Source organism: Kitasatospora sp. NBC_01300 (assembly GCF_041435235.1).
Classification (GTDB): Bacteria; Actinomycetota; Actinomycetes; order Streptomycetales; family Streptomycetaceae; genus Kitasatospora.
The window spans coordinates 6,229,379-6,690,751 of sequence record NZ_CP108408.1 but is presented as its reverse complement, the minus strand read 5'-3'; the positions used below and the strand labels follow the sequence as shown (position 1 = coordinate 6,690,751).

The following is a 461,373-nucleotide window of genomic DNA, read 5'->3' as shown; positions in this document are numbered from 1 at the left end:
CACCGCCCGCACCACCGGGCAGCTCACCGACCACCGGGTCGCCCCCGAGGCCGCCGTCGACACCCGGCTCACCGACCACGGCGGCGGCAGCGGCGACTGGACCGTCACCGCCGGCCGGCACGACCTCGCCCGCGGCTGGGTCCAGACCTCGCACGGCCGGATCACCACCGAGGTCCGCGACGACCTCGCCTTCCGCTCCGCCCAGCAGCTGCGCGACAGCGGCAACGACGTGGCCCTGCACAACCGCACCGACCTCACCCGCACCACCGCCACCTGGGGCGGCGGCCCGCACCGCACCACCACCGTGCGCGAGGGCGAACCGCTGGACGTCACCTACCGCGTCACCCACGACGCCGCCGGCAACACCGACCAGCGGACCGCCATGGACCTCGGCTACCACCGCGAGACCACCGCGGCCACCGGCGGCCACGTCACCGAGCGTTCGACCGTCGACCACACCCTGCGCCCCACCGCCCGCCGCCACGACGGCGACTCCACCGTCCGCACCGGCACCAGCACCGAGGACTACCGCAGCACCGGGCCCGACGGGCCGTACCACCGCACGCTCTCCTTCGTCGACGGCTGGCCGAAGCCGTAGCACCGCACCGAATCTCACCGAATCTCCCGACTTGCGAAATCCGTCCGATTTCAGGCGGTTGACCCCTGGTGCACACGGCGTGGGAAGCGCATGATGGGAGGTGGACCTGCGAGGCAGCTGAAGGAGTTCGACCGCAGGAGGCAGTGGTGACAGATCGAGACGGATCAGGGTCTGCCACTGGTACTACCTCGGTCGACGATCGAACTGCCGGCCGGAGGACACGATGTCCGGAGGCCACCCCCGCCTCGTAGGTTCCCCGCGTCCACGGAGCGCCCCCTCGGCTCCGTGGACGCGTCCGTCGCGGCAGGGCCCTCTCCGCAAGATCCGTCACTGCGGCGCCCGTCACTGCGGCACCGGGTAGCCCATCTCCCAGGCGTGGACGGCGATGCCGACCCGGTTCGCCACCCCGAGCTTGCGCTGGACGTTCGCGACGTGCGTCTTCACCGTGCCCGGCGAGATGAACAGTTCGGCGGCGATGTCCGCGTTCGTCCGGCCCGCCGCCACGTGACCGGCGATCTCCACCTCCCGCTCGGTCAACGGCACCACCGGCGCCGAGCGGGGCTCCGGACGGCGCGGCCCCGTCACCTGCCGCAGCAGCCGGACCGTGACCGACGGACTGATCAGGCTCTCCCCGTCCGCCGCCGCCCGCACCGCCTCGCCGAGCAGCGACGGCCCCGAGCGCTTCAGCAGGAATCCGGACGCACCGTGCCGCAGCGCCGGGTACACGTACTCGTCCAGGTCGAAGGTGGTCAGCACCACCACCCGCACCGGCTCCGCCACCCCCGGCCCGGCCAGCCGCCTGGTCAGCTCCAGTCCGTCCATCCGCGGCATCCGGATGTCCACCAGCGCGACGTCCGGGCGCAGTTCGGCCGCCAGTTCCAGCGCGGCCAGCCCGTCGGCGGCCTCCCCCACCACCTCGATGTCCGGCTGCGCCGCCAGGATCCGCCGGACGCCGCGTCGGACGCTCTCCTGGTCGTCGGCGATCAGCGTACGGATGATCCGCGGGCACTCACCGTTCGCACTCGTCACGGCAGGCAGTCTGCCACGCGCGCCCGGGCCGCCGGCCCCGTCCGCCGCCGATGCGGCCCGGCGGGCGGGAAGTTCGCGTCACGAGCCCGGGGGCGGGAAGTTCACGTCGTGGCTCCGGCGCGGTTCACCGACGCCCGGTGAGGCTGGCGGCCATGAACGCTTCCAGTGGACATCCGCCCGTCAGCCGGCGCGGGATCCTGGCCGGTGCCACCGGTCTCGGTCTCGGCGGCGCCGTCTCCCTCTCCGGCATCGCGGCCACGCCCGCCGCCGCCTCCCCGCTGCTGCTGAAGCGGCCGGACCGCTCCGGCGCCCCGCGCGTCGCCGGGCTGCACCTCCAGTTCGGCTCGGACGCCTCGCGCGAGGTCGTGGTCTCCTGGCACACCACCGCCTCGGTCGGCAACCCCCGTGTCCGGTACGGAACTTCGCACGGCGGCCTGGGCCGCAGCGCGCAGGCCGACACCAGCACCTACCGGGACGCCAAGTCCGGCACCGAGGTCCAGATCCACCACGCCCGGCTGAGCGGCCTGCACCCCGACACGGACTACGTGTACGCCGCCGTCCACGACGGTGCCACCCCGGAGTTCGGCACCGTCCGCACCGCCCCGCGCGGGCGGGCCGCCTTCACCTTCACCAGCTTCGGCGACCAGGGCACCCCCACCCTCGGCAAGAAGACCGCGAACGGCTACGCCAACGACAACCTGGGCAGCCCCGCCGCCGGCGACACCACCGCCGGAGTCGAGCGGATCGCCCCGCTGTTCCACCTCGTCAACGGGGACCTCTGCTACGCCAACCTCGCCACCGACCGAGTCCGCACCTGGTCCGACTGGTTCGAGAACAACACCCGCTCCGCCCGCCACCGCCCCTGGATGCCCGCCGCCGGCAACCACGAGAACGAGCGCGGCAACGGCCCGACCGGCTACCGCGCCTACCAGGCCTACTTCGACCTCCCCCCGTCCGGCTCCGACGACGAACTGCACGGCCTCTGGTACGCGTTCACCGCCGGCGCGGTCCGCGTCATCAGCCTCAACAACGACGACGTCGCCTACCAGGACGCCGGCGACTCCTACGTCCACGGCTACTCCGGCGGCGCCCAGCAGCGCTGGCTGGAGCGGGAGTTGGCCGCCGCCAACGCGAACCCCGAGATCGACTGGATCGTGGTCTGCATGCACCAGGTCGTCATCTCCACCGCCGACAAGTTCAACGGCGCCGACCTCGGCATCCGCGAGACCTGGGTGCCGCTGTTCGACAAGTACGGCGTCGACCTGGTGGTCTGCGGCCATGAGCACCACTACGAGCGCTCGCACCCGATCCGCGGCCAGCAGCAGACCGACACCCGCACCCCCATCCCGGTCGCCACCGACACCCGGACGATCGACACCACCCGGGGCACCGTTCACATGGTGATCGGCGGCGGCGGCACCTCCGCCCCCTCCAACGGCCTCTTCTTCGAGCCCGCCAAGGCCCGCGTCATCACCGGCGTCGGCGCCGTCGACCCGGCCACCGGCAAGCGGCCCCCGCAGTACGTGATCGAGGACGCCCCCTGGTCCGCCTTCCGCGACGCCGACAACCCGTACGGCTTCGCCGCCTTCGAGGTCGACCCGGGCGAGCGCGGCGGCCGGACCACCATCGACGTCACGTACTACTCGGTCAGCGGCCCCTACGGAGACCTCGTCCCCGTCGACCGCTTCACCCTCACCCGCCCGCGCGGCGCCCGCGGCGGCGGCCGGGGACGCTGACCCCGGCCGAGCCCGTCGGGGTGGCGCGCTCACCCCCGCCACCCCGACCGGGCGCGGTACCGTTCCTCCGCGCGCCCGGACACACCGAACGCGCCGAACGCGCCGAACGCCTGAACGCGCCGAACGCCTGAACGCCCTGGAGGCCCGCCCGATGCCCGTCGACCGCCCCGCCGACGGCACCGGGAACGCCCGCCGCCCCGACTACGGCCGACTCGCCACCGTCGGCCCGTACTTCGCGCTCGACACCCCCGCCACGCCCGGCGCGGGCCCGCCCCCGGGCTTCCGGCCGCTGCCCGAGCTCTACGGCACCGGGCCGGACGCGCCGCTGGCCCGGCGGATCCGGGTGGTGGCGCAGCGGCTCGGCACCGCCGAGCCCCGGGTCGCCGCGTCGATCCTGCACCTCGGACTGGCCGCCCGGTTCTGGTCGGTGGGCCTCGGGGCGGCCGTCCTGCTGGGTACGGTCCCGACGCTGGAGCACGCCTGGGTGCGGATCCCGGATCAGGGGCCGCTCGACCTCTGGACGCCGCCGGATCCCCCGCTCCCCGCTCCGTCCGCCACTTCGCTCCCGCTCGCCGACCAGCTGTACGAGGCCGTCCTGGTGGGCCAGTTGGAGCCGCTGGCGGCGGCGGTGCGGTCCGCCGTCCCGCTCTCCGCCCGGCTGCTGGCGGGCAACGCCGCCTCCGCCCTGGCCGGTACCCTGCGGGTCCTGGACGCCCACGCACCGGGCCCGGCAAGGGCGTTGGTCGCGGAGCTGCTCGCGCGCCCGCCGCTGGCCGGTACCGGGACGCTGCGGACCGGCCCGCGCGGCGCCGCCTTCCGGCGGACCAGCTGCTGCCTGTACTACCGGGTGGGTCCGGGCGCCGGGGTCTGCGGCGACTGCTGCTTCACCCGGCCGCCCGCACCGAAGCGGGGCTGATACATCCAGGAGTGCAGGTCATATCCGGACCACCTCCCGGTCCGCCGACGGCATCCACCACCGGTCCTCCGGTCACCCGTCACCCGTCAGCCGTCGCCCGTCAGCCGTTCGTCCGCCAGCTGGAGGTGCCCCCGCACCAGGTGGTGCACACAGGCGACGGTGTGCACCTCGGCGGCGGCCCGGGCCCCGGCCGCGTCGCCGGCCAGGACGGCGACCAGGATCTCCCGGTGCTGCTCGGCGAACCGCTCCTGGTCGGGGCCGTACGGTGCGGGCAGCCAGAGCAGCGGGCCGAGTTCGGCCTGGAGCCGGACGGCGAGCCGGGTGAGGCGCACGGACTGGGCGGCGACGGCGAGTTCGATGTGGAAGCGGGCGTCGGCGCGGCGCCGTTCGGCGGGCCCGGCGGCGTCACGCAGGTCGTGCACCAGCCGGGTGAACCGGGGCGCAAGGTCGGCGGGGGCCCGTTCGGCGGCGAGCCGGGCGGCGGTGCCGGAGACGGCCAGTTCCTCGTCGCCGAGGTCGCGCAGGTCGACGGTCGCGAGGTCGCGCAGCCGGGCGAGTTGGAGGCGTTCGGAGCCCTCGGCAGGGGTGCGGACGAAGCTGCCGCCGTTGCGGCCGCGCCGGGTCTCGATCAGGTCGGCCTCGCGGAGCAGGGCGAGCGCCTCGCGGACGGTGCCGTTGGCGACGCCGAGCTGGTCGGCGAGGTCGTTCTCGCTGGGCAGTTGATCCCCGTCGGCGACCAGGCCGAGGGCGATCGCCTCGGTGATCCGGCGAGCCACGGCATCGGCGCGGCCGAGGTCGGCCAGCGGCGCGAGGACGGCGCTGAGCAGCGGGGTCGCGCTCCCGATCGTCGCCACGCCGACCCTCTCCTCGATCACCGTCGGACTGGGTGCTCCCGGCAGGGTACCTCCCGGTCGGGCACGCACCCTTGCCGCTAGAAACCCGATCTCGTATGTTTTCCCGCGATCCCGGTCCGAAGCACCACCCCCGGTAACCCCTCACGCGTCACGCCACGTTCCCAGGAGCAGGAGCAGGTCATGACCGATGCCAGCGCACGTGCCACCTCCCCGACCGGCCCCCTCCCCCCTCAGGGCCCCGACACCGACACCGACACCGGCGCCGATGCCGACGCCGCACGACTGGCCGCCCTCGGCTACGCCTCCGAGTTCAAACGCGACATGAGCCTCTGGGCGAACTTCTCCCTCGGCTTCACCTACCTCTCCCCGGTCGTCGGCGTGTACACACTCTTCGCCTCCTCCCTCGCGACCGCCGGCCCGCCGATGGTGTGGAGCTTCCTGATCGCCGGGGTCGGCCAGTTGCTGGTGGCACTGGTGTTCAGCGAGGTGGTCGCCCAGTTCCCGGTGGCGGGCGGGGTGTACCCGTGGTCGCGCCGGCTCTGGGGACGCACCTGGGGCTGGCTGACCGGCTGGGTGTACCTGCTGGCGCTGATGTCCACCATCGCCGCGGTCTCCTACGGCGCCGGCCCGTACGTGGCCGCGCTGCTGGGCGTCGAACCGAGCACCGCGACGACCGTCTGGTGCGCGCTCGGCCTGCTGCTGCTCGCCACCGTCATCAACCTGGGCGGCACCAAGGTGCTGTCGGCGGCGGCCGTATTCGGCTTCGCCGCCGAGCTGCTGGGTGCCCTGGCGGTCGGCGCCTGGCTGCTGCTGACCCACCGCTACCACGGGCTCGGCGTGGTCTTCGACCGCTTCGGCGCGGGCGACGGCGGCTCGTACACCGACGCCTTCCTGGCCGCCGGGCTGATCGCGGTCTTCCTCTTCTTCGGCTTCGAGGCGTGCGGCGACGTCGCCGAGGAGGTGCCGAACCCCGGTCGACAGATCCCCAAGTCGATGCGGCGCACCCTGTACGTCGGCGGCGCGGCGGCGATCGGCGTCAGCCTGGCGCTGGTGATGTCGATCCAGGACATCGGCGCGGTGGTCTCCGGCGACGACAAGGACCCGGTGGCCTCGGTGCTGCACGACGCGTTCGGCGCCACCGGCGCCCGGGTGGTGATCGGCGTGGTGCTGATCTCCTTCCTGTCCTGCGTGCTGAGCCTCCAGGCGGCGGCGAGCCGGCTGGCGTACTCCTTCGCCCGGGACCGGATGATCGTGGGCAGCCGGCTGCTCGCCACCGTCTCGGACCGCCTGCGGGTGCCGCCGTACGCGCTGCTGCTCGCCGCGGCAGTGCCGGGCGTGATCATCGTCGGCGCCTCGGCGCTCTCCGAGGGCGCCCTGACGAAGATCATCTCCTTCTCCAGCATCGGCATCTACCTGGCCTTCCAGATGGTGGTGCTGGCCGCCCTGCGCGCCCGGCTGCGCGGCTGGCGCCCGAGCGGGGACTTCCGGCTCGGCCGCTGGGGCCTGGCGGTGAACATCGGCGCGCTGGTGTACGGGCTCGCCGCGATCGTCAACATCTGCTGGGGCCGCACCCCGGACGCCGCCTGGTACGACGACTACCTCGTGCTGCTCTCGGCCGTGGCGGTGCTGGCGGCCGGTGGGCTCTACCTGCTGCTGGCCCGCCCGCACCTGCGCAGCGACGCCCCGTCCGGCGACGCGACGGCCCCCGCCGGGGACGCCCGATGACCCTCACCTTTGGAGGAATCCCCGCCGCCGCCCTCGACCGCGTCCCGGACGACGGGCACCCCTGATGCGCGCCATGACCCCGGAGTCATGAACGCGGAGTCGTGAGCCCGGAGCCACGGAACCCGGAATCACAGAGCCTGAGTCACAGAGCCTGAGCCGCGAAACCGGCCCGCGTCCGGCTTGTCCAGAGCCGGGCGCGGGCCGCCGGTCCCCACCCGGTGCCGATGCCCTCAGCGGCGGGTGAAGCACTCGCGTGCGGTGCGGGTCAGACCGCGACCGCCTCCGCCATCTCCTCCTCGGCCTCCACCGGGCTCTCCGCCGCCCGGCGCCCGCGCCCCTCGTGGAGCGCGGCGGCCACCAGCGCGGCCCCGCCCAGCAGCAGCCAGACCACCAGGGTCACGACGTGCCCGCCGAGGCCCGCGCCGCCGTCGAAGTACAGGATGCTGCGCGCGCCCTCCAGGAAGCCGGCGCCGGTCCAGAAGCCGTGCAGCGCGCCGAAGAAGCCGTTCTGCAGCTCGGGCCGGAAGACGCCGCCGGAGCTGGTGAAGTTCAGCATCACGAACAGCACCATCAGGGCCAGGGTGGTCCACTTCTTCAGGAAGCTGTGCAGGCCGATGCCGATCAGGACGACGCCCGCCGAGTAGAGCCAGCCGAGCGCCCACACCGCGGCCAGGTCGTGGTCGACCACGTGGAAGACCGGTCCGGCGGTGACGATCCCGATCACGCTCACCACCAGCGACACCGCCACGCCGACCAGCGCCCGGATCCGCATGCTCAGCCCGGCGCCGGCCGCGCCGATCACGGCGACGCTGGCGTAGGAGCCGATGCTCAGCGCGACCAGCAGGAAGAACAGTCCCTGGCCGGTCGGGTCGCCCTCAGCCGGGGTGGTGAGGTCGGTGACGTGCAGCGGCACGCCCTGCCGGTCGGTGACGTTGCTGAACACCGCCGTGGCGGCCACCGCCGAGGTGTCCGAGTTCCCCTTGGCGACGAGCAGTTCGGGGCTCCTGGCGTCCGGGAGGAAGGCCCCCACCAGGTCGCGGTCGCGCAGTTGCTGCTCGGCGGCCGCTCGGTCGGGCAGGGTGCGGACGTCGACCGCCGCCCCGGCCTTGGCCTGGATCGCCTGCGCCAGGCCCTGCGCCTGCGGGGTGGTGCCGACCACGGCGACCTTCAGGTGGTGCGGCTCGGGTTGGTGGAAGGCGCCCTGGTAGGCGAGCGCCATGCCGAGGCACATCAGCAGCGGGGTGATCAGGTGGACGGCGAGGTGCTTGAGCGAGTGCCCCAGGGCGGGCGCTGCGGCAGGGGTCTGGGGTGTGCTCATGGCGTTCGTACCGTCCTCCGGTGGCTTCGAGTCAAGATAGGTGGCAAATGCAACCACGAGGGGCACCGAGATGCGCCGCCCACATCAGGTGGTAAATGCAACCATCTTGGATGTAGCTTACAACTATCCGACGCCGATCGAAAGCCGGCCGCCCCGGCCGGGGACACGGCCGAGCGCTCAGGACAGCTCGAACACCCCGTACGAGAAGCCGTCCGCCCGCAGTTCCCCGTCCGCCACCCGCACGCCCCGCACCTCCAGCGGGCGCACCCCGCCGTGCTCCAGCCGCACCGCCCCCGGCTCCCGGCGCGGGTTCACCGCCACCAGGTACCGTCCGGCCCGGGTGTACACCAGCGGGTACCCGGCGTGCCGGACCTCCACCCCGCCGGAGGCGCCCAGCCCCGGATGCGCCCGGCGCAGCGCGATCAGCCGCCGGACGGTGTGCAGCAGCGAGGTCGGATCGGCCCGCTGGGAGAGCACGTCCGGGCGCCGCGGGTCCGGGTCGACGGGCAGGTAGAGGCGTTCGGGCTGCGCGCCGGAGAAGCCCGCCGCCGGCCCGGGCTCCCACTGCATCGGGGTCCGCGAGCCGGCCCGGTTGTACCGCGGGCCGAGCACGCTGCCCTCGACGTCGGGCAGTCCGGGCAGGTAGCGCATGCCGATCTCGTCGCCGTAGTAGACGGCCGGCAGGGTGGGCCAGGTGAGCAGGAAGGCGAAGGCGGCGGCCAGTTGCCCGTCGGTGCGCGGGCCGGTGGCCAGCCGGGAGAAGTCGTGGTTGGCGGTGGGCAGGGCGATGTGGCCGATGCCCTCGGTCGCCTCGGCGGCGGCGCGCCAGGCGTCCAGGAACACCTGCGGGGTGCCGCGCCCCTCGGCCTCGAAGTAGCACGGGCCCTGCTGCCAGAACTCCTCGACCGTGCCGGCGCCGTTGTTCCACAGCGATCGCAACGCCAGGCCGTGGTCGGCGCCGCCGAACTGCAGGAAGAAGTCCGCGTGGAAGCCCGCCGCGACGGCGGCCGCCGGATCGCCCCACTCGGCGAACAGCGCGGCCTGCGGGTGGGCGCGGTCCAGCCAGTCCCGCAGCCCGGTCCACAGCTTGGCGGTCTCCGCCAGGCCCGGGTCGTCCTTGACCAGCGAGGAGGCCATGTCGACCCGGAAGCCGGCCAGGCCGAGGCCGAGCCAGTGCGCCATGATGTCGCGCAGGGCCGCCCGGTTGGCGCGCGGGCCCTCGGCGTCCACCGGCTGGCGCCAGGGCTCCTCGGAACTCGGGCGCGCGTAGCCGAAGTTGAGCGCGGGCTGACAGTCGAAGAAGTTCGGCCGGTACCAGCCGGGGCGGCTGCCGGGCGAGGCGACGAAGCCGTCCACTCGCTGGTCGGACCAGATGTACCGGTGGTCGGACGGGTCCTCGGCGGCGGCCAGGAACCAGGGGTGGCGGTCGGAGGTGTGGCCGGCGACCAGGTCGAGCAGGATCCGGATGCCCTTGCGGCGGGCGGCCTCGACCAGCGCGACCAGGTCCTCGGTGGCGCCGTAGCGCGGGGCCGGGGCGAGGTAGTCGGAGACGTCGTAGCCGGCGTCGCGGAACGGGGAGGCGAAGCAGGGGTTGAGCCAGACGGTGTCGACGCCGAGCCAGGCGAGGTGGTCGAGGTGCGCGGCGATGCCGGCGAAGTCGCCGATGCCGTCGCCGTCGGAGTCCGCGAAGCTCTGCGGGTAGATCTGGTACAGGACGGCGTCGGCCAGCCAGTCGGGGCCGGGGCGGGGCGAGGTCATGGGGCGGGTCCTCCTGCCGGATCCGGGGGCCGGGGCCAGGGCTGGGGCCGGGGCCGGGGCTGAGGTTGGGGCTGGGGAGCACGATTCTCGCCCATCCCCGGCCGCGCCGACAGCCCGCCGACAGCCGTCCCGACAACTCGCCGACCGACCGACCGCCCCGGCACCCCGCCCCCCGCCGGCCCCTCAGGCCCGCGCCACCGCGCACGCCGCGGTGAACGCCCGGGCCCGCCGGGTGATCTCCGCCCAGTCCCCCGCCGCGACCACGTCCGGCGGCACCACGTCCGTGCCCGCGCAGACCGCAAGCGCGCCGTGCGCCAGGAAGTCGGCGGCGTTGCCCGCGTTCACCCCGCCGGAGGCCACCAGCGGGACGTCCGGGTACGGCCCGCGCAGGTCCTTGAAGTAGCCGGGGCCGAACGCCCGGGCCGGGAAGATCTTCACGGCGGCGGCCCCGAGGTCCACCGCCCGGGCCACCTCGGTCGGGGTGAGCGCCCCGAGCACCACCGGCACCCCGGCGGCCCGGGCGGCCTGCGCGACCTCGGGCCGGCAGCCGGGGGTGACCAGGAAGGACGCCCCGCTCGCGACCCCGCGCTCGGCCTGCTCGGCGGTCAGCACGGTGCCCACGCCGACCCGCCATCCCGCGTCCGCGGCACGCCGTAGGTGCGTCGTGACCTCCGGTGTGGTGTAGGTGAATTCGGTCCAGTTGATGCCGCCTTCGGCGAGCGCGGCGCACAGCGCGGCCGCGTCCGGGATGCGGGGCGCGCGGACCACGGCGATCACCGGGTCGTCCCGCAGGTCGGCGAGGGGGTTCACGGAGGGGGGATTCACAGGGATCTGGTTCCTCGGTCGGTGCGGCGCAGGGCGCGCCCGGGCCGGGCGCCCGTGGTGCGGCCCTGCCGGACGACGGCGGTGCCGTTGACGTACACGTGCTGGACGCCCTCGGCGGGCAGCCGGGGGTGCTCGAAGGTGGCGGCGTCCCGGACCTTCTCGGGGTCGAGGAGCACCAGGTCGGCGTGGTGGCCGGGGGCGATCAGGCCGCGCCGGTGCAGCCCGAGCCGGGCGGCGGGCCGGCCGGTCATCCGGGCGATGGCCTCCTCCAGTGTCAGCACGCCCAACTCCCGGCTGTAGTGGCCAAGGTAGCGGGGGAAGGTGCCCCAGGCGCGCGGGTGCGGCCGGGCGCCGACCAGCAGTCCGTCGCTGCCGACGGTGTGCGCCGGGTGGCGCATGATCGCCCGGACGTTCTCCTCGTGCCCGACGTGCTGGAGGATCGTGGTGGCCAGTTCGTCGCGGCGCAGCAGGTCGAGGAAGACCTCCGTCCCGCTGTGGCCCCGCTCGACGGCGAGTTCGGCGACGGTCCGGCCGACCGCCCGTGCCAGCTCGGGCGTCCGGACGCCGGAGATCTGGATCGTCGCCCAGTCGGTGACGACGCCGTGGCAGCCGTCGCTGCCCTTCTCCTCCACCTCGTACCGGATCCGCTCGCGGGCGGCCGGGTCGGCGAGCCGGGTGAGTGTCGCCGCCGGACCGCCCTCGGTGGCCCAACTGGGCAGCAGGGCGGCCAGGGTGGTGGAGCCCGGCAGGTAGGGGTAGCTGTCCAGGGTGAGGTCGACGCCGTCGGCGAGCGCCTGGTCGACCAGTTCCAGCAGTTCGCCGGCCCGGCCCCGGTTGACGCCGAAGTTCATCGTGGCGTGGGTCAGGTGCAGCGCGCAGCCGGTCCGCCGGGCGATCTCCACCATTTCCGCGTAGCCCTCCAACGCGCCCTCGCCGTAGGAGCGTTGGTGCGGGGCGTGGAAGCCGCCGTAGGCCGCGACGACGGTGCACAGCTCGACCAGCTCGGCGGTGTCCGCGTACATCCCGGGGGTGTAGCTGAGACCGCTGGACATGCCGACCGCGCCGTCCAGCAGGCCCTGCGCCAACTCCTGGCGCATCCGGTCGAGTTCGGCCGGGGTGGGCGGCCGGTTGGCCCAGCCCATGGCGAGCATCCGCAGCGAGCCGTGCGGGACGAGGTAGCAGGCGTTGACGGCGACGCCGGTGCGGTCGATCCGGTCCAGGTAGCCGGCGACGCCGCGCCAGTCCCAGTCGAAGCCCTCCGGATCGCCGTTCCAGCCGGCCAGTTGGCGGCGCAGCGCGGGCAGGGTGGCGTCGTCCACCGGGGCGTAGGACAGGCCGTCCTGGCCGAGGACCTCGCAGGTGACGCCCTGGGTGACCTTGGCCGGGTGCTCGGGTTCGAGCAGCAGGGCGAGGTCGGAGTGGGCGTGCATGTCGATGAAGCCGGGGGCGAGGACGAGCCCGTCGGCGTCCACCACCGTCGGCGCGTCGAGGCCGGGGCCGATCCCGGTGATCAGCCCGTCGGCGATCCGCACGTCCGCCCGGTAGCGGTCCGCGCCGGTGCCGTCGACGACGGTGGCGCCCCGGAAGACGGTGTCGGGCGCTCTGCCGCCCGCCATCAGAAGAACGTCCTGACCAGCCCGGTGACCTTCGGCTCGGCCGCGTCGGCGGAGTCGAGCACCGGGATCGCGGTCCACTTGTCGAAGGCCGTGCACGGGTGGGAGACGCCGAGCCGCAGCACCGCGCCGATCGGGGCGAGGTCGCCCGCGTCGCGCAGGAAGGCGTGCTGGTCGTTGAGTGCGGTGATCCGGGCCGCGGTGCCGGTCAACTCGGCGCCGCCGCGCACGCGTTGCGGCTCGGGCAGGCCCTCGTCGAAGGGCAGGTCGCGCTTGCCGGCGTCCAGCAGGGCCAGTTGCGGCTCGGGCCGGGACACCACCCGGGCCCAGCCGTGCAGCGCGCTGTGGAACGGCGTGCTGCCGGCGCCCCTGACCAGCGGCGAGATGCCCCGGTAGAAGCCGTCGTCGTGGGCGATGTACGCGCCCGAGCGCAGGACCACGAGGGCTTCCGGCAGGCCTGCGAGTTCCTCGACGACCAGGTCGAAGTAGGCGCTGCCGCCGGCCGTCACGATCGGCATGGCGTCGTCCGGGTAGGCGCGGGCGAGCCGGCCGTGCAGGTCGGCGAGTGCCTTGAGGTAGCCGCGGACGGTGGCCAGTCCGTCGGCGGTGGCGTCGTGGGCGAGCGCGCCCTCGTAGCCGCCGACGCCCGCGAGGCGCAGGGTGGGGGCGCGCAGCACGGCGGCGGCGATCTCGACGGCCGCGTCCACGCCGCGGGCGCCGGTGCGCCCGCCGGGGCCGCCGAGTTCGACCAGGACCTCGACGGGCCGCTGGGCCCCGGCGGCGCGCAGCGCCTCGTCCATCAGCCGGACGCTCTCGGTGGAGTCCACCCAGGAGACGAAGGCGAACGCCGGGTCGGCGGCCAGTTCGGCGGCGAGCCAGGCCAGTCCGGCCGGGTCGAGCAGGGTGTTGGCGAGCAGGATCCGCTCGACTCCGAAGGCCCGGGCGACGCGCACCTGCGGCAGGTTGGCGAGGGTGATGCCGTGGCTGCCGGCGGCGAGCTGCGCCTGCCACAGGGCGGGCGCCATGGTGGTCTTGCCGTGCGGCACGAGCGCGACCCCGGCCTTGGCGCACCAGTCGGCCATGGTGCGGAGGTTGTGGTCGAGCGCGGCGCCGTCCAGGGTGAGCAGCGGGGTGCCGAGCCCGGTGAGGGTGGGTCCGGTGGCCAGCCAGTCGCGGACGGAGTGCCCCCAAGCCTCCGGCGGGGCGGCTTTGAACCGCCAGTCGAGCGTCTCGTCGGCGAGGGCCGCCACCGCGCCGTCGTCGATGCCCGGCCCGGTGCCGATGCTTGCGAAGGTCTGCTCCACCGTCTTCCTCCATCTGCCGTGTTGCAACATGTGCAATGAGGGTTGCACATGTTGGCATGACGGTTCTAGCATCGGCGCCGGATCACGGTCAACGGAACGGCCGCCGCAGACGGAGGAGCCCAGCAGATGCCGCGACAGGACACCCCGGGCCCGGCCCGCCCCGGTCCTTCCCCGACGGCCGTGTGCGTGGGCGAGTCCATGGCGGTGCTGCTGCCGGACCGGCCGGGCCCGCTGGAGGCGGTGGAGAACTTCCGGTTGTCGGTCGGCGGCGCGGAGTCCAACGTGGCCGGCGCGCTGGCCGCGCTCGGCGTGCCGACCGCCTGGATCAGCCGGGTCGGCGACGACGGCTTCGGCCGCCGGCTGCTCGCCGAGGTCGCCGCCCGCGGCGTGGACGTCTCGGCGGTCGCCGTCGACCCGCACCGCCCCACCGGCCTGTACCTCAAGGAGGTCGGCGGCGCCACCGGCCACCACCACGACCTCGGCCCCGGCCGCAGCCGGCTGCACTACCACCGGCGCGGCTCCGCGGCCGCCGCGCTCTCCCCCTCCCTGCTGGCCGACCCGGCGGCCGTCCGGCTGCTGTCCGGCGCCCGTCTGCTGCACCTGTCCGGCATCACCGCCGCGCTCTCCGACGACTGCCTGGCGCTGCTGCGCGCGCTGCTCGCCGACCGCCGCCCGGGGCGGACCGTCAGCTTCGACCTCAACTGGCGCCCCGCGCTCTGGCGCGACCGCGACCCGGCCGTCCTGCCGCCGCTGCTGGACGCCGCCGACCTGCTGCTGATCGGCGCCGACGAGGCCGAGGCCGCGTTCGGCACCGGGGAGCCGGCCGCGCTGCGCCGTCGCTTCGCCTCCCCGGCCACCCTGGTGGTCAAGGACGCCGCCCGGCTGGTCACCGCCCTGGAGCGGGACGGCACGGCGGTGAGCGAACCGGCCCTGGCCGTCGAGGTGGTCGAGGCCACCGGCGCGGGCGACGCCTTCGCCGCCGGCTACCTGGCCGGCACCGTCCGCGGCCTGGACCAGCGCCGCCGGCTGCGGCTCGGCCACCTGAGCGCCGCCTGCGCGCTGACCGCCCACGGCGACCAGGCCGAACTGCCGCCCGCCGCCGTGGTGGCCGCGCTGCTCGACGCCTCGCCCGCCGACTGGGCCGCCACCCGGGTCTCGGTGGAGGGCATCACCGGCCCGGCCGTCCCCCCGGACCGGTCCCGCGACACCCGGCGGGCCCGGGCACAATGAGCAGCAACCCGAGCCCGAACGACCCCGGCGGAGCACGATGAGCCAGACCGTCACCCGCGCCCTGCGCCTGCTCGCCGAACTCGGCGAGGGCGAGCGCTCCCTCGACCAGCTGGCCGAGGTGCTCGGCGTCCACAAGACGACCGTGCTCCGACTGCTCCAGAGCCTGGAGGAGGAACGGTTCGTCTACCGTGACGCCGCCTACCGCTACCACCTGGGCGCCGGCCTGTTCGCCCTCTCCGGCCTCGCCCTGGAACAGCGCGGCGTCCGCCGGATCGCCGGCCCGCACCTGGCCGAGCTGAACGCCACCACCGGCCAGACCGTGCACCTGGCCGCGTACGAGGGCGGCGAGGTCGTCTACATCGACAAGTTCGACTCCCGGCACCCGGTCAGGATGTACTCCCGGATCGGCCTGCGCGCCGCCCTGCACAGCGCCGCCGTCTCCAAGGTGCTGCTGGCCGACCTGCCGCTGCCCGAACGCCGCCGGGTGGCCGCCGGGATCGACTTCACCCCGCACACCCCCCGCACCCTCGGCACGCCCGAAGCGCTGCTCGCCGAGTTGGAGAAGGTCGCCGTCCAGGGCTGGGCGCAGGACCACGCCGAGCACGAGTCGTTCATCAACTGCGTGGCCGCCCCGATCCGGGACGCCAGCGGCCGGGTCGTCGCCGCCGCGTCCATCTCGGTGCCGGATGTCGTCCTCCCCTACGAGCAGGTGCTGGACCTCCTCCCGCAGCTGCTCGCCACCACCCGCGCCATCTCGGCCGACTGCGGCCGCCCGGACCACAACTGATCAACCGTCAGACCGTGAGGAACCCCATGAACGAGCAGCACCCGACCAGCGGCAAGACCGAGATCCGCACCGACGGCGCCCCCGCCCCCGCCTGGATGTTCTCCCAGGGCGTCCGCAAGGGCCCGATCCTCCAGGTCTCCGGCCAGGGCCCGCAGGACCCGGCGACCGGCGAGTACCTGTACCACGGCGACGTGAAGGCGCAGACCCGGCGCACGCTGGAGAACGTCAAGGCGATCGTCGAGGCCGGCGGGGCCACCATCGAGGACGTGGTGATGTTCCGGGTCTACCTCACCAAGCGGGCGGACTTCCCGCTGATGAACGAGGTGTACGCCGAGTTCATCGACGAGAACATCAAGCCCGGCGGCGTGAAGCCCTGCCGCACCACGATCTTCGTCGAGCTGCCGCAGGAGCCGATGCTGGTCGAGATCGACGCCCAGGCCGTCGTCGCCTGAGAGAACGCCGAGCAGCCCGACCACCGCAGGGGCCCGGACGCGCACAGGCGCGCCCGGGCCCTTCGCCGTTCCCCCTCGCTCACCTCCCCGCAGGCACGCCCTGCTCGGCCGGGGCATTCGAGCACGCCACGGCCCGCCCCTCGCCCGCCGGTCCGGCGCCGCCCATCCCTGACGGCGGCAGCCCCGACCGCGCCACTTGCCACACCCCCGAGCGGAGATTAGGTTAGGCTCACCTAACTAACTGGAGGTCCGTCATGAGCCTGTCCGCCGGCGACGCCGAGGTGCCCGAACCCACCACCGCCGAGCGCGTCCAGAGCCTGCTCAGCGCGACCTCCTCGCTCACCGTCCGCGCCTGCGGCGAACACCACGACCTCGACACCCCGGTCTCCGTCCACGGCTCCCGGCTACGCCTGCGCGCCCCGCTGGGCGACCCGCTCGCCACCGCCGCCGCCCGCGAAACCGACGGACTCGCCGTCGTCCTGGACGTCACCGACGTCTCCCCCGTCGCCGTCCGCGACCGGATCCGCGCCCGCCTCACCCTGGCCGGCCGACTACACCTGGCCCACCTCGCCGACGACGGCCTCAGCGTCCACCTGCGCGTGGACGTCGCCCACGCCGTCCTCGCCACCCCGTACGGCACCGGCGCGCTCACCGCCGGCGACCTCGCCCTCGCCTCACCCGACCCGCTGGCCCGCTACGAGGCCGCCATGCTCACCCACCTCGCCGACGACCACGCCGACGCCCTCGCCGTCCTCACCCGGCTGCTCGACCCGGACCTGCTCGCCCAGCACCCGGAGGTCCGCCCGCTCGCCCTGGACCGCCACGGCCTGGTCCTGCGCCTGGACCACCCGCACGGCCACCGCGACGTCCGCCTGGTCTTCCCCGAACCGGCCGCCGACACCGAGGACTTCGGGCAGCGGATGCACGAGCTGCTGACCGCCGCCCAGCACGGGCTGCCCGCCCACCGGCTCTGAACCGGCCCACCAGCCCATCGACTTGACGCATCGTCAACTCGCCCGGAGAGCACCCGCCGAGGCCCGGAAACGACAGCGGCCGGCCCGGCTCACGAGAGAAGTCTCGCGAGCCGGGCCGGCCTGGGCGTGTCCCGCGCCCATGTCCACTGCTGCGGCGATCACCCGGTCGAGCGGTCACCCGACATGACCATCCCGGGCGGTCGATTCGCCCCGTAGCAGCGGTGGTTCCTCATCCGACACATCCGGCACATCCGGCAGATCTGTCAGATCCGGTGCATCCGGTACGGGTCAGAGCGCGACGCCGTGGGCCCGCAGGTAGGCGACCGGGTTGATGTCCGAGCCGTACTCCGAGCCGTTGCGGATCTCGAAGTGCAGGTGCGGGCCGGTCACGTTGCCGGTCGCGCCGGAGAGGCCGATCTGCTGTCCGGCCTTGACGGTCTGACCGATCTTCACACCGATCGAGGACAGGTGCGCGTACTCGGCGTAGTGGCCGTCGGCGAGCTTGATCTCGACCTCGTTGCCGTAGGCGCCGCCGTTGCCGGCCTTCACCACGACGCCGTTGCCGACGGCGCGCAGCGGGGTGCCGGTGGAGGCGACGAAGTCCTGGCCGGTGTGGTGGCCGGAGGCCCACATCGAGCCGGCCACGCCGTAGGCGGTGCCCAGCTTCGGGTTGGCCAGCGGGGCGACGAAGGTCGAGGCGGCGGCGACCGGCACGGCGGCGACCGCGGTGGTCGGAGCGGCGGTCTGCAACTGGGTCTGGAGCTGCGCGGACGGCTTGGCCGCCTCGGTCTGGACCTCCAGCTGGGCCTGCGGCTTGGCGGCGGTGGTGGCCGGCGCGGCGTCCTGGGCGGACGGCTGGGCGGGCTTCGCCGGGGCGGCGGGCTTGGCCGGGGCGGCCTGGCCGGCGACCACGAGCTTCTGGCCGGGGAAGATCAGGTCCGGGTTGCCGCCGACGACCTCACGGTTGTGGTCGTACAGCGCCTGCCAGCCGCCGTCGACGTGCTGGGCGTCGGCGATCTTGGACAGGGTGTCGCCGCTGACGACGCGGTAGCTCTCCTGCGAGGAGGCCTGGGCCCGGTCGGCGGGAGCGGCGGCCGGGGCGGCGGTGACCGCGGCGGCCGGCGCGGGGTGCGCCTGGGCGCTCATCGCAGTGACGAGCGGCAGGGCGAAGGAGACACCGGTGACGGCGGTGGCGATCCCGATGCGGGCGGCGCGGGGCAGGGCGATACGACGAGCCTGTGCAGGCATGGAATTTTCCTCTCCGACGCCTGCGAGGTGAGCTGTCGGGTTCGGGCTGGAGTTGCCCGGCCGCACATGCGGCTTCACCCCTAGCCGGCCCTGGATCCGGGTACGCGAAAGCGTGCCGTTTCCGGTCCGGCGACTTACCTGTGGGTCCCCCGCTCCTGCCGTACAGAGTTCGGTGCGAGCCACCGGGCAGCGGCAGGATTCGGCGTTCCACCCGGTGGATCCGTCCGGACTGGCCGGGCGGTCGCTGAACTAAAACCCATCCGTTCGGGTGAAGCAATGTCGATCACTTGAACCGGAAACAACCCCCCGAGCTGCGGTGACCCTCCGAATGATCGGCTGCACCGTACGTGCACAATCCATTCACCGGGCGCCACTGATCCACGACACAGCGCCGATTCCGACGCCGCTGCGCACCCGCCCGCTCACACACCGCGCACCCACCGACACACCCCCCGGTGACCCTTGTCACGTACGCCCCACGGGCGCAGGATCGGCCCGTGGCCACCTCCGAAGCAGGAACACTGCGCCTGGGCACCTCGCGGGGACGCTGGGTCCTCCTCGCGACGGTGCTCGGCTCCAGCATGGCGATGCTCGACGGCACCGTGGTGAACGTCGCGCTGCCCCGCATCGGCACCGATCTCGGCGCCTCCCTCGCGTCCCTGCAGTGGACGCTCAACGCCTACCTGCTCACCCTGGCCGGGCTGATCCTGCTGGGCGGCGCGCTCGGCGACCGGTACGGCCGGCGCCGGGTCTTCCTGATCGGCGTGCTCTGGTTCGCCGCCGCCTCCGCGGCCTGCGCGGCCGCCCCCACCATCCACGTGCTGATCGCCGCCCGCGCCGTCCAGGGCATCGGCGGGGCGCTGCTCACCCCCGGTTCGCTCGCCATGCTGCACGCCGTCTTCCACCCGGACGACCGCTCGGCTGCGGTCGGCCTGTGGTCGGGCCTCGGCGGGGTGTCGGCCGCGGTCGGCCCCTTCCTCGGCGGCTGGCTGGTGGACGGCCCCGGCTGGCGGTGGATCTTCCTGCTGAACCTGCCGCTCGCGGCGGCCGTGGTCGCGGTCACCTCCCGGTTCGTCCCCGAGAGCCGGAACGAGAGCGCCGTCGGCCGCTTCGACGTCCCCGGCGCGCTGCTCGCCGCGCTCGCCCTCGGCGCGATCACCTACGCGCTGACCGCCGCCGGGGAGGGCCTGTCCCCCGAGGTCTGGCTCACCGGCTCGGTCGGCCTGCTGCTCGGCGCGGCCTTCATCGCGGTCGAGCGCCGCACCCCCGAGCCGATGCTGCCGCTCGGCCTCTTCTCCTCCCGGCTGTTCACCGCCGTCAACCTGGTCACCCTCTGCGTCTACGCGGCGTTCAGCGGGGTGTTCTTCCTGCTGGTGGTGCAGTTGCAGATCGTCTCCGGCTTCTCCCCGCTGGTCTCCGGCCTCGCCCTGGTCCCGATCACCGTGCTGATGCTGACCCTGTCGGCGCGCGCCGGGCGGCTGGGCAAGCGGATCGGCCCCCGGATCCCGCTCACCGTCGGTCCGCTGGTGTGCGCCGCCGGGGTGCTGCTGATGCTGCGCACCGGCCCCGACTCCTCCTACTGGGCGGACGTACTGCCCGCCGTCACGGTGCTGGGCTGCGGGATGACCCTGCTGGTCGCGCCGCTGACGGCGACGGTACTGGCCGCCGTCGAGGTCCGGCACGCGGGCATCGCCAGCGGCGTCAACAACGCCGCCGCCCGCGCGGCCAGTCTGCTCGCGGTCGCCGCGCTGCCCTCGCTCGCCGGGCTGAGCGGCGACGCCTACCGGGTGCCGTCCGCGGTGGACTCCGCCTTCCGCACCGCGATGCTGATCTGCGCCGGGCTGCTGGTCACCGGCGGGCTGACGGCCTTCGCCACCGTCCGCGGCAACGTGCTCGCGCCGACGGACCGCCCGGTGGCCGAGCCGGACTGCGAGTGGGCCTGCGGCACCACCCCGCCGCTCGACCCGGGCCACGTCCACACGGACGAGGGCCCCGCCACCGGATCGGCGACAGGGCCCTCAACCAGCTGACGAATCGTCAGAGGATGTCGCCGGGCGCGTACTTGGCGGCCTCCGGGTAGGCGGCGGCGACGGCCTCCACCTGGCGGACCACCTCGGCGACCTGGGCACCGGCCGCACCGGTGAAGGAGAGCCGGTCGGCCAGCAGCGCGTCCAGCCCGGCCCGGTCCAGCGGGATCCGCTCGTCGGCGGCCAGCCGGTCCAGCAGCTCGTTCTCGCGGGCGCCCGCACGCATCGCCAGCGCGGAGGCGACGGCGTGCTCCTTGATGACCTCGTGGCCGGTCTCCCGGCCGACGCCCGCGCGCACCGCGCCCATCAGCACCTTGGTGGTGGCGAGGAACGGCAGGTAGCGGTCCAGCTCGGCCTCGATCACGGCGGGGAAGGCGCCGAACTCGTCGAGGACGGTCAGGAAGGTCTCCAGCAGGCCGTCGAAGGCGAAGAAGGCGTCCGGCAGCGCGACCCGGCGCACCACCGAGCAGGAGACGTCACCCTCGTTCCACTGGTCGCCGGCCAGCTCGCCGGTCATCGAGGCGTAGCCGCGCAGGATGACGGCCAGGCCGTTGACGCGCTCGCAGGAGCGGGTGTTCATCTTGTGCGGCATCGCCGAGGAACCGACCTGGCCCTCCTTGAAGCCCTCCGTGACCAGCTCGTGGCCGGCCATCAGACGGATGGTCTTGGCCAGGCTGGACGGCGCGGCGGCCAGCTGGACGAGGGCGGTGAGCACCTCGAAGTCCAGCGAGCGCGGGTAGACCTGGCCGACGCTGATGAACACGTTGTCGAAGCCGAGGTGCCCGGCGACCCGGCGCTCCAGCTCGGCGAGCTTGTCGGTGTCGCCGCCGAGCAGGTCCAGCATGTCCTGGGCGGTGCCGACCGGGCCCTTGATCCCGCGCAGCGGGTAGCGGGCGATCAGCTCCTCCAGGCGGCGGAAGGCGACCAGCAGTTCGTCGGTGATCGACGCGAAGCGCTTACCCAGGGTGGTGGCCTGCGCGGCCACGTTGTGCGAACGGCCGGCCATGACCAGCTCGGAGTGCTGGGCGGCCAGGCGGGCCAGCCGGACCAGCACGGCCACCGTGCGGTCGCGCACGTGCTCCAGCGACTGGCGGATCTGCAGCTGCTCGACGTTCTCGGTCAGATCCCGGGAGGTCATGCCCTTGTGGATCTGCTCGTGGCCGGCGAGCTCGCTGAACTCCTCGATCCGGGCCTTCACGTCGTGGCGGGTGACCCGCTCACGGGCGGCGATCGAGCCGAGGTCGACCTGGTCGATCACCCGCTCGTAGTCGGCGACGGCGTTCGCCGGTACCTCGACACCGAGGTCCTGCTGGGCCTTCAGGACGGCGAGCCACAGGTGGCGCTCGAGGACCACCTTGTGCTCGGGGGACCACAGCTGGGCCAGGGTCGCCGAGGCGTACCGGGAGGCCAGGACATTGGGGATCTGGGGCTTCGCGCTCACGCTTCGCAAGCCTAACAGCCGAGGTCAGCCGGAACGTCGGCGCACCGGGCGCTCCGACCCGGGCCGGAGCGGGCGGCTCCGACCGGACCCGCCCGACGGCTCAGACCGGGCCCGCCCGACGGCTCCCGCCGGGCGCGGCGCGGCCCGCTGCCGGGCGGCTCACTGGGCGGCGGCCCGGCCGGCCAGCACCGGCAGGACCTGCGCGCAGATCGAGTGCAGCGCGATCCGCTGCTCGTCGGTCATCGCCTCGAAGGCCTGGTGGGTGCGGGCCATCTCGCCGCGGATGCGGTTCAGGATCTCCCGGCCCTCGTCCGTGATCACGACGATCTTCACCCGGCGGTCGCCGGCGGCGGCCTCCCGGTGGGCCAGGCGCAGCGACTCCAGCCGGTCCACGATCCCGGTGACGTTGGACGCGTCGCAGCCCAGCCGTCCGGCCAGCGCCCGCATCGGCACCGGTTCCTGCACCGCGCCGAGCGCCTTGGCCTGCGAGGAGGAGAGCCCGTGCCGGGCGGCGGCCGCCGCGAAGTCCTGGAAATACGCGGCGCCGACGGCGGCCAACGCTTCCATCAACTCGGCGTTGGTCGGTACGGTCGTCGTCGCTGTCGAACCCATGGGGTCAGCGTACGGCCAAGTGCTTCAGCAACTCAAGCTTTGACCACGGCAACCGTCGACGACTTGACCGGAACTGCAGCACCGGCCGGTCGACAGAGCCTAGAGCACCAGCTGATCGAACAGGTGCCGCAGCTCCGGTTCCGGGTCCGCGGTCAGCCCGGTGTGCACCGGCCCCGGCTGGACGATCGCACTGCGCGGAGCGGTCAGCCAGCGGAACCGCTGCCCCGGGCTGTCCCCCGCCGCCGGACCGGCCTCCGGGCCCCCGGCACACACCGCCTCGATCCCGTGCAGCGCCCGCCGCACCCCGTTCACGTCCGCCACCGGGTCGAGCGCCAGCAGCCGGGCCTGGTCCAGGTGCGTGCGCGCGGCCAGGTACCCGTTCTGCCGGCAGTACAGCAGCACCCCGACGTTGACGCACTCACCGCGCTCCACCCGCGGCACCGCGCGGATCACGGCGTACTCGTAGTCGTGCAGCTCGACGGCGGCCGGCAGCGCGGGCGTCCTCGGCTCGGTCATGCGGGCACCTCCGGCAGCCAGTCGCGCGGACCGGCCAGTCGGCCGGTCAGCTGGGCGCGGTACGCGGCGCGCACCGCCTCGGGCGAGTCGAAGCCGGGCTCGTCCAGCAGCCAGACCTCCGGGATCCGCGCCACCGCGCCCTCGATCGCGGCCTCCGCGAGCGGCGCGAGCGCCTTGTCGGCGGCCGTCAGGTCCGGCCGGGCCCGCAGCAGCGCGTGGTCCGAGGCGTCGTACGGGCGGCGCACCCAGGCGGCGGCGCCCGCCCAGTGGTGGTGGAAGATCAGACTCGCGCCGTGGTCGATCAGCCGCAGCCCGCCGGTCGCCACCAGCAGGTTGGGGTTGCGCCAGGAGCGGTCGACGTTGCCGATCAGCGCGTCGAACCAGAGCACCTGGCCGGCCAGCTCCGGATCCACCTCGAAGCAGAGCGGGTCGAAGTTGAGCGCGCCGCTGACGAAGGCCATCCCGAGGTTGGTCCCGCCACTGGCCCGCATCTGGTCCTGGACCTGCTGGTCCGGCTCGCTGCGGGCCAGCACCGGATCCAGGTCGACCGTCACCAGCTCCGGCACCGGCAGCCCGAGCCGCCGGCCCAACTCCCCGGCCAGCACCTCCGCCACCAACGCCTTCCGGCCCTGCGCCGCGCCGACCCATTTCAGCGCGTACAGCCGCCGGTCGTCGGCCTCGACCAGGCCCGGCATCGAGCCGCCTTCTCGCAGTGGCGTCACATAACGGACCGCCGTCACCTCGGGGAGCACGCCCGACAGCCTATCGGTGCCGACCCGTCACCTCCTCCCCTCGGTGCGCCCTCTCCCACCCCTCCACCATCCGCCCCACCCCGGTGGCAGCCCCCGCTGCTCCGTGCGAGTGTGGCGGACAGCAATGGGGACCTTCGCGGTTACGACCTGCACGGCAAAGGGATGAGCGATGGAACGACCTCGGATCCTGATCGTGGGCGGCGGCTTCGCCGGCCTGGAGTGCGCCCGCCGACTCGAACGCAAGCTCGCGCCGTCGGAGGCCGAGATCTCGCTGGTCACACCGTTCAGCTACCAGCTCTACCTGCCCCTGCTGCCGCACGTCGCGGCCGGCGTGCTGACCCCGCAGTCGGTCGCGGTCTCCCTGCGCCGCACGCTGCGCCGCACCCACATCGTTCCGGGCGGCGCGATCGGCGTGGACCCGGCCTCCAAGGTGTGCGTGGTCCGCAAGATCACCGACGAGGTGGTGGCGCAGAAGTACGACTACCTGGTCCTCTCCCCCGGCAGCGTCACCCGCACCTTCGACATCCCCGGCCTGACCGACTACGCCCGCGGGATGAAGACGCTCGCCGAGGCGGCCTACGTCCGCGACCACGTGATCGCCCAACTCGACCTCGCCTCGGCCACCCTGGACCAGCGGGAGCGCGAGTCCCGGCTCCAGTTCGTGGTCGTCGGCGGCGGCTACGCGGGCACCGAGACGGCCGCCTGCCTGCAACGCCTGACCACCGCCGCGTCCCACCGCTACCCGCGCCTGGACGCCCGGCAGATCAAGTGGCACCTGATCGACATCGCCCCGAAGCTGATGCCGGAGCTGGGCGACGCACTGGGCCTGTCCGCTCTGGAGGTGCTGCGCAGCCGCGGGATCGAGGTGTCGCTGGGCGTCTCGGTGGCCGAAGTCGGCGCCGAGTCGGTCAAGTTCACCGACGGCCGGGTGCTGCCCTGCCGCACCCTGATCTGGACCGCCGGGGTCGCCGCGAGCCCGCTGATCGGCACGCTGGACGCGGAGACGGTCCGCGGCCGGCTCGCGGTGACGGCGGAGATGCGGGTGCCGCAGTTCGAGAACGTGTTCGCGCTGGGCGACGCGGCCGCCGTGCCGGACCTCGCCAAGGGCGACGGCGCGGTCTGCCCGCCGACCGCCCAGCACTCCGCCCGGCAGGGCCGCGTGGTGGCCGGCAACGTGATCGCCGCGCTCCGCAACCAGCCTCTGGAGCCCTACTACCACAAGGACTTGGGCCTGGTGGTCGACCTGGGCGGCAAGGACGCGGTGTCCAAGCCGCTCGGCGTGGAGCTGCACGGGGTGCCGGCCCAGCTGGTGGCCCGCGGCTACCACCTGATGGCGATGCGCACCAACGCGGCCAAGTTCCGGGTGGGCGCCAACTGGCTGCTCAACGCGACCGCCGGGGACGACTTCGTCCGGACCGGCTTCCTCGCCCGGCAGCCCGCCAGGATGCGCGATTTCGAGTACACCGACGCCTACTTGACGAAGGACCAGGTCCGGGCGCACGCCCAGGCCCTGCTCGCCAAGGGTTGAGCCACCCGGCGCCCGCCTCCGGAACCGGTCCGGAAACGGGCACCGGGCATCGCGTCACAACGGCCCGGCGTCGTGACAACCGGGCGTCACGACACCCCCGCGTCAAGACGTCACCGCGCCGCCAGGTACATCCCGCTCGCGTCCTGCCCCGCCGTGTTGCGGCACGCGTAGTCGCCGCTGCTCTGCCCCCACAGCAGGGTCAGGCAGCGCCCGAGCGCCTGCTGCCCGTAGTAGTTGGGGTGCATCGACTCCTGCAGCACGCCCTGGGTGGAGTTGAGGCCGCCGTCCAGGAAGCGCGCCCATTCGCTGGTGGTCGCGGACGGTCCGGCGGTGGCGGTCGGCTGCCGGGTGGCCGTCGAGCAGACCTCGCGGCCCTGCAGCATGTCGGAGAGGTCGAGGAACTGGGCGCCCTTGGACGACGCGACCCCGGCCAGCGACTTGGAGATCTGCGGCACCATCGAGTCGCGCGCCCAGTCGGCGTCACCGTCCCAGAACGGGCAGCCGCCGGTGTTCGAGCGGGTCCAGCCGCTCTCCGGGTAGCGCATCTCGGCGCTGCGCGGGATCGGCGAGGGGTAGGACTGCAGGACGAGGCGGTAGTCCCCCTGCGCGTAGCCGGCCCCGGCCATCACCGCGCGGATCTCGTCGATCGCCTTGCCGACCCCGGCCATCGCCGTGGGCATCTTCGAGTCGATCGAGGACTGCGCGGAGTCGTGGCAGTAGGAGTACCAGATGAGGTAGTCCTGGACGCAGTTGGAGATGATGCCGCCGAAGCCGAGGTCGTTGCCGCCGATCGACAGCGTGATCAGCTTGACGTTGTTCTGCCGTGCCACGGTGGCGAGTTGGTCGGCCTGCGGGGCCTCGCCCTTGAGCGTCTGGCCGCCGTTGGCGGCGCGGAAGATGTTCGCGGTGACGGCGCCGGAGCAGGCCAGGTTGATCTCGTTCTGCGCGCCGGTGGAGGCGCTGAGCACCTCGGCGACGTCGGAGCGGTCGCAGCCGCTCGCGGCCGTGGGGCCGTAGATCCGGGAGGCGTCGGCGGAACTGCCGTTCCAGGCGCGGTCGGTACCGGCCCGGCTGCCGCTGGTGCCGGCGGCGTTGCCCATCCAGCGGCCGGCCTCGCCGGAGATGTAGCTGTCGCCGAGCGTGACGCTGGCGGTGGGGCCGCCCGGTGCGGCGAGGGGTACCGAGGGGGCCGCGGCGGCCGACGCGGCGGTGGCGAGGCCGCCGGCCATCAGACCGCCGGCGGCCAGCGGGAGGGCGAGGGCCGCGGTGAGCAGCCGTCGGCGGAGTCGAGGGGCACTGCGGGTGATGCTCGAACTGTTTTCGGGCACGGCGGAACTCCTGCGGCTCGGTCTCCCCGTGCGGTGGGGACGGGGAGACGCCTAGGTGAGGGTGGGCCGCCGGCCGGTGGCGCGATGAACATGACATGCCCGCACTGGTTACCGCTAGGTATCTGCACCAGGTTTCCCGCTTTGTTACCGCCGGGTTCAGACCAGCGGAGCACCGGGTTCAGACCGGCGGGACGAACGGGTCGAACCGGACCGGAGCAGCCCGGTTCACACCAGCCGCGAACCGGCCCCGCCCGCCCCCAGCACGGCCGCCAGGTCCTCGGCCAGCCGCCGCGCGTCCGCCGGTTCCAGCTGGGCCACGGTGAGCCGCAGCCCGGGCGGGGACTGGACGCGGTAGCGCGCGCCGGGCGCCGCGACCCAGCCGCGCTGCACCAGCGCCACCAGCGCGGAGGTCTCGTCCGGCACCGGCACCCAGACGTTCAGCCCGCTCTCGCCGTGCGCCTCGATGCCGCGCGCGGCGAGCTCGCCGAGCAGCGCGTCCCGGCGGGCCCGGTAGACGCCGGCCACCCGGGCGACCGGCACCGCGTCGGTGCGCCACAGTTCGGCGACGGCCCGCTGGAGCAGGTGGCTGACCCAGCCGGCGCCCAGGCGCAGCCGCCCGGTGACCCGCCCGATGGTGTCCTGGTCGCCGACGGCCACCGAGAGCCGCAGGTCCGGGCCGTACGCCTTGGCCGCCGAGCGCACCACGGCCCAGTGCCGTGCGCCGGCGCCCACCAGCGAGTGGTACGGCTGGTCGACCATGCCGTGCCCGTGGTCGTCCTCGATCAGCAGCACGCCGGGGTGCTCGGCCAGGACGGCCCGCAGTTCCTCGGCCCGGCGGGCGGTGAGCGCGGCGCCGGTCGGGTTCTGCGCCCGGCTGGTGACCACCACCGCGCGGGCGCCCTCGGCCAGCGCGGCGGCGAGCGAGTCGGGCAGCGGGCCCTCGTCGTCCAGCCGGACGGGCGCGGGCCGCAGGCCGAGCGCGGGCAGCAGGTCGAGCAGGCTGCCCCAGCCCGGGTCCTCGACGGCGACGGCGTCGCCGGGGCGCAGCCGGATGGCGAGGATGCGCTCGATGGTGTCGAGCGAGCCGGAGGCGACGGCGATCGGGCCGCCGGGCAGGCCGTCGGCCTCGAAGGAGGCGCGGGCGAGCGCGAGCAGCCCGGGGTCGATGGCCGGGTGCCCGTACAGGACGGGCTCGGCACGGGCGGCCCCGGCGGCGGCCGCGAGGACCGGGGCGAGGTCGGGCAGCAGCGCCGGGTCGGGGTTGCCGCCGGACAGGTCGCGGGCGTGCGGGGGGACGGGGACGCGGATCTGGTCGCGCGGGGTGAGCGCGGGCCTGGGGAGGATCCGGCTGCCCTTGCGGCCGGCGGTCTCGATCACCCCGCGGTCGCGGAGCAGCCGGTAGGCGGCGGCGACGGTGTTGGGGTTGACGCCGAGTTCGGCGGCGAGGTGGCGCAGCGGGGGCAGCGCGGTTCCGGGGGCGAGGCGCCCGGTGCTCACGCCCTGTTCGATGTGGGACGCGATTTCGCTGGCGCGTCGCCCTTTCAGCGGATAGTCTCCTAGCACAAAGCAAATTATGCACTAGTACATAGAGGTTGTCATGTCGGCCCCTTCAGAAGGCTCCGCCAGCTACTCCCGCACCCCCCGCACCACCCCCACCCGCTACAAGGACCGCGCCACCTGGGAGCAGGAGGCGATCCACGACATCCTCGACCACGCGTACATCTGCCACCTCGGCTTCGTCGCCGACGGCGCCCCCGTCGTCCTGCCGACCATCTACGCCCGCGTCGGCAGCCGGCTGTACGTCCACGGCTCGACCGGCAGCCGTCCGCTGCGCAACGCCTCCGCCGACCAGGGCCTGCCGGTCTGCCTCACCGTCACCCTGGTCGACGCGCTGGTGCTGACCAAGTCCGCGTTCAACCACTCGGTCAACTTCCGCTCGGTCATCGCGCACGGCACCGCCCACCAGGTCACCGACCCCGAGGAGCTGGACGTCGCGCTGGCCGCGCTGGTCGACCACGCGATCCCCGGCCGCTCCACCGAGGTCCGCCCGGCCAACGCCAAGGAACTCGCCGCCACCGCCGTCCTGCGGCTCGACCTGGACGAGGTCTCGGCCAAGACCCGCGCGGACGGCGCCGACGACGACCCGGAGGATCTCGACCTGCCCCACTGGTCCGGCCTGATCCCGGTCACCACCGTGCACGGCACCCCCGAGCCGGCCGACTCCACCACCGTCCCGCTGCCCGCGCACCTGCGCGGCTACCCCCGCTGACGGAGGGCCCGCCGATGCTGATCAGATCCTGGGACCGCGGCGACGAACAGGAGTGGCGCGCCTGGCTGGCCGAGGGCCGCGACTTCGGCCTGCTCGCCGCCAACGGCGGACCGGGCGAGGGCCCGGTGCTCGTCCCGACGCACTTCCTGCTGGACGCCGAGCGCGGCGAGATCCTGCTCCACCTCGCCACGCCCAACCCGCTGCTGGCCGCCGTCCGGGCCGACCCGCAGGTCACCCTCGCGGTCACCGACGACTACGCCTTCGCGCCCGGCCACTGGCGCGGCGAGCCGGGCACGCCCACCAGCTACTACGCCTCCGTCCACTTCCACTGCACCGCCGAGCTCGTCGAGTCCGCGGCGGGCAAGGCGGAGATCCTCAACCGCCAGCTGGCGCACTTCCAGCCGGAGACGCCGGACACCCGGGTGGTGCCCGGCGAGGGCGAGTTCTCCCGGCTGCTCCCCGGCGTGCGCGGGCTCCGCCTGACGGTCCGCGAGGTGCGGGCCAAGTTCAAGTACGACGACAAGAAGCCGGCCGACGCCCAGCACGCGATCGCCGACCGGCTGGCCGAGCGCGAGGCCGACCGGGCGGACGCCCCGCACCCCCGGCGCGACCAGGACGCCGCCGCCCGCACCCAACTGCTGCGCCGGCACCGGCGGCGCGTCAGCTGACCCGGGCGCACCGGGCGACCAGGGGGCGCGTCAACTGCCCCGGCAGGCGCACCGGCTGGCCCGGGGGCGCGTCCGCCCGTTCACGCTCCCGGCGCGAACGGCCCATCGCGCTCCTGATGACTGCCCCTGACTGACCCCGAATCACCCGATCGGCCCCCAATTCGAGCAGGGCGGCCCCGCCGCTGCTCGAATGTGAGACGAGTCCTGCCCACTCGGCCGTCAGAGCGGGCCCGTCCACCTCGGGGAGCGCGCTTGTCCACACTCAACAGCCATCGGGCGGGCGAGGCCCACCTCGGGCACGTCATCTTCATCTCCGCCGCCGCCGCGATGGGCGGGTTCCTGTTCGGCTACGACAGCGCGGTGATCAACGGTGCGGTGACGGGCATCCAGAAGCACTTCGCCGTGGGCAACGGCGAAACGGCCTTCGTGGTGGCCATCGCGCTGCTCGGCTCGGCGGCCGGCGCGGTGGCCGCCGGCCGGCTCGCCGACCACCTCGGCCGGGTCCGCACCATGCTGCTGGCCGCCGGCCTGTTCGCGATCAGCGGCCTCGGCTCGATGTTCCCGCCGAGCATCCAGGTGCTGGCCACCTGGCGCGTGGTCGGCGGCATCGCGATCGGCATCGCCTCGGTGATCGCGCCCACCTACATCGCCGAGGTCGCGCCGACCGCCTACCGGGGCCGGCTCGCCTCCTTCCAGCAGATGGCGATCGTGCTCGGCATCACCGTCTCCCAGCTCGCCAACTGGGCGATCAACCAGGCTGCCGGAGGTGAGTCCACCGGCCACCTGGGCGGCATCCAGGCCTGGCAGTGGATGCTCGGCGTGGAGACCATCCCGGCCCTGGTGTACGGGCTGATGGCGCTCGCCATCCCGGAGTCGCCGCGCTACCTGATCGCCGACCACCGGGAGGACCAGGCCCGCAAGGTGCTGCGCGAGGTGGAGGGCGAGGACGTCGACCTGGACGCCCGGGTCGCGGAGATCCGCGCGGTGCTGGAGTCCTCGCACAAGCCCCGGCTCAAGGACCTGCTCGGCGGGCGGTTCGGCCTGCTCCCGATCGTCTGGGTCGGCATCGGGGCCTCGGTGTTCCAGCAGTTCGTCGGCATCAACGTGATCTTCTACTACTCCTCGTTCCTCTGGCAGTCGGTCGGCATCAACGAGTCCAACTCGCTGCTGATCAGCCTCTCCACCTCCATCATCAACGTGATCGGCACGGTGATCGCGATGGCGCTGGTGGACCGGATCGGCCGCAAGCCGCTCGCCCTGGCCGGCTCGATCGGCATGGCGCTCGCGCTGGGCACCGCCGCCTGGGCGTTCTCGTACCGGCAGGGCACGGGGGACACCGCCACCCTCGACAACACCCACGCCACCGTCGCCCTGGTCGCGGCGCACGTCTTCGTGCTCTGCTTCGCCTTCTCCTGGGGCGTGGTGGTCTGGGTCCTGCTCGGCGAGATGTTCCCCAACCGGATCCGCGCGCTCGCGCTGTCCGTCGCCGCATCGGCCCAGTGGATCGCCAACTGGGCGATCACCGTCACCTTCCCCAACCTCGCCGACTGGAACCTGTCGGCGACGTACGTCATCTACGCGGCCTTCGCACTGCTCTCCATCCCGTTCGTGGCCTTCTGCATCAAGGAGACCAAGGGCCGCGCCCTGGAGGAGATGGGCTGAGCCCGCCCCCGCCGAGTCCCCCGTCGAGTCCCCGCCGCATCCGGCCCGACCCACCGCGAGGAACCCATGCCTGACCAGGGCGGCTCCCGGCAGAACGTCGCCTTCCCGAGCAACGGCCGTACCGCGCACGGGTACCTGGCCCGCCCGCCCCAGGGCGTCGGGCCGGGCCTGGTCGTGGTGCAGGAGTGGTGGGGCCTCACCACGCACGTCGCGACGATGGCCGACCGGTTCGCCGCCGAGGGCTTCACCGTGCTGGCCCCCGACCTGTTCGGCGGCGCCACCACCCACGACCGCACCGAGGCGGCCCGGCTCACCCGCGAACTCCCGGTCGAGCGGGCCGTCGAGGACCTCTCCGGGGCCGTCGACCACCTGCTCGCCCTGGAGGGCGTGGTCGGCGACGCGGTCGGCGTGGTCGGCTTCTGCATGGGCGGCGGCTTCGCCCTGCTGCTGGCCGCCCGGGAGGGCGACCGGGTCGCCGCGGTGGTGCCCTTCTACGGCCTCCCGCCCGACCCGGACTTCGACTACCGGGGCCTGACCGCCCACGTCCTGGGGCACTACGGCGAACGGGACGGCTCGATCCCGATGGCCGCCGTCGACGAGGCCGCGATCCGGATCGGCGAGGCCACCGACGTCCGCCCCGAGATCCACTTCTACCCGGCCGGCCACGCCTTCATGAACGACGAGAACCCGCTCGGCACCTACGACCCGCTCCAGGCCGCGACCGCCTGGCGCCGCACCCTCACCTTCCTCTGGGGCCACCTGGGCTGATCCCGTCCCAGCCGTGAAAACCCGTTGGACAGCCGTACGAACCGCGGCCATAGTCGCCAGGTGCCGACCCGACCTCCACGCCCCCGCCGCCTCGCCTGGGCGAGCCGCAACTTCCGCATCCAGACCGCCGCCACCGTGGTCAGCGGCCTCGGCAACGCCGGTGCCCCCATCGCCACGGCCTTCGCCGTGCTCGGCCACGGCGGCACCACGTCCGAGGTCGGCTACGTCACCGCCGCCCGGCTGCTGCCCACCGTCCTGCTCCTGGTGGTCGGCGGCGCCCTCGCCGACCGGATGCCCCGGCACCACATCATGGTCGCCGCCAACCTGTTCAGCGGCCTGTCCCAGGTCGTCCTGGCGGCGCTGGTGCTGGCCGGGAACATCCAGCTCTGGCAGCTGATGCTGCTCTCCGCCGCCGGCGGCGCCGGGTACGCGCTCTACTCCCCCGCCTCCGGCGGCATGATGCTGCAGGCCGTCGCCCCGGAGCACGCCGCCCGGGCCTTCTCGGTGTTCCGGATGGGCCAGAACGCCTCCCAGATCGGCGGCGCCGCGCTCGGCGGCGCGCTCACCGCCGCCGTCGGCCCCGGCTGGGTGCTCGCCCTGGACGGCGCCTGCTTCCTGGTCGCCGCCTCGCTCCGGTTCTTCCTGGAGGCCGAGCAGGCGCCCGCCCCGCAGGGCCACAGCATGCTGCGCGATCTGCGGGAGGGCTGGCGGGAGTTCGCCTCCCGCCGCTGGCTCTGGGTGATCGTGGCGCAGTTCTCCGTCCTGGTCGCCTGCATCGGCGCGGTCGAGTCGGTGTACGGGCCGACGGTCGCCAAGGAGCGCCTCGGCGGGGCGTCCGACTGGGGCCTGGCGATGGCCGCCTACGGCGTCGGACTGGTGGTGACCGGCGTGCTGATGGCCCGCTGGCGGCCGCGCCGGATCCTGCTGGTCGGCAACTGGGGGGTGTTCCTGTTCGGCGTGCCCGCCCTGGCGCTGGCGGCGGAGGCACCGCTGCCGCTGCTCGCCCTCGCGATGTTCCTGTCCGGGGTCGGCGTCACCGTCTTCGGCGTCAACTGGATGATCGCGCTCCAGCAGGAGATCCCCGAGGAGATGTTCTCCCGGGTCGCCGCGTACGACGAACTCGGCTCCTTCTCGCTGTCCCCGATCGGCATCGCGCTGGCCGGACCGGCGGCCACGGTGCTCGGCCTCTCGGGCGCGCTGTGGGCCTGCGCCGTCGTCTGCCTGGTGCTCAGCGCGGTCGTGCTGCTGGAGCCTCAGGTCCGCCGGCTGGCCCGCAGGAGCACCGTCGACGCACCGGTGGCCGCCGCCGAGCCGGTGGCCGCGCCGTGAGCGCCCCGTGCGCCCCGCGTGCGCCCGGCCGTACGCAACCACCGGTACGCCAGGTTCGTCCGACCAGGTAAGTCACACCACCGTCTCTGGGGGGCCACTGGTGCCGAAGCCGCTGTTGTTCCTGGACGTCGACGGGGTGCTCAACCCGGTCTGCCCGCACCCCGACGCCGGGTTCGACACCCACACCCTGTTCGGCTACTCGGTGCTCCTCTCCGCCCGACACGGCGCCTGGCTGCGCGAGCTGGCCGGCACCTACGAACTCGTGTGGGCCACCACCTGGGAGGAGCACGCCAACACGCACATCGCCCCGGCGATCGGCCTGCCCGCCCTCCCGCTGGTCCGCTTCACCGGTGACGTCCCGCAGCCCGGTGACCCGCGCGTCCCGCTGATGGAGCTGCTCTCGGCCCGCAAGTGGGCCCCACTGCTGCGCTACGCCGCAGGCCGCCCGTTCGCCTGGGTGGACGACGTCATCCCGCCGCGGCTGGTCCGCAACTCCCTCTGGCGCCGCGACCGCCTGCTGCTGCCGATCGACCCGGGCCCGGGCCTGGAGCGCCGGCACGTCGACCGCCTGCTCGCCCGTCCGCCGCGCACCCCGGCCGGCCGCCTCCCGCTCAGGGGGTCGGCAGCCAGCTGACGTGCCCGGCGAGCAGCGCGTACCCGACGAAGGCCACCGTGTCGATCAACGCGTGCGCCGCGACCAGCGGCATCACCCGCCCCCAGCGCCGGTAGAGCAGGCAGAACACCGCCCCCATCACCATGTTGCCGACCAGCCCGCCGACCCCCTGGTACAGGTGGTACGAGCCGCGCAGCACCGAACTCGCCACCACCGCCGCCGGCCACGACCAGCCCAGCTGCCCGAGCCGGCGCAGCAGGTAGCCGAGGACGACGACCTCCTCCAGGGCGGCGTTCTGCCACGCGGAGAGCACCAGCACCGGGATCCGCCACCACACGTCCGGCAGCCCGGACGGCGCCACCGTCAGGTTGAAGCCGGCCGCCTGCGAGGCCAGGTACAGCACCAGCCCGGAGCCGCCGATCGCGGCCGCCACGGCGGCGCCCCGGCCGAGGTCGCGCAGCTTCTGCCCGAGGTCGAAGCCGAGCACCCGCAGCGCGGCGCCCTCGCGCACCAGCAGGTACCCGACCAGCACCACCGGCATCAGCCCGCGCCCGATGTAGTACAGCTGCCACACCAGGTCCAGCCAGGGCCGGCCGGGCGCCCGCGAACCGTTCAACGTGGCGACCTGCTGGCCGAGTTGGATCGGTTCGGTGAGCGAGGCCGCGAAGCTGATCAGCGCGCTGACGCCGCTGGCCCCGAGGGAGAGGCCAAGGACGATCAGCAGTTCCACGCCGAGCAGCCGGCGCGTGGGCTTCGCGGTCTCCGGTGCGGTCGGGAGGGTGGTCACGGGGGCTCCAGCGGGGCGGGCGTCGCTCCGGCCGTCGGCCGACCGCCGGAACGGTCATCCTGACACAGCGGTCCGGCTACCCGACCGGCCAGGTGTGCACCGGCTCACCGGTGCGCATGTGCTCGATGTAGCGCCTGGTCATCGCGGCGAGCGCGGCCGGGCGGTCCATCCCGTACTGCTCGCGCAGCCGGTGGAAGGTCGCGCTCTGCCAGGCCGCGCCGTTGGTGCGGCGCAGGCAGCGCTGCTCGATGATCCCCAGGTAGCGGTCCCGGTCGGCGGGCTCCACACCCCACTCGTCCAGGCCCTGGTGGGCCATCGGCAGCAGTTCGTTGAGCACCAGGTCGACGGCGGACACCGTGGTCAGCCCGCCGCCGCGGCCCGCCCGGCCCGCCCGCGGCCACTGGAACACCGCGTCGATGCCGTAGCGGGCGCCCTGCCGGAAGTTCTCGTCGGCCCGCTCGAACGGCAGCCGGGTCCAGACCGGCCGGGGCTGCTCGGCGAGCACCCGGACCAGCCCGTAGTAGAAGGCGGCGTTCGCGAGCGTGTCGGCCACCGTCGGCCCGGCCGGCAGCGCCCGGTTCTCCACCCGCAGGTGCGCGATCCCGCCCGCGATGTCGTACACCGGCCGGTTCCAGCGGTAGATCGTGCCGTTGTGGAGCCGCATCTCGGCGAGCCGGGGCGCGCCGCCGGAGGCGAGCACCTTCAGTGGGTCCTCGTCGTCGCAGATCGGCAGCAGGGCGGGGAAGTAGCGCAGGTTCTCCTCGAACAGGTCGTACGCCGAGTCCACCCAGCGCTCGCCGAACCAGGTGATCGGCCGGACGCCCTGCGCCTTGAGTTCCGCCGTACGGGTGTCACAGGCCTGCTGGAACAGCACCGGACGGGTCTCCCGCCACAGCTCCCGCCCGAACAGGAACGGCGAGTTGGCGCCGAGCGCGAGCTGCGCCCCGCAGATCGCCTGGGCCGCGTTCCACACCGAGGAGAAGCGTTCCGGGGTCACCTGCAGGTGCAGTTGCAGGGAGGTCGCGGCGGCCTCGGCCACCATGGTGATGGTCTCCAGCTGGAGGTGTTCGACACCCTCGATGTCCAGCGCGATGTCCTCGCCGCGGGCGGCCAGGATCTGGTCGCTGAGCAGGCTGTAGCGCGGGTTGTGGGAGATCGCGTCCAGGCCGGTGTGACCGTGCTCCAGGGTCGGCAGGATCCCCACCATGACGATCCGGGCACCGGCCTCGGCGGCCCGCCGGTCGGCGTAGCGCAGCCCGGTTTCGAGCTCCTCGCGCAGGTCCTCGAAGACGTGCCCGCACAGCCGGTGCGGCACGATGTTCACCTCGACGTTGAACTGGCCCAGTTCGGTCTGGAAGTCGCTGGAGCCGATCGCGCTCAGCACCTGCGCGTTGCGCAGTGCCGGCAGGCCGTCCTCGTCGGCCAGGTTGAGCTCGATCTCCAGGCCCATGACCGCCCGCGGCCGGTCGAACCGGTCCTCGCGCAGCATCCGCCCCAGCGCGTCGAGGCAGGCTTGGAGCTTGCGCCGGTACAGCTGCCGGTCCGCCAGATCAGCACGAGTCGCCACGACCTTCTCGCCCACGGTCCCCTCCTCCTGAGACACCGGCCGACCCGACCGTGCAAGCATCATGCCCACCTCGAAGATCGATACCCGAATGCTTGTACTGGCTTGCAATGCAAGGAAACTGACGGATATTCAGCAGATCTGCCGACTTGCCCGGCGCCACCGCCTGTGATAAACAGGTCACCCTGCGCACCTGTTCGATAGAATTCGCACTGCGCTCCGGCCGGCCCGCTCCGCCTCGAACCCCTCGTCGACGGCGGCGACCGCGCCGGCACCGCGATCATGCACAACCGGACACGGCCAGGTCCCGTCACCGATGACACGCCGCGCCACGCCGGTATGCCGCACTCGCACGCCGATCTCGCACGGAGAGGCGGACCCCGCCATGACTCTGCAGACCCCCCAGCCCCCGCCGAGCGCCCTGCGCGCCGTCCTGGCCGCACTCGACTCGGAGACCGCGCTGCGCCAACCCGCCGCCGCAGCACTGCGCCATCCGGTCGGCACGCTGCTCCCCACGCACCCGCTCGCCGTCCACGTCCTGGACGGGCCGCGCCCGGAGCTGCGCGCCGCCCGCCGGACGGGCTGGCGCTTCCTGATCAAGGACGGCGCCGAGGTCGCCGCCGCCGCCGAGGTCGTCCAGGCCGTCGAGGGCCACACCTTCTCGCACTTCACCGCCGGCCCCTACCTCGACTCGACGGTCCGGGCGCTGCGCCAGGCCTGGCAGCTCGCCCAGGGCTCCCGGTCCCGCCAGCAGCCCCGGCTGCTGACCTTCCCAGGGCAGTACGCGACGGCACTGTGGCTGCACGGCCCCGACACCGACCCGGCCGCCGACCAGCTGATCCCGCTGGCCCCGGCCCCGCTCGGCGTCACCGCGCACCGCGCCTACCCGGCCGGCGAGCTGCTGCCGCTGCTCGCCCGGGCGCCGCTCGCCAAGCCACTGCTGCTCGGCTCCTCCTGAGCCGGCCCCACGCCGCCGGGCCGCCGGGCCACCACCCGGTGGCCCGGCGGCGTGCGCGTCGCCCTCGCCCGCCCGAACCACCCGGACGGGCCATCCGCCCTGACCTCCTCGGGCCATGCCGCAGCTGACCCATCGGTGCACCTTTTCCCGTCGGACCCACCTGAACGGGTGATCTCTACCCGGGAGTTGTGGCGCATGTCACGAAATCCCTGCGCGCACGACCGCAGATGCCGACACTGGGAACCAGCGTGGAAGGACCACCTGTCCTACCCACTTGAGCGCCGGTCCACACCTGGTCGGTGCGCGGACAGGATCCGGCTACCGCGGCGGCTCCCGACGGCTCCGCCGGCGGCCGCACCACGGGGGAGGATCGCAGAGCGAAGCGAGGGTACGTATGTGCCAGCACCGTCCTGAGTGCCCGTCGGCCGAGTCCGAGGACCGCGAGGCGGCCGTCACGGTGGCCTGCCACCCGGAGCAGGGCTGGAGCCTGCTCTGCAACGGCGTCGTGCTGTTCGAGGACACCGGAGAGCTGCTGCCCGACGGCCGGGTGATCGCACCGCGCCGCACCGTCGCCCACGCGGCCTGACCGCACCGGCGGGGGCAGCCGCCGGACGACGACAACGGGCAGGGCCCCGACGGTACGTGCCGTCGGGGCCCTGCCGTACGTCCGGTCGGATCAGACGCCGTACTCCTCCAGCGGCGGGCAGGAGCAGACCAGGTTGCGGTCGCCGTACGCGCCGTCGATCCGGCTGACCGGCGGCCAGTACTTGTCCGCCGGGTTCACGCCCGCCGGGAAGACCGCCTCCTGCCGCGAGTAGCCGTGCGCCCAGTCGCCGGCCAGCTCGGCGGCGGTGTGCGGGGCGTTGCGCAGCGGGTTGTCCGCGGCCGCCCACTCACCCGAGCCGACCTTGTCGATCTCGGCCCGGATCTCGATCATCGCGTCGCAGAACCGGTCGATCTCGTGCAGGTCCTCGGACTCGGTCGGCTCGATCATCAGCGTGCCGGCCACCGGGAAGGACATCGTCGGCGCGTGGAAGCCGTAGTCGATCAGGCGCTTGGCGATGTCGTCCACCGTCACGCCCGTCTCCTTGGTCAGCGGGCGCAGGTCGATGATGCACTCGTGCGCGACCAGCCCGCCGGGGCCGGTGTAGAGCACCGGGAAGTGCGGTGCCAGCCGCTTGGCGATGTAGTTGGCGTTCAGCACCGCGACCTGGGTCGCGCGCTTGAGGCCCTCGCCGCCCATCAGCCGGACGTACGCCCAGGAGATCGGCAGGATGGCCGCCGAGCCCCACGGCGCCGCCGAGATCGGGCCGACCCCGGTGGCCGGGCCGGCCTCCGGCTGCAGCGGGTGGTTCGGCAGGTACGGCGCCAGGTGGGCGCGCACCGCGACCGGGCCGACGCCCGGGCCGCCGCCGCCGTGCGGGATGCAGAAGGTCTTGTGCAGGTTCAGGTGCGAGACGTCCGCGCCGAACTTGCCCGGCTTGGCGAGGCCGACCAGGGCGTTCAGGTTGGCGCCGTCCACGTACACCTGGCCGCCGGCCTCGTGCACCAGGGCGCAGATGTCGGTGATCTGGGTCTCGTACACGCCGTGGGTGGACGGGTAGGTGACCATCAGCACGGAGAGGCTGTCCCGGTGCTGCTCGATCTTGGCCTTCAGGTCCTCGACGTCCACGTCGCCGTCGACCAGGGTCTTCACCACGACCACGCGCATGCCGGCCATCACCGCGGAGGCCGCGTTGGTGCCGTGCGCGGAGGACGGGATCAGGCAGACGTCGCGCTGGGTGTCACCGTTGGCGTGGTGGTAGGCGCGGACGGCCAGCAGGCCGGCCAGCTCGCCCTGCGAGCCCGCGTTCGGCTGGATCGAGACGGCGTCGTAGCCGGTCACCTCGACCAGCTGGCGCTCCAGCTCGCGGATCAGGCTGAGGAAGCCCTGGGCCTGCTCGATCGGCGCGAAGGGGTGCAGCTGGCCGAACTCCGGCCAGGTGACGGCCTCCATCTCGGTGGTCGCGTTGAGCTTCATGGTGCAGGAGCCCAGCGGGATCATGCCGCGGTCCAGCGCGTAGTCCCGGTCCGACAGGCGGCGCAGGTAGCGCAGCATGGCGGTCTCCGAGCGGTGGCTGTGGAAGACCGGGTGGGTCAGGTACTCGTCCTGGCGCAGCAGCGCGGCCGGCAGCGCGTCGGCGCCCTCGGCGACCTCGACCGCGGGGACGCCGAACGCGGCCCAGACGGCGGCCAGGTGCTCGCGGGTGGTGGTCTCGTCGGTGGAGACCGAGATCCGGTCCGGGCCGTCCTGGTGGACGTTGACGCCGTTGGCGCGGGCGGCGGCCGCGATCTCGGCGGCACGGCCCGGGACGACGGCGGTGACGGTGTCGAAGAACTCGCCGTGCAGCAGCTCGACGCCGCCGGCCCGCAGGCCCTCGGCGAGGGCGGCCGCGTAGCGGTGGGTGCGGCGGGCGATGTCGGCCAGGCCGTCCGGACCGTGGTAGACGGCGTACATCGAGGCCATGACGGCGAGCAGCACCTGGGCGGTGCAGATGTTGCTGGTGGCCTTCTCGCGGCGGATGTGCTGCTCGCGGGTCTGCAGCGCCAGGCGGTAGGCGCGGTTGCCGTCGGCGTCGACCGAGACGCCGACCAGGCGGCCGGGCAGCGAGCGGGCGTACTCGGCGCGCACCGACAGGTAGCCGGCGTGCGGGCCGCCGAAGCCCATCGGCACGCCGAAGCGCTGCGAGGTGCCGCAGGCGATGTCGGCGCCGAGCGAGCCCGGCGAGGCGAGCAGGGTCAGCGCCAGCAGGTCGGCGGCGACCGCGACGATCGCGCCGAGGCCGTGCGCCTGCTCGATGACCGGGGCGAGGTCGCGGACCACACCGGTGGCGCCCGGGTACTGGAGCAGCACGCCGAAGACGCCGCGCTCGGCGATCTCGGCCGGGATGCCCTCGGACAGGTCGGCGACGACGACCTCGACACCGGTCGGCACCGCGCGGGTGTTGATCACCGCGGTGGTCTGCGGCAGGGTCTCGGCGTCGACCAGGAAGACGCCGCCCTTGACCTTGGTGACGCGGCGGGCCAGCGCCATCGCCTCGGCGGCCGCGGTGCCCTCGTCGAGCAGCGAGGAGCCGGAGGTCGGCAGGCCGGTCAGGTCGGAGACCAGGGTCTGGAAGTTGAGCAGCGCCTCCAGGCGGCCCTGGGAGATCTCCGGCTGGTACGGCGTGTAGGCGGTGTACCAGGCCGGGTTCTCCATGACGTTGCGCAGGATCACCGGCGGGGTGAAGGTGCCGTAGTAGCCCAGGCCGATCATCGGCTGGAGCACCTGGTTGCGGCTCGCCAGCTCGCGCAGTTCGGCGAGCACCTGGGCCTCGCTGCGGCCGCCGGGCAGGTCCAGGCCGGTGATGGAGCGGATCGCCTCGGGAACGGCGGTGGCGGCGAGTTCGTCCAGCGAGCCGTAGCCGATGGACGCCAGCATCTTCTGCTGCGCGGCGTCGTCGGGGCCGATGTGGCGGTTCTCGAAGGGGCTGGCCAGCTCAAGCTCGGTGAGGGTCGAGGCGCCGGTGGGGCGTCCCGCGTTCGGCTGGGCGTTCATGGTGGTCGAGGCCTCCTGGTCACGGACCGGCGGGGGTGCGCACGCCGGCCGGCCGGAGCCGCTGCGGACAGCGGCTCGACCCGGGCGGGCGAACCCGACAGGCCTCCCCCTCTGTCATCGGGACCTGAGAGCTTCACCCGCACGGCGCGCTGTGGGCACGCCGCCGGCTTGCACCGTCGGTGAGGGTGGTGCCCGTCGGCTCCCTGCCGACGGTCCTGCCCTGCTTTCCAGAGTGACCTAGCCCACACGGTACGGATGCCTGAGAGATTCCGGGGAGGAGTTGCTCCTTCGGCGCCCCGACCAGCACTTTCCGTGGCCGGGGACTCTCCCGAGCGGGCTCGGCGGTCGCCGCCCAGGGTACCAGCGGCAGGCCCCCCGATCACGGTCGCGTCGGGCCACTCCGGGTCTACGCGCGTCCCCCGGACGGTCCAGCCCGGAGCCCGTCCGGCGCACCCCGGTCGCGCCCGTCCGATTCATGGCCTTTGGTGTGAAGTGGCAGGCGGAACGGGTGCTCCGGCCACGGTCCTGCGGGAGTTCCGCAGGCGCAGCGCACTGGAGGAAAGAGTGCAAACCGATATCGATCCCCGGGACCTCATCGGCCACAAGGCGGTCGACCGCAACGGAGACAAGATCGGCACGGTCGACGAGGTCTACCTGGACGACGCCACCGGCCAGCCGGAGTGGGCGGCCGTCCGGACCGGCATCTTCGGCCGGGACGCCTTCGTCCCGCTCACCACCAGCGAGTTCTCCGGCGACGAGCTCCGGGTGCCGTACGACAAGTCGCTGGTGAAGGAGTCGCCGGACTTCGGCGTCGGCCAGCACCTGTCGCCCGCCCAGGAGCTCCAGCTCTACCGCTACTACGGCCTGGACACCCCGGCGAACGGCCGCCCGGTCGGCCGGGACGGCGACCGGACCGTCGGCCGCGAGAGTGACCGGCCCGTCGACCGCGAGAGTGACCGGTCGGTCGGCCGGGACGGCGACCGCCCCGCGCGCCCCGACCTCGACTTCGGCACCACCCCGGCGGCCGAGCCCGTGAAGCCCATCGCCTTCCACACCCTCGACCCCGCCCCGACCACCACCCCCGCCGACCCCACCGGCACCGCGACGGAGGTCAACGTGCGGACCCTCAACACCCCCGCACCCGCGGCCGCCCACACGACGACCGAGCCCAAGCCGCAGCCCGCCCCGATCGTGACGACCACCGCGACCACGAACTCGGCCGTGGCCCCGCCGGCCTCGGAGCGTTCGACCGGCCCGGCTTCGTCGTCCCCCAACGGCCCGGTGGAGATCACCTGCCGCGAGGAGCGTCTGGACATCACCACGGACTGGCACGTCGTGGGCACCGCGAAGCTGCGCAAGTACGTGACCAGCGAGCAGGTCGAGCGCCGCGTCCCGGTGGTCCGCGAGCGCGTCCGGGTGGAGCGGATGCCGGTGAGCGAGGCCGAGCGCGCCTCACTCACCGAGAAGGAGATCGCCGAGGCGGTGGAGGAGGTCACCCTGCGCGAGGAGCGCCCGGTGGTCCGCAAGTACCTCACCCCGATCGAGCGGGTCCGCCTGGTGGTGGAGCGCTACACCGCCGAGGAGGTGATCCGGGACGAGCTGCGCCGCGAGCACGTCGAGATCCACGACAACACCGCCGCCGCCCCGACGACCCCGGTGGCCACCCCGGCGGCCGAGGCCCCCCGCCCGGCCGTGCTGCGCCCGTTCGCCTGACCCCTCGCTCCCAGGGCCCCGGACCCCTCGGTCCGGGGCCCTCGGCATGCCTCCGTCCCGGTCGCCGCCCGGCCGGAATCCTTCGATTTTGCCAAAGCGTCACCAATGGATATTTGACACTCTGAAGTATCTCCCGGCATGGTTACTTCAGTTCATTCACTATGTACGGGAGGAAGCAACCGTGAGTGAGGCACCACAGCCCACCACCGCGGCCGAGAAGCAGAGCAGCGCCCGGGTCCTGCCGGCCCTCATCCTGGCGATGCTGTCGTTCAGCGTGGTGCAGACCGCGGTCGTCCCGATCCTGCCCTCGCTGGCCAAGGAACTGAGCGTCTCCGCGTCCAGCATCACCTGGCTGATGACCGCCAACCTGCTCTCCGCCGCCGTGCTGACTCCCCTGCTGGGCCGCTTCGGCGACCTCCGGGGCCGTAAGCCGATGCTGCTGATCTCGCTGGCCGGTCTGGTCGCCGGCTCGGCGCTGGCGGTCAGCACCCACTCCTTCACCTGGCTGGTCGTCGCCCGTGTCCTTCAGGGCGCCGGCGGTGGCGTGCTCCCGCTGGCGATCAGCATCGTCCGCGACGAGCTGCCCAAGCAGAAGGTGACCGGCGGCGTCGCCGCCATCAGCGCCTCGATGGGTGTCGGCTCCGGCCTCGGCCTGGTCGCGACCGGTCTCCTGCTGGAGCACTGGAGCTACAAGTCGATCTTCTGGATGGGCCTGGTCTTCGGCCTGATCGCGGTCGCCCTGGTCGCGTTCCGCGTCCCGTCCGACCCGGTCACCGACAAGGAGGGCGGCGCCGACCCGCTCGGCGCCCTCACCCTGGCCGGCTGGCTCTCCGCCCTGCTCGTCGCGGTCAGCCAGGGCAACCACTGGGGCTGGACCTCGACCAAGACCCTCGGCCTGTTCGCCGTGGCCGCCGTCGTCGCCCTGATCTGGGGGGTCATCGAGACCAAGGTCGCGCACCCCCTGGTGGACATGAAGATGATGTCCCGTCCGGCCGTCGCCTTCACCAACCTGGCCGGCCTGCTGATCGGCTTCGGCATGTACGGCTCGTTCATGGTGATCAGCAACTTCGCCCAGACCCCGGAGAAGCTCACCCACTACGGCTTCACCGCGACCGTCCTGCACGCCGGTCTGCTGCTGCTGCCGTCCGCGATCGGCTCGATGGTGGCGGCCCCGGTCGGCGCCATGCTGATCGCCCGCCGCGGCCCGCGCCTGCCGCTGGTCCTCGGTGGCGTCCTGGGTGCCGTCGCGATGGCCTACCTGGCCGTGCGGCACAGCCACGAGGGCGACATCTACACCTCCTCGGCGATCTTCGGCCTGGGCATCGGCCTGGCGTTCTCCGCCATGCCGGCCTACATCAACGGCGCCGTCCCGGTGGAGCAGAGCGGCATCGCCAACGGCATGAACGCCGTGCTGCGCACCGTCGGTGGCGCGATCGGCACCGCTGTGATGGCCGCCATCCTGACCGGCGACACCATGAAGCTGCCGCCGCAGATCCCGCTGCTGCTGCCCACGCTGGACGCCTACAAGCACGCGTTCTGGGCCGCGGCCGTCGTCTGCGCCGTCGCCGGCGTCGTCCCGTTCCTGATCCGCGGCGTCAAGCCGGCCGCCACCGTCGTCGCCTCGGGCGGCACGGCCGAGCGGAACTCCAGCCCCGAGCTGGCCAAGACCGACGCCTGACCAGGCGTCCGGCCCCGCGCTCAGGGACAGGGCGCGGCGGCCCGGCCTTCGGACGGTCGTGAGGGCATCACGACCGCACGAAGTCCGGCACGGTATGCGGCCCCAACCGGTACTCCCCCCCACCGGTTGGGGCCGCTTCGCGTTTCACACCCCCGGCGCCCCCGTCTCCTCCGCCCCCTCGGCCTCCTCGGCCCCCCAGAGCGGCAGCGGACGGGCCGGTTCCAACGCCGGATCGTCCACCGCGAAGGTCCGGATGCGCCCCGGCCCGCTCCACGGCGTCTCGAACCGCACGGTGACCCGCCCGACACCGCTGCCCTGCACCCACCCGGGCCCCAGCTCGGCATGGCGGACGTCCTGCCCGGGCATCCAGCGGCGCGGCGCGGCCGCCTCCGGCTCCTCCTCGGCCGTCTCGACCTCCGCCTCCGCGTGCTCGGCCGCCTCCTCCCGCAGGGCCTGCGCGAACAAGTCCTCCTGGGTGTAGTCGGCCAGCTGGGCGACCCCCACCCCGAGCAGCCGCACCCCGCCGGTGATGTCCACCTGGGAGGCCAGCCGGCGCGCCGTCTCGATGACCACCGTCTCGTCGTCGGTGGGCCCGCGCAGCGTCTCCGAACGGGTCAGCGTCGAGAAGTCGAACCGCCGGACCTTGAGCACCACCGTCCGCCCCGAGCGCCCGGCCGCGCGCAGCCGCCGCACGCACCGGGCGGCCAGCACCTCCACCTCGCGCAGCACCCGCTCCCGGTCCGCGAGGTCCACCTCGAAGGTGTCCTCCACCGAGACCGACTTGGCGTCCTGGTCGGCCACCACCGGCCGGTCGTCCAGCCCTATCGACATCTGGTGCACACCCGCGCCGTGCGCCCGGCCGAGCAGCTGCACCAGTTCGCCCTCCCCCGCCTCGGCGAGGTCCGCCACGGTGTTCAGTCCGGCCCGCCGCAGCACCTGTTCGGTGGCCGGCCCGATCCCGGGCAGCGCCCGGACCGGCATCGGGCCGAGCACGGCCCGCTCCTGCCCGGGTTCGATCAGCACCAGCCCGTCCGGCTTGGCCTGCTCGGAGGCGATCTTCGCCATCAGCTTGGACCCGGCGGCCCCGACCGACCCGGTCAGCCCGGTGCGCCGCTGGATGTCCGCCCGCAGGTCCTCCGCCAGGGCGAGCACCAACCGCTCCCCGGTCTCGTGGTCGGACTCCGCCAGCACCGGACCGTAGGGGCCGGCCTCCAGGTCGACGAAGGCCTCGTCCAGGCTGAGCGGCTGCACCAGCGGCGACAGCTCGCGCAGCAGACCCATCACGAGCTCGCTGACCTGCCGGTAGGCCTCGAACCGGCCGCTCAGGAAGGCCGCGTTGGGGCAGAGCCGGCGCGCCTGCGCCATCGGCATCGCCGAGTGCACTCCGAACTTCCGCGCCTCGTACGAGGCGGTGGAGACCACTCCGCGCCCGCCGAGCCCGCCGACCACCACCGGTTTGCCGCGCAGGCTCGGCTTGGCCGCCTGCTCCACCGCCGCGAAGAAGGCGTCCATGTCGAGGTGGATGATGCTCGGCAGTGATCGCACCCGCCGATCATCCCGCAGGGGTCCGACAATGCGCACGAACCCGGGCAGGCCCTAGATGAATGAGTCCGATTGTTGGGCTGGCCGCGACCATGACGAAGGGTGCCCGTTGGTTGGTTTGTGAAGACGAACCTGGACACCCTTCTGACGGCACTGTACGTGTTCATCGACGATCACATGGCCCCTCGTCACCGGATCGGGCGACCTCCGAGGCTCTCGGATGCGGAACTGCTGTGCCTGGCCGTGGCGCAGGTACTGCTCGGCTTCCCGTCGGCGAGGCACTGGCACCGCTTCGCGAGTGGCCGGCTGCGGCACCTGTTCCCGTACCTGCCGGGGCAGTCCGGCTACAACAAGCGTCTGAACGCGGCCGGCCCGCTCATCCCGCAGGTCGTCGGCGCACTGGCCCGGCAGGTGCCGACCTGGCACGACGACCTGCGGCTGATCGACTCCACGCCGCTGCCCTGCGCGGCCTCCCGTGAGACGGTCAAGCGCTCGGCCCTGGCCGGCACCGCAGGGTACGGCTACTGCGCCAGTCACTCCCGCTTCTTCTGGGGTCTGAGGCTCTACCTGTTGACCACGGCCGAGGGCATGCCGGTCAGCTGGTGCCTGGCCAACCCGAAACTCGGCGAGCGCGAGGTCATGGAGGCCATGCTCGGCCGTGACCGACACCTCGTGCGCCGGGGCCAGGTGATCCTCGGCGACAAAGGCTTCGCCGGAGCCGCGTTCGAGGCCTTCGTCACCGACGAGCTCGGCGCGCACCTGGTCCGGCCCGACCGCAAGGGCGAGCCTGCCCGATTCGGCAGGCTCGCCCGCGTCCGCCAGTGGATCGAGGCGGTCATCGACACCCTCAAGGGCCAGCTCAGTCTCGAACAGCACGGCGCACGAACCGAGGCCGGCGTCTTCGCCCGCACCGGTCAACGCCTGCTCGCCCTCGCCGCCGCGATCTGGCACAACTGGAACACCGGCGCCGCGCTCAAGCGCTCACTCATCGCCTATGACCACTGAGGACATCGGACTCATTCATCTAGGGGCTCTCTTTCGGATCACGTCGGATCAGCGCGCGGCGTCGGGGTGCGTGCATCGCAAGGCGGAGGAGGGAGTCCATGCGGAGTATCGGCGACCGACGACAACGCGGCGAGGTGCGTGCTCCGGCGTCGCGCGCCCGGCGTGATCCGAAAGAGAGCCCCTAGCCCTGCGCGGCGTCCACCAGAGCCTTCGGGATGCCGTCCTCCTGGGGCCCGAGGAACAGCGGGTCCGGCTTCAGCCAGGCGTTGACCGCCGCCTTGCCCGCCCCGGGTATCTCCCGCAGCCCGCCGTACAGCCAGGTGCCGTCGTGCGGTTCCGGCACCCCGACCGCGTACGCGTCGATGCCCGCCGCCTCGCACAGGGCCAGCGCCCGGCGGACGTGGAAATCCTGGCTGACCAGCACCGCCCGCTCCACCCCGAAGACCCGCCGGGCCCGGGTGCAGGAGTTCCAGGTGTCGAAGCCCGCGTAGTCGCCCACCACCCGGACCGCCGGCACCCCGTGCTCGATCAGGTACGTCCGCATCGCGTCCGGCTCGTCGTAGCTGTCCCGGCCGTTGTCGCCGGTCACCAGGATCGCCTGCACCTTCCCCGCCCGGTACAGGTCCAGCGCCGCGCTCAGCCGGTGCTCCAGGTACGGCGACGGCTTGCCCTGGTCCAGCCCGGCGCCGAAGACCACCGCGACCGGTGCGGACGGCACGCCGGCCACCGTGCCGACCCGGTCCCCGGCCGAGCACCACAGCCACGCACTCGGCGCCAGCGCCAGCGAACAGAGCACCGTCGCCGCCTGGAAGGCCCTGCGCTGCACGGGCCGCCGCCGAAACCGGACCTTCAGCAGCCCGCCCCGACGCCGCAGCAGACCCGCTATCCCGGTGCCGAACCCCACGTGTCCTCCCTCGATCGCCCCACCAGGCGCAACGACGAGGCCGCGGGCCCGGACGGTTCCCCGTCCGGGCCCGCGGCCTCGTCAGTTCTGCGGTCAGACCGCCCGGTTGCGCCGCTGGGCCAGCTCGTCGGACGGGTCGTGGCCGACCAGCGTCTCGCCGGTGTCGGTGCGCTCCGCGTGCAGCCGCCCGAGCGTCAGCTCCAGCTCCCGCCAGACCGCTCCGACCGCGATGCCGAACACCCCCTGACCGCCCTTCAGCAGGTCCACCACCTGCTGCGGCGTGGTGCACTCGTACACCGTCGCGCCGTCGCACATCAGCGTCATCCCGGCCAGGTCGCCCTGCTCGGCCGCCTGCAGATGGGCGACCGCCACCCGGATGTTCTGCAGCGAGACGCCCGCGTCGAGCAGCCGCTTCACGATCTTCAGCAGCAGGATGTCGCGGAAGCTGTAGAGCCGCTGGCTGGTGGCCGGGTACGCCGAACGGACGCTGGGCTCCAGCAGTCCGGTCCGGGCCCAGTAGTCCAGCTGGCGGTACGTGATGCCGGCCGCCGCGCAGGCCGTCGGACCGCGGTAACCGATCAGTTCGGACGTCGGGGCCAGCCGCTCGATGGCGGGCTGACCGGGCTGCACGGCCGGGAACCTGCCCACCCGGGGCAGGTCCGTCACGGTGCGAGCGGTGCGCGGCAGGTGCACGGCACACAGGCCTCCCACGGCCGTGTCATCGCCGGTGCTGCTCATGCCTGCCTCCGTCCACTGGTGCTGCGGGCAACCCGAACTGCGGGCATCGGTCACCCGGACAGCCACTCCTGACGGTAGGCAGTCCCCTATGACCCGTCAACGATCGCCACGCCGGGCCAGCCAAACCACATCACTCAGGAGAGTGGTTTTTCGTGCCCCTAGTGTGGGTAGGTCGACGGTTTTTGGCAAAACGGCAGGCCGAACAACGGCCTGACCTGTAGGGAAATCCGGTCCGCGCTACTGCGGGCCGCTGCCCCCGAAGTCCTCGGGCGACACCTGGTCGAGGAACTCGCGGAACTTCTCGACCTCGTCCTCCTGCTCGTCCGGGATCGCGATGCCCGCCTCGGCGAGCACCTCCTCGCTCCCGTAGATCGGCGTGCCGGTGCGCAGGGCCAGCGCTATCGCGTCGGACGGCCGGGCGCTCACCTCGACTCCGCCGGTGAAGACCAGCTCGGCGTAGAAGACGCCCTCCCGCAGGTCGGTGATCCGGACCTCGGTGAGCTGCTGCCCCAGCGCCTCCAGGACGTCCTTGAACAGGTCGTGCGTCAGCGGGCGGACCGGCGTCATGCCCTGCTGGGCGAAGGCGATCGCGGTCGCCTCGCCGGGACCGATCCAGATCGGCAGGTACCGATCGCCCCCGACCTCCCGCAGCAGCACGATCGGCTGGTTGGAAGGCATCTCCACTCGGACACCCACGACGTCGAGCTCATTCACACAGGCAACCCTATGGCTCAGGCCCCGGATATGAAAGCGCAGGGCCGACGCCGCTGGTCAGCGCGCTGCACCCCCGGCCGCCCGGGGTCTGGACGGCCGGCCGCAGGAGCCCCGTGGGAATCCCACAGGAACCCCGCGGGGACGCTATCCGCGGTTGCGCAGACCGGCCTGGACCATCGCCGCGTGCAGCCGCACGGACAGGGTCGCCAGCTCCCGCGCGGTGGCCTCGGCATGGGCCCTGGTCTGCGGGTTCCGGTGCCGGCGCAGTGGCGCCACCACCTGTTCCACCAGCGCGATCTCCCGGTCCGCCGCGGCCTTCATGGCCCGCAGGTGCCGCGGTTCCAGCCCGTACCGGCCGAGTTCCGCGACCAGCCGGGCCACCTGCAGCGCCTCGCCGTCGTACCCGCCGTCCGGACCGGGCGCGACCAGACCGTAGGACTCCCACTCGGACAGCTCGCGCTCCCCGGACTCGGCGGCCGCCAGCAGCTCGGCACGCCCCAGCCGGACTCCGGACGGGACGTCGGCCGAAGCCCCCAGCTCCCGGTCCGCCTCCTCCACCGGCCCGGGCCGGGTGTCGGCGGAGGGCGGCAGCGCGGGCGGTGCCTCACCGCGCTCGATGGCGTCCAGGTGCTCGCGGATCACCCGCAGCGGCAGGTAGTGGTCACGCTGCATCCGCAGGACGTAGGCCAGCCGCTCGACGTCGGCCGGGCTGAACTTGCGGTACCCCGAGGGCGTGCGCTGCGGCTCGACCAGCCCCTCCGCCTCCAGGAACCTGATCTTGGAGATGGTGACCTCGGGGAAGTCGTCGCGCAGGAAGGTCAACACCGCGCCGATACTCAGCAGCTCGTCACCGCTGCGCCGCCGCCCACCCGGCCGCTCCGGACGGACCGGCTGCCTGGGACCCGCGACCACCCCGCGCCCGCCGCGGTCCACGTACGGACCGGACGATGCGGGGGTGGCCGCCCCGAGAGAAGATGAAGGGGTATTCGTACTCACTCGGGCTCCTACCGACGTTGGGTTCAGTACCCCCGGTTGTGGCCGGCGAAGAACACCAGCCGGTACTTCCCGATCTGCACCTCGTCACCGTTGTTCAGCGACACCTCGTCGATCCGCTCCCGGTTGACGTAGGTGCCGTTGAGGCTGCCGACGTCCGCGACGCTGAACCCGGCCTGCGTCCGACGGAACTCCACGTGGCGCCGCGAGACCGTGACGTCGTCCAGGAAGATGTCGCCCTGCGGGTGACGGCCGGCCGTGGTGATGTCCGAGTCCAGCAGGAAGCGGCTGCCCGAGTTCGGACCGCGCTGGACGATCAGCAGGGCCGAGCCCGGCGGCAGCGCGTCGATCGCCGACAGCACCTCGGCCGACAGGGCCGGCGTCGCGCCGGTGCCGGTCGTGGTGTTGGGGTCGTACGACTCCAGGCCCGAAATGGAGATGGTCGACGTGGTCTCCGCCGCCCCCTCCGGGAGCAGGCCACCGCGAAGGGCCGTACCGCAGTTGGAGCAGAACCGGGCCGAGGCCGGGTTCTGGTTGCCGCACCTGGGGCACGGAGTGGGGCCAGCCATGTTCACAGCCTCCTGGCGCGGCACACCCGACGGGTTGTGCCCGGCGTACGGATCGGGGGCAAACCCTCCACCAGAGGTTGAGGGTCCTGACTGGAAACCTATGCGCGGGTCGCCGGAAGGGTCAACCGACGCGCCGTAGCCGACCGGATTACCGGCGTACTGGGCGGCGGCGCCGTCCCGGAACAGCTGCTGCTCGGCGTACGGCGCTCCCTCGGGAGCGGAGCGCATGCCCGGCACGGCGGCCTCGTCCTCGGGCCGGCGGTGCCGCGCGGTCGGCGCCTCGACGGAGGCCGCGCCACGGCCCTTGTTACGACCGAACAACTTCGAGAAGAAACTCACGGGCGAATCCCCTTGCGTGTGACAGACCCGCCCGCGGGGCAGGGTGAGAACCTCGGACAGACGGCGGGCCCGATTGCGGATCGGGCCTGCTGGAGTGGTACTCCGACGGTTGGTACTGCGGTTGGTGCTCCGGTGCGTACTGGTACGACCCAGTCTCGCCCACGCGACGGCGGCGCCCCGCACCGGGTGCCGCCCGCAGGTGACGGGCCGTTCGTCGGGCGCCCCGTCACTTCGATGCCGGCTTGGCGTACTGCGGCGTCTTCAGATCCACGAGGGCGTCCACGACCACCTTCTGCTGCTGGGTGATCGTCGCCCGCGCCTGGTGACTCTCCAGAGTACGGACGACACCCCCCGGGATGTTCAGCGCGGGTGTCAGATCCTGCGGGTTCCCCACGACAGTGAACCGGTAGGGCTGCGAGACCTTCTTCCCGTCGATCTGCACCCCGCCGCCCGACACGTCGGTGAAGTAGGTGTTGACCACCACGCGCACATCGTTGATCTGAATCGCCTCCGCCCCTGCCGCTCGAAGTTCTTGCAGGGTGTCCAGCAGCATATCTGCCTTCACCTGCCCTTGGGGATCATCGACCGTGAGTACGATGCCCGGACCAGTGGCTTTGACGGTACCGGCGAGCACGCCGAGCTCCGTCGTCTTCTTCCTGGTCTGCTCCTGGGCCTCCTTGGCCTGGTTGGAACTGTTCTCCAACTTGGCCAGGGACTGCTCCAACTCCGCCTTCTCCTGCTGAAGACGCTGCTGACGGCTGTCCAGTTCGTCGAGGATGCGCACCAGGTCCTCCTGGCGGGCCCCGCGGAGCTGACTGTGGTGGTCGTTGGTCGACCGCACCTGGATCGCCAGCCCCAGGCCGAGCGAGAACAGCAGCAGCGCCACCACCAACTGCCCGCGCGACATCCGCGGCGGCCACAGGGCCGCCTTGAGGCGCCGCCGTCCCGCACTGCGGTCCACGACGGCCGGCTCCACCACGGGCTCAGGTTCGGGCTCGGGCCCAGACTCAGGCTCAGACGCAGGCTCGGGCACAGGCGCCGCGGCCTTCGCGAGCCGCACCACGGGCGCGGGCGCCGCCTCCGCATCAAGCTCAGGCTTAGCGTCAGCCTTCGCCGCAGCCTGCTCCTCGGGCTCCTCCGCCGCCTCGGGCCCCTCGACCGTCCCCGGCTCCTCGGCCGGTTCGGCGTGCTGGACCTCCCCGGCCCCGTCCGCCGACTCCGGCCCCGGCACCTCGGCAGCCCGCTCCGACGCCTTCCCGCCGCCGTCCGCGTGCTCCTCCGCCGCCCCGCGGCCCGGCTCAGGCGCGGAAGACATGGCGCCGAATCGCGGCCGCGTTGGAGAAGATGCGGATGCCGAGGACGACGACCACACCCGTGGACAACTGCGAGCCGACGCCCAGCTGGTCACCGAGGAAGACGATCAGTGCCGCGACCACCACGTTCGACAGGAACGAGACGATGAACACCTTGTCGTTGAAGATCCCGTCCAGCATCGCCCGGACGCCGCCGAACACGGCGTCCAGCGCCGCCACCACCGCGATCGGCAGGTACGGCACGACGGCGTCCGGCACCTCGGGCTGGACGAAGAGTCCGACGACCACCCCGATCACGAGACCCAGTACGGCAATCACGGTCTAGCTGCTCCTGTCCCTGAGGACGACGACCCGGTCGGGGCCGTCGTGGACGAGTGGGCTGTCGTGGTCTTCGCGGACCCGGTCGGCGTACGCCGACCGGTGCTGCCCGCAGACGGTGAAACGGACGCGCTCGGGCTCCCGGAGGTTCCGGCGGTGGGTGACGGCGTCGGGGTGACCGAAGCCGCCGACGGGGACGCCGGGGGCGAGGGCTCGGGCGTGACCGGCTGGGCGGTCCGCAGCGTCACGCCCACCGCGGCCGGCAGCGTCAGGCTCTTCTGCGCGGACATGGTCGACTTGATGCCGTACTTCTCCTGGAGCAGCCGCAGGTACTGCCCGGCCATGTCGTTCTCGAAGGCGGTGAGCAGCTTCGGCCCGTCCCCGATCGCCTGGATGTTGTACGGCGGGACGAGCGGCCGGTTGTCCACCAGCACCGCCTCGCCCGCGGCCCGGATCGCCGAGAGCGCGGTGAGCCGCTGACCGTTGATCGCCACGGCTTCCGCACCGGATCCCCACAGGCCGTTCACCACCAGCTGGAGGTCGCGGTCCCGCAGCCGGCCGCTGTTGGAGAAGCCCTGCCCGGCCCGCGGGTCGACGTTTCCCCCGCCGCCGGTCCCCGCCGCGTCCTCCAGGACCAGCTTGACGCCCGGCCCCGCGACCTCACCCAGGCCCACCGCGCCGGTCAGACCGCCCTGGTCGCCGTCGCCCGTGGCGAGCGCCTGCTGCTGCGTGTTCTCGACCTTGCGCCGCAGGTCCTGGACCTGCTGCTGGAGGTGGTCGGCCGAGCCGTTGGTGTCGTTGATCCGGTGGATCAGCGCGTCCCGTTCCTTGGCCAGCGTGGGCTCCGCCTTGTGCGCGTTCACCGCGCCGACCGTCACCACGACCCCGACCAATGCCAGCCCGGCGCCCAGCGTGAGCAGGCCTCGGACCGTCCTGGGTATCCGACTGTCGTGGCCTCCGCCCCGCGCCGCGGCCGCCTCGGCGTAGCCCTCGTCGAGGCTGTGGTCCATGACGTTGGTCAGCAGGGACATCGAGGCGTCCGGGCGGTTGTACCGTCCGTTCGGGGCACTCGGCGTCGGCGTCGCTGGCATGCGGACCATCGTCCCACGTCGGCGAAGGGGCCCACGCACACCCCCTGAGCTGCACACACGACACAAAGTGACGGATCATTGCGAACAGTGTGAAAACGGACAGCGGGGCGCGCGGACCATGCCGCGCGCCCCGACCGTCAGGACCGTCGGACGATCAGACCGGTGCCGTCACCTCCCGGCCCCGTCGACCACCGCCGCCCACTCGTCGAGCAGCGCCTCCGTGGCCTCGTCGTCCGGACCCTCCGCCCACAGGTGGGTGGTCGCCTCGGCCGGGTCCGGCAGCACCAGCGTCCAGCGCCCGTCCGCCTCGACGACCCGGACGCCGTCGGTGGTGTCCAGCCGCCGACTGCCGGCCGCCTCGACCACCGAGCGCATCACCATCCCCTTGGCCGCCCACGGCGTCGCCAGGTCCCGGCGACGGATGTGCGCCTGCGGGATGCGCGCGTCGATCTGGCTCAGCGTGAGCTGGGTCCGCGCCACCAGGCCGACCAACCGCACGAAGGCCGCGGCCCCGTCCAGCACTCCGCTGAACTCCGGCACCACGAAACCGCCGCGCCCGTCCCCGCCGAACACCGTGCCCTCGGTGGCGGCCGCCTTCGCCAGGTCGTCCGGCGTCGTCGTGGTCCAGATGACCTGGGTGCCGTGGTACGCGGCGACCTGCTCGGCGATCCGGGTCGTGGTCACCGGCAGCGCCACCTGCCCGCTGCGCCGCTCGGCCGCGACCAGGTCCAGCAGCACCAGCAACGCCCGGTCGTCGTCGATCACCCGGCCCAGTTCGTCGACGAACGCGACCCGCTCGCCGACCGGGTCGAAGCGGACCCCGAAGGCCGCCCGGGAGGACGCCACCAGCTCACCGAGCCTGGCCAGCCCGGCCCGCCGCTCCTCGGCGTCCTCCGTCGGCCGCGCCTCGTCCAGCCCGCTGGAGACGGTGAGCGCCTCCACTCCGAGCCGTCCGAGGATGCTCGGCAGAACCAGGCCGGCGCTGCCGTGCGCGGTGTCCACGACCACCTTCAGTCCGGCCTCCCGGACCCCGGTGGTGTCGACGGCCCGCAGCAGGTTGCCCGCGTAGGAGTCGAAGACGCTGGACGGGAAGGTCAGGTCCCCGATCTCACCGGGGAAGGCCCGCCGGTACTCCTGGCGCGCGTACACGCGGTCCAGCTTGCGCTGACCGGCCTGCGAGAGATCGGCCCCGCGCTCGTCGAAGAAGAGGATGTCCAGCGAGTCGGGCACCCCCGGCGTGGTCCGCAGGAAGATCCCGCCCGCACTCCCCCGCGCGGTGTGCTGCCGGGCCACCGGCATCGGCACGTTCTCCAGGTCGCGGACGTCTATGGCCGACGTCTGGAGCGCCGAGATCATCGCCCGTTTGAGCGCACGCGCACCACGCGAGTGGTCACGCGCAATGGTGACGGTCGCCCCCTTCTTCAGGGTCGTGGCGTACGCGCCGGCCAACCGCACGGCCAGTTCCGGGGTGATCTCGACGTTCAGGATGCCCGACACGCCACGCACCCCGAACAGGTGCTCCTGGCCGCGGGACTCCCAGATCACCGACGTGTTGACGACGGCGCCGGCCTCGATGGTCTTGAACGGATAGACCCGGACGTTCGCACCGATGATCGACTCCTCGCCGATCAGGCACTCGTCCCCGATCACCGCGCCGTCCTCGATCCGGGCGGCCCGCATCACGTCGGTGTTCTTGCCGACCACACAGCCGCGCAGATTGCTCTGCGGCCCGATGTAGACGTTGTCGTGCACGACCGCCTTGTGGAGGAAGGCCCCGCGCTTGACCACCACGTTGCTGCCGAGCACGGTGTGCTCGCGGATCTCGACGCCGGCCTCGACCTTGGCGTAGTCCCCGATGTACAGCGGCCCGCGCAGCACCGCCTCCGGGTCCACCTCCGCGCCCTCGGCCACCCAGACGCCCGGCGAGATCTCGAACCCGTCGAGCTCGACGTCGACCTTGCCCTCCAGGACGTCCGCCTGGGCCTTGCCGTAGCTCTCGTGGGTGCCCACGTCCTCCCAGTAGCCCTCGGCGACGTAGCCGTAGACCCGCTTGCCCTCCTTCAACAATTGCGGGAAGACGTCACTCGACCAGTCGACGGACTCACCTGCTGCTACGTAGTCGAAGACCTCTGGTTCCATCACGTAGATACCGGTGTTCACAGTGTCCGAGAAGACCTGCCCCCAGGTCGGCTTCTCCAGGAAGCGCTCGACCCGTCCGTCGTCGTCCGTGATCGTGATACCGAACTCGAGGGGATTCGGCACCCTGGTGAGACAGACGGTGACCAGCGCGTTCTTACTGCGGTGAAACTCGATCAATTCCGAGAGGTCGAAGTCGGTCAGTGCGTCACCGGAGATCACCAGAAAGGAGTCGTCCTTCAACGCGTCCTCGGCGTTCTTGACACTCCCCGCGGTGCCTAGCGGCGTCTCCTCGTGGGCATAGGTCAGATGCATGCCCAGGTCCTCGCCGTCACCGAAGTAGTTCTTGACCAGTGAGGCCAGGAACTGGACGGTGACGACGGTGTCGGAGAGGCCGTGCCGCTTCAGCAGCCGAAGCACGTGCTCCATGATCGGCCTATTCGCGACCGGAAGCAGCGGCTTCGGCATGCTGGAGGTCATCGGGCGGAGTCGGGTTCCTTCGCCCCCTGCCATGACAACGGCTTTCATTACGGGTGCGTCCTCCTTTGCGGTGGTGGACCTACAGGTCCATCAAACCGTTCCAGAGGGATCCCTACCCGGAAGGTATCGTCCGACGCACCGATACGGCGTGGGACTTCTCTCAGATCACGTCTCAGACTGCGGACGCGGAGCCCGTCGAGCCCGCTCGGGTGATCCGCCGGGCCTGAACCGCGTAAAGAATACCGGCCCACCAGTACAATGTGGTCCCCCACCAGATGAAGGCCCAGCTCACCACCTCGGCCGGCCGCGCGATCCAGCTGTCCACGCTGCCGAGCAGGAGAAGCGGAAACGCGTACATCAGATTGAAGGTCGCGGCCTTCCCCAGAAAACTCACCTGAAGCGGCCCGTAACCATGCCGGTTCAAAATGGGCAGCAGCGCGCCGATAAACACTTCCCGGGCCAGCAGAATCGCCGTCACCCACCACGGAAGAATCTCACGCCAGGTCAAACCGACCAGCGTGGACAGCACGTAGAGCCGGTCGGCCAGCGGATCGAGCAGCTGCCCCACCCGGCTGACCTGCCCCCATCGCCGCGCGAGTTTCCCGTCGAGGTAGTCGCTGACACCGCTCAGCATCAGGATCAGCAGCGCCCAACCATCGTTGTTGGGGCCGTCGAAAACCGGCCAGAGAATCAGCCAGAGAAAAAGCGGAACACCGACCAGCCGGCCCATGCTGAGCAGGTTGGGGATGGTGAGGACGCGATCGGTCTGGACCCGCGTCTCCTGGACCTCCACCCGGGGGCCTCCTGTCCCGTGTGACGACAATGCACGTTGACCCTACAACAGAAAAGCCCCCGCCAGGTTCACCCGGCGGGGGCTTCTCGAATGATTGTTCGGCGGCGTCCTACTCTCCCACAGGGTCCCCCCTGCAGTACCATCGGCGCTGTAAGGCTTAGCTTCCGGGTTCGGAATGTAACCGGGCGTTTCCCTCACGCTATGACCACCGAAACACTATGAAACTGTCAACCGCACCAACCCGTGGCAGGGCTGGGGTCGTTGTTTCAGAACAACACAGTGGACGCGAGCAACTGAGGACAAGCCCTCGGCCTATTAGTACCGGTCAACTCCACCCCTCACAGGGCTTCCATATCCGGCCTATCAACCCAGTCGTCTACTGGGAGCCTTACCCTCTCAAGGAGGTGGGAGTGCTCATCTCGAAGCAGGCTTCCCGCTTAGATGCTTTCAGCGGTTATCCCTCCCGAACGTAGCCAACCAGCCATGCCCTTGGCAGGACAACTGGCACACCAGAGGTTCGTCCGTCCCGGTCCTCTCGTACTAGGGACAGCCCTTCTCAACACTCCTACGCGCACAGCGGATAGGGACCGAACTGTCTCACGACGTTCTAAACCCAGCTCGCGTACCGCTTTAATGGGCGAACAGCCCAACCCTTGGGACCTACTCCAGCCCCAGGATGCGACGAGCCGACATCGAGGTGCCAAACCATCCCGTCGATATGGACTCTTGGGGAAGATCAGCCTGTTATCCCCGGGGTACCTTTTATCCGTTGAGCGACGGCGCTTCCACAAGCCACCGCCGGATCACTAGTCCCTACTTTCGTACCTGCTCGACCCGTCAGTCTCACAGTCAAGCTCCCTTGTGCACTTACACTCAACACCTGATTGCCAACCAGGCTGAGGGAACCTTTGGGCGCCTCCGTTACTCTTTAGGAGGCAACCGCCCCAGTTAAACTACCCACCAGACACTGTCCCTGATCCGGATCACGGACCCAGGTTAGACATCCAGCACGACCAGAGTGGTATTTCAACGACGACTCCACAACAACTGGCGTTGCTGCTTCAAAGTCTCCCACCTATCCTACACAAGCCGAACCGAACACCAATATCAAGCTATAGTAAAGGTCCCGGGGTCTTTCCGTCCTGCTGCGCGAAACGAGCATCTTTACTCGTAATGCAATTTCACCGGGCCTATGGTTGAGACAGTCGAGAAGTCGTTACGCCATTCGTGCAGGTCGGAACTTACCCGACAAGGAATTTCGCTACCTTAGGATGGTTATAGTTACCACCGCCGTTTACTGGCGCTTAAGTTCTCAGCTTCGCCCCACCGAAATGGAGCTAACCGGTCCCCTTAACGTTCCAGCACCGGGCAGGCGTCAGTCCGTATACATCGCCTTACGGCTTCGCACGGACCTGTGTTTTTAGTAAACAGTCGCTTCTCGCTGGTCTCTGCGGCCACCCCCAGCTCAGAGTGCAAGACTCGTCACCAGGAATGGCCCCCCTTCTCCCGAAGTTACGGGGGCATTTTGCCGAGTTCCTTAACCATAGTTCACCCGAACGCCTCGGTATTCTCTACCTGACCACCTGAGTCGGTTTGGGGTACGGGCCGCCATGAAACTCGCTAGAGGCTTTTCTCGACAGCATAGGATCATCCACTTCACCACAATCGGCTCGGCATCAGGTCTCAGACTATGTGAACGGCGGATTTGCCTACCGTTCGTCCTACACCCTTACCCCGGGACAACCACCGCCCGGGCTGGACTACCTTCCTGCGTCACCCCATCGCTCACCTACTACCCTCTTGGGTCACCGGCTCCACCACGTCCCATTGTCCGAAGACTCCGGGCCGGCTTCACGGGCTTAGCATCAAGAGGTTCAGCGTTGGCGCTTCAAAGCGGGTACGGGAATATCAACCCGTTGTCCATCGACTACGCCTGTCGGCCTCGCCTTAGGTCCCGACTTACCCTGGGCAGATCAGCTTGACCCAGGAACCCTTGGTCAATCGGCGCAAGAGTTTCCCACTCTTGTATCGCTACTCATGCCTGCATTCTCACTCGTATACCGTCCACGACTGGTTTCCACCGCCGCTTCACCCGGCACACGACGCTCCCCTACCCATCACAGCAGGCGTTGGCCCTATTGCTGCAATGACACGACTTCGGTGATGTGCTTGAGCCCCGCTACATTGTCGGCGCGGAATCACTTGACCAGTGAGCTATTACGCACTCTTTCAAGGGTGGCTGCTTCTAAGCCAACCTCCTGGTTGTCTCTGCGACTCCACATCCTTTCCCACTTAGCACACGCTTAGGGACCTTAGTCGGTGTTCTGGGCTGTTTCCCTCTCGACCATGGAGCTTATCCCCCACAGTCTCACTGCCACGCTCTCACTTACCGGCATTCGGAGTTTGGCTAAGGTCAGTAACCCGGTAAGGCCCATCGCCTATCCAGTGCTCTACCTCCGGCAAGAAACACGTGACGCTGCACCTAAATGCATTTCGGGGAGAACCAGCTATAACGGAGTTTGATTGGCCTTTCACCCCTAACCACAGGTCATCCCCCAGGTTTTCAACCCTGGTGGGTTCGGTCCTCCACACGGTCTTACCCGCGCTTCAACCTGCCCATGGCTAGATCACTCCGCTTCGGGTCTTGGGCATGCAACTCAGACGCCCTATTCGGACTCGCTTTCGCTACGGCTACCCCACACGGGTTAACCTCGCTACACACCGCAAACTCGCAGGCTCATTCTTCAAAAGGCACGCAGTCACGGCCCACCAGCAAGCTGATGAACGACGCTCCCACGGCTTGTAGGCACACGGTTTCAGGTACTATTTCACTCCGCTCCCGCGGTACTTTTCACCATTCCCTCACGGTACTATCCGCTATCGGTCACCAGGGAATATTTAGGCTTAGCGGGTGGTCCCGCCAGATTCACACGGGATTTCTCGGGCCCCGTGCTACTTGGGAGTTTCTCAAACGAGCCGTACAGATTTCGTCTACGGGGGTCTTACCCTCTACGCCGGACCTTTCGCATGTCCTTCGACTACCCATACGGTTTCTGACTCGCCGACCGGCCGGCAGACCGATCAAGAAAAATCCCACGACCCCGTGATGGCAACCCCTGCCGGGTCTCACACCATCACGGTTTAGCCTCATCCGGTTTCGCTCGCCACTACTCCCGGAATCACGGTTGTTTTCTCTTCCTGCGGGTACTGAGATGTTTCACTTCCCCGCGTTCCCTCCACACTGCCTATGTGTTCAGCAGCGGGTGACAGCCCATGACGACTGCCGGGTTTCCCCATTCGGAAACCCCCGGATCAAAGCCTGGTTGACGGCTCCCCGGGGACTATCGTGGCCTCCCACGTCCTTCATCGGTTCCTGGTGCCAAGGCATCCACCGTGCGCCCTTAAAAACTTGGCCACAGATGCTCGCGTCCACTGTGCAGTTCTCAAACAACGACCAGTCACACACCCTCAACACCCCCAAGGAGCGCATCAGATGAGGCCGGCTTCCTAGAAGAAACAGCCTTACGGCCGTTCCCTCAGGACCCAACAACGTGCCCGACACACCCGATCAACAATCCGTCTTCCACGCCGAAGCAGTACTAACGGATGCCAACCCAGTGTGCCGAATAGTCAACGTTCCACCCATGAGCGACCGTGCAGAACATTCGCCTGCAAGCGGCCATGTGCTCCTTAGAAAGGAGGTGATCCAGCCGCACCTTCCGGTACGGCTACCTTGTTACGACTTCGTCCCAATCGCTGGTCCCACCTTCGACGGCTCCTCCCCTTACGGGTTAGGCCACCGGCTTCGGGTGTTACCGACTTTCGTGACGTGACGGGCGGTGTGTACAAGGCCCGGGAACGTATTCACCGCAGCATGCTGATCTGCGATTACTAGCAACTCCAACTTCATGGGGTCGAGTTGCAGACCCCAATCCGAACTGAGGCCGGCTTTTTGGGATTCGCTCCGCCTCGCGGCATCGCAGCCCTTTGTACCGACCATTGTAGCACGTGTGCAGCCCAAGACATAAGGGGCATGATGATTTGACGTCGTCCCCACCTTCCTCCGAGTTGACCCCGGCAGTCTCCTGTGAGTCCCCATCACCCCGAAAGGCATGCTGGCAACACAGAATAAGGGTTGCGCTCGTTGCGGGACTTAACCCAACATCTCACGACACGAGCTGACGACAACCATGCACCACCTGTATACCGACCACAAGGGGGCGACCATCTCTGGCCGTTTCCGGCATATGTCAAGCCTTGGTAAGGTTCTTCGCGTTGCGTCGAATTAAGCCACATGCTCCGCTGCTTGTGCGGGCCCCCGTCAATTCCTTTGAGTTTTAGCCTTGCGGCCGTACTCCCCAGGCGGGGAACTTAATGCGTTAGCTGCGGCACCGACGACGTGGAATGTCGCCAACACCTAGTTCCCAACGTTTACGGCGTGGACTACCAGGGTATCTAATCCTGTTCGCTCCCCACGCTTTCGCTCCTCAGCGTCAGTAATGGCCCAGAGATCCGCCTTCGCCACCGGTGTTCCTCCTGATATCTGCGCATTTCACCGCTACACCAGGAATTCCGATCTCCCCTACCACACTCTAGCCTGCCCGTATCGAATGCAGACCCGGGGTTAAGCCCCGGGCTTTCACATCCGACGCGACAGGCCGCCTACGAGCTCTTTACGCCCAATAATTCCGGACAACGCTCGCACCCTACGTATTACCGCGGCTGCTGGCACGTAGTTAGCCGGTGCTTCTTCTGCAGGTACCGTCACTTGCGCTTCTTCCCTGCTGAAAGAGGTTTACAACCCGAAGGCCGTCATCCCTCACGCGGCGTCGCTGCATCAGGCTTTCGCCCATTGTGCAATATTCCCCACTGCTGCCTCCCGTAGGAGTCTGGGCCGTGTCTCAGTCCCAGTGTGGCCGGTCGCCCTCTCAGGCCGGCTACCCGTCGTCGCCTTGGTAGGCCATTACCCCACCAACAAGCTGATAGGCCGCGGGCTCATCCTGCACCGCCGGAGCTTTACACCAACCCCCATGCGGAGGAAGGTCATATCCGGTATTAGACCCCGTTTCCAGGGCTTGTCCCAGAGTGCAGGGCAGATTGCCCACGTGTTACTCACCCGTTCGCCACTGATCCACCCCGAAGGGCTTCACCGTTCGACTTGCATGTGTTAAGCACGCCGCCAGCGTTCGTCCTGAGCCAGGATCAAACTCTCCGTGAATGTCTACCCGCAGTGCCTAATTAAAAGCACTGGGCGGCACTCGCGTTGAGCGGCACGGCAACCACCGGAATAGGGCGGTCCCGCGCACTGCGTCCTCGCTAGTGTTTTACTTCAAAAGGAATCTCCAACCCCAGAAAATTCTGAGGCCGGGGATGTCAACATATCTGGCGTTGACTTTTGGCACGCTGTTGAGTTCTCAAGGAACGGACACTTCCTTCGGACCGCCTTCCAGCGGGCCCTCCGGGCGCTTCGTTCTTTCGTGTTTCCAGCTTACCAGACGTTTTCCGCCCCGTTTACCGGGGGTTTTCGCATCTGAAATCTGGTGTTAACCGCCAAGTCGCGGCGACTCGCCCAACCATAGCGGGTCGCCCGCCGGAGTGCGAATCGAGGCGCTCCCGGTGTCACCCGGTCGGCGGCATGATTTGTTGCTCTCGCGAGCATATACAGCAATGGTCCCGATTCGCCAAGATGCCTGTAGAGTGCGGCGCATCGACTAAGAGGACTAGACCACTAACGGTCGGTGAGCCGCCGGACGACGAGCCGGGCTGGGTGTGGGTCTTCGCCCGGGAATGTCAGCAGATGTCCGAAGTTGACATGATTTAGGCTTCAGTCGATCGTCCTGCCGCTGCTCGCGGCCGCTCGCTGTACCGCTCACTTGGGAGGCAGAACCATGACCACTGTGACGTCGCCGCTGACCGGCAAGGTCGTCGGGCTCGCCGGCGTGCCCGACCCGGTGTTCTCCGGCGCGATGGTCGGCCCCGGCACCGCGATCGACCCGGAGCGCCGGCCGACCGAGGCGGTCGCTCCGGTGGACGGCGTCGTCGTCTCCATGCACCCGCACGCGTTCGTCGTGGTGGACGCCGAGGGCCACGGTGTACTGACCCACCTGGGGATCGACACCGTGCAGCTGAACGGCGAGGGCTTCGAGCTGCTGGTCAACAAGGGCGACACGGTGACCCGCGGTCAGGCCGTCATCAAGTGGGACCCGGCCGCCGTCGAGGCCGCGGGCAAGTCGCCCATCTCGCCGATCGTGGCGCTGGAGGCGAACGCCGACTCGCTGGGCGACCTGCGGGAGGACGGCGAGGCCGTCTCCGGCGAGGCCCTGTTCAACTGGAGCTGACCTCTTACTTTGCACACACCCGCCCCGCAGGAGTTGTCGGGGCGGCCCGGCACACAGCGGTTCCCGGCGGGGCCGCTCCTCTCAGCGGAGACAGGTGACATGAAGAAGACGCTGCGCGGCGTGGGTGTCAGCCACGGGGTCGCGATCGGCCAGGTGCGGCACATGGGGACGGCGGTCTTGGAGCCCCCGGCCACCCAGATCCCGACCGAGGACGCCCCCCGCGAGCAGGCCCGTGCCCAGGCCGCCGTCGAGGCGGTCGCCGCGGACCTGATCGCCCGCGGCAACCTGGCCGGTGGCGAGGCGCAGGCCGTCCTGGAGGCCCAGGCGCTGATGGCGCAGGATCCGGAGCTGATGGCCGACGTCTCCCGCCGGATCGCCGTCGGCAGCAGCGCCGAGCGCGGCGTGTACGACGCCTTCGCCGCCTACCGGGCGCTGCTCGCCTCCGCCGGCGACTACCTGGCCGGGCGGGTCGCCGACCTGGACGACGTCCGCAACCGCATCGTGGCCCGGCTGCTGGGCGTGCCGATGCCGGGCGTGCCGGACAGCGACGAGCCGTACGTGCTGTTCGCACGGGACCTGGCGCCGGCCGACACCGCGCTGCTCGACCCGACGCTGGTGCTCGGCTTCGTGACCGAGGAGGGCGGGCCGACCAGCCACAGCGCCATCCTGGCGCGGGCGTTGGGCGTGCCGGCCGTGGTCGCGCTGCCCGCTGCGACGGACGTCGCCGAGGGCACCGTCGTCGCCGTGGACGGCAGCTCCGGCGACGTGCTGCTGGACCCCTCGCAGGAGAAGCAGGACGAACTACGGGCGGTCGCCGCCCAGCGCAAGGCCGCGCTGGCCGCGTCCTCCGGCCCGGGGCAGACCTCGGACGGGCACCGCGTGCCGCTGCTGGCCAACGTGGGCGGCCCGGCGGACGTGCCGGCCGCGCTGGAGAACGGCGCCGAGGGCGTCGGCCTGTTCCGGACCGAGTTCCTCTTCCTGGACGACTCCGCGAAGGCGCCCACCGAGGAGAAGCAGGTCGAGGCGTACCGCAAGGTGCTGGAGGCGTTCCCGGAGGGCCGGGTCGTGGTCCGGGCGCTGGACGCGGGCGCGGACAAGCCGCTGGACTTCCTCACCCCGGCCGACGAGCCGAACCCGGCGCTGGGCGTGCGCGGTCTGCGCACCCTGCTGGAGCACCCGGAGGTGCTGCGGACGCAGCTGCGGGCGCTGGCCCGGGCCGCCGAGGGCCTGCCGGTGCACCTTGAGGTGATGGCCCCGATGGTGGCCGACCGCAAGGACGCCAAGGACTTCGCCCAGGCGTGTCGCGAGGCGGGGCTGGAGGCCAAGTTCGGCGCGATGGTGGAGATCCCGTCGGCCGCGCTGCGGGCCCGGTCGATCCTCCAGGAGGTCGAGTTCCTGTCGCTGGGGACCAACGACCTCGCGCAGTACACCTTCGCCGCCGACCGTCAGGTGGGCGCACTGGCCCGGCTGCAGGACCCGTGGCAGCCGGCGCTGCTGGACCTGATCGCCGCGGCCGCCGAGGCGGCGCAGGCCACCGGCAAGAGCTGCGGCGTCTGCGGTGAGGCGGCCGCCGACCCGCTGCTGGCCGTGGTGCTGACCGGTCTGGGCGTCACCAGCCTGTCGATGGGCTCGGCCTCGATCCCCTACGTGCGGTCGACGCTGGCCAAGTACACGCTGGCGCAGTGCCGCCGGGCGGCCGAGGCGGCCCGGGCGACGGACAGCGCCGAGGAGGCGCGGGCCGCCGCGCAGCAGGTGCTCTCCGGCGAGTAGGACGGGCGAACAGCAGGAAGGGGTGCTCCCACCGGGTCCGGTGGGAGCACCCCTTCGGCGTGTCCGGTCAGGCGGGGCTCTGCCGGTCGCGGCGGAGCCGCTCGAAGAATCGCAGGTGGTCGATGTCGTCGACGGAGCCGGGGTTGACGGCCTGCTCCAGCGGGGTGCCGGAGAGGATCCGCTTGACCGGGACCTCGATGCGCTTGCCGGTGAGGGTGTGCGGGAGGCCGCGCACCGCGATGACCTCGTCGGGGACGTGACGCGGGGAGAGTTCGGTGCGCAGCGAGGTGCGGATGCGGCCGATCAGCCCCTCGTCGAGCTCGGCGCCGGGGGCGAGGACGACGAACAGCGGCATCCAGTAGCCGCCGTCGGGCTCCTCCAGGCCGATGACCAGGGATTCGGCGATCTCGGGGAGGCGCTCGACGACCTCGTAGATGTCCGAGGAGCCCATCCGGACACCCTGGCGGTTGAGCGTGGAGTCGGAGCGGCCGTGGATGACCACGGTGCCGCGGGAGGTCACGGTGATCCAGTCGCCGTGGCGCCAGACGCCGGGGTACGTGTCGAAGTAGCTGTCGTGGTACCGGGTGCCCTCGGGGTCGTTCCAGAAGCCGGTGGGCATGGACGGGATGGGCTTGGTGACGACGAGTTCGCCGACGGCGTCGGTGTGCGGGTGGCCCTGGACGTCCCAGGACTCGACGGCGGCGCCGAGGCAGGGGGCCTGGATCTCGCCGAGGTGGACGGGCAGGGTGGGGACGCCGCCGACGAAGCAGGAGCAGACGTCGGTGCCGCCGCTGACGGAGGCGAGCCAGACGTCCTCCTTGACCTCCTCGTAGATCCAGCGGAAGCCGTCCGGCGGGAGCGGGGAGCCGGTGGTACCGATGCAGCGGACAGCGGAGAGGTCGAGGTCGCGGCCGGGGTGCAGCTCGGCCTTGCGGCTGGCGATCACGTAGGCGGCGGAGGTGCCGAGGACGGTGGCGCGGGTGCGGGCGGCGACCGACCAGAGGGCGCCGGTGTCGGGGTGGCCGGGGCTGCCGTCGTAGGTGACGATCGTGGCCCCGACCAGGAGGCCGGCCAGCAGGAAGTTCCACATCATCCAGCCGGTGGAGGTGTACCAGAGGAAGCGGTCCCGGGGGCCGAGGTCGAGGTGGAGGCCTGCCTGCTTGAGGTGTTCGAGCAGGATGCCGCCCTGGCTCTGGACGATGGCCTTGGGCAGGCCGGTGGTGCCGGAGGAGTAGAGCACCCAGAGCGGGTGGTCGAAGGGGACGGCCTCGTAGACCGGCTCGACGTCGTCGGCGACCAGGTCGTCCCAGTGCAGGGCGCCCTCGGGGGCGGGGGCGCCGAGCAGCGGGACGTGGACGACGGTGCGCAGGGTGGGGAGTTCGCGGCGCAGTTCGGCGACGACCTCGGTGCGGTCGTGGTCCTTGCCGCCGTAGTGGTAGCCGTCGACGGCGAAGAGGACGGCGGGTTCGATCTGCTGGAGGCGGTCCAGGACGCTGCGGGCGCCGAAGTCGGGGGCGCAGCTGGTCCAGATCGCGCCGACGGCGGCGGTGGCGAGGAGGGCGACGGCGGCCTGCGGGATGTTGGGCAGGTAGGCGCTGACGCGGTCGCCGGGGCCGATGCCCCGGGCGCGCAGGGCGGCGGCCAACGAGCCGACCTGACGGCGCAGTTCGGACCAGGTGAGGACGGCCGGCTGCTCGGTGGTCTCGTCGAGGTGCAGGACGGCCGGGCGGTCGGCGTTGGCCGGGTCCTCGGCGGCGCGCAGGGCGTGCTCGGCGTAGTTGAGGCGGGCGCCGGGGAACCAGCGGGCGCCGGGCATGGCGGGGTCGGCGAGGACGGCCTCGGGGGCCTGGGTGAAGCGGACGTCGAACCACTGGGTGATCGCGGTCCAGAAGCGGTCGAGGTCGGCGGTGGACCAGGCGTGCAGGTCGGCGTAGCGCTGGGCGGCCTGCTGGTCGTCGGCGGCCGGGGCGAGCGGGGCGGCCGGGGCGCCGTGGTGTTCGGCGGCCCAGGCCTGGAAGGCCACCAGGCTGGTGGCTGCGGCGCGAGCGGGGTTGGGGCGCCAGAGCGGTTGGTCCTGGGGTGGGGTGCTCACGGTGGTGGTCTCCCGGCCGGTGGTGGGGACGGGAGTGCTTGTGGCAGGCCCGTCCGGTTGGGCTGTCGGTGCAGACCATGCCATGCGATCGGCCGCTGCGCCAGGGTCCGCCCGGTGGGTGCCGGGCCGGTCAGCGGCCGGAGATCCCGCCGCTGGACTCACCGTTGAACTCGCCGCCGAACCAGGAGCGGGAGACCCGGGTGTGGAAGGGGAAGGCGAGCGGGGTGTCGGGGGCGGCGAGCTGCCAGCCGTCGGTCTCGTCGGTGGGGCGCGAGGGCGGGAGGTCGGCGAGCGGTCGGGCCGGGAGCAGGCCGAAGAGGCAGAGAAAGCCTCCCCTGGCGTCGGAGTCGGTGGCGACCAGGGTGATGTCGGCGGCGTCGGCCAGGATGCCGGTCTCCTCGCACAGTTCGCGCACGCACGCCTGCTGCCAGCTCTCGCCGTAGTCCACGTAGCCGCCGGGGAAGGCGAGTTGGCCGTAGCCGGGCTCGATGGTGCGGCGGATGACGACGAGGGTGGGGTCGGCGTCGGGGCGGGTGACCGGGAGGAGGGTGACCACGACGGGCAGCGGGTTGCGGTAGCTGATCTCGGCGCAGCCGGGGCAGGTGCGGGGCCAGCGGTCGGTGCCGGCCGGGTAGGGCGTGCCGCAGAAGTGGCAGTGGGAGAAGGGCTGGTTGACCGCGCGTGTCGGGTCGTCAGTGGTCATGGCCGGATGGTAGCCGGGTGTGCGCGGCGACCGTCAGCGGAGCTCGCCGTCGCGGGCGGGGCGGAGCAGGGCGGGGTGCAGGAGGCTGGCGTCGCCGGCGTGGTAGGTGCGGGCCCGGGGGCCGCCGCGGGCGCCGCCGCGGGCGGTGGTGGCGCCGGTGCTCTCGACGAAGCCGGGGACGGAGAGGACCTTGCGGTGGAAGTTGCCGGGGTGGAGCTTCTCGTCCCAGACGGCCTCGTAGACGGCGCGCAGGTCGGGGATGGTGAAGTCGTAGGGCAGGAAGGCGGTGGCGAGCGGGCTGTACTCGAGTTTGGCGCGGACGCGGTCGAGGCCGTCGGCGAGGATGCGCGCGTGGTCGAAGGCGAGCGTGCGGGAGGACTGGCCGGTGGGCCCGCCGACACCACCCCCGTGGGTGTCGGCGGGCGCACCGGCGGCTCGAGGTCGGCCGCAGGGCCGTATGCCCAGGTCGAGGTCGGCGACGGGGTGCCAGGTGGCGGCCGCGGCGTCCGTGCCGGCCTGCGGGTCGGGCAGGTCGGGAGCGAAGGCGAGGTAGGCGACGGAGACGACGTGCATGCGCGGATCGCGCTCGGGGGCGCCGTAGGTGCCGAGCTGTTCGAGGTGGACGCGGCAGAGCGCGGCCTCGACCTCGGAGCCGCCGAGCAGACCGGTCTCCTCGGCGAGTTCGCGGGCGGCGGCCTCGTCCAGGCTCTCCTCTCCGGCGCGCAGGAAGCCGCCGGGCAGGGCCCAGCAGCCCTGGTAGGGCGGGGCGCCGCGCTGGACGAGCAGGACGTGCAGGCCGCCGTGGCGCAAGGTCAGGGCGACCACGTCGACGGTGACGGCGATCGGGGCGTAGGCGCGCGGGTCGTAGGCGGCGAGCCACTCCTGCTCGCTCGCGGGCGTGGTCGGGGGCGGGGTGGACGGGTCGTCCGCTTCCATCACCGGCTCCTCTCCGCGCTCGCCGCCGTACGGGGTGCTGTCGTTCTCCGGCTGAGCACAACGTAGCGATTCCGTTCCCCGGCGGCAAATGGTTTTCCGGGTCGGCGGGGATGCCCGGCTTCTAGGCTGTGACCAGGAACGACCGCGCCCGAGGAGGCCCCATGCCCACTGCTCCCCCGCCGGACTTCGCCGCGGCGCTGGCGGCCGGTCCGCTGGTGCTGGACGGCGGGATGTCGAACCAGCTGGCGGCGGCCGGGCACGAGCTCCTCGACGAGCTGTGGTCGGCGCGGCTGCTGGCGGACGCGCCGGAGGCGGTGGTGGCGGCGCACCGGGCGTACTTCGCGGCCGGGGCGGACGTCGCCATCACGGCGAGTTACCAGGCGAGCTTCGAGGGCTTCGCCCGGCGCGGGACGGGCCGGGCCGAGGCCGCGCGGCTGCTGGCGCGCAGCGTGGAGCTGGCCCGGGAGGCGGCGCGGGCCGAGCCGGGCGGGCGGCGGCGCTGGGTGGCGGCGTCAGTGGGGCCGTACGGGGCGGTGCTGGCGGACGGTTCGGAGTACCGGGGCCGGTACGGGCTGAGCACCGCGGAGCTGGTGGCCTTCCACCGGCCGCGGCTGGAGGCACTGGCGGCGGCCGGGCCGGACGTGCTGGCGCTGGAGACGGTGCCGGACGCGGACGAGGCGCGGGCGCTGCTGGAGCTGGTGCGCGACCTGGGCGTGCCGGCCTGGCTGTCGTTCAGCGTGGCGGGCGACCGGACCAGGGCGGGCCAGCCGCTGGCGGAGGCGTTCGCCCTGGCGGCCGGGGTGGACGAGGTGCTGGCGGTGGGCGTGAACTGCTGCACCCCGCAGGACGCGGACCGGGCGGTGGCGCTGGCGGCCGAGGTGACCGGCAAGCCGGTGGTGGTGTACCCGAACAGCGGGGAGGAGTGGGACGCCGCGCGCCGGGACTGGCGCGGCGAGCCGACGTTCCGCTCGGCGCGGGTGGGAGGCTGGCTGGCGGACGGCGCACGGCTGGTGGGCGGCTGCTGCCGGGTGGGGCCGGACGGGATCGCCGCGCTGGCGGCGGAGGTCGCGGTGCGGCGGGGGCTCTCGGGCGGCGTCGAGGAGTGAGGGACCTCGGCGGCTGAGGGCCGTCCGGGGGTGAGCGGCGCGGCGGGTAGGCGGGTCGGCGGGCGGCGGAGGTTAACAAACGGCCGAGCGCGGGTTACCGAGGGGGAAGGTGCACGGACCGGCGACGGCCTGGCAGACTCGTCCCGTTACCACTGCGGTCGACAATGTCGACCGCCTGTCAGCGCGGAGGTCCCCATGCCCGGCCCGATCCAGTCGCTCTCCCGGGCCGCCGCGATCTTGCGCCTGCTGGCCGGCGGTGAGCGCCGCCTGGGCCTGTCCGAGGTCGCGACGTCGCTGGACCTCGCCAAGGGCACCGCGCACGGCATCCTGCGCACGCTCCAGCAGGAGGGGTTCGTCGAGCAGGACGCGGAGAGCGGCAAGTACCAGCTGGGCGCCGAACTGCTGCGGCTGGGGCAGAGCTACCTGGACGTGCACGAGCTGCGGGCGCGGGCGCTGGTCTGGGCGGACGACCTGGCCCGGGCGGCCGGCGAGACCGTCTACCTGGGCGTGCTGCACCAGCAGGGCGTGCTGGTCGTGCACCACGTCTTCCGGCCGGACGACACCCGGCAGGTGCTGGAGGTCGGCTCGATGCAGCCGCTGCACAGCACCGCGCTGGGCAAGGTGCTGGTGGCCTACGACCCCGTCGCGCGCGGCGAGTTGGGCGACGGGCCGTACGAGTCGTACACCCTGCGGACGCTGACCGAGGCGGCCGACGTGGACGCCGAGTGCGCGCTGATCCGCGAGCGCGGCTGGACGGACTCGATCGAGGAGACCTGGGAGGGCGTGGCCTCGATCGGCGCGCTGATCCAGGACCGGCGGCGCAACCCGGTGGGCGCGGTGTGCATCAGCGGCCCGGTGGAGCGGGTCTGCGAGGACGGCTTCGTGAAGCCGTCGCTGGTGGCCTCGGTGCGCAGCGCGGCGCGGGCGATCTCCCGCGATCTGGGCGCCGGGCGCTTCTGAAATCCGAGGCCGCACCGGCGGCCACATCGTCACGCTGAGGCGCGGACGGGCATCGGCCTGTCCGCGCCTTGGCGTTTTGCCCTGGTTTGGCCCGCTCCGCTGGGTAACTTCGGGGGAAGGGTCACAGCTCCGTAACCCTGCCTTGACGTGAGGGCAACCAGGGGAGGAAGCTTCCGCATAACGGTCGACATTGTCGAACGATGGCCGGGAAGATCAATCCCCCGATGCGCTCACCCGCACAACGATCGGCCGGCCGCCCCCACCCACACCTCCGGGCCATATGGACAAGGGAGTCTTTGTGTCCGCGTTCTCCAACGGCGACGTCTTCGTCGGCGAAACCCTCGGCACCGCCGCCCTGATACTTCTCGGTGGCGGCGTCTGCGCCGCCGTGACCCTCAAGAAGTCGAAGGCCCTCAACGCCGGCTGGCTGGCGATCACCTTCGGCTGGGGCTTCGCGGTCCTGATCGCCGCGTACATCTCGGCTCCGAAGTCCGGCGCCCACCTCAACCCGGCCGTCACCGTCGCGCTCGCCATCAAGAGCGGGGACTGGAGCCAGGTGCCGCTCTACCTCGGCTCCCAGCTCATCGGCGCGATGATCGGCGCCGTACTGGTGTGGCTCACCTACCTCGGCCAGTTCCAGGCCAACGAGGAGCCCACCCTCGGCATCTTCTCGACCGGGCCCGAGATCCGGAACCCGGTCCAGAACGTCGTCACCGAGGTCATCGGCACCTTCATCCTCTGCATGGCGATCCTCACCCTCGGCAAGAACGACGGTCTGGCCGCCGGCGGCCTCAGCACCCTGATCGTGGCCCTCACGGTCGTCGGCATCGGCCTCTCGCTGGGCGGCCCCACCGGCTACGCGATCAACCCGGTCCGCGACCTCGGCCCGCGCATCGTGCACTCGCTGCTGCCCATCCCGAACAAGGGCGGCTCCGACTGGTCGTACGCCTGGGTGCCGGTCGTCGGCCCGCTGATCGGCGGCGCACTGGCCGGCGGTCTGTACAACGCGATGTTCTGACGGACCGGGTTCGAACCCGCCGAGCACGGGGACCGACCACTGTGTCGGGCCCACCCACCCCGTAACCCCCGAATCCTGAGCCGAGGACCCTCTGATGACCTCCACTGGCAACTACATCGCCGCGATCGACCAGGGCACCACCTCCAGCCGTTGCATCATCTTCGGCGCCGACGGCCGGATCGTCGCCGTCGACCAGCAGGAGCACCGGCAGATCTTCCCGCAGCCCGGCTACGTCGAGCACGACGCCGCCGAGATCTGGACCCGGGTGCAGTCGGTCGTCCGCGGCGCGCTGGAGAAGGCCGGCCTGACCAAGGACGACATCCGCGCGATCGGCATCACCAACCAGCGCGAGACCACCGTCCTGTGGGACAAGAACACCGGCGAGCCGGTCCACAACGCGCTGGTGTGGCAGGACACCCGCACCGAGGGCCTCTGCCGCGAGCTCGGCCGCAACGTCGGCCAGGACCGCTTCCGCCGCGAGACCGGCCTCCCGCTCGCCAGCTACTTCGCCGGCCCGAAGATCCGCTGGCTGCTGGACAACGTCGAGGGCCTGCGCGAGCGCGCCGAGGCCGGCGAGATCCTGTTCGGCACCATGGACACCTGGGTGATCTGGAACCTCACCGGCGGTGTCAACGGCGGCAAGCACGTCACCGACGTCACCAACGCCAGCCGCACCATGCTGATGAACCTCAAGTCGCTCGCCTGGGACGAGAGCATCGCCGAGTCGATGGGCGTGCCGATGGCCGTCCTCCCGGAGATCCGCTCCTCCGCCGAGGTCTACGGCGAGGCCGTCGGCGACCTGGCCGGCGTCCCGGTCGCCTCCGCGCTCGGCGACCAGCAGGCCGCGCTGTTCGGCCAGACCTGCTTCGACGAGGGCGAGGCCAAGTCCACCTACGGCACCGGCACCTTCCTGCTGCTCAACACCGGCGAGAAGATCGTCAACTCGTACCACGGCCTGCTGACCACCGTCGGCTACCGGATCGGCGACCAGGCCCCGGTCTACGCCCTGGAAGGCTCGATCGCCGTCACCGGCTCGCTCGTCCAGTGGCTGCGCGACCAGCTCGGCATCATCTCCACCGCCGCCGAGATCGAGACCCTCGCCAACACCGTCGAGGACAACGGCGGCGCCTACTTCGTCCCGGCCTTCTCCGGCCTGTTCGCCCCGTACTGGCGCTCCGACGCCCGCGGCGTGATCGCCGGCCTGACCCGGTACGTCACCAAGGGCCACCTGGCCCGGGCCGTCCTGGAGGCCACCGCCTGGCAGACCCGCGAGGTCGTCGACGCCATGCAGAAGGACTCCGGCGTCGAGCTCACCGCCCTCAAGGTCGACGGCGGCATGACCAGCAACAACCTGCTCATGCAGAACATCGCCGACGTCCTGGACGCCCCGGTCGAGCGCCCGTACGTGGCCGAGACCACCGCCCTCGGCGCCGCCTACGCCGCCGGACTCGCCGTCGGCTTCTGGACCGACCTCGACACCCTGCGCGCCAACTGGCACCGCGCCGCCGAATGGACCCCGCGCATGGACGAAGCCACTCGGGAGCGCGAGTACAAGAAGTGGCTCAAGGCCGTGGAGCGCACCATGGGCTGGGTGGAGGAAGAAGAGACCGACTGACCGACAAGCCGGTCGGGGCCCCGAGCCCCGACCGGCCGCCCGCCGTTCCGGCAGCGGGTGTCACCGCGTTTCACCGGCCCGCCGCACCGGGCCGACCGGCCTCTCAGCAGAGGCCGCACCGCACACGAGAGGAGTAACGGCGCCGCCTGACCCGCGCGCCGTACACAACCACCATGGCAACCATCCCGACCCTGGGCGCCGAGCGCACCGCCGGCCGCACCGCCTCCCGCGCCGAGACCCGTGAGCTGCTCGGCAAGGCCACCTACGACCTGCTGGTGATCGGGGGCGGCATCCTCGGCACGGCCGTCGCCTGGACCGCCTCCCAGGCCGGACTCAAGGTCGCCATGGTCGACGGCGGCGACTTCGCCGGCGCCACCTCCAGCGCCTCCTCCAAGCTCGTCCACGGCGGTCTGCGCTACCTGCAGACCGGCGCGGTCAAGCTCGTCGCCGAGAACCACAAGGAACGCCGCGCGCTCGCCACCGACGTCGCGCCGCACCTGGTCAACCCGCTGACCTTCTTCGTGCCGGTCTACAAGGGCGGCCCGCACAGCGCGCCCAAGCTCGGCGCCGGCGTCTTCCTGTACTCCGCGCTGTCCGCCTTCCGCGACGGCATGGGCCGGGTCTCCACCGCCGCGCACGCCGCCCAGCAGGTGCCCGCGCTGCGCACCGAGGGCCTGCGCTCGGTGGCCGTCTACGGCGACCACCAGATGAACGACTCGCGCGTCGCCGTGATGACCGTGCGCGCCGCCGTCGACGCCGGCGCCGTGGTGCTCAACCACGCCGAGGTCACCGGCCTGCGCTTCACCGCCGGCCGGGTCACCGGCGCCGAGCTGCGCGACCGCCTCGACGGCACCGAGTTCGGCATCGACGCCCGCCTGGTGCTCAACGCCACCGGCCCGTGGGTGGACCACCTGCGCAAGATGGAGGACGCCGGCGCCGCGCCGTCGATCCGCCTCTCCAAGGGCGCGCACGTCGTCGTCAAGCGCCGCTCGCCGTGGCGCGCCGCGCTGACCATTCCGATCGACAAGTACCGCGTCTCCTTCGCCATCCCGTGGGAGGACCACGTCCTGCTCGGCACCACCGACGAGGAGTACACCGGCGACCCGAAGGACGTCCGGGCCACCGAGGCGGACATCGACCAGATCATGGGCGAGGCCGCGCACGCCATCCGCGACGAGCACCTCGACCGCGACCTGATCACCTACTCCTTCGCCGGCCTGCGGGTGCTGCCCGGCGGCCCGGGCGACACCGCCGCCGCCAAGCGCGAGACGGTCGTCACCGAGGGCAAGGGCGGCATGCTGTCGGTCGCCGGCGGCAAGTGGACCACCTACCGCCACATCGGCCGCACCGTGCTGGAGAAGCTGGCGCACGTGCCCGGCACCAGCCTCGGCGAGGACATGTCCCCGATCGCGGCGACCGTGCCGCTGCCGGGCGTCGGCGCGCCGAACGCCGTCGCGCACCGGCTGCTGATCGACCGCGACCCGGGCTCCCGGATGGAGCCGCTGGTGGCCAAGCACCTGGCCAGCCACTACGGCACGCTGTCCTTCGAGATCGCCCGCATGATCGACGAGAACCCGGAGCTGGGCCGGCCGATCCACGAGGACGGCCCGGACGTCTGGGCGCAGGTCGCCTACGCGGCCGACAGCGAGTGGGCGTACACGGCGGACGACGTGCTGCGGCGCCGCACCACGATGACCGTGCGCGGGCTGGACACGCCGGAGATCCGGGACGAGGTCGAGGCCTTCCTCGCGAAGCGCGGAACCAAGTAGGCACAGCCTCGCGAAGCGCGGAACCAAGTAGGCACAGCCTCGCGAAGCGCGGAACCAAGTAGGCACAGCCAGCTGAGGGCAGCCGAGTAGGCAGAGTCTCGCGAAGGGCGGGCACCCGGGTTCTCCGGGTGCCCGCCCTTCGCGCATGATTCTCCCTGATGATGATCTTGTCTGGATTTCGGACCGCCCGCCGCGCCACAGGCCTGGCCGCGGCGGGCCTCGCGGTCGTGCTGCTCACCGGGTGCTCCGGCGGGGCCGCGGAGGCCGAGCTGGCGTACAAGGCCGACTACGCCGCCCACCCGCACCTGCGGGTGACGGGGTACCCGTCCACCGGCACGCTCGGCGTGGTCCAGCAGGTGGTGTGGCGGCTCGCCGAAGGGGCCGAGGGGCGGCTGGCGGAGCTCGGCGTCTCGGACGGCATGAGCGCCTCGGACGGCATGGACGGCGCGGCCGCTTCGGCGGCCTGGGTCCGCGAGTTCGGGCGGGGCGCCCAAGGGGCGGTCACGGCCGACTTCCAGGACGACCCGGCCGAGCGCCAGACCGTGGTGCTGACCTTCCACGACACCGGGCAGGTGAAGGAGCTCGTGCTCCGGCCCGGCGGCCGGGACGGCGGCGACGGTTGTCGGGTCGTGCTGCGCTGAGCCTCGGATGTCGGGCACGCCCGAGGGGCGGCACCCGTACGGGTGCCGCCCCTCGGCGGATGTCGGCGGCGGGCGCCGTCCGGTCTAGATGATCAGGCTGAGCGGCATGATCAGGGCGATGGCGACGACCGAGATCACCGTCTCCATCACCGACCAGGACTTCAGCGTCTGCCCGACGCTCATCCCGAAGTACTCCTTCACCAGCCAGAAGCCGGCGTCGTTGACGTGCGACAGGAAGAGCGAGCCGGCGCCGATCGCCAGGACCAGCAGGGCCGCGTGGGTGGAGGACATGTCGGCGGCGAGCGGGGCGACGATCCCGGCGGCGGTGATGGTGGCGACCGTCGCCGAGCCGGTGGCCAGGCGGATCAGCACCGCGATCAGCCAGCCGAGCAGCAGCGCCGAGATGTGCCACTTGCCGGACCACTCGCTCACCGCGTTGCCGACGCCCACGTCGATCAGGGTCTGCTTGAAGCCGCCGCCGGCGCCGACGATGAACACGATGCCGGCGATCGGGCCGAGCGACTTGCCGACGGTGTCGGAGATCCGGGCCTTGTCGAAGCCGGCCGCCTTGCCGAGGGTCAGCATGCCGAGCAGGGTCGCGGCGAGCAGCGCGATCAGCGGCGAGCCGATGAAGTCGAAGACCCGCTGGGCCATCGCCTTCGGGTTGTCGACCACCACGTCGGTCAGGGCCTTGCCGAGCATCAGCACGACCGGCAGCAGGATCGTCGCCAGCACCGCGCCGAAGGACGGCGTGTGCTCGGGCTTGGTGGTCTCCTCGGGCGCGGTGGCCTTCGGGATCTCCAGCGGGCCGACCCAGCGCTCGGCCAGGCGGGAGAACAGCGGGCCGGCCACGATCAGGGTGGGCACGGCGATCAGCAGGCCGAGCGCCAGGGTGATGCCGAGGTCCGCCTTCAGGGCGTCGACGGCGACCAGCGGGCCCGGGTGCGGGGGCACCAGGCCGTGCAGCACGGACAGGCCGGCCAGCGCGGGGATGCCGATCCGCATCAGCGGCACGTTGCCGCGGCGGGCGACCAGCAGCACGATCGGGATCAGCAGGACGACGCCGACCTCGAAGAACAGCGGCAGGCCGAGGACGGCGGCGATCAGCGCCATCGCCCAGGGCAGCGCCTTGTTGCCCGACCGGGCCAGCACGGTGTCCGCGATGATGTTGGCGCCGCCGGAGTCGGCGAGCAGCTTGCCGAGCATCGCGCCCAGCCCGATCAGCAGGCCGACGCCGGCCACGGTGGAGCCGAAGCCCGTGGAGAAGCTGTTGAGCAGCTTGTCGAACGGGGCGCCCGCGACGGCGGCCAGCAGGCCGGAGCCGAGTGTGAGGGCGAGGAAGGGGTGCAGCTTCAGCTTGGTGATCAGGAGGACGATCACACCGATGCTGAGCAGGACCGCGATCAGCAGCTGGGAGTCGCTGCTGGTGTGCGGCAGGGCCGGTGGGGCGGCCGCGAGCAGAGTGGGGGCAATACTCACGCGAGGTCTCCATTGACCGGCCGCAGCAGCGCCACGGCCATCTCGACGAGTTCTTCGGGGGACGGACCGACGTCCAGGACGGCGCCGCGCTCGTGCGCGCCCAGGGGTTCCAGGGCGGCGTACTGCGAGTCGAGCAGCGACGACGGCATGAAGTGGCCGGTGCGGTGGGCGAGCCGGTCCTCGACCAGCTCGTGACCGCCGCTGAGGTGCAGGAAGTAGGCACCCGGGCACGCCGCGCGCAGGGTGTCGCGGTAGCGGTGCTTCAGCGCCGAGCAGGTGACCACGCCGCCGGTGCCGTCCTCGGCCCGCTCCTTGAGCCAGGCGCCGAGGGCGCGCAGCCAGGGGGCGCGGTCCTCGTCGTCCAGCGGGATGCCGGCCGACATCTTGGCGATGTTGGCCGCCGGGTGGAAGTCGTCCGCCTCCGCGTAGGGGAGGTCGAGGCGTTCGGCCAGCAGGCGGGCCAGGGTGGTCTTGCCGACACCGGAGACGCCCATCACCACGATGGTGAGAGGGCCCGCCGGTGTCACTGCCGGGAGGTCGTGGTTCTCGACGCTGAGAGCCATGGGTGGTGCTCCTTCGTTGCCTGGCCGCCACTATCGCCTCAAAGATATGACGTATTCAAGTGGCGGAAACCAAATCGTCATACTTTTGGGCTGTGGGGTAGATCGCAGGGCGGGACGTGCGGCGCGGGACCCGGTACGCGCCGGTGGTGGCGGCGGGGTGGGCGTCTACGCTGGGCGGATGGAGATCCAGGGGCTGCCCGGTCGGCTGCTTGACGAGCTCGGGCCGGCGATCGCGTCGGGGGAGATTCCCGAGGGCGCGGTGCTGCGCGGCGAGGAGCTGGAGGAGCGGTTCGGGGTGTCCCGGACGGTCGTCCGGGAGGCGGTGCGGATCCTGGAGGGGATGCGCCTGGTGGCGTCCCGGCGGCGGGTCGGGATCACCGTGCAGCCCAGGTCGCTCTGGGACGTCTTCGACCCGCTGGTGATCCGCTGGCGGCTGGCCGGCGCGGACCGCTCGGCCCAGCTGCGCTCGCTCGGCTCGCTGCGGGTGGCCGTCGAGCCGGCCGCGGCCGCGCTCGCCGCGGTGCACGCGAGCGACGACGACCGGCGCCAACTCGGCTCGCTGGCCGTGGAGTTGACCGTCTCGGCGCGGGCCGCCGACCTCACCACCTTCCTCCAGCACGACATCGACTTCCACGCCACCGTGCTGCGCGCCTCCGGCAACGAGATGTTCGCCCACCTCGGCGACACCGTGGGGGCGGTGCTCACCGGGCGGACCGAGTACCATCTGATGCCCCATCAGCCGGAGCCGTACGCGATCCGGCTGCACCGCGAAGTCGCCGACGCGATCTGCGCGGGGGACGCCGTCCAGGCCGAGCAGGCCATGCGGACGATCGTGGCGGGCGCCCTGGAGGAGCTCAACCAGCAGTTGGGCTGACCTCCCCCGGCGGCGGGCCGCCCGCTGCGGGCTGCCCGGATCACGCGCTTTGACGGCAGTTCGGTGGATTCGGACGCATAGTCCTGGTTCGACGGGGCAGAGTGAGGCGAGGGGGCGCGTTTCGCGTGCGCCCGTCCCGTGTCCGCCGCCGAGTCCGCGCCTGGGGGTCGATCGATGTCCGTGCCACGCCGCCGTCGCCGCCTGCCCGACGAGGTGCGCGCCGCCGCCGTCCGGGCGGTGCTCTGCCTGTCCTTCACGCTGGTCGGCGTGGTCGTCGCCACGCTCGCCTCGTACGCGGACAGTTGGCTGATGACACCGGCGCTGATGGCGATGGGGCTCGGGGTGTTCGGCACGATGTGGTGCCTGCTGGAGATCCTGATCTCGCGCCAGGTCGCCGCCCAGCGGCAGCGCGCGCCCGGCTCCGCGCACCCGATGGCGGGCAGCCGGGCGCCCGACCCGCTGGCCGCCCGGCCGCTCCCCCGCCCCGGCGGGCCGCAGCGGCAGCCGCGGCTGCCGGCCGCGTAGGACACCCGCGGCCGGCGCCGCCATCAGTCCTCCGGGACGGCCCGGTAGTGGGTGGTGAGCCGGCCCGTGTCGTCCAGGACGTGGAAGGCGAGCATCGGCGGCTGGGTGAAGGAGATGCCGGGCCCGCCCTCGCAGGGCAGCGTGACGGTGGAGACCACACCCGGGGCGACCAGCAGGGGCAGCCCGGCGAAGGTGGTGGCGGCGCCGGTGTGGGAGTGGCCGCAGAGCAGGCCGGCCACCCGGGGGTGCCGGGCCAGCACCGCGCCGAGCGCCTCCTCGCCGAACTGGCGGATCGGGTCGACCTTCGGCAGGTGCAGGACGGCCGGCGGGTGGTGGAAGGCCACCAGCGCGGGCAGGTCGGCGCGGCCGGCCGCCAGTTCGGCGTCCAGCCAGGCCAGCGTCTCCTCGTCCAGCAGGCCGTCGTCGCGGCCCGGGATCGAGGAGTCCAGCATCAGCACGTCGGCGCCGGGCAGTCGGTGCAGCCGGTTGACCGGGCCGTCCGCGGGGGCCTCGCCGAGCAGCACCTCCCGGTAGGGCGCCCGGCGGTCGTGGTTGCCGGGGCAGATGAGCACCGGGTACCGGGAGTCCAGCACCTTGGCCACCTGCTCGTACTCGGCGGCCAGGCCGTGGTCGGCGAGGTCCCCGGTGACGAGCACGGCGTCCAGCGGGCCGGGCAGGGCGTCGAGGTACGCCATCACCTGCCCGGCCCGCCGCAGGGCGCGACCGCCGCCGTCCCGGCTGTGCTCCTGCCCGAGGTGGATGTCACTGAAGTGCGCGATCGTCAGCATGCGCGCCACGCTAGTCAGTTGCGGACTGCGCCGGAACCTCGGCCGGACGCTTGAACATCCGGGTGGCGGTGATCTCGCCGTGGATGGCCGGGCCGTCCGGGTCCTGCGGGGCGGGCAGGCCGGGGCGCAGGTGCTCCTCGACCGAGATGTACTTGAGGCCCGCCCGCAGGTCGGCGTCGTTGCGCAGCCGGATGACCAGCGGGAACTCGGCGAGCGCGGTGGTGTCGAACAGGCCGGTGGTGTAGATCAGTTGGACGCCGAGCGCGTCGGCCACGGCCCGCTGGAGCTCCAGCAGGTAGGTGGCGTTCGCGCGGCCGATCGGGTTGTCCAGGAACAGGGTGCCGGCGTGCCGCAGTTGGGACTGGCCGCGGTCGTTGGCGCGCAGCGCGGCCATCGTGCAGTACAGCGCGATGGCCGCGGTGAGCAGCTGGCCGCCGGAGAAGACGTCGGACATCTGGCCGACGCCGACCCGCTCGGCGCGCAGCACCGCGTCCGGCTTGAGGATCTCGACGCTGACGCCCTTCGGGCCGATCGCGGCGGCGACCCCGCGCAGCAGCAGGGACATGCCGTCGCGGCGCAGGTCGCTGTTCTTGCGGACGGCGGCGCGGGTGGCCTCGTCGATGACCTCGCCGAGGCGCTCGACCAGGGTGGCGTGGTCCGGGTCCTCGAAGCGGATCCGCAGGAACTCCTGGCCGGACCACTCCCCCAGGCCCTCGGGCAGCCGGGAGAGCCGCTGGGCGGCGCGCAGGGTGGTGAGCGAGGACTCGACCAGGCCGCGCACGCGGTCGACGATCGAGCCGCGGTTGCGCTCCAGCTGGGCGAGTTCGTCGGTCAGCACGCGCAGCCGGGGCGCGAAGGCAGCGGCCCAGGCGGCGGCGTGCTCGGGCAGCGCGGCAGCGGGCAGTTCGCGGATCTGCTGGCGGGCGGGGGTGCGGACGGCCTCGTAGCGGGCGGCGTTGGCGTGCCGGACGAGGGCGTCGGAGGCGTCGCGGACGGCGAGTTCGGCGGAGGACAGCTCGCCGACGGCGGTGCGCAGGGCGCGGCGGGCCTCGGCGGCGGTGCCGCGCGCCTCCGGCAGCGAGCCGAGGTAGGGCTCGACGGACTGGCCGTCGTCCTCCTGCTGCTCGCGCAGGCCGTCGCGCAGCTGGCCGGCGAGTTCGTCGAAGTCGGCGGCGGCCGCCTGGGCGGCGTCGAAGGTGCGTTGCAGGTCGGCGTGCGCGGTGCGGGCGGCGTCCAGCGCCTCCCGGCGTTCGGCGAGCCGGCTGGTGGCGGTGCGCAGCAGGACCTGGGCGTGCTCGGGGTCGGCGGGGACGAGGTCCTCGGGCAGTTCGGTGTGCGCCTCGCCGTCGGCGGGGGCGGAGCGCTCGGCCTCGCCGCGCAGGCGTCCGAGCTGCTCGCTGGCGGCGGCGGAGCGGGCCTCGATGGTGGCGACCAGGTCCTCGGCGCGGGCGGCCGCGGCCTGGCGGGCCGGGCCGTCGGCGCCGTCGGGGCTGCCGAGGAGTTCCTCGGCGCGGGTGCGGACCTTGTTGGTGAGGCGGTCGAGTTCGGTCGCGGCGGCGGCCTCGTCGCCCTCGGCGCGGGCCTGCTCGGCGCGCAGGTCGGCGCCGACGCCGACCTTCTCGTACAGCTGGGAGGCGGCGCGGTAGGCCTCGCGCAGGGCGGGCAGTGCGGCGGGGGCGGTCTCGGAGGGCTCGTCGGCCTGCTCGGCGGCGGGGATCTCGGCGCGTTCGGCGCGCACGGTGCGGGCGGTGCGGCGGGCGTCGTCGGCGGCGCGCTGGGCGGCGCGGCGGTCCTCGTCGCAGGTGCGGGCGCGTTCGGCGCAGACGGCCTGGCGGCGGTCGCACTCGGCGGCGTCCTCGGCGAGTTCGCGCTGGCGGCGGGCCCAGTTGGCGCGCTCGCGCAGCCGGAAGGCGAGGCCAGAGAGGGCGTCGGCGCGGCGGCGGGCACGCTGGGCGGCCTCGCGGTGCTCCTCGTGGGCGGCGGCCGCGGCGGCGTGGTCGGTCTCGGCCTCGTCGTGGTCGGCGCGCAGGGTGGCCAGGGCGGCGGCGGCCTGCTCGGCGTGCTCGCGGGCGGCCTCGGCGGCGGCGGCGAGTTCGGCGAGGGTGCCGGGCGGGCAACTGGCGTGCCAGGAGGCGAGGCGGGCGGCGAGGGCGCGGTCGGCACCGAGGCGGGCGGCGAGTTCGCGGATGTGCTCCTCGCGGGCGCCCGCCCGGGCGCGCAGTTCGCGGCGCTCGTCGTCGGCGGCGGACTCGTCGTGCATGGCCGGGTTCGGCGGCACCAGGAAGAACGCGGGCTGGTCGGTGATCGGGGCGATCAGGGAGGCGGCGGCGCCGACGGCGACGGTGGAGCGGGGCAGCAGGGCGGCGGCCTGCAAGGCCTCGCGGGCCCGCTCCAGCGAGGCGGGGTCGGTGACGACGACGCCGTCGACGAGTTCGGGGCGGGCGGCGAGGATCGCCTCGTGGTCGGCCGGGTCGACGGACTGGGCGAGGTAGCGCCAGCCCGGCAGGGCGGGGATGCCGTGCTCGGCGAGGTACTCGACGGTGGCCAGGACGTCCGGGCCGGGCGGCAGCAGTCCGCCGTCGCCGAGGGCGGCGAGGATGCGGGAGTCGTCGGCGGCGGCGGTGCGCAGGTCGAACAGGGTGCGTTCGGCGGTGGCGATGGACTCGTCGAGGAGTTCGCGCAGGTACTCGGCGTTGCGGTCGAGGACGGCGGGGGTGAGGAAGCCGGCGTCCTCCTCGGCCCCTGACCCGTCGTCGCTCCAGTCGGTGGGTGCGGGGGTCAGGGAGAGCAGGTCGGCGAGGCGCTGCTCGGTGGCGAGCAGGGCGGCGGTGCGCTGCTCGGCGGCGAGCGCCCGGGCGGCGGCCGTGCGGGCGTCGCCGGCGCGTTCGGCGGCGAGTTCGGCGCGGCCGGTGGCGGCGGCGGCCTCGCGCAGCCGGGCGGCGCAGGCCTCGGCGGTCGTACGGGCCTGGGCGAGGGCGGCGCCGGCGGCCTTCTCGACGTCGGCGGCGTGCAGGGCGGCGCGGGCCGGGTCGACGTCGCCGTCGGCGTCGATGAAGCCGGCCTCGACGGCGGCGGCGGTCTCCTGCTCGACCTCGGCGAGGCGCTGGCGCAGGTGGTCGACCTCGCTGCGGGCCTTCTGGGCGGCGGTGGCGGCCTCGGTGGCGTCGGACTGGGCCTTGGCGCCGTCGTCCTGGAGTTCGCCGGCGCGCTGCTCCTCGGTGTCGGCGCGGGCTTCGGCGGCCGCGGCGGCGGCCTCCAGGGCGCGGGCCAGGGCGGTGGCGGCGCGGGCCCGGGCGGCGAGCGCGGGGGCGGCGTCGAGTTCGGCCTCGCGGATGGCGGCGGCGACCCGGGTGACCCGGTCGGCGGCGGCGCGCTGGCGCAGGACGGTCTCGGCGGCCTGCCAGGCGGAGTGCAGGGTGCGGGCGTCGATGAGTTCGCGGCGCAGCGCGGCGGCCTCGGCGGTGGCCGCGGCGAGGCCCAGGGTGGCGTGCCGGTGGGTGAGTTCGGCGGTGATGAGGGTGTGCCGGGTGCGGTCGGCCTCGGCGGCGGTGACGGCGCCCGCGGCGGCGGCGACCTCGATGGCGAGGTCCTGGGCGCGGTCGCGTTCGGCGGCGGCGCGGGAGGTGAGGGCGTGGGCGAGGCGGCGGGTGCGGCGTTCGGCGGTGCGGTGGGCCTCGCGGACGCTCTCGCGGGCGGCGGTGGCCTCGACGATGCGTTCCAGCAGGTCGAGGGAGCCGGCGGTGAAGTCGCGTTCGGCGGTGAGTTCGGAGCGGCGGCCGAGCTTGGCGGCGAAGCCGTGGACGAGGTCGGCGAGGCCGTCGGTGTCCCGGGTGTCGGTGACGGCGCGCAGCAGCAGGTCGGTGAAGTCGCTGTCGTGCTTGACCGCGAAGAGGCCGGCGGCCTCGCCCTCGTCGGCGTTCATCTCGCGCTGGTAGCGGAAGAGTTCGGGGTCGAGGCCGAGTTCGCCGAGGTGCTCGGTCCAGCGGTCGTGGCCGTCCTCGAAGACCAGGTCGAGGTGCGGGTGGGCCTTGCCGGCCTCGGTAAGGGCGTCGCGGAAGCCCTTCATGGTGCGGCGGCGGCCGCGGGCCTTCTGGTCGCCGGCCAGGCTGATCCGTTCGGCGACCGGCAGCGAGTCCAGGGTGAGGCCGGGGCCGGGGCGGAAGGAGTACCAGGTCTCGGCGAACTTGCGCGGGTCGGAGGAGACCTGGCGGCCGCGCCACTCGCTGACCTTGCCGACCACGATCAGCTCGCCGGTGACGGTGTGCTGCCACTCCAGCGCGACGTGGCCGCAGTCGTCGGCGAGCAGGAACTTGCGCAGCACGCCGGAGCTGGCGCCGCCGAGGGTGTTGCGGTGGCCGGGGAGCATCACCGAGAAGATCAGCTTGAGCAGGACGGACTTGCCGCCGCCGTTCTCCAGGAAGAGCACGCCGGCCGGGGCGGGGCGGCGGACCGGGCCCTCGACGTCCTCGCCGAACAGGCCGATCTGCTGCGGGGCCGGGTCGGCGACGGGCTCGCCGACGCCGCGCAGGTCGAGCACCGTGTCGGCGTAGCGGGCGCCGGCCGGTCCGATCGAGTAGAGGCGGACCCGGTTGAGCTCGTACATGTGCGGCGGTTCTCCGTGGGCGAGTCGGGTAGGGGTGCGAGTCGGGTAGCGGGGTCAGAGCGAGTGGAACGGCAGGCCTACGTCGGCCACCAGTTCGTCGCCGGTGTCCGGCGGCAGCAGGCTGGCGGTGCCGTCGGAGACCGGGACGATGCCGAGGTCGAGCAGTTCGGCCATGGCCGCGCTGCCAGCCAGGTCGCGGACCTGGAGCTGGTAGCGGGCGGTGGTGCGGTAGGTGCCGCCGGAGTCGTCGGAGACCTTCTGCAGGAAGCCGGAGTCGACCAGGAACAGCACGGCCTTGGCGACGATGCCGATGGTGGAGCCGGAGAGCCGGCGGGCGTCCTTGGTGGCGCCGGTGGCGGTGCGCCGGGCCCAGACCCGCCAGGCGGCCTCCAGGCCGGGGGCGTCGGACTGCGGGTCGGTGTTGTCGCCCTCGGTCGCGGCCTGTTCCTCCAGGCGGCGGCAGGCCTGGCGGACGAAGGCGTCGACGCCGTTGACGGTGATCCGGCCGAGGTAGCCGTCGTCGGCGAGGTCCTCGGGCCGGGGGAAGGCCATCGCGGCGACGGCGAGGTGGGCCAGGCCGTGCAGGAAGCGGTCGGTGGACTCGGTGGCGGCGCGGCGCGAGTAGTCGCCCATCCGGACGGCGAACAGCGAGTCCTCGGCGGCGGCGACGGCCATGCCGGCGCGCGGCGAGACCTCCAGGACGACCAGGCCCATGCCGGTGGCGACGGCGTCGGCGAGCCGGGCGAACGGCGGGTCCTCGCGGTGGCGGCGGACGAGTTCGGCGTACTCGGCGTCGCGGGCGGGGAGCAGCTTGGCCTGGAGGCCGAAGGAGACCAGCCGGGCTGCGTCGGCGACGTCGCCGGGGGTGATCGGGGCGGGGGCCGCGGGTTCGGTCTCGGCCGCCCAGGACGCGTCGTGGTGGGTCGTCACGGGCGGTGCTCCTCGGGGCTGTTGCTGGTACGGGCGATCTGGTGGTGCGTCGAGGCGGCGGCTTCGTCAGCCGGCGTCCTTGCGGTCGGCGGCCATGCCGGCCGCGTCGAGCAGGGCGCTGCCGACGATCAGGTCGGCGCCGCCGAACTGCGGGTCGCGCAGCGGGGTGCCGTCGTCCACGGCGAACAGCAGCCGCTCCTCGCCCTGCCGGTAGGCGGTGCCGACCGGCGGGCTGGCCGCGTGGACGGCCAGCAGGGCGACGAGGTACGGCAGCTCCGGGTCCTGCTCGCGGGCCTCGGCGAGCAGGCCGGAGAGCCGGCGGGGGGCGTCGGCGGGCAGGTCGAGCAGGAGCAGCGCGGCCTCCAGCTGGGCTTCGGAGAAGCGGCTGTCGTCCGGGGTGGCGACCAGGTCAGGGTCGGGCAGTTCGGCGCCGAGGTGCTCGCGCTCGACCGGCGGGGTGAGCAGCAGGTCGACCAGGTCGGCGACCCGGACGGAGACCGGGGTGCGCAGGCCGGCGCCGCGGGCGAAGAAGGCACCGGTGGGGCCGACGGCCTGCTCGACCGGCAGCCGCAGCACGGGGGCGAGCAGCTGTCCGTAGAGGTCGATGCCGCTGCGGGCGCCGGGGGTGGCGAAGGCCTGCCGGTCCTGCTCGGCGCGGAACAGCGGGCCGGCCTCCAGCAGGCGGGTCTGCAGCTTCGTGTGCCGGCGGATGCAGTCCTTGACGATGTCGAGCAGCTCGGCGGCGCGGCGCTTGTGCTCGGCCCCTTCGGGGGTGTGGGGCTCGGCCTCGTCGCGGGCCTTGCGGATGTTGGTGAGAATCGCGTTCTCGTGCCGGTAGCGGTCGGCGATGTGGTCCAGCGCCTCGTCGATGAGGTCGGGGATGGCGCGCATCCAGTCGACGGCGCGGACGTTGCGCCGGGTCGCGTCGAGGGCGCGGCGCAGCGTCTCGGCGTACTGCACGGTGCGGTAGCGGGCCTGCTCGGCGGCGAGCTGGGCGTCGGCCAGGCGGCCGCGGCGGATCAGCACCTCCAGCTTGACCTCGGCGGCGATCTGGGCCGAGGTGACGTCGGTGTCGAGCGCGCCGACCAGGACGTTGACCGCCTCGTCGGTGGTGCGCAGGTAGACGCCGCCGTCGGGGCCGGGGACCTCCTCGATCAGCTTGAAGTCGTAGTCGCGCCGGACGTACGCGCCGTCCGCGCCGAAGGTGCCGTAGACGGCGCGGAAGCCCCGGTCGACGCTGCCGACGTTGATCAGCGACTCCAGCACCCAGCGGGCGACCCGCTCGTGCTCGGCGGCGGGGCGGCCGGCGGCCTGGGCGGCGACCCGGGGCAGCAGGCGGGCGAGCACTATGTCGCGGTCGGCGCCGGTGTCGAAGTCCATGTGCAGGGTGACCAGGTCGATCGCGGCGAGGCCGACCTCGGCCATCGCGTAGCCGCCGTACTCGCCCGCCAGGTTGACCTTGCGGTTGTCCAGGTCGTGCAGGGGGGCGGTGCAGGCCAACGCCTTGAGCCGACGGGCCAGGCCCTCGTCGGCGGCGGGGCCGGGCGCGGGCCTCGCCGCGACGGACCCGGCGGGCGGCCGGGGGCCGGGCAGGGTGGGCGGGTCAGCGATGGCGGTCACGGTGGACAAGATTAGAGGTTCGCACCGACATCGACCGAAACGGGCCTTGTGGGCGGGCTGCGCGGCAGGCCGGAGGGCGTGTCGGGGGTGAATTCAGAACGGGATTTCGACGGGATTCCGCCAATTCCGAACCGATATTCGGCAAACCCGTGAAGGCGGCGCGTCGCTACCGTGATGATCGGCCTATGATCACTCGACTGGTCAAAGCAGGCTTCGCCGCCGCGCTGGCCGTGACCACCCTCGCCACCGGTGCCGCCGCCTCGTCAGCCGCCCCCGCCGACGTCCCCGCCGTTCAGGGGCAGCACGTGACCGCGGCCCTCAACGGCTTCCTGCCCGGCACCACCCCTCCCGGACCGGGCAAGCTCTCGGCCGGCTGGACCTCCGCCGGCACCCAGGACCTCACCGGGCCGACCCACATCACCGTCGACCTGCCGCCCGGGCTCACGACCGAGCTCGGCATGTTCTTCTCCACCCCGTACGACTACACCTTCACCGAGTCCCTCTCGCCCGACGGGCGCCACCTGGACGCCGTCCTCATCGGCACCCGCAGGCCCGGGCGCTACGAGTTCATGAAGCTGAACGTGGGCCGCGACTACACCCAGCAGCTGACCGGCCAGATCGTCGTGACCGTGTCCAATCCGAACGACACCGACCCGACCGGCCACGTGACGGCCCTGTCGGTCGACGGGACCACCCCGGCGCCGGTCGTCCAGGCGCCGCCCACGGTCAACGGCCTCGACACCACCACCGGCCCGGGCGCGGGCGGCACCGCGGTGACCGTCAGCGGCAGCAACCTGGCGCACGGCATGGTGCTGGTCGGCGGCGTCCCGGCGGCCGGGACCTGCACCGACACCGCCTGCACGGTGACCACGCCCGGCGGCTCGGGCAGCGCCCCCGTCTCCGTGGTGACCCCCGGCGGCACGGTCGCGGCGCCGGCCGCCTTCGACTACACGGGCGCCCCGCCCCCGCCGCCGCCCGCGCCGACGGTCGGCAACCTGACCTACTCCTCCAGCGGCCCGGCCGCCGGCGGGACCCAGGTGTACCTCCAGGGCACCAACCTGACGTACGGGACGGTCGCGTTCGGCGGGGTGCCGGCCGCGCACGTCTCCTGCGGCCCGTCCTTCTGCTCGGCCACCTCCCCGGCGGCGGCGGGCCCCGGCCCGGTGGACGTCACGGTGACCACGGTGGGCGGCACCAGTGCCCCGGTGACCTTCACGTACACCGCGTAGTCCCGACGCAGTAGTCCCGACGTACATCGCACACTCCCGGCGGTTCCGATGCCCGGGTGCTCCGGCACCCGGGCATCGGCGTGTCCGGGGGTGCGCGCCCGCACGGCGCCCGGGGGTGGCGTGGAGGCCCGGCATCCGGGGGTGGCGCGGCGGCCCGGCGTCCGGGGCGTGCCCGCACGTCAGGGGCTAGTTGAACGCGTTCAAAAGCAGGGTCTAGAGTCGGTTCCGTACAGACGGGACAAGGCCCCGCCTGCTCTTCGGCATGGAGGTTCGCACCATGGACACCAATCCGGGCACCGGTCCCGCGGCGGTACTGCGCAGGGTCCGGCGCTGGCTCTGGATCTTCGTGGTCTGCCTGGTGCTCAGCGGCCTGACGGCCTTCCCGCTGGAGACCGAGACCCGCTGGCTGGCCGACCTCGCGACCGGGCCGGCCGCACCGCTGGCCGACCGCTTCCCGGCCGCGCTGGACTGGATCGAACGCGTCCGCACCGGCGTCGCGGAGACCAACGACCGCTACCCCTTCCTGGCCTACGGCACCGACTGGCTCGCCTTCGCCCACCTGGTGATCGCCGCCGCCTTCTGGGGCCCGATCAAGGACCCGGTCCGCAACATCTGGGTGATCCGCTGGGCCGTGCTCGCCTGCGGCGCCGTCATCCCCCTGGCCCTGGTCTGCGGACCGCTGCGGGGGATCCCCCTGGGCTGGCGATTCATCGACATGTCGTTCGGAATCGTCGGCGTCGTCCCGCTGCTGATCGTGCTGCGGGCGCTGCGCCCGCTGGAACGTTCCTTCCAGGGGCCGGTGGCCGCGAGCTGAGCCGGAGCCGCCCAGCGCCGCCCCAGGGCGTGTGACCAGGGGGCGCGCGCCGGTGGGCCCCCTGGGCCCGGGTCACGGGCAACGGCCTTCATCCGCAGGCCCTACCATCTGGCTCAACAGCTGCTGGAAGGCGGACGGGCGTGGCCGATGCGGTGATCGATCTCAATGCGGACCTCGGTGAGGGGTTCGGACGCTGGACGCTGACCGACGACGAGGCCCTGCTGTCCGTGGTGACCAGCGCCAACGTCGCCTGCGGCTTCCACGCGGGAGATCCGTCGACGATGCGCCGGGTCTGCGCGCTGGCCGCCGAACGCGGCGTCCGGATCGGCGCCCAGGTCTCCTACCGCGACCTGGCCGGCTTCGGCCGCCGGGCCATGGACGTCCCCCCGGAGGAGCTCGCCGACGAGATCGCGTACCAGATCGGCGCCCTCCAGGTCTTCGCCCGCGCGGCCGGCTCCCGGGTCTCCTACGTCAAACCGCACGGCGCCCTCTACAACCGGGTGGTCACCGACTCCGAACAGGCCGAGGCCGTGGTGGCCGGCGTGCTGCGGGCCGGGGCGGTCTGCGACGGACCGCTGCCGGTGCTCGGACTGCCCGGCTCCCGGCTGCTCGCCGTCGCCGAGGGCGTCGGCCTCGCGGTCGTCGCCGAGGCCTTCGCCGACCGCGCGTACACCTGGGCCGGCACCCTCGTCCCGCGCCGCGACCCGGACGCCGTGGTGCACGACCCCGAATCGGTGATCACCCGCGCCGTCGGCATCGCCCGGGACGCCTCGGTGGAGGCCGTCGGCGGCGAACGGATCGCCGTCGAGGCCCGCTCCCTGTGCGTCCACGGCGACACCCCCGGCGCCGCCCAGCTCGCCTGGCGGATCCGCGGCGCCCTCGCCTCCGCCGGGGTCCGGGTGGAGGCGTTCACGTGACGCCCTCCGCCGTCCGGCGGGTCGGCGAGCGGGCACTGCTGGTCGAACTCGACGACACGGCGCAGGTCGCCGCGCTGTACGGATGGCTGCGGGAGCGGCAGGAGAGCGGGGCGCTCGGCGCGGTCGAGGAGATCGTGCCGGCCGCGCGCACGGTGCTGCTGGACGGCGTCGCGGACGTCGACGCCCTGGCGGCCCTGCTGCGCACGGCCCGTCCGTCGGCGGCCGCGGCGGCGACCGGGCCGCTGGTGGAGGTGCCGACGGTGTACGACGGCGGCGACCTCGCCGAGGTCGCCGCCCTGTGGGGGGTCTCCGAGGAGGCCGCCGTACGGATCCACACCGGGCCCGAGTACGTGGTCGCCTTCTGCGGGTTCGCGCCCGGCTTCGGCTACCTGACCGGGCTGCCGCCCCGGTACGCGGTCCCGCGCCGGGCCACCCCGCGCAGCAGCGTCCCGGTCGGCTCGGTCGCCCTGGCCGGCCCGTACACCGGCGTCTACCCGGGCTCCTCCCCCGGCGGCTGGCAGCTGATCGGGCGCACCGGGCTCGTGCTCTGGGACACCGGGCGCGAGCCGGCGGCGCTGCTGGCGCCCGGGGTGCGGGTGCGGTTCACGGCGGAACGGGCGTAGCGGGGGTGCGGGCCCACGACGGGCGGCGCGCGGTCCCCGGACGGCGGAGCCCCGGACGGCAGAGCCCCGGACGGCGGGGGACGGGGTGGCGAGGGACGGGACGGGGGCGGACGGGGTGGGGGCGTTGAGCGGATTGCTGGTGGTGCGGCCCGGGCCGTTGACCACCGTCCAGGACCTCGGACGACGCGGCGTCGCCCACCTCGGGGTGCCCAGGGCCGGGGCGCTGGACGAGCCCGCGCTGCGGGCCGCGAACCGGCTGGTCGGCAACGAGCCGGGCGCCGCCGGGCTGGAGACCACGCTCGGCGGGGTCGCCCTGCGCGCCCTCGGGCCGGTGGTCGTGGCCGTCACCGGAGCACCCTCGCCCGTCCGGGTGGACGGGCGGCCGGCCGCGTGGGGTGCGCCGGTCGCGGTGCCGGCCGGGGCGGTGCTGGAGGTGGGGGCGGCGACCGCCGGGGTGCGCGGCTACCTGGCGGTCGCGGGCGCGATCGCCGTCCCGCCGGTCCTGGGCAGCCGCTCGACGGACCTGCTCTCCGGCCTCGGACCGGCCCCGCTCGCCGCCGGCGACCGGCTGCCGGTCGGCCCGCCTCCGCCCGACCGCCCCCGGCCCGACCTGGTGCCGCTGCCCGCTCCCCCGGCCGAACTGGTGCTGCGGCTGCGGCTCGGCCCGCACGCGGACTGGTTCGAGCCTTCGGCGCTGACCCGGCTGGCCCGCGACGGGTACCTGGTCTCCCCGGCCGGCAACCGGATCGGGCTGCGCACCGAGGGCCCGCCGGTCACCCGCGCCCGGGTGGGTGAACTGCCCAGTGAGGGCATGGTGTTGGGCGCGGTGCAGATCCCGCCGGACGGGCTGCCGGTGGTCTTCCTCGCCGACCACCCGACCACCGGCGGCTACCCGGTGATCGGCGTCGTCCCCGCCGCCGACCTCGCGGCGGCCGCCCAGGCACGCCCGGGCACGCCGGTGCGCTTCGTACTGCTGCGGGAGCGCTGAGCGTCCGCCCGCACGCCCCCTGCGATCCCGACACGATGGCTGTCCGCACGCCACCGAGGCCGCCGCGGTCCGCTCAGGCGGCGGGGGCGCCGAACCACCTGGACAGGTGGCCGCGCAGGCCCTGCTGGTCCTCGCCGACCCACGCCACGTGGCCGTCCGGACGCAGCAGCACCGCGGGCACGTCCAACTCGTCGCTGACGTCGACGACGTGGTCGACCCGGTCCGCCCAGCCCGCCACCGAGAGCCCGCCCGTCCGGTCGAGCAGCAGCCCGCGGCCGCCGTGCATCAGCCCGTAGAGAGGGCCGCGCTTCAGCTGCACGTCGCGCAGCCGGCGGCCGAGCAGTTCATGCCCTTCGCCGAAGTCGTAGCGGACCCCGATCGCGGTGATCTTCTCGATCAGGTACCGGTTCACCTCCTCGAAGTCCGTCAGTTCCGCCAGCAGCCGGCGCACCGCCTGGGCGCCGGGCTCCAGGGACATCAGGTGGATCTGCGCGCGGGTGTTGTCCAGCACCTCGGCGGCCACCGGGTGCCGTTCGGCGTGGTAGCTGTCCAGCAGCCCCTCCGGCGCCCAGCCGTCGACCTCGGCGGCCAGCTTCCAGCCCAGGTTGAACGCGTCCTGGACACCGAGGTTGAGCCCCTGCCCGCCGGTCGGCGGGTGGATGTGCGCCGCGTCGCCCGCCAGCAGCACCCGGCCGACCCGGTAGCGCTCGGCCAACCGGGTGGCGTCGCCGAAGCGCGACAGCCAGCGCGGTGAGTGCGCCCCGAAGTCGGTGCCCGCGACGGCCCGCAGCTGCTGCTTGAACTCCTCGAAGGTCGGAGCGGCCGTACGGTCCTCGGCCACCCCCTCGGCGGGCACGATGACGCGGTACCCCCCCTCCGCCTCGCGAACGGCGCCGAACCGCAGCTGGGTCCTGCGGACCTCCGCGACGACGGCGGCGATCGTCTCCGGCTCCTCGGCCAGCTCCATGTCGCCCAGCAGCGTCTCCACCCTGGAGGGCTCGCCGGGGAACCCGACGCCGAGCAGCTTGCGCACCGTGCTGCGGCCCCCGTCACAGCCGACGAGGTAGCGCGAGCGCAGCCGCGTGCCGTCGGCCAGTTCGGCGCTCACCCCGTCCTCGTCCTGGCTCAGCCCGACCAGTTCGCAGCCGCGCCGGAGCTCGGCGCCGAGTTCGGTGGCGTGCTCGGTCAGCAGCCGCTCGGTGACCGCCTGCGGGATGGCCAGGACGTACGCCTGGGTGGTGTCCAGCCGCTCCGGCCACTCCTTGCCGATGCCGGCGAAGAAGCCGCCGACCGTGAACTTCCGGCCGAGCGACAGGAAGCGCTCCAGCAGCCCGCGCTGGTCCATCACCTCAAGGCTGCGCGCGTGCAGGCCGCGCGCCCGGGCCGGCAGGGGCTGCTCCGTCTCCTTCTCCAGCACGAGCACCCGCACGCCGTGCAACCGCAACTCGCCGGCCAGCATCAATCCGGTCGGCCCGGCTCCGACCACGATCACGTCAATCATCACAAACCCCCAGGTATACCCGCAGATCCCGGCTTCGGCCGGTCATTCTGCGGCACGGCAGGGGCCTTGCGGCAAGCCCCCCGGCGCGCTATACCTTGAGAGTGGCAAGGAGAGTCGACGACCTCCTTGCCTTCGTGGTTTCCGGCCGCTGTTCGCCGCTCGCGGTTCTCCGCTCGCCGCGCGCGCTCCGCTCAGCGCCCCGACAGCAGTTCCGCCACCGCCCGCTGCCCCGGGTCGAGCGCCGATTCCCCGTCCTCCGCCGCCCATACGGCGTTCTGCAGCACCCGGGCGAGCGTCCAGGCGAGCGCCGCCCCGCGGTCCAGTTCCAGTGCCTCCACCAGGACGTCGAACCGCCACCGCAGCGCCCGGGCGACGTCGCCGGTGGCCGCGACGTCGGCCCAGCGGTTGCGCAGCGCCGGGAGGAGTTCGAAGCCAGGGTGCCCGATGAGCGGCTTGGGGTCGATGGCGAGCCAGGGGACGCGGCCGCCGCCCTCGGGTGGGGCCAGGACGTTGCCGTAGTGCAGGTCCCAGTGCAGCAGCCGGTCGCCGGGCTCGGTGCGGACCTCGCGCAGGGCCGCGGCGCAGTCGGCGAGCAGGCGCCGCTCGGCCGGGTCGGCGAGGGCCGCGGCCGCTGCCGGGGCCCGCGCGAGCAGATCGTCGGCGAGGTCCGCCAACCGGCGCAGGTCCGGGACTTCAATCTGATGTCCTGTCAATTCCCTGAGCAGGCCCGCAAGGACGCGCAGCGCCTCCCGATCGTCCGCGACATCCAGCAGTGAACGCCCCGGGTCGAGGCGTTCCAGCAGCATCGAGCCCGAGGCCGGTTCGTGGCCGAGGAGTCGAACGGCCCCTCGCCCGCCCCAGGCCCGGAGGGCGGCCGGCTCGCCCTCGGTCTCCTCGTCCACCGGCTGGAGCTTGAGCGCTGCGGGCGTGCCGTCGGTGCGCCGTACGGGCAGCACCAGTGCGACGACGCCGTGCGCGGGCGGGCCGTCCGGGCGCAGCTCCCAGTGGTCGATCAACTCGGCCGCCAGGGCGGGGAGTCGGGCCGCCCAGGCGCGACCGTCCGGGCCGAGGAACTGCTCCAGCGACGCTGCCAGCGCGGGCGGGACCTCAACGGGCGGGACTTCGACGGGCATTGTGCGGGCTCCTCTCCGACTCCCCCAGCCTACGGTCGAGGTTCGAGGCCGGCCGCCGAGACGAAGCCGTCGAGGTTGTCGAGCATGATGTTGTGCCCGCAGTCCGGGACGGCCGCCAACCGGACGCCTGCCTCCCGGAGTTGGTCGGCGCCGCGCGGCTCGCCGTCCGCCTCCGGGTACAGGAAGGTGCGCGGGAGGTCGAGGCCGAGCAGCAGTTCGCGCATCGTCGGCACCGTCGCCCGGGCCAGGTGCACGGCGCTGCGGTACAGCGCCTCGGGCCCGGCGAGGCGCATCGTGGACCACCAGGACGGGCCGACCCACCCGGCGACCTCGTCCCGGCCGCCGGCCAGGAACTCCTCCTCGGTGAAGCTCGCGATGCCGCCGCTGCCGGGGCCGCGGCCGGGGGTGACCGGGTCCAGGTTGGCGTCGACCAGGACGAGTCGGGAGACCGACGCCGGATGCCGGTGGGCGAGGACGACGGCGATCGCGCCGCCCATGCTGTGGCCGATCACCTCGACTCCGGCGAGCCCGGCCTGCGCCAGGGCCGCGGCGACGGCGTCGGCGTGCTCCTCCAGGGTGTATCCGAAGTCGGCGGGCCGGTCGCTGAGGCCGAAGCCGAGCAGGTCGAGCAGCAGCGAGCGGCGCCCGGCGAGCCCCGGGTGGGCGGCAGCGGCCGCGAAGTAGGCGGGCGAGCTCGCGCCGAGGCCGTGCAGGTAGAGCCGGGCGGGCTCGACTCCGGGCAGCTCGACCCATCGGATCCGGTCGCCGTTCGGGGTGGCGGGGGCGTGGCGCAGCACGGGGACTCCTCCTCCAGCGGGGGCTGGGGCAGCAAGGGCTGGGACATCAGGGGCTGAGAACGCCCAGACCATACCTCGACATCGAGGTATCACGGAACCGATATACCGAGGCTTCGAGGGACGAATCTGCGAGAGTGGCCCCATGCTGAAGCTCGCGATCCTCGGATTCCTCTACGACCGCCCGCTGCACGGCTACCAGCTGCGCCGCCACCTCGCCGCACTCACCGGGCACGTCCGCCCGATCAGCGACGGCACGCTCTACCCGGCGATCAAGCGTCTGGAGGCCGACGGCCTGCTGGTCCGCGAGACCGAGCCCGGCAGCGCCGCCGCACCCCGGCACACCCTCCACCTCACCGAGGCCGGCCGCACCGCACTGCTCGACCAGCTGCGCGCGCCCGAGCCGCTGGACATCAGCGACGAGAACCGCTGGTTCACCCTGCTCGCCTTCCTGCGCCACCTCGACGACCCCGCCGCCCAGGCCGCCGTGCTCCGCCGCCGCCTGGTCTTCCTCTCCGAGCCGGCGAGCTTCTTCTACGACGGCGACCGCCCGGTCGGCGCCGAGGAGTTCGCCGACCCGTTCCGTCGTGGCCTGCTGCTGATCGCCCGCGCCACCAGCGAGGCCGAACTCGCCTGGCTGCACGCCACCCTGGCCGAACTGGAGGACGTGCCGACGGTCTGACGGACCCACGGGCCCACGCGACTGACGGGCTGACCGAAAACCCGCTGCGGCGCCTTCCCTCCCCGCCCTGCCCGTGTTCCGATGGCGCCCATGGGTAACGACACGCACAGCGGCAACGTACGACGCGAGGGGCACGACGGAACGGGCCCGGGCGCGATCACCCCGGACGGCTGCGCCGTCGAGCTCTGGGCCCGGCTCCCCGTCGGCGACGCCCCGGACGTGATCGAGGCCGCGGTGCCCGCCGGCGCCGCCATCCTCGAACTGGGCTGCGGCGTCGGCCGGATGACGCACCCGCTGACCGACCGCAGCTTCACCGTGACAGCGGTGGACGAGTCCGCCGAGATGCTGGCCAGGGTGCGCGCGGGCATCCGCGCCGTGCGCAGCCCGATCGAGCGGCTGGACCTCGGCGAGCGCTTCGACGTCGTCCTGCTCGCCTCCTTCCTGATCCACGCGGGCGACGAGGCGGTCCGCCAGGGCCTGCTGGAGACCTGCCGCCGCCACGTCGCCGCGGACGGCTGCGTGCTGATGCAGCGGGAGGGCGAGGACTGGCACCTCAACGTGCCGCGCGAGGGCAGGCTCGGCACCGACGGCGTGTCGCGCATCGTCTCCTCGACGCCGGTCGGGGACGGCGTGAACTCCGTCCACGCCGAGTACGAGTTCCCGGACGGCCGTTGGACGCACACCTTCCGCTCCCGGCCGCTCACCACCGCCGCGTTCGACCGGGCGCTGGCGGACGCCGGTCTGACGGTCGAGAGCTACCTGACGGAGGACCGCACCTGGGTCCGCGTCCGACTCGCCGGCTGAGCGGCGGAAGGGCAGGCGGCGGGGTCGACGGAAGGGCGGGCGGAAGGGCCGACGAAAGCGCAGGCGGACGAGTCGGCGGGGCACGGAAAGCTCGTCGGGCAAAGCCGGGTCAAAAGGTGAACAAAGAATAGTCATCTTCACCCCGTACCATCGGCCGCGCGCCCGCCCGTGCGCGGCCCGAGGGCCGTGCGGGTCGCGGCCTGCCCGCCTGCCCGCACGCCCGCTCCGACCTGCGAGGACCGCACATGTACGACGACCAACGGATACCCCCGGTGGGTGTCTGGTGATCGACTGGTTCCACGGGGCCGTTCTCGGCCTGATCCAGGGGCTCACCGAGTTCCTGCCCGTCTCCTCCAGTGCCCACCTGCGGGTCTTCTCCGCCCTGCTGGGGTGGGACGACCCGGGCGCGGCCTTCACCGCCGTGACCCAGCTCGGCACCGAGACCGCGGTGCTGATCTATTTCCGCCGGGACATCGTCTCGATCGTGCGGACCTGGACGCTGTCGCTGTTCCGCCCGGCGCTGCGCTCGGACCCGGATGCCCGGATGGGCTGGTTCGTGATCATCGGCACGCTGCCGATCGGCATCCTCGGCAAGCTGTTCCAGGACACCATCGAGACCCACCTGCGCGATCTGCGGATCATCGGCACCACGCTGATCGTCTTCGGCCTGCTGCTGGCCTTCGCCGACCGCACCCGCGCGGTCCGGCACGCCCGGCCGATCACCGACCTCACCCTGCCGCACGCGGGCATCTACGGCCTCGCCCAGGCGCTCGCACTGATCCCGGGGGTGTCCCGCTCCGGCGGCACGATCAGCGCGGGCCTGCTGCTCGGCTACAGCCGGGAGGCGGCGGCCCGCTACTCCTTCCTGCTGGCGATCCCGGCGGTGCTCGCCTCGGGGGCGCTGGAGCTGTTCAAGATCGGCGAGGGCCCCGCACCCGCGTGGGGGCCGACGATCCTGGCCACCGCGATCGCCTTCGCGGTCGGCTACGCGGCGATCGCCTGGTTCCTGAAGTACATCTCGCACCACAGCTTTCTGCCGTTCGTGGTCTACCGGGTGCTGCTCGGCGTCCTGATCATCGGACTGGTGGCCGGCGGCGTGCTGGCCCCGGACGCGGGCGTCGTGAAGTAGAACCACGTTCTACCAGGACCCCGGAACAGCACGAGCCCGGAACAGCAGTGGGCCGGGACACCCGAGGGGTGTCCCGGCCCGTCGTTCACCAGAAGCGGGGAGGCAGCCACCGGCCGCGGGGACCTAACGCCCGAACTCCCGGGCGGCGGTCAGCCGGCCGCGGACGGCGGCGTGGACCTCGGCCTCCTCGGCCGGATCGGCGGCGAGCCTGCGCAGTCGCTCCAGCACGCGCGCGTCACCCGTGGTGGCGACATGGCGCGCGGCGAGCTCCCGGGTGGACTCCTCGCAGTCCCAGAGGCACTCGACGGCGGGGCCCTCGGGGAAGTGCACATCGGTCACGGCGAGCGCCCGGGCGGCACGGCCGCGCAGTTCGGAGGAGGCGGCCTCCCCGTAGATGTGGCGCAGCACGGGGACGGCGTCGGCGGCGACCAGCCGCCCCGCACCGTCGACCAGCGAGCCGAGCCCGGTACCACTGACCCCGCGGACGGATACCCAGCGGCGCAGGCCGTCGACGACGAACGGCGCGTCGGCCGGCTCCCCGGCGTCGGCGAGCAGTTTGACGGCGGCCTCGCCGAGCGCGCTGTCCGCGCCCCCGGTGGCCGGGTCGGCCCAGCGGCGGGCCTGCGCCAGGATCTCGGGGCCGCGCATCCGGCCGACCAGTTCCAGGGCCGCGCGCACGATCCGGTCGTCGACGTCGACGGCGGCGGCCTCGATCAGCTCGACGGCGGCCGGGTCCCGCTGGTCGACCAGGTAGCGCAGTGCCGCTCGGCGCGCGCCGGGCAGGCCGCCGCGGGCGGCCTCCAGCACGGTGGGGCGGTCCTCGGGCCGGACGACGGCGGTCAGGCAGCGGGCGGCCGCGGCGGCCCGGCGGTCCACGGCGTCGGGCGCGGCCGGATCGGCGGCGTCGGGCGCGGGCTCGGGCCGGCTGTCGGCTCCGCCGAGGAAGGCGCCGGCCCCGAGGGCGCCCAGGCTCCCCTGGTCGGCCCAGGCCAGGACGTCGGCGGTGGACCAGCCCGGGGTGATGCCGCCGCGGTTGAGCTGGCGCTGCCAGAGGTCGAAGGGTGACTGCTCGCTGGCCGCCGCCACTCTCGGGTGGTAGGCCGCCCACAGCCGCCAGGGCCGGGGCTCGTAGGCGTTGCGGATGAACTCGCGCAGCTCGGCGTCGCCCTCGGGGCCCGGGGCGAAGCGGTCCAGGACGGCGGTGCCGAGCAGCAGCAGGCCGCGGTCGTCGTCGCGCAGGGCGAGCTCGTCGAGGGCCCAGGCCCAGTTGGCGCCGGTGGCGGTGTACTCGCGCAGCATCAGCAGCGCGTCGCGCCGGCCGTAAGCGGCGAGGTGGCCCAGGACGGAGAGGGCGAGGCCGGTGCGGTTCTCGTCGTCGCTGACGAGGTCCTCGGCGGAGTGGAGGTGGTCCTCGATGCCGTCGAGGGGCGCTTCCAGCTCCATGTAGAGGCGGGCGTAGTAGAGGGAGCGGCTCTCGACCTGCCAGTCGGCTCGCGGATCCCTGGTGACGCACTCCTCCAGCGCGGCGATGGCCTCGGTACGGTCGGCGGCCAGCGCGTGGAGCTGCCCGTCACCGCGGCCTCGCTGCAGGAGGCCGAGGAGGCTGGCACTGGGTGCTATCACTGGCTCGAACATGAGGTCAGCATCCGTTGCGGCGGTCGTAGTGGCAACGGGATTTCCGTCGCCGGGGTCTCTGGTCGGTACTGCGGTGGGCGCCCGGGCGCCGGAATCACCGAAGGTTACCGCCTCGCGCCACCTTCCGCACACAGGGCGACGACGGCTGTTGCCACAGTGGCATATGCCAGGGGAATTTTGCCTGCGTTATGTCCAAATCGCCCGCAGGGGCGAGGGCGCTGTGCCACAGTCTTCTCACCACCGACGGCCCGCACGCGGCGGGCCACCCCCGAGCGATGGACCCGCCATGAAGATGCCCATAGGCGCCGCCCGCCCGCCGGACACCGCCACGGTGGACGGCGCCCCGGCGGGCGCGACGGACGACGGCGCGCGCGGTGAGCCGAGCGGCGACGCCGACAGCGGAACGGACGGCAGAGTGGACGGCACGGCGCAGGAGCCGTCCAAGAACCCCGACCTCGGCGACGGACCAGACGGCAGCCTCGACCACCTCATCGGCTCAGCCGAATGGGACCTCCTCACCGACCGCGTCCACTGGAACGCGGACACCTACCAGCTCCTCGGCTGCGACCCGGGCAACGGCCCGCTCAGCCTCGACCGACTGCCCGACCGCCTCCCCGAGGCCGACCGGCCCGTGCTGCGCCGGATGATGACCGACGCCCTAGTCCACGGCCGCACCTCCGCCGGCACCCTGCGGATCCGCCGCGACGGCGCCCCGCACGCCAGCGTCGAGTGCGCGGGCGAGCCCGTCCTCGGCACGGACGGCACCGTCACCGCCCTGCGCATGCTGCTGCGGCCGGCACCCCCGAACTGACCGGGGCCCGCCGGGGCCTCACCACCTCCAAGTCTCCGGAACCCCAAGACTCAGGACACCCAAGGCTCAGGCCTCCGGGCCTCCGGGCCTCCGGGCCTCCGGGCCTCCGGGCCTCAGGACCGCTTCGGCCGCTTCTTCGCGTCCGCCGCCCGCAACTCCCGCCCCAGCTCGGCCCGCAGCTCGTCCACCACCGGCAGGCCCCGGTAGCGCGCGGTCAGCCGGTACATCTCGCGCAGCCGGTCCCAGGTCCGGTGCGAGGAGTTCTGGCCGATCAGGTTCATCACCATCTTGGCCTGGAACTCCGCCGCGTCCGGCTCGCCGCTCAGCCAGTGCACCGAGGCCAGGGTGATCCGGTCGAACAGCGCCGAGCGCAGCTGCCCGGTGCCCTCCCGCAGGGTGATCACCCGCTCCGCGTGCCGCTGCGCCTGGGCCGCCGCCGAGGGGTCGTGCTCCGCCAGCGTGCGCAGCACCAGCGCCTGCATGCCGCGCAGTTCGGCCTCGTCGAACACCTGCATCCAGGACGGCGGCGGCTCCGGCGCGCCCTCGGCGAACAGGTCCTCGGCCTCGCCGAGCAGCCGCCAGGTGTCCTGGGAGTGCCCGATCGAGGCGTGCGCCCAGGCCTCGACGGTGTTCAGCATCGCGCGCGTTCTCGGCAGCACCTGGCCGCCGGCCGCCTTGGCCGCCGACATCAGGTCGATCGCGTCGTCGGCACGGCCCAGGTGGACCATCTGCCGCGCGGCCCGGGAGATCGCCTCACCGGCCCGCGGCCGGTCGCCGGCCTCCTTGGCCGACTCCGCCGCGATCATGAAGTACCGCTGGGCGGTGGGCTCCAGGCCCACGTCGTGCGACATCCAGCCCGCCAGCACCGCCAGGTTGGCCGCGACCAGCCACAGCCGCTGCTCCACCGCCGGAGCGTGCCGGTGCGTCAGCAGACCCCCCACCTCGTTCAGTTGACCGACCACCGCCTTGCGCTGGAGCCCGCCGCCGCGCGCCGCGTCCCAGGCGCGGAACACCTGGACCGAGCGCTCCAGCGACTCCACCTCGTCGAGCCCGACCGGGCCCGCGTCGTACACGTCCACCGCGGGGCGCGCCCCGCCCTGGGTGATCACCTGGCGCGGCCCGGGGACGGAGGCCGCGTACGCGACCGCATCCCCCCCGAGCCAGCCCTTCAACGAATCGGCGATGACCGTTCCGGCCGTGAGCGCGGCACCCGCGCCCACCAATCCACGTCGGTTCAGCATGAGGTCCATTCCCGTGAACTCGGTGAGGACCGCGGCCGTTCGATCCGGCGACCATGGCACTGCTGCGGACTGCGCCGCTCCGGACCTGGTGGGCCGGTGTCGTTCCAGACCGAGGTCCTCAGTGGTGACGACACGGCCGAGCCGCTCCGTGAACACGGCCGCCAGCACCCTCGGCACCGGATCCCGGGGGATCTCCCCCTGCTCGATCCAGCGCCGTACCCTCGACGTGTCGGTGGACAGCTGCTGCTGCCCCATCGCGGCACCCCGACGGTTGACCAGCCGCGCGAGTTCGCCCTTCGACCAACCGGTCAGGACGAACAAGTCAGCGAGTCGGGTGTTGGGTTCCCTGCTCAACGAAGCCCCCAGGTTCCTCGGCTGATTCGAGGCTAGAGGCTCCGGCAAGTGCCAGGCGAGCATTCGCCACCGTTCGCCAGGGCCCGCCAGACTACTAAGCCAGTGCGCCGCGGGTGTGTTGTAGGGGTGCGCCACCTCGCCCCCGGGTCGGGCGGCGTCCCACCGGCGTCGGGGCAGTCCCCCGACCGTGGCACGGGACGCTCCCGGTCCTCACCCGAGGGGGTGGCGCGGCCGGGTGGCGCGGGGGCGCCGGGCACGGCCACGGCAGTCCGGCCGACCGTACTCCCCAGGGTGCGGACGGCCGGAGCACCGCCGTCGTCCGGGTCTCACGACCCCGCGTCCGTGCCCGGCGCCCGCGCACCACCCACCGCACCGAGTCAGGGCCGCCGTCACGCCAGGAAGCACGCGGCACCGGCCCTCCCCGCACCGCGGGGCGCACCTGCCGACGGACAGAAAGGGACCTCCCTCACCCCATGTACTCCTCAGCGACGACCCCCTCGCCGACCGCGACCCGCACCGCGCTGCGCCCCCCCACCGCAGCCGCCGGGCGCCCCGGGCCGAAGCAGGTGCCCCCGTCGAGCCGCCCGGTGGCTCCGCACGGCACCGACGGCCGGTCCACGGACGCCCGGGTCCCGTCCGGCCGTACGGCGCTGGGGCTCCGCGGCCCCGAAGCGGCCCCGGCCGTCGGCGGCCGGCTCCCGCTGGCCCGCCAGGCCGACGGCCGGGTGCTGCGCCCGCCGCACCGGCCCGGCCAGATCGGCGGCGGCCCCGAGCGGATCGACCCGTCGGCGCTGCAGACCCCGGCGGTGCGGGCCGCGCTGGCGAGCGTCGCGCGGATATGTCCCGCGTTCACCCCGCGCCAGGTGCTGCGCGAGGGCAGCCGCCACATCCTGGTGGCCGGCACCATCGGGCGGGCTCCGGTGGTCGCCAAGTGCCTGGCGCCGCAGGCGGTGCGGAGTGGGTACTTCGAGCAGTTGGTGGCCGACTTCCACCACGAGGTCGCGGTCTACCGGGCGTTCGTCCGGCACCGCCCGCCGGTGCGGCTGCCCCGGTTGGTCGCCGCCGACCACGACCGCTGCGTGCTCGTCATGGAGCGCGTTCCCGGGCGCCCGGCGGCGCGGGAGCGCCACCCGGTCAACGCGCCCACCCCGGGCGAGGTGCGGGCGCTGCTGACCGCCGTCCGGACGCTCAACCTGTGGCGGCCGCCGACCGACGTGTTCCAGCCACGCATGGACTACCCGATGGAGATCGCCCGCTACCACTCGGTGGGCCAGCTCACCGACCGGGACGCCGGCGACCTGCGCGGCCTGCTGCACGGCCTCGGCCACACCCCGCTCCAGCTCTGCCACGGCGACGCCCTGCTCAGCAACATGCTGCTGGCGCCGTCCGGCCCGGTGCTGGTCGACTGGGAGCAGGCCGGCTGGTACCTGCCCGGCTACGACCTGGCGGTGCTGTGGAGCGTGCTGTCCGGCGACACCGCGGCGCGCCGCCAGATCAGCCAACTCGCCCAGAGCGGCGGCACGCTGGCCCGGGACGCGTTCCTGGTCAACCTGGTGCTGGTGCTGATGCGGGAGATCCGGCTGTACGACGTGCCGGGCGCCGGCGAGGAGCAGCGGATCATGATCCGCCGGCTCTACGACGACGCCGCGCTCGCCCGCCGGGCCGTCCGGGCCGCGGTCGGCACCCGCTGAGGCTCCGGGCCCCGAGCCCCGGGGCCCGGAATCCGCTACGGCCGGCCGCCGCGCTCCAGGGCGGCCCGGCCGGCGGCCTCCAGGACGGCCTCGTCCGGGGCGAGGTGCACCCGGCTGCTCAGCACGTCCCGCAGGTAGCGCTCCAGCGGGTGACGCCGGCTCAGGCCGGGGTTGCCGGTGAGCGAGACCGCCTGCTGGACCGCCGTCGTCGCGGCCCGGGTGGCCAGCAGGTGGGCCGGGCCGGTCCGGGCGACCGCGTCCGGCTCCCCCCGGTCCACCCGGGGGGCCAGCCCCTCGACCAGTTCCTCGGCGCCGATCAGCTGGGCCTCGATCTCGCCGAGGGCGCAGCGGTAGCGGGGCAGGGTGCCGAGCGGCTCGGTCAGATTGGCCGGAGTGCGCTGGTTGAGGAAGCGGATCAGCCAGGACTGGGCGGCGCGGGCCACCCCGATCGCCACCGCGGAGAGTGCCAGATCGTGCCAGGCGAGGGAGAGTTCGGCGGCCTCGGCCGCGTCCGCCGCGCCGCCCTTGGGAGCGGTGAGGCCGAGTGCGAGCTCGGTCGGCACCCGGACCTGCTCCAGCACCACGTCGTGGCCAGCGCTGGCCCGCAGGCCGACCTGGTCCCAGGTCGGGTCGATCTCCAGGCCCTCGCTCTCGCCGCGGACCAGGAACGTCCCGACCCTCGGCTCCGGCTCGTCGGTCCGCGCGGTCACCGCCATCCAGGCCAGCGCCTCGGCGCCGGTGCAGTACGTCTTCCGGCCCGTCAGCAACCAGCCCTCGCCGTCCCGCCGGGCCACCGTGTCCGGCAGCGCTCCGGGCCGGCCGCCGGGCTCCGCGCGCAGCGTGTTGACCAGGGCGGGCCCGCGCCGGGACTCGGTGAGCAGCCGCCGGTAGCCCGCCGTCGGCCAGGCCGCCCGGCGGGCCTGCTCGGCGTGCTGGAGCAACGTGCAGGCGGTGACCACGGCCACCGAGGCGTCCCCGCGGCCGAGTTGGGCCAGCACCCGGACGGTGTCGGCGAGCGTGCCGCCCGGTCCGCCGTACCGCTGGGAGACGGTCAGGGTGAGCAGTCCGGCCTCGTGCACCGCCTCGATGCCCTGGTACGGGAAGGTCGCGTCGCGGTCGTGCTCCTCGGCGCGGGCGGAGAGCAGGTCGACCACCCGGGGCAGTCCGGCGAGGGCGGCGGCGACGGCCGAGCGGTCGGGCGCGGGATCGGGCGCGGGATCGGGCGCGGGGTGGCCGGAATCCGACGCTCCCGAGGCGGCGCCGGGCACGGCGGCGGCCGCGGTGTCGGACGGGCGGTCCGCGGGCGAACGGTCAGCGGCGGTGGTCGTCATGGTGCTGGGGCCTCCGGGCGGCAGCGTGGGCGCGGCAGATGCGGGCGGCACGCCGGACGGGCGCGCGGTACCGGACGGGCGGCCCCGGAGGTCGGTTCACGGCCCGCCCCCTGATTCGGCGCCGACCACGAACGGCCGACCGCCCGCCGCCTCGGGGACGAGTTCCCCCTCAGTGGCCCGGACACACCGCACTGGCGGTGCGCCGCAGGTCCAGGTAGCTGCGACGGGTCAGCAGCGGGAGACGGCACGACATGTTCGCGACTGTACGAACCCGTGATCGAAACCGTCAAGCGACGTCCGAGCCCTGGTCGAGGCCGGTCAGCCCTGCTGGAACATGTCGGCCGGGAGCGGCTTCAGCAGCTGATACAGGTCGTCCGAAATCGGTCGGTCCCAGGACGCGATGGTGACCTGCACGCCGTCGCTGCGCCCGAACTGGGCGCAGAACACCCGCTCCTCGCTGACCTTGACCTTCTTCACGATCAGCAGGTCGTCCCCGAGCATCACCGGGAAGTCCTCGGCCGAGACGAAGTCGACCGGCTCGTCGTTCTCCAGCGCCGCGAGCAGCTGCCGCACCTCGAAGGGCACGCTGTCACCGGTCTCCCGGGCGGGCGAGCCCTCGGGGAGGTTGCCGATGAACATCGCCGGGCCTCTGCCGCCGAACAGGTCGTAGCGCAGGAAAATCCCCTGGCAGGAGCCGTCCGGGCCGGTCATCATGGCCGCACCGAAGTCGCCGGGCCAGTCACCCGGGTCCATCGCGAGCACGTCGAAGTCCGGGCCGGCGGGCTGTCCGGAGCGACGGCGGAGAAAAGACATGGGAACATCGTACGTGCCCGGCACACCACGCTCGCGAGGTGGGTGGGGCACCGTCGGGAGATCGACGCTCAGAGACCAATGTTGACTCTGAGCAACCGTCCGGGCTACGTTCGGTTCAGCACGACAGCCGTTCTGGGTTTCACCCTCCGGGGGGACGGCATGTCGCAACGCGGCCCTACACGCGTTTCCCTCACTGTGCACATTGTCGTGCCGAACTGCCGAGCACCCAGCTTCGTCGTCGCACACAGCACAGCACACAAGCCAACAGTTCCATCACCACAAGCCAGATCCGCGGGGCCCCGGCCCGTCGCTCCCGCGGATCTTGCTCGGGACGCCGCCGCGTGGGGGCGTGCGGGTCCCGAGCAAACGGTGTCGCCGCCGAGTCGCTCTCGGCGTCGACGCCAGCCTCCCGGCGACTGCCGGCCCCTCACGGGGCCGGGACCGGCCGACGCACCCCCGGTGCGCAGGGGATGACTGGGAGGATGGCCTGGCAACACTGCCGGGTCGCACAGCAGGCGCCGTGTCTGGCCGCGTGGGGGCGGTGGGCACGGCGTCTGCCTGTGCTCATACTCTGAGCTGCGTTTGTCTAACAGTCAACAGAAATTCTGACGGGGCACGTTCAATAGATCATCAGTTGTGATGTTCGGGGCCGGAATCGACCGCGGAGCGGGCCCCGATCCGACGGGGCCCGCTCCGCGGTCGTGCGACGATCGCCCGGGCTCAGGTGAGGTCGAACTCGCCGTCCCGGGCACCGAGCACGAAGGCCCGCCACTCCCCCGGCGTGAACACCAGGACCGGACCGTCCTCCTGGCGGCCGTCCCGCATCCCGATGTACCCGTCCACGAACGCGATCTGGACATCCCCGACGCCCTGGCTGCTGCACAGCCACTTCGCCCCGGTGAAGTCCACCTTCGGCTTCCCGCTCGGCGCCAGCTGCGGCTCCGCGCCGCCCGCCTCCACGTCGATCCCGCTGTTGACTGCCACTACCCGGTCTCCTCCCGACGGCTTTCCCGGCCAGCCTAACCACACCCGCCCGCCCCGGTCAGCGGGTTGACGAGGACTCCACCAGCCGGGCCCGGACGCCGCCGGAGGACCGCTCAACGCGTGTCCCGCCCGACGGGGGCCACCGGAGCTGCCAGAGTGCTTGGCAGCGCGGGGGACCACCCCCCGCCGGCCGTACGCGGGCCCTCGACGGCCCGTCCCGGCCCCGCCCCGGCCCCGCGGAACCCGATGCGCACCGGACGCGGCCCGCACCACCTCGCCCAGCACCACCCACCATCGCCCACCATCGCCCAGAGGGAGCAGCCGATGAGCCGCCGGGACGGCACCCGCGCCGATGTCATCCCCATCTCCGACGCCCCCTCGGCCCACCCCCCGGCGCCCCGCACGCCACCCGCGCCCGCCACGCTGCCCCGGCCCGCCTCCGGCCGGCCCCCCGTGCACGGCCGGGTCGGGATCGTCCTGGTGTCGCACAGCCAGGAACTGGCCATCGCGGTGCGCACCCTCGCGCTCGCACTGACCGGATCCGACTCCCCCGCCCCGATCGCCGCGACCGGCGGGGACCAGGGCGGCCCCGGCATCAGCGCGGTCCTGGTGGCCGCCGCCACCCGCCGGGTCGACCAGGGCCACGGGGTCGTGGTGCTCGCCGACCTGGGCAGCGCCGTCACCACCGTGCGCGCCCTGCTGTCCGACGCCGACGAGCACGGCCTCCCGTTCCCGGTCCGCTTCGCGAACGCGCCGTTCGTCGAGGGCGCGGTGGCGGCCACCGCCACCGCCACCGCGGGCGGCGACCTCGCCGCCGTCCTGGACGCCGCGGAGGAGGCCTACCGGCAGCGCAAGGGCTGAGCGGTCTCGCGAACTCCCCCCACCCGGGGTGACCGGGCGGCTACCATCGGCGAAGGGTCCGGGCTCCCGGCCCGCCCGGGGAGGGGAGGCGAGGTTGCGGGCCGTCCGCCGTGCGCCGGTCAGGGGCGTTCCTTGCCCTCCCACACGAAGACCGTCGACCCCTCGCACTCCAGCGCGTGGCGCAGCCGCTCGTGCTCGACCTCGATCATCGGCGGCAGCCCGTCGAGCGGGTACCAGCCGACCTCCAGCGACTCGTCGTCGTTCACCCTCGCCTCGCCGCCGACCGCCCGGCACCGGAAGGTCAGCACCAGGTACTGCGTCACGTCGCCGTTCGGGTAGGTGACCTGCGGCGAGACGGTGACCGAGGCGAGCAGTTCGGGCACCGCCACCACTCCGCTCTCCTCCAGGCACTCGCGCACCACGCCGTCGGCGGGCTGCTCACCGGGGTCGAGGATGCCGCCGACCGGCGCCCACCTCCCGTCATCGGCCCGTCGGGCCAGCAGCACCCGGCCGCGGTCGTCCAGGACGACGGCGACGACGGCGGTCAGCCAGAGCGGACGGGTGCCCACCAGGGCGCGGAGATCGGCGAGGAAGGGAGGAATGGCCATGCGCCGCAGCCTAGGGCCTGTGCGGCGGGGCCCCGGGCCGACGCCACCGACGTACGGCGCGCGGGCTCATCGCGCGAGGCCGCCCTCCGGGCGCAGCAGGGCCAGCACGGTCAGCCCGAGGATCCGCAGGTCGAGCCGGAGCGAGCGGTGCTCCACGTACCAGAGGTCGAGTTCGGCCCAGTCCGGCCGGGCGAGCGGGTGGCGGGCCTGGAGTTGGGCCCAGCCGGTCAGTCCGGGCCGGACGTCGAGCCGGCCGCGCTCGCGGCGGGAGTAGCGGACCACCTGGTCGGGGCGGACGGGCCGGGGGCCGATCACCCCCATCTCGCCGCGGGCGACGTTCCACAGCCGGGGCAGCTCGTCCAGGCCGGTCCGGCGGAGCAGGGCGCCGAGCCGCCCTCCCCGGCTGGTCCGGAAGCGGAGGACCTGGAACTCCCGGCCGTGCCGTCCGGCCCGGGTCAGCCGCAGGAGTACCGGGCCGCGCGCCGTGCAGCGCAGCAGGGCGGCGATCACCAGGGCCAGCGGGAGCGCGACGATCCCCGCCAGGGCGGCTAGGGCGAGGTCCCCGCCGCGCCTCATCCGGCGGACGCGGTGGTGCGCGGTGTGCCGTCCGGCTTCCTGCCCAGCTCACCGACCGGATCGGACGTGGCGCTGCCGCCCATCTCTTCCCCTCCACGGCACCGTCGAGCCCACGGCACCGTCGAGCCGCAAGAACGCACTCACAGTAGGGGCGCCTCGGAGCCGTGGCCCGGGAATGGTCAAAGAAGTGGGCAGAGGATTGTCCGACAGGCCGAAATTCGGTCGATCTGACCAATATTGCTCGATCTGCTGCTCGATCTGCCGCCTGGAATGCCGAGGGCAATCGAAGGACAGCCGTCCGCCGAAGGCCGGCCGGTCGCCGGGTCGGTCAGAGCGCGGCGCGGCGGCGGTACCGCAGCAGCCCGAACGCGATCCGGCCGAGCAGCAGCACTCCAGCCGCCAGACAGCCCGCCACCGCCATCGCCCAGGCAGGACCGTCACTGTCCGGAACGATCACCGCCACCACAATGCCCAGCGCGAGGCAGGCCAAACCCACCATCGCCAGCGGAAGCTGGTGGGTGACCAGGGCGCCACCACTCCACGCACGGGCCATCCTGGTCGCGCCGTGCAGGTGGAAGGGATCACGGTCCGCATCTGCCATGAGCCCAAGGTACCCCCGACGAACGCCGGCGGCAGCCCGCGGGGAGTGAACGTTCGACCACCCGGTGCGACCGGCCCGCCGACCTCGCCCGAGCCCCCCGCGGCCCGGCCCCGGTCGTGCATTCCGGCTCCACAATCAGTCCACATCAGTTCACATCAGTCCACGAAAAATCCTCGTCCCCCCGGTACAACCATCCGCTCGGTGCAGCGGTCTCAATGGCATTGAGCGATCCAGGAGCCGTTCGCGGGAAGGGTGCGAGCCCCCCACCGCGGACCGGAATACCCAGGAGGCGGAGCCGCCGCTTCCTGGAGTCGGAGGCCGGGCTCCGTCCTCCGGCGGTACCGCCACGCCGCTCGGCGACCGAGGGGGAACCGTGCCGCAGTCCCAGTCCACCACGTCGATCTCCATGGCCCCCACCAGGCCCGTCCCGTTCGTGCGCCCGCTGCCGACGGCCACCCGCCGCCACCCGACCGCCGACCGGGGCCGGGCAGACGCGCGGGGCGAATGGCTGCGGTTCGCCCCCGTCCAGCCCCTGTTCCGCGCCCGCGCCGCACAACGCCTCGCCGTCCTCGCCTACCACGGCGTCACCGACCACCGGTCCTTCGGCGCCCAGCTCGACCGGCTCCGAAGACTGGCCACCCCGGTCTCGCTCACCGCCGTCCTCCAAGCCGTCACCGAACAGCGCCCGCTGCCGCCCCGCAGCGTCCTGGTCACCTTCGACGACGCCGACCGCAGCGTCCTCACCCACGCCCTGCCCGCCCTCGACGCCCGCGGCATCCCCGCCACCGCCTTCGTCATCTCCGAGCTCATCGGCACCGAACGCCCCTTCTGGTGGCACGAGGCCGACTTCCTCGCCCGGCACGGCGGCCGTGCCCGCTCGCTCGACTGCGGGCACCCCTCCCAGCTGCTCCCCCGGCTCAAGGCCATGCCCGACCCCGACCGCCGGCGCAGCCTGCACGAGCTACGGGTCAGCGCCGACCGCCGCCCGCCCCGCCAGGAGCAGCTCACCCCCGCCGACCTGCTCGCCCTGCGCGACGGCGGCGTCGCCATCGGCAACCACACCCAGGGGCACCCCTGCCTCGGCCGCTGCGACGACGCCACCGTCCGCGCCGAGATCACCGGCGCCCACGAAGCCCTCACCCACTGGCTCGGCGAACCCCCGACCGCCTTCGCCTATCCGGACGGCGGGCACGACCCGCGGGCCGAAGCCGTCCTCCAGGAGCTCGGCTACCGCCTCGGCTTCCTCTCCGACCACCGGCTCGGCCCCCGCATCCCCTCCCATCCGCTCCAGATCAGCCGGCTCCAGGTCGACTCCACCACCAGCACCCGCCGCTTCGACACCATCCTCTCCGGCCTCGAACCCGCCTACCGCCGCTGGCGCCGCCAAGCCGTCGCCTGACCGGCCGGGACGCGCAGGGGGGCGACGGGGCAAAAATGAGCCCTGCCCCGGGGATCGGCGCGGGGCCCCTTGGGGGCGAAATTTGGCCCTGCCTCAGCGGCCAACCATCCGCCCGTGGGGCAAAGTTTTGCCCCACGGGCACAGAACGTCGGGCAGGCCGACTTCCTGCGTCAGCCGCCCCGGCCGGGCCGCCCCCGTGGAAGACCGGGACGGCCGACCAGCACGCGGCTCCTCGACCGGCCCCCGGGTACTGGAGGGCAAAGATTGGCCCCTAAAGTCATGGCAGAGAACCTGCCCTCGGCTGCCCCGGACGGGGATCAGCTGCGCTGACCTTCCGCGCGGGCCCAAGGGCGGACCGCCGGCGGGCGAAACTTGGCCCGTCGGCGGTGAGGGTGGCGGTCACGCCGGCAGCGCGCTGCCCATCAGAGCGGCGAGGGTGCGCCCCTGGGGGTAGAGGAGTGCGGCCGGGGGAAGGGCCGCGGGGGCGCCGGCGTGGAGCACCGTGATGGTGCCGGCGCCGGTACGGGTGGGGTCGGCGACGCGGCGCAGGGCCTGGGCGGCGACGGCGTCGGCGGAGCCGTGCAGGGTGAGCGCCGGGGAGGCGGTGGGGGCGACGGCGGCACGGATGCGGTCGTCGACCAGTTCGTAGTGCGTGCAGCCGAGGACGATCGCGGCGGTGCCGGCGGGGGTGCGGGCGGCGGCGTCGGCGATGGCGGCGGTGATGCCGGCGTCGTCGCCGTGCTCGATGGCGTCGGCGAGGCCGGGGCAGGCGACCTCGGTCACGTCCGCGGTGCCGCCGAAGTCCCGGATCAGGCCGCGCTGGTAGGCGCTGCCGGTGGTGGCCGGGGTGGCCCAGATGGCGACGGAGCCGCCGAAGGCGGCGGCGGGCTTGATCGCCGGGACGGTGCCGACGACGGGCAGCCCGGGTTCGAGTTCGGCCCGGAGGGTGGCGAGCGCGTGCACGGAGGCGGTGTTGCAGGCGATGACCAGCGCGTCCGGTCCGAGCGCCGCGGCAGCGAGCGAGCAGCCTCGGGCGAGGTCGGTGACCTCCTCGGGGGTGCGCGGCCCCCAGGGCATCGAGGCCGGGTCGGAGGAGAGCACCAGATCGACGTCCGGGCGCAGCTTCCGAAGGGCGGCGGCGGCGGCCAGCAGGCCGATTCCGGAGTCCATCAGTGCGATCTTCACGGGGCAAGACTTTAGTCGATCCGCCCGATCCGGCCGGTTCTGCGGCAAACTGCGGGAGTGACCGTCCTGTTCTGGATCGCCGCGTCCTCCCTGCTGGTCTGGCTCTGGTTGGCGTGCTGCCACGGGCTGTTCTGGCGCACCGATGTGCGGCTTCCGCCGCGCCGCCCGCCGGTTCGCTGGCCGCAGGCGGTGGTGGTGGTGCCGGCCCGGGACGAGGCGCAGGTGCTGCCGGTGAGCCTGCCGACGCTGCTGGCGCAGAAGTACCCGGGGCGGGCGCGGGTGATCCTGGTGGACGACCACAGTTCGGACGGCACGGGCGCGGTGGCGGCGGAGCTGCGGACGATGGACGGGCTGGAGCTGACCGTCACGACCCCTCCCCCGCTGCCCCCGGGGTGGACGGGCAAGTTGTGGGCGCTGCGGCACGGGGTGGAGCTGGCCGGTCCGGACGTCGAGTACCTGCTGCTGACGGACGCGGACATCGCGCACGGGCCGGACTCGCTGGCGGAGCTGGTGGCTGCGGCGGAGAGCAACGGGCTGGACCTGGTGTCGCAGATGGCCCGGCTGCGGGTGGAGACCGGCTGGGAGCGGCTGATCGTGCCGGCCTTCGTCTACTTCTTCGCGCAGTTGTACCCGTTCCGCCGGAGCAACCGGCCCGGTGGGCGGACGGCGGCCGCGGCGGGCGGCTGCTCGCTGGTGCGGCGGGAGGCGCTGGAGCGGGCCGGCGGGGTGGCCGCGATCCGGGGCGCGGTGATCGACGACGTGTCGCTGGCGCGGGCGGTGAAGTCCTCGGGCGGGCGGACCTGGCTGGGGCTGGCCGGGGCGGTGGACAGCGTCCGGCCGTACCCGCGGCTGGAGCAGCTGTGGCGGATGGTGTCGCGCAGCGCGTACGCCCAGTTGCGGCATTCGCCGCTGCTGCTGCTCGGGACGGTGCTGGGGCTGGGGCTGGTGTACCTGGTGCCGCCGGTGGCCGCGGTGACCGGGCTGGTCGCGGGGGCGCCGGCGGTTGCGGTGGCCGGCGGGGCGGCCTGGGCGCTGATGGCGGGCACCTACCTGCCGATGGTGCGGTACTACCGGCAGCCGGCGCCGGCCGTGCTGCTGCTGCCCTTCACGGCGGGCCTGTACCTGCTGATGACGGTGGACTCGGCGGTGCAGCACTGGCGGGGCCGGGGCGCGGCGTGGAAGGGCCGGACGTACTCACGGGCCTGAGCGTTCCGGGGTCCGAATTCGCGGGCACGGCGGTCCGGTTGGCTCCATACTGCTCGGATGGACCGCCAGAGGATCTCCCGTCTCGCCCACGCCCACCACCCGATCGCGGCGCCGCTGACGGACGAGTCGGTGGCCCTGCTGCTGGAGCGCGCGACCGCCGGGGCGGCGGACGGCCGGGCGCTGGACCTCGGCTGCGGCGAGGGGGCGTGGCTGGTCCGGGCGCTGGCGGCGCGTCCGCGCTGGCGGGCGGTGGGGGTCGATCTGGACGCGGCGGCGCTGACCCGGGCCAGGGAGGCGGCGACCGCGCTCGGTGTGGTGCGCCGGATCGGCCTGCACCACGTGGACGCACGGCAGTTCAGCTCGGTCGAGCCCTTCGACCTGGTGCTGTGCGTCGGTGCCACCCACGCCTTCGGCGGGCTGCTGCCGACGCTGGCGGCGGCCCGCGAGCACCTGGCCCCGGGCGGGCGGGTGCTGGTCGGCGAGGGCTTCTGGGAGCGGGAGCCGTCCCGGGCGGCCCTGGACGGGCTGGGCGCGGCCCGGGGCGACTACGCGGACCTGGCGACCACCACGGACCGGGTGCTGGCGGACGGCTGGACACCGGTGTCCGGGTACGTGAGCAGCCCGCAGGAGTGGGACGACTACGAGTTCGCGTGGACGGGCGCGCTGGCCGAGTGGGCGCTGGAGCACCCGGACGACCCCGACGCGGCGGCCGCCCGGGAGGCTGCGGACCGGCACCGGCGGGAGTGGCTGCACGGCTACCGGGGGACGCTCGGCTTCGTGACGTACCTGCTGCGCCGGGACTGAACCCGCCCGGCCGGGCCGCCGGAGGGCTGTTCGGTCCCGGCCCGCGGCGGGCTCAGTGCCCGCGCAACTGCTCCTGCTGGACCAGGTAGTCCAGCACCTCGGGCATCGCCTCGACGCCGCCGGCCTTGCTCGGCGAAGTCCGGTACTCGCCCTGGACGACCACCGTCGGCAGCTCGTCGACGCCGTAGCGGACGAACTCGGCGGCGGCCTCGTCGACCGACCGCGCCACCTCGTCGGAGCGGTACGTCCGGCGGAAGAGCTGGGCGTCCACGCCGTGGTGTTCCGCCCAGTCGGTGGCGGTGGCCTCGGTGGTGAGGTCGGTCCGGTCGGTCTGCACCGAGCGGAAGACGCTGCTCTGCAGGCGCTCGACCAGGCCCAGCCGCTCCAGCGTGTAGTACAGGCGCGCGTGGCCGCGCTGGGCGCCCTCGTCCGGGCTGCCGGGCCAGATCGCCGGGACGCGCCGCAGGGCGACGTCCGCGCGGTGCTTCTCGGCCCAGGCCTGCAGGGGCTGTTCGAGCTGCTGGGAGTGGAAGCAGTCGTACCAGAAGAACTCGGCCGCCTCCGTGCGGACGCTCTCGCGCACCGGCTGCGGATGGTCGAGCTTGACGAACTGGGAGCCCTCGGAGGGGGGTTGGTGACTCACCGCGCCGGCCTGGAGGGGGGACACGGCGATCCCGGCGGCGATGGCGAACAGGACGGTGGACCGCAGCAGCGACTTCGAGTTCACACCGGGCAGTGTGCTGGCGGCGGTTCGTTACCGTCGAGTTCGGCCGGGCGCGCTGGCCCGGATTCGCCCGATCGGCCCAGCCCGGCGCGCAACTCGACGCCGGGCCCGGTCCGCCGCCACAGGTCCGTCACGGACCGGTGCGCACCCCCGGGCCACCACCCCCCGCCCACACCTCGGCGACCAGCCCCTGCCAGGCGTCCACCACGGCCCCGAGCTCGAAGTGCTCCAACGCGTGCGCCCGGGCGGCCGCGCCGAGGCCCGCACGGTTGCACGCCAGCACCTTGGCCAGCGCCTCGGCGAGGGCGAGCGGGTCCCCGGGGGCGACGAGCGCGCCGGTGGCGCCGTCCCGGACCACCTCGCGCACCCACCCGACGTCGGTGGCGACGGCGGGCACGCCGGCCAGCGCCGCCTCGATCAGCGCGCCGGGCACGCCCTCGCTGTCGCTGGTGAGCAGCAGCGCGTCGGCGGCCCGGTAGAGCGGCGCCGGGTCGGGCAGGGCGCCGAGGAAGTGGGCGCGGGCGGCGGCCGGGTGGCGGGCCAGCGTCTCGCGCAGCGGGCCGTCCCCGGCGATGGCCAGCCGGACGTCCGGCAGCCGGTCCAGGACGTCGAGGGCGAGGTCGAGCCGTTTCTCCGGGGCGATCGCGCCGATCCAGGCGACCAACAGGACGTCGGCGGGCAGGCCGAGCGCGTGCCGGGCGGCGCGCCGGTCGGCCCGGCCGTCGGCGGGCGGATAGCTCTCGGCGGCCCGGGAGTTGGAGATCACGTGCACCTTGCCGTCGGGCAGCCGGAACTGCCCCTCCAGGACGGCGCGGGCCTCGTCGGTGAGCGTGGTGACGGCGGCCGCGCGGTGCATCAGCGCGCCGCCGCGCACCCGGCGCAGCCGGTTCGCCGTCCAGTAGCGGGGGTGGCCGACGGAGACGTAGACGAAGGGGGTGCGGGTGCCGGCCAGCGCGAGGGCGCAGGCCGCCAGGGTGTCGGAGCCGTGGGCGAGGACCACGTCGGCGCCGCGGGCGGCCGCGCGCAGCGCCCGCAGGGTGCCGGGGCGCAGGCGGCCGGAGCCGAGGACGGCGGCGCGTAAGTCCTCCTCGTCGGCGCAGGCGCCGGGGTACGGGCCGGGCTGCCGGTCGAGCCCGTCGGGGCGGGCGCCCGGACCGGCCCCGGCGTGAACTCCGGTGCGGTCCGCGGCACGGGGCCCGGGGAGGGCGGGCCCGGCGGCCTGGTGCGGGGTGAGGGCGCACAGCGCGGAGGCCTGGCCCCGGCGGCGCAGTTCCCGGTGGAGGTCACGGGCGAAGTTCTGGGCGCCGCCGCGGCGTGGATCACTGATCAGGTGCAGGACGCGGGGACGGGTTCCGGCCGGGTCGGCCGACGTATGGTCGGGCATGGACCGACCTTGGCACAGCGCCCCGCGCCGTACAGCCCCTTCGCGCAACCTGGTGGTGGCCCGTGCGCCCGCGTGAATACACCTGATGTGCGCTGCTCGACTGCGGCCGTGCGCCGATTGCTCCCGTCGTGCGCCCTGTTCCGCCCCCTCTCACCCTGCCTCACCCTGCCTCACCCCGCCTCGCCTCGCCGCACCCCGGCGTCCGACCCCGGCCGCCGTACGGCTGGCGGGCCTGACGGCCACCTGCGATGCTGATCACCAGTCAGGGGGCGTCCGGCACGGGAGAACGGACGCGCCCGCAGCGGGCGGGGGTGGCCGGTGCAGGTGCTTCTGGTGGTCGACAGCGTGAACCGGGCCGGCGGGGCGGAGCGCGCCCTGGTCTCGATGGCTCCCCAACTGGTGCGCGCCGGCGTCACGTTGGACGTCGCCTACCTCTACGACTCCCCCGGCGGCTGGCAGCCGGAGCTGACCGCGGCGGGCGCCGCCGTGTTCGGCGTCGGCCGACCGACCGGGGCCGCCACCGCCGCCGCGCTGCGCCGGCTGATCCGCGAACGCCGGCCCGATCTCGTCCACACCGCCCGCCACGCCTCGGACGTGCTCGGCCGGGCCGCCGCCCTGGCCGCCCGCACCCCGGTGGTCTCCAGCCTGCTCGACCCGGCGTACGGACCGGAGCAGTCTGCGGCGCACGGGGCGAGCCCCTGGCGGATGCGCACCGCGCAGGCCCTGGACGCGGCCACCGCCCAGGGCGCCCGCCGCTTCCACGCGCTCACCCGGCACGTGGCCGGCACGATGGCGCGGCGGCTGCGCATCCCCCGGCGGCGGATCGACGTGGTGCCGCGCGGGCTCGACCCGGAGCTGCTGGGCACGGCCACCCCGGAGCGGCGGGCCGCCGTGCGCGGCGCCCTGGAGCTGGCGCAGGACGTGCCGGTGGTGCTGGCCGCCGCCGGCCAGCACCACCGCAAGGGCCTGGACGTGCTGTTGGCGGCCTGGCCGGCGGTCCGGCGCGCGCAGCCGGGGGCCGTCCTGCTGCTCGCCGGCGCGGCGGGCCCGGAGAGCGCACGGCTGCGGGCGCTCGCCGAGTCCGCCGGGAGCGTCCGGCTGCTCGGGCCGCGCGAGGACGTGGCCGATCTGATGGCCGCTGCCGACGTGCTCGCCGTGCCGTCCCGCTGGGCGGGCCAGGGCGGCACGGCGATCGAGGCGATGGGCGTCGGGGTGCCGCTGGTCTGCGCGGACGTGCCGGCGCTGCGCGAGACGGTCGGCTCGGAGGACTACGCCCGGCTGGTGGCGCCGGAGCGGCCGGCCGAACTGGCGGCGGCGGTCGTCGACACGCTGGACGACCGGGCGGCGGCGCGGGTGCGGGCGAAGGCCGCGCGGGCGCGGTTCCTGGCCTCGTTCACGCTGTCCCAGGTGTCCGCGCACATGGTCGAGTTCTACGAGCGCGCGCTGCGGGTGCGGCCGCTCTGAACCCCTCCGGCCCGGCGGCGGCCGGATCGACCCGTACGCGGAGCGCCCGGGCTGCGCCCGGAACCGGCCGGCGCGCCCTGCGGCCGGTTACGCGGATCGGGTGAACGCGGTTGGACCTCGGCCCGGCCCGGTCGGCAGGATGTCCGGCCGGGGCGCCCGTCACGCTGCCTCATCTCCCCCTTCCCCGTACGGATTTGGAGTCACCCGGTGTTCAAGGGATTCCGCAGCTTCCTGCTGCGCGGCAACGTGGTGGACCTCGCAGTCGGCATCGTGATCGGCGCGGCCTTCACCGCCGTGGTCACCGGGTTCGTCACCGCCTTCCTGACCCCGCTCATCGGGGTCGCCACCGGCGCCGTCGGCGACTTCACCCAGAAGACCTTCGAGGTGGCCGGCGCCCGGTTCCCGTACGGGGTCTTCGTCAACGCGCTGATCGGGTTCGTGCTGGTCGCGGCGGTGATCTACTTCGCCGTGGTGCTGCCGGTCGGCAGGCTCCAGGCGCGCTTCGAGTCGGCCAAGCCGGCGCCGGTCGTGAAGGTCGACTGCCCGGAGTGCCTGAGCCCGATTCCGGCCGCGGCGACCCGCTGCTCCTTCTGCACCTCGGAGGTCGCCGGCCGGCCGGGCCTCCCGGCGCAGGCGCAGGCGTTGCAGGCGAGCTGACCACGGGCCCGAGGCCGCTGACGGGGACTTTATTCCCGAAACATTCACGAGCCCTCGTCGGACCGTCGGCGGGGGCTCGAATGCGCCGGCGCACGCCCTGTCCGCAAAAGTTTCTCCGGCGGGCCCCGAACCGTCCACCGCCCGGTCACCGCAAGGGTTCGCCGCGCCGCCGTCCGGGTACTGTTCGATCACTGACGGCACGCCGAGGTTGTCCGGAACTGAGCGCCGGTATGTCCGTTCTTCCTACTTTCGAAACCTTTGTGCGAGCGAAGACTGTGTAAACAGTCGAACTGCTCCCCCTCCCGCTCTCCTCAGCAGGCGCGTTGTGGGCTTACCGTATGCCCCATGACCTCGCCCCGCTCCTACGACGGAGTCGGCTACCCCTCTCCGTCCTTCTCCTCCGGCACGCCGATCTACGACAGCCTCGTGGCTGAGCGCGGCGTCCCCCAGATCGCACCCATCAACGTGCCGGCGGCCCTGCCGCCGGCCATGTCGTCCGGTTACGGGGCCAGCGCCGGCCCGTCCTACGAGAACCGGTACGGCAACGGGTACGAGAGCGCCGGCAGCAACCTCCCCGCGCTGCCGCCCGCCCGCCTCGCCCTGGGCCCCGGCCCGAGCAGCGGCCCCTCCGCCGGTCCCGCGACGGCGTACATCCCCGCGCAGCCCGCGCCGGCGTACGCCTCCGCGCCCCAGCCGCCCGTCCCCGGCTACGGCACCCCCCAGCAGTACCAGCGGCCGCAGCCCGCCGCACCGGCCTTCGCGCAGACCGCCGGCGGCGGCTACCAGCCGACCGGCGGCCAGAGCTTCGGCGGCCAGAACACCTTCATCGGCGGCCAGGGCGGCCAGCAGTCCTTCGGCGCGCAGCCGATCGGCGGTCCGGGCGCGTTCGGCCCCGGGCAGCCGGGCGGCCAGCCGCAGGCCGGTCCGCAGAGCTTCGGCGGCCAGCAGTCCTTCGGCGGCCCCGGCCCGGCCGGCCCCGGCTTCCAGGGCCAGGGCGGCGACCAGGGCTTCGGCGGCGCCCAGCTGCGCCCGGCCATGGCGCCGGTCCGCCCGATGCAGCCGCAGCGCCCGGGCCCGTACGGCGAGCCCGGCAACAACGCCTACAACGCGGGGGGCCAGCAGGGCGGCTACCAGCAGCAGGGCCAGGGCTACTGAGCCACTGACCTCCAGGGCCGGACCCCACCCGGCCCGAACCCGCACCACCTGAGCACCACCCGGCGCGCTCCCCGCGCCGGGCGTACGGAGAAACGGGTCATCCACGGACCGCCCGGAACGCCCCCCACGGCGTCCCGGGCGGTCCGTGCGCGTACGGGGCTCCTGCGGACCGCCGGGAACCGGCTGGCAGGATGGGGGAATGCAGCTCACCGGACTCCACGTCTACCCCGTCAAGTCCATGTACCGCCTGAGCCCGGACACCGCCGCCGTCGAACCCTGGGGCCTGGCCGGAGACCGCCGCTGGATGCTCGCCGACGCCACCGGGCGCTTCGTCAGCCAGCGCGAGAACGCCGCCCTCGGCCAGATCCGGCCCGACCTGCTGCCCGACGGCGCGCTCGGCCTCACCGCCCCCGACGGCTCCCGGATCGAGGTCCCCGCGCCCGCCGTCGCAGCCGGCGACCCGCTCGCCGAGGTCGAGGTCTGGGGCACCCGCTTCCGCGCCGCCGAGGCTGCCGAGGAGGCGCACCGGTGGATCGCCGAACACCTCGGCGACTACCGCCTGGTCCACCTGGACGACCCGCACGCCCGGCCGACCGACCCCGACTACGCCGAGCCCGGCACCACCGTCTCGATGGCCGACGGCTTCCCCCTGCTGCTCACCACCACCGCCTCGCTGGAGCGGCTCAACGAGCTGATCGCCGCCGAGCACCCCGACGGCCACGAGCCGCTGCCGATGGAGCGCTTCCGCCCCAACGCCGTGGTGGGCGGCGCCGAGCCGTGGGCCGAGGACGGCTGGCGCCGGATCCGGATCGGCGACCTCACCTTCAAGGTCGTCAAGCCCTGCGGCCGCTGCGTCATCACCACCACCGACCAGGAGAGCGGCGAGCGGCGCGGCCCCGAACCGCTGCGCACCCTGGCCCGGCACCACCGGCTGCTGAAGAAGGCCGCGTTCGGGCAGAACCTGATCCCGGAGCGGCCGGCCGGCACCACCGGCGACGTGCTCGGCACGCTGCGCGTCGGCGACCCGGTCGAGGTGCTGGAGGACGGGGCGCAGTGGCCCGCCGACGCGCGGGGGTGAACCGGCGGCGCGCCGGTTCACCGGCCCCCCCGGCCGCCCCCGCGGCGCGACCCCGGCTCGGAACCACGGGTGAGCGCGCTCGTTGAACATGTGGTCGGAACCTGTGGCGAAGGCGCGAGCCCCCGGTGCCCGCGCGACCGCGGCCGACCGGACCACCCATGGAGGCGCGCTACGGTGGGCGGGCGGCCCGCGCGTACGGCCCGTTGAACGCCGGCTCGACGAAGGTGGGGACGACAGACCGTCATGGCAGAGCACAGGGTCCGGGTCACCCAGGACAGCGCATCCCGCTGGCGCCGCCGCGCAGGCGAGTACGACACCCTCGCGGAGGCCCTCGCGGCCGCCGAACCGGGCGACACCGTGACCGTCCGGCCGGGGACGTTCCGGGAGAACGTGCTGCTGGACAAGCCCGTGACGATCGTCCCGGCCCAGGGCCCGGGCACCGTCCGGATCGACCCGCCGTCCGGAGCGGCGCTGACCGTCACCGCCGACGCCACCGTCCGCGACCTCGTCGTCGAGGGCGGCGACAGCTCCACCCCGGCCGTCCTGATCACCGGGCCGCAGACCGCGCCCACGCTCAGCGGCTGCCGGATCGAGACCCGCTCCGCCACCGGCATCGAGATCACCGACGGCGCCCGGCCCACCCTGCGCGGCTGCGTCGTGGCCAACCCGGCCGGACTCGGGCTGCGCCTGCGCGGCCCCGGCACCGCCGCCGCCCTGGAGGACTGCGAGGTCGCCGCCGCCGGGCAGGCCGGACTCGCCGTCCTCGGCGGCGCCACCGCCGCCCTCGACCGCTGCCGGATCCACCACGCCGCCGGCGCCGGCGTCCTGCTCTCCGACCCCGGCAGCGCCGCCGAACTGACCGGCTGCGAGATCTACGAGATCCGCGGCAGCGGCGTCCAGGCCGAGTCGCAGGCCCGCGGGCGGCTCGTCGACTGCGAGATCCACCGGGTCACCGGCAACGGGCTGACCCTGGACGGCGAGGCCGAACTCGTCCTCACCGGCTGCCGGGTGCACGACCTGCCGGAGAACGGCGCCGACCTGCGCGGCCGCTCCCGGATCAGCCTCGACCACAGCACCGTCCGGGACTTCGGGCGCGGGGCGCTCTCGGTCTGGGACCAGGGCACCGAGGCCGTCGCCGAGTCCTGCCAGATCCACGGCTCCACCGGCGAGTACCCGGCGCTGTGGGTCAGCGACGGCGCCCGGCTCACCCTCACCGACTGCTCGCTGTACGACCTGCCGGACGCGCTGTTCGTCCTCGACCGGGACTCCGCCGCGATCGCCGCGGACTGCTCCTTCAGCCGGATCCGCAGCTCGGCGGTCTCGGTCAGCGGCGGCGCGGCGGTGACCCTCACCGGCTGCCGGGTCCAGGAGGCCGGCACCGGCCTGTGGTTCCGCGACCACGGCAGCGGCGGCCTGCTCACCGGCTGCGAGATCTCCGACGTGGCCACCGGGGTGATCGTCACCAAGGGCGCCGACCCGGTGCTGCGCGACTGCACCGTCCGGGCCAGCACCGACGCCGGCGTGTACGTCTCGGCGCAGGGGCGGGGCACCTTCGAGGACTGCCGGGTCTCGCACGGCAAGGGCTTCGGCTTCCACATCATCGACGGCTGCCGCACCCAGCTGACCCGCTGCCGGGCCGAGCAGAACGAGCGGGCCGGCTTCGAGTTCTCCGAGCCCGGGCCGGTCGCCGAGGGCTGCACCTCGGACGACGTCGGACCGGCGGCCGGCTCGGCCGAGGTACCGGGCCCGCGGACCGCCCAACTGGCCTCCGCCACCGCCCCGTTGGCGGGCAGGGCCGGCGCGGGCGGGGTGGCCGGCACCGCCGCCGCCACGTCCGCCGCGACGGCCGCCGGCTCGGCGATCGCCCCGATCCCGGACTGCCGGCCCGCCGACGAGGCGCTCGCCGAACTGGACGCCCTGGTCGGGCTGGCCACCGTCAAGCAGGAGGTGCGCACGCTCATCGACCTGATCTCGGTCGGCAAGCGCCGCCGCCAGGCCGGGCTCAAGGCGCCCTCGCTGCGCCGGCACCTGGTCTTCACCGGCGCCCCCGGCACCGGCAAGACCACCGTCGCCCGGCTCTACGGCGAGATCCTCGCCTCGCTCGGGGTGCTCCAGCGCGGACACCTGGTCGAGGTCGCCCGGGTCGACCTGGTCGGCGAGCACATCGGCTCCACCGCGATCCGCACCGCCGCCGCCTTCGACCGCGCGCGCGGCGGGGTGCTCTTCATCGACGAGGCGTACGCGCTCGCCCCCGAGGACGGCGCGCGCGACTTCGGGCGGGAGGCCATCGACACCCTGGTCAAGCTGATGGAGGACCACCGGGACGAAGTGGTCGTCATCGTGGCCGGCTACACCCTGGAGATGGAGCGCTTCCTCTCCGCCAACCCCGGCGTCTCGTCCCGCTTCTCCCGCACCATCACCTTTTCCGACTACACGGCGGACGAGCTGCTGGAGATCGCCCGGGCCCAGTGCGCCGAGCACGAGTACGCGCTCGCCGAGGCGACCGAGGGCGTGCTGCTGGACCACTTCGCCCGGCTGGAGCGAGGCCCCAACTTCGGCAACGGGCGCACCGCGCGGCAGGTCTTCGAGACCATGGTCGAGCGGCACGCGATGCGGGTCGCCCACCTCGCGGACCCGTCGACGGAGGAGCTCCAACTCCTCGTCCCGGCCGACCTGCCGGGCGCACCGCTGCCCTGACGCCGGGGGCTCGGCGCCGGGGCGTCGGGGGGGGACAGGACGGCCCGGGCGGGCGACGGCTCGGCGACGGGCGGGCGGGCGACGGCCTCGGCGTCAGCCCGTCCAGGCGCCGCCGGCGAGGAAGGACTCCAGCACGGCCCGGTACGGCGCGATGTCGATCCGCTCGCCGGCCAGCCAGTCGTCCGAGTAGTACTTGTCCAGGTAGCGGTCGCCCGGGTCGCAGATCAGACCGACCACGCTGCCCCGCCGCCCCGCCGCCCGCATCTCGGCGACGATCTTCAGCGCGCTCCACAGCCCCGTCCCGGTGGACGCCCCCGCCTTCTTCCCGAGCACCTGCTCCAGCACCCGCACGGCGGCGATGGAGGCGGCGTCCGGCACCTTCATCATCCGGTCGATCGCCCCCGGGACGAAGCTCGGCTCCATCCGGGGCCGTCCGATGCCCTCGATCCGCGAGCCCCGCTCGCAGACGGCGTCCGGGTCGTGGTGCACCCAGCCGTCGAAGAAACAGGAGTTCTCCGGGTCGGCGACGCAGATCCGGGTGTCGTACTGCATGTAGTGCACGTACCGGGCGATGGTCGCCGAGGTGCCGCCCGTCCCGGCGGTGGCGACGATCCAGGCCGGCTCGGGGTGCGGCTCCAGGCGCAGCTGGGCGAAGACCGACTCGGCGATGTTGTTGTTGCCGCGCCAGTCGGTGGCCCGCTCGGCGTAGGTGAACTGGTCCATGTAGTGCCCGCCGGTGCTCTCGGCGAGCCGGGCGGAGGCCTCGTACACCTCGTCCGAGCGGTCGACGAGGTGGCACTCGCCGCCGTGGAACTCGATCAGGTCGATCTTGGCCTGGCTGGTGCTCTTGGCCATGACCGCGATGAACGGCACCCCGACGAGCTGCGCGAAGTACGCCTCCGAGACGGCGGTGGAGCCGCTGGAGGCCTCGATCACCGGCTTGCCGGGGCGGATCCAGCCGTTGCAGAGCCCGTGGAGGAAGAGCGAGCGGGCCAGGCGGTGCTTGAGCGAGCCGGTCGGGTGGGTGGACTCGTCCTTGAGGTAGAGGTCGATCCCCCACTCGCCCGGCAGCGGGAAGCGCAGCAGGTGGGTGTCGGCGGAGCGGTTGGCGTCGGCCTGGACCTTGCGCACCGCCTCCTTGAGCCAGGCGCGGTACTGCGGGTCGGTCCGGTCGACGTCGACGGTCGGCTCGATGCCCGCAGTCGGCTCGATGCCGCTCGCTCCGCCGGACTGGGCCCTGCCGGGTTGGGTGCTCATGGCCACTCTCCCTCGTTATGACCCCCCACTGCTCACTACGAGTGTAGGAGAGTCACGATAAGTGACCGTTTTCGTAGTCCCAGCTTCCGCTTATCGCCCCTGGTCCGACCCGCCGCCCCCAGCCCGACGCCCGACCCCGGATTCAGCCCGCCGTGACCGACTGCGGGTCCGCCAGGTACGGCCCCCAGCCCAGTTCCGCCGCACCCGCGAGCGCACCGTGCGCCAGCTCCGCGCCGACGATCGGCACCCGCCCGCTGCGCCCCCACAGGCTGCGCTCGGCGACCACCGCGCGCAGCCGCTCGGGCGCGGCCTCCAGCAGGTCCAGGTGGAGCCCGCTGAGGACCACCCGGTCCGGGTTGAGGATGTTGGCGACGCCCGCGAGTCCGAGCCCGAGCCGATCGATGACGTGTTCGACGGCGGCCCGCGCGCGTTCGTCGGTGGCGGCCGCCCGGCACAGCTCGCGCGCCTGGTCGAGCAGCGGGCGCCCCGGTTCGGGGGTGAGCCCGGCGGCGGCGAACAGGGCGTCGGGGTCGGTCTCGGAGTTCAGGCAGCCCCGGTTGCCGCACGGGCAGAGCCGGCCCTGCGGGTCGACGGTGAGGTGGCCGACCTCCAGGGCCAGCCCGGCGCTGCCGGTATGCAGGTGGCCGTCGATCACCAGCGCGCCGCCGACGCCGCGATGGCCGGAGGTGACGAGGAGCAGGTGCCGGGCGCCGCGCCCGGCGCCGTGCCGGTACTCGGCGAGCGCCGCGAGGTTGGCGTCGTTGGCGAGGGCGGTGGGCAGCGGCCGACGGGCGCCGGGGCCGTGGTCGGCACGGCCCACCTCGACGTCGTACAGGTCGGCGACCGGGGTGCCGCTGGGCCAGGCGAAGTGCAGTGCGGCGAGCGCGGCGCCGTCGGGTTCGGTGACCGGGTTCGGCAGCGCGAGCGCAGCGGCGAGGCAGCGCCGGCTGGTCGCGCGGGCGAGTTCGGCACCCGCCTCGGCGACGGCGCGCAGCATCCGGACCGGGTCCGTGGCGGCGGGCAGCGGCAGGTGGACGGGCGGGTCGAGCAGGCCGCCGAGGCCGGCCAGGGTGACGCTCAGCCCGTCGGCGTGGATCTGCCCGGCGACCACGACCGGGCCCTGCGGGTCGATCGCGAGCCGGTGCGAGGGGCGTCCGCGTCCGCCACCGGCCGGGCGCGAGTCGACGGTGATCAGCCCGAGCGCCTCCAGTTCGGCCGTGACGGCCCCGGCGGTGGCCCGGGTGACGTCCAGCGCGCGGGTGAGCGCCGAGCGGGTGGGCGTCTGTCCGGTGTGGATGAGCGAGAGCGCGGGGCCGAGCAGCGTCCGACCGCGATCGGGGGCCGCGCGGCGGTGGGCGTCGCGCTGCGCTTCGAGGTCGGTTCCGGAACCTGGTCGCGGACTTGAAGGTGAGAGCTGCACGCCCCTATTGTGACTTTGTGCCGCTTCGAAACAAAATCCGCCCGCGTCCTCGACCCGACCAGACCTCCCCCCAGTCTCGCAGCACACCCCCCGGGACGGACAGCCCCTGGGGCTCGGCACGGCTCGCGCTCACCGCGTTCTTCGCCGTCGACGGCTTCCTCTTCGCCGCCTGGGTGGTCCGCATCCCGGACATCCGCAGCCAGGTCAACGCCTCGCACAGCGCCCTCGGGCTGGCCCTGCTCTGCCTGTCGATCGGCGCCGTCCTCACCATGCCGCTCGTCGGGCGGCTGTGCCTGCGGTACGGCTCGCGCCCGGTGACCGTCGGCTCGCTCGCCCTGCTCAGCCTCGCCGTCCCGCTGCCCGCACACGCCCACTCGGTCGCCGCGCTCGGCGGCGTGCTGCTGCTCTTCGGCGCCGGGTACGGCGGCGCCAACGTCGCGATGAACAGCGCCGCCGTCGACCTGGTGGCGCAGCTGCGACGGCCCGTCATGCCGAGCTTCCACGCCGGGTACAGCCTCGGCGGTCTGCTCGGCGCGGGCCTCGGCGGGCTCCTCGCCGGTGCGCTGAGCACCGCGTGGGCGCTCGCGCTCGGCGGTCTGCTCGGCCTCGCCGTCACCGCCGCCGCGGGCGTCGTCCTGCTGCGCAGCCCGGCCGCGCCGCTGGTCGCGCCAGGCCGCACGGGCGACGGCGGCACCACCGGCGACACCACGAGCGACCACGGCACCCGCACCACGGCCGGCCGCACCGCCCCGCACCTGCGGCTGCTCGTCCTGCTGCTCGGCCTCACCGCGCTGTGCACCGCGTACGGCGAGGGCGCGATCGCCGACTGGACCACCCTCCACCTCACCGACGACGTCCACGCCAGCCCCGGGACGGCCGCCGCCGGGTACGCCGCGTACGCCTTCGCCATGACCAGCGGACGGGTCGGCGGCACCTGGCTGTCCATCCGGCTCGGCCAGACCCGGCTGATGCTGCTCGGCGGCCTGACCGCGGCGGCCGGCATGCTGGTCGCCGCCCTCGCCCCGGTGGTGCCGCTGGCCGTCTGCGGGTTGGTCCTGGCCGGCCTCGGCCTCGCCAACCTCTTCCCCCTCGCGATCGCCCGGGCCGGTGCGGCGGGCGGCCCGCAGGGCGTCGCGTTCGCCTCGACGCTCGGGTACGGCGGCATGCTGATCGGCCCGGTGGTGATCGGCTTCCTCGCCGACGCGGCGGGGCTGCCGATGGCCCTGACCACCGTCGCGGTGGCGGCCACGGCGGGGGCGCTCCTGCCGCTGGCCGTCCGTCGGCGCTGACGGGAGCGCCCGGGTCGTCGGCACGGCCGGTCCGACCGCCCCCACCGCCGACGGCCCCGGGCGGCTCCCGACGCGGCCGCGCGCGGACGTGGTGGCAGGATGCGGGCCATGACGAGCAGCGGACGGATCCAGGTACTGCGGGCGGACGAGCGCCCGGCCACGGCATGGCTCAACGGGGGCGGGGTGACCAGGGAGGTCGCCGGTTTCCCGGCCGGGGCCGGGCTGGACGCCTTCGACTGGCGGGTCAGCCTCGCGGACGTCGCGTCGGCCGGGCCGTTCTCGCCGTTCCCCGGCGTCGACCGGGTGATCACCCTGGTCGAGGGCCCCGGCATGACGCTCACCGTCGACGGCGCCGAGCACCTGGTCGACGAACCCTTCCGCCCCTTCGCCTTCTCCGGTGACGCCGTGACGGACTGTCGGCTGTCGGCCGGCCCGGTGGTCGACTTCAACGTGATGACCCGTCGCGGCCGGGTCGACGCCGCCGTGGACGTGCTGACCGCACCGGCCGCCGTGGACGTCCCGCCGGGGGCGACCGTCCTGCTGGTCTGCCTCACCGGTTCGGCCGCCGTCGACGGCGACGCGGTGCTGGAGCGCTACGACGCCGCCCTGCTGGAGGGGGCCGGCCCGCGCGAGGTGCGGGTCCGGACCGGCGGGGTCACCGCCGTGGTCACGCTCCGCCCGTCGCGCTGACGCCGGGGAAGCGGGACGCGCGGGCGCCCGGACACCGGAACGCCGCGGCCCGGGAGGTCTCCCTCCCGGGCCGCGGCGTTCCGACGGGTGCGGATCAGCCGCAGAACACGGGTGTGGCGTGCGCCGGATCCAGGGCGTTGGTCACCAGGTGCAGCGCCGTCGGCGAGAACGCGATCGCCACGTGCTCGGCGAGCGTGATCGGGCAGTGGTTCTGCAGCACCTCGTTGTCGACGGCCGGGCCGGTCAGGAACTGGGTCCGCCACGGGGTGACGACCTCGTCGTACACGGTCGAGATCACCGTGTAGCTCACGCCCGGCACGGTGTCCGGGCGGGAGGCCATCGTGCGGTTGAAGTCGGAGCCCACCGCCTGGTCGCGGCAGGCCTGGCAGACGGTGTAGATCAGGTCCGCGACGCCGGGGAAGTACGGCACGAGCTCGGTGATCCCGTCGAGCGTCGTGCCGTGGTTGGACGGCGCCAGGCCGACCAGCCGGCCGACCTTCGCGGCGCCGCCGAGGAACTTCAGGTAGTAGTTCGGCAGCATGCCGCCCTGCGAGTGCCCGACGATGTCGACCTTGGCCGCGCCGGTCGCCTTCAGCACCAGGTCGACGAACCGCCCGAGTTGGGCGGCCGACTCGGGCACCGGGCCCAGGCCGCCGATCGGCAGCAGCAGGCCGCTGCCGCTGGAGGTGACGCCCGGGATGGTGCCGTAGTCGAGCGCGAAGACGCAGTACCCGAGGCCCTTCAGCAGCGGGGAGAGGGCGAGCCAGTTCTCGTAGCGGTTGGCGAAGGTGCCGTGCACGAGGACCACCGGATCGGGGTGCGCGGCGCTCGGGCGGCAGTTCCAGTCGTTGGCGCCGGGCGGCGAGGCCACCGAGTCACCGTCGGGCGGCAGTTCGGCGGAGGCGGAGGTGGCGGCGGCGGCGATGGAGCGGGCGGCGGCGGGCGCGACGGAGGGGGACGTCGCGGCGCTCGCCGGGGCGGCCGACGCGCCGACCAGCAGCGCGCCCGCCAGGACGGTCGCGCCGATGGCCCCGCCGAGCCTGCGGCGCACGGGAGTTGCGGAGAAGCGGAGAAGTGGGGTTCTCAACTGTTGCCTCCACGGCGGAAGTTTGTTACCAACAGGTAACCCGAGTGGCTCCATCATGCGGTCGCCCCTCCGGCCCGGCCCTTGGGCGTTCCCCAGACCTGGACGGTGTTCTCTGTGACCGGTCACAACGCACCCGCCGCCTCGCCCGGCCGCTCACCCGACGCCACACCCCGCTCCGAGCCGCACTCCGCGCCCACCACCACCCCCGACCTCACGCCCGACCGCACCCCCGCCCGTACTCCCGTCCGCGTGCCCGACCACTCCGCCGACCACACCGCCGACCGGACGCCCGGCTGGCGCGTCCCGGTGATCGGCGGCCGACCGGCCGACCAGCGACTCCTGGGCGGTGTACGCGAGTTGGCCGAGAACGTGGTCGCCGCCCTGCTGGACCGCGTGCCCGTGTACCACCGCCTGCCCCGCGAACAGCTCACCGGCGAACTCACCCGCGACACCGAGCGCCGGATCCGCGCCCTGGCCCACGCCGTCCGCACCGGACTCCCCGCCCCCGACGAGGAGTTCGCCGCCGTCCGGGAGGCCGCCGCCCGCCGCGCCGAGGAGGGCCTGCCGCTGGACGCCGTCCTGCTCGCCCACCACCTCGGGCTGGAGATCTGCTGGGAGTTCGTCACCCGGCACGCCCGCGACGGCGACGCCGCCGACCTGCTCGTCCTCCACCGGCTGCTGCTCGACCAGCTCCGCCAGGCCACCACCGCGGCCGGCGCCGGCTACCTCGACGAACGCCGCCCGGCCGGCGACCGGCACGCGGCCGCCCGGCAGTCACTGCTCACCGCACTGCTCGCCGGCACCCCGGCGGACGAGGCCGCCGCCCGGGCCGGACTCCGACTACCGCCCCGGTACGCCGTCCTGTGCCTGTCCGTCGCCGACCACACCGACGAGCACACCCCCGGTGTCGACCCGGGCATCGCCGGCCGCCGCAAGCTCCGCCGGCTCGTCGCCGAACTCGACCACCGGACACGGCAGTCGGCGATCACCACACTCACCCCCTCGGGCGGCCTGGTGCTCGTCCCGCTCGGCCCGCCCCCGGAGGCCCGGCCGGAGCGCGCGCCCGGGCGGCCCGGCACGCCCGCCGAGCTCCCGTGGCAGCACCTGGCCGCCACCGTCGCCGCGGCCGCCCGGGCCGGGGGCGTCCCCGTCCTGGCCGCAGCGGCGGCCGCCGCACCGGGCGAGGTCCCCGGCGCGGCCGCGCTCGCGTACGAAGTCCTGGACGTGGCCCGCGCGTTCGACCGCCCACCCGGCCTGTACCGGCTCGACGACGTCCTGCTCGAATACCAGCTCACCCGCCCCAGCCAGGCCCGCTCCCGGCTCGCCGCACTGCTCGAACCGTTGGCCGACGGCGGCGAGTTGCTCACCACCCTGCGCACCCACCTGGCCGGCGGGCTCAACCGGCGACACACCGCGGGCGCCCTGCACCTGCACCCGAACACCGTCGACTACCGGCTGCGCCGGATCGCCGCCCTGACCGGCCTCGACCCCGCCCGCCCCGCCGACGTCCTGCGGATCACCGCCGCCATCGCCGCCCGCGCCGCCGAACAGGCCCCCGCCGTCCGCTAGGACGTGGCCGGCCGACGACACCCGCGCCACCGGGACGGCGGCGCGGGTGCATCAGTCCTGCTCCCCCGGCAAGCGCAGGTCCCACCCCACCAGGGCCCGCAGTTGCTCCGCCGTCACGCCGTCCGGCACCGGCTGGGGCGCGTCGTGGCGCAGCGGCGGCTGCCAGCCCTCCTCGGCCGTCCACCGGCGGACCACCTTGGCCGGCGCTCCGGCCACCACGCTGTGGTCGGGCACCTCGCCGCGCACCACCGCGCCCGCCGCGACCACCACGTTGCGGCCGATCCGGGCCCCCGGCAGGATCACCGCGCCGGTGCCGATCCAGCTCCCGGCGCCGATCTCCACCGGTTCGTTGCGCGGCCACTGCTTGCCGATCGGCAGGTCGGTGGACCGGTACTCGTGCGCCTGGTCGGAGATGTAGACGCCGGGCCCGGTCCACACGTCGTCGCCGAGGACGATCGACTGGTGGCCCACGATGTGGCTGTCCCGGCCGATCACGCAGCCGCCGCCGATCCGCACGATCGGCTCGGGCCCGAGGTCGAGGCCGGGCAGGAAACCGGCGCTGATGGTGACCCGCTCACCGATGATCGAGAACGGCCCGATGGTGATCCACTGCTCGTTGAAGACCGCGCCGAGCGGGAACGCCAGTGTCGTACCGTCGCCCAACTCGCCGAACCGGTACGGGCCCGGGCTCTGCCGGGTGACCGCGCCGGTCCGCTGTACCCAGCGCCAGCCCCGGTGGACGAGGCGGCCGGCGGCACGGCGGCCACCGGCTCGGACCGCGGAGAGCAGCGAACGGGTTATCGGCATGAGCTCACGTTACCGGCCCGTAGGGTCCGGCCGGCGGCCGGGCGGTCAACATCACACCGGCCCCGCACCCGCCCTGGCCTGCGGCCTCCCACGGCCAGGCCCGAACCTCCGCCCGGGCGGGTCCGAAAACCGCGACCGACGTCGGGCTCCGGTGCCACACTCCCTCCCATGGAGATCACCGAACACATTGACGCCCTGCGCCGCGAGGGCACCCTGCTCGCCGAGGCGGCCGCCCGGACCGACCTCGCCGCCCCCGTACCGACCTGCCCGGACTGGAGCCTGAACGACCTGCTGAGGCACGTCGGGAAGGTCCACCGCTGGGCCGCCGCCTACCCCTCCCAGGGCCTGCGCGCGCCCCTCGACGAGGACGGCAGCCGGGCCGCGTTCGGGCCGGAGCCGTCCGACGCCGCACTGCTCGACTGGTTCCGCGAAGGCCACGCCGCCCTGCTGGACACGCTCACCCGGACCCCGGCCGACGTCGAGTGCTGGACCTTCCTGCCGTCGCCCAGCCCGCTCGCGTTCTGGGCCCGCCGCCAGGCGCACGAGACCGCCGTCCACCGCGCCGACGCCGACGCGGCGGCCGGCACCGAGGGCCCCCGGGTGGACACCGCCCTCGCCCTCGACGGCATCGACGAACTGCTGAGCGGCTTCGTGGTCGGCGGCCGCTCCCGGCTGCGCAGCGAACGGACCCGCACCATCGGGGTCCGGACCACCGACGGCCCCGGCTCCTGGCAGCTGACCATCACCCAGGAGCCGCCGACCGTGGGCACGGGCGGCGCCGCCGAACCGACCGACCTCACCCTCACCGGCCCCGCCCACGACCTGTACCTGCTGCTGTGGAACCGGCTCCCGGTCGGGCCCGCGCAGGTCGAACTCGACGGCGACGAGGCGCTGCTCGAACTCTGGCGGACCGGCGCGGCCATCGGCTGAGGCCGCACCGCTCCCAGCGCGCGGCGCGCCGCGCGCTGGGAGCAGCCGGGCGTGGAGCAGCCGGGCGTGGAGCGGCCCGGGGGTGGAGCGGCCCGGGGTCAGCGCACCCAGCGCGCGGGCCGCTTCTCCAGGAACGCCCGCATCCCCTCCTGCGCCTCCGCCGACCCGAACAGCCGCGCCGACAGCTCCACCAGCCCCTCCGCGTCCCGCTCGAAGGACCGCACCACCTCGGCGTTGGCCAACCGCTTGGACTCCGCCAGCCCCTGCGGGGAACCCTGGCGCAGCGCGTCCAGCAGGCCCTTCAACGCGACCGCGGTGTCCTCGGCGGACTCGGTGGCGCGGGTGATCAGGCCGATCCGGGCGGCTTCGGCGGCGTCGAAGACCTCGCCGGTGAGGTAGTAGCGGGAGGCGGCGCGCGGGTCCAGCTTGGGGCGCAGCGGCAGCGAGATCACGGCGGGCGCGAGGCCGAGCCGGACCTCGGTGAACGCGAAGGTCGCGGCCGGCCCGGCGAGGGCGAGGTCCGCCGCGCCGATCAGGCCGAGGCCGCCGGCCCGGGCGTGCCCGTCGATCACGGCGATCACCGGCTTGGTGCAGTCGACGATCGCCCGCTGCAGCTCGACCAGGCCGCGCGGGCCGACCGTCGGGTCCGCGCCGGTCGCCTCGGACAGGTCCGCACCCGCGCAGAACACCTTGCCGGTGTGCCCGAGCACCACGGCCCGGACCTCCGGGTCGGCCGCGGCGACCGCCAGACCGGCGTGCAGTTCGGCCATCAGCCGGGTGGAGAGTGCGTTGCGGTTGTGCGGCGAGTCGAGGGTGATCGTGGTGACGGCGTCGGCGGTGGTGACGCGGACGAGGGGCTCTGCGCTGGTCATCGGCGGGGCCTGCCTTCCGGCTGAGGGTGGGTCGGACTGCGGCGCCGCCCCGGGTGCCCGGGCGACGCCCGCACGACTCTGGCACGCCCACCCGCCCCTCGGCCAGGGCCAATCCGGCCCGAGGTGCTGATCGGGATCGAGGTCCTCGCGCCCGTCCGGGAGCGGCCGCGTCACCGGCCCCCGGCGTGCCCTCCCCGTCGCCCGGCCCACCGGACGGCGGGGCCCATCGCCAGGCCCGCCGCCGCCAGTACCGCGCCCAGGACGACCCAACCGGCCAGGCCGAACCCGATCACGGCGGTGCTGACCAACGCCGGACCGGCCATCATCGCCGCCGCCGAACCCGCGTTGTACACGCCCTGATAGGCGCCGTGGTCACGCTCCCCCGCGAGGTCGTAGCTGAGTGCCCAGCCGCCGGCCTGGCCGAACACCTCGCCCAGCGACTGCAGTGCGATGCCGCCGAGCACCACCAGGGCGGCGACGATCGCGGGCAGGCCGTGCGCGAGGCCGATGACCAGGCACGAGGCGGCGAGCAGCAGCCCCCCGCGGCCGCAGAGCCGGGCGGCCGTCGACCGGTCCTCCGTCCCCCGGGTGGCCCGCACCTGAAGGGCGATCACCAGCAGGGTGTTGACGATCAGGGTGCCCGCGACGGTGATCCGGGGCGCCTCGGTGTCATGGATGATCCACAGCGGCACGCCGACCTCCAGGACGGCGAACTGCAGGGCGAGGACCGCGTTCAGCACCGTCACGACCAGGAACGGGCCGTCCCGCAACGCCGGATTGCGCCGCTTGCCCCGCCCGGCACCGTCGGCCTCCGGTCCCACGCGCGGCGCGACCGGGGCCGCGTGCGCGAGGACGGGGAGACGGTGGAACAGCACGGCGACGACCGCGAAGGAGGCGGCGTCGGCCAGGATCGCCGTCAGATAGGCCGGCCTGGTGTCCACCTGGAGCGCGATCGCGCCGAGGGCCGTCCCCAGGCAGATGCCGACGTTGGTCACCACCCGCAGGTAGGCCCGGCCCGCCACCCGGCGGTCGGGCGGCAGCACCTCGGCGTAGAGCGCGTTCCGTACGGCTGCGGCGCCGCGGTCGACGGCCGAGACCCCGCAGGCCAGCACCACGAAGGCCGGATAGCTGTGCACGAGCGTGTACCCGGCGGTGCCGACCGCCTGCGCCGCGACCAGCACGACCAGCACCGGCCGGGCGCCCCAACGGTCGGCGGCCCGGCCGGCCGGCACGCTCGCGACGACCCCGCACAGGCCGGCGGCGGTCAGCCCGAGCCCCAGCTGGGCGGCGCTGAGACCGAGCACCCGGGTGAAGAACAGCACCGCGACGGACATGGACAGGCCACTGCCCATCGTGTTGACCAGGGTGAGCCCGGCCAGTCGACGAACCATCGGGTCGGGGTGCAGCCGCCGTCGCACGGCGCTGACGAGCCCGCCGCCGGCCTGCGGGCCGGCGGGGTCTCCTGGGTCCGCGACGTCTCCGGGGTCTGCGGTCGCTGCGGCGTTTCCGGTCGTCGCGGGGTCTGCGACCGTCGCGGTGCTTGCGGTGGTTGCCGTGATGGCGGCGCCTCCGGGCATGGCGGGGTCGGGTCCGGACGTCTCCGCCGGCGAGGTGGTGGTCATGTGCTGATCACACCGCCTGACGGTCCGGGTCCGGTACTCCTTTAGGCTCTGGCTAAAACCACGCGCCCCACGCACCCCGGCCCCGGCGCCCATGCGCCGCGTCGCAGGAGACCACCCCCGTGCACCGCTTCACGCTCAGCCTGGCCGACCTCGCCACCACCTGGTTCGCCGTCTCCCCGATCCAGGAGGCCTCGCTCAGCCTGCGCATGTGGACCCACCCCGGCGTCTACCAGCTCCAGACCCCGGCCTTCGAACGGCTCCGGCCCGCCTTCGAACGGCTGGACTCCACGCTGCTGCTGTCACTCATCTCCGGGAACCGCTGGATCCCCGACTTCCTGACGCCCCGCCCGGCCTCGCCCGCCGCCGACTTCCGCACCGAGCTGGCCACCGTCCGCGCGCTGCCGCCGGAGCAGCTGCGCCCCGAACTGGAGCAGGTCTTCCTGCCGCACGGACTGCCCCTGCCCGCCGGGCTCGCCGCCGGACTGGCCGACCCGGAGCGGCTGTTGCAGCGGATCGCCGACGCGCTGGAGGAGTACTGGGAGGTCTGCCTCGCGCCGTCCTGGTGGCCGCAGGCCCGTGCGGTCCTGGACGCCGACCTGGTCTACCGGGCCCGGCTGCTCTCCCAGCACGGTGCGGCGGCGCTCTTCGCCGACCTGGACCACCGGCTGCACTGGGAGGACGGCGTCCTGTCGATCAACCGCCGGTGGACGGACTGGGACGGGGAGACCGCCGTCGACGGCCGCGGCCTCGTCCTCATCCCGACCTTCTTCGCCCGCGGCGCGATCACGATGATCAGCAACGAGCGTGCGCCGCAGATCAGTTACCCGGCGCGCGGCCAGGCGGGCATGGCCGGCCCGAGGACGCCGGTGCCGCCACGCGCGCTGGAGGCGCTGGTCGGCGCGCCGAAGGCCCGACTGCTGGCCCTGCTCGCCGAACCCGCCTCCACCACCGACCTCGCCTACCGGCTGGGCGTCACCCCCGGTGCGGTCAGCCAGCACCTGTCCGTCCTCGCCGCCACCGGCCTGGTCACCCGGGCCCGGCACGGCCGCTCGGTGCTGTACCTGCGCAGCCCGCTCGGTGACGAGCTGACGGGGGCGAACAGGTGACGGAGTTCGCCCCCGCCATCCCCCCGACCGGCCCGCACCGCCTCGACTGATCCTCCAACTCCCCAGTGGTACAGACCTGTTGACGCATTGGTCCAGTCCTCCTACAGTGCCCATGCCCCGTCTCCCCACGGCGCGGGCACCCCTCGCACACGCACCAAGCACCGCGGTTCTACGTCACCCTGTCCAACCCCCACAGCCACAGGGAGAACCATGTCCGCTCGATCCCGGGCCAGGCGCCCGCGCGTGCGCAGCAGACTGCTGGCACTGCTCTCCGTCCTGCTCCTGCCCCTCGCCGCGCTCACCGCGCTGGCCACCCCGGCGAACGCCGCCGGAAAACTCACCGCCACCTTCACCACCGCCGACAACGGCTCCTGGTGGCAGGGCACCTACATCGTCCACAACGACAACGCCGCCGCCGTGACCGGCTGGACCCTGGAGTTCGACCTGCCGGCCGGTGTCACCATCGGCAACAGCTACAACGGCACCGCCACCGTCAACGGCCGGCACGTCACCGCGACCAACGCGTTCTACAACGCCACCGTCAACGCCCACGGCACCACCGAGCCGTACAGCTTCTGGTTCGTCGGCAACGGCCCGGTCGCCACCCCCACCAACTGCCGCGTCAACGGCGACAAGTGCGACGGCACCGCCGACGTCCCGCCGTCCGCGCCGGGCACCCCGGCGGTCACCGAGTCCACCGCGCACACGCTCGCGCTGACCTGGCCGGTCGCCACCGGCGGGGACTTCCCGGTCGCCTCCTACGACGTGCTCAACGGCGCCGTCGTGGTCGGCTCCAGCACCACCACCAGCGCCCTGCTCACCGGGCTCACCCCGGCCACCACCTACACGCTGACCGTCCGGGCCAAGGACAGCCGCGGCAACACCGGACCGCTCAGCGCGCCCGTCACCGCCGCCACCTTCGACCCGTCGACCGACCAGGTCCCGCCCACCGCGCCGACCAACCTCCGCACCACGGCGATCAGTTCGTCGGACATCACGCTCGCCTGGAACGCCGCGACCGACAACGTCCGGGTCGCCGCGTACGACGTCTACCAGGGCGGCACACTGGTGGCCACGGTCAGCGGCAGCACCCTGACCGCGACGGTCGGCAGCCTGTCCCCGTCCACCACCTACACGTTCACCGTGAAGGCCCGCGACCCCGCCGACAACGCCTCCCCCGCCTCCGCCCCGCTCACCGCCACCACCTCGGACCTGGTCGGCGCCGGAAAGTACGCCCGGGTCGGCTACTTCGTCCAGTGGGGCATCTACGGCCGCCAGTACTTCGTCAAGAACCTCGACACCTCCGGCAGCGCGGCCAAGCTCGACGTCGTCAACTACGCCTTCGAGAACATCGATCCGGTCAACCTGACCTGCCTGGCGGGCGTCACCAAGGGCACCACCGCCAACCCGCAGGACCCGGACCAGGGCACCGGCGCCGGTGACGCCGACGCCGACTACGCCCGCCCGATGAGCGCCGACCAGTCGGTGGACGGCGTGGCCGACGACGGCTGGGGCAAACTCCGCGGCAACCTCAACCAGTTGAAGAAGCTGAAGGCCAAGTACCCGAACCTGAAGGTGGTCGTCTCACTCGGCGGCTGGACGTACTCCAAGTACTTCTCGGACGTCGCCGCCACCGACGCGTCCCGCCAGAAGTTCGTCAAATCCTGCCTCGACGTGTGGATCAAGGGCAACCTGCCGGTCTACAACGGCGCCGGCGGCGACGGTGTGGCGGCCGGGATCTTCGACGGCATCGACCTCGACTGGGAGTGGCCCGGCTCCGCCGACGGCCACGCGGGCAACCACTGGAACGCCAACGACAAGGGCAACCTGACCCTGCTGCTGGCCGAATTCCGCAAGCAGCTCGACGCGTTGGGCGGCTCCCACAAGCTGCTCACCGCCTTCACCCCGGCCGACCCGGCGAAGGTCGCCGCGGGCTGGGACCTCACGAAGATCTTCAGCTCGCTGGACATCGCCAACGTCCAGGGCTACGACTTCCACGGCTCCGGCAGCGACAACTCCTGGGAGCCCAACCGCACCGGCTCCCAGGCCAACCTCTACGCCGACCCGAACGACCCGTACAACTTCCACTTCAGCGTGGACGCGGCGGTCCAGACCTACCTCGGCGCCGGGGTCAACCCGCGCAAGCTCACCATCGGCTTCCCGTTCTACGGGCGCGGCTGGCAGGGCGTGGCGGACGGCGGCGCCTCCGGCGTGTGGCAGTCCGCGAACGGCGCGGCCCCGGGCCAGTTCAGCGAGGAGGCCGGCACCCGCGGCTACAACAACCTCATCACCGGCGTCCCCAACCTGACCGTGTACCACGACCCCAAGTCCATTGCGACGTACGGCTACACCGGCGCCGGCGGCCAGTGGTGGACCTTCGACGACGCCTGGTCGATCACCCAGAAGACGGCCTACCTCAAGTCGAAGAACCTGCTCGGCGGCATGATCTGGGAGATGTCCGGCGACACCCCCTCCGGCACGCTCATCAACGCACTCGACTCCGGGCTCAAATAGCCGGAGGGCACGGCCCGTTGGGCCGGTAGGGCAGCAAGGGCCGGCCTTCCGCGAACGACGGAGCGCCGGCCCGCGCATCAGGTCCGCGCATCAGGTGCCTGACGGACCTTCCTGGCTGCCAGGGCCGCATGCGCCGCCCGTCAGCGGGAAGCCATCGCCGCCAGCTTCCTGGCCGCCCGGTACTGCCGGAGCACCTGCGCGAAGGTGGTGTGCCCCTGGGTGGTCCGGGCGAAGGCCCGCCAGGCCGGCGCCACCAGGCAGACCGCCGCGTGGAACAGGTACGGGCGCCGCTCGAAGGCGCCCAGCAGCTGCTTGCCGGCGCGCATCTCCACGCCCAGCCCGGCCTTGATGGCGAACGCGTAGTTCAGCGCCTCGCGCCGCACGTCCGCCGCCTTGCCCGCCTCCGCGACCTTCACCGCCCACTCGCCGGCCAGCCGGCCCGAGCGCAGCGCGTAGGAGATGCCCTCGCGGGTCCACGGCTCCAGCAGTCCGGCCGCGTCCCCGGCGACCAGCACCCGGCCGCGGGCGAGCGGCGAGTCCTCGGCCCGGCAGCGGGTCAGGTGCCCGGACTCCACGCTCGGGGTGAAGCCGGACAGCCCCAACCGCCGGATGTAGTCGGCGAGATACTGCTTGGTCCGCTCGCCGTCGCCGCGCGCCGAGATGACACCGACGGTCAGGCTGCTCGACTCGGTCTTCGGGAACACCCAGCCGTAACTGCCGGGCAGCGGGCCCCAGTCGAGGTGGATCCGGCCCGACCAGTCCGCGGCGACCTGCGGCGGGACGGGGATCTCCGCCTCCAGGCCGAGGTCGATCTGGTCGAAGGTGACGCCGACGTGCCGGGCGATCCGGCTCGCACTGCCGTCCGCGCCGACCACCGCGCGCGCCTCGAAGGTGCGTCCGTCGGCGGCCGTCACCAGCGCCGTCCGGTGCTCGCCGCCGCGCTGCTCGACGCCGGTGACGGTCACTCCGGTGACCAGCACCGCCCCGGCCTGCTTGGCCGCCTGCACCAGGCGCAGGTCGAACTCGTCCCGGTTGACCAGGCCGAACAGCATCCGCCGGGACCGACGCGTCCGGGTGAACCGCCCGTCGTAGGCGAAGGTGACGGCGTGCACGCGGTCCTGCAGCGGAAGCCGGAAGTCGGGCGGCAGGCTGTCCCGGGACGGGCCGATGATGCCGCCGCCGCAGGTCTTGTAGCGGGGGTGCTCGGCCTTGTCGAGGAGCAGCACCCGCCGGCCCTGGACGGCGGCGGCGTGCGCGGCCGAGGCTCCGGCCGGTCCGGCGCCGACCACCACGACGTCCCAGACGCCGTCGAGCGGCTCGGGCGCCGACCGGCCGACCCTCGGCGCGGCCTCGGCTTCGGCCTCGCTCTCGGCTTCGGACTCGGTCCCAGCCTCGGTCTCGGCTTCGAACACCGTCTCGGCCTCGGTCTCGGGCACCGTCCCGGTCTCGGACACCGTCTCGGGCGCCCCCTCGGACGCCTCGCCTGACGGCTGACCTGACGACCGGCCTGACGGCCGTCCGGGTACCTCGGCGTCGAGCGGCGAGGCCTCGGTGTCGAGTGGGCTGCGGGAATCGGAGCTTCCGGAGTCAGTCACGTCGAGCAATCCTATGCGTCCGCCGAGCCCGCCGCTGGCCGCGCCGCCCCGAACGCCAGACCGAACCCTGACCGAATTCGGATCGCGCCCGGATCGACACCGGACCGATCCATCGGGCCGATCCACCAGACGGTGCGCCGGCCGGGATCGCCGGGCGAAACCACCCGATCGGACTGTTCGAGTCCGCCTATGATCGACGGTACCCAAACCGCCCCTCCGCCCGCACCACCCCTCGGGCGAAGCCTTCCCCTCGGAGCCCCGATGTCACAGCCGCTGGCCGACGCCGTCCGGTCCCTGATGGACCGTGCCCGCACCGACCTCGCCGAACTGGTCGCCTTCCCCTCGGTCGCCGACCCGCGCCAGTTCCCGGTCGAGGAGTGCGAGAAGGCCGCCCGCTGGGTCGCCGACGCCTTCGCCGCCGAGGGCCTGACCAACGTCCAGCTGCTGGACACCCCGGACGGCACCCAGTCCGTCTACGCCGAACTGCCCGGCCCCCAGGGCGCGCCGACCGTGCTGCTCTACTCGCACTACGACGTCCAGCCCCCGCTCGACGAGAGCGCCTGGCTCAGCCCCGCCTTCGAGCTGACCGAGCGTGACGGCCGCTGGTACGGGCGCGGCGCCGCCGACTGCAAGGGCAACATCCTGATGCACCTGACCGCCCTGCGGGCCCTGCGGCAGGTGTACGGCGACGGCTACCCGGTCAGCCTGAAGATCATCGTCGAGGGCTCGGAGGAGCAGGGCACCGGCGGCCTGGAGCGCTACGCCGAGGCCCACCCCGAACTGCTCGCCGCCGACGCCATCATCATCGGCGACACCGGCAACTTCGCCCCCGGCCTGCCCACCGTGACCGCCTCGCTGCGCGGCATGACGGTCGTCGAGGTCGCGGTCACCACCCTGGCCGGCAACCTGCACTCCGGCGCCTTCGGCGGTGCCGCCCCGGACGCGCTGCAGTCGCTGGTCCGGATGCTCGCCTCGCTGCACGACGAGCACGGCGACGTCGCGGTGGCCGGACTGGCCGGCGGCCAGACCTGGAGCGGTGTCCAGTACCCGGAGGAGCAGTTCCGCTCCGACGCCAAGGTGCTCGACGGCGTCGCCCTGACCGGCACCGGCACCATCGCCGACCGCCTGTGGGCCCGCCCCGCGATCACCGTCCTCGGCATCGACGCCCCGCCGGTGATCGGCGCCACCTCCTCCGTCCAGGCCGCTGCCAAGGCCCTGGTCAGCCTGCGCGTCCCGCCGGGCAGCGACCCGAACGCCGCCCAGGACGCGCTGGTCGCCCACCTGGAGGCGCAGATCCCGCTCGGCGCCCGTCTGACCGTCGAGCGCCAGGGCACCGGCGCCCCGTTCAACGCCGACACCACCGGCCCGGCGTACGAGGCGATGGGCGAGGCCATGGCCGAGGCCTTCGGCACCGAGATGGTCGCCTCCGGCGAGGGCGGCTCGATCCCGCTCTGCAACACGCTGCGCTCGCTCTACCCGAAGGCCGAGATCGTGCTGATCGGCGTCGAGGAGCCGACCACCCAGATCCACGCGGTCAACGAGAGCGTCGACCCGCAGGAGCTGGAGCGGATGGCCCTCTCCGAGGCCCTGTTCCTCCGCCGCTACGCCGAACTGCGCTCGGTCTGACGCACGTTGGTCCGGGGACCGCCGACGGCGGTCCCCGGCACCGGCCGCCCGCCCCGGAACCTGCGGGCGGCACCCGCCACCACCGCGTAACCGACCGCGCCCACCGCGAGCCCGGCCCCGGCGCCGAAGCAGAACTCCGGGATCAGGTTCCGCCGCAGCGGGACCAGCCGGTGCAGCACCCCGACCGCCGTCGCCGCGCCCAGGGCCGCGACAGCGGCGCGGCGCGCCCGGGGAGCGAGTGCCACGGCCGGGCGGACCGGCTCCACGCCCCGCGCCGCCCGCACCGCCCAGCCCGCCATCGCGGCCAGGGCCAGCGCCGAACTGCCGTACTGCAGCGCCGAGTAGAGCGGAACCCCGGCCACTTCCCGGTCCAGCACCGGCAGCAGCCGGACACCCAGCCGGCCTTCGTGGGTGAACGCGTCCCAGCCGACGTGGGTGGCCGCACCGATCGCCGCCGACGCAACGAACCACGCCGCCCCGGTACCCGCCCCGCCTCCGGCGGGCCGCCGGACCGTCAGTGCCTCGGCCGCGCCCGCCCACCGGTCCGGCAGCAGCGCCACCAGCGGCGCACGCAGCAGACCGTGCCAGCCGGCCACCAGCGCGCCCGCGATCGCGACGTCCAGCGTCGGCACGGCCCACCAGCGGTGCGTCAGACCGCCGTGACCGTACACCCCGGGCAGCAGCGACTCGGCGAAGAACGGGACGTCGGGCGCCATCGATCCGGCGACCAGCGCCGAGGCGACCAGCGGCCCGCGCTCACCGGCGGCGCGCAGCAGGGGCAGGACGGCGGCGGGGTGGCTCAGTGTGAACGGCATGCCCCCATCCTCCCGCCCCCGCCGGACCATCGGCCAACGACCTGGGCCGTCGGCCGACACCCGGAGCGCCGGCCACCGCCTCTGGACGGCCCGGCACCCGGAGCGGCCCGACACCCGGGGCGGCCCGGCACCCGGGGTGGCCCGACACCCGGGCTCGTCAGGCGCCCGGGCTCGTCAGGCGCCCCGGGCGGCTACGCCGCGTCGGCCGTACTGGCCAGGCCGAGCGCGACCCGGCGGCCCGCCTCCAGGTAGCGCAACTCGCCGCTGCGGCGGGCGTCCAGGGCGGCGGCGAGGCGGCGGTAGCGGCTCGGGGGCAGCAGGTCGGCGGCCTCGTCCAGGGTGACGAAGCGCCAGTCGCGCAGCTCCTCCGCCTGGAGCAGCAGGTTCTGGCGGGCGGGGGCGTCCAGTTGACCGCCGTCGTACATCAGGCGCAGGCCGCCGCGGCGCGGGCCGGTGCGCGGCTCCCAGTCGACGGCGAGCAGGCGCAGCCCGGTCGGGTCGAGCCGCAGGCCCAGTTCCTCGGCGGTCTCGCGCAGGGCCGCGTCGGTGGGGGCCTCGCCACGCTCGACCACGCCTCCGGGGAAGTCCCAGTCGGGTTTGTAGACGGGGTCGACCAGCAGGACGCGGTCCTGTTCGTCGAAGAACAGGACGGCGGAGGCCACGGTATCCCCGGTCGGGTCGGGGGTCTGGACGATCGGGCAGCGGGCGGCGCCGACGCGGACCAGTTCGGCGATCCGGTGGGCGGTCTCGCGGGGGGTGAGCTCGCTGGTGTCGAGCATCCGGGCGTCCTCGACCAGCCAGCGTCGGGCGGCCCGGTAGCGGGCCACGTGCTCGAAGCACCACGTGCGGACCCGCTCGCTGGCCTCCGGATCTCCCGGGCACTCGTCGCGGTGGGCGATGCGGTGACGCAGGATCGTTTCTTCTGGGTCCAGGACGAAGTGGTGCACCGCTATGCCGTGGGAGGCGAGGTCGCCGAAGATCTCGTCCCGGTAGTCCTCCCTGAGCAGGGTCATCGGGACCACCAGCGGGCCCGCGACCTCACTGAGCAGCGCGGCCGCCGTCTCGGGGACGAGCCGGCGCCAGGCCGCCAGGTCCTGGAAGTCGGACACCGTCGCCAGCCGGTCGGCCGGGAGCATCCGGCGCAGGCCGAAGCCCACCAGCTCGGGATCGAAGAGCACGCTCCCGGGCAGCAGTTCCACCAGCTCGCGGCAGGCACTCGTCTTGCCCGCCCCGAATGTGCCATTGACCCAGACGATCACAACGTCCCCTGCCCTCGACTTGCCCCGATGCCGTTCGCACCGGGCAGCGCCCCCGTCGGCCGAACCAGCGCCACCCGTGGTGGTACCCGCGCCACGCCGCTCCCCATACCTCCCCACCGCGCCCGCCGTTGCGCCCCGCTCCGCCCCTTGACAGGGGCATGTGCCCAGGCCAGCCGCCTTCCGGGAGAAATATGTAGACCGGTCTACATCAAAGTTGCACCCCGCTCACACCCTGCGCGCACAGGAAGTCGGCCCGTCCGACTTCCTGTGCGCCATCATCACCCCAGATCACCTCGCATCACCCCCTCCACCCGACTATGTAGACCGACCGACAGATTCCTCTCGGCAATATCTAGACCGGTCTGCATAATTCAGTAGACCGGTCGACATATTCTTCCCCGCGCCCCTCGCGCGCCCCCCGGCGCCCGCTTGCGCCGCGCGCACCCCAGCACGTACAGAGGAACGATGAAGCTGCTCCCAGTCGGCCGCGTCATCGTCATCGGCTCGGTCAACGCCGACCGCATCCTCCGCTGCCCCGTCCTCCCCGCCCCCGGCGAGACCGTCCTCGCCACCGCCGCCACCCAGGGGTTCGGCGGCAAGGGCGCGAACCAGGCGGTGGCGGCCGCGCGCATGGGCGCCGCCGTCCACCTGGTCGCGAAGGTCGGGCGCGACGCCGACGGCGAAGCCGCGCTCACCGACCTGCGCGGCGCGGAGGTCGAGACGGGCTCCGTGCTCACCCACCCCGACGCGCCGACCGGGCAGGCGATCGTCATGGTCGACCCCGCCGGCGAGAACAGCATCGTCGTCGTCCCCGGCGCCAACGCCCACCTGACCGCCGCCGAGGTCACCGCCGCACTCGCCCGCCTGCACCTGCTCCCCGTCGACGTGCTCCTCACCAGCGGCGAGGTCCCCGAGGAGTGCATCCACGCGACCGCCGCCGCCCTGCCGGCCGACGGCACCCACTGGGTGCACAACGCCGCCCCGGCCGGCTCGCTCCCCGACACCGGTCCGACCGGACGCCGCCCCCTGGTCGTCGCCAACGCCGTCGAGGCCCGCCAGCTGACCGGTGCCCCCACCGTCGAGGAGGCCGCCCGGGCCCTCGCCCGCCACGCCGACGGCGTCGTACTCACCCTCGGCGGCGAGGGCGCGCTGGTCGCCACCGAGGGACGGTCGGCCCGACTTCCCGCCCCCGCCGTCCAGGTCGTCGACACCACCGGTGCCGGCGACGTCTTCTGCGGCGCCCTCGCCGCCGGACTCGCCCGCGGCGCCGACCTCCCCGCCGCGGCCGCCACCGCCGTGGCCGCCGGCGCCTTCGCCGTCACCGCCCTGGGCGCCCGTGGCGCCCTCCCCCGCCCGACCGACCTCTGACCAGCCGCTTCCCGACGGGCCCGGGCGGATCGGGCCCACCCCCCGGTGGGAGCGCCCGGGCCACAACTCCCGAACGCCCCGACTCACACGCCTAGGAGCACTCGGCCTACGGCCGCCCCATGTACGACGGGTAGTAGCCGCTGCTGATCCCCGAGATCCGGATCAACGTGCCCGGCCGCGCCGCCTCGACGTACTGGTTGTTGCCCAGGTAGATCGCCACGTGCTGGATGCCCCGCTTGGTGCCGTTGGGGGACCAGAACAGCAGGTCGCCCCGGCGCAGCTGGCCGGCGCTGATGGGCGTGGTCGCCGCGTACTGGTCGTTGGCCACCCGCGGCAGGTTCACCCCGCCGCGCCGGAAGGCCTGCTGGACGAGGCCCGAGCAGTCGTACCCGTCCGGCCCGTTGCCCGCGGTCCGGAACGGCTTGCCCAGCTGGCTCAGCGCGAACTGCACGGCGGACTCGACGTTCTGGTCCCCCGCCACCGCGCCGCCGGCCGAGCCCGACGAGGACGATCCGGACGATCCGGACGACGACGGGGATCCGTCCCCCGTCCGTGCCACGTACACGTCGTAGTGCGTGGTCCAGCGCCACTGTCCCTTGCTGTTCTTGAACCAGTACCGCGACCCGTCCCACCCCTGCTTGATCCCCCCGCTCGACTTCGTGCCCGTCGACGGGGCCTTCGCCGCGGAGGAGGATCCGCCCCCCGTCCGCGCCACGTACACGTCGTAGTGCGTCGTCCAACGCCACTGCCCCTGACTGTTCTTGAACCAGTACCGCGAGCCGTCCCACCCGGCGTGCGCCGGTGCGGACTCGGCGGCGGCGGGGCTCACGCCGGGGCCGACGCCGATCACACCCGCACCGGCCACGATCACGGCCGCCATGCCTATCCCCCGGCGCACCCGGGCGGCCCGCGAGGGACGGACGGGGCGGACCGGGCGGACGGCGGCCGCCCGCTGGTCGACGGTGGCGGCAGCGTGCTGCCCGGTCGGTTCGTCGGCGGCACCCGGCGCGCCGGTGTTGACGGTGGTCATCCTGCTGTCTTCCCTCACTGCTGCGAACTGCCACCACGGGGGCGGCTGCGGAATCGGCTACGGACACGCACGTCCCGGTAAGACGGCACGTACGGCTCGGCAGACCCCGCCCGGCATGCCACGGCCTCCGGTCGTGCGACCGGGAGCCGTGGCATGCCGCCCAGGGATTCAGTTCTGCCTGCGTGTCACGGTAGGCACGCGTCCGCTCACGGCGCGCAGTGGAGTGAGCCAATGGAAGGGTTCACGGCCGGTGAGCACCGACGGGGCATCAGGGTGAAGGCCAGTCATCGGGCCGCTCGCCCGACGCCCCCTCATCCCTGCCGGTCCGCCTCCGCCAACAGCTGCTTCTTCAGCACCTTCCCCAGCGCGTTCCTGGGCAGTTCGGGCACCAGCACGACCCGGCGCGGCCGCTTGTGCGCGGACAGCCGCTCCGCCACGAAGGCCGTCAGCTGTTCCCCCGTCACGGCGCCGTCCGGGATGACGTACGCGACGACGGCCTGCCCGAGGTCCTCGTCCGGCGCACCGACCACCGCCGCGTCGGCGACCGCGGGGTGGTCGCGCAGCGCGGCCTCCACCTCGCCGGCGCCGATCCGGTAGCCACCGCTCTTGATCAGGTCGACGGAGGCGCGACCGACGATCCGGTGGAAGCCGTCCTCACCGATCACGGCGACGTCCCCGGTGCGGAACCAGCCGTCCGCCGTCCAGGCCTCGGCGTCCGCGTCGGGCCGGTTGAGGTACCCGCTGAACAGGGTCGGCCCGGCGACCTGCAACTCTCCGACGCTCTCCCCGTCGGAGGGCACCGGCTCGCCGTCCTCGCCGACCAGCCGGGTGCGCACTCCGTCCAGCGGCAGGCCGACGCTGCCGGGCCGGCGCTCGCCGTCCGCCCGGGTGCTGACGGTGATCAGCGACTCGGTCATCCCGTAGCGCTCGATCGGGGCGTGCCCGGTGAGCGCGGCAAGCTTCTCGAACACCGGTACCGGCAGCGGCGCGCTGCCGGAGACCAGCAGCCGGGCCGAGGCCAGCCGACCCGCCGCCCCGGGGTCGGCCGCCACCCGGGACCAGACGGTCGGCACCCCGAAGTACAGGCTGCCGCCCGCGGCCGCGTACCCCTCCGGGGTGGGCCGCCCGGTGTGCACGAGCCGGCTGCCGGTCCGCAGGGCGCCGAGGACGCCGAGGATCAGTCCGTGGACGTGGAACAGCGGCAGGCCGTGGACGAGGGTGTCCTCGGCGGTCCACTGCCAGGCCGCGGCGAGCGCGTCCAGGTCGGCGGCGATCGCCTGGCGCCGGATCACGGCTCCCTTGGGCGCCCCGGTGGTACCGGAGGTGTAGAGGACGAAGCCGGTGGCGTCCGGCGCGGGCTCGGCGAACGTGGTGGCGGCGCGTTCCGCCGGGTCGACCGGCAGCCCCTGCACCTCACCCGGCACGGTGTCGCCCACGGCGTGCGCGAGCAGCACCGCACCCGAGTCGCGCAGGATGTGCTCACGTTCCTTGGGCCCGGAGTCGGGCGGCAGCGGCACCACGGGCACGCCCGCCAGCAGGCCGCCGACCACGGCGACGACCGTCTCGACGGCGGGCCGGGCGAGCACGGCGAGCGCGGGCGCACCGGCCACCCGGTCGGCGACGGCGGTCGCCGCGCCCAGCAGCTTTTCGCGGGACAGCGCCCGCCCGTCGATCCGCAGCGCGTCCGCCGCGTCCCCGTAGTCGCCCTGAAGTGCGGTCAGCAGTGCCATGCTTCCGTCCTCGCCCTCGTCTCACGCTGTCGCGCCGACTCTACGGGCCGCACCCGGACCGTCCGTGGGCAGCGGTCACCAGCCGCCGCCCACCTGGCCTGTGCCGGCCCGTGCCGGAAACGCCGGAGGGCGTGGCACCGAATACTCAGTGCCACGCCCTCCGACTGCCCTGTGCGGGGATCAGCCCTTGCGGGCCTTCACCTCGGCGGTCAGCTGCGGCAGCACGGCGAACAGGTCGCCGACCACGCCGTAGTCGACCAGCTCGAAGATCGGGGCCTCCGGGTCCTTGTTGACCGCGACGATGGTCTTCGAGGTCTGCATGCCCGCCCGGTGCTGGATGGCGCCGGAGATGCCGGCCGCGATGTACAGCTGCGGCGAGACCTGCTTGCCGGTCTGGCCGACCTGGTTGCTGTGCGGGTACCAGCCCGCGTCGACGGCGGCACGCGAGGCACCGACGGCCGCGCCCAGCACGTCCGCGAGCTCCTCGACGACGCCGAAGCCGGCCGCCTCGCCGACGCCACGGCCGCCCGAGACCACGATCGCGGCCTCGGTCAGCTCCGGACGGCCGGTCGAGACCCGCGGGGTGCGCGAGGTGACCTTGGCCGCGTTCCCGGTGAACTCCACCGCCACGTTCTCCACCGCGCCCGCACCCGCAACGGCCTCGGGGGCCACCGCGTTCGGCTTGACGGTGATGACCGGCACGCCCTTCGTCACCTTCGACTTCACCTGGAAGGACGCGGCGAACACCGACTGGGTGGCGACCGGGCCGCCGTCACCGGCCTCCAGGTCGATGGCGTCGGTGATGATGCCGGAGCCCAGCCGCAGTGCGACGCGGGCCGCGATCTCCTTGCCCTCGCCGGAGGAGGTGATCAGGACGGCGGCGGCGTCGTTGGCCTTGGCGATCTGGGTGAGGGCGTCCACCTTCGGGACGACCAGCTGGTCGGTGAACTCGGCGCCCTCGGCGACGTACACCTTGGCCGCACCGTACTCGGCGGCCTTGGCCGCGAGGTCGGCGGCGGCGGCACCGGCGCCCAGCACGACCGCGGACGGCTCGCCGATCCGGCGGGCCAGGGTCAGCAGTTCGAGGGCCGGCTTGCGGACCACACCGTCGGCGTGGTCCACCAGAACCAGGATCTCAGCCATGATTCGTTGCTCCTGATCGATCGTTGGATGCGCGAACGGGGGGACTAGATGAACTTCTGGTCGGCGAGGAAGCCGGCGAGCTGCTTCCCGCCCTCGCCCTCGTCCTTGACGACCGTGCCCGCGGTCCGCGCCGGACGCGCCGCCACCGACTCCACCGCCGTCCACGCACCCGCCAGACCGACCTCGTCGGCCTCGATGCCCAGATCGTCCAGGTCCAGCGACTGGACCGGCTTCTTCTTCGCCGCCATGATCCCCTTGAACGACGGGTACCGGGCCTCACCCGACTGGTCCGTCACCGACACCACCGCCGGCAGCGCAGCCTCGACCAGCTCGGTCGCCGCGTCACCGTCACGACGACCCCGCACCACACCGCCCTCGACCGACACCTCCGACAGCAGCGTCACCTGCGCCACGCCCAGACGCTCCGCCAGCAGCGCCGGCAGCACGCCCATCGAACCGTCCGTCGACGCCATCCCACCGATCACCAGGTCGAACCCGGTCTTCTCCAGCGCCTTCGCCAGCACCGCCGACGTCCCGATCACATCCGAACCGTGGATGTCCTCGTCGTTCACGTGCACAGCCTTGTCCGCACCCATCGACAGCGCCTTGCGCAGCGCGTCCTTCGCGTCGTCCGGCCCGACCGTCAGCACCGTCACCTCGGCGCCCTCGTTCGCCGCCGCGATCCGCAGCGCCTGCTCCACGCCGTACTCGTCGAGCTCCGACAGGAGGCCGTCCACACCCTCCCGGTCGGTGGTGTGGTCGTCCGCGAACCGACGGTCACCCGTCGCGTCCGGCACGTACTTCACACAGACAACGATCCTCAAGCTCACGGCCTGTCTCCTGTACTGGTCTCGTCCGGCGGCTGCGGCTGTGCAAGCGGGGCGCGAACACGGTGCGCGCCCGCTCCGGGCAGCGGGTTCCCGTGCCGGTCCGGAACTTCCTGGCAGCATACTCGGCAGTAGTCCAGTGGTCACTACTGGCCAGTAGCTTAGGTCGGGCGGCTGCACTTCCGTCTGCGCCCATCCTGCCCCAGGGCAGCCCCGACACCACCTGATCGGACTACATATCCGCCGCAGGATCGCCTGGGCCCCCGGCGCTCACACCGCCTCGCCGAGCGCCGCGATCACATCCACCTTGCGCGGCAGTCCGGCCGCCCGGCGCACCACCCGACCGCCCCCGTCCAGCACCAGGACGGTCGGCGTCCGCAGGATCTCCAGCCGACGGGCCAGCTCCAGCCGCTCCTCGGCGTCCACCTCGACGTGCGCCACCCCGTCGACCATGCCGGCCACCTCCGCGAGCACCCGGCGGGTGGCCCGGCACGGCTGACAGAACGCCGTCGAGAACTGGACCAGGGTCGCCCGCTCGCCGAGCGCCCCGCCCAGCTCCGCCTCCGACAGCCGTACCGCCCCGCCGTTGGTGCGCACCCTCAGCCTCCCGTCGTGCCGTGCCCGTAGCAGCCCGGAGGTGGTCGCCGGCGCCGACACCACGACGCACACCACCAACCGGCCGTCCCCAGTCTGCGGCAGCGGCCCCGGGCCTCAAAAGGGAGGTCGACCACCGGGCCGGGCCCGCGTACGATCGCCGGGTGGAATCCGACCGCACCGCACCGCCGTTGCTGACCTCCCGCCGCGTCGTCGACCTGGGCCGGGCCACCACCACCCGCTGTCGCTGACGCGCCCCGCCGCCGCCCGTCGCGACCCTCCCGGAGCCCTCGTGCAGATCGACCCCCGCGGTCCCCGCTTCGCCGCCGCGCTCACCTCGATCGTGCTGGCCGCCGCCCTCATCACCGGCAGCGACGTACTGCTGGCCGTCCAGGCCCTCGTCTTCGCACTCGGCGCGTTCGGCGGCCTGCGGCTCTCCCCCTACGGCTGGCTCTACCAGACCTTCCTCCTCCCCCGGCTGGCCCCGCCCTCCGAGACCGAGGACGAGCGGCCGCCCCGCTTCGCGCAGGGAGTCGGCCTGGTGTTCGCCGTCGTCGGCGCCCTCGGCTTCCTCACCGGGGTGGCCTGGCTCGGCCTGCTGGCCACGGCCTTCGCCCTGGCCGCCGCCTTCCTCAACGCCGCGTTCGGCTACTGCCTCGGCCGTGAGGTCTACCCCTTCGTCCGCCGCGCCCAGGGTCGCGTCGGCGCCGGAGCCTAGCCACCCCTTGGGCCTCCGGGCCTCCGGCACAGAGCGGGACCTCCAGGTCGCCGGGGAGGGAAAAGTTCCCACCCGAACTCATCACGGAGATCACACCGCGAATATCCGCTTGACCGCACGCCTCAGGTGACAGCAGGCACTCGTTCGGGGGATCATCTCCGTGAATCACCCGTGACCGCCGCGGCGTGCCGCGCTCCGGTCGGCCCCCGCTCAGCGACGCGGGTACCCGCCGTACCGGGCTCCGGCCCGTGGAAGTCAGGACTGACCGTGGCAGAGTTCGTGTACCCGCCGGTGATCGGCGCCGCACTCACCGCCTTCCGTGCGCTCGACGTGCGGATCAAGATCGTAGGCGCCGAGAACATCCCCGCCAGGGGCGGAGCCGTACTGGTCAGCAATCACATCAGCTACCTTGACTTCCTCTTCGCCGGCCTCGGCGCCTACCGCGGCGGCAAGCGCAAGACCCGCTTCATGGCCAAGGACGACGTCTTCAAGCACCGGGTCTCCGGCCCGCTGATGCGCGGCATGAAGCACATCCCGGTCGACCGCACCGACGGACAGCCCGCGTACGAGGCCGCCGTGCGCGCCCTCAAGGCCGGCGAGGTCGTCGGGGTGTTCCCCGAGGCGACCATCAGCCGCTCGTTCATGCTGAAGAAGTTCAAGACCGGCGCCGCCCGGATGGCCGCCGACTCCGGCACCCCGCTGCTGCCCGTCATCCTCTGGGGCACCCAGCAGCTCTGGACCAAGGGCCGCCCGAAGACCCTGACCAAGCGCCACGTCCCCGTCACCATCATGATCGGCGAGCCGATTCACCTGGGCCCGAACGACAAGCCCGTCATGGTCACCAGACGGCTGCGTGCGGCCATGAGCGAGATGCTCGACCAGGCCCAGCGCGAGTACCCCGGCAAGCCCTCCGGCCCGGACGACACCTGGTGGCTGCCCTCCCACCTCGACGGCACCGCGCCCACCCTGGAGGTCGCCGAGGCCGAGGACGAGGCGGAGGCCCTCGCCAAGGCCGAGCGCCGCGCCGCCCGGGGCTGACCGGCCCCGCCCCGGTTCCACCCCGCACCACCGCTCCACGCCGCCACTCCGCGCCGCCCTCCGTGAGACCTTCTACTCCGTGTGACCGACCGAACGCCAGACGTCGCGTGTCGCCCGGTCGCCGACGCTCCCCGTCTGACACAGTGACAGCCCCTTTGAGGGGCCTTCGTCCTGCATCGGAGACGGAGCGAACGCCGGAGAGGTCGGAAAGGTCGGAGCGGATATGACACGGATGACCCGCACACGGCAGTCCCCCAGGTCCACACCCGAGGCCCGCACCCGCGCCAGCGCCGGTGCGGGCCTTCTGCTGCTGAGCACCCTGCTCACCGGGTGCGGCGCCGAACCCGGTGAGATCCCCCTGTCCGAGATCCAGGCGGACGCCCCCTCCACCGCCGCCGAGTCGACGACCGCCACCGCGAGCCCCGGCGTGGTCGGCGCCGCCGCCGGAACGCCTGCGGCCACCGCGCACAACGGTCTGATCGTCGGCGGGGTCTTCCTCAACACCGCCCGCACCACCAGCGCCATCGTCACCCTCGCACCCGACGGCACCGATTGGCACCAGGTCACCCAGCCGCCCGACCGCACCCGCGACGACCGCCCCGACTGGTCCCCGGACGGCAGCACGATCGCCTTCGACCGGACCGACCCACGGAGCGGCGCCGCCAGCCTCTGGACGGTCTCCACCAACGGCGACGGCGCCCACCAGATCGACCAGCTCTGCGAGACCGGCACCGCCGACTGCACCAACGAGGACGAACGCGCCCCCGCCTACTCGCCCGACGGCAAGCAACTCGCCTTCAGCCGCTCCTGGGGCGCCCTCGACCAAGCCGACAGAAACCAGATCCAGTACTCGGACCTCTACCTGATGAGCCCCGACGGCACCGACGTCCAGCGGCTCACCTTCCTCACCAACGACAAGCCGTACTCCGGGCAGGTCAGCAACCCCAGTTGGTCCCCCGACGGCAAACAGCTCACCTTCGAGTACCGCACCGGTGCCACCGGTCAGCCCGCCAACAGCCGCGCCATCTACGTCGTCGCCGCGGACGGCACCGGGCTGCGGCAGCTCACCCCCTGGGAACTGCGCGCCGGAGACCGCGCCAACTGGTCCCCCGACGGCACCCAGATCCTCTTCACCACCTACCCGGCCGGCCGCGCCGACGCCCCCGGCGGCGGCATCTACACCGTCCACCCCGACGGCACCGCCATCGGCGCGCTGACCCCCGCCCCGTCCAACGTCTTCTACGGCACCGCGTCCTACGCGCCCGACGGCAAGTCCATCGTGTTCGCCCAGGCCCCCGCCGGCTCCGAGGCCGACCTCTACACCATGCGGCCGGACGGGACGGGCATCGCCCGGCTCACCAACGACAGGGACTCCTGGCTGACCCGGCCGGCGTGGGGAACGGCGCCGGTACCGCCTCAACCCGACGGCCGGTCATCGGCCCAGGCGCAATCGCGACGGTGGGAAGAGGACGAGGAACTCCAGGACGAGTGAACCACAACGCAAAGAACCCCCATCCGGTTTCCCGGATGAGGGTTCTCTGTGAATGATTGTTCGGCGGCGTCCTACTCTCCCACAGGGTCCCCCCTGCAGTACCATCGGCGCTGTAAGGCTTAGCTTCCGGGTTCGGAATGTAACCGGGCGTTTCCCTCACGCTATGACCACCGAAACACTATGAAACTGTCAACCGCACCAACCCGTGGCAGGGCTGGGGTCGTTGTTTCAGAACAACACAGTGGACGCGAGCAACTGAGGACAAGCCCTCGGCCTATTAGTACCGGTCAACTCCACCCCTCACAGGGCTTCCATATCCGGCCTATCAACCCAGTCGTCTACTGGGAGCCTTACCCTCTCAAGGAGGTGGGAGTGCTCATCTCGAAGCAGGCTTCCCGCTTAGATGCTTTCAGCGGTTATCCCTCCCGAACGTAGCCAACCAGCCATGCCCTTGGCAGGACAACTGGCACACCAGAGGTTCGTCCGTCCCGGTCCTCTCGTACTAGGGACAGCCCTTCTCAACACTCCTACGCGCACAGCGGATAGGGACCGAACTGTCTCACGACGTTCTAAACCCAGCTCGCGTACCGCTTTAATGGGCGAACAGCCCAACCCTTGGGACCTACTCCAGCCCCAGGATGCGACGAGCCGACATCGAGGTGCCAAACCATCCCGTCGATATGGACTCTTGGGGAAGATCAGCCTGTTATCCCCGGGGTACCTTTTATCCGTTGAGCGACGGCGCTTCCACAAGCCACCGCCGGATCACTAGTCCCTACTTTCGTACCTGCTCGACCCGTCAGTCTCACAGTCAAGCTCCCTTGTGCACTTACACTCAACACCTGATTGCCAACCAGGCTGAGGGAACCTTTGGGCGCCTCCGTTACTCTTTAGGAGGCAACCGCCCCAGTTAAACTACCCACCAGACACTGTCCCTGATCCGGATCACGGACCCAGGTTAGACATCCAGCACGACCAGAGTGGTATTTCAACGACGACTCCACAACAACTGGCGTTGCTGCTTCAAAGTCTCCCACCTATCCTACACAAGCCGAACCGAACACCAATATCAAGCTATAGTAAAGGTCCCGGGGTCTTTCCGTCCTGCTGCGCGAAACGAGCATCTTTACTCGTAATGCAATTTCACCGGGCCTATGGTTGAGACAGTCGAGAAGTCGTTACGCCATTCGTGCAGGTCGGAACTTACCCGACAAGGAATTTCGCTACCTTAGGATGGTTATAGTTACCACCGCCGTTTACTGGCGCTTAAGTTCTCAGCTTCGCCTGGACGAATCCAAGCTAACCGGTCCCCTTAACGTTCCAGCACCGGGCAGGCGTCAGTCCGTATACATCGCCTTACGGCTTCGCACGGACCTGTGTTTTTAGTAAACAGTCGCTTCTCGCTGGTCTCTGCGGCCACCCCCAGCTCTGGCAGCAAATGCCGTCACCAGGAATGGCCCCCCTTTTCCCGAAGTTACGGGGGCATTTTGCCGAGTTCCTTAACCATAGTTCACCCGAACGCCTCGGTATTCTCTACCTGACCACCTGAGTCGGTTTGGGGTACGGGCCGCCATGAAACTCGCTAGAGGCTTTTCTCGACAGCATAGGATCATCCACTTCACCACAATCGGCTCGGCATCAGGTCTCAGACTATGTGAACGGCGGATTTGCCTACCGTTCGTCCTACACCCTTACCCCGGGACAACCACCGCCCGGGCTGGACTACCTTCCTGCGTCACCCCATCGCTCACCTACTACAGACTTGGTTCAGCGGCTCCACCACGTCCCTTTGTCCGAAGACTCCGGGCCGGCTTCACGGCCTTAGCATCACCTGGTTCAGCGTTGGCGCTTCAAAGCGGGTACGGGAATATCAACCCGTTGTCCATCGACTACGCCTGTCGGCCTCGCCTTAGGTCCCGACTTACCCTGGGCAGATCAGCTTGACCCAGGAACCCTTGGTCAATCGGCGCAAGAGTTTCCCACTCTTGTATCGCTACTCATGCCTGCATTCTCACTCGTATACCGTCCACGACTGGTTTCCACCGCCGCTTCACCCGGCACACGACGCTCCCCTACCCATCACAGCAGGCGTTGGCCCTATTGCTGCAATGACACGACTTCGGTGATGTGCTTGAGCCCCGCTACATTGTCGGCGCGGAATCACTTGACCAGTGAGCTATTACGCACTCTTTCAAGGGTGGCTGCTTCTAAGCCAACCTCCTGGTTGTCTCTGCGACTCCACATCCTTTCCCACTTAGCACACGCTTAGGGACCTTAGTCGGTGTTCTGGGCTGTTTCCCTCTCGACCATGGAGCTTATCCCCCACAGTCTCACTGCCACGCTCTCACTTACCGGCATTCGGAGTTTGGCTAAGGTCAGTAACCCGGTAAGGCCCATCGCCTATCCAGTGCTCTACCTCCGGCAAGAAACACGTGACGCTGCACCTAAATGCATTTCGGGGAGAACCAGCTATAACGGAGTTTGATTGGCCTTTCACCCCTAACCACAGGTCATCCCCCAGGTTTTCAACCCTGGTGGGTTCGGTCCTCCACACGGTCTTACCCGCGCTTCAACCTGCCCATGGCTAGATCACTCCGCTTCGGGTCTTGGGCATGCAACTCAGACGCCCTATTCGGACTCGCTTTCGCTACGGCTACCCCACACGGGTTAACCTCGCTACACACCGCAAACTCGCAGGCTCATTCTTCAAAAGGCACGCAGTCACGGCCCACCAGCAAGCTGATGAACGACGCTCCCACGGCTTGTAGGCACACGGTTTCAGGTACTATTTCACTCCGCTCCCGCGGTACTTTTCACCATTCCCTCACGGTACTATCCGCTATCGGTCACCAGGGAATATTTAGGCTTAGCGGGTGGTCCCGCCAGATTCACACGGGATTTCTCGGGCCCCGTGCTACTTGGGAGTTTCTCAAACGAGCCGTACAGATTTCGTCTACGGGGGTCTTACCCTCTACGCCGGACCTTTCGCATGTCCTTCGACTACCCATACGGTTTCTGACTCGCCGACCGGCCGGCAGACCGATCAAGAAAAATCCCACGACCCCGTGATGGCAACCCCTGCCGGGTCTCACACCATCACGGTTTAGCCTCATCCGGTTTCGCTCGCCACTACTCCCGGAATCACGGTTGTTTTCTCTTCCTGCGGGTACTGAGATGTTTCACTTCCCCGCGTTCCCTCCACACTGCCTATGTGTTCAGCAGCGGGTGACAGCCCATGACGACTGCCGGGTTTCCCCATTCGGAAACCCCCGGATCAAAGCCTGGTTGACGGCTCCCCGGGGACTATCGTGGCCTCCCACGTCCTTCATCGGTTCCTGGTGCCAAGGCATCCACCGTGCGCCCTTAAAAACTTGGCCACAGATGCTCGCGTCCACTGTGCAGTTCTCAAACAACGACCAGTCACACACCCTCAACACCCCCAAGGAGCGCATCAGATGAGGCCGGCTTCCTAGAAGAAACAGCCTTACGGCCATTCCCTCAGGACCCAACAACGTGCCCGACACACCCGATCAACAATCCGTCTTCCACGCCGAAGCAGTACTAACGGATGCCAACCCAGTGTGCCGAATAGTCAACGTTCCACCCATGAGCGACCGTGCAGAACATTCGCCTGCAACCGGCCATGTGCTCCTTAGAAAGGAGGTGATCCAGCCGCACCTTCCGGTACGGCTACCTTGTTACGACTTCGTCCCAATCGCTGGTCCCACCTTCGACGGCTCCTCCCCTTACGGGTTAGGCCACCGGCTTCGGGTGTTACCGACTTTCGTGACGTGACGGGCGGTGTGTACAAGGCCCGGGAACGTATTCACCGCAGCATGCTGATCTGCGATTACTAGCAACTCCAACTTCATGGGGTCGAGTTGCAGACCCCAATCCGAACTGAGGCCGGCTTTTTGGGATTCGCTCCGCCTCGCGGCATCGCAGCCCTTTGTACCGACCATTGTAGCACGTGTGCAGCCCAAGACATAAGGGGCATGATGATTTGACGTCGTCCCCACCTTCCTCCGAGTTGACCCCGGCAGTCTCCTGTGAGTCCCCATCACCCCGAAAGGCATGCTGGCAACACAGAATAAGGGTTGCGCTCGTTGCGGGACTTAACCCAACATCTCACGACACGAGCTGACGACAACCATGCACCACCTGTATACCGACCACAAGGGGGCGACCATCTCTGGCCGTTTCCGGCATATGTCAAGCCTTGGTAAGGTTCTTCGCGTTGCGTCGAATTAAGCCACATGCTCCGCTGCTTGTGCGGGCCCCCGTCAATTCCTTTGAGTTTTAGCCTTGCGGCCGTACTCCCCAGGCGGGGAACTTAATGCGTTAGCTGCGGCACCGACGACGTGGAATGTCGCCAACACCTAGTTCCCAACGTTTACGGCGTGGACTACCAGGGTATCTAATCCTGTTCGCTCCCCACGCTTTCGCTCCTCAGCGTCAGTAATGGCCCAGAGATCCGCCTTCGCCACCGGTGTTCCTCCTGATATCTGCGCATTTCACCGCTACACCAGGAATTCCGATCTCCCCTACCACACTCTAGCCTGCCCGTATCGAATGCAGACCCGGGGTTAAGCCCCGGGCTTTCACATCCGACGCGACAGGCCGCCTACGAGCTCTTTACGCCCAATAATTCCGGACAACGCTCGCACCCTACGTATTACCGCGGCTGCTGGCACGTAGTTAGCCGGTGCTTCTTCTGCAGGTACCGTCACTTGCGCTTCTTCCCTGCTGAAAGAGGTTTACAACCCGAAGGCCGTCATCCCTCACGCGGCGTCGCTGCATCAGGCTTTCGCCCATTGTGCAATATTCCCCACTGCTGCCTCCCGTAGGAGTCTGGGCCGTGTCTCAGTCCCAGTGTGGCCGGTCGCCCTCTCAGGCCGGCTACCCGTCGTCGCCTTGGTAGGCCATTACCCCACCAACAAGCTGATAGGCCGCGGGCTCATCCTGCACCGCCGGAGCTTTACACCAACCCCCATGCGGAGGAAGGTCATATCCGGTATTAGACCCCGTTTCCAGGGCTTGTCCCAGAGTGCAGGGCAGATTGCCCACGTGTTACTCACCCGTTCGCCACTGATCCACCCCGAAGGGCTTCACCGTTCGACTTGCATGTGTTAAGCACGCCGCCAGCGTTCGTCCTGAGCCAGGATCAAACTCTCCGTGAATGTCTACCCGCAGTGCCTAATGAAAAGCACTGGGTGGCACTCGCGTTGAGCGGCACGGCAACCACCGGAATAGGGCGGTCCCGCGCACTGCGTCCTCGCTAGTGTTTTACTTCAAAAGGAATCTCCAACCCCGATCAGACGATCGAGGCCGGGGATGTCAACATATCTGGCGTTGACTTTTGGCACGCTGTTGAGTTCTCAAGGAACGGACACTTCCTTCGGACCGCCTTCCAGCGGGCCCTCCGGGCGCTTCGTTCTTTCGTGTTTCAAGCTTATCAGATGTTTTCCGCTCCGTTTTCCGGAGTTTCATTCATCGGAATTCGCTTTCCACTTGCCCCCGCTCTCTCGCGGCGACTCCGGAACTGTACGGGGACAGGACCGCCACATGCAAATCGCCCCTGCCCGGGGTCCCGGGCAGGGGCGATCCGATGTTCAGGCGCCGTCAGACGCGGCCCATCTCCTCGGCGATGGCCGCCACGAAGCCGTCGATGTCGGCCTCCGTGGTGTCGTACGAGCACATCCAGCGCACCTCGCCGGTGTGCTCGTTCCAGAAGTAGAAGCGGTAGTGCTTCTGCAGCCGCTCGCTCACCTCGCGCGGGAGGATCGCGAACACCGCGTTCGCCTGGACCGGGCGCACGATCTCGACGCCGTCGATCCCGCGGACGGCCGCCTCCAGCCGGCTGGCCATCGCATTGGCGTGCCCGGCATTGCGCAGATAGAGGTCGCCGGAGAGCAGCGCCTCGAACTGGACGGAGAGGAAGCGCATCTTCGAGGCGAGCTGCATCGAGGTCTTGCGCAGGAACTTGATGTTCCGCACCCGCTCGGGGTTGAGCACCACCACGACCTCGCCGAACAGCAGGCCGTTCTTCGTACCGCCGAAGGACAGCACGTCGACGCCCACGTCCGTGGTGAAGGCGCGCAGCGGCAGGCCGAGTGCCGCGGCGGCGTTGGCCAGGCGGGAGCCGTCGACGTGGACGAGCATGCCGAGCTGGTGGGCGTGCTCGGTGATCGCGCGGATCTCGTCGGCGGTGTAGAGGGTGCCGAGCTCGGTGCTCTGGGTGATGGAGACCGCGAGCGGCTGCGCGCGGTGCTCGTCGCCGAAGCCCCAGGCCTGCTGGTCGAGCAGCTCGGGGGTGAGCTTGCCGTCCGGGGTGGGGACGGTGAGCAGCTTGATGCCGCCCATCTTCTCCGGGGCGCCGCCCTCGTCCACGTTGATGTGGGCGGATTCGGCGGCGACCACGGCGCCCCAGCGCGGGAGCAGCGCCTGGAGGGCGACCACGTTGGCGCCGGTGCCGTTGAAGACGGGGTAGGCCTCGGCCTTGTCGCCGAAGTGGCGGCGGAAGACGTCCTGGAGGTGGGCCGTGTAGTCGTCCTCGCCGTAGGCGATCTGGTGGCCGCCGTTGGCGAGGGCTATCGCGGCGAGGATCTCCGGGTGCACGCCGGCGTAGTTGTCGCTGGCGAAGCCGCGGACGGCGGGGTCGTGCCGCCGTACCGCGTCCGTACGGGTGAGGTCGGTCATCGGGCTGTCAGCCACAGGTGCTGTCCGTTCAGTTCTGCTGCGGGGCGGTCCCAGAGGCCCGCCAGGTGTCCGGCGAGGTCGGCGGTGTCCGTGAAGCCGGCGAACTTCGCCTCCGGCTTCTCGGCCCGCATTTCGGGGCTGACCAGCGCCTTGATGACCAGGATGGCAGCCGCCGCGGTGGGCTCGCCGTCGGGGGCGGTGGTCTCCTTCTTGAAGGAGTCCGCCATGGAGAGGGTCCAGGCCTCGGTGGCGGCCTTGGCGGCCGCGTAGGCGGCGCCGCCGGCGGTGGGCTTGTGGGCGGCGGCGGCGGAGATCATCGCGTAGCGGCCGGCGGTGCTGCGGACCAGGGCGGGCTGGAAGGCCAGCGAGGTGTGCTGGAGGGTCCGCACGACGGTGTCGTGCAGGAAGTCCCAGTCGTCCAGGCGGGTGTCGAAGAAGGTCTTGCTGCCGCGCCAGCCGCCGACCAGGTGGAACAGGCCGTCGACGTGGCCGTGCTCGGCCTCCAGGTGGTCGGCCCAGTCGTGGACCTCCTGCGGGTCGAGCAGGTCGATCACCTGTCCGCTGACCTTGGCCCCGCGCACGGCGATGCGGGTGGCGTCCAGCGCGGATTCGAGGCGCTGGGCGTCGATGTCGGCACCGATCACGGTGGCGCCGTCGGCGGTGAGGCGGCGCAGCACCGCCTGGCCGGCCGGGCCGCTGGCTCCGGCGACGGCGATGACCTTGCCGGTCAGCGGGGACTTGGTGGTCGTGGTCACGCGGCGGCTCCCTGGATACCGGTGCCGGTGATGCCGGCGGTGGCGGCGATGACGCCGCCGAGCTTCTTGGACAGGGCCTCGTAGAACATGCTCAGCGGGAACTCGTCCGGGAGCACCGCGTCGCACAGCGCCTTGTTGAGGGCCTTGCCGTCGGTGATGTCGAGCGGCAGCGCCTCGGGGCCCTTCGCCCAGGTGGAGGCGGGGTGCGGGGTGAGGTAGCGGGAGACCAGCTGGTAGGCGGCGATCCAGTGGGCCGGCTTGGGCCGGTCGATGCCGTCGCGGTAGAGGGTCTCGATCTCGGCGCAGAGCTCGTTGGTGACCTGCGGGGCCCGGTCCCAGTCGATGCTGAGGCGGTTGTCGCGCCAGCGCAGCGCGTCGTGCTTGTGCAGGTAGGCGAAGAGCAGCTGGCCGCCCATGCCGTCGTAGTTGCGGACGCGGTCGCCGCTGACCGGGAAGCGGAACAGGCGGTCGAAGAGGATCGCGTACTGGACGTCGCGGGCGTGCTCGTTGCCCTCGGCCTCCAGCTTCACCGCCTCCTTGAAGGTGGTGAGGTCGCAGCGGAGCTCCTCCAGGCCGTACATCCAGAACGGGCTGCGCTGCTTGATCATGAAGGGGTCGAACGGCAGGTCGCCGTGGCTGTGGGTGCGGTCGTGGACGAGGTCCCACAGGACGAAGGTCTCCTGCGCGCGGTCCTGGTCCTTGAGCAGGCCCTCGGCGTCGGCCGGGATCTCCAGGCCGAGCTGCTGGACGGCGCTGGTGGTGACGGCGCGGAAGCGGGCGGCCTCGCGGTCGCAGAAGATGCCGCCCCAGGTGAAACGTTCCGGCGCCTTGCGCACGGCGACCGTCTCGGGGAAGAGGACGGCGGAGTTGGTGTCGTAGCCGGCCGTGAAGTCGGTGAAGGTGATCGGCACGAACATCGGGTTGTCGAAGCGGGTCCGCTCCAGCTCGGCCAGCCAATCGGGCCACACGACGCTCAGCAGGACGGCTTCCAGGTTGCGGTTCGGGTTGCCGTTCTGCGTGTACATCGGGAAGACGACGAGGTGCTCCAGGCCGTCCTCGCGCTGGTCGGCGGGGTGGAAGGCGAGCAGCGAGTCCAGGAAGTCGGGCTCCCGGTAGCCGGTGTCGGCCCACTTGGCCAGGTCCGCGTCGACGGCGGCCAGGTAGGCGGCGTCGTGCGGGAACAGCGGGGCGAGCTCCTCGACGGCGCCGCGGACGGTGGCCACCAGCGGGTCGACGGTGTGCCGCTGGACGGCGGACAGATCGATCGAGCCGTCCTTGGACTGCAGCGGGCGCAGCGTCTCGACGGCCTCCTTCAGGCGCAGCCAGGCCGGGTGGCCGGCGAGGGTCGAGACCGGGGCGTCGGCCGCCGCAGCGAGCCTTGGCGAAAGATTCTGCATCGGGGACTCACTTCGACAGGAGTTATTTCAACGGAGACACCATAAGTACGAAAGGTTCTCCTGTTCAAGGGGGTCGCAACCGACAAAGCTCCGGCGTGGCTCCGCCGAGGCCCGCGCGGGGCCCCGGGGCGCGGGCCCGCCGACCGGGCGTCCGCCATGTGGACAGGGTTCTGGATGTTCTGGACAGACGCGCTGTCGGAGTGCGAACCTCCCGCCATGCTCCCGGCGGTGATCACGGTGACCGAGTGCCACATCGGCCTGTTCCGGGCGCCCTCTTGTTGTCACGCCTGCTGTCGCGTGCGCGGCCTCTGCCGCCGCTGTCGCTGATCCGGCTCGGAGGGCGCCGCGGACGCGGGCCCGTACGCCGACCATGCCGTGTGTGTTCCGGCGCCGCCACCGGGGGGAAGTGACCCGCCGGGCCCGCGGCCGGCCCCGGCCCGCCCCGTCGCTCTCCGGCCAACCCTGTCGCTCTCCGGCCCGCCCCGTCGCCTTCCCTGCCCAGCCCGGCCCTTCGCATCTCCTGCCCCGCCCGGCCCTTCCTCACTGGAGCCCTGCCATGACCATCCGCAAGCCGTCCGCCGCTCTGCCCCTCGCCGCGCTGCTCGCCGCGGCCGCCGCACTGACCGCGTGCGCGCCGCAGGACGCCAAGTCCGACGGGGCCGCCGCCTCGGGCTCCTCGGGTGCGGCCGGTGCCGCCGCGAGCTGCGCGCCGGGAGCGCTGGCGACCCGGACGGCGGGGACGCTGACCGTCGGCACCGACAAGCCCGCGTACGACCCGTGGTTCACCGAGGACAAGCCGGAGAACGGCAAGGGGTTCGAGTCCGCCGTGGCCTTCGCGGTGGCGGAGAAGCTGGGCTACCCCAAGGAGAAGGTCAGCTGGGTGGTCGCGCCGTTCGGCAAGGCCACCTCGCCAGGGGCCAAGGACTTCGACTTCGACGTCAACCAGGTGTCCATCAGCGACGAGCGCAAGCAGGCCGTCGACTTCTCCTCGGGCTACTACGACGTGCGCCAGGCCGTCATCGCGCTGAAGAACTCCAAGGCGGCGGGCGCGAAGAGCATCGCCGACCTGAAGGGCGCCAAGCTGGGCGCGCAGGTCGGCACCACCAGCCTCGACACCATCACCAACACGATCAAGCCGAGCGTCCAGCCGGCCGTGTTCGACTCCAACGACCTCGCGAAGGCCGCGCTGAAGAACGGCCAGATCGAGGCGCTCGTGGTGGACCTCCCGACGGCCTTCTACATCACCGGCGCCGAGGTGCCGGAGGCGCAGGTGGTCGGCCAGTTCGCGGGGGCCACGCAGGGCGAACAGTTCGGCCTGGTGCTGGACAAGGGCTCGAAGCTGACCGGCTGCGTGTCGCACGCGGTGGACGCGCTGCGCGCCGACGGCACGCTCGCGAAGCTGGAGAAGCAGTGGCTCTCCGACGCCGTCTCGGCACCGGTGCTCAAGTGAGCGGCGACGCGGTGGCGGCCGGTCCGGCGTCGGTCGCCAAGGGCCGAGACGGGAAGGGCCGAGACGGGAAGGGCCTCGAAGGAGATGGTCGCGACGGGGAGGATCGCGACGGCGGCGGGGGCAAGGGGGGCGACGACGGCTACCGCCCGTCCGAACGGCGGCTGGCGCACGAGGCCTACCGGCGCGGCCGGGCCCGCCGGTCGGCGCTGATCGCCGCCGGGTCGACCCTGGCGACGGCGGTCGCGCTCTACCTGCTGGTCGTCAACTCCCCCGGCTGGGAGGTGACTCGGAAGACCTTCTTCAACGCCGACTACGCCCGCCAGGCGCTGCCCGAGGTGCTGAAGGGGCTGCGGCTCAACCTGGAGCTGATGCTCGGCTGCGGCGCGCTGATCCTGGTGTTCGGCCTGCTGCTCGCGGTGCTGCGGACGCTGCGCGGGCCGGTGTTCCTGCCGGTGCGGCTGCTGGCCACCGCGTACGTGGACTTCTTCCTCGGGCTGCCGATGATCATCTGCCTGCTGGTGATGATCACCGGGGTGCCGGCGCTGCGGCTCGGCGGGGTGACCACCGATCCGCTGGTGCTCGGCGGGGCGGCGCTGGTGCTGACGTACTCCGCCTACGTGTCGGAGGTGTTCCGCTCCGGCATCGAGTCGGTGCACCCCAGCCAGCGGGCCGCGGCCCGGTCGCTCGGGCTCACCAACGCGCAGGCGATGCGGTACGTGGTGCTCCCGCAGGCCGTGCGGCGGGTGGTGCCGCCGCTGCTGAACAACCTGGTCAGCCTGCAGAAGGACACCGGGCTGGTCTCGATCGGCGGGGCGATCGACGCGGTGTACGCGGCCAAGATCATCGCGTCCCGGTCGTTCAACTTCACGCCGTACCTGGTGGCGGGGCTGGTGTTCATCGTGCTGACCATTCCGCTGACGCGGTTCGCCGACTGGCTGACCGCGCGGACGAACCGTCGGCAGTTCCAGGGAGGTGCGGTGTGAGCGGGGACGTGCTCCGGCTGGAGTCCGTGCGCAAGACCTTCGGCGGCCAGGTGGTGCTGCGCGACGTGGGGTTCGCCGTGCCCGAGCACTCGGTGACGGCACTGATCGGGGCGTCCGGCTCCGGCAAGTCCACGCTGATGCGGTGCGTCAACCTGCTGGAGGGGATCGACGACGGGGCGGTCTTCCTGGACGGGGAGGAGATCACCGACCCGCGCGCGGACCAGGACGCCGTCCGCCGCCGGATCGGCGTGGTGTTCCAGTCCTACAACCTGTTCCCGCACCTGACCGTGCTGGAGAACATCACGCTCGCCCCGCGCCGGGTGCACGGACGGGGGCGGGCCGAGGCGGAGGCGGAGGCGCTGGGTCTGCTCGACCGGCTCGGGCTGGCGGCCAAGGCGAAGGAGTACCCGGACCGGCTCTCCGGAGGGCAGCAGCAGCGCGTCGCCATCGTGCGGGCGCTGGCCACCGGGCCCCGACTACTGCTGCTCGACGAGATCACCGCGGCGCTCGACCCGGTCCTGGTCGGGGAGGTGCTCTCGGTGGTGCGCGACCTCAAGGAGCAGGGCATGACGATGGTCCTGTCCACCCACGAGATGGGGTTCGCGCGCGAGGTGGCCGACCAGGTCTGCTTCCTGGACGACGGGGTGGTGCTCGAACAGGGGCCGCCGGAGCAGGTGTTCGGCGATCCGCGGGAGGAGCGGACGCGACGGTTCCTCAGCCGGGTCGTCGCCTCGGGGCGGCTCGCGGGCTGAGCACCGGCCGGGGCGGCGGAGCGTGTGTCCGGTGGCCGCACACCGGGCGGCACCACTGTGCGCCCCGGTGCGCGCCCTGCCCGCGCCCCGGCCACAGCGGTGATCGTGGACTGGACGACCGTCCAGACCGCGGTCGGCGGGCGACGGATGTGGCGGGCCGCCGCCCCCGCCGCACCACCGCCGGCCGCCCGCCCCCGCCGCCCCGGGAGGCCGCCGTTGCACGGACCCTCGCTGATCAGCTGGCTGCTCGCGCTCCTCACCGCCACCGCCGGCGCCTACTGCCTCACCCGGCTGCGCCGCTCCCCCTGCGCCGCCGACACCACTCACCACTTCGGCGCCCGCCGCCTGCTCGCCCGGGAGTCCGACGCCGCCGAGGCCCTGATGGGGCTCGGCATGGCCGCCATGGCCGTGACCGGCGGCGCCGTCCCGGCCACCGTCTGGGCCTGGGTGTTCGGCCTCCCCGCCGCCGCCTTCCTGCTCGCCGCCGTACGCGCCCCGGCCCGCCGGGCACACCGGCTGCACCACGCGATCGGCGCGCTCGCCATGACGTACATGGCGCTCGCGATGACCGCCGCCCCCGGCCATCACCACCACGCCGCCGACGCGGGCACGCCGCTGCTGACCGGCTCCCTCCTGCTCTACTTCGGCGCCTACTCCCTGTGGGCCGGCACCCGGCTCCTGCACACCCCCTCCGGGACCGTGGCACTCGGCACCGCCGGGCTGCCCCGGGCCTGCCGGCTCACCATGGGCATCGGCATGTTCGCCATGCTCCTGACCATGTGAGCCCGGACCGGTCCAAGACCCCATCCCTGACGTGTCGTTGGTCACTGGCCGGTCGAAAGCCGTTCCTCCGGGCGTCATCAGCGCATAGGTTGGCAGGGAGCGCGTTGTCGCGTTCCGTGCGTACTCGGGGAGCCCATGCGATGACTGCCCTGATCGGCCTGCTGCTGCTCGGACTGCTGCTCTCGACCGTCGCGCCCCGGCTGCTGGCCCGGGCCCGCTGGGCGGAGCGCGAACCGGTGCTGGCGCTGCTGGCATGGCAGTGCCTCGTGGTGGCCGTGCTGCTGTGCTGCGTCCTGGGCCTGCTGCTGGCCGCCTCCGCCGCGCTGCCCGAACTGCGCGCCCTGGTGTTCTCGGGCGCCCCGCACGGCGTCGAGGCCGCGTACGGCCTCCAGGACGCCGAGGGCTGGGGCCGGCTGTGCGCCGCGGTGCTGGCGGCGGGCGGCCTGCAGACGGTGCTGGCGCTCACCCGCGAAGTCCGTTCCGCGAAGGCGATCCGCGACCACCGGCATGCTCAACTGACCGTCCGTGCTCCGGAGTTGCCCGAGGCCATCGCGGCCTCCCGCAGTCGCCGGGAGCGGCTGGTGGTGCTGGAGAACGTCCGCCCGGAGGCGTGGTCGCTGCCCGGCCCGGACTCCCGCCTGGTGGTCACCACCGGCGCCCTCCAGCAGCTGACCGCACGGGAGTTGGCCGCCGTCCTGAGCCACGAGCGCGGGCACGTCCGGGCCCGGCACCACTGGCTCCAGCAGTGCGCCCAGGCGCTCGCCTCCGGTTTCCCCGGGGTCGGCGTGTTCAGCGCCTTCCGGGCCCAGGTGGAGGAGCTGGTGGAGCTGGCGGCCGACGACCGGGCGGCGCGCCGGCACGGCCGGCACACCACCGCCCTCGCGCTGGCCGAACTCAACCTGGACCGCGGGGTGTTCGGCTCCTGCCCGCCCGGTCTGGCGCAGTCCCCGCGGCGGGTGGACCGACTGCTCGCGGGCCGTCCGCGACTGTCCGTGCCGCACCGGCTGCGGCTCACCGTCGTCGCCCTCGCCGCACCTGCCGCGGCCGTCCTGCTGGCCGTCGCCCCAGGGCTGACCTCGCTCCTCTGAGAAGGCCCCCCAAGAAGGCCCCGCCCCTCCGAGAAGCCCCCCGGAAAGGTCCACCCCAGCCACCGACCCGCCGAGTTGACGCCAGGGTCAGCTTGCCGGCGGCTCGCCCAGCGGCCCGAGCGGAGCGCCGAGGGTCAGTTCGAGCACCTCGCGATGGAGCGGCCTGGCCTGCTCGTACCGCTCCCGACCGGCCCCGGTCAGGGTGATCACGATGGCCCGCCGGTCGCTCTCGCACATCGCCCGGGTGACCAGTCCGCCCTTCTCCAGGCGGGCGATCACCCGGGACAGCGCGCTCTGGCTGAGGTGGACGGTGTGGGCGAGCTCCTGCGCCCGCAGCGCATGACCGCCGCCCTGGCACCCCTCCACCAGGCGCTCCAGCACCTCGAACTCGCTCACGCCCAAGCCGCACTTGTCACCCAGCTCGCGATCGAGCATGCAGGCCGTGGCGGCATGCCGGGCCAGCAGGTCGCGCCATTGCGCGACGAGACCGGCCTCCGCCGGGGAGTCGAGATCAGCCACGGTGCCACCCTAGCATGTGCGCCGTAAAATTATGTGTTCACATCTTATTCATTTGCATTGAATGCACACGCATGTACTGTCCTCCCCATGACCACCGCGACCGCCACGTCACCCGACGCCCCGTCAACCAGCGGGCTGAGCTGGACACCCCGCCTCTGGGGCACCCTGATCGTGCTCTGCGCCGCCATGTTCCTGGACGCCCTGGACGTCTCCATGGTCGGCGTCGCCCTCCCGTCCATCGGCTCCGAGCTGCACCTCTCCACCTCCGCCCTGCAATGGGTGGTCTCCGGCTACGTGCTCGGCTACGGCGGCCTGCTGCTGCTCGGCGGCCGCGCCGCCGACCTGCTCGGCCGCCGCCGGGTCTTCCTGGTCGCCCTGGGCGTCTTCGCCGCCGCCTCGCTGCTCGGTGGCCTGGTCGACGACGGCGGGCTGCTGATCGCCGCCCGCTTCCTCAAGGGCGTCAGCGCCGCCTTCACCGCCCCCGCCGGCCTGTCGATCATCACCACGACCTTCGCCCAGGGCCCCGCCCGCAACCGGGCGCTGTCGATCTACACCACCTGCGGCGCCAGCGGCTTCTCGCTCGGCCTGGTGCTCAGCGGGCTGCTCACCTCGGTCGGCTGGCGCTGGACGTTCCTGATGCCGGTTCCGGTCGCACTGCTCGCCCTGCTCTTCGCGGTCCGGCTGCTCCCCCGCCCCGCCGAGGAGCGCGCCAAGGGCGGCTACGACGTGCTGGGCGCGATCACCGGCACCGCGGCCGTGCTGCTGCTGGTGTTCACCGTCACCGAGGCGCAGGGCGTCGGCTGGCTGAGCCTGCGCACCGTCGGCTCGCTGGTCGTGGTCGCCGCACTGGCCGGCGCCTTCCTGCTGGTGGAGAGCCGCACCGCCCACCCGCTGGTCCGGCTCGGCATCTTCCGCAACGGCTCGGTCGCCCGGGCCAACGTGATCGCCTTCGCCATGGCCGGCGCGTACGGCGGGTTCCAGTTCGTCGTCACCCTCTACCTGCAGCACCTGCTGGGCTGGTCGGCGCTGCAGATGGCCCTCGGGCTGCTGCCGGCCGGCGCGTTCATCGCGCTCTCGGCACCGTTCATGGGCCCGATCGTGGACCGCTTCGGCACCGGCCGGCTGCTGCCGATCGGCCTGCTGGCCCTGGTCGGCGCGTTCGCGCTGTTCCTGCGGCTGGACGAGCACAGCTCGTACCTGGGTCTGGTCCTGCCCTCGATGCTGCTGCTCGGCGTGGGCTTCGCGCTGGCCTTCCCCTCGGTGAACATCGCCGCCACCGACGGCGTGGGCGACGAGGAGCAGGGCCTGGCCTCCGGCCTGGTCAACACCGCGATCCAGGTCGGCACCGCGGTGGTCCTGGCCGGCGCGACCGCGATGATCGCCGCCGGCGGTGCCGGCGGCGACAGCCCGCAGGCGCAGTTGGACGGCTACCGGCCGGCCCTGGTGTTCGTCACGGCGGTCGCACTGCTCGGCCTGCTGATCGCCGCGGCGGGCGCCCTGGTCGACCGGCGGCGGAAGTCGGCTCCCGCGCCGGTGCCGGACTACGATTACCCCCCGGTCGGGTCGAGCACGGCGCGGACCGAAGTCCTGACCAACCGCTGACCGTAGACCGCCGCCCGGGGCAGGCCCCCGGCCCCCGCCGTCGGACCAATGGCGCCGGCTCCACCAAACCCCCGTTTTGGTGGAGCCGGCCGTCTTCGTACCGGGCGCCCGGGCGGCGCCCACCGGCGCGCGGTCCCACGGTGCGACTACCGGCTCCGCCAGTATATTGGCCCGGAGCCAACGAACGTTCGGAGCAGACACGATGGCACCTCGCGGGGATTCGGTCAATGAGGAGATGCGGCAACGCTCCCGTCGGCGCATCATGCGAGCCACCGTCGAACTGGTCGACCGGCACGGATACGCGGGCACCACGCTGACCGACATCGCCGAGCGGGCCGGGCTCGCCCGCGGGCTGCTCTCCTACTACTTCGACGGGAAACGGCTGCTGATGCAGTCGGCGACGCACCGGATGATGCACCAGTCGCTCTCCGGCGCGCTCGCCGAGCTGACCCCGGACGCCACGCCGGCGGCCCGGCTGGCCCGCGCGATCGACGCGGTCCTCACCCTCGCCCTGGAGCATCCGCGGGTGATGCGCTCGCACCTCGCGCTGATCCTGGACCCGGACTCCGGCACCTTCGTCCAGGACCCGGAACAGCAGCAGCTCGGCGCGATCCTCCAGGGCCTGCTGCTCGACTGGGGCGCGCCGGACCCGGCCGCGGAGCACGCGGTGCTGCGCAGCGCGCTGATGGGCGGCTGCATCGGGGTGCTGCTGCCGGGCGCCGAACTCCCGCTGGCACTGATCCGGGCCGACCTGTTCCGCCGCTACGACCTGCCCTGGGAGCTGGGCACCCCGCCGCAGGCACTGCCGCCGGAACGCGAACGGCCGCCGGCCCGCGGCTGACGGCGGGTGGACGGCGGCTCGGTGTCCGGGCGAGCGATCACCGGACCCGTACGCTCTGCGGGGAGTCCCCCTCAGCGCTCCTTGAGGATCGAGGCCAGCAGGTCCACGGTCCGCTCGGGCGTGAGGCTGTCCACGCAGAGCCGCTCCATGACCTGGATGTACGCGTCGACGTCGTCCCGCTTGTCGAGGTACAGCGCGCTGGTGAGCTGCTCCAGGTAGACGACGTCCGCGAGGTCCTGTTCAGGGAAGCGCAGGATCGTGAACGCCCCGGACTCCCCCGCGTGCGCGCCGAATCGGAACGGCATCACCTGGATCACGACGTTGGCCTGCTCGGCGACATCGATCAGGTACTGCACCTGGCCGCGCATCACCTTGGGCCCGCCGACGGGGCGGCGCAGCGCGGCCTCGTCGATCACGGCCCACAGCCGCGGGCTGGCGCCCTCGGTCAGCAGCTTCTGGCGACGCAGGCGGAGGCTGACCCGCCGCTCGATCTCCTCCTCGCTGACGACCGGCCGACTCTGGCCGAAAACCGCCCGTGCGTACTCCTCGGACTGCAGCAGTCCGGGGATGAACTGCACCTCGTAGGTGCGGATCAGCTGGGCGGCCTCCTCCAGGCCGACGTAGGTCTGGAACCAGCCCGGCAGCACGTCGTTGAAGCTGTGCCACCAGCCGGACTTGTTGGCCTCGCGGACCAGCCCGAGCAGTGCCTCCCGCTCCAGGCCGTCGTCCACGCCGTAGAGGCTGAGCAGGTCGGCGACGTCGCGCTCCTTGAAGCTGACGCGGCCGAGTTCCATGCGGCTGATCTTGGACTCCGAGGCCCTGATCGCGTAGCCGGCGTCCTCGCGCGTGATGCCGCGCGTCTCACGCAGGCGACGCAGCTGAGAACCGAGGAGGATCCGGCGGACCATCGAGCCGCCGCCCGGCTGAACTGTGGTCATGCGGTCGAAACCTCCACCTAGGGCAAACAGCGCACAGTCTGCCATCAGTTGAGCGCTCACGGTGCCGATACTGACGGATGTTCCTATCAGTTCCACACTCCACACACCAGGATGCACGTGCATCCGGCGCTTGCATATGCCAATAGTGCGACTGCACGTGAATCGACTCTTGCATCTGCAGTGAGCGCACACCACCATGGTGCACGTGCACCTGCACATCCCTGGCATTCCCGCGGGCTCCGCGTCGACCCCACGCGCGACTCCGTGCACCGACCCGGCAGCGTTCCCCCGCGCCACCGGGGGATCGTGTGCGCGCGCGCTGGTCGAGGGGGCGGCCGAGCGGCCGAGCGAGTCGGAGGTGACCGGCATGACCCCGGCGGGTCCAGCCGTGTCCGCCCCCTTATGGGAGGAGCTCTTCATGAGCACCGGTACGGCTTTGGCGGTTGACCCCCATGTGGTCACCTGTACGCTCGCTCCTCGCTTCGAAGCCGTCAGAACCGCGCGCGACTTCGCCAGAACCTCCCTTCAGCGCTGGGGCCTGATGGAGCTGTTCGACGACGTCGCGCTGGTGGCCTCGGAGCTGGTGACCAACGCACTGCGGCATGCGATCGGCGCACGGCCCGACCCCGCGGGCGGCGTCCAGGGCGAGTACGACTTTCCCATACAGCCGACCCCCGAGGGCCGGCTGCCGATCCGAATAAGCCTGGTCCACCGCTCTCCCCAGGTGGTCTGCGCGGTGAGCGACCCGAGCTGCACCGGCCCGGTCGCCCGGGAGGCCGACTTCGTCGCCGAGTCCGGCCGCGGACTGCACCTGGTGGAGTCCTTCAGCCGCTCCTGGGGTTGGCACCCGCTGGGCAGCGGCAAGGTGGTCTGGGCCCTGTTCGAGGCGGAGCCGGCCACCGGTTCCGAACTCGGTGGACGGCACCGGCGCTCGGCCTAGCGCCAGGCGGCGCGCGGCCGGCCGAGGGAGGCCCCGGGAGGACCGCACCCCGGGCTCCGCGGGGCGGGTCGACGGGCCTGGCACAGGTGTGCCACGGGCTCCGGCTCAGCCCTCAGGACGATTCCCACGACGATTCCCGGGCCCGCCCCCCGGACGAGCCGGCCGAACTGACGGCCGGACACCCCGGCGGCCCGGCGCACGTCCACGTCCGAGCCCCCAGCCGTGCGCGGGACCACCCGCCGCACCTGCGCGCGGTCGACCGCGAGAACGCCCATCGCGAGAGCGCCCGTCGTGCGGCCCCGGACCTGTACCGGAAAAGACAAAGGCCGTCGCGGTGTCAGCACCCACGACGGCCCCCCGATGGCAGGACGGCGGCCGGTCAGACCGTCAGGTGGTCGAACTCCCCGTCCTTGGCCCCCAGCAGCAGGGCGGCGATCTCGGCCCGGGTGTAGATGAGCGCCGGACCTTCCGGGAAGCGCGAGTTGCGCATCGCCACATCGCCCCCCGGCAGGGCCGCGAACTCGACGCAGTTCCCCTGGGAGTTGCTGTGCAGGCTCTTCTGCCAGACAACCCCCTTGAGGTTGGCGGCCGCCATCCCGTTGTAGGTGTCGTACGAGCCGTACGTGTCCTGCGAGTCGTGCATAGAAATCTCCCGAAGAGCTCCGGAGTGGTCGTCCAGCGCGGCGCTCCCGGCACCCGCCGAACGAACGGACCGGCCCCGTACCGGCCCGGCACAACGCCTCACTTGACGCGATGATAGCTGCTGTGCACGTGCATCAGCACGGGACATTGCAGGTGCACGAGGCCTTTCACCGGCAGTTCTGAACTCTTCACGGTCCCTTCTCCTGACGGTACGTAAACGGACATAGCCGAGTGAATCGTCAGATTCTCGATAACCGGCCGTGAGCGGTTCCCCGCTGAATGTTGATCTTCAGGCGCCCGGAGTCGCGCCTTCGTGACCCTCCGTCAGGCGACCTCCTGGCTGTGAGACATCTCACGCGCCACAGAAGCAACTCGACGCCCCGTCGGACACGTCAGGGCAACCAGCGGTGATCGCTCGAGGGCTGGGTGAGATATGTCCGGATTGCGGGCAAACCGCCCGGCCGGACACGACGGGAGCGCGGCGCACCCGCCATGACCACGTGAAACCCGAACGGCAGCCGAATGCAGGCCTGACGGGCCGATGTCCTACGATCTCCGGCATGAGCACCGCAGCCATCCCGGGCGCGCCACTGCCCGTCCGCACTCCAGGCTCCCGTGCGCGGGGGCGCCACCGTCGCCCCGAGCGCCCCGAGATCCCGGCCGGATCCCCGGCCCTGGTGCTCGCCGTGCCCGCGACCGCCGGGCCCGAGTCCCGCTCGGTCGTCGAGGAGCTGCTGTCGATCGTCCGCAGCGAGCAGAACGGCATCCAGACCGCCGTCGGCTACCTCCCGGGCGAAGCCGCCCAGGGCGCCGACAGCGACGACCGCACCGTCGCCGAACTGCTGGCCATGGCCGCCGAGGCCGGCCTGCCCGCGCCGGTCCTGGTGCCGCTGGTACCCGGCCCGCACGGATTCCTGACCGAACTCCACGCCCTCGCCGCCGAGTACGGAGCCCCCGTCACCGACGTGCTCGGCCCGCACCCGCTCCTCGCCGAGGCCGTGCACGTGCGCCTGTCCGAGGCCGGCCTGGCGCGTGCCGACCGGGCCCGGCTGTTCGCCATCGCGACCGCCGCGGACGGCGTCGTGCTGACCACCGTCGGCGGCGAGGAGGCCGCTGCCGCGGCCGGCATCACCGGTGTCCTGCTGGCGGCCCGACTGGCCGTCCCGGTCGTGCCCGCCGCGCTCGACGTACCGGGCTCGGTCGCCGCGGCCGTCAACCACCTCAAGGAGACCGGCTCCCAGCGCCCGGCGCTGGCCCCGCTGGTGATCGGGCCGGAGGCCGACTCCGAGCTGCTCGCCACGGCCGCCGAGGAGACCGGCTGCCCGTCCGCGGCCCCGCTGGGCGCCTACCCGACGGTCGGCCAGCTGATCGCCTCCACCTACCTGGCCGCGCTGCCCGCGCCCTCCCCCGAGGCCCTGGCGCAGGCCGAGGCCGAGGCGGCGGAGGCCGCCGAGGGCGCCCACGCCGACCACTCCGGCCGGGGCGGTCACGCCGCTCACGCCGCTCACACCGCCGCCGAGGAGTCGGCCGGCCAGTAGCAGCGGTCACCGCACGTGGGAAGGGCCCGGAACGGCTACGTTCCGGGCCCTTCCCGCTTGTCCCGTAAGGCAGTTAAGGGGCGAATAGGCGTGATGCCCGTTCTGTCCATATTTGTTCTCCATCGCACGACGCGTCCCCCGACGCCCGCAGTGTGGACACGCCACCTTCCCGGCGGGCGGGCCCCCGGGCGACCCGACCCACCGTCACCCACTCCCTGAAGCACAGACAGTTGCGCGCGCCCTTCGCCGTGTTGCCGGAAATCGATCATTTCCGATCATGAAAAGCGAGGGGAACGACCGTTCTCCCCAAACCGTGATGCGCGTCACAGGTGTTTGCAGTTTGAACTTAAGTCTGCTTAACGTGCTCCCCGTTCGTGGCCACACGAACCCAGTTCATCCGCGACGCCGAGTCCTGCCGTCGGATGTCCTGGCAGCGCGAAAACGCACCACGGCAGGAGCGGGGGACCCACAGGTAAGTCGCCCCGGACCGTTCCCCGGAACGATCCAGGGCTAGGGGTGAAGCCGCGCCCACAGCGCGGCCGGGCAACTCCAGCCCGAATCCGACAGCTCACCTCGCAGGCGTGGGAGAGGACTGCGTCTTCATGCTGCCCACCAACGGCACCCGTCCGTCCAGTCGTACCCGACGCGTGATCGCCGCCGTCGGCGTCGCGGGCGTCGGCCTCACCATCCCCTGCCTCACCTCCGGCACCGCCTCCGCCGCCTCCGTCGCCACCTGGGACAAGGTCGCCCAGTGCGAGAGCACCGGCAACTGGAGCATCAACACCGGCAACGGCTTCTACGGCGGCCTGCAGTTCACCTCCAGCACCTGGGCCGCCTTCGGTGGCACCGCGTACGCCCCCCAGGCCAACCAGGCCACCAAGGACCAGCAGATCGCCGTCGCCGAGAAGGTGCTCGCCTCGCAGGGCCCCGGCGCCTGGCCGGTGTGCTCGGTCCAGGCCGGCCTGACCAAGGGCGGCGCCGCAGCCGCCGTCGACACCTCGGCCGGCTCGACCACCGGCTCGGCTGCCGGTTCGACCGCCACCAAGCCCGCCGCGAAGCCGGCCACCCCGGCCGCCAAGCCCGCGCAGACCCAGGCCCCGGCCGCGAAGCCCGCCAAGCCGGCCGCACCGGCCCAGGACCAGGCGCAGGCCCCCGCCGACTCCACCGACGGCACCTCGGCGCAGAAGGGCCAGAACCAGGCCCAGAACAGCGCCCAGCCCCAGGCCGACGACTACACCGTCGCCTCCGGCGACTGGCTGTCCTCGATCGCCGACAAGCACAACCTCCAGGGCGGCTGGCAGCGGCTGTACGAGCTCAACCGCGGCACCCTGACCGAGGGTCCGGACAGCATCTACCCGGGCCAGCGCCTCTCGTTCAAGGACGGCGGCCAGGCCCAGCAGTCCGGCTCGGACTTCACCTGGTTCGACCGCTCGCAGAAGTCCGGCCAGACCTCCAACGGCGGCGCCGCGAACACCAAGCCGGCCGCCCAGCCCCAGGCCCCGGCTCAGACCCCGGCCACCAAGCCGGCTTCCAAGCCGGCCGCCCAGGCCCAGACCCCGGCCCAGACCCCGGCGCCGGCCCCGGCCGCCACCGGCAGCATGGCCGCCGCGGTCTCCTTCGCCAAGTCGAAGGTCGGCCAGGCGTACGTCTACGGCGGCACCGGCAACGGCGGTTGGGACTGCTCCGGCCTGACCCAGGCCGCGCTGCGCGCCGCGGGCGTCTCCGTCCCGCGCGTCGCCGCCGACCAGGCCGCCGCCAGCACCCGCGTCTCGCTGGACAGCCTCCAGGCGGGCGACCTGCTGTTCTGGTCCAACAACGGCCAGAACTCCGGCGTCTACCACGTCGCGATCTACATCGGCGGCGGCCAGTACGTCGAGGCCGCCAACCCGAGCTCGGGCGTGCGCCTGCAGACCGTCTCCAACTGGGCGCCGGACTTCGCCGGCCGGGTCTGAGCACGACCGGCGGGTGACAGGATCCGCCCCCGGACCACGAGGGCTGACCCGACACCCGGACAGCACGCAACGGGCCCCGGAGAGCAATTGCTCTCCGGGGCCCGTCCGTTGGCCGTTCTCAGCGCGCGCAGGCCCCCGTGGACCCGCGCATGACCAGCTCCGGCTGGAACATGAACTCCCCGCGCTGGGCCGCGTTTCCGCCGACCTCCTCCAGCAGCGCGTCCACCGCCGCGGTCGCCATCGCCTCGACCGGCTGGCGGATCGTGGTCAACGGCGGCTCGGTGAAGGCGATCAGCGGCGAGTCGTCGAAGCCGACCACCGAGACGTCGTGCGGCACCGACAGCCCACGCTGCCGCACCGCCCGGATCGCCCCGAGCGCCATCATGTCGCTGCCGCAGACGATCGCCGTGCAGCCCTTGTCCAGCAGCGCGCCGGCCGCCGCGTGCCCGCCCTCCACGCTGAACAGCGTGTGGTGGACGAGCTCCTCGGCCTCCTCCTGGCTCCGCCCCAGCACCTCGCGCATCGCCGCCGTGAAGCCCTCGATCTTGCGCAGCACCGGCACGTACCGCCGCTGTCCGACCGCCAGCCCGATCCGCTCGTGCCCGAGTTCGGCCAGGTGCTGGACGGCCATCCACATCGCGGCCCGGTCGTCCGGCGAGATGAACGGCGCGTCGATCCGCTCGCTGTAGCCGTTGATCAGCACGAACGGCACCCCTCGCCCGGTCAGCCGGGCGTAGCGGTCGTGGTCGGCGGTGGAGTCGGCGTGCAGCCCGGAGACGAAGACGATGCCCGCCACGCCCCGGTCGACCAGCATCTCGACCAGTTCGTCCTCGGTGGACCCGCCCGGCGTCTGGGTGCACAGCACCGGGGTGTACCCGTGCCGGCTGAGCACCTGCTCGATCACCTGGGCCAGTGCGGGGAAGATCGGGTTGCTCAGCTCCGGCGTGATCAGCCCGATCAGGCCGGCGCTGCGCTGGCGCAGACGGGTCGGCCGCTCGTAGCCGAGCACGTCGAGCGCCGCCAGCACGGTCTGCCGGGTGGCGGCGGAGACGTTCGCCTTGCCGTTGAGTACGCGGGAGACGGTGGCTTCGCTGACCCCCGCCTGCGCCGCGATGTCTGAGAGTCGCGCCGTAGTCACGGTCCCAGAGCCTATTGCAACCACGTCAGACCGCCCACCAGCCGGTGCTGTCCGGCGCGAGCACGGTCTCGCCGCCGTCGACCACCAGCTCCACCGAGGAGAGCAGCAGCTTTCCGGGCGCCGCTATCCGGACCGGCTCGTCCGTGGCGTTGACGGTGCAGACGAAGGAGCCGCGGCGGAACGTCAGGGTCCCCTCGGGGCCCTCCAGCCACTCCACGGCCGTCCCGGCGCCGAGGTCGTCCTGGGACCGGCGGACGGCGAGCGCGCTGCGGTACAGCTCCAGGGTGGACGCCGGGTCGCCGGTCTGCGCCTCGACGCTCAGCGCGGCCCACTCGGCCGGCTGCGGCAGCCAGGACGGCCCGCCGGCGACCGGGCCGAAGCCGTACGGGGCCTCGGTGCCGGACCACGGGATCGGGACGCGGCAGCCGTCGCGGTAGCCGTCCTGCCCGGCCTTGCGGAAGAACGACGGGTCCTGGCGGACCTCGTCCGGCAGGTCGGTGACGTCCGGCAGGCCGAGTTCCTCGCCCTGGTAGATGTACGCGGAGCCGGGCAGCGCGAGCATCAGCAGGGTGGCGGCGCGGGCGCGGCGCAGGCCGAGCTCACGGTCGCCGGGGGTGCGGATCTGGGTGCCGAGGCCGGGCGGGTTGGCGAAGCGGGTGGCGTGCCGGGTGACGTCGTGGTTGGACAGCACCCAGGTGGTGGGGGCGTCGACCGGGCGCATCGAGTCGAGCGAGACGTCGATCACCTCGCGCAGCGCGGCGGCGTCCCAACCGGTGCCCAGGTACTGGAAGTTGAAGGCCTGGTGCAGCTCGTCGGGGCGCACGTAGTTGGCGGTGCGCTGGACGGTCGGGGTCCAGGCCTCGGCGACGCCGATCCGCTGGCCCGGGTACTCGTCGAGGATCTTGCGCCAGCTGCGGTAGATCTCGTGCACGCCGTCCTGGTCGAAGAACGGCATGACGTCGTTGCCGAGCAGCTTGAGCTGGTCCGAGCCGCCGAGGTCGGGCAGGCCGGGGGCCTTCACCAGGCCGTGGGCGACGTCGATGCGGAAGCCGTCGACACCCATGTCGAGCCAGAACCGCAGGATCGAGCGGAACTCGTCGGCGACGGCCCGGTTCTCCCAGTTGAAGTCGGGCTGCTCGGGGGCGAACAGGTGCAGGTACCAGTCGCCGGGGGTGCCGTCCGGGTTCTCGCTGCGGGTCCAGGCCGGGCCGCCGAAGATGGACTCCCAGTCGTTGGGCGGCAGTTCGCCGTTCTCGCCCTTGCCGGGGCGGAAGTGGTACCGCTCGCGCAGCGGGGACCCGGGGCCCTCGCGCAGGGCGCGCTGGAACCACTCGTGCTGGTCCGAGGAGTGGTTGGGGACGAGGTCGACGATGATCCGCAGCCCCAGCTCGTGGGCGTCCCGGATGAGCGCGTCGGCGTCCAGCAGGCTGCCGAACATCGGGTCCACGGCGCGGTAGTCGGCGACGTCGTAGCCCGCGTCCGCCTGCGGCGAGGCGTAGAACGGCGAGAGCCAGACCGCGTCCACGCCGAGGTCGCGCAGGTACGGCAGGCGGCTGCGGATGCCGGGCAGGTCACCCATGCCGTCGCCGTTGGAGTCGGCGAAGCTGCGCGGGTACACCTGGTAGATGACCGCGTCCCGCCACCAGCCTCTGGACGCGCCGCCAGTCGCAGGAGCCGGGGTGACCGCCTCGTGGGCGGCGGCGTCGGCGGCAGGCCGGGAGGTGTCGGCCAGGTTCTGGGTCATGGACGGTATCCCTTGGGGACTAGAGGAGCGAGGAGCGTTACGACTTGGAGGCGCCGGCGGTCAGACCGGTGACCAGGTGGCGCTGCACCAGGTAGAAGAAGGCTGCCGACGGGATCGCGATCAGCACGGCGGTCGCGGCCATCAGGTTCCACTGGGCGTCGTGCTCGCTGACGAAGGTCTGCAGGCCCACGGCCAGCGTGTACTTGTCGGAGCTGAGCATGAAGGTGGAGGCGAACGGCACCTCGGCCCAGTACGTGAGGAAGGAGTAGAAGGCGGCCACCGCCAGGCCCGGGCGGGCGAGCGGCAGCACCAGCCGCCAGAAGGTGCCGAACGGGCTGAGCCCGTCGACCCGGCCGGCCTCGTCGATCTCCACCGGGATGGTGTCGAAGTAGCCCTTCAACAGCCAGGCGCAGTACGGCACGGTGGTGGTCGAGTAGACCAGGATCAGGCCCAGGTAGCTGTCCAGCAGGCCGAGGTCGGAGAGCATCGTGTACATCGGCACGATCAGCACCGCGATCGGGAACATCTGGGTGACCAGCAGCGACCACATCAGCGGCCGGTGGCCGGGGAAGCGCATCCGGGAGACGGCGTAGCCGGTGGTGGCGGCGACCAGGACGCCGAACACGGTGGTGACGCCGGAGACCAGCAGGGCGTTGCCGAACCAGGTGAAGAAGTCCGTGTCGAACAGCACGTGGTGGTAGTTCGACAGCGTGAGCTTGTCGAGGATCGCGCCGGGGTGGAGGTAGTCGGTCTTGTCCGGGCCGAGCGAGACGAAGAGGATCCACGCCACCGGGAACAGCGCGACCAGGCCAGCCACGATCAGGGTGCCGTGGGACAGCGCCCGGGCCAGCAGGCTGCTCTCACCGCGCCGGCGGACCTTGGCCGGCCGGGCGGCCGGGGCCACGGTCGTCGCGGGGGTGGGGAGTTCGGTGGTGGTGCTCATCGGGGGTACCTGCCTTCGTGGGTCAACTGGGTCCGGGGCCTCAGCCGTTGGCCTGCTCGTTGCGGGCGAGCCAGCGCCGGTAGAAGGCGGTGAAGACGATCAGGATGGACAGCAGGATCACGCCGTAGGCGGCGGACTGCGCGTAGTCCCGGGGGATCTGGCCGAAGCCGAGGCGGTAGGCCCAGGTGACCAGCAGCTGGGCGTCGGGCGCACCGGTGCCGAAGAGCAGGAAGATGACGTTGAACTGGTTGAACGTCCAGATCACGCCGAGCAGGACGACGGTGGAGGAGACGGCCCGCAGCCCGGGCAGGGTGACGTACCGGAAGCGCTGCCACGGCGTGGCGCCGTCCATCTCGGCGGCCTCGTACAGCTCGGCCGGGATCGACTGCAGTCCGCCGAGCAGCGAGATCATCATGAACGGCACGCCGGCCCAAGTGTTGACCAGGATCGCGGCGGACTTCTGCGCCCACGGGTCGGTGAGCCAACCGGGTTCGGGCAGGTGGAGGAAGGCGAGCATGCTGTTGACGACACCGCCGTCGGACAGCATCAGTCGCCAGGAGAAGACGGTGACGAAGGTCGGCACGGCCCAGGGCAGGATGAGCAGCATCCGGTAGACGGCGCGGCCGCGCAGCTTCTTGTTGAGCAGCAGCGCGAGGCCCAGGCCGAGGGTGTAGTGCAGGCAGACGCAGATGGCCGTCCACGCGATGGTCCAGACGAAGTGGGACCAGAAGCGGTCGTACGAGCCGGGGCCCCACAGGATGTCGGCGTAGTTGTGGAAGCCGACGAAGTCGTAGCTGGCCGGGATCTCGTTGACGCCGATCTTGCGGGCGACGTTGAGGCTGTTGGCGTCGGTCAGGGTGAGCCAGAGGCCCTGGACCAGCGGGTAGAGCACCAGCGCACCGAGGACCAGCACCACGGGGGCGATCATCGCGTAGGCGTACCAGTGCTTGGCGTAGGAGCGCTTGACGCGTTCCAGCAGGCCCGGACGCTGCTCGCGCTCCGGGCTGCCCTTGCCGGTGGCGCCCTGCACGGCGACTGACATCGATTGACACCTTCTCGGGGGGAAGTCTCGGGGAGAGCGGGTCCGGCCGCCGGGCCCGCCGGGTGGCCGCCGCCGCGAGAGCGGCGGCGGCCCGGACGGCCGACGGCGACTACTTGGCGAAGCCCGGCAGCAGCTTGGCGTAGTCGGTGGCGACGGTGTTCAGCGCGTCCTGGGTGCCGGTGCCCTGGACGGCCTTGCCCAGGTTGGTGCCGAGCGAGGAGAACAGCGAGCTGTACTCGGGCAGTTCGGGGCGCGGCTTGGCGCTGCCGAGGACGGCCTGGAAGCCGGCGATGCCGGGGTCGGCCTTGACGTCGGCGGTGAAGGCGTCGGAGCGGGTCGGCAGGGTGGAGTTCTTCTGCGCGATGAACGCCTGGCTCTCCGCCGAGGTCATGAAGGCGGCGAACTTCTCGGCGGCGGCCTTGTGGGCCTGGTCGGCACCGGCGTAGACGGAGATGTTGTGCCCGCCGGTGGGCGCACCGGACTTGCCGCTGGAGCCCGCCGGGACGGGCGCGATGCCGAGGTTGTTCTTGTCGGCGAACGCGGCGCCCTTGTAGATGTTGGTGATCTCCCACGGGCCCTGGACGATGGCCGCGACCTTGCCGTTGTTGAAGGCGTCCATCATGTGCGCGTAGGCGTCGGTGGTCACGTCGGCCTTGGCCATGCCGGGCGCGGTGAACATCGTCTTGTAGGTCTCGATGGCCTTGACGGCCTCCGGCGAGGTGACGGTGATCTTCTTGCCGGCGGCGTCGACGGTGTCGGTGCCCTCGCCGAACAGGAACGGCATCGCGTAGTAGCCGTCCGCGGCCTTCAGCCAGAAGCCGTCGACACCGGCCTTGTCCTTGAGCGCGGCGGCGTCGGTCTTCAGCTCGTCCCAGGTCTTGGGGGCGTCGGTGATGCCGGCCTTGGCGAACAGCTCCTTGTTGTAGAGCAGGCCCAGGGTGTCGGTGACCAGCGGCACGCCGTACAGCTTGCCGTCGAACTTGGCCTGCTGGATCAGGCTGGGCTGGAAGGCGGAGGTGTCGGCGACGGCCGGGGTGCCGTCGAGCGGCTCCAGGTAGCCGGCCTTGGCGAAGGCGGCGGTCCAGCCGACCTCGGAGCGGAACACGTCCGGAGCGCCCTTGGCCCCCATGGCGGTCTGGAGCTTGTTCTGCGCCTGGTCGAACGGGACGTTGACGAAGTCGACCTTGACGTTCGGGTTGGCGGCCTCGAACTTCTTGACCAGCTCCTGGTAGTTCGGCGCCTCGTTGGTGGCGTTCGAGGTGTCCCAGTAGGTGAGGGTGACCGGCCCGTCGGCCTTGCCGTTTGAGCTGGAGCCGCTGCTGCCACAGGCAGCCATCGAGACCGCGAGGGCCACAACGAGGGCAGAGGCCGCGATGCCACGCCGCATGAGAACTCCTTGGGAGGGTGGGGGTGCCCGAGATCTTCGGAGACAGGCGCATAATGGCTGCCTCGTGCCGACTGCACCGTTGCTGCCGTCGGGCTCGGAAGGAAGTTAACAGCGGTGCAATAGCGACGGAAAGTCCTTGCAGCAAGTTTCTGCAAGAAACGGCGATCGTTACGCCCACGTGTCCTGGACGTAGCCGCACGGTAGTTGACAGTGCGACCAAATGTCCGGCTTCGCCCGCTTCGATCCGGTACCGGATGGCCGAGAGCACCACCATCCCTGGCCGAAAACCGCTTGCAGCAGACTGAACGCATGCGTATCAGAGCCGCCATGAGGGACGAACTACCGCTGCTGTGCGAACTGGAGCGGGCCGCCGGGGCCCCCTTCGCCGCGATCGGCATGCCGGAGATCGCCGACGACGAACCACCGGCCCCGCACGAGCTGGCCCACTACCTGGACGCGGGCGTCGCCCTGGTCGCCGTCCCCGACGCGACCGACCTGCCCCACGTGACCGACCTGCCCCAGCAGCCCGGTCCCGGTCCGATCGCCGGCTACCTGCTCGCCGAGCCGGTGGACGGCGCCCTGCACATCGAACAGGTGTCGGTCCACCCCGACCACGCCCGCCGGGGCATCGGCCGGGCGCTGATCGAACACCTCGCGGCCGGCACCGACGCCCCCGCGCTCACCCTCACCACTTTCGCCGACGTCCCCTGGAACGCCCCCTACTACGCCCGCTGCGGCTTCCGCCCGCTCGCCGACCACGAGCTCACCCCGGGCCTGCGGGAGATCCGCCGCAAGGAGGCCGAGCACGGTCTCGACCGCTGGCCCCGGCTCTGCATGCGCCGGGACCTCGCACGGGACCCCCAGCGGGACCTCACCCCGGACGCGCCCGGAGCGCTCAGCTGACGCCCAGCCGCAGCACGGTGGTCGAGCGGAACTCCTCCCCCGGCCGCAGCACGGTGCTCGGGAACGCCGGGTGGTTCGGGGAGTCCGGGAAGTGCTGGGTCTCCAGCGCGATCCCGGCGAACGGCCCGTACGGGACGCCGCTCGCGCCGGTGACCGCCCCCTGGAACTTGTTGGCCGTGTAGACCTGGACGCCCGGCTCGGTGGTCAGCACCTCCAGGGTGCGCCCGCTGACCGGGTCCTCCAGCAGCGCCGCCCGGGCCGGGCCGCCGTCGGCCGGCCGGGCCCTGAGCACCCAGTTGTGGTCGTAGCCGCCGGGCCCGGCCAGCTGCGGGTGGTCGTCGTGCACCGACTTGCCGATCGGCGTGGCCACCGTGAAGTCGAACGGCGTGCCGACCACCGGTTCGGTCCGCCCGTACGGGATCTGCCGCTCGTCGGCCGGGGTGTAGGCGTCGGCGTCGAGGGTGAGCAGGTGGCCGAGGACGTCGCCGTTCCCTTCACCCGCAAGGTTGAAGTACGCGTGGTTGGTCAGGTTGACCACGGTCGGCTTGCTGGTGGCGGCGCGGTAGGCGATCACCAGCTCGCCGGCCGGGTCCAGGGTGTAGGAGACGGTGACGTCCAGCGCACCGGGGAAGCCCTGGTCGCCGTCCGGGCTGTGCAGCCGCAGCCGCACCCCGCCCTCGATCCCGTCGGCCTCCCAGATCCGCTGCGCGAAGCCGTCCGGCCCGCCGTGGATGGTGATGCCGCCGCCGGTCGGGGCGAGCGGGTGCTCCTCGCCGTCGATGGTGATCCTGGAGCCGTCGATCCGGTTGGCGTACCGGCCGACCACGGTGCCGTAGTGCCGGGCCGGGCCGAGGATCTGCGTCAGCTGGTCGGTGGAGAGCAGCAGTTGGGCGGGGCGCCCGGCGCGGTCCGGCCCGGTGAGGGTGTGCAGGGTGGCGCCGAGGGTGAGCACGCTCGCCTCGTACGGGCCGGCGGAGAGCGTCCAACGCTCGATCGCGGCGCCCGCGCCCGAGGGGTCGAGGGGTTCGTGCCGCACGCTGGTGGCCTCGCTCGCCATGGCCTGCTCCTCACTGGCGGTCGCGGGGTGCCGTGACCGCCCCGGTTCCGGGTCCGTCCAGGGGGTCGCCACGGCGACCCCACGTCTGCGTCAGCCTAGCGACGGCGACCGCCCCGGGAGCGCTCCCGTGCCTCCGCGCGCCGCCCGGGCGCCCGCCGCCCGCGCGCCCGGGCCGCCACGGCTACTCCTCCTCGGGCTCCGCCCCCGGCCGGGTGGCCCCGCGCGGCTGCGTCGGCAGCCCGAGGGCGGAGGCCAGGCCGTCCGGCCCGCTGCCCGCCTTGCGGTAGACCGCGGCCAGTCGACGGTTGACCAGGCTGAGGTGCACGCCGAGCTCGTCGGCGATGCGCTGCGGCGGCACGCCCTGCACCGCGAGGTTGGCGACCTCCCACTCGGGCTGGCTGAGCGTCTCCCGGAAGTCGCGCAGCCCCAGCCGGTTGGGCCGCAGGCCGTAGTTGGCCAGCTCCCGCCGCGCCTGGTCGACCAGCCCCTCGGCCGAGCAGTGCTGGGCCAGTTCGATGCCCTGGTACAGGTACTCCTGCGCGTCCTCCAGCCGCCCGACCCGGCGCAGCGCGGCGCCGAGGTCGACCAGCGCGACGGCGTGCTCGTACCCGGCCGGCGACTGGCCGAGGTACATCACGGCCTGCTCCAGCAGCTCGACCGCCTGCTGGCCGTCCTCGATCTGGGCGTTCAGCCGCAGCGCGGTGCCGATCGCCGAGGCGGTGCCGAAGGTGCGGGCGTCGTGGACGGCCTTGTGGGCGTACTCGCGGGCCCGGTCGGGCTCGTCGGCCGCGATCGCGATGGCGAGGTGGCCGGCCCAGGGCGCCCAGACGGTGTTGTGCCAGCCGCGGGCCTCCAGTTGGGCGCCGGCCTCGGTGAGTGCGGCGGCCGCCCCGGCGTAGCGCTTCTTGGCGATCAGCAGCTTGCCGTACAGCGAGGGCGCGTCGGGCAGCACCATCGCGGTCGCGTGGTACGGCGGGTGGAAGCCGAACTTGACGGCGAGTTCCCAGGCCTCCTCGGTCCGGCCGCGGGCGAGCAGGGTGTCCACCAGGACGCCGACGGCGTCCCAGGCGAGCGGCAGCTTGGGACCGATCCGCTCGGACAGTCGCAGCGCGCGGCGCAGGAAGTCCTCGGCCTCGGCGAGCAGGCCGCGGCGGAAGCGGGCGAGGCCCATCAGGAAGTACGCGAAGCCCCGGTGGGCACCGCTCCACCCGGCGACCTCGAACTGGATGATGGCGTCCGCGAACAGCCGCTCGGCCTGGGCGATGCGGTCGTTGTAGGTGTAGGTGAGGCCGAGCATGGAGGGCAGTTCGAAGCCCCAGGTGCTGTTGGTCCAGCCGAGCCCCTTGGGCAGTCGGCCGGCGTCGAGGACCGAGTCGGCGTAGGTCAGCGCCTCGGCGGAGGGGGCGCCGCGCAGGGTGAGGTCCCAGGCGCGCATCGCGAGGACGGCCCGGTCGGCGGCGTCGCGGGTGCTGAGGCCGTCGCACATGAGGCCGAGCCGGGTGGAGCGGCCGGGCCCGTCGTCCTCGGACTTGCGGAAGGCGTGCCACATGAACGAGGCGGCCTGGAGGCGGAGTCGGCCGGCCGGGTCGGCGGTCTGCTCGGCCTCGTCCTGGCAGACCACCGCGGCCTGGCGCAGTTCGCCGCTGTGTGCGAGCACCTCGGAGAGCCGGAAGGTGGCGTCGACCCGCAGTTCGGGGCGCAGCGGCCCCTCGTCGGGGTCGAGGGCGAGCTTGAGCTGGTTGACGGTGGCGACGGGGTCGGTGAGCAGCGCGGAGCAGCCCAGTTCGTACAGCACCTCGGCGCGGATGTCGTCGGCCGGGGGTTCGTTGAGGGCTCGGTGCAGGCAGCGCTGGGCGGCTTCGGGGGCGCCGATCAGCAGGTGTTCGACGGCGGCCCGGCGCAGTTTGCGGACGGTCTTGTCGTCGCCCTCGCCGGAGAAGGTCTCGACGAGGTGGCGGGAGGCGGCGAGCAGGCCGAGTCCGGCGTTCTCGATCTCGGCGGCGGCGACGCCGTGCATGCCGGTGCGGGTGGCCTCCGGCATGGTGTTGTAGATCGAGCTGCCGATCAGCGGGTGGACGAACTCCAGGTTGCCGTTGGGGGTCTGGGTGAGCACGCGCTGCTTGCGCAGCTGCTTGATGGCGTCGCGGGCGCCCTCGGTGGTCTGGGCGCAGATCCGGGTGGCGAGGTCGACCCGGATGTCGGTGCCGAGCATCGCGCAGGCCCAGGCGAAGCGCAGGATGCCGGAGCCGAGCCGGTCGATCCAGCTCTTGAGGGTCATTCCGGTGGCGTCGACGGCGAGTTCGCGCAGTTGCTGGGAGTTCTCCTCGACCGGTTCGAGGTCCTGGTCGCGGACCTGGTCGAGCAGGGCGACGGCTTCGAAGGGGTTGCCGTTGACGACGTTCCAGAACTCGTAGCAGAAGGCGTCCTCGGCCTTGTCGCCGAGTTCGGCGCGGATCATGTCGGTGACGGAGACCAGCGAGAGCCGGTTGAGTTCGTGCTTGCTGGTGGCGAGGCCGAGGACGGCCTTGCGGTGCTGCTGGATCTCGGTCGGCCAGTCGTTCTCGTCCTCGCGGAAGGCGAAGACGAGCAGGACGGGCAGTTCGCGGGAGCGGACGGCGAACTGGGTGAGCCAGGAGAGCGACTCGTGGTCGCCCCAGTGCAGGTCGTCGACGATCATGACCAGCGGGGCCCGGCGCGGCGCGAGTTGGGTGAGGACGTAGTCGAGGCCGTCGCGCACGCCCTGGGGGTCGAGGCGGCGGGCGCCGGCCTTGGGCCGCTTGAGGCCCATGGCCGGTCCGACGACCTCCTCCCAGGTGCCCATGACCTGGCGGAACTCGTCGGGCTCCAGGCTGGTGAGGAGGGGTTGGAGGAGCTGGCGCAGCACGTGGTAGGGCTCGTTGAACTGGCGTTCGCCGCCGCGGGCGAACAACACGGTGGCGCGGTCGCGGAGTTTGGCGACCCGTCGGACCTCGTGCAGCAGGCTGGTCTTTCCGATGCCGGGGCGGCCGGAGAAGGCGAGCAGTTCGCCGATCTCGGTGCCGCCGGCCGCGAATTCGCAGCAGAGTTTGTCGACGGCCGTTTCGACGGAGCGCAGTTCGGCGTCGCGGTCGCGCAGCCTGACCCTCGGCGAGGTGCTGTCGCCGTCCCGGCCGGAACCTGATCCCGTCCGAAGTTCGTTGTCCTGCTCGGTCACCGTCGTGCCTCCGCCTCGCCACTCGCGTCACAGCCCGTGTCGCTGCTCGCATCACTGCCCGTGGAGCCGAGGTTAGCGCTGCGTGGCACTCACTGTGGGGCATTCGCGCAGGCTGGGGCGGACGGTGAGGGTTCGGACGCCTTGCCAAGGGCAATTGCCCTATACCCCTAACGTCCGATCATTACATCAGATACCCTACGGCCCGCGAGGCGAAGATGATCTTTCGCTACCACCCTCTCCCCGGAAGCCTCGCCGCGTCAACTCCCCCCACACCGAGCGTTCGAACCACTAGTGCCCCCACCCTTCGCCGCACCGGGAGTCCGATGTCTGACGACACCTCACTTCAGATTCCGTTCCCGCACCGCCGCAGTCCGCACGGCCCGCAGGCCACCGCGCTGCACCGTGACTGGCTGGTCCGCCACCCGCTGCTCCCCGACGTCGACCACCCCGGGTACGCCCACTGGGAGGTGGTCGACCTCGCCGCCCTCGGCTACCCCGACACCGGTCCGGACGAACTCTCCCTCGCCGCCGACCTGATGGGCTTCTACTTCCTCTTCGACGACCAGTTCGACGGCCCGCTCGGCCGCCGCCCGACGGAGGTCGCCCCCATCTGCGAGCGGCTGATCGCCGTCCTGCACGGCGCCCGCCCGGACCAGGGCTCGCCGGTCGAGGCCGCCTTCGCCGACCTCTGGGACCGCAGCGTGCGCGGCATGCCCGCCCGCTGGCAGGCCCGCGCCGCGTACAACTGGGAGTGGTACCTGGCCAGTCACCCCGCCGAGGCCGCCGGCCGCATCTCCACCCGGCCACCCGACCGCGACGGCTACCTGGTGCTCAGACGAGGCACCGCGGCGATGGAGACCATCTTCGACATGGTCGAACGCCTCGGCCAGTTCGAGGTGCCCGCCGCCGTACTGCACCACCCGGTGCTGCGTCAACTGCGCCAGCTGGCCGCCGACATCCCCTCGCTCAGCAACGACGTCCGGTCGTTCCCGCTGGAGGCCCCGCGCGGCGACGTCAACAACCTGGTGATGATCGTCCAGCGCGAGCGCCGCTGCTCGGCCGAGGAGGCCTGTGCGGTGGTGCTGGAGGAGGCGCAGCTGATGGTCGAGCGGTGCCGGGACCTGCACGGCCGACTGCCGGACGTCTACCGGGAGTTGGGGCTCTCCCGGGTCGAACGGACGATCGCCCAGCGGTACGCGGACGGGCTGGTCACCTGGCTCGCCGGCTACCTGTACTGGGAGTCCCGCACCGGCCGCTACCACGCGGTCTGACACCGTCCCGACCGGAGCGCGGAGCCACGGTGCGCGCCCCCGCGCCACGACCGGAACGCGCACCCTCCGTACGGACCGGGCGCACGGACCGTAGCCGCGCCGGGCGCCGGGCGGCTATCGTGCTCGACGGCGGACGCCCCGGCGGGCGTCCGCCCCGAATTGCGTGTCCGCACCCTCCCGCCGGGCCGCCCCGCGCCGGGCGCGGCCCGGCGCGCCGCCCGCGCCGCCCGGTCCGGGCGACGCCCGACGTCGCGAGGAGACACCAGAGCATGACGGTCTACCAGCCCCCCGGCACGCCCGGCAGCATCGTCGCCTACCGCTCCCGGTACGAGCACTGGATCGGCGGCGGCTGGACCCCGCCGGTGCGCGGCGAGTACTTCGGCGACCCGACCCCGGTCACCGGCGAGGTGTTCACCGAAGTCGCCCGCGGCACCGCCGAGGACATCGAGGCCGCGCTGGACGCGGCCCACGCCGCCGCCCCCGGCTGGGGCCGCACCCCGCCCGCCGAGCGGGCCCAGGTGCTGCTGCGGATCGCCGACCGGATGGAGGAGAACCTGGAGCGGCTGGCCGTCGCGGAGAGCTGGGAGAACGGCAAGCCGGTGCGCGAGACGCTGGCCGCCGACCTCCCGCTCGCGGTCGACCACCTGCGCTACTTCGCGGGCGCGCTGCGCGCCCAGGAGGGCGGCCTGTCCCAGCTGGACGAGGACACCGTGGCGTACCACTTCCACGAGCCGCTGGGCGTGGTCGGCCAGATCATCCCGTGGAACTTCCCGATCCTGATGGCGGTCTGGAAGCTCGCCCCGGCGCTCGCGGCCGGCAACGCGGTGGTGCTCAAGCCCGCCGAGCAGACCCCGGCCTCGGTGCTGCTGTGGGCCGAGCTGACCGCCGACCTGCTGCCGCCCGGCGTGGTCAACATCGTCACCGGCTTCGGCGAGGAGGCCGGCGCCCCGTTGGCCTCCAGCAACCGCATCCGCAAGATCGCCTTCACCGGCGAGACCACCACCGGCCGGCTGATCGCCCGCTACGCCAGCGACAACCTGATCCCGGTCTCGCTGGAACTCGGCGGCAAGAGCCCCAACCTGTTCTTCGCGGACGTCGCCGCCGCCTCGGACGCCTTCTACGACAAGGCGGTCGAGGGCTTCGCGATGTTCGCCCTCAACCAGGGCGAGGTGTGCACCTGTCCCAGCCGGGCGCTGATCCAGTCCTCGGTCTACGAGCGGCTGCTCGCCGACGGCCTGGAGCGGGTGCGCGCGATGCGCCAGGGCGACCCGCTGGACACCGAGACCCAGGTCGGCGCGCAGGCCAGCGTCGAACAGCTGAAGAAGATCCTCTCCTACTTCGAGATCGGCCAGGCCGAGGGCGCCAAGCTGCTGGCCGGCGGCGAGCGGGCCGACCTCGGCGGCGCCCTGGCCGGCGGGTACTACGTGACGCCGACGGTGTTCGAGGGCGTCAACAGCATGCGGGTCTTCCAGGAGGAGATCTTCGGCCCGGTCGTCTCGGTCACCCGCTTCGAGGACTTCGCCGAGGCGATCACCCTCGCCAACGACACCCAGTACGGGCTCGGCGCGGGCGTCTGGACCCGCGACCTCAACACCGCCCACCGCGCCGGGCGCGCCATCCAGGCCGGCCGGGTGTGGACCAACTGCTTCCACGCCTACCCCGCCCACGCGGCCTTCGGCGGCTACAAGAACTCCGGCATCGGCCGGGAGAACCACAAGGCGCTGCTGGAGCACTACCAGCAGACCAAGAACCTGCTGGTCAGCTACTCCCCGGACGCGGTCGGCCTGTTCTAGGCCGCGGCCTCCACGAAACACGGAGCGGGAGGCCGGTCCCGGCCTCCCGCTCCGCCGCCACTCCCCGTGGCCGCAGCGCGAACGCCCGACGGGACGTCCACGCTGCACAACCCTCCGTAGGGCAAAACGCCCATTTCGGGATCTAAGCACATGAATACGCGATTTTCTCGACGCGCCGCCGACATGCCCGAACACACCCGGCGAACGTCGTAAACAGGACTCCCCGTCCCTCACCCCCGGGAGTCCCGATGACCATCTCCCCCGCCAAGCTCTCCGACCCCACCGTGCGCGCCTTCGTCGCCGCGGTCAACTCGGGCGACCGCGACGCCTTCCTGGCCACCCTCACCCCGGACGCGACCATGTCCGACGACGGCTCCGACCGCGACCTGGACCAGTGGATCGACAAGGAGATCTTCACCGTCCGCGGCCGGATGGACGTCCAGACCGAATCGGACGGCGGCCGCGCGCTGATCGCCAACTTCACCAACGACACCTGGGGCGAGATGCGCACCGCCTGGCGCTTCACCCTCACCGGCCCGAAGATCACCCGCTTCGAGACCGGCCAGGCCTGACGGCCCGGGGCCGCGCCCGGCACTAGCCGGACAGCCCCAGGCACCCCCGCACCGCGCGGATCAGGTTGCGCGAGCGGATGTCGCCGGTGACACCCGGCTGCATGCCGTTGGTGACGTAGCCGAAGCCCAGCCCGAGCTCCGGGTCCGCGAAGCCCAGCGAGCCGCCCCGGCCGGGGTGGCCGAAGCTCGCCGGGGAGGCCATCGGCGCGGTCGGGCCGTGCCGCCAGAAGCCCAGGCCGAAGGTGGAGTTGACGATCAGCACCCGGTCCGGCCCGCTCACCTCGGGCCCGGCCGCGCGGGTCAGCAGCCCGGGCCCGAGCAGCGGCGGCAGCAGCGCGCCGGAGCCGTCCGGGCGGTCGGCGGCGCCGATCAGCGCCGCGTAGAACCGGGCCAGCGAGCGGGCGGTGCCGATGCCCCCCGCGCCGGGGATCTCGGCGGCCTGCACCGCCGGGTCGTTGAGGTCCACCCCGGGGCGCACCGAGGCGAAGGACCGCGCGGTCAGCGAGCCCGGGTCCTGGTAGGCGTCCCGGACGGACTGCTTGGGCCGCAGTCGCAGCCCGCTCGGCCCGGTCCGGGCCGCCTCCGGGGCCGGCAGGTCGACCAGCCGGCCGACCCTCGGCGCGGCCCCGGCCGGCAGCCCGATCCACAGGTCCAGCCCGAGCGGCCGGGCGATCTCCTCGGCGAAGTACTGGCCGATCGTGCGCCCGCTCACCCGCCGCACCACCTCGCCGACCAGCCAGCCGAAGGTGTACGGGTGGTAGCCGTGCGCGGCGCCCGGCTCCCAGGCGGGCGCCTGCGCGGCCACCGCGGCCGCCGCTCGCTCCCAGGTCAGCACGTCCTCCAGCCGCAGCGGCACGTCCAGCGCGGGCACCCCGGCCTGGTGCGACAGCAGCCAGCGCACCGGCACCCCGCCCTTGCCGGCCTGCGCGAACTCGGGCCAGTAGGAGGCCACCGGGGCATCCAGGTCGAGCAGGCCGCGCTCGGCCAGCAGCAGCGCGGTGCTCGCGGTCAGGCCCTTGGTGACCGAGCGCAGCACCTGGGCGGTGTCCGCCGTCCAGGGCACCGCCGGCGCGGGCCGCCCGCCGACCTCGGGCCGGGCGTCACCGCCCCACAGGTCGACCACCTTGCGGCCGCGCACGTACAGCGCGAAGGCCGCGCCCAGTTCGCCGTACTCGTGGAAGTTCCGCGCGAAGGCCTCCCGTACGGGCTCGAACCCCTCGGCCGTCTCGCCCCAGATCTCCACCATCGCGCGCCGCCCTCAGCCTGTCCGGTTCCTGCGTTCCCGCCCGCATCCGATCGTGCACGAATCACTGTGCTAATCACCTGCGAATCACCTGCGCATCGAGCTCGAATCGCACTCGAAAAGCGTTCGAAGCGGGCCCCGAAACCCTAACCTGTCCTCCATGACCAACCCTGCCGAAGAACTGCTGGACGTCGTCGACGAGCACGACCGGGTGATCGGGACGGCGCTGCGCGGGGAGGTGTACCGGCAGGGGCTCACCCACCGGTGCGTCTTCATCCTGGTCCGCGACCCGGCCGGGCGGATCTTCGTCCACCGCCGCACCGACACCAAGCTGTTCGCCCCCGGCGCGTACGACATGTTCGTCGGCGGCGTGGTCGGCTCCGGCGAGACGTACGCCGAGGCCGCCGTCCGCGAGGCCGAGGAGGAGCTCGGCGTGCACGGGATCACCCCGCGTCCGCTCTTCAAGTTCCTCTTCCGGCAGGACGGGCTCTCCTGGTGGAGCGACACGTACGAGGCCGAGTGGGACGGCGCGGTCCAGCCGCAGGAGTCCGAGGTCGCCTGGCACGCCTGGCTCACCCCCGCCGAGCTCGCCGACCGCCTCGCCCACGACGACTTCGTCCCCGACGGCCGCGAGGCCTACCGCCGTTACCTGGACCTCCACGCCGCATAGGCCCCGCCCCGGACGGCGGATAGGGTGGCGCGCATGGCCTCCCGTACGCCGTCGCCGACGGCCGCCCGCGCTGCACGGACCCCCGCCCCGGAGCAGGCACCGGCCCGGGCGGCAGGCCAGACGCCGGGCCGGGCGCCGGCCCGGGCGGCTGCCGGTGAGCGGCCGCGCCGCAGGCTCAGCGTGGACGAGCGGCGCGAACAGCTGATCGCCGTCGCGCTGGAGCTGTTCAGCCGCCGCCCGCCGGAGGAGGTGTCGATCGACGACATCGCCGCCGCCGCGGGAGCCTCCCGGCCGCTGGTGTACCACTACTTCCCCGGCAAGCAGGCGCTGTACGAGGAGTCGCTGCGGCGGGCCGGGCGGGAGCTCTCGGCGCGCTTCGAGGAGGCCGCCGACGGGCCGCTGTCCGAGCGGCTGTACCGGGTGATGGGCCGCTACCTGGACTTCGTGCAGAGCCACGGGCCCGGCTTCGCGGCGCTGCTGCGCGGCGGCTCGGTGGCGGCCAGCGCGGGCACCTCGGCGGTGATCGACGAGGTGCGGCGGGCCGCCCACGACCAGATCCTCTCCCACCTGGCGATCCCCGCGCCGAGCCCCGGCCTGCGGCTGGCCGTCCGGGCCTGGATCGCCAACGCCGAGATCACCTCGCTGGAGTGGCTGGCCGAACGCTCGGTGCCGCTGGAGGACCTGCAGCTGCACCTGGTGCAGGAGTTCGTCGCCTCCCTCACCCTCACCGCCGCCCGGGAGCCGGCGCTCGCCGCCGAACTCGCCTCGTTCTTCGCGGACGAGCGTCCTGACGGCCCGACCGGGCGCCTGGTGCGGGAGCTCGCCGGACTGTTCGCCGTCCCCGGGATCACCGAGGCGGTCACCGCGCTCGCCACCGCACCGTCCGGCGAAACGTCCCCGCAGGCCACGGGCGAAACGGCCGCGGCTCCCATCGGGTGATCCGCCGGTTCGGTCCCGACAGCGGGCTCTGATAGGAATGAGCACGGATCCGACGGCACGCCACCACGGCGCCTGCGGACCCACCCGGACCAGCGGACCGCAGACGCAGCAGAGCGGGGGGCTCAACAGTTGACCCAGGACGTCCAGTTCAGCGCGGAGGCCAATCCCTTCGCAGCGGCGGAGCAGGTCTGCGCGACCCTCGGCACGCTCACCGACGCCCTCTTCGACGAGCGCACCTCCCGCCATCCGGCGGCCTCGCTCAGCGCCCTGCGCCCGGCCGAACACCCCGCCGCCGAGGCGCTGTTCGGCCTCCCGCTGGCCCCGAACGGCCCGGTGCACGCGGCCGTGGACCGGCTCGGCACGGTACTCACCGCCGGCACGGCCCGCCCCGGTACCGGCGCCCGGGTCGCCGACCGGGTGACCGCCGCCCTCCACACCCGCTACGGCGGCGGGGCGGTGCGCGGCGCGATCGCCGACCGGGGCACCACCTCGGCCGCACTGTTCCAACTGCCGGTCACCGGCGAGTTCGCCGACCCCAAGCTGCGCCCGCCGTTCGCCCCGGCACTGGCCGCGCTGGCCGCCGGGCAGCAGACCCGCCAGCCGGTCGAACTGGCCACCGGCGCGGGCGCCGAGGTCCGACTGGTGGTCCCGCCCGGCTTCCACCCGCTGACCTCCCCCGGTGGTCCGGCCGGGGTCTGCTCCCGTACGGTGCCCGCGCCGGCGGGCGGGGCGGACGGCGTCGACCGGGCCACCGCCGCGGCCGCCGAGGAACTGACCGGGCATCTGGCCGAGGTCGCCGAGGAGCTGTTCAGCGGTGACGGTCCGGAGCAGCGCCGCGACTTCGCGGTCGTCTCCGCCACCCTCGCCGACCTGGTCCACGACGCCGGAACGGTCTACGCGGGCGTCTGCGCGCTGGACGTGGACGGCCGGGCCTCCGACGCCGCCCTGGTCGTCTCGCTCGCCCGGCACCCGCTGCCGATCACCGCGCTCGCCACCGAGCTCGCCACCGTCCGGCGGCACGCCGAGGTGTGGACGGTCCTGCTGCCGGCCGGGCCGGCCGCCGTCCTGGTCGAGGGACGGACCGTCCCGGTGCCGGGGCCGCTGTCCGCCGACGGGCAGCGGCGCTGGGTGGTCACCTCGGCGGTCGAGGCCTTCGTCCCGCTGCCGGACGGCGGCACCGTGCTCTGCGTCCAGCTGTCCACGGCGCAGCCGGAGGACTGGGACCTGTACACGCAGGCGTTCGCGGAGCTGCTGAAGAGCGTTCAGTTCGGCTGGGACGGTGAGGTGGCCGGCGCCGTGCGCGCGCCCGTGCCCGTGGCCGTACCCGCCACGCCTGCCGCCGCTCCCGCTCCCGTCGAGGAGGAGCCGGAAGAGGTGCCGGCGCAGCTCCCGCCCGAGGACTTCAACCCGTTCGCGCCCGTCGCGGAGGCCTCCCCGGCCGATGCCGAGCCGCAGGCGGCGCCGGCCGGGCGGAAGGGCACGCCGGTCATGGTGCCGCCGCCGGACTTCAACCCCTTCGCCCCGGAAAGCCTCCCGTCCACCCCGGACACGTCCCCGGCAGCGGCCGCCCCGGCCACCGACCCGTTCGGCACGGTGACGGCCGACCAGTCGGACCCGTTCGGCACCACGCTCGCGACGCAGGGCCCGGCCGTCCCGCCGCCGCCCTCCGCACCGCCGACCGTTCCCGCGCAGGACGCCCCGCGGAAGGGCACGCCGGTCATGGTGCCCCCGCCGGACTTCAACCCCTTCGCCCCGGAAAGCCTCCCGTCCACCCCGGACCAGACGACGGAGACCGACGCGGCGGAGGCTTCGGGCCCGGAGACCAGGCCGTTCGGCTGAGCCCCGACAACTGCCCCCTCCACCAAGGTCCAGCCGTCGGAGGCCGCGACAACGCGACGCCGGAGTCCGGCAGTTGACCACAGCTGCGGACAACGCCCCGACGCGACAGGAAGGTTGGGGGCCCTACGCCGTCAGCCCGCGCGCCGGGCCAGGTGGACCACATCCGGCACGCCGCGGCTGACCGGGATCTCGTGCGTGACGACGTCGGAGAAGCCCGCCGCCCGCAGCGCCTCCTCGAAGTCCGCAGAGGGCTGCGCGCTCCACACCGCCAGCACCCCGCCCGGCTGCAGCCGGTGCCAGAGCACCGCGAGCCCGTCGGCGCCGTACAGCCCGGCGTTGGAGTCGGTGACGGTCCAGTCCGGGCCGTTGTCGATGTCGAGGCACAGCGCGTCGTAGCGCTCGCCGTCGGCCGCCGCCAGGTACTCCAGCAGGTCGGTGTGGAGGACCTGGACCCGCCGGTCCTCCAGCGCGCCGCCGGAGAAGGCGCCGAGCGGCCCGCTCCGGTGCCAGTCGATGATGGCGGTCTCGCGCTCGACGACGGCGATCCGCCCCCAGCGCGGCTCGGCCGCCGCGTACGCCAGCGAGAAGCCGACGCCGAGGCCTCCGATCAGCACCGAGGGCTCCGCGGGGGCGCCGGTGCGGTCCAGTTCGTCCAGCGCCGCCTGGATCAGCAGGCGTTCGGAGCGGCCGTCGGCGGTGTCCATCAGGAAGCAGCCGTTGGCGATGATCTCGAAGTGCCGGCCGCGCCGGCGCAGTACCACCTCGCCGAACGGGCCGTCCCGCCGGTCGAGCGTGACGACGGCCTCGTGAGCGTCCCGTTCGGGCAGTGCGGTGGACATGCGGCTTCCTCAGCGGACTCGGGTGCAGGAGCGTCCCGGCGGACGAGTACCCGCCCGACAATAGCCGAGTCCGCCCCCGCGCCCGTCACGTCGTGACCAGCACCCCGGCGTAGGAGACGCCCGCGACGACCACCCAGGAGCCGAGCCCGAGCAGGGCGAGCCGCCCGCCGGTGCGGACCATGGTCGGCAGGTGCACGGCGCTGCCGAGGCCGAACAGCGCGGCGGCCAGCAGCAGTTCCTGGGCGTCCCCGGCGAGGGTGAGCGCCCGCTCCGGGAGCACCCCGGTGGTCCGCAGCACGATCATCGCGAGGAACCCCGCCACGAACAGCGGGACGATCGGCGGGCGGCTGCCGGTCTTGGCCGGGTTCTTCGCGGGGTCTTCCCCCGCCTCCTGGCCCGCCCCGGCGACGGCCTCCCCGGCCCGGCGCGCCCGGCGCCGCACCGCGACGGCCATCCCGGCGACCAGCGGCGCCAGCAGCACCACGCGCATCAGCTTGACCAGGACGGCCTCCCGCAACGCGCCCGCCCCGCCGGTCTGCGCGGTGGCGACCACCTGCCCGACGTCGTGCACGCTCGCGCCGACCCACCGCCCGAACTCCACGTCGCCCAGCCCGAACGGCTGCTGGAGCAGCGGCAGCACGGCGATGGCCAGCGTCCCGCACAGGGTGACCAGGGCCACCGAGGCGGCGACGTCCTCCTCCTCGCTGCCGGCCGCCTGGCTGACCGCGCCGATCGCCGAGGCTCCGCAGATCGAGTACCCGGTGGCGACCAGCAGCGGCTGGTCGCCCGGCAGGCCGAGCCGCCGGCCGAGCCAGAGCGTGCCGGTGAAGGTGGCCGCGACCACCGCGAGCACCATGGCGACGGTGGCCCAGCCGAGGCCGAGCACGTCGTCCAGGCTGAGCTTGAGCCCGAGCAGGACGATCCCGAGCCGCATCAGCCGCTTGCCGGCCATGGACAGCCCCGGCCGGGCCACCCCGCGCACCACCGGGCGCAGCCCGGGCAGGTGGGCCGCCGCCATGCCGAGCACCACGGCCGCGGTGAGCTTGGGCACGGCGGGCACGGCCGCGTGGACGGCGATCGCGGCGGCCACCCCGGCCGCCGCGAGCAGCAGGCCGGGGGCGTCCCCGCCGAGCGGGGGCAGTGAGCGGGTGCGCGCGGCGCGCTCCCGGAGGGTCAGTGCCACGCCGCCCTCACTGCTGCTGGTCGGCGGGCAGCCGGTAGACGCGCCGGATGCTGGTGCCGAGCCGGGAGACGTCCGCGCCGTAGACGTGGATGGAGATGGCGGTGCTGTTGCAGGCGTTGCGCACCAGGTGGATGTCACCGGGCGGGGCGAAGGCGGCGACGGTGCCGGCCGGGCCGGCGACGTGCTCGGTCTCGACGAGGTGGGCGGTGCGGCCGTCGGAGACCAGCCGGTAGCGGGTCTCGCTCTCCTGGCCCTGGTGGACGCCGGCCACGCACCAGGAGACGTGGTCGTGGATCGGGGTCTGCTGGCCGGGCAGCCAGACCAGGGCGACGACGGAGAAGCCGCCGTCCTCCTCGGCGTGCAGGACGTGCTGGCGGTAGCGCTCCGGGTCGCCCTCGCGCTGGGCGGGGGTGAGCAGCGCGTCGGGCCCGTCGGGGTCGGCGTGCAGGTGCGGGGCGAGGCGTTCGCCGACCAGGTAGGCGGTGAGTTCCGGGGGCAGTCCGCGGTCCACGACGGCACGGATCTCGCCGATCAGGGCGGTCATCCGCTCGGTGAGCCGGTCGCTGCCGACCGTGGCTGGGGGTGTCATGCCAGCAGGTTCGGCTGCACCGACCTATCACGTCCAACGAGGGTTCTTAAGCTTCCCCCCAACCTCAGCTTATGAATCGCCCCGGCGAGCACCCACCGCAGGCACCACTCAGCACCCGATCCGGCTCGCCGCCGCCCGCCGCAGGTGGTCCAGCACCAGCCCGGTGGCCGGGATCCGCCGGTGCTCGCGCAGCACGTACGCGCTCACCTGCCGGCGCAGGTGCGGTTCGACGGCCCGCCCGGTGACCTTGCGGTGGCACATGAAGGAGAGCACCAGCGCGGGCATCAGCGCGATCCCGACCCCGGCGGCGACGAGGCTCTGCACCGCGAGGTTGTCGTCCGTGGAGAACACGATGTCGGGCGCGAAGCCCTCCTCCGCGCAGACGTTCAGCAGGTTGGCCCGGCAGCGCGGGCAGCCGGCGATCCAGCGCTCGCCGTCGAGGTCGGCGAGCCGGACGGCGTGCCGGCGGCCGAGCGGGTGCCCGACCGGCAGCAGCACGGTGAGCAGGTCCTCCATCAGCGGGATCTCGTCCAGCCCGTCGGGCACCTCGGTCGCGCTGCCGGGGTAGCGGAAGGCCAGCGCGATGTCGCACTCCCCGCGCAGCAGTCGCTGGACGGAGTCCGGCGGTTCGGCCTCCAGCAGCTCGACCCGCACACCGGGGTGTTCGGCGAGCAGCCGGGCCATCGCCTCGGGTATCAAGGTGGCATTGGCACTGGGGAAGGCGCAGACCCGTACCCGCCCGGCCCGCAGCCGGGCGAGCGCGGCGAGCTGCTGCTGGGCGGCGGAGAGGCTGCCGAGGATCAGTTCGGCGTGCCGGGAGAGCGCCTCGCCCGCCTCGGTGAGCCGCAGCCCGCGCCCGGCCCGGGTGAACAGCGCGACGCCGACGGTGCGTTCGAGCGCCTTCATCTGCTGGGTGATGGCGGGCTGGGTGTAGCCGAGCTCACGGGCGGCGGCCGAGTAGGAGCCCGCTCTGACGACCTCGTGGAACGTCCTGATGTGCCGCGAGTCGAATACCGGCTCCATGGCCCTCCCCCGGTCGTCGTCGTCGAACCTCCGCAATCATAAGAGGAAATTGGAGATGCCCGCCCTATCCCCACCCGCACCTATGGTTCAGGATCGAACCAGGCCCCTCACTGCTGCGCGGACGGCGGCAGCCCCATCGCCACCCCGGCCTTGACCACCGGTGCCCCGCCCCGCATGCTCGGGCTGCGCCGGCTGCGGCGCTCGACCCAGCGGGCGAGCCAGGAGAGCAGCAGGCACATGCCGATGTAGATCGGCGCGATCACGATCACCACCGGGATGAACGGCAGGTCGTAGTCGAGGTTGGTGGCGATCAGCTTGCCCGCGTGCAGGAACTCCTCGTAGGTGATCAGGAAGCCCAGCGAGGTGTCCTTGAGCGCGACCACCAGCTGGCTGATGATGGCCGGCAGCATGGCCCGGTTGGCCTGCGGCACCAGCACGTACGTCATCACCTGGGTCTTGCGCAGGCCGAGCGCGTAGGCCGCCTCGCGCTGTCCCTTGGGCACCGCGAGCACGCCGGCCCGGAAGACCTCAGCCAGCACCGAGCCGTTGTACAGCACCAGCCCGGTCACCAGCGCCCACAGCGGCTGCACCTTGAGCGCGACGAAGACGAAGAAGATCATCACCAGCAGCGGCATGGCCCGGAAGAACTCCACCACCACCGTGGAGAGCACCCGCACCACCCTGTGGTCGGACAGCCGCCCGGCCGCGAACAGCGCGCCGAAGGGCAGCGCGAACAGCACCGTCCAGCCGAAGGCCTTGAGGGTGTTGCCGAGCCCGCTCAGCAGCAGGTCCTGGACGCCCCGGTACTCGAAGGGCATCCACTTCTGGTACGTGAACTGGTGGGTGTGGAACAGCATGTAGACGATCCAGCCGATCAGCGCCGCGATCAGCAGCAGCGCGATCCCGCCGTACAGCCGGTGGCGGGCGAGCGCCTTCGGACCGGGGATGTCGTACAGCGCCGAGGATCCAACGGTCATCGGGACACCGCCACTCGTCGTTCCAGCAGGTTGAAGACGGCGCTGACGGCCAGGGTGATGATCAGGTAGCCGACGGCGATCCAGACGAAGGTCCAGACGATGCTGTAGCCCAGCTCGTTGATCGTCCGGTAGGTGCCGAGCAGTTCGGTGACGCTGAACGAGCCGGCGATCGCCGTGTTCTTCGCCAGCGCGATCATCACGCTGCCGATCGGCGCGACCACCGACCGGTACGCCTGCGGCAGCACCACCACGCTCATCGTCTGCCCGAAGCTCATGCCCAGGCTGCGCGCCGCCTCCCCCTGCCCCGCCGGCACGGTGTTGATGCCCGAGCGCATCGCCTCGCAGACGAAGGCCGAGGTGTAGCAGCCGAGCGCGGCCACCGCGAAGACGAAGAACGGCAGCGTGATGTTGAAGCGCGGCAGGCCCAGCACCACGATGAAGAACAGCAGGGTCAGCGGCGTGTTGCGCAGCAGCGTCACCCAGGCCGTCCCGAACACCCGCAGCGGCCGGACCGGCGAGACCCGGAAACCCGCGATCATCACTCCCAGCACCAGCGACAGCACGGCGCTCACCGCGAACAGCGAGAGCGTGCCGAGGAAGCCGTCCCAGTAGGTCGACCAGTTGTCGGTCAGCGTTTTCACGGCGCGGCCCTCTCAGTACCGGTCGATCGGCGGCGGTGTCGGCGCCGGCTCCCCGGACAGGCCCAGGGTCGCGTCGTAGGCCTTCTTCCAGTCGCCGTTCTGCTCGTTCTGCGCCAGCGCGTCGTCCAGGGCCAGGCGCAGCACGGTGTCGTTCTTCGGGGTGCCGATCCCGTACGGCTCCTGGGAGAACAGCGGGCCGACCACCTTGAGCTCGTCCGGCACCTTGGCCGCGTAGCCCAGCAGGATCGCGTTGTCCGTGGTGACGGCGTCCACCTGGCCGGTGATCAGGTTGTCCACGCAGGCCGAGTAGGTGTCGTAGCCGATCAGCTTCGCCTTCGGGTACTGCGACTGGATGCGCTGGTACGGGGTCGAGCCGGCCGCCGAGCAGACCTTCTTGCCGTCCAGGTCCTGCGGGCCGTGGATGGTGTTGTCGTTCCTGCGCACCAGCAGCGACTGCCCGGCGACGAAGTACGGCCCGGCGAAGCCGACCAGCTTCTTCCGGTTGTCGTTGATGGTGTAGGTGCCGACGTAGAAGTCCACCTGGCCGTTCTGCAGCGCGGTCTCGCGGTTGGCCGAGGCGATGGTCTTGAACTCGATCCGGTCCGGCGGGAAGCCGAGGTAGGCGCCGACCATCTTGGCGATCTCGATGTCGAAGCCGGAGTACACGCCGGTGGCCGGGTTCTTCTCGCCCAGGTACGGCTGGTCCTCCTTGGCGCCGACCACCAGGTGGCCCCGGCTCCGGGCGGCGTCCAGGGTCGGCGAGCCGGTGATGGAGGCGGCGTCGCGTACCTGGTAGCTGGGCAGCGCACTCGCCTGCGGGCCCTTGGGCGGCGGGGTGCCGGGCTTGCCGCAGCCGGCGGCCAGCACGGCGAGCAGCAGGACGGCGGCGAGCACCGTCCGGCTCCGGGCGGCGGGCGTGGTCTTCCTCGTCACGGGCGCCGCCTCAGTGCTTCAGGATCTTGGACAGGAAGTCCCGGGCGCGCTCGCTCTCCGGAGCGCTGAAGAAGTCCTCCGGGGCGCGGTCCTCGACGATCCGGCCGTCGGCCATGAAGACCACCCGGTTGGCGGAGGCCCGGGCGAAGCCCATCTCGTGGGTGACCACGACCATCGTCATGCCCTCGTGGGCCAGCTGGCGCATGACGTCCAGCACCTCGTTGATCATCTCGGGGTCGAGCGCCGAGGTCGGCTCGTCGAACAGCAGTGCCTTCGGGTCCATCGCCAGCGCCCGGGCGATCGCCACCCGCTGCTGCTGGCCGCCGGAGAGCTGGGCCGGGTACTTCTCGGCGTGCGCCTCCAGCCCGACCCGCTCCAGCAGGGCGCGGGACTTGGCGTCCGCCTCCGCCCGGGGCCGGCCGCGGACCTTGATCTGCGCGAGCGAGACGTTCTGCAGCACGGTCTTGTGCGCGAACAGGTTGAAGGACTGGAACACCATGCCGACCTCGGCGCGCAGCCGGGCCAGCCCCTTGCCCTCCTCGGGCAGCGGCTCGCCGTCGATCAGGATGGTGCCGTCCTCGATCGGCTCCAGGCGGTTGATCGCCCGGCAGAGTGTCGACTTGCCGGAGCCGGACGGTCCGATGACCACGACGACCTCGCCGCGGCCCACGGTCAGCTCGATGTCCTGGAGGACGTGCAGGTCCCCGAAGTGCTTGTTGACGCCGCGCACCTCGATCAGCGGCGTGAAGGCCGAGGGCCCCGGCTGGGCCGGCCCGGGAGCGCTGGTCACCGGCCGCGACGCCCCTTCAGCAGCCAGCCCAGCGCGCCGCCGGCGAGCAGCGTGGCGAGCAGTGCGATCCAGAGCGGCGCGGTGACGGTGAACACCCAGAACTGGATCTTCACCCTGTCGAGGTTCGCGAACAGGAACCACACGGCGAGGACGACGATGACGACGATCCCGATGTACCGGGTGGGGATCCCAGCGATCTCGCTGCGTTTGGAGCCGGACGAGCCGTCCGAAATCTTGGTCACCGGAGCAGTCTGCGGGCCGGGGCTCCGATTTGCCCGGTTACGCGCCCTGATGGACGAGGGAGTAACCCGCACGGGGTAATCAGGCCCCGTGCGGGTTTGAAGTGCCGTAAGAGTCAACGGCTCCGTGCGGGTTCGACAGCTCCGTGCGGGCCAGACGGCGCCGGCCCGCTACCGCTCGTCCCGCCAGGAGCGCCAGAGCGCCGCGTACGGGCCGCCGGCCGCGACCAGTTCCGGGTGGCTGCCGTACTCGCTGATCCGGCCGCCCTCGACCACCGCGATCACGTCCGCGTCGTGCGCGGTGTGCAGCCGGTGGGCGATGGCGATGACCGTGCGGCCCTCCAGCACCCGGGCGAGCGAGCGCTCCAGGTGCCGGGCGGCACGCGGGTCCAGCAGCGAGGTGGCCTCGTCCAGCACCAGGGTGTGCGGATCGGCCAGCACCAGCCGGGCCAGCGCCAACTGCTGGGCCTGTGGTGGGGTCAGCACCGTGCCGCCGGAGCCGACCTCGGTGTCGAGGCCGTGCGGCAGCGCGTCCACCCAGCCGCCGGCGTCCACCGCGTCCAGCGCGGAGCGCAGTTCGGTGTCCTCGGCCCCCGGCGCGGCCAGCCGCAGGTTGTCCCGCAGGGTGCCGACGAAGACGTGGTGCTCCTGGTTCACCAGGGCGACCTCCGCCCGCACCCGCTCGGCCGGCATCCGCGCCAGCGCCGCCCCGCCGAGCGTCACGCTGCCGCGCCCGGGGGCGTAGATCCCGGCCAGCAGCCGCCCCAGCGTGGACTTGCCCGCCCCGGACGGCCCGACCAGCGCGACCCGGCTGCCCGGCGCGACGTCCAGGCTGATGCCGTGCAGGACGTCGGCGCCCTCCCGGTAGCCGAACCGGACGTCCCGGGCCTCGACCCGGCGGCCGTCCGGGTGACTGGACTCGTCGCCCTCGTGCTCCGGCACCTCGCGGACGCCGACCAGCCGGGCCAGCGAGGCCTGGCCGATCTGCAGTTCGTCGTACCACCGCAGGATCAGGTCGACCGGACCGGTCAGCATCTGCGCGTACAGCACCCCCGTGGTCAACTCACCGACGGTGATCCAACCCTTGAGGGTGAACAGCCCGCCGAGCAGCAGGGTGGCCAGCACCGCCGAGGAGTAGAACGCGTCGATGGTCGGGAACCAGACCGAGCGCAGCCACAGGGTGTAGCGCTCCCAGGCCAGCCACTCGCCCAGCTTGCGGTCCGTCAGGGCGATCCGCTGGTCGCCCAGGCGCAGCGTCTCCACCGTCCGCCCGGCGTCCACCGTCTCGGCCAGCACGGTGTTCACCGCGGCGTACCCGGCCGACTCGTTGCGGTAGGACTGCGGCGCGCGCTTGAAGTACCAGCGGGAGCTGACCAGCAGCAGCGGCAGGCCGACCAGCGAGGTGAGCGCGAGCAGCGGCGAGGTGACCAGCAGGGCGCCGATCACCAGCAGCAACGACACGATGGCGACGGCGAGTTCGGGAACGGCCTCGCGCACCGACTTGTCCAGCCGGTCGATGTCCGTGGTGCCCCGGGAGACCAGGTCCCCGGTGCCGGCCCGCTCCAGCACGCCGGTGGGCAGCGCGACCGAGCGGACCAGGAAGTCCTCGCGCAGGTCGGCCAGCACCCGCTCGCCGAGGACGGCACCGCGCATCCGGGACCAGCCGGTGAAGGCGGACTGCACCACCAGCGCCAGCAGGTACCAGCCGACCGCGACCGCGATGGTGGCCTCGGCGGTGCCGGTGGCCAGCGACTCGACCAGGCTGCCGAGCACCCAGGGGCCGACCAGCCCGGCCACGGTGGCCACCGAGTGCAGCCCCACCACCGCGGAGAACCCGCCGCGGTGGCGCCGGGCGAGCAGGCGCAGGTAGGCGCGCACGGCGGCCGGTGAGCCGACCGGCAGGGTGGTGGCCGGCCCCTGCTCCTCATGGACGGGGGGCTTCATGACGTGCTCCTCGGGTAGGCGGCGGGTCGGGCGGGACGGACGGCGCGGGTGCCCACGCGGCCGCTCATACCGGCTCCCCCACCGGTTCCGGCTGCTCCTCGCGGGTGACCACGGCCCGGTAGGCCGGCTCGGTCCGCATCAGGTCGCGGTGCCGCCCGGCCACGGCCGCCCGGCCGTCGCGCAGCAGCACCACCCGGTCCGCCTGGTCGAGCAGCAGCGGGCTGGTCGCGAAGATCACGGTGGTGCGCCCCGCCCGGGTGTCCCGCAGTCCGGTGGCGATCCTGGACTCGGTGTGGGCGTCCACCGCGCTGGTCGGCTCGTCCAGGACGAGGACCGGCGGGTCGGCCAGCAGCGCGCGGGCCAGGGCGAGCCGCTGGCGCTGCCCGCCGGACAGCGAGCGCCCGCGCTCGGTGATCCGGGCGAGCATCGCGTCGCCCTCGCACTCCGGTGAGCCGTCCACCAGGGCCTCCAGCACGTCGTCGGACCGGGCGGCGGCCAGCGCCTCGGCCACCGAGACCCGCCCCGAGGACGGGATGTCGAACAGCCCGGTCAGGGTGCCGGAGAGCAGCACCGGCTCCTTGTCGTGGACCAGCACCGCCGCCCTGGCCTCGGCCAGCGGCACCGCGTCCAGCTCCGTCCCGCCGAGCCGGACGGAGGGCTGCTCCGGCTCGTCGTCGGCGGCCGGGACGTGCCCGCCGAGCCGCCCGGCGAGCGCCCCGGCGAAGTCCGGGTCCCCGCAGACGACCGCGGTCAGCTCCCCGGCCCGCGCGGTCAGCCCGGTCGCCGGGTCGAACAGGTCGGCGCTCCCCGGCTTCTTCAGCGAGGCCTCGGCCACACCGCTGGTGCGGCTGAGCGAGAGCACCCGGACGGCGCGCCCCGAGGAGACCCGGGCGACGCTCCAGGCGTGCGCGGCCTCGCCCAGGATCCGCAGCGGCGCCGCGAGGAAGGCGGTGGCGCCGTACACGGCGATCAGGGCGCCGACGGCGAGTTCGCCCGCGGCCGCCTGCCGGGCGCCGTACCACGTCACCCCGATCACGAACAGGCCCGGCAACAGGACCTGTTGGGCCTGCATCAGCGACCAGAGCCGGGCCGATCGGACGGCCGCGGCCCGGACCTTCTGGGAGGCGGCCCGGTACCGGTCGAGGAACAGCTCCTCGCCGCCGATGCCGCGCAGCACCCGCAGCCCCGCCACCGTGTCGGCGGCCAGCTCGGTGGCCTTGCCGCCGAGCGTGCGCTGCTGCTCGTACCGCCGCTCGAACGGCCCGATCAGCGGCCAGACGGCGGCCGCCAGCACCGGGACACCGAGCAGCACCCCGACCCCGAGCACCGGTTCGACGACCAGCACGGCCGAGCTGACGGCCAGCCAGACGATCACCGCGGCCCGGACCCGGGCGACGAGTTCGACGTACCAGCCGATCCGCTCGACGTCCCCGCTGCCGACCGCGACGACCTCGCCGGTGGCGATCCGGCAGGACAGCCCGGCGCCCAGGTCCGAGGCCTGCCGGGCCACCAGCTGCCGCACGTGGCACGCCGCGTGGATCCAGTTCCAGACCGCCTGGCGGTGCAGCAGCACGGAACCGAGCGCGGACAGCACGGCGAGCGCCACCGCGAGGGCGCCGGCCCGCCAGATCCCGGCGGCCTCGCCGTCGACGGCGGCCTGCACGCCCCACCCGAGCGGTATCGGCAGCGCCGCCTGGCCGCCCATCTCCAGCAGCGCCCAGCAGGTGGCGAGCACCTGCCCGCGCCGCTGGCCGCGCTGGAGCCAGCGCAGGAAGGCCAGGGGTGAGGAGAGATCGGGACTGCCGGGGTCGGCCAACGGAAGGGGGGTGAGCAGCATGACGCTCCGATACAGGAGGGTGCGGGACGGTGCTGAGGGGTGCTGAGGAATGCGAACAGGCGTGAGCGGACAGGCATGAGCGGACACGCCGGGAGAAGGTCACGAGCCGGAGGCGCGGGTCTCGCGGCACGGCGGGCCCGGCTCGCGCGAACGGCGGAAGCCGGACGGCGGCGGGCGACAGCACGGCGCCTCGCACCGGCGGCATCGGCGCGTCCGGAGCGGCGCCGGACGGGACGGCCGGGCAGAGGCGGGAAGGGCACGAAGGGCCCGGATCTCAGGAGGTCATGGCCGCGAGCCTGCCAACCCCGATGTGATCCGCGCAACAGGTTTTTCCGCTACCCAGCCCCTGATTCCCCGCCACAGCGGGCCGCCTGCCCCGCAAGATTCCCCCGAACGGCGGGAACAATCACGCCCGGGTGCCAGTTGCCCCCTTCTGGAATCACACGGACGACCAGGAGGGCACCCCTTCCCGTGAGCAACATCCCCAACGTCACGCTGAACGACGGCGCGCAGATCCCGCAGCTCGGATTCGGCGTGTGGCAGGTCCCGGACGACGAGGCCACGGCCGCCGTCCGCACCGCGATCGAGGCGGGCTACCGCTCCATCGACACCGCGGCCATCTACGAGAACGAGGCCGGCACCGGCCAGGCGATCACCGAGGCCCTGGCCGGCGGCGTGGCCCGCGAGGATCTCTACATCACCACCAAGCTGTGGAACTCGGGCACCCGCGACTGGTCGGGCGAGCAGGGCCGCGACGCCGTCCTGCGCGAGTTCGACGCGTCGCTGGCCAAGCTCGGCCTCGACTACGTCGACCTCTACCTGATCCACTGGCCGCGCCCGAAGCACGGCAGCTACCTGAACGTCTGGAAGGCCTTCGAGCAGCTGAAGGCGGACGGCCGGGTCAAGTCGGTCGGCGTCTCCAACTTCGGGCCCGAGCAGCTCACCCGGCTGCTCGACGAGACCTCGGTCGTCCCGGTGCTGAACCAGGTCGAGCTGCACCCGTACTTCCCGCAGACCGAGCTGCGCGCCTTCCACGCCCAGCACGGCATCGCCACCGAGGCCTGGAGCCCGCTGGGCCAGGGCAAGGAGCTGCTCGCCGAGCCGGCGCTGGCGAAGATCGCCGAGAAGCACGGCCGCACGGTCGCCCAGGTGGTGCTCCGCTGGCACCTGCAGAGCGGCGTGATCGCGATCCCGAAGTCGGTCACCCCCGCCCGCATCCGGGAGAACCTGGACGTCGCCGGCTTCGAGCTGGACGCCGAGGACCTCGCCGCGATCGCCGGTGTCGCCACCGGCACGCGGATCGGTCCGGACCCGCAGGAGTTCGACTGGAACTGACGGCACCCGCCGTCCGACTTCTCTGACGAGCGGTCATGTCGAACGACCGCCCACCCCGATCAGGGGTGGGCGGTCTTCGGTGTGCCACGATCCGCCGTTGCCAACGAGCAGCGGCCTCCGGCAGCTCAGGCCACCAACGCCCTGAGCCGCCAACTCCTTGAACCGTCAACGCCTCAAGCCCTCGACACACCGGGCCTTCCGTACGTTGGCGAATCGTTTTGGCTGGCGCTCAAAGGATCCCTCTAGAGCCGCGCCGCCTTGCCGAGGAGCGCCAGCGCGGGCCCGTGCTCACTCTCGTCCAGCGGGGCGAGCAGCAGCCGCTGGACCTCGGCCACGCCGGCCGTCGAGCGGTGCAGCAGGTCCTGGCCCGCCGGCGAGAGCGACAGCAGGTTGCGGCGCCCGTCCGAGGGGTCGCGCCGGCGCTGCACCAGACCGCGGCGCACCAGCCGGCTGACCATCTCGGCCATCGTCGCCTTGTCCAGCGAGGCCAGCTCACCGACCGTGCGCTGGTCGGCGCCCGGTTCCAGCTCCAGCGCGTCCAGCACCGCGTACTGCGGAGCCGTCAGCTCCGCACCGACGTGCTCCGACCAGAGTTTGGTGTGCACCTGCTGGCCCACCCTGATCAGGTAGCCGATCGCCCGCTGCGCGTCCAGTATCGGCCGCGTGTCGGAGAACACGGCGACCGCGGCGGGCTCCAGCCTGGCTATCTTGGCCATCACCCGCACGATCTCCACCTGCTCCTCCGCCGTCAGCGGCTCGAACAGGGTGCGCTGCACGCGGACCACACCGCCGGTGGCCTCACGCACCGCCTGGGCACCGCTCTGCGAGAGCGCGAGCAGTTTTCGCCGGCCGTCGGCCGGGTCACGCCTTCGCAGCACCAAGCCGCGGCGGACCAGCCGCGCGACCATCTCCGCCATCGTCGCCTTGTCCAGCGAGGCTCGCTCGCCGACCGTCCGCTGGTCGGCACCCGGTTCGAGGGCCAGGACCAGCAGAACGGCGAACTGCGGAGCCGTGAGATCGGCTCCGACATGCTCGGACCACAGCCTGGTGTGAACCTGCTGTGCAACGCGAATCAGGTGTCCGGGCGACTGTTGCAGTCGCGCGGACACGCGGGTCGTCGGGATCTCCCCCAGCACCATGTATCCGTCCCGATGTCACACCCGGTGTGTGTGGGACACCCGGGTGGGGCAGTAACGGCGAGTGGGCGTCCAGCTATGAGGGAGGGCGCTCCAGCCGTGCAGCCGGTGGCTGCTGGCGGACACTATACAAACGGCGGGCCCTTGCTGGCAGGCAGGGGCGGATAGTAGACGCAGGTTCGGCAACATTGGCATATTTACGCGCCCGCCACGCCCTCTCGGTAACTCGTTCTCAGTAGAAAGCCGACCGGTCGGTCCTTACCGACCGTCACGTGCGGCTCTCCGACCCTGTTCGCCCTCCCTACTCGCGGGTAGGGTGTGGCCACCCTCCCCGGGGCGCTCCCCGCGGAGACCACCCCGAGAGAGACGAGAGCGCGCATGACCGAGCAGAGCACCGCCCCCCGGGTCGCCGTCGTCACCGGCGCCGCCCGCGGCCTGGGCGCCGCCACCGCCGTGCAACTGGCCGCCGACGGCTACGCCGTGGCCGTCCTCGACCTGGACGAGACCGCCGGGAAGGACACCGTCGACCGGATCACCGCGGCCGGCGGCCGGGCCCTGGCCGTGGGCGCCGACGTCTCGGACGCCGACCAGGTGCAGGCCGCCGTCGACCGGGTGGCCGCCGAACTCGGCGCCCCCGTCGTGCTGGTCAACAACGCGGGCGTGCTCCGCGACAACCTGCTCTTCAAGATGTCCGAGTCCGACTGGGACACGGTCATGAACGTCCACCTGCGCGGGGCCTTCCTGATGACCCGCGCGGTGCAGAAGCACATGGTGGACGCCGGTTTCGGCCGCATCGTCAACCTGTCCTCCTCCTCCGCCCAGGGCAACCGCGGCCAGGCCAACTACTCGGCCGCCAAGGCCGGTCTGCAGGGCTTCACCAAGACTTTGGCCATCGAGCTGGGCAAGTTCGGCATCACCGCCAACGCCGTGGCCCCCGGCTTCATCGCCACCGACATGACCGCGGCCACCGCAGCCCGGGTCGGCATGGACTTCGAAGACTTCAAGCGGGCTGCGGCCTCCCAGATCCCGGTCCAGCGGGTCGGTCTGCCTGAGGACGTCGCCCACACCATCTCCTTCCTCGCGAGCGAGGGCGCCGGCTTCGTCTCCGGGCAGGTGATCTACGTCGCGGGCGGCCCCCTCGACTGAGCACGGAACCTACACAGGGTTACCACGGAGTGGGAAGCCGGACTCGCCGGCCTCCCACTCCGTTTTCTTTACCGGGCCTTTTGCAGAATCATTCGAACACCACACTGGCATTCGATCCGAGAATCGCGGAAATCACTCCCCGGGCGGACCTCTCACCGCCAATTGTCGATTTCACGGGAAAATGACAAATCCCTCCGGAATAGCCCCGGCCGGATGGGTAAGGTCACCCCCGTGCAAGCCCCGAGTACCCCCGCGCCCTATCCCGACCAGGGGCCGGAGCAGCTCACCACCACCCACCGCGAGCGCCCGAGCCCCGAACGAGCCCACCACCGCGAGCCCGGCTGGCCGCCGATGAGCCGCCGCCAGGCCGCCCTGCTCGCCGTGACCTGCGTCGCCTACCTGCTGGTCCTGGCCGGTGTCCTGCTCAACACCGCCCTGGTCGACCTCGACTGGTCGGTCCGGCTGTTCCGCCCCTACGAACACTGGCCCAGCCTGGAACCGCTGCTCGACACCTGGGTGGTCGCCGGGCAACGCGGCCCCTCCGCCATCGCCGCCTTCGTCTGGCTCGGCTGGCGCGCGCACCGGCTGGGGCGGCTGCGCCCGCTGCTGGTGATGGCCGTCGCGCTGCTGCTGCTCAACGTCACGGTCGGCGCGGTCAAGATCGTCACCGGCCGGCTCGGCCCGCACTACGCCCAGTACGTCGGCTCGCCCGAACTGTTCTCCGGCGGCACCATCTTCCCGTCCGGGCACACCGCCAACGCGGTCGTCACCTGGGGCGTGCTCGCCTACCTCGCGGTCCGCTGGCGGCGCACCGGCGCGGTGATCGCCGCCGCCACCGCCTGCTCGATCGGCCTGACCACGCTCTACCTGGGCACCCACTGGGTCACCGACGTGCTGGCCGGCTGGGCCGCCGGACTGCTGGTACTGCTCTCGCTTCCGCTGCTGGAGCCACTGGTCGTCGCCGCCGAACAGCGGCTGTCCCGGCGGCCGGGCCACTGAGCCCGCACGCCACGACCACCGGGAGGGCGGCCCTACCCCTCCCAGCTGCGCTCGACCACGCCGTCGCGCACCGCGAGGTTGAGCCGGCCCTCACGGTGGTCCATGGTCATCATCGCCCCCGGCTCCAGCACCCGGACCGAGGCCCAGCCGTGCCGCCTGGCCAGCTCCCGGGCCCGTTCGATCCGCAGCCCCGCGTAGCCCTCGGCGTCCGCCGCCGCGTCCGACCCCGTCATCGCGTCTCCCCCGCTCTCCCCCACGGACGTACGCTGGAATCGTAGCCCCCACCCGCGCGGCCCGGAGGTGAACGGCCATGCGAACCACCACCCCGCGACGGCCGTGGCGCAGCGGCACCGAGCCGGCCACCGCCCGCAGCGACCTCAAGCTCCGCTACCTGCTGTCGCTCACCTTCACGCCGCTGTTCGCGCTCGCGACGGCGGGCTTCGCGATCTGGGCGGCGGCCTCCCCCGCCAACGGCGCCCCCAGCCAGGGGACCCTCACCGGCTTCGCGGTCGCCTGCGGTCTGCTCACCCTGTTCGCCACCGTCGATCTCGTCGTGGTCATCCGGCGCCGCCGGACCGAGCTCTGACACGGTGTCTCCCACGGAGTGGGAAGTCGGCCCGGCCGACTTCCCACTCCCGCACCGCCGCCGACCACGCGCCCGGAACCGGCTCAGCGGCTGCCGACCGCCTGCTTCACGAGCGTCCGCCCGAAGTCCCACATCAGCCCGCTCCCCCGGTGGGCGTCATCCATGATGTCGGTGAAGGCGTCCACGAACCGGTCGACGTCGCGCTCCGTGATGATCAGCGGCGGGATCAGCTTGATCACCTCCAGGTGGTCACCGGACACCTGGGTCAGGATCCGGTGCCGCTGGAGCAGCGGGACGACCACCATCTGGGCGAACAGCCCCTTGCGTGCGGCTTGCAGGGCCGTCCAACCGGTGCGCAGCTTGAGCGACTTGGGCCGGCCGAACTCGATGCCGATCATCAGCCCCCGGCCGCGCACCTCGGCGAGCAGCTCGTACCGGTCGACCAGCGCGGCCAGCCGCTCGCGCAACTGGTCGCCGACCTGACGCGCGTTCTCCACCACCTTCTCCTCGCGCATCACCTCCAGGGTCGCCAGTCCGGCCGCCATCGCCTGGGCGTTGGCGCCGAAGCTGGCCGAGTGCACCAGCACCCGGTCCATCGAGGAGTACACCTTCTCGAAGATCCAGCTCTTGCCGAGCGTCGCCCCGACCGGCACGTAGCCGCCGGAGAGCGCCTTGGCCGCGCAGACCAGGTCGGGCAGCACGCCCTCCTCGTGCTGGTAGGCGAAGAACTCGCCGGTACGGCCGATCCCGGTCTGCACCTCGTCGCAGATCAGCAGCGCCCTGTGCTCGTGCAGCAGGGCCTGCGCGGCGCGCAGCCAGCCGGGCGGCGGCGCCAGGACGCCCTTGCCCTGGATCGGCTCGACGATCAGGGCCGCGACGTCGCCGCGCCTCAGCTCCTTGGCCAGCGCGCCGAGGTCGCCGAGCGGGATCGCGGTGTCCGGCAGCAGCGGGTCGAAGCCCTTGCGGAAACCGCTCTCCCCGTTGACGGAGAGCGAGCCGGTGGTCAGCCCGTGGAAGGCGTGGTCGGCGTACAGGACGCGCCTGCGGCCGGTGGCGTACCGGGCGAACTTGAGCGCGGTCTCCACCGCCTCGGTGCCGCTGTTGCCGAAGAACACCCGGTCCAGCCCGGGCGCGTACGAGAGCAGCCGCTCGGCGAGCAGCCCGGGCAGCGGCGAGCAGTCGAAGCGGACCAGGTCCGGCAGGTCGAGGTCCATCACCTGCTGGACCGCCGACCGCACGACCGGGTGGTGGCGGCCCAGCGCGAAGATGCCGAAGCCGGCCAGCATGTCGAGGTACTCGTTGCCCTCGGCGTCGTAGAAGTACGGGCCCTTGGCGCGCTCGTAGTACTTGTCGAACCCGATGGTGTGCAGCATGCGCGGCAGCTGCGGGTTGAGGTGGCGGCTGTGCAGCTCGTACCGCTCGGCGCCGCGGTCGGCGATCAGCGCGGCGAGGTCGAAGCTGGCGGCGGCGGTGCGGTCGGGGTCAGCCGGCATGGCGCTGGTTCGCTCCTCGGTTCGGTAGCAGGTTCTTGGCGAAGACGGCGGTCTGCGCGGCGACCCCGGTGCCGGTCAGGCCGGTCTCCTCCAGGATCTCCCCGCGTGCGGCGTGGCCGAGGAACTCCTGCGGCAGGCCGAGCACCCGCACCGGCACGTCCACGTCGGCGTCGCGCAGCGCCTGGGCGACGGCGGCGCCGACGCCACCGGTGCGGCCGTTGTCCTCGACGGTGACGACCAGCCGGTGGGCGGCGGCCAGTTCCGGCAGGACCGGGTCGACCGGTTTGACCCAGCGGGGGTCGACCACGGTCGCGGTGAAGCCCTCCGCGAGCAGCAGCCGGGCGGCGTCCAGGCAGGCGGCGGCGGTGGTGCCGACCGCGACCAGGAGGATCTCCGACGGCCGGCCGGTGCGCAGCAGGACGTCCACCCCGCCGATCCGCTCGACGGCCGGCACGGCGGGCCCGATGGTGGCCTTGGGGAAGCGGACCACGGTGGGGGCGTCCGCGACCTCGACGGCCTCGCGCAGCTGGGCCCGCAGCTGGTCGGCGTCGCGCGGGGCGGCGAGCCTGAGGCCCGGGACGACCTGCAGGATCGACATGTCCCACATGCCGTTGTGCGAGGCGCCGTCGCTGCCGGTGACCCCGGAGCGGTCGAGGACGAAGGTGACACCGAGCCGGTGCAGGGCGACGTCCATCAGGACCTGGTCGAAGGCCCGGTTGAGGAAGGTCGCGTAGACGGCGACGACCGGGTGCAGGCCGCCGGTGGCGAGGCCGGCGGCGGAGGTGACGGCGTGCTGCTCGGCGATGCCGACGTCGAAGGTGCGTTCCGGGAAGGCCTTGGCGAAGCGGGCCAGGCCGACCGGTTGGAGCATGGCCGCGGTGATCGCCACCAGGTCGGGCCGCTCGGCGCCGAGCGCGACCAGCTCGTCGCCGAACACCGAGGTCCAGGAGACTCCGCCGCTGGGCGAGATCGGCAGGCAGGTGTACGGGTCGATCGGGTTGACGGCGTGGAAGCGGTCGGCCTCGTCCTGTTCGGCGGGCCGGTAGCCGCGCCCCTTGACGGTGAGGCAGTGCACGATGACGGGGCCGCCGAAGTTGCGCGCCTGGCGCAGCGCCTGTTCGACGGCGCCGAGGTCGTGGCCGTCGATCGGCCCGAGGTACTTCAGCCCGAGGTCCTCGAACATGCCCTGTGGCGCGAAGGCGTCCTTGAAGCCCTTCTTGGCCCCGTGCAGCGCGTCGAAGATCGGCTGGCCGACGAGCGGGGTGCGCTGCAGCGCGCCCTTGCCGAGGGCGAGGAAGCGTTCGTACCCCTGGGTGGTGCGCAGGGTGGCCAGGTGGTTGGCGAGGCCGCCGATGGTCCTGGCGTAGGAGCGCTCGTTGTCGTTGACGACGATGACCAGCGGCCGGTCGCGGGCCTCGGCGATGTTGTTGAGCGCCTCCCAGGCGAGCCCGCCGGTGAGCGCGCCGTCGCCGATCACCGCGACGGTGTGCCGGTCGTGCTGGCCGAGCAGTCGGGCGGCCTTGGCGAGGCCGTCGGCGTAGGACAGGGCGGTGGAGGCGTGCGAGTTCTCGACCAGGTCGTGTTCGGACTCGCCGCGCGAGGGGTAGCCGGAGAGCCCGCCCTTCATCCGCAGCCGGGAGAAGTCCTGGCGGCCGGTGAGCAGTTTGTGGACGTAGCTCTGGTGGCCGGTGTCGAAGACGATCCGGTCGTACGGGGAGTCGAAGACCCGGTGCAGGGCGATGGTCAGCTCGACCACGCCGAGGTTGGGCCCGAGGTGTCCGCCGGTGCGGGTGACGGCGTCGATCAGGAACGCGCGGATCTCGTCGGCGAGCAGCGGGAGTTCGGCCGCCGGAAGCTTTCGCAGTTCGGCCGGGGACGTGACGCTGGAGAGCAGTGACATGGGTACACCTCACGACTCGGAGTGGTGCGGCGGTGCCGCCGCCCGGCGGGAGCGGGGCCGGCCCGGGCGCGGGGCCCGGGCCGGACGGGGTGTCCTCGGGAGCGGCGGCGCGGTCGAACGACCGGCTCAGTGACCGCGGTTGGCGCCGATGGTCTCGGTGATGGCGCGCAGCGACTCCTTGAGCGAGCCCATGGTGGCGAGTACGGCGGTCGGCTCGTAGCCGCAGTGCGCCATGCAGTTGGCGCAGCGCGGGTCCTTGCCGCGGCCGTACTTGCTCCAGTCGGTCTTCTCGACGAGTTCGCGGTAGGTGGGCACGTAGCCGTCGGCCATCAGGTAGCAGGGCCGCTGCCAGCCGAACAGCGAGTAGTTGGGGATGCCCCAGGGGGTGCACTCGAAGTCGGCCTTGCCCTCCAGGAAGTCCAGGAAGAGCGGGCTGTGGTTGAGCCGCCAGCGGCTCCGGTTGCCGCCGGCGAAGGCCTTGCGGAAGAGCTCCCGGGTCTGGTCGACGCCGAGGAAGTGCTCCTGGTCGGGGGCCTTCTCGTAGGCGTAGGCCGGGGAGATCATCATCTCGTCGACCTTGAGCTCGTCGTTGAGGAAGTCCAGCACCTCGACGATGGTCTGCGGGGTGTCGGTGTTGAAGAAGGTGCTGTTGGTGGTGACCCGGAAGCCGCGCCGCTTGGCCTCCTTGATCGCCGCCACCGCCTCGTCGAAGGTGCCCTCCTTCGCCACCGACTCGTCGTGCCGCTCGCGCATGCCGTCGATGTGCACGGCGAAGGTGAAGTACGGCGAGGGCTTGAACTTGTCCATCTTCTTGCGCATCAGCAGCGCGTTGGTGCAGAGGAAGACGTACTTGCGGCGCTCGACGAGCTGGCGGACGATCTCGTCGATCTGCGGGTGCATCAGTGGCTCGCCGCCGGCGATCGAGACCATCGGGGCACCCGACTCCAGGACCGCGCCGACCGCCTGGGCCACCGGCATCCGCTGCTTCAGCACACCTGCCGGGTGCTGGATCTTGCCACATCCCTCACAGGCGAGGTTGCAGGCGAACAGCGGCTCCAGTTCGACGATCAGCGGGAACTTGTCCCGGCGCTTGAGCAGCTTCTGCTGCATGAGGTAGGTGCCGACCCGCACGGTCTGGCGCAACGGCATGGCCATGGCTAGCTCGCCTCCTGGGGGAGCGTCGAGGATGTGGGGTGGTTCAGGTCCGCGGGGCCGGGCCGGGACTCCTGCCGGTACCAGTCGACCAGGGCGGGTACCGCCGCCCGCAGGGTCCGCCAGGCACGCACCCCGGCCGGGAGGGTTCCGAGCCGCAGCAGTTCGCGCTCGGGGGTGTCCACGACCACCCGCAGGACGGCGGCGGGCAGCGTCGGCCGCCGTTCCCGCAGCGCGGCCAGCACCGCGGCGGCCTCCATGTCGACGGCGAGTGCGCCCTGGAGGTGCAGGGCCCGCCGTTCGAGGCCGCGGACGACGTGGTCGGCTGTGTGGTGCACCCCGGTGTGCGCGGTCAGGCCGAGTTCCTTGAGGGCCCTGGCGAGCTCCGGTCCGGAGTCGACGGGGTACAGGTGCCCCTCCGCGTCGCGCACGCCGTCGGCGACCACGATGTCGCCCGGCAGCACGCCCGGGCCGACCGCGGCACCGAAGCCGGCCACCACGATCGCGCCGTAGCCGCCGGGGGCGGAGCCGAGCAGCCGGCGGACGGTGAGCGCGGCCCGCCGCCGGCCCATGCCGGTGCGCACCAGCACCGGCGGCCCGCCGGCCGCGCCGCGCCAGTCGCCGCCGCGCAGCGCCCAGACCTCGGGGCCCAGCGCGCAGAGCACCAGCAGCGGTGCGGTGGTCACCGCGCCGCCCCGATCGCCGGGGTGTCGCCGTTGCCGCGGCCGAAGGCGGGGCTGCCGTGCAGGTAGCGGCCGAGCGCGGTGACCGGGAAGACCAGCCGGTACAGGTGGTAGTTGATGGAGAAGTCCCACGGGAAGCCGGTGCCGGTGAACTGCGGCTCGTCCCAGGTGCCCTCGGGCAGCTGGGTGCGCACCAGCCAGTCCACGCCGCGTTCCACGGCCGGGTTGGCCCGGCCGTCCGGGCCCTCGCCGGCCGCGAGCAGCGCCATCAGCGCCCACGCGGTCTGCGAGGCGGTGGAGTCGCCGCGCCCGGCCCAGCGGGCCGGGTCCTCGTAGGAGCGCATGTCCTCGCCCCAGCCGCCGTCGGTGTTCTGCCGGTCCTCCAGCCAGCGGACGGCCCGCCGGATCGCCGGGTGCTCGTCCGGGACACCGGCCGCGACCAGGGCGGGCAGCACCGAGCCGGTGCCGTAGATGTAGTTGGTGCCCCAGCGGCCGAACCAGGAGCCGTCCGCCTCCTGGTTGTGCAGCAGCCACTCGACGCCGCGCCGGGTGCGCCGGTCGCGGGCCCGGCCGGTCTCGGCGAGCATCTCCACCACGTGGGCGGTGACGTCGGCGGACGGCGGGTCGACCACCTCGCCGAAGTCGCAGAACGGCAGCTTGTTGGGCAGCGTGCTGGTGTTGTCGACGTCGAAGGCGCCCCAGGCCCCGTTCTTGGACTGCATGCCGAGGTTCCAGAGCACGCCGCGGTCCATCGCCGCATCGACCTTGGCCGGGTCGGGGTGGTCGACCCGGCCCAGCGCGAGCACCACCTCGGCGGTGTCGTCGATGTCGGGGTAGGTGTCGTTCTCGAACTCGAAGGCCCAGCCGCCGGGGGCCAGCGAGGGCCGCTGGACGGACCAGTCGCCGTCCTTGCGGATCTCCTCGCCGAGCATCCAGTCGACGGCCGAGACCAGCGCCGGGTGGTCGGCCGGCAGCCCGGCGTCGACCAGCGCGATGGTGGCCAGGCAGGTGTCCCAGACCGGGGACTGGCAGGCCTCCAGCCAGCGGCGGCCGTCCTCGGTGTGCACGGTGAAGCGGTCGAAGGAGGAGAGTCCGGCCTTCATCACCGGGTGCTCCAGCTCGTAGCCCTCCAGGTGCAGGGCGATCAGCGAGTACACGGCGGGCGGCTGGATGCCGCCCCAGCAGCCGTCGGCCTCCTGCCGTTCGACGATCCAGCGGCAGGCCTGCGAGACGGCGAGCCGGCGCAGCGGGCGCAGCGCGCGGTGGTGGTAGGCGTGCAGGACCTTGTCGAGGCGCTCGAAGAGGCCGTCCCAGCTGGTGGCGGGGGCGAGCGGCCGGTCGGGGTAGGGGTGGTCCGGGTCGGTGTGCAGCTCGGTGAGCGGGAAGGGCGCCGGACGGACGGGGCGGTGGGCCGAGACGATGGTCAGCGGGACGATGGTCTGGCGGGCCCAGCAGCCGAAGGCGTAGATGTTCAGCGGCAGCCACTTGGGCAGGAAGATGATCTCGGGCGGCATCTCGGGGAGCCGTTCCCACGGCCACCAGCCGAAGAGCGCGAGCCAGATCCGGGTGAAGACCCGGGCGGCCGCGATGCCCCCGGCGGAGCGGACGTACCGCGCGGCGGCCACCATGTGCGGGGCCTCGGGGTCGTCGCCGGCGAGTTTGAGGGCGACGTACGCCTCGACGGTGGTGGACAGTTCGGCCGGCCCGCCGTGGAAGGTGGCCCAGGTGCCGTCCTCCCGTTGCTGGGACCGGATCCACTCGGCGGTGGCCTTGGTCTGGTCCTCGGTCCGGATCCCGAGGAACTGCCGTAGCAGTAAGTCCTCGGCGTCCATGGTGACGTTGGTCTCCAGGTCGCCCTTCCACCAGCCCTCGGAGCTCTGCAGCGAGAGCAGGTGGGTGGTGGCACGGGCCAGGGCCTCCTGCGCGTCGGCCGGTCCGAGGTCCGCCTCACCGGCCGGCCGGAGCTGGTCGGTGTCCTCGGGCTGCCACCGCCCGGCGCCCAGCAGGGTCGGGGGGCGGTCGCCCACCGCGACCGGCTCGGAATCGTACTCAGGGTCGAGCCGGCCGTCCGCGGTTGCTGTCAACGTAACGTCACCTCTCTCGTACCACCACGAATTCGGCGAGTGCGACGAAGTGCTCGCGCACCTCGTCGGACATGGGCACCTCGTCCAGGGCGGCGAGGGCAGTCGTGTGCTGGCGGCGGGCTTCCTCCTGGGTCCAGGCGCGGCCGCCGGCCTCCTCGATCAGCGCGGCCCGGGCGGCGAGCTCGGGCTCGCCCTCCTCGCCGCGGCCCTTCGGGTCGGCCAGCTGCTCGGCGAGCCGGCGCGAGGCCGCGCCGCCCTCGGCCAGCGCGGCGGCGACCGGCAGGGACTTCTTGCGCTGGCGCAGATCGCCCCAGTGCGGCTTGCCGGTGACCTCGGTGGCGCCCCAGATGCCGAGCAGGTCGTCCACCGCCTGGAAGGCCAGGCCCAGGTGGTGGCCGTAGCGCTCGAGCGGTTCGGAGACCTTGTCGTCGGCCCCGGCCAGGACGGCGCCGATCGCCGAGGCGGCCGCCAGCAGCGCCGCGGTCTTGCCGCCCTCCATCTCCAGGCACTCGGCGACGGTGACGCTGTCGCGCTGTTCGAAGGCGACGTCCATGGCCTGGCCGTCGATCAGTCGGCGGGTCGCCGTGGTGAGCAGCCGGACGGCACGCACGGCGTCGGTGGGGCTCGTACCGCCGGGCACCGCGGCGTCGAGCAGCACCTCCGTGCCGAGCGTCGCCAGGGCGTCGCCGACCAGGATCGCCTGGGCCGGACCGAAGACCGTCCAGGCGGTGGCCCGGTGCCGTCGGGTCTCGTCACCGTCCATCAGATCATCATGGAGCAGGGAGAAGTTGTGCACCAGTTCAACCGCGACACCGCCCGGCACGCCGACCTCGGCGGCGGCGCCGGTGGCCCGGGCGGAGAGCAGGGCCAGGGCGGGGCGCACGGCCTTGCCGCCGTCGCCCTTGGACGGGGTGCCGTCCCGGTCGATCCAGCCGAAGTGGTAGGCGGCGACGGTGTCCATCGGTGCGGCCAAACGGGCGACGGCGGACCGTAGCGGCGGGGTGCAGAGCGTGCGGCTGCGGGCCAGCAGCTCCGGCACCGAGACCGGTTCGGCGTGCGCCGTGCCTCCGACGGCGATGCCGGTGCGTGACTCCACGTGCGTTCCCTCTCCCTCGTGGTGCCGGACCGCCCGGGGCTGCCGGGTGCTTGCGCTGTCGGTGCGGCTGGTGTCGATGTGGCCGGTGTCGGTGTGACCGGTGTCGATGCGGCTCGGGTCGGTGCGGCTGGTACCGGTGTCACCGCTGTCGGTGCCGCCGGTGCGGCCGGTGTCGTTCTCGCCGGTGCGGTCGACGGGAGGCCCGTCGGCTCTGGCGGGGTCCCCGGTGGCGCCCGCCGTCACCGGGGCCACCTCCCGTCGCCCCGGTCCACCGGGAGCCGGCTGCCGGCCGCGGCGAGCGCCGCGTCGGCCGCGGCGTGGCCGCTGCGCACGGCCCCCTCCATGGTCGCGGGCCAGCCGGTGGCCGTCCACGCGCCGGCCAGCAAGAGGCCGGGGACGTCCGTGCGGGCCGACGGGCGCAGCAGCGCGCTGCCGGGCGCCGGGTCGAAGGTGGCGGTGCGCTCACGGGTGACGAAGAAGTCCAGCACCTCGGCCCCGGCGGCGGCCGGGAGCAGCCGGGCCAGCTCCGGCAGGTACCGGCGGCGCAGCTCGGCGACCGGCAGGTCGATCTCGTCCTGGACGGCGGACTGCGAGAGCGCCAGGTACTGGGCGCCGGGGTGGGCCCGGCCGAGCCCGGTGCCGGCCAGGCCGGAGTGCGCGGTGCGGTCGAAGACCCACTGCACCGGGGAGCCGAGGGCGGCGAAGAACGGCCGCCGCAGCACCTTGCGGTCGTAGACCACGTGCACGTTGAGGATCGGCGCGGTGCCGAAGTCGGCCAGCCGGTCCTGGCCGGGGAAGGCGTTCGGGGGCAGCAGGGCGGCCGCGCTGTCCTGGGCGCCGGCCAGCACGACGGTCTCGGCGGCGAGCGGTTTCGCGCCGCCTTCCAGATGGACGGCGTGCTGGGGCACCGCAGGCTTGAGCTCCGCGACGCGGGCGCGCAGCAGCACCTTCACGCCGGCGCGTTCCAGCTCGGCGAGCGCCCGGTCGTGGTGGATCACGCCGAGCGGGACGGCGGCCGTGCCGATGTCGGAGGCGCCCGGGTCGGAGAGCAGGCCGGTCTTGAAGACCATCGCCGCCAGTGCCAGCGACACCTGGTCGGCCCGGGCGTTCAGGGTGGCGACGCCGACCAGGTCCCAGAGCGCGGCGAGGGTGTTCGCGTTCTGCCCGTTGCGGCGCAGCCACTCGCCGAAGGAGATCTCGTCCAGTGCCGGGTCGGCGAGGGACAGTCCCTGGAGCGCCAGCGCGCCGCGGACCACCCGGGCGCGGTCGGCCGGCCCGAGGTGCGGGTAGCGGGCGAGGCTGCCGGCCAGGTGCAGCGGGACGGGCAGGCCGGCCCGGCGCAGCCGCCCGAGGGTGCGCACCGGGGCCGCGTCCGGCCCTGAGACGGAGAGCACCGGGACGTCCAGCCGGTCCTGGAGGTGGACCAGCCGGGCGGCGCCGAGCCGCTCCAGCAGGCCGCGGTAGGCGGTGCAGCAGCGCAGGTACACGTGCTGGCCGTTGTCGACGGTCAGCTCGCCGCGCTGGAAGGAGAACGCCAGCCCGCCGAGCCTGGGCCGCCCCTCGACCAGCGTGACCCGGTGGTCGGCCTCGGCCAGCCGCAGCGCGGCGGTGATCCCGGCCAGGCCGCCGCCGACCACCATGGCGGCCGGGCGCGCGGCATCGGCTCGCCCGGTCATCGGCCCTCCCCCTCGCGATTGCTGGACCGCCGTGCGGCGGTCGCTCCGGCCGGCACGCTCGTGACCGGCCCGGTCGTGGTCAACACTGCCCTGCCCGCTTGTGATTCCCCGCTGACACAGCGTGACAGAACTGCGGTGAGAATCAAGAACGCCCCCCGGCGAGCCCGGAAAGCGCGACGTACGCCTTCTCCCAGCCCGGCAGCGAGACCCGGCCGCGCAGGACGGACTCGGGGTCGGCGGCGATCCGGCCGAGCAGCCGGTGGTAGATACCCGCCATCGCGGCGGTGCAGGCCCGGCTGCGGCGGTCGAGCATCGGCAGCAGCCGCAGGCCCTCCTCGAAGGCGGCCTGGGCGCGGGCGGCCTCGAAGGCCACCAGGCCGGTGAAGTCGGCGCCGACCGGCGGCCTGGGCAGCGCGAAGCCCTGCTCGCAGCCGAACCGGGCCAGGTCCTCGGCGGGCAGGTAGGTGCGGCCGTTCAGGGCGTCCTCGCGCAGGTCGCGCAGGATGTTGGTGAGCTGCAGGGCCAGGCCCAGGGTGTCCGCGTAGCCCGCGCCCCGCTCGGGGTCGTCACAGCCGTACACGCCGAGCGAGAGCCGGCCGACCGAGCCGGCCACGCAACGGCAGTAGACCTTCAGCTCCTCGTAGGTCTGGTACTCGGCGCCCTTGAGGTCCATCTCGACGCCGTCGATCAGTTCGTCGAAGCCGCCGAGCGGGATCGGGAAGCGCCGGGCCGCGTCGGCCAGGGCGACCTTGATCGGGTCGGTGTCGTCCTCGGCGACCGCCCCGGCGCGGACCTCGTCCACCAGTTCCCGGGTGCGCACCAGCGCCTCGGCCTTGCGGTCGGACGGGAGGTCGCCGTCGCCGATGTCGTCGACCCGGCGGGCCAGGGCGTACAGGGCCGACATGGCCAGCCGCTTGGGTTCGGGCAGCAACCGGATGCCGTAGCTGAAGTTGCGTGCCTGAAGTCCGGTGACTGCCTCGCAGTACCGGTACGCCGCCATGACCTGGGCCGACGCCAGTGGTGATGCCGCCACTCGGGCGTTCACCTTCCCTTCGCGAAGATGGCCGCCGCCTTCGCTGCGAGGCGGCGCTTGTCAGGCTTCGCCTGCTGCGCGAGCACGTCGTACCCGGCGTCCTCGATGGCCGCCAGGGCCGCGTACCCGCCGGCGGTGAATCCCGCCAGGAGCAGTCGAAGCCTCCCCCGAACCGTACCTACCAATGGCGCGCCGCGGTCGAGCAGGGTGCGGGCCCGCTGCACCTCGAAGGCGATCAGCTCGCGCACCGGGCCGCCGGCGGTGGGGGCGGCGAGGTCCGCCTCGGTGACGCCGAACCGGGCGAGGTCCTCGGCGGGGAGGTAGATCCGCCCGTGGGCGAGGTCCTCGGCGACGTCCTGAAGGTGTTCGACCACCTGGAGGGCGCTGCAGATCGCGTCGGACAGCTCGATCCGCTCGGGGGTGGAGACGCCGGCGATGGCCAGCACCAGGCGGCCGACCGGGTCGGCGGAGAGGGTGCAGTAGCCGATCAGGTCGTCGTAGCCGGCGTAGCGGGTGGTGGTCTGGTCCACCCGGTTGGCCTCGATCAGGCGGCGGAACGGCTCCGGGGTGAGCCCGTGCCGGTCGACCAGCGGCACGAGGCCGCGCAGCAGCGGGTGGCGGGGGCCCTCGGAGGCCCCCGGGTGGAGCGCCGCCTCGAAGACCCGGTCGAGGTCGCGCTCCAGTCCGTCCAGCAGTGCGAGGCGGAAGGCGACCTCCTGCGGAGTCGGCGGGCCGGACTGGGCCGAAGGGGTGGCGGGAGGCGCGGCCTCGACCCCGAGCAGGGCGGCGGTGGCGGCCGGATCGGCCAGGTCGCCGTCGCCGGCGTCGTCGACCAGCCGGGCGTAGCCGTAGACGGCCATCAGGTCGTCGCGCCAGGCCGCGGGCAGGAAGAACGGGGCGACCGGGAAGTTCTCCGCGCCCGCCTTGTCCAGGGTCTCCCCCGCGGAGCGGTTCACCGACGTATCTCTGGGCTGGGCCGAAGCCGACACTGCTGTCACTCCCCCGTTCTACACCGCTGGGCATCACCGGCCCGACTCGGACACGCGTCCGAGCGGGGGCGCCACCTCCGGCACACCGCCCCCGCGCATACAGCCTGACACCACGGGGCGCGCCGGAGAAGAGCGCCCCGCCCGGCGCACGGGGGCGCTCACCCCCGCGGCGGCGGGCCACCCGGGGTACCGGCGGGGGCGCACGAACAGGGGGCCGGCCCCGGAAATCCCCGGAACCGGCCCCCTGGACGGCTTGGTACTAGGGGCGCTCGCCGCGCTCGTAGCGGCCGACGACCTCTTCGGTCGGGCCGTCCATGATCAGCTCGCCGGCCTCGATCCAGATCGTCCGCTCGCAGACCTCGCGGATCGAACTGTTGTCGTGGCTGACCAGGAAGACCGTACCGGCGGACTTGCGCAGTTCGTCGATCCGCTTCTTGCTGCGCTGCTGGAACGCCTGGTCGCCGGTGGCCAGCGCCTCGTCGATCAGCAGCACGTCGTGGGTCTTCGCGGCGGCGATGGCGAAGCGCAGGCGGGCGCCCATGCCGGAGGAGTACGTGCGCATCGGCAGCGAGATGAAGTCGCCCTTCTCGTTGATGCCGGAGAAGTCGACGATGTCCTGGTAGCGGCTGCGCACGTCGGCCGGCGCCATGCCCATCGCCAGGCAGCCGAGGATGACGTTGCGCTCACCGGTGAGCTCGTTCATCAGCGCCGCGTTCACGCCCAGCAGCGAGGGCTGGCCGTTGGTGTAGATGCCGCCCTTCTCGGTCGGCAGCAGGCCCGCGATCGCGGCCAGCATGGTCGACTTGCCGGAGCCGTTGGAGCCGATCAGGCCGATCGCCTCGCCCTTGTAGGCGGTGAAGCTGACGCCGCGCACGGCGTGCACCTCGCGCACGCCCGCGGAGCGCTTGCGGCTGATGATGCGGCTCAGCGCCGAGGTGGCGCTGCCCTTGCCGGAGCCGGCGCCGTGCACCCGGTAGACGATGTGCACGTCGTCGACGACGACGGTGGGCTCGCGGGCGACGTCCGCGTCCCGGATGGTGTCCAGCTTGCTCAGTTCGACGTCAGCCACGGCCGTACTCCTCCTCGGCCTTCCAGAAGAAGACGTATCCGATCACGAACATCACGACCGCCCACCCGATGGCGAAGGTCCACTGGTGGTGCGGGAGTGCCTGGTGCGAGGGCTGGTGCGGGTTGTAGATGATCGGCGCGAAGGCGTGCCGCAGCAGGTCCATGTAGACCGAGGCCGGGTTGAGGGCCATCAGCGTCTGGATGTAGTCCGGCCATTCCTTGATCTTGTCCTCGATGCTGAACATCACGCCGGACAGGAACATCCAGGCCCGCATCACGAAGGGGATCAGCTGGGAGATGTCGCTGGTCTTGGAGCCGAGCCGCGCCATGACCAGGGCGATGCCCGTGTTGAACATCATCTGCAGCACCAGGGCCGGGATGATCAGCAGCCAGGTCCGGCCCGGCTTGATGCCGCTGACCAGCACGGTGCCGACCAGCACCACCATCGAGATCAGCAGCTGCTGGAGCTGGATCACGGTGAACGCGATCGGCAGCGAGGCCCGGGGGAAGTGCAGCGCGCGGATCAGCCCGAGGTTGTCGGCGATCGCCCGGGTGCCGGACTGCACCGCGTTCTGGGTGAACTGGAAGACGAAGACACCGATGCAGAGCCAGGCGATGTAGGTGTCCGGCGGGAAGTTGTCCTTGCTCTTCAGGATCACACCGAAGACCAGGTAGAACACCGCGCAGTTCAGCAGCGGCGTCACGACCTGCCACAGCTGGCCGAGCTTGGCGTCGGTGTACTGGGCCACCAGGCGGGCGGTGGCGAAGGCCCAGATGAAGTGGCGCCGGGCCCAGAGCTGCTTGGTGTAGGAGACCAGGCCGGGCCGCTTGCCGCTCACGGCCAGGCCGTACTTGTCCGCAAGCTGCTTGGGGGTCAGGCCCGCGTCCACCCCCCTGGGGGATGAGAGGCTGACGGGTTCACTCACTGTCGACACATTCGTCCTTCACGCGGGATCGGTCGGGGCGGCCGGTCGACGGGGGTCCGCCGGCCTTGCGCCGATGGGGATCCACTGGATCACGGGGAGAGTCCGGCCGGTGTGTGGTCACCGGCCGCAGCGATCGATCATTCGATCAGATGACCGGTGGCCGGCCCAGCCTGGTCAATCGCCAAACGGTACGCCATCGCATGGGCCGCCGCGGACCGCAGGGTTCGCGCCAGCCCGCCCGGAACCCGCCCCACCAGGCCTTCAGCGCCTCCGAGGAGGGGCGGCGGGCCAGGGTCAGCAGGAACCAGGTTCCCAGATAGAGAGGCACCAACAGGGCCGGAAGGTTCCGTCTGGCGAGCCAAACCCTGTTACGGGCGATGTTGTGGAAGTAGGTGGCGTGCCGCGCGGGCGAGGTCGTCGGGTGGTGCAGCACCACGTCCGCGCGGTAGTCGATGGCCCAGCCGGCGTCCGCCGCGCGCCACGCGAGGTCGGTCTCCTCGTGGGCGTAGAAGAACTCCGCGGGCAGCTGCCCGGCCTGCTCGAACACCGCGCAGCGCACGGCGGTCGCGCCGCCCAGGAAGGTGGTCACCCGGGACGAGCGCAGCGGGTCGCTGGCGCGCAGCCGGGGGACGTGCCGGCGCTGGGTCACGCCGGTGTCGGGGTCCGCGATCCGGAAGGCCACGATGCCCAGCTCCGGATCGGCGGTGAAGGCCTCGCGCAGCAGGCGGGCCGAGTCGGTGCGCGGCAGGTGCCCGTCGTCGTCCAGGAAGAGGACCGCGTCCACGTCCCGGCCGTCGCGGCCGAACAGCTCGATGCCGACGTTGCGCCCGCCCGGGATGCCGAGGTTCTCCGGCAGCTCGACGCTGCGCACGCCCTCCGGCAGCGGCGGCAGCTGGGCGCCCTGGCCCACCACGGCCAACTCGACCGCCGCGCCCTCCTGGGCGCGCACCGATTCGATCAGGGCGGCCAGTTCCTCGGGGCGGTTGCCCATGGTGATGATGACGGCTCCGAGGCGGAAGCTCTCCGCGCTGGTCGGGGCGCTCATCGCAGCCTGCTGGAGAGGACGATGCTCAGCAGGTGCAGCACGGTCTGCAGCATGGCGATCGCCGCCAGCGCCACCACCGCGATCCGGGTGAAGAACAGCCCGCCGTGGACGGCGTCGGCGATCCCGGCCGCGAGGATCAGCAGCGAGGCCTCGACCGCGCCGACCAGGCGGTGGAACTTCAGGAAGGAGGCCGCCCGGCGGGCCTTGGCCACCGAGGACGAGCGCGGCACCGAGGCGCTGTCCTCGACCGCCGTCAGGCCGCTGCGGGCCCGGGCCACGTCCACCAGGTCCGTCTCGGACTTGATCAGGATCGCGCCGAGCGCGGCCAGCGTGCCCAGGAACGCCCACTCCCAGTGCGAGCCGCCGCCCTCGCGGTGCAGCAGGTCGGTGGCGCGCAGGCCCAGCCCGGTGAGCAGGGCCGCCTCGGACATGTAGTGGCCGACCCGGTCCAGGTAGACGCCGGTGAGCGAGGTCTGCCGGCGCCAGCGGGCCACCTCGCCGTCCACGCAGTCCAGCAGCAGGTAGACCTGGATCAGCAGGGCCCCCAGGACCGCGCCCGCGATGCCCGGCACGACCAGCGCGGCGCCGGCCAGGACGCCGGTGAACATCATCAGGTACGTCAGGCCGTTCGGCGTGATCGCCGTCACGGTGGAGAGCACGCGGGTGATCCGCAGCGAGATCCGCCGCATGTACAGGCGGCCGGCCCAGTGCTCGGCGCTGCGGCGCTGGAGCATGCCCTCCGGGTGGATCACCGCGCGCAGCTCCTCGATCGAGGGCCGGCGGGTCAGGTCCACCGGGGGCCGCTCGGCACCCGCGGTGGAGGGGTCAGCTGTTGACGGCTTGGACATAGTCGGCGTACGCGTCCCTGATTGCTGAGGGGGAGAGGTCGAGGTGCTCAAGGATGGTGAAGCGCCCCGGGCGGGTGTTCGGAGCGTAGTGCACCGCGTCGGTGAACTCCGCCTCGGTGAAGCCGATCTGAGCTGCGGTCACCGGCAGCCCGTGGGTCGCCAGGCGCTCCACGATCAGACCGGTCAGCTCGCGCTCGCCCCGCAGGAAGCTGGCGAACGCGGCGCCGAGGCCGACCTGTTCGCCGTGCTGGGCGGAACGCTTGGGGTACAGCACGTCCAGGGCATGCGAGATCTCGTGGCAGGCACCCGAGGAAGGCCGGGTGCTGCCAGCGATGTTCATCGCGATGCCGGACAGTACCAGGGCTTCCGCGAGGGCCGTGAGGAGGTCCTGATCCTGAGTGTTACCTGGGTGCCGCAGCAGGTTCTCGCCCGCCGAGCGGGCCATCGCCACGGCCAGTCCGTCCACCGGCTCGCCGGTGACCGCGTGCGACAACTCCCAGTCCGCGCAGGCGGAGATGTTGGAGACCACGTCGCCGATGCCGGCCGCCACGAAGCGCGGCGGGGCCTGCCGGATCACGTCCAGGTCGACGATGATGCCGATCGGGCTGGGCACCCCGTAGGAGCCGCGGCCGGCGTCGTTGTCGAGCGTGGAGACCGGCGAACAGATGCCGTCGTGGGCCAGGTTGGTGGCGACCGCGACCAGCGGCAGGCCGACCCGGGCGGCGGCGTACTTGGCGGCGTCGATGATCTTGCCACCGCCGAGGCCGACCATCGCGTCGTAGTGCCCGCCGCGCACCGACTCGGCCAGGCGCACCGCGCTGTCCAGGCTGCCGTCGTCCACGTTGTACCAGTCGGCGCCGGGCAGGGCCGGCTCCAGGCGCCGGCGCATCGCCGCTCCCGAGCCGTTGCTGATCGCCACCGCGATCCGGCCCGAGGCGGACAGCCGCTGGTCGGCGAGGATGCCGCCGAGCGCGTCCAGCGCGCCCGGGCGGACCTCGACGAACAGTGGCGACGGAACCAGCCGGGTCAGTACTGGCACGCGATCTCCCGCGCCTTCGCCAGGTCGTCGTGGTTGTCGACCTCGACCCAGGAGACCTCGCCGATCGGCTGCACGTCGATCCGCAGGCCGCGGTTGACCATCTCCTGGTAGCCGTCCTCGTAGTACAGCTGCGGGTCGCGCTCGTAGGTGGCGCGCAGCGCGTCGGTCAGGTCGACGGCGGCGGCGGGGTTGATCACGGTGACGCCGATGTACTCGCCGGTGGCCTCGACCGGGTCCATCAGCTTGGTGATGCGGCGCATGCCGGCGGCCGGGTCGACGACGACCTTCATCTCCTCGTCGGCGAGCTTCTTCACCGTGTCGAGGGCCAGCAGGATGCCGGGGGCGGTGCCGGCCTCGACGAGGCGCTGGTTGCCCTCCAGCATGGTGCGCTGCACGGACGCCGGGTGCACGGTGTCGCCGTTGGCCAGCAGCAGGCCCTCGGCGAAGAGCTCGCGGGCGCACCAGAGCGAGTACGCGTTGTTCCACTCCTCGGCCTTGTCGTTCTCGACCAGGTGGAGCTTGACGCCGTACTTGCTCTCCAGGGCGTCCTTGCGGTCGTACACCGCTTCCTTGCGGTAGCCGACGACGATCGCCGCCTCGCGGATGCCGACCTCGGCGAAGTTGCCGAGGGTGAGGTCCAGCACGGTCCGCTCCCCGTCGACCGGCACCAGCGCCTTGGGCAGGGTGTCGGTGTACGGGCGCAGCCGGCGGCCGGCGCCGGCTGCCAGAACGAGGCCGATCATGCGGGGTCTCCTGATCCGTCGTGCGGTGCGCGGGGCGGTGCGCGCGGGGTGCCGGGGCACCGGCTTTCCGTCCGGCCGGGCCGCGAATCGGCGCGCCGGTGCCGCCGCGAGTGCGGGCACCGTGCCGTAAGCGATGGTAGGCGACCCGGGCGGCCGGCCCGAACGCGGCCGGGGGCTGCGAGGTGACGGGAGGGTGGCGATGCGGTGATCGAACGCATAGGCGAGGCGGCCATCGAACGCGATGGGAACGGATACCGAACAGCCCTGCTATTCCGATGACCCCTCCGGGAACGTATCGGGCCCATCTCTGCCCGGAATCGACCTGCCGATGGTCATGATCCGCCCGGTTGTGCGTGGGACCCGTACCCACCGCCACCCATACGGCAGACTGGAGCCCGACGCCGGCGCCGGTGCCCCCGCTGCGTCCGCTGCACCCGGTGTACCGGACGTACCCCGATGCTTCCGTTGCTCCCCCCTCCCGAAAGAGGCCCCATGCCCCAGAGCCTGCCGACCAACCCGACACACTTCGACTCCGAGATCGACACCGGTCTCGACGTCGAGACGGACGTGACGGTCGCCCCGGGGGCCTCGACCGGGACCGCCGGCGCCGGTCCCGAGATCCTGCTGGAACTGGTCGACGACGAGGGCGTCACCACCGGCACCGCCGAGAAGCTCTGGGCACACCAGCAGCCCGGCCGGCTGCACCGCGCGTTCTCGGTCTTCCTCTTCGACCGCCAGGGGCGGCTGCTGCTCCAGCGGCGGGCGCTCGGCAAGTACCACTCCCCCGGCGTCTGGTCGAACACCTGCTGCGGCCACCCGTACCCGGACGAGCCGCCGTTCGTCGCCGCCGCCCGCCGCACCGCCGAGGAGCTCGGCATCGCGCCGGCGCTGCTCTGCGAGGCGGGCACGGTCCGTTACGACCTGCCGGACGAGGCCTCCGGGCTGATCGAGCGGGAGTGGAACCACCTGTTCGTCGGGCTGGTGACCGCGCCCGTCGAGCCCAACCCCGACGAGGTCGACGACCACGCCTTCGTGACCGCGCAGGAACTGCGGGAACTGCGCGCCGCGCGGCCGTTCTCGGTGTGGTTCGAGACGGTCTTCGAGGCGGCGCTGCCGGGGATCCGGGAGATCGCCGGGCGGGACTGGTAGGCGGGCGGGACCGGCCGGCGGGCCCGCGGCGCTCAGTCGTCGGTCTCCGGGGGGACGGGCAGCGAGGCCCAGATGACCTTGCCGCCCTCCCCCGTCCGCTCCACGTCGCACACCCCGCCGGCCTGCAACGTCACGCTCTTCACCAGCAGCAGGCCGCGGCCGCCGGTCCGCCCGGTGTCGCTCTCCAGCGCCTTCGGCCGGTACGGGTCACCGTCCTCGACCGACACCCGGACCCAGCCCCGGCGGACCGCCAGCTCGGTCGTCACCTCCGGCGACAGCTTCGCCGCGTGCGTCACCGCGTTGCTCACCAGCTCCGAGACGATCAGCAGCACGTCGTCCACCAGCTCCTGGTAGCGCACCCCGGCCATCCCCTGGGCCAGCAGGCGGTCACGGACCGCGTGCCGGGTGAGCGGCACCGAGGCCTCCTCGGCCGGCACCGGGAAGCGCCACACGCCCTCGACCGGCCCGGCGGGTGCGCGTTCCGGCCCGGTGCGTCTCGGCTCGGCGCGTGCGCGCTCCGGCCCGGCGCGTCTCGGCTCGGCCTTCGCCGCCCCGCTGATCTGCTCCACGTCCAGCCGCCCTTCGTCCGCGACCCGGGGGTGTCCGCGACCCGGGAATCAGGCGTTCCGCTCATGGCGCCCTCGATCCACAGAGGCTAGGAGAGCCACCGGCGGGACCGTGGCACCGTCGACAACTTGCCCGTGTCGGACCGCTTCCGGCCGGAACGGACCGCCGCCGCCGCCGGGGTCGACCGTTTCCTTCGCGCTCGCCACCGCTTCGGCCGGGGTTCGCGCACCATGGCGACCCATCCCAGCCAGTCCGACCACCCCTGCCGACCCGGACGTCCCCCCACCCGGGGAAACGCAGGTGAGAAGCACTCCAGAACCCTGGTAATGTTCTCTCTGTCGCCGAGGGGGCGAGAAAAACCCCGAAGCACACACCCCGTCCGGGTGGCGGAATGGCAGACGCGCTAGCTTGAGGTGCTAGTGCCCTTTATCGGGCGTGGGGGTTCAAGTCCCCCCTCGGACACAACCGAATTCCCCGTGGGATCCGAAAGGAACCCGCGGGGAATTTCTTTTTCCCGGCGCGCCGCCGCCGTCCACGGGTTCTCGCGGGTTCTCTCGGTTCCTCTCGGGTTCTCCGTGCGGACCGGGTGGCCGCCGCTGCGCTCGCGACCCCCCGCAACCGCTGTGACCCAGACGACTGTTGCGGCTGTCGTGACCCGAAAAGCGGACACGAGATGGCAACGATCGGACGGTTTGAGCTTCCCTTGAGGTATTCGCCCCTTTTGACCCCATAGGCTGTCTCCGTTTGTCCGGAAACCAGCATAAAAACCACGACACCACCCGATGAAACCCCGAGCGAGAGGACCGATACGTTGAGTGAGCCAGAGTCTCCGACGGCATCACATCAGAACTACCGGCGATCGCTCGGCACCATCAGCCTGACCGCCGTGGGGCTCGGATCCATCATCGGATCCGGGTGGCTTTTCGGCGCCGAGCGCGCCGCCCGGCTGGCCGGCCCCGCGTCGATCCTGGCCTGGGTGATCGGGGCCGCGGTGGCACTGACCATCGCGCTCACCTACAGCGAGCTCGGGTCGATGTTCCCCAAGGCCGGCGGCATGGTCCGGTACGGCCAGTACTCGCACGGCTCGCTGGCCGGCTACCTCGCCGCCTGGGCCAACTGGATCGCCATCGTCTCGGTCATCCCCGGTGAGGCGACCGCCTCCGTCCAGTACATGAGCTCCTGGCACTTCGGCTGGGCACAGGGGTTGTACAACGGCAAGGAACTCACCCTGAGCGGGGTGGCACTGGCCAGCGTGCTGCTGGTCGGCTACTTCATCCTCAACTGGTTCGCCATCACGATGTTCGCCAAGACCAACACGGCGATCACCGTCTTCAAGGTCATCGTCCCGACCCTGACCGCCGGCGCGCTGCTGTTCGCCCACTTCGACACCGCCCACTTCACCGACCACGGCGGCTTCGCGCCGAACGGCTGGAGCGCCGTGTTCACCGCCGTCGCGGTGTCCGGCATCGTCTGGGCCTTCAACGGCTTCCAGTCCCCGCTCAACCTGGCCGGCGAGGCCCGCAACCCCGGCAAGTCGCTGCCCAAGGCCGTCATCGGCTCGATCCTGATCGCCCTGGTGATCTACGTCGCGCTGCAGATCGCCTTCCTCGGCGCCATCCCGGCCGCCGACCTGTCGCACGGCTGGAGCAACCTGGCCTACACCTCGCCGCTCGCCGACCTCGCGATGGTCTGGGGCCTCAACTGGCTCGCCCTGCTGCTGTACGCGGACGCCTTCGTCTCCCCCAGCGGCACCGGCATGATCTACGCCGCCACCACCTCGCGCATGATCCACGGCGTGCAGGAGAACGGCCACCTGCCGAAGATCTTCGGCAAGGTCGACGCCAAGACCGGCATCCCGCGCCCGGCCCTGGTGCTCAACCTGGTGGTCGCCTTCCTGTTCCTCGCGGTCTTCCGCGGCTGGGGCTCGCTGGCCGAGATCGTCTCGGTCGCCACCGTGATCTCGTACGTCACCGGCCCGGTCGCCGTGATGGCGCTGCGCCGCCTCGCGCCGGACCTGCCCCGGCCGGTCCGGCTGCGGGCCATGCCGGTCATCGCCCCCGTGGCGATGGTGTTCGGCTCGCTGGTCCTGTACTGGGCCCGCTGGCCGCTCACCGGCAAGGTCATCCTGCTGATGGCCGCCGGTCTGCCGATCTGGGCCTGGTACGAGCTGCGCAAGCCGTGGGCCGAGCTGAAGCCGCACCTGAAGGCGGGCGCCTGGATGGTCGCCTACCTGTTCGTGATGGCCGGCGTCTCCTGGGCCGGCAGCACCGACTTCGGCGGCCAGGGCTACCTGCCCGAGGGCTGGGACCTGCTGGTCGTCGCGGCCATCGCGCTGGCCTTCTACCGCTGGGGCGTCGCCAGCGCCTGGGCCAACCCGTCCCTGGCCGCCGTCCGGCGCGAGCTGGCCGAGGAGGCCGCGGCCGGCGAGGGCGCCGACGGCGGCCCTGCGGGCTCCGGGCAGGAGCCGCGGGAGGCCTCGCGGGCCTGAGCGAGCGCGCAACGGTGAAGGGCCGGTCGAGTTCGACCGGCCCTTCGGCGTTGACGGGGGCGGGATGGGACCGGGCGGGGCGGGGTGCCGGGTGCCGGTCGGCCCCGTCGGCCGTCGGCGGGCGGCCGTCAGCCGCGGCGGGCGCGGCGGATGACGGCGGTGACGACCGGGGGGAGCAGGTCGCGGGCGGCGCGCTTGGCGACGTTGGCCGGGCGGCGCAGTTCGGCGGCGCGGGCCCGGCGGGCGGCGAGGTCGCGGGCGGCCTCCTCCTGGGCCTCCTGGGCCGCCCGGCGGGACTGCGAGGCCTCGTTCCGGGCCGCCTCGGAGGTCAGCCGCCGGTGGTGGCGGGAGGGGCGGAACGCGTCGATCCCGTCCGAGCTGCCGGTCATCCGGAGCACCTGCTGACCGTTCAAGGTCTCGGAGCTGAGGTAACAGCCCTCGGCGAGGTCCACCCGGTCGAGCAGGTCGCGCTGGAACGGCTCCGGATCCCCCCAGGTGCCGTAGAACTTGCACTCGGTCAACATGATCGGCTTGAGCCCGTGGTTGAAGACCGCGCCCCAGGTCGCGGCGGCCACGCCCGGGGTGTGCTGCGAGCGGTAGTCGTCCAGGACGACGACGCCCTGGTCCTGGAGCGCGATCCGGGCCACCTGGAGGTCGCCCACGACGTGCTCGTACAGGTGCGAGGCGTCGATGTGGATGAAGCGGTACGTGCCCGCCGCGATCCGCCCGCCGGCCAGGGCGGAGGTCGGGGCCTGGATTATCTCCGGCAGTTCCTCGTGGAAGGCGAGGTAGTTGACCTCGAAGGCCGAGCGGGTCAGCGACTTCCGGTAGGAGGTGTCCATCTCGGCCGCGTTCTCGTCGTCCGGCGCTTCCGAGTCGAAGAGGTCACAGACGGTGAAGGACTCGCCGGGCTGGAGGTGCTCGCCGATCACGATCGCGCTGCGGCCCAGGTACGCACCCATCTCCAGCAGGTCGCCGGTGACCCCGGTCTTCTCCTGCCGCCCCATGAACCAGTCGAACGAGTGCCGGTCATGGTCCCAGAACCAGCCCGGAACGTCGTCCAGCACGGCCGGTTCGGCAGGCCGTTGCGACTCGTCCTTCAGCGCGGCATCGGTCACGGGATGCTCCTTATGCGGTACGGATGACCTGCGGATTTGAGCCAGACCTCAGCCCGGTGGCAACCCCCGCCCCGACCGTGGGCCACGCAGGTCCTGGACCGTACGCGCCACTACGAACCACTACAAACCACTACGAACCATTGGCAACAGTAGTGCCTCACAGCTGAGTTCGCTGCAATCTACAGCGGCACCCGCACGTGTGAGGAGCTTTTCGCGCAATGAGTTTCGCGGACCGTCGTTTCGCTGCCGGAGGGTGAACGCGGAGCCTTCGGGACGGTTCGTCCGGCGCCCCTCGACGGCGGACCACGGCGCGGCCGGTCGCGCCGCACGCGGATCGTCAACTGGACGTCCAACGGCGGGCGGTGGAGCTGACGGCGGAGGCGGTGGGCGGCGGCCTCCCGGCGCCCTGGCCATGCGAGGGCCCGGAGCGGTCGGACGAGCGGCGCGCGGGCGCGGGGATCGAGCCGTTCGACGAGTACACCGCGCGGTTCGCCCCGGGGTAACCCGCCGGCCCACCGGACCGGATTGGCTCTTGCGCGCGGCCGCCCGGGCCGCCTTGACTGGGCCTTTGACTAGCACTGTCAGCGACTAGCACTGTCAGCCAAACGGCCGATCGAATGAGAGGACACTCGGTGCAGCAGTACGCGGAGTACGGCGACCAGTACATCGACGGCGCCTGGCGGCCCTCCCTGGACGACGCCGGGTCGATCGAGGTGCTGAACCCGGCGACCGAGCAGGTGCTCGCCGCCGTACCGGCCGGCGGGCCCGCCGACGTCGACGCGGCGGTCGCCGCGGCCCGCCGGGCGGCCCGCGGCTGGGCGACGACCGCCCGCGCGGAGCGGCTCGCCCTGCTGACCCGGTTGCGGGACGGAATCGCCGCCGCCCAGGAGGAGATCACCGCCACCGTGGTCGCCGAACTCGGCGCCCCGGTCGGCTTCGCCGCCGCCGTACACGCCGGAGCGCCGCTGACCGTGGCGACCACCTACCTGACACTGCTCGCCGAGCACCCCTTCGAGGAACGGATCGGCAACTCGGTGGTGCTCGCCGAGCCCGCCGGGGTGGTCGCGGCGATCACGCCGTGGAACTACCCGCTGCACCAGATCGTCGCCAAGGCCGTCCCGGCCCTGGCGGCCGGCTGCCCGGTGGTCCTCAAGCCCGCCGAGGACACCCCGCTGGTGGCCCGGCTGTTCGCCCGGCTGGTGCACGACGCGGGCTTCCCCGCGGGCACGTTCAACCTGGTGACCGGCACGGGCGCGGTGGCGGGTGCGGCGCTCGCCGCCCATCCGGACGTGGACATGGTCTCGTTCACCGGATCCACCGCCGTCGGCCGGCAGGTCGCCGAGACGGCGGGCCGGGGCCTGAAGCGGGTCGCCCTGGAACTCGGCGGCAAGTCCGCCAACGTGGTGCTGCCGGGCGCGGACCTGGCCCGGGCGGTCAACGTCAACATCGCCAACGTGTTCGCCAACTCGGGCCAGACGTGCAGCGCGTGGACCCGCCTGCTGGTGCACCAGGACCAGTACGAGGAGGCCGTCGCGACGGCCGCGATGGCCGCCGCCAAGTACGCCCCGGGCGATCCGACCGACCCGCAGACCCGGATCGGCCCGCTGGTCAACGCCAAGCAGCTGGCCAGGGTGCGCGGTTACGTCGAGGGCGCGCTCGCCGCGGGCGCCCGGCTGGTCGTCGGCGGCGCGGAGCCCGTCCCGGGCCTGCCCGCCGGCTTCTACGTCCAGCCGACCGTGCTCGCCGACGTCACGGGGGACATGGCCATCGCCCGGGAGGAGGTGTTCGGCCCCGTCCTGGTGGTCCTCCCCTACCGAGACGAGGACCACGCCGCCGAACTCGCCAACGACACCGAGTACGGCCTGGCCGGCGGCGTCTGGGCCACGGACACCGACACCGCCGCCGCCTTCGCCCGCCGCCTCGACACCGGTCAGGTCGACCTCAACGGCGGCCGTTTCAACCCGCTCGCGCCGTTCGGCGGCTACAAGAGCTCCGGCCTCGGCCGTGAACTGGGCCGCCACGGCCTGGAGGAGTTCCTCCAGTACAAGTCGCTGCAGTACTGACCTCGGGACCGGGAGGGGCGCCGGCCGCGGCACCGGCTCCGGGCCCGCCGCACATGGGGCGGCGGGCCCGGGGGTTCGGGCATCGAGGACGGTCGGGCCGGGCCGGTCGGGTGAGGCCGGTCAGGTGAGGTCGACGCCCGGGTAGAGGGGGAAGGGGGCGAGGAGGTCGGCGGCGCGCTTGGCGACGCCGTCGCGCACGGCGTCGTCGAGGCGGTACTGGGCCTTGGAGGGGGCGCCGCCCGCGGTGGCGGTCGGGGTGGTGGCGCGCAGCACGGTGTCGATCAGGGCGGCGATCTCGTCCATCTCGGCGGTGCCGAGGCCGCGGGTCGTGAGCGCCGGGGTGCCGAGGCGCACGCCCGAGGTGTACCAGGCGCCGTTCGGGTCCTGCGGGACGGAGTTGCGGTTGGTGACGACGCCCGAGTCGAGCAGCGCCGCCTCCGCCTGACGACCCGTCAGACCGTAGCCGGAGACGTCGGCGAGGACGAGGTGGTTGTCGGTGCCGCCGGTGACCAGCCGGCCGCCGCGGCGCAGCAGCCCCTCGGCGAGCGCCCGGGCGTTGTCCACGACGGCGCGGGCGTAGGTCCGGAACTCGGGCCGACGGGCCTCGGCGAAGGCGACCGCCTTGGCGGCCATGACGTGCGAGAGCGGTCCGCCGAGCACCAACGGGCAGCCGCGGTCGACGTGTTCGGCCAGCTCGGTGTCGCACAGCACCATGCCGCCGCGCGGGCCGCGCAGCGACTTGTGGGTGGTCGTGGTGACGATCTGGGCGTGCTGGACGGGGTCGTGGTCGCCGGTCAGCACCTTGCCCGCGACCAGGCCGGCGAAGTGCGCCATGTCGACCATGAGGGTCGCGCCGACCTCGTCCGCGATCTCGCGCATCCGCCGGAAGTCGACCAGTCGCGGGTAGGCGGAGTAGCCGGCGACCAGGATCAGCGGGCGGAACTCCCGGGCGGTCTCGCGCAGCGCGTCGTAGTCGATCAGGCCGGTGGCCGGGTCGGTGCCGTAGCTGCGCTGGTCGAACATCTTGCCCGAGATGTTGGGCCGGAAGCCGTGGGTGAGGTGGCCCCCGGCGTCCAGGGACATGCCGAGCATCCGCTGGTTGCCGAGCGACTGGCGCAGCTGCGCCCAGTCCTGCTCGGTGAGGTCGTTGACGCCCCGGACCTTGGCCCGCTCCAGTGCCGGGCTCTCCACCCGCTGGGAGAGGACGGCCCAGAAGGCGGTGAGGTTGGCGTCGATGCCGGAGTGCGGCTGGACGTAGGCGTGGTCGGCGCCGAACAGGGCCCGGGCGTGCTCGGCGGCGATGGTCTCGACGGTGTCGACGTTGCGGCAGCCCGCGTAGAAGCGCCGGCCCGCGGTGCCCTCGGCGTACTTGTCGCTGAGCCAGTTGCCCATGGCGAGCAGGACGGCCGGGGAGGCGTAGTTCTCGCTGGCGATCAGCTTGAGCGAGGCGCGCTGGTCCTCCAGCTCCTGGCCGATGGCGGCGGCGATCCGCGGCTCCACGCCGGCGACCACGTCGAGGGCGCTGCGGAAGGCGGTGTCGGCGGCCGCGCCGGCGCCGGTGTGCGGGGCCTGGGCGGCCTCGACGACATGAGGGGTGTGAGGGGTGTGCGGGGTGGCCAAGGCGGTCTCCTCGTGGTGCACGGACGAGTACGGACGGCCCAGGCGCTCGGCAACTGTCGTGCGGGTGCACGGAGCCGCTTCCCGATGGTCGGTTCCATCCGTGCGCGCCAGTCGCGGCTCCCCGGGATCGTACCAATGCCCGGGGGGATGTGGCGGAGATCTCAGGATTCGGGACGGCACGCCCGTTTCGCCCCTCGATGTCCGTTCTTTTGCAACGCCGGTATTGCGGCACAATGACGCCGAATGAAGCCGCAATACGCGGCGAAACAATGCCGGGGAAAACCGCCGGAGGTGATTTGCGGAGCTCCCCGAAGATCCGGTCTGATGGCGCTCGAACGGCCGACGGGAAACCCCCGGGGGCCGGTTCGGAAATGCACACCAGCGCACCCTCACCCACAGGGCGGCGGAGAATTCGGGGAGTACGCCTCTCATGGCCGTGGTCGAAACAGCAGCGGGCTCCGTCCCCGCACCCGCCGCGCCGAGACTGCTCGGCCGGCTCCTGCGCGACCGGGTCGGCGCCGCCGCCCTCGCCGTCGTCCTGCTCTTCCTGCTGCTCGCCCTCGCCGCCCCGCTGATCGCCGCCCTGTACGGGAAGAACCCGGTCGAGCACTACGGCCAGAACTCCCCCGGCCTGCTCAGCGACAGCGGCCTGCCCGTCCTGCCGAACGGCGGCATCTCGGGCGACTTCTGGTTCGGCCTGGAGCCGGGGCTCGGCCGGGACGTCCTGACCCAGCTGCTCTACGGCATCCGCACCTCGCTGCTGATCGCCTTCGCCTCCGCCGCCGTGACCACCACGCTCGGCGTGCTGGCCGGGGTCGCGGTCGGCTACCTCGGCGGGATCGCCGACCGGCTGTTCGGCTTCCTGGCCAACGTGCTGCTGGCCTTTCCGACCCTGCTCCTGCTCCTCGCGCTGAGCCCCGTCATCCAGTCCCGGCTGGTCGATCCGGGCGCCGCGGAACCGGAGTGGATGCAGTTCCTGGTGCTGATCCTGGTCTTCTCCGCGTTCGGCTGGATTCCGCTCGCGCTTTCCCTGCGGGCCACCGTCCGGTCGCTCCGGGAAAGGGATTTCGTGCAGTCCGCCCGGGCCCAGGGCGCCGGCCGATTCCATGTCGTCGTCCACGAACTGCTGCCGAACGTCCGCTCGCAGCTGCTGGTGCACGCCACCATGGCGGTGCCGACCTTCGTCGCCTCCGAAGCGGTGCTGTCCTTCCTCGGCGTCGGCATCACGGAGCCGATCCCGGACTGGGGCCGGATGATCTCCCGCGGCTCCGAGGTCTTCCAGGCCGACCCGACCTACATGGTCTTCCCCGGCGTCGCGCTGCTGCTCTTCGTGCTCGCCTTCAACCTGCTCGGCGACGCCGTCCGGGACGCGCTGGACCCGCGCGCCGCCCGCTGAGCCCCGTACTCCTCCGTCCATCACCCCGAGCCCGCCCCGACCGCCCCGACTCCCGGGGCAAGGAGAGATTCGCCATGCGCTGGACCAGACCGTCCCTCGCCGTCGTCGCCACCGCCCTGCTGGCGACCGCCTGCTCGGCCGGCGCGGGCACCGGCCCGGCGCCCGCCGGGGCGGCCGCCAAGGAGACGTCCCCGCTGACCGCCGCGCTCGGCGGCGAGAAGGAGAGCGCGGGCCCGGCCCCCGCCGTCGCCGGCGCCCGCGTGGGCGGCACCGTGAACGTGTACAACAGCGTCGAGTTCCGCCACCTCGACCCGCAGAAGGTCTACGCGGGCGCGACGTACAACGCCTCGCTGCTCTGGGGCCGCCAGCTGACGCAGTACCAGGTCGTCGACGGCAAGGCCAAGCTGGTCGGCGACCTGGCGACCGACACCGGCACCTCCGGCGACGGCGGGCGCACCTGGACGTACAGGCTCAAGGACGGCGTGGCCTGGGAGGACGGCAAGCCGATCACCGCCCAGGACGTCAAGTACGGCATCGAGCGCAGCTTCGGCAAGGGCTACGAGGTCGGCCCGCCGTACTGGCCGCAGTGGCTCACCGGCGAGGCCAGCTACGAGGCGGCGCGCGCCAAGTACTCCGGCCCGCAGGACGGCGACCTGGCCGCGATCGAGACGCCCGACGAGCACACCATCGTCTTCCACTTCCCGCAGCCGCAGGCCGACGTCCCGTACATGGCCGCGCAGTCCTCGTCCTCGCCGGTGCGCCGGGACAAGGACACCGGGACGGACTACGACCGGCAGCCGTTCGCCACCGGCCCCTACCGGATCGTCGAGCACGTCCAGAACACCCGCATGGTGCTGGAGCGCAACCCCGCCTGGAAGGCCGAGACCGACCCGATCCGCAGCCAGTACCCGGACAAGTTCGTCTTCACGTTCGGCAAGGAGGCGCTCAACATCAACCAGGAGATCCTGTCCGGGCGCGACGGCGGCGCCAGCGCCACCACCGCCTCCGACGTGCTCTCCCCCGAGCTGTACCAGACCGCCGACACCGACCCGAAGGCCAAGGACCTGGTCGTCTCCGGACGCCAGGGCGCCTTCGTCACCCAGCTGGTGATCAACAACGAGCGGGTGCCGGACGTCGAGGTCCGCAAGGCCCTGCACCTCGGCTACCCCCGCCAGCAGGCCCGCCAGGTCCAGGGCGGCTCCCGGATCGGCGAACTCGCCACCACGCTCAGCTCGCCGGCGCTGATCGACTGGGAGAAGTACGACCTCTACCCGGTCAAGCCCGAAGGCGACCCGGAGGCCGCCAAGGCCGCGCTCGCCAAGGCCAAGCAGGCGCCGACGAGCCTGACCTACGGGTACAAGAACACCCCGGACGGGCAGCGCACCGCGCAGGTGCTGGTGGACGGCTTCGCCAAGTCGGGCATCACCATCGTGCCCAAGCCGATCGACCCCAAGGCGTTCCTGGACGAGGTGCACCGCGCCGACTCCCCGTACGACCTGTTCGAGGAGACCTCCTCCGTCGACTGGCCGACCCCGTCCACGCTGATCCCGTTCTCCTTCGACGGCCGCGCCGGCAGCGACCTCAACTCCGCGCGCTACCGCAACCCGGCGGTGGACAAGGAGATCGACCGGATCAACCAGATCGGCGAGCCGCGCGCCAAGGCCAAGGAGCTGTACGCGCTGGAGAAGACCGTGATGCAGGACGTCCCGGTGCTGCCGTTCGTCTACGCGAACGTCAACCAGGTGCGCGGCTCCAACGTCGGCGGGGCGTTCATCCACCCCATCTACGGCACCGTCAGCCTGGCGTGGCTGTACCTGAAGTCCTGACCGCCGTACCCGCCCCCGCGCCGGTCGGTGCGGGGGCGGGCCCCTGAACTCCCCGCGTGCTCCGCGTAGTCCTGCTCCACCTAGTCCTGCCCCGCGTAGTCCTGCCCCGCGTACGCCTCCTTGTCCCGTCGACCCCGGACCGGCCATGCTCTCCTTCGCCCTGCGGCGGACCCTCCAGGCCCTCGCCGTCCTGGTCGCGGTCTCCGCCGCCGCCTTCGCCCTCTTCTACGCCGCGCCCGCCGACCCGGCCCGCGCCGCCTGCGGCCCGCGCTGCGACAGCGGCCAAGTCGCGGCGGTGCGCCAGAGCATGGGCCTGGACCAGCCGCTGCTCACCCAGTACACCGACTACCTCACCGGGGTCGTCGCCGGGCGCGACATCAGCGACGTGGACGGCTCGGTCATCCACTGCGACGCCCCCTGCCTCGGCTACTCCTACCGGCTGCACCAGCCCGTCACCGAGGCCCTGGCCGACCACCTGCCGGTCACCTTCTCGCTCACCGCCGGCGCCCTCGCCGTCCTGCTGGTGCTCGGCCTCGGCACCGGGTTCGTCTCCGCGCTACGGCACGGCGGCCGCACCGACCGGCTGCTCTCCGGCTTCACCCTCGTCGGCGCCAGCGTGCAGATCTACTTCCTCGGATACGTCGCCCAGTGGGCGCTGGTCTACTCCACCGGCCTGCTGCCGCTGCCCTCCTACACCCCGCCGACCGAGGACCTCGCGGCCTGGGCGGGCGGGCTGCTGCTCCCCTGGCTCGTCCTCGGCTTCGTCAACTCCGCCGTGTTCGCCCGGCTTTCACGCTCCCAGCTGCTGGAGACGATGAACGAGGAGTACGTCCGCACCGCGCGCGGCAAGGGCCTCGGCCGGCTGCGCGCCCACCTCAAGTACACCTCGCGCGGCGCCGCCGGGCCGCTGGTGCAACTGCTCGGCCTGGAGGCCGGGGTGCTGCTCGGCGGGGCGGTCATCACCGAGACGGTGTTCGGACTGAACGGGGTCGGGCGGTTCGCCGCCCAGGCGGTGTCCGGGCAGGACCTGCCCGCAGTGGTCGGCGCGGTGCTGCTGGCCGCCTGCTTCGTGGTGCTGTTCGTCGCGCTGGCCGACCTGGTGGTGGCCTGGCTCGACCCGCGAATCCGCCTGAGCTGACTGGAGCCGTTCGATGACGTCCACTGTTGAATCCGTGTCCGGGGCCGTTGCCGGGGGCGTGCCCGGAGCCGCGTCGGAGGCCGCTCCTGGGACTGCTGCCGCGCCTGGCGCAGAGCCCGTGCTGAGCGTTCGCGATCTGACCGTCGCCTTCGCCGACCCGCGCGGCGGCGCTCCCGTGACCGCCGTCCGGGGGCTCTCCTTCGACCTCGCCGCCGGTGAAGTCCTCGGCCTGGTCGGCGAGTCGGGCTCCGGCAAGTCGGCCACCGGCCTCGCCGTCCTCGGCCTGCACGACCCGCGCACCACCACCGTCACCGGCTCGATCCGGCTGGGCGGGCAGGAGTTGGTAGGCGCGACGGAGTCCGCGCTGCGCCCGGTCCGGGGCGGCCGGGCCGCGCTGGTCTTCCAGGACGCGCTCACCTCGCTCAGCCCCTTCCACGGCGTCGGCGCCCAACTCGCCGAGATGTACCGGCTGCACCACCCCGGCGCCGGCCGCACCGAGGCCCGCCGACGGGCCGCCGCGATGCTCGACCGGGTCGGCATCCCGGCCGCCCGGGTGCGCGACTTCCCGCACCAGTTCTCCGGCGGGATGCGCCAGCGGGTGATGATCGCCATGGCGCTGATGAACGACCCGCAGGTGCTGATCGCCGACGAGCCCACCACCGCCCTGGACTCCCGAGTGCAGCGTCAAGTCCTCGATCTTCTAGGCGAGTTGCAGCGCGAGCACGGCACGGCGGTGCTGCTGGTCAGCCATGACCTCGGCGTGGTCGCCGGGACGACGGACCGCACGCTCGTGCTGCGCGGCGGCGTCGAGGTGGAGTCCGCGCCGACCGCCGAGCTGCTGGCCGCGCCGCGCGAGCCGTACACCCGCGCGCTGGTCGGGGCGGCGCTCACCCTGGACTCCGTACCCGGCACACCACTGCCGACAGTTGACGAACCGTCACCAACCGTCGAATTCGCGCCCCGGACGGTCGGGCACCCCGAGCGCTGGCTCGTCGAGGTGGCGGACCTCGCCGTCCACTTCCCTGGTCGGCGCCGCCTCCCCAGCCTGCGCGCCGAGCCCGTCCGGGCGGTGGAGGGCGTGGGACTGCGGATCGCCCCCGGCGAGACGCTCGGACTGGTCGGCGAGTCCGGCTCCGGCAAGTCCACCACCGCCCGCGTCCTGGCGGGCCTCCAACAGCCCACCTCGGGAACGGTGTTGTACGACGGCCAGGACGTCACCCGCCCGGGCCGGGAGCTGCGGCGCCGGCTCAGCCGGGAGATCCAGCTGGTCTTCCAGGACCCTTACGCCTCCCTCAACCCGCGCCGCACCGTCGCCCAGACCCTCGACACCCCGCTGCGCCTGCACACCTCGCTCGACGCGGCGCAGCGGCGGGAGCGCTCGGCCGAACTGCTGGACCAGGTCGGGCTGCCCGCCGCCCACCTGGACCGCTATCCGCACGAGTTCTCCGGCGGACAGCGCCAGCGGATCGGCATCGCGCGGGCCCTCGCCCCGCAGCCGCGCCTGATCATCGCGGACGAACCGGTGTCGGCCCTCGACGTCTCGGTCCAGGCGCAGGTGCTCAACCTGCTGATGGAGCTGCGCGAACGCCTCGGCGTCGCCTTCCTGTTCGTCTCGCACGACCTCGCCGTGGTGCGGCACTTCTGCGACCGGGTGGCCGTGATGCACCGGGGCCGGCTGGTCGAGTCCACCGACCGCGACCGCCTGTTCAGCGCGCCGCACACCGAGTACACCCGGGAGCTGCTGGCGGCGGTGCACTAGACGAGTAAGTCCGATGTCTTGCCCGGGGAAAGAGGCGAGGGCCTCGTTGATCCGTTTGTGACGACAGACCTTGAGACCCTCTTGACGGCACTCTACGTGAAGATCGACGACGAGATCGGCGGGACGCGTTGGATGGGCCGGCCGCCTCGGCTCAGCGACTCCGAACTCGTCTGCCTGGCGGTGGCCCAGGCCTTGCTGGGCCACCGATCGGAAGCCCGCTGGCTGCGCTTCTCCCGCGTCCATCTCGCCGGCCTGTTCCCGTACCTGCCGCAGCAATCCGGCTATAACAAACGCCTGCGGGCGGCGTTGCCTCTGGTCAAGCGCGCGATCCGCGAACTCGCCCGGGACAGCGACTTCTGGACCGACACCGTGTGGATCACGGACTCCACGCCCGTGCCCTGCGGCGCGTCCCGTCCCACCGTGCGCCGTTCCGACCTGGCCGGATGGGCCGGCTACGGCTACTGCGCCTCGCACTCCCGGTTCTTCTGGGGCCTGCGCCTGTACCTGGTCTGCACGCCAACCGGTATGCCGATCCTGTGGGCACTGGCCACCCCGAAGATCGACGAGCGCGAAGTCCTGGCCGCGATGCTTGAAGTCGACGCCGAACTCGTCGCCGAGCGGACGGGCATCCTGCTGATCTCCGACAAGGGGTTCGCCTCGAAGGCGTTCGAGCGCGAGCTCGCCGATATGGGCATCGACCTCCTGCGGCCCTCGTTCAAACGCGAGGGCCGCAGAAGCGGCGAGCCGCTGCTCAAGAAGGTCCGCCAGCTGATCGAGTCGGTCAACGACACCCTCAAAGGCCAGCTCGACCTGGAACAACACGGCGGACGGACCTTCGAGGGCGTCGCGATCCGGGTCGCCCAGCGAATCCTCGCCCTGGCAACCGGCATCTGGCACAACAACCGCATCGGTGCACCAGTCACCCGGTCTCTGATCGCCTACGACCACTGATCACATCGGACTTACTCGTCTAGCGCTGGGGCCGGTCCTCGCGGGGGGCGGCGGCCGCGACGGGACCGGCCGTGGCCGTGCGGTCGGGCGTGGCCTCGCGGGGGTCCGTGGCCTCGCGGGGGTCGGTGGGGAGCAGCGCGTAGAGGTGCATGTCGCGGCGCTCGTCGCCGACGGTGCGGTGGCTGCGCAGCAGGCCCTCGTGCCGGAAGCCGGTCCGCTCGGCGGTCCGGAGGGAAGCGGCGTTCCAGGGTTCGATGTACAGCTCCAGCCGGGCGAGGCCGAGGTCGTCCAGCGCCCAGGCCGCGACCGTCCGCAGCGCGTGCCCGGCCACCGCGCGGCCGCGCGCCGAGGGGGCCGTCCAGTAACCGATGGAGGCCCGGCCGTCGGCCTGCGGGAACAGCCCGACGAAGCCGACCGCCCGGTCGTCCGGCCGCGACGCCACCGTGAAGGAGTAACCGGTGCCGTCCGCCGCCCTCGCCCACTGCCGTTCGACGAACGCCCGGTCGGCCTCGTCGTCGTACCCGGCGGAGGCGGGCGGGACGGTGGTGACCAGCGGAATGTACGGGTCGGTGCCCGCCTCCCGGACCACGGCGAGGTCGGTGAGGCGCCAGGGGCGGAGAAGGAAGGGGCCAGCGTAAAGCGTTGGCACGATCAGGGGCAGTCGGTCCATGCTCGAAGCCTGTCATGTGCGATCAAGGAGCCCCAGCGAATATGTCCGCCAGCGATCAATCCGACTCCGCAGGAGACCGCGCAGCCGTCGACCGCGAGCTCGTCGAGGCCGCCCGGGCGGTGGCCCGGCGCTACTGCCGGGGAGACAACCACACCGTCGCGGCCGCCGGACGCAACGCCGACGGGCGGATCGTCACGGCCGTGAACGCCTACCACTTCACCGGCGGCCCGTGCGCGGAGCTCGTCCTCATCGGCGCGGCCGCCGGCCAGGGCGCGTACGACCTCACCACGGTCGTCGCGGTCGGCGACCAGGACCGGGGCGTCGTGCCGCCGTGCGGCCGCTGCCGGCAGGTGCTGCTCGACTACTTCCCGACGGTCGAGGTCATCGTCAAGCGGGGAACGGACCTGCTCGCCCTGCCCATCCTCAGCCTGCTCCCCGAGGCGTACGTCTGGGCCGATCACCAGGACGGCTAGCGGCCCTGCCTTCGAGTCGCCCGCGTGGACGTTCGCCCATCGTTCTGCTGCGCGAGCGCGACTGAAGGCACTAGCGTGCTGGCGACGTGTCGTAGTGATCGCCAACCGAGGGGGCACATTGTCGGACGACCTGCTCACAGCAAAGATCAACCACGGGTTCGACCACCTCGACGCCGACGGCGACGGGCTCCTCACCGAACGGGACCACGTCCTCATGGGCATCGCCGTCGCCCGCTCGCTCGGCCACCAGGAGGGCTCGGAGGCCGAGGCCGTCATCGTCCGCGCGTACCTGACGGTCTGGCACGACCTGCACCTCGCCCACCTGCCCGCCGGCACCGAGGCGATCACCCGCGAACAGTTCGTCCGCTCGACCGGCGCCCTCGCCGACGACCCCGAGGGCGCGCGGACCAGCTTCGGCGCACTCGCCGACGCCTTCCTCGCCGTCGCCGACACCGACCGCAGCGGAACGGTCGACGCCGGCGAGTTCTTCGTCTTCCAGCGCGGACACTTCGCCGACCTCTCCCGCGACGACGCCGACGAGGCCTTCCGCCACCTCGACCGCGACGGCGACGGCACCCTCTCCGCAGCCGAGTTCACCGGCGCGATCATCGAGTTCTGGACCAGCCGCGACCCCGACGCCCCCGGCAACTGGTGGACGGGCAAGCCCCCGCACACCTTCTGACACCCCCTCCGGCACAGCCGCCCTCCCACCTGCCGGAACGCGAGGCCGGCGGCCCGCCCAACTCGCCGTGCCCGCCGGGGGTTCAGGCCGCCGGAGCCGGGCGATCGGCCCCGGCCGGATCACCGCTCCCCCGGGGCTCCGGTCCGGCCGGGATCACCCGCAGCGCCCGGACCTCGCGGGCGAGCAGCAGGGGCAAGCAGGAGAGCAGGCTCGTCCCGGCGACCAGCCAGAGCGCGGGACGCAGGCCGATCCACGAACCGAGGAGGCCGCCGGCCAGTGCGCCCAGCGGCAGGGTGCCCCAGATGAGGAAGCGGATCGACGCGTTCATCCGGGCTTGCAGACCGGTGGGTGTGACGGCCTGCCGCAGGCTCACCTGGCCGATGTTGTAGACGGTGATGCCGCACGCCATGATCCCGGTCGCCGCCGCGACCGTGGCCACCGCCCGCCCGGGAGCCGCGGTCGCGAGCAGGACGACCGCGGCGCCCGGCAGCGACTTCGCGACGATCAGCACCCGCCCGAGGCCGAGCCACCGGATCAGTCGTCCGGTGGCCACCGCCCCCAGGAGCGCCCCCGCGTTGCCGAGGGTGAGCGCCAGGCCCAGGCCGCCGGGCGACAGCCGCAGACCGGGGTCCGGCCGACCGGTCCGCCGCCTTCTGCATGGCCTCCAGCACGGCCGGCCCCTCCCCCGGTTCGGCTCAGGTCCCTCGTGGGCGATGATCCGGATGATCGTAACTCCCGCCCAGGGGCTAGTCGTTCGATTCACCGGACTTTTCACACGCGGCCGGTTCGGCGTGATTGTGGCGGCCACCGTCGGACCAACTCGCCGTGTCCGCCGAGCTGTCAGGCGGCGGGGACGATGCGCTCGACGATGGTGTCGATCAGGGCGGGCAGGGTGTCGGTGCCCAACACCTCGGGCAGGGTGAGGTGTTCGACGATCAGGCCGGTCATCGCGAGGTAGAGGACGAGGACGGTCTCGCGGTCGCCGGGCAGTCCTCCGTCGAGGTGGTAGGCGACGTTGGCCTCCAGCTGTTCGCGGATGGTGCCGGTGAGCTGGGCCCGCAGGCCGGGGCGGCGGGTGGCCTCCAGGCGCAGTTCGAGCATCGCGAGGTAGCCGGCCCGGTCGGTGGAGATGCGGCGGATCAGGTCGTGCATCAGGGCGGTGACCAGGGCGCGGTCACGCGGGGCCCGCAGCAGGTCGGCGATGACGGCCGGGTCCGGGGTGAGCCGGTGGTGGATGTGCCGGGCGGTCTGGTGGAGCAGGTGGTCGCGGTTGGCGAAGTAGTTGGAGGCCGTGCCGTTGGGGACGCCGGCCTGCACGTCGACCGCGCGGAAGGTGAGGCCGCGGGCGCCGTCGCGGGCGAGGACCTCGATGGCGGCGTCGGCGAGGGCGGTGCGGCGGGCGGGGTTCTGGACCATGGGCCGATTCTCTCCCGCGGGGTTTCCGGAGGTCGGGGCGCCCGGGCCTGAAACGCCTCGGCAACCACTACGACTGGAGTACTATAGTCGCAGTGGTTAGGCGACGGGCCGCACGGCCCGCGCCGCTTCCCGACCCCCAAAGGACCTGCATGCGCAAGCTCAGCTACTTCATCGGCGCCACCATCGACGGCTTCATCGCCGGCCCGGACGACAGCTTCGACTTCTTCGCGCCGTTCCTCACCGAGGACTACACCTCGACGCTCTTCGCCGAGTACCCGGAGACCATCCCCACCCCCGGCCGCGCGGCGTTCGGCATCGCGGAGGCGCCCAACAAGCGCTTCGACACCGTCGTCATGGGCCGCGGCACCTACGCACCGGGGCTGGCCGTGGGCCTCACCAGCCCCTACGCCCACCTGCGGCAGATCGTGGTCTCCCGCACCCTCGGCGCCGGCCCGGACCCGGCGGTGGAGGTCACCGCCGAGGACCCGGTGGCCCTGGTCCGCCGACTGAAGCAGCAGGACGGGCTCGACATCTGGCTCTGCGGCGGCGCCGACCTGGCCGGCCAGCTGCTGCCCGAGATCGACGAGTTGATCATCAAGCAGTACCCGGTGGTGGTCGGATCGGGCATCCCGCTGTTCCGTGCGGAGTTCGAGCCCCGCGCCTTCACGCTCACCGACAGCCGCGTCTTCGAGCGCGGCAACGTCGTCCTCACCTACGCGCGGACCGCCCCGGACGCCGCCTGACACCCACCACCCGCCGGACGCGCGGGGCGCGGCGGGGCACGGGCCGCGGGGCGCGCGGGGCACGGGGCGCTATCGCGGCGCGGGCGCGAGGACGTACCGTGGGCGCTCCCCCGAGCCGAGAGGTCGAACCCGTGTCCGAGGAGGCCCTGCCGTTCTTCGTCTACGGCACCCTGCGCAGCGGCGGCCGCAACCACGCCGCCCACCTGGCCGGACGCTGCGCCGACATCCGCCCGGCCGTGCTGGACGGCGCCACGCTGCACGACGGCCCCGGGTACCCGTACGCGGTGCCGGACGCGACGCCCGGGCGCCGGATCGTGGGCGAGCTGATCACCGTACGGCCCGGCGCGTACGCCGGAGCGCTCGCGGCGCTGGACCGGCTGGAGGACTGCCGGGCGGACGGGACCGGCCTGTACGTACGGCGGCGGCTGCCGGTGCGGACGGCGGCGGGCGAGCTGCGGGAGGCCTGGGTGTACTTCGCCGGGCCCGCCATCGAGAGCCGGCTGCGGGAGCGGCCCGCGGTGATCGACTCCGGGGACTGGACGGACCGGTAGCGGGGGACGGGCGGGAGACGGGCGGCCGGATACCGCCAGGTAGGCTGCCCCGACAGTCATTTTCCCTACTCACGGCGCCCGCCGAACGACAAGGAGCCACCCGGTGCCCGAGCTGCCATCCCCGATCACCGTCGTCGGGATCGGGGCCGACGGCTGGCCCGGCCTCTCCACCGCCGGCCGGGCCGCCCTGCGGGCAGCCGAGGTGGTCGTCGGCGGCCCCCGGCAGCTGGACCTCCTCCCCCGCGACGAGGTCGCCGCCGAGCGCGTCCCGTGGCCGTCCCCCCTGCGCCCGGCCGTCCCCGGGCTGTTCGCCGCGCACGCGGACCGCCGGGTCGCCGTCCTGGCCAGCGGCGACCCGATGTTCTACGGCATCGGCCGCACCCTCGCCGAGACGGTCGGCGCCGGGCGGCTGCGCGTCCTGCCGCACCCCTCCTCCGTCTCCCACGCCTGCGCCCGACTCGGCTGGCCGCTGGAGTCCACCGAGGTGGTCAGCCTGGTCGGCCGCCCGCTGGACACCCTCGCCCTGGCCCTGAACCCCGGCCGCCGCCTGCTCGTGCTGAGCGCCGACGCCGCCACCCCGGCCGCCGTCGCCGCGCTGCTCACCGCGCGCGGCTACGGCGCCGCCCGCCTGCGGGTGCTCGAACAGCTCGGCGGCCCGGCCGAACGACAGCTCGACGGCACCGCCGACGGCTGGCCGCACCCGCCCGGCGACCCGCTGAACATCATCGCGGTCGACCTCGGCGACGGCCCCCGCAGCTCGCTCGTCCCCGGCCTGCCCGACGCCGCCTACCAGAGCGACGGCCAGCTCACCAAGCGGCACGTGCGCGCCGCCACCCTCGCCACCCTCGCCCCCTCCCCCGGCGAACTGCTCTGGGACGTCGGCGGCGGCTCCGGCTCGATCGCCGTCGAGTGGCTGCGCGCGCACCGCGACTGCCAGGCCGTCAGCATCGAACGCGACCCGGTGCGGGCTGAGCGGATCGCCCGCAACGCCGCCGCCCTGGGCGTGCCACGACTGCGCGTGGTGACCGGCCCGGCCCCCGCCTCACTCGCCGAACTCCCCACTCCCGACGCCGTGTTCATCGGCGGCGGCCTCACCGCGACCGGCCTGCTGGACAGTTGCTGGGACGCCCTGCGACCGGGCGGCCGACTGGTCGCCAACACCGTGACGCTGGAATCCGAGGCGCTGCTCACCGAGTGGTACCGGCGCCACGGCGGGGAGCTCGTCAAACTCGCCGTCGCGCACGCCGTCCCGGTGGGCGGCTTCACCGGGTGGCGGCAGGCCATGCCGGTCACCCAGTGGTCCGCCGTCAAGCCCAACACCCCTCAGGAGAACGCGTCGTGACCGTCCACTTCATCGGAGCCGGCCCCGGCGCCGCCGACCTGATCACCCTGCGCGGCCAGCGCCTCCTGGCCCGCGCCGAGGTCTGCCTCTACGCCGGCAGCCTGGTGCCGCGCGAACTGCTCGACGAATGCCCGCCCGGCGCCCGCCTCGTCGACACCGCGCAGCTCAACCTGGACCAGATCATCGCCGAGCTGGTCCGCGCGCACCAGGCCGGACAGGACGTGGCCCGGCTGCACTCCGGCGACCCGTCCGTCTTCTCCGCCGTCGCCGAGCAGATGCGCCGCCTCGACGCGGCCGGTGTGCCGTACGAGATCGTCCCCGGCGTGCCCGCCTTCGCCGCCGCAGCGGCCGCGCTCAAGCGGGAGTTGACCGTCCCGACCGTCGGCCAGACCGTCATCCTCACCCGGATCGCCAAGCGCGCCACCCCGATGCCCGAGGGCGAGGACCTGGCCACCCTCGGCCGCAGCGGCGCCCTGCTGGTACTGCACCTGGCCGCCGGATACGTGGACGACGTCGTCGAGCAGCTGCTCCCGCACTACGGCGCCGACTGCCCGGCCGCCGTCGTCACGATGGCAAGCCGGCCGGACGAGCTGGTGCTGCGCGGCACCCTCGCCGACATCGCCGGGCAGGTCAAGGCCTCGGGCGTGGTGCGCACCGCCGTCATCCTGGTCGGACGGACGCTGGCCGCCGAGCAGTTCCGCGACAGCCACCTCTACTCGGCGGAGCGCGAACGCCCGCACGAGCCCTGCGGGGCGTGAACCCCATGACCCGGCACGTCCTGGTCCTCGGCGGGACGACGGAGGGGCGGGCGCTGGCCTCCGCGCTCGTCGAGCTGCCGTCCCTGCGGGTCACCAGTTCGCTGGCCGGCCGGGTCGCCCAACCCCGGCTGCCCGCCGGAGAGGTGAGGATCGGCGGCTTCGGCGGCCCGGAGGGGCTGGCCGACTGGCTGCGCGGCGAGCGGGTCGACGCGGTCGTCGACGCCACCCACCCGTTCGCCGCCGGGATGTCCCGCAACGCCGCCCTCGCGGCGGCGGCCACCGGCGTACCGCTGCTGGTGCTGCGCCGCCCCGGCTTCGCGCCGGTCGCCGGGGACCGCTGGCTCCCCGTCCCCTCGCTCGCCGCCGCGGCCGAGCTGCTGCCGCGGCGCGGGGAGCGGGTCTTCCTCACCACCGGACGGCAGGGCATCGCCGCGTTCGCCCACCTCGACGGGGTCCACTTCCTCGCCCGGTCGGTCGACCCGCCCGAGCCCCCGCTGCCGCCGTCCTTCGAAGTCCTGCTGGACCGGGGGCCGTTCACGCTCGACGGCGAACGGGCGCTCCTGCGCGAGCGGGGCATCGACCTCGTGGTCACCAAGGACAGCGGCGGCGCCGCGACCGCGCCCAAACTCACCGCCGCACGCGAACTCCGCCTGCCCGTGGTCATCGTGCAACGTCCACCGGTCCCGGACGGCGTGCCGGTGGCCCCGGACGTACCGGGCGCGGTGCGGTGGTTGCAGCACCTGCGCTAGGACGGCGGGTCGGGTCGGCCGAGCCGACCGGGCCGACCGGGCCGACCGGGCCCCGAGAAATTACCGGGCGGGATGGCCGACCGGCCCCAACACGTGGGGCCGGTCGGCCATCTGAGCGCCATTCGGATCCGGATCGGATCAGATGTCGCGGAAGGTCTCGATCTGCGCGCCGATGGAGTTGAGGCGCTCGGCGAGGTCCTCGTAGCCGCGGTTGATGACGTAGACGTTGCGCAGGACGGAGGTGCCCTGGGCGGCGAGCATCGCGAGGAGGATGACGACCGCGGGGCGCAGGGCCGGCGGGCACATCATCTCGGCGGCGCGCCAGCGGGTGGGGCCCTGGACCAGGACGCGGTGCGGGTCGAGGAGCTTGACGTCGGCGCCGAGGCGGGTCAGCTCGGTGAGGTAGATCGCACGGTTGTCGTAGACCCAGTCGTGGATCATCGTGGTGCCGTGGGCGGCCGCGGCGATGGCCGCGAAGAACGGCACGTTGTCGATGTTGATGCCGGGGAACGGCATCGGGTGGATGGTGTCGATCGGCGCGGTCAGCTTGGACGGGCGCACGGTGAGGTCGACCAGGCGGGTGTGGCCGTTGTGGGCCCGGTACTCGGGGGTCCGGTCGTAGTCGAGGCCCATCCCCTCCAGCACCGCGAGTTCGATCTCCAGGAACTCGATCGGCACCCGGCGGATCGTCAGCTCGGAGGAGGTGACGACGGCGGCGGCGAGCAGGCTCATCGCCTCCACCGGGTCCTCGGCCGGGGTGTAGTCGACGTCGCAGGTGATCTCCGGGACGCCGTGGACGGTGAGGGTGGTGGTGCCGACGCCCTCGATCCGCACGCCCAGCTTCTCCAGGAAGAAGCACAGGTCCTGGACCATGTAGTTGGGCGAGGCGTTGCGGATGACGCTGACGCCGTCGTGCCGGGCGGCGGCCAGCAGGGCGTTTTCGGTGACGGTGTCCCCGCGCTCGGTCAGCACGATCGGACGGTCCAGCGGGGTGCCCGGCTCGACCGAGGCGTGGTAGGCGCCGCCGGTGGTGGCGACCTCCAGCCCGAAGCGGCGCAGCGCGGTCAGGTGCGGCTCGACGGTGCGGGTGCCGAGGTCGCAGCCGCCCGCGTACGGGATGGCGAAGCGGCTGGCGCGGTGCATCAGCGGACCGAGGAACATCAGCACGCTGCGGGTGCGGCGGGCCGCCTCGACGTCCATCGCCGCGAGGTCGAGCTCGGCGGGCGGGGTGAGTTCGAGGTCGCGGCCGTCGTTGGTCCAGCGGCTCTTGACGCCGATGCTGGTGAGCACCTCGAGGATGCGGTAGACCTCTTCGATCCGGGCGACGCTGCGCAGCGTGGTGCGTCCGGTGGTCAGCAGCGAGGCGCAGAGGATCGCGACGCAGGCGTTCTTGCTGCTGCGGACGTCGATGGCGCCGGAGAGTCGGGTGCCGCCGGCGACCCGCAGGTGCATCGGGCCGGAGTAGCCGAGGGAGACGATCTCGCTGTCGAGGGCTTCGCCGATGCGCGCGATCATCTCAAGGCTGACGTTCTGCTTGCCCTGCTCGATGCGGTTGACCGCACTCTGGCTGGTGCCGAGGGCCTCGCCGAGCTGCGCCTGGGACCAGCCGCGGTGCTGGCGGGCGGTACGGATGAGGGTGCCGATACGGGTGAGGTAGTCGCCTGTCACTCGCCAGACCATATCTCATGGTTGAGATGACGACAGAGCCGGGGGTGGGTGTGACACTCCTTTTGTCCGCTTCTCGCCCCGTATGAACGTCAGATCTTCACATCACCAGGCGGTATTGCCGCGATTCTGTGAGAGCGTTACGGCCCGAACGTCACGACCAAACGTCACGGCCCGAGCGGCTCCGCCCGGCCGACGACGGTGCCCGCGCGGTCGATGCAGATGACGTCCACCGCCACCGGCGAGCCGACCAGCACGCCGAGCGCCGTCGCCCGCGCCGCCTCGGCGACCAGGTCGCCCAGCGGCACCCCGGCCGCCCGGCACAACTGCACCGCCTCCAGCCCGGTGTTGGCGGCGGCCACCGCCTCGGCCAACACCCCGTCGGCCCCGCCGCGCCGCGCCAGTTCGGCCAGGTACCCCTTGTCCACCTGGGAGCGCGCCGAGTGCAGGTCGAGGTGGCCGGCGGCGAGCTTGGACAGCTTGGCGAAGCCGCCCGCGATCGTCAGCCGGGGCACCGGGTGGCGCTTGAGGTACTTGAGGACGGCGCCCGCGAAGTCGCCCATGTCGAGCAGCGCGTCCTCGGGCAGTCCGTGCACGGCGACGGCGACCTTCTCGGAGGTCGAGCCGGTACAGCCGGCCACGTGGGTGCGGCCCGCCGCCCGGGCCACGTCCACGCCGCGGCGGATGGAGTCGATCCAGGCGGAGCAGGAGTAGGGGACGACGATGCCGGTGGTGCCGAGGATGGACAGGCCCCCGAGGATGCCCAGCCGTGGATTCCAGGTGGAACGGGCGATCTCCTCGCCGTGGTCCACGGATATCTCGACCACCACGTCCCCGCTGCCGCCGTGCGCGGCGGCCACCTCCGCCACGGCGTCACGGATCATCTGCCGGGGCACCGGGTTGATAGCGGGCTCGCCGACGGGCAGCGGCAGGCCTGCCTTGGTGACCGTCCCCACCCCCGGGCCGGCCCGGAACACCACTCCGGCGCCGGGCTCGCCGACCCGCACCGTCGAGCGGATCAGCGCGCCGTGGGTGACGTCGGGATCGTCGCCGGCGTCCTTGACCACGGCGGCCATCGCGCTCGCCGGCCCGGGCGGGGCGCCGGCTCGGCCCCCAGCCGCGGCGGCGAAGGTCTCGGCGGCGAGGGTCTCGGCGGTCAGTTCGTCGGCGGCGAGGGCGAAGGCCGGCCGCTGGCCCTTGGGGAGGGTGATGGTCACCGGGTCCGGGAACTCGCCGGTGAGCAGCGCGGTGTACGCGGCCTTGGTGGCGGCGGTGGCGCAGGCGCCCGTGGTCCAGCCGTGCCGCAGGCCGCTGCTCTTCAGCTGGCCGGCCCGGCCCCCGGCCTCGGCTCCCGCTTCGGCTCCCGCTATGGCCACCTGCGTCTCGCTTCCGGCTCCGTCGAGGTGCGGCCACACCGACCGTCGGTACCGATTTTCCCCCATTCGCCTGGCCGCGCCCCGACCGGGGCGGTGAGCGGGGCCCCGTGACCCGGTGTCCGAGTCCGGGAGCGGCCGCTGCCCCGCGTTCCCGAAGAGTTCTCCGCACGGGCCTCGCACCTCGTGCCTACCAGTGAGTAATCTGGCGGTCCGCCAGAGGCGGGTTCATGACACGGGGTCCGGTGTCCGGGTTGTCCGGCCGGGCCATCAGCATGTGGGGGTTTTTGTGGCAGGGATGAGTCGGCGTACGTTCCTCACCGGTACGTCGGTGGCCGCCGCCTGGTCGGCCTTGTCGCTGGGCGGCGGGCAGTTCGCCTCGGCGGCGGAGCGCGATCGCGCACTGGCGGCCACCGCCGCGCGGGCGGTCAGGACGACCGGCACCACGCTCGACCAGGTGGCCACGCCCGTCGGCACCGGCGGGTACAAGCGGCTGACGGCCGGACCGGGCTGGCCGCTGGTGGTGCGCGGCGACCTGGCGGCGCCGGGCACCGGGCGGGACGACCGGCGGACCGGGCTGGCCAGCTTCGTCCAGTTCAGCGACCTGCACCTGGTGGACACCGAGTCCCCGGTGCGGTTCGAGTACCTGGCCCGGTTCAACGGCAGCGCGTACCGGCCGCAGGAGGCCCTGAACGCCCGCGGCGTATCGGCCCTCGTCGAGCGGGTCAACGCGCTCGACGGCGGCCCCTACACCGGGATGCCGTTCAGCATGGTGATGGCCACCGGCGACAACACCGACAACCACGAGCAGGCCGAACTCGACTGGTACCTCACCGTCATGGGCGGCGGCCGACTCGCCCAGAACACCGGTGACCCGAACCGCTACGAAGGCGTGCAGAACTCGGGCAACGCCGCCTACTGGAACCCCGAACTCGCCTACAACGACGGCTACAAGGCGAAGGGCTTCCCGCGGATACCGGGCTTCCTCGACGCCGCCGGCCGGCCGTTCGACGCGCCGGGCCTGCGTACGCCCTGGTACACGACGGTCGGCAACCACGACGACAGTCTTGAGGGTTCGCTGCCGGACCTCGGGCTGCTGAACGACCTCTACACCGGCCAGTACAAGCTGGAGGGCTGCAACGACGCGGACGCGGCCCAGCTGATGGACTCGCTGCGCCGCGACCCGGCCGGCGCCGCGCTCCTGCTCGCGAAGCTGCTCGCGAGCGGCGACGCGGTGCGCCGGATCACCCCGGACGAGCGCCGACGGCCGTTCACGCTCAAGGAGTTCGCCAAGGCCCACCTGAACCCGGCGCACACCGGCGCCGGCCCGTACGGGCACGGTTTCACCTCGGACATGGTGAGCAGCGGCAAGCTCTACTACACCTTCCGCATCTCGGAGAAGGTGGTCGGCATCAGCCTGGACACCACCAATCAGGCCGGATTCGCGGACGGTTCGCTGGGCACCGCGCAACTGCGCTGGCTGGAGCAGCAGCTGAAGGCGCACAGCGGCCACTGGTACGACACCGACGGACGCAAGGTGACGGGCGGCAGCACGGACGAGGTGATCCTCCTGTTCAGCCACCACACGAGCACCACCATGGGCAACCTGCTGCCCGACCCGCGCAACATCTTCGAGAAGCGGCACGACGGCAACGAGCTGGTGGCGCTGTTGCAGCGCTACCCGAACGTGATCGCGTGGGTGAACGGGCACACCCACATGAACAAGGTCACGGCGCACGGCCACGCGGTGCCGGAGCGGGCGTTCTGGGAGATCAACACCGCCTCGCACATCGACTACCCGCAGCACGGGCGCATCATCGAGATCGCGGACAACGGGGACGGCACGCTCTCCCTGTTCACGACGCTGATCGAGTCCTCCGCGCCGTACGGCACGGACTTCGGCAGCACCTCGGACGCCAACCTCGCCGCGCTGTACCGCGAGCTGTCGTACAACGACCCGAACGGCCGACCGGCGGCGCTGCTGGGCGCGGGCGAGGACCACAACACGGAGCTGGTGATCACCAAGCCGACCCGGTGACGGAGGCGGCGGCGGACAAGTGACAGAAAACAGATGACAGCCAACAGATGATGAAATCTGTCAGCTGTCATCTGTCACTTGTCGTCGGTCACGACTCCGGGTACCGCCGCGGCGTCCAGACGACCTCCACGCCGCCGCCCCGCTCGACCGCCTGGGTCTGCGAGGAGCCGATCAGCAGGATCGTCCGCATGTCGACCAGCGCCGGATCCAGCTCGCCCAACCGGACGATCCGCACCCGCTCGGTCGGCCCGCCGACGTCGCGCGCCATCACCACCGGCGTCTCGGGCGCGCGGTACTCCAGCAGCAGGTCCCGGGCGAGGGCGACCTGCGTGGTGCGCGACTTCGAGCCCGGGTTGTAGAGCGCGAGCACCAGGTCCGCCCCGGCCGCCGCGCGCAGCCTGCGGGCCACCACGTCCCAGGGCTTGAGCCGGTCCGACAGCGACACCACCGCGTAGTCGTGCCCGAGCGGGGCGCCGGCCCGGGAGGCGGCCGCGTGCGCCGCGGTCATCCCCGGGACGATCCGCACCGGGACGTCCCGGTAGGCCTCCTCGCAGGCGACCTCCAGGACGGCGGTGGCCATCGCGAAGACGCCCGGGTCGCCCGAGGACACCACCGCGACCTTGTGTCCGCGGCGGGCCAGTTCGAGGGCGTACTCGGCGCGCTCCGACTCCACCTTGTTGTCCGAAGCGTGCCGCCGCTGCCCCGGCCGCTCGGGCACCCGGTCCAGGTAGGTGGTGTAGCCGACCAGGTCGGTCGCCTCGGCCAGGACGCCGCGCGCCTCGGGGGTGAGCCAGAGCGGCCCGGCCGGACCGGTGCCGATGACGGCCACCGCGCCCGCACCGTCCGTCCGCCGCTCCACCGGCTCCAGCGGCGCGACCTTGCTCGGCAGCACCGCCACCGAGAAGTACGGGACGGTCTCGCCCTCGACCTCCGCGAGCGGCAGGATGCGCTCCCCGTCCATGAACGCGCGCTCGACGTACTGCGCGTCGTCGAGCCGGCCGGCCCGCTCCAGCGCCCGCCGGACGGCCGGGAAGGTGCGCCCCAGCTTCATGATCACGGCGGAGTCGGCGGCGGCGATCCGCGCCGTCAGCTCCTCCTCGGGCAGCGTGCCCGGGATGACGGTGAGCGTCTCCTCGGCCTCGGTCAGCGGCTGGCCGAGCCGGGCGGCCGCGGCGCTGACGGAGGTCACACCCGGCACCACCTCGGTCGGGTAGCGGTGCGCGAGCCGCTTGTGCATGTGCTGGTACGAGCCGTAGAACAGCGGGTCGCCCTCGGCGAGGACCACGACGTCGCGGCCGGCGTCCAGGTGGGCGGCCAGCCGGGCGGCGGCCTCCTCGTAGAAGTCGTCCAGCGCGCCCCGGTAGCCGCCCGGGTGGTCGGTGGTCTCGACCGTGATCGGGTAGACCAGCTTCTCCTCGACCTGACCACCCGTCAGGTAGCGCTCGGCGATCGAGCGCGCGATGGACCGGCCGTGCCGGGCGCTGTGGTAGGCCACCACGTCGGCCTTGCCGATGAGTTCGGCCGCCCGGACGGTCACCAGCGACGGGTCGCCGGGACCGAGCCCGACCCCGTAGAGCCGGCCGACACCAGGAGTCTGACGATCCGTCACTCTTCTTCGCTCGCAATCGCGTTGACGGCGGCGGCGGCGATCGCACTGCCGCCGCGCCGGCCGCGCACCACCAGGTGCTCCAGGCCGGACGGGTGCTCGGCCAGGGCCTGCTTGGACTCGGCGGCGCCGATGAAGCCGACCGGGACGCCGATCACCGCGGCCGGGCGCGGCGCGCCGGCCTCGATCATCTCCAGCAGCCGGAACAGCGAGGTCGGCGCGTTGCCGACGGCCACCACCGCGCCCTCCAGCCGGGGCAGCCACAGTTCCATGGCGGCGGCGCTGCGGGTGTTGCCCATCTTCCGGGCGAGCTCCGGCACGGACGGGTCGGTGAGGGTGCACACGACCTCGTTGTCGGCGGGCAGCCGCTTGCGGGTGACGCCGCTCGCCACCATGTTCACGTCGCACAGGATCGGCGCCCCGGCCCGCAGCGCCGCGCGCGCGGAGGCGACCACACCCGGCGAGTACACCAGGTCCTCGACCAGGTCGACCATCCCGCAGGCGTGGATCATCCGCACCGCGACCTGGGAGACGTCCGCCGGGAGGGCGGCCAGGTCGGCCTCCGCACGGATGGTGGCAAAGGACTGGCGGTAGATGGACGCGCCGTCCTTCTCGTACTCGATCACTTCGTGGTCCTCCTGGCCTCGGCGACCGCCTCGGCCATCTCCTCGTTCGTCACGTCCACGGCCGCCCCGGCGGCCGCCGGACCGTTCACCGTCACCCGGTAGCCCTGCCCGGTGGCGAGCACGTCCACCCACCGCCCGGCCGGATGACCGCAGCGTCGTTCACACCCCGACCAGTGCACCGGGAGACCGGTGGTCGGAAGGCCCATGCCCGGCGGGCTCCCGGCGGCGGCCGCCACATCGAGCGCCCGCGCCGCGTCGGCCCGGACGTCGGCCCGCGACTTGGCGCACCCCGGCAGCCCGGTGCAGGCGGTGGCCCGCTCCCAGGGCGAGCCGGGCGCGGTCCGGAACCCGGCCGCCGCCAGCGCGGGCAGCCGGTCGGCCGGCGACCCCGGCAGCACCGCGCCGCGCCAGGGCGTCAGCCGGATCTCCCCGGCGCAGGCGCCCGCGAGTTCCCGCCACTGCGCGGCACCGGCCCGGCCGAAGCGCATGCCCACCGACAGCCCGCCCGCCACGGCCCCGCCCGCCGCCGTGGCCAGCCGGCCGACCGCGGGGAACGAGGCGACCGTGCGGACCACGCCGACCGCGGGCGCGGCCCCGGCGAAGGCGGGCACCGGCACCGGCCCGGCCGGCAGCAGCCCGGGGACCTCGCGCAGGTGCCAGGCCTTGCGCCCGCTCTCCCGCAGCGCGTCCAGGAAGGCCCGGGCCGCGTCGAGCACGGCCGTCACCTCCTGCCCCGCCGGCACCGGACGCCCGTGGGCGGCCCGTCCGAGGCGCAGCAGCGCCGACCCGTCCGGGCCTGCGATCAATGTCACATCGGCGTCGAACGCGGCGACGTCGCCCCGCCCGTCGTCCAGCGCGAACAGGAACTTGCCGGAGAGCCCGGCCGCCCAGTCGCTCGCGCACAGCCGCGCGTCCAGCTCCCGCACCCAGGCCTGCACGTCGGCGAAGCCGTGTCCGTCGAGCCCGGCGAGCGGGGAGGCCACGATGTTGCGGACCCGTTCGTGCGTGTCCGAGGGCAGCAGGCCGACGGCGCGCAGCCGTTCGGCGAGTTCGGCCCCGCAGTGCGAAGCCAGGCCGCGGAGTTGGACGTTGCCGCGGGAGGTGGTCTCCAGTTCGCCGTCGCCGAGCGCCTCGGCGGCGTCGGCCAGCGCCATTGCCTGACGGACCGTCAGCAGACCGCCGGGCAGGCGGACCCGGGCCAGGGCGCCGTCGTCGGCCGGGTGCAGACGAAGGGCCCCTGGGCAGGCGTCCGCGCGCCCCCGGTCGGGCACCGCGGCGCCCGGCGCGGTGGCGTCGAGTGTCGGTGGCATGGCCGCGAGCATACAGATGATCCGATCGGTTGCCTTTGTCCGTCGCCTCACACCCCGGGCGCTCCGGGCGGCCTCCCCGGGATCGCCCTCCCCCAGGTCAGCCGCACCCCGTACGATGCTGGCGGACGGTCCCCGCGGACCGTCCGCACGCCAGCGACGGCGCAGGGGAGGAAACCGGTGCAAGCCCGGTGCGGTCCCGCCACTGTGACCGCGGTTCACCGGGAGACCGGACGGCCGCGGGAGCCAGGAACTCCTGCCGTCCTCCACCGGCCCGGGGCGCGGACCCCGAGGAAGGCTCGAAGAGCAATGCGCTGCCGCATGCCCGCGCCCGGGTCCCCGGGCGCCTCACGCCCGCCCGACTCCGGGCGCTTCGCCGACGCCTCGGCGCTCCTTCGGTCGCCGGCCGCGCGCCGTCGCTCGCATTCGTCCGCCAGATGCCACGCGCCTTCGTCCGCCGCGCACCACGCGTTTTCGTCCGTCGCTCGTCACTCGTCACTTTCCACGCCGGCGCGCCCTTCGGCTCGGGGCGGCTCCGAGGCCGGGAGGGCCTTCGCATGATCCTGCTGCTGTCGACGTCCGACACCGACCTGCTCAGTGCCCGCGCCGCCGAGGGACCGGTCCGCTACCGGCTCGGCAACCCGGCCCGGCTCACCCCCGAGGACCTGCCCGCGCTGCTGGAGGGCACCGACCTCGTCGTGGTCCGCCTGCTCGGCGGTCGCCGCGCCTGGCAGGAGGGCCTGGACGCGCTGCTGGCCGGCCCCCGCCCGGTGATCGTGCTGACCGGCGAACAGGCCCCCGACGCCCAGCTGATGGAGCTGTCCACCGTCCCGGCCGGCATCGCCGCCGAGGCGCACGCCTACCTCGCGCACGGCGGCGCCGCCAACCTCGCCGAGCTGGCCGCCTTCCTCTCCGACACCGTGCTGCTGACCGGCCACGGCTTCGCCCCGCCCGCCTCCGCCCCGGCCTGGGGGCCGCTGGAGCGCGAAGCCCGTACGCAGGACGGCCCGACGGTCGCGGTGCTCTACTACCGCGCCCACCACATGAGCGGCAACACCGCCTTCGTCGAGACGCTCTGCCGGGCGATCGAGGACCAGGGCGCGCAGGCCAGGGCCTACTACTGCGCCTCGCTGCGCGGCGCCGAGCCCGAACTGCTGGCCGCGCTCGGCGAGGCCGACGCGCTCGTCACCACCGTGCTCGCCGCCGGCGGCACCCGCCCGGCGGACGCGCAGGCCGGCGGCGACGAGGAGGCCTGGGACGCGGGCGCGCTCGCCGCCCTGGACCGGCCGATCCTCCAGGCGCTCTGCCTCACCTGGTCGCGCGCCCAGTGGGAGGCCAGCGACGACGGCCTGTCCCCGCTGGACACCGCCACCCAGATCGCGGTGCCGGAGTTCGACGGCCGGCTGATCAGCGTCCCGTTCTCCTTCAAGGAGCTGGACGAGGACGGCCTCACCGTCTACGCCGCCGACCCGGAGCGCGCCGCCCGGGTGGCCGGCACCGCCGTCAAGCACGCCCGGCTTCGGCACATCCCGGCCGCCGAGCGCCGCCTCGCGCTCGTGCTGTCCGCCTACCCGACCAAGCACGCCCGGGTCGGCAACGCCGTCGGCCTGGACACCCCGGCCAGCGCGATCCGCCTGCTGAACCGGCTGCGCGCGGAGGGCATGGACCTGGGTTCGGACCTCCCCGGGCTGGACGGAACGAACGGGGACGGCCACGACGCCTCCCCCGACGCGTCGTCCCAGGACTCCTCGCTCGACGCCTCCCACGAGGGCGACGCCCTGATCCACGCCCTGATCGCGGCCGGCGGCTACGACCAGGACTGGCTCACCGAGGACCAGCTGGCCCGCAACCCGGTGCGCATCCCCGCCGCCGACTACCGCCGCTGGTACGCCACGCTCCCCCAGGCGCTGCGCGAGCAGGTCGAGGAACACTGGGGCCCGGCCCCCGGCGAGCTCTACGTCGACCGCTCGCAGAACCCGGACGGCGACATCGTGCTGGCCGCGATCCGCTCCGGGAACCTGCTCGTCCTGATCCAGCCGCCGCGCGGCTTCGGCGAGAACCCCGTCGCCATCTACCACGACCCCGACCTGCCGCCGAGCCACCACTACCTGGCCGCCTACCGCTGGATCGAGGCCGCGCAGGCCGACGGCGGCTTCGGCGCGCACGCCGTCATCCACCTCGGCAAGCACGGCAACCTGGAGTGGCTGCCCGGCAAGACCGCCGCGCTGTCCGCCGAGTGCGGCCCGGACGCCGTCCTGGGCGATCTGCCGCTGATCTACCCGTTCCTGGTCAACGACCCGGGCGAGGGCACCCAGGCCAAGCGCCGCGCCCACGCCACCCTGGTCGACCACCTCGTCCCGCCGATGGCCCGCGCCGACTCCTACGGCGACATCGCCCGCCTGGAGCAGCTGCTGGACGAGCACTCCAACATCGCCGCGATGGACCCGGCCAAGCTGCCCGCGATCCGCGCGCAGATCTGGACCCTCATCCAGGCCGCCAAGCTGGACCACGACCTCGGCCTGGACGAGCGCCCCGAGGACGACGGCTTCGACGACTTCCTGCTGCACGTCGACGGCTGGCTGTGCGAGATCAAGGACGCCCAGATCCGCGACGGCCTGCACGTCCTCGGCCAGGCGCCGGCCGGCACCGACCGGGTCAACATCGTGCTCGCCATCCTGCGCGCCCGCCAGATCTGGGGCGGCGTCAGCGCGCTGCCGGGCCTGCGCGAGGCGCTCGGGCTGGACGAGGCCGCGCTCACCCTCGGGGCCACCGACGCCGCCGAGGCCCAGGCCCGCGCCCTGGTCGAGGCCATGGAGGCGCAGGACTGGGCGGTCGAGGCGGTGGAGAAGGTCGCCGCCGGGCTGCCGGAGGCCGTCCACGAGGTGCTGACCTTCGCCGCCACCCAGGTGGTGCCGCGACTGGCCGCCACCACCGACGAGCTGGACGCCGTGCTGCACGCGCTGCGCGGCGGCTTCGTCCCGGCCGGGCCGTCCGGCTCGCCGCTGCGCGGCCTGGTCAACGTGCTGCCGACCGGCCGCAACTTCTACTCCGTCGACCCGAAGGCCGTCCCGAGCAAGCTCGCCTGGGAGACCGGCCAGGCGCTCGCCGCCTCGCTGGTCGAGCGGTACACCGCCGACAACGACGGCGCCTACCCGCCCTCGGTCGGGCTGTCGCTGTGGGGCACCAGCGCGATGCGCACCGCCGGCGACGACATCGCCGAGGCCTTCGCCCTGCTCGGCGTCCGCCCGGTCTGGGACGACGCCTCGCGCCGGGTCACCGGCCTGGAGCCGATCACCCTCGCCGAGCTGGGCCGCCCGCGCATCGACGTGACGCTGCGCATCTCCGGCTTCTTCCGCGACGCCTTCCCGCACGTGGTCGCCCTGCTGGACGACGCGGTGCGCCTGGCCGCCGCCCAGGAGGAGCCCGCGGAGCAGAACTTCGTGCGCGCCCACGTCCAGGCCGACCTCGCGGTGCACGGCGACGAGCGCAAGGCCACCGTCCGCGTCTTCGGCTCCCGCCCGGGCACCTACGGCGCGGGCCTGCTCCAGCTGATCGACAGCCGGGACTGGCGCACCGACGCCGACCTGGCCGAGGTGTACACGGTCTGGGGCGGCTACGCCTACGGCCGCGGGCTGGACGGGCGGCCGGCCCGCGAGGAGATGGAGACCGCGTACAAGCGGATCACCGTCGCCGCGAAGAACACCGACACCCGCGAGCACGACATCGCCGACTCGGACGACTACTTCCAGTACCACGGCGGCATGGTGGCCACCGTCCGGGCGCTCACCGGCAAGGCGCCGACCGCCTACATCGGCGACTCGACCCGCCCGGAGACGGTCCGCACCCGGACGCTGACCGAGGAGGCCGCCCGCGTCTTCCGCGCCCGGGTGGTCAACCCGCGCTGGATCGAGGCGATGCGCCGGCACGGGTACAAGGGCGCGTTCGAGATGGCCGCGACGGTGGACTACCTGTTCGGCTACGACGCCACGACGGGCGTGGTCGCGGACTGGATGTACGAGAAGCTCACCCAGGAGTACGTGCTCGACCCGGTCAACCGGGAGTTCCTGACCGGCGCCAACCCGTGGGCGCTGCACGGGATCAGCGAGCGGCTGCTGGAGGCGGCCAGCCGCGGGCTGTGGGAGCAGCCCGACCCGGAGCTGATCGCGCAGTTGCAGGCCGCGTTCCTGGAGACCGAGGGGGACCTGGAGGGCGACGAGGGCTGAGTCACGGGGGTGGCCACCAGTGTTCCCGTAGCCCATTCGGGTGACAGGAACACTGGTGGCCCAGTCCGTCCGAGCGGACAATACGGGGCATGCCCCGCCGCCCCGCCCTCACCAGCCCCGCCCGGCGCACGCCGCACTCCTCGCACGCCGATCACCCCCGGCGCCCCGAACCTCCCGGGCACCCCGAACACGACGGGCGCTCCGAACACGACGGCCACCCCGAGCACGGCGGGCACTCCGGAAACGGCGGCCACCCGCAGGCGCGCCCGCACCGCTACCGCGCGCGGTTCGGCGCCCTGGCGGCCGGGGCCGTACCGGTGCTCGCCTTCCCGGCACCGGGGCAGGCCTGGCTGGCGTGGGTCGCGCTCGTCCCCGGGATGCTGCTGATGCAGCGCGCGCCCGGCGGGCGGGAGGCGGCGGTGCGCGGGTGGTGGTTCGGGGCGGGCTTCATCCTGACCGCGATGTACTGGCTGGTCCCGTCCATCGGGCCGGGGCTACCGGTGCTCGCCGTGCTGTTCGGGGCGCTCCAGGGCGGCTTCGGGTACGCCGTCCACCGGCTGCTGCACCCACCGCTGACCGACCGTCGGGCACTGCTCGCGCTGCTCGTCGTCCCGGCGGTCTGGGTGACCACCGAGTACGCGCGCTCCTGGGACGCGCTCGGCGGGCCGTGGGCGCTGCTCGGCGCCACCCAGTGGCAGCACCCGGCGATCCTCGGACTGGCCTCGACCGGCGGGATCTGGCTGGTCAGCGCGGCCGTCGCGGCCGCCAACACCGGGGTGCTGATCGTCCTGACCGCGGTGCACCGGCGACCGCGCGCCCTCGCGGCGCTGACCACCGTCCTGGTCCTGGCCGCCGGCCCGCTGCTGTTCGCGCTGCGCGACGCCCCCGCCCCGGCCGGGGCGGTCACCGTCGCGCTGGTCCAGCCCGGCATCGTGGACGACCCGAAGGCCCGGTTCGAGGCCAGCGCCCGGGCCACCGCCGCGCTCGGCGGGCAGCCGGTGGACCTGGTCGTCTGGGGCGAGAGCAGCACCACCGCCGACCTCGACCGCGACCCGGCCGCGCTCGACCGGCTGCGCCGACTCTCCACCGTCACCGGGGCGCAGATCATCGCCGGGGAGGACGCCCGCAAGGCGGACGGGCGGATCTCCAAGGACGCGGTGCTGGTCTCCCCCGCGGGCGTGCTGGACCGCTACCGCAAGATCCGGCTGGTGCCCTTCGGCGAGTACATCCCGCTGCGGCCGGTGCTCGGCTGGATCGCCGGCGTCAGCCGGGCGGCCGGCGAGAACCGGGCGCCCGGCACCGCCTTCCACGTCCTGCCGGCCACCGACCGGGCCGGCGGGCCGCTGCCGGTCGGCGCGCTGATCTGCTTCGAGTCGGCCTTCCCCGACCTGGCCCGCACCGCCGCGCGGGACGGCGCCCGGGTGCTGGTCTACCAGTCCTCCACCTCGACCTTCCAGCACACCTGGGCACCCGAACAGCACGTCTCGCTGGCGGCGATCCGGGCCGCCGAGACGGGCCGGCCGGCCGTGCAGGCCTCGCTGACCGGGGTGTCGGCGGCCTTCGACGCGCAGGGCCGCGAGCTCGCCCGGCTCGGTACCGACGGCACCGGCGCGCTGACCGTCCGACTGCCGCTCACCGAGCCCGGGACGCTGACCTGGTACGACCGGATCGGCGACGTGGTGCCGATCGGCGCCCTGCTCGTCACGGCGGGCGCGACGGCGGCGGCGTGGCGCTCCAGCCGCAGTCGGCGCCCGGCGTGAGGGCGGAGGCTGCGCCCGACGGGAGGACGGCCGGATCCCCGGCAGGGGCATGGGCAGGGGCGTGGGCAGGGGCGTGGCCTCCGGCGGGTCAGCCCTCGGTGCCGGCCAGGTAGACGCCGAACGACGCGCCCTGCGGGTCGCGCAGCACGGCGATCCGGGGGCCGCCCGGCACGTCGGTGGCCGCCATCAGCACGTCCGCGCCGAGGCCGCTCGCCCGGGCGACGGTGTTGTCGACGTCGGCGACCGAGAAGTACGGCAGCCAGTGCGGCGGCACCTGCGGCGGGAAGCGGTCGTCCATCACCAGCATGCCGCCGAAGTCCTCGCCGCGCAGGCCCCACTGGGTGTACTGCTCGGACGGGCTGACGGACCAGCCGAAGACCGCCGGGTAGAAGGCGTTCGCACCGGCCGGGTCGCGGGTGAGCAGTTCCACCCAGCCGAGCGCGCCCGGCTCGTTGAACACCCCGGCGCCCGCGAACGCGCGGGCCTGCCAGAGCAGGAAGACCGCGCCGGAGCTGTCCCCGACCACCGCGAAGCGGCCGAGGTCGGACGCGTCGGTGGGCTCCTTCAGGACCTTGCCGCCGGCGTCCTCGACCTTCGCGACGGTGGCGTCGGTGTCGGTGACCGCGAAGCAGGTCGACCAGGCGATGGGCTGCTGCGGCGCGAACCGCGGACTGACGGCGGCCGCCGGGGCGTCACCGAGGAACATCTGGGTGTAGCCGTTGGCCTCGGGGCGCACATCGGACTCGGCCCGCCAGCCGAACAACTCGCTGTAGAAGGTGCTGGCGGCGGCCGGGTCGGAGGTGCCCAGCTCGACCCAGCAGGGGCCGCCGATGGTCACGGAGTTCTGCTTCATGGCTTCTTCTCTCGACTTCTTCTCTCGGTTCTCGATCTCTCGGTCTTCACTGACTGATCGTCACTCTTGGCTCGGATCAAGCGACTTCGATGACCACCTTGCCGCTGGCGTGGCCGGACTCGACGAAGGCCAGCGCCTCGGCGACCCGGGTCAGCGGGTAGCGGCCGGTGATGTGCGGGTCCAGCTCACCGGCGGCGACCAGGGCCGCCAGCGCGGACAGGGACTCGGACGTCGTGGAGCGGGTGATGTAGCGGCCGCCGAGTTCCGCCACGGTGGCCGGGTCGGCGGTGCTGACCAGCTCCGTACGATCCGTGCGCACGGGGGCGGCGGCCCGCAGGGCGTCGCCGCCGACCAGGTCGAGGATGCCGTCGACGCCGTCGGGCGCCGCGGCCGCGATCCGTTCGACGACGCCGTCGCCGTAGCGGACCGGCACCGCGCCGAGGGACTCCACGTACGCGTGGTTGGCGTCGCTCGCGGTGCCGAGGACGGTCAGGCCGCGACTGCGGGCGATCTGGGCGGCCGCGCTGCCGACACCGCCGGCGATGCCGAGGATCAGCAGCGTCCGGCCCGCGCCGAGGCCGAGGTCACGGACGGCGTCGTCCGCGGTGGCCGCCGAGACGGGCAGGACCGCGACCTGGTCGAAGCCGACACCCTCGGGCTTGAGAGCGCTCAACTCGGCGCGCAGCAGCGTCTGTTCGGCGTAGGCGCCGGCGGCCGCGAGGCCGAACACCTCATCGCCCGGGGTGAACCCGGTGACCCCGGGGCCGACCTGTAGGACCACGCCCGAGGCCTCCTGGCCCATGACGGCGGGGAGTTCGCGCTCCCGGCCGAGCAGGCCCGTGCGGATCTTCCAGTCCACCGGGTTCACCCCGGCCGCACCGACCGCGATCGCCAGCTGCCCGGGGCCGGGCTCCAGCACCGGGCGGTCCAGGAACTCCTGTGTCTCCGGACCGCCGTAGTCGACGAAGCCGAATGCCTTGGCCATCGGTGATCCCACTCCTCGGGTAGCGGCTGCGATCCCCCGTCCTCCCCCGCCCCAGCATGCGGGCGGGGGAGGACGGGTGCGGGCGCTGCTGGGCCGAACGGGGGCGGGCGAACAACTGACAGATGACAGATAACAGATTTCGAAATCTGTTATCTGTTTTCTGTCATCTGTTTTCTGTCAGCTGTCAGCTGTCAGCTGTCAGTCGTCAGCGGCCGCCCGTCAGCGCAGCGCCCGTGCCACCGGGATCCACAGCTGGGCTTCCGCCTGGCCGTCCGGCAGGAACCGGGTCCGCAGGATCTCCGGCCCCGGCCGGAACTCGTACGGGTTGGACGGGAACCACTGCGTGAAGACGTCCCGCCACATCTCCTGGAGGGCCTTCGGGAAGGTCCCGGTGTTGGAGAAGGCCGCCCAGGTCCCCGCCGGCACCTCCCGAACGTCCAGGCCGTCCGGGACGACGGTGTCCGCGTCCGCCACCACCGCGTGGTAGTAGTCGAGTTCGACACCCTCCTCGCGGCTCTCCGAGAAGAACTCGGTGACCGAGAGGATGCCTTCCGGCTCACGGCCCGAGAGCGCCGAGATCCGGTCGACGGTCTCCTGGCCGAGCCCCTTGATGAACGAGGCGATGGCCGGGTTCACCCCCTCGTGCACCAGCGGGACCCGCGCCCGCCGACCGATGATCCGGAAGTCCGGCTGCTCGATGATCCGGTATTCCATGCTGCTGCTTCCCTCCACGACGAGTCGGAAGGACATCCGGGGCTGGGACTTGAGCACCGCGCCCTCGCGCCGGGCCTCACCGGGCCCGACCCCGTGCATCGCCCGGAACGCCCGGGCGAACGCCTCCCCCGAGGTGTAGCCGTACCGGATCGCGACCTCCAGCAACGTCCGCTCCCCGCCGAGGACTTCGGCCCCGGCGACGGTCAGCCGCCGGCGCCGGACGTAGTCCGACAGCGGCATCCCGGAGAGCATCGAGAACAGCCGTCGGAAGTGGTACTCCGACGTCATCGCGATCCGGGCCAGCTCGGCGACCTCGACTTCTTGGTCCAGGTTCCGTTCGATGTGCTCCATCGCCCGGTTCAGGTGTTCCAGCACTCCGACCCCGTCCTTCCCTTACTGATCACCACCGTAGGAAGGACCCACCCTGCCGCACCCGACAATCGGTGCCCGATCCGGTCGGGTACCGATCGCCGGGTGGCGGGCGGCAGGGCTCAGATCAGGCCCTGGGCCAGCATCGCGTCCCCGACCAGCTCGAAGCCGGCGATGTTCGCGCCCACCACGTAGTCGCCCGGGTGGCCGTAGCGCTCGGCGGTGGTGAAGCAGGAGTCGTGGATGTGCTTCATGATCCCGGCCAGCCGCTCCTCGGTGCGGGCGAAGGTCCAGGAGTCGCGCGAGGCGTTCTGCTGCATCTCCAGGGCGCTGGTGGCGACGCCGCCCGCGTTCGCCGCCTTGCCCGGGCCGAAGGCCACCCCGGCTTCCTGGAACACCCGGACCGCCTCCGGGGTGGTGGGCATGTTGGCCCCCTCGGCGACCGCCAGCACCCCGCCCCGCACCAGGGCCAGCGCGTCCGTCTCGGTCAGCTCGTTCTGGGTGGCGCAGGGCAGCGCGACGTCGCAGGGCACGCTCCACACGCCCGGGCCCTCGACGAACCGGGCGTGGCTGCCGCGCAGTTCGGCGTAGTCGGCGACCCGGCCGCGGCGGACCTCCTTGACCTCCTTGAGGAGCGCGAGGTCGATGCCCTTCTCGTCCACCACGTAGCCGGTGGAGTCGGAGCAGGTGAGCACGGTCGCGCCGAGCTGCTGCGCCTTCTCGATCGCGTAGATGGCGACGTTGCCGGAGCCGGAGACGACGACCCGGCGCCCGTCCAGGCTCTCGCCGCGGCTGTGCAGCATCTCGGCGGTGAACAGCACGCAGCCGTAGCCGGTCGCCTCGGTCCTGGCCTGCGCGCCGCCCCAGCCGAGGCCCTTGCCGGTGAGCACACCGCTCTCGTAGCGGTTGGTGATCCGCTTGTACTGGCCGAACAGGTAGCCGATCTCCCGGCCGCCGACGCCGATGTCCCCGGCGGGGACATCGGTGTGCTCGCCGAGGTGGCGGTACAGCTCGGTCATGAAGGACTGGCAGAACCGCATGACCTCGGCGTCCGAGCGGCCCTTGGGGTCGAAGTCGGAGCCGCCCTTGCCGCCGCCGATCGACAGCCCGGTGAGCGCGTTCTTGAAGATCTGCTCGAAGCCGAGGAACTTGACGATGCCGAGGTTCACCGAGGGGTGGAAGCGCAACCCGCCCTTGTACGGGCCGAGGACGCTGCTGAACTCCACCCGGAAGCCCCGGTTCACGTGGATGTCGCCGGAGTCGTCCGTCCACGGCACCCGGAACATGAGCTGCCGCTCGGGTTCGCAGATCCGCTCGATGATCCGGGCGTCGACGAACTCGGGGCGGCGGGCGAGCACCGGCCCGAGGGTCTCCAGGACCTCGTGGACCGCCTGGTGGAACTCCGTCTCACCCCTGTTCCGGCGGACCACGTCCGCGTAGAGCGCCTCGATCACGCGCTGCTCGGCGTCGAAGGAGGTCGGGGAGGTGGCGGCGGGAGGGGTTGTGGGCATCTGATCAGGACCTTCCGTGGTCGTCGGTGCTCGTTCGCGAGGCATTCCCGTGCCCAGGAAACGGGGGAATCCTCGCAGTGTCCACGGTCCGGCTCCCGACGCATCCACATGCTGAAACCCCCACGCCTCGCGGACCGTACGATCCACCGGCGCCCTCGCGTCCGCACGGAGCCCGGCTGAACCACGGTCCGTAGCCGCAATGATCACGGACAGTATTTAGTTGTTCAAATTGGAACTAACGAGTACGGTCATCGACATCCGCTCCACCCCGGGCCGCCCGGCCCGCCCCGCTCGACCCCATCGGTTCGTCGGTTCGCCGACCCATCTCCTCATCGACGGAGGCCCACCCATGCCGCAGCCCGGTCCCGCCACGGTGCGCTCGCGTGTGCGCATCCCGCTGACCTTCTCCGACGGCTACCGCGCCGAGGCGGAGGCCTTCACCTTCCACGACCTCGCCGACGGCGCCGAGCACCTGGCGCTCGCGTTCGGCGAGGTGCCGGAGGGCGGGACGCCGCTGGTGCGCCTGCACTCGGAGTGCCTGACCGGCGACGTCTTCGGCTCGGACCGCTGCGACTGCGGCCCGCAGCTGCGCGAGTCGGTCGAGCGGATCACCGAGGCCGGCGGCTACCTGCTGTACCTGCGGCAGGAGGGCCGGGGCATCGGGCTCTACAACAAGCTGGAGGCCTACTCCTTGCAGGACTCCGGATTGGACACGTACGACGCCAACACGGCGCTCGGCCTGCCCGAGGACGGCCGGGACTACACCGCCGCCGCCCAGATGCTCACCACCCTCGGCGCCACCGGCATCGATCTGCTGATCAACAACCCGGACAAGGCGCAGCAGCTGGCCGACCTCGGGATCACCGTGCGGCGGCGGGTGCCGACCGGCGTGCACCTGTCCGCGAGCAACGTGCGCTACCTGCGGGCGAAGGTGGAGCGGACCGGGCACTCGATCGAACTGTCCCGGCTGGTCGGCTGAGCCGGCTGACGGCCGGACCGGATGACGGCCGGACCGTCAGCCGCCCACCCCCGCACCCGCCCTCGCCCCCGCACCCGCCCGCTGCACCCGGACGGTGCGCAGCACCCCGTACGCCGCGAGCGGGAGCGCGACCAGCAGCGCGGCCCAGAACGCGCCGTGCCCCCAGAACTCCGCGACGGCCGCGAACTGCCCCTGGAGCACCGGGATCCGCAGCGCCTCGACCGGGCCGAGCGGTCCGGGCCAGGCGCCGAGCACCAGGGTGGCGGGGATCCAGCAGCCGAGGAGCGCCCGGGCGGTGCCCGGCGTCCCCAGGGTGCTCGCGAGGGAGACGACGGCCAGCAGGACGACGAACCCGGACTGGTAGGCCGCGCCGGTCTGGCCGGTCCCCCAGGAGGCCGGCGTCGGGTGGTGCCCGGTGGCCGCCAGCCGCACCTCGACCGCCGCCCACAGCAGCAGGGCCAGCACGCCGGTGCTACCGAGCGCGAACAGCGCGCGGTCACGGGCGCCCACGGGGCCCGTCCGCCACTGCTTGCCGTCCCACCGCGCCACCGCGCCCCGCCCGGCGAGCCGCCGCCAGGCCTCCCGAGCCTGCCGCCGGGCCTCGTGCGCGGGCTTCAACAGCCGGTCCGCCGCGCGCTCGATCAGCGCGAACGACGCCAGGGTCGCCGCCACCGCCGCGAGGCCGGCCCAACTGCCCATCCCGCCCTCGAACATGACCACCCGCTCGGCCACCGGTCGCGGCATCTCCAGGCCCGTCATCGGCGGTCCGAGCCGCAGGTAGCCGATGGCGAAGGCCCCGACGCCGGTCAGGGCGGCCGTGCCGAGGCCCACCCGGGCGGGGAAGAAGGCCAGGACGGCGGCGGCGACCAGCGCCGCCCCCAGTTGGCCGACCACCTGCTGGGCCGCGTGCTCGCCGGCCTTCTTCAACGGCCCGCCGAAGGCGCCGTCCGGCGAGATCCTGAGCCGGACCCCGGCCTCGACGGGGTAGCGGAACACCGCCCCCGCCCACAGCAGCAGCCCGAGCGCGAGGAACAGCAGCAGTACGGCGCCCGCCCGGCGCGGCAGGCCGGTCCGGGCGTGCGGCCACCACGCCCGCAGCCCGGCCGCCCAGTCCACCGGTGTCCGTTCACGCCCGCCCTGCCACAGCCGTCCCAGCCACCTGTCCCGGCCGGCCCGGCTCTCCCGGCCCTCCGCACCATCGGGCCGCTCGCCCCGGCTCCGGCCTCGCGGGCGCAGCGTCTCGGCGGCGACCAGGGCCGCGCGCCCGGCGTCGTCCCCCGGGTCGGCGCCCACCGCCCGCCGCCGCAGCGCCGACCAGCGGCGCCGGACCGCCTCCGGTGCGGCGGTCGGGTCCGGCGCGGGCCGGCGCACCGCGGCGCGTACGGCCGTGCGGATCCCGGAGCCGGCGGCCAGGGCCGCGTCCACCACCACCGCCGCGACCAGGGCGGCGAGCTCCGCCACCCGTTCGGGCAGCGGCAGCCGGTGCAGGGCGGTGGGCAGCGGCGAGAGCCGGCCGAGCAGCCGGTCGCGTTCCTCGGGGCGCACGCTCAGCCACACCACCAGCCGGTGTGCCTCCTCGCGCTCCTGCGGGCTGAGCCCGTCACCGCCCCGCCGGCCGCCGCCGACGGTGCGGGCGGCACGGTCCACTTCCGCCAGGACGTCCGGGAGTCGGGCCAGGGCGAGCAGTCGGGAGCAGTGTTCGCCGGAGCACTCGGGGTGGAAGCAGTCGTAGCGGGCGGCGACGGCCGGGGCGCCGACCCGGACCAGCGCGTCGATGAACGCGGCGCCGTCCGGCTCGGTGGCGATGCGCTCCAGCCCGGGGGTGTCGATCGGGCGGTCGAGGTAGTGGGGGGTGGCGGAGGGGGCGAAGGCGGCGCCGAAGGCGAGCACCGAGAGGGCGGCCACGGCGTCGCGGCGGGAGCCGGGTGCCCGGGCGACGTCGGTCAGGTGGTGCAGGTCGAAGACGTTGTCCTGGACGTCGTCGCGCAGCCAGTCGCGCAGCCGCTCCGCTCCCCCGGCGGAGAGCCAGCGGGCCGCGTCGCCGGAGCGCCGGAGCAGGACCTCGGCGAGCTTGGCCGGGTCGGTGAAGGGGGAGCCGAAGAAGGTGATCGGCCGGTGGGTGCGGCCGGTGTCGGCCCGGGTCTGCCGCCGGACCACCGCGGGGCTGCCGCCGGCCAGCCAGCTGCGGACCTGCGGGGCGGTCCAGCGGTCCTCCGGGTTCTTGGTGAACAGCCCTTGGAGGAGCAGCAGTTGGCGGGGGTCGGCGAGGGCGGAGAGGTCGACCTCGTCCCCCAGGACCAGTTCCAGCTGAAGCACCTCGTCGCTGATCAGCAGGCCGTCCGCGCCGAGGAAGCGGGGGCGGCCGGTGAACAGCTCGTACAGGACGTTGCCGAGCGCCCACCAGGGCCCGGCCTCGTGGTTGCGGCCGGCCAGGAGTTCGGGGGCCATGTACGGGATGGTGACGATCGTCTCGGGCGTGAAGCGGCGGCTGGCGGTGAGCCGGGCGACGCCGCCGAAGTCGGCTATCACGAACTCCCCGGGCGCGCGGCCGGGGCGGACCAGGACGTTGGCCGGCTTGAAGTCCAGCGGGTTGCGCTCGATCCGGCGTTGCCAGAAGTCGAGCAGGGCGACGAGCTCGTAGACGATCCGCTCGGCCTCCCGCGGGTCGGTGGGCCGGCCGCGCTCGCGCAGTTCGGCGAAGTGGTCGGCGAGGGTGACCGGCAGGTACTCCATGGCCACCCAGTCGAGTTCGGCACCGTGGTGGCCGACCCGACCGAAGTCGACGATGTGCGGGACGTGGCGGCGGTAGTCGTCGTTGCGCAGGTAGCCGAGCAGGTCGGCGTCCATGGACTGGCCGGCGGCCGTCACCTTCACCGCGGCCTCGCCGCCGTCGTCGGTGCGCCGGACGTGCCAGACGGTGCCCTCGGTGCCGGAGCCGGCCACGCCGAGCGGGTCGAAGCGGCCGCGCAGGACGTCGGGGAAAGCGCCCGCGAACCGTCCGCCGGTGGGCTCCGCACCCTCCGGCACCCCGCCCTTCGATGTCCCGCTCCCTGGCACCCCGACCACGGGGCCCCCGCCGCTCCGGCTGGGCCCGGGGCCGACGTTGTCGGCCCAGCCGGGGGCGGCGGCACGCCCGGCGCCCGCGCGCCGCTGCACCTTGGTGGGGGCCTCCGGGTCGACCCGCTCCGGCGCGGCCCGCTGGACCCTGGTCGGGGCCTCCGGGTCGAAGCGGGCCCCGCCGTCCGGCTCCCGCCCGGTCGCGGCGTCGGGGTCCGTCCGGGTGCGCGGGACGGCGCCGAGCCGGGACGGCCGATCCGGCACGACACCGAGGCGCCGCCCCCACGGCCGCCGGTCCGCCCTGGTCGAGGGCTCGGGCCGGGCCCCGGGGCCGCTCTCCGACCAGGGGCCCGGTCGGTCGTCGTCGGCCGGGCCGGCGTCCTCCGGTGTGGCCATGGCGGCGCTCTCCTCCCCGCTTCCCGGGGCCGGCGCGGGGCCGTAGCCGCGCGCCGCACGGCCCCGGGTGGTGATTTTGACGCGCCATCATCCCGCATGGCGGGGCCGTGGTGTTGGCCGATTCTCCGGAACGCGACCGAGCGGTTGCACGACCGCCGCCGAACGCCGCCGCGGGCCTCCCCCACCTGCCCGGCCCTGCCCCCTTCGGCCGCGGAGCCGACGCCCCCGACGCGTCAGCCCCCACGCGTCAGCCCCCGACGCGTCAGCCCCCGACCGGACGCCCCCGGGGCTCCTCGGCGATCCGACGGGCGATCTCGCCCGGCCGCACCGGGCGGCCGAAGTGCCAGCCCTGCGCCCAGTCGCAGCCGATGGTCCGCAGCCGTTCGGCGTCCTTGCGGGTCTCCACGCCCTCGGCGGTGACGGTCAGCCCGAGCGCGTGCGCCATCGACACCAGGCCGCTGACGATCCGCCACCCGGTGGACTCGTCCTTCTCCGGATCGTGCAGGTCGCCGACGAAGGAACCGGCGATCTTCAGCCCGGACACCGGCAGGTCGCGCAGGTACGCGAGGTTGGACCAGCCGGTGCCGAAGTCGTCCACGGCCAGCGACACGCCGAGGTCCACCAGCCCGTGCAGGGTGCGCAGCGCCTCGTCCTCGGGCCCGACCACGGTCGACTCGGTGATCTCCAGTTGCAGCCTGGCCGGTTCGAGGCCGGTCGTGTCGAGGATCCGGCCGAGGTCGGTGACGAGCGCCGCGCTGCGCGCCTGGCGGACCGCCAGGTTGACGTTCAGCTGCGGCGCGGCGTCGCCGAAGCGCTTGACCCAGTCCGCGGCCTGGCCGCAGGCCTGCTCCAGCACCCAGCGGCCGAGCGGCATGATCAGCCCGGTCTCCTCGGCGGTGGTCACGAACTCGTCCGGGCCGAGCACGCCGAGCTGCGGGTGGCGCCAGCGCACCAGCGCCTCCACCGCGGCCAGCCGGCCGTCCGCCAGCGCGTACAGCGGCTGGTAGTCGATGAAGAACTCGCCCCGGTCGAGGGCGGCCGGCATCCGCACCGACACCGCGTAGCGGCTGACCGCGCGGGCGTTCTCCTTGGGGTCGAACAGCGTCCAACGGCCGCGGCCGGCCTCCTTGGCCCGGTACAGCGTCAGGTCGGCGGCCCGGACGGCCGCGCCCGGGGTGGTGGTGGACACCCGCCGCTCCAGCACGCCGACGCTCGCGCCCACGGCCAGCTTGTGGTCGCCGATCAGCACCGGCCCGGCCAGCGCCTTGAGCACCGTCTTCGCCGCCGCGACGGCCTCCTGCTCGCCCCGGCAGTTCTCCAGCAGCACCACGAACTCGTCGCCGCCGAGCCGGGCCACCAGGTGGCCGAGCGGGTTGAGCGCGGCCTTCAGCCGGGCCGCCACGGCGGACAGCAACTGGTCCCCGGTGTCGTGGCCGAGGCTGTCGTTGACCACCTTGAAGCCGTCGAGGTCGACGTAGCAGAGGCCGAACCTGGCGCCCGGGTCCGGATCCTCGAACAGCTTCTCCAGCCGCTCGAAGAAGGCCGCCCGGTTCGGCAGGCCGGTCAGCGGGTCGTGGGTGGCCTGGTGGCGCAGCCGCTCCTGGAGCCGGTAGCGGTCGGTGACGTCCTCCAGCATCGCGACCTGGTACTGCGGGACGCCGTCGTCGTCGCGGATCAGCGAGACGGTCAGATGGGTCCAGACCACCTCGCCGTCCTGGCGGTAGTACGGCTTGTCGAACTGGAAGTAGTCCCGCTTGCCGCCGATCAGCTCCTCGTACGCCTCCCACACGCCCGGGGTGTCCTCGGGGTGGACGAGATCGCCGACCCGGCGGCCGGTCATGTCCTCCGGGCTCGCGCCGAACAGCTCCTGGAGCGCCTTGTTGACCGCCAGGATGTTGCCGTCGGTGTCGCCGATGCCGATCCCGATGGCGGCGCTCTCGAACAGCGCCCGGAACCGGGCCTCGGAGGCGCGCAGTGCCCGCTCGGCCTCCTTGCGGGCGGTGTCGGCGGCGGTGCGGATCGCCTCCTGCTCCCGCAGCGTGCGCTCGCGCAGGGCGGCGGCCCAGCCGGCCGCGAAGGCGCCGGTCAGGGCCGGGCCGCGGTCGTCGCCGAGCGGTTGTGCCTGGAGCAGTTCCACCGCCCGGGCCAGCACCACCGGGTCGGTGAAGTGCGCGTCGACCAGTTCCGCGCCGGCCTGCTCGGCCAGCCGGGGCTCGAACGGCTCGCCCAGCTGCGCGCGGTGGAGCAGGGCGGCGGTCCGGGCGATGAGGCGGCCGAGCAGCCCGGGGTGGACGGCCGTGCCGTGGTCGGCGGAGAGCAGTCGCGCCCAGGCCTCGTGGAACCGCTCGGCGCTGCCGGACACCGGGGCGGCGCTCATGCGTCCACCCGGGTGCGCGCGGTCGGCGCTGCGGGGTGGCCGCCGCGGGCGGCGGTCCGGGCGGGGGGCGCGGTGGTCCGCGTGGCGGGCACGGCGGGGTGACCGGCGGCCGCTTCGCGGAGCCCGCGGCCGTCGGTCACCCGCCCGATCCGTCTGCTCAAGGGCGGAACCCCACGCCCGCCACCCCGGACATCCGCTCGGGGTGCTCGCCGACCGTCTCCGGCTGGTCCGGGCGCCACTGCGGCAGGTAGACCACGCCCGGTTCGACCAGCTCGAAGCCGGCGAACATCCCGCTGATCTGCTCGTGGGTGCGCATGGTCAGCGGGGTCGGCGTCCTGCGGTAGAGCTCCTGGTGGTCCTCCGCCTGGTCCGGGCGGCCGTCCAGGGAGGCGTGCGAGAGGACGAGCGCGCTGCCGGGCGGGAGCGCGTCACGCAGCGTGCCGATCAGCTTCCACGGGTCCTCGTCGTCGGTGACGAAGTGCGCGACGGCGACCAGCAGGACGGCCACCGGCTCGCCCTGCGCCAGCAGCGCGGCCACCTCGGGGCGGGCCAGCAGGTCGTGGACGTCGCGCAGGTCGGCCTGGACGACCTCGCTGCCGGGGTCGTCCTCCAGCAGCAGGCGGCTGTGCGCGACGGCGACCGGGTCCCGGTCCACGTAGAGGACCGTCGCCTCGGGGCGGATCGCGCGGGCGATCTCGTGCACCGCGCCGAAGGTCGGGATGCCGGAGCCGATGTCCAGGAAGCGGGTGACGCCGCGCTCGGCCAGGTAGGACACGGCCCGTCGCAGGAAGGCCCGGTTGGAGCGCATGATCTGCGGCAGCTCCGGCCACAGGGCCATCGCCTTGCGCGCCATCTCCCGGTCGACCTCGAAGTTGTGCGAGCCCCCCAGGTAGTAGTCGTAGACCCGCGCGGCGTTCGGTTTGTCCAGGTCCGTGCCCTCCGGTACCCAGCTCGGTCGCCGCATGCCTGTGACTCCTTCACTCCGTTTTCCGGGGATGCAGTGCCTCGCGACAACTGCTGTGACAGACGAGACTACAAGCACACAAGATCCTCCCCTGCACCCCGAACGGCTGCAAGCGGAACACCTCCCTCCTGGCATGCGACGTTTACGGAGCGTTCCCCTCCCGTCTCACCGGAACCGGTCCCGTACACGGCCGGGCCACCGTGGGGCCCGGCCGTCGGCGAGGGAACCCGACCGAAACGGGCCGGCCCCGGACCGGGGCGCCCTAGGGTGGGGCGCGTGGACCCCAACCACTACCGCTTCCGGGGCACGTGGCGACTCGCGGCGCCGGCGCCCGACGTGTACGCGGCACTGGAGGACGTACGGAGCTACCCGCTGTGGTGGCCCGAGGTCCTCGAAGTCCGACAGACCGGCGAGGAGTCCGGGGACCTCGTGGTGCGCGCGCTGCTGCCGTACCGGCTGGTGATCCGCCTGGAGGCGCGACGGCGCGACCCGGCCGCCGGAGTGCTGGAGGCGACCATGCGGGGCGATCTCACCGGCTGGTCGCGGTTCACCGTCACCCCGGACGGGCCGGGCAGCCGCGTGCTGTTCGAGGAGGACACCCGCCCCGGCAAACCCCTGCTGCGCCGCCTCGCCCTGCCCCTGCACCCGCTGTTCCGGGCCAACCACGCGGTGATGATGCGCCGGGGGCGGCGGGGGCTGGCGGCGCACCTGGGCGGCGGGGTCGGGCCGGCGAGCGGGTGACCACACGGCCGGTGGCGGCCGGGACCCGTCCGGCTCTAGCGTGGCGGCGCACCCCCGACCACCGGAGGCCGTCATGCCCACCACCGCACCGGACGCGTTCGGCTTCGCGGCCCCCTTCGACCGGACCGGAACGGGCAGCAGCAAGTGGGCCCGCGCGGGGGCACCCGGGGTGATCGCGATGGGCCTGGCGGACATGGACCTGCCCGGGCCGCGGGCCGTGGCCGCCGCGCTGGAGCACCGGGCCCGCCACCGCGCGTACGGGTACACGGTGTGCGACCCGGCCGGGCGGGCGCTGGTGGCCCGCTGGTACCGCTCGCGGCACGGCGTCGAGGTGGATCCGGACTGGGTGCTGCTGCTGCCCTGCGGCCCGCGCACCGCCCTGCGCCTGCTGCTGGAGACCGTGCGCCCGCAGGCGCCGGTGCTGTTCCCGACGCCGGAGTGGGGCGGCTTCGCCCAGCTGTGCCGGGCGGCCGGCCTCCCGTACCGGGAACTGCCCCTGACCGCCGGCCCGGACGGCTACCGGCTCCCGGACGGTCCGCTCCCCCACCCGGCCGGAGCCGTCCTGCTGAGCAGCCCGCACAACCCCTCCGCCCGGGTCTGGCCGGCCGCCGACCTGCGCGCCCTCGCCGAGCGGGCGGCGGAGGTCGGCGCGCTGCTGGTCTCGGACGAGGTGCACGGCGACCTGACCCACCCCGGGTACGTCCACCCGGTGGCGGTGGCCACCGTCGACGCGGCGCTCCGGCCCCGGGTGGTCACCCTGAACTCGGTCGGCAAGACCTTCAACTGCTCCGGCCTGCCGAGCAGTTTCGCGCTCGTCCCCGATCCGGGCCTGCGCGCCCGGTTCACCGAGGTGCTGGCCGGCTTCGGCCTCTGGGAGGGCGGCCTGCTGGAGCAGACCGTCCAGCGGGCGGCGCTGGCCGAGGGCGGGCCGTGGCTGGACGCGCTGCTCGCCCACCTCGCCGCCGCCCGCGCCCGGCTCACCGGCCGGCTGGGGCCCGCCGTCCGCTCCGCGCCGCAGTCCTCCTACCTGCTCTGGCTGGACGCCGCCGCCCTGGGACTGCCGCCGGACGGGGCCCGCCGGGCGCTGCTGGAGCGCTGCGGCCTGGAGGCCTCGGACGGCACCGAGTTCGGCCCCGGCGGCCGGGGCGCGCTGCGGCTGAACTACGCCCTGCCGGGCCCGGTGCTGGACGCCGTCCTGGAGCGCCTGGAGCGCCTGGACCGGCGGTGACCGAACCGCCGGGCCACCCCGCCCGGCAGCCTGCGCAGACCCCGCCCGACACCCCCGCGCACGCCCGGAATGCCGCCCCGGATCCCCGGATTCACCCAATCGCGCCACCCCTGACCTGCAGAAACGAACGTTCACGCGATATTTGCGAAGCGCCCCCGCATGCTCCGTAGCAGACTGGGCAGGGTAGTTCGGGCCGCAATCCTGACCCCGAGGATGGTAAGTCCGGTGATACCGACATCCCGCACCACTCCGCCCGACCGGCAGAGCCCCCCAGCGCCCCCGCCGGGGGTGACCCCGCTGACCGAGTCGGGGGCGCTCAGCCACGTATCGGGCGTCTGCTTCAAGATCGGACCGCCCCGGTTGGTGGGCGTCGAGGTCGAGTGGTTCGTCCACGACGACCGATGTCCCGGAAAGCCCGTCCGACCGGAACTGGTCCACGCCGCACTGGAGTCGCTGCCACTGGGCGGCCCGGACGGAGCCTCGCTCCCCTCCGGCTCGCGGCTCACGCTCGAACCCGGCGGGCAGGTCGAGCTCAGCTCCCCGCCCGCCACCGGCCTCCTGGCCTGCGTCGAGGACACCCGACGCGATCTGACCGCCCTGCGGGCCGCCTTCGCGGCACAGGGCCTGCGCCTCACCGGCACCGGGACGGACCCGCTGGCCCGCCCCCGCCGGATGGTCCTGGACCACCCCCGCTACCTCGCGATGGAGCGGTTCTTCGACTCCGCCGGCCCCTGGGGCCGGATCATGATGACCGGCACGGCCTCGGTGCAGGTGTGCCTGGACGCCGGCGACACGGACGGCCCGCACGCGGTGGAGCGCCGCTGGCGACTGACCCACCTGCTCGGCCCGGTCCTGGTCGCCGCCTTCGCCAACTCCCCATTACTGGACGGCAGGCCGACCGGCCACCGCTCCACCCGGCAGACCGTCTGGTCCCGGATGGACCCGACCCGCACGCTCGCCCCGGAGCCGGACCACGGCGACCCCGGCGAGGCCTGGGCCCAGTACGTGCTGGACGCCGAGGTGCTGTGCGTGCGCCGCCCCGAGGGGCTGCCGTGGACGGCCCCGCCCGGCCTGACCTTCCGCGACTGGGTCCGCGGCGGCGGCGAACGCCCGCCCACGCTGGCCGACTTGGACTACCACCGGACCACCCTGTTCCCGCCGGTGCGCCCACGCGGCCACCTGGAGCTGCGCATGATCGACGCCCAGCCCGGGGACGGCTGGGTGGTGCCCACCGCCCTGGTGACCACGCTGCTGGACGACCCGCTGGCCGCCGAGGCCGCGCTCGCCGCGCTGGAGCCCCTGGGCCGCCCGGACGGTCCGCGCCCGCCGCGCAGCGACGTCTGGCGCCGGGCCGCGACGCTGGCCGTCACCGATCCCGAGCTGCGCCGCGCCACCCTGACCTGCTTCGCCGCCGCCGACGCCGCGCTGGGCCGCCTGCCCGGCGCCGGCCGGCTGCGCGCCACCGTCGCCGAGTTCGCCGAGCGCTACCCCGCTCGCGGCCGCTGCCCGGCCGACGACCAGCTGGACGCCCTGCGCTCCGGCACCCGACGCACTCCTCCGGAGGAGGCCGCACCATGACCGACGTCCGCCCCCCTGCCGCCCCGGCGGCGGGCACCGAGGAGCTGCGCGAGACCATCGCGGCCGAGCTGCTGGCCGCCCGCGCCCGCACCGCCGCGCTCACCGACTGCGTCGAGGACGGCGACCTCACCGCCCAGCACTCGCCGTTGATGTCCCCGCTGGTCTGGGACCTGGCGCACATCGGCAACCAGGAGGAACTCTGGCTGCTGCGCAACGTCGGCGGCCGCGACCCGATGCACCCGGAGATCGACCCGCTGTACGACGCCTTCCAGCACCCCCGGGCCGAGCGGCCGAGCCTGCCGCTGCTGGCGCCCGCCGAGGCCCGGGCGTACGCGCACGAGGTGCGCGGCCGGGTGCTGGACCTGCTGGCGGCCAGTCCGCTGGAGGGGGCGCCGCTGCTGGACGCCGGGTTCGCGTTCGGGATGATCGCCCAGCACGAGCAGCAGCACGACGAGACGATGCTGATCACCCACCAGCTCCGCCCGGGGGAGCCGGCGCTGGCCGCTCCCCCGCCACCGCCCGCCCCGGCGGACGCGGCCACGCTGCCCGCCGAAGTGCTCGTCCCCGCGGGGCCGTTCACGATGGGCACCGACACCGAGCCGTGGGCGCTGGACAACGAGCGCCCCGCGCACGTGGTCGAGCTGCCCGCCTTCCTGCTGGACACCACGCCGGTCACCAACGCCGCGTACCAGCGGTTCATCGCGGACGGCGGCTACGACGAGCCGCGCTGGTGGACGCCCGAGGGCTGGGAGCACCGGCGGCGGGCCGACCTGACCGCCCCGCTGTTCTGGCGCCTGGACGGCGGCCAGTGGCTGCGGCGCCGGTTCGGCACGGTGGAGCCCGTCCCGGCGGACGAGCCCGTCCTGCACGTCAGCTGGTACGAGGCGGACGCCTACGCCCGGTGGGCCGGACGGCGGCTGCCGACCGAGGCGGAGTGGGAGAAGGCGGCCCGGCACGACCCGGCGAGCGGCCGCTCCCGCCGCTACCCGTGGGGCGACCAGGCCCCCGGAGCCGAGCACGCCAACCTCGGGCAGCGGCACCTGCGCCCGGCCCCGGCCGGCGGCTACCCGGCGGGCGAGTCCCCGTACGGCGTACGGCAGTTGATCGGCGACGTGTGGGAGTGGACGGCCAGCGACTTCCGCCCCTACCCCGGGTTCCGGGCCTGGCCCTACCAGGAGTACTCGGAGGTCTTCTTCGGACCCGAGTACAAGGTGCTGCGCGGCGGCTGCTTCGCGGTGGCGCCGGTGGCCTGCCGGGGCACCTTCCGCAACTGGGACTACCCCGTCCGGCGGCAGATCTTCGCCGGGTTCCGCACCGCCCGCGACCTGGAGGTGGCCTGATGTGCCGCCACCTCGCCTACCTGGGTGAGCCGGTGGCGCCGCGGGAGCTCCTGGTGCACCCGCCGCACGGCCTGTACCGGCAGTCCTGGGCGCCCAGGGTGCAGCAGTACGGCACCGTCAACGCGGACGGCTTCGGCCTCGGCTGGTACGCGGACGGCGACGAGGTGCCGGCCCGCTACCGCCGGGAAGGGCCGATCTGGGCGGACGCCGCGTTCGCCGACCTCGCCCGGGTGATCCGCACCCGGGCACTGCTGGCGGCGGTCCGCTCCGCCACCGAGGGCTGCGCGGCGGGCGAGAGCGCGGCGGCGCCGTTCGCGGCCGGGCGCTGGCTGTTCAGCCACAACGGCGTGGTGGCGGGCTGGCCGGGCAAGCTGGACGCGCTGGCCGCCCTGCTCCCGCCGGCCGAGCTGCTGGAGCTGGAGGCACGCTCCGACTCGGCGCTGCTGTGGGCCCTGGTCCTGCACCGGCTGCGGGCGGGGGCCGGGCTCGGCGAGGCGCTGGCGGGCACCGTCGCGGACGTCACCGCGCACACCACCGGCCGGCTCAACCTGCTGCTCACCGACGGCCGCACGCTCGCCGCGACCGCCTGGGGCGACACCCTGCACCACCGCGACCTGCCCGGGCTCGGCACGGTGGTGGCCTCCGAGCCGTACGACGACGCCCCCGGCTGGACGGCCGTCCCGGACCGCTCGCTGGTGGTGGTCGACGAGCGCGGCGTCACCGTCCGTCAGCTCCTCGGTCACTACTGATCCTCCACCGCCCCTTCATCTTCTGAACAGAGGACCCACCCTGTCATGGACACATTTGATCTCACCCGGCTGCTGCCCGCCGACCACTTCAGCAGCGCGCTGCGCCACGACGTGCAGCACGGCCTGACCTCCGAACCCAAGTGGCTGCCGCCGAAGTGGTTCTACGACGCGCGGGGCAGCGAGCTGTTCGAGGAGATCACCCGGCTGCCGGAGTACTACCCGACCCGCGCCGAGCGGGCCATCCTGACCGCCCGGGCCGGCGAGATCGCCGCCGCCACCGGGGCCCGCACGCTGGTCGAGCTGGGCTCCGGCTCCTCCGAGAAGACCCGGCTGCTGCTGGACGCGCTGCGCGCGCTCGGCACCCTGGAGACGTACGTCCCGGTGGACGTCAGCGAGAGCGCGCTGACCGCCGCCGGCGTCGCGCTCGCCGCCGAGTACCCCGGGCTCGCCGTGCACGGCGTGCTGGCCGACTTCACCGCCCGGCTCGGCCTGCCCCCGGAGGGCGGCCCCCGGCTGGTCGCCTTCCTCGGCGGCACCCTGGGCAACCTGCTGCCCGAGGAGCGGGCGGCCTTCCTGCGCGGGCTGCGCGCCGCCCTCGACCCGGGCGACTTCCTGCTGCTCGGCACCGACCTGGTCAAGGACCCGTCGGTGCTGGTCGCCGCCTACGACGACGCGGCCGGGGTGACCGCCGAGTTCAACCTCAACGTGCTCAACGTGCTCAACCGCGAGCTGGGCGCCGACTTCGACCCGACCGCGTTCGCGCACGTCGCGCGGTGGGACCCGGACCGGGAGTGGATCGAGATGCGGCTGCGCTCGCTGCGCGCGCAGACCGTGAAGATCCCGGCGCTGAACCTGCCGGTGCACTTCGACCGGGGCGAGGAGCTGCGCACCGAGGTGTCCGCCAAGTTCCGCCGGGAGCGGGTGTCCGCCGAGCTGGCGGCGGCCGGGCTGCGGCTGAGCCACTGGTGGACGGACGAGGAGGGCCGGTTCGGGCTGTCGCTGTCCGCCCCGGCGTAGGGGCGGCCTGCGGCACAGGGGCGGTCGGCGGCATAGGGACGGCCTGCAGCACACGGGCGGTCGGCGGCATAGGGACGGTCGGCGTGGCCGAATTTGCTTGTTCACCTTACGAATCCTCAGAGCAAAAATTGAGGTTTCCGGTGTACAAGACTTAAACGAATAAGGGTTACGATCTCGGCTACCGAGCTCAGCGTTGAGTACCAGGAGTCAAGATCGTGAGCGTCACCAAGCAGCCCTCCGGGGCGGTCGAGGCCTCCGCGCCCGGCCGCCTCGGCTTCGTCGTCTTCATCACCGCCGCCGCAGCCCTCGGCGGGTTCCTGTTCGGCTACGACAGTTCCGTGATCAACGGCGCCGTCTCCGGGATCCAGGAGAAGTTCGGCGTCGGCGACGGCGTGACCGGTCTGATCGTCTCCTCCGCCCTGCTGGGCTCGGCGATCGGCGCCGCGCTGGCCGGCCGGTTCGCCGACCGCTACGGCCGCATCAAGGTCATGAAGGCGGGCGCGCTGCTGTTCGCGGTCAGCGCGGTCGGCTCGATGCTCCCCTTCGCCGCCTGGGACCTCGCCTTCTGGCGCGTGCTCGGCGGCGCGGCCATCGGCATCGCCTCGGTGATCGCCCCGACCTACATCGCCGAGGTCGCGCCCACCAAGTACCGGGGCCGGCTGGCCTCCTTCCAGCAGGCCGCGATCGTGCTCGGCATCGCGATCTCCCAGCTGGTCAACTGGCTGCTGGCGAACGCGGCCGGCGGCGACACCCGCGGCCAGCTGCTCGGCCTGGAGGCCTGGCAGTGGATGCTCGGCATCTGCGTCGTCCCGGCCGCGGTCTACTTCACCCTCGCCTCGGTGATCCCCGAGTCCCCGCGCTACCTGATCCAGGCCGGCCGGCTGGACGACGCCCGCGCCGTGCTCGCCCAGGTCGAGGGCCAGGACGTCGACACCGACGCCCGGATCGCCGAGGTCCAGGCGCTGATCGCCTCCGACCACCGCCCCCGCTTCGGCGACCTGCTCGGCGGGCGCTTCGGCCTGCTGCCGATCGTCTGGGTCGGCATCGGCCTGTCGGTCTTCCAGCAGCTGGTCGGCATCAACGTGATCTTCTACTACTCGTCGATCCTGTGGCAGTCGGTCGGCATCGACCAGAGCAACTCGCTGCTGATCAGCTTCGTCGGCTCGGTCATCAACATCCTCGGCACCGTGGTCGCGATCCTGCTGGTGGACCGGATCGGCCGCAAGCCGCTCGCCCTGATCGGCTCGGCCGGCATGGCCGTCGCGCTCGGCGCGGCCGGCTGGGCGTTCTCCTCCGCCACCGGCAGCGGCGACAACGTCTCGCTGCCCGACCTCCAGGGCACCGTCGCGCTGGTCGCCGCCAACGCCTTCGTGCTGTTCTTCGCGATGTCCTGGGGCGTGGTCGTCTGGGTGATGCTCGGCGAGATGTTCCCGAACCGCATCCGGGCCGCCGCGCTGTCCGTCGCCGCCTCCGCGCAGTGGATCGCCAACTGGGCGATCACCGTGTCGTTCCCGTCGATGTCGCGCTGGAACCTGTCGGCGACCTACCTGGTGTACGCGGCGTTCGCGGCGCTGTCGATCGTCTTCGTGGCGAAGTTCATGAAGGAGACCAAGGGCGTCCGGCTGGAGGACATGGGCTGATCCGACAGTCCGACCATCGGCCCCCGCACCCTAGCGCGATCAGCGCGGGTGCGGGGGCCGAATCGTTCACTCCCTGCGGCGGCCCGGACACCTCCGGTACTCCTGTTCGCCAGGAGGGATGTGTCCTTGATCTTCAACCGGCTCCGCGCCCGCAGACCAGCCGCCGCCCCCGCCGGCGGCTGCCCGTACGCCCACGCCCACGCCCCGGCCGGGCACCCGGCCGCCGCGGCCCAGCCGTCGCCCCCACCATCGCCCACGCCGCCGCCCCCGCCGCTGTTCACCGACCCGGAGCAGGCCGCCGAGTTCATCCGCCGCTTCCATCACGAGCAGCCCGCCACCGGGGCCCCGGATGCCCGGGTACGGGCCGTCCTCGACGAGATCGAGCGCACCGGCAGCTACGAGCACACCCCCGCCGAACTCGCCTACGGCGCCAAGCTCGCCTGGCGCAACGCCGCCCGCTGCATCGGCCGGCTGTACTGGCGCAGCCTGGTGGTGCGCGACCTGCGACACCTCGGCTCGGCCGACGACATCGCCGCCGAGTGCTTCGAGCACCTGCGGCTGGCCGGCAACGGCGGACGGATCCGCCCGGTGGTCTCGGTGTTCGCCCCCGACCGCCCGGGCCGCCCGGCCGCCCGCATCGTCAACCAGCAGCTGGTCCGCTACGCCGGCCACCGGGTCGGCGACGCCGTCGTCGGCGACCCGGCCGGCACCGCACTCGCCGCCCGCGCCCGCGACCTCGGCTGGAAGTGCGCCGAGGACCGCTTCGAGGTGCTGCCGCTGCTCGTCCAGGAACGCCCCGACGAGCACCCGCACTGGTACGAGCTGCCGGACGACACCACGCTGGAGGTGCCGCTCACCCACCCCGCGTACGACTGGTTCGGCGGCCTGGGCCTGCGCTGGTACGCGGTGCCCGCGATCAGCGACATGACGCTGGAGATCGGCGGCGTCCGCTACCCGGCCGCGCCCTTCAACGGCTGGTACATGGGCACCGAGATCGGCGCCCGCAACCTCGCCGACGCCGACCGCTACGACCTGCTCGGCACCGTCGCCGAGCACCTGGGCCTGGACACCTCCAGCGCGCGCACGCTCTGGCGCGACCGCGCGCTGATCGAACTCAACATCGCGGTGCTGCACTCCTTCCAGGAGGCCGGAGTGACGATCGCCGACCACCACACCGAGTCCGAGCGCTTCCTCCGGCACGTCGCCCAGGAGAAGCGGCTCGGCCGGGCGACCCCGGCGGACTGGAGCTGGATCGTGCCCCCGGTCTCCGGCGGGCTCACGCCCGTCTACCACCGGTACTACGACCCGGTGGACCCGTCGCTGCGGCCGGCCTTCCTGCCGCGCGAGCCCTGGTGAGGCGGCGGGAGAGGAAACTCCGGAAACAGCGGAAGCAGCGGGACGGGGGAAGGCCCGCAACGGGGTCTAGGAGCGTTCGGTGAGGCGCTCGAAGCGCAGGACGAGCCCGTCGAGCAGTGCTTCCAGGCCGGTCTCGAAGGCGCCCTCGTCCACCGTCCCGCGGTGCCCGGCCAGCCGGTGCGCCTCGCCGAGGTGCGGGTAGTCGGCCGCGTCGTACACCTCGGCGTCCGCGGGGAAGCCGGCCGCGAAGGAGGCCAGCGCCGAGCCGGTGACGAAGTAGCGCATCAGCGCGCCGATCCGGGTGGCCTGGCCGCGCGGCCAGCCGGCCTCGACCAGGTGGCCGAAGACCGCGTCGGCCAGGCGCAGCGCGTTCGGCCGGCGGCCCGGGCCCTGGGCGAGCACCGGCACGATGTTGGGGTGGGCGGCGAGGGCGGCGCGGTAGGAGCGGGCCCAGTCGCGCAGCGCGTCCGGCCAGGGCGTGGGCCCGTGGTGGGGCGTAGCGGTGGGCGAGCGGTCGGGCGCGCCGTCGGGCAAGCCGTCGGAAGTTCCGACGCGAGTGCCGTCGGGAGTGCCGAACATCGACAAGTCGACCTCGCCGATCACGCTGTCCACCACCGCGTCCAGCAGTTCGTCCTTGGTCGCGACGTGGTTGTAGAGCGAGGGACCGCTGACCGACAGTTCGGTGGCGAGGCGGCGGGTGGAGAGGGCCGCCAGGCCCTCGGCGTCGATCAGCCGCAGAGCAGCGGCGACGATGCGCTCGCGGCTGAGCAGCGGGGTGCGCGGGCGGGCCATCGGGGTGCTGCCTCCGGTTCCTCCGGTCGGGTGGGGCGGGGACCGATTCTGGCAGGCGCCCCTTCCCAGCGCGGGCCGGCCGGGGCTACAGTCCCTCCATAAAACTTGCAGCGCTAGTTTAATGGATCTGGAGCCGCCGCCGTGAACCTGGAGCTGTCCGAGGAGCAGAGCGCCGTCCGGGACCTCGCCGCCTCCTTCACCGACCGCGAGATCGTGCCGCACGCCGCCGCGTGGGACCGCGCCGAGTCCGTCGACCGCGCGATCATCGGCAAACTGGCCGGGCTCGGCTTCCTCGGCCTCACCATCCCCGAGGAGTACGGCGGCAGCGGCGGCGACCACCTCGCGTACTGCCTCGTCCTGGAGGAGCTCGGCCGCGGCGACTCGGCCGTCCGAGGCATCGTCTCGGTCACGCTCGGCCTGGTCGCCAAGTCCGTCAACGGCTACGGGACCGAGGAGCAGAAGCGGCACTGGCTCCCCCGGCTCACCTCGGGCGAGTCGCTCGGCTGCTTCGCGCTCACCGAACCCGGCACCGGCTCCGACGCGGCCAACCTCAGCACCCGTGCCGTCCGGGACGGCGACGACTGGCTGATCAGCGGCGCCAAGATGTTCATCACCAACGGCACCTGGGCCGACGTCGCCCTGGTCTTCGCCCGCACCGGCGGCGACGACCCCGACCGGCAGGGCCACAAGGGCATCACCGCGTTCCTGGTGCCCACCGACCTGCCCGGCTTCACCCGCACCGAGATCCACGGCAAGCTCGGCCTGCGCGGCCAGGCCACCGCCGAACTCGCCCTCGACCGGGTCCGGGTGCCCGACAGCGCGCGGCTCGGCGAGCTCGACAAGGGGTTCCGGGTGGCGATGTCCGCGCTCGCCAAGGGCCGGATGTCGGTCGCGGCGGGCTGCGTCGGCATCGCCCGCGCCTGCCTGGAGGCCGCCGTCCGCTACGCCGGCGAGCGCGAGCAGTTCGGCCGCCCGATCGCCTCGCACCAGCTCGTCCAGGAACTGCTGGCCGGCATCGCCGTCGACGTCGAGGCCGCCCGGCTGCTCACCTGGAAGGTCGCCGACCACATCGAACGCGGCCTGCCCTTCGCCACCGAGTCCTCCGTCGCCAAGCTCCACGCGAGCGAGGCCGCCGTCCGGGCCGCCAACAACGCGCTCCAGGTGTTCGGCGGCTACGGCTTCATCGACGAGTACCCGGTCGGCAAGTACCTGCGCGACGCGCGGGTCATGACCCTCTACGAGGGCACCAGCCAGATCCACCAGTTGCTCATCGGCCGCGCCCTCACCGGGGTCAACGCCTTCTGACCAGCCCGTTCCCTCTCGTCCGAGCAACCACGAAGGGCCGATCGGACCGCCCGGACCCCGGGGATCACCCGGACCGTCCTGACCGCTCGGACCACCCTGACTGCTCGGATCACCCTGACTGCTCGGATCACTCGGATTCAACCGGATAGGAGCCCGACGACGTGCGTCCCGTCTACTTCGCCGCAGCCCGCCGCACACCCATCGGCCGACTGCGCGGAGCGCTCGCCACGGTCCGCCCGGACGACCTCTCGGCCACCGTGCTGCGCGCCCTGCTCGCCGACGTCCCCGCCCTCGACCCCGCCCGCATCGACGACGTCTACTGGGGCGCCGCCAACCAGGCCGGCGAGGACAACCGCAACGCCGCCCGGATGGCCGTCCTGCTGGCCGGCCTGCCGGAGACCGTCCCCGGCGCCACCGTCAACCGGCTCTGCGCCTCCGGGCTGGAGGCCGTCACCCTCGCCGCCCGGGCCATCGGCTCCGGCGAGGCCGACGTCGTCCTGGCCGGCGGCTGCGAGTCGATGACCCGCGCCCCCTTCGTCCTCCCCCGCCCCGACGAGGCCCTCCCGCACCGGATCGAGACCTACGACACCCGGCTCGGCTGGCGGCTCACCAACCCCCGGATGGCCGAACTGCACGGCGTGCTCAGCATGGGCGAGACCGCCGAGGAGGTGGCCGGCCGGTACGGCATCGGCCGGGAACGCCAGGACGCCTTCGCGCTGCGCAGCCACCAACGGGCCGCCGCCGCCCGCAAGGACGGTCACTTCGACGCGGAGCTGATCCCGGTCGAACGCCCCGACGGCGTGACGGTCGGCCAGGACGAGGGCATCCGCGAGGACACCAGCCTGGAGAAACTCGCCCGTCTCAAGCCCGCCTTCCGCCCCGGCGGCACCGTCACGGCCGGCAACGCCTCGCCGATGAACGACGGCGCGGCCGGGCTGCTCCTGGTCGGCGAGGAGGCGCTGCGCGACCTCGGACTGCGGCCGCTCGGCCGGTACGTGGCCGGCGCCTCCGTCGGGGTGCACCCCGACGTGATGGGCATCGGCCCGGTGCCGGCCACCCGCAAGGTGCTCGGCCGGGCCGGCTGGTCGCTGGCCGACCTCGACACCGCCGAACTCAACGAGGCCTTCGCCGCCCAGGCCCTGGCCTCCGCCGACGGCATCGGATTCACCCCCGAACAGGCCGACGAACTGGTCAACCCGAGCGGCGGGGCGATCGCACTCGGCCACCCGCTGGGCGGCTCCGGCGCGCGCATCCTCACCACCCTGCTGCACCGGATGCGCCGCACCGACGCCCGGCGCGGCCTCGCCACCATGTGTGTGGGGGTCGGTCAGGGCACCGCCGTCCTGGTCGAGAACGTTGACTGAGTGCGCGCTCGCGTTTCGCACTCGCGATCACGTCCGAGTTTGATTTCACGTCTGAGTTCGCGTCCGAGTCCAAGGGAGCACCGGGAATGACTGAAGTAGCCGCAGTGGCTGAAGTGACGGGCCTGGCAGGCAGGTTCGCGGGCAGGGTCGCCGTCGTGACCGGCGCCGCCCAGGGCATCGGTGCGGCCACCGCCCACCGGCTCGCCCAGGAGGGCGCGGCCGTCGCCGTCGTCGACCTCACCGCCGAACGGGCCGCCGGAACGGTCGCGGAGATCACCGCCAAGGGCGGCACCGCTCGGGCGTACGGCTGCGACGTGGCCGACTACGACGCCGTCGAGGCGGTGTTCGCGCAGGTCGCGGCGGACCTCGGCGGGGTGCACATCCTGGTGAACAACGCCGGGATCACCCGGGACAACCTGTTCTTCAAGATGCCGAAGGCCGACTGGGACGCGGTCCTGACCGTCAATCTGACCAGCGCGTACAACTGCAGCCACGTCGCGCAGAAGTACATGGTGGCGCAGAAGTACGGGAAGATCGTCTCGCTCAGCTCGCGCTCCGCCCTCGGCAACCGGGGACAGGCCAACTACGCGGCCGCCAAGGCCGGCATCCAGGGGCTCACCGCGACCCTCGCGATCGAGCTGGGGCCGTTCAACATCAACGTCAACGCCGTCGCCCCCGGGTACGTCGCCACCGCGATGACCGCGGCCACCGCCGAGCGGGTCGGCAGCACGGCCGAGGACCAGCAGGCGGAGGTGTCCGCCCGGACCCCGCTGCGCCGGGTGGGACAGCCGGAGGAGATCGCGTCCGTGGTCGCCTTCCTGGCCAGCGAGGACGCCTCGTACGTCAGCGGGCAGACGCTGTACGTCAACGGCGGGGCGCGGTAGGCCTGGCCCGGGCGGGGACCTTCGAGGGCCCTTCAGCATTAGTACGATAATACTGACGTGTCGTCACATGGCCGTCCCGGGCGTGGGGTTACCTTCGCCTGGGACGGCCTTTACCTTTTCGCGTAGCCGATCATGACCATGCCTCTGATCAGGCGACCCCACCAAATGACTATGGCATGATCATGCGGCAGTCGATGGGATGGCCGGACCGACCCGACCGGACCAGGTCGGGCCCTGCGCCCCAAGGAGTCCCATGGGCAGCCCCGCCCCCCTTCGCCGTGCCCTGGCTCTGCTCGCCGTCGGGGCCACCGCCCTCACGGCCGGCACCATCGCCGTCCCGGCGGTCGGCGCCGCGACCGCGGCCCCCGCGCACGACCTCACGGGCGTCCACGTCCGCCCCGCCTCCTTCGGGCACCACAACGCCCAGGGCCGCACCGCCCCGCTGACCACCACCCAGTGCGTCAGCCAGATCGGCATCCACTGCTACTCGCCGCTGCAGTACCGGAACGCCTACAACCTGAACCCGCTGTACCAGGAGGGCATCACCGGCAAGGGCCGCACGATCGTCATCGTCGACTCCTTCGGCTCGCCGACCATCCAGCACGACCTGGAGGTCTTCGACAAGCAGTGGGGCATCCAGGACACCAACGTCGAGGTGGTCAAGTGGGGCAACGTCCCCGCCTTCGACCCCAAGAACCCCGACCACACCGGCTGGGCCGGCGAGACCACGCTGGACGTCGAGTACGCCCACGCCATCGCCCCCGACGCGCACATCGTCCTGGTCGAGACCGGTGTCGCCGAGACCGAGGGCACCACCGGCCTGCCCGAGATGATGGACGCCGAGAAGGCCCTCATCAAGGCCGGCCGCGGCGACGTCATCTCGCAGAGCTTCGGCGCCACCGAGAACACCTTCCCGGGGTACGACAAGGGCGACTTCAAGTCGCTCACCGACCTGCGCTACGCCTTCCAGGCCGCCGCCGACCACAACGTCACCGTGCTCGCCGCCTCCGGCGACAACGGCGCCACCGACTCGCAGACCAACGGCACCGACCTGTACCCGTACAAGGTCAACTCCTGGCCGTCCTCCGACCCGCTGGTCACCTCCATCGGCGGCACCCAACTCACCCTGGACGACAACGGCGCGCGCACCGCGCCCGACAAGGTGTGGCACGACAAGTCCGGCGCCGGCGGCGGTGGCGTCTCCGGCATCTTCGAGCGCCCGTGGTACCAGGCCGGCGTCGCCAACGTCACCGGCAACCACCGCGGCACGCCCGACATCAGCATGAGCGCGGCCGTCGACGGCGGCGCCTGGACCTACGAGTCCTACGACCCGACCTCCGTCGGCTGGCACCTCACCGGCGGCACCAGCGAGGCCACCCCGCTGTTCTCCGGCGTCGTCGCCCTCGCCGACCAGCTCGCCGGCCACCGCCTCGGCCAGCTCAACTGGCGCCTGTACGGGCTCAACCTGCTCCCGAGCGCGTGGAGCGGCATCACGGACGTGAAGGAGGGCGACAACTCCTGGGGCGGCGTCACCGGCTACACCGCCACCGAGGGCTACGACCTCTCCAGCGGCCTCGGCACCATCGACGGCGCGAAGTTCGTCCACGCCATCGCCGGTCGCTGACGGGCCACGATAGGCGGCAGGTAGCAGGTAACGGCTGACAACTGACAGCGAACAGATAACAGATTTCGAAATCTGTTATCTGTTCCCTGTTCGCTGTCATCTGTCAGCTGTCATCTGTTCGCGGCCAGGTGCCGGTCGTCCGGCCCAGCCGCGCGCAGCGCGAAGGGTCAGACGCGGTCCGCCGGGGCGGAAGCAGGCGTCGCGGCGGGCTCCGGGGCGGCGGCCAGTTGGGCGAGGTAGCGCTCGGCGGCGCGGAGCTTGCGGCCGTCGGGGCCCGGGAGGTAGGCGCGGAGCTCGATGATCTCCGGGGCGATCCGAAGGGCCACCGCGCGGTCGGGGACCGAGCGCCAGCAGGCCTCGGCGTTGGTGGCCGCCTGCTGGGTCTCCGGGTGGTCCGACCCCTGCGAACGGAGCAGCGCCAGGGCCACCTCACGGTAGATGTCCGCGGCCTCGGCCGGCCGACCCGCGAGACGGCACACGTGTGCCCGGACCTGGCGCACCTGGAGGACCGGTTCGGAGACGGCGCCGTGCTCGGCGATCGCCTCCAGTTCGAGGGCGAAGGCGAGTTCGGTGGCGGCATCGTGCTCCCCGGCGTCCGCGCTGCGGACGATCCGGCCGATGGCCTCCCGGTAGTCGGCACGCGGCTGACCGGACACCGGAGCGTCGACGGGCACCGCGTCGGCAGGTACCTCGTCCGCCGGGACAGCGTCCGCTGGGGCCTCCGCCACCGGGACCGCGTCCACGGGGGCCGCGTCGTCGGTCGGGGCCGTGCCGTCCGGCGTCTCCGCCGTCGGCGCCGCGTCGGTGGGGGCCTCGTCAACGGGAGGAGCCTGCGCCGAGACGGCGTCCGCCGGTGCCTGCTCCGGCTCCGGCTCCCGCTCCCGCTCGGACTCCAACTCCGGCTCCGACGCCGGCTGCTGGGGCTTGGCCAGCGTCACGCCTGCGGACGGCTCGACGGCCTCGGGCGTCGCGTCCGCCGGAGCGGGCTTGTGCAGGGTCACGCCGGCCGGACCGGCCGGCTGCCCCTTCAGCAGGCTGACCGGGCGGGCCGGCCTCGGCGGGGTGGGCGGCACGCCGGGCTTGACTAGGCTCACCGGACCGGCCTCGGCCGCGGGAGCAGGGGAGGCCGACGGCCGCGGAGCCGTGGGCGCCACGGGCGGTTCGACGACGGCGTCCTGCGACTCCGCCCGGCCCGGCACCGGCGCCACCGACACCGCGGGCTGCCCGGACGGCACCACATCGGCGCGCACGGCATCGACCGGCACCCCATCGGCCGACACCGCATCGACCGGCGGCACCGCATCGACCGGCGCCGACACGTCGGCCGGCGGACCGTCGCCCCGGCGGGCGGTGTTGCGGAAGACCGGGCGGTCCGGTGCGTGCGTGGCCAGGATGACGACGTCCGGCCGCAGCACCGAGTACACCTGCTGCCGCAGTTGCTCGGGCGCGAGCACGTCGCCCGCGCCGGGGCGGCCGCCGTGCAGCGCCTCGATCAGGGCGCGGGTGAAGGTGCCGACCTGCTCCGGGTCCGGGCTGACGACCGCCCAGAGCGGGATGCCCTCGCTGAGCGGCGAGGCGGCGCCCTGGAGGTACGGCCAGGCGTTCTGGTCGGCGCTGAGGTCGGCGACGACGAGGGTCTGCCACTCGGCCGGGCGGTGGCTCAGCTCGGCGGCGACGGCCTGCCAGGGCAGGCCGTCCTGCTTGGAGTCGCGCAGGGTGAGCTGGAGCTGTCCGCCGCGCTTGTCGGCGACCACGTGGCCGCCCAGGTGGACGAGCAGCGGCCCCGGATGGCGGGACGCGGCGCGCAGGTGGGCGAGGACGGTGTGCGGGTCGCTGGCGCCGGGGAGGTGGACGGCGTCCACGGCGTCCGCGGCGAGCAGCACCTGTGGTGAGACGGCCGCGAGCATCGCGGACAGCACCGATGCCTGGGCGGGACCGCCCCGACCCCAGGTGCGGCGCCCGGAGTTGCCGTAGCCGCCCTCGACGACCAGGATCCGTCCGCGCGGCGCCGCCCCCAGTCCGCCCGTACCGGGGGCGTTCACGCCCGGGGCCGGGAAGGGCAGCGGCGTGGCCGCGGACGGCGGCGCGCCCACGGCGGGCATGCCGGTGACGGTCCATCCGGTGGGCGCGGTCGGCGGCGGGCCCGGCACCGTGGCCGGAGCCGTCGGAGCCGACGGCGGGGCGGCCGGAGCGGACGGCGGGAGCGGGGGCACGGGCGGCGGCTCGTAGAGCGCGGCGGGCCCGGGCGGGTGCTCCTCGGCCGGGGTGCGCGGCGGCGGTACGGCGTCCCAGGGGCCCGAGTCCGCTGCCGGTTCGGGGCCTCCGGGGACAGCTGTCGTCTCCGCCATCTTCTGGTCACCACCCACCCCGCCGCTCCGCGGCGTCTGATGCCCTTGCTGGGTGGTGCCTACCACCACTCCCGTCGCGCCACCCTACGAGATCCCGGCACACCCGATCCAGGCCGGGTCTCCGATCGGCGCGCCACCCGGCCCGCTATCGTGCCGTCATGGCAGGCCCCGGTGCACCTCTCCTGTTCCTCGACATCGACGGACCGCTCATCCCCTTCGGCGCGCCGCCCCCCGGCGGCTACCCCGTCTTCCGCGGCGCCTCCGCCGCCGCACCCGGTCCGGGCGTCAACCCCCTGCTGGCCCGCGTCGATCCGGCACTCGGCGGGCGCCTGCTGAGCCTGCCGTGCGAACTGGTGTGGGCGACGACGTGGATGTCCGATGCGAACGAGTGCCTCTCCCCCTGGCTCGGACTGCCACAACTGCCTGTCGTGGACTGGCCGGTGGCGGAAGGCGACGAACCGGCCGGCCTGCACGGGAAGACCCGCGCGCTGGTCGCCCGGGCTGCCGGCCGCCCGTTCGTCTGGGTGGACGACGAGATCACCGCCACCGACCGCCGCTGGATCGCGGCCCACTCGCCCGCCCCCGCGCTCCTCCACCGCGTCGACCCCCAACGCGGCCTCACCGCAGCCGACTTCGCCACCCTGGACGCCTGGTTGCGCGCACTACCGACCCGACACGCCCTGGACTCCCCGACCATCTGAGCTCCCGGACCGTGCACTGCGCCGCCGTCCGGGACGTCCACACCGCCACCGAGCGCACCGTCGACGGCCGGTGCGTCCGCTCGACCTGACCGACCTGGCCGACCTGACCCCACCGGCCCTGCCCCGCATGCCGCTGCCCGGTCACCCCGAGGGGCGGCCGGGCAGCGGCATGCGGGGGACGTCAGGAACCGGCCAGCAGGTCGCGGAGCAGGGCGACGGTGTCGGCGTCCAGGTCACGGCCGGTACGGCGGCTGAGCGCGTCGAGACGGTTGACGGCGCGCAGGAGTTGGTCGCGGGCGCCGGCCGAGGCGTAGGCGTAGAAGAGGTCCCGGTGCAGGAGTTCGACGTCCGGGGCGACGGCGAGGCCGCGGAAGACGGCGGCCTCGGCGCTGCGGTGGTCGCCGTACTGCAGGCGGCGGGCGGCCAGTTCGTGGGCGGTGTCGACGATCGCCGCGATCATGTCCTGGCGTTCGGCCTCGGCCCAGCCGTAGGAGGCGGGCGGGGCCTCGGCGAACGGGGCGCCGCGCACCAGGGCCAGGGCGTGGGCGAGGGCGGCGTCGGCGGTGGCACTGGTGCTGCGCATGCCGCGCCGGTAGAGGCTGCGGAACTCGTCCCAGTCGCAGGTGACGACCGGGGTGAAGGAGTAGCCGTCGGTGGTGTCGGTCGGCAGGAAGGCGCGGCCCTCGGGCGAGGTGCCGAACCAGGCGGCCAGGTCGGCGAGTTTGCCGGGGAGCGGGCTCTTGGCGTCGGCCGCGGTGGGGTGCGGGTCGAGGTGGGCGGCGCCGGGGTGGAGGTCGTGGTCGAGGGCGTGGTGGTCGGCGCCGGGCCGCAGCGCGAGGTAGACGGCGAGTTCGGTGAGCCGGGACAGCGCGCCGGGTTCGGCGGTACCGAGGGCTCCGGCGACGTCGACCGGGCCGAGCAGGCGGATCCGGGGGGCGTTGCGGGCGGCGTGGGCCTCCGGGGAGCGCAGGATGGCGAGCAGGTCGTCGCTGTCGCTGCGCCCGGGGGTGGTCTGGGCGACCGGGGCGACGGCGGCGGGGCCGGGCTCGGATCCGGGTTCGACCCCGGGCTCGGCTCCGGGCTCGGCGTAGGAACCGGCTTCGGCGGCGGGCACGAGATCGGGCACGAGGTCCGGCGAGGGCTCCGGCCGGGACGGGACGCGCGGGTCGACGCCGGAGGGCGCGGGCGCGGGCTGGTGGACCGGGGCCGGCTCGACGGGCGGCTGCGGCGCGACCGGCTGGACGGATTGGACGGCGGGTACGGACGGCACGGGCTGGACGGACGGCACGGCGAGGACGGCCGCGGGGGCTTGCTGCGGCACCTCCGCCGCATCCTCCGCCACCGCGTCCGGGCGGCGCAGGTCCCGGGTGGCCTCGTCCGCCGCCTCGTCGGCGGCCTCGTCGACGACCTGACCGACCACCAGCTCTTCTTCGGTCCCGATCCCGCTCCCGGTACCGACTCCGGCCCCGCTCCCGTTCCCGCTCCCGGCCTCGGACCCGGACTCGGCGGAGGCGGCCTGCCACCCCTGCCCGTTGACCGCGTACCGCCCCGGCCCGGCCGGAGGGGCCGGCACCGGCGTCGCCGGGTCGGTGCCCGCGAACGGGCTGGCGCCGGTGCCGATGACCCGGGCGAGCAGCCGGGGCCCGGCGGCCGTGTCCGTACCGCCCTGCGCGCCGGCCGCGGGGGCCCCGACGGCGGCCAGGACGGGTACGGCGGCGGGCAGTTCGGCCGTGTCGGTGTCGTCGTCGTCCGCGTCGGGGTCGAGGCCGGGACCGTCCAGGGTCCAGGCGGGGGCCGGGTGCTGGGTGAGGTCGTCGGCGGCGCGGAGCAGTTCGGCGACCTGGTCGTACTGCTGGTCGCTGAGCCGCTGGAGTTCGACGGTGAGGTGCAGGCCGGGGATGGCCGCCTGGCCGGTGGTCGGGAGGGTCCAGCGGGCGACGGGGCCGGTGCCGCGTTCGGGGGCACGGGTGATGACGGCGACGCAGGTGCGCGGCCGGGCGTCGAGCAGGCGGCCGAGTTCGGCGGGGACCTCGCCACCGGGCTGCTGGGCGCAGAGCACGATCTCAGGGGTCCAGGACTCGTCGGCCTGGCCCCGGCTGCGGGCGTCGCGCGGGCTGGCGGCCTCGGCGGCGACCAGCGTGGCGCGGGCCTTGGCGGTGCGCGGGCCGAGGGCGGCGAGCGCGGCCTCCAGGGTGGGGTGGCGGTGGATGCGTTCGGCGGCCGGGCCGCTGATCGGCACCTCCTCGGCGAGGTCGACCAGGTGCAGGTGGAGCCGGTCGGCGAGCGGGCTGTGCGCGAGTTCGATGGCGAGGGTGCGCAGGATGTCGCGGGCGTCGTCGGGGTGGCCGGAGAGGTGGAGCAGCCGGACGGCCTCCAGGTCGGCGAGGACGACCGAGCCGTCGGGCGAGGTGCCGAGGGTGACCAGGGCGGGGTAGGGCGCGGCGGTCTTGCGGGCCTGGGCGGCGCTGAGCAGGTCGCCGGAATCGAGGCTGCACCACCAGACGTTGGCGGCGTGCGCGGCGCGGAACGGCGCGATCGGGGTGGCCGGGCCGGAGAGGTGCAGTTCGATGGTGTGGCCGGGGGTGATCCGGGCGGCGACGATGGCGGGCAGGCGCTTGCCGCCGCGCACGGTGTTGCGGGCCATGGTGCGCAGGGCTCGGTCGAGCAGGTCGAGGCCGGCGTCGTCCTGACGGGCCCTGAGCTCGTTCTCGAAGGCGGCGGCCTCGGCGTCGGGCATGGTGATGCGGTGCCGGGGGCGGCGGGCGCGCAGCTGGGTGCCGCGCTTGTGGGCGACGGTGCCGACCATGACGGCGGCGAGCAGGACACCGACGGTGGAGGCGGTGAGGGCGATGGAGTAGTCGTCGGCGGCCGGTTCGGCGTGCGCGGCGGGGGCGGGCGCATGGGTGGGGGCGTGGGTGGGCGCCGGGGTGACGGGCTGGGACGCGGCCGGGGTCGGCGCGGCCTGGGTCGGCGCGGGGGCGGGGGTGGCGGGCGCCTGATCGGCCGACGGCTGGCCGGTCGACGGCGCCGGCTGCGGCGCGGGAGCGGGCTCGGACGAAGGCGCAGGAGCAGGCGCCGGAGCAGGCGCGGGGGCGGCCGCCCCCGGCACCGTGAGCACCATCCCGGGCACCAGCACGTCCGGATCGGTCAGCCGTTCCCCGTCCGGTGCCTGGGCGCCCTTGTTCGCCTCGAACAGCTTCGGCCACGCCTCGGCGTCCCCCAACTCCTTTTGGGCGATGGCGGACAGGCTGTCCCCGCCCTGGACGGTCACCGTCGCGTGCCCGCCCGCACCCGGCTCCGTCCCGGCCTGCGGCACCTGGGCCGACCCGGCACCGGGAGCAGGGGCGGGCGCGGGCTCGGACGAAGGGGCAGGCGCGGGAGCGGGCGCCGACCCGTCCGCCTTCGCGTCCCCCGGCATCAGCAGCGCCCACCCCGGCTGGATCGGCCGGTCGGCGTCGAAGCGGATGCCGGAATCGTCCATCACCCGGCCTTCGTTGAGCTTGGCGATGTCCACCCACCGTTCACCGGAGCCCAGTTGGCGTTCGGCGATGGACCACAGGCTGTCGGCGGGCCGGCTGTCCCGCACGGTGTACGTGGGGTTCTGCTCGGCGGCGGGCGCCAGGGCGGGCGCGGCCTGGGCGGCGGGCAGGGCGGCGCGCTGCACGCCGGCCACCAACTGCGCCGGGGCGGTGGCGGTGTGGGCCGGGGTGGCGGCGAAGGCCGAGCCGGCGACCGGCATCAGCGCGAACACCGAGCCGACCAGGCCGGCCGCCATCCGCTGGCTCCAGCCGAAGGCGGGAATGCGGCGGGCGATCCGGCCGCGCAGCTGCGCGGGGATCTCCAGCAGGACGGAGAGCGCGAAGCAGGCCCAGGCGAGCCAGCCGACCACGACCAGCAGCCAGAGGAACAGCCGTCCGTCGTCCGGGCCGGTGAGCGCCTGGCCGACGCCCTCCGGCGCGACGTCGCCCATCGCGGCGACCGCACGGGTGCCGTAGAGCAGCAGCGCGGGGACACCGAGCAGCAGGGCGAGCAGGGTGACCAGCGCGGCGAGCGCGGTGATCAGGGCTGCGCCGCGGCCGCGCCCGCGCGGTGGGCGGGGCACGGGGGCGGCGGGGCGGCCCGCGGCCCGGTGTCCGGTGTGGGCCCGGCCGGTGGCGCCCCGGGCCTGGTCCGTGGCGCCGGGGCTCCGGCCCTTGGCGGTTCGAGCCCGGCCCGGGGCGGTTCGGGCCTGGTCCTTGGCACGTGGCGCGGCCATCAGTCGGTCTCCGCTTTCTCGACTCCGTGGACGAGGGTCGCACTGCCCTTGCCCGTTACCTTCCGCTCCCCGAGCGCGCCCAGCAGGACGGGCCGGTAGTCGGCCCGCACGGTGACGGTGACGACCTTGCCGTCGCCGGAGAACTCGACCTCGCCCGCCTGAAGGCCGTACAGGGCCAGGTAGGCGTCGGCGGCCTGCCGGACGTATTCCTGCTGGACCTTGAAGCCCTTCCCCTGGAGGACGGCGGCCTGGTCGAGCTGCTGCCCGCCGACCCGCGCGGCCTCCTGGGCGTAGGCGTCGGTGCGTTCGGCGACCCGCAACCGGCCGCCGGCGTCGATCACCAGGGCGATGACGAGCACGACGTAGGCCGCGCAGATCGCCACGAAGAGGGCGACCGCGCCCCGGTCGGAGCGGCGCCGGCGCCGCGCCCTGACAGGCACTCCCATCCCCCCTGCCCCTCCCGCCCCTCGTCCTCCCCGCCGGCCCCCACCGGGCGCCGGCCGGTCCCGTCGCGTCATCCCCCGTGCGCTCTCCGCTTGCGTCTCCCCCGCGCGGGCCGTCCCCAATCCCCCGTCGTGGCCCGTGTCCCGCCGGGTGCCGCCCCGGGTGGTCATGTGCCCCGGTAGCGGTCCACCACGGAGGTGAACTCGCCGACGAGGTGCTTCGTCACGGGTACGCCGGACGGTCCGCCGAGCAGGTCCGCCAGTTCGACGTCGCACACCACGGTGACCTTGACGGTCGTGACGGCGCCGCCGGGCAGGTCCAGTTGGCCGGGCACGACCTGGACGGTCCCGTTGCGGCAGGAGACGCCCTGCTGGCGCAGCGTCGCGAGGGCCGAGTCCCGGCCCGGCTGCGTCATCCCGTCGACGCTGCGCTGCAGCGAGGCGGTGCGGGCGCCGGCCCGGGCGGCGGCCTCGACCGTACCGGCCGTGGTCTGCACCCGCCCGGCGGCGATGGCCACCAGGACCAGCCCGACCACCGGCGGCACGACGATCGCCGCCTCGATGGCGACCGAGCCGCCGTCGCTCCGCCGGACCGGCCACCACCGGGGTCGCCGCGCGCAACGGCGCTCGGCGCGGGGTTCGGCGCGGGGCTCGGAACGGCCCTCGGCGCGGCCCTCCGCACGGAGCGCCGGCCACCGGTCGGCCCGGGTCCGCGGTCTCACGGCGCCACCGCCACCGGCGGGACGAAGTGCTCGCGCGGCGCCTCGGCGAACTGCGTGAGGGCGGGCGCCGACAGCCCGGGTATCAGCAGCGGCGGGCGCACCGCCACGGTGACCCGGACCACTTCGGGCGTGCTGCCGTCGGTCGTCACCGTGTACGAGTGCACGCCCTGCCGGTCGAGGAAGTCCCTGGCCTGTCGGCGCGCCGCCTCGTTCTTCACCTCGTCCGTCGCGTTGCCCTGGATCCGGCCCGCGTCCACGCCCTCGCGGGCGGCGGTGAGCGCGAGCTGGCGGTCATACCACAGCAGCGCGGCCTGGACGACGAGCATCAGGAGCACCAGGACGACCGGGAAGACGATGGCGAGGCTCACGCTCATCGACCCCCGGTCGCCACGGCGGCGAGGTCGGTACGTCACTTGGTGGCGCCTCCCGCGGCCCCGCCCGCACCCGGCATGTTCGGGTCCTGCTCGACCTTCTGCACGACCTTGTCCTTCAGCAGGTACAGCGCGGTCGCGACGGCGCCCGCGACGAAGACCAACGCGATGATGGCGAGGGCGAGTTCGATGCTGATCGCACCGCGGTCGCCGCGCGCGCGGGCGGCCCGCAGCCGGCCGAGCCGCAGGGTGAACAGCAGCAGGGCGAACTGCACGGGCAGCAGGACGGGCCGGATCAGCCGGCCTGCCAGGTGGACGAGTCGGACGGTCATTCGGGTCTCCCGGGGTGGAGTGCGGTGTGGTGCCAGATGCCCTGTGAGGAGGGTCAGTTGAGCATCTGGTGGAGTGCGGGGAAGACGATCAGGACGGTCATCAGCAGGGTGAGGGCGGCTCCTGGTGCGACCATCCGCTCGCTGTCGGCGTTGGCGCGGGCGAGGTCCTCGGCGAGCAGTTCGCCGCGCAGGCCCTTGGCGCGCGCCCGCAGGGTGTCGTACACGGCGGCGCCGTCGGTGCCGGACAGCCGCATGATGTCCGCCACGTCCTGCAGCGGGCTGAGCCCCAACTCCTCGGCCAGCGCGTCGAGTCCGGCCCAGGGCGGGAGCCGGTCGGTGGCGGCGCGGTCGAGGGCGTCGCGGATGCGCCGGAACACGGTGCCGCGCCCGACCGCGGCGGCGCGGCGCAGCGCCTCGGCGGGCCCGCAGTCGGCGGCCCGTTCCAGGGCGACGAGTTCGAGGTAGGCGGCGATGCCGTGCAGGTACTCGGTGCGCGCCTCCTTGGCCTCGCCGCGCACGATGGCGTCGGGGACGAACCAGAGCAGGCCCGCCAGCAGCGGCCCGGCCAGCAGCGGCAGGGCGAAGGGCAGGCCGATGTCCATCAGCACGGCCATCGCGCCCAGGTAGGCGGGCAGCAGCAGGCCGATCGCGGCGAACAGCAGCTTGTGCACCATGAACCGGGCCGGGGCGCGGCCGATCAGGGCGAGTTCGCGGTGCGGCAGGGACACTCCGCGCAGGCCGATCGAGCGCTCGCCGATCCGGTCGTACCAGCTCGGCCGCTCGTCCGGGTCCGCGGCCCGTTCGGCGGGGGTGCGGTGCAGCCGGTCCAGGGCCTGGCGCAGGTCGGGCGGCGCGGGCCGCAGTTCGGCGACCAGCAGGGCGACGCCGCCGGCGGCGACGGCCCCGGCCAGCACGGACCAGGGGGAGATCACCGGACCTCCCCGAGCGGCTGGAGCGCCTCGTCCTCGCGCACCGGGGCGCGGCGCCCGGCCTTGCCGCGCCGGTCGGGCGCCAACAGCCGGGGCACCGGCGGGTGCGAGGCGAGGGCGCGCATCCAGGCGATGATCGCGACGAACAGGGCGGCGACGACGGCGAGCACGATCTGACCGAGCAGCGTGCCGTACGGCCGGGTGTACTCGGTGTTGAAGGAGCCGACGGTGACGACCAGCACGATGATGCCGACCAGCCAGCGGATGGTGGTGCGGTGCTTGGCCCGGTCGGCCTCGATGGCGCGACGTTGGCGGACCTCCTCGCGCACCGAGTCGGCCATGTCGGCCAGTGCCCGGGCCAGGCCGGGGCCGCTGTCGCCGGACCGCAGCACGAGCGCGGCCAGCACCTTGTCGGCGGTGGCGTCGGCGACGCTGTCGGCGAAGGCCTGGAGCGCCTCCTCGGGCCGCCAGCGGGCCTGGAGCCGGGCGGCCAGTTCGCCGATCTCCTCCTCCAGGGCGGCGGGGGCGGTGCGGCGGCTGGTGACGATGGCCTGGTTGAGGCCGACGCCGAGCAGCAGCACGTCGGCGATGCGCTGGGTCCACTCGGACAGCGCCTCCAGGCGTTCGATCCGGCGGGTGTCCGGGCGGGTGGTGTCGAACAGCCAGGGCAGGCCGAACACGGCCAGCGGCACCAGCAGGGCGGCCAGCGGGATGCCGGTGAACAGCCAGGCGAGCGGGGCGCCGGCGAGCGCGAGCGGCAGTTGGATCCGGCGCAGCCGGGCGACCCGGGCCGAGGCGGCGCCGGGGGCGCCGTACCAGAAGACGTGGGCGCGGCCGGCCAGCGGGCTGCTCCGCTCCGGGGTCTCGTCCTCGGCCGCCGGGTCGCTGCCGCGGGCCCAGGCCACCAGGGCGACCAGGCCGCCCGCGACGGCCAGCCCGCACAGGGCGAACAGCAGCATCATCGCGCGCCACCGCCGATCCGCAGTTGCAGCGGGGTGGCCCAGCCGCCGTAGCGGGAGCCGAGCAGGGCGGCGTCGAAGCCGGCCCGGCGCAGGTCGTCCAGGCACTGCGGCGGGGTGTGCGGGACGGCCCGCGGCTCGCCGAGGTCCACCCGGGGGCCGAACACGGTGTTCAGCGCGGGCCGGCCGCTCTCGCCGAGGCCGGCGACCTCCAGGACGTGGGAGACGAAGCGGTGCCGGCGGCCGCCGACGGCGGTCTCGTCGACCATGGTGACGTGCACGATGAGGTCCAGGGCGTTGGCGGTGAGCCGGTAGGCGAGCGAGTCGGTCATGTGCGAGCCGTACTCCAGGCAGAGTTCGGCGATGCGGTCGACGACCATGTGCGGGCCGCGGGCGTGCAGGGTGCACATCGAGCCGCCCTCGCCGTTGGTCATGACCCGCAGCATCGGGACGACCTCGCCGGATCGGACCTCGCCGACGATGATCCGGGAGAGCGTCATCCGCAGCGCCGCCGGGATGAGGTCGCCGATCGTCAACTCGCCCGCCAGGCGGCCTTCGACGCGTTCGCCGTTGCCCTCGCGGGCCTCCATCGGGACGACCTGGCGCAGGTGGCCGAGCGTGTGCAGCCACAGCTCGAACTCCGACTCCAGGGTGCCGATCCGCTCGTCCGGCGGGATCTCGGCGGCCATCGCGCGCAGCAGGCTGGTCTTGCCGACGCCCTGGGTGCCGGTGATCATCACGTTCTTCCGGGCCCGGATCGCGGCGGCCAGGAACGCGGCCAAGGTGCTGTCCAGGGTGCCGAGTTCGACCATCTCCGGCAGGGTCGCCGAGGCCACCCGGTGGCGCCGGATCGCCACGTACGGGCGGGGCGTCACCTCGGTGAGCGCCTGGAGGCGCATGCCGCCCTCCAGGCGCAGCGCGAGGGTCGGGCTGGCGGTGGACAGGCTGCGCTCGCCGCCGCCGTGCTGGCGGGCCAGGTCCTGGAGCAGTTCGACGAGTTCGGCGTCGCTCTCGGCCACCGGCGGCACCTGGCGCAGGGGTTGGTGCACCCGGGAGATCCAGACGTCGTCGCAGCCGTTGATCAGGATGTTCTCGATCTCCGGGTCGTCCAGGTAGGGCTGGAGCCGCCCGGCCCGAAACAGCAGGTCGAAGACGGCCTCGGCGAGCGCGCGGTCCTGCTCCCGGGTGGGCGGGATGCCGTGGGTCTGCGCGTAGGCGTCGGACCAGCGGGCGACCGCCTCCTCGATCAGCGCGCGGCCGCGCTGGCGGCGGGTGGCGCGGTCCGGTTCGGCGCCCGAGGTGGCGGTCAACCGGGTGATCTGCTGGTGCAGTTCGGCCGCGACCTGGCGCTTCAGCTCGCGGGCCACCTGCGGGTCGACGGCCGGCCGGGTGGCGGCGCCGCGCAGGTCGAGCGAGGGCAGCTGGGAGGGCACGGCGGTGGGCGTGGCCGCGCCGCCCGGCTGGGCGTACGGCGGCGGCACGGGCTGCGGGGCGACGGGGCCCGGCCGGTAGGCCTGGGGCGGGGCGGCCGCCGGCGCCTGCGCCTGTGTCGGGGCCTGGGCCTGGGTGGCCCAGGGCAGTGCGGCCGGGTCGGCCGCGGGGTGCTGGTGCAGGGGGCTACCGCGCACGGAGCACCTCCCCGGGGTTGTACGGCTGCGGACCGTTCGGGTGTGTCTGATCGGGTGTCACGGCGGGCTGCTGGAGCGGGTAGCGGCCGTCGTCCTCGGGCTCCGGGCGCACGTACCCGGGCTGCTGGTCGTACGCGGCCCCGCTCTGCTGGTCGTACGGGGTGAACCCGCCCTGCTGGTCGTACGCGACGTAGCCGGCCTGCGGCCCGTACGGCGCCTGCGGCGACTGCGGCTGCTGGACGTGTCCCGGGAACGGGGCCGGAGCGGCCGGCTGGGGGGCCAGCCCGGCCAGCGGCGCCACCGGGCCGGTGGTGATCACCGGCCCGACCGGCTGCGGCGGGGTGTACGAGGGCTGCTCCCCCTCCACCGGCCGGTACGCCGTCGGCGCGGCCGCCTGCGGGGTCGGCACCGGGGGCTGGGCGTGCACCGCGGTCGGGGGCTGGGCCGCGGTCCCGGTCCGGGCCGCGGCGGTGAGCTGGGCCGGGACCGGCGCGGCGGTCGGCGCGAGCCGCTGGCGACGGCGGCGGACCAGCAGCTGCACCTCGTCCGCCGCCGAACGCGCCGTCCGCATCAGCTCCGAGCGGATGAACCGCCGGTCGGTGATGTCACCGCCGTCGGAGAGCACCCGGGCGGTGCGGGTGGCGTGCGGCAGCAGCCCCAGCACCGGGAGGCCGAACTCGCGCGCCACCTCCGGCCCCGAGTACGGCCCCTCGGCGACCAGCAGCAGTCCGAGCGCGTCCACCCCGGTGCCGGCCGTGGCGAGGTCCTCGGCGAGCGCGGCCAGCCGGGGCCGGGCCGAGCTCAGGCCGCGCAGCGTGGTGCGGACGGTCACCGCGACGACGTCCGCCCGGCGGGCCAGCACGGCGCTCACGCCGGTGGCGCCGGAGCGGCCGAGGTCCACGATGACGTCGTAGCCCTGCGGTTCGAGGCCGTGCAGCAGGTCGACGAGCGGCTCCCAGGTGTAGGCGAGGCCCGGGGCCTGGGTGGGGTCGGTCAGCCCGGGCAGCAGCAGCCGCTCGGCGGTGCCCTCGGGCGAGAGGTCGATCAGCTGCTCCCAGATGGTCTCGGCGAGCAGTCCGCGCCGGTCCGCGACGGCCAGGTTGCGCAGCCCGTACACCGCGTCGACCCGGCCCTCCAGGGCGCCCGCGAGCACCGCGCCGCCGTCCGGGTCGGCCTCCACCAGCAGGACCCGCCGTCCGGACTCCAGCGGCCAGGCCAGCAGCAGGGCCAGGGCCGCCGTGGTCGCGCCGGGCGCGCCCGGGCCGCCGGCCACCGCGATCACCGCCATCAGGCGCCACCCGCCCCGGTCGGGGGCACGGGGGCCGTGGCAGCGCCGGGGGTCCCGGTCGCCGGGGCCGTCGGCGCGGTACCGCCGCCGGTGCCCGCACCGGCGGTGCCGGTCGCGCCGCCGGCCGCGGCGGCGCGCGGGGCCAGCAGGACCTGGATCCGGCCGCCGGCCACCCACTGCGCCAGCCGGGGGCCGTCCGCCGCGCCGACGGCCACGTCGATCACCTGGCTGCCGTCGGTGTCCACCCGGCCGACCGTGATGACCGTCGCGGGCATCGAGTCGGCCTTGGTGTTGTCCGGGGTGTAGACCACGACGATCTGCAGCCCCGGCTGGAGCCGGCTGGCGGGCAGCTGGCTGCGCTTGGCCGAGACGCCGACCACGATCTGGCCCGGCTGCACCGCCAGGGTCTGCGCGACGTCGCCCCTGGTGAGCATCGCGCCGCGCTTGAGGTCGGTGGCGGCCCGCATGCCGACCGCCTTGTCCCGTTCGGTGGCGGACAGCGGCCGCAGCGCAGGATCCCCGGCGATCCGGGCCACCACCAGGTCGTCGTCGGTGATCACCTGCCCCCACGGGATGTCCCGGGCCAGCGCCAGCACGGCGACCCGCTGGCCGGTGCTGTTGTAGAGCACCGCGCCGCCCAGGCCGCCGGCCGCGATCAGCGCGACGGCCATCGCCAGCACCGCCGGGCGCCGCCGCCGGGCCCGCAGCGTCCGGCCGGGGACGTGCGGCGCGGCGCGCCCCTTGCCCCTGCCCGCACCGCCGCCCTGGGCCTCGCCCGGCCCCTGCCCCTGGTCCGGGACCGCCACGGACACCGCGGCCCCTGCGGGTGTGCCGGATCCCGGCGTCGCGAACGTACGGTTCTCCACCGGGTTCCGCCCTTCCCTCGTGCTCGTTCCGGATCGTCAGTACTGGGTTCTCGGTGCTCGGGTCGTCGCTGCTCGGGCCGCCGGTGCCGGGCTCCGACGCCCGGGCTCCGGTGCCGTGGTCGCGTGCGGCCGGGCCGCCGGCGCCCCGCAGCCGGGCCGCGGGGCATCGGACGTCCGCCGCCGGGTCAGTTGAGGACCTGCACCTCGGCGACCTTCAGCGTGAAGTTCGAGGACTGCGGCATCTTGACGTCGAAGGTCTTCGCGTTCGGCCCCGTGACCACGACCTCGCCCACCCAGTTCGCCGTCACCGTGCCGTTGAAGACGCCGCTCTTCCTGGTGCCCGAGCCCACGGCGAACTCGTAGCCGCAGTCCGGTGACTTGGCGGCGCCGTACTTGGGGTCGTACGGCGTCCCGGCCTTGTCGCAGGTCACGGAGACACCGGTGTCGAAGATCCAGGTCACACCCCTCAGCACCGGGGTGACGGTGACGGAGGCCCCCGGGACGGACAGCGTCTTGGCCGCGGGCGCCGCGACGCCGTCCAGCCAGAGCCAGACCGGCGCCTTCACCACCGCCGTGCCCTTCGGCGCGACACCCGCCGTCGGCTTCGGGAAGCGCATCTCATGGGCCAGGCCGAAGCCGACGTCCACCAGGTTCAGCGCCGGCGGCCCGGCCGGCGAGGTGGCCTCGAAGACGATCTCGGCGCCGTCCTGCCCGCCGCCCGTCTGCGGGCAGACCTTCGAGTAGAGCGCGCCCTCGGACGGCTTGTGGCCCTGCCACGCCGGGTCGCTCTCGGGGGGCGGGTTGTCCAGCGGACGGAAGTAGCACCCGACGCCGCTGTTGAACCAGCCGCGCTCCGGGTCGTGGCAGGGCCACTGCTGGTCGTGGTAGCTGCACAGCAACGGCCCGTCGCTCGTACCGCCCCCGCCGCCACCGCCCGGCTGCGACGGTCCTGGCTTCGGTTTCGTGCCACCGGTGTTGACCCCGGAGCAGATCACGTCCGGGTAACACTGTTCGGCACCTCCGCCCGGCGGTTCGTCCGCCGCCGCCGACACCGCCGAGGCCAACAGCAACCCGGCGGACAACGGCGCGAGGATCGCGAATCGCCGGGCCGGTTTACGCGTGTTCAGCATGCCCGGTCCACCTCCCGCTTGAAGTCGTAGATCAGCCAACGTGCTTGGAACCAGCGCAGGGACGCGGTCGCGACGTAGCGGTTCAGTCGGTCGCCCGGATCCTTTGCCACCTGGGTGACGGCGTCGACGCGGTGCCATCCCGACACGTCGACGCAGTCCTCGATCACGGCGGTCTGCGGATCGGCTTTCAGGTCAATGGCCTTGACCACCGCCGAATTGCGCGGCGTTCCGGTCATCACCAGTTTGGCGTCGCGAAGTTGGCGGAGCCCGACCAGGGTGTCGGTAAGGGCCCGCCCGGAGGAGTACGTCTCCAGAGCGAATCCGTCCGAATCCGACCGCCCGAACGCCTCGGTCTGGGCCTGCCACCAGTCCTGATACGTCTTCAGGGCCAGTCGCCCCATGGCACCTTCCGGCCCGTCCGTCGGCGCGATCGAGGTGTTTACCGAACCACCCGAAGGAGGTACCGGATCCACTCCCGCGACACTGGGCGCAGCCGTTCCGAGCCGATCGACGGAACCATCGGAACCGCCGCTCGCACAAGCGCCGAGGAGCAACACCAGAACCACCCCACCGACCCCAACCGCCCCAGGGCGCAACACATTTCCGCGCTGCCGCATCGCCCCACCTCGTCGCGACCGACCGATTCGTGATCCGTGGCCGCCGGAAGAATTTCCGTCGTCCCGCAGGTGTTTCCGCTGGGGATCGATTCTTCGCCAACCCACCCCATCACGGCAACACCTCAGGCCACCTGACCTTACGCGGAAGGCGGTTCCGTCGGGGCACTTTCCCGCCACAGAACGGCCAACAGTTCTTCGGAAAGCGACAATCCGGCCAATGCGCCCCGAACTGCGGCCCGATTGCGCATCAACAGGCGCCCGCCCTGCGGCGGAACGAGCAGGCGCGCGCCCGGCGCACCCGAACCACCCGGCGCTTCGCCCCCGTCGAGCAGCGCGGCGACGGACAGCTGGAGGTCCAGCGGGGCGACGGCGGCCGGGGCACCCGGGACGCCCTGCCGCAGCACGGTGGTCAGGGCGTGGCTGAACGAACCCTCACCACCCGGCAGCACAGCGTCCCGGCCGCGTCTGCCCGGGGTGTACCGGCCGACCCGGCCCCACAGCGGGACGCGCGGGTAGGCCAGCAGTTCGCCCGCGCCGTCCTCGCCGCCGCCGCGCTCCAGCGCCGCCCAGGTGTCCCGGTCGGCCACCGCGTCGACCAGCAGCAGGGCTTCCTCGTGGTCGCCGTGCACCATCGCGCTGACCACCCAGTCCCAGGCCAGGCCGCGCCGGTAGGCGTTGTCGGCGGTGCTGCCGCCGGTCACCAGGGCGAGCCGGCGCCCGCGCGGATCGACCGCCAACTGGCCGACCAGGCAGACCACCAGCCACCGGCCCGGGTGCTGGGCGGCCTCCCGGACGGCGGTGAGCATCGCGTTGGCGTCCGCGTCCGGCGCCACCTCGGTGACCCGGCAGCCGGCCGCGCCGACGTCGAACCACATCCCGGGCAGCACCCGCGTGAGCAGCCGGGCTCCGTCCGGCGCCAGCGCCGAGCCCCCGAAGCCCCGATCGGGCCCCCCGTTCGCCCCGATCACCACCAGGTCGACCCCGCCCGCCATCCGCACGCCCCCTCCCATGCCGGCCCCGGCGCACCCGGGGCCGCCCGCCGCGCCCGCCGCTGCCGTGGTGAGCAGGGGCGCGTACCGTACCGCCGCCGGGCAGGCTACCGCTCCGGGCGGCCGCCGACGGGGCTCCCGGCCCGTCCGCTCAGGGACCATGGGCCCTATCGGCACACGCGCCGACCGGAGGACGATCGGACGCATGGAGCGTGAGGACCGTGTGGAGACCCTGAGCGAGGCCGAGTGCCTGCGGCTGCTCAGCACCGTGCCCGTCGGGCGCGTGGTGTACACCGAGCACGCGCTGCCGGCCGTGCTACCGGTCTCCTTCGAGGTCCTGGACGGGCGGTTGGTGCTCGCCGTGCGCCGGGGAAGTGCCACCGCGCGCGGGCTTGACGGCACGGTGGTGGCCTTCCAGGCGGACCTGCTGGACCCGGTCACCCGGACGGGCTGGAGCGTGCTGGTCCACGGCCGGGCGGACGTGGTGCGCGAGCCCGAGCAGGTGCGGCGGGTGCTGCGGTCCGGCCTGCGGCCGTGGGTGGGGGACCCGGAGCCGATGTTCGTCGCGCTGGTGCCGGAACTGGTCAGCGGTCGGCGACTGTTCCCGACCGGGCAGGACGCTCCGGGGCGCGGGGCGCTGCGCTCCTGAGACACCCGCAGGCCGCCGCGCCCCCGGGTTCCGGGGTTCCCGCGTTCCCGCGTTCCCGGCTCCCGGCTCCCGCGTTCCGGGGTTCCCGGTTCCGCACCGCTGACAGATACCGGCGGGTACGCATACGCTTCCGGCGTCCTGACCCCTCCCCCAGGAGCGCACCGTGACGAGCTTCGCCTCCCTCGCCGATCTGACCGCCGCCGTCGGCACCGAGCTGGGCACCAGCGAGTGGCACACCATCGGACAGCGGCAGATCGACCTGTTCGCCGAGGCGACCGGCGACCACCAGTGGATCCACGTGGACCCGGAGCGGGCCAAGGAGAGCCAGTTCGGCTCGACCATCGCGCACGGCTACCTGACCCAGTCGATGATCCCGGTGCTGGCGAAGGAGTGCTACGGCGTCGAGGGCGTGCGCATGGCGCTGAACTACGGCTCGGAGAAGGTACGCTTCCCGGCGCCGGTGCCGGTGGGCACCGCGATCCGGGCCACCGCCGAACTGCTCTCGGCCACCGAGGTGCCGGGCGGGGTCCAGGCGCTGGTGCGGTTCACGATCACCAGCGCGGAGAGCGCCAAGCCGCACTGCGTCGCGGAGACGATCACCCGCTTCTACGCGTAGCGGCACCGGACGCTTCTACGCGTGGCGGCACCGGGCGGTGGCCCTGGGCGGGCGGTGGGCGCGCGGCCGGGGCGGGGTACGCCGAATGGCCCGCGCGGGGCCGCTCACCAGGTCCGGACGGCCCATGACGAGTAATCTCCGACGAGATGGTTGTCGTATCGCAGTGGCCTCACCAGTCGCCCGGATACGCGCCCCGGCATGCCCGGTAGCCGTGACCGTCCTTGGAGGAGCCTTGCCCCGCCCCGCCCCCTGGTTCTCCCGCCTCGCCGGTCTGTCCTCGCAGTTCACCACCCCGCCGACCAGCAGCCCGACCACCAGCCCGGCCCTCGGCCCGACGGCGAACCGCACCGGGTCGGACCTGGCCCGACTGCCCCGCGCGGCCTGGCACCGGGTCCGGGCCGAGGCGTTCGGAGCCGAGCCCCGGGGCGAACGGCTGGCCCGGATCCACCGCTCCCCGCAGTTCGCCGACGGCGCCTTCCGCAACCCGCTGCCCACCCGCCGCCTGGTCTACGAGCGCAGCCCGCTGGAGATCACCCGCGCCCAGCTGACCGGGGACAAGACCCGCCGGGCGCCGACCGCCGCCGTACCCGTGCACCGGCTGCTCCCGGTCGACCTCGCCCTGCCGCCGGACTCCGGGCTACGGCTCACCTGGCTCGGCCACGCCACCGTGCTCGCCGAGATCGGCGGGCGGCGGGTCCTGATCGACCCGGTGTGGGGCGAGCGCTGCTCGCCGTTCGCCTGGACGGGGCCCAAACGGCTGCACCCGATGCCGCTGCCGCTGTCCGAACTCGGGCCGGTGGACGTGGTGGTGATCTCCCACGACCACTACGACCACCTCGACATGGCCACCATCCGCGAGCTGATCGGGACGGCCGCGGTGTTCGCCGTCCCGCTCGGCGTCGGCGCGCACCTGGAGCGCTGGGGAGTACCGGCCCGGCGGATCGCCGAACTCGACTGGTGGGAGTCGGTCGAGGTCGCCGGGCTCACCCTCACCGCCACCCCGGCCCGGCACTACTGCAGCCGCGGCCCGCGCACCAGCGCGCTGTTCCTCTGGGCGTCCTGGGTGGTGGCCGGCGGCGGGCACCGGATCTTCCACAGCGGGGACACCGGCTACTTCCCGGGCTTCGCCGAGATCGGCCGCCGGCTCGGGCCGTTCGACGCGACGCTGATGCAGGTCGGCGCGTACAGCGACTTCTGGCCCGAGGTGCACATGACGCCCGAGGAGGGCGTCCGGGCGCACCTGGACCTCGGCGGCGATCTGCTGCTGCCGATCCACTGGTGCACCTTCAACCTGGCGACGCACCCCTGGGAGGAGCCCGCCGAACGGGTGGTCACGGCGGCCCAGGCGCTCGGCGCCCGGCTGGCGGTGCCCCGGCCCGGCAAGCCCTTCGAACCGGTCGACCCGCCCGCGCTGCGGCTGTGGTGGCGCGCGGTCGCGGCCACGCCCCGCGGCATCGAGCCGCTGGTCGGGGACCGCAGGGCGGTGCCGGTCCGGGAGCGGGCGACGGATCTCAGCGAGCAGATTTCGAGATCCGTTCGCTGAAGCCCGTCACCCGTTCGCTGAAGCCCGTCATCCGTTCCCTGTCAGCTGCCCGCCGTCACTCCTCCGCCCCCGTCCGCCGGAGGCGGATCAGCGCCCAGGCCCGCTGCTGCACCAGCAGGGTCAGCACCCCGGCCAGCACGATCCCCAGCAGGTTCAGCAGCAACTGCACGCTGGAGCCCCAGAACTGGCGGAACTCCCCGTACCCGAGCGCGACGGTGGCGTTGGCGGCGGCGGGCACCGTCGTCACCGAGATCGCCACTCCGACCAGCATCCCGGCCTTCGAGGAGGTCAGCGAGAGCACGCCCGCGATGCCCGCCAGGAAGGCGACCACGAAGGACGTCGCGTCGGGCTGCCAGATGAACGAGGTGTTCGGCCGCGCGGCGGCGAACTTGGCCTCGCTGAACAGCCCGAGCCCGTCCATCAGCAGAGAGAACCCGACGGTCAGCGCCATCGCCACCGCGAAGCCGGTGACCAGCGCGTTCAGCGACCGCAGCGCCGGGCGCAGCCGCCGCTGGACCAGCGCCACGCACAGCCCGGCCAGCGGCCCGAACTCCGGCCCGACCGCCATCGCCCCGACGACCAGGACCGCGCTGTCCAGCACCGCGCCGCACGCGGCCAGCATGGTCGCCACGGTGAGGAAGGCCAGGAACACCCAGGTGAGGGTGGACTCCTCGTGCGTGATCTCGGAGACCGACTCCCAGACCAGCGCGTCGGCCCCCTCCCCCGGGGCCAGCCGCTCGGCCTCGTCGGCGGCCGCCGAGAGGGTCAGCTCGATGCCGGAGACGTCGATCGCCCCGCGCTCGGGCAGGCCGGTCCCGCGCAGCGCCCCCAGGACCTCGTCCGCCGACTCGCGGGCGACGTCGCAGAGCACCACGTCCCCGGCAGGCCGTACGGCCGCGCCCGGCAACACCACGACGTGCGTCACCCCGACCACGGCGTCCAGGCTGCTGAGTACGGGCTCCCGCAGGTCGGGCGGGACGATCAGGCGCAGGTGCAACACGAGCACTCCGGTGGGACGGGGCGGGCGAAAGTCCCGCCCACCCTAGGTGTACTGACCATGGAGGTTGGTGACGGGGTTCACGGCCAGGTGATCTTGAAATGAGTGAGGGCCTTCTGGCTCGGTGTGGATTGCGACATCTGCACCGGCGCCAGAAAGGCCCTCATGCCACACCGTAACGCACCGCTGACCGAGACCGGACGCCTGCGCCTGGCCCGCTGCGTGGTCGAGGACCGCTGGCCGCTACGCAGGGCCGCGGAACGCTTCCAGGTCTCACCCACCACCGCCAAACGCTGGGCGGACCGCTACCGCACGCTCGGCGAGGCCGGCATGAGCGACCGTTCCAGCCGCCCCCACCACAGCCCGCGCCGCACCCCGACCCGCACCGAGCGGCGGATCATCAAGGTCCGCGTGCTCCGCCGCTGGGGACCGGCCCGCATCGCCTACCTGCTCCGCCTCAACCCAGCCACCGTCCACCGGGTCCTGACCCGCTACCGACTCGCCCGCCTCTCCCACCTCGACCGCGCCACCAGCCTCCCGGTGCGCCGCTACGAACGCGCCGCACCGGGCGAGCTGGTCCACGTCGACATCAAGAAGCTCGGCAACATCCCCGACGGCGGCGGCCACAAGACCCTGGGCCGTCAGGCCGGCCGCAAGAACCGGTCCGCAGTGGGCTACAGCTACCTGCACAACGCCGTCGACGACCACTCCCGCCTGGCCTACAGCGAGATCCTGCCCGACGAACGCAAGGAGACCGCCACCGCGTTCTGGACCCGGGCGAACGCCTTCTTCGCCCGGGCCGGAATCACCGTCCAGCGGGTGATGACCGACAACGGCTCCTGCTACAAGTCACACGCCTGGCGTGATGCCCTCGCCGCCGAGGGCATCGCGCACAAACGCACCCGGCCCTACCGGCCGCAGACCAACGGCAAGGTCGAACGCTTCAACCGAACCCTGCTCGACGAGTGGGCCTACGCCAGGCCCTACCGCACCGAACAGGAACGCCGCGACGCCTACCCCGACTGGCTCCACACCTACAATCACCACCGCGGACACACCGCACTCGCAGGCAAGCCACCCGCCAGCCGCATCCCCAACCTCACGGGACAGAACACCTAGGGCGTGTCGTCAAACCCCCGCCTGCGCGCCGTCACCCGGTGGTGCTCCTCGCCCTGTCGGCGGCCGCGGTGTCACCCCGCCAGGACGTCCCGCAGGGCGCGGGCCTCCTTGACCAGGCGGCTCGATCCGCCCTGCTCCGCCGTCGCCGTCACCTCGGCCACCGGCCCCCGGGCGCGGGTGCGCCGGGCGCAGTCCGCCGCGAGGGCGAGCAGGTCGCCGAGGCCCCGGGCGGGCGTGCCCTCGCCGCCCAGCAGGACCGGCAGCGCAGGCCCGAGCACCGACCAGACCGTGCCGTAGGCGCCCGTCCCGGCGGCCAGGGTGAGCGCCGCCGCGAGCCGGTTGAGCTTCACCGCGCCGCAGTCGACCAGCGCGCCGAGTTCGCGGCCGAGCTGCGCGCCGTCCAGGTCGCCGCGGGCGGCGAGCACCAGCAGGGCGTCGACGGCCGCCGTCCGGTCCTCGGTGTGCCGGGCGCCCAGGCCGTAGGCCAGCGCCAGGTGCAGAGCGAGCCCGGCCGGGCCGCCGGCCTCGGCGAGAGCGGGCAGCAGCCGGCCCGCGTCGCGCTCGTCCCGGTCGGCGCCGGCGGCGAAGTGGTCGAGCCACCGGGCCGCCAGTTCCTCCCGGTGCCAGGGGAGCATCGCGGCCCAGTGCGCCGTGGGCCGCCACATCCAGTCGCCCACCTTGCGGGCCCGGGCCACGCTCGGCTCGGTGCCCTCCAGCAGCGCCCGGAACTCGGGGGCGAGCCGCTCGCCGTCCGGGCCCTTCGGGCCGGCCCCGATGCCGGGCTGGGCGACGGCCACCCGCCGGACGTCCTCCCACCAGCGGTCCGCGTACTGGTGGCCGTGCTTCGAGCCCCGGCCGGGGGCGAACAGCACCCGCTCGGACGGCTGGTCGGGCAGGCCGCCGGTGCGCAGCCACTGGGCGGCCCACCGCCCGGAGGGCGAGGTGAGCGCGTCGGCGGCGCGCAGCACCCCGGCGTCGGCGCGGGGGCCGACCCGCAGCAGGGCCGCGCACAGGTCGGCCCGGCCGGGGGTGATGCCCGCCGCCTGGTACCCGGCGAGGCGTTCGACCAGCGTGCCGGGGTCGAGCGCCCCGGTGGTGTCGGTCGGGATGGCCAGCAGGTAGGGCGGCCGGTCGGCGGCCACCTGCCAGGCGGCCTCCTCCAGCCGGGCGGCGAGGACGGTGCCCTGCGCGGTGTTGTTCTGGCCGCGCAGCGGGGAGCGCTTCTTCTTGCTGCTGAGGAAGTCCCAGGCCCGGTGCGACGGCGTCTCGCCCGCCACCGCGGCCACGACGTGGAGGACGTCCCGGGGCGAGCAGTCACGCCAGCGGTCGACGCCGTTCCACCGGTGGACCCGCCGGACCGGCTCCAGCGCCTCGGCGAGCGCCGCCCGGTCCTGGTGGGCCTGGCGGACCAGGCCGTCCAGCACGCGCTCGAAGACCGCCGGCTCCGGCTCGTCGGCGGCGAGCAGGGCGGACAGCTCCTGCGCGAGTTCGGCCGCCGAGGCGATCGGCGGGCCGAGCGGGAGGGGCTGGGGGGCGGGCGGGAGGAGTTCGTTCCACCCGGTGTCCGGGTCGTCGTCGCCGTCGCCACCGACCGGAGCGCCGAACAGTTCCCCGGCGCGCTGATGGTGGGCGGGGTTCAACGCCCCGGCAGCGAGCCGCAGTTCGGGCAGGACGGCCTCCCCGGCCACGCGCAGGTGCCGGGCCACCACGTTCAGCGCCCGCTCCTGGACAGCCTGGTCCGGGTGCCCGAACGCCTCGGCGGCGGCGAGCACCACCGGCCCGGACCGCCCGGGCTCGCGCCTGGCCGCCCGCTCCAGCCAGCCGAGTTGGGCGCGGACGAGCTTCTTCTCGGTCCGGAACAGCACCACCGCGGAGGACTCGACCAGCACCTCGGGCTCGATCAGCCCGGCCTCGTCCAACCCGGCGAGCACCTCCTGGGCGTGCCCGGCGACCACCGACAGCCCGTCCAGCAGCGGCAGCACGTCCCGTACCCGGGCCGCGTACTCCTGCTGCGTCGGGGCGAGGGCGCACAGCACGTCCAGGAAGAAGCGCTGGTCCGCCGGCTTGCCGCCGCGCAGCAGCCGGGCCAGGCAGCGGTCGATCAGGTCGGCCCGGTCCAGCTCGCCGGCGGCGGCGAGGTCGGCGATCGCCTCCGTCCAGGCGTCCCCGCGGCGTCCGCTGAACCGCCAGGACAACGGCACGCCGACGTCGGCGAGTTCGAACACCCGGGGCAGCAGCACCGGGGTGAACACGTCCGCCCGCAGCAGTGCGAGCAGGGTGGGCTGCGGGCCACTGCCCAGGCGCTTGCGGTCCATCCACTCGCGGACGAAGGGCTCGCTCAGCGGCACCGCGCAGCCGGTGCGGTGCACCACGTCCTCGATCACCGAGTACAGCGACCAACCCCAGCGCGGCGCCGGACGGGCGGCGAGCCGGGTGGCCACCTCGATCTGCCACTCCACCGGCTGTGCCGCGACGAGTTGGGCCAACGCGGGGTGCTTGACCCACTCCCGCGAGGTGAAGTCGCGGGCGCCGAGCCAGGTGGCGGCGCCGGCCGGGCCGGTGTGGCAGCCGGCACCGGCCAGCATCAGGGCGCCCTTGCTGGCGATCGACTCCTTCGACCAGTCGTCGCGCAGCTCCTTGCGCAGCGCCTTCAGCGCGGGCAGGCAGTCCCGGCGCTGCGCCTGGTCCAGCGCGGCGACCAGCGCCGGTATCTGCGGCATCCGCCCGCCCCGGACGGCGGCGAGCAGGTCCTCGACCGCCGCCCCGCCCCGCGCCGCCTCCGCCCCGCCTTGCACCGCTTCCGACCTCCGTGCCACCGCGCTCACGCCTGGACCCCCTTCTCCGTCGTCGGAACCCCCGGAACCGTCGGAACCGTCGGAAGCGCCGAAACCGTCGGAACCTGCTCCCCGGCCACTCGCCGGCCCGCCTCCCGCACCATCGCGACCGCCAGCGCGTGCTTGCACGGACCGCGCCCGCCGCGGTACTTGGCCCACCAGAGGCAGGTGCAGCCGAGGCGCCCCGCCTCGTCCGTACGCACCCGCTGGATGTGGTCGTCCACCGTGACGACGGCCGTCGTGCCGCCCGGCTCCAGCCGTACCGCGCCCGCCGCGACCAGGGCCCGGGCGGCGCGCAGCCGCGGGTTGGCGGCCTCGGCCCGCCCGGCGTCGTACGGGAGCTGGCGGTGGAAGTAGGCGGCCTCGGCGGTGTCGTAGCCGATCTGCCCGGCGGTGCCGAGCCGGGTGAGCGCGGCGCGGACCCGCTCGTGGCTGAGCCCGGACTGCTCGGCGAGGTCGGCGACCTCGATCCGCGGCTCCCAGGCGAGCAGCACCGCGACGAGGTCGGCGTCCTGCTCGGCGGTGCCGGTGGCGAGCGCGCCGAGCACCCCGCCCTCGCCGGAGAAGCCCCGGGAGGCGTCGGGCGAGAGGGTCAGGGTGAGCCGCATGCCGGGCAGGACCACCTCCCACGCCGAGGCGGCCGGGCCGGTGGCGGCGACCGGGCCGTACACCCGCAGGGCGAGCGCGTGCCGCAGCACGCGCTGGAGCGCCACCAGCCGGTCGGGCCCGGGCAGGCAGACCGCGCCGGGCACCGGCCGGGTGGTGGGCCGCAGCGTCCGCCCGGCCGGGACGACCCAGGCGGTGCTGGTGCGGCCGCCGCGCGGCAGCGAGCGCAGGAAGCGGACCGCCTCGGCGGCGGGCAGTTCGGCGCGCAGGTCGAAGCCGGCGGCGACGACCTGGGTCTCGGCGAAGCCGCGCAGCCAGCGCTGCGGCAGCGGCACCTTCTTCTCGACCAGCGGCCCGTCGAAGCTGGTGACCTCCAGCGCGTCCGGCCCGACCGCGAGGTGCAGCGGGTCGGTCGGGCCGATCCTGCTCAGGGCCTCCCGCAGCGGGTTGTTGACGTCCACGTTGGTGGTGCCGTGGCCGATCTCGTCGCCGTCGAGGCCGGCCTGGAGCACGTCGAGCCGGGCGTAGACGCCGCAGCAGCCGGAGAACGACTCGAAGCGCAGCCGGTCCCCGTTGGCGGTGACCACCGGGTCGAGCGAGGCGCGCAGCTGCGGCTGGTAGTACCGCGCGGCGGCGACGTCGGCGACCGCGAGCAGCGCGGCGGCGGCCGGCGCCGGGTCGGCCAGGAAGCCCGCGAAGAAGCGCGGGTTGGCCGCCTCCCCGAGCGGGGTGGCGCCGCCGGAGGTGGCCAGGTCGAGGCGCCGGCCGTCGGCGCCGTCGAGGACGGCGGACGGGCGCAGATAGGCGTACGCGTGTGCGGATTGCGTCATGTCGAACACGCTAGGTGAGGGCACTGACAATCCGTCGGGCCGCGACCGCACTGGAACAGGTTCTACCGGCCGCCGGAGCCCCCGGGCGTTACCCAGGTCACACCGCGACGCGGCGGGATTCTGCCACTATGGGCCCGTGACCGACCTGACCGAACAGGAAATCCGGGCCGACCGCCCGGCCGGCGCGTTCGCCGGACTGCTGGAGCTGGAACGACTGGACGAGAACACGTTCCGGGGCCGCTGCCACGCCGGGGCGCCGATGCGCGCCTTCGGCGGACAGGTCGCCGCGCAGGCGCTCACCGCCGCCGGCCGCACCTGCGAGGGCCCGCGCGCGGTGCACTCGCTGCACGGCTACTTCCTGCTGCCCGGAGACCCGTCCCAGCCGATCCACTACGAGGTCGAACGGGTCCGCGAGGGCGTCTCCTACACCACCCGCCGGGTGACGGCGGTGCAGAACCAGAACGCGATCTTCACCCTCTCCGCCTCCTTCAAGCGCCCCGAGACCGCCACCGACCGCCACCGCACGATGCCGCCGCTGCCCGGGCCGGAGACCCTGCCGGACGCCTTCTCGCTCTGGGACCCGGCCCTGCGCGCGGCGATCACCGGCACCGGCGGCTTCCGCGACCTCGAACTGCGCTTCGTCCCGCCGGACGCGCCGGGCGTGCCGGCGTCCGTGCCGGGGATGCCGCAGCAGTTCGTCTGGCTGCGCATCGCCTCCCCGCTGCCCGAGGGCGACCCGCTCCTGCACGTCTGCGCGCTCACCTACCTCTCCGACCTCACGCTGGCCTCCACCGCCGGGCTGCACGAGCAGCCGAACTTCTTCCAGCGCACCGAGCCGCCCCGGCTGCTGATCGCCTCGCTCGACCACGCGATGTGGTTCCACCGCCCGTTCCGGGCCGACGAGTGGCTGCTGTTCGCCCAGCGCAGCCCGTCCTCCTCGGACGGCCGGGGGCTGTCGCTCGGCGAGTTCTACGACCGGGACGGTCGGCTGGTCGCCTCCGCCGTGCAGGAGTCGCTGATCCGCCGGCTGCGCTGACCCGGCGCGGGACGGGACGGGACGAAGCGGTCACCGCGCCCGGCCCCGGCGACGGTGACCGCACGGCGAACGCAAGGGGGCCGGTCGGCGTCATACTCCTGAGCGGCCCCGGCCCGTATCATGGTGCGGGTGACCAAGGTTGACCTGTCACCACGGCCGGTGGAGGCGATGTCTCCGCGCCAGCTCGAACGCCGCGGAAGCCTGATCGCGGCCGCGCTCGCCCTGGTGAACGAGATCGGCGTCGAACGGCTGCAGATGAAACAGGTCTGCGAGCGGTCCGGAGTCGCCCTGGGGACGGCGTACCGCTACTTCTCCTCCAAGGACCACCTCCTGGCCGCGGCGATCGCCGAGTGGCACCGCCTGCTGCTGGCCGACCTGGTGGCGGAGCTGCGCGGCCCGCGCGCCGGGCTGGGGGCCACCGACCGGGCGGTCCGCTTCGTCCGCGGCGGGATGCGGGCCTACCAGCGCCAGCCCGAGCTGGCCCGGCTGCGGGTGGCCGTCGCCGCCTCCACCGATCCGTTCGCCAGCGAGACCCTGCAGGGCATGGCCCGGGCCGACAGCACCGCCCTCCAGGCGGTGACGACCGAGGTGCCGGCCGCCGCCAGCGACCTGGTGCGGCACATCGTCGCCCACGCCTGGCAGGGCGAGCTGACCGCCTGGGTGACCGGGCGCACCACCCTCGGCGACGCCCGGCGGCGGCTGGAGGACGTGGTGCGGCTGGTGCTGAACCCGTACGAGACGCCCTACCCGGCGCCTTACGAGGTCCCGTCCGGCGCCCACCGGCCCTGACCCGTCCGACGCGACCGCCGGCTCAACTCCCCGGTGCCGGACGGCTTCCACCCGTGGTTCCGGCTCGCCGCGCACGCCCCGGCCCATGAGCAACCGGCCTGACGGGACGTAAGTCCCCTCCCTCCGCCTCCCCGGCGCGCCCTCCCGCCCCTCGCGGCACGAACTGGACATAGTGCGACATGCAGCTTTAATCCGCCGATGTCGCCGAAGCCCCCGTCCGCCCCGAGGCAGGAGAGTCCACCCGATGAGCAGCCAGCCGCCGCAGCCCGACCAACACGCGGAGGAGCCCGACGAACCCGCCGCGACCCTGCCCGTCGACCGGGCGGTGTTCGGGATCAGCGCCGCCCTGGTGCTGGCCGTGGTCGCCTGGGGCGTCTTCGCCGAGGACTCGCTCGGCCGGACCTCCAGTGCCGCGCTCGGCTGGGTCCTGCACAACTTCGGCTGGCTGTTCGTGGTGGCCGCCGACGTCTTCCTCGTCCTCACCGTGCTGCTCGCCTTCAGCCGCTTCGGCCGCATCCGGCTCGGCCGCGACGACGACGAACCCGAGTTCTCCACCCTCGCCTGGGTCGCCATGATGTTCAGCGCCGGCATGGGCATCGGCCTGATGTTCTACGGCGTCGGCGAGCCGCTCCAGCTGTTCGCCACCCCGCAGCCCGGCTCCGGCCTGGAACCGCAGAGCGCGGCCGCCGCCCAGCAGGCCCTGGAGTTCTCGCTGTTCCACTGGACGCTGCACCCGTGGGCGATCTACGCCGTCGGCGGCCTCGCCCTCGCCTACACCACCTTCCGCAAGGGCCGCGGCAACCGCATCTCCGCCGCCTTCGTCCCGCTCATCGGCCAGCGCGGCGCCGACGGCTGGCCCGGGCGCGCGATCGACCTGCTGGCCGTCTTCGCCACCGTCTTCGGCTCCGCCACCAGCCTCGGCCTCGGCGCGCTCCAGGTCGCCGACGGCCTCGGCTACATCACCTCCGTGCGCAACACCCAGAACGCCCAGCTGATCATCATCGGCTCGCTGACCGCCGCCTTCGTGCTCTCCGCCTTCTCCGGCGTCCACAAGGGCGTCAAGTGGCTCTCCACCGCGAACGTCGTCCTGGCCTCGCTGATCATGCTCTTCGTCTTCGTGTTCGGCCCGACGGTCTTCGCGCTGGACGCGATCCCCTCCACCGTCGGCGGCTACCTCTCCGACCTGCTCGGCATGTCCACCCAGACCGGGGCCTTCACCGACGAGAGCTGGCTCGGCTCCTGGACGATCTTCTACTGGGCCTGGTGGCTCTCCTGGGCGCCCTTCGTCGGCACCTTCATCGCCCGCATCTCCCGCGGCCGCACCATCCGGCAGTTCCTGATCGGCGTCCTGCTGGTGCCCAGCGGGGCCACCGTGATCTGGTTCTGCGTGATGGGCGGCACCGCGATCCGGCTGGTCTCCACCGGAGCGGCCGACCTGGTCGCGACCATCCCGAAGGGCGCGGAGGCCTCGCTGTTCGAGATGCTGCGCTCGCTGCCGCTCGGCTCCGCCACCAGCGTCGTCGCCGTGCTGCTGGTGATGACCTTCTTCATCACCAGCGCCGACTCCGCCTCCCTCGTCCTCGGCTCGCTCTCCAGCCGCGGCTCGCTGCACCCGCGCACCTGGCTCGTGGTCGTCTGGGGCGTGCTGATGGGAGGGGTCGCCGCCGCCCTGCTGCTGGCCGGCGGGCTCACCGCGCTGCAGAACGCGACGATCCTGGTCGCGCTGCCGTTCGTGGCCGTGATGCTGCTGCTCTGCGTGTCCCTGGTGAAGGAGCTCCGCGAGGACCCGGCCGCCGGCCCGTCCCGCCTGCACCCCGTGCACGGCCTGCGCGACGCCGTCCGGGTCGCCGTCGGCGAGGCCCTCGCCGAACGCACACCACGCCGCTGACCAGCACGTACGCCCCACCCGTGCAGGTGGGGCGTACGCGGCCAACCGACGCCCAACCCCCGCCCGGACTTCACCCGCGCGTACCGACCGTTCACACCACCCTGGGACCCTCCCTGTCATGAACGCCAGCCCTCAGGCGCCCTACCAGGAACCGCGCTTCCCGCTCCCCCGGCGCCACCGCCGGCTCCTCGCCGCCACCGCCGTCCTCGCCTCCATCGCCCTCGGCACCTTCGGCGTCGGCGCCACCGTCGAGACCGTCCAGCACGACACCGTCGCCGCCACCACGGCCACGGCGAGAAAGTGACCCGCGAGAAAGCGACCGGCGAGAAAGCGACCGACTGACCGTCCGATCCGCCCCTTCAGCACCGCCGTCCGCCCCCGGACGCGGTGCTTCCGCCTTTCCGGCGACGGCGGAGCGACGAGGCGAGACGGCGAGGCGCGACGGCGGAGCTGGGCGGCGGGACCGGCCTCAGGCCTGCCGCTGCTCCCGGGCCCCGGCCGGTGCGGGGCGGGAGTGGCGGCCGGTGCCGGGGACGGGGTGGAAGTCCGGGGCGGGGGCGTAGCGGGCGGCGGGCGGGCGCAGGAGCCAGCCCGGGGGGCGGCTGCCGCGGGGGGTGGGGGTGATCAGGCCGAGGTTGTGGAGCAGGTCGAGGGCGTCGCGGCGCAGCGCGGTGCGGTCGGCGAGGTAGTCGCGGCGCCAGCGGGCCGGGAGGCCGTACTCGTCGGCGATGTCGCCGAGGAGGCCGTCTATCAGCGCGTCGGGGATCGGGACGTCGCCGCCGGTGGTGGTCTCGCCGGGCAGCGGGCGGACTTCCTCCACCAGGCGTTCGAGCAGCAGCAGGGCGGCCTGCGGCAGGGGGCCGGCGCCGGGGAAGACGAGGTCGGTGAGCTCGTCGGCCGGGTCGAGCAGGGCGACACCCTCGGTCCGCAGCTCGGTCTCCAGGCCGAGGAAGTCGGCGAGCGCGGCCGGGCCGCTCAGCCGGTGCTCGTGCAGCCAGGCGCGCCGGTCCTCGGGGAGGTCGGCGTCGAGGACGGCGGGGGTCTCGGCGAGCAGGCGGCGCACGGCGGTGGCGGGTTCGGCGTCGGCGGCGCGGCGGATCAGGTCGGCGGCGTCGTCGGCGAGGGCGGGCGGGCCGGCCGGGACGGCGCGGGCGAGTTCGCGGTCGACGGTCAGTACGGCGGCCCGGGCGGCGGGGTCGGCCGGGCCGGCCCCGCCGGCCGGCAGGTCGCCGAGGACCTGCCAGTCGGCGAGCGCGGCGAGGGCCATCGCACGGTCGGCCGGGCCGGCGGCGAGGCCCGGCGCCACGGCGCGCATGGCGTCGAGCAGCCGCCCGTACGGCAGTTGCTCGGGGGCGTCGACCAACAGGGCGAGAGCGAGGGCGAGTTGGGCGTAACCGGCGGGGGTGAACGGGGCGCCGGTCGTGGGGTGTTCGAGGCGGCGGGCGGCGCCGGGGCCGAGGCCGGCCTTGCAGAGCCGGGCATGCCAGGGGCCGACGACGAGCCGGTAGCCGAGCAGGGCGTCGAAGCGTTCGACGAGCCAGTCGCGGTGACGGCGGATCAGCGGGAAGCCGTCGGCGTGCGGGCCGGAGGCGGTGACCAGCGGGTGGGCGAGCAGCAGCCGGGCGGCGATCCGGCGTTCGGCGGCGGGCAGGTCGACGGCGGGAAGGGGCGGGGCGGAGACGTCCGCGACGGGCGGGGCCGGGGCCGGTATCGGAAGGTCCTGGCCGGAACGGTCCTGCGCGCCCGGCACCGGGCGGGTGCGCTCGGGCTTGCGGTGCCTGCCGGGCCTGCCCGGCTTGGCACCTGACCGGACGACGGGCAGCGCGGAGGCGTCCCGCCGGGCGCGGCGCAGACCGCCGACGGGGCGGGGCTCCCGGGAGCGCAGGGCGGCGGTGGCGTGCGCGGTGGGGCCGTGCCACCAGCTGACGTCGGCGTCGGGCGCCGCTTCGGCGGGGGCGCCGAGATGGCGGGCCGGGTAGAGGCCGAAGGAAGCGGCGCACAGGTCGTCGGCGGTGCCGGGGGTGGCGGCGGCGAACCAGTGGGCGAGCCGGAGCAGACCCGGGTCGGGCGAGAGCGCGGAGGCGGTGCCCGGCTCGGGCGCGGGCCTGGTCGGCGCGGCGTCAGCACGGGGGCCGGACACGGCTTCGGGCGCCGGCCCGCCCGCGGGTTCGCGTACGGCGAGGAGGGCGTCGGTGGGCCTCCGCCCCGTCCCGCCCGTGCGCCCGTCCGGCCTGCCGGTGGCCACCCGGGTGGCGCCGACCGCGTACTCCTGCTGCTCCATGTCGGGGACCAGACTAGACGGTGGCCGGGTCACCCGGTGGCAGCAACCGGCCGTGCGCCGAAGTGACCGGCCGCCCTCCGCTACGCCACCCGCCGGCCCGCACCCGCCGCCGCGCCGTCACCCGCCCCGCACCACCCGGGTTACGCACCGGTAACCCGCTCTTCCGCCGCACCGGCGGGTCGCCTAGGGTTCGTCCCACTCCCCCACCGCCCGACCCCGGAGGTCAGCAGCCGCATGAGCATCCGTACGACCACCCGTGCCGTCCTCGGCGGCCGCCTGCGCTCGGCCGCCGGCCTGCTCGGCGGCTTCGCGGCCGCCTCGGCGACGCACCTGGGCGCGATCGCCTCCGGCGCGTCCGTGCTGCAGAACGCCACCAAGCCGGCCCTGATGCCGCTGCTGGCCGCGCACAGCGTCGCCGCGGCCGCCACCGCCGGGCGGCGGGCGCCGAAGCCGCTGGCCCCGGCACTGCTGCTGAGCGCGGGCGGGGACGTGCTGCTCCAGCTGAAGAACGACACCGCGTTCCTGGCCGGGATGGGCTCGTTCGCGGCGGCGCACGTCTGCTACGTGACGATGTTCGTCCGGCGCGGGGCGCTGACCGACCGTCGGCGGGCCCTGGTGGTGGCGGCCGCGTACGCAACCGCCTGGGCGGCCATGGTCGGGCAGCTCTGGCCGGACCTCGGGGACCTGCGGATCCCGGTGGCCGGCTACAGCCTGCTGCTCGCCTCCACGGCCGTCACCTCGGCCGGGCTGGGCTGGCGAACCGGGCTGGGCGGGGCGCTGTTCCTGCTGTCCGACACGCTGATCGCCACCCAGCTGGCGAAGTGGCGGGAACTGCCGGGGCACCAGTTCTGGATCATGGCGACGTACGTCCTGGCCCAGTACCTGCTGGCCAGCGGCACCCTCCGGCACGAGCACGAGCACGAGCACGGGCACGAGCACCGTGAGCTCGAACCCGGGCACGAGAACAAGCACGGGAAGGGAACCGGGCACGGGCCTCAGCAGCAGCGGAACCCCGCACCGCAGGCCGGCTGACACGCCTGTGCGCCGCCGGCCCGGTCAGGGTCCGACGGCGCGCGGGAAAGGCAAAAAGGCGCGGTGCCCATCAGGCACCGCGCCGCCGCAGCAGCCAGAATCCTCCGACTCCGCCCGCCACCAGGGCCAGGCCCCCGGCCAGCTCCGCCGGATCGGCCGCGACCGAGCCGCCGAGGCCGGTGTTCACGGCACCGTGCGGGGCGACCTGCTGGCCGCCGGCGCCGGACTGGCCGAGCGAGCCCGCCCACTCGCCGGCCGCCTTGCCCCAGTCACCGAGGCCTTTCTCGGGACCCTTCTCGGCGCCTTTCTCCGGCCCTTTTTCAGGCCCTTTCTCAGGGCCTTTCTCGGGGCCCTTGTCGGAGCCCCTGTCGGAGCCGGCGACCGGGACGCCGGCGACCGCGACCTTGGTGGAGAACGCCCCGCCGTCCGGGCAGGTGCCGTCGATCTTGTTGTCCCCGGAGTGCTGGCCGGCCAGCCGGGCCGTGCCGCTGTGCTTGCCGTCGGAGCCCAGGGTGAGAGTGGCCGGACCGCCCTCGAACGCGGCGGAGTGGGCGGTGATGGTCTTGGCGTCGGGCTTGTCCGACTTCTCACAGGAGACCGTGAGCTTCACGGTCTGGCCCGGTGCGGCCTGGGACGGGCTGACCGAGGCCGAGCCGTCCCTGGCGGATGCGAGGGGGGCCGTCAGGCCGGTCAGCACCGTCGCGCCGATCAGGGCGGCGGCGGCCGTACGCAAGGGGCGCATGCCGGAACCTCCGGGATTCTCGGGCGCAGCCGGGGGGACTCCGATGTCCACGTGGTCGAACAACTGCACCCGGTTATGCCCGACGGTAGGCAGCCCGCCCGGCCCCGGCCACCGGTCGGGACCGTTCGGGTTACCGCCCCTCACCCAGGGTGATTCACAGGTCGAGGTCCACCACGACCGGCGCGTGGTCCGAGGTGCCCTTGCCCTTGCGGGCCTCGCGGTCCACATAGCTGTCGGTGACGGCGTCCACGAAGGGCTTGTTGGCGTAGGTGAGGTCGATCCGCATGCCCCGGTTCTTGGGGAAGGCCAGCTGGCGGTAGTCCCAGTAGGTGTAGGGGCGGTCGTACTTGAGCGGGCGCGGCACCACGTCGTGCAGGCCCACCTCGCCGAGGGCCTCCAGCGCGGCCCGCTCGGCGGGGGTGACGTGGGTGAGGCCCTCGAAGGCGGCGACGTCGTAGACGTCCTCGTCGGCGGGGGCGATGTTGAAGTCCCCGAGGACGGCGAACGGGCGGGGCCCGGCGGCGTCCTCGGTGGCGGCCGTGCGCAGCGCCTGCAGCCACTCCAGCTTGTAGCGGTAGTGGGCGTGGTCGACCTCGCGGCCGTTGGGCACGTAGACCGACCAGACCCGGACCGGGCCGCAGGTGGCGGCGACGGCGCGCGGCTCGACGTCGGGCAGCAGGGCGCCGTCGGCGAGGTAGCCGGGCTGGCCGGGCAGGTCGCGCACGACGTCGTCCAGGCCGAGCCGGGAGACGATCGCGACGCCGTTCCACCGGCCGGTGCCGTGGGCCGCGGTCTCGTACCCGAGGGCGCGCACCTCCTCGTACGGGAAGGCGTCGGCCGCGCACTTGAGCTCCTGGAGGCAGAGCACGTCGGGCTTGGCGCTCTCCAGCCACTCCAGGAGCTTGGGCAGCCGCGCGGTGACGGAGTTGATGTTCCAGGTGGCGATGCGGACGGTCACGGCGGGCGGCCTTCCCGGTGGTTCGGTACGGACGGGTGCTTCGGTACGGACGGGTGCTTCGGTCAAGACGAGGGGTGGGCACCCCCCGAGGGGACGCCCACCCCGAACATACCGCCCGGCACCGACAGCGCGGCCCGGCCGGCTCACGGCCCGGTCAGCCCGTGGGCCGGACCACCGCCGCGGAGCCGCCCCCGCGCCGGACCGGTTCGGCCGCGGCCACCCACCGCCCGTCCGGCAGCCGTTCGACGCCGGTCGCGGCGCCGATCTCGGCGACGGACGTGAAGCTGTGCCCGAGCGCCTCCAGGGCGGCCCGTTCGGGCAGCGCCAGGAAGCCGGGCTCGGCCTGGGTGGCGACGGTGTTGCGCTGGCTGGCGCGCGGTGCGGCGATGGCCTGTTCCAGGCTCAGGCCCCGGTCGAGCCGGCCGAGCAGCACCTGGAGGGTGGTGGTGATGATGGTCGCGCCGCCGGGGCTTCCGGTGGCCAGCAGCGGCTCGCCGTCGCGCAGCACGATGGTCGGGGAGATCGAGGAGCGCGGCCGCTTGCCCGGGCCGGGCAGGTTGGGGTCGGGGACGCCCGGGGTGAGCGGGGTGAAGTCGAAGTCGGTGAGCTCGTTGTTGAGCAGGAAGCCGCGGCCGGGGACGGTGATGCCGCTGCCGCCGGTCTGCTCGATGGTGAGGGTGTAGGAGACGACGTTGCCCCAGCGGTCGGCCACGCTGAGGTGGGTGGTGTTGGGGCCCTCGTAGGGCTCGGCGACGGCGGGGCCGGCCTCGGCGCAGTCGGCGGGGTGGCGCGGGTCGCCGGGGGCGAGCGGGCTGGTGAGGGCGCGGTCGGGGCTGATCAGGCAGGCCCGGGAGGCGGCGTAGCGCGCGGAGAGCAGTTCCTTGGTGGGGACGTCGTCGAAGGCCGGGTCGCCGACCCAGCGGTTGCGGTCGGCGAAGGCGATCCGGGAGGCGTCCAGGAAGTGGTGGTAGTACTGCGTGTCGCTGTACGCGCCGAGGTCGCCGTCCTCCAGGATGCCGAGCGCCTCGCCGACGGTGGTGCCGCCGGAGCTGGAGGGGGCGATGGAGTAGACGTCGTAGTCCCGGTACGGGACGTGGGTGGGCGCCTGGCGGCGGACCTGGTAGGCGGCGAGGTCGGCGGTGTCGATCCTGCCCGGGCGGGCCTTGCGGCCGGAGGCCGGGTCGACCGGCGGGTGCTGGACGGTGTTGGCCACGTCCTTGCCGAGGTCGCCCTGGTAGAAGGCCTTGACGCCGTCCTTGGCGAGCAGCCGGTAGGTGGCGGCGAGGTCGGGGTTGCGCAGGACGGTGCCGACCTCGGGGGGCTTGCCGCCGGGCAGGTAGAGCTTGGCGGTGTCCGGGAAGTCCTTGAAGCGGTCGTAGTTGTCGGCGGTCTGGCCGCGGAAGGTCTGGTCGACGACGAAGCCGTGGTCGGCGATCCGCTCGGCCGGCTGGAGGGCGTCGGCGAGCGTGCGGGTGCCCCACTGGCGCAGGGCGGTGTCCCAGGTGGCCGCGGTGCCGGGGACGCCGACGGACAGGCCGCTGGTGACGGCGTCGGCGAAGGCCAGCGGCTTGCCGTCCTCCAGGAACAGCCCGCTGTCGGCGGTGCGGCCGGCCACCTCGCGGCCGTCGATGGTGTGCACCCGGCCGCTGGCGTGGTCGTAGTAGACGAAGTACCCGCCGCCGCCGATGCCGGAGGAGTAGGGCTCGGTGACGCCGAGGGCGGCCGCGGTCGCGACCGCCGCGTCGACCGCGTTGCCGCCCTTGCGCAGCACCTCGATGCCGGCCGCGGTGGCGTCGGCGTCGACGCTGGCCACCGCTCCGCCCCGGCCCACCGCCTCGGGGGCCTTCGGCGGCGGGGCCGCCTGCGCCGCCCCGGCCGGCCCGGCGCAGGACCAGACCAGGGCGGTGGCGAGCAGCAGCGGTGGTGCGATACGGGCCAGAGCCCTCATCCGAGTCCTCCTGAGTCGACGTCAACTCCGTTGTCTCACAGGAGGCATGATCCCGACAATCACACCGCACCGCTACCAACCGGTAGTTGACGGAACCGAATCAGGCGGAAGGACTTCAGACGCCGCTGCGCTCGACCCGGCGCCGCTTGATGGTGCGGAACCGGCGGGCGACCTGCCGGGCGAGGTCGGCGGCGCCGACCAGGCCGGCCTCGTTGCCGAGTGCGGCGTGCACGATGCTGGCCTCGGGCCGGAAGCCGCGCCCGGTGAGGGTGCGGCGGAAGGTGTCCCGGGCCGGGCCGAGCAGCAGGTCGCCGGCCTCGGAAACGCCGCCGCCGATGACGAAGCGGCCCGGGTCGAGCGCGGCGGCCAGGTTGGCGATGCCGACGCCGAGCCAGGTGCCGACCTCGTAGAGCAGTTCGGTGGCGGTCGGGTCGCCGGCCCGGGCGGCCTCGGTGACCAGCGGTCCGGTGATGCCCTCGACGGTGCCGCCGGCCCGGGCGAGCAGCGGCTCCACCACCGGGGACTCCTCGGCGACGAGTTCGCGGGCGTCGCGCACCAGCGCGTTGCCGGAGGAGTACTGCTCCCAGCAGCCGCGGTTGCCGCACGGGCAGCGGTGGCCGCCGGGCAGCACCTGCATGTGGCCGAACTCGCCCGCCAGGCCGTACTTGCCGCGGTCGACGTAGCCGTCGCGGACGACGGCGCCGCCGATGCCGGTGCCCAGGGTGAGCATCACCATGTGGTCCTCGCCGCGCCCGGCGCCGAAGCGCCATTCGGCCCAGGCGGCGGCGTTGGCGTCGTTCTCGACGATCACCGGGAAGCGCAGCCGCTCGCTGAGCGCCTGCTGGAGCGGCTCGCCCCGCCAGTTCAGGTGCGGGGCGAACAGCACCGTGGAGCGGTCGGCGTCGACCCAGCCGGCCGCGCCGATGCCGACGGCGTGGACGTCGTGCCGGTCGGCGAGCTCCAGCACCAGGTCGACGATGACGTTCTCGACGACCTTGGCGCTCTTGCTCTTGTCGGGGGTGTCGGTGCGCAGCTTCTCCAGCACCTTGCCCTCGCCGTCCACCACTCCGGCGACCACCTTGGTGCCGCCGATGTCGACGCCGATGGTGGGCAGCCGCAGTATCCCGGCGGGCAGGGCGCGGCGGCGGCGCTCGGCGCGGGGGCCGAGGCCGAGCAGGGTGGGCAGGACGGCCGGCCGGGTGCTGCCTTGGGGGCTGGTCACGGCTACGGACGCTCCTCACGGGGCTCGGGGTCAGTACGGGGCTGAGGTTCGGTGCGGGGCTGCGGTTCGGTGCGGGGCTGCGGTTCGGTGCGGGGCAGGGGTTCGGTGGGCCGGGCCAGCTCGTGCGAGAGTTCGGCGAGGTCGGAGCCGCCGGCCATCTCGGTGGTGAGCTGTTCGAGGCCGATCTCGGCGCGCGGGTGGCTGCCGGCCATCCGGCCCCGCTTGAGCAGGGTGAAGTGGTCGCCGACCAGGTACGCGTGGTGCGGGTTGTGGGTGATCAGGACGACCCCGAGCCCGGCGTCGCGGGCGGCGGTGACGTACTTGAGCACCACTCCGGACTGCTTGACGCCGAGCGCCGCGGTCGGCTCGTCCAGGATGAGCACCTTGGCGCCGAAGTGCACGGCACGGGCGATCGCCACGCACTGGCGCTGGCCGCCGGAGAGAGTGCCGATCGGGCGGTCCACGTCGTGCAGGTCGATGCCCATCCGGGCGAGCGCCTCGCGGGTGGTGGCGCGCATCGCCTCGGCGTCCAGACGCAGGCCGCCCCAGCGGCGGTGGCCCTGCTCGGAGCCGAGGAAGAAGTTGCGCCAGACCGGCATCAGCGGGACGACGGCGAGGTCCTGGTAGACGGTGGCGATGCCGCGGTCCAGGGCCTGGCGCGGGGAGTCGAGCCGGACCTCCTCGCCGCCGACGGTGTAGGTGCCCTCGTCGTGCTGGTGCAGCCCGGAGATGATCTTGATCAGGGTGGACTTGCCGGCGCCGTTGTCGCCGAGCACGCAGCTGATCTCGCCGGCGTGCAGGGTGAGCGAGACGTCCTGGAGGGCGCGGACGGTGCCGTAGCTCTTGCCGACGCCCTCCAGGGCGAGCAGTTCGGTCTTCATCGGGGCCCCCGTTCGGCCTGGCGCTTGACGTACGCGTTCAGCAGGGCGGCGAGCAGCAGCATCGCGCCGAGGAAGAACTTGAACCAGTCCGGGTTCCACTGGGCGTAGATGATCCCCTTGCTGGCCATGCCGAAGATCAGCGCGCCGAGCGCGGAGCCGACCACGGAGCCGTAGCCGCCGGTGATCAGGCAGCCGCCGATGACGGCCGCGACGATGTAGATCAGCTCGTTGCCGACACCCTCGCCGGACTGCACGGTGTCGAAGGAGAACAGCAGGTGCTGGCCGAGCACCCAGGCGCCGAAGCCGACACCGAGGTAGAGCAGGGTCTTGGTGCGGGCGACCGGCACGCCGACCGCGCGGGCGGCGTCCGCGTCGCCGCCGACGGCGAAGATCCAGTTGCCGAAGCGGGTGCGCAGCAGCACCCAGCTGCCGACCGCGAGCAGGCCGAGCCACCACCAGACGGTGGCCTTGATCGTCAGCCCGCCGACGGTGACCTCGGAGGCGAACAGCCAGCGGCAGGAGGCGAAGCCCTCCATGTCGGAGATCGGCTTGGTCGAGACGGTGCCGGAGACCAGCTTGGTGACCCCCAGGTTGGCACCGGTCAGCATCAGGAAGGTGCCGAGGGTGACGATGAAGCTGGGCAGCCGGGTGCGGCCGAGCATCCAGCCGTTGAAGGCGCCGACGGCCAGGGTGACGGCGAGCGAGACCAGCGTGCCGACCCAGGTCACCGCGGTGAACTGGTAGGAGACCATCGAGGAGGTCAGCGCGGCGGTGGTGACCAGCACGCCCGCCGACAGGTCGAACTCGCCGCCGATCATCAGCAGCGAGACCGGGACGGCCATGATCCCGATGGTGGACGCCGCGTAGAGCACGGTGCCCAGCGAGGAGACCCGCAGGAAGGGTTCGGCAGCCACCGCGAAGACGGTGAACACCGCGACGGCGGCGATCAGCGAGCCGAGCTCGGGGCGGGCGAGGAGGCGGCGCAGCGCGGCCGGGCGGTCCTGGGCGAGGACGTCGGTGGTGCTCACCTGGTCCCCCTCGCGACGTACTCGGCGAGCGCGTCGGCGTCGTCCTTGGTCAGGATCTGCGGGCCGGTCGCGACGGGCTTGCCGCCGCCGAGCATGTCCAGGTTGGACTTGTACAGCCAGAGCAGGTCGACGCCCTCGTAGCCCTGGAGGTAGGGCTGCTGGTCGACGGCGAAGCCGACGGAGCCGGACTTGAGGCCGGCCACCACCTGCGGCCCCAGGTCGAAGGTGTCGAGCTCGACGGCGCGGTGGACGTCCTGGACGGCCTGGAGGCCGGTGGCGGCCATCGGGCCGGAGAGGGTGAGCACGGTGTCGATGGACGGGTCGGCCTGGAGCTTGGCGGAGATCGCGGCGCGGGCGTCGGGCATGTTCACGCCGTCCACGTACAGCACCTGGAAGGCGCCGCCGGCCTTGGACTGGGCGCCGGAGCAGCGCTGCTCCTGGCCGATGTTGCCCTGCTCGTGGATGACGCAGAGCACGTTCTTGCGGCCGCGGCCGGCCAACTCGGTGCCGGCCGCCTGGCCGGCGGTGGACTCGTCCTGGCCGATGTGGGTGAGCGCGCCGAACCTGGCGGAGTACTCCTGTCCGGAGTTCACGGTGATCACGGGGATGCCGGCGGCCTTGGCCTTGCCGAGGACGTCGGCCATGGCGTCGCCCTTGGCGAGGGTGACCAGCAGGCCGTCGACCTTCTGGTCGATGGCGGCCTGGACGAGCTGGACCTGGTTCTGGGTCTGCGCGTCGTTGGAGTACAGGAAGGTGATGTTGTCCTTGGCGGCGGCCTGCTCGGCACCCTTGCGCACGCTGTCCCAGAAGGCGTCGCCGGCACCGGCGTGGGTCACCATGGCGACCTTCCAGCGCGGGGTGGTGACGGCGCTGCCGCCGGCGGCCGACGCCTTGGCGCGGGCCTCCTCGGCGCGGAGGCCTCCGGTACTGCTGCAACCGGCCGTGGTGACCGCGAGTGCCAGGAGGGCGCAGACGGGCCAGAAACGGCGGGACGGGCGAAAGCGGGTTGTGCTCATCCCCATAGTCTCTCTGGCCGGGCGGCACGTGGATGACACCGCCTCGCCCGGCGGCGCCCGCGACGCGGGAGGTAAGGTGCCCCGGGGGACCTTCCTGGAAGTTCGCTGGACATCTCGTCCGGACGACCGCCGTCCGGGTGGCAGACTTAGCGCCGACCCGAAGCAGGAACATCACAGGAAACGTGATGTTCCTCTCAGGTTCCGCACAGATTCGGATGGCAACCGATCATCGGTTCCGCGCCGTCCAATGCCATTGGAGTGCGTTCGGGCGAGTGGGGCTCGGGCGGCCAGCAACCCGGATACGAGAACTTGATGCAACTGACAGGTACGCCATTCTTCATCCTCACCGTCATCCTGGTGCCGGTGTCCATCGCGGTGGCGCTCCTGTACTGGGGCAAGGTCCGCGGACCGAACCCGGTGCGGATCCTGTCCAGGCTCGTCATGATCATGTTCTGCCAGATCACGGCCGTGCTGATGGTCTTCGTGATGGTCAACAACGCCAACCTGATCTACGGCAACTGGGACGACCTGCTCGGCACCGGTGACCACGTCCGGGCCGTGCCGCAGGTGGCGCCCGCCGACCAGGGCGCCGCGGGCAAGGACGGCGCCGGCCAGGGCGGCGGCGACGCGGCCAAGCAGCCGCCGAAGGCGCTCCAGAAGTTCGCCGGCGTGGGCGACCCGGCGGTGCCCGGCGACGTCCAGAAGACCGAGCTCAAGGGCCAGGTGTCCGGGGTCGACGGCGAGGTGCTGGTCTGGCTGCCGCCGCAGTACAACGACCCGGCGTTCAAGGACAAGAAGTTCCCGGTGGTCGAGCTGATCCCGGGCTACCCGGGCTCCTCCTCCACCTGGTACGGCACCCTCAAGGTCTCCGAGCAGCTCAAGCCGCTGATGCAGCAGGGCAAGGTCTCCCCGTTCATCCTGGTCTCGCCGCGCACCCTGCTCCTCGGCAACCACCAGGACGCCGGCTGCACCGACATCCCCGGCAAGATCAACGCCGACGCCTGGCTCACCCGGGACGTCCCGCAGATGATCATGGACAACTTCCGCGCCGACCCGTCCCCGGACCGCTGGGGCATCGCCGGCTACTCGGCCGGCGCCCACTGCGCGGCCAAGCTGTCCCTGGCGCACCCCAACCGGTACCGGGCCGCGATCTCGATGTCCGGCTACAACGACCCGGCGTCCGAGAGCGACTCCCTGGTCGGCAAGGACCCGAAGCTGCGCGAGGCCAACAACCCGGTCAACATCCTCAAGAGCGCCCAGCAGCCGCCGAAGGTCAGCCTCTACATCAGCGGCAAGAAGGGCGACGGCCTGGAGGACGGCCAGGCGATCGCGGCGGCGGCCAAGGAGCCGACCAAGGTCCAGGTCCAGGAGAGCAACGGCCCGCACACCACCGAGCTGTGGAAGACCATGGTGCCGAGCATCTTCGAGTGGATGACCTCGGTCATCCCGCCGCAGTAGTCCCGCCCAGTAGTCCCAAGCAGTAACGATCATGCAGGAGGGCCCGCCGCGAGTGCTCGCGGCGGGCCCTCCTGCATGGGGCACGGCTCTCGGGACCGGCCGTCAGGCCAGTTCGAGCGCCAGGTAGAAGTCCACCCGGTCCTCCAACCGGGAGAGGTCACGGCCGGTCAGCTCCTCGATCCGGCCGATCCGGTAGCGCAGGGTGTTGACGTGGACGTGCAGCTGCGCGGCGCAGCGCGTCCAGGAGCCGTCCGAGCGCAGGAACGCCTCCAGGGTGCGGACCAGGTCCGCCTGGTGCTCGATGTCGTACGCGATCACCTTGTCCAGCAGCCGGCTGCGGAAGGCGCGGCGGACCTCGTCCGGGACGGCCGCCAGCAGCAGCACGTGCGAGGCCAGCTCCTCGGGGCCCGCCACGCAGACCCGGCCGACCCGGGCGGCGGCGATCCGGCGGGCGTGCCGGGCCTCCTCCAGGGCGCCGCGCAGGCCGCCGGCCTCGGAGGCGGGGGCGGAGACGCCGAGGGTGATCCGGCCCTCGGAGCCGAGGCCCGCCTCCAGCGGGGCGAGCAGGTCGCGCAGGGTCTCGGCGGGCACCGGGCCGTCCAGGGCGGGCAGCACCACGACGGCGCCGGAGCCGGCCCCGGCGACCAGCGCGCGGTCGGTGGTGCCGCCCAGCGCCTCCTCCAGGACGGCGCGCACCACGCCCTCGGGCAGGCCGGTGCCCTCGGCGCTGAGCACCAGCCAGGCCCCGTCCTGGGCCTGGGGTTTGGGATCGACGCTCTCGTAGCGGGCGGCCATCGCCGAGGAGGCGTACAGGGTGCGGCTGATCTCGGCCGGGTCGGCGTCGCGCTGGAGCAGGGCCAGCACCTCGTCGGCGAGGCGGCGGCGCAGCCGGCGGCCCTCGTCGCGGCGGTGGCGCTCGGCGGCGACCAGCCGGGCCAGGTTCTCGGCGAGCTGCTGGCGCTTGGTGGTCCACTCGGTGACGTCGCCGGCCACCGCGAGCACCCAGTCGGCCAGCGGCGCCTGGTGGTCGGCCGAGGCCGGGGCGGGCAGCAGCGAGTAGGAGCCGCCGGCCAGGCGGGCCCGGTGCGGGGGGCGGCGGCGCTGGCGCTGGGCGCCGAGGTGGGCGCGGACCAGCTGGTCGCGGTCCTCGGCCGGGAGGCGGTCGGCGGGGCCGGCGATCACCGCACCGGTGGGGGTGAGCACCCAGCAGTCGAGGTCGAGGTCGCCGCCGAGCAGGTCCAGCACCGCGTCCAGGCCGCCGCCGCCGGCCGCCGAGACCAGCAGGCGGTGCCGGTCGACGAGGGCGGCGAGGTCGGCGGCGCGGTCGGCGGAGACCTGGCGGCCGATGAACTCGGTGACGGTGCCGAAGGCGATGTCGTCGGGGACGGCCAGCAGCGGCATCCGGTGCCGCCGGCAGGCCTCCACCAGGTCCTCGGGCACCGGGCCGACCTCGGCCTCGCCGGCCGCCAGGGCGACCGCGCCGCCGGCCACGATGGTCCGCACGAACCGCTCGGAGTCGGCCGGGGCGGTGCGCCACAGCATGCCGGTGAGCACCAGCTCGCCGCCGTGCAGGTAGCGGCCGGGGTCGTGCAGGTCCGTGGTCATGACGCCGCTGACCTGCCGGTCCAGCTCGTCCTCGGCCGCGAGCAGGCGCAGTCGCGGGGCGCCGGGGGCGAGCAGGTCACGGACACGCATCCGCGGACTCCTAACGGGGGCTGAGGGTGGGATGGGGCTGAGGGGTGGGCCGAACGGGGGAGGCCCGAGCGTTCGGTCGGGGGTCACAGTGTGCCCGAACATCCGTACTTGTCGTCACGTCCGGGCGGGCGACCGGATCACGGGCCCGTCGCTTGCGAATCACGGCCGGATTACGGTCGTAGGTGGCACCTGGTGAACACCTGGGCTGCGCATTCCTCTCCTTAGAGGAACGTACAGGATGCCGGGCGGGAGCACAGCCGGGGCTTCATGCCATCGGTGACTGCCTGTGGGCCCCGTCCCGGCGGTTCACTGGGCGACACGCCGCCGGACGCAGCCCGGTGACCGGGGCCCGACGCGGAGGCGACGAAGCGGTTGGTTGAGAGGTCCGAACACCGAGTTCCGGGCAGTGTGCCCACCCGCCCGGCAGGCGACGACTTGAGGAGACACCCGCATGGAGTTCCTTCGGCCCGCTACCTGGGACGAGGCACTCGCGGCGAAGGCCGAGTACCCGACCGCGCTGCCCATCGCGGGCGGTACGGACGTCATGGTCGAGCTGAACTTCGACGTGCACCGGCCATCCGCGATTCTCGATCTGAACCGCATCACCGAGCTCACCCAGTGGTCGAACGACGACGGCGTCGTCAGGCTCGGCGCCTCCGTCCCCTACTCCCGGATCATCGACGAGCTGTCCGGGCCGCTGCCCGGGCTGGCGCTGGCGGCCCACACCGTCGGCTCCCCGCAGATCCGCAACCGCGGCGGCGTCGGCGGCAACCTCGGCGCGGCCTCCCCGGCCGGCGACTCCCACCCGGCGCTGCTGGCGGCCGGCCGGGACGTCCTGGTCGAGGCCGCCTCCGTGCGCGGCACCCGGCTGATCCCGATCGACGACTTCTACGTCGGCGTGAAGCGCAACAGCCTGGAGGCCGACGAGCTGATCCGGGCCGTGCACATCCCGGTGGCGGACGGCCCGCAGCAGTTCTCGAAGATCGGCACCCGCAACGCCATGGTGATCGCGGTCTGCGCCTTCGGCTTCGCCCTCCACCCGAAGAACGGCACCGTCGGCACCGGCATCGGCTCGGCCGCCCCCACGCCGCGCCGCGCCGTCGAGGCCGAGGAGTACCTGGCGGGCGTGCTCGCCGAGCGCGGCCTCTGGGAGTCCGGCGACCTGCTGGGCGCCGAGGTGGTCCAGCGCTTCGGCGAGCTGGTCAAGGCCGCCGCCTCGCCGATCGACGACGTCCGGGGCACCGCCGACTACCGCCGGCACGCGCTGGCCGTGATGGCCCGCCGCACCCTCACCTGGACCTGGAACGACTACAGCAAGCAGATCAGGAGCGCGGCATGAGGGTGACTTTCACCGCCAACGGCAAGCCGGTCGAGGCGGACGACGTCTGGGAGGGCGAGAGCCTCCTGTACGTGCTGCGCGAGCGGGTCGGCCTGCCGGGCTCGAAGAACGCCTGCGAGCAGGGCGAGTGCGGCTCCTGCACGGTCTACCTGGACGGCGTGCCGGTCTGCAGCTGTCTGGTCGCGGCCGGCCAGGTGCAGGACCGCGAGGTGCGCACGGTCGAGGGCCTGACCGGGGAGAACGGCGAACTGGGCCTCGTCCAGCAGGCGTTCGTCGATGCCGGCGCCGTCCAGTGCGGCTTCTGCACCCCCGGCCTGCTGGTGCAGACCGACGCGCTGCTGGAGCGGGACGCCCAGCCGAGCGACAACGACATCCGCGAGGCGCTGTCGGGCAACCTCTGCCGCTGCACCGGCTACGAGAAGATCATGGACGCGGTGCGGCTGGCGTCCGCCCGCACGTGCGCCGGAAAGGCCGTTTCGCAATGACCACCCGCACCATCCAGGGCCAGAAGAACCTCCAGGACATCCGGCAGGCCAGCAAGGACGGCATCGGCGGCTCGCCGCTGCGCCCGGACGGCCACCTCAAGGTCAAGGGCGAGTTCGCGTACTCCTCCGACATGTGGCACGAGGACATGCTCTGGGGCATGGCGCTGCGCTCGCCGCACCCGCGCGCCACCATCCTGTCGGTGGACATCTCCGAGGCGCTCAAGGTGCCCGGCGTCTACGCCGTCCTCACCCACCAGGACATCCCCGGCGCGAAGTACTACGGGCTGGAGATCCAGGACCAGCCGGCCCTGGCCATCGACAAGGTCCGCTACCACGGCGAGGCGATCGCCCTGGTCGCGGCCGACCACCCGGAGACCGCCCGCCGCGCGGTGAAGAGGATCAAGGTCGAGTACGAGGTGCTCACCCCGATCGTCACCGAGGAGCAGTGCCTCGACCCCGCCACCCACGGCTACGTGCACGAGCCGCACGAGTACAAGTCGCACGGGTACGGCAACATCTGCCACGAGCAGCGGCTGGTCTCCGGCCTCGGTGTCACCGACGAGGTCCGCGCGCTCGCGGACGTCATCGTCAGCGGCGACTACGAGGTCGGCATGCAGGACCAGGCCTTCCTCGGCCCCGAGTCCGGCCTCGCGGTGCCCGCCGAGGACGGCGGCATCGACCTCTACATCGCCACCCAGTGGCTGCACGTCGACCGCCAGCAGATGGCCCCGGTGCTCGACCTGCCCGAGGAGAAGGTCCGGCTCACCCTGGCCGGCGTCGGCGGCGCCTTCGGCGGCCGCGAGGACCTGTCGATGCAGATCCACGCCTGCCTGCTGGCCCAGCACACCGGCAAGCCGGTCAAGATCGTCTACGCCCGCGACGAGTCCTTCTTCGGCCACGTGCACCGCCACCCCGCCAGGATGCACTACGAGCACGGCGCCACCCGCGACGGCAAACTGGTCTTCGCCGACTGCCGGATCGTGCTCGACGGCGGCGCGTACGCCTCCGCCTCGCCCGCCGTGGTCGGCAACGCGGCCTCGCTCGGGCACGGCCCCTACGTGATCCCCAACGTGCGGATGCACGCCATCGCGCTCTACAGCAACAACCCCTCCTGCGGCGCCATGCGCGGCTTCGGCGCCGTCCAGGCCGCGTTCGGCTACGAGTCGCAGATGGACAAGCTGGCCGCCGAACTCGGCATGGACCCGGTCGAGTTGAGGCAGCTCAACGCCATGTCGGAGGGCGACTTCATGCCCACCGGCCAGCAGATCGACTCGCCCGCCCCGGTCGCCGAACTGCTGCGGCGCGCCAAGGAGATGCCGCTGCCGCCGCCGCTGGACACCGAGCACCCGGACGTGCGCCAGCTCCCCGGGGCGCTGTCCAACACCTCGCACGGCGAGGGCATCGTGCGCGGCGTCGGCTACTCGGTCGGCATCAAGAACGTCGGCTTCTCCGAGGGCTTCGACGACTACTCCACCGCCCGGGTGCGCCTGGAGGTGATCGGCGGCGAGCCCGTCGCCATGGTCCACACCGCGATGGCGGAGGTCGGCCAGGGCGGCGTCACCGTGCACGCCCAGATCGCCCGCACCGAGCTGGGCGTCGAACTGGTCACCATCCACCCGGCCAACACCGAGGTCGGCTCGGCCGGTTCGACCTCCGCCTCGCGCCAGACGTACATGACCGGCGGCGCCGTGAAGCTGGCCGCCGAGGCGGTCAGGCGGGCGCTGATCGAGAAGGGCCGCCGCCGCTACGGCTGGACCCACGGCGACATCACGCTGATCGCCGGGAAGGTCGTCTCGGAGAGCGCCGGCGTGCTGGTCCCCATGGTCGACCTGCTCGGCGACGAGGCCATCGACCTCACCCGCGAACACCACCACCGCCCGACCGTCCCCTTCGACAAGGAGACCGGGCAGGGCTTCGGCCACGTCCAGTACACCTTCTGCGCCAACCGCGCGGTGGTCGACGTGGACGTCGAACTGGGCCTGGTCAAGGTCGTCGAGCTCACCGCCGTCCAGGACGTCGGCAAGGCGCTCAACCCGCTCTCCGTCGTCGGCCAGATCCAGGGCGGCTGCACCCAGGCGCTCGGCCTCGCCGTGATGGAGGAGATCATCGTGCGGGACGGGAAGGTGCGCAACGCCTCCTTCACCGACTACCTGATCCCCACCATCCTCGACACCCCGCCGATCCCGGTGGAGATCCTCGAACTGCCCGACCCGCACGCCCCGTACGGGCTGCGCGGCGTCGGCGAGGCCCCGACCGTCTCGGCGACGCCGTCGATCGTGGCCGCCATCCGCAACGCCACCGGCCTGGCGCTCAACCGGATCCCGGTCCGGCCCGAGCACCTGACCACGGAGGCCCCCGGGGCCTGACGCCCCCGGAGCCCACGAGCTCCCCCGGGCTTCAGGCCCCGGGGAGCAGGAGAACCTCCCCGGGGCGGCGACCGTCTTCCCCGCCGCCCCGGGGCCGCTCCACCGCGCCACCCCCACTCGCGTGCACCACCCACCGGCACGCGAGCGCACCATCCCGCTGCCTCTCCCACGCCGGGGTTCTGCAGCGGTGCGCACCACCCACGCACCGCGGGCACCGCCACAGTGCGCCCAGTGAGTCGAGCAGTCCCCCTGCGCCAACCTCGTTGACTGGCAGTCAGGTCGGCTCGCCCACCCCAACCCCCTTTGACACTTGGGAGTGGACATGACCCAGATCCCCACGGAACACAGCCCCACGGAACCCGGCCCCACGGAAGAAAGACCCGCCGAGGACGACACCGCCTCGCCGGCCCCCGCCCCCACCTCGGCCCCCGCCCCCGCTCCGAAGAACGCACTGGACGCGTACTTCAAGATCACGGCCCGGGGATCGACCTTCGGCAACGAGATCCGCGGCGGCCTCACCACCTTCATGGCGATGGCCTACATCGTGCTGCTCAACCCGATCATCCTGAGCGGCGCCGACGTCAACGGCCTCAAGCTGGACCACGCACAGCTCACCACCGCGACCGCGCTCGCCGCCGCCGTCACCACGATCCTGATGGGCGTGGTCGGCAACGTCCCCCTGGCGGTCGCCGCCGGGCTCTCCGTCTCCGGCGTGATATCCGCGCTGGTGGTGCCGCACACCACCTGGCCCCAGGCCATGGGCCTGTGCGTGATCTACGGCCTGCTGATCGTCCTGCTGGTCGTGTCCGGGCTCCGCGAGAAGATCATGAACGGCATCCCGCTGCCGCTCAAGCACGCCATCACCATCGGCATCGGCCTCTTCGTCTCGCTGATCGGCCTGGTCAAGGCAGGCTTCGTGCACACCGGCGGCCCCACACCGCTCGCGCTCGGCCCCTTCGGCGAGCTGGCCGGCTGGCCCGTCCTGGTCTTCTGCCTCACCGTCCTGACGATCTTCGTCCTGCTGGCCCGCAACGTCCGCGGCGCGATCCTGATCGGCATCGCCGGCGGCACCGTGGTGGCCTTCGTGATCAACGCGGTCGCCGACCTCCCCGCGAAGACCTGGGTCAGCTCCGCCCCGGTGTGGCCGGGCAGCCCGGTCTCCGCGCCCGACTTCGGCCTCTTCGGCCACGTCGACCTCTTCGGCGCCTTCGGCAGCCACGGCCTCGGCGCCATCAGCGCCTCGGTCGCCGTCTTCACCCTGGTGCTGGCCGGCTTCTTCGACGCGATGGCCACCATCATCGGCGTCGGCACCGAGGCCGGGCTGGCCGACAAGCAGGGCCGGATGCCCGGCCTCTCCAAGGCCCTGTTCATCGACGGGGCCGGCGGCGCCGTCGGCGGCCTGTCCGGCGCCTCCGGCCAGACCGTGTTCGTCGAGTCCGCCACCGGCGTCGGCGACGGCGCCCGCACCGGCCTCGCCTCGACCGTCACCGGCGGCGTGTTCGCGCTGATGCTGTTCTTCTCGCCGCTCGCCGCGATCGTCCCGACCGAGGTGGCCTCCGCCGCCCTCGTCGTGATCGGCTCGATGATGATGAGCCAGGCCCGGCACATCGACTGGTCCGACCGCGAGGTCGCCATCCCGGCCTTCCTCACCTGCACCCTGATGCCGTTCACCTACAGCATCACCGCCGGTGTCGCCGCGGGCGTCATCTCGTACACGGTCATCAAGGCGGGCACCGGCAAGTGGCGCGAGCCCGGCCCGCTGATGTGGATCCTCACCGGGGTCTTCGTGGTCTACTTCGCGCTCACCCCGATCAAGTCCTGGCTGGGCGTGCACTAGACCCTCCGGCCGGAGAGGACCTGGCCGCACCGCCGCCGTGCGGGAATCGTTTCCCGTACGGCGGCCCCTCCCGTCTACCCTCGCTTGTGTAAGGAGCTCTCCGACATGCAGGACATCGCCGAGCAGTTGCAGGCCTGGCACGCGGCCGGGCGTGCCTTCGCCGTGGCCACCGTCGTCGGCGTCTCCGGCAGCGCGCCCCGCGACCCGGGGGCGGCCCTGGCCGTCGACGCGGCCGGCGAGGCGATCGGCAGCGTCTCCGGGGGCTGCGTCGAGGGCGCGGTCTACGAGCTGTGCCAGGCCGCCATCGAGTCCGGCGAACCCGTGCTGGAACGGTTCGGCTACAGCGACGAGGACGCCTTCGCCGTCGGCCTGACCTGCGGCGGCGTCCTCGACGTGTTCGTCCAGCCGATCCGGCCCGGGGCCGACGACGGGCTCGACGCCGGCATCGCCTACATCGCCTCCGGCACCCCGGTCGCGCTCGCCCGGGTGATCGCCGGGCCCGGCGGGCTCGTCGGCGCCACCGTCGCCGTCACCGCCGACACCCACCACGGCGCCCTCTCCCCCGTCCTCCCCCCTGCCCTCCCTCCCGCCCTCCCTCCCGCCCCCTCGACGGCCCAGCCGTCGCCCGCCGCCGCCCCTCCGGCGACGCGCCCCGCGCGACACCTCCTGACCGCGCTCGAACGGGCGGTCGTCACCGAGGCCCGGGCCATGCTCGACGCCGGACGCACCGGCCGGATCGTGCTCGGCCTCGACGGACGCCCCTGCGACGACCGCGACCAGGGCACCGTCACCTGCTTCGTCGAGTCCTACGTGCCCGCGCCGCGGATGCTCGTCTTCGGCGCCATCGACTTCGCCGCCGCCGTCGTCCGGATCGGCCGCTTCCTCGGCTACCACGTCACCGTCTGCGACGCCCGGCCCGTCTTCGCCACGAAGCGGCGCTTCCCCGAGGCCGACGAGGTCGTCGTCGACTGGCCGCACCGCTACCTCGACTCCCAGCTCGACCGGATCGACGGGCGCACCGTGCTCTGCGTGCTCACCCACGACGCCAAGTTCGACATCCCGCTGCTGGAACGCGCCCTGCGGCTGCCGGTCGGCTACGTCGGCGCGATGGGCTCGCGCCGCACCCACCGCGACCGCGAGGCACGGCTGCGCGAGGTCGGCCTCACCGAGGCCGAGATCGGCCGGCTGCGCTCCCCCATCGGCCTCGACCTCGGCGCCCGCACCCCCGAGGAGACGGCGGTGTCCGTCGCCGCCGAGATCATCGCCCACCGGCGCGGCGGCAGCTGCCTGCCGCTCAACGCCGGGGACGGCCCGATCCACCACGAGGCACCGGCCACCCCCGAGGAGCCCCGGGCGGCGCGACAGGCACGACGCACGCGACGGACGCACGCCGCCTGAGGCCGGCGGTCAGTCGCTCAGCGCCAGCTTCACGCCGAAGCCCACCACCACCGCGCCGGTCACCCGGTCCATCAGCCTCCGGGCGGCCGGGCGGCGCAGCCAGCCGCGCAGCGCCCGGGCGAAGCCGACCAGGACGGTCGACCACAGCACGCCCTCCACCACGTGGACACAGGTGAGCGCCACCCCGGCGGCGAAGTGCGGGGCCCCGGCGGGGATGAACTGCGGCAGCACGGCCACGTAGAACACCCCGACCTTGGGGTTCAGCAGATTGGTCAGCGTGCCGCGCCGCCAGCCGTACCCGAAGCCGCCCTCGGCCGGCTCCTCCTCGGCCTCCGCCTCCCCGCCCCGGCTGCGCAGCATGCCGACCCCCATCCACACCAGGTACGCGGCCCCGCCCCAGCGCAGCACCTCGTACGCCACCTGCGAGGCGGTCAGCAGCGCCGTCACCCCGGCCGAGGTCAGCGTCCCCCAGACCAGCGTCCCGGTCTGGATCCCCAGCACCACCCCCCACGCCTGGCGCCGCCGCCCGAGCGCGGACGTGCGCAGCACCAGCGCGGTGTCGAGCCCGGGCGTCAGCGTGAGCAGCCCCACGACGAGGGCGAAGGACCACAGAGCCGTTGTCATCTCCATGGGCCTCGATGCTCTCACAGGCCCGATGGGGCCCTCGGGCCAACCTCCCGGAGCTGAGCGGGCCTGCGGTATCGGGAGCGATTCTTGCCGATACCGCGGGCCCGTGCGGACCGCTCAGGTGACGTTGAGGCGGGCGGCCAGGCGTAGGAGGCCGGGGCTGAGGCGGGAGAGGAAGCGGGCGGCCTTGGCCTCGGGGGTGACGGGGACGACCGGCCTGCCGGTGCGGACGGCGGTGAGGATGGCGGTGGCGACCTTCTCCGGGGGGAAGCCGCGGCGGGCGTAGAGCCTGGCGGCGCGGGCCTGCTTGGCGGCCTGCTGGTCGGCGGTGGTCGCGGAGAAGGTGGAGGTGCGGGTGATGTTGGTGTTGACGATGCCCGGGCAGATGGTGGAGACGCCGATGCCGTGCCCGGCGAGTTCGGCGCGCAGGCAGTCCGAGAGCATGAACACCGCGGCCTTGCTGGTCGCGTACGCGGTGAGCGCCTTGGACGGCAGGTAGGCGGCGGCCGAGGAGACGTTGACCAGGTGACCGCCCTGGCCGCGGTCGGCCATCAGCGTGCCGAAGGCGCGGCAGCCGTGGATGACGCCCCAGAGGTTGACGTCCAGGACGCGCTGCCACTCCTTCTCGGTGGTCTGCAGGAACGTCCCGGAGTGGCCGATGCCGGCATTGTTGACCACCACGTCGGGCACCCCGTGCTCCTCCGCGACCGCCTGGGCGAAGGCGTCCACCGCCGCGCCGTCGGCGACGTCCACCCGGTAGGCGTGCGCCTGCGGGCCGATCAGCGAGGCGAGTTCGGCGGTGCGCTCGGCGGCGGCGAGGTCGAGGTCGCAGACCACGACGCGGGCGCCGTCCTCGGCGAAGGCGAGCGCGGTGGCCCGGCCGATGCCGCTGCCGCCGCCGGTGACGACGACCAGCCGGCCGTCGCCCTGCTCCCGGGTCGGCTCGGCGCTTCCGCGTTCGATGCGGGCGGTGAACTCGCGGACCATCTCGGCCACGGTGGCTCCCTTCTCCAGCAGCGCCGACCAGTGGCCGGCGTGCAGCGTCCGTCGGGTCAGCTCGGGCACCCAGCGCTCCAGCCCCTCGGAGAGGAACGGGGCGACGTAGCGGTCCCGGGTGAGGGTGATCAGCTGGACCGGCACCTGCGTCGGCCGCTCGCGCGGACTGCGCAGCGTGGGGCGGAAGTTGGCCCGGTACAGCTCGATGCCGCGGACGGCGTCGCGGCGCAGGCCGGGCTGCGGGTGGTCGGGCCGCGGGGTGACCTGCTCCAGGTCGCGCAGCACCCGCGGCCAGGCCCGGGCCAGGCCCAGGCGCCACACGCCGGGGGCGAGGAAGGGCAGGTGGAAGGCGGTGATGTACCAGGAGTGCAGGCCCTGGTGGAGGAGTTGGCGCAGGTGGCGCGGGGTGGGCCGGCGCATCCGGTGGCGCAGCCAGTACCCCATGTGGTCCAGGCAGGGGCCGGACATGGTGGTGTACGAGGCGATCCGCCGCTCGGAGCCGGGCTCGGTGACGGCCTCCCAGGACTGCAGCGAGCCCCAGTCGTGGGCGACCACGTGCACCGGGCGCTCGGGGCTGACGGCGTCGGCGACCGCGAACAGGTCGGCGGCCAGGCGTTCCAGCCGGTAGCCGTCCCGGGTGGCGGGCACTCCGGACCGGCCGGCGCCGCGCACGTCGTAGCGGACCACGTGGTGGTCGCGGGCGAGGTCGGCGGCGACGTCGTCCCAGACCGCGTGGGTGTCCGGGTAGCCGTGGACCAGGAGGACGGTGGGGGCGGCCGGGTCGCCCTGTTCGAAGACGGCGAGCGGGAGGCCGTCGGAGTCCACGGTGCGGCGGCGCACGGGCGACGCGTCCAGCGTCTTCGGGACGGCCGGCGCCTTCCGGGCGCCTGCGGCGTCCGGGGCGTCCGGGGCGTCTGCGGCGGGGGTGGTCATCGGGCGGCCTCCAGGGCAACGTCGTGGGCGGCGCCCGCCGTCCAGCGGCGGACGTGCGGCAGGTCGTCGTCGAGCCAGTGGGCGTCGTCCTCGGTGACCACCAGCAGTTCCTCGAACTTGATGCCCACGCCGCGGAAGCCGATGTGCGGCTCGACCGCCCACAGGCCCGGGGTGGGCGCGTGCCGGGACGACCGGCCGTCCGCCCAGAGCGGTGAACGGCCGTGCAGCCGCTCGGAGATCAGCTCGCGCCCGAGGGTCTGCAGGGTGCGCACGCCGAAGCCGAGCACGTTGACCCCGGCCGGGCCGCGCACGGTGGTGCGGGTGACCTGATGGCCGATCACCCGGCCCGGGTAGACCTGATGGCGGTTGTCGTAGCCGTGCGCGGCGATCTGGGCGTCCACGGCCGCGTACACCTCGTTGAGCGGACGGCGGGCGCGCACCTCGGCGAGGATCAGCTCGCGGTACACCTGGAGGTCGGCGGCCAGGCGGTCCCAGACCCGGTTCTCGCCGACCTTGCCGCCGTAGCCGATGTCGGCGGTGTAGCCGTCGACGATGGGCGCGCAGTCCAGGACGTACGGCATGCCCTCCTCCAGGCGGCGGTTGCCGGCGAAGAACTGGAGCGGGGTGTGGAAGTGCCGGAAGGCCGTGCGGTCGCCGAACCAGGCGAACGGGACGTGGAAGAAGTCCTGCACCCCGACGGCGACCAGGCGGCGGCGCAGTTCGGCGGTGGCCTGGCGTTCGGTGACGCCCGGTTCGATCCAGGCGGCGACCTGTTCGGCGCAGTGGTAGGCGAGTTGCTGGGTCTCGCGGAAGCGGGCGAGGTCGCGCTCGTCGTAGGGGAAGGTCGGGGGGTTAGCCATCGGGGCTCCTTCTACAGGTCGAGCACGCTACAGGTCGAGCACCAGGGTCTCGCCCGCGGCGGCCCGGGAGACGCAGGGCAGCACGGCGCCGTCGGCGCGCTGCTCGGGGGTGAGCCGGCGGTCCCGGTGCTCGGGCGTGCCGGCCAGCAGGCGGACCTCGCAGGTGCCGCAGAAGCCCTGGTGGCAGGAGTACGGGAGGTCGGGACGGGCTTCGCGCAGCACGTCCAGGGCGGAGCGGTCGGCGGGGACGGCCAGCGCCGGGCCGTCGACGCCCAGGCGCACGGCGAAGGGCGCGCCGCCGATGACCGGGGCGGCGCCGAAGCGCTCGAAGTGCAGGGCGGTGGAGGGGGATTCGTCCAGGGCGCGCTGCACGGCGGTGAGCATCGGGGCCGGGCCGCAGCAGTAGACGGCGGCGCCGCGCGGGGCGTGCGCGAGCAGGTCGGCGCCGGTCGGCACGCCGTGCTCGTCGTCGGTGCGCAGCACCACCCGGCTCGGGTCGAGGGCGCGCAGCTCGTCCGTGTACGGGAGGGTGTCGGCGCTGCGGCCGACGTGCACCAGGCGCCAGTCCAGGCCGTGCCGCTGCGCCTCGCGGGCCATCGGGAGCAGCGGGGTGATGCCGATGCCGCCGGCGAGCAGCAGGACGGCGGGCTCGGCGCAGAAGGCGAAGCCGTTGCGCGGGCGGCGGGCGGTGAGGCGACTGCCGGGGTGCAGGGTGTCGTGGATCTCGACGGAGCCGCCGCCGCCCCCGGGCAGTCGCCGAACGGCGATCCGGTAGGCGGCGCGGTCGGCGGGGTCGCCGCAGAGCGAGTAGTGGCGTTCGCGGCCGGAGGGCAGGGCGAGGCGCAGGTGGGCGCCGGGCTGCCAGCCGGGGAGCGGGCCGCCGGAGGGGTCGGCGAGCCGCAATTCGACGACGTCGGAGGCGAGTTGGCGGCGGGCGGCGACGACCAGCTGGAGCGGCGGGGTGGGGCGGCTGAGCGGGCGGCGGGGGTTGCGGCGCAGCAGGGGGCTGCCGAGGGCCGGGGTGTAGCGGTCGCCGAAGGCGGTGAGCCGGCGCATGAACGTGTCGGCGCGGGGGCGGCCGTAGAGGTCGGGGGGCGGGTTGAGCAGGTCCATCCGGCGGTCCTTGGCGTCTGGGAGGGGGCGTGAGCGGCGGGCGACGGGTTTCGGATTTCAGAGTTCAAAGTTCAGGGTTCAGATAACAGATAACGTTTTCTGTCATCTGTTATCTGTTGTCTGAACTCTGTTGCTTGACCCCTTGTCAGTGACCCACCGCCGCCGCGCGGGCGGCCGGGGAGGCGGCGAGGTAGCCGAGGGCCTGGCTGGAGGAGCCCTCCTGGGTGGGGTGGTAGCCGGGCCGCAGGTAGCGCAGGCCGGAGCGGATCGACCGGACCGGGTCGGGCAGCAGGCCGCGCCTGGCGATCCTGCCGGCCTCGCGCCAGGTGGGCTTGAGCCGTCCGTCGAGGGTGGGGTCGGCGGCGAGCAGGAAGCGGGCGCCGCGCACCCAGAGGTGGACCAGCAGCGGCCCGGAGACCGCCATGCCGCGGACCCGGCGCAGGTAGCCGGGGTCGAGGTGGACCATCAGGTCGAAGGCGACGCTGCGGTGTTCGACCTCCTCGGCGCCGTGCCAGCGCAGCAGGTCGAGCATCGTCGGGTCGGCCTTGGCGCGGTCCAGGCCCGGGGAGTTGAGCGCCCAGTTACCGAGGAAGGCGGTGAAGTGCTCGATCGCCGCCACGAAGGCGACCCGCTCGATGAGGTTCTCGCGTCGCCGCGCGGGGCTGAGCCCGGGCTTGTCGCCGAGGACGCGCTGGAACAGCCAGGCGATCTGCCGGACGTACGGACGCGGGTCGAGTCCCTGGCCGAGCAGGTGGTCGAGGACCTCCTGGTGCGCCTCGGCGTGGATGGCCTCCTGGCCGATGAACCCGAGGACCTCCTCGCGCAGTTGCTCGTCGCGGATGAGCGGCAGCGCCTCCTTGAAGACCTTGACGAACCAGCGCTCGCCCTCGGGCAGCAGCAGGTGTAGCACGTTGATGACGTGGGTGGCCATCGGCTCGTCGGGGATCCAGTGCAGCGGCAGCCGGTCCCAGTCGAAGCGGACGTCCCGGGGTTCGAGGACGAGGCTGTCGTGGACGCGCGCGGCGGGGACGGCAAGGGCGGGTACGGGGGTGGAGCGGGGCACGGCAGGCCCTCCTGACCTCGGGGCGGCGGCTCGACTCAGGGAAACGTACTCGCGGGTAGCGGCTGGGACAAGGGGTTCGGCGACTCTTATCGACATCGAGTCTAATAAGTGACACACCCTGGGGCCGTCATCGGAAACGCGTGCGAACGACCGGGCTCCTGAACGAACATGCCCACGAACGAACACGTGGGCCCCGCCGGATCACTCGGATCCGGCGGGGCCCACGGGAGCGACCGGCGGTCAGACCGCCATCGCCAGCATCAGCGGCGCCGCCCGGGCCGCCAGCAGCTCGGCGGCGGCCTTCAGCTTGTGCACGTTGTCCACCGGCATCGACGTGGCCAGGCAGCCGACCGTACTGCCCGCCGTGATCGGGACGGCCGCGCACACCGTGCCGAGCGCGTACTCCTGGATGTCCAGCACCGGCACGGTGGCCGGCTGCCGCTCCAACCGGTGCATCAGCTGGTCGGCGTCGGTGACGGTCCGGGAGGTGAGCCGGGCCACCGGGTGGCGGGAGAGGTGGTCCCAGCGGGCGTCCGCGTCGAGCTGGCCGAGCAGGCACTTGCCGATCGCGCTGGCGTGCGCGGTGGCCCGGAAGTCCACCCACTCCTGCACGGCCGGCGCGTACTCGGCCGCGGACACCGCCTCCACCGACAGCTCGCCGTCGTGGTAGCGGGTGAAGTACACTGCCGCGCCCAACTCGTCCCGCAGCTCGGCGAGTTTGCGGTTCAGCCGGGCCTTCACCAGCTGCTCCCGGTTGTGCTGGCCGAGCAGGGCGAAAGTGCCGCCGAGCACCCAACCGCCGTCCTGGCACTGGAGGTAGCCCTCGATCTCGAGGATCTCGGCGAGCTGCCGGACGGTCGGCAGGCCGAGCGAGGTCTCCCGCGCGAGGGCGACCAGGGTGGCACCGTCAGGGTGCCGGTCGACGGCCTCCAGCAGTCTGAGGGCGTGCTGCAGGGAGGTGAACGGGCCGGCGAGGCCCTGGTCCAGCGCGGCGTGGCGACCCGGGGCTGGTGTCGACATGTCGTCCCCTTCCGATGTCCCCCCACGGAGCGACCGCGGGCGCCCTCCAGCCTATCGACCCGGCGGGCCCGGCGACTGCCGTCCGTGAATATCCGTGAACATTCCGTGGAGCACCCACCGATAGCCTGGAGGAACGGTAGTGGAGGACAGCACGACGGCCCCTCCCCCACTGCCCCGGGGGGAGGGGACCGCCCCGCGGCCGCCGGGTTGCGGGGCCCCGGCGGCCGGTGGGGGCGGGTCAGTCGGTCAGCGGGGCGTCACGCGCGGCGCACCACGGCGGGGTGGCTCAGCCCTCGTCACGCGTGGTGCGTCATGGCGGGCCGGCTCAGCCCTCGTCGCCCGCCCGCAGCTTGGCGACGGCCGCCTCCAGGCGGGCGCCGTACTCCTCGTCCGCGGCGTGGAAGTGGGCGAGGTTCTTCTCGACCACGTCGTCGCGGCTCACCTGGGCGAGGAAGCCCGCGATGTTGTCGATCAGCCGGGTCTTCTCGCCCGCGGACATCAGCCGGTACAGCTCGCCGGCCTGGAAGAAGTCGTCGTCCTTGGTGTGGGCCGGCGTGGTGTAGGTGCCGGTGTAGCCGTCCAGCCGGACCGGCGCGGCGAGCGCGGTGTCGGTCTGGGCGGGGCCGTTGTACGAGTTGGGCTCGTAGTTCTTGCCGCGGCCGGACTTGTTGACGGCGTGGAGGCCGTCGCGGCCGTAGTTGTCCGCCTCGGTGGCGCGCGGGGCGTTCACCGGCAGCTGGGTGTGGTTGACGCCGAGGCGGTAGCGCTGGGCGTCGGCGTAGGCGAACAGGCGGCCCTGGAGCATCTTGTCCGGGGAGGGGCCGATGCCGGGCACGAAGTTGTTCGGCGAGAACGCGGACTGCTCGACGTCGGCGAAGACGTTCTCCGGGTTCCTGTTGAGCACCAGGCGGCCGACCTTGACCAGCGGGTAGTCGGCGTGCGGCCACACCTTGGTGAGGTCGAAGGGGTTGAAGCGGTAGTCCGCGGCCTCGGCCACCGGCATCAGCTGGACGTAGAGGGTCCAGGACGGGAACACGCCGCGCTCGATGGCCTGGTGCAGGTCGCGCTGGTGCGAGTCGGCGTCGGCGCCGAGCACCTCGGCGGACTGGTCGCCGTCCAGCGAGCGGATGCCCTGGTTGGTCTTGAAGTGGTACTTGACCCAGTAGGCGTCGCCCTCGGCGCTGACCCACTGGTAGGTGTGCGAGCCGTAGCCGTTCATGTGGCGGTAGGAGGCCGGGATGCCGCGGTCGCCGAACAGCCAGGTGATCTGGTGGGTCGAGGCGGGCGAGTGGGCCCAGAAGTCCCAGACGTTGTCCGCCTCCTGCACGCCGGTGTACGGGTCGCGCTTCTGCGAGTGGATGAAGTCGGGGAACTTGAGCGGGTCCTTGATGAAGAAGACCGGGGTGTTGTTGCCGACCAGGTCGTAATTGCCCTGCGCGGTGTAGAACTTCAGCGCGAAGCCGCGCGGGTCGCGCACCGCGTCGCTGGAGCCCAGGTTGCCGGCCACGGTGGAGAACCGCAGGAAGACCTCGGTGCGCTTGCCGACCTCGGCGAGGAAGTCCGCGCGGGTGTACTGCGACACCTCGTCGGTGACCTCGAAGTAGCCGTACGCGCCGGAGCCGCGGGCGTGCACGACGCGCTCCGGGATGCGCTCGCGGTTGAAGCGGGCCAGCTTCTCCAGCAGCTGCTGGTCCTGGATCAGCAGCGGGCCGTACTCGCCGGCCGAGGCCGAGTTCTGGTTGTCGGCGACCGGGGCGCCGGACTCCGTGGTCAGGATCTTGGACATGGAGGGTCCTTCAGATGTCGATAAAAGCGGTGCGTGGAGAGTGAAGTGACGAAGAGTCAGTTCATGGCACAGGGCTCTGCGGATCGCCGAACGGGCGTCAGACGCCCAGCAAGCGCCAGACCGCCGAGCGGCGGCGGGAGGAGTGCTCGCCGTCGGGGCCGTCTTCGGGCCGGAGCGCGGCGACGGCGCCGGCGGCCGCGGCCCGGTCCGCCAGCGGGCGGGCGGCGGTCAGCGCGGCGGCCTCGTCGGCGGTCAGGCCGGCCTCGGCGAGGGCCGCGGCGGCCTCGGCGGCCGGGACTGCGTTGAACCAGCGCAGCGCGAGGGCCACTCGGCCGGCCTCGGTGAGGCGGCCGGTGAGCCGGAGGCGGGCGAGGCCGCCGTCCGGGTGGACGTTGATGCGCACGTGGGTCACCGGGCGGCCGGCGTCGAGCCGGAAGCGGTGCCGGGTGTCGGGCTGCAGGCGGGTGCGGGGCAGGATCTCGAACCACTCGCCGTCGGCCGGGTCCGCCCCGGTCGAGGCGTCGAAGCCGACGAGGTCGGCCCAGCCGGGGGCATTGGCGACGAAGTGGGTGGTGTCCACCTCGGCGGCCAGGGCCTCACCGCCCCCGGCCAGGGCGATCTGCACCCAGTCGTTGGCCTTGTCGCGCCGACGCCGGGTCTCCCAGCCCTCGCCCATGACGGAGGCGCGGCCGGGAGCGTTCAGGTTGTGCGGGGAGGAGAAGTAGCGGTCGGACGCCGCCTCGGCCACGCCGCCGTACTCCTGGGCGGCCAGGTCGAAGGTGAGGCCGTCCAGTTCGCGCGGGTCGGGCAGCACCTCGCCGTGGACGCGCAGCCGGGCGACGCCGCCGTCCGGGAAGATGTTGAGGCGGATGTGGGTGTAGCGGTTGGCGTCGTCGACGGCGAACTCGTGGGCGGTGTCGCCCTGGAGCGGGGTGCGCGGCACCAGCGTGGTCCACTCGGCGTCCGCCACCTCCTCGGGCGAGGGGTGGCCGGGCACGGAGGCGGCCTCGACGGAGGCGCTCTCCGGGTAGTTGCCGGTGAAGTGGGCGGTGTCCACCACCAGGCCGCGGACCACACCGGCGGCGCCGAGCCGGACGATCGCCCAGTCGTGGTCCTGGTCGGTGGGGTGGGGCTGGTCGGCGGAGACGCCGCGGCGGCGCTTGGACTCCCAGCCGTCCATGATCTGGCCCTTGTGGCCGAAGGTGTGCGGGCGGAACTCGGCGGGCTTGGCGACCAGGAGGTTCTCGGCGTCGGCGAAGGTGTCCTCGTTGGTGGCGACGACGCCCGCGCCGAGCAGCCGCGAGGCCAGGTTGACCAGCTCGGTGAAGGGAGCGCTCGGGGTGTCGGCAGTGGTCACGAAGTCTCCTCAGGACGGGCGATCGGACGGGGTGGTGGGGGCGGCGGCGGGCCGGGTGAGCGGGCGGCCGAAGGGCTCGGCCGAGACGTCCACCGCGCGGCCGCGCAGCCAGGTGGTGCGGACCGCGCCGGTCAGCGTCCGGCCCGCGTACGGGGTCACGGGGTTGCGGTGGTGCAACTCGCGGGGGTGGACGGCGAATTCGCCGTCGGGGTCGAAGGCGACCAGGTCGGCGTCGCAGCCCGCCGCGATGGCGCCCTTGACGCCGGTGAGGCCGACGAGCTCGGCCGGTCCGGCGGACATCCAGCGGACCACGTCGGCGAGGCCGTGGCCGCGGCGGCGGGCCTCGGTCCAGATCGCCGGCAGGCCCAGTTGCAGGGAGGCGATGCCGCCCCAGGCGGCCGCGAAGTCACCGCTGCCGCCGTACTCGGGCAGCAGCTTGAGGTCGGGGGTGGAGGGCGAGTGGTCGGAGACCACGGCGATGAACTCGCCGTCCGCCAGGGCCTGCCAGAGCAGGTCGCGGTTGGTCTCGTCGCGGATCGGCGGGCAGCACTTGAAGGCGGTGCCGCCGTCCGGCACCTGCTCGGCCGCCAGGGTCAGGTAGTGCGGGCAGGTCTCGGCGGTGACCTGGACGCCGTCCTCGCGGGCCTGGCGCAGCAGCGGCAGCACGGCGGCGGAGGAGACGTGCAGGATGTGGACGCGGGCACCGGTGCGCCGGGCGGTGTCGAGCAGGACGGCGACGGCCACCGTCTCCGCGTCGGCGGGGCGGGAGGCGAGGAAGTCGCGGTAGTGGACGCCGGGTTGCTGCGGGGCGGCGGCCAGCACGCCCGGGTCCTCGGCGTGGATGATCGCCAGCGCCCCGAGCTGGGCCTGCTCGGCCAGCGCGGCCTCCAGGTCCGCGGCCTCGACGTGCGGGAACTCGTCGACGCCGGACGGGGCGAGGAAGCTCTTGAAGCCGAACACGCCGGCCTCGTGCAGCGGCGCGAGGTCCGGGACGTTGCCGGGGACGGCGCCGCCCCAGAAACCGAGGTCGACCCAGGCCTGGCCGTCCGCGGTCTTCCGCTTGGCGGCCAGGCCCTCCAGCGTGGTGGTGGGCGGGACGGAGTTGAGCGGCATGTCGATGATCGTGGTGACGCCGCCGGCCGCGGCGGCCCGGGTGGCGGTGGCGAAGCCCTCCCACTCGGTGCGGCCGGGCTCGTTGACGTGCACGTGGGTGTCGACCAGGCCGGGCAGCAGGGCGGTGTCGCCGAGGTCGGCGAGGCCGCCGTCGCCGCCGGGCCGCTCGCCCGCGAGGAGCGAGCCGTACGCGGCGACCTGCTCGATCTTCCCGTCCCGGATCAGCACGTCGGCGGGGCGCTCACCGTCGGGCAGGACCACCCGTCGGGAGCGGATCACCGCTGGCTGGCTGAAAGGCATGGGAGACCTCCGAAACCTGGAAGTTGGGGGTGGGCGCCGGGCAGGAACCGGGAGGGGGCCCGGGAGGGAACCGGGCGGGTAAGCGAAGGATTGCCGGGAGCCTAGGCCCGCCTTCAACAAAACGTCAATGGAGGAACGTACGAGGGAAACGTACGGGGAAACGCGCAGGGGATCCGCGCGCCCCGTCGGCACGGGGGATCGGCCCGACCGATCGGCCCGCGGGACGGGGCACGGCGGATCGGCACGAGGGATCAGCCGGACAGCAGCTCACCCGCCAGCCGCTCCCCCGCGACCTCGGCCAGCTCACCGGCCTTGGTCATGCTGTCCCCCGGCTGCTCCGCGAGGTCGGTGAGGGCGATCGCGGCGGCGAACCCGGCGGCCCGCCACTCGGGCTCGGACAGCTCCAGCCGCCCCGCCACGGCGGCCACCCGAACCCCCGCCCGGGCGGCCGCCGAGGCAACGCCGGCGGGGGCCTTGCCGTGGAGCGTCTGCGCGTCCAGACAGCCCTCGCCGGTCACGACGAGGCGTGCCCCACGCACGGCCTCGTCGAAACCCAGCAGTTCGAGCAGCAGCTCGATACCGGGTCGCATGGTGGCGCCGAGCAGCGCGAGGGCGGCGAAGCCCACCCCGCCGGCGGCCCCGGCACCGGGGGCGTCGCGCACGTCCCGTCCGGTGGCCAGGGCGACCTGGTCGGCGAAGCGGGTCAGGCCCTCCTCCAGGATCACCAGGTCGTCGCCGTCGGCGCCCTTCTGCGGGCCGTAGACGGCGGTGGCGCCGCGCGGGCCGAGCAGCGGGTTGTCCACGTCGCAGGCCACGACGATCTCGACGCCGGCCAGCACGTCGGCCAGCGGGCCGGGTTCGATCCGGTCGAGCCTGCGCAACGCGGCTCCGCCGGGGGGCAGTTCCGCGCCCTCGGCGTCGCGCAGGCGGGCGCCGAGGGCCTGGACCATGCCCGCGCCGCCGTCGGTGCAGGCGCTGCCGCCGAGGCCGAGCACGATCCGCTTGGCGCCGAGCGCCACGGCCCGGCCGATCAGCTGGCCGACGCCGTAGGAGCCGGCCGCGAGCGGGGCGGTGCGGCCGCCGGGGAGCCGGGCGAGGCCGGAGGACTGCGCCAGCTCGACCACGGCGGTGTCGCCCCGCACGGCCAGCGCGGCGTCCACCGGCAGGCCGGTCGGGCCGGCCACCTTGGCCGGGACGCGGGTGAAGCCGGCCGCGAGCGCGGCGGCCAGGGTGCCCTCGCCGCCGTCGGCGACGGGCAGTTCGCGCACCTCGACGCCGGGCGCGGCGCGCCGGACGCCCGCGGCGATCCGGGCGGCGACCTCGGCACCCTCCAGGGTGCCCTTGAACTTGTCGGGAGCTACGACCACATGGCCCTGGTGGGGGGTGACGGGCATGGTGCGGTCCTCACTTCCGTACGGGGTCTGGCGATGTTTCGACAGCCTGTGCCAAGCATGGGCCCGGGTGCTCCCGGGATGCGACCCCCTGTCAGGAGATACGCCCCCCGTCGCGAGGGTCCGCCCCGCCGGGAGGGTGTGCCCCCGCCGGGAGGGTCCGCCCCGCCGGGAGGGTGCGACTCCCGGCGGGAGGTGCGACCCCCTCCCCGCCGTTCCCCTCGTCCCGCTTCCGACGTACGAGAGGCTCCCCTCGGCGGGGAGGGGGCCAGGCGAGGCGTACCGGCACGACCGAAGTGCCCCCGACAGGGGAGTACGCATCACCGGCTGGATCGACCGGCGGGCGGGCGGATGAGCCCCGGCCCGCCCGCCGGTCGGGTCTGACCTCCTGGTGGCGCGGGCACGACCGGATGAGGTACACGCCACCAGGAGGAGTTCACGGGGGCCCGAGGAGCCCCGGGGCCTACTTGACCTCGCGGCCCGAGAGGCGCTCGACGCCGCGCAGCAGCGCCGAGTGGTCGAGCGAGCCGTCGCCGTTGGCGCGGGCGGAGGCGACCAGCTGGGCCACCACGGCGCCGACCGGCAGCGCGGCGCCCACGGCGCGGGCGGCGTCGGTGACGATGCCCATGTCCTTGTGGTGCAGGTCGATCCGGAAGCCGGGGGCGAACTCGCGGTCGACCATGTTCGCCTTCTTGCGGTTCAGCACGGTCGAACCGGCCAGGCCGCCGCCGAGCACGTCCAGCGCGGCGGGCAGGTCGACGCCGGCGTTCTCCAGGAACACCACGGCCTCGGCGAGCACCTGGATGTTGACGGCGACGATCAGCTGGTTGGCGGCCTTGACGGTCTGGCCGGCGCCGGACGGCCCGACGTGGATGACCGTGGTGCCCAGGGCGTCGAACAGCGGCTTGGCCTCGGCGAAGTCCTCGGCGGCGCCGCCGACCATGATCGACAGCACCGCCTCGACGGCACCGGCCTCGCCACCGGAGACCGGGGCGTCCAGGGTGCGCACGCCCTTCTCCTTGGCGGCCGCCTCGACCTTCTGGGAGGTCTGCGGGGTGATCGAGGACATGTCGATCACGAGGGTGCCGGGCCTGGCGTTCTCCAGCACGCCGCCCTCGCCCAGGATGGCCTGCTCGACGTGCGGGTCGGCCGGGACCATGGTGATGACGACCTCGGCGTCCTTCACCGCGTCCGCGATGCTGGTGGCGCCGTGGCCGCCGGCCGCGACGAGGGCGTCGATCTGCGGCTGGGTGAGGTTGTAGCCGGTGACGTGGTGGCCGGCCTTGACCAGGTTGGCGGCCATCGGGCTGCCCATGATGCCGAGGCCGATGAAGGCGATCTTGCGGCTCATCGCGTCGTTCCTTACGTCGTTCGTGGGGTGGGGAGGGTGGTGGGCCGGGCTTGCTCGGCGGCGTGCGGCCCGCCTCGGCGGCGGCGCAGGGCCCGCCTGCTCGGCGCTTCCTCAGCGCCTGCTCAGCGCCTGCTCGGCGGCTACTCGGCGGCTACTCGGCGGCTACTCGGCGGCGCGGTGCTCGCGCGGCAGCCACCCGAAGCTGTCGGCGCTGACGCCGGTCGAGGGGCGGTACTCCAGGCCGATCGGCCCGGTGTAGCCGGCGGCGGTGAGCCGGGCGAAGAGGTCCTCGAAGTCCAGCCCGCCGGTGCCGGGCTCGTTGCGGCCCGGGTTGTCGGCGATCTGCACGTGGCCGAACCGGTCGGCGTAGGCGTCGATGACGGCCGGCAGGTCCTCGCCGTTCCTGGCCAGGTGGTACAGGTCGCAGAGGAACCTCGCGTTGCCCAGGCCGGTGGCGGCGTTGACCTTGTCGACCACCTCGACCGCGGCGGCCGCGGAGACCAGCGGGTAGTCCGGGGACTCGGCCGTGTTGAGGGCCTCGATCAGCAGGATCGCGCCGATCTCGTGCGCGGCCCGGGCGGCGAGCACCAGGTTCTCCAGCGCGAGGGCGTCCTGCTCGGCGGCCTCGACGCCTTCGATCCGGTTGCCGTACAGCGCGTTGAGCGCCTTGGCGCCGAGCGAGGCGGCGAGCCCCGCGGCGACCGGGACGTTGGCCCGGAAGCGGTCCTTCTCGGAGGGCACCGAGACGGTGCCGCGGGCCCCGAGGGTGAGGTCGTCCAGGAAGTTGAGGCCGGTGAGCCGCACGCCCGCGTCGCCGAAGGCCTTGCGGAGGGTGTCCAGCTCGGCCTCGGACGGGGTGGGCTCGGCGCCGAAGGGCCACCACAGCTCGGCGGCGGTGAAACCGGCGGCCGCGGCCGCGGCGGGACGCTCCAGCAGCGGCAGTTCGCCGAACAGGATCGACAGGTTGACCGTGAAGCTGTGCCGGGAAGCGGCCGTCACGTCACTCACCTCTCACTCTCTTCCGAGATCCGCAACTTCCACGATCCGGAAGAGGGATTCTGCTTGGCGGAAGCATCTCCGGCTCGGCGAGCAGGTGTCAAGACCGTCGCAACATTTTGTTGAGGAAGGCCGGACGTGAGCCCGGAACCCCCTCCCGCCGGTACCGCGGCCGCCTGATCGACCGGCCCCTGCCCGCCCGCACCGGCGCTCGCTACAGTGAGCACGTGCGATTGATGGTGGAGTTCACGACAGAACCGTTCGAACTGGACACGTTCCCCGAGCACGCCGCGGCGGCCCGCCAGGTCGTCGACGAGGCCGGCCTGGCCGTCTCGGTCGGCCCCTTCGGGACCGGCGCCGAGGGCGAGGCCGACCAGGTGCTCGCCGCGGTGACCAAGCTGCTCCGGGAGACCCTGACCGCGGGTGCGACCCGGATCTCGGTCCAGGTCAGCGTGCTCGGCGAGGAGGGCGGTACGCCGTGACCGAGCACGTGGAGCACCCGCTCGCCCTGGCGATCAAGCCGCTGCTCGACGCCGTCGGCGCGACGCCCGTCCGGCTGGACGAGGCGAAGTCCGAGGACGTCGTCCTGGAGTGGGAGGGCACCCCGACGCTCGCCGTCCGGCTGCCGCACCTGAGCAGCGCCCTGGACCGGTTGCTGGCCGAGATGACCCGCCAGTTCGACGGCCGCCCGCTGGCCGAGCTGGACCGCGGGGAGAAGCAGCGGGTCGTCGCCCTCCTGGAGGAACGCGGCGCCTTCACCGTCCGCCACGGGGTCGAGACGGTCGCCTCGGCGCTCGGCGTCAGCCGGTTCACGGTGTACAACTACCTCAACCGCCAGGACGGCTCGAAGCCCTCCTGACCCCGGTCGATCCTCCGGCCGATCCCCCGGTCGATTCCGCCAGGGCTTCCCCCTGGCGGAAACCTTCCGGACGGGCGGACCCCGCCGGCGCGGCCAGTCCGAACCGGCCCCCGGCGGGGCGCACTTGGCGAATCGCACACGAATCGCGCCGACAACGGCGGCCGGTTCAAAACGTAACCACCAACCGTTCAACAAAGTGTTGACGGCCGGGTGGGGTGGATCTAGCTTGTGCGGGTGGCACCACTCTTCAGGAGGTCCACCCGTGACCAACCACCCCCACACCCTTGACGCCCTGGCCGCGGCCGACACCGCGGACCTGGAAGCCGTTCTGCTGGAGGTCTGCTCCAGCCCCCACTGGGCCGCCGACGTCGCGCGGGCCAGGCCCTGGCCCGACCGGGAGTCCCTGCTCACCGCCAACGCGGCGGCCATGGCCGGACTGACGGTCGCCGACCTGCACGACGCGATGGCCGGCCACGCCCGGATCGGCCGGCCCCGGACCGGCGACGCCACCTCGCAGCGGGAGCAGGCCGGCATCCAGGGCGTGGACCAAGCCCTCCTCGACGAACTGCACGAGGCCAACGCCGCCTACGAGGCCAAGTTCGGCCACGTGTTCCTGATCTGCGCGACCGGCCGCACCGCGGCCACCATGCTCGCCGCCCTGCGCGAGCGCCACCCCAACGACGCCGCCACCGAGGCGGAGATCGTCCGGGGCGAACTGCGCAAGATCAACGACATTCGGCTCAATCGCCTGCTCGACGCATCCTGACGAGCCCTGGCGGGCCCCGCCGGACAGATCCTGACGGATCGTTAGCATGCGTTGACGAATGATCACTTCTGCCATCAGTAAGGTCACTTCACCCATGACTGGCATCTCCACCCACGTGCTCGACACCAGCCTCGGCCGCCCGGCCGAGGGCGTCCCGGTCGAGCTCGCACTGCACACCGAGGGTGGCTGGCAGGTGCTCGGCACCTCCGCCACGGACTCCGACGGCCGGGTCAAGGACCTGCCGGCCGTGGAGGCGGGCTCGGTCGTCCGGCTGCTCTTCGACACCCGCGCCTACCACGCGCTCAAGTCCGCGGAGCCGCCGTTCTTCCCCGAGGTCTCGATCGTCTTCACGGTCGCGCCCGCGCAGCACCACTACCACGTGCCGCTGCTGCTCAACCCGTTCGGATACTCGGTCTACCGCGGAAGCTAGTAGACCGACCTGGAAGCCCTAGGAGCCACGTCATGGCCCACGTGCTCGGTCAGAACCAGTACGGCAAGGCGGAGAACCGCATCGTGCGGGTCTACCGCGACTCCACCCGGCACGAGATCAAGGACCTGAACGTCTCGGTCTCCCTCCGGGGCGAGTTCGAGGACGTCCACCTCACCGGGTCGAACGCCAACTGCCTCCCCACCGACACCACCAAGAACACCGTGTACGCCTTCGCCAAGGAGCACGGGATCGAGTCGGCCGAGGCCTTCGGCATCATCCTGGCCCGCCACTTCGTCGACGACACCGAGCGCGGCGTCGTGCACAGCGCCCGGATCCGGATCGAGGAGTACGCCTGGGACCGGATCAAGACGCCGGACAACTCGGCCCGCTTCATCGGCTCGGAGGAGGTCGGCCACTCCTTCGTCCGCAACGGCCAGGAGACCCGCACCACCGAGATCGTCTACGACGGCGAGACCGTCCAGGTCATCTCCGGCCTCAAGGACCTCGTCGTCATGAACTCCACCAACTCGGAGTTCTGGGGCTACATCAAGGACAAGTACACCACCCTGCAGGAGGCGTACGACCGCATCCTCGCCACCCAGGTCACCGCCCGCTGGAAGTACGGCTACGACGGCCGGGACGGCGAGGCCCAGCCCAACTGGAACCGCTCCTACACCCACGTGCGGCGGCACCTGCTGGAGGCCTTCGCCGAGACCTACTCCTACTCGCTGCAGCAGACCCTGCACTCGATGGGCACCCGGGTCCTCAACAACCGCGCCGAGGTGGACGAAGTCCGCCTGGAACTGCCCAACAAGCACCACTTCCTCGTCGACCTGGAGCCCTTGGGCCTCAAGAACGACAACGAGGTCTACTACGCCGCCGACCGGATGTACGGCCTCATCGAGGGCACCGTGCACCGCGAGGGCGTCGTCCCGGTCATCCCCGTCGCCTGACCGCCCCACCCCAATGGGCACCGCCCGGAATCGCCGCACCCGCCGGCCCCCGAACGCCGGCCGCGTCCGGGCGGACAGCAGTACCCGCACCACCGGCACCACCCGTTCCACCAGTTTCTCCACCCCCACCCACCGGAGTTCGTGTCTGCCTCGCGGCGGCCGGCCCGGGGCACTGGAGAAGCGCCCCGAGGGATTCCTGCACCGCCGTCCCGCCCTCGGGGCAGCTCCAGCGCCGCGGGCGCGCCGGGAGTCACGGGCACAAGAGGGGCTCGACATGGCACCCAGCGACACCAGCAGTAAAGACGGCGGTTCCACCCCGGAAAGAACCCCTGGCCCGGACGGCACGTCGGCACACCTCCCCGGTGAACCGTCCGGGCCCGGAACCCACCCCGTGGACGAGTTGCTGCCCCCGGTGAAGCTCTTCTCCACCGGACTCCAGCACGTCGCCGCGATGTACGCGGGGGTCGTCGCACCCCCGCTCATCGTCGGCGCCGGCGTCGGGCTCTCCCCCGCCGAACTCGCCCTGCTCATCTCGGCCAGCCTGTTCACCGCCGGACTGGCCACCCTGCTCCAGACCCTCGGCTTCTGGAAGATCGGCGCGCGACTGCCGTTCGTCAACGGCGTCTCCTTCGCGGGGGTCGCGCCCATGATCGCCATAGCCAAGGAGCACAGCCCGAAGGACGCCCTCCCGGTGATCTTCGGAGCGGTGATCGTCGCGGGGATCCTGTGCTTCCTCGCGGCACCGTACTTCTGCAAGCTCATCCGGTTCTTCCCCCCGGTCGTCCAGGGCACCGTGATCACCCTCATCGGGGTGTCCCTGCTTCCGGTGGCGGTCAACTGGGCGCGCGGCGGCTCGCCGGGCGCCCCCGGATACGGCTCCATGCGGGCCGTCGGGCTCGCCGCGATCACCCTCGTCGCGGTGGTGCTCTGCAACCGGCTGCTGCGCGGCTTCTGGCAGCAGCTCTCGTTGCTCATCGGCCTGGCGCTCGGCACCCTGATCGCCTTCCCGCTGGGCCTGGCCGACTTCGGCGCGGTCAAGGACGCGAAGGTCTTCGCGCTCCCCTCCCCGTTCCACTTCGGCGCGCCCGTCTTCGACGCCGCCGCGATCGTCTCGATGTGCATCGTCATGGTGGTCGCCATGACCGAGTCCACCGCCGACATGCTCGCCCTGGGCAAGATCGTCGAGCGCGAGGCCGACGAACCCACGCTCGCCGCCGGCCTTCGGGCCGACGGACTGGCCACCGCGCTCAGCCCCGTCTTCAACGGCTTCGCCGCCAGCGCCTTCGCCCAGAACATCGGGCTGGTGGCGCTGACCAAGATCCGCAGCCGCTTCGTGGTCGCGGCCGGCGGCGGCATCCTGATCCTGCTCGGGCTCTTCCCCGTGCTCGGGTCGCTCGTCTCCCTGGTGCCGCAGCCCGTCCTGGGCGGCGCCGGGATCGTGCTCTTCGGCACCGTCGCGGCGAGTGGCATCCGCACCCTCGCGGAGGCTGGGATGGAGTCCAGCTCGAACACCATCCTGGTGTCCGTGTCGCTCGGCGTCGGCATCATCCCCATCGCGGTGCCGACCTTCTACGACTCCTTCCCGGAGGCCGTCCGGACCCTGATGCACTCCGGGATCTCGGTCGGCTGCGTGATGGCCGTCCTGCTCAACCTGCTCTTCCACCACGTCGGAGCCGCCCGCCGGACCAGATCCGGCAAGACCTCCGGCGCGACGGTGCCGACGGCGACACCGTCCTGACCGGCCCGGGAGGGGCGCACGCCGCTTGGCGCACGCCCCTCCCGGCCCTCCCCCATAGGAGTGACACCATGGCAGTCCAGCCCCCGCCCGCCGACCAGCGGATCGTCATCGAGAACGTCGCGATCGCCACCGTCGACGCCGCCGACACCGAGTACGCCCGCGGCCACGTGGTCATCCTCGGCAACACGATCGAGTCGGTCGGCGACGGACCCGCCCCGCAGTGGCTGGACAACGTGGTGCGCCGGATCAACGGCGAGGGCCACCTGATCACCCCCGGCCTGGTCAACACCCACCACCACTTCTACCAGTGGATCACCCGCGGCCTCGCCCAGGACGACATCCTCTTCGACTGGCTCGTCGCCCTCTACCCGACCTGGGCCCGGATCGACGAGAAGCTCGTCCACGCCGCCAGCCAGGGCTCCGCCGCCGCCCTCCTCAAGTCCGGCTGCACCACGGCCTCCGACCACCACTACGTCTTCCCCAAGGACGGCGGCGACGTCCTCGGCGCCTCCATCGAGGCCGTCCAGGAGCTCGGCCTGCGGTTCACCGCGCTGCGCGGCTCCATGGACCGCAGCAAGAAGGACGGCGGCCTCCCGCCGGACCACGCGGTCGAGGAGCTCGACGACATCCTCACCGCCTCCGAGGCCGCCGTGGACACCTACCACGACTCCTCCTTCGGCTCGATGCTGCACGTCGCCATCGCGCCCTGCTCGCCGTTCTCGGTCTCCACCGACCTGCTCCGCCAGTCCGCCGAACTCGCCCGCCGCAAGGGCGTCCGGCTGCACACCCACGGCTCGGAGACCGCCGAGGAGGAGCAGTTCTGCAAGGAACTGTTCGGCATGGGCCCGACCGACTACTTCGAGTCCGTCGGCTGGCTCGGCGAGGACGTCTGGATGGCGCACTGCGTCCACATGAACGACTCCGACATCGCCAAGTTCGCCGAGACCGGCACGGGCGTGGCCCACTGCCCCTCCTCCAACGCCCGGCTGGCCGCCGGGATCGCCCGCGTCCCCGACATGCTCAGGGCCGGCGTCCCGGTCGGCCTCGGCGTCGACGGCACCGCCTCCAACGAGTCCGGCGAACTCGGCACCGAACTGCGCAACGCCCTGCTGATCAACCGTCTGCACGGCTCCCCGACCGCCCTCACCGGCCGCCAGGCGCTGCGGCTGGGCACCATGGGCGGCGCCCGGGTGCTCGGCCGCCAGGACGAGATCGGCTCGATCGAGGCCGGCAAGCTCGCCGACCTGGCGCTGTGGAAGATCGACGGCGTCCTGCACTCCTCCATCGCCGACCCGGTCGCCGCCCTCACCTTCGGCGCCCTGCCGCCGCTGGCCGTGCTGTTCGTCAACGGCAACGCCGTCGTCGAGAAGGGCCAGCTGACCACCGTCAACGAGGACCGGATCGCCCGCGCCTGCGCCCGCGCCGCCAAGGAGCTCGCCGCCCGGCCGCTCTGACGCCCCGCCACTCCTCCTCCACCCCTGAACTCCGGGCCGCCCAGGGACGGTGCGTGACCCGGACTCCGCAACCCGGCCCTCCCGGCCGGCGCGCGGACCGCAGCCCCGGACCCACGGCGAGGGTCCGGGGCTGCGGCGTGCCCGGGGGCGGGTGACGAGCGACGAGTGACGAGTGACGAGTGACGAGTGACGAGTGACGAGTGACGAGTGACAGAAAACAGCGAACAGATAACAGCTGACGAAAGTTGTCATCTGTTATCTGTTCGCTGAAATCTGTTCTCTGAAATCCGTTCGCCGTGACTCGCTTGCCGCGATCCGTCCGCTGTGGTGCGTCCGCCGCTACGCGTCCGGTCTCAGGCGGTGCGCCCGAGCGAGCCGAGGTAGGCGCGCCAGCCGCCGTGGTGGGTGATCTCGCGGTGCACCCCCCGCTCCACCTCGCCGCGGGCGAGCAGCATCGACAGGCAGGCGGAGCCGTCGTCGAGCTTGATGACGCCGAGCTCCAACTCCCGCGGCTCGCCGGGGAGGATGACGTCGCGCAGGTGCTCCAGGGTGATCTCGTAGAGCTCGCCCTCGATGGCGGTGTCGACCGCCGGATCGGCGAGCAGGCCCGGGCAGACGTCGTCGATCGAGAAGAAGCGGTAGCCGGGGGCCGTCCGGGCCGGGCCGACCAGCGAGTCGGCGACCTTGGCGTGGAACGGTCCGCCGACCATGGCCTGGCCGTTGAAGAAGATGCGGGGCACGGTTGAACTCCTTACCGGGTACCGGGAAAAGGCCGTTCCGCACGGCGACGGGAGGACAGGTGGAATCGTCGCCGTACGGAACGGAGCAATGGGCCGGCGGGACTGCTACAGCCTGGCAGGCGGCAGCCGCGGCGCCGGCGGATAGATTGGGGCTCAGCCCAGCAGGGGAAGCGCGGGAAGGGTCAGGAAGTCCGCGAACTCCTCGGCCAGGGCGACCTGTTCGAAGAGCTGGGCGGCCTCGCGCCAGCGGCCTCCGGCGTACGCGTCCGCACCCAGCTCGGCCAGGAGTTCGGCCAACTCCGCGGCGACCAGGGCGCGGACGAGGTCCGCGGTGGCCTTCTCACCGGTGTCGGACAGGACGACGCCGTTGTGGATCCACTGCCAGATCTGCGAACGGGAGATCTCCGCGGTGGCGGCGTCCTCCATCATGTTGAAGATGCCGACCGCACCGAGGCCGCGCAGCCAGGCCTCGATGTAGCGGATGCCGACCTGGACGGCGTTGTGCAGCCCCGCGTGGGTGCAGCTGCCGCCGGCGCCGGCGATGTCGAGCAGCTGGGCCGCGGTGACCGGCTCGGAGGGCCCGGGGTGGTCCTTCTGGTGGGGGCGCTCGCCGAGCACCGCGTCGAAGGAGGCGCGGGCGACCGGCACCAGGTCCGGGTGGGCGACCCAGGAGCCGTCGAAGCCGTTGCCGGCCTCGCGGTCCTTGTCCGCCTTGACCTTCTCCAGGGCGGCGGCGTTGACCTCCGGGTCCCTGCGGCTGGGGATGAACGCGGCCATGCCGCCGATCGCGTGGGCGCCGCGCCGGTGGCAGGTCTGCACCAGCAGGCGGGTGTAGGCGGCCATGAACGGCGAGGCCATGGTGACGCTGTTGCGGTCCGGCAGGACGTACTGCTCGCCGGCGTCGCGGAAGTTCTTGACGATCGAGAACAGGTAGTCCCAGCGCCCGGCGTTGAGGCCGGCCGCGTGGTCGCGCAGCTCGTAGAGGATCTCGTCCATCTCGAACGCGGCGGTGATAGTCTCGATCAGCACGGTGGCGCGGACGGTGCCGTGCGGGATGCCGAGCGCGGCCTGGGCGTGGGTGAACACGTCGTTCCAGAGCCTGGCTTCGAGGTGGCTCTCGGTCTTCGGCAGGTAGAAGTACGGGCCGGAGTTGGGGTCCTCGGCGCCCTTGGCGAGCAGCCGGGCGGCGTTGTGGAAGAAGTACAGGCCGAAGTCGAGGAAGGCTCCGGCGACCGGGGTGCCGTCGACGAGCAGGTGGTTCTCGTCCAGGTGCCAGCCGCGCGGGCGGACCACGACGGTGGCGAGTTCGGCGGCGGGCTTGAGGGCGTACGCCTTCCCGGCGGAGGTGGTGAAGTCGATCCGGCCCTCGAAAGCGTCGATCAGGTTGATCTGGCCGCTGACCACGTTCTCCCAGGTCGGGGAGGTGGCGTCCTCGAAGTCGGCGAGCCAGATCCGGGCGCCGGAGTTGAGGGCGTTGATGACCATCTTGCGGTCGGTGGGACCGGTGATCTCGACCCGGCGGTCCTGGAGCGCGCGGGGCGCCTCGGCGACCTTCCAGTCGCCGGCCCGGACGTCGGCGGTGTCGGGGAGGAAGTCCAGCGTGCCGGCCCTGGCGATCTCCGCCCGGCGGACCTTCCGCGCGGCCAGGAGCTCCTGTCGGCGCCCTTCGAAAGCGCGATGGAGGCCGACGACGAAGGCGACCGCCTCCGGAGTGAGCACCTCCTCCGCCCGGTGAACGCGCGGACCGGCGACAGTGACGACCGGAGCAGCGGGGGAGGCGCCGACGGGTCCCTGTTCTGTAGCCATGGGCAGGACACTCCTAAGCGGTTGAGCCTGGCGAAGGGAGCTCCGGTGGGAACTTCCTTGATCGGAACCCACCTGTCGGTGGATTCGATTCTGTAAGGTGGAGACTAGTTTCCGCGATACAGAATTTCAACGGTTTGTTGATGTGATCGCCGGGACTCTACTCCTCCCCGACAGCGAAGGGAACGCCGGTGGTTTCGACCCCCGACACAGCATCGACGGCCAGCACGGACCGCGCGACCGGCGGCGTGCAGTCCGTCGAGCGCGCCTTCCAACTCCTGGAGGCGCTGGCCGACTCCGGCGGCGTGGCCACCCTCAGCGAGCTCTCCGCCAGCTCCGGCCTGCCGATGCCGACCATCCACCGCCTGGTTCGTACCCTCGTCCAGCAGGGCTATGTACGCCAGGACACGGCGCGTCGCTACACCCTCGGCCCCCGGCTGATCCGCCTCGGCGAGACGTCCGGCCGGCTGCTCGGCAGCTGGGCCCGCCCCTACCTGGCCGAACTCATGGAGGCCACCGGCGAGACCGCCAACCTGGCGGTGCTGGAGGGCGGCGAGGTGGTGTACGTCGGGCAGGTCCAGTCCCGGCGCTCGATGCGGATGTTCACCGAGGTCGGCCGACGGGTGCAGCCGCACTGCACGGGCGTCGGCAAGGCGCTGCTGGCCCAGCTCCCCGAGGACGAGGCGCGCGCCATCCTGGGCCCCAACCCGCTGCCCGCGCACACCGAGTACACCGTCACCGACCCGCAGGAGCTGCTGCACCAGCTCGCCGAGGCGCGCGAGCGCGGCTACGTGGTCGACGACCAGGAGCAGGAGATCGGCGTCCGCTGCATCGCGCTCGCCGTACCGGGCGCGCCGACGCCCACCGCCCTGTCGGTGTCCGGCCCGGAGGCCCGCATCCGGGCCCTGGAGGAGCAGGCCGGCACGTCCTCGCTGGTACCGGTGATGCACCACATCGCGGCTCGGCTGGGGCAGGTCCTCGCCCCCTGACCCGCCGTCACCGCCCGCTTCGCGCACGGGAAGTCGATCCGGTCGACTTCCCGTGCGCGCGCTCCCCCGTTCGGGCGGACACCGAGCGGGTTGCACCTACCCCCGGCGCAGGCTCCGCCACCCTGGTGCGGACGCGGCCCGCAACGGCGCGGGCGGCCGGGGCCCCGGGACAGGGTGGACGACGATGACGTGCAGGCGTTCGACAATGCGGGGCGGGTCCGGGCGCGGCCGGTTCGGGCGCGGCGAGTCCGGGCGCGACGGGTCCGGGCGCGGCGAGTCCGGGCGCGGCGAGTCCGGGCAGGCCAGCAGGCTCTGCGGATTCCGCGCGGCCTCGCTCGTCGCCGCGATGGCGGCCGGCTGTTCGGTGGCGACGCTGACCGCCGACCCGTCCTGGGCGCGGCGGCCCGAGCCCCGGCCGGCGGTGGACACGGCAGCCCCCACGGCGTCCCGCTCCGATCTGGAGGTGGTCCGGCTCGACCCGGATGCCGCCCCGCCCGGCGGCACCACCACCGTCCACGCCTTCATCGCCAACCGCGGCCCGGACACCACCGCGGCACCGTTCACCGTGCTGGTGACGCTGCCGCCCGGGGTCTCCCCGGAGGGCCCGTACTTCCCCGAGGACTGCGAGGTGCGGCTCAACGGCCGGCAGGTCCGCTGTGTCTTCCCGGCCGGACTGCCCCCGCTGCGCAGCGCGACCGCGCTGGTGCCGGTGAGGTTGTCCCCCGACCTGCCGATCGGCAGGCTCACCGGCGGCTCGGTCGCGGTGCGCGGCGTGGACGACCCGGACGAGGGGAACAACCGGCAGCCGTTCGACATCACGGTGGTCGAGACGGCTCCCGGCTCCTGACCCGGAAGCCCCGAGGGCCCTACCGGTACACGCGGACGTAGTCGGCGGCGAAGGTGATCGGGGCGGTGCCCTGCGGCGCCGGGTGGTACTTCCCCGCGCCGACCGACAGGTTGAGGATCAGGTACGCCGACCAGTTGGCGCCGACGCCCTTGCCGTCCGAGAACACCTTGGCGCCGTTGACATACCAGTCGACCGAGGTGGCGCCGTAGTAGGTGCCGATGGTCACCCACTGGTCCTTCGCGACGGCGCCGGCGTCGGTGTAGTACTTGGGGTTGCCGGGGTTGACGTGGTTGGTCAGCTCCAGCAGGTTCGGGTTGTCGGGGTGGTACTCGAAGGAGTCGACCTCCCCGTTGCCGTTCTTCCAGGTCCAGAAGGCCGGCCAGGCGCCGGAGCCGGACGGCAGCTTGACCCGGGTCTCGGCGTAGTCGCCGGTCCTGACCTGGAAGCCCTCGCTGGAGCCCTCGGTGGTCAGGAAGCCGGTGTTCCAGGCCTGCTTGCCGTTCTCCAGCGTGGTGGTGCCGGGCGCGGCGGTGAAGGTGGCGACCCCGTTCGCGACGCTGACGTTGTTCTTGTTCAGCAGGTCGAGCTTGTTGTCGTCCGGGTTGTGGTTGCCGTACTTGTAGGCGGTGCTCTTGTCGCCGACCCAGCGCGAGCCCCAGCTGATCGAGCTGTTGAACTCGTCGGACCAGGTCAGCGACTTGCCGGCGACCGGGGAGGCGGGGGTGCCGGCCGACGGGCCGGCGGTGGCGCTCGGGCTGCTCGGGCTGCTCGGGCTCGGGCTGCTCGTCGGGGTCGGCTTCGCGGTGGGGGTCGCCGTCGCGGTGGGGGTCGCCGTCGGGGTGGGGGTCGCCGTCGGGGTCGGGGTCGCCGTCGGGGTCGGGGTCGGGGCGGGAGTCGGCTTCGTGGTGGGCGTCGGGGTCGGGGTCGGCGCCGGGGCGCTGGAGACCACCAGCTGCTGCGAGGCCAGGTTGTGCCAGGCCCCGCCGAGGTCCTGCCAGAAGCCGAACTGGGTGTACGTCCCGGCCGGCAGGGCGCGTGCGCCGCTGGTGAAGGACAGGCCGCTCGGGCAGATCTGCACGTTGGAGGCGTTGCCCGGGAAGTCGAGGTTCGCACCGGCCGCGTTCCGGACGCCCACGCCGACGGTCTTCGCGGTGAAGCAGGCCGAGGAGTGGAGGGTCAGCGAGGCGGTGGCGGCCTGGTTGGCGACCATGGTCGCCGGGGCGAGCCGGTCCTGGGTGACGGTCGGGGTGGTGGCGGCCTGGGCGCCGGAGACGGCCGGCAGGCCGAGCAGTCCGGCGCCGGTGACGGCGAGCGCTCCGGTGACGGCGAGGGCGGCGTTGCGGCCCCGGTGGGAGGGGCGGGCGTGGCGCGGCGCGCGGCGCCGGGCAGGCTGGTGCATGGCGGTGTCCTCTGCGACGCCTGCGAGGTGAGCTGTCGGATTCGGGCTGAGGCAGCCCGGCCGCCGGTGGGAGCGGCTTCACCCCTAGCCACGGCCCGCACGCGGGAGCGTACGGGCCGGGCGCTGACCTTGGTTCCCCCGCTCCCGTCCGCTGTGGTGCTCGGTTGCCGACCGACGGGTGGACAGGACTCGGCGTCCCGACGGCGGGGGTCCGCGAGGGCGGACGACGGTTGCAGGCTAGGCAGGCCGTGCGTGAACGGACAACCTGCCAGGGCCGGTTGTCGCACAGGTCACAGTGGTGTCGATCAACGACGCTGCGTGGTGGATCAGTTGGGACGGATCAGCGGAGCCGTTGAGCTGCCGAACGACGAATCGACGGGCCGCGGGTCCACGGGTCCACGGGTCCACGGGTCAAGCGAGCCAGTTGTCGACCTGGCTCTCGGCCTCCGGCGCCCAGGCGAGTTCCAGGTGGTTGAGGCCGGTGAGCAGCCGGGTGCCGCCGATCGTCGCGATGCCGGTGGTGTCCAGGGCGCTCGCGGTGAACACGATGCCGTCACTGGGCCCCCGGTTCTCGTTGAGCACGCCCGGGATGTCGGCGGACCCGCCCGCGAGCAGGTAGGTGCGCACCGACGCGGGGACGCCCGCCTGTTGCAGCGGCGCGATCAGCGAACCGGCGTCGATCGCCGCCTGGATGCCCTGGCCCGAGGTGTAGAAGCCCTGGCCGCCGTAGTAGGTGGTCCACCAGTCCTGGGCGCTGCCGTCCACCCCGTACCGGCCGTCCCAGCGGGCGAGCAGCTGGCGCTGGCCCGGGTAGCAGTCGTAGCCGCCGGTGGGCAGCACGCCGAGGCAGGGCTGCGCCGTGTACGTGCCGTAGCAGGTCATGTAGAGGTGCGGGGACGGCGCGTTGGCGGTGCCGCCGCAGGCCGGCCAGCTCGCGAGGTCGAACGACCAGCCGTGCGCGTACACGTAGTCGAGCCCGCCGTTCGGGCCCCCGAGGGTGATCAGGCGGCGCACGTCGCCCGCGTAGGCCCGCCCCCAGGACGGGCGCACCGAGGACACGTATGCCCGGGCGGCGACCTCGCCCTTGCTCCACGCCACCACGTCCACCTGGGGGACGCCGAGACGGGCCCGGATCAGCGCGACGGCGTCACCGACGGCCTGCGCCTGGAGCAGGTTGTCGCCCTGCTTGTGGGCGAAGCCGATGGCGAACACCCGGTGGCCGGTGCCGGCGAGGTACTGGGCGAGGCCGGTGGACGGGCAGGCGGAGGCGCCACAGGTGCCGCTCTCCCCCGGGTTCGCCCAGGCGCGGTCGGCGTTGTCGTTGGCGCCGTGGACCAGCAACACGGGGGTCGGACGGCTGCCGGTGTCCCAGCCGGTCGCCGAGTACAGCAGGAAGCGGCTGGAGGCGGGCTGGCCGGTGCCGCCGAAGTACGTCCGGCGGGCGCCGTCCTGGTCGCCGCGGCCGTCGGCCGGGTACTGCTCGGTGCGGAAGCCGGGGGTGGTGTCGAGGTAGCGCTCGACCTTGGCCCAGCCGTTGCCGGGGGCGGGGAAGGCGGCTTCGAGGGTGAGCGGGGCGGTGGCCGCCTGGGCAGCGGTCCGGGCAGTGGCGGTCCGGGCGGCGGTGGCCTGGGCGGGTGTGGGGGTGCCGAGGAGCAGCGCGGCGAGGGTGAGCAGGAGGACGGACAACGCGGTGGGGGTGCGTCCGACGGCGGTGGGGGTGTGCCGCATGGGAGTGGGGGTGCGTCTCATGGGGGTGGACGGTAGGACCGGCCGCTGGCGGGCGCCCAGGTGCCCGCCGCACACCCCGCGGGCCTGCGCGGTGGCGGCCGGTGCCGTGGCGCACCGCCCACGGGTGCGCCCACCCGGCTCACCGGGTCGGATAAATTGGAGGTCCGACATCTTCCGCAGTGCACAAGACCGCCGTGCACGGCCCCACAGGAACGAGGTACCGCCCCACCATGACCGCGCCCCTGCCCGCCTTCGCCGGCCGCACCTACCTCTTCCGGGCCGACAACGGCGCGGCCTTCCGCAACACCTACTCGGCCGACGGCCGGCGGCTGCGCTGGGAGGGCCTCGGCGAGTCGGCGGGCCAGTGGGAGGACGTGCGGCTGCACGTCGCCGAGGTGGCGCCGGAGATCTACTTCATCAGCTGGACCGAGGAGAGCGGGATCACCGTCAGCCACGTGATGGACCTCGGCCGGCTGACGGTACGCGCCTTCTGGACGTACGAGGGCGAGGGCGGCCGGGTCGGCGAGCTGCACACCGGGACGCTGGAGCGGGTGGCCTGAGCCTCACCGCTCCCGCGCGCCCTCACTGTCCGTCGGCTTACTCAGGCCGTCTGAGCAGACTGCCTGCTCGGACGGCCTGCCCAGGCGGTTTGCTCAGGCAGTTTGTTTAGACGGCCCACTCAGGCAGCCTGGTTCGGGACCTTGAGGTGCTGGGACAGCCACTCCAGCGAGGACGGCAGCAGCGCGCTCCAGGTCTCGAAGTTGTGGCCACCGTTCTCCAACATGCTGTAGGAGACCTTCATCGGGGACTGCACGGCGTCGACGAAGGCCTCGGTGTCGCGCCGGTAGTCGCCGTCGCCCTTCTTGGTGCCGGCCAGCAGCACGGACACCTTGGGCTGCGGCAGGTTCTTCAACCGCCACATCAGGTTGGCCTCGTCACGACGCTGCTTGCTGCCGCCGAACAGGTCACCCGTGGTCGGGTCGTCGGCCGCGTCGTAGTAGGCCGAGAGCGCGACGGCGGTCGGAAAGACGTCCGGGTGGCGCATGGCCAGCTTGAGGGCGCAGTAGCCGCCGGTCGAGTTGCCCATGAAGGCCCAGGCCTGCGGATCGGAGGAGACCCGGAAGCTCGCCTGGATCGCCGAGGGGACGTCCTTGGTGAAGTACGTGTCGGACTGCGCGCCGCCCGGGATGTCCTCGCACTCGGTGTCCTGCGGCAGGGCCGGCGAGGGGCGCATCAACACCATGACGGTCGGCTGCATCTTGCCGTCCTGGAGCAACTTGAGCGCCGCGCCCGGGTAGTTGAACCGGGTGATCAGGTTCTCGGCGATCCCGGGGAAGCCGGTGCTGACGATCACCGCCGGGAACTGCCGCTGCGCGTACTCCGGTTGGAAGTACTGCGGCGGCAGGAAGACGTACCCCTCGGTGGACAGCCGGCTGGCCGCGCCGTCGATCCGCACCTTGCGAATCTCGCCGGACTGGCTGGGCTCGCGGCCCATCGCGCCGCCGCCCTTGACGGAGGCGTGGCCGATCGTCTCCACGAGCAGCCGGCCGGACGCGTCCGCCTTGTTGTGGATCACCACCGGGCCGGTGTCACCGGTGCCCAGCAGGTCGTCCCAACTGCTGTAGAAGGCGAAGTAGTTGTTCGCCACCAGGCCGAGCGCGGCCAGCACCGCGAGCTGGGTGGCGAGCAGGGCGCCGATCCGACCGAGCACCGCCTGCCAGCTCTGCTTGGCGAGTCTTGGCCACAGCCAGACCGTGCAGGCCGTCATCACGACGGCGATCAATACGGCCAGCGCCAACACCTTGTGGCTCGTCAGACCCATGTCCTACTTGCTCCCACGCCTCGAACTCCCCGCCCCCTCCGTCCAGGACATCCGAGGTGGTCACCCCGGTTCCCCCACCGGGGCGCGCGATCACCCACCCTAACGGGGCCGGGGAGGAGGAACAGGTGACAGATGACAGCCGACAGATAACAGATAACAGATAACAGATAACGAAATCTGTCAGCTGTTATCTGTTATCTGCTGTCCGTTCGCGGCTGGACGGGCTCAGCCCTCCCGCCCGTAGAGCCGCAGCCCCGCCGTGAGTTCGCGCATGCAGCGCGCACCGAGCTCCTGCGGGGAGCCCGGGCCGGCCGTGGGCGCGTCCGAGGCGGCCCATTCCTCCAGCGCGACCCGGATCGCGGCCGTCGCCGCAGCGGCGGCCAGCCGGATCTCCAGCGGGTCGGTGCCGCCCGGGCAGCGCGCCGCGAGGACCGCCCGCAGCCGCTCCTCGGAGTCGGCGTGGACGCGCTGCCACGTGCCGTCGAGGCTCGGGTCACGCAGCAGGCTTCGCGTCCACTCCATCGCCTCGACCGCCTCGCCGTCGGGCGGGGTCAGCGAGGCGACCGCCGAGCACTCCAGCGCCTCGCGCAGCGGCAGATCGGCCGGGGCCTCGGCGAGCTGGTCGACCCAGCGGCGCCCGCCGGCCGCCAGCAGCGGCGCGACGGCGTCCTCCTTGACGGAGAAGTACCGGTAGAAGGTGCGCAGCGAGATGCCCGCCGCGAGGGCGATCTCCTCGGCGGTGGTCGCCTCGGCCCCGCGCTCGGCGAAGAGCTCGGCGGCGGTGCGGGCGATGTCCAGCCGGGTGGCGTCGCGGCGGCGCTGATTCAGGGTGGGGCGTCCGGTCACAGGGTCAGCGTACGCGGGCCGGTGCCACTGTGGCGCGTTGCGCCGAAGTGACACTTGGAGGACTTATTGGCACGTTATGCCATGAAGGCGTACCGTGCCTCTTGAGGCCGAAAGGCCGCGAACGAACGGAGTACCACCATGGAGCGCTTCAGCGGACGGAACGTCCTGATCACCGGCGGCGGCTCTGGCATCGGCCAGGCGACCGTGCACCGCATCCTCGCCGAGGGAGGGAAGGTCGTCGCCGTCGACGTCGACGAGGACGGCCTGAAGGCGACCCTGGACCGCGCGACCGCCGACGGCACCGCGGACCGTCTGGCCGTCCAGGTCCTGGACATCTCGGACGAGGCGGCCGTCGTCACCGGCGTCGCGGCGGCGATCAAGGATCTCGGCGGGCTGGACGCCCTGGTCAATGCAGCCGGCATCCTCCGCTCGTCGCACACCCACGAGACCAGCCTTGAGTTCTGGAACAAGCTCCTCGCGGTCAACCTGACCGGCACCTTCCTGATGACCCGCGAGGCGCTCCCCGCACTGCTCGCGGGCGGCAGGGGCGTGGTGGTCAACTTCAGCTCCACCTCGGCGAGCTTCGCCCACCCCTACATGGCCGCGTACGCCGCGACCAAGGGCGGCATCCAGTCCTTCACCCACGCCATCGCCTCCGAGTACGCGAAGCAGGGCCTGCGTGCGGTCTGCGTCGCGCCGGGCAGCATCGACAGCGGCATGACCCACAACCCGGGACTGCCCTCCGACGCCGACTTCAGCCTGCTCGCCAAGCTCGCCCCCGCCCTCGGCCAGGGCTTCGCGGGTCCGGAGACGGTGGCCGGGGTGATCGCGATGCTGGCCTCCGACGACGGCGCGTTCGTCACCGGCACCGAGCTCCGCATCGACGGCGGCACCCACATGTGAGCCGCCGGACGACCGCACGACGGCGGGGCCCCGACCACTCCCCTGGTTCGGGTCAGCCGAGGCCGCCGTTGCGGGCCGCGGCGAGAACGGCGGCGGCGGCGCGGTCGGCGGTGTCGCCGTCCACCCGCTCGGCCGTGATCAGGACCCGGAAGTACAGCGGCGCGGCGAGGTTCTTGATGACCTCCGCCGGATCGGTGCCGGGTGGCAGCTGCCCGCGTTCGACGGCTCGGCGGACCACCGGTTCGGCCCGCCGCAGCCGGTCGTCGAAGATCCGCGCCCGCACCTCGGCCATCGCCGGGACCCGGACCGCGTCCGACAGCAGGACGGCGAGCACGGCGCTGCCGGACGGGCCGGTCAGCCAGGCCGCGAGGCCGCGGGCGAGGGCGCGCAGGTCGTCGTCGACGGAGCCGGTGTCCGGGATGGGGATGTCGGTGGCGATCTGGCCGGCCAGGGCGTCGACGAGCAGGGTGTCGCGGTCCTTCCAGCGCCGGTAGACGGTGGTCTTGTGGACGCCCGCCCGCTGCGCGACCCCGTCGACGGTGAGCGCGGTGTAGCCGGTCTCGGCCAGTTCCGCGAGGGCGGCGGCGAGCACCGCCGTCCGGACCTTCTCGCCGCGCCCGAGCGTGGGCCGGGCGGCAGCAGGCCGGGCGGGCTCGGCTCGCTCGGCAGCCTCGGCGGGTTCCACGGGTTCCACGGGCTCGACGGGCTCGACGGGCTCGACGGCTTCGGCAGGTTCGGCAGGTTCGGCGAGGCGCATTGCAACTCCTGGTTGCGTTAGGGCGAGCGGCGTGTCACGCTCACCGTATCGCAACTGCGGGTTGCGATAGCTGGGACAGAAGTCCGGGACATCAGGAGGGGACCCGCATGCCCGCGCCCTACCGCCACACCGCGCCCGTCCGACCCGAGGCCGCCACCGGCCAGGTGGCCGCCGTGTACGCCCAGATGGAGCAGGACTTCCTGCTCGCCGACGGCCCGCTGATGAGCCTCTCGCCCGCCCCCGCGGTGCTCGCCGCCACCTGGGCGCTGCTGCGCGAGGCCGAACTGGCCGGGGCCGCGGCGCGCACCGACAAGGAGGCCGTGGCCGGCGCCGTCTCGCTCGCCAACCGCTGCCCGTTCTGCACCGAGGCGCACTCCCTGCTCGCCCACGGCGCCGGCGACCACCGCCTCGCCGAGGCCGCCAGGTCCGGCCGCGCCCCCGAGGACGCCGGGCAGGCGGCCCTGCTCGCCTGGGCGGCGGCCACCCGTACACCGGGGGATCAGGCCCTGGCCCGCCCGCCCTTCCCGGCCTCCCTCGCTCCCGAGTTCGTCGGGACGGTGCTGGTCACCCACTTCATCAACCGCATGGTCACCGCTCTCCTGGATGAGCAGGCGCTGCTGCCGGAAGCCCTGCGCCACTCCGTCGACGAGCGGCGGACCGCCGCGCTGGCGGTGGCGAAGGCGGCCCGTCTCACGGTGGTACCCGGCGCCGGCCTCACCGTCCTCGGCGGCTCCCCCGCCCCCTCCCCTGGTGGCGCCACGCCCGCCTGGGCCGGGGACGGCGTGATCGGCCCCGCCTACCTCGCCCTGCGCGCGGCCGCGTCGGAGGGCGGCGGCCTGCTGACGGACCTCGCCCGCGCCGCCGTCCTGGACGCGCTGGCCACCTGGGACGGCACCCACCCGCCGCTCGGCGGCGATCCCGTCGGCCCGTACCTGGCCGGGCTCGCCGCACCCGAGCGTCCGGCCGCCCGGCTCGCCCTGCTCACCGCCCTCGCGCCGTACCGGCTCGCGGAGGCCGACGTGGCCGCCTGGCGCGCCGTTCGGCCCGGGGCCGACGACGGGGAGCTGACGCGGCTGCTCGCCTTCGGTGCGTTCGCGGCCGTCGAGCGGGTGGCGGGGTGGATCGGCGGGTGACCGGCCCGTCCGGCCGTCAGCTGCAACCGTCAGCGCAGTGGCTTCGCCATCACGAGCTCCCGGGTGACCCCGTCCGCGAGCAGCCCGCCGGGCTCGGCGAGCGCGGTGAAGCCGTGTCGGCGGTAGAGCGCGATCGCCGGTTCGTTGCCGGGGAGCACCGCGAGGCGCAGCGTGGTGCCACCGGATGCGCGGGCCCAGCGCTCGACCTCCTCCAGCAGGAGGTCGGCGACGCCCCTGCCGCGTGCCTCCGGTCCGACCCACACCGAGCGCAACTCCCGTACGCCGTCGGCTCCGGGGAGACCGTCCGCCAGACCGACGGGAGTGGCGTCCGGACCGTCCGGACCATCCGGACCGTCCAGCAGCGCCGCGACGTGGTGGGCGCCCGGAAGGTGCAACCGGGCGCGCCACCGTTCCTCCCCGCCGTGGTGCCAGTCCTCCAGGCGGGCCTTGAAGGCGTGCGGCGAGTCGGAGAGGGCGGCGAGGCGCAGGTCGCGCCAGAGCGGCCAGTCGTCGGTCGTGAGGATGCGCAGGGTCACCATGGCCGTCACGGTAGGGCGTGGGCGGCGGGCCTTCACCGAAGACCCGGGGTCGGCCTGCGGCGGGTCGAGACCGGGGCGGGCCGAGCGGGGACGGTTCAGGGCGTGCGCCAGTCGGTGGCGAAGGCGGCGGCCGGGTTGGCGGTGAGGAGGAGGCCGGGCAGTTCGGGGCCGAAGGTGCGGGCGAGCCGTGGGACGAGGTCGTTGAGCAGTGTGGTCGGGCCGTCGGCCCGACGGGCGGTGCGGGTGGTGGTGTCGGCGCCGAGGAGGAGTCGGGAGGCGTGGCCGGCCTCGACGAGGTCCGCGATGACGTCGAAGGCCTGGTGGTCGGCCGGGTGGCCGGCCCGGGAGGGACTGTCCAGCGCGAAGTAGACGCCTTCCGCGGCGAGTTCGCGGTGCACCCGCACATCCGGCAGCCGGGTGAGGTGGCCGAGGACGATCCGGTGGGGCGGGACGCCGTGTCGAACGTGCAGCCGGTTCAGGACGAGGTGCGGGTCGGCTCGGGGTTCGAGGTGAACGGCGATCGGGGCACCGGTGGCGTGGTGCGCGTCGGCGGCCGCGGCCATTACCCGGCGGGTGTGCGCCGTGGTGGTCCCGGGGTCGCAGGCGATCTTGATCAGGCCCGCCCGGACGGCCTCGGGCGGCGCGGGTGCTTCGGGGGCTTCGACTGCTGCGGGGGCCTCGGCTGCTACGGGCGGTCCAGGCAGCTCGGTGGCCGGTTCGGCCGTCAGCCCGGTGGTGAGTTCCGCGATGAAGCGTTCGGCCAGCCCGTCGTACAGGGCGGGGAGGGTGTCCGGGTCGTAGTGGGCCTCCTGGTGCAGGCCGGTGGCGGCGACGACGTGGACTCCGGTCGCACGGGAGAGCTTCGCGAGGGAGTCCGCTCCGCGGCCCATGCCGTACGGGGTCCACTGGACGAACGACCGTCCGCCGGCCGCCGCGAAGGCGCGCAGGACGCCCTCGGCGGCGGCCGGGTCGTCCAGTTCCTCGCCGGGGAGCAGGGGGCTGCGGATGAAGAGATGGTCGTGGGAGTCGGTGGCACCGAGTTCCGCGGGGTCGAGGTCGCCGAGGACGGTACGGATCGTGGGGGTCATGCCCGGTCCGCCTCGGTCGGGGATGCGGGGACCAGGTCTGCCGGGACCAGGTCTGCCGGGGTCGGGGACGTCTCGGTCGGGGACGCCTCAGTCGGGGACGCCTCGGCGAAGGTGGCGGTGGCGACCCGCAGGCCGGCCAGGGCCTTGGGGACGCCGACGTAGGGGGCGAGGTGGACGATGACCTCGGTGATCTCCTCCCTGGTCAGGCCGATCCGCAGACTGTTGCGGACGTGGTCGGCGAGCTGCGGCTCCACGCCGCCGAGGGCGGTGAGCGCGGCCAGGTTGGCCACCTGCCGGTCGCGCAGGGCGAGACCGGGGCGCTGGTAGGTGCCGCCGAAGAGACTGGTGACGATCCAGTCGGGGAAGCCGGGTGCGAGACCGTCCAGGCCGCCGAGGGTCGCGGCGGCGACCGGGCCGGCGAGGTCGGCGAGCAGGGCGTAGCCGGCTTCGCGGTCGAGCGGCGCGGGGGTCAGGTCGGCCGGTGTCATCGGGGCGGGGGCCGGGGCGGCGGGGGCGGTCGTGGGACCGGTCGTGGGGCTGGTCATGGGAGTGGCGAAACCTTTCACCAGTGCCGGCCGCCGGGCAGCCGGTCGAGTTCGGGACGGGACAGGTGCAGCACCTGGTAGCGGATGCCCGGCACGTCGTCCGGGGCCGGGCCGCGCCAGAGGGCGAAGCGGACCAGCTCCCAGCGGCTCGGGTCCACCGCGACGGCGGCGGTGTGCAGCGCGGGATGCGCGGGCAACTCGGCGAGGGCCCGCTCGACCGCCTCGGCGGGATCGTCGGACTCGGAGAGCCTGACGGTGTGGCGGGTAGCCGTGGTCACGGTCGAGGTCGCCGGAGCGTCCGGCACGGCGCCATGGGCCAGACCAGCGCCGAGCCAGTGACGGACGGCCGGACGGCCGAAGTCGGCGCTCAGGCCGCGGAAGCCCGGCCCCCAGAGGAAGCTGTTCATGCCCTCGACGGTGCGCCAGAGGTAGAACGGCGCGTACTGGTTGACGGGCGACCCGTCGCGGCCCCGCTCGCGGACCAGGTACGCCTTGAGCCCGAGGCCCGGGTGCGCGTCGAGCAGATGGCCCTTGTCCGCGACGCGCTTGCGGATGATCCCCAGGTCGTAGTCGGCGGGGAGGGTGATCTCGTACTGCATGGCGTGCACGGCGGGTCTCCTCGGTCGGATCGTCGAGCGGGCATCGCTCGGCCAGTCGGTCACGCGCTCGGTTGCCGGGTCGGTCGCGCGGTCACGCGGCCGGTCGGCCACGCGGCCGCCCAGCCGTGCGCGGCGCAGGTCAGGCGGTGCGCTGGGCGGCGAGCAGGCCGAGGGCGCCGCGTACGGCCTGCTCGAAGGGCTCGGCCCGGCCGGCCGCGCGCGCCAGGACGTAGCCGCCCTGGACGACGGCGACCACGGCGGCGGCGGTGTCGGCCGGGTCGACACCGGGGGCGAGCTCGCCCGCCTCCTGGCCCTCGGCCACCAACTCGGCGATCCGGGCGCGCAGCCAGTCGAAGGTCTCCTCGACGGGGGCGCGCAGTTCGGGGTCGGCGATGACGTCAGGGTCCTGGGCCATCCGGCCGATCCGGCAGCCGCGCAGTACGTCGCGGTCGCGGCGCAGGTAGGCGGCGATGCGGTCGTACGCGCTGCCGGGGGCGGACAGGTCGGCGGCGGCGACTCCCCGCAGCTGCTCGGCACTGCGGCGCAGGGCGGCGGCGGCGAGGTCGGGCTTGCCGGCGAAGTGGTGGTACATGCTGCCCTGGCCGACACCGGCGTGCTGCTGGATGGCCTTGGGGCTGGTGCCGACGTAACCGCGCTCCCAGAGGAGTGCCTGGGTGCTCTCGATGAGGCGGTCCTGGGTGGTCATGCGAACCACTGTACATACCAGTAGGTACAGAAGGCCAGGGATTGCCCGGCTCGACGCGGACGCGGGGCGGGCCGAAGCGGGCCGCGCCGGGGACGAGGCGGGGGCAAGGCGGGGACGAGGCGGGCGGACGGGTCCGCGCCGGGGACGACCGAGGGCCGTGCGCCGCCCCCCGGCGGCCACGGCCCCTCGCCCGCTCGTCTCCCCCGCCCCGACCGGCGGCACTCCACCGCGGCCGGTGGCGCGCGTCACGTCGGGCGGGCGCTCACGGAAGCTCGCGCCTGACCACCGGGGCCACCTCCGCCGCGAACAGCTCCAACTGCTCCCGCTGCGCCCCTTCCGTCAGAGCGTCGACTCCGATCCCGACCACCTCGTTGCCGAAGGCCTCGTGATAGCGGTGGATCTTCTCGATCACCTGCTGCGGGCTTCCGACCAGGGCCGAACCGTGCTCCAGCGCGTCCTCCAGCGAGGCGAACGGCGACTTGTTGTGCCGACCGGCCGCCGAAGCGAACATCGCGTCCCAGTACGGACGGAAGCCCTCGACCGCGTCCTGCGAGCGCTTGGCGACGTACAGCCCGCCGAAGCTCGCGCCCACCCTGGCCTCCCTCGGATCGCGCCCGTAGTGCGCCCAGCGCTCGCGGTAGTGCTCGACCAGGGAGCGGTACTTGGCCAGCGGGTGGAAGGAGTTGGCGGAGAAGAGCGGATCACCGTAGCGGGCGGCCAGGTCGGTGGACTGGGTGCTGGTCGCGCTGCCGTGCCACACCGGGATCGGGTCCTGCAACGGGCGCGGCGCGACGGCCACGTCCTTGAGCGGCGGGCGGGTCGAGCCCTCCCAGGTCACCCTCTCCTCGCGCCAGAGCCGGCGCAACAGGCCGTAGTTCTCGGCGAGCGCGTCCCACTGGCGCTCCTCGGGCAGGCCGAACAGGTCGAAGTGCCGCGGGTCGTTGCCCTTGCCGATGATCAACTCGACCCTGCCTCCGGAGAGCTGGTCGAGCAGGGCGTAGTCCTCGGCGACCCGGACCGGATCCAGGATGCTCAGCACCGTCACCGTGGTGAACAGCCGGATGGTGGAGGTGCGGGCCGCTATCGCGCTCAGCAGCACCGGCGGCGCCGGAGAGAGGAACGGTTCACCGTGCCGCTCCCCCACGCCGTAGCCGTCGTAACCGAGTTGCTCGGCCACGACCGCCTGGTCGATGACGTTCCACAGCTTCTCCTGCGGGGTGCGCTGGACGCCGGTCACGGGATCGGGTCCGTTGGCGACGAGGGACGAGACGGTGAACCGCACGGCGGTCTCCTTGGGGGCGCTCGATGGGGCCTCGGCGCGACGCCCTGACCCGAGGCGCGGGCACGGCTGCCGAGGAGGGGCGGCGGCGGCCCGCGCGGAACGCCCCGGTACGGGCTGCGCTCACGCGGGCGGCACCGGGAGGGGATCGCGGCGGAGCGGCTCTGGGGCGGCGTCAGCGCGAGGTGCAGCGGCGGCCGCGACAACAGCGGGCCGCGGCGGCCGCGGGCGCAGTCACGGGTGCCGCCGCGGGCGCGGTCGCGGTTGGGGTCGCGGGTGCGGTCACAGCCTGGACGGTCATCACGACTCCCCCTTCGCCTCGCACGCGTACGATCCTCCGCGAGCATAAGCACCGGTCAGAAACGGGGCAAGGGCTTGATCCACCCGCGGCGACTGGCAAGATGTCCGGCATGAGCTACCTCGCCGCGGATGACCGCTATGCCTCGATGACCTACCGCAAGGCCGGCCGCAGCGGCGTTCAGCTGCCGGCCGTCTCCCTCGGCCTCTGGCACAACTTCGGTGACGCCCAGCCGCTGGAGGTCCAGCGGGCGGTGCTGCGCCGCGCCTTCGATCGGGGGATCACCCACTTCGACCTCGCGAACAACTACGGCCCGCCGTACGGCAGCGCCGAGCGCAACTTCGGCTACCTGTTCGCCCAGGACTTCCGCCCGTACCGCGACGAGCTGTTCATCGCCAGCAAGGCCGGCTGGGACATGTGGCCCGGCCCGTACGGCAACGGCGGCAGCCGCAAGTACCTGCTGGCCAGCCTGGACCAGTCGCTGGGCCGGATGGGACTGGACTACGTCGACGTCTTCTACTCCCACCGCTACGACCCGGACACCCCGCTCGAGGAGACGATGGGCGCGCTGGACAGCGCGGTGCGCTCGGGCAAGGCCCTGTACGCGGCGATCTCCAACTACCCGGCGGAGCAGCACCGGGAGGCGGTGGCGATCCTGCGCGAGCTGGGCACGCCGGTGCTGCTGAACCAGTCGGCGTACTCGATCCTCAACCGGTACGTGGAGGAGGGCGTGCTGGACGCGGTGGGCGAGACCCGCACCAGCCTCATCGCCTACTCTCCGCTCGCCCAGGGCCTCCTGACGGACCGCTACCTGTCGGGCGAGGTACCGGCCGGTTCGCGGATGTCGGTCGGGCGGTTCCTGACCGAGGAGGCGCTCAGCGGGCCGAAGCTGGAGCAGCTGCGGGCACTCAACAAGGTCGCCGAGCGGCGCGGGCAGACGCTGGCGCAGCTCGCGCTGTGCTGGGTCCTGCGGGACCCGCGGGTGGTCTCGGTGATCATCGGGGCGAGCAGCGTCGCCCAGCTGGACCAGAACATCGACGCGCTCGCGGGCGGTCCGCTGACCGCGGAGGAGCTGGCGGAGATCGACCGACTCAGCCTCTGAGCGGGGAGGGGGCGGGCGGGGCTTGCCGGCGGAACGGGCGAACAACTGACAGCTGACAGATTTCATCATCTGTCAGCTGTCAGTTGTTATCTGTTAGCCGTCAGCCGTCAGCCGTCAGCCGTCAGCCGTCAGCCGTCAGCCGTCAGCCGTCAGCCGTCAGCCGTCAGCGGCGGATGCCCAGGGCGGGCAGCACCGTTTCCGCAACCCGGTGGGCCTCCTCCAGCAGGGGGTTGCCGGAGAGGATGAAGGTGTCGACGCCCAGCGACTCGAACTCCTGCAACCGCTCGACCACCTGGGCCGTCGAGCCGACCACCGCCGTACCGGGGCCGGGGCGGAACAGGCTCATTCCCGGCCAGAGGTTCGGGTAGGCCTCCAGCTCCCGGGCCCGCGCGGGCACCTTGCCGCCGTGCTGGCGGAACTGCCGCTGCCAGCCGACCCCGTCCTCCCCCTTGGCGCCGCCCAGTTGGCGGGCGTACGTGGCCTCGCTGGTGACGTCGAGCAGGCGGTCGGCGGCCGCCCAGGCCTCGTCCTCGGTGTCGCGGACGATCAGGTGCAGCCGCAGCCCGATCCGCAGGGTCCGGCCGTGGGCGGCGGCCCGCGCCCGGACCAGGTCCAGCTTCTCCTTGAGCAGGTGCGGCGGCTCGCCCCAGGTCAGGTAGACGTCCACGTGCTCGGCCGCCATCTCGATGCCGGCCGCCGAACTGCCGCCGAACCAGAGCGGGATGCCGCCGGGCTGGACCGGCTCCAGCTCCCGCAGGCTCGCGCCCGCGTTCTTCAGGTCGTAGAACTCGCCCTTGTGGTCGAAGACTTCGCCGGCGGTCAGGCGCTTGACGATCGACCAGTACTCGGCGCTCAGCCGGTAGCGGTCGTCGTGCTCGACGTCCAGTCCGTACTCGCGCAGTTGCGCGGTCGAGCCGTTGACCACGTTGAACCGCAGTCGGCCGCCGTGCATCCGGTCGAAGCTGAGCGCCATCTTCGCCAGCAGGGTGGGCGAGACCAGCCCCGGGTGGACGGCCAGCAGCGGCTTGAACGCCGGGGTGGTGGCGGCCGCGAGCGCGCTGCCGAGCGTCCACACGTCGTAGAGGTCAGTCGCGAGCAAGGCGCCGGTGTAGCCCAACCGCTCGACGCTTCCCGCCAGTTGCTGCAGGTAGCGGAGATCCACCGGGCGGCGGCCGGCCGGCTCCCACGGGTAGTGGCCCTCGCGCGGGATGATGTACCAGAGGACTTCGGAGGCCATGGTTCAGACCGCCTTGGCGAGCGCGGCGGCCACCGGGGCCTCCAGCGCGGGCAGATGGGCGTCGGCGACGGTCAGCGCCCGGTCGATGAACCCGACCCCGTGGAAGATGTCCGCGGCCTCCTGCTGCTCGGCGATGAACCCGGCGGTGGCGGGCTCCAGTTGCCACGGCAGTGCGGCCAGCGCCGTCTGCCAGTCGACGGCCGAGCCGCCCAGCTGCTCCGCCGCGATCGCGGCCGCCTCGGCCGGGTGGGCGGCCACCCAGGCGTCCGCGCGGCGCAGCGCGGCGGCGATCGCGGCGACCACCTCGGGGCGCTCGGTCGCGAAGTCCCGGCGGGTGAAGAACACCGAGCGGTCGGTGATGACGTCGCCGGTGCGGATCAGCTCCCGGAAACCCCCGCTCCGGCGGGCGGCGGCCAGTTCGGCGCCCTGGGCGATCCACCCCGCGATCTCGCCGTCGCGCAGCCGCTGGGCCTGGTCCTCGCCGGCCGCCGGGCGCACCGGGGTGACGTCCTCGGCGTACGAGAGCCCCTGCGCGTGCAGGGCCTTGGCGAGCAGGTGGGTCTGCCAGGATCCGATGCCCAGCACGACGGTGCCGCCCTTGAGGTCCGCCACCGCCCGGACCGGGCCGCCGTCCAGCACCAGCAGGGCGCCGTGGTCGGGCCGGGGTGCGGAGACCGCCGCGTACACCAGGTCGTGGCCGGCCGCCTGGGCGGTGACCGGCGGGGTCGAGCCCGTCCCGCCGAAGTCGATGGTGCCGTCGGCGAGCAGCGCACCGGTGCGGGTGCCGTCGGCGTAGTGGTGGAAGGCGCCGGTCTCGCCGAGCGGGGCCAGTTCCTCGTCCAGGTAGGGCAGTCGGGCGAGGTAGTAGAGCGAGGGGTTGCTGGCGTGGACGCCGAGGGTCACGGTCATCTGTTCAACTCCGGTGGTGCGGGGTGGCGTTCTTGAGGACGGTTCGGTGGGCCCGCTGACGGGTCAGTGGACGCCGAGGTCGGCCAGCAGTCGGCGGCGCAGGTCGGCGAAGGCCGGGTCGGCGGGGTCGCGGGGGTGGTCGACGGCGACCGGTTCGTCGCGCACGAGCAGGCCGTCGCGCAGGACGGCGACGCGGTCGGCGAGCCGGACGGCCTCCTCCACGTCGTGGGTGACCAGCAGCACGGCGGGGCGGTGGCGGCGGACGAGGTCGCCGACCAGGTCCTGCATGCGCAGTCGGGTGAGCGCGTCCAGAGCGGCGAACGGCTCGTCGAGCAACAGCAGTTGGGGTTCACGGACGAGGGCCCGGGCGAGCGCGACGCGCTGCGCCTCGCCGCCCGAGAGGGTGGCCGGCCAGGCGTCGGCGTGCTTGTCCAGGCCGACCTCGGCGAGCGCCTTGAGTCCGGTCTCCCGGGTCGCGGCGCCGCGCGGCAGGCCGACCGTGACGTTGGCCAACACCCGCTTGGACGGCACGAGTCGGGGCTCCTGGAAGACCACCGTACGCACCGGCGGGACGAGTACGGTGCCCTCGTCGGCCCGGTCGAGCGCACCGAGGATGCGCAGCAGGGTGGTCTTGCCGGTGCCGCTGGCGCCCAGCAGTGCGACGAACTCGCCCCGGGCGATGGAGAGATCGACGCCGTCGAGGACGGCGCGGGTGCCGAACACCCGGCGCAGGCCCCGCAGATGGACGGCCGGAGCGGCGGTCGCGGGCACGGAGGCGGAAGGCGCGGAGGTGGCAGAGGTGGCGGAGGTGGCGGTGCTCATCGGGCTGCTCCCTGGACGGCCTGGCGCCACGGCATCAGGAGGCGCTCCAGGACCCGGACGACCGCGTCGGCGGTGAGGCCGAGCAACCCGTAGATCAGGATGCAGACGGCGAGGATGTCGGTGCGCGAGTAGTTCTGCGCCTGGGCCATCAAGTATCCGATCCCCTCGGTGGAGTTGATCTCCTCGGCGGCGATCAGGGCGATCACGCTGAGCGTCATCGACAGTCGCAGACCGGACAGCAGGGCGGGCAGCGCGCCGGGCAGGACGACGGTGCGCACGATGGCCCAGCGGCCGAGCCCGAAGCTGCGCATCGCCTCGACCAGCTTGCGGTCGGTGTTGCGGACGCCGCCGGAGGCGGACACGTACATCGGGAAGCTGGTGGCGACGCCGATCAGGGCGACCTTCGCGGTCTCGGTGATGCCGAACCACACCATGAACAGCGGGACCAGCGCCAGGAACGGGACGGTGCGCAGCACCTGGATCGCGGAGTCGAGCAGTTCCTCGCCGAGCCGGGTGAAGCCGGTGACCACGCCGAGCACCAGACCGGTGGTCGCGCCGAAGAGCAGGCCGAGGCCGGCCCGGGTGAGGGAGACTCCGAGCGCATCGGTGAGCTGGCCGTTGCCCCACAACTCGCCGACGGCTTCGGCGACCTGGGCGGGTGAGGCGAGGACGTCCTGGGTGAGCGCGCCGGTGGCGGAGGCGAGCGCCCAGCCGCCGAGCAGGGCGAGCGGGCCCAGGGTGCGCAGGATCACGGCGAGGGCGCGCGGGCGGGGTCGCTGCCGCCTGGTGTGCGGGGTGACGAGTCCGGCGTCGAGGGCGGCTCGGGTGTCGTCGGTGGCGCGTTCGGGGGCGGCGGTGGTCACTTGGCACCGTCCCCGAGCTTGTTGATGTCGATCAGGTACGGCTTGACGTCCACGAGTTGCTTGGTGACCTTCTGGTCGGCGAAGAACCGGGCGACGGTGCCGAAGCGGGCGGTGTCGGCGTCGGAGATGGCCTCCGCGGCGGCGCCCTGCCCGCTGACGTTCACCGCGATGTCCTTCTCGGCGGGGGTGACGGCGGTCGGGCCGGAGTCGGTGAAGACGTTGAGGTAGGCGGCCGGGTCCGCCTTCTCCTTGAGGCCGTTCTCGCGCAGGTAGGTGTAGAAGGCCTTGACCACCTCGGGGTGCTTGTCCGCGAAGCCGTTGCGGACGGCCCAGACGGCGTAGTTGTCGGAGCCGACCTCCTTGCCGTTGGCCAGGAAGTGCGCCCCGGCGTTGGCGATGGTGGGCGTGGAGAAGGTGTTCCAGGTCGCCCAGGCGTCCACCTGGCCGGAGTTGAAGACGCCGGCCGTCTGGTCGGCGCGCAGGTAGACCCGTTCGACCTTGTCGGCCGGGACGCCGTTCTTCTCCAGCGCCTTGAGCAGCAGGTACTCGCTGGTGCCGCCCTGGGAGACGGCGACCTTGCGGCCGACCAGGTCCTGGACGGACTTGATGGGCGAGTCGTTCTTCACCAGGATCCCTTCGCCGACGCCGTCGGGCGCGGTCCGGGCGAACAGCTTGAATCCGGGCTTCTGGGCGAGCGCGGCGACGGCCGAGGTGATCGAGCCCTGGGCGACGTCCAGTTGGTCGGCGGACAGGGCCTGTGCGGCCGGGGCGAACGGGCCCGCGCTGCCGGTCCAGGCGACCTTGGCGTGGACGGCGGCCAGGGCCTTGTCCAGCGAGCCGTCCTTCTTGCCGCGGGCGAGGAACCCGTTGTTTCCGGGGTCGGGCAGGCGGAGCACCACGTCGGCCTTGCCGCCGGCGGAGGCCTTGGCCCCGTCGGCGGACGAGCCGCAGGCGGCCAGTGCGGTGGAGGCGAGCAGCGCGGTGGCGGCGAGGGCGAGGCGGGGGGTCTTCACGGGGTCTCCAAACGAAGGACAGCTGACAAGTGACAGGTTTCGAAATCTGTTATCTGAAATCTGTCTGCTGAAATCTGTTAGTAATGATCTGTCAGCCGGCGGCCGACGGCGCTCAGCCGCCCACTGCGGCGCGGCGCCGTTCGCGCAGCAGCTCGTGGGCGGCGCGCAGGGGTTCCGGGTCGGCCCAGCCGCGGATGTCGACCGGGGAGGCGAGGAATCCCCGGTCCCCGAGGAAACGTTCCTGCTGCGCCAGCAGGTCCAGGCGCTCCGCCGAGAGGTCCAGGTGCAGGGTGCGGTGGCTGCCCGGCGCGTACGCCCCGGCCACGCCCTCGGCGCCCGCGCCGGTCTCGGCCCGCAGGATCCGCACCACCTCCGCCGGGTGCTCGGCCGCCCAGTCGGCGGCCTCCAGCAGGACGGCGAGGAAGCGGGCGACCAGCTCCGGCTGCTCGTCCAGCAGTTGCTGGTGGACGGTGACCGGCCGGGGCGTCCCGTTGTTGACCCGGGCCCGGCGGTCCGGCACCGCGTCCAGTTCCACGGCCACCTCCGCCCCGACCCGGCGGGCCGCCTCGACGGCGAGCGCCCCCTTCACGTACACGGCGTCCACCACACCGTCCCGCAGCGCGGCCAGTTCGCCGGCCCACTGCCCGCCGCCGGGCAGGCCCGGGACGTCGACCAGCTCGGCGTCGTCCAGTGTGAGCCCGGCGAGGCCGAGGGCGCCACGGAAGCCGGCCAGGGCCATCGCCCGCCAGAAGTCGATGCCGATGCCATGATGTGGGACCGCCAGCCGCAGCCCGCGCAGGTCGCCGGGGCCGGTGATGCCGCTGCCGGCCCGGACCAGGACCACCTGGCGCTCCTCGATCCAGGTGAGGCCGATCAGCCGGGTCCGTTCGCCGCGCGAACGGGCCCACAGTGCCGGGACGTTGCCGCCCTCGCGAAACAGTCCGGTGAGCGCGTGGGTGTAGTGGTGGTCTGCGGCCACCTCCGGCGGGGCGTCCTGGAGCGAGCGGACGGCGATCCCGTCGGCGGCGAACTCGCGGGCGAGCCAACCCTGGTCGGCGGCGATCCCGGTGGCGGTGGGCACCGGGCAGCGGGTGAACCAGAGGGTGTCGGGGGCACTGGGGGAAGGACTGGGCACGGGGTGTGGTCCTCTGCGGAGGGGGCGGGCTCGGCGGGCGCCGGAAGGCTGCGGGACTGGGCGGCACGCCACGCGGGTCACGGGACCTGCGGCGTCGGGGAGTTACACGAAATGGCGAGACGGGCGAGGCGGGCGTTTCGAGCGAGACGGGCGTGTCGGGCGAGGCCGTGAGTCGCGCGAGGCGGGGAACGCCGGACGGTGCGGCGCGAGGGGAGCGTCAGCGACAACACGCGCAGGAGGCGGGGCACCGGTGGATCGTCACGGCGTCGCTCCTTCCTGCGGGTCGGGTTGCGGGTGGTGTGCCGGGCGGAGAGCGTCCGGCGCGATGTGAGGAGCGTTCCACGACGATCGAGCCGGAGGCAAGGTTTTGCCACATGGTGGGATCACTTGTTCATCAACGCCATTCCATTGCAACGTCGTCGACACAATCCCGCAGCACTCGCTGCCCTACGCTGAGACTCCTCCCGGTGATCCAGCCGGATTCCCGAACCGAAACGCGAGGTGCCATGGCCGAGGCCGCCACCGCCGTCCAGGGCCCGCCGGCCGGTGCGCAGGCCGTCCAGCGTGCGCTGGGGCTGCTGCACTGCTTCCACGACAACGGCCCCGACCTGAGCGCCTCCGACCTGGCCCGCCGGATGGACCTCTCGGTCTCCACCGCGCACCGGCTGGCCCGGACGCTGGTCAGCGCCGGCTTCCTGGAGCAGGACGAGCAGACCGCGCGCTACCGGCTCGGCCCGGCGGTCGCCGAACTCGGCCAACTCACCTTCCACCAGCGCGGACTGCACCTGGCCGCACCCGAGTTGGACCGGCTGTCCCGACGCACCGGTGCGACCGCGGACCTCGCGATCCGCAGCGGTCCGCACGCGGTCATCCTGGTGGGGGCCTCCGTCCGCCCGGACACCGGCCTCGGGCTGCGCCGGCCGCTGCACTCCACGGCGCTCGGCAAGGTGCTGCTGGCCTGGCCGCGCCCGGGCGAGCCGGCGGTGTCGACACTCGGCCCGCTGCCGTCGTTCACCGACCGGACGATCACCGAACCGGCGCTGCTCGACGAGGAGTTGGCGAAGGTCCGGGGCTCCGGGTACGCGCTCAACGACGGCGAGTCGGCGGCCGGGGTGCGGACGGTGGCCGTGCCCGTCCTGGACGGCACCGGGCAGGCCCGGTTCGCGCTGGCCGTCCGCTCGACCCCGACGCACCTGACCGACGACCGCCTGGACTGGTTCCTGGGCCACGCCCGCACCTGTGCCGACGCGCTCGCCGTCCTGCTGCTGCCGCCCGACCAACGCGCCTGACGCAACGCTGCCACCCGACCATCATTCTTGACGGAACGTCATAATGCCGCAGCGGGCTGCCCGTTCCACGAGGGCACGGGCAACCCGCCGCGGCAGGACGTTCAGTGGCCGATCAGCCGGCCGGGGTGTACTTGTAGCCGACCCGACGGACCGTCACGATCGTGTCGCGGTAGCCAGGTCCGAGCTTGCGGCGCAGCCGGGCGACGTGCACGTCGACCGTGCGGCCGTCGCCGACGTGGCCGTAGCCCCAGACCGCCGAGACCAGGTGGTCCCGGGTGTGCACCCGCTGCGGATGCTCGGTGAGGTGAGCGAGCAGCTCGAACTCCAGGTAGGTGAGGTCGAGCAGCCGCCCGTCGACGTAGGCGTTGCGCCGCTCGGCGTCGACGGCGATGCCGCGCCCGGCCGGTCGGACCGGACGGACACCGGCCTGTGCGGGCACATTCACGGGCGCACCGGCGTGCGCACCGGCGTGCTGCGCGCCCGAGGGCCCGGCGAGGGGCGCGCCGGGAACCGCCGCCACCGGGCTGTCGGCCGGCACGAGCACCAGGTACCCGACCATCGGGCTCCCGGTACCGGCGCCGAACTGCGTGCCGTACTGGGCGAGCAGACCCTGCGGCAGCGCGCCCTGCGGCAGGGCGGCGACGACGGTCGCGCCTTCGGGCAGCGCGGCGAGCAGGGCGGCCGGTGCGGCCGGGAGGACCGCACCCGGCTGGGGTGCGACACCCGCGCCCGCCGGACGGGACGGGGCCGCATGGGAGGACCGGACCGCTCCCCCGGGCCATCGCTCGGCGGCCGACGAGCCGTGCGAGTGCGGGGAGGCGGAGGAGCCCGGCGCACCGGAGAGGCCGGAGCCGACCGGGGTGACGTTGGGGACGGAGCGGACCGCGCGCAGGTGCGGGGTCGCGGAAGGCAGGGGCAGGGTGGCCGTGGATGAAGAAGACATGGTGTGCCGCTCATTTCGCGCGTGACGGACGGGGTGGAGTCGTCTGCGCGTCGACCGGGCGTACTGCCGGGCTGATCCGGAATCAGCCTGCGGAGGGCCGGGACGCGCTGGGCGAGCCCGGACACGTCTGATCGAACAGGTGCGGCTGCCGGGACGGCCAGAACGGCTCAAGATCGAGGTGACCCTGGTGGCTGTCCCCGGCGCGGTTCGCGCGCCCGTTCCACCGCCTGGCCGGTCCGCCGTCGCACATCGCGGAGGCCGCCCCGGTCGAGCGGGGACGGCCGGCGATGCCGGGGGCGGGGCTGGTGCAGGCGATGTTCACTGGTGGTCTCTCCGCGAGGCGGGGCCGGATCGGCGGTCGCGGCACGCCGGATGGGGCGGGTCCGCTACGGCCTGGTCGACGGGATTGGCGGTGCGTCAGACGGCGGCCGGGTGGGCCGGGATCGTCAGGGACGTACCGGGAAGGGGCCGGTCGGTCACCGACAACAGGCGCTGCAGATCAGCGCCTGGTCGATGTAGCGGCGGACGGTGAGCACCGGCGTGACGGGGGCGGGATCGGTCGTGGCGCGTCGCTGGCCGACGGTCATCCTGCTGCCCTCCCCCTTGCTCTGCACAACGGCGCGTCGTGGTCGATGCGCGCCTTCGTAAACGGAACGTTTCCGGCCCTCCCGACGGCATGGCCGGGCGGCTTTCGTGCCCAGAGCCTTCCACGCCGGGCCGGTCTAGGCAACCTTCGGCACACCGAACGTCCGGGATGCGGACAACCGAATGAGACGTCGGGCGGCTCGGAGGCTCTGTGAGGCCTCTGTGCGGGTGCAGTGCCGCACCGGGGGCGCGGTGTCGTCAGACCGGGTCGCGGCGACGCCAGGACCGATTCGCGCCAGCGCCAGCGCCAGGACCGGGGCCGGGGCCGGGGCCGGGGCCGGGGTGCGGTGGCGTCAGGTCCGGGCCGGGGCGCGGCGGCGACGGGCGGCGGCGTGCTCGACGAGCGCGACCAGGAGTTCCTTCCCGTCCTCCCGCAGGCGCGCGTCACACAGCAGCACGGGAATGTCCGGGTCGAGGTCGAGCGCGTCGCGGACCTCGTCCGGGGAGAACCGCTCGGTGCCGTCGAAGCAGTTCACCGCGACCACGAACGGGATGCCGCGCTGCTCGAAGAAGTCGACCGAGGGGAAGCAGTCGGCCAGCCGCCGGGTGTCCGCGAGCACCAGCGCGCCGAGCGCGCCGCGGGCCAACTCGTCCCAGACGAACCAGAACCGGTCCTGCCCGGGCGTGCCGAACAGGTACAGCGCGAGTCCGGGCCGCAGGTCGATCCGGCCGAAGTCCATCGCCACGGTGGTGGTGCGCTTCGCCTCCACGCCCGAGGTGTCGTCCACCGGGCGGCCCAGCTCGCTGAGCTCCTCCTCGGTGCGCAGCGGCCGGATCTCGCTCACCGAGCCGACCAGCGTGGTCTTGCCCGCGCCGAAGCCGCCCGCGACGAGGACCTTCACCGCGACGGCCGGGCCGCCGCGCCAGCGCGGGTCGTTGGCGCGACCGCCGGAGCCGTTGCCGACGGGGGTGCCGGGAGTGCCGCCACCAGGGGCAGCGCCGACAGAGGTACCGCCGGCGGCGGCGCGGCCGTCGTGGTCAGAGCGCACGGAGTCCATTGATCACGTCTCGCAGCAGGCGCTCGTCCGGCAGCTCGGCGAGCGGAACGGGTCGGGTGACGCTGATCAGCTCGGCGTCGTAGAGGTCGCCGAGCAGCACCCGGACGACGCTGACCGGCAGGTCGGTGTAGGAGCCGAGTTCGGCGACGGACAGCGGCTCGCGGCGGCACCAGGCCAGGAGGGTCTGGTGCTCCGGGTCGAGGACGTGCGCGGGCACGGCCCCCGCGTTCGGCCCGGGCTCGGCGGCGGTGATCAGCGAGATCAGGTCGAACAGGCCGTCCTCGACCGGCCGGGTGCGGCCACGGGTCATCGAGTAGAGCCGCACGACCGGGCCGGCCTCGTCGTCGAACCAGCGGTCGTCGGCAGGGGCACGCGGGTGGAGCAGGTCGGACTCGGCCCCGTCCTGGCCCATCTGCTCCGCCACCTCCCCGGCCGGACCGACCGCCCCGGTCATCCCGGCCATCCCGGCCGACGCGGCCGAGCCGCCCGAGCCGCCCGGCTCGGGCCGCCCCGCCGCCTCAGCCTTCGGATCCGCCATCGGCCCGCTCATCTCCCCGGCGGCGCGGCTTCGGTGCGCGGCTCGGCGGCCAGGTGCTCGCCGACCCGCTTGACCAGCAGCGCCATCTCGTAGGCGATCTGGCCGATGTCGGCCTCGGCCTCGCTCAGCACGGCCAGGCAGCTGCCGTCGCCGGCCGCCGTGATGAACAGGAACGCCTCGTCCAGTTCCACCATCGTCTGGCGGACCCCGCCGACCTTGAAGTGCCCGCCGGCGCCCTTGGCCAGGCTGTGGAATCCGGCCGCGACGGCCGCCAGGTGCTCGGCGTCCTCGCGGTCGAGGTCGCGGGAGGCTCCGGTGGCCAGGCCGTCGCTGGAGAGGATCACGGCGTGCCGCAGGGCCGCGACACGCCCCACCAGGTCGTCCAGGAGCCAGTTGAGGTCCCCGGACGGCTGCGTCGAAGTGGTCATGAATCAGTTCCTTCCGATGGAGCGGGTGGTGCAGGTGGTGCTGTTGGTACAGGTGCTGCCGATGGTGCAGGTGTTGCCCGTGGTTCAGGTATTGCCCTTGATGCAGGTGGCACGGGTCGTTCCGTGGGTGCGGGCGCCGGGTTCCGCCGGACGGGCGGGCCGGGCGGCACCCGGCGGGCGAGCGGCGCCTGGGCATCGCCCGACGGCGCGGACAGCGCCGCCGGGGCGGGTGCTGGACTGATCGCCCGCCGAGTGGGGTCCGGCGGCTGCCAGACGGGTACGGCGGCGGGTCGGGCACTCGCCAGGGCCGACCCGGACGTGGTGGCGCCGCGCCCCCGGGTGAAGCCCCGCTGGAACGAGGCGAAGGTGGCCCGCGCCTCCTCGGGCGAGCGCTCACGCGCCCGCTCGGCCTCCTGGGCCTCCCGGGCCCGGCGAGCGGCGAGGGCGGCCTCGTCCTCGGGACCGCTGTCGGTCCGGTCCCGGAGGCGCTCCTTCAGCTGCTCCTTGAGCTGCGGCGCGAGGTTCGCCTGCCGGACCCGCCGGGGCAGCCCGCCCTCGGTCCGCGGGCCTGCGACCAACGGCGGGTCCGCGGGCCCGTCGAGGACGGGAGCGGCGGTGGCCGGCTCGTCCCGACGGTGGCGCCCCGTCCCCGCACCGTCCTCGGCGTCCCTGGGCGGTGCGGGCACCAGCACCGGCCCGCCCTTGGTCCGCGAGGCCCGTCGCGGCAGTCCGCCCGGCGTCCGGGCCGGCTCGGACGTGGACGGCCGGGGACCGCCGCTGCCCCGGTGCCGCTCGTCCTCCCCCGCAACGGAACCGGCACCGGCTCCGGCTCCGGCGGCAGAACCGGCAGCGGCCCGAGCAGAACCCTCCGCCGTACCGCCACCGCCACCGCCACCGCCACCGCCACCGCCGAGCGCGGGCACGGCGACCAGGTCGCGCTGTCCGCGCCGGACCGGGGCGGAGCGCCGACCGGTGGGCGGCGGCTCGGGCAGGCCGTCCGGCGCCTCGGCGAGCAGTTCGCGCGGGATCAGCACGACCGCCGTCGTCCCGCCGTACGGGGACGGGCGCAGGTGGACCCGGATGCCGTGCCGCCGGGCCAGCCGGCTGACCACGAACAGGCCCAGCCGGTCGGTGTCGGCGAGGTCGAACTCCTGCTCCACGGCGAGGCGTTCGTTGATGCCGGCGAGGAGTTGATCGCTCAGCCCGAGCCCGCGGTCGTCGATCTCCAGCGCGAATCCGTGCGCCACCACCTCACCCTGGACGGTGACTTGGGTGGTCGGCGGGGAGAACACCGCTGCGTTCTCGACGAGTTCGGCGATCAGGTGGGTGACGTCCGCGACGGCGCTGCCGAGCAGGCCGGTACCGGGGAACGGCCGGACGATCACCCGGGCGTAGTCCTCGACCTCGCCGACCGCCGCGCGGACCACGTCCACCATCCGCACCGGCTTGCGCCAGGCGCGCCCGGGCGAGCCGCCGGCGAGGATGATCAGTCCCTCGGCGTGCCGCCTCATGCGCGTGGTGAGGTGGTCGACCTTGAAGAGGTCGGCCAGCTCGGTCGGGTTCTCGGTGCGGCGCTCCATGGTGTCGAGCAGGGTGAGCTGGCGGTGCAGCAGCACCTGACTGCGCCGGGCCAGGTTGACGAACACCGCCGAGACGCCGCGCCGCAGTTCGGCCTGTTCGACGGCGGCCTCGACCGCGGCCCGCTGGACGGCGTTGAAGGCCTGGCCGACCTGGCCTATCTCGGCTGCCCCGAAGCGCAGCTCGGGTGCCTCGGCCGCGACGTCCACCGCCTCGCCCCGGCGCAGCCGCAGCATGACGGAGGGCAGCCGGGTGCCGGCCAGTTCGTTGGCCGCGTTGCGCAGCCCGATCAGTTCGCGGGCGAGGCCGCGCCCGATCCGGAAGGAGATCAGCACCGACAGGACGACCGCGACCAGGCCGATCGCGCCGGCGATGCCGCCGCGCCAGAGCAGCCCGATCGCGGCGGACCGTTCACGCTCGCCGATCCCGTTGGCGATCCGGGCGTTGATCGAGGTGAGGTCGCCGAGCGCCCGGTCGGCGGTCTCCCGCCAGGAGTCGCCGTTGATCGCCTGGGCGACCCGCTCGGGGCCGCCGGCGCCGACGAAGTCCGCCTCGGCGCGGGCCAGCGCGGCCCAGGCCTCGCCACCGCGCAGGGCGATGTAGTCGGACTGGTCGGCGGGTTCGAGTTCGGCGATGTAGACGGTGAACAGGGCCTGCTGGTTGTGCAGGGCGTCCAGGGCGACCTGGTACTGCTCGGCGGTGGGCTTGGCGGCGCCGCCGCGCAGACCCTCCATCGCCGCGTCCTCCTGCGCCAGGTACTCGCGGGCGCGCACCAGCTCGATCAGGATGGTCCCCTGGCGCGGGAGTTGGCCGGTCTGCCGGGCGACGTAGGCGGACCGGAAGCCGAACACCGGCTTGACCAGGTCGTTGTACTGCCCCAGCGCGAACTCCCAGTTGAGCGCGGAGCGGCCGACCTGCGCGCGCAGCGGTCCGATCTGGTCGGCGGCGGCGATGATCTGCAGGAAGCGGCCGCGCTGGGAGCTGGAGAGCTTGCCGCCCGCGTGGTCCTTCTTCTGCCGCAGGACGTCGAGACTGCGGTCGGTGGCGGCCTTGGCGTGTTCGTAGGCGTCCGCGGCGACCTGCGAGTTCGGGACGGCCAGTCGCTGGACGGCCGCGCGGCGCTCGTTCTGCAGATCGTCGGCGTACTCGTCGACCGGGGTCCCGAACTCCTTGTACGTACGGCTGATCTCCAGCTGGCCCCAGACGTCTCCGGTGGTGGCGAAGGTCGCGTACACCCACAGCGCGGTGAGCGCGACGATGGGCACCAGGAGCAGCGCGATGATCTTCGCGCGGATCGAGCTGCTGCGCAGACGCATGGAGTCCTCGGTCGGGAAGTGCCAGGCGCGGACGGGGAGCGGTTCGGAGGAGCCGCGGGGCTCGGCCGGAAAAGGCTTGGGAAAGGGCTTCGGAAAGGGCTTCGGGAAGGACTTCGGGTGCGGGCTTCGGAGATCGGCTTCGGGGCTGGTCGGCGTGGATGGTGCGTCATCGGATCGGGCCTGGCCGGGAGGCCCCCGGTCGCAGGTCTGCGAGAGCCTACTACGCCCTGACCACTCGTTCGAGGGTCGAACCGGTCCACTTCCCCGGCTTGCCCCGCACACGTCAGGATCGACTCCCGGCCACCGCGGGCCCGCGTCCGGATCATCCGCCGCCGCCCGGTTTGCCCGATCACCGAACGCACGCGGCTCCTCCCCGGCGGCGACACCTTCCGCAGGGACCGGTGCCGATCTCGTCGCGTCACGGTCACAACCCTGGGCAGTGACAGGCCGATCCGATAGTTTCGCTCCACCTGCGCGGCCCGGCAGTGCCGCCGCGAGACGCCAACGGGGGGAATGTGCGCGAGTTCACCACCCCCGCCGTGGCCGGGCCCGAGGCCACCGGAGGACTCGCCGACTCGCTGTACGACAGCGCCGAACGCACACCGGACCTGGTGCAGCTGGCCCGCCGCCTCGGCCCGCCGGGCCCCTCCGGCCCCGCCGAGCACCAGGACGGACACCGCGACGGTCACCAGGACGAGTGGCGGGGCGTCACCGCGCGGGAGTTCCGCGACGAGGTGCTCGCCCTCGCCAAGGGCCTGCTCACCCGGGGCGTGCGCTACGGCGACCGGGTCGCTCTGATGTCCCGCACCCGCTACGAGTGGACGCTGTTCGACTACGCGCTCTGGTCGATCGGCGCGATCACCGTCCCGGTCTACCCCACCGCGGCGGCCGAGCAGGTGCGCTGGATCCTCGCCGAGACCCAGGCGGTGGCCTGCCTGGTCGAGGACGAGGACGCCGCGATGACGGTCGGCGCGGTCTGCGACGCGCTGCCCGACCTCACCGGCATCTGGCAGCTGGACCGCGACTGCGTCGCCGCGATCACCGAGGACGGCCGTGACGTGCCCGACTCGCTCGTCCACCGCCAGCGGCTCGGCGTCACGGCCGGGAACGTCGCCACCGTCGTCTACACCTCGGGCACCACCGGCCGCCCCAAGGGCTGTCTGATCACCCACGCCAACCTGGCCGCCGAGGCCGACGCACTGCTCGGCGGCTGGCGGGAGGCCTTCCACGACACCGGCGGCGGGCAGCCGTCCACCCTGCTGTTCCTGCCGCTGGCACACGTCTACGGGCGGGCCGTGCAGGTCGCGGCGATCCGCGGCGGCTTCCGGATCGGACACGTCCCCGAGGTCTCCACGGACGCCCTGCTGCCCGCGATGGAGTCCTTCCGGCCGACCTTCCTGCACGTCGTCCCGTACGTCTTCGAGAAGATCTTCCAGCAGGCCCGGCGGGCCGCCGAGGACGCCGGGCGCGGCGAACTCTTCGAACAGGCCCGGCAGGTGGCCGTCGACTGGGCAGCCGCCCGGGAGCAGAAGGCGTTCGGGCGCGGACCCGGGCCCAGTCCCAAGCTGCGGCTGCGCCACCTCGCCTACGAACGGACCGTCTACCAGCGGCTGCGGGCCGTACTCGGCGGCCGGGTGCGCAGCGTGATGTGCGGCGGCTCGACGCTGCGCCGCGAGCTCGGCCTCTTCTTCACCGGCGCCGGCCTGCACCTGTACGAGGGCTACGGGCTGACCGAGACGTCCGCCGCGATCACCGCCAACCCGATCGGGCGGCAGAAGCTGGGCACGGTCGGGCACCCGCTGCCGGGCTCCTCGGTGGCCCTCGCCGACGACGGCGAGGTCTGGGTGCGCGGCGGCTCGGTCTTCGGCGGCTACCTCAACCACCCGCGGTGCACGGCGGAGTCCCTGATCGACGGCTGGTTCGGGACGGGCGACCTGGGCCGGCTGGACGAGGACGGCTACCTGACCATCACCGGCCGCAAGAAGGACCTGATCGTCACCAGCAGCGGCAAGAACCTGGCCCCGTCGGCGCTGGAGGAGCGGGTGGCCGCGCATCCGCTGGTCTCCCAGTGCCTGGTGGTGGGCGACGACCGCCCGTACGTGGCCGCGCTGATCACGCTCGACCCGGCGGCGCTGGCGCACTGGTTGAAGGCGAACGGGCGGGAGCAGTTGGACCCGTGGGCGGTGCTCGCGGACGAGCAACTGCACACCGAGGTCCAGCGCGCGGTGGCGGCGGCGAACACGGCGGTGTCGCGGGCCGAGTCGATCCGCGCGTTCCGGCTGCTGCCCCGCGAGTTCAGCCAGGACCAGGGGCTGCTGACACCCTCCCTGAAGCTGCGCCGGGCGGCGATCGCCGAGTACTACGCCGATGACATCGCGGAGTTGTACGTCCCCTGACGGATCGTCTTGCCCCTTTTGCGGCAGGTGCGGTGGGCCTCGGTTCACCGGCCGTTCCCTTGACGGGCCGATTGGTCCAGTCCATTGTTTCTCCTCGGTCCGAGTGCGGCGCACCATCCGCTCCCGCCCCTCCGGGAGCACCCAGGTCCCGCGAGCCCGGTTCCAGGGGCCCGACCCAAGGCCCCGGTTCCAGGGTTCCGATTCCGCCACGCCCTCCCCACGGGCGTGTCCCCCACTGCAGGAGTCCTCTCGTGTCGATGTCCACGCGCCTGTCCGCGCGCCTGTCCACCCGCCTGTCCGCGCTGGCCGCCTCCGTCGCGCTGCTCACCGCCTTCGCCGCCCCGGCGGCCTCCGCTGCCCCCGGGCCCGCCCCGGCCGGCGCCCCGAGCGGTCCGAGCGGCCCGACCGTCAACCTGGCCACCAACCCCGGCTTCGAACTACCCGCCCCCGACCTCTCGGCCTGGGGCGCCATCCCCGGCTGGAACTGCACCGGCGGCCCGGCCGAGGCCGCCGTCACCACCACCGCCGCGCACTCCGGTACCTCCGCGCTCACCGTCACGCCGGCCACCGCCGACTCCACCGGCGAGTGCGCGCAGACCGTGGCCGTCCAGCCCGACACCACCTACACCGCCTCGGCCTGGGTCCGCGGCTCCTTCGTCTACCTGGGCGCCACCGGCACCGGCAGGGACGTAGCCCCGGCCTGGACCGAGAACACCGGCGGCGGCTGGCAGCAGCTCACCACCCGGTTCACCACCGGCCCGAACGCGCACAGCGTCCGGCTCTACGTCCACGGCTGGTACCAGCAGGGCCCGTTCTCGGTCGACGACGTCCGGGTGGACGGCCCCGCGCCCGCCCCGGCCGTGGCCGCCGGATCCGTGCCCACCAGCGACAAGGTCGTCTTCTTCACCGTCGACGACGGCTGGCAGCGCACCCCCGAGGCGGAGAAGTTCATCGCCGACCACCGGCTGCCGATCACCGCCTTCCCGCTGCCGATGCCGGCCGGCACCGACCCCGACTTCTTCCGGCGCGTCACGGCCGTGCCCGGCTCCTCCGTCCAGGACCACAGCGTCTCCCACGCCGACCTCAGCAAACTGCCGCTGGAGCAGCAGCAGATCGAGATCTGCGACGCCCGCGACGCCATGACCCGCCAGTTCGGCACCACGCCGGTGGCCTTCCGCCCGCCGTACTTCGCCTGGAACACCGACACCCTTCAGGCCGCCGCCAACTGCGGCATCCGCACCGTGCTCACCGCCGACGCGGACTTCAGCTGGGGCGCGTCCAACATCTGGCACCCGGGCCTGTTGCAGCCGGGCGACGTCGTCCTGATGCACTGGACCGACACCCTCGCCGCCGACCTCCAGCGCGCCCTCGCCGCCGCCGACGCGGCCGGGCTCAAGCCCGCCGGCCTGGTCGACTACCTGCACTGACGCGTCACCACGGGCCGACGCGTCGCCGCTCCCCTTGGAGGCGGCGGCGCGTCGCCGTCGGCGGGCTTCCCGGGGAGCCCGCCGACGGGGGCACCCGCTCACGGGGCTCCCGTCCACCGCTGGCCGGGCTCAGCCGAAGACGTGCGCCATCCAGCCGCGCAGGCGCTCGTCGAAGTCGGCGGCGCCGGTGAAGTCGTTGGCCGGGATCACGCCGACCTCGGCGTCTTCCTGCTCCTCCCAGCCGGCGGCGAGGTACTCGACGTCGGCCCAGCCGCCGCGGAACAGCACCACGTGCAGCTCGCCGCCGGACAGCGGGTCCACGACCTGGACGCCGACGGAGTCCGGGTCCGTGACGCGGGCGCGGTCCGTCTCCAGCGGCTGCGGCCACGGGGCCAGGGCGTCGCGCCAGGTGAGCGCGCCGACCGTCAGACCGGCGGCCCGCCAGCGTACGGCCCGGGCGGCGATCCGCTCGGCGGCGCGGTCGAGGTCGACGATGCGCTCCACGACGGCGTTCACTCCCCTTTCGTCGACGATCCCGGTCAGGGAACTCTCGTCGGCGATCTTGCTCGTTGACAGGGCGTCCGCGGCGTGGCTCTAATGAGGGCGTGCAGCGTGGCGCCGGCCACAGAGTAGTGGGCCGGCCGGTGACCGGGCGAGCACCTTTATCCGAGGGACGATGCGCGATGAGTACTCACTCCGCTGCCCTGATCTGACGTAGGCGGTCACCGCGGTGTCCGCGTGCGCGCCCATGCACCGTGTGTGGCCTTGACTCCCCATCCCTGTAGGAGACTTCACCCACACCCATGTCCACACCCACACCCATGTCCACGAACCATGTCAACCGGTTCAACCGGAACGTCATCGAGGAGTTCCGCGCCAACGGCGGGCGGGTCGGCGGCCCGTTCGAGGGCGGCGACCTGCTGCTGCTCACCACGACCGGGGCCGGCTCGGGCAAGCCGCACACCGTGCCGCTCGGGTACGTCCGGGCCGAGGGGCTGCTCCTGGTCGTCGCCTCCGCCGCCGGGGCGCCGGACCACCCGCAGTGGTACCGCAACCTGCTCGCCAGACCGGTGGTCCGGGTCGAGCTCGGCTCCGAGGCGTTCGACGTGATCGCCGTACCCGCCGAAGGCGCCCGACGGGAGCGGCTGTTCGCAGCCGTCGTCCGGCAGGCGCCCGGGTACGGCGACTACCAGGCGAACACCGACCGGGAGCTACCGGTGGTCGTCCTGGAGCGGCCCGAGACACCCGCGCGCGAGGTGCGCAGCCTCGCCGACAAGCTGTTGGAGGCGCACACCTGGCTGCGTGCGCAGCTGCGCCACATCCGGGAGGAGGCACACTCGCACGTCGCGGGCCGACCAGCCGGCCTCGGGCTCCAACTGCGCCAGCACTGCCTCGCCTTCTGCGAGGGACTGACGCACCACCACACCGGCGAGGACACCGCGATCTTCCCCGCGCTCGCGCGCAACCACCCGGAACTGGCCGGGGTGCTGGAACGGCTGGGCGAACAGCACCTGGCGATCGGCCGGATCAAGGAGGAACTGGTGGTGCTGCTGGCCGGGATCGAGGTCACCGAACCGGACCGGCTCCGAGTCGAGTTGGACCGGATGTCGGCCGAGCTGGAGGCACACCTCGACTACGAGGAGGCCGAGCTGCTGCCGACGCTCGCCGGGATCCCGTTCCCGCCGCTGCGGCCCGGTCCGGCCCGGGACTGAGCGCACGAATGCCGTCGACCCCTCTCCCCACGCTCGGGGAGAGGGGCCGACGGCCCGTGTGCCGGTTCGGCGACGCCCTGGAGCGACGCCCTGGAGCGACGCCCTGGAGCGACGCCCTGGAGCGACGCCCTGCCGATGCCACAGTCCTGCGTACGCGACGGGCCTACCGATGCGACGGGCCTGCTGGTACGGCGGGCCTGCCGATGTGATGACCCACCGGCGTGAAGCCGTTACGACTGGGTGAAGACCGGGAGGTAGCCACCGGACTGGCCGGCGGCCTTCGGGTGGTAGCTCTCGTCGACCGGCAGGGTGGCGCTGTTCAGCCAGGTGGTCTGCGAGCCGCAGATCTCGTGCTCGGTGAAGATGCTGCGCACGTCGCCGAAGCTGAAGCCGGCGTTGGCGACCCGCTTGGCGATGACCTCGTCCAGCGTGTCGGCGGCGCCGTTGATCGCGGCGCGCTTGGTGTCACTGATGCCGAGGATGCAGCTGCCGCCGATCTTGTAGAGGTGCGGGTAACCCAGCACCACCACGTGGGCGTTCGGCGCCTTGCTGTGGATCGTCGAGTACACCTTGTCCAGCTGGGCGGGCAGGGTGTTGCGGGCGTAGTTCTGGGCCGCGCTGACAGCGCTGAGGCAGGTGCTGTCCGACTCCAGCACGCAGGTCTTCATGGTGTCGGCGAAGCCGGCGTCGTTACCGCCGACCGACAGGCTGACCAGCGTGGTGCTGGAGCTCAGCGCGGAGATCTGGTTGCTGAGGACGTCTCCGGTTCTGGCACCGGAACACGCGACGAACGAGAAGGACGACGGCGAGTGCGCGTTCTTCCACAGGTACGGGTAGGCGTTGGTGCTTCGCTTGCAGTTGCCGCTGTCGCTCAGGTAGCTGCCGGCACCGACACCGGCAGAGTAGGAGTCCCCGAGAGCGACGTAGTTGACGCTGGCCGCGTTCGCGGATGACGCGGTGAACAAGGTGGTCAGAGTGAGCAGAGCCGCTATCGCGGCAACGGACATGGCGCGCGCCGGACGGAGCATGGCACCTCCTGGTGTGGTATGGGTCACAGAAGTGATACCAGGCAGTAGGTGAACCGGGAAGCTGTCATGCCAAGGACATTGACGAACTGTCCGACAACGCAGAAGTGAACCATCGGCCACAGGGCGTGAGTTGGCGCTGGTCAGCGCCGGTGTACGCCGACCGGCGTCGGTCATCGCGCGTAGACAGTGGTCGGTGAAAAAGTCAGCGAGTGGTCAGTTGGTAGTCAGGGCACGGCCAGGACGCCGTTACGACCCGGCCACCGCCGGGCCACCCCGCGGTAAGACGCATCGCGGGGTGCCGGGGCTCGCCACGGCACAGCGCGACGCGAATCGGCACGACATGAACCGGCACGACACAACCCGGCTCCGCACGAACCGACCCCGCACGCAAGGGCGTCGGCGCACGCGGACTCCGACGCACGCGACTCCGCCTCGACCCCTGACCGCGAATCAGCCGGACGGCGCCGGCACCCGACGGCCCCTCCTCGGGCTACGCGAGGCCCGGGTGCGGCTCGCTCGGGCGCACCGCATCCGGGCGCACCGCATCCGGGTGGACGGCATCCGGGTAACCGGCGTCCGAACACACCGCGTCCGGGTAGACGGCGCCGGGGAACACCACGCAACCCTCCACCGGCAGCTCCTCGATCGCCTCGTTCGCGGCGACCGGCACGCCGAGCCGGCGGGCGGCGGCGGCGACCGCCGCCCGGGCCTGGCGCAGCCCGGGCGCGCCCCAGCCGAGCAGTTCGACGGCGAGTCCGGGCGCGACCAGCAGCCGTCGGTAGTGCCGGCCGGAGGCCGGGTCGGCCGCGCTCGGGCCGACCGCGCGCAGCGCCGCCGCCATCCGGACCCGCGCGCACTCGTGCCCGCCGTTGGCCGAGCCGACCCGGTCGTAGAGGTAACCGAGGTAGTACGGTCGGCCGATCACGGCCTGGGCCTCCTCGGCCGCCTCCCGGGCCAGCGCGGAGGCCGGATCCCCGGCGTCCTCCGGCTCCAGCGATCCGCCGGGGAGCGAGCAGATCCCGTCCCTGGGGTTGACCAGCGTCAGCACCCGCCCGTCCGGAGCGAACAGCCACCCCCAGGACTGCTTCACCGGCAGCCCCTCGGGCACCTGCTCGCCCGGCCGCCACGGCCACCCCGCCGTGGGACGCCGGCGCACCCTGCCGAGCAGCTCGGCGATCTCCGCGCTGTACTCGATCCGGCTCATGCGTCCCCCTCTCGCTGTCGGGCTCGCCGGACCGACAGTGCGCGGGACGGACCTGCGGAGCACGGTACGGAGCGGAGCGGCCGGAGCGGCGGCGTGGGGCACCGCGCGCTCCTGCTGTTGATCTTCTCCGAATCTTCCCCGAACAGGCGGTCGATGAACAGTCCCCAGCGCCGCATGGTGGATGGGAGGAGTGGAAACCCCCTGATCACCCCAGCGGCCCACCCCCCTCCCCCGGCGCCGTCGAGCCGGGCTCCGGGAAGCCCGGCAGCGGGAAGCCCGGCAGCGGGAAGCCCGGTCGCGGGACCACCCCGGGCGGGAACGGCAGCCCGCGCGCGGCGTCGTCGGCCAGCTCGTCGAACACCTCGTGCACCGTCATCGGCCGCAACCGCCCGCCGGCCAGCGCCCAACCGCGCACCCACGGCCCGTCCGACGCCGAGGCCCCGGGCGCCGGGACGCCCGGATCGCCGTGCAGCAGCAACGCCCCCGCCCCACCACCGGCGACCCCCGCCGCCAGCGTGACGCAGAACGCCTCGGTGTCCCGCCCGGCGGGGTAGAGGCCGCCCGCCTCCACACAGACCTCCACCGCCGAGCTGAGCTGCTCGCCGTCCTCCGGGCCGTGGCAGCGCAGCGTCAGCAGGTGGCAGCCCTCCCCCGCGCCCTCGGCCAGCGCGAGGTAGGCCGACGTCACGTACCCCATCACCGCCGCCAGCCGCTGCTGCCCGTCCGGGCCGTCGCCGACCGCCTCCAGCAGGGCCACGCCCGCGACGGACATCCGCACCCGCGCCCGGTGGTCGTCCAGCAGGACCGGGAGCAGTTCGGCCAGCCGCTCCCCCGCGTAGACGAAGGGCTCCCCGGCCAGCTCCGGATCGCCCGCGTACGCGACCCGGGCGGCGGGTGTCCGGGGATCGAGGCCGAGCGCCGTGCAGTAGTCCTCGTAGTCACCCGCCTCCAGGACCCGCAGGTGCACCTCCAGGCCCTGCGCGTGCAGGGCCCTCAGCTGCTCCTCCGAGCGCCGCAGGTACTCCTGGTGGGCGAGCCGGCCGAACAGCCCGTACCGCGCGAGGCCGGCGAAGTCGGCCGCGGCCGCCGCCAGCGCGACCGCCACCGGCTGCGGCGGCGGGGCACCCCGGGCCCGCCCGCCGCGCCGCCCCCGCGCACCGGCCCCGCCCGCACGCCCGCCCGGCGGCCGGTCACCACCGGACGGCCGGGCCCCACCGGGAGCGCCCGGCCCGCCGTCCGCCCCGGCCCGCCGCCCGGCGCGCAGCAGCACCCGCCGGCGGACCCGCGACCGCCCGAAGACATCGACGCCCCCGGAACACTCGGAGCCCCTGCGGCCCCCACAACGCCCCGCACAACGCTCCGCGACCCCGGAGCCCTCACGACCCAACGACCACACCCGCATGGTTCCTCCCATCGACTGGCCCAGCACCGGACACCGCCGACGGCCCCGACCCCGGAGCCGCCGACGTCGAGGAACATACACAGAGCCACTGACAATCCACCCCGAGTAATCGAACACGCGCGCCCCGGGACCCCCGGGTCACCTGATCCGGACGGGATTGTCGGTACCGGACGTTAAGGTCGGGAACCATGCGACTGCTGCATACCTCCGACTGGCATCTGGGCCGCTCCTTCCACCGGGAGAGCCTGCACGACGCCCAGCGCGCCTTCCTGGACCACCTGGTGGACGTGGTCCGGGCCGAGCGCGTGGACGCCGTGCTCGTCGCCGGGGACGTGTACGACCGGGCGCTGCCGGGCCTGGACGCGGTCGCCCTGTTCGACGACGTGCTGCATCGGCTGGCCGGGCTGGGCGTGCCGACGGTGTTCATCAGCGGCAACCACGACTCGGCCCGCCGCCTCGGCGTCGGCGCCGGGCTGATCGGCCGGGCCGGCATCCACCTGCGGACCGACCCGGGCGAGTGCGCCGCCCCCGTGCTGCTGGCGGACGAGCACGGGCCGGTGGCGGTCTACGGGCTGCCGTACCTGGAGCCGACGCTGGTGCGCGAGCGGTTCGGGCTGGAGCGCGGCGGGCACGCGGCGGTGCTCGGCGCGGCGATGGACCTGGTCCGGGCCGATCTCGCGGCCCGCCCGACCGGGACCCGCGCGGTGGTGCTGGCGCACGCCTTCGTCACCGGCGGCACGGCGAGCGACAGCGAGCGGGACATCGCGGTCGGCGGCGTCGCCTCGGTGCCCGCCTCCGTCTTCGACGGCGTGCACTACGCCGCGCTCGGCCACCTGCACGGCTGCCAGACCCTGGCCCCGCACCTGCGCTACAGCGGCTCGCCGCTCGCCTACTCCTTCTCCGAGGTGAAGCAGCGCAAGACCATGTGGCTGGTCGACCTCGCGGCCGACGGCTCGGTCGCCGCCGAGCGCGTCGACTGCCCGCGCCCGCGCCCGCTCGCCACCCTGCGCGACAGCCTCGACGCGCTGCTCACCAAGGACGAGTACGCGCCGTACGAGCAGGCCTGGGTGCAGGCGACGCTCACCGACGCGGCCCGCCCGAGCGAACCGATGGAGAAGCTGCGCCGCCGCTTCCCGCACACCCTCCAGCTGCTCTTCGACCCCGAGGAGAGCGAGGCCGAGCCCTCCCGGTCGTACGCCGCCCGGGTCAGCGGCCGGGCCGACCTGGAGATCGCGGAGGGCTTCCTGCGGCACGTGCGCCCGGGTGCCGAGCCGGAGCCGGACGAGCTGGGCTGGCTGCGCGCCGGGTTCGAGAGCGTCCGGGAGACCACCGACCGGAAGGCGGACCTGCCCCGATGAGGCTGCACCGGCTCACCGTCAGCGCGTTCGGCCCGTTCGCGGGCAGCGAGAGCGTCGACTTCGACGCGCTCGCCGCCGGCGGCCTGTTCCTGCTGCGCGGCGCCACCGGCGCGGGCAAGAGCAGTGTGCTGGACGCGGTCTGCTTCGCCCTCTACGGCGACGTCCCCGGCACCCGGCGGGCCAACCGGCTGCGCAGCGACCACGCCGAGGCGCGCAGGCTGACCGAGGTCCGGCTGGAGCTGACGCTCGGCGGGCGGCGGCTGCAGATCACCCGGCTGCCGGAGCAGCGGCGGCCGAAGAAGGTCGGCACGGGCACCACCGTCGAACGGCCGCAGACCCTGCTGCGCGAGTGGGCCGCCGACGCGGGGGACGGCACGCCCGGCTGGCGGGCGGTGAGCAAGTCGCACCAGGAGGCCGCGGAGGAGATCCACCGGCTGATCGGCATGAACCGGGAGCAGTTCTGCCAGGTGGTGCTGCTGCCGCAGGGCGACTTCGCCCGCTTCCTCAAGGGCGACTCGGAGGAGCGCGGCAAGCTGCTGCGGCGGCTGTTCGACACCGAGCGCTTCCAGCACGTCGAGGGGTGGCTCGCGGAGCAGCGGCGCGTCCAGGAGGCCGCCGTCCAAGCCGGCCGGCGCCGTCTGCGGGATCTCGCCAGCAAGGCCGAGCAGGCGGCCGGCCCCGGCGCCGAGCCCGCCGAGGGCTGGGTGCCGGCCGAGGACGACGCCGCCGACCTGACCGCCGGGGTGCTCGGCTGGGCGGCGATCCTGCGCAGCGGCGCAGCCGAACAGTTCACCGTCGCCGGGGAGGCGCTGGCGGGCGCCGAGGAGGCGCAACGCGCCGCCCAGGGCGAGCGCGCGGCCGCCGAGGAGCTGGCCGGGCGGCAGCACCGCCACCGGCAGGCGCTGCTCCAGGCCGACCGGCTGGCCGCGTTCGAGCCCGAGGCGGCCCGGGACGGCCGGCGGCTGGCGGCGGCGCAGGCGGCCGTCGGGGTGGAGTCCGCGCTGCGGTTGCACGAGGGCGCGGCCGAGGCGCACCGGCGGGCCCGGGAGGCCGAGCGCCGGCACCGCGAGATGCTGGCCGGCGAGGTGTTGGCCGGCGACGGTGGCGCGGGCAGCGCGGCCGCCGGGGGCCCGGCGCTGGCCGAAGCGGGGGCCGCCGAGCTGGCCGAGGCCGAACGGGGCCTGCGAGCCGGGCTGGTCCGGCTGGAGGCCGCCGGGGCGGAGGAGCGGCGCTGCGCCGAACTCGCCCGCGAGCAGCGGAGCCTGGACGAGGAACGCCGGCGGGCCGACGAGCTCGCCGAGGAGGCCGAGGACTGGCTGGCCGAGTACGACGAGCGGCTCGGCGGCCTCCAGGAGGAGCAGACCCGGGCCCGGGCGGCGGGCGCGCTGGTCGAGCAACTCGACGACCGGCGGGTCGAGTTGAGCACCCGCCTGGACGCCGCCCGGGAGCGCGACGGCCTGCGGGCCGAGATCGCCGCCGCCGAGCCGCGCGCCGCCGCCCTGCGCACCGCCGCGCTGGACGCCCGCGAGTACGGCCTCGGCCTGCGCGAGCGGCGGCTGGCGGGCATGGCCGCCGAACTGGCCGAGCAACTGCGCACCGGCGAGGCCTGCCGGGTTTGCGGCTCACCTGAACACCCGGCACCCGCCGAGACCGCCGACGGCCGGGTCGGCGCCGACGACGAGAAGCGCGCCCGCCGGGCCCAGGCCGTCGCCGAACAGGCCTGGACGGCAGCGGACCAGGCCCTCACCGCGCTGCGGGTCCGCGAGGCGACGGCCACCGGAGCGGCCGGGCCGGAGGGTGCCGACGCGCTCGCGCGGGCCCTCGCCGAGCTGGACCGCGAGCACCGCGAGGCGCTGCACTCGGCGGAGACACTCGGCCGGGTCGAGCAGGAGATCGCCCGCTTGTCGGCCGACCAGGACCGTCGGCTCGCCGAGCTGCGCGAGGCCCGGGAGCGCGCCGCCGTCCGTACCGACCGGCTCCAGGCGCTCCAGCACGAACAGCACGAACTCGCCGCGCGGGTGGCCGCGGCCCGGGGCGACGCGACCTCCGTCGCCGCGCGGGCGGCCGCGCTGGAGCGGCTGGTCGAGCGGGTCGCCGCCGTGGCCGAGGCCTCGCGGGCCTGCGCGCAGACGCTGTCCCGGCTCGGGGACGCCGAGGGCGAGCTCGCCGAGGCCGCCGCCGCAGCGGGGTTCCCGAGCCCCGAGGAGGCCTTGGCCGTGCTGCTCCCCCGCGCGGAGCGCGAGCGGCTGGCGGCCCGACTGGAGCGGCACCGGACCGAGTCCGCCGCCGTCCGGCACGAACTCGCGCTGCCCGATCTGGCCGCGGCCGCGGCCCGTCCGCCGGTCGACCTGTCCGCCGCCGCGGCCGCGCTCGGCGCCGCCACCGACCGGCTGGGCCGGGCGCACGCCGCCCGTTCGGCGGCCGCCGAACGATGCGCGGCACTGGCCTCGATCGGTCGGCAACTGGCCGTCCTCGCCACCGAGTTGGCCCCGGCGCTGGCCCGGTACGGGCGGATCAACCGGCTCGCGGCGCTGGCCGCCGGCACCTCCACCGAGAACCGGCTCCGGATGCGCCTGGAGTCCTACGTCCTGGCGGCCCGACTGGAGCAGGTCGCGGCGGCGGCCAGCGACCGGCTGGTCCGGATGTCCGGCGGCCGCTACACCCTGGTGCACAGCGACGACCGGGGCACCGGCAACAAGCGCTCGGGCCTGGCCCTGCGGGTGGTCGACGCCTGGACGGGCACCGAGCGGGACACCGCGACGCTCTCCGGGGGCGAGAGCTTCTTCGCCTCCCTCGCCCTGGCCCTGGGCCTGGCCGACGTGGTCACCGACGAGGCCGGCGGCATGCCGCTGGACACCCTGTTCATCGACGAGGGCTTCGGCACGCTCGACGAGCAGTCCCTGGAGGAGGTGATGGACGTCCTCGACGGCCTGCGCGAACGCGACCGGGCGGTCGGCATCGTCAGCCACGTCGCCGACCTGCGCACCCGCATCCCCGCCCAGCTCCTGGTCCGCAAGGGGCGACGCGGCTCGACCCTGGCCCTGGCCGGGCGGGAGGACGCCTAGGGGCCGCTCAGGGACACTGCCAGCGGTTTCGAGGCGGCCTTCCGGGGCCTTCTGGGCCCAGCATCGCCGCAGGTCACCGGCTTGCGGGCGCTACCAAGCCGGTGGCATTGCGGCTAGGGCGCGCTGCGTCGCATCAGCCCGAACAGGCCACCCGCTGGGCCTGCTGCCAGGCGCAGACCGGGCAGAGCGTGCTGCCCGGGTGGTCGGTGGGCAGTTCGGTCGGCTCCCCGCACAGGACGCAGTCGGCCCGCGGCCCGGTCGACGCCGGATCGCGCACCAGCGCCGCCTGCGCCCCGCCGTCGGGGGCGAACTCGCAGACCGCCGTGTCCTCGTTCCTCGCGCTGTCGCTCATGCCGCCTTCCTACTCCGCCCCCGGCCCCCGCCGCAAGGCGCCGCCGACCCGAGCCCGACCCGAGCCCGGCCCGAGCGCCGGGCCGCCCCGCCCCCGCCCCGCCCCGCCCCCCCGGTCGACCCGCCTGCGGCGGGCCCGCGACGCCCGGCTACGGTGACCGCATGGCCACCGACCTCCAGCGGCGCCTGCTCGCCGCCCGCGCCACCGCGCCCTCCTACCCCGAGGTCGGCGCCACCCGCGGCGGTCCGCTGCCGGACGGCTACGCGCACCTGCGCCGACGGGTGCACCTGGGCCGCGGGCCGCAGGTGCTGGCCCGGGCCGGGCGGTACGTGCTCGGCTGGGGCAGCCAGCTGGGCACCGGCTTCGCCGTGTACCCGCACGCGCCGGCCGAGCCGGGGTCGACGGTGCTGCTGCGGCTGAGCCTGCCGGGCGGCCGGTGGCCCCGACTGGTGATCCCGTGCCGGGTGGTGTGGACGGTCGAGGAGCCGGACCGGATCGGCTTCGCCTACGGCACGCTCCCCGGGCACCCGGAGTGCGGCGAGGAGGCGTTCCTGGTGTCCATGGACGCCGCCGGCGAGGTGTGGTTCGAGGTGTCGGCGTTCTCCCGGCTGACCGCCTGGTACGCGCGGCTGGGCCGGCCGGTCGCGCTGCTCTGCCAGTACCTGGCGATCGAGCGCTACCTGGCCGCGGTGGCCGCCGCCGTCGCCGTGGAAGAGCCGGCGGGGCCGGCCGAGCCCGCGAGCCCGGCCGGCCCCGCCGTCGAGTAGGGCGTCGAGTCAGCCGAAGAAGTGTCGGCCGAAGAAGTCCTGGCCAAGGGAATGCCGACCGAAGGAGCCTCGGCCGAGGGAGCCGGATCAGCCGAAGAAGGAGAGCCGCACGGTCCGCCGTGGATTGTCACCGTTGGTGTCGATCAGCACCACGGACTGCCAGATGCCGAGCGCCAGCTGGCCGCCGATCACCGGCAGGGTGGCGTGCGGGGCGACCAGGCCGGGCACCACGTGGTCCCGGCCGTGGCCGAGGCTGCCGTGCCGGTGGCGCCAGCGGTCGTCGGCGGGGAGCAGTTCGCGCAGGGTGGCGAGGAAGTCGTCGTCGCTGCCGGATCCGGTCTCCAGGACGGCGATCCCGGCGGTGGCGTGCGGGACGAAGACGTTGAGCAGGCCGTCGCGGCCGGCGGCCCGTTCGGTGAGGAACGCGGCACAGCGGTCGGTGATGTCGAGCGCGACCTCTCGGCTGCCGGTGGTGATCTCGATGGTGGTGGTCTGGAAGAGGCCCTGGTGGGTGGAGTGGATGTTGTCCGCCATGGCGCCATCCTGACCCACCTCGGCGGGCCCCGCGCAGCACCTCGCCGACTCCGCCTGCGGGGGCGGCTAGGTGCACTAGGGTGAAAGGTTTAGACCACATCGGCCCGGCCGGGGCGGCCCCGGAGCCGGGTACGCCGAAGACCCGACGGTCCGTGTGGTCCGCCGGGTCGGGGTCCCGATCCGCATCGGGTGGCCCGGGAGGCCCCGGGCCGCGGAGCCCTGGGCCCCGAGCCGACGGGCGCTAGCCGCGCCCGCCGAAGAGGCTTCGCCGCAGCCGGCGCAGTGGCGTCAGCAGCGAGATCCGCGCGTGACGACGCTTGGCCGTCGGGGCGTCCGCACCGCGCGGCGTCAGCTCCCTTATCAACCCGAGCGCCTCGGCGGTGTCCACCGCCGGGAGCGCGGGCGCGCCGAGCACGGCCAGGTGTCGGTCGATCCGACGGCCGGTCGTGCCGACACCGCACTGGATCGCCGGCACGCGGGGCCGAGTCCGCACTTGCATGTGTTCCATCAGTTTTCCCACCCCTACGAGGCGCCAGGGCCGTGAGGCGAAGACTATCCGCGATGGACGGTCTTCGCGCAACCGTCCTTGGTGTTGTGCCACCGTACCGTGCGGCGTCAACTGACGATGCACCAGGGGCCACCAGGCCGATCACGACTAGGCATCAATGATGGTGCACGACCGGCCATCTGTCAGCAGTACCCGGGGCACGGGCCCGGGGCACGGCCACGAGGCGCACGCCGGGCGCACGCGACCCCGCACCCGCCTCCGCACCCGTCCCTGCGGACGGTCCACCGAGCGTCCCGCCGGGCCGCCCGAGAGCCATGAGGGATGCGGCGGTGGACACGACGCGGATGCCGCGGTGGATATAGGGGACAGCCGGGGCCGTCGACAAAGCGACCGGTCGACACCTCCAGGCTTCATGAAGTGAACACATTCGAGGGATTGACTCCCGGCAATCCTCCAAGCAATATCTGTGAGAACACGTGCGCGCCCGAATCGCACCCGGGTGCGTGTTCGAGTGATGAAGAACTCCGGCTCCCGCGAGCCACTGCCCGGCCGCCTCGACGCTGCGGTGGCCAGGCTCGCGAGGTGCCCGGAAAGGCGGCCGGCCGTAGAGGGTCGGCCGGGCCGCCGCCAGGCTGCCGGTGCCGCCCCGTTCAGGGCCCGGCACCGGCGGTTCCGGGCCCGGGGGCGACCGTGGCCACGGCTCCACGGCGACCGGTCGGCCCGGCCGGTCACCTCGGCCGATCACTCCGGCCGGACGTCCCCGCAGGTCGCACCCGGTGGATCGGTAGACTCGGCCAGCGTGCCCCTCCTCCTCAGCATCGTGCTCCCGGTCCACGGCGTGGAGCGGTTCCTGCCGCGCTGCCTCGACTCGATCCTCGGCGACACCCCCGCCACGGAGTCCCGTTTCGAGGTGATCGCGGTCGACGACCTCTCCCCCGACGGCTCCGGCGCGATCCTGGACGCCTACGCAGCCCGCGACCCCCGGCTCCGGGTCCTGCACCTCACCGAGAACCAGGGCCTCGGCGGCGCCCGCACCGCCGCCCTGGCGCAGGTGCGCGGCGAGTACGTCTGGTTCGTGGACAGCGACGACTGGCTGCCCGAGCGGACGGTGGGCGCGATCCTGGACGAACTGGAGCGGGAGCAGGAGCGGGAGCGCGGGACCGGGGCGCCCGCCGACGTCCTGCTCACCGGCTTCACCCACGTCTACCCGGACGGCGGGACGGAGCCGAACCCCTGGCGCCACGTGCTGGCCGACTCCCCGCTGGTCGAGGGCTGCACGCTGGCCGAGCACCCGGCGCTGTTCCAGACCGTGATGTCGGTCTGGAACAAGGTGTTCCGCCGCGCCTTCCTGGAGGGCCTCGGCGTCTCCTTCGGACGCGGCTACTACGAGGACATCTCGGTCACCTACCCCGCGCTGCTGGCCGCCGGGCGGCTGCGCTACCTCGACCGCCCCTGCTACTTCTACCGGCGCGGCCGGGACGGCGCGATCACCGCCACCGCCTCCCCCAAGCACGCCGACGTGTTCGCCCAGTACGACGCGATCTTCGCCTTCCTGGACCGCCCGGACCGCCCCGGCCGGCCCGTCCCCGACGCGCTGCGCACCCTGGTCTTCGACCGGACCGTCCGGCAGGCGCTGAACGTCTACGACACCCCCGGACTGGTCCCCGTCGACCGGCGCAAGGACTTCTTCCGCCAGATCGCCCGGCACTTCGCCCGGCACCGCCCGACCGGCTACCGCTACCCCGGCGGCGTGCGCGGCGTGCAGTACCGGCTGGCCGCGCGCGGCGCCCGGATCGCGTACGCGGAGCTGCGCCGCACCGGGCAGCTGCCGCGCGAACTCAAGCGCGGGGCACGGGCGGTGGCCCCGGCCGTGAAGAAGGGCGTGCGCAGCGGCGCCCGGTTCACCGCGTACAACGCCTTCCGCCGGCTGCCGCTGGACGAGCACCTGGCGGTCTACGCGGCGTACTGGCACCGGGGTTACGCGTGCAGCCCGGCGGCGATCTACGAGAAGGCCAGGGAGCTGGCGCCGCAGATCCGGGGCGTGTGGGTGGTGGAGAACCGCAAGCAGGCCGCGGCCATGCCGCCCGGCGTGCCGTACGTGATCGTCAACACCCCGGCCTACCTCAAGGCGATGGCGACCGCCAAGTACTTCGTCAACAACGTCAACTTCCCGCGCACGATGGCAAAGCGGGCGGGCACCGTGCACGTGCAGACCCAACACGGCACCCCGCTCAAGGCGATGGGCATGGACCTGCGCGAACGCCCCGAAGCCGCCGAGGGGATGGACTTCGACCGGCTCCAGGAGGCCGTCGACCGCTGGGACTTCCTGGTCTCCTCCAACCCGCACACCAGCGAGCACTTCACCCGCGCCTTCCCCGGCCGGTACGAGATGCTGGACACCGGCTACCCGCGCAACGACCGGCTGGCCAACACCACACCGGACGAAGTGCGGGCCATGCGCGAGCGGTTCGGGCTGCGGCCGGACACCACGGCCGTGCTGTACGCCCCGACCCACCGCGGCGACCAGGGCGGCTACGTGCCGCTGCTGGACGTCCGGGAGCTGGCCCGGCGGCTGGGCCCGGACTTCACCCTGCTGGTGCGCACGCACTACTTCCACACCGGCGGCCCGGGCGACCTGGCGGCGGGCGAGGGTTCGGCCGCGATCGTCGACGTCTCGGCCCACCCGACCGTGGAGGACCTCTACCTCGCGGCGGACGCGCTGGTGACGGACTACTCGTCGATGATGTTCGACTACGCGGTGCTGGACCGGCCGGTCGTGATCTTCGCGCCGGACTGGGAGGAGTACCAGCGGGTGCGCGGCGTCTACTTCGACCTGTTCGAGCAGCCGCCGGGGGCCGTCACGGTGGACCCGGACGGACTGGCGAAGGCGCTGCTGGCGGGCGATCCGGAGCCGGCCGCTCGGGCGCGCTTCCGGGCGCGGTTCTGTCCGTGGGACGACGGCGGGGCGGCGGAGCGGGTGGTGCGCCGGGTGTTCCCGGTGGAGTCCTGAGGTGTTCCGCGGCGCTCCCGGAGCCCTGACGAACCCTGACGAGCTCTGACGAGCTCTGAGGAGCCGTGTGGCACCGGGCCCGGCGCCGCCGGTACGGCGACCGGACCCGTCGGCACGCTCAGCGCTGGCGGGCGGCCAGGAACTCGTCGAAGGTCAGGTAGCCCTGGTGGTGGGTGTCCATGGCGTGGATCAGGGCCTCGGCCATCGACAGCGTCACGTCGTGGTCGCCCATCTCGTTCGCGACCAGCGCGTATTCGGCCGGAGTGATCTTGCCGTCGCCGTTCTTGTCGAAACGGTCGAACATGGCCTTGATCGCCTCGGTGGTCTCCATCGTGCCCTCCTGGTACTGCGGGGTTGTGCTCTGTTCGGACGGGCGTACCCTACCCGGCCGTGGTGCGCGCCACGGTCTCCGGGAGTGGACGGCCGCGGGGGTGGTTGTCGTAGTCTGCGGATCTGATTGCAGGCCCGGGCTCCTCCCGGGCGATCGTTCGTCCAGGGAGGGACCATGCTCGATCTCGCCACCAGGCTGGTGCTGAAACCCGTCTCACGCGGCATCTGGCGGCCGACCATCGAGGGCATCGAGAACGTGCCGCGCAAGGGCGGGGTCATCCTGGCCAGCAACCACCTGTCCTTCATCGACAGCGTGGTGATCCCGCTCACCGCCCCGCGCCGGGTCCACTTCCTCGCCAAGGCCGAGTACTTCACCGGAACGGGGCTCAAGGGCCGGCTGTCCAAGGACTTCTTCGAGGCGATCGGCGCGGTGCCGGTCGAGCGCGGCACCTACCGTTCCGCTCAGGCCTCGCTGGAGTCGGCGCTGGAGATCCTGGAGGACGGCAAGGCCTTCGGCATCTACCCCGAGGGCACCCGGTCGCTGGACGGCCGGCTCTACCGGGGCAAGACGGGCGTCGCCTGGCTGGCGCTGACCGCGGGCGTACCGGTGGTGCCGGTGGCGCTGGAGGGGCCGGAGCAGATCCTGCCGGTCGGCAAGCGGATGCCGCGGATCAAGAAGGTGACCGTCCGCTTCGGCGAGCCGCTGCACTTCGACGAGCTGCACGGGCAGGCCCGCTCGCTGAAGGCCCGTCGGCAGGTGACCGACGAGGTGATGGCGGCCATCCAGCGGCTCTCCGGCCAGGAGGTCGCGGAGAGCTACAACGAGGCGCCGAAGGCCGCGTAGGCCCCGGCCGCGCGCCGCGCCGCATCACACCCCGCCACACCCCGCCACATCACGCCTCGCTACGTCACACCTCGCCTCATCACGTCGCGCCGCACCCGGTCGGCCGCTCACACGTGTCCGAGCGCGGCCGCCTCCGGTACGACGGCGGCCGGCTCCGGCGCCTCCCGGCGCAGCAGTGCCGCATAGCGGCCGTCCAGCTCCACCAGTTCCTCGTGGGTGCCGAGTTCGACCACCTCTCCGTGGTCGAGGACGGCGATCTGGTCGGCGGCCCGGACGGTGGAGAGCCGGTGCGCGATGGTGATGGTGGTGCGGCCGGCGGCCAGGGTGTCCACGGCCTGCTGGACGGCCTGTTCGGTGCGGTTGTCGAGCGCGCTGGTGGCCTCGTCGAGGATCAGCACCGGCGGGTTGCGCAGGATCGTCCGGGCGAGCGCGAGGCGCTGCTTCTCGCCGCCGGAGAAGCGGTAGCCGCGCTCGCCGACCAGGGTGTCGTAGCCGTCCGGCAGGGCGGCGATGGTCTCGTGGACCTGCGCGGCCCGGGCGGCTTCGACCAGTTCGGCGTCGGTGGCCTCCGGTTTGGCGAAGCGCAGGTTCTCGGCGACCGAGGCGTGGAAGAGGTAGGTCTCCTGGGAGACCACGCCGACCGCGCGGGCCAGCGTGTCGAAGGACAGTTCGCGCACGTCCACGCCGTCGATGGTGACCCGGCCGCCGGTGACGTCGTACAGCCGCGGGACGAGGTAGCTGAGCGTGGTCTTGCCGGAGCCCGTCTCACCGACCACGGCCAGCGAGCTCCCGGCCGGGACCTTGAGTTCGACCCCGGAGAGCGTCGGCCGCTCCTGCGCGGGGTCGTAGCGGAAGTCGACGCCCTCGAAGCGGACCTCGCCGCGGATGTCGGTCAGGTTCCGCGGCTTCGGCGGCTCGGCGATCTCCACCGGCAGGTCGAGGTACTCGAAGATGCGCTGGAAGAGCGCGAGCGAGGTCTGCACGTCCACGCCGGTGGAGAGCAGGCTGACGGTCGGGCGGAACAGGCCCTGCTGGAGGGTGACGAAGGCGACCAGGGTGCCGACCGAGACGATCGGCGCGCCGCCCGCCGCGGACAGCCCCGCCGCCCAGTAGATGACCGCGGGCATCGCGGCCATGACGATCTGGATGGTGTTCATCCGCCAGCGCCCGGCCATGCTGGACCGCACTTCGAGGTCGGCCAACTGGTCGGACTGCCCGGTGAACTCACGGGCGAGCGAGTCGGAGCGGCCCATCGTGCGGCCGAGCAGGATGCCGCTGACCGACAGCGACTCCTGGACCGCCGAACTCATCGCGGCCAGCTGCTTCTGCCGCTCGGTGGTGATCTTCTTGCGCTCGTTGCCGACCCGCCGGCTGATCCAGACGAACACCGGGAGCAGCAGCAGCGAGACGACGGTGAGCCGCCAGTCGAGCGCGACCATGGCGACCACGGAGGCGATCACCGCGGTGAAGTTGGAGACCAGGCTGGTCGCGGTGGACGTCACGGTGGACTGCATGCCGCCGATGTCGTTGGCGATCCTGGACTGCACCTCGCCGGTGCGGGTGCGGGTGAAGAACGCCAGCGACTGCCGTTGCAGGTGGCTGTAGACGGCGGTGCGCAGGTCGTGCATGACGCGCTGGCCGACGGTGGTGGAGATCAGCGTCTGCAGGACGTTGAAGACGCTGTTCACCACGGCCGCGAGAACCATGCCGAACGCGAGCAGACTGAGCAGCCCGGTGCGGCCCTGCGGGATCGCGGTGTCCAGGACCGCCTTGAGCAGGAACGGCGAGACCACCGACACCACGGCGGAGGCGGCCACCAGCAGCCCGACGACGGTGAGGCGGCCCGTGTACGGGCGGAAGAGGGCGAGGATGCGCCGCCACTGGGCCGGCGGGCGGGGCTCGCCCTGGGCGCGTTCGGGCGGGGTCCAGTTGATGGCGGTGGGTCTCAAGGGCAAACCTCCGTGGGTGGGGCGGTCGGACGGCCGCCAGCATAGCGAGAATAGCTCATAGTTAGACTAGCTAATAGTGAGGCTGGATCTATTCCCACGGCGACCGCCCCTCGGACCGCCCGGCCGCCAGACCGCCCCGACCGCCCCGACCGCGTCAGTTCGTCCGGTAGCTGCGCGCCGCCTTCGAGGACAGGCCGCCCAGCCGGCCGGAGGGCAGCAGGCGGGCGAGGGCCACCACCGCCTTGTAGCGCTTGCCCGGCACGGACAACGAGCGGCCCCGGGCCAGGTCGCGCATCGCCTCCGCCACCACCCGCTCGGCCGAGAGCCAGGACCAGGCCGGGATGTTGCCGGTGCCCATGCCGGCCCGCTGGTGGAACTCGGTGCGGGTGAAGCCCGGGCAGAGCGCCATCATCCGCACCCCGGTACCGCCGAGGTCGCGCAGCACGCCCTGGGTGAAGCTCACCACCCACGCCTTGCTCGCCCCGTACGTGCCGCGCGGCAGGAACGCCGCCACCGAGGCGACGTTCACGACCGCGCCGCGACCGCGCTCGCGCATCCCCGGCAGGGCCGCCGTGGTCAGCCGCAGGATCGCCTCGATGTGCACCTTCAGCATGTCCAGCTCGTCCTGGAGCGGGACGGTCCCGAACGCGCCCTTGTTGCCGAAACCGGCGTTGTTGACGAGCAGGTCCACCGGGCGGGCGGAGTCGGCGAGCCGGGCCTCGACGGCCGCGATGCCCTCGTCGGTGGCGAGGTCGGCGGTCAGCACCTCCACCTCGACTCCGTGCTCGGCGTGCAGGTCGGCGCTCGCACGCTCCAGGCGCCCGGTGTCCCGGGCCACCAGGACGAGCTGGTAGCCGCTGCGGGCGAGCCGACGCGCGAACGCGGCTCCGATGCCGGCGGTCGCGCCGGTGATCAAGGCTGTGGTCATGCCACCGACGGTACCGACTCACCGCGGCCGCGCCCACTCCGAATGGACTATCCCGGCCCGGCCATCTGCGGATGCAGGTACCGGACCGCGCCCGTACCGTTCGGACGGGGGCATCGCCCGACCGGGCGGTGACGCTCAACTGAGGAGGCACTTCTGATGCTTACTCACTCCCGGACCCACGAGACCACGACCACGCCGGCCGCGACGCGCGCCGAGACGGACACACTCGCGAGCCTGATGGTGGAGGACGAGGCCGTCGTGTCCGACGCGCCCACGTACTCGCCCGAAGCCCTCGGACTCCTGCTGCTGGCGCTGTTGCTGTCGCCGAAGCCACCGAAGGAGAAGTCGACCCGCTAGCAACCGGGCGACCCGATCACCGACCCGGCAGCCGGGCGACCCGATCGCGAGGCCGGTCCACCGATGTGGACCGGCCCGCCCCTTCCCCGGCTCCTCGGCGGGCCTGACGAGACTCGTGAGCCCGTGCCCGTGAGCCCGTCCGCGCGAACCCGCGCCGTGAGCCCTGCCCGCGAGGCCGCCCGCCGGGGGCTCCCCGACCAGGAGGAACAGCACCGATGCCCTTCGCCGAGACGCCACTGCGCGACGAGTACGCCGCGGCCGTCGAACGGGTGGCGCGCCGGACCCTCGACGCCCTCCGGGGCGACGGGGGCGCAGCCGCGCTCGCGGACCCGGACGGCGCCGTACCGCGCCCGACCCTGGCCGCACTGCGGGTGCTCGGCGCGGACCTCTTCGCCCCGCAACTACTCGCCGGGGCCGCGCCCGACGGGCCCACCGCCGAACTGCTGGCCCAGGCGCGGCAGGCCTTTCCGGCACCAAACCCGGCACCGGACGCGGCAACGGCCCCGGTCGACGCCGCGCTGGTGATCGCATGGCAGGACTGGGCGGCCGGGCAGGTGCTCGCCCGCACGCCGTACGGAACCGGTGCCCCGCCGCCCGTGCCGCCTCCGGGCCCGGAGGCCGTCGGCTGGCAGACCTGGTCGGTGCGGATGGCGCAGCTGTCCGTCCTGGCACTGCCCGGGCTCGACGGCCCGGTGCACGACACCGCCCGCGCGCACACCCTGGCCCTCGCCCGCGGCACCGTCCGCTCCATGCTGCGCCGCGACCTCCCCACCGCCGCCCGGCTCGCCCGCTGGCTCGCCTGGGCCGGTGCCGAGGGCCGGCCGCTGCGACTGGAGGTCGAACCCGTCCTGGAGCGCATCCGGCTGGCCGGTAACGGCAGCGCCCGCACCGGACTCGAACTGGCCGTCGCCGGTCGGCTGCTCGACCGCTCCTCCCGTCCGCCGGCCGACCGACGGAGCCGGGTCCGATGACCGACACCCACGTCCTCGCCACCGCGCAGCGGCTCGCCTCCCGCGCGCTGGCCTGGCTGCACGCCTCCCACGCCGACGGCCTCGGCCGGATCCCGGACAACACCGTGGTCGACCTCTCCGACCCCGACGACGCCTACAAACCGCTCGGCGAGATCGCGTTGGCCGCTTCGCTGATCCTGCGCGACGGCGTCACCGGGCCCACCGAGGCCCGCACCGCACGCGAGCTGCTCGACCACGCCTGGGCGCAACTGCGCGAGGGCGACCTGCTGTACGAGCGGCAGCTGCGCCACTTCACCATGACCGACCCGCTGGAGACCTACGCCCACTTCGCCCGGGCCGGCTACCGCCACCCGGCGCTGGAGGAACTGCTCGACTCGCTCAGCCGGTTGCGGGCCGCGCACGCCGAGGAGATCCACCCCAACCGGCGCCTGGGGGTCGCCAACGCCCGGCGGGTCATCGGGCTCGCCCACCAGCCGGACTGGGCCGCACTCGCCGCCGGCACCTGGCTGGGCGCCACGCCCGAGCCGTGGGCCGTCAACTGGATGACCGGCTACGACATCACCCACACCGTCTTCCACCTCACGGACTGGGGCGCCCGCCCGGACGGCCTGCCGGAGCCGATGCGCGAGCACGTGCGCGACTGGCTGCCGGCCTGGCTCGACATCTGGCTGGAGATCGGCCAGTGGGACCTCGCCGCCGAACTCCTCGTGGTCGACGCGTGCATCGGTGAGCCGGCCACCGGGCGGCAGGGCTGGGACGCGCTGGCCGCCGTCCAGCACGAGGACGGCCTGCTGCCGCGCGACACCGACCCGGTCGACGAGGACCGCGAGCGGGCGTTCCAGGACCACCAGCACACCGCCGTCGTCGCGGTGGTGGCCGGTGGCATCACGCTCGCCCGGGCGCTCGGGGCCACCACGGCGGTCGCGTGAACGGGCTGGGTCCGGCCGTCGCGGAGGTGGTGCGCGCGGCCGGGCCGTACGCCAGCGCCGTCACGGTCGCCGTCGCGCGCGGGCACACCCAGGAGGTGCACTGCCACGGGCGGCTCGGGCACGGGCGGACGGCCGCGTGCTCGCCGGACACCGTCTTCGAACTCGGTTCGGTCAGCAAGACCTTCACCGCGCTGCTGCTGGCCCAGATGGCCGCGCGCGGAGACCTCTCCCTGGACGACACGGTGGAACGCCACCTGCCGGACTGCTGGCGCCCGGTGACCGTCCGCTCCCCCGAGCCGATCCGACTGCTGCACCTGGCCACCCACACCTCGGGCCTGCCCCGGCTGCCGCCCGGACTGGCCGCGCGCGCCGTGCCGACCTGGTTCACCAACCCGTACGTCGCGTTCGGGGACGAGCAGTTGAGGGCCGGGGTGGCCCGAACCACCGTACGGTGCAGGCCCGGAAGCCGGTACCGGTACTCCAACTACGGCGTCGCGCTGCTCGGCCGGGCGCTCGCCGAGACGGGCGGCTCGCCCTACGGGGAACTGCTCGCCGAACGGGTCCTCCGACCGCTGGGCCTCGGTGCCACCACCTGTACGGCGGACCCGCCGGGGCGGGCGGTCGGGTACCGGCGCGGGCAGGAACTGCCGCCGTGGCACATCCCCGGACTGCCGGGGGCCGGCGCGCTCCGGGCGAGCGGGGCCGACCTGTTGCGCTACCTGAGGGCGCATCTCGAAGGTGGCCACGGCGAGTTGGCGTCCGCGCTGCGCGAGGTCCAACGGCCGCGGCTGCGGCTGCCGCGCTCGACGGACCAGCTGTGCCTGGTGTGGAACCACCGCCGCCCGGGCGGGCGCGACCTGTACTTCCACGCCGGGGCGACCCGGGGGTTCACCGCCTTCGTCGGGTTCTCGCCCCAGACGTCGGCCGCGGTGGCGGCCCTGGCCAACACCGGGCCGTCGCTGGACGGGCGGTTCCTCCAGGCGGCGTACGAGGTGCTGCGGGCGGCTTAGGACCCGGCCTGGGGGTGTGGCACTGCCACGCTGCGGCATTGCGGCGCTGCGGGCCTAGGCTGCCACGGCTTTGGCGCGGTCGGCGGCGATGTGGACGGCGAGGCCGCCGAGGACCGTCCCCATCGCGTAGCGCTGGATCCGCAGCCAGGCGGGACGCCGGTCGAGGAAGGACGCGATGCCTCCCGCGCTCACCGCGATCAGCCCGTTGACGGTGACCGCCACCACGATCTGGGTCAGCCCCAGCACCAGGCTCTGCACCGCGACGTGACCGCGCTCGGGCGCCACGAACTGGGGCAGCAGCGAGATGTACATGATGGCGATCTTGGGGTTGAGCAGGCAGGTCAGGAAGCCCATGGCGAACAGTCGGCGCGGCGGGTCCGGCGGCAGCTGCTGCGGGGCGAACACCGCCGTACCGCCCGGACGGACGGCCTTCCAGGCCAGCCACAGCAGGTAGCCGGCGCCGGCCAGCTTGATCGCGGTGTAGAGGGCGGGCACCACCGAGAACACGGCGGCCACGCCCGCCGTCACCGCGGCCAGGTAGACCAGGAAACCGGCCGCGACCCCGGTCAGCGACAGCAGCCCGGCGCGGCGGCCCTGGGCGATCGACCGGGAGACCAGGTAGATCATGTTGGGCCCCGGTGTCAGCACCATCCCGAGCGCCACGGTGGCGACCCCGAGTACGGCGTGCCCGCCCACGGCGGACAGGGCGGATGCGGCGGGATCGGTGGGGGTCAGTGCTTCCATGCGAGGAGGCTAGGCCCGGCGTCGATCTCGATGCAATGATGACTTTGCACTCGGTGCAATGCTGGTGCGGTGCCGTGCAATGCCGTCAACTCGTGTGGAGGGGTCCCCCGATGGACGACTACCGCCGGATCGCCGACGAGATCGCCGGCGCCATCACCGACGGGCGGCTGCGGCCGGGCCGGCAACTGCCCACCCAGCGCGCCTTCGCCCGCAGCCGGGGCATCGCCAACTCCACGGCGGGGCGCGTCTACCGGGAACTGGCCCGGCGTGGACTGACCACCGGGGAGGTCGGGCGCGGCACCTTCGTCCGGGCCGGGCAGGGGGCCGGCGGCGGGACAACCGGCGGGCAGGTGGCGCTCGCCGAACCGGCCGACGCGCCGGTGGACCTGGAACTCAACTACCCCGCCGTCCCCGAGCAGGCCGAACTGCTGGCCGCCGGAATGGCGCCGCTGCTCCGGGCGGACGCGCTGGGTGCCGCGCTCGCACCGGTGGGCGCGGCCGGGACGGGCGCGGCCCGGCAGGCGTTCGCGGCACTGTTGTCGGACGAACGCCGGTCGGGCGGTGGCCGGATGGACGGTGCCCGGACGGGCGGGGACCTGTCGGGCGGGGATCGGTCGGGCGGGGATCGGGAGGTCGCCCCGGAGATCGCCGGGGAGGAGTTGCTGTTCGCGGGCAACGGACGGCAGGCCGTCGCCGCGGCACTGTCCGCGCTGGTGCCGCCCGGCCACCGGCTGGGGGTGGAGGCGCTGACCTACCCGGTGGTCAAGGCCGTCGCCCAGCGGCTGGGCATCACACTCGTGCCACTGGCCGTCGACGAGCACGGGCTGCTGCCCGACGCCGTGGCCACTGCCCACCGGGCCGCGCCGCTGCGCGCCGTCTACGTCCAGCCGAGGCTGCAGAACCCGCTCGGCGGGAGCCTGCCGTACGAGCGGACGGCCGCCCTCGCCGAGGAGCTGCGCCGCCTCGACCTGCCGGTCGTCGAGGACGCGATCTGGTCCTTTCTCCGCCCGGTGCTGACCGCCCTCGCCGACCTCGCACCGGAACGCACCGTCCTCGTGGACAGCCTCTCCAAGCGGCTCGCGCCCGGGCTGACCACCGGGTTCGCGGTCGTCCCCGCCGCGCTGCGCGAGCGGATCGCGGGCGCACTGCGCTCGGGTGGCTGGACACCCAGCGGGTTCGCCCTGGAGGCGGCCGTGCGCTGGATCGGGGACGGCACCGTGGCCGAGGTCGCGGCGGCCAAGCGCGCCGACGCCGTCGCGCGCCAGCTGTTGGCGCGCGAGGTGCTGGCGGGGCAGCGCGTCCGGGCCGACCCCTGCTCGTACTACCTGTGGTGGGAGCTGCCGGCGTCCTGGCGGGCGGAGACGTTCGTCGCGGCGGCGGCGCGGGCGAGCATCGCCGTCACACCCGCGGCGGCGTTCGCCGCCGACCCCCGGCGTTCCCCGTCCGCCGTCCGGGTCGCCCTGGCCTCGCCGCCGCTGCCCGTGCTGACGCGAGCGCTGGAGACGCTGGCGCGGATCGCGCGGGGGACGGCGGAGGAGTGGACGGAGTGACGGGCGGCCGGGCAGTCAGGCAGCGAAGCGGCCAAGCGGCCGAACAACTGACGGATAACAGATAACAGCTGTTGAAATCTGTTATCTGTTATCCGTCAGTTGAAATCTGTCAGCCGTCAGTTGTCAGTCGGCGCCCGCCAGTCGACGACGGTCAGTCGACGACGGTCAGTCGACGGCGCCGGTCCGGCCGCCCCGCACCGCCGTGTCCGCAGCTCCGCCGGCGCCGACGGCGCGCAACCGGGAGGCGGCGGTGGCGGCGAGCTGGGGCGCGATCCGGGCGACGTCCCGGGAGCCGACCGCCGCGATCAGGCTCGGCAGCAGCCAGCGGACCGGCTGCATGCCACGCAGCCAGGCCTGCGCGTAGACGTGGGCGGACCTCCGGGCGATGCCGGCGACGATCCGCTCCACTGCGGGCTCCAGCGGGTAGGTCTTGTTGGCCGGCCACGGCAGCCTGGTCCGCATCTGCTTGAGCACGGCGTCCTCGTCGGCGCCGCGCACCATGTCGGTGTCGGTCCAACTCAGGTATCCCACACCGACCTTGACCCCCTGGTAGGCGACCTCGGCGCGGAGCGAGTGGGCGAAGGCCTCCACCCCGGACTTGCTGGCGCAGTACGCGCTCATCAGCGGCGCGGGAGTGAGCGCGGCGAGCGAGGCGATCTGCAGCAGGTAGCCCCGGCTCTCGGCGAGCGCGGGCAGGAAGGCCCTGGCCGTGGCGACGCTGCCGAGCAGGTTGACCTCGATCACCCGGCTGAACGCCCGGTGATCGCTGTCCGCCACCGGCCCGCCGATGGCGATGCCGGCGTTGGCGACCACGGTGTCGATCCGGCCGTAGTGCTCCTTGATCCGACGGGCGGCGTCGCCGAGCGCGTCGAGGTCGGTGACGTCCACCTCCCAGCTGGTCGCGGCCGCGCCGCACTGCGCCGCGACGGCCTTGAGCTCGTCCGGCTCCAGCCCCAGGAGGGCGACCTTGGCCCCGCGCCGGGCGAGCGTGCGAGCGAGCGAAGCCCCGACCCCGCGGGCGGCCCCGGTGACGACGACGACCTGTGCGGACAACGGCGGGATGGCGTTCATGCGGCGACGGTCCTCTCGGAAACGGGGGCGGAGGAGGTAGGGGCGGAGACGGCGGCGGGCGCGGCGGACAGGTACGCGGCGGCCAAGCGGTGGATCTCGGCCGCGACCTCGACCGGCCGCTCCAGCGGCGCCATGTGCCCGACCCCCGGAAGCAGCAACAGCCCCTGCGGGTCGGTGAGTTCGGCGACGATCCGGTGCGCGTGCACCGGCGGGGTCAGCCGGTCCGCGGTGCCGACCACGACGGCGGTCGGTGCGGCGAGCCGGGCGAGTCCGGCGTGGACGTCCAGACGGTCGAGGACGGCCGCCCAGTTGGCGCGGACGGCGGTCGGGCAGGCGTGCACGATCCGGGCCGTCGCCTCCACCTGCCCGGCGGGCGAACCCGGGCCCATGGTCGCGTACTTGAGCGCGACCCGGCTGACCGGCGAGACCGGCCCGAGCGGCAGCCGGGAGCGCAGCAGCAGGCGGTTCAGGAGGCGGCGCAGCCCCGGGGAACGCACCGCCTCGGGCAGCACGGTGAGTTCGGCCACCAACTCCCCCGGCCCGGTGGAGACCAGGACGGCGGCGGCGGTCCGCTCGGCGATCTCGGGGCGGCCACCGGCGGCCATGATGGTCATCCCGCCCATGCTGTGCCCGGCGAGCACGGCCTTCTCCCCCGCCGGGACGGTCCGGGCGAGGACGGCGGAGAGGTCCTCGGCCAGCGCCCGGGTGGAGTAGCGGACCCGGCTCGGCGGGATCTCGCTGTGCCCGTGGCCCCGCTGGTCGTAGGCCACCACGCGGTAACGGTCGGCGAGTTGGCGAATCACCGGAGCCCAGAAGGCGGTTGAGCAGGTCCAGCCGTGGGCGAGTACGACGGTCGGCGCCCCGGGCCGGCCGTGGACCTCGACGTGCAGCCGGATCCCGTCCGCCGATCGGATGCCCAACTCCTCGACGGGCACGGGCGGGACGTACTCGGCGGGCAGCTCGGCGGCGCTCATGCGGACACCTCCTGCGCGGTACGGGCGGCGTCCTGGCCGGCGCGCATGATCAGTTCGTACTCGCCGAGGTCGACCTTGCGGGTGGCGCGGCGGAACGCGGTGGTGGAGCCGGGCCACAGCACGGTGTTCTTGCCGTTCGGATCCAGGTACCAGCTGCGGCAGCCGCCGGTGGTCCAGACGGTGCGGTCCATCCGGTGCTGGAGTTCGAGGTTCCACTGCCGCTGGGCCCGGGCGGTGGGCTGCATCGCGGTGGCACCGATCGACTTGAGCGTGGTCAACGCGTCGATCAGGTAGTTCAGTTGGGACTCGATCATCAGGATCATCGAGCTGTTGCCGAGGCCGGTGTTGGGGCCGATCACGAAGAACAGGTTCGGGAAGCCGTGCACGGCCGAGCCGCGCAGCGCCTCCATGCCGTCCTTCCACTCCTCCGCCAGGCTTGTGCCGTCGGCGCCGAACACCCGGGCCCCGATGGGCATGTCGGTGACGTGGAAGCCGGTGCCGAAGACGATGGCGTCGACCTCGTGCTCGCTGCCGTCGGCGGCGACCAGGGTGGAGCCGCGCAGTTCGCGCAGGCCGGAGGCGACGACCTCGGTGTTGGCCGCGGCGAGCGCCGGATAGTAGGTGTTGCTGAGCAGGATGCGCTTGCAGCCGATCCGGTAGTCCGGGGTGAGCTTGGCGCGCAGGGCCGGGTCGGGAACGCCCTGGGCGAGGTGGCGTTCGGCGAGTTGCTGGACCACGCGCAGCATGCCCGGGCGGCGCACGAAGGCGTCCACCTGGAGCTCGCGGAGGGCGAACAGGGTGCCGCGGCGGATCTTCCCGGTGACCGGCACGCGGTCGTGCAGCCACTTCTCCAGCTGGCTGATCTCGCGGTCCCGGCGCGGCAGGACCCAGGCGGGCGTGCGCTGGAAGACCGTCAGCCTGCCGACCTTCGGCTGGATCGACGGGATGATCTGGGCGGCGGAGGCTCCGGTGCCGACGATCGCGACCCGCTTGCCGGTCAGGTCGTAGTCGTGGTCCCAGCGGGAGGAGTGGAACACCTTGCCGGGGAAGGCGCCGAGCCCCGGCAGGTCGGGGATCTGCGGGTCGGCCAGTGGTCCGGCGGCGGAGACCACCGCGTCCGCGGTCCACTGGCCGGCCGAGGTGGTGATCCGCCAGCGGACCTGCTCGGCCTCCCAACGCGCTTCCAGGACCTCGGTGTTGAACCGAAGGTGCGGGCGGAGGCCGAAGACGCTGGCGACCTTCTCCAGGTAGGCGCGGATGTCCGGCTGGCCGGAGAAGCTGCGCGGCCACGCGGGGTTGGGCGCGAAGGAGAAGGAGTAGAGGTGCGAGGGCACGTCACAGGCGCAGCCGGGGTAGCTGTTGTCGCGCCAGGTGCCGCCGACCGAGTCCGCGCGCTCCAGGACGACGAAGTCGGTGATCCCGGCGCGGCGCAGCCGGACCGCGGCGCCGAGACCGCCGAAGCCGGAGCCGATCACCGCCACCCGCACGTGCGGGACGGCCTCGTCCGCCGCGGGGGCACCGGACGTGCCGGAGCGGGGGCGCTTGCTGCTGGATGCCATGCGGCCTCCTCGTGAGGGTGGGGCGATGATCTTCGCGCTGCCGTACCGTGGCGCCCGCTCGTGCCGCGCCTCCTGGCGCGCCGACGACGCCGTGCTCGTGCTGTGCTCGACTGCTCTCGTACTGCCCTGGCGCTGCCCTGATGCTGCCCTGATGCGCCCGGGTGAAGCCGCGGTATCGCTCTGGTGCTGCTCTGCATGCTGCTGTGCGCACTGCCTTGCGCCGCCTTGCGCGCCGCCTTGCCGTACTGCCGAGAGGGTTCCCCGACGACCGGCGTCCGAGCCCCGCTAATCGCGCCAGTAATTACTGGCACGATTGGCAGGGTAGCCCTTGCTGACACCGGATGGAAGAAGCGCGGCCACCCGGATTCCGGGAGCCTTCGGAGGTGACGGACCTATGCTGATCGCCGTGGACAAGGTCAGAGCAGCTGCGGGTGACGGAAAACGCGAGTACCGGGTGGAGGAACTGGCCGAGGCGGCCGGCATCACCAGCCGGACGCTGCGTTTCTACCGCGAGCGCAAACTGCTCCAGCCGCCCCGCAAGGAGGGCCGGATCGCCTGGTACGGCGAGGAGCACCTGGCCCGGCTGCGCATGATCGGCGAACTGCTGGACCGCGGCCACACCCTGGGCGGCATCGCCGAACTGATCGGCGCCGGCGAGAGCGGGCGGGACGTCGCCGAGCTGATCGGGCTGGAGGCCGCGATCGTCGCCCCCTGGTCGGACGAGACCCCGGTGCGCCTGGACTGGGACGAGCTCAGGACCGTCTTCGACGACCAGCTCACCGAGGAGAACACCGCCGAGTCGATCGCCCAGGGCTACATCACGATCGACGACGACGGGATCACCCACATCAGCCGCCGACTGATGGACGCCACCACCGCGCTCGTCGCCGAGGGCGTACCGCTCTCCGTGGTGCTGGACGCCAGCCGGCGTACCCAGGAGCACGTGGAAGCCATCGCCGAGATCTTCATCGACGTGGTCGGCGAGCACCTGCTCGGCGCCCTCGCCGCCGACGCCCCGCTGCCGCCCGGCGAGGCGGCCCGGCTCACCGAACGCATCCTGCGGGTGCGGCCGCTGGCCCGTACGGTCGTCGACGCGCAGTTCGCCCTCGCGATGGACCGGCGGGTGCCCGCCGAGTACGACGAACTGCTGCGCCAGCGACGGGAGAACGACACCGAGGCGTAACCCCTCCGGCGGGAGGGCAGGGATTCCCGCGCCCTGCCCACCCGTTGGAGGAACCGCCGATGCCCAGACCCCTCAGTCGCCGCGCCGCGCTCGGCCTCGCCGCCGGGCTCACCCCGGGCCTCGCGCTCGCCGCCTGCGGCCCGAACTCCCCGGCACCGTCAGCCGGTTCGACCGGAACGGCCAGCGGATCCAGCGGGTCCGGACCCCGTACCGTCCGGCACGCGCGCGGCGAGAGCACCGTACCGGCCCGGGCCGCCCGGGTGGTGGCGCTGGACACCGACGCGCTGGACTCGGTGGTCACCCTCGGGCTCACGCCGGTCGGCGCGACCACCGTCACCGAGGGCGCCCCCTTCCCCGCCTACCTGCCCGCCGAACGGCTGGCCACGACGAAGGCCGTCGGCGCCATCGGGCAGCCCAGCCTGGAGGCGATCGCGGCGCTGCGGCCGGACCTCATCCTGAGCAACCAGGTGCGCGACGACAAGCGGTACGACGAACTGGCGAAGATCGCGCCGACGGTGCTGTCCAAGACCACCGGGCCCGCCTGGAAGGAGAACGTCCGGCTGCACGCCGAGGCGATGGGCCGGCAGGCCGAAGCCGAAGCGGCCGACGCGGCGTACCGGACGAAGGCGCGGGACCTGGTCACCGCACTCGGCGGCCCGGCCAAGGCCGCCGCCACCCGGGTCGAGATGGCTCGCTTCCTCGCGGGCGCACCGACCAGGCTGTACCTCAACGACACCTTCGTCGGCTCGCTGTTCAAGGACCTCGGGCTCGGCCGACCCGCCAACCAGGACAAGCCCGGATTCTCGGTCGAGATCAGCCCCGAGCAGGTGGACCAGGCGGCAGCCGACGTCATCTTCTACTCGGTCTACGGGGACGCGGCCAAGTCCGACCAGGGCAGGATCACCGATGGCGCGCTGTGGAAGAACCTGGAAGCCGTCCGCACCGGCCGGGTGTTCCGGGTCGACGACAGCCTGTGGATGCTCGGGATCGGCTACACCGGGGCCGGCCTGATCCTGGACCAGATCCGGAAGGACCTCGCGCCCTGAGCGCGCCCGGCGGCGCACGGACCGAAGGCGGCGGGCCGAGGGCGACGGACCGAGGGCGACGGACCGATGGTGACGGACCGCCGCGACCTCGCGCGCCCCACCCGTTGTCCACTCCTCCAACCCCGCCCCGCCCCCGCCCCCGCCGCCACTGGTCGATCGACCGATTACCCGCCCCCCGGGCGCACCCCTACCGTCGAGGCTCACCCGCAGGTCGCTGTCGCCTGGTCGGGCCGGTGACGGGAGGCGGGCGCCCGCGCCGGCTCCGTGTGGGGGCGTACCGATGTCCGTGGTCGTGAAGTTCCGTAGGGCGGCGCAACTGACCGGCGGCCGGGTGCTGCTGTGGTCGCTGCTCGGTCGGCTGCCGAACGCGATGAGCCCGATCGGCACCCTGCTGCTGGTGAGCCGGAACACCGACAGCGTGTGGCGCGGCTCCCTGGTCGCCGGTGCGCTGGCGGTCGGCCAGGCGGTCGGCGGCCCGCTGGTGGGTCGGCTGGCGGACCGACGCGGGCAGCGGACGGTCGGGCTGGTCGCCGCGCTGGTCAACGCGACGGCACTGGTGGCGCTGGTGGCCGCCTCGCAACGCGGGTCGGCCCTCGGCTGGCAGCTCGCGCCCGCCGCCGTGGTCGGCCTGTCCGTCCCGCTGGTCGGCCCGTTGTCGCGCAGCCGGTGGGTCCGGTTGACCGCCGGTGAAAGGGAGTTGACCTCCGTCATGCTGTCGCTGGACGGGATCGTCGACGAGGTCGGCTTCACCGCCGGGCCGGCACTGGTCGGGGTCCTCGCCACCGTCTCCTCCCCCGCCGTCGGCCTGCTCGTGGCGGCCGCGCTGTCCGGCGTCTGCGCGACCCTGTTCGCGCTGCACCCGACGGCCTCCCCCGGCATCCCGAAGTCCCCGGCCCGCGCCGCCGAGCAGCTGCTCACCCTGCCCTACGTCCTGCTGCTGGCCGGGATGGCGCTGCTGGGCGCGTGTTTCGGCTCGGTACAGGTCGGGGTGACCGCCACCACGGAGGCACTGGGCCGGCCGGGCGCCGCCGGGCTGCTGTACGGCTTCATCGGGTTCACCAGTTCCCTGGCCGGGATCGCCGCCGCGGGCCTGCCCGCCCGGTGGGAGCTGGCGTCCCGGCTGCGGGCGGGCACGGTGCTGCTGTTCGCCGCCTCCTGCGTCCTGCTCGTCTCCGCCGGGAGCCTGTGGAGCCTGACCGTTGCCGTGGGCCTCCTCGGGGTGGCGGTCGCACCGCAGATGATCACGATGTTCGGCCTGGTCGAGCGGACGGTGCCGGCCGTCCGGCTGGGCGAGGCGATGGCGGCGCTGGTCAGCGCGCTGATCCTGGCCCAGTCGGCCGGCACCTTCCTGGGCGGCTGGGCGACCACGCACTTCGCGCCCGCCGCGCCGTTCGCGATCACCGCTGCCGCGGCGGCGGCCGCCCTGCTGCTCGCCGCGTGCACCGCGACCGAACAGCGCTACCGCCGCCGCACTCCGACCGCTCCGACTGCTCCGACTGCTCCGACTGCTCCGACCGACGGTCGGCCTGAGGGTTCCGGCGTCCGACCCCGCATCGCCGCGCCCGCGCCTCGCGCCCCGCGCACATGACGGCGGGGGCGACGGTGGTCCGCACACCGTCGCCCCCGCCGTGCGGCCCTGCCCGCCGGCACCCACGGTTCGGCAGGGCCCGCTCAGGCGGTCGTCAGTTGACGCTGACCGCCGTCCAGGTGGCCGCGACCGCGTTGTACTCGGCGCTGCCGTTGCCGTACAGGTCCGCCGCCGCGCTGAGGGTGCCCGCCCGGGCGCCCGCGTAGTCGGTGGTGGAGGTGAAGTAGACGGTCAGCGCGCGGTACCAGATCTGCGCGGCCTTGTCCCGGCCGATGCCCGCGAGCGAGGAGCCGTCGGCCGTCGGGCTGTTGTAGTCGAACCCGTTGATGCTCTTCGCGCCGCTGCCCTCCGACAGCAGGTAGAAGAAGTGGTTCGCCACGCCCGACGAGTAGTGCACGTCGAGGTTGCCCACGCCGGCGGACCAGGAGTCGGCGGACTGGCCGTCCTTGCTGGGCTGGTCCATGTAGCGCAGCGGGGTGCCGTTGCCGTTCAGGTTGATCAGCTCGCCGATCCAGTAGTTCGGCGGGTTGGAGGGCAGGTTGGCGTACCACTCGACCATCGTGCCCATGATGTCGGAGGTGGCCTCGTTGAGGCCGCCGGACTCACCGGAGTAGTTGAGGTTCGCCGTGGCGGCGGTGACGCCGTGGCTCATCTCGTGGCCGGCCACGTCGATCTCGGTGAGCGGGGCGGCGTCGCCGTTGCCGTCACCGTAGGACATGCAGAAGCAGCTGTCGTCCCAGAAGGCGTTGACGTAGTTGGAGCCGTAGTGGACGCGGCTCGCGGCGCCGACGCCGTCGTTGCGGATGCCGTTGCGGCCGAAGGTGTTCTTGTAGAAGTCCCACGTGGTGGCCGCGCCGAACTGGGCGTCCACAGCGGCGGATTCGCGGTTGGAGGCGGTGCCGTCGCCGAAGTTGTTGGAGGTGTTGGCGAACAGCGAGCCGTTGCCGGCGGTTCCGTTGTTCATGTCGGTGGTGGACTGGCCGCCGCGGGTGTCGTCCTTCAGCGAGTAGCTGGAGCCGCTCTGCGCGGTGGTGAGCGGCACCTGGCCGACGAAGACGCCCTTGCCGGTGCCGGCGGCGGTCTCGATCTTCTCGTGGGTGGACAGCACCTTGCCGGTGGCGGCGTCGGTGACGAGCACCTGGTTGCTGGGGGTGCCGTCGGCGCGCACGCCCTCGACGGTGGTCCGGTAGGCCAGGCGCGGGTTGCCGTCGCTCGCCCAGACCACCAGTTCGGCCTTGCCGGTCTGGTGCACGTCGGCCAGCGGGGACTCGTCCTTGTCCGCGACGACGCCGACGGTGGCCTGGACGGCGCCGGCGGCCTGCGCGGCGGCCTTGTCGGCCGGGATCTGCGGGGTCAGGCTCGGCAGCGCGAGCTTGGCGGAGACCGCCTTGTCGACCGACTTGACCGAGCCGTTGGCCTTCTGGTGGACGACCAGGTCGCCGCCGAGCACCGGCAGGCCGGCGTAGGTGCGCTCGAAGCGCAGGTGCCGGGTGCCGTCCTTGTCCACCACGGCGTCCTTGGCGACGAGCCGCTCCTTCTCGCCGAGGGCGAGGGCCTTGGCGAGCGGGCCGGACTGGCCGCCGGCCAGCGCGAGCACGGCCGCGTGCTGGTGGTCGGCCTGGGCCTGGACGCCCGCTACGGGGCTGGCCTGGGCGGCGGTGCTCACCTGGATCACACCGGTCAGCAGGGCGGTGGCCGACAGTACGGCGACAGCTGCGAGCTTTCGCTTCACGTGCGAGTCCTTCCGGGAAACCGCGTGTGGACGCGGTCGCGCCGCGTTCCGGGGGCCGGGGTCGGCACCTGTGGGGCGGAAATGGGCGCTGACGTGCTGAAACCCCGGGCGGTCGAGCGGCGAGCCACCAAGGGGTGGGGGTGGGGGCTACCGCCGGGGCTGTCCAGAAGCATGACAATCCAGCAGGTGAATTGACAGGTCTACCTCAGCGATTGGCCAGGTCCCGCCAGCTCGCCAGGGCTCTCAAGTGGTGGGCAAAACGGGGCAATTCACCGCGCCTCGCAGTGGGTTCCCACCCGAACCACGCCCGACCGCCTGCACCGATGCCCGATCGACTATCGAACGCCGATCCGGCACGCGGAGCCGAGCGGGCCGAAATCGACTTTTACATGCCTGTAGAACTTCCCATACGGAATCTTGACATCCGGTTGGCGAGGTCCCGCCACCTGCCACCCTTGCCCGCCGCCGGGCCATCTGCTAGCGCCACCGGACCTCGTGTTCGCCCGACTCCTCAGCGCAGTCGGCGAGTTGGGCGCGACCGCCCAGGGGCGCACCGGAGCCGAGGAGACCCCGCGCCCCACAACGGCCCCTCCTCCACCGGCAGCTGCGATTGACGCCCGGCTCCCGCGGCGCCCCCCTCGCCCGCGCCGGGCCCGTCCGGCCGCAGAAGCGGCGGAGAGAACGGCAGCGGCAGCAGCGGAAACGGCGGGATCGGGGCCTGGACCGGGAGAGCGAAGGGGTACCACTCCTCGCCCGGACCGGTCAGCGAGACTTCTCGGGGAGCACGTCCGGCGCGTACTCCCGCACTGCGGCGAGCAGTTGGCGGATCGACGGGTTCACCATCGGCCGCCCGGCCACGGTGACGGTCGGAACGGTCTCGTTGCCGTCCGCGACCGAGCGGACGAAGGCGGCGGCGTCCGGGTCCTTCCAGATGTTCACCATGGTGAACCGCCGGCTGTAGCGCAGGCGGGTGAAGAGCAGCGCCAGGCGCAGGTTCATGCAGAACGTGCACAGCGGCCGCCAGTAGAGGACCACGCCGTCGTCGGCTCCGCCGGTCGCTGTCACTGGAACCGCCATTCCTGGGCCGTGTTGCCGGGGGTGCAGGTCACCATGGTGACCGCGCTCCCCGGGCCGTTGTCGGTCATGCAGCGCTGGTTCTGGTAGTCGGCCAGCGTGTAGGAGCCCTGGGCGGATCCGCTGCGCACCGTCCAGTTGGTCAGGAAGCTGAAGCCTCCGCTCAGGGTGACCTTGCCGTCCATGGTCTGGACGAGCAGCGGCCCGCCGCTGTTGCAGGCGTTGAAACTGATCCAGGAACCGGGGTCGGTCGCCCGCACCCATCCGTACTGGGCCGCGCCGCCGACCACGATCGGGTTGTCGCCGCTCAGTTCGTCGCGGGCCATCCCGATCGGGCGGCCGTCCTTCACGTTGACGATGGTGGTCCAGGAGGTGCCGCCGCACGACGGCGGCCGGGGCGGGGCCTGCGGGGCCGGAGGGTTGCCGCCGCCCGAGGGCGAACCGCCGCCGGACGGGGAGCCGCCCCCGGCGGGAGAGCCACCGGCCGCGTTCTGGGCCGGGGGCTGCGGGTTGGGATTGGGGTTGGCGGGCTGGTTGGCGGTGCCGCCCCCGCCGCCGGGCTGGTTGGACTGGCCGCCCGAAGCCCCGCCGCCCGAACCCCCGCCGGCGGAACCGCCCGAGGCACCGCCCGCGGAACCACCCGAAGCACCGCCGCCACCGGCCGCGTTGCCGCCGCCCGCCGCGCCCGCACCGGTGCCCCGGCCCGCCGCGCCTCCGTTGCCGCCCGGCGCGGGGGCCGGGACGGGCGCGCCCGGCTGGGTGCTCGGCTGCTGGTCGGCGGCCGGGGCCGCGACCGGGGTGTCGGAGGGTGTCGGCGTGACGGGCGGCGTCGTGGCCGGAGCCGTCGGGCTGCCCGTGCCCGGGGTCACCGGGGCCGTCACGACGACGGTCGGCTGGGCGGCGGGCGGCTCGGCCGCGTCCGACCGGCCGGGGCCGCGGTCCACCAGCAGGACGGTCGCCGTGCCCATCGAGATGACCACGGGGACGATCACCGGCACCAGCAGTGCGCGCCGCGACCGGCGCTTGCCCGGCTCGGTCACCGGCTGCGGCCCCACCTTCGCGACCTCGTCCCCGTCCGGCACGGGGCCACCCGACGCCGGGCGCTCGCCCGACGCGGGCTGGTCAGCGCCGTCCGCGACCGGCACCAGGGCACCGGCCTTCGCCGCGCCGGCGCCCCCGGCCACCCTGGCCCCTTCACCCGCGGCCGCTCCCCCGGCCGCCGCCCTGAGGTCGACCGTCCCGGTGTCGGCCGGGGCGCCGGCCGCACCCGCCGCGGCGCCCGCGTCCTTCGCACCGATCGCCGCCCGGGCCGCGGCCGCCATCTCGGCGGCGTCGGCGAACCGGTCCTCCGGCTTCTTCTCCAGTGCCTTCGCGACCAGCTCGCGGACCGCCGCCGGGAAGGATCCCGGCAGCTCCGGCGCCGGTTGGCGGACGTGCTTGAGCGCGACCTCCAACACGCTCTCGCCGACGAACGGCGGCTTCCCGGTGAGCAGTTCGAAGCAGACCACGCCGATCGAGTAGAGGTCGGAGGCCGGCCCGGTGCCCGTCCCCTCGGCCTGTTCGGGGGCCATGTAGAGGGCGGTGCCGACGATCGCGTGCGAGGCGGTGATCTTGGTACTGGCGATCGCCCGGGCGATGCCGAAGTCGGTGATGGTCACCCGGCCATCCGTACGCACCATCAGGTTGGACGGCTTGATGTCCCGGTGCACGATCTCCCGGCGGTGGGCGGCGTGCAGGCCGTCCAGCGCGGCGGCTACCAGGCCGAGGGCGCGCTCGGGAGGCAACGGGCCCTCCTCGGCGAGCACCCGGTCCAACGGCAGGCCGTCGACCAGCTCCATGACGATGTAGGCGCAGCGGTCCCCGGCGTCACCGCCCTCGCCGCCCTCCGCACCGCTGCCGCTCTCGCCGTAGTCGTGGACGTCCACGACGGCCGGGTGGTCGATCGCGGCGACCAGCTGGGCCTCCCGGCGGAAGCGCTGGATGAAGGTGTCGTCCTCGAACAGCGCCGAGTGCAGGATCTTGACGGCCACCGGCCGCGCCAGCACCGTGTCGTCGGCCCGCCAGACCGTGCCCATCCCCCCGCCGCCGATCCGCTCGACCAGCGTGTACCGCCCGCCGAGCACGGCGCCCGCACCCCTCATGCTCCCGCCCCCATGTGTCATGACCCTCCCCAGCGGGCCGTTCGGCCCCCAGTGTGCCAGAGGGGGTCGAACGGTCAGCAGGCACTGTCCGGCCAGGGGTTGAGGGCCGCCACCGTCAGCTGTCCCGGCCCTGCCGGGCGTGCTCGACCACCTCCAGGACGGCAGCGGCGACGGCCTGCGGGTGGTCGGCGTGGACGTGGTGGCCGGCGCCGCGCACCACGATGTGCGAGCCCTTGGCCGCGCCGGCGACGACGTGTGACTGGAGGACGGTCCAGCGGGCGCGCATCGCCCCCGGCAGGCCGTCGGTCGCGCTCAGCACCGTCACCGGCACGTCGGGCAGCCGCGAGGCCGCGCGCCGCCGCCGGAGCTCGGAGACCGCGAGGACCGTCAGCCGGTTCTCGTCGAGGACGGTCCGCCGCTGGTGGTGGTGTGCCTCGACGGCCGCCTCGGCCCTCGCGACGGCTCCCCCGGCACGGCGGGCGGCGGGCGTCATGGCCGCCCTGAGCAGCCCCACCCGCAACAGGACGGCCTCGGCAGCGCGGATGGCCGGTGGCTGGAACTCCTCGTGCGCCGGGTCCACCAGGACCAGGCCGGCCACCAGTTCCGGGTGCCGCCAGGCGAGGAGTTGGGCCAGCTGGCCGCCCCAGCTGTGCCCGACCAGGACGGCCGGGCCGGCGCCGAGGTGTTCCACCAGGGCAGCCAGGTCCCCGGTCGGGGACTCCAGCGAAGGACCGGGGACGCGAGCGGGGTCGCTGGCACCGAGCCCGGCCCGGTCGTACGCCACGACCCGGCTGTTCGTGGCCAGTTCGGACAGCACCGGCGCCCAGGTCAGCGACGAGGTGCCGCAGCCCGCGAGCAGGACCACCGGCGGTCCGCCGTGACCCGCCTCCACCCAGCGCAACGCCCGCCCGCCACGGTCGAGTTCGCCCTGCCGGACCCCGCCGGGGATGCTCTCGGCCAGCGCCTGCGCGATGGCGTCCTGCACATCCCGCATGGCCCGTGTGCCCCGCGTGCCCTGTGTGCCCCGTACTGCCTGTACGCCCCCCGTCCCCCGTGCGCCCTGCGTGTCCCGCGCGCCCCACGGCTCCTGCGCGTTCTGCCTGTTCTCCGTCTTCTGCACGTTCGGTTCCCCCCTGGATCCGTCCGCCCGGTCCCGGCCTGTGCTGCCCGGTGACGCGGGTTCTTTACTCACCACTGCCACGAGTCCCGGGCGCCCCCAACGCCTGGCGGATCGACCGCCGGTCGGGCCCGGACTCGCTGTCAGGCACCAGACCATGACGGCCCGGCTCCACTCAAACCCGAACACCTCGCGTCCGTCGGGTGACCGGAGGACGAAGAGGAGGTGCTGTGGCGCGAGACCGCCACCGGCCCGCGCCCGCACGGCCCAGACCGGGGCGGCGTCGCGGTGACCGCACCGCGGCCGCCGCCCCGGCCCTCCGGCGGCTCAGGCCGACAGGGTCCGGCCGAACAGGTCGAGCACCGCCTCCCAGTGGCGCGCGTCGGCGACGGCGTCGTAGCGGGTGGTGTCGGCCTGGGTGTAGCCGTGCGCGGCGCCCGGGTAGACCTCTTCCCGGTGGCGGACACCGGCGGCGGTGAAGGCCTCGGCGAGCCGTTCGATCTGCTCGGCGGGCATGGACGGATCCTCGTCGGCGTGGCCGAAGTACACCTCGGCGGTGATCCGGGAGGCGCCCAGGTGCGGGCTGTCCGGCGCATCGGTGGCGAGGTTGCCGCCGTGGAACCCGGCGATGGCGGCGATCCGGTCGGGGTGGCTGGCGGCCGTCCACAGGGCGAGCAACGCACCGCGGCAGTAGCCGGTGAGGCCGACCGGGCCGTCCGAGACGAGCGGGGAGTCGGCGAGCCAGCGCAGGTAGGCGTCCGCGTCGCGGGCGGTCACCTCGGGGGTGAGGCTGAGGAGCAGCGGGCCGATCCGTTGGAAGATCGTCGGGTCCTTCTCCAGGTCGATCAGCGGCGGCAGTTCGACGACCGGCGCGCGGCCGTTCCGGTAGTAGGCGTTGGGGACCAGCACGGCGTACCCGGCCTGGGCGAGCCGGTCGGCCATGTCCTTCAGCTGGGGTCGGAGCCCGAAGGCGTCCATGTAGAGGATGACTCCGGGGTGGGCCCGCCCGTCGTCGGGATGGGCGAGGTAGGCGTCGGCGGTGCCGTCCGCCGTCGGGATGTCCACGGTGGTTCCGCGCACGGTCATGGTGAGGGGTCTCCTTCGGTTCGCGCGGCAGGTAGCCGGTGGACGCCGCCGCCGGCGCGGCGCCCGCGGGGAACGCGGGTGCGACCGCCCGGCGTTGGGCGTACATGGGTGTGATCGTAGATGTGGGGTGCGTGGCGGCGGCGGCGATCGGGCTGATACTGCTGATCGCGTGGCAGATCCGGGGCGAGTCGTCGGGGCGTTGGCGGCGGGGCGGCGGGAGCACCGGGGTGGGCCTGGGCGGCGGGCTGGAGGAGTTGCAGGCGCTGTTCAGCCCGGGCAAGCGGGTGCAGGTCGAACAGCGGCGGGAACAGCTGACGCTGCGGGACGACGCCCAGGTCGGAGCGCCGCCGCACTTCGGCGTGGACCTGGACCGGGGCGTGGCGGTGCTGCACAACAGGGGCGGGGCGGGCGGCGAGACCGAACGGGGTCGGACAGGCGGTCAGGCTCCCCAGGCACGGGAGCAGAGCACCAGCCGGTAGCCGTCCGGGTCGGATATCGTCACGCCGAACTCCTCCCAGTAGGCGTTGTGGGCCCGGACCGGGGTGCCGCCGGCGGCCTCCAGCCGGGCGACCAGGGCGTCGTCCACCGGCGCACCGAGGTAGACGACGAACAGGTCGTCGACCGTCGGGGTGGGCTCCAGCGGGTTCTCCGGGTCGTGGGTGAGCTCGAAGTGCCAGGCTCCGCCGGGCGGACCGACCATCAGCAGGTCGTGCTCGCCGGACACCCGCTCGGTGGTGCGCCACAGCACGTCGAGGCCGAGGCCGCCGACGTAGAAGCGCTCGGCCGCCGCGAGGTCGCGCGAGGGCCGGGCGATACGGACCCGCGTCGTCGAATCGATCATGGCCGCGACCCTAGCCGATAGCACTGACAACGAACCGTCCCCGACGATCCCCCCACACGATCCCCTCGGCGACCCCTGCCGGCGGTCCGCGGACGGACCCCTCAGAGCCGGCGCAGCCGTTCCTCGTCACCGGTGCGCGGGCAGGTCAGGCAGGCCGCGGCCTCGGGCTTGACGGCGTAGTAGAGGCAGCAGCCGAGCCGGGTACGGGTGTGGTGGCCGCGCCCGTCGGGGGTGTGCAGGCGGCGGAAGTCGGCGGCGCCGGGCAGCGGGAGGGTGCCGCCGGGCAGCACCGCCCCGGCGGCGGCGACCGCGGCGTCCTCCTCGCCGAGCATCCGGCCGAGGTACCAGACGGCCGAGGCGAGGTCGTCCGTCACCATGCCCCAGAGCGCGCGGTCGCGGCGCCGGCTGGGGGCGGCGAAGGCGGCGAGCACCGGCCCGACGTGGGCGACCACGGCGGCCCGCAGTTCGGCGCGGAGTTCGTCGTCGCCGGGGAGGGTGACGTGGCCGCGCGGGCGCAGCGCGAGGTCCCCGGTGGGGGCGTGCAGCCAGAGGTCGGCGGGGTCGACGAGGGGGACTTTCCGGGCGAGGTGCCAGGGGCCCGCGATGAGCAGGCACGCGGACCAGACGTAGTGGTGCAGCAGTCTGGAGGCGGTGACGTGCGGGCGGGGGGCGCGGCCGTGTTCGGCGGCGATGCGCTCCTCCTCGCCGGCCAGGACGGCGGTCAGGGCCCGTTCGTCGGCGGCGAGTTCGGCCCCCGAGTACCAGCCGTCGGCGGCACGGGGGTCGGGTTCGTCGGCGCCGAGCAGGCGAAGCTCCAGCACCGGGCAGAGCTCGCGCAGGCGCCGGTAGTCGCCGGGCAGGGTGGACGTCGGCGCGACGGGCAGGGGTGTTCCGGGGATCATCGGCGCTCCGTGGATCGACTCCGCATGATCGAATAAGGTGAGGCTCACCTTACAACGCCTCAGAACGCGCGCCGCCCGGGACCGGGCCGGGCGGCGCGACACCCGCGACACCCGGGCTGGGGCGGCGCCGCGGCGAACGGCCCGACATCGGACCGGGCGGCCCGAAATTGACGAACTTAGGTAAACCTAACCTAAGATCTCGACTCGTGTTGAGAACCGACCCGCTGGCCACCACGGCCCCGGCGACGCCTCGATCGTCGGCGGTCCAGCGGCCCCTGCTGCTGTTCGCCGGTGTGGGCGCGCTCGTGCTGTGTGCCGCGCTGAGCCTCGCGCTCGGCTCCCGATCCATCCCGCTGTCCACCGTGGCCGACGCCCTCACCGGGGCCGCCCACGGCGGCGACGCCGATGTGGTGACGGGCCTTCGCCTGCCGCGAACGGTGATCGGGCTGGCCGTCGGGGCCGCGCTCGGCGTCGCCGGGGCGGTCGCCCAGGGCGTCACCCGCAACCCGCTCGCCTCCCCGGTCACCCTCGGCGTCAACGCCGGCGCGAGCCTCGCCGTGGTCGCCGCGATCTACGCGCTGGGCCTCACCCGGCCCGTCGAGTACGTCTGGTTCGCCTTCGCCGGGGCGGCCGTCGCCGCGGTCGCCGCGTACACGATGTCCCGGCGCGGCGGCGACCTCGACCCGGTCCGGCTCGCGCTCGGCGGCACCGTGCTCACCGTGGTGCTCACCTCCTGGACCTCCGCGCTGATGCTGGCCAGTCACCGCACCCTGGACGAGGCCCGGTTCTGGCTGGCCGGCTCGATCGGCGGGCGGCAGCTGGACACCCTCACCCCCGTGCTGCCGTTCCTGGTGCTCGGCCTGCTGGGCGCGTTCGCGATCTCGCCCGCCCTCAACGCGCTCGCCCTCGGCGACGAGACCGCCCAGTCGCTCGGCGTGCCGGTGGCCCGGATCCGACTGGCCGGCGGGCTGGCCGTCGTCCTGCTCGCGGGCAGCGCGGTGGCCGTCGCCGGGCCGGTGGCGTTCATCGGACTGGCCGCGCCGCACCTGGTCCGCCCGCTGCTCGGCAACGACCACCGCTGGCTGCTGCCGGGCTGCCTGATCGCCGGTCCGCTGCTGCTGCTCGCCGCCGACGTGCTCGGACGGCTCGTGGTGCGCCCCTCCGAGATCGAGGTCGGCATCGTGACCGCCTTCCTCGGCGCACCGCTGCTCGCCGTACTGGCCCGGAAGGTGGCCCGGTGACCGCGCTCGCCGTGCCCGCCGGCACGCTCGCCCGCCGCCGGGCCCGCACCGCCGCGTGGTCGGCACTGGCCGCCGTCGTCCTGGTGGTGCTGACGGGCGTCGCGCTCGGCACCGGACAGCTGAGCCTGTCCGGATGGGACGCGCTGCGGGCCCTCGTCGGGCAGGGCGAACCCGGAAACGTCCTGGTGGTGCAGCAGTTCCGGGCGCCTCGGGTGGTGTCGGCGCTGATCGCCGGGGCCGGGCTGGCGATGGCCGGCTCGGTGCTCCAGCGGCTCTTCCGCAACCCGCTGGCCTCCCCCGACACCATCGGCGTCACCGGCGGCGCGTCCTTCGGCGCGGTGCTGATGCTCGCCACCGGCGCCTCCCAGCAGCTGATCCCGCTGGCCGCGCTCGGCGGCGGACTGCTGGCGGCGCTGCTGCTCGGCGGCCTCGCCTGGCGGTCGAAGATGGCCGTCACCCGGCTGGTGCTGGTCGGCCTGGCGGTGCAGCAGGGTCTCGCCGCCGCCGTGAACCTGATGATCGTACGGTTCCCGGCCGAGCTGGCCTCCTCCGCGATGCAGTGGACCACCGGCTCGCTCTACGGCCGCAACTGGACCGAGGTGTGGATCGGCGGCTCCGCCATCGCGCTGACCGCCCTGGCCGTGCTGCTCTGCCAGCGGCGGATCGCGATCCTCGACCTCGGCGACGACTCGGCCGGCGGCCTCGGCCTCGACCCCGGCCGGGACCGGCTCCGGCTGCTGCTGCTCGGCATCACCCTCGCCTCGCTGGCCGCCGCCCTCACCGGCCCGGTCGCGTTCGTCGCGCTCGCCGTGCCGCACCTGGTCCGGCTGCTCGCCGGGCCGCCCACCCTCGGCACGCTCGGACTCACCGCCCTCACCGGCGCCGTCCTGCTGCTGTCCGCCGACCTCCTCGTGCTCCACGTGATCCCCGTCCACGGCCTGCCGGTCGGTGCCGTCACCGCCACGCTCGGCGCGCCCTGGCTCCTGGCGCTGATGATCCGCCAGGGCCGGCCTCCCCAGAGGAGCAACTGATGACGCCCACGACGACCGTCGGGTCCGTCACCACCACCGCCAACCGGCTCGCCGCGCACGGCCTCGACCTGCGCTACGGCGACCGCACGATCGTCGACGGACTCGACCTCGAACTGCCCGGCGGCGCCGTCACCGCCATCGTCGGGCCCAACGCCTGCGGCAAGTCGACCCTGCTGCGCGGACTGGTCCGGCTGCTCGCCCCCGCCGCCGGCACCGTCACCCTGGACGGCTCCGACATCCACCGGATGTCCGCCCGGGCCCTCGCCAAGCGGATGGGCCTGCTGCCGCAGCAGCCGGTCACCCCCGAGGCGATCACCGTCGAGGCGCTGGTACGGCTCGGCCGGTACCCGCACCAGCGGATGCTCAGCCCGTGGTCCAAGAGCGACCAGGCCGCCGTCGAGGACGCCCTCGCCCGGACCGGCACCGCCGAACTGCGCGAGCAGCAGGTCGACCGGCTCTCCGGCGGGCAGCGCCAACGCGCCTGGATCGCGCTCGCCCTGGCCCAGGACACCGAACTGCTGCTGCTCGACGAGCCGACCACCTTCCTCGACCTGCGCCACCAGCTCGACGTCCTCGACCTGGTCGCCGACCTGCACGCCGAGGCCGGACGCACCGTCGTCATGGTGCTGCACGACCTCGGGCAGGCCGCCCGGTACGCCGACCACCTGGTGGTGCTCAAGGACGGGCGGCTCGCCGCCGCCGGGCCGCCCGCCGAGGTCCTCACCGCCGACCTGGTCGAGGCCGTGTTCCAGGTGCCGTGCCGGGTGGTGCCCGACCCGGAGACCGGCACGCCGCTGGTCGTCCCCCGGGCGCGGACCCGGCCGCGCGCCGCCGACCGCTGACCGCTGACCGCTGCCCCCGTTCGTCGCCTCCGACGCTCCTCACCCCCGACGCTCCGCAACCCGACCCCCGCTCGACCCGATCCAAGGACCCCCATGAACCGCCGCCTCCCCGTCGCCGTCCTCGCCGTCGCCCTGTCCACCACGCTGCTCGCCGCCTGCGGCAGCGACGGCGGGACCAAGCAGGGCGGGGACGCCTCCTCCGCGAGCGCCGGCGCCTCCGCCGGCTTCCCGCGCACCGTCACCCACGCCGCCGGAACGGCCCAGCTCAAGGCCCAGCCCAAGCGCGTCGTGGTGCTGGACAGCGGCGAGCTGGACGACGTCACGCTGCTCGGCATCACCCCGGTCGGCGCGGTGTCGCCGCACATGAAGACCGAGGGCGGGTTCCCGAACTACCTCAAGGACAAGATCAAGGACACCAAGGACGTCGGCCCGATGAACGAGCCGAACCTGGAGCTGATCGCCTCCCTGAAGCCCGACCTGATCCTCTCCTCCAAGGTCCGCCACGCCAAGGTCTACGACCAGCTGAACGCGATCGCGCCGACCGTGCTCGCCGAGACCACCGGGTTCCCGTGGAAGGAGAACCTCGCCCTCTACGCGCAGGCCCTCGGCAAGGAGGACGAGGCCAAGAAGGCGCTCGCCGACTACGAGGCGCGGGCCGCCAAGCTCGGCGAGGCCATCAAGGCGAAGAACGGCGGCGCCATGCCGACCGCCTCGGTGGTCCGCTTCGTGGCCGGACCGACCCGCCTCTACGCCAAGGCCTCCTACAGCGGCGTGGTGCTCAAGGACGTCGGCCTGACCCGCCCGGCCGCCCAGGACGTCGACAAGAACATCGTCGAGGTGAGCGCCGAGCAGATCAACCAGGCCGACGCCGACCTGGTGTTCGTCACCACCGCCGACGACCCGTCCAAGACCAAGGAGAGCGAGGTCCAGCAGACCCCGGTCTGGCAGGGTCTGAACGCCGTCAAGAACGGCAAGGTCTTCAACGTCCCGGACGAGACCTGGATGTCCGGCATCGGCGTCCAGGCCGCCGACGCCATGCTCGGCGACATCGCCAAGGCCGCGGGCGTGGACGCGCCCAAGTAACCGCCGACGGACGACGGCGGGCGGTGGCGGCTGCCGCTGTGGCCGCCACCGCCACCGCCACCGCCCACCGTCGCTCCCGTCCGCCACCACCCCCGAGGACCACCACCCCATGCGGCTCTACCTGCTCGCCCTCAACCCCACCGACTCGGTCACCGCCGGATTCCTGCCCGCCGCCGCCCGGCTCGGGCTCGACGTCACCGTCCTGACCGACCACGCCGAACCCCACCGGAAGGCCTACGCCGACCTCCCGTTCACCGCACCCGAGGTGCTGGAGTGCGACGTCCGGGACTTCCGCGCCGTGATCAGCCTGGTCTCCCGCCACCACGCGCCCGGCGCGGTGTTCAGCAACAGCGACCACCTGCAGACCCAGACCGCCCTGACCGCCGAGTACTTCGGCCTCCCCGGCAAGGACTGGAAGGCCGCACTGCGGGCCAAGGACAAGGGCCAGCTGCGCCGCCACCTCGCCCTGACCGGCCAGGACACCGTCTGGTCCGCCGAGTTGGCCCCCGGGCAGGACCCGGCCGAGCTGGAGCCGCCGTTCCCGTGCGTGGTCAAACCCCGCGAGGGAGTGGCCAGCGAGGACGTCACACTGGTCGCCGACGCCGCCGAACTCGCCCTCCGCTGCCGGGAGATCCAGCACCGCCGGGCCGGCGCGACGCTGGTCGTCGAGGAGTTCCTGGACGGCCGGCTGTGCACCCTGGAGACACTCGGCGACGGCCGCCGCCGGCACGTCCTCGGCGGCTTCCGCACGCAGCTCTCCCCGCCGCCGGACTTCATCGAGGAGGTGCTGGAGTTCACCCCCGCGCACCCCGACGAGGTGGTCGCGCAGGTGCTCACCCAACTCGACGCGCTCGGGATCGGACTCGGCGCCTGCCACACCGAGTTCGTCGTGCAGCCCGACGGCCGCGCCCGGATCATCGAGGTCAACTACCGCGCCATCGGCGACCAGTGCGACCTGATGCTCGCCGAGATCCTCGGCGTCCCGCTCTTCGAGCACATCCTCGCCGCCCACCTCGGCCGGGAACTCCCCGCGGACCTCGGCGCGCAGTGCGCCGCGACCCCGCGCCGGGCCCGCAACGAGGTGGTCTGCGCCGACCACGCCGGCATCCTCACCGCCGCCCCCGGCCCGTACGACGAGGAGCGCGACGGCGTCCGGCTCGCCTACCGCCCGCTGCGCCCGCTCGGCGAGCGGCACGAGCACTACCGCACCAACCGCGACTACCTGGGCGTGATGTGGGCCGTCGGCGCCGACCAGGAGGCCGTGGACGCCGCCGTCGCCCGGTTCCGCGCCGCCAACCGCTGGGAGATCACCCCGTGACCGCCGACGAGCAGCTCACCCTGCGGGTGCTCTCCGCCCTGCTGCGCGAGGACGTCCTCGGCCTGCGCACCCGCGGCGCCGTGGAGGACCGCGCGGACGGCGCCTGGTTCACCGTCGCGGACGCCGAACTCGCCCTGCCCGTCGCCGTCGAGGGATTCCAGTGCGAGTACGCCGCCCGGCTGCCCCTGCTGGAGCTGGCCGGACGCCGGCTCACCGGCCTGGACACCGTCGTGGCGGCCCTGGCCGGCCTGGCCGAGGCCGAGGACCGGCCCGGCTGGGACGCCTTCGCCGAGGAGTGCCGCCAGACCCTCGCCACCATGGAACTGCACGAGCGCGCGCGGCCCGAGGTGCACGCCCGGCTCACCGACCTGTACGGCGAGGACCCGGCCGACTGGACCGGTCTGGCCGCCGCGCTCGGCCACGACACCCTGGCCGCCTACCTCGACCACCCCGTCTACCCGACCGCGCGCGGCCGGGCCGGTCTCACCGAAGCCCAACTGAGCTCCTACGCACCGGAGTTCCACCCCGCCTTCGAGCTGCGCTGGCTGGCCGTCCCGACGGACGCCCTCACCACCCACGGCCGGCGCCCGCTCCCGAGCTGGTGGCCCACTCCGGCTTGGCTGGGCCTTGCGGACGCCTGCCCCGGCGACGGCTGGCGCACCCTGCCGGTCCACCCCCTCACCGTCGGCGCCCCGCTGGACGAGGCGCTGGAGGCGGCCGGCCTGGCCGGCCGCGCGGTGCTCGCCGAACGGCCCTACCTGACCGTCGTACCGACGCTCTCCATGCGCACCGTCGCCGTCGTCGACGACCCCTCCTGCCACCTCAAACTCCCGCTCGCCACCGCCACGCTGGGCCGGCTCAACCGCCGCACCATCAAGCCCGGCACGCTGCTCGACGGCGCCGCCGGCCAGCGCCTGGTCGAGGCCGTGCTGGCCCGCGAGCCGCGCTTCGCCGGCCGCGTCCTGCACGCCGACGAGCAGACCTGGGCGCACGCCGGCCACGAACTGCTGGCCGCCCTGCTGCGCCGCTACCCCACCGGGCTGGAGCGGGCCGTCACCGTCCCGCTGGCCGCCCTGCTGGCCCCCGCGCCCGGCGGCCGCCTGGTGCTCGACCACCTCGCCGACCGCTTCCACGGCGGCGACCAACTCGCCTTCTACGACTCCCTGCTGGAACTGCTGCTGGACTGGCAGACCACGCTGTTCGCCTACGGCATAGCGCTGGAGTCCCACCAGCAGAACACCTCCCTGGTGCTCGACGGCGACGGACTGCGCCTGCTCTACAAGGACGACGACGGCCCCCGCGTGCACACCGCCCGGATGACCGCCCGCCTCGGCGAACTCGCCCCGGCCCTGGCCGACTTCGACGACGCCCGGATCTTCGGCGACGACGACCGGGCGCTCACCGACCTGTTCACCACCATCACCGGCCACCTGTGCACGGGTGCGCTCGCGTTCGGCCTCGCCGAGCACCGACGCGCCGAACTCACCGACGTGCTCGCCCTGTTGCGAAAGCGCCTGGCCGAGGCGGTGGACCGGATCGGGCCGACCGGCGACCCGCTGCGGACGGACCTGCTGGAGGCCGAACGCCTGCCGGTCAAGGCCATGGTCAGCGCCGGGACCCTGCTCAGCAAGCAGCGCTCGGGCGCCGCCGACATCAACAAGCACTACACCAGCGGCCCCAACTACCTGCTGGTGAAAGGGATCGCCCGGTGAGTGCGGAGGCCGTCCCGCAGCGGTCCGGCCACGGGATCGAGCACTCCGGCGGGCTCGGCCGCCGCCAGGTGCACGCCGTCGCCGCCTGCTACTTCGTCGCCTCCTTCGCCGCACTGGGCCTGCCGCCGTACCTGACCGCGATCCTGCCCACGCTCGGCGATCCGCAGGCCCGGTGGGCCGGCGTGCTCTACATCGTCCCGACGGTCTTCAGCGCGCTCGGCGCACCGCTGTGGGGCCGGCTCGCCGACCGCTTCGGCCGCAAGCGGCTGCTGCTGCGCGCCCAACTCGGGCTCACCGTCTCCTTCCTGCTGGCCGGGGCCGCCGGCAGCCTGCCCGCGTTCACCCTCGCGCTGGTCCTCCAGGGCTTCCTCGGCGGCACCTTCGCCGCCACCAACGGCTACCTCGCCGCCGCCCTCGACGGACCGCGGCTGTCCCGCGCACTCACCCTGATGCAGGGCAGCGCCCGGGCGGCCCTGGTGGCCGCGCCGATCCTGGTCGGTGCGCTGTCCCCGTGGATCGACCCGCACCGCCAGTACCTGGTGATGGCCGTCCTCCCGCTCGCCGCCGCGCTGCTGCTGTCGCTACTGCCCGAGCCGGACCGTCCGGCGGCCGCCCCCGCGTCGCAGGGCCGCGCCGGGCGGGCGCCCGCCGCCCCGCTCCTCCCGCTCTACGTCTTCGAGTTCGTCTTCGTCTTCGCCACCGTCATCTCCTTCCCCTATCTCATCTCGCTCGCCGAGCAGCGGCTGCCCGGCGTCTCCGGCACCACCACCGGCGTGCTGTTCGCCCTGCCGCACCTGTGCTACCTGGTGTTCGCCGCGCGCGTCCACACGCTGTTCCACGCCCGCCCGCACACCGGCATCGCGCTCGGCTTCGGCTTCGTCGCGCTCGGCCTGGCCGGGCACGCCGTCGCGTACTCGCTGCCGGCCTTCATAGCCGTCCGGCTGCTGCTCGGCGCCGGGCTCACGCTCGGCCTGGTCTGCCTCGCCGTACTCGCCGCCGGAGCGGCCCGGGGCCGCGCGCCCGGGCGGATGTTCGGCACGCTCGAACTCGTCTCCAAGGGCGGCGCCGTCGCCGCCGGCGCCGTCGCGGCGCTGGCCAACGGGCAGTTCGGCGCCGCCGCGCCCGTGGTCGCCGGCACCGCCGCCGCCCTGCTGGCCGCCGTCGCGGCCACCGCATTCTCCCTCCCGTCCCTCCGCCAAGCGCTGGAGTCGCCGATGACCCCCGAGCCGATCACCCCCAAGTCGATCACCCCCGAGTCGGTCACCCCCAAGTCGGTCACCCACGAGCCGATCGGCCACGAACTGCCCACCGCCGACGACGCGGTGGCCCACACCCTGCTGAACTGCCTGCTGCGCGAGGTCTCCGCCCCCGAGCACCAGACCGCCGTGGCCGACGGCCGCCTGCTGCTGCGCCTGCCCCGGCGCGGCGTCCTGCTGCGGATCACCCTGCGCCGCACCTCGCTGCTCGGCGCGCACCGCTTCACCGGTCCGGTCGAGATCGAACGAGGCGGCACCTGGGCGGAGTTGGGCTGGCGAGAGCTGGCGGAACACGTGCAGGACGAACTGGAGCTGCGCACCGGCACGGTGAACGAGGAGTTCCTCGGCCAGGTCACCTCCAGCCACGACGGCCTCCGGCAGAGCCTGGCCGGCCGCCCGGCCGCCGGACCGGATCGCTACCTGGAGTCCGAGCAGGCCCTGCTGTTCGGCCACCGCTTCCACCCGGCGCCCAAGTCCCGCTCCGCCGCCCGGGGGGACTGGCGCGGGTACGCCCCGGAGTCCCGTGCGGCGTTCCCGCTGCGCCACCTCGCCGTCCGCACCGAACTGCTCGCCGAACAGTCCCTGGACGAGGGCGCGAGCGCCCTGCTGGACGGCCTCGGCGACGTCCCGGACGGCTACCGCCTGCTGCCCGCCCACCCCTGGCAGTACCAACTCATCGGTGATCACCCGCTGTTGCGCGACGCCCTGGACCGCGGGGACGTCCTCGACCTCGGGCCGCGCGGCGAGGAGTTCGCCGCCACCGCCTCGGTGCGCACCCTCCACGGCGCGGGCGCCTTCCTCAAGTTCAGCCTCAACGTGCGCATCACCAACTGCCTGCGCAAGAACGCCGCTTACGAGCTCACCGGCGCCGTCGAACTCACCCGACTGCTCGCCCCCGCGCTCGCCGACCTCGCCCGGCGCTTCCCCGAGGCGGCGATGCTGCGCGAGCCCGCGTTCCGCACCCTCGCCCTGCCCGGCGCCGACGGCCGACCCGACCAGGCGCTCTACGAGGGCTTCGGCCTGATCGTCCGCGAGGGCTTCGGCGGCGTGCTGCGGCCCGGCGTCACCCCGCTGCTGGCCGCCGCCGTCGCCGACGAGCACCCGACCAGCTCCGCCCACATCTCCCGTCTCCTGGAGGGGAGTTCTGACGCCTCCCGGGCCCTGGACTGGTGGCGGGCCTATCTGGGGCTGCTCGTCCCGCCCGTGCTCGCCGCCTACTTCGACCACAGCGTGGTGCTGGAGCCGCACCTGCAGAACGTGCTCATCGGCGTCGACGCCACCGGGCACCCCGCCCAGGTGCTCTTCCGCGACCTGGAGGGCACCAAGCTCGTCCCCGAGCACAACGCCGGCATCCTGGCCGCCCTCCCGCCCGAGGTCGCCGGTCCGATGACGTACGACGCCGAGCGCGGCTGGGACCGGGTGGTCTACTGCCTGCTGGTCAACCACGTCGCCGAACTGCTGGCCGCCCTCGCCGACCGCCACCCCGAGCTGGAGGGCGCCCTGTGGCAGGCCGTCCGGGACACCCTGGAGCAGTACGCGGCAGGCCACGACCGCCCGCCCCGGCTGCGGGCGCTGCTCGCGGGCGTGCCGCTGCCGGCCAAGGCCAACCTGCTCACCCGCTGGGAGCGCAAGGCCGACCGGCAGGCCGGCTACGTCCGACTGGCCTCACCGCTCGCCGGATCCGTCCTCGCCCAGGCCGCCCGCGCCGCCACCCCCCTCTCCCTCGGGAGCGCCGCCCGATGACCGAGATCGTCCGCCGGCACGTCGCCGCCCTCGCGCCCGACGACCTGCCCGCCTACGTCTACGACCTGGCGGCGCTGCGCGCGCACGCCGCCGCCGTCCGGGCCGCGCTGCCCGCACGGGTCGAGCTGTACTACGCCGCCAAGGCCAATCCGGAGGCGCCGCTGCTGGCCGCGCTGCGCGACGCGGTCGACGGCTACGAGGTCTCCAGTGGAGGCGAGTTGGCGCACGTGCGGGCGGCCGTTCCGGACGCGCCGCTGGCCTTCGGCGGCCCCGGCAAGACACCCGCCGAGATCGCCGCCGCCGTGGACGCCGGGGTGCACCGCTGGCACATCGAGAGCGAGCAGGAACTGCACCGGCTCGACGCCGTCCTCGCGGACCGGCCGGGCACGGTGGTCGACGTGCTGCTCCGGGTCAACCTGCCGGTCGCCACCGGCGCGCTCGACGCGGTGGCACTCGCGATGGGCGGGCGGCCGACGCCCTTCGGGCTCGACCCGGACCGCGCCGAGGAGTGCGTGCGCCGGCTCACCGACGACGGCACCGGCGACGGCGACGGTACCGGCCCGCTCGGACGGCGGCTGCGCCTGCGCGGCGTGCACGCCCATCTGGCCAGCGGGCTCGCGGCGGCGGAGCAACTGGCCGTCGCCGAGCAGATCGTGGCCTGGTCGGCCGCGCTGGCCGAGCGGCACGGCTTCCCGCTGGCGGAGGTCAACGTCGGCGGCGGAATGGCCGTGGACTACGACGACCCGGCGAACCACTTCGACTGGACGGCCTTCGGCGAAGGGCTGGCCGAGCTGCTGGACGCCCACCCCGGCCTGACCCTGCGGATCGAACCCGGCCGGGCCCTGACCGCCCACTGCGGCTGGTACGCGACCGAGGTGCTGGACGTGAAGCAGAGCCACGGCGAGGACTTCGCGGTGGTCCGTGGCGGCACCCACCACCTGCGCACCCCCGCCACCCGGGGGCACTCCCAGCCCTTCGAGGTGCTCCCGGTCGACGCCTGGCCGCACCCGTGGCCGCGCCCCGCCGTCGCCACCGGCCGCGCCACCCTGGCCGGCCAGCTCTGCACCCCGAAGGACGTCCTCGCCCGGGCCACCGCCGACGCCGACGGCCTGCGGGCAGCCGACCGGGTGCTGTTCGCGATGGCGGGCGCGTACGCCTGGAACATCTCGCACCACGAGTTCCTGATGCACCCGCGCCCGGGGTTCCACTACCTGGGCGGCTGAGGGCTACCCCCGGCCGACGGCCGAGAGGTAACAGATGACAGCAGACGGATGACAGCCGACAGATAACAGATTTCGAAATCTGTTATCTGTTATCTGTCGGCTGTCATCTGTTCGCCGTTCCCTGTGCGCGCCCCCGCCGCCCGCCCGTCCGCGCGCCGGACCCCGCCCGCGGGCCCCGCCCGCCCCAGGGGTCGCCGCAGGTCGCCTCCGCACACTCGTGCGACAGTGGTAGGCAGCGAAGGGAGCGCGAACGTGCTGATGGACAAGGTGGCGGAGATACTCGCCGAGGCGTCGGCCGAGGTGGTGGAGCCGCGCTTCCGCGCGCTGGCCGCCGGCGAGGTGATGGAGAAGGCGCCCGGCGAGATCGTGACGGTCGCCGACCGTGAGGCCGAGGTGATCATCGCCCGCCGCCTGCGCGAACTGCTGCCCGTCCCCGTGGTCGGCGAGGAGGCGGTCTCCGCCGACCCCGAACTCGCCCAGGCCCTCCACGACGAGCCCGCCGCCTGGCTGGTCGACCCGGTCGACGGCACCTCCAACTTCGTCGCAGGCCGCCCCGAGTACGCCGTGATGTGCTCACTCGTCCGCGGCGGAGAGACCGTCGCCTCCTGGATCTGGCAGCCGGCCACCGCCACCGCCTACTGTGCCGAACTGGGCTCCGGGGCCTGGCGGAACGGCGTGCGCCTGACCCGACCGCCGGCACCGCGCGACGCCGCGAAGCTGCGCGGGTCCGTGAAGAGCCGCTACCTCGACCCGGAACACCGCCGGCTTCTGCAGGCCAACGAGTCGGCCTTCGGCGAGGTCTCCCCCGGTCGGCACGCCGCCGGAATCGAGTACCCGGACGTCGTCGAGGGCCGCTTCGACTTCCTCCTCTACTGGCGCACCCTCCCCTGGGACCACGCCCCCGGCTCCCTGCTCGTCACCGAGGCCGGTGGCGTGTCCGCCCGGCTGGACGGCACCCCCTACCGCCCCGAGGCCCCCGGCTGCGAGAACGGCCTCCTGGTCGCCGCCGACCCGGAGACCTGGGAGCTCACCCGCACCACCCTCCTGAGCGACTGACTGACCCCAACCACAGCACCGCCGCCACCGCCACCAGAGCCGCCATGTGGTGGCGGCCGTGAACAGGCGGCCCGGTCCTCGGTCTCGACCAGGCCCGTCCGGTGCCGGGCGGCCGGCGGCGACCTGCCCTGCGACCCCGCTCTAACCGGCCCGGTCCCCCTCGGCCTTCCGCCCGGCGCCCACCACCTCGCGCAGCAGTGCACGGACCTCCCCCGCCGTGGCGTGCGGGTTGAGCAGGGTGAGCTTGAGCCGCACCCGGCCCGGCCCCTCACCTGGGAGTTCGGTCCGCCCGACCACCGCCCGCCCGGTGCGCAGCAGCAACCGGCGCAGGCTGCCGTTGAGTTCGTCGACGGCGGCCTCGTCGGTCAGGCCCGGCGGCCGGTAGCGGAACAGCACGACGGTCAGCGCGGGTTCGGCGTGGAGTTCGAGCGACGGTTCGGCGCGGACGGCCTCGGCGGCGGACCGGGCGAGTTCGTGGCAGGCGTCGACGAGCCGGCCGAGCCCGTCGCGGCCGAGGGTGCGCAAGGTGACGGCGAGTTTGAAGGCGTCGGCCCGCCGGGTGGTGCGCAGCGAGCGGCCGAGCAGGCTGGGGTAGCCGGCCTGCTCGTCGTCCACGGGGTTGAGGTACTCGGCGCGGCGGGCGAGCGAGACGTAGGTCTCGGTGCGGCGGACCAGGAAGACGCCGGCGGCGGCGGGCTGCCAGCCGAGTTTGTGCCAGTCGAGGGAGACGGAGTCGGCGCGGTCGATGCCGTCGAGGAGCGGGGCGAGCCGGTCGGAGAGCAGCGCGCCGCCGCCGTACGCGGCGTCGACGTGCAGCCAGGCGCCGTAACGGCCGGCCAGGTCGGCGGCGACGTGCAGCGGGTCGATGCCGCCGGTGTCGGTGGTGCCGGCCGTGGCGACGATGGCGATCGGGGTGCGTCCGGCCCAACTGGCCTCGGCCAGGGCCCGCTCCAACTCCTTCGGTTCCATCCGGAGTTGCCGGTCGACGGGGACGGTGGTGACGGCACGCTCGCCGAGCCCGAGCAGGGCGGCGGCGCGCTGAACGGAGAAGTGCGCGGCCTCGGAGGCGACGACGCACGGCCGGACTCCGGCCGGGATGCCGTCCAACTCGACGATGCCGTCCAGCTTCTGGTCCCGTGCCAGCATCAGTCCCATGAGGTTGGACTCGGTGCCGCCGGAGGTGAGGACGCCGGCGGCGCGGGCCGGGTCGTAGCCGACCAGGGCGGCGAGTTCGGCGAGGAGGGCGGTTTCCAGGGCGGTGGCGGCGGGGGCCTGGTCCCAGGAGTCCTGGGAGGGGTTGAGGACGCTGACCGCGAGGTCGGCGGCGGCGGCCACGGCGAGCGGCGGGCAGTGCAGGTGGGCGGCGCAGGCCGGGTCGGCGGGGTCGGCGGCGCCGTAGGCGAGGAGTTCGGTCAGGCGGGCGAGCGCGCCGGCCCCGTGGGCGCCGGCCAGGCCGTCGGCGACCAGCGCACCGAGCTCGGCCGGGCTGCCTGCGGGCAGCGGCCCGCCGCGCAGGGCGATGCCGTGGTCGAGCGCGTCGAGGACGGTGGCCAGCAGCGGTCCGAGCGCGCCGGGCCCGCCGATGCCGCCCGCGAGGGCGTCCAACGGGGCGGGCCCGCCGGGCAGTCCGGCGGCGGCGCCGGAACCCGAATCGGAACCACCCCCGGCCCTCGAACCACCTCCGACTCCAGAACCGGCCCCGCCTCCGGAACCGCCCTCGGCCCCGGAGTCACCACCGGCCCCGGATCGGGCGCCCGAACCGCCTCCCGAGCCTTCCCCTGAACCGCCACCGCCACCGCCCCCTCGCCGCGCGCTCATTCGGCGCCCCGGACTACGGGAGCCACGCCGCTCGCCGCGCCGGCGGGGTCGACGGCCGCGGCGGCCGCGATCGCGTCGGCCAGCCGGTC

General features: G+C 73.3%; 380 protein-coding genes, 1 tRNA gene, 6 rRNA genes, 2 pseudogenes and 6 riboswitches (2 of these 395 only partly in view). Of the genes and pseudogenes, 172 read left to right on the top strand and 217 right to left on the bottom strand.

The genetic code is table 11. From position 1 onward, the window contains the following. Positions 1–598 carry the end of a peptide-N4-asparagine amidase gene (locus tag OG556_RS29230; RefSeq protein ID WP_371521356.1) on the top strand. 1,067 nt of this gene lie to the left of the window's left edge, so the window shows 598 of its 1,665 coding nt (coding positions 1,068–1,665); the start codon falls outside the window, past its left edge; it ends in the stop codon at positions 596–598. A gap of 342 nt (positions 599–940) precedes the next feature. Here the strand turns inward: OG556_RS29230 and OG556_RS29225 are convergent, their stop codons facing one another. Beyond that, on the bottom strand, positions 941–1,627 hold the full coding sequence (locus OG556_RS29225; protein ID WP_371521354.1) for a response regulator: 687 nt from the start codon (positions 1,625–1,627) through the stop codon (positions 941–943). A gap of 152 nt (positions 1,628–1,779) precedes the next feature. On the opposite strand from OG556_RS29225, the gene OG556_RS29220 reads away from it, so the two are divergent. Both OG556_RS29220 and OG556_RS29215 read left to right on the top strand, forming a co-directional pair. Then, positions 1,780–3,363: a purple acid phosphatase family protein gene (locus OG556_RS29220; protein WP_371521353.1), complete on the top strand. Its 1,584-nt coding sequence runs from the start codon at positions 1,780–1,782 to the stop codon at positions 3,361–3,363. Positions 3,364–3,514: 151 nt separating this feature from the next. Beyond that, positions 3,515–4,279, top strand: a complete 765-nt coding sequence (locus OG556_RS29215; RefSeq protein WP_371521351.1) for a (2Fe-2S)-binding protein — start codon at positions 3,515–3,517, stop codon at positions 4,277–4,279. A gap of 86 nt (positions 4,280–4,365) precedes the next feature. On the opposite strand, the gene OG556_RS29210 is transcribed toward OG556_RS29215, so the two are convergent. After that, the gene (locus tag OG556_RS29210; RefSeq protein ID WP_371521348.1) at positions 4,366–5,133 is read right to left on the bottom strand and encodes a FadR/GntR family transcriptional regulator; all 768 of its coding nucleotides are present in this window, start codon (positions 5,131–5,133) and stop codon (positions 4,366–4,368) included. A gap of 180 nt (positions 5,134–5,313) precedes the next feature. On the opposite strand from OG556_RS29210, the gene OG556_RS29205 reads away from it, so the two are divergent. Further along, positions 5,314–6,858: an APC family permease gene (locus OG556_RS29205; protein ID WP_371521345.1), complete on the top strand. Its 1,545-nt coding sequence runs from the start codon at positions 5,314–5,316 to the stop codon at positions 6,856–6,858. Positions 6,859–7,123: 265 nt separating this feature from the next. Here OG556_RS29205 and OG556_RS29200 read toward each other — a convergent pair whose 3' ends face one another. The 5 genes from OG556_RS29200 to OG556_RS29180 all read right to left on the bottom strand — a co-directional run bounded on the left by OG556_RS29200 (position 7,124) and on the right by OG556_RS29180 (position 13,676). Then, positions 7,124–8,176, bottom strand: a complete 1,053-nt coding sequence (locus OG556_RS29200) for a hypothetical protein (protein ID WP_371521343.1) — start codon at positions 8,174–8,176, stop codon at positions 7,124–7,126. A gap of 177 nt (positions 8,177–8,353) precedes the next feature. Then, positions 8,354–9,934 (bottom strand): alpha-amylase family glycosyl hydrolase, encoded by a 1,581-nt coding sequence (locus tag OG556_RS29195; protein ID WP_371521340.1) that lies wholly within the window; start codon positions 9,932–9,934, stop codon positions 8,354–8,356. A 183-nt stretch (positions 9,935–10,117) separates the two neighbouring features. Then, positions 10,118–10,759, bottom strand: a complete 642-nt coding sequence (locus OG556_RS29190; RefSeq protein WP_371521338.1) for a bifunctional 4-hydroxy-2-oxoglutarate aldolase/2-dehydro-3-deoxy-phosphogluconate aldolase — start codon at positions 10,757–10,759, stop codon at positions 10,118–10,120. Beyond that, positions 10,756–12,375 (bottom strand): amidohydrolase family protein, encoded by a 1,620-nt coding sequence (locus OG556_RS29185; protein WP_371521335.1) that lies wholly within the window; start codon positions 12,373–12,375, stop codon positions 10,756–10,758. The genes OG556_RS29190 and OG556_RS29185 overlap by 4 nt, the downstream gene beginning before the upstream one ends. Then, positions 12,375–13,676, bottom strand: coding sequence for an amino acid deaminase (locus OG556_RS29180; protein WP_371521332.1), 1,302 nt, complete (start codon positions 13,674–13,676; stop codon positions 12,375–12,377). Before OG556_RS29180 ends, OG556_RS29185 begins: the two co-directional genes overlap by 1 nt. A gap of 126 nt (positions 13,677–13,802) precedes the next feature. Here OG556_RS29180 and OG556_RS29175 point away from each other — a divergent pair, with 126 nt between their 5' ends. The 4 genes from OG556_RS29175 (at position 13,803) to OG556_RS29160 (ending at position 17,119) form a co-directional block, all read left to right on the top strand. Then, positions 13,803–14,906 (top strand): sugar kinase, encoded by a 1,104-nt coding sequence (locus OG556_RS29175; RefSeq protein ID WP_371521330.1) that lies wholly within the window; start codon positions 13,803–13,805, stop codon positions 14,904–14,906. Between the two features lie 37 nt (positions 14,907–14,943). After that, positions 14,944–15,693, top strand: coding sequence for an IclR family transcriptional regulator (locus tag OG556_RS29170; protein WP_371521328.1), 750 nt, complete (start codon positions 14,944–14,946; stop codon positions 15,691–15,693). Between the two features lie 26 nt (positions 15,694–15,719). Then, a complete protein-coding gene (locus OG556_RS29165) occupies positions 15,720–16,145 on the top strand; it encodes a RidA family protein (RefSeq protein ID WP_371521326.1) in 426 nt (141 codons plus the stop codon). Positions 16,146–16,399: 254 nt separating this feature from the next. Then, positions 16,400–17,119, top strand: coding sequence for a DUF2470 domain-containing protein (locus OG556_RS29160; protein ID WP_371521323.1), 720 nt, complete (start codon positions 16,400–16,402; stop codon positions 17,117–17,119). A 288-nt stretch (positions 17,120–17,407) separates the two neighbouring features. Here OG556_RS29160 and OG556_RS29155 read toward each other — a convergent pair whose 3' ends face one another. Further along, positions 17,408–18,367, bottom strand: coding sequence for a peptidoglycan DD-metalloendopeptidase family protein (locus OG556_RS29155; RefSeq protein WP_371521321.1), 960 nt, complete (start codon positions 18,365–18,367; stop codon positions 17,408–17,410). A 2-nt stretch (positions 18,368–18,369) separates the two neighbouring features. Next, positions 18,370–18,552, bottom strand: a riboswitch (cyclic di-AMP (ydaO/yuaA leader). A 312-nt stretch (positions 18,553–18,864) separates the two neighbouring features. Here OG556_RS29155 and OG556_RS29150 point away from each other — a divergent pair. Then, positions 18,865–20,397, top strand: coding sequence for an MFS transporter (locus tag OG556_RS29150; RefSeq protein WP_371521318.1), 1,533 nt, complete (start codon positions 18,865–18,867; stop codon positions 20,395–20,397). A 7-nt stretch (positions 20,398–20,404) separates the two neighbouring features. Here OG556_RS29150 and purB read toward each other — a convergent pair whose 3' ends face one another. The 4 genes from purB to OG556_RS29130 form a co-directional block, all read right to left on the bottom strand. Beyond that, on the bottom strand, positions 20,405–21,835 hold the full coding sequence (gene purB / locus OG556_RS29145) for an adenylosuccinate lyase (protein WP_371521316.1): 1,431 nt from the start codon (positions 21,833–21,835) through the stop codon (positions 20,405–20,407). 159 nt (positions 21,836–21,994) lie between these two features. Then, on the bottom strand, positions 21,995–22,447 hold the full coding sequence (locus OG556_RS29140) for a MarR family winged helix-turn-helix transcriptional regulator (protein WP_371521313.1): 453 nt from the start codon (positions 22,445–22,447) through the stop codon (positions 21,995–21,997). 99 nt (positions 22,448–22,546) lie between these two features. Then, positions 22,547–22,963 (bottom strand): DUF3037 domain-containing protein, encoded by a 417-nt coding sequence (locus OG556_RS29135; protein WP_350879042.1) that lies wholly within the window; start codon positions 22,961–22,963, stop codon positions 22,547–22,549. Continuing rightward, positions 22,960–23,715: a HipA family kinase gene (locus OG556_RS29130; RefSeq protein ID WP_079136059.1), complete on the bottom strand. Its 756-nt coding sequence runs from the start codon at positions 23,713–23,715 to the stop codon at positions 22,960–22,962. Before OG556_RS29130 ends, OG556_RS29135 begins: the two co-directional genes overlap by 4 nt. A gap of 169 nt (positions 23,716–23,884) precedes the next feature. Between OG556_RS29130 and OG556_RS29125 the strand changes: the two genes are divergently transcribed. Continuing rightward, positions 23,885–25,243 carry an NAD(P)/FAD-dependent oxidoreductase gene (locus tag OG556_RS29125; RefSeq protein ID WP_371521309.1) on the top strand — a complete coding sequence of 453 codons (1,359 nt, stop codon included), beginning with the start codon at positions 23,885–23,887 and terminating at the stop codon, positions 25,241–25,243. 110 nt (positions 25,244–25,353) lie between these two features. On the opposite strand, the gene OG556_RS29120 is transcribed toward OG556_RS29125, so the two are convergent. Together OG556_RS29120 and OG556_RS29115 are read right to left on the bottom strand one after the other, a co-directional pair. Next, positions 25,354–26,571 (bottom strand): GDSL-type esterase/lipase family protein, encoded by a 1,218-nt coding sequence (locus tag OG556_RS29120; protein WP_371521306.1) that lies wholly within the window; start codon positions 26,569–26,571, stop codon positions 25,354–25,356. Between the two features lie 225 nt (positions 26,572–26,796). Beyond that, positions 26,797–28,134 (bottom strand): aminotransferase class I/II-fold pyridoxal phosphate-dependent enzyme, encoded by a 1,338-nt coding sequence (locus OG556_RS29115; protein ID WP_371521303.1) that lies wholly within the window; start codon positions 28,132–28,134, stop codon positions 26,797–26,799. A 34-nt stretch (positions 28,135–28,168) separates the two neighbouring features. On the opposite strand from OG556_RS29115, the gene OG556_RS29110 reads away from it, so the two are divergent. The 6 genes from OG556_RS29110 to OG556_RS29085 all read left to right on the top strand — a co-directional run bounded on the left by OG556_RS29110 (position 28,169) and on the right by OG556_RS29085 (position 33,901). Continuing rightward, positions 28,169–28,840, top strand: coding sequence for a pyridoxamine 5'-phosphate oxidase family protein (locus tag OG556_RS29110; protein WP_371521300.1), 672 nt, complete (start codon positions 28,169–28,171; stop codon positions 28,838–28,840). 14 nt (positions 28,841–28,854) lie between these two features. Beyond that, positions 28,855–29,508, top strand: a complete 654-nt coding sequence (locus OG556_RS29105; RefSeq protein WP_371521297.1) for an FMN-binding negative transcriptional regulator — start codon at positions 28,855–28,857, stop codon at positions 29,506–29,508. Positions 29,509–29,760: 252 nt separating this feature from the next. Further along, the gene (locus tag OG556_RS29100) at positions 29,761–31,170 is read left to right on the top strand and encodes a sugar porter family MFS transporter (protein WP_371521294.1); all 1,410 of its coding nucleotides are present in this window, start codon (positions 29,761–29,763) and stop codon (positions 31,168–31,170) included. A 66-nt stretch (positions 31,171–31,236) separates the two neighbouring features. Next, a complete protein-coding gene (locus OG556_RS29095; protein WP_371521291.1) occupies positions 31,237–31,938 on the top strand; it encodes a dienelactone hydrolase family protein in 702 nt (233 codons plus the stop codon). 60 nt (positions 31,939–31,998) lie between these two features. Then, positions 31,999–33,267 (top strand): MFS transporter, encoded by a 1,269-nt coding sequence (locus OG556_RS29090; protein ID WP_371521288.1) that lies wholly within the window; start codon positions 31,999–32,001, stop codon positions 33,265–33,267. A 97-nt stretch (positions 33,268–33,364) separates the two neighbouring features. Beyond that, entirely contained in the window at positions 33,365–33,901 is a 537-nt protein-coding gene (locus tag OG556_RS29085) for an HAD domain-containing protein (RefSeq protein WP_371522971.1), read from the top strand. On the opposite strand, the gene OG556_RS29080 is transcribed toward OG556_RS29085, so the two are convergent. Together OG556_RS29080 and OG556_RS29075 are read right to left on the bottom strand one after the other, a co-directional pair. Beyond that, positions 33,879–34,667 carry a CPBP family intramembrane glutamic endopeptidase gene (locus tag OG556_RS29080; RefSeq protein ID WP_371521284.1) on the bottom strand — a complete coding sequence of 263 codons (789 nt, stop codon included), beginning with the start codon at positions 34,665–34,667 and terminating at the stop codon, positions 33,879–33,881. The two genes, OG556_RS29085 and OG556_RS29080, sit on opposite strands and share 23 nt — an antisense overlap. 76 nt (positions 34,668–34,743) lie before the next feature. Beyond that, positions 34,744–36,249 carry a glutamate--cysteine ligase gene (locus tag OG556_RS29075; protein WP_350879027.1) on the bottom strand — a complete coding sequence of 502 codons (1,506 nt, stop codon included), beginning with the start codon at positions 36,247–36,249 and terminating at the stop codon, positions 34,744–34,746. 367 nt (positions 36,250–36,616) lie between these two features. Between OG556_RS29075 and OG556_RS29070 the strand changes: the two genes are divergently transcribed. Together OG556_RS29070 and OG556_RS29065 are read left to right on the top strand one after the other, a co-directional pair. Further along, a complete protein-coding gene (locus tag OG556_RS29070) occupies positions 36,617–37,189 on the top strand; it encodes a hypothetical protein (protein ID WP_371521282.1) in 573 nt (190 codons plus the stop codon). Between the two features lie 394 nt (positions 37,190–37,583). Further along, positions 37,584–37,775 carry a DUF5999 family protein gene (locus OG556_RS29065; RefSeq protein WP_371521280.1) on the top strand — a complete coding sequence of 64 codons (192 nt, stop codon included), beginning with the start codon at positions 37,584–37,586 and terminating at the stop codon, positions 37,773–37,775. Positions 37,776–37,865: 90 nt separating this feature from the next. On the opposite strand, the gene gcvP is transcribed toward OG556_RS29065, so the two are convergent. Continuing rightward, positions 37,866–40,766, bottom strand: coding sequence for an aminomethyl-transferring glycine dehydrogenase (gene gcvP / locus OG556_RS29060; RefSeq protein WP_371521278.1), 2,901 nt, complete (start codon positions 40,764–40,766; stop codon positions 37,866–37,868). 237 nt (positions 40,767–41,003) lie between these two features. Then, positions 41,004–41,107: riboswitch (glycine riboswitch) on the bottom strand. Between the two features lie 223 nt (positions 41,108–41,330). On the opposite strand from gcvP, the pseudogene OG556_RS29055 reads away from it, so the two are divergent. From OG556_RS29055 to OG556_RS29045, 3 genes and pseudogenes are all read left to right on the top strand, one after another. Further along, a pseudogene (locus tag OG556_RS29055) lies at positions 41,331–41,693 on the top strand (PRC-barrel domain-containing protein); the annotation flags it as partial. Positions 41,694–41,798: 105 nt separating this feature from the next. Next, positions 41,799–42,479 (top strand): DUF2382 domain-containing protein, encoded by a 681-nt coding sequence (locus OG556_RS29050; RefSeq protein WP_371522969.1) that lies wholly within the window; start codon positions 41,799–41,801, stop codon positions 42,477–42,479. Positions 42,480–42,660: 181 nt separating this feature from the next. Continuing rightward, complete coding sequence (locus OG556_RS29045) at positions 42,661–44,157, top strand: MFS transporter (protein ID WP_350879022.1); 1,497 nt, start codon at positions 42,661–42,663, stop codon at positions 44,155–44,157. A gap of 144 nt (positions 44,158–44,301) precedes the next feature. Here the strand turns inward: OG556_RS29045 and OG556_RS29040 are convergent, their stop codons facing one another. Continuing rightward, positions 44,302–45,702: a DNA polymerase IV gene (locus OG556_RS29040; protein WP_371521275.1), complete on the bottom strand. Its 1,401-nt coding sequence runs from the start codon at positions 45,700–45,702 to the stop codon at positions 44,302–44,304. 117 nt (positions 45,703–45,819) lie between these two features. Here OG556_RS29040 and OG556_RS29035 point away from each other — a divergent pair, with 117 nt between their 5' ends. Further along, positions 45,820–46,704, top strand: coding sequence for an IS982 family transposase (locus tag OG556_RS29035; RefSeq protein WP_331744010.1), 885 nt, complete (start codon positions 45,820–45,822; stop codon positions 46,702–46,704). Positions 46,705–46,885: 181 nt separating this feature from the next. Here OG556_RS29035 and OG556_RS29030 read toward each other — a convergent pair whose 3' ends face one another. The 13 genes from OG556_RS29030 to OG556_RS28970 all read right to left on the bottom strand — a co-directional run bounded on the left by OG556_RS29030 (position 46,886) and on the right by OG556_RS28970 (position 62,310). Beyond that, entirely contained in the window at positions 46,886–47,608 is a 723-nt protein-coding gene (locus OG556_RS29030; RefSeq protein WP_371521272.1) for a vancomycin high temperature exclusion protein, read from the bottom strand. Between the two features lie 93 nt (positions 47,609–47,701). Further along, a complete protein-coding gene (locus OG556_RS29025; protein WP_363585308.1) occupies positions 47,702–48,346 on the bottom strand; it encodes a MerR family transcriptional regulator in 645 nt (214 codons plus the stop codon). Positions 48,347–48,583: 237 nt separating this feature from the next. Continuing rightward, a complete protein-coding gene (locus OG556_RS29020) occupies positions 48,584–49,060 on the bottom strand; it encodes a bifunctional nuclease family protein (protein WP_063350203.1) in 477 nt (158 codons plus the stop codon). Between the two features lie 144 nt (positions 49,061–49,204). After that, positions 49,205–49,900: a MerR family transcriptional regulator gene (locus OG556_RS29015; RefSeq protein ID WP_371522967.1), complete on the bottom strand. Its 696-nt coding sequence runs from the start codon at positions 49,898–49,900 to the stop codon at positions 49,205–49,207. Between the two features lie 179 nt (positions 49,901–50,079). Further along, the gene (locus tag OG556_RS29010; RefSeq protein WP_371521269.1) at positions 50,080–50,961 is read right to left on the bottom strand and encodes an FHA domain-containing protein; all 882 of its coding nucleotides are present in this window, start codon (positions 50,959–50,961) and stop codon (positions 50,080–50,082) included. A gap of 226 nt (positions 50,962–51,187) precedes the next feature. Continuing rightward, positions 51,188–52,276: a DUF881 domain-containing protein gene (locus tag OG556_RS29005; protein WP_371521266.1), complete on the bottom strand. Its 1,089-nt coding sequence runs from the start codon at positions 52,274–52,276 to the stop codon at positions 51,188–51,190. Next, complete coding sequence (locus OG556_RS29000) at positions 52,260–52,592, bottom strand: small basic family protein (RefSeq protein ID WP_030062488.1); 333 nt, start codon at positions 52,590–52,592, stop codon at positions 52,260–52,262. The genes OG556_RS29005 and OG556_RS29000 overlap by 17 nt, the downstream gene beginning before the upstream one ends. Next, positions 52,589–53,683, bottom strand: a complete 1,095-nt coding sequence (locus OG556_RS28995; protein WP_371521262.1) for a DUF881 domain-containing protein — start codon at positions 53,681–53,683, stop codon at positions 52,589–52,591. The genes OG556_RS29000 and OG556_RS28995 overlap by 4 nt, the downstream gene beginning before the upstream one ends. A gap of 168 nt (positions 53,684–53,851) precedes the next feature. Beyond that, positions 53,852–56,347: a sugar phosphate nucleotidyltransferase gene (locus OG556_RS28990; protein WP_371521259.1), complete on the bottom strand. Its 2,496-nt coding sequence runs from the start codon at positions 56,345–56,347 to the stop codon at positions 53,852–53,854. Positions 56,348–56,471: 124 nt separating this feature from the next. Beyond that, on the bottom strand, positions 56,472–57,092 hold the full coding sequence (gene pgsA / locus OG556_RS28985; RefSeq protein WP_063350199.1) for a CDP-diacylglycerol--glycerol-3-phosphate 3-phosphatidyltransferase: 621 nt from the start codon (positions 57,090–57,092) through the stop codon (positions 56,472–56,474). Positions 57,093–57,188: 96 nt separating this feature from the next. Further along, positions 57,189–57,305 (bottom strand): 5S ribosomal RNA (gene rrf, locus OG556_RS28980). An 82-nt stretch (positions 57,306–57,387) separates the two neighbouring features. Continuing rightward, positions 57,388–60,507 (bottom strand): 23S ribosomal RNA (locus tag OG556_RS28975). Positions 60,508–60,786: 279 nt separating this feature from the next. Next, positions 60,787–62,310: ribosomal RNA gene (locus OG556_RS28970) — 16S ribosomal RNA — on the bottom strand. Together the 16S, 23S and 5S rRNA genes form the textbook arrangement of a ribosomal RNA operon. Positions 62,311–62,980: 670 nt before the next feature. Between OG556_RS28970 and OG556_RS28965 the strand changes: the two genes are divergently transcribed. Together OG556_RS28965 and ptsP are read left to right on the top strand one after the other, a co-directional pair. Continuing rightward, on the top strand, positions 62,981–63,430 hold the full coding sequence (locus OG556_RS28965; protein ID WP_371521256.1) for a PTS glucose transporter subunit IIA: 450 nt from the start codon (positions 62,981–62,983) through the stop codon (positions 63,428–63,430). A 99-nt stretch (positions 63,431–63,529) separates the two neighbouring features. Beyond that, positions 63,530–65,200, top strand: coding sequence for a phosphoenolpyruvate--protein phosphotransferase (gene ptsP / locus OG556_RS28960; protein WP_363586841.1), 1,671 nt, complete (start codon positions 63,530–63,532; stop codon positions 65,198–65,200). A gap of 67 nt (positions 65,201–65,267) precedes the next feature. Here ptsP and OG556_RS28955 read toward each other — a convergent pair whose 3' ends face one another. The 3 genes from OG556_RS28955 to OG556_RS28945 are packed head-to-tail and all read right to left on the bottom strand — an operon-like array spanning position 65,268 to position 68,931. Continuing rightward, on the bottom strand, positions 65,268–67,376 hold the full coding sequence (locus OG556_RS28955) for an acetoacetate--CoA ligase (protein WP_371521253.1): 2,109 nt from the start codon (positions 67,374–67,376) through the stop codon (positions 65,268–65,270). A 46-nt stretch (positions 67,377–67,422) separates the two neighbouring features. Then, entirely contained in the window at positions 67,423–67,995 is a 573-nt protein-coding gene (locus OG556_RS28950) for an NUDIX domain-containing protein (protein ID WP_371521252.1), read from the bottom strand. A 33-nt stretch (positions 67,996–68,028) separates the two neighbouring features. Continuing rightward, a complete protein-coding gene (locus OG556_RS28945) occupies positions 68,029–68,931 on the bottom strand; it encodes an NUDIX domain-containing protein (RefSeq protein ID WP_371521249.1) in 903 nt (300 codons plus the stop codon). A 161-nt stretch (positions 68,932–69,092) separates the two neighbouring features. On the opposite strand from OG556_RS28945, the gene mmuM reads away from it, so the two are divergent. The 6 genes from mmuM (at position 69,093) to OG556_RS28915 (ending at position 76,040) form a co-directional block, all read left to right on the top strand. After that, entirely contained in the window at positions 69,093–70,037 is a 945-nt protein-coding gene (mmuM, locus tag OG556_RS28940) for a homocysteine S-methyltransferase (protein WP_371521246.1), read from the top strand. Positions 70,038–70,232: 195 nt separating this feature from the next. Next, on the top strand, positions 70,233–70,997 hold the full coding sequence (locus OG556_RS28935; RefSeq protein ID WP_371521243.1) for an IclR family transcriptional regulator: 765 nt from the start codon (positions 70,233–70,235) through the stop codon (positions 70,995–70,997). 280 nt (positions 70,998–71,277) lie between these two features. Further along, complete coding sequence (locus OG556_RS28930; protein ID WP_371521240.1) at positions 71,278–72,015, top strand: MIP/aquaporin family protein; 738 nt, start codon at positions 71,278–71,280, stop codon at positions 72,013–72,015. A 94-nt stretch (positions 72,016–72,109) separates the two neighbouring features. Then, positions 72,110–73,630 carry a glycerol kinase GlpK gene (gene glpK / locus OG556_RS28925; RefSeq protein WP_371521237.1) on the top strand — a complete coding sequence of 507 codons (1,521 nt, stop codon included), beginning with the start codon at positions 72,110–72,112 and terminating at the stop codon, positions 73,628–73,630. Between the two features lie 173 nt (positions 73,631–73,803). Then, entirely contained in the window at positions 73,804–75,399 is a 1,596-nt protein-coding gene (locus tag OG556_RS28920; RefSeq protein ID WP_371521234.1) for an FAD-dependent oxidoreductase, read from the top strand. Positions 75,400–75,557: 158 nt separating this feature from the next. Next, a complete protein-coding gene (locus OG556_RS28915) occupies positions 75,558–76,040 on the top strand; it encodes a hypothetical protein (RefSeq protein ID WP_371521233.1) in 483 nt (160 codons plus the stop codon). A gap of 84 nt (positions 76,041–76,124) precedes the next feature. Here the strand turns inward: OG556_RS28915 and OG556_RS28910 are convergent, their stop codons facing one another. Both OG556_RS28910 and OG556_RS28905 read right to left on the bottom strand, forming a co-directional pair. Beyond that, the gene (locus OG556_RS28910) at positions 76,125–77,513 is read right to left on the bottom strand and encodes a gluconate:H+ symporter (RefSeq protein ID WP_363624848.1); all 1,389 of its coding nucleotides are present in this window, start codon (positions 77,511–77,513) and stop codon (positions 76,125–76,127) included. A 2-nt stretch (positions 77,514–77,515) separates the two neighbouring features. Continuing rightward, positions 77,516–78,082: a gluconokinase gene (locus OG556_RS28905; protein WP_371521230.1), complete on the bottom strand. Its 567-nt coding sequence runs from the start codon at positions 78,080–78,082 to the stop codon at positions 77,516–77,518. A 178-nt stretch (positions 78,083–78,260) separates the two neighbouring features. On the opposite strand from OG556_RS28905, the gene OG556_RS28900 reads away from it, so the two are divergent. Both OG556_RS28900 and OG556_RS28895 read left to right on the top strand, forming a co-directional pair. Then, on the top strand, positions 78,261–78,956 hold the full coding sequence (locus tag OG556_RS28900) for a FadR/GntR family transcriptional regulator (RefSeq protein ID WP_371521227.1): 696 nt from the start codon (positions 78,261–78,263) through the stop codon (positions 78,954–78,956). Positions 78,957–79,130: 174 nt separating this feature from the next. Continuing rightward, entirely contained in the window at positions 79,131–79,481 is a 351-nt protein-coding gene (locus OG556_RS28895) for a hypothetical protein (protein ID WP_350884255.1), read from the top strand. Positions 79,482–79,504: 23 nt separating this feature from the next. Here OG556_RS28895 and OG556_RS28890 read toward each other — a convergent pair whose 3' ends face one another. The 4 genes from OG556_RS28890 to OG556_RS28875 form a co-directional block, all read right to left on the bottom strand. Further along, the gene (locus tag OG556_RS28890) at positions 79,505–80,269 is read right to left on the bottom strand and encodes a metallophosphoesterase (protein WP_371521225.1); all 765 of its coding nucleotides are present in this window, start codon (positions 80,267–80,269) and stop codon (positions 79,505–79,507) included. Positions 80,270–80,279: 10 nt separating this feature from the next. Then, positions 80,280–84,872, bottom strand: a complete 4,593-nt coding sequence (locus tag OG556_RS28885; RefSeq protein WP_371521222.1) for a hypothetical protein — start codon at positions 84,870–84,872, stop codon at positions 80,280–80,282. A gap of 54 nt (positions 84,873–84,926) precedes the next feature. Beyond that, positions 84,927–85,802 carry a hypothetical protein gene (locus OG556_RS28880; RefSeq protein ID WP_371521219.1) on the bottom strand — a complete coding sequence of 292 codons (876 nt, stop codon included), beginning with the start codon at positions 85,800–85,802 and terminating at the stop codon, positions 84,927–84,929. 66 nt (positions 85,803–85,868) lie between these two features. Continuing rightward, entirely contained in the window at positions 85,869–87,413 is a 1,545-nt protein-coding gene (locus OG556_RS28875) for a hypothetical protein (protein WP_371522965.1), read from the bottom strand. Between the two features lie 194 nt (positions 87,414–87,607). On the opposite strand from OG556_RS28875, the gene OG556_RS28870 reads away from it, so the two are divergent. The 5 genes from OG556_RS28870 to OG556_RS28850 all read left to right on the top strand — a co-directional run bounded on the left by OG556_RS28870 (position 87,608) and on the right by OG556_RS28850 (position 91,993). Then, on the top strand, positions 87,608–88,651 hold the full coding sequence (locus tag OG556_RS28870; RefSeq protein ID WP_371521216.1) for an IPT/TIG domain-containing protein: 1,044 nt from the start codon (positions 87,608–87,610) through the stop codon (positions 88,649–88,651). Between the two features lie 277 nt (positions 88,652–88,928). After that, a complete protein-coding gene (locus OG556_RS28865) occupies positions 88,929–89,465 on the top strand; it encodes a hypothetical protein (RefSeq protein ID WP_371521213.1) in 537 nt (178 codons plus the stop codon). Positions 89,466–89,605: 140 nt separating this feature from the next. Further along, complete coding sequence (locus OG556_RS28860; protein ID WP_244293516.1) at positions 89,606–90,382, top strand: LamB/YcsF family protein; 777 nt, start codon at positions 89,606–89,608, stop codon at positions 90,380–90,382. Then, entirely contained in the window at positions 90,379–91,005 is a 627-nt protein-coding gene (gene pxpB / locus OG556_RS28855) for a 5-oxoprolinase subunit PxpB (RefSeq protein WP_371521210.1), read from the top strand. Before OG556_RS28860 ends, pxpB begins: the two co-directional genes overlap by 4 nt. A 124-nt stretch (positions 91,006–91,129) precedes the next feature. After that, on the top strand, positions 91,130–91,993 hold the full coding sequence (locus OG556_RS28850; RefSeq protein ID WP_371521207.1) for a biotin-dependent carboxyltransferase family protein: 864 nt from the start codon (positions 91,130–91,132) through the stop codon (positions 91,991–91,993). A gap of 73 nt (positions 91,994–92,066) precedes the next feature. On the opposite strand, the gene rox is transcribed toward OG556_RS28850, so the two are convergent. From rox to OG556_RS28835, 3 genes are all read right to left on the bottom strand, one after another. Next, complete coding sequence (rox, locus tag OG556_RS28845; RefSeq protein WP_371521204.1) at positions 92,067–93,494, bottom strand: rifampin monooxygenase; 1,428 nt, start codon at positions 93,492–93,494, stop codon at positions 92,067–92,069. A 191-nt stretch (positions 93,495–93,685) separates the two neighbouring features. Continuing rightward, positions 93,686–94,627 (bottom strand): aminoglycoside phosphotransferase family protein, encoded by a 942-nt coding sequence (locus tag OG556_RS28840; protein WP_371521202.1) that lies wholly within the window; start codon positions 94,625–94,627, stop codon positions 93,686–93,688. Positions 94,628–94,656: 29 nt separating this feature from the next. Next, positions 94,657–95,421, bottom strand: a complete 765-nt coding sequence (locus OG556_RS28835) for an alpha/beta fold hydrolase (RefSeq protein ID WP_371522963.1) — start codon at positions 95,419–95,421, stop codon at positions 94,657–94,659. A 145-nt stretch (positions 95,422–95,566) separates the two neighbouring features. Here OG556_RS28835 and OG556_RS28830 point away from each other — a divergent pair, with 145 nt between their 5' ends. The 3 genes from OG556_RS28830 to OG556_RS28820 all read left to right on the top strand — a co-directional run bounded on the left by OG556_RS28830 (position 95,567) and on the right by OG556_RS28820 (position 98,036). Continuing rightward, positions 95,567–96,103: a PadR family transcriptional regulator gene (locus OG556_RS28830; RefSeq protein WP_371521199.1), complete on the top strand. Its 537-nt coding sequence runs from the start codon at positions 95,567–95,569 to the stop codon at positions 96,101–96,103. Between the two features lie 90 nt (positions 96,104–96,193). After that, positions 96,194–96,907, top strand: coding sequence for a class I SAM-dependent methyltransferase (locus OG556_RS28825; RefSeq protein WP_371521195.1), 714 nt, complete (start codon positions 96,194–96,196; stop codon positions 96,905–96,907). A gap of 286 nt (positions 96,908–97,193) precedes the next feature. After that, positions 97,194–98,036 carry an undecaprenyl-diphosphate phosphatase gene (locus tag OG556_RS28820; protein ID WP_371522961.1) on the top strand — a complete coding sequence of 281 codons (843 nt, stop codon included), beginning with the start codon at positions 97,194–97,196 and terminating at the stop codon, positions 98,034–98,036. A gap of 123 nt (positions 98,037–98,159) precedes the next feature. On the opposite strand, the gene OG556_RS28815 is transcribed toward OG556_RS28820, so the two are convergent. Then, positions 98,160–99,671 (bottom strand): HEAT repeat domain-containing protein, encoded by a 1,512-nt coding sequence (locus tag OG556_RS28815; protein WP_371521192.1) that lies wholly within the window; start codon positions 99,669–99,671, stop codon positions 98,160–98,162. 286 nt (positions 99,672–99,957) lie between these two features. On the opposite strand from OG556_RS28815, the gene OG556_RS28810 reads away from it, so the two are divergent. Next, positions 99,958–100,482, top strand: coding sequence for a hypothetical protein (locus OG556_RS28810; protein ID WP_371521190.1), 525 nt, complete (start codon positions 99,958–99,960; stop codon positions 100,480–100,482). Between the two features lie 113 nt (positions 100,483–100,595). On the opposite strand, the gene OG556_RS28805 is transcribed toward OG556_RS28810, so the two are convergent. Next, positions 100,596–102,077 (bottom strand): hypothetical protein, encoded by a 1,482-nt coding sequence (locus OG556_RS28805; protein WP_371521187.1) that lies wholly within the window; start codon positions 102,075–102,077, stop codon positions 100,596–100,598. Between the two features lie 473 nt (positions 102,078–102,550). Between OG556_RS28805 and OG556_RS28800 the strand changes: the two genes are divergently transcribed. Beyond that, on the top strand, positions 102,551–103,768 hold the full coding sequence (locus tag OG556_RS28800) for a phosphotransferase (protein ID WP_371521186.1): 1,218 nt from the start codon (positions 102,551–102,553) through the stop codon (positions 103,766–103,768). Positions 103,769–103,803: 35 nt separating this feature from the next. On the opposite strand, the gene OG556_RS28795 is transcribed toward OG556_RS28800, so the two are convergent. From OG556_RS28795 to OG556_RS28785, 3 genes are all read right to left on the bottom strand, one after another. Next, on the bottom strand, positions 103,804–105,099 hold the full coding sequence (locus OG556_RS28795) for an acyl-CoA dehydrogenase family protein (RefSeq protein WP_371521183.1): 1,296 nt from the start codon (positions 105,097–105,099) through the stop codon (positions 103,804–103,806). Between the two features lie 318 nt (positions 105,100–105,417). Beyond that, a complete protein-coding gene (locus OG556_RS28790; RefSeq protein WP_063350170.1) occupies positions 105,418–105,912 on the bottom strand; it encodes a hypothetical protein in 495 nt (164 codons plus the stop codon). 720 nt (positions 105,913–106,632) lie between these two features. Further along, positions 106,633–106,872, bottom strand: a complete 240-nt coding sequence (locus OG556_RS28785; protein ID WP_350884291.1) for a DUF397 domain-containing protein — start codon at positions 106,870–106,872, stop codon at positions 106,633–106,635. Between the two features lie 477 nt (positions 106,873–107,349). Here OG556_RS28785 and OG556_RS28780 point away from each other — a divergent pair, with 477 nt between their 5' ends. Continuing rightward, positions 107,350–107,757 (top strand): PTS-dependent dihydroxyacetone kinase phosphotransferase subunit DhaM, encoded by a 408-nt coding sequence (locus OG556_RS28780; RefSeq protein ID WP_371522959.1) that lies wholly within the window; start codon positions 107,350–107,352, stop codon positions 107,755–107,757. Between the two features lie 119 nt (positions 107,758–107,876). Here OG556_RS28780 and OG556_RS28775 read toward each other — a convergent pair whose 3' ends face one another. The 3 genes from OG556_RS28775 to OG556_RS28765 all read right to left on the bottom strand — a co-directional run bounded on the left by OG556_RS28775 (position 107,877) and on the right by OG556_RS28765 (position 109,542). Further along, positions 107,877–108,365, bottom strand: a complete 489-nt coding sequence (locus OG556_RS28775; protein ID WP_363586869.1) for an NUDIX domain-containing protein — start codon at positions 108,363–108,365, stop codon at positions 107,877–107,879. 66 nt (positions 108,366–108,431) lie between these two features. Beyond that, positions 108,432–108,941, bottom strand: coding sequence for a sugar transferase (locus tag OG556_RS28770; protein WP_371521179.1), 510 nt, complete (start codon positions 108,939–108,941; stop codon positions 108,432–108,434). A gap of 328 nt (positions 108,942–109,269) precedes the next feature. Beyond that, positions 109,270–109,542, bottom strand: a complete 273-nt coding sequence (locus OG556_RS28765; RefSeq protein WP_350884215.1) for a hypothetical protein — start codon at positions 109,540–109,542, stop codon at positions 109,270–109,272. 373 nt (positions 109,543–109,915) lie between these two features. On the opposite strand from OG556_RS28765, the gene OG556_RS28760 reads away from it, so the two are divergent. Next, on the top strand, positions 109,916–110,941 hold the full coding sequence (locus OG556_RS28760; protein ID WP_371521176.1) for a polysaccharide deacetylase family protein: 1,026 nt from the start codon (positions 109,916–109,918) through the stop codon (positions 110,939–110,941). Between the two features lie 399 nt (positions 110,942–111,340). Here the strand turns inward: OG556_RS28760 and OG556_RS28755 are convergent, their stop codons facing one another. Further along, positions 111,341–112,126: a glutamate racemase gene (locus tag OG556_RS28755; RefSeq protein WP_371521173.1), complete on the bottom strand. Its 786-nt coding sequence runs from the start codon at positions 112,124–112,126 to the stop codon at positions 111,341–111,343. 57 nt (positions 112,127–112,183) lie between these two features. Here OG556_RS28755 and OG556_RS28750 point away from each other — a divergent pair, with 57 nt between their 5' ends. After that, positions 112,184–113,332 (top strand): glycosyltransferase, encoded by a 1,149-nt coding sequence (locus tag OG556_RS28750; RefSeq protein ID WP_371521170.1) that lies wholly within the window; start codon positions 112,184–112,186, stop codon positions 113,330–113,332. 57 nt (positions 113,333–113,389) lie between these two features. Further along, a complete protein-coding gene (locus OG556_RS28745; RefSeq protein WP_371521166.1) occupies positions 113,390–114,136 on the top strand; it encodes a cyclopropane-fatty-acyl-phospholipid synthase family protein in 747 nt (248 codons plus the stop codon). 52 nt (positions 114,137–114,188) lie between these two features. Here OG556_RS28745 and OG556_RS28740 read toward each other — a convergent pair whose 3' ends face one another. Beyond that, the gene (locus OG556_RS28740) at positions 114,189–114,863 is read right to left on the bottom strand and encodes a thiol:disulfide interchange protein DsbA/DsbL (protein ID WP_371521163.1); all 675 of its coding nucleotides are present in this window, start codon (positions 114,861–114,863) and stop codon (positions 114,189–114,191) included. A 127-nt stretch (positions 114,864–114,990) separates the two neighbouring features. Beyond that, positions 114,991–116,244, bottom strand: coding sequence for a glycosyltransferase family 4 protein (locus OG556_RS28735; RefSeq protein WP_371521160.1), 1,254 nt, complete (start codon positions 116,242–116,244; stop codon positions 114,991–114,993). A 333-nt stretch (positions 116,245–116,577) separates the two neighbouring features. Between OG556_RS28735 and OG556_RS28730 the strand changes: the two genes are divergently transcribed. From OG556_RS28730 to OG556_RS28710, 5 genes are all read left to right on the top strand, one after another. Further along, the gene (locus OG556_RS28730) at positions 116,578–117,708 is read left to right on the top strand and encodes a glycosyltransferase family 4 protein (RefSeq protein WP_363586877.1); all 1,131 of its coding nucleotides are present in this window, start codon (positions 116,578–116,580) and stop codon (positions 117,706–117,708) included. A gap of 207 nt (positions 117,709–117,915) precedes the next feature. Continuing rightward, complete coding sequence (gene mscL / locus OG556_RS28725) at positions 117,916–118,365, top strand: large conductance mechanosensitive channel protein MscL (protein WP_371521157.1); 450 nt, start codon at positions 117,916–117,918, stop codon at positions 118,363–118,365. A 345-nt stretch (positions 118,366–118,710) separates the two neighbouring features. After that, positions 118,711–119,520 carry a DUF6643 family protein gene (locus OG556_RS28720; protein ID WP_371521154.1) on the top strand — a complete coding sequence of 270 codons (810 nt, stop codon included), beginning with the start codon at positions 118,711–118,713 and terminating at the stop codon, positions 119,518–119,520. A gap of 199 nt (positions 119,521–119,719) precedes the next feature. Further along, positions 119,720–120,598 carry an MOSC domain-containing protein gene (locus OG556_RS28715; protein WP_371521151.1) on the top strand — a complete coding sequence of 293 codons (879 nt, stop codon included), beginning with the start codon at positions 119,720–119,722 and terminating at the stop codon, positions 120,596–120,598. 243 nt (positions 120,599–120,841) lie between these two features. Then, positions 120,842–123,295 carry a right-handed parallel beta-helix repeat-containing protein gene (locus OG556_RS28710; RefSeq protein ID WP_371521148.1) on the top strand — a complete coding sequence of 818 codons (2,454 nt, stop codon included), beginning with the start codon at positions 120,842–120,844 and terminating at the stop codon, positions 123,293–123,295. Between the two features lie 93 nt (positions 123,296–123,388). On the opposite strand, the gene OG556_RS28705 is transcribed toward OG556_RS28710, so the two are convergent. Both OG556_RS28705 and OG556_RS28700 read right to left on the bottom strand, forming a co-directional pair. Then, entirely contained in the window at positions 123,389–124,552 is a 1,164-nt protein-coding gene (locus tag OG556_RS28705) for a PLP-dependent cysteine synthase family protein (protein WP_371521145.1), read from the bottom strand. A 142-nt stretch (positions 124,553–124,694) separates the two neighbouring features. Next, entirely contained in the window at positions 124,695–125,972 is a 1,278-nt protein-coding gene (locus OG556_RS28700; RefSeq protein WP_371521142.1) for an ROK family protein, read from the bottom strand. 17 nt (positions 125,973–125,989) lie between these two features. Here OG556_RS28700 and OG556_RS28695 point away from each other — a divergent pair, with 17 nt between their 5' ends. Both OG556_RS28695 and OG556_RS28690 read left to right on the top strand, forming a co-directional pair. Further along, positions 125,990–127,261, top strand: coding sequence for an MFS transporter (locus OG556_RS28695; protein WP_371521139.1), 1,272 nt, complete (start codon positions 125,990–125,992; stop codon positions 127,259–127,261). Positions 127,262–127,369: 108 nt separating this feature from the next. After that, on the top strand, positions 127,370–127,951 hold the full coding sequence (locus OG556_RS28690) for a HutD family protein (protein WP_371521136.1): 582 nt from the start codon (positions 127,370–127,372) through the stop codon (positions 127,949–127,951). A gap of 94 nt (positions 127,952–128,045) precedes the next feature. Here the strand turns inward: OG556_RS28690 and OG556_RS28685 are convergent, their stop codons facing one another. Continuing rightward, entirely contained in the window at positions 128,046–129,038 is a 993-nt protein-coding gene (locus OG556_RS28685; RefSeq protein ID WP_371521133.1) for an esterase/lipase family protein, read from the bottom strand. A gap of 114 nt (positions 129,039–129,152) precedes the next feature. Between OG556_RS28685 and OG556_RS28680 the strand changes: the two genes are divergently transcribed. After that, the gene (locus OG556_RS28680) at positions 129,153–130,607 is read left to right on the top strand and encodes a PucR family transcriptional regulator (protein ID WP_371521130.1); all 1,455 of its coding nucleotides are present in this window, start codon (positions 129,153–129,155) and stop codon (positions 130,605–130,607) included. Between the two features lie 51 nt (positions 130,608–130,658). On the opposite strand, the gene OG556_RS28675 is transcribed toward OG556_RS28680, so the two are convergent. Then, entirely contained in the window at positions 130,659–131,414 is a 756-nt protein-coding gene (locus OG556_RS28675; RefSeq protein WP_371521127.1) for a DapH/DapD/GlmU-related protein, read from the bottom strand. 168 nt (positions 131,415–131,582) lie between these two features. Between OG556_RS28675 and OG556_RS28670 the strand changes: the two genes are divergently transcribed. Continuing rightward, on the top strand, positions 131,583–132,344 hold the full coding sequence (locus OG556_RS28670; RefSeq protein WP_371521125.1) for a maleylpyruvate isomerase family mycothiol-dependent enzyme: 762 nt from the start codon (positions 131,583–131,585) through the stop codon (positions 132,342–132,344). 98 nt (positions 132,345–132,442) lie between these two features. Here OG556_RS28670 and OG556_RS28665 read toward each other — a convergent pair whose 3' ends face one another. Next, entirely contained in the window at positions 132,443–133,216 is a 774-nt protein-coding gene (locus OG556_RS28665) for an enoyl-CoA hydratase family protein (RefSeq protein ID WP_371521122.1), read from the bottom strand. A gap of 170 nt (positions 133,217–133,386) precedes the next feature. Further along, on the bottom strand, positions 133,387–134,838 hold the full coding sequence (locus OG556_RS28660) for an MFS transporter (protein WP_371521119.1): 1,452 nt from the start codon (positions 134,836–134,838) through the stop codon (positions 133,387–133,389). A 119-nt stretch (positions 134,839–134,957) separates the two neighbouring features. Here OG556_RS28660 and OG556_RS28655 point away from each other — a divergent pair, with 119 nt between their 5' ends. Both OG556_RS28655 and OG556_RS28650 read left to right on the top strand, forming a co-directional pair. Further along, positions 134,958–135,944, top strand: coding sequence for an ArsR/SmtB family transcription factor (locus OG556_RS28655; RefSeq protein WP_371521116.1), 987 nt, complete (start codon positions 134,958–134,960; stop codon positions 135,942–135,944). Positions 135,945–136,154: 210 nt separating this feature from the next. After that, on the top strand, positions 136,155–138,458 hold the full coding sequence (locus OG556_RS28650; protein ID WP_371521113.1) for a glycosyl hydrolase family 18 protein: 2,304 nt from the start codon (positions 136,155–136,157) through the stop codon (positions 138,456–138,458). Between the two features lie 140 nt (positions 138,459–138,598). On the opposite strand, the gene OG556_RS28645 is transcribed toward OG556_RS28650, so the two are convergent. Continuing rightward, positions 138,599–139,750, bottom strand: a complete 1,152-nt coding sequence (locus OG556_RS28645; RefSeq protein WP_371522957.1) for a geranylgeranyl reductase family protein — start codon at positions 139,748–139,750, stop codon at positions 138,599–138,601. A 564-nt stretch (positions 139,751–140,314) separates the two neighbouring features. Between OG556_RS28645 and OG556_RS28640 the strand changes: the two genes are divergently transcribed. Beyond that, a complete protein-coding gene (locus OG556_RS28640; protein WP_371521110.1) occupies positions 140,315–141,679 on the top strand; it encodes a dipeptidase in 1,365 nt (454 codons plus the stop codon). Here the strand turns inward: OG556_RS28640 and OG556_RS28635 are convergent. Continuing rightward, positions 141,655–142,494: a DUF4184 family protein gene (locus OG556_RS28635; RefSeq protein ID WP_371521107.1), complete on the bottom strand. Its 840-nt coding sequence runs from the start codon at positions 142,492–142,494 to the stop codon at positions 141,655–141,657. The two genes, OG556_RS28640 and OG556_RS28635, sit on opposite strands and share 25 nt — an antisense overlap. Positions 142,495–142,685: 191 nt before the next feature. Further along, on the bottom strand, positions 142,686–143,753 hold the full coding sequence (locus OG556_RS28630) for an NUDIX domain-containing protein (RefSeq protein WP_371521105.1): 1,068 nt from the start codon (positions 143,751–143,753) through the stop codon (positions 142,686–142,688). A 465-nt stretch (positions 143,754–144,218) separates the two neighbouring features. Between OG556_RS28630 and OG556_RS28625 the strand changes: the two genes are divergently transcribed. Continuing rightward, complete coding sequence (locus OG556_RS28625) at positions 144,219–145,121, top strand: PfkB family carbohydrate kinase (RefSeq protein WP_371521103.1); 903 nt, start codon at positions 144,219–144,221, stop codon at positions 145,119–145,121. A 106-nt stretch (positions 145,122–145,227) separates the two neighbouring features. Here OG556_RS28625 and OG556_RS28620 read toward each other — a convergent pair whose 3' ends face one another. The 5 genes from OG556_RS28620 to OG556_RS28600 form a co-directional block, all read right to left on the bottom strand. Further along, positions 145,228–146,151 carry a C40 family peptidase gene (locus OG556_RS28620; protein ID WP_371521101.1) on the bottom strand — a complete coding sequence of 308 codons (924 nt, stop codon included), beginning with the start codon at positions 146,149–146,151 and terminating at the stop codon, positions 145,228–145,230. A 311-nt stretch (positions 146,152–146,462) separates the two neighbouring features. Continuing rightward, positions 146,463–147,881, bottom strand: coding sequence for an acyl-CoA synthetase (locus OG556_RS28615; RefSeq protein WP_371521098.1), 1,419 nt, complete (start codon positions 147,879–147,881; stop codon positions 146,463–146,465). A gap of 180 nt (positions 147,882–148,061) precedes the next feature. Continuing rightward, a complete protein-coding gene (locus OG556_RS28610; RefSeq protein WP_371521095.1) occupies positions 148,062–149,024 on the bottom strand; it encodes an electron transfer flavoprotein subunit alpha/FixB family protein in 963 nt (320 codons plus the stop codon). 44 nt (positions 149,025–149,068) lie between these two features. Further along, the gene (locus OG556_RS28605; protein ID WP_079135488.1) at positions 149,069–149,854 is read right to left on the bottom strand and encodes an electron transfer flavoprotein subunit beta/FixA family protein; all 786 of its coding nucleotides are present in this window, start codon (positions 149,852–149,854) and stop codon (positions 149,069–149,071) included. Between the two features lie 267 nt (positions 149,855–150,121). After that, positions 150,122–150,523, bottom strand: coding sequence for a thioredoxin family protein (locus tag OG556_RS28600; RefSeq protein ID WP_371522955.1), 402 nt, complete (start codon positions 150,521–150,523; stop codon positions 150,122–150,124). Between the two features lie 214 nt (positions 150,524–150,737). Here OG556_RS28600 and OG556_RS28595 point away from each other — a divergent pair, with 214 nt between their 5' ends. The 3 genes from OG556_RS28595 to OG556_RS28585 all read left to right on the top strand — a co-directional run bounded on the left by OG556_RS28595 (position 150,738) and on the right by OG556_RS28585 (position 153,693). Next, positions 150,738–151,163 (top strand): DUF4395 domain-containing protein, encoded by a 426-nt coding sequence (locus tag OG556_RS28595; RefSeq protein ID WP_371521092.1) that lies wholly within the window; start codon positions 150,738–150,740, stop codon positions 151,161–151,163. A gap of 267 nt (positions 151,164–151,430) precedes the next feature. Next, positions 151,431–152,201: a lysophospholipid acyltransferase family protein gene (locus OG556_RS28590; RefSeq protein ID WP_371521090.1), complete on the top strand. Its 771-nt coding sequence runs from the start codon at positions 151,431–151,433 to the stop codon at positions 152,199–152,201. 232 nt (positions 152,202–152,433) lie between these two features. Continuing rightward, positions 152,434–153,693: a TolB family protein gene (locus OG556_RS28585; RefSeq protein ID WP_371521087.1), complete on the top strand. Its 1,260-nt coding sequence runs from the start codon at positions 152,434–152,436 to the stop codon at positions 153,691–153,693. A gap of 58 nt (positions 153,694–153,751) precedes the next feature. On the opposite strand, the gene rrf (OG556_RS28580) is transcribed toward OG556_RS28585, so the two are convergent. The 6 genes from rrf (OG556_RS28580) to OG556_RS28555 all read right to left on the bottom strand — a co-directional run bounded on the left by rrf (OG556_RS28580) (position 153,752) and on the right by OG556_RS28555 (position 162,544). After that, a 5S ribosomal RNA gene (gene rrf / locus OG556_RS28580) occupies positions 153,752–153,868 on the bottom strand. Positions 153,869–153,950: 82 nt separating this feature from the next. Beyond that, positions 153,951–157,070: ribosomal RNA gene (locus OG556_RS28575) — 23S ribosomal RNA — on the bottom strand. Between the two features lie 279 nt (positions 157,071–157,349). Then, positions 157,350–158,873: ribosomal RNA gene (locus tag OG556_RS28570) — 16S ribosomal RNA — on the bottom strand. 442 nt (positions 158,874–159,315) lie between these two features. Beyond that, positions 159,316–160,392: a low specificity L-threonine aldolase gene (locus OG556_RS28565; RefSeq protein WP_350875705.1), complete on the bottom strand. Its 1,077-nt coding sequence runs from the start codon at positions 160,390–160,392 to the stop codon at positions 159,316–159,318. Beyond that, the gene (locus OG556_RS28560) at positions 160,389–161,147 is read right to left on the bottom strand and encodes an SDR family NAD(P)-dependent oxidoreductase (RefSeq protein ID WP_371521084.1); all 759 of its coding nucleotides are present in this window, start codon (positions 161,145–161,147) and stop codon (positions 160,389–160,391) included. The genes OG556_RS28565 and OG556_RS28560 overlap by 4 nt, the downstream gene beginning before the upstream one ends. Continuing rightward, positions 161,144–162,544, bottom strand: a complete 1,401-nt coding sequence (locus tag OG556_RS28555) for a DUF6421 family protein (protein WP_371521081.1) — start codon at positions 162,542–162,544, stop codon at positions 161,144–161,146. Before OG556_RS28555 ends, OG556_RS28560 begins: the two co-directional genes overlap by 4 nt. A gap of 556 nt (positions 162,545–163,100) precedes the next feature. On the opposite strand from OG556_RS28555, the gene OG556_RS28550 reads away from it, so the two are divergent. The 5 genes from OG556_RS28550 (at position 163,101) to OG556_RS28530 (ending at position 167,600) form a co-directional block, all read left to right on the top strand. Beyond that, positions 163,101–163,994 carry an ABC transporter substrate-binding protein gene (locus OG556_RS28550; protein ID WP_371521079.1) on the top strand — a complete coding sequence of 298 codons (894 nt, stop codon included), beginning with the start codon at positions 163,101–163,103 and terminating at the stop codon, positions 163,992–163,994. Between the two features lie 161 nt (positions 163,995–164,155). After that, positions 164,156–164,977, top strand: coding sequence for an amino acid ABC transporter permease (locus tag OG556_RS28545; protein ID WP_371522953.1), 822 nt, complete (start codon positions 164,156–164,158; stop codon positions 164,975–164,977). After that, positions 164,974–165,729, top strand: coding sequence for an amino acid ABC transporter ATP-binding protein (locus tag OG556_RS28540; protein ID WP_063350137.1), 756 nt, complete (start codon positions 164,974–164,976; stop codon positions 165,727–165,729). Before OG556_RS28545 ends, OG556_RS28540 begins: the two co-directional genes overlap by 4 nt. 105 nt (positions 165,730–165,834) lie before the next feature. Beyond that, the gene (locus tag OG556_RS28535; protein ID WP_371521076.1) at positions 165,835–166,512 is read left to right on the top strand and encodes a DUF5134 domain-containing protein; all 678 of its coding nucleotides are present in this window, start codon (positions 165,835–165,837) and stop codon (positions 166,510–166,512) included. A 140-nt stretch (positions 166,513–166,652) separates the two neighbouring features. Beyond that, a complete protein-coding gene (locus OG556_RS28530; protein ID WP_371521073.1) occupies positions 166,653–167,600 on the top strand; it encodes a M56 family metallopeptidase in 948 nt (315 codons plus the stop codon). Between the two features lie 87 nt (positions 167,601–167,687). Here OG556_RS28530 and OG556_RS28525 read toward each other — a convergent pair whose 3' ends face one another. Then, positions 167,688–168,119, bottom strand: coding sequence for a MarR family winged helix-turn-helix transcriptional regulator (locus OG556_RS28525; RefSeq protein ID WP_371521070.1), 432 nt, complete (start codon positions 168,117–168,119; stop codon positions 167,688–167,690). A gap of 87 nt (positions 168,120–168,206) precedes the next feature. On the opposite strand from OG556_RS28525, the gene OG556_RS28520 reads away from it, so the two are divergent. Then, positions 168,207–169,721, top strand: a complete 1,515-nt coding sequence (locus OG556_RS28520) for an MFS transporter (RefSeq protein ID WP_371521067.1) — start codon at positions 168,207–168,209, stop codon at positions 169,719–169,721. Positions 169,722–169,983: 262 nt separating this feature from the next. Further along, complete coding sequence (locus OG556_RS28515) at positions 169,984–170,562, top strand: TetR/AcrR family transcriptional regulator (RefSeq protein ID WP_371521065.1); 579 nt, start codon at positions 169,984–169,986, stop codon at positions 170,560–170,562. A gap of 71 nt (positions 170,563–170,633) precedes the next feature. On the opposite strand, the gene OG556_RS28510 is transcribed toward OG556_RS28515, so the two are convergent. Continuing rightward, the gene (locus OG556_RS28510) at positions 170,634–171,500 is read right to left on the bottom strand and encodes a helix-turn-helix transcriptional regulator (RefSeq protein WP_063350131.1); all 867 of its coding nucleotides are present in this window, start codon (positions 171,498–171,500) and stop codon (positions 170,634–170,636) included. Between the two features lie 418 nt (positions 171,501–171,918). Here OG556_RS28510 and OG556_RS28505 point away from each other — a divergent pair, with 418 nt between their 5' ends. Next, positions 171,919–172,440, top strand: a complete 522-nt coding sequence (locus tag OG556_RS28505) for an ATP-binding protein (RefSeq protein WP_371521062.1) — start codon at positions 171,919–171,921, stop codon at positions 172,438–172,440. 379 nt (positions 172,441–172,819) lie between these two features. Here the strand turns inward: OG556_RS28505 and OG556_RS28500 are convergent, their stop codons facing one another. Further along, on the bottom strand, positions 172,820–173,083 hold the full coding sequence (locus tag OG556_RS28500; protein WP_371521059.1) for a DUF397 domain-containing protein: 264 nt from the start codon (positions 173,081–173,083) through the stop codon (positions 172,820–172,822). 559 nt (positions 173,084–173,642) lie between these two features. Between OG556_RS28500 and OG556_RS28495 the strand changes: the two genes are divergently transcribed. Next, positions 173,643–174,620 carry a hypothetical protein gene (locus tag OG556_RS28495; RefSeq protein ID WP_371521056.1) on the top strand — a complete coding sequence of 326 codons (978 nt, stop codon included), beginning with the start codon at positions 173,643–173,645 and terminating at the stop codon, positions 174,618–174,620. Between the two features lie 434 nt (positions 174,621–175,054). After that, a riboswitch (cyclic di-AMP (ydaO/yuaA leader) is annotated at positions 175,055–175,215 on the top strand. A gap of 7 nt (positions 175,216–175,222) precedes the next feature. Next, complete coding sequence (locus tag OG556_RS28490) at positions 175,223–176,572, top strand: transglycosylase family protein (protein WP_371521053.1); 1,350 nt, start codon at positions 175,223–175,225, stop codon at positions 176,570–176,572. A 118-nt stretch (positions 176,573–176,690) separates the two neighbouring features. Here the strand turns inward: OG556_RS28490 and OG556_RS28485 are convergent, their stop codons facing one another. The 5 genes from OG556_RS28485 to OG556_RS28465 all read right to left on the bottom strand — a co-directional run bounded on the left by OG556_RS28485 (position 176,691) and on the right by OG556_RS28465 (position 182,826). After that, positions 176,691–177,710 (bottom strand): LacI family DNA-binding transcriptional regulator, encoded by a 1,020-nt coding sequence (locus OG556_RS28485; RefSeq protein WP_371521051.1) that lies wholly within the window; start codon positions 177,708–177,710, stop codon positions 176,691–176,693. 25 nt (positions 177,711–177,735) lie between these two features. Further along, on the bottom strand, positions 177,736–179,454 hold the full coding sequence (locus tag OG556_RS28480; RefSeq protein WP_371521048.1) for a glycoside hydrolase family 13 protein: 1,719 nt from the start codon (positions 179,452–179,454) through the stop codon (positions 177,736–177,738). A 37-nt stretch (positions 179,455–179,491) separates the two neighbouring features. Further along, the gene (locus tag OG556_RS28475; protein ID WP_371521046.1) at positions 179,492–180,397 is read right to left on the bottom strand and encodes a sugar ABC transporter permease; all 906 of its coding nucleotides are present in this window, start codon (positions 180,395–180,397) and stop codon (positions 179,492–179,494) included. A 40-nt stretch (positions 180,398–180,437) separates the two neighbouring features. Then, positions 180,438–181,439 carry a sugar ABC transporter permease gene (locus tag OG556_RS28470; protein WP_363616967.1) on the bottom strand — a complete coding sequence of 334 codons (1,002 nt, stop codon included), beginning with the start codon at positions 181,437–181,439 and terminating at the stop codon, positions 180,438–180,440. A 109-nt stretch (positions 181,440–181,548) separates the two neighbouring features. Continuing rightward, the gene (locus tag OG556_RS28465) at positions 181,549–182,826 is read right to left on the bottom strand and encodes an extracellular solute-binding protein (RefSeq protein WP_063350123.1); all 1,278 of its coding nucleotides are present in this window, start codon (positions 182,824–182,826) and stop codon (positions 181,549–181,551) included. A 309-nt stretch (positions 182,827–183,135) separates the two neighbouring features. Here OG556_RS28465 and OG556_RS28460 point away from each other — a divergent pair, with 309 nt between their 5' ends. After that, positions 183,136–183,729 (top strand): GNAT family N-acetyltransferase, encoded by a 594-nt coding sequence (locus OG556_RS28460; protein WP_371521043.1) that lies wholly within the window; start codon positions 183,136–183,138, stop codon positions 183,727–183,729. On the opposite strand, the gene OG556_RS28455 is transcribed toward OG556_RS28460, so the two are convergent. Both OG556_RS28455 and OG556_RS28450 read right to left on the bottom strand, forming a co-directional pair. Further along, positions 183,722–184,786: an aldose epimerase family protein gene (locus tag OG556_RS28455; protein ID WP_371521041.1), complete on the bottom strand. Its 1,065-nt coding sequence runs from the start codon at positions 184,784–184,786 to the stop codon at positions 183,722–183,724. The genes OG556_RS28460 and OG556_RS28455 overlap by 8 nt on opposite strands. 181 nt (positions 184,787–184,967) lie before the next feature. Further along, positions 184,968–187,979 (bottom strand): AAA family ATPase, encoded by a 3,012-nt coding sequence (locus OG556_RS28450; RefSeq protein WP_371521038.1) that lies wholly within the window; start codon positions 187,977–187,979, stop codon positions 184,968–184,970. A 323-nt stretch (positions 187,980–188,302) separates the two neighbouring features. Here OG556_RS28450 and OG556_RS28445 point away from each other — a divergent pair, with 323 nt between their 5' ends. The 3 genes from OG556_RS28445 (at position 188,303) to OG556_RS28435 (ending at position 191,615) form a co-directional block, all read left to right on the top strand. Next, entirely contained in the window at positions 188,303–189,250 is a 948-nt protein-coding gene (locus OG556_RS28445) for a terpene cyclase (protein ID WP_371521035.1), read from the top strand. A gap of 269 nt (positions 189,251–189,519) precedes the next feature. Further along, positions 189,520–191,043 (top strand): aldehyde dehydrogenase family protein, encoded by a 1,524-nt coding sequence (locus tag OG556_RS28440; protein WP_371521033.1) that lies wholly within the window; start codon positions 189,520–189,522, stop codon positions 191,041–191,043. Between the two features lie 248 nt (positions 191,044–191,291). Further along, positions 191,292–191,615, top strand: a complete 324-nt coding sequence (locus OG556_RS28435) for a nuclear transport factor 2 family protein (RefSeq protein WP_371521030.1) — start codon at positions 191,292–191,294, stop codon at positions 191,613–191,615. A 22-nt stretch (positions 191,616–191,637) separates the two neighbouring features. Here OG556_RS28435 and OG556_RS28430 read toward each other — a convergent pair whose 3' ends face one another. Continuing rightward, positions 191,638–192,861 carry a serine hydrolase domain-containing protein gene (locus OG556_RS28430; protein ID WP_371521027.1) on the bottom strand — a complete coding sequence of 408 codons (1,224 nt, stop codon included), beginning with the start codon at positions 192,859–192,861 and terminating at the stop codon, positions 191,638–191,640. 157 nt (positions 192,862–193,018) lie between these two features. Here OG556_RS28430 and OG556_RS28425 point away from each other — a divergent pair, with 157 nt between their 5' ends. The 3 genes from OG556_RS28425 (at position 193,019) to OG556_RS28415 (ending at position 196,306) form a co-directional block, all read left to right on the top strand. Continuing rightward, the gene (locus OG556_RS28425) at positions 193,019–193,528 is read left to right on the top strand and encodes an NUDIX hydrolase (protein WP_371521024.1); all 510 of its coding nucleotides are present in this window, start codon (positions 193,019–193,021) and stop codon (positions 193,526–193,528) included. A gap of 33 nt (positions 193,529–193,561) precedes the next feature. After that, positions 193,562–194,467: a TetR/AcrR family transcriptional regulator gene (locus tag OG556_RS28420; RefSeq protein ID WP_371521022.1), complete on the top strand. Its 906-nt coding sequence runs from the start codon at positions 193,562–193,564 to the stop codon at positions 194,465–194,467. Between the two features lie 129 nt (positions 194,468–194,596). Next, the gene (locus OG556_RS28415; protein WP_371521019.1) at positions 194,597–196,306 is read left to right on the top strand and encodes a hypothetical protein; all 1,710 of its coding nucleotides are present in this window, start codon (positions 194,597–194,599) and stop codon (positions 196,304–196,306) included. 131 nt (positions 196,307–196,437) lie between these two features. On the opposite strand, the gene OG556_RS28410 is transcribed toward OG556_RS28415, so the two are convergent. From OG556_RS28410 to OG556_RS28360, 11 genes are all read right to left on the bottom strand, one after another. Beyond that, positions 196,438–197,145 carry a spermidine synthase gene (locus OG556_RS28410; protein WP_371521015.1) on the bottom strand — a complete coding sequence of 236 codons (708 nt, stop codon included), beginning with the start codon at positions 197,143–197,145 and terminating at the stop codon, positions 196,438–196,440. A gap of 85 nt (positions 197,146–197,230) precedes the next feature. After that, positions 197,231–198,322, bottom strand: coding sequence for a YeiH family protein (locus OG556_RS28405; RefSeq protein ID WP_371522951.1), 1,092 nt, complete (start codon positions 198,320–198,322; stop codon positions 197,231–197,233). Between the two features lie 13 nt (positions 198,323–198,335). Beyond that, on the bottom strand, positions 198,336–198,917 hold the full coding sequence (locus tag OG556_RS28400; RefSeq protein WP_371521013.1) for a cysteine dioxygenase: 582 nt from the start codon (positions 198,915–198,917) through the stop codon (positions 198,336–198,338). Positions 198,918–199,025: 108 nt separating this feature from the next. Beyond that, on the bottom strand, positions 199,026–199,940 hold the full coding sequence (locus OG556_RS28395; protein WP_350875585.1) for a LysR family transcriptional regulator: 915 nt from the start codon (positions 199,938–199,940) through the stop codon (positions 199,026–199,028). A 107-nt stretch (positions 199,941–200,047) separates the two neighbouring features. After that, positions 200,048–200,917: an amino acid ABC transporter permease gene (locus OG556_RS28390; RefSeq protein ID WP_371521010.1), complete on the bottom strand. Its 870-nt coding sequence runs from the start codon at positions 200,915–200,917 to the stop codon at positions 200,048–200,050. Further along, positions 200,914–201,558: an amino acid ABC transporter permease gene (locus OG556_RS28385; protein WP_371521007.1), complete on the bottom strand. Its 645-nt coding sequence runs from the start codon at positions 201,556–201,558 to the stop codon at positions 200,914–200,916. Before OG556_RS28385 ends, OG556_RS28390 begins: the two co-directional genes overlap by 4 nt. Positions 201,559–201,570: 12 nt before the next feature. Continuing rightward, positions 201,571–202,491 carry a glutamate ABC transporter substrate-binding protein gene (locus OG556_RS28380; RefSeq protein WP_363585877.1) on the bottom strand — a complete coding sequence of 307 codons (921 nt, stop codon included), beginning with the start codon at positions 202,489–202,491 and terminating at the stop codon, positions 201,571–201,573. A 10-nt stretch (positions 202,492–202,501) separates the two neighbouring features. Then, on the bottom strand, positions 202,502–203,230 hold the full coding sequence (locus OG556_RS28375) for an amino acid ABC transporter ATP-binding protein (RefSeq protein ID WP_371522949.1): 729 nt from the start codon (positions 203,228–203,230) through the stop codon (positions 202,502–202,504). Between the two features lie 47 nt (positions 203,231–203,277). Next, the gene (locus tag OG556_RS28370; protein WP_371521002.1) at positions 203,278–203,523 is read right to left on the bottom strand and encodes a LapA family protein; all 246 of its coding nucleotides are present in this window, start codon (positions 203,521–203,523) and stop codon (positions 203,278–203,280) included. A gap of 168 nt (positions 203,524–203,691) precedes the next feature. Then, positions 203,692–205,464: an ABC transporter ATP-binding protein gene (locus OG556_RS28365; protein ID WP_371520999.1), complete on the bottom strand. Its 1,773-nt coding sequence runs from the start codon at positions 205,462–205,464 to the stop codon at positions 203,692–203,694. A gap of 64 nt (positions 205,465–205,528) precedes the next feature. Continuing rightward, positions 205,529–207,301 (bottom strand): ABC transporter transmembrane domain-containing protein, encoded by a 1,773-nt coding sequence (locus OG556_RS28360; RefSeq protein WP_371520996.1) that lies wholly within the window; start codon positions 207,299–207,301, stop codon positions 205,529–205,531. Between the two features lie 471 nt (positions 207,302–207,772). Here OG556_RS28360 and OG556_RS28355 point away from each other — a divergent pair, with 471 nt between their 5' ends. Continuing rightward, entirely contained in the window at positions 207,773–208,636 is an 864-nt protein-coding gene (locus OG556_RS28355; RefSeq protein ID WP_063350106.1) for an aldo/keto reductase, read from the top strand. Positions 208,637–208,878: 242 nt separating this feature from the next. Here OG556_RS28355 and OG556_RS28350 read toward each other — a convergent pair whose 3' ends face one another. After that, positions 208,879–209,775, bottom strand: coding sequence for a MarR family winged helix-turn-helix transcriptional regulator (locus OG556_RS28350; RefSeq protein WP_244293510.1), 897 nt, complete (start codon positions 209,773–209,775; stop codon positions 208,879–208,881). Positions 209,776–210,150: 375 nt separating this feature from the next. Between OG556_RS28350 and fabG (OG556_RS28345) the strand changes: the two genes are divergently transcribed. Beyond that, positions 210,151–210,918: a 3-oxoacyl-ACP reductase FabG gene (gene fabG, locus OG556_RS28345; protein WP_350875567.1), complete on the top strand. Its 768-nt coding sequence runs from the start codon at positions 210,151–210,153 to the stop codon at positions 210,916–210,918. A gap of 231 nt (positions 210,919–211,149) precedes the next feature. Further along, the gene (locus OG556_RS28340; protein WP_371520992.1) at positions 211,150–211,917 is read left to right on the top strand and encodes a phosphatase PAP2 family protein; all 768 of its coding nucleotides are present in this window, start codon (positions 211,150–211,152) and stop codon (positions 211,915–211,917) included. Between the two features lie 32 nt (positions 211,918–211,949). Here the strand turns inward: OG556_RS28340 and OG556_RS28335 are convergent, their stop codons facing one another. After that, the gene (locus OG556_RS28335; RefSeq protein ID WP_063350104.1) at positions 211,950–212,150 is read right to left on the bottom strand and encodes an I78 family peptidase inhibitor; all 201 of its coding nucleotides are present in this window, start codon (positions 212,148–212,150) and stop codon (positions 211,950–211,952) included. A 77-nt stretch (positions 212,151–212,227) separates the two neighbouring features. Here OG556_RS28335 and OG556_RS28330 point away from each other — a divergent pair, with 77 nt between their 5' ends. Beyond that, positions 212,228–212,503, top strand: coding sequence for a DUF6343 family protein (locus tag OG556_RS28330; protein WP_371520989.1), 276 nt, complete (start codon positions 212,228–212,230; stop codon positions 212,501–212,503). A gap of 83 nt (positions 212,504–212,586) precedes the next feature. Here OG556_RS28330 and OG556_RS28325 read toward each other — a convergent pair whose 3' ends face one another. From OG556_RS28325 to OG556_RS28255, 15 genes are all read right to left on the bottom strand, one after another. Further along, positions 212,587–213,996 carry an aspartate aminotransferase family protein gene (locus tag OG556_RS28325; RefSeq protein WP_371520986.1) on the bottom strand — a complete coding sequence of 470 codons (1,410 nt, stop codon included), beginning with the start codon at positions 213,994–213,996 and terminating at the stop codon, positions 212,587–212,589. Beyond that, a complete protein-coding gene (gene dxs, locus OG556_RS28320; RefSeq protein ID WP_371520983.1) occupies positions 213,986–215,896 on the bottom strand; it encodes a 1-deoxy-D-xylulose-5-phosphate synthase in 1,911 nt (636 codons plus the stop codon). The genes OG556_RS28325 and dxs overlap by 11 nt, the downstream gene beginning before the upstream one ends. 126 nt (positions 215,897–216,022) lie before the next feature. Continuing rightward, on the bottom strand, positions 216,023–217,051 hold the full coding sequence (gene hpnH / locus OG556_RS28315) for an adenosyl-hopene transferase HpnH (RefSeq protein ID WP_350875557.1): 1,029 nt from the start codon (positions 217,049–217,051) through the stop codon (positions 216,023–216,025). 2 nt (positions 217,052–217,053) lie between these two features. Beyond that, positions 217,054–217,734, bottom strand: coding sequence for a 1-hydroxy-2-methyl-2-butenyl 4-diphosphate reductase (locus OG556_RS28310; protein ID WP_371520980.1), 681 nt, complete (start codon positions 217,732–217,734; stop codon positions 217,054–217,056). Further along, positions 217,731–219,815 carry a squalene--hopene cyclase gene (gene shc / locus OG556_RS28305; protein ID WP_371520977.1) on the bottom strand — a complete coding sequence of 695 codons (2,085 nt, stop codon included), beginning with the start codon at positions 219,813–219,815 and terminating at the stop codon, positions 217,731–217,733. Before shc ends, OG556_RS28310 begins: the two co-directional genes overlap by 4 nt. A 7-nt stretch (positions 219,816–219,822) precedes the next feature. Next, positions 219,823–220,911, bottom strand: a complete 1,089-nt coding sequence (locus tag OG556_RS28300; RefSeq protein ID WP_371522947.1) for a polyprenyl synthetase family protein — start codon at positions 220,909–220,911, stop codon at positions 219,823–219,825. Between the two features lie 239 nt (positions 220,912–221,150). Next, positions 221,151–222,587: a hydroxysqualene dehydroxylase HpnE gene (gene hpnE / locus OG556_RS28295; RefSeq protein WP_371520974.1), complete on the bottom strand. Its 1,437-nt coding sequence runs from the start codon at positions 222,585–222,587 to the stop codon at positions 221,151–221,153. 142 nt (positions 222,588–222,729) lie between these two features. Next, positions 222,730–223,587 (bottom strand): presqualene diphosphate synthase HpnD, encoded by an 858-nt coding sequence (gene hpnD, locus OG556_RS28290; protein ID WP_350875695.1) that lies wholly within the window; start codon positions 223,585–223,587, stop codon positions 222,730–222,732. A 41-nt stretch (positions 223,588–223,628) separates the two neighbouring features. Next, the gene (gene hpnC / locus OG556_RS28285) at positions 223,629–224,609 is read right to left on the bottom strand and encodes a squalene synthase HpnC (protein WP_371522944.1); all 981 of its coding nucleotides are present in this window, start codon (positions 224,607–224,609) and stop codon (positions 223,629–223,631) included. 259 nt (positions 224,610–224,868) lie between these two features. Beyond that, on the bottom strand, positions 224,869–225,678 hold the full coding sequence (locus tag OG556_RS28280; protein WP_371520971.1) for an ABC transporter ATP-binding protein: 810 nt from the start codon (positions 225,676–225,678) through the stop codon (positions 224,869–224,871). Then, on the bottom strand, positions 225,671–226,612 hold the full coding sequence (locus OG556_RS28275; RefSeq protein ID WP_371520968.1) for an ABC transporter permease: 942 nt from the start codon (positions 226,610–226,612) through the stop codon (positions 225,671–225,673). Before OG556_RS28275 ends, OG556_RS28280 begins: the two co-directional genes overlap by 8 nt. Before the next feature lie 136 nt (positions 226,613–226,748). Next, positions 226,749–227,648, bottom strand: a complete 900-nt coding sequence (locus OG556_RS28270) for a glycosyltransferase (protein ID WP_363585863.1) — start codon at positions 227,646–227,648, stop codon at positions 226,749–226,751. Further along, on the bottom strand, positions 227,645–228,382 hold the full coding sequence (locus OG556_RS28265; protein ID WP_363617027.1) for a CDP-alcohol phosphatidyltransferase family protein: 738 nt from the start codon (positions 228,380–228,382) through the stop codon (positions 227,645–227,647). Before OG556_RS28265 ends, OG556_RS28270 begins: the two co-directional genes overlap by 4 nt. 91 nt (positions 228,383–228,473) lie before the next feature. After that, positions 228,474–229,535, bottom strand: a complete 1,062-nt coding sequence (locus OG556_RS28260) for an iron-containing alcohol dehydrogenase family protein (protein ID WP_371520965.1) — start codon at positions 229,533–229,535, stop codon at positions 228,474–228,476. Continuing rightward, positions 229,523–230,278: a sugar phosphate nucleotidyltransferase gene (locus OG556_RS28255; protein ID WP_371520963.1), complete on the bottom strand. Its 756-nt coding sequence runs from the start codon at positions 230,276–230,278 to the stop codon at positions 229,523–229,525. Before OG556_RS28255 ends, OG556_RS28260 begins: the two co-directional genes overlap by 13 nt. A gap of 492 nt (positions 230,279–230,770) precedes the next feature. Between OG556_RS28255 and idi the strand changes: the two genes are divergently transcribed. Further along, positions 230,771–231,427 (top strand): isopentenyl-diphosphate Delta-isomerase, encoded by a 657-nt coding sequence (gene idi / locus OG556_RS28250; protein WP_371520960.1) that lies wholly within the window; start codon positions 230,771–230,773, stop codon positions 231,425–231,427. Between the two features lie 32 nt (positions 231,428–231,459). Here the strand turns inward: idi and OG556_RS28245 are convergent, their stop codons facing one another. Then, entirely contained in the window at positions 231,460–231,987 is a 528-nt protein-coding gene (locus OG556_RS28245) for an ATP-binding protein (RefSeq protein WP_371522942.1), read from the bottom strand. A 384-nt stretch (positions 231,988–232,371) separates the two neighbouring features. Between OG556_RS28245 and OG556_RS28240 the strand changes: the two genes are divergently transcribed. Continuing rightward, positions 232,372–232,456 (top strand) — tRNA-Leu (locus OG556_RS28240). A 424-nt stretch (positions 232,457–232,880) separates the two neighbouring features. Next, on the top strand, positions 232,881–234,482 hold the full coding sequence (locus OG556_RS28235) for an APC family permease (protein WP_371520957.1): 1,602 nt from the start codon (positions 232,881–232,883) through the stop codon (positions 234,480–234,482). Positions 234,483–234,610: 128 nt separating this feature from the next. Here OG556_RS28235 and OG556_RS28230 read toward each other — a convergent pair whose 3' ends face one another. Then, positions 234,611–235,600: a class I SAM-dependent methyltransferase gene (locus OG556_RS28230; RefSeq protein WP_371520955.1), complete on the bottom strand. Its 990-nt coding sequence runs from the start codon at positions 235,598–235,600 to the stop codon at positions 234,611–234,613. Positions 235,601–236,232: 632 nt separating this feature from the next. On the opposite strand from OG556_RS28230, the gene OG556_RS28225 reads away from it, so the two are divergent. Further along, on the top strand, positions 236,233–237,663 hold the full coding sequence (locus OG556_RS28225; RefSeq protein ID WP_371520952.1) for an aldehyde dehydrogenase family protein: 1,431 nt from the start codon (positions 236,233–236,235) through the stop codon (positions 237,661–237,663). A 120-nt stretch (positions 237,664–237,783) separates the two neighbouring features. Here the strand turns inward: OG556_RS28225 and OG556_RS28220 are convergent, their stop codons facing one another. Next, positions 237,784–239,283, bottom strand: coding sequence for a glycine hydroxymethyltransferase (locus tag OG556_RS28220; RefSeq protein WP_371520949.1), 1,500 nt, complete (start codon positions 239,281–239,283; stop codon positions 237,784–237,786). Positions 239,284–239,312: 29 nt separating this feature from the next. Then, positions 239,313–239,408: riboswitch (ZMP/ZTP riboswitch) on the bottom strand. A gap of 305 nt (positions 239,409–239,713) precedes the next feature. Between OG556_RS28220 and OG556_RS28215 the strand changes: the two genes are divergently transcribed. The 5 genes from OG556_RS28215 (at position 239,714) to OG556_RS28195 (ending at position 246,353) form a co-directional block, all read left to right on the top strand. Beyond that, a complete protein-coding gene (locus tag OG556_RS28215) occupies positions 239,714–240,679 on the top strand; it encodes an ABC transporter permease (protein WP_363367281.1) in 966 nt (321 codons plus the stop codon). A 74-nt stretch (positions 240,680–240,753) separates the two neighbouring features. Then, entirely contained in the window at positions 240,754–242,505 is a 1,752-nt protein-coding gene (locus OG556_RS28210) for an ABC transporter substrate-binding protein (RefSeq protein ID WP_371520946.1), read from the top strand. Between the two features lie 145 nt (positions 242,506–242,650). After that, on the top strand, positions 242,651–243,643 hold the full coding sequence (locus OG556_RS28205; protein WP_063350084.1) for an ABC transporter permease: 993 nt from the start codon (positions 242,651–242,653) through the stop codon (positions 243,641–243,643). A gap of 118 nt (positions 243,644–243,761) precedes the next feature. After that, the gene (locus tag OG556_RS28200) at positions 243,762–245,402 is read left to right on the top strand and encodes a dipeptide ABC transporter ATP-binding protein (RefSeq protein ID WP_371520942.1); all 1,641 of its coding nucleotides are present in this window, start codon (positions 243,762–243,764) and stop codon (positions 245,400–245,402) included. 57 nt (positions 245,403–245,459) lie between these two features. Then, the gene (locus tag OG556_RS28195) at positions 245,460–246,353 is read left to right on the top strand and encodes an IS982 family transposase (RefSeq protein ID WP_371522940.1); all 894 of its coding nucleotides are present in this window, start codon (positions 245,460–245,462) and stop codon (positions 246,351–246,353) included. A gap of 19 nt (positions 246,354–246,372) precedes the next feature. On the opposite strand, the gene OG556_RS28190 is transcribed toward OG556_RS28195, so the two are convergent. Then, positions 246,373–247,023, bottom strand: a complete 651-nt coding sequence (locus OG556_RS28190) for a GNAT family N-acetyltransferase (protein ID WP_371520939.1) — start codon at positions 247,021–247,023, stop codon at positions 246,373–246,375. A gap of 41 nt (positions 247,024–247,064) precedes the next feature. Between OG556_RS28190 and OG556_RS28185 the strand changes: the two genes are divergently transcribed. Next, entirely contained in the window at positions 247,065–247,496 is a 432-nt protein-coding gene (locus tag OG556_RS28185) for a cytidine deaminase (RefSeq protein ID WP_371520936.1), read from the top strand. A gap of 118 nt (positions 247,497–247,614) precedes the next feature. Continuing rightward, positions 247,615–248,178 (top strand): EF-hand domain-containing protein, encoded by a 564-nt coding sequence (locus tag OG556_RS28180; RefSeq protein ID WP_371520933.1) that lies wholly within the window; start codon positions 247,615–247,617, stop codon positions 248,176–248,178. Positions 248,179–248,260: 82 nt separating this feature from the next. Here the strand turns inward: OG556_RS28180 and OG556_RS28175 are convergent, their stop codons facing one another. Together OG556_RS28175 and OG556_RS28170 are read right to left on the bottom strand one after the other, a co-directional pair. Further along, positions 248,261–248,731: a hypothetical protein gene (locus OG556_RS28175; RefSeq protein ID WP_371520931.1), complete on the bottom strand. Its 471-nt coding sequence runs from the start codon at positions 248,729–248,731 to the stop codon at positions 248,261–248,263. 287 nt (positions 248,732–249,018) lie between these two features. Next, a complete protein-coding gene (locus OG556_RS28170) occupies positions 249,019–249,594 on the bottom strand; it encodes a TetR/AcrR family transcriptional regulator (RefSeq protein ID WP_371520928.1) in 576 nt (191 codons plus the stop codon). Between the two features lie 149 nt (positions 249,595–249,743). On the opposite strand from OG556_RS28170, the gene OG556_RS28165 reads away from it, so the two are divergent. From OG556_RS28165 to OG556_RS28145, 5 genes are all read left to right on the top strand, one after another. Next, positions 249,744–250,337 (top strand): dihydrofolate reductase family protein, encoded by a 594-nt coding sequence (locus OG556_RS28165; RefSeq protein WP_371520925.1) that lies wholly within the window; start codon positions 249,744–249,746, stop codon positions 250,335–250,337. A gap of 131 nt (positions 250,338–250,468) precedes the next feature. Beyond that, positions 250,469–250,888 (top strand): gamma-glutamylcyclotransferase family protein, encoded by a 420-nt coding sequence (locus OG556_RS28160; RefSeq protein WP_371520922.1) that lies wholly within the window; start codon positions 250,469–250,471, stop codon positions 250,886–250,888. A gap of 103 nt (positions 250,889–250,991) precedes the next feature. Beyond that, positions 250,992–252,230, top strand: coding sequence for a precorrin-6y C5,15-methyltransferase (decarboxylating) subunit CbiE (gene cbiE, locus OG556_RS28155; RefSeq protein ID WP_371520919.1), 1,239 nt, complete (start codon positions 250,992–250,994; stop codon positions 252,228–252,230). Continuing rightward, positions 252,227–252,988: a precorrin-4 C(11)-methyltransferase gene (gene cobM, locus OG556_RS28150; RefSeq protein ID WP_371520916.1), complete on the top strand. Its 762-nt coding sequence runs from the start codon at positions 252,227–252,229 to the stop codon at positions 252,986–252,988. The genes cbiE and cobM overlap by 4 nt, the downstream gene beginning before the upstream one ends. Before the next feature lie 5 nt (positions 252,989–252,993). Next, on the top strand, positions 252,994–253,737 hold the full coding sequence (locus OG556_RS28145; RefSeq protein ID WP_371520913.1) for a cobalt-precorrin-6A reductase: 744 nt from the start codon (positions 252,994–252,996) through the stop codon (positions 253,735–253,737). Positions 253,738–253,875: 138 nt separating this feature from the next. On the opposite strand, the gene OG556_RS28140 is transcribed toward OG556_RS28145, so the two are convergent. Together OG556_RS28140 and OG556_RS28135 are read right to left on the bottom strand one after the other, a co-directional pair. Continuing rightward, entirely contained in the window at positions 253,876–255,405 is a 1,530-nt protein-coding gene (locus tag OG556_RS28140) for a UDP-N-acetylglucosamine 1-carboxyvinyltransferase (protein ID WP_350875492.1), read from the bottom strand. Between the two features lie 164 nt (positions 255,406–255,569). After that, on the bottom strand, positions 255,570–256,772 hold the full coding sequence (locus OG556_RS28135) for a cobalt-precorrin-5B (C(1))-methyltransferase (protein WP_371522938.1): 1,203 nt from the start codon (positions 256,770–256,772) through the stop codon (positions 255,570–255,572). Between the two features lie 301 nt (positions 256,773–257,073). On the opposite strand from OG556_RS28135, the gene OG556_RS28130 reads away from it, so the two are divergent. Then, on the top strand, positions 257,074–258,813 hold the full coding sequence (locus tag OG556_RS28130) for a TIGR03767 family metallophosphoesterase (RefSeq protein ID WP_371520910.1): 1,740 nt from the start codon (positions 257,074–257,076) through the stop codon (positions 258,811–258,813). Between the two features lie 88 nt (positions 258,814–258,901). Here OG556_RS28130 and OG556_RS28125 read toward each other — a convergent pair whose 3' ends face one another. From OG556_RS28125 to OG556_RS28115, 3 genes are read right to left on the bottom strand one after another with little or no spacing between them, the layout of a single operon-like run. Continuing rightward, complete coding sequence (locus OG556_RS28125; RefSeq protein WP_371520907.1) at positions 258,902–260,422, bottom strand: precorrin-2 C(20)-methyltransferase; 1,521 nt, start codon at positions 260,420–260,422, stop codon at positions 258,902–258,904. Next, complete coding sequence (locus OG556_RS28120; RefSeq protein WP_063350072.1) at positions 260,419–261,045, bottom strand: precorrin-8X methylmutase; 627 nt, start codon at positions 261,043–261,045, stop codon at positions 260,419–260,421. The genes OG556_RS28125 and OG556_RS28120 overlap by 4 nt, the downstream gene beginning before the upstream one ends. Next, positions 261,042–262,355 carry a hypothetical protein gene (locus OG556_RS28115; RefSeq protein ID WP_371520904.1) on the bottom strand — a complete coding sequence of 438 codons (1,314 nt, stop codon included), beginning with the start codon at positions 262,353–262,355 and terminating at the stop codon, positions 261,042–261,044. The genes OG556_RS28120 and OG556_RS28115 overlap by 4 nt, the downstream gene beginning before the upstream one ends. 167 nt (positions 262,356–262,522) lie before the next feature. Then, positions 262,523–262,608, top strand: a riboswitch (cobalamin riboswitch). Between the two features lie 301 nt (positions 262,609–262,909). Between OG556_RS28115 and cobN the strand changes: the two genes are divergently transcribed. Next, complete coding sequence (cobN, locus tag OG556_RS28110; protein ID WP_371520901.1) at positions 262,910–266,575, top strand: cobaltochelatase subunit CobN; 3,666 nt, start codon at positions 262,910–262,912, stop codon at positions 266,573–266,575. Positions 266,576–266,664: 89 nt separating this feature from the next. Beyond that, positions 266,665–268,335 carry an apolipoprotein N-acyltransferase gene (gene lnt, locus OG556_RS28105; RefSeq protein ID WP_371520899.1) on the top strand — a complete coding sequence of 557 codons (1,671 nt, stop codon included), beginning with the start codon at positions 266,665–266,667 and terminating at the stop codon, positions 268,333–268,335. Between the two features lie 88 nt (positions 268,336–268,423). Here the strand turns inward: lnt and OG556_RS28100 are convergent, their stop codons facing one another. From OG556_RS28100 to gdhA, 4 genes are all read right to left on the bottom strand, one after another. After that, entirely contained in the window at positions 268,424–269,188 is a 765-nt protein-coding gene (locus OG556_RS28100) for a VOC family protein (protein ID WP_371520896.1), read from the bottom strand. Positions 269,189–269,264: 76 nt separating this feature from the next. Further along, positions 269,265–270,173: an NADP-dependent oxidoreductase gene (locus OG556_RS28095; protein ID WP_371520893.1), complete on the bottom strand. Its 909-nt coding sequence runs from the start codon at positions 270,171–270,173 to the stop codon at positions 269,265–269,267. Between the two features lie 219 nt (positions 270,174–270,392). Continuing rightward, positions 270,393–271,262, bottom strand: coding sequence for a GyrI-like domain-containing protein (locus OG556_RS28090; protein ID WP_371520890.1), 870 nt, complete (start codon positions 271,260–271,262; stop codon positions 270,393–270,395). Positions 271,263–271,378: 116 nt separating this feature from the next. Beyond that, complete coding sequence (gene gdhA, locus OG556_RS28085; protein ID WP_371520887.1) at positions 271,379–272,767, bottom strand: NADP-specific glutamate dehydrogenase; 1,389 nt, start codon at positions 272,765–272,767, stop codon at positions 271,379–271,381. Between the two features lie 349 nt (positions 272,768–273,116). On the opposite strand from gdhA, the gene ribA reads away from it, so the two are divergent. After that, entirely contained in the window at positions 273,117–273,746 is a 630-nt protein-coding gene (gene ribA, locus OG556_RS28080) for a GTP cyclohydrolase II (protein WP_371520884.1), read from the top strand. A 36-nt stretch (positions 273,747–273,782) separates the two neighbouring features. On the opposite strand, the gene OG556_RS28075 is transcribed toward ribA, so the two are convergent. The 3 genes from OG556_RS28075 to OG556_RS28065 form a co-directional block, all read right to left on the bottom strand. Beyond that, the gene (locus OG556_RS28075; RefSeq protein WP_371520881.1) at positions 273,783–277,199 is read right to left on the bottom strand and encodes a hypothetical protein; all 3,417 of its coding nucleotides are present in this window, start codon (positions 277,197–277,199) and stop codon (positions 273,783–273,785) included. Between the two features lie 262 nt (positions 277,200–277,461). Then, positions 277,462–279,576, bottom strand: a complete 2,115-nt coding sequence (locus OG556_RS28070) for a putative bifunctional diguanylate cyclase/phosphodiesterase (RefSeq protein ID WP_371520878.1) — start codon at positions 279,574–279,576, stop codon at positions 277,462–277,464. Positions 279,577–279,733: 157 nt separating this feature from the next. Continuing rightward, positions 279,734–280,540, bottom strand: a complete 807-nt coding sequence (locus OG556_RS28065; protein WP_371520875.1) for an SAM-dependent methyltransferase — start codon at positions 280,538–280,540, stop codon at positions 279,734–279,736. 276 nt (positions 280,541–280,816) lie between these two features. On the opposite strand from OG556_RS28065, the gene OG556_RS28060 reads away from it, so the two are divergent. From OG556_RS28060 to OG556_RS28025, 8 genes are all read left to right on the top strand, one after another. Then, positions 280,817–281,281, top strand: coding sequence for an SRPBCC family protein (locus OG556_RS28060; protein WP_371520873.1), 465 nt, complete (start codon positions 280,817–280,819; stop codon positions 281,279–281,281). A gap of 73 nt (positions 281,282–281,354) precedes the next feature. Continuing rightward, positions 281,355–282,509, top strand: a complete 1,155-nt coding sequence (locus OG556_RS28055; RefSeq protein WP_371520870.1) for an aminotransferase class I/II-fold pyridoxal phosphate-dependent enzyme — start codon at positions 281,355–281,357, stop codon at positions 282,507–282,509. A 288-nt stretch (positions 282,510–282,797) separates the two neighbouring features. Beyond that, positions 282,798–284,087, top strand: a complete 1,290-nt coding sequence (gene egtA, locus OG556_RS28050) for an ergothioneine biosynthesis glutamate--cysteine ligase EgtA (protein WP_371520867.1) — start codon at positions 282,798–282,800, stop codon at positions 284,085–284,087. After that, positions 284,084–285,427, top strand: a complete 1,344-nt coding sequence (gene egtB / locus OG556_RS28045; RefSeq protein ID WP_371520864.1) for an ergothioneine biosynthesis protein EgtB — start codon at positions 284,084–284,086, stop codon at positions 285,425–285,427. The genes egtA and egtB overlap by 4 nt, the downstream gene beginning before the upstream one ends. Continuing rightward, positions 285,427–286,176: an ergothioneine biosynthesis protein EgtC gene (gene egtC, locus OG556_RS28040; protein ID WP_371520861.1), complete on the top strand. Its 750-nt coding sequence runs from the start codon at positions 285,427–285,429 to the stop codon at positions 286,174–286,176. Before egtB ends, egtC begins: the two co-directional genes overlap by 1 nt. A 45-nt stretch (positions 286,177–286,221) precedes the next feature. Next, positions 286,222–287,193, top strand: a complete 972-nt coding sequence (egtD, locus tag OG556_RS28035) for an L-histidine N(alpha)-methyltransferase (RefSeq protein WP_363616848.1) — start codon at positions 286,222–286,224, stop codon at positions 287,191–287,193. A gap of 212 nt (positions 287,194–287,405) precedes the next feature. After that, positions 287,406–288,833 (top strand): sugar porter family MFS transporter, encoded by a 1,428-nt coding sequence (locus OG556_RS28030; RefSeq protein ID WP_371522936.1) that lies wholly within the window; start codon positions 287,406–287,408, stop codon positions 288,831–288,833. Between the two features lie 120 nt (positions 288,834–288,953). After that, positions 288,954–290,189 (top strand): nitric oxide synthase oxygenase, encoded by a 1,236-nt coding sequence (locus OG556_RS28025; RefSeq protein ID WP_371520858.1) that lies wholly within the window; start codon positions 288,954–288,956, stop codon positions 290,187–290,189. A 66-nt stretch (positions 290,190–290,255) separates the two neighbouring features. On the opposite strand, the gene OG556_RS28020 is transcribed toward OG556_RS28025, so the two are convergent. Further along, positions 290,256–290,981 (bottom strand): TetR/AcrR family transcriptional regulator, encoded by a 726-nt coding sequence (locus OG556_RS28020; RefSeq protein WP_371520856.1) that lies wholly within the window; start codon positions 290,979–290,981, stop codon positions 290,256–290,258. Positions 290,982–291,122: 141 nt separating this feature from the next. Here OG556_RS28020 and OG556_RS28015 point away from each other — a divergent pair, with 141 nt between their 5' ends. The 4 genes from OG556_RS28015 to OG556_RS28000 all read left to right on the top strand — a co-directional run bounded on the left by OG556_RS28015 (position 291,123) and on the right by OG556_RS28000 (position 296,158). Further along, positions 291,123–292,286 carry an acyl-CoA dehydrogenase family protein gene (locus OG556_RS28015; RefSeq protein ID WP_371520853.1) on the top strand — a complete coding sequence of 388 codons (1,164 nt, stop codon included), beginning with the start codon at positions 291,123–291,125 and terminating at the stop codon, positions 292,284–292,286. A 161-nt stretch (positions 292,287–292,447) separates the two neighbouring features. After that, the gene (locus OG556_RS28010; RefSeq protein ID WP_063350054.1) at positions 292,448–293,650 is read left to right on the top strand and encodes an acetyl-CoA C-acyltransferase; all 1,203 of its coding nucleotides are present in this window, start codon (positions 292,448–292,450) and stop codon (positions 293,648–293,650) included. Between the two features lie 113 nt (positions 293,651–293,763). Then, the gene (gene fabG / locus OG556_RS28005) at positions 293,764–294,534 is read left to right on the top strand and encodes a 3-oxoacyl-ACP reductase FabG (RefSeq protein ID WP_371522934.1); all 771 of its coding nucleotides are present in this window, start codon (positions 293,764–293,766) and stop codon (positions 294,532–294,534) included. Positions 294,535–294,787: 253 nt separating this feature from the next. Continuing rightward, positions 294,788–296,158, top strand: coding sequence for a S53 family peptidase (locus tag OG556_RS28000; protein ID WP_350875433.1), 1,371 nt, complete (start codon positions 294,788–294,790; stop codon positions 296,156–296,158). 167 nt (positions 296,159–296,325) lie between these two features. Here OG556_RS28000 and OG556_RS27995 read toward each other — a convergent pair whose 3' ends face one another. Further along, positions 296,326–298,506 carry a hypothetical protein gene (locus OG556_RS27995; RefSeq protein WP_371520849.1) on the bottom strand — a complete coding sequence of 727 codons (2,181 nt, stop codon included), beginning with the start codon at positions 298,504–298,506 and terminating at the stop codon, positions 296,326–296,328. Between the two features lie 158 nt (positions 298,507–298,664). On the opposite strand from OG556_RS27995, the gene OG556_RS27990 reads away from it, so the two are divergent. Then, a complete protein-coding gene (locus OG556_RS27990; RefSeq protein ID WP_371520846.1) occupies positions 298,665–299,207 on the top strand; it encodes an HAD domain-containing protein in 543 nt (180 codons plus the stop codon). Positions 299,208–299,388: 181 nt separating this feature from the next. Here OG556_RS27990 and OG556_RS27985 read toward each other — a convergent pair whose 3' ends face one another. The 13 genes from OG556_RS27985 to OG556_RS27925 all read right to left on the bottom strand — a co-directional run bounded on the left by OG556_RS27985 (position 299,389) and on the right by OG556_RS27925 (position 313,739). Then, positions 299,389–303,462 carry a LysM peptidoglycan-binding domain-containing protein gene (locus OG556_RS27985; RefSeq protein ID WP_371520843.1) on the bottom strand — a complete coding sequence of 1,358 codons (4,074 nt, stop codon included), beginning with the start codon at positions 303,460–303,462 and terminating at the stop codon, positions 299,389–299,391. Further along, complete coding sequence (locus tag OG556_RS27980; RefSeq protein WP_371520841.1) at positions 303,462–303,908, bottom strand: hypothetical protein; 447 nt, start codon at positions 303,906–303,908, stop codon at positions 303,462–303,464. Before OG556_RS27980 ends, OG556_RS27985 begins: the two co-directional genes overlap by 1 nt. Before the next feature lie 164 nt (positions 303,909–304,072). Further along, positions 304,073–304,627, bottom strand: a complete 555-nt coding sequence (locus OG556_RS27975; RefSeq protein WP_371520838.1) for a TadE/TadG family type IV pilus assembly protein — start codon at positions 304,625–304,627, stop codon at positions 304,073–304,075. Beyond that, entirely contained in the window at positions 304,624–305,001 is a 378-nt protein-coding gene (locus tag OG556_RS27970; RefSeq protein WP_063350046.1) for a TadE/TadG family type IV pilus assembly protein, read from the bottom strand. The genes OG556_RS27975 and OG556_RS27970 overlap by 4 nt, the downstream gene beginning before the upstream one ends. Before the next feature lie 35 nt (positions 305,002–305,036). Next, positions 305,037–305,330 carry a hypothetical protein gene (locus OG556_RS27965; RefSeq protein WP_371520835.1) on the bottom strand — a complete coding sequence of 98 codons (294 nt, stop codon included), beginning with the start codon at positions 305,328–305,330 and terminating at the stop codon, positions 305,037–305,039. 53 nt (positions 305,331–305,383) lie between these two features. Beyond that, entirely contained in the window at positions 305,384–306,262 is an 879-nt protein-coding gene (locus tag OG556_RS27960) for a hypothetical protein (protein WP_371520832.1), read from the bottom strand. Further along, a complete protein-coding gene (locus OG556_RS27955; protein WP_371520829.1) occupies positions 306,259–307,221 on the bottom strand; it encodes a type II secretion system F family protein in 963 nt (320 codons plus the stop codon). The genes OG556_RS27960 and OG556_RS27955 overlap by 4 nt, the downstream gene beginning before the upstream one ends. Then, a complete protein-coding gene (locus OG556_RS27950; protein WP_371520826.1) occupies positions 307,218–308,846 on the bottom strand; it encodes a CpaF family protein in 1,629 nt (542 codons plus the stop codon). The genes OG556_RS27955 and OG556_RS27950 overlap by 4 nt, the downstream gene beginning before the upstream one ends. Further along, entirely contained in the window at positions 308,836–310,134 is a 1,299-nt protein-coding gene (locus tag OG556_RS27945; protein WP_371520823.1) for a hypothetical protein, read from the bottom strand. Before OG556_RS27945 ends, OG556_RS27950 begins: the two co-directional genes overlap by 11 nt. Further along, complete coding sequence (locus OG556_RS27940) at positions 310,134–310,946, bottom strand: SAF domain-containing protein (protein WP_371520820.1); 813 nt, start codon at positions 310,944–310,946, stop codon at positions 310,134–310,136. The genes OG556_RS27945 and OG556_RS27940 overlap by 1 nt, the downstream gene beginning before the upstream one ends. Positions 310,947–311,185: 239 nt before the next feature. After that, positions 311,186–312,130, bottom strand: a complete 945-nt coding sequence (locus tag OG556_RS27935; protein ID WP_371520818.1) for a hypothetical protein — start codon at positions 312,128–312,130, stop codon at positions 311,186–311,188. Further along, the gene (locus OG556_RS27930; protein ID WP_371520817.1) at positions 312,124–312,603 is read right to left on the bottom strand and encodes a hypothetical protein; all 480 of its coding nucleotides are present in this window, start codon (positions 312,601–312,603) and stop codon (positions 312,124–312,126) included. Before OG556_RS27930 ends, OG556_RS27935 begins: the two co-directional genes overlap by 7 nt. Before the next feature lie 281 nt (positions 312,604–312,884). After that, a complete protein-coding gene (locus OG556_RS27925; RefSeq protein WP_371520814.1) occupies positions 312,885–313,739 on the bottom strand; it encodes a hypothetical protein in 855 nt (284 codons plus the stop codon). 202 nt (positions 313,740–313,941) lie between these two features. Here OG556_RS27925 and OG556_RS27920 point away from each other — a divergent pair, with 202 nt between their 5' ends. From OG556_RS27920 to OG556_RS27910, 3 genes are all read left to right on the top strand, one after another. Beyond that, on the top strand, positions 313,942–314,385 hold the full coding sequence (locus OG556_RS27920) for a pyridoxamine 5'-phosphate oxidase family protein (RefSeq protein ID WP_371520811.1): 444 nt from the start codon (positions 313,942–313,944) through the stop codon (positions 314,383–314,385). 163 nt (positions 314,386–314,548) lie between these two features. Next, positions 314,549–315,001: a MaoC family dehydratase gene (locus tag OG556_RS27915; protein ID WP_350875401.1), complete on the top strand. Its 453-nt coding sequence runs from the start codon at positions 314,549–314,551 to the stop codon at positions 314,999–315,001. A gap of 358 nt (positions 315,002–315,359) precedes the next feature. Further along, on the top strand, positions 315,360–316,544 hold the full coding sequence (locus OG556_RS27910) for an MBL fold metallo-hydrolase (protein WP_371522932.1): 1,185 nt from the start codon (positions 315,360–315,362) through the stop codon (positions 316,542–316,544). A gap of 55 nt (positions 316,545–316,599) precedes the next feature. On the opposite strand, the gene OG556_RS27905 is transcribed toward OG556_RS27910, so the two are convergent. Beyond that, complete coding sequence (locus OG556_RS27905) at positions 316,600–317,544, bottom strand: DUF389 domain-containing protein (protein ID WP_371520808.1); 945 nt, start codon at positions 317,542–317,544, stop codon at positions 316,600–316,602. A 162-nt stretch (positions 317,545–317,706) separates the two neighbouring features. Between OG556_RS27905 and OG556_RS27900 the strand changes: the two genes are divergently transcribed. Further along, positions 317,707–318,660, top strand: coding sequence for an IS481 family transposase (locus OG556_RS27900; protein ID WP_371520805.1), 954 nt, complete (start codon positions 317,707–317,709; stop codon positions 318,658–318,660). 71 nt (positions 318,661–318,731) lie between these two features. On the opposite strand, the gene OG556_RS27895 is transcribed toward OG556_RS27900, so the two are convergent. Both OG556_RS27895 and OG556_RS27890 read right to left on the bottom strand, forming a co-directional pair. After that, on the bottom strand, positions 318,732–321,485 hold the full coding sequence (locus tag OG556_RS27895; protein WP_371520803.1) for a DUF6493 family protein: 2,754 nt from the start codon (positions 321,483–321,485) through the stop codon (positions 318,732–318,734). Further along, on the bottom strand, positions 321,482–322,930 hold the full coding sequence (locus OG556_RS27890; RefSeq protein WP_371520800.1) for an SWIM zinc finger family protein: 1,449 nt from the start codon (positions 322,928–322,930) through the stop codon (positions 321,482–321,484). Before OG556_RS27890 ends, OG556_RS27895 begins: the two co-directional genes overlap by 4 nt. A 136-nt stretch (positions 322,931–323,066) precedes the next feature. On the opposite strand from OG556_RS27890, the gene OG556_RS27885 reads away from it, so the two are divergent. The 4 genes from OG556_RS27885 (at position 323,067) to OG556_RS27870 (ending at position 326,947) form a co-directional block, all read left to right on the top strand. Next, a complete protein-coding gene (locus OG556_RS27885) occupies positions 323,067–323,966 on the top strand; it encodes an acyl-CoA thioesterase (RefSeq protein ID WP_371520798.1) in 900 nt (299 codons plus the stop codon). A gap of 129 nt (positions 323,967–324,095) precedes the next feature. Then, entirely contained in the window at positions 324,096–324,755 is a 660-nt protein-coding gene (locus OG556_RS27880; RefSeq protein WP_350875391.1) for a TetR/AcrR family transcriptional regulator, read from the top strand. A 244-nt stretch (positions 324,756–324,999) separates the two neighbouring features. Beyond that, positions 325,000–326,643: a BCCT family transporter gene (locus tag OG556_RS27875; protein WP_371520796.1), complete on the top strand. Its 1,644-nt coding sequence runs from the start codon at positions 325,000–325,002 to the stop codon at positions 326,641–326,643. A gap of 118 nt (positions 326,644–326,761) precedes the next feature. Further along, on the top strand, positions 326,762–326,947 hold the full coding sequence (locus OG556_RS27870; RefSeq protein WP_371520793.1) for a hypothetical protein: 186 nt from the start codon (positions 326,762–326,764) through the stop codon (positions 326,945–326,947). Positions 326,948–327,112: 165 nt separating this feature from the next. Here the strand turns inward: OG556_RS27870 and OG556_RS27865 are convergent, their stop codons facing one another. After that, a complete protein-coding gene (locus tag OG556_RS27865; protein ID WP_371520791.1) occupies positions 327,113–328,924 on the bottom strand; it encodes a DUF2398 family protein in 1,812 nt (603 codons plus the stop codon). Positions 328,925–329,158: 234 nt separating this feature from the next. On the opposite strand from OG556_RS27865, the gene OG556_RS27860 reads away from it, so the two are divergent. Further along, positions 329,159–329,956 (top strand): lysoplasmalogenase, encoded by a 798-nt coding sequence (locus OG556_RS27860; protein ID WP_371520788.1) that lies wholly within the window; start codon positions 329,159–329,161, stop codon positions 329,954–329,956. A gap of 70 nt (positions 329,957–330,026) precedes the next feature. On the opposite strand, the gene OG556_RS27855 is transcribed toward OG556_RS27860, so the two are convergent. The 7 genes from OG556_RS27855 to OG556_RS27825 all read right to left on the bottom strand — a co-directional run bounded on the left by OG556_RS27855 (position 330,027) and on the right by OG556_RS27825 (position 337,751). Next, positions 330,027–330,698 carry a hypothetical protein gene (locus OG556_RS27855; protein ID WP_371520785.1) on the bottom strand — a complete coding sequence of 224 codons (672 nt, stop codon included), beginning with the start codon at positions 330,696–330,698 and terminating at the stop codon, positions 330,027–330,029. Positions 330,699–330,852: 154 nt separating this feature from the next. Next, on the bottom strand, positions 330,853–331,656 hold the full coding sequence (locus tag OG556_RS27850; RefSeq protein WP_063350028.1) for an exodeoxyribonuclease III: 804 nt from the start codon (positions 331,654–331,656) through the stop codon (positions 330,853–330,855). A gap of 154 nt (positions 331,657–331,810) precedes the next feature. Next, a complete protein-coding gene (gene ggt / locus OG556_RS27845) occupies positions 331,811–333,604 on the bottom strand; it encodes a gamma-glutamyltransferase (RefSeq protein WP_371520782.1) in 1,794 nt (597 codons plus the stop codon). A gap of 115 nt (positions 333,605–333,719) precedes the next feature. Next, the gene (locus tag OG556_RS27840; RefSeq protein WP_371520780.1) at positions 333,720–334,826 is read right to left on the bottom strand and encodes an ROK family glucokinase; all 1,107 of its coding nucleotides are present in this window, start codon (positions 334,824–334,826) and stop codon (positions 333,720–333,722) included. A 2-nt stretch (positions 334,827–334,828) separates the two neighbouring features. Then, positions 334,829–335,707, bottom strand: a complete 879-nt coding sequence (locus tag OG556_RS27835; RefSeq protein WP_371520777.1) for an ATP-binding cassette domain-containing protein — start codon at positions 335,705–335,707, stop codon at positions 334,829–334,831. Then, entirely contained in the window at positions 335,704–336,735 is a 1,032-nt protein-coding gene (locus OG556_RS27830; protein ID WP_363616784.1) for an ABC transporter permease, read from the bottom strand. The genes OG556_RS27835 and OG556_RS27830 overlap by 4 nt, the downstream gene beginning before the upstream one ends. After that, on the bottom strand, positions 336,732–337,751 hold the full coding sequence (locus OG556_RS27825; RefSeq protein WP_371520774.1) for a sugar ABC transporter substrate-binding protein: 1,020 nt from the start codon (positions 337,749–337,751) through the stop codon (positions 336,732–336,734). The genes OG556_RS27830 and OG556_RS27825 overlap by 4 nt, the downstream gene beginning before the upstream one ends. Positions 337,752–338,063: 312 nt before the next feature. Between OG556_RS27825 and OG556_RS27820 the strand changes: the two genes are divergently transcribed. Continuing rightward, on the top strand, positions 338,064–339,209 hold the full coding sequence (locus OG556_RS27820) for an alpha/beta hydrolase (RefSeq protein WP_371520772.1): 1,146 nt from the start codon (positions 338,064–338,066) through the stop codon (positions 339,207–339,209). A 102-nt stretch (positions 339,210–339,311) separates the two neighbouring features. Here the strand turns inward: OG556_RS27820 and OG556_RS27815 are convergent, their stop codons facing one another. Continuing rightward, positions 339,312–340,904, bottom strand: coding sequence for a PucR family transcriptional regulator (locus OG556_RS27815; RefSeq protein WP_371520769.1), 1,593 nt, complete (start codon positions 340,902–340,904; stop codon positions 339,312–339,314). 451 nt (positions 340,905–341,355) lie between these two features. On the opposite strand from OG556_RS27815, the gene OG556_RS27810 reads away from it, so the two are divergent. The 5 genes from OG556_RS27810 to OG556_RS27790 all read left to right on the top strand — a co-directional run bounded on the left by OG556_RS27810 (position 341,356) and on the right by OG556_RS27790 (position 348,329). Further along, the gene (locus OG556_RS27810; RefSeq protein WP_371520765.1) at positions 341,356–342,243 is read left to right on the top strand and encodes a xanthine dehydrogenase family protein subunit M; all 888 of its coding nucleotides are present in this window, start codon (positions 341,356–341,358) and stop codon (positions 342,241–342,243) included. Next, a complete protein-coding gene (locus OG556_RS27805) occupies positions 342,240–342,728 on the top strand; it encodes a (2Fe-2S)-binding protein (RefSeq protein ID WP_371520762.1) in 489 nt (162 codons plus the stop codon). Before OG556_RS27810 ends, OG556_RS27805 begins: the two co-directional genes overlap by 4 nt. Further along, positions 342,725–345,094 carry a xanthine dehydrogenase subunit D gene (gene pucD / locus OG556_RS27800; RefSeq protein WP_371520759.1) on the top strand — a complete coding sequence of 790 codons (2,370 nt, stop codon included), beginning with the start codon at positions 342,725–342,727 and terminating at the stop codon, positions 345,092–345,094. Before OG556_RS27805 ends, pucD begins: the two co-directional genes overlap by 4 nt. Positions 345,095–345,416: 322 nt before the next feature. Then, a complete protein-coding gene (locus tag OG556_RS27795) occupies positions 345,417–346,931 on the top strand; it encodes an NCS2 family permease (protein WP_371520757.1) in 1,515 nt (504 codons plus the stop codon). 105 nt (positions 346,932–347,036) lie between these two features. Continuing rightward, the gene (locus OG556_RS27790; RefSeq protein ID WP_371520755.1) at positions 347,037–348,329 is read left to right on the top strand and encodes an XdhC family protein; all 1,293 of its coding nucleotides are present in this window, start codon (positions 347,037–347,039) and stop codon (positions 348,327–348,329) included. 9 nt (positions 348,330–348,338) lie between these two features. Here the strand turns inward: OG556_RS27790 and OG556_RS27785 are convergent, their stop codons facing one another. From OG556_RS27785 to OG556_RS27730, 12 genes are all read right to left on the bottom strand, one after another. After that, on the bottom strand, positions 348,339–348,959 hold the full coding sequence (locus tag OG556_RS27785) for a LysE family translocator (protein ID WP_371520752.1): 621 nt from the start codon (positions 348,957–348,959) through the stop codon (positions 348,339–348,341). 114 nt (positions 348,960–349,073) lie between these two features. Then, positions 349,074–350,885 (bottom strand): SDR family oxidoreductase, encoded by a 1,812-nt coding sequence (locus OG556_RS27780; protein ID WP_371520749.1) that lies wholly within the window; start codon positions 350,883–350,885, stop codon positions 349,074–349,076. Beyond that, positions 350,882–351,745 (bottom strand): M24 family metallopeptidase, encoded by an 864-nt coding sequence (locus OG556_RS27775; protein WP_371520747.1) that lies wholly within the window; start codon positions 351,743–351,745, stop codon positions 350,882–350,884. The genes OG556_RS27780 and OG556_RS27775 overlap by 4 nt, the downstream gene beginning before the upstream one ends. A 27-nt stretch (positions 351,746–351,772) precedes the next feature. Further along, entirely contained in the window at positions 351,773–352,858 is a 1,086-nt protein-coding gene (locus OG556_RS27770) for a 2Fe-2S iron-sulfur cluster-binding protein (protein WP_371520745.1), read from the bottom strand. 145 nt (positions 352,859–353,003) lie between these two features. Beyond that, a complete protein-coding gene (locus tag OG556_RS27765) occupies positions 353,004–353,921 on the bottom strand; it encodes a metal-dependent hydrolase (protein ID WP_371520743.1) in 918 nt (305 codons plus the stop codon). Positions 353,922–354,161: 240 nt separating this feature from the next. Further along, entirely contained in the window at positions 354,162–354,941 is a 780-nt protein-coding gene (locus OG556_RS27760; protein ID WP_063350013.1) for an IclR family transcriptional regulator, read from the bottom strand. A 325-nt stretch (positions 354,942–355,266) separates the two neighbouring features. Next, the gene (locus OG556_RS27755; protein ID WP_371520740.1) at positions 355,267–356,727 is read right to left on the bottom strand and encodes a catalase; all 1,461 of its coding nucleotides are present in this window, start codon (positions 356,725–356,727) and stop codon (positions 355,267–355,269) included. A gap of 97 nt (positions 356,728–356,824) precedes the next feature. Beyond that, positions 356,825–358,084 carry an allantoicase gene (gene alc / locus OG556_RS27750; RefSeq protein ID WP_371520737.1) on the bottom strand — a complete coding sequence of 420 codons (1,260 nt, stop codon included), beginning with the start codon at positions 358,082–358,084 and terminating at the stop codon, positions 356,825–356,827. A 9-nt stretch (positions 358,085–358,093) separates the two neighbouring features. Continuing rightward, positions 358,094–359,497 carry an allantoinase AllB gene (gene allB, locus OG556_RS27745; RefSeq protein WP_371520734.1) on the bottom strand — a complete coding sequence of 468 codons (1,404 nt, stop codon included), beginning with the start codon at positions 359,495–359,497 and terminating at the stop codon, positions 358,094–358,096. Between the two features lie 251 nt (positions 359,498–359,748). After that, the gene (locus OG556_RS27740; RefSeq protein WP_371520732.1) at positions 359,749–360,891 is read right to left on the bottom strand and encodes a glycerate kinase; all 1,143 of its coding nucleotides are present in this window, start codon (positions 360,889–360,891) and stop codon (positions 359,749–359,751) included. Between the two features lie 460 nt (positions 360,892–361,351). Beyond that, positions 361,352–362,239: a 2-hydroxy-3-oxopropionate reductase gene (locus OG556_RS27735; protein WP_371520729.1), complete on the bottom strand. Its 888-nt coding sequence runs from the start codon at positions 362,237–362,239 to the stop codon at positions 361,352–361,354. Between the two features lie 162 nt (positions 362,240–362,401). After that, positions 362,402–363,247 (bottom strand): TIM barrel protein, encoded by an 846-nt coding sequence (locus OG556_RS27730; RefSeq protein ID WP_371520726.1) that lies wholly within the window; start codon positions 363,245–363,247, stop codon positions 362,402–362,404. Between the two features lie 224 nt (positions 363,248–363,471). Between OG556_RS27730 and OG556_RS27725 the strand changes: the two genes are divergently transcribed. The 7 genes from OG556_RS27725 to OG556_RS27695 all read left to right on the top strand — a co-directional run bounded on the left by OG556_RS27725 (position 363,472) and on the right by OG556_RS27695 (position 369,435). Then, positions 363,472–363,717, top strand: coding sequence for a thiamine-binding protein (locus tag OG556_RS27725; RefSeq protein ID WP_079136014.1), 246 nt, complete (start codon positions 363,472–363,474; stop codon positions 363,715–363,717). After that, a complete protein-coding gene (locus OG556_RS27720) occupies positions 363,714–364,094 on the top strand; it encodes a helix-turn-helix domain-containing protein (protein ID WP_371520723.1) in 381 nt (126 codons plus the stop codon). The genes OG556_RS27725 and OG556_RS27720 overlap by 4 nt, the downstream gene beginning before the upstream one ends. Before the next feature lie 262 nt (positions 364,095–364,356). After that, positions 364,357–364,860, top strand: coding sequence for a 2-oxo-4-hydroxy-4-carboxy-5-ureidoimidazoline decarboxylase (uraD, locus tag OG556_RS27715; protein WP_371520720.1), 504 nt, complete (start codon positions 364,357–364,359; stop codon positions 364,858–364,860). Positions 364,861–364,954: 94 nt separating this feature from the next. Beyond that, positions 364,955–365,290 carry a hydroxyisourate hydrolase gene (gene uraH, locus OG556_RS27710; protein WP_363579258.1) on the top strand — a complete coding sequence of 112 codons (336 nt, stop codon included), beginning with the start codon at positions 364,955–364,957 and terminating at the stop codon, positions 365,288–365,290. A gap of 32 nt (positions 365,291–365,322) precedes the next feature. After that, the gene (pucL, locus tag OG556_RS27705; protein WP_371520717.1) at positions 365,323–366,243 is read left to right on the top strand and encodes a factor-independent urate hydroxylase; all 921 of its coding nucleotides are present in this window, start codon (positions 365,323–365,325) and stop codon (positions 366,241–366,243) included. A gap of 274 nt (positions 366,244–366,517) precedes the next feature. After that, the gene (locus OG556_RS27700) at positions 366,518–367,981 is read left to right on the top strand and encodes a nucleobase:cation symporter-2 family protein (protein WP_371520713.1); all 1,464 of its coding nucleotides are present in this window, start codon (positions 366,518–366,520) and stop codon (positions 367,979–367,981) included. A gap of 68 nt (positions 367,982–368,049) precedes the next feature. Next, positions 368,050–369,435: an 8-oxoguanine deaminase gene (locus tag OG556_RS27695; protein WP_371520710.1), complete on the top strand. Its 1,386-nt coding sequence runs from the start codon at positions 368,050–368,052 to the stop codon at positions 369,433–369,435. A 353-nt stretch (positions 369,436–369,788) separates the two neighbouring features. On the opposite strand, the gene OG556_RS27690 is transcribed toward OG556_RS27695, so the two are convergent. Beyond that, entirely contained in the window at positions 369,789–370,175 is a 387-nt protein-coding gene (locus OG556_RS27690) for a gamma-glutamylcyclotransferase (RefSeq protein ID WP_363579264.1), read from the bottom strand. Positions 370,176–370,328: 153 nt separating this feature from the next. Next, entirely contained in the window at positions 370,329–371,981 is a 1,653-nt protein-coding gene (gene aceB / locus OG556_RS27685) for a malate synthase A (RefSeq protein ID WP_371520707.1), read from the bottom strand. A gap of 188 nt (positions 371,982–372,169) precedes the next feature. Here aceB and OG556_RS27680 point away from each other — a divergent pair, with 188 nt between their 5' ends. Both OG556_RS27680 and OG556_RS27675 read left to right on the top strand, forming a co-directional pair. Beyond that, positions 372,170–372,967, top strand: a complete 798-nt coding sequence (locus OG556_RS27680; protein WP_371520704.1) for an IclR family transcriptional regulator — start codon at positions 372,170–372,172, stop codon at positions 372,965–372,967. Between the two features lie 205 nt (positions 372,968–373,172). Then, on the top strand, positions 373,173–373,814 hold the full coding sequence (locus OG556_RS27675; protein WP_371520701.1) for a hypothetical protein: 642 nt from the start codon (positions 373,173–373,175) through the stop codon (positions 373,812–373,814). Between the two features lie 19 nt (positions 373,815–373,833). Here the strand turns inward: OG556_RS27675 and OG556_RS27670 are convergent, their stop codons facing one another. Next, positions 373,834–375,213: a hypothetical protein gene (locus tag OG556_RS27670; RefSeq protein WP_371520698.1), complete on the bottom strand. Its 1,380-nt coding sequence runs from the start codon at positions 375,211–375,213 to the stop codon at positions 373,834–373,836. A 2-nt stretch (positions 375,214–375,215) separates the two neighbouring features. Beyond that, a riboswitch (cyclic di-AMP (ydaO/yuaA leader) is annotated at positions 375,216–375,382 on the bottom strand. 242 nt (positions 375,383–375,624) lie between these two features. After that, positions 375,625–376,962 carry an esterase/lipase family protein gene (locus tag OG556_RS27665; RefSeq protein WP_371520695.1) on the bottom strand — a complete coding sequence of 446 codons (1,338 nt, stop codon included), beginning with the start codon at positions 376,960–376,962 and terminating at the stop codon, positions 375,625–375,627. Between the two features lie 209 nt (positions 376,963–377,171). Between OG556_RS27665 and OG556_RS27660 the strand changes: the two genes are divergently transcribed. Further along, complete coding sequence (locus OG556_RS27660; RefSeq protein ID WP_063349998.1) at positions 377,172–377,501, top strand: MoaF N-terminal domain-containing protein; 330 nt, start codon at positions 377,172–377,174, stop codon at positions 377,499–377,501. A 119-nt stretch (positions 377,502–377,620) separates the two neighbouring features. Here the strand turns inward: OG556_RS27660 and OG556_RS27655 are convergent, their stop codons facing one another. Both OG556_RS27655 and OG556_RS27650 read right to left on the bottom strand, forming a co-directional pair. Next, positions 377,621–378,763: an alpha/beta hydrolase gene (locus OG556_RS27655; protein WP_371520693.1), complete on the bottom strand. Its 1,143-nt coding sequence runs from the start codon at positions 378,761–378,763 to the stop codon at positions 377,621–377,623. 225 nt (positions 378,764–378,988) lie between these two features. Continuing rightward, a complete protein-coding gene (locus tag OG556_RS27650) occupies positions 378,989–379,609 on the bottom strand; it encodes a TetR family transcriptional regulator (protein WP_371520690.1) in 621 nt (206 codons plus the stop codon). 138 nt (positions 379,610–379,747) lie between these two features. On the opposite strand from OG556_RS27650, the gene OG556_RS27645 reads away from it, so the two are divergent. Continuing rightward, the gene (locus OG556_RS27645; RefSeq protein ID WP_371520687.1) at positions 379,748–380,512 is read left to right on the top strand and encodes an SDR family NAD(P)-dependent oxidoreductase; all 765 of its coding nucleotides are present in this window, start codon (positions 379,748–379,750) and stop codon (positions 380,510–380,512) included. 52 nt (positions 380,513–380,564) lie between these two features. Here OG556_RS27645 and OG556_RS27640 read toward each other — a convergent pair whose 3' ends face one another. Then, complete coding sequence (locus OG556_RS27640; protein ID WP_371520684.1) at positions 380,565–381,269, bottom strand: TetR/AcrR family transcriptional regulator C-terminal ligand-binding domain-containing protein; 705 nt, start codon at positions 381,267–381,269, stop codon at positions 380,565–380,567. 107 nt (positions 381,270–381,376) lie between these two features. Here OG556_RS27640 and OG556_RS27635 point away from each other — a divergent pair, with 107 nt between their 5' ends. Beyond that, positions 381,377–382,402, top strand: coding sequence for a DNA-binding protein (locus OG556_RS27635; RefSeq protein WP_371520681.1), 1,026 nt, complete (start codon positions 381,377–381,379; stop codon positions 382,400–382,402). Between the two features lie 29 nt (positions 382,403–382,431). Here the strand turns inward: OG556_RS27635 and OG556_RS27630 are convergent, their stop codons facing one another. The 6 genes from OG556_RS27630 to OG556_RS27605 form a co-directional block, all read right to left on the bottom strand. Further along, on the bottom strand, positions 382,432–382,941 hold the full coding sequence (locus tag OG556_RS27630; RefSeq protein WP_371520678.1) for a GNAT family N-acetyltransferase: 510 nt from the start codon (positions 382,939–382,941) through the stop codon (positions 382,432–382,434). A 95-nt stretch (positions 382,942–383,036) separates the two neighbouring features. Continuing rightward, a complete protein-coding gene (locus OG556_RS27625; RefSeq protein WP_371520675.1) occupies positions 383,037–384,029 on the bottom strand; it encodes a phosphotriesterase in 993 nt (330 codons plus the stop codon). After that, positions 384,026–384,574 carry a carboxymuconolactone decarboxylase family protein gene (locus OG556_RS27620; RefSeq protein ID WP_371520672.1) on the bottom strand — a complete coding sequence of 183 codons (549 nt, stop codon included), beginning with the start codon at positions 384,572–384,574 and terminating at the stop codon, positions 384,026–384,028. The genes OG556_RS27625 and OG556_RS27620 overlap by 4 nt, the downstream gene beginning before the upstream one ends. A gap of 17 nt (positions 384,575–384,591) precedes the next feature. Beyond that, a complete protein-coding gene (locus OG556_RS27615) occupies positions 384,592–385,182 on the bottom strand; it encodes a DUF4865 family protein (RefSeq protein ID WP_371520668.1) in 591 nt (196 codons plus the stop codon). A gap of 130 nt (positions 385,183–385,312) precedes the next feature. After that, positions 385,313–385,879: a TetR/AcrR family transcriptional regulator gene (locus tag OG556_RS27610; protein WP_371520665.1), complete on the bottom strand. Its 567-nt coding sequence runs from the start codon at positions 385,877–385,879 to the stop codon at positions 385,313–385,315. 262 nt (positions 385,880–386,141) lie between these two features. After that, positions 386,142–387,161 (bottom strand): LLM class flavin-dependent oxidoreductase, encoded by a 1,020-nt coding sequence (locus OG556_RS27605; protein ID WP_371520661.1) that lies wholly within the window; start codon positions 387,159–387,161, stop codon positions 386,142–386,144. A 407-nt stretch (positions 387,162–387,568) separates the two neighbouring features. Here OG556_RS27605 and OG556_RS27600 point away from each other — a divergent pair, with 407 nt between their 5' ends. After that, positions 387,569–388,558 (top strand): aldo/keto reductase, encoded by a 990-nt coding sequence (locus tag OG556_RS27600; protein WP_363579290.1) that lies wholly within the window; start codon positions 387,569–387,571, stop codon positions 388,556–388,558. 163 nt (positions 388,559–388,721) lie between these two features. Here the strand turns inward: OG556_RS27600 and OG556_RS27595 are convergent, their stop codons facing one another. The 6 genes from OG556_RS27595 to OG556_RS27570 form a co-directional block, all read right to left on the bottom strand. Continuing rightward, on the bottom strand, positions 388,722–389,795 hold the full coding sequence (locus OG556_RS27595; RefSeq protein ID WP_371520658.1) for an LLM class flavin-dependent oxidoreductase: 1,074 nt from the start codon (positions 389,793–389,795) through the stop codon (positions 388,722–388,724). A 3-nt stretch (positions 389,796–389,798) separates the two neighbouring features. Continuing rightward, positions 389,799–390,704 carry an ABC transporter substrate-binding protein gene (locus OG556_RS27590; protein ID WP_371520656.1) on the bottom strand — a complete coding sequence of 302 codons (906 nt, stop codon included), beginning with the start codon at positions 390,702–390,704 and terminating at the stop codon, positions 389,799–389,801. A 63-nt stretch (positions 390,705–390,767) separates the two neighbouring features. After that, positions 390,768–391,526 (bottom strand): ABC transporter ATP-binding protein, encoded by a 759-nt coding sequence (locus OG556_RS27585; RefSeq protein WP_371520654.1) that lies wholly within the window; start codon positions 391,524–391,526, stop codon positions 390,768–390,770. Further along, on the bottom strand, positions 391,523–392,389 hold the full coding sequence (locus OG556_RS27580; RefSeq protein WP_371520651.1) for an ABC transporter permease: 867 nt from the start codon (positions 392,387–392,389) through the stop codon (positions 391,523–391,525). Before OG556_RS27580 ends, OG556_RS27585 begins: the two co-directional genes overlap by 4 nt. Next, positions 392,386–393,402, bottom strand: coding sequence for an NrtA/SsuA/CpmA family ABC transporter substrate-binding protein (locus OG556_RS27575; RefSeq protein WP_371520648.1), 1,017 nt, complete (start codon positions 393,400–393,402; stop codon positions 392,386–392,388). Before OG556_RS27575 ends, OG556_RS27580 begins: the two co-directional genes overlap by 4 nt. A gap of 112 nt (positions 393,403–393,514) precedes the next feature. Beyond that, positions 393,515–394,537: an ABC transporter substrate-binding protein gene (locus tag OG556_RS27570; protein WP_371520645.1), complete on the bottom strand. Its 1,023-nt coding sequence runs from the start codon at positions 394,535–394,537 to the stop codon at positions 393,515–393,517. Between the two features lie 506 nt (positions 394,538–395,043). Between OG556_RS27570 and OG556_RS27565 the strand changes: the two genes are divergently transcribed. Beyond that, positions 395,044–395,826 (top strand): IclR family transcriptional regulator, encoded by a 783-nt coding sequence (locus OG556_RS27565; RefSeq protein ID WP_371520642.1) that lies wholly within the window; start codon positions 395,044–395,046, stop codon positions 395,824–395,826. 112 nt (positions 395,827–395,938) lie between these two features. Here OG556_RS27565 and OG556_RS27560 read toward each other — a convergent pair whose 3' ends face one another. The 5 genes from OG556_RS27560 to OG556_RS27540 all read right to left on the bottom strand — a co-directional run bounded on the left by OG556_RS27560 (position 395,939) and on the right by OG556_RS27540 (position 402,272). Further along, on the bottom strand, positions 395,939–396,769 hold the full coding sequence (locus OG556_RS27560) for a winged helix-turn-helix domain-containing protein (RefSeq protein WP_371520639.1): 831 nt from the start codon (positions 396,767–396,769) through the stop codon (positions 395,939–395,941). Positions 396,770–397,707: 938 nt separating this feature from the next. Further along, positions 397,708–398,256 carry an ATP/GTP-binding protein gene (locus tag OG556_RS27555; protein WP_371522930.1) on the bottom strand — a complete coding sequence of 183 codons (549 nt, stop codon included), beginning with the start codon at positions 398,254–398,256 and terminating at the stop codon, positions 397,708–397,710. A 136-nt stretch (positions 398,257–398,392) separates the two neighbouring features. Then, the gene (locus tag OG556_RS27550) at positions 398,393–398,950 is read right to left on the bottom strand and encodes a DUF742 domain-containing protein (RefSeq protein ID WP_371520636.1); all 558 of its coding nucleotides are present in this window, start codon (positions 398,948–398,950) and stop codon (positions 398,393–398,395) included. Between the two features lie 8 nt (positions 398,951–398,958). After that, positions 398,959–399,378: a roadblock/LC7 domain-containing protein gene (locus tag OG556_RS27545; protein WP_063349983.1), complete on the bottom strand. Its 420-nt coding sequence runs from the start codon at positions 399,376–399,378 to the stop codon at positions 398,959–398,961. After that, positions 399,375–402,272 carry a nitrate- and nitrite sensing domain-containing protein gene (locus tag OG556_RS27540; RefSeq protein ID WP_371520633.1) on the bottom strand — a complete coding sequence of 966 codons (2,898 nt, stop codon included), beginning with the start codon at positions 402,270–402,272 and terminating at the stop codon, positions 399,375–399,377. Before OG556_RS27540 ends, OG556_RS27545 begins: the two co-directional genes overlap by 4 nt. Before the next feature lie 515 nt (positions 402,273–402,787). On the opposite strand from OG556_RS27540, the gene OG556_RS27535 reads away from it, so the two are divergent. Both OG556_RS27535 and OG556_RS27530 read left to right on the top strand, forming a co-directional pair. After that, positions 402,788–404,668 (top strand): long-chain fatty acid--CoA ligase, encoded by a 1,881-nt coding sequence (locus OG556_RS27535; protein ID WP_371520631.1) that lies wholly within the window; start codon positions 402,788–402,790, stop codon positions 404,666–404,668. Between the two features lie 257 nt (positions 404,669–404,925). Beyond that, positions 404,926–406,095 carry a polysaccharide deacetylase family protein gene (locus tag OG556_RS27530; RefSeq protein WP_371522928.1) on the top strand — a complete coding sequence of 390 codons (1,170 nt, stop codon included), beginning with the start codon at positions 404,926–404,928 and terminating at the stop codon, positions 406,093–406,095. A 129-nt stretch (positions 406,096–406,224) separates the two neighbouring features. Here the strand turns inward: OG556_RS27530 and OG556_RS27525 are convergent, their stop codons facing one another. Beyond that, entirely contained in the window at positions 406,225–406,611 is a 387-nt protein-coding gene (locus OG556_RS27525; RefSeq protein WP_371520629.1) for a hypothetical protein, read from the bottom strand. A gap of 305 nt (positions 406,612–406,916) precedes the next feature. Here OG556_RS27525 and OG556_RS27520 point away from each other — a divergent pair, with 305 nt between their 5' ends. Further along, entirely contained in the window at positions 406,917–407,807 is an 891-nt protein-coding gene (locus OG556_RS27520; protein ID WP_371520627.1) for a nitroreductase/quinone reductase family protein, read from the top strand. A 230-nt stretch (positions 407,808–408,037) separates the two neighbouring features. Here OG556_RS27520 and OG556_RS27515 read toward each other — a convergent pair whose 3' ends face one another. The 3 genes from OG556_RS27515 to OG556_RS27505 all read right to left on the bottom strand — a co-directional run bounded on the left by OG556_RS27515 (position 408,038) and on the right by OG556_RS27505 (position 411,144). Further along, the gene (locus OG556_RS27515) at positions 408,038–408,835 is read right to left on the bottom strand and encodes an SGNH/GDSL hydrolase family protein (RefSeq protein ID WP_371520625.1); all 798 of its coding nucleotides are present in this window, start codon (positions 408,833–408,835) and stop codon (positions 408,038–408,040) included. A 490-nt stretch (positions 408,836–409,325) separates the two neighbouring features. Next, complete coding sequence (locus tag OG556_RS27510) at positions 409,326–410,039, bottom strand: hypothetical protein (protein WP_371520623.1); 714 nt, start codon at positions 410,037–410,039, stop codon at positions 409,326–409,328. Between the two features lie 205 nt (positions 410,040–410,244). After that, the gene (locus OG556_RS27505) at positions 410,245–411,144 is read right to left on the bottom strand and encodes a hypothetical protein (protein WP_371520621.1); all 900 of its coding nucleotides are present in this window, start codon (positions 411,142–411,144) and stop codon (positions 410,245–410,247) included. A 485-nt stretch (positions 411,145–411,629) separates the two neighbouring features. Here OG556_RS27505 and OG556_RS27500 point away from each other — a divergent pair, with 485 nt between their 5' ends. Further along, the gene (locus OG556_RS27500; protein ID WP_371520619.1) at positions 411,630–412,799 is read left to right on the top strand and encodes an exonuclease SbcCD subunit D; all 1,170 of its coding nucleotides are present in this window, start codon (positions 411,630–411,632) and stop codon (positions 412,797–412,799) included. After that, positions 412,796–415,864, top strand: a complete 3,069-nt coding sequence (locus OG556_RS27495) for an AAA family ATPase (protein WP_371520617.1) — start codon at positions 412,796–412,798, stop codon at positions 415,862–415,864. The genes OG556_RS27500 and OG556_RS27495 overlap by 4 nt, the downstream gene beginning before the upstream one ends. A 133-nt stretch (positions 415,865–415,997) precedes the next feature. On the opposite strand, the gene OG556_RS27490 is transcribed toward OG556_RS27495, so the two are convergent. Next, positions 415,998–416,216, bottom strand: coding sequence for a hypothetical protein (locus OG556_RS27490; protein ID WP_371520614.1), 219 nt, complete (start codon positions 416,214–416,216; stop codon positions 415,998–416,000). Positions 416,217–416,377: 161 nt separating this feature from the next. Here OG556_RS27490 and OG556_RS27485 point away from each other — a divergent pair, with 161 nt between their 5' ends. Next, positions 416,378–416,983: a DUF1990 family protein gene (locus OG556_RS27485; protein WP_371520611.1), complete on the top strand. Its 606-nt coding sequence runs from the start codon at positions 416,378–416,380 to the stop codon at positions 416,981–416,983. A gap of 87 nt (positions 416,984–417,070) precedes the next feature. Here the strand turns inward: OG556_RS27485 and OG556_RS27480 are convergent, their stop codons facing one another. Continuing rightward, complete coding sequence (locus tag OG556_RS27480; protein WP_371520608.1) at positions 417,071–417,517, bottom strand: YjbQ family protein; 447 nt, start codon at positions 417,515–417,517, stop codon at positions 417,071–417,073. Between the two features lie 241 nt (positions 417,518–417,758). Beyond that, positions 417,759–418,025 (bottom strand): hypothetical protein, encoded by a 267-nt coding sequence (locus tag OG556_RS27475; RefSeq protein WP_063349971.1) that lies wholly within the window; start codon positions 418,023–418,025, stop codon positions 417,759–417,761. Positions 418,026–418,824: 799 nt separating this feature from the next. Here OG556_RS27475 and OG556_RS27470 point away from each other — a divergent pair. Continuing rightward, positions 418,825–421,035: a CDP-glycerol glycerophosphotransferase family protein gene (locus OG556_RS27470; protein ID WP_371520604.1), complete on the top strand. Its 2,211-nt coding sequence runs from the start codon at positions 418,825–418,827 to the stop codon at positions 421,033–421,035. Between the two features lie 118 nt (positions 421,036–421,153). Here the strand turns inward: OG556_RS27470 and OG556_RS27465 are convergent, their stop codons facing one another. Beyond that, positions 421,154–421,366, bottom strand: a complete 213-nt coding sequence (locus tag OG556_RS27465) for an EF-hand domain-containing protein (RefSeq protein ID WP_371520600.1) — start codon at positions 421,364–421,366, stop codon at positions 421,154–421,156. A 174-nt stretch (positions 421,367–421,540) separates the two neighbouring features. On the opposite strand from OG556_RS27465, the gene OG556_RS27460 reads away from it, so the two are divergent. After that, positions 421,541–422,209 carry a lysophospholipid acyltransferase family protein gene (locus OG556_RS27460; protein ID WP_371520597.1) on the top strand — a complete coding sequence of 223 codons (669 nt, stop codon included), beginning with the start codon at positions 421,541–421,543 and terminating at the stop codon, positions 422,207–422,209. Between the two features lie 107 nt (positions 422,210–422,316). Here OG556_RS27460 and OG556_RS27455 read toward each other — a convergent pair whose 3' ends face one another. Both OG556_RS27455 and OG556_RS27450 read right to left on the bottom strand, forming a co-directional pair. Then, positions 422,317–424,158, bottom strand: coding sequence for an ABC transporter ATP-binding protein (locus OG556_RS27455; RefSeq protein ID WP_371520595.1), 1,842 nt, complete (start codon positions 424,156–424,158; stop codon positions 422,317–422,319). 154 nt (positions 424,159–424,312) lie between these two features. Then, positions 424,313–425,086 carry an SDR family NAD(P)-dependent oxidoreductase gene (locus OG556_RS27450; protein ID WP_371520592.1) on the bottom strand — a complete coding sequence of 258 codons (774 nt, stop codon included), beginning with the start codon at positions 425,084–425,086 and terminating at the stop codon, positions 424,313–424,315. A gap of 156 nt (positions 425,087–425,242) precedes the next feature. Between OG556_RS27450 and OG556_RS27445 the strand changes: the two genes are divergently transcribed. The 4 genes from OG556_RS27445 (at position 425,243) to OG556_RS27430 (ending at position 428,353) form a co-directional block, all read left to right on the top strand. Further along, positions 425,243–425,443 (top strand): hypothetical protein, encoded by a 201-nt coding sequence (locus OG556_RS27445; RefSeq protein WP_371520590.1) that lies wholly within the window; start codon positions 425,243–425,245, stop codon positions 425,441–425,443. 215 nt (positions 425,444–425,658) lie between these two features. After that, positions 425,659–426,414: a hypothetical protein gene (locus OG556_RS27440; protein ID WP_371520588.1), complete on the top strand. Its 756-nt coding sequence runs from the start codon at positions 425,659–425,661 to the stop codon at positions 426,412–426,414. Beyond that, complete coding sequence (locus OG556_RS27435; RefSeq protein ID WP_371520585.1) at positions 426,411–427,343, top strand: hypothetical protein; 933 nt, start codon at positions 426,411–426,413, stop codon at positions 427,341–427,343. Before OG556_RS27440 ends, OG556_RS27435 begins: the two co-directional genes overlap by 4 nt. After that, entirely contained in the window at positions 427,340–428,353 is a 1,014-nt protein-coding gene (locus tag OG556_RS27430) for a serine hydrolase domain-containing protein (RefSeq protein WP_371520583.1), read from the top strand. The genes OG556_RS27435 and OG556_RS27430 overlap by 4 nt, the downstream gene beginning before the upstream one ends. 54 nt (positions 428,354–428,407) lie before the next feature. On the opposite strand, the gene OG556_RS27425 is transcribed toward OG556_RS27430, so the two are convergent. Next, entirely contained in the window at positions 428,408–429,004 is a 597-nt protein-coding gene (locus tag OG556_RS27425; protein WP_371522926.1) for a LysE family translocator, read from the bottom strand. A 203-nt stretch (positions 429,005–429,207) separates the two neighbouring features. On the opposite strand from OG556_RS27425, the gene OG556_RS27420 reads away from it, so the two are divergent. Beyond that, positions 429,208–430,647: a PLP-dependent aminotransferase family protein gene (locus OG556_RS27420; protein ID WP_371520581.1), complete on the top strand. Its 1,440-nt coding sequence runs from the start codon at positions 429,208–429,210 to the stop codon at positions 430,645–430,647. A 165-nt stretch (positions 430,648–430,812) separates the two neighbouring features. On the opposite strand, the gene OG556_RS27415 is transcribed toward OG556_RS27420, so the two are convergent. The 3 genes from OG556_RS27415 to OG556_RS27405 are packed head-to-tail and all read right to left on the bottom strand — an operon-like array spanning position 430,813 to position 434,251. Beyond that, positions 430,813–431,718, bottom strand: a complete 906-nt coding sequence (locus OG556_RS27415; protein ID WP_371520578.1) for an SDR family oxidoreductase — start codon at positions 431,716–431,718, stop codon at positions 430,813–430,815. Next, a complete protein-coding gene (locus tag OG556_RS27410) occupies positions 431,715–432,692 on the bottom strand; it encodes an alpha/beta fold hydrolase (protein ID WP_371520576.1) in 978 nt (325 codons plus the stop codon). The genes OG556_RS27415 and OG556_RS27410 overlap by 4 nt, the downstream gene beginning before the upstream one ends. Further along, complete coding sequence (locus tag OG556_RS27405) at positions 432,689–434,251, bottom strand: flavin-containing monooxygenase (protein WP_371520573.1); 1,563 nt, start codon at positions 434,249–434,251, stop codon at positions 432,689–432,691. The genes OG556_RS27410 and OG556_RS27405 overlap by 4 nt, the downstream gene beginning before the upstream one ends. A gap of 394 nt (positions 434,252–434,645) precedes the next feature. Between OG556_RS27405 and OG556_RS27400 the strand changes: the two genes are divergently transcribed. From OG556_RS27400 to OG556_RS27390, 3 genes are all read left to right on the top strand, one after another. Then, entirely contained in the window at positions 434,646–435,434 is a 789-nt protein-coding gene (locus tag OG556_RS27400; RefSeq protein ID WP_371520571.1) for a MerR family transcriptional regulator, read from the top strand. Positions 435,435–435,493: 59 nt separating this feature from the next. Continuing rightward, positions 435,494–436,480: an ABC transporter substrate-binding protein gene (locus OG556_RS27395; protein ID WP_371520568.1), complete on the top strand. Its 987-nt coding sequence runs from the start codon at positions 435,494–435,496 to the stop codon at positions 436,478–436,480. Between the two features lie 280 nt (positions 436,481–436,760). Then, entirely contained in the window at positions 436,761–438,068 is a 1,308-nt protein-coding gene (locus OG556_RS27390) for an MFS transporter (RefSeq protein WP_371520565.1), read from the top strand. A 94-nt stretch (positions 438,069–438,162) separates the two neighbouring features. On the opposite strand, the gene OG556_RS27385 is transcribed toward OG556_RS27390, so the two are convergent. The 5 genes from OG556_RS27385 to OG556_RS27365 form a co-directional block, all read right to left on the bottom strand. After that, complete coding sequence (locus OG556_RS27385; RefSeq protein WP_371520562.1) at positions 438,163–439,800, bottom strand: M4 family metallopeptidase; 1,638 nt, start codon at positions 439,798–439,800, stop codon at positions 438,163–438,165. 762 nt (positions 439,801–440,562) lie between these two features. Then, positions 440,563–440,865 carry a glutaredoxin domain-containing protein gene (locus tag OG556_RS27380; RefSeq protein ID WP_371520559.1) on the bottom strand — a complete coding sequence of 101 codons (303 nt, stop codon included), beginning with the start codon at positions 440,863–440,865 and terminating at the stop codon, positions 440,563–440,565. After that, entirely contained in the window at positions 440,862–443,015 is a 2,154-nt protein-coding gene (locus OG556_RS27375) for a protein kinase (RefSeq protein WP_371520556.1), read from the bottom strand. The genes OG556_RS27380 and OG556_RS27375 overlap by 4 nt, the downstream gene beginning before the upstream one ends. A 115-nt stretch (positions 443,016–443,130) precedes the next feature. Beyond that, positions 443,131–444,009, bottom strand: a complete 879-nt coding sequence (locus OG556_RS27370; RefSeq protein ID WP_371520554.1) for an alpha/beta fold hydrolase — start codon at positions 444,007–444,009, stop codon at positions 443,131–443,133. Between the two features lie 450 nt (positions 444,010–444,459). Further along, positions 444,460–445,218, bottom strand: coding sequence for a dienelactone hydrolase family protein (locus OG556_RS27365; protein ID WP_371520551.1), 759 nt, complete (start codon positions 445,216–445,218; stop codon positions 444,460–444,462). A 104-nt stretch (positions 445,219–445,322) separates the two neighbouring features. Here OG556_RS27365 and OG556_RS27360 point away from each other — a divergent pair, with 104 nt between their 5' ends. Then, the gene (locus OG556_RS27360; protein WP_371520548.1) at positions 445,323–445,697 is read left to right on the top strand and encodes a DUF6191 domain-containing protein; all 375 of its coding nucleotides are present in this window, start codon (positions 445,323–445,325) and stop codon (positions 445,695–445,697) included. Here the strand turns inward: OG556_RS27360 and OG556_RS27355 are convergent. Together OG556_RS27355 and OG556_RS27350 are read right to left on the bottom strand one after the other, a co-directional pair. Then, entirely contained in the window at positions 445,658–446,059 is a 402-nt protein-coding gene (locus OG556_RS27355) for a VOC family protein (protein ID WP_371520546.1), read from the bottom strand. The genes OG556_RS27360 and OG556_RS27355 overlap by 40 nt on opposite strands. Before the next feature lie 101 nt (positions 446,060–446,160). After that, complete coding sequence (locus tag OG556_RS27350; protein ID WP_371520544.1) at positions 446,161–446,961, bottom strand: (2Fe-2S)-binding protein; 801 nt, start codon at positions 446,959–446,961, stop codon at positions 446,161–446,163. 275 nt (positions 446,962–447,236) lie between these two features. Here OG556_RS27350 and OG556_RS27345 point away from each other — a divergent pair, with 275 nt between their 5' ends. From OG556_RS27345 to OG556_RS27300, 10 genes and pseudogenes are all read left to right on the top strand, one after another. Further along, the gene (locus tag OG556_RS27345; RefSeq protein ID WP_371522924.1) at positions 447,237–448,202 is read left to right on the top strand and encodes a FecCD family ABC transporter permease; all 966 of its coding nucleotides are present in this window, start codon (positions 447,237–447,239) and stop codon (positions 448,200–448,202) included. Beyond that, on the top strand, positions 448,199–449,233 hold the full coding sequence (locus OG556_RS27340) for a FecCD family ABC transporter permease (protein WP_371520542.1): 1,035 nt from the start codon (positions 448,199–448,201) through the stop codon (positions 449,231–449,233). Before OG556_RS27345 ends, OG556_RS27340 begins: the two co-directional genes overlap by 4 nt. Continuing rightward, positions 449,233–450,075, top strand: coding sequence for an ABC transporter ATP-binding protein (locus OG556_RS27335; protein WP_371520539.1), 843 nt, complete (start codon positions 449,233–449,235; stop codon positions 450,073–450,075). Before OG556_RS27340 ends, OG556_RS27335 begins: the two co-directional genes overlap by 1 nt. 93 nt (positions 450,076–450,168) lie before the next feature. Beyond that, on the top strand, positions 450,169–451,158 hold the full coding sequence (locus OG556_RS27330; RefSeq protein ID WP_371520536.1) for an ABC transporter substrate-binding protein: 990 nt from the start codon (positions 450,169–450,171) through the stop codon (positions 451,156–451,158). A gap of 109 nt (positions 451,159–451,267) precedes the next feature. Continuing rightward, complete coding sequence (locus OG556_RS27325; protein WP_371520533.1) at positions 451,268–452,476, top strand: acetyl-CoA carboxylase biotin carboxylase subunit family protein; 1,209 nt, start codon at positions 451,268–451,270, stop codon at positions 452,474–452,476. Next, the gene (locus tag OG556_RS27320) at positions 452,473–454,188 is read left to right on the top strand and encodes an IucA/IucC family protein (protein ID WP_371520530.1); all 1,716 of its coding nucleotides are present in this window, start codon (positions 452,473–452,475) and stop codon (positions 454,186–454,188) included. The genes OG556_RS27325 and OG556_RS27320 overlap by 4 nt, the downstream gene beginning before the upstream one ends. Further along, positions 454,185–454,937 (top strand): annotated as a pseudogene (locus OG556_RS27315) (MFS transporter); the annotation flags it as partial. The gene OG556_RS27320 and the pseudogene OG556_RS27315, both read left to right, overlap by 4 nt. Before the next feature lie 465 nt (positions 454,938–455,402). After that, on the top strand, positions 455,403–457,187 hold the full coding sequence (locus OG556_RS27310) for an IucA/IucC family siderophore biosynthesis protein (RefSeq protein WP_371522922.1): 1,785 nt from the start codon (positions 455,403–455,405) through the stop codon (positions 457,185–457,187). Further along, entirely contained in the window at positions 457,184–458,410 is a 1,227-nt protein-coding gene (locus OG556_RS27305) for a type III PLP-dependent enzyme (protein WP_371520527.1), read from the top strand. Before OG556_RS27310 ends, OG556_RS27305 begins: the two co-directional genes overlap by 4 nt. Before the next feature lie 258 nt (positions 458,411–458,668). After that, entirely contained in the window at positions 458,669–459,466 is a 798-nt protein-coding gene (locus OG556_RS27300) for an inositol monophosphatase (RefSeq protein WP_371522920.1), read from the top strand. 141 nt (positions 459,467–459,607) lie between these two features. Here OG556_RS27300 and OG556_RS27295 read toward each other — a convergent pair whose 3' ends face one another. Both OG556_RS27295 and OG556_RS27290 read right to left on the bottom strand, forming a co-directional pair. Continuing rightward, positions 459,608–461,071, bottom strand: a complete 1,464-nt coding sequence (locus OG556_RS27295; RefSeq protein ID WP_371520524.1) for an aspartate aminotransferase family protein — start codon at positions 461,069–461,071, stop codon at positions 459,608–459,610. Positions 461,072–461,280: 209 nt separating this feature from the next. After that, a protein-coding gene (locus OG556_RS27290) for a diaminobutyrate--2-oxoglutarate transaminase (protein WP_371522918.1) crosses the window boundary here: on the bottom strand, positions 461,281–461,373 show its end. Its footprint extends 1,272 nt past the window's final position; 93 of the gene's 1,365 nt are visible here — the last part of the coding sequence; the start codon falls outside the window, past its right edge — the gene reads right to left on this strand; the stop codon is at positions 461,281–461,283.

Coding starts and splice junctions, on each gene's coding strand:
- OG556_RS27480 (WP_371520608.1), bottom strand. CDS start 417,517: ATGGCGGACAACATCCACTCCACCCACCAGGGCCTCTTCCAGACCACC.
- OG556_RS28420 (WP_371521022.1), top strand. CDS start 193,562: ATGGCCTCCCGTACGCCGTCGCCGACGGCCGCCCGCGCTGCACGGACC.
- OG556_RS28215 (WP_363367281.1), top strand. CDS start 239,714: ATGGCCGTGGTCGAAACAGCAGCGGGCTCCGTCCCCGCACCCGCCGCG.
- OG556_RS28055 (WP_371520870.1), top strand. CDS start 281,355: ATGCCCACCACCGCACCGGACGCGTTCGGCTTCGCGGCCCCCTTCGAC.
- OG556_RS27585 (WP_371520654.1), bottom strand. CDS start 391,526: ATGAGCACCGCCACCTCCGCCACCTCTGCCACCTCCGCGCCTTCCGCC.
- OG556_RS28815 (WP_371521192.1), bottom strand. CDS start 99,671: ATGTTCGAGCCAGTGATAGCACCCAGTGCCAGCCTCCTCGGCCTCCTG.
- OG556_RS29135 (WP_350879042.1), bottom strand. CDS start 22,963: ATGACCGAGCCGAGGACGCCCGCGCTGCCGGCCGCCGTCGAGCTGCAC.
- OG556_RS29205 (WP_371521345.1), top strand. CDS start 5,314: ATGACCGATGCCAGCGCACGTGCCACCTCCCCGACCGGCCCCCTCCCC.
- OG556_RS27805 (WP_371520762.1), top strand. CDS start 342,240: ATGAGGGTGACTTTCACCGCCAACGGCAAGCCGGTCGAGGCGGACGAC.
- OG556_RS27335 (WP_371520539.1), top strand. CDS start 449,233: ATGACGCCCACGACGACCGTCGGGTCCGTCACCACCACCGCCAACCGG.
- egtD (WP_363616848.1), top strand. CDS start 286,222: ATGGACACATTTGATCTCACCCGGCTGCTGCCCGCCGACCACTTCAGC.
- OG556_RS28635 (WP_371521107.1), bottom strand. CDS start 142,494: ATGCCGTTCACACTGAGCCACCCCGCCGCCGTCCTGCCCCTGCTGCGC.
- OG556_RS27735 (WP_371520729.1), bottom strand. CDS start 362,239: ATGAGCCGCAAGATCGCCTTCATCGGCCTCGGCATCATGGGCAGCCCG.
- OG556_RS28800 (WP_371521186.1), top strand. CDS start 102,551: ATGTACTCCTCAGCGACGACCCCCTCGCCGACCGCGACCCGCACCGCG.
- egtC (WP_371520861.1), top strand. CDS start 285,427: ATGTGCCGCCACCTCGCCTACCTGGGTGAGCCGGTGGCGCCGCGGGAG.
- OG556_RS27530 (WP_371522928.1), top strand. CDS start 404,926: ATGTCCACGCGCCTGTCCGCGCGCCTGTCCACCCGCCTGTCCGCGCTG.
- OG556_RS28495 (WP_371521056.1), top strand. CDS start 173,643: ATGAGCACCGCAGCCATCCCGGGCGCGCCACTGCCCGTCCGCACTCCA.
- OG556_RS27995 (WP_371520849.1), bottom strand. CDS start 298,506: ATGGCGGAGACGACAGCTGTCCCCGGAGGCCCCGAACCGGCAGCGGAC.
- OG556_RS28205 (WP_063350084.1), top strand. CDS start 242,651: ATGCTCTCCTTCGCCCTGCGGCGGACCCTCCAGGCCCTCGCCGTCCTG.
- OG556_RS27755 (WP_371520740.1), bottom strand. CDS start 356,727: ATGTCCAAGATCCTGACCACGGAGTCCGGCGCCCCGGTCGCCGACAAC.
- OG556_RS27460 (WP_371520597.1), top strand. CDS start 421,541: ATGCTCGATCTCGCCACCAGGCTGGTGCTGAAACCCGTCTCACGCGGC.
- OG556_RS28020 (WP_371520856.1), bottom strand. CDS start 290,981: ATGGCCCGCCCGCGCACCCCGCTGCTCAGCCGCGAGCGCATCGTCGCC.
- OG556_RS29125 (WP_371521309.1), top strand. CDS start 23,885: ATGGAACGACCTCGGATCCTGATCGTGGGCGGCGGCTTCGCCGGCCTG.
- ggt (WP_371520782.1), bottom strand. CDS start 333,604: ATGAGGGCTCTGGCCCGTATCGCACCACCGCTGCTGCTCGCCACCGCC.
- OG556_RS28670 (WP_371521125.1), top strand. CDS start 131,583: ATGGAGATCACCGAACACATTGACGCCCTGCGCCGCGAGGGCACCCTG.
- OG556_RS28790 (WP_063350170.1), bottom strand. CDS start 105,912: ATGTCTTTTCTCCGCCGTCGCTCCGGACAGCCCGCCGGCCCGGACTTC.
- OG556_RS28505 (WP_371521062.1), top strand. CDS start 171,919: ATGAGCACCGGTACGGCTTTGGCGGTTGACCCCCATGTGGTCACCTGT.
- OG556_RS27595 (WP_371520658.1), bottom strand. CDS start 389,795: ATGGCCTCCGAAGTCCTCTGGTACATCATCCCGCGCGAGGGCCACTAC.
- OG556_RS27370 (WP_371520554.1), bottom strand. CDS start 444,009: ATGCGGGATGTGCAGGACGCCATCGCGCAGGCGCTGGCCGAGAGCATC.
- OG556_RS27500 (WP_371520619.1), top strand. CDS start 411,630: ATGCGACTGCTGCATACCTCCGACTGGCATCTGGGCCGCTCCTTCCAC.
- OG556_RS27955 (WP_371520829.1), bottom strand. CDS start 307,221: ATGATGCTGCTGTTCGCCCTGTGCGGGCTGGCCGTCGCGGGCGGCCTG.
- OG556_RS27660 (WP_063349998.1), top strand. CDS start 377,172: ATGACCGCGCCCCTGCCCGCCTTCGCCGGCCGCACCTACCTCTTCCGG.
- OG556_RS27520 (WP_371520627.1), top strand. CDS start 406,917: ATGTCCACGAACCATGTCAACCGGTTCAACCGGAACGTCATCGAGGAG.
- OG556_RS27740 (WP_371520732.1), bottom strand. CDS start 360,891: ATGCCCGTCACCCCCCACCAGGGCCATGTGGTCGTAGCTCCCGACAAG.
- OG556_RS28955 (WP_371521253.1), bottom strand. CDS start 67,376: ATGGCATGGTCTGCACCGACAGCCCAACCGGACGGGCCTGCCACAAGC.
- OG556_RS27310 (WP_371522922.1), top strand. CDS start 455,403: ATGACCCCCGAGCCGATCACCCCCAAGTCGATCACCCCCGAGTCGGTC.
- OG556_RS28460 (WP_371521043.1), top strand. CDS start 183,136: ATGCGTATCAGAGCCGCCATGAGGGACGAACTACCGCTGCTGTGCGAA.
- OG556_RS28715 (WP_371521151.1), top strand. CDS start 119,720: ATGCAGCTCACCGGACTCCACGTCTACCCCGTCAAGTCCATGTACCGC.
- glpK (WP_371521237.1), top strand. CDS start 72,110: ATGACCTCCACTGGCAACTACATCGCCGCGATCGACCAGGGCACCACC.
- OG556_RS28990 (WP_371521259.1), bottom strand. CDS start 56,347: ATGAAAGCCGTTGTCATGGCAGGGGGCGAAGGAACCCGACTCCGCCCG.
- OG556_RS27760 (WP_063350013.1), bottom strand. CDS start 354,941: ATGTCGACACCAGCCCCGGGTCGCCACGCCGCGCTGGACCAGGGCCTC.
- OG556_RS27925 (WP_371520814.1), bottom strand. CDS start 313,739: ATGGCGGGCGGGGTCGACCTGGTGGTGATCGGGGCGAACGGGGGGCCC.
- OG556_RS28720 (WP_371521154.1), top strand. CDS start 118,711: ATGACCTCGCCCCGCTCCTACGACGGAGTCGGCTACCCCTCTCCGTCC.
- OG556_RS28935 (WP_371521243.1), top strand. CDS start 70,233: ATGCCCGGCCCGATCCAGTCGCTCTCCCGGGCCGCCGCGATCTTGCGC.
- OG556_RS28555 (WP_371521081.1), bottom strand. CDS start 162,544: ATGCAGAATCTTTCGCCAAGGCTCGCTGCGGCGGCCGACGCCCCGGTC.
- hpnH (WP_350875557.1), bottom strand. CDS start 217,051: ATGGCCATGCCGTTGCGCCAGACCGTGCGGGTCGGCACCTACCTCATG.
- OG556_RS28610 (WP_371521095.1), bottom strand. CDS start 149,024: ATGGCTGAGATCCTGGTTCTGGTGGACCACGCCGACGGTGTGGTCCGC.
- OG556_RS29110 (WP_371521300.1), top strand. CDS start 28,169: ATGTCGGCCCCTTCAGAAGGCTCCGCCAGCTACTCCCGCACCCCCCGC.
- OG556_RS28625 (WP_371521103.1), top strand. CDS start 144,219: ATGAAGCTGCTCCCAGTCGGCCGCGTCATCGTCATCGGCTCGGTCAAC.
- OG556_RS27965 (WP_371520835.1), bottom strand. CDS start 305,330: ATGACCGTCCGACTCGTCCACCTGGCAGGCCGGCTGATCCGGCCCGTC.
- OG556_RS27365 (WP_371520551.1), bottom strand. CDS start 445,218: ATGACCGTGCGCGGAACCACCGTGGACATCCCGACGGCGGACGGCACC.
- OG556_RS27410 (WP_371520576.1), bottom strand. CDS start 432,692: ATGAGCGCCGCCGAGCTGCCCGCCGAGTACGTCCCGCCCGTGCCCGTC.
- OG556_RS27725 (WP_079136014.1), top strand. CDS start 363,472: ATGGTGGAGTTCACGACAGAACCGTTCGAACTGGACACGTTCCCCGAG.
- OG556_RS27490 (WP_371520614.1), bottom strand. CDS start 416,216: ATGAGCGACAGCGCGAGGAACGAGGACACGGCGGTCTGCGAGTTCGCC.
- OG556_RS29215 (WP_371521351.1), top strand. CDS start 3,515: ATGCCCGTCGACCGCCCCGCCGACGGCACCGGGAACGCCCGCCGCCCC.
- OG556_RS29070 (WP_371521282.1), top strand. CDS start 36,617: ATGACTCTGCAGACCCCCCAGCCCCCGCCGAGCGCCCTGCGCGCCGTC.
- ptsP (WP_363586841.1), top strand. CDS start 63,530: ATGAAGAAGACGCTGCGCGGCGTGGGTGTCAGCCACGGGGTCGCGATC.
- cobN (WP_371520901.1), top strand. CDS start 262,910: ATGATCCTGCTGCTGTCGACGTCCGACACCGACCTGCTCAGTGCCCGC.
- egtB (WP_371520864.1), top strand. CDS start 284,084: ATGACCGACGTCCGCCCCCCTGCCGCCCCGGCGGCGGGCACCGAGGAG.
- OG556_RS27450 (WP_371520592.1), bottom strand. CDS start 425,086: ATGACCACAGCCTTGATCACCGGCGCGACCGCCGGCATCGGAGCCGCG.
- OG556_RS28270 (WP_363585863.1), bottom strand. CDS start 227,648: ATGAGCGCCCCGACCAGCGCGGAGAGCTTCCGCCTCGGAGCCGTCATC.
- OG556_RS27980 (WP_371520841.1), bottom strand. CDS start 303,908: ATGGGAGTGCCTGTCAGGGCGCGGCGCCGGCGCCGCTCCGACCGGGGC.
- OG556_RS29025 (WP_363585308.1), bottom strand. CDS start 48,346: ATGAGCAGCACCGGCGATGACACGGCCGTGGGAGGCCTGTGTGCCGTG.
- mmuM (WP_371521246.1), top strand. CDS start 69,093: ATGCCCACTGCTCCCCCGCCGGACTTCGCCGCGGCGCTGGCGGCCGGT.
- OG556_RS28070 (WP_371520878.1), bottom strand. CDS start 279,576: ATGAGCGCCGCCCCGGTGTCCGGCAGCGCCGAGCGGTTCCACGAGGCC.
- OG556_RS28000 (WP_350875433.1), top strand. CDS start 294,788: ATGGGCAGCCCCGCCCCCCTTCGCCGTGCCCTGGCTCTGCTCGCCGTC.
- OG556_RS28810 (WP_371521190.1), top strand. CDS start 99,958: ATGAAGATGCCCATAGGCGCCGCCCGCCCGCCGGACACCGCCACGGTG.
- uraH (WP_363579258.1), top strand. CDS start 364,955: ATGACTGGCATCTCCACCCACGTGCTCGACACCAGCCTCGGCCGCCCG.
- dxs (WP_371520983.1), bottom strand. CDS start 215,896: ATGTCACTGCTCTCCAGCGTCACGTCCCCGGCCGAACTGCGAAAGCTT.
- OG556_RS27465 (WP_371520600.1), bottom strand. CDS start 421,366: ATGGAGACCACCGAGGCGATCAAGGCCATGTTCGACCGTTTCGACAAG.
- OG556_RS27395 (WP_371520568.1), top strand. CDS start 435,494: ATGCCCAGACCCCTCAGTCGCCGCGCCGCGCTCGGCCTCGCCGCCGGG.
- OG556_RS28585 (WP_371521087.1), top strand. CDS start 152,434: ATGACCCGCACACGGCAGTCCCCCAGGTCCACACCCGAGGCCCGCACC.
- OG556_RS29160 (WP_371521323.1), top strand. CDS start 16,400: ATGAGCCTGTCCGCCGGCGACGCCGAGGTGCCCGAACCCACCACCGCC.
- OG556_RS27875 (WP_371520796.1), top strand. CDS start 325,000: ATGAGCAGCCAGCCGCCGCAGCCCGACCAACACGCGGAGGAGCCCGAC.
- OG556_RS27935 (WP_371520818.1), bottom strand. CDS start 312,130: ATGCTGAACACGCGTAAACCGGCCCGGCGATTCGCGATCCTCGCGCCG.
- OG556_RS28430 (WP_371521027.1), bottom strand. CDS start 192,861: ATGGTGGAGATCTGGGGCGAGACGGCCGAGGGGTTCGAGCCCGTACGG.
- OG556_RS28390 (WP_371521010.1), bottom strand. CDS start 200,917: ATGACCGTTGGATCCTCGGCGCTGTACGACATCCCCGGTCCGAAGGCG.
- OG556_RS27375 (WP_371520556.1), bottom strand. CDS start 443,015: ATGAGGGGTGCGGGCGCCGTGCTCGGCGGGCGGTACACGCTGGTCGAG.
- OG556_RS27400 (WP_371520571.1), top strand. CDS start 434,646: ATGCTGATCGCCGTGGACAAGGTCAGAGCAGCTGCGGGTGACGGAAAA.
- OG556_RS28335 (WP_063350104.1), bottom strand. CDS start 212,150: ATGACGGGGTCGGACGCGGCGGCGGACGCCGAGGGCTACGCGGGGCTG.
- OG556_RS28130 (WP_371520910.1), top strand. CDS start 257,074: ATGAGTCGGCGTACGTTCCTCACCGGTACGTCGGTGGCCGCCGCCTGG.
- OG556_RS28550 (WP_371521079.1), top strand. CDS start 163,101: ATGACCATCCGCAAGCCGTCCGCCGCTCTGCCCCTCGCCGCGCTGCTC.
- OG556_RS27820 (WP_371520772.1), top strand. CDS start 338,064: ATGCAACTGACAGGTACGCCATTCTTCATCCTCACCGTCATCCTGGTG.
- OG556_RS28915 (WP_371521233.1), top strand. CDS start 75,558: ATGATGATCTTGTCTGGATTTCGGACCGCCCGCCGCGCCACAGGCCTG.
- OG556_RS28400 (WP_371521013.1), bottom strand. CDS start 198,917: ATGACACCCCCAGCCACGGTCGGCAGCGACCGGCTCACCGAGCGGATG.
- OG556_RS27445 (WP_371520590.1), top strand. CDS start 425,243: ATGCTTACTCACTCCCGGACCCACGAGACCACGACCACGCCGGCCGCG.
- OG556_RS29220 (WP_371521353.1), top strand. CDS start 1,780: ATGAACGCTTCCAGTGGACATCCGCCCGTCAGCCGGCGCGGGATCCTG.
- OG556_RS27700 (WP_371520713.1), top strand. CDS start 366,518: ATGGCACCCAGCGACACCAGCAGTAAAGACGGCGGTTCCACCCCGGAA.
- OG556_RS27870 (WP_371520793.1), top strand. CDS start 326,762: ATGAACGCCAGCCCTCAGGCGCCCTACCAGGAACCGCGCTTCCCGCTC.
- OG556_RS27515 (WP_371520625.1), bottom strand. CDS start 408,835: ATGCTCCGTCCGGCGCGCGCCATGTCCGTTGCCGCGATAGCGGCTCTG.
- OG556_RS27670 (WP_371520698.1), bottom strand. CDS start 375,213: ATGCACCAGCCTGCCCGGCGCCGCGCGCCGCGCCACGCCCGCCCCTCC.
- OG556_RS27970 (WP_063350046.1), bottom strand. CDS start 305,001: ATGAGCGTGAGCCTCGCCATCGTCTTCCCGGTCGTCCTGGTGCTCCTG.
- OG556_RS28870 (WP_371521216.1), top strand. CDS start 87,608: ATGATCACTCGACTGGTCAAAGCAGGCTTCGCCGCCGCGCTGGCCGTG.
- OG556_RS27655 (WP_371520693.1), bottom strand. CDS start 378,763: ATGGGTCTGACGAGCCACAAGGTGTTGGCGCTGGCCGTATTGATCGCC.
- OG556_RS27425 (WP_371522926.1), bottom strand. CDS start 429,004: ATGGTGCTGACACCGGGGCCCAACATGATCTACCTGGTCTCCCGGTCG.
- OG556_RS27330 (WP_371520536.1), top strand. CDS start 450,169: ATGAACCGCCGCCTCCCCGTCGCCGTCCTCGCCGTCGCCCTGTCCACC.
- OG556_RS27305 (WP_371520527.1), top strand. CDS start 457,184: ATGACCGAGATCGTCCGCCGGCACGTCGCCGCCCTCGCGCCCGACGAC.
- hpnE (WP_371520974.1), bottom strand. CDS start 222,587: ATGACCGGGCGAGCCGATGCCGCGCGCCCGGCCGCCATGGTGGTCGGC.
- OG556_RS27825 (WP_371520774.1), bottom strand. CDS start 337,751: ATGAGCACAACCCGCTTTCGCCCGTCCCGCCGTTTCTGGCCCGTCTGC.
- OG556_RS29105 (WP_371521297.1), top strand. CDS start 28,855: ATGCTGATCAGATCCTGGGACCGCGGCGACGAACAGGAGTGGCGCGCC.
- OG556_RS29195 (WP_371521340.1), bottom strand. CDS start 9,934: ATGACCTCGCCCCGCCCCGGCCCCGACTGGCTGGCCGACGCCGTCCTG.
- OG556_RS28095 (WP_371520893.1), bottom strand. CDS start 270,173: ATGGCCAAGGCATTCGGCTTCGTCGACTACGGCGGTCCGGAGACACAG.
- OG556_RS28170 (WP_371520928.1), bottom strand. CDS start 249,594: ATGGTCCAGAACCCCGCCCGCCGCACCGCCCTCGCCGACGCCGCCATC.
- pucD (WP_371520759.1), top strand. CDS start 342,725: ATGACCACCCGCACCATCCAGGGCCAGAAGAACCTCCAGGACATCCGG.
- OG556_RS27625 (WP_371520675.1), bottom strand. CDS start 384,029: ATGACCCCCACGATCCGTACCGTCCTCGGCGACCTCGACCCCGCGGAA.
- gdhA (WP_371520887.1), bottom strand. CDS start 272,767: ATGCCCACAACCCCTCCCGCCGCCACCTCCCCGACCTCCTTCGACGCC.
- OG556_RS28995 (WP_371521262.1), bottom strand. CDS start 53,683: ATGCCAGCGACGCCGACGCCGAGTGCCCCGAACGGACGGTACAACCGC.
- OG556_RS27900 (WP_371520805.1), top strand. CDS start 317,707: ATGCCACACCGTAACGCACCGCTGACCGAGACCGGACGCCTGCGCCTG.
- OG556_RS27835 (WP_371520777.1), bottom strand. CDS start 335,707: ATGAAGACCGAACTGCTCGCCCTGGAGGGCGTCGGCAAGAGCTACGGC.
- OG556_RS28890 (WP_371521225.1), bottom strand. CDS start 80,269: ATGCTGACGATCGCGCACTTCAGTGACATCCACCTCGGGCAGGAGCAC.
- OG556_RS28065 (WP_371520875.1), bottom strand. CDS start 280,540: ATGCGGCGACCGAGCTGGGTACCGGAGGGCACGGACCTGGACAAACCG.
- OG556_RS27795 (WP_371520757.1), top strand. CDS start 345,417: ATGACCCAGATCCCCACGGAACACAGCCCCACGGAACCCGGCCCCACG.
- OG556_RS28255 (WP_371520963.1), bottom strand. CDS start 230,278: ATGATCGGCCTCGTTCTGGCAGCCGGCGCCGGCCGCCGGCTGCGCCCG.
- ribA (WP_371520884.1), top strand. CDS start 273,117: ATGCCGCAGCCCGGTCCCGCCACGGTGCGCTCGCGTGTGCGCATCCCG.
- OG556_RS28865 (WP_371521213.1), top strand. CDS start 88,929: ATGGACACCAATCCGGGCACCGGTCCCGCGGCGGTACTGCGCAGGGTC.
- OG556_RS28185 (WP_371520936.1), top strand. CDS start 247,065: ATGTCCGCCAGCGATCAATCCGACTCCGCAGGAGACCGCGCAGCCGTC.
- OG556_RS27355 (WP_371520546.1), bottom strand. CDS start 446,059: ATGATCGATTCGACGACGCGGGTCCGTATCGCCCGGCCCTCGCGCGAC.
- OG556_RS27790 (WP_371520755.1), top strand. CDS start 347,037: ATGCAGGACATCGCCGAGCAGTTGCAGGCCTGGCACGCGGCCGGGCGT.
- OG556_RS28765 (WP_350884215.1), bottom strand. CDS start 109,542: ATGGCAGATGCGGACCGTGATCCCTTCCACCTGCACGGCGCGACCAGG.
- OG556_RS27560 (WP_371520639.1), bottom strand. CDS start 396,769: ATGTCTTCTTCATCCACGGCCACCCTGCCCCTGCCTTCCGCGACCCCG.
- OG556_RS28640 (WP_371521110.1), top strand. CDS start 140,315: ATGTCACAGCCGCTGGCCGACGCCGTCCGGTCCCTGATGGACCGTGCC.
- OG556_RS28615 (WP_371521098.1), bottom strand. CDS start 147,881: ATGGCACTGCTGACCGCACTTCAGGGCGACTACGGGGACGCGGCGGAC.
- OG556_RS28520 (WP_371521067.1), top strand. CDS start 168,207: ATGACCACCGCGACCGCCACGTCACCCGACGCCCCGTCAACCAGCGGG.
- OG556_RS28565 (WP_350875705.1), bottom strand. CDS start 160,392: ATGACCGACCTCACCCGTACGGACGCGGTACGGCGGCACGACCCCGCC.
- hpnD (WP_350875695.1), bottom strand. CDS start 223,587: ATGGCGGCGTACCGGTACTGCGAGGCAGTCACCGGACTTCAGGCACGC.
- OG556_RS27860 (WP_371520788.1), top strand. CDS start 329,159: ATGAGCATCCGTACGACCACCCGTGCCGTCCTCGGCGGCCGCCTGCGC.
- OG556_RS29155 (WP_371521321.1), bottom strand. CDS start 18,367: ATGCCTGCACAGGCTCGTCGTATCGCCCTGCCCCGCGCCGCCCGCATC.
- OG556_RS27325 (WP_371520533.1), top strand. CDS start 451,268: ATGCGGCTCTACCTGCTCGCCCTCAACCCCACCGACTCGGTCACCGCC.
- OG556_RS27405 (WP_371520573.1), bottom strand. CDS start 434,251: ATGGCATCCAGCAGCAAGCGCCCCCGCTCCGGCACGTCCGGTGCCCCC.
- OG556_RS27475 (WP_063349971.1), bottom strand. CDS start 418,025: ATGGAACACATGCAAGTGCGGACTCGGCCCCGCGTGCCGGCGATCCAG.
- OG556_RS28690 (WP_371521136.1), top strand. CDS start 127,370: ATGACGAGCAGCGGACGGATCCAGGTACTGCGGGCGGACGAGCGCCCG.
- OG556_RS28350 (WP_244293510.1), bottom strand. CDS start 209,775: ATGGTGCTGGGGGAGATCCCGACGACCCGCGTGTCCGCGCGACTGCAA.
- gcvP (WP_371521278.1), bottom strand. CDS start 40,766: ATGAACGCCCAGCCGAACGCGGGACGCCCCACCGGCGCCTCGACCCTC.
- OG556_RS27890 (WP_371520800.1), bottom strand. CDS start 322,930: ATGACGCAATCCGCACACGCGTACGCCTATCTGCGCCCGTCCGCCGTC.
- OG556_RS28945 (WP_371521249.1), bottom strand. CDS start 68,931: ATGGAAGCGGACGACCCGTCCACCCCGCCCCCGACCACGCCCGCGAGC.
- fabG (WP_350875567.1), top strand. CDS start 210,151: ATGACCGAGCAGAGCACCGCCCCCCGGGTCGCCGTCGTCACCGGCGCC.
- OG556_RS28410 (WP_371521015.1), bottom strand. CDS start 197,145: ATGTCCACCGCACTGCCCGAACGGGACGCTCACGAGGCCGTCGTCACG.
- pucL (WP_371520717.1), top strand. CDS start 365,323: ATGGCCCACGTGCTCGGTCAGAACCAGTACGGCAAGGCGGAGAACCGC.
- OG556_RS27810 (WP_371520765.1), top strand. CDS start 341,356: ATGGAGTTCCTTCGGCCCGCTACCTGGGACGAGGCACTCGCGGCGAAG.
- OG556_RS28435 (WP_371521030.1), top strand. CDS start 191,292: ATGACCATCTCCCCCGCCAAGCTCTCCGACCCCACCGTGCGCGCCTTC.
- OG556_RS28710 (WP_371521148.1), top strand. CDS start 120,842: ATGGCAGAGCACAGGGTCCGGGTCACCCAGGACAGCGCATCCCGCTGG.
- OG556_RS28475 (WP_371521046.1), bottom strand. CDS start 180,397: ATGAGCACCACCACCGAACTCCCCACCCCCGCGACGACCGTGGCCCCG.
- OG556_RS27635 (WP_371520681.1), top strand. CDS start 381,377: ATGCCCGCGCCCTACCGCCACACCGCGCCCGTCCGACCCGAGGCCGCC.
- OG556_RS28950 (WP_371521252.1), bottom strand. CDS start 67,995: ATGACCACTGACGACCCGACACGCGCGGTCAACCAGCCCTTCTCCCAC.
- aceB (WP_371520707.1), bottom strand. CDS start 371,981: ATGGCTACAGAACAGGGACCCGTCGGCGCCTCCCCCGCTGCTCCGGTC.
- OG556_RS28920 (WP_371521234.1), top strand. CDS start 73,804: ATGGCAACCATCCCGACCCTGGGCGCCGAGCGCACCGCCGGCCGCACC.
- OG556_RS28210 (WP_371520946.1), top strand. CDS start 240,754: ATGCGCTGGACCAGACCGTCCCTCGCCGTCGTCGCCACCGCCCTGCTG.
- OG556_RS27440 (WP_371520588.1), top strand. CDS start 425,659: ATGCCCTTCGCCGAGACGCCACTGCGCGACGAGTACGCCGCGGCCGTC.
- OG556_RS28885 (WP_371521222.1), bottom strand. CDS start 84,872: ATGTACGAGCTCAACCGGGTCCGCCTCTACTCGATCGGACCGGCCGGC.
- OG556_RS28440 (WP_371521033.1), top strand. CDS start 189,520: ATGACGGTCTACCAGCCCCCCGGCACGCCCGGCAGCATCGTCGCCTAC.
- OG556_RS29005 (WP_371521266.1), bottom strand. CDS start 52,276: ATGTCTTCCGCGCCTGAGCCGGGCCGCGGGGCGGCGGAGGAGCACGCG.
- OG556_RS28705 (WP_371521145.1), bottom strand. CDS start 124,552: ATGAGCACCCAACCCGGCAGGGCCCAGTCCGGCGGAGCGAGCGGCATC.
- OG556_RS27675 (WP_371520701.1), top strand. CDS start 373,173: ATGCGGGGCGGGTCCGGGCGCGGCCGGTTCGGGCGCGGCGAGTCCGGG.
- OG556_RS27495 (WP_371520617.1), top strand. CDS start 412,796: ATGAGGCTGCACCGGCTCACCGTCAGCGCGTTCGGCCCGTTCGCGGGC.
- OG556_RS29140 (WP_371521313.1), bottom strand. CDS start 22,447: ATGGGTTCGACAGCGACGACGACCGTACCGACCAACGCCGAGTTGATG.
- OG556_RS27600 (WP_363579290.1), top strand. CDS start 387,569: ATGAGCTACCTCGCCGCGGATGACCGCTATGCCTCGATGACCTACCGC.
- OG556_RS28445 (WP_371521035.1), top strand. CDS start 188,303: ATGTCTGACGACACCTCACTTCAGATTCCGTTCCCGCACCGCCGCAGT.
- OG556_RS28100 (WP_371520896.1), bottom strand. CDS start 269,188: ATGAAGCAGAACTCCGTGACCATCGGCGGCCCCTGCTGGGTCGAGCTG.
- OG556_RS27300 (WP_371522920.1), top strand. CDS start 458,669: ATGGACAAGGTGGCGGAGATACTCGCCGAGGCGTCGGCCGAGGTGGTG.
- OG556_RS28515 (WP_371521065.1), top strand. CDS start 169,984: ATGCGAGCCACCGTCGAACTGGTCGACCGGCACGGATACGCGGGCACC.
- OG556_RS28480 (WP_371521048.1), bottom strand. CDS start 179,454: ATGACCCAGAACCTGGCCGACACCTCCCGGCCTGCCGCCGACGCCGCC.
- OG556_RS28115 (WP_371520904.1), bottom strand. CDS start 262,355: ATGCCACCGACACTCGACGCCACCGCGCCGGGCGCCGCGGTGCCCGAC.
- OG556_RS28330 (WP_371520989.1), top strand. CDS start 212,228: ATGCGAACCACCACCCCGCGACGGCCGTGGCGCAGCGGCACCGAGCCG.
- OG556_RS28795 (WP_371521183.1), bottom strand. CDS start 105,099: ATGACGACCACCGCCGCTGACCGTTCGCCCGCGGACCGCCCGTCCGAC.
- OG556_RS27665 (WP_371520695.1), bottom strand. CDS start 376,962: ATGAGACGCACCCCCACTCCCATGCGGCACACCCCCACCGCCGTCGGA.
- OG556_RS29065 (WP_371521280.1), top strand. CDS start 37,584: ATGTGCCAGCACCGTCCTGAGTGCCCGTCGGCCGAGTCCGAGGACCGC.
- OG556_RS27640 (WP_371520684.1), bottom strand. CDS start 381,269: ATGCGCCTCGCCGAACCTGCCGAACCTGCCGAAGCCGTCGAGCCCGTC.
- OG556_RS27865 (WP_371520791.1), bottom strand. CDS start 328,924: ATGGAGCAGCAGGAGTACGCGGTCGGCGCCACCCGGGTGGCCACCGGC.
- OG556_RS28735 (WP_371521160.1), bottom strand. CDS start 116,244: ATGCCCGACCATACGTCGGCCGACCCGGCCGGAACCCGTCCCCGCGTC.
- OG556_RS29175 (WP_371521330.1), top strand. CDS start 13,803: ATGCCGCGACAGGACACCCCGGGCCCGGCCCGCCCCGGTCCTTCCCCG.
- idi (WP_371520960.1), top strand. CDS start 230,771: ATGCCCCAGAGCCTGCCGACCAACCCGACACACTTCGACTCCGAGATC.
- OG556_RS28325 (WP_371520986.1), bottom strand. CDS start 213,996: ATGCCGGCTGACCCCGACCGCACCGCCGCCGCCAGCTTCGACCTCGCC.
- OG556_RS28965 (WP_371521256.1), top strand. CDS start 62,981: ATGACCACTGTGACGTCGCCGCTGACCGGCAAGGTCGTCGGGCTCGCC.
- OG556_RS27785 (WP_371520752.1), bottom strand. CDS start 348,959: ATGGAGATGACAACGGCTCTGTGGTCCTTCGCCCTCGTCGTGGGGCTG.
- OG556_RS27770 (WP_371520745.1), bottom strand. CDS start 352,858: ATGGACCTGCTCAACCCGCCCCCCGACCTCTACGGCCGCCCCCGCGCC.
- OG556_RS28895 (WP_350884255.1), top strand. CDS start 79,131: ATGTCCGTGCCACGCCGCCGTCGCCGCCTGCCCGACGAGGTGCGCGCC.
- OG556_RS28365 (WP_371520999.1), bottom strand. CDS start 205,464: ATGAAGCCCCCCGTCCATGAGGAGCAGGGGCCGGCCACCACCCTGCCG.
- OG556_RS28395 (WP_350875585.1), bottom strand. CDS start 199,940: ATGGAGCCGGTATTCGACTCGCGGCACATCAGGACGTTCCACGAGGTC.
- OG556_RS29095 (WP_371521291.1), top strand. CDS start 31,237: ATGCCTGACCAGGGCGGCTCCCGGCAGAACGTCGCCTTCCCGAGCAAC.
- OG556_RS28830 (WP_371521199.1), top strand. CDS start 95,567: ATGCTGAAGCTCGCGATCCTCGGATTCCTCTACGACCGCCCGCTGCAC.
- OG556_RS28510 (WP_063350131.1), bottom strand. CDS start 171,500: ATGACCACAGTTCAGCCGGGCGGCGGCTCGATGGTCCGCCGGATCCTC.
- OG556_RS28930 (WP_371521240.1), top strand. CDS start 71,278: ATGGACAAGGGAGTCTTTGTGTCCGCGTTCTCCAACGGCGACGTCTTC.
- OG556_RS29165 (WP_371521326.1), top strand. CDS start 15,720: ATGAACGAGCAGCACCCGACCAGCGGCAAGACCGAGATCCGCACCGAC.
- OG556_RS28620 (WP_371521101.1), bottom strand. CDS start 146,151: ATGACCACCGTCAACACCGGCGCGCCGGGTGCCGCCGACGAACCGACC.
- OG556_RS27610 (WP_371520665.1), bottom strand. CDS start 385,879: ATGACCACCCAGGACCGCCTCATCGAGAGCACCCAGGCACTCCTCTGG.
- OG556_RS28360 (WP_371520996.1), bottom strand. CDS start 207,301: ATGCTGCTCACCCCCCTTCCGTTGGCCGACCCCGGCAGTCCCGATCTC.
- OG556_RS28165 (WP_371520925.1), top strand. CDS start 249,744: ATGCGCAAGCTCAGCTACTTCATCGGCGCCACCATCGACGGCTTCATC.
- OG556_RS27540 (WP_371520633.1), bottom strand. CDS start 402,272: ATGCGTCTGCGCAGCAGCTCGATCCGCGCGAAGATCATCGCGCTGCTC.
- OG556_RS27415 (WP_371520578.1), bottom strand. CDS start 431,718: ATGAACGCCATCCCGCCGTTGTCCGCACAGGTCGTCGTCGTCACCGGG.
- OG556_RS27815 (WP_371520769.1), bottom strand. CDS start 340,904: ATGCGTGTCCGTGACCTGCTCGCCCCCGGCGCCCCGCGACTGCGCCTG.
- OG556_RS28500 (WP_371521059.1), bottom strand. CDS start 173,083: ATGCACGACTCGCAGGACACGTACGGCTCGTACGACACCTACAACGGG.
- OG556_RS28840 (WP_371521202.1), bottom strand. CDS start 94,627: ATGCCCGTCGAAGTCCCGCCCGTTGAGGTCCCGCCCGCGCTGGCAGCG.
- OG556_RS28190 (WP_371520939.1), bottom strand. CDS start 247,023: ATGGACCGACTGCCCCTGATCGTGCCAACGCTTTACGCTGGCCCCTTC.
- OG556_RS27550 (WP_371520636.1), bottom strand. CDS start 398,950: ATGGCGGATCCGAAGGCTGAGGCGGCGGGGCGGCCCGAGCCGGGCGGC.
- OG556_RS27435 (WP_371520585.1), top strand. CDS start 426,411: ATGACCGACACCCACGTCCTCGCCACCGCGCAGCGGCTCGCCTCCCGC.
- OG556_RS27630 (WP_371520678.1), bottom strand. CDS start 382,941: ATGGTGACCCTGCGCATCCTCACGACCGACGACTGGCCGCTCTGGCGC.
- OG556_RS27945 (WP_371520823.1), bottom strand. CDS start 310,134: ATGGCGGTGATCGCGGTGGCCGGCGGCCCGGGCGCGCCCGGCGCGACC.
- OG556_RS27390 (WP_371520565.1), top strand. CDS start 436,761: ATGTCCGTGGTCGTGAAGTTCCGTAGGGCGGCGCAACTGACCGGCGGC.
- OG556_RS29200 (WP_371521343.1), bottom strand. CDS start 8,176: ATGAGCACACCCCAGACCCCTGCCGCAGCGCCCGCCCTGGGGCACTCG.
- OG556_RS28665 (WP_371521122.1), bottom strand. CDS start 133,216: ATGACCAGCGCAGAGCCCCTCGTCCGCGTCACCACCGCCGACGCCGTC.
- OG556_RS28470 (WP_363616967.1), bottom strand. CDS start 181,439: ATGTCAGTCGCCGTGCAGGGCGCCACCGGCAAGGGCAGCCCGGAGCGC.
- OG556_RS28775 (WP_363586869.1), bottom strand. CDS start 108,365: ATGGCCATTCCTCCCTTCCTCGCCGATCTCCGCGCCCTGGTGGGCACC.
- OG556_RS27920 (WP_371520811.1), top strand. CDS start 313,942: ATGGAGCGTGAGGACCGTGTGGAGACCCTGAGCGAGGCCGAGTGCCTG.
- OG556_RS28900 (WP_371521227.1), top strand. CDS start 78,261: ATGGAGATCCAGGGGCTGCCCGGTCGGCTGCTTGACGAGCTCGGGCCG.
- OG556_RS27420 (WP_371520581.1), top strand. CDS start 429,208: ATGGACGACTACCGCCGGATCGCCGACGAGATCGCCGGCGCCATCACC.
- OG556_RS28660 (WP_371521119.1), bottom strand. CDS start 134,838: ATGACCACCACCTCGCCGGCGGAGACGTCCGGACCCGACCCCGCCATG.
- OG556_RS27780 (WP_371520749.1), bottom strand. CDS start 350,885: ATGACCACCCCCGCCGCAGACGCCCCGGACGCCCCGGACGCCGCAGGC.
- rox (WP_371521204.1), bottom strand. CDS start 93,494: ATGATTGACGTGATCGTGGTCGGAGCCGGGCCGACCGGATTGATGCTG.
- OG556_RS27985 (WP_371520843.1), bottom strand. CDS start 303,462: ATGGCCGCGCCACGTGCCAAGGACCAGGCCCGAACCGCCCCGGGCCGG.
- allB (WP_371520734.1), bottom strand. CDS start 359,497: ATGCCTTTCAGCCAGCCAGCGGTGATCCGCTCCCGACGGGTGGTCCTG.
- OG556_RS28825 (WP_371521195.1), top strand. CDS start 96,194: ATGGGTAACGACACGCACAGCGGCAACGTACGACGCGAGGGGCACGAC.
- OG556_RS27620 (WP_371520672.1), bottom strand. CDS start 384,574: ATGACCAGCCCCACGACCGGTCCCACGACCGCCCCCGCCGCCCCGGCC.
- OG556_RS28075 (WP_371520881.1), bottom strand. CDS start 277,199: ATGGCCACACCGGAGGACGCCGGCCCGGCCGACGACGACCGACCGGGC.
- OG556_RS28530 (WP_371521073.1), top strand. CDS start 166,653: ATGACTGCCCTGATCGGCCTGCTGCTGCTCGGACTGCTGCTCTCGACC.
- OG556_RS29185 (WP_371521335.1), bottom strand. CDS start 12,375: ATGGCGGGCGGCAGAGCGCCCGACACCGTCTTCCGGGGCGCCACCGTC.
- OG556_RS28265 (WP_363617027.1), bottom strand. CDS start 228,382: ATGCTCCAGCGCCGCAGCGCCGAGCACTGGGCCGGCCGCCTGTACATG.
- OG556_RS28455 (WP_371521041.1), bottom strand. CDS start 184,786: ATGGCGAGCGAGGCCACCAGCGTGCGGCACGAACCCCTCGACCCCTCG.
- OG556_RS28650 (WP_371521113.1), top strand. CDS start 136,155: ATGTCCGCTCGATCCCGGGCCAGGCGCCCGCGCGTGCGCAGCAGACTG.
- OG556_RS27855 (WP_371520785.1), bottom strand. CDS start 330,698: ATGCGCCCCTTGCGTACGGCCGCCGCCGCCCTGATCGGCGCGACGGTG.
- OG556_RS28145 (WP_371520913.1), top strand. CDS start 252,994: ATGACCCGGCACGTCCTGGTCCTCGGCGGGACGACGGAGGGGCGGGCG.
- OG556_RS28675 (WP_371521127.1), bottom strand. CDS start 131,414: ATGCCGATAACCCGTTCGCTGCTCTCCGCGGTCCGAGCCGGTGGCCGC.
- OG556_RS27990 (WP_371520846.1), top strand. CDS start 298,665: ATGGCAGGCCCCGGTGCACCTCTCCTGTTCCTCGACATCGACGGACCG.
- OG556_RS29170 (WP_371521328.1), top strand. CDS start 14,944: ATGAGCCAGACCGTCACCCGCGCCCTGCGCCTGCTCGCCGAACTCGGC.
- OG556_RS27485 (WP_371520611.1), top strand. CDS start 416,378: ATGGCCACCGACCTCCAGCGGCGCCTGCTCGCCGCCCGCGCCACCGCG.
- OG556_RS28425 (WP_371521024.1), top strand. CDS start 193,019: ATGACCAACCCTGCCGAAGAACTGCTGGACGTCGTCGACGAGCACGAC.
- OG556_RS27565 (WP_371520642.1), top strand. CDS start 395,044: ATGGCCGAGGCCGCCACCGCCGTCCAGGGCCCGCCGGCCGGTGCGCAG.
- OG556_RS27590 (WP_371520656.1), bottom strand. CDS start 390,704: ATGACCGTGACCCTCGGCGTCCACGCCAGCAACCCCTCGCTCTACTAC.
- OG556_RS27645 (WP_371520687.1), top strand. CDS start 379,748: ATGGAGCGCTTCAGCGGACGGAACGTCCTGATCACCGGCGGCGGCTCT.
- OG556_RS28770 (WP_371521179.1), bottom strand. CDS start 108,941: ATGAGGCGCGGCGGGGACCTCGCCCTAGCCGCCCTGGCGGGGATCGTC.
- lnt (WP_371520899.1), top strand. CDS start 266,665: ATGCCCCGCCGCCCCGCCCTCACCAGCCCCGCCCGGCGCACGCCGCAC.
- OG556_RS27510 (WP_371520623.1), bottom strand. CDS start 410,039: ATGAGCCGGATCGAGTACAGCGCGGAGATCGCCGAGCTGCTCGGCAGG.
- OG556_RS27695 (WP_371520710.1), top strand. CDS start 368,050: ATGGCAGTCCAGCCCCCGCCCGCCGACCAGCGGATCGTCATCGAGAAC.
- OG556_RS27350 (WP_371520544.1), bottom strand. CDS start 446,961: ATGATCCCCGGAACACCCCTGCCCGTCGCGCCGACGTCCACCCTGCCC.
- OG556_RS28490 (WP_371521053.1), top strand. CDS start 175,223: ATGCTGCCCACCAACGGCACCCGTCCGTCCAGTCGTACCCGACGCGTG.
- OG556_RS27775 (WP_371520747.1), bottom strand. CDS start 351,745: ATGGCTAACCCCCCGACCTTCCCCTACGACGAGCGCGACCTCGCCCGC.
- OG556_RS28905 (WP_371521230.1), bottom strand. CDS start 78,082: ATGGCTCTCAGCGTCGAGAACCACGACCTCCCGGCAGTGACACCGGCG.
- OG556_RS28745 (WP_371521166.1), top strand. CDS start 113,390: ATGGACCGCCAGAGGATCTCCCGTCTCGCCCACGCCCACCACCCGATC.
- OG556_RS27360 (WP_371520548.1), top strand. CDS start 445,323: ATGGGTGTGATCGTAGATGTGGGGTGCGTGGCGGCGGCGGCGATCGGG.
- OG556_RS27545 (WP_063349983.1), bottom strand. CDS start 399,378: ATGACCACTTCGACGCAGCCGTCCGGGGACCTCAACTGGCTCCTGGAC.
- OG556_RS28465 (WP_063350123.1), bottom strand. CDS start 182,826: ATGCGGCGTGGCATCGCGGCCTCTGCCCTCGTTGTGGCCCTCGCGGTC.